The organism is Novosphingobium sp. BL-S-32 (assembly GCF_056857055.1).
In genome coordinates, this window is record NZ_CM166476.1 from 2,543,712 (window position 1) to 2,988,766 (window position 445,055).

The 445,055-nt window shown below is 64.7% G+C and carries 449 protein-coding genes, 7 tRNA genes, 4 pseudogenes and 2 riboswitches (2 of these 462 cut by a window edge); of the genes and pseudogenes, 232 read left to right on the forward strand and 228 right to left on the reverse strand.

All coding sequences use genetic code 11. The annotated features are described in order from the left end of the window. Positions 1 to 893, reverse strand: the 5' portion of a protein-coding gene (locus tag AC1VVK_RS11895; RefSeq protein WP_482903146.1) for a GMC family oxidoreductase. 694 nt of this gene lie to the left of the window's left edge; only the first 893 of its 1,587 coding nucleotides appear in the window; it begins with the start codon at positions 891 to 893; the stop codon falls past the left edge of the window. A 496-nt stretch (positions 894 to 1,389) separates the two neighbouring features. Here AC1VVK_RS11895 and AC1VVK_RS11900 point away from each other — a divergent pair, with 496 nt between their 5' ends. Beyond that, positions 1,390 to 2,670 (forward strand): dipeptidase, encoded by a 1,281-nt coding sequence (locus AC1VVK_RS11900; protein ID WP_482903147.1) that lies wholly within the window; start codon positions 1,390 to 1,392, stop codon positions 2,668 to 2,670. A gap of 491 nt (positions 2,671 to 3,161) precedes the next feature. Here the strand turns inward: AC1VVK_RS11900 and AC1VVK_RS11905 are convergent, their stop codons facing one another. From AC1VVK_RS11905 to AC1VVK_RS11935, 7 genes are all read right to left on the reverse strand, one after another. After that, positions 3,162 to 3,365 (reverse strand): hypothetical protein, encoded by a 204-nt coding sequence (locus AC1VVK_RS11905; RefSeq protein WP_132388431.1) that lies wholly within the window; start codon positions 3,363 to 3,365, stop codon positions 3,162 to 3,164. Positions 3,366 to 3,518: 153 nt separating this feature from the next. Further along, a complete protein-coding gene (locus AC1VVK_RS11910) occupies positions 3,519 to 3,965 on the reverse strand; it encodes a DUF1810 domain-containing protein (RefSeq protein WP_482903148.1) in 447 nt (148 codons plus the stop codon). Next, the gene (locus tag AC1VVK_RS11915) at positions 3,958 to 4,236 is read right to left on the reverse strand and encodes a hypothetical protein (RefSeq protein ID WP_482903149.1); all 279 of its coding nucleotides are present in this window, start codon (positions 4,234 to 4,236) and stop codon (positions 3,958 to 3,960) included. The genes AC1VVK_RS11910 and AC1VVK_RS11915 overlap by 8 nt, the downstream gene beginning before the upstream one ends. A 149-nt stretch (positions 4,237 to 4,385) precedes the next feature. Further along, a complete protein-coding gene (gene dapD / locus AC1VVK_RS11920) occupies positions 4,386 to 5,222 on the reverse strand; it encodes a 2,3,4,5-tetrahydropyridine-2,6-dicarboxylate N-succinyltransferase (RefSeq protein WP_132388437.1) in 837 nt (278 codons plus the stop codon). A gap of 108 nt (positions 5,223 to 5,330) precedes the next feature. After that, positions 5,331 to 5,984 carry a guanylate kinase gene (gene gmk, locus AC1VVK_RS11925; protein ID WP_482903150.1) on the reverse strand — a complete coding sequence of 218 codons (654 nt, stop codon included), beginning with the start codon at positions 5,982 to 5,984 and terminating at the stop codon, positions 5,331 to 5,333. 166 nt (positions 5,985 to 6,150) lie between these two features. Next, the gene (locus tag AC1VVK_RS11930; protein ID WP_482903151.1) at positions 6,151 to 6,642 is read right to left on the reverse strand and encodes a hypothetical protein; all 492 of its coding nucleotides are present in this window, start codon (positions 6,640 to 6,642) and stop codon (positions 6,151 to 6,153) included. A 34-nt stretch (positions 6,643 to 6,676) separates the two neighbouring features. Then, positions 6,677 to 7,180, reverse strand: a complete 504-nt coding sequence (locus AC1VVK_RS11935; protein WP_132388443.1) for an SspB family protein — start codon at positions 7,178 to 7,180, stop codon at positions 6,677 to 6,679. A 194-nt stretch (positions 7,181 to 7,374) separates the two neighbouring features. Between AC1VVK_RS11935 and hisB the strand changes: the two genes are divergently transcribed. The 18 genes from hisB (at position 7,375) to AC1VVK_RS12025 (ending at position 18,290) form a co-directional block, all read left to right on the forward strand. Then, positions 7,375 to 7,977: an imidazoleglycerol-phosphate dehydratase HisB gene (gene hisB / locus AC1VVK_RS11940; protein WP_132388445.1), complete on the forward strand. Its 603-nt coding sequence runs from the start codon at positions 7,375 to 7,377 to the stop codon at positions 7,975 to 7,977. Continuing rightward, positions 7,977 to 8,270, forward strand: coding sequence for a YciI family protein (locus tag AC1VVK_RS11945; RefSeq protein ID WP_132388447.1), 294 nt, complete (start codon positions 7,977 to 7,979; stop codon positions 8,268 to 8,270). The genes hisB and AC1VVK_RS11945 overlap by 1 nt, the downstream gene beginning before the upstream one ends. Beyond that, entirely contained in the window at positions 8,267 to 8,905 is a 639-nt protein-coding gene (hisH, locus tag AC1VVK_RS11950) for an imidazole glycerol phosphate synthase subunit HisH (protein WP_132388449.1), read from the forward strand. The genes AC1VVK_RS11945 and hisH overlap by 4 nt, the downstream gene beginning before the upstream one ends. 148 nt (positions 8,906 to 9,053) lie before the next feature. Continuing rightward, positions 9,054 to 9,785: a 1-(5-phosphoribosyl)-5-[(5-phosphoribosylamino)methylideneamino]imidazole-4-carboxamide isomerase gene (gene hisA, locus AC1VVK_RS11955; protein ID WP_132388451.1), complete on the forward strand. Its 732-nt coding sequence runs from the start codon at positions 9,054 to 9,056 to the stop codon at positions 9,783 to 9,785. Positions 9,786 to 9,793: 8 nt separating this feature from the next. Continuing rightward, positions 9,794 to 9,991: a hypothetical protein gene (locus AC1VVK_RS11960; RefSeq protein ID WP_482903152.1), complete on the forward strand. Its 198-nt coding sequence runs from the start codon at positions 9,794 to 9,796 to the stop codon at positions 9,989 to 9,991. Beyond that, positions 9,988 to 10,233 (forward strand): hypothetical protein, encoded by a 246-nt coding sequence (locus AC1VVK_RS11965; protein WP_132388453.1) that lies wholly within the window; start codon positions 9,988 to 9,990, stop codon positions 10,231 to 10,233. Before AC1VVK_RS11960 ends, AC1VVK_RS11965 begins: the two co-directional genes overlap by 4 nt. Positions 10,234 to 10,237: 4 nt before the next feature. Beyond that, complete coding sequence (gene hisF / locus AC1VVK_RS11970; RefSeq protein WP_132388455.1) at positions 10,238 to 10,999, forward strand: imidazole glycerol phosphate synthase subunit HisF; 762 nt, start codon at positions 10,238 to 10,240, stop codon at positions 10,997 to 10,999. A 118-nt stretch (positions 11,000 to 11,117) separates the two neighbouring features. Then, complete coding sequence (locus AC1VVK_RS11975) at positions 11,118 to 11,294, forward strand: PEP-CTERM sorting domain-containing protein (protein ID WP_243652594.1); 177 nt, start codon at positions 11,118 to 11,120, stop codon at positions 11,292 to 11,294. 71 nt (positions 11,295 to 11,365) lie between these two features. Further along, positions 11,366 to 11,692, forward strand: coding sequence for a phosphoribosyl-ATP diphosphatase (locus tag AC1VVK_RS11980; RefSeq protein ID WP_132388457.1), 327 nt, complete (start codon positions 11,366 to 11,368; stop codon positions 11,690 to 11,692). Between the two features lie 16 nt (positions 11,693 to 11,708). Then, positions 11,709 to 12,086 (forward strand): histidine triad nucleotide-binding protein, encoded by a 378-nt coding sequence (locus AC1VVK_RS11985; protein WP_132388459.1) that lies wholly within the window; start codon positions 11,709 to 11,711, stop codon positions 12,084 to 12,086. Positions 12,087 to 12,196: 110 nt separating this feature from the next. Continuing rightward, positions 12,197 to 12,697: a YbgC/FadM family acyl-CoA thioesterase gene (locus tag AC1VVK_RS11990; RefSeq protein ID WP_132388461.1), complete on the forward strand. Its 501-nt coding sequence runs from the start codon at positions 12,197 to 12,199 to the stop codon at positions 12,695 to 12,697. Further along, entirely contained in the window at positions 12,694 to 13,404 is a 711-nt protein-coding gene (gene tolQ, locus AC1VVK_RS11995) for a protein TolQ (protein WP_482903153.1), read from the forward strand. Before AC1VVK_RS11990 ends, tolQ begins: the two co-directional genes overlap by 4 nt. Further along, a complete protein-coding gene (gene tolR, locus AC1VVK_RS12000) occupies positions 13,404 to 13,865 on the forward strand; it encodes a protein TolR (protein ID WP_482903154.1) in 462 nt (153 codons plus the stop codon). The genes tolQ and tolR overlap by 1 nt, the downstream gene beginning before the upstream one ends. A 15-nt stretch (positions 13,866 to 13,880) precedes the next feature. After that, the gene (locus tag AC1VVK_RS12005) at positions 13,881 to 14,876 is read left to right on the forward strand and encodes a hypothetical protein (RefSeq protein WP_482903155.1); all 996 of its coding nucleotides are present in this window, start codon (positions 13,881 to 13,883) and stop codon (positions 14,874 to 14,876) included. After that, positions 14,873 to 16,306, forward strand: a complete 1,434-nt coding sequence (gene tolB / locus AC1VVK_RS12010) for a Tol-Pal system beta propeller repeat protein TolB (protein ID WP_482903156.1) — start codon at positions 14,873 to 14,875, stop codon at positions 16,304 to 16,306. Before AC1VVK_RS12005 ends, tolB begins: the two co-directional genes overlap by 4 nt. A 206-nt stretch (positions 16,307 to 16,512) precedes the next feature. Beyond that, a complete protein-coding gene (gene pal, locus AC1VVK_RS12015; protein WP_132388635.1) occupies positions 16,513 to 17,001 on the forward strand; it encodes a peptidoglycan-associated lipoprotein Pal in 489 nt (162 codons plus the stop codon). 158 nt (positions 17,002 to 17,159) lie between these two features. Continuing rightward, a complete protein-coding gene (locus AC1VVK_RS12020; RefSeq protein ID WP_132388471.1) occupies positions 17,160 to 17,696 on the forward strand; it encodes a J domain-containing protein in 537 nt (178 codons plus the stop codon). 72 nt (positions 17,697 to 17,768) lie between these two features. Further along, positions 17,769 to 18,290, forward strand: a complete 522-nt coding sequence (locus AC1VVK_RS12025) for a GNAT family N-acetyltransferase (RefSeq protein WP_482903157.1) — start codon at positions 17,769 to 17,771, stop codon at positions 18,288 to 18,290. 87 nt (positions 18,291 to 18,377) lie between these two features. Here AC1VVK_RS12025 and infC read toward each other — a convergent pair whose 3' ends face one another. Both infC and pdeM read right to left on the reverse strand, forming a co-directional pair. Continuing rightward, positions 18,378 to 18,899, reverse strand: a complete 522-nt coding sequence (gene infC / locus AC1VVK_RS12030; RefSeq protein ID WP_132388475.1) for a translation initiation factor IF-3 — start codon at positions 18,897 to 18,899, stop codon at positions 18,378 to 18,380. Positions 18,900 to 19,129: 230 nt separating this feature from the next. Continuing rightward, positions 19,130 to 19,822 carry a ligase-associated DNA damage response endonuclease PdeM gene (pdeM, locus tag AC1VVK_RS12035; RefSeq protein ID WP_482903158.1) on the reverse strand — a complete coding sequence of 231 codons (693 nt, stop codon included), beginning with the start codon at positions 19,820 to 19,822 and terminating at the stop codon, positions 19,130 to 19,132. Positions 19,823 to 19,881: 59 nt separating this feature from the next. Here pdeM and hemF point away from each other — a divergent pair, with 59 nt between their 5' ends. Beyond that, positions 19,882 to 20,745 carry an oxygen-dependent coproporphyrinogen oxidase gene (hemF, locus tag AC1VVK_RS12040; RefSeq protein WP_482903159.1) on the forward strand — a complete coding sequence of 288 codons (864 nt, stop codon included), beginning with the start codon at positions 19,882 to 19,884 and terminating at the stop codon, positions 20,743 to 20,745. Positions 20,746 to 20,819: 74 nt separating this feature from the next. On the opposite strand, the gene AC1VVK_RS12045 is transcribed toward hemF, so the two are convergent. Continuing rightward, entirely contained in the window at positions 20,820 to 21,830 is a 1,011-nt protein-coding gene (locus tag AC1VVK_RS12045) for an IS30 family transposase (RefSeq protein WP_482903160.1), read from the reverse strand. A gap of 283 nt (positions 21,831 to 22,113) precedes the next feature. On the opposite strand from AC1VVK_RS12045, the gene AC1VVK_RS12050 reads away from it, so the two are divergent. Further along, a complete protein-coding gene (locus AC1VVK_RS12050) occupies positions 22,114 to 22,497 on the forward strand; it encodes a hypothetical protein (RefSeq protein ID WP_482903161.1) in 384 nt (127 codons plus the stop codon). 15 nt (positions 22,498 to 22,512) lie between these two features. Here AC1VVK_RS12050 and AC1VVK_RS12055 read toward each other — a convergent pair whose 3' ends face one another. Further along, on the reverse strand, positions 22,513 to 23,022 hold the full coding sequence (locus AC1VVK_RS12055) for a PilZ domain-containing protein (RefSeq protein WP_482903162.1): 510 nt from the start codon (positions 23,020 to 23,022) through the stop codon (positions 22,513 to 22,515). 261 nt (positions 23,023 to 23,283) lie between these two features. On the opposite strand from AC1VVK_RS12055, the gene AC1VVK_RS12060 reads away from it, so the two are divergent. Continuing rightward, on the forward strand, positions 23,284 to 25,377 hold the full coding sequence (locus AC1VVK_RS12060) for a RelA/SpoT family protein (RefSeq protein WP_482903163.1): 2,094 nt from the start codon (positions 23,284 to 23,286) through the stop codon (positions 25,375 to 25,377). A 17-nt stretch (positions 25,378 to 25,394) separates the two neighbouring features. Here the strand turns inward: AC1VVK_RS12060 and AC1VVK_RS12065 are convergent, their stop codons facing one another. After that, the gene (locus tag AC1VVK_RS12065) at positions 25,395 to 25,724 is read right to left on the reverse strand and encodes a DUF1905 domain-containing protein (RefSeq protein ID WP_482903164.1); all 330 of its coding nucleotides are present in this window, start codon (positions 25,722 to 25,724) and stop codon (positions 25,395 to 25,397) included. Beyond that, positions 25,721 to 26,650, reverse strand: a complete 930-nt coding sequence (locus tag AC1VVK_RS12070; RefSeq protein WP_482903165.1) for a peptidylprolyl isomerase — start codon at positions 26,648 to 26,650, stop codon at positions 25,721 to 25,723. Before AC1VVK_RS12070 ends, AC1VVK_RS12065 begins: the two co-directional genes overlap by 4 nt. 75 nt (positions 26,651 to 26,725) lie before the next feature. Here AC1VVK_RS12070 and AC1VVK_RS12075 point away from each other — a divergent pair. The 3 genes from AC1VVK_RS12075 (at position 26,726) to AC1VVK_RS12085 (ending at position 29,087) form a co-directional block, all read left to right on the forward strand. After that, a tRNA-Ser gene (locus AC1VVK_RS12075) sits at positions 26,726 to 26,816 on the forward strand. A gap of 158 nt (positions 26,817 to 26,974) precedes the next feature. Continuing rightward, positions 26,975 to 28,246 carry a tyrosine-type recombinase/integrase gene (locus AC1VVK_RS12080; protein WP_482903166.1) on the forward strand — a complete coding sequence of 424 codons (1,272 nt, stop codon included), beginning with the start codon at positions 26,975 to 26,977 and terminating at the stop codon, positions 28,244 to 28,246. Positions 28,247 to 28,262: 16 nt separating this feature from the next. After that, positions 28,263 to 29,087: a LexA family transcriptional regulator gene (locus AC1VVK_RS12085; protein ID WP_482903167.1), complete on the forward strand. Its 825-nt coding sequence runs from the start codon at positions 28,263 to 28,265 to the stop codon at positions 29,085 to 29,087. Positions 29,088 to 29,896: 809 nt separating this feature from the next. Here the strand turns inward: AC1VVK_RS12085 and AC1VVK_RS12090 are convergent. Beyond that, positions 29,897 to 31,108, reverse strand: a complete 1,212-nt coding sequence (locus AC1VVK_RS12090) for a tyrosine-type recombinase/integrase (protein ID WP_482903168.1) — start codon at positions 31,106 to 31,108, stop codon at positions 29,897 to 29,899. A 317-nt stretch (positions 31,109 to 31,425) separates the two neighbouring features. Between AC1VVK_RS12090 and AC1VVK_RS12095 the strand changes: the two genes are divergently transcribed. Continuing rightward, complete coding sequence (locus AC1VVK_RS12095; protein WP_482903169.1) at positions 31,426 to 32,076, forward strand: hypothetical protein; 651 nt, start codon at positions 31,426 to 31,428, stop codon at positions 32,074 to 32,076. 197 nt (positions 32,077 to 32,273) lie between these two features. Here AC1VVK_RS12095 and AC1VVK_RS12100 read toward each other — a convergent pair whose 3' ends face one another. The 40 genes from AC1VVK_RS12100 to AC1VVK_RS12295 form a co-directional block, all read right to left on the reverse strand. Next, positions 32,274 to 32,672: a hypothetical protein gene (locus AC1VVK_RS12100; protein WP_482903170.1), complete on the reverse strand. Its 399-nt coding sequence runs from the start codon at positions 32,670 to 32,672 to the stop codon at positions 32,274 to 32,276. After that, the gene (locus AC1VVK_RS12105; RefSeq protein WP_482903171.1) at positions 32,669 to 33,289 is read right to left on the reverse strand and encodes a glycoside hydrolase family 108 protein; all 621 of its coding nucleotides are present in this window, start codon (positions 33,287 to 33,289) and stop codon (positions 32,669 to 32,671) included. Before AC1VVK_RS12105 ends, AC1VVK_RS12100 begins: the two co-directional genes overlap by 4 nt. After that, positions 33,282 to 33,566 carry a DUF7940 domain-containing protein gene (locus AC1VVK_RS12110; RefSeq protein WP_482903172.1) on the reverse strand — a complete coding sequence of 95 codons (285 nt, stop codon included), beginning with the start codon at positions 33,564 to 33,566 and terminating at the stop codon, positions 33,282 to 33,284. The genes AC1VVK_RS12105 and AC1VVK_RS12110 overlap by 8 nt, the downstream gene beginning before the upstream one ends. Then, a complete protein-coding gene (locus tag AC1VVK_RS12115) occupies positions 33,563 to 33,763 on the reverse strand; it encodes a hypothetical protein (RefSeq protein WP_482903173.1) in 201 nt (66 codons plus the stop codon). The genes AC1VVK_RS12110 and AC1VVK_RS12115 overlap by 4 nt, the downstream gene beginning before the upstream one ends. A gap of 107 nt (positions 33,764 to 33,870) precedes the next feature. Then, positions 33,871 to 35,613 (reverse strand): hypothetical protein, encoded by a 1,743-nt coding sequence (locus AC1VVK_RS12120; protein WP_482903174.1) that lies wholly within the window; start codon positions 35,611 to 35,613, stop codon positions 33,871 to 33,873. Positions 35,614 to 35,662: 49 nt separating this feature from the next. Next, positions 35,663 to 36,115, reverse strand: coding sequence for a hypothetical protein (locus tag AC1VVK_RS12125; protein WP_482903175.1), 453 nt, complete (start codon positions 36,113 to 36,115; stop codon positions 35,663 to 35,665). A gap of 3 nt (positions 36,116 to 36,118) precedes the next feature. Further along, on the reverse strand, positions 36,119 to 36,667 hold the full coding sequence (locus AC1VVK_RS12130; RefSeq protein WP_482903176.1) for a gp53-like domain-containing protein: 549 nt from the start codon (positions 36,665 to 36,667) through the stop codon (positions 36,119 to 36,121). Positions 36,668 to 36,679: 12 nt separating this feature from the next. After that, a complete protein-coding gene (locus AC1VVK_RS12135; RefSeq protein ID WP_482903177.1) occupies positions 36,680 to 37,216 on the reverse strand; it encodes a YmfQ family protein in 537 nt (178 codons plus the stop codon). Next, on the reverse strand, positions 37,216 to 38,352 hold the full coding sequence (locus AC1VVK_RS12140; protein WP_482903178.1) for a baseplate J/gp47 family protein: 1,137 nt from the start codon (positions 38,350 to 38,352) through the stop codon (positions 37,216 to 37,218). Before AC1VVK_RS12140 ends, AC1VVK_RS12135 begins: the two co-directional genes overlap by 1 nt. After that, positions 38,352 to 38,861: a phage GP46 family protein gene (locus tag AC1VVK_RS12145; RefSeq protein WP_482903179.1), complete on the reverse strand. Its 510-nt coding sequence runs from the start codon at positions 38,859 to 38,861 to the stop codon at positions 38,352 to 38,354. The genes AC1VVK_RS12140 and AC1VVK_RS12145 overlap by 1 nt, the downstream gene beginning before the upstream one ends. Continuing rightward, positions 38,858 to 39,463: a phage baseplate assembly protein V gene (locus AC1VVK_RS12150; protein WP_482903180.1), complete on the reverse strand. Its 606-nt coding sequence runs from the start codon at positions 39,461 to 39,463 to the stop codon at positions 38,858 to 38,860. Before AC1VVK_RS12150 ends, AC1VVK_RS12145 begins: the two co-directional genes overlap by 4 nt. Further along, positions 39,460 to 40,554 carry a phage baseplate assembly protein gene (locus AC1VVK_RS12155; RefSeq protein WP_482903181.1) on the reverse strand — a complete coding sequence of 365 codons (1,095 nt, stop codon included), beginning with the start codon at positions 40,552 to 40,554 and terminating at the stop codon, positions 39,460 to 39,462. Before AC1VVK_RS12155 ends, AC1VVK_RS12150 begins: the two co-directional genes overlap by 4 nt. Continuing rightward, positions 40,551 to 41,849, reverse strand: coding sequence for a DNA circularization protein (locus AC1VVK_RS12160; protein ID WP_482903182.1), 1,299 nt, complete (start codon positions 41,847 to 41,849; stop codon positions 40,551 to 40,553). The genes AC1VVK_RS12155 and AC1VVK_RS12160 overlap by 4 nt, the downstream gene beginning before the upstream one ends. Before the next feature lie 28 nt (positions 41,850 to 41,877). Further along, complete coding sequence (locus AC1VVK_RS12165) at positions 41,878 to 43,527, reverse strand: lytic transglycosylase domain-containing protein (RefSeq protein WP_482903183.1); 1,650 nt, start codon at positions 43,525 to 43,527, stop codon at positions 41,878 to 41,880. Between the two features lie 114 nt (positions 43,528 to 43,641). Continuing rightward, complete coding sequence (locus AC1VVK_RS12170; protein WP_482903184.1) at positions 43,642 to 43,947, reverse strand: phage tail assembly protein; 306 nt, start codon at positions 43,945 to 43,947, stop codon at positions 43,642 to 43,644. A gap of 1 nt (position 43,948) precedes the next feature. Further along, the gene (locus AC1VVK_RS12175; RefSeq protein WP_482903185.1) at positions 43,949 to 44,320 is read right to left on the reverse strand and encodes a phage tail tube protein; all 372 of its coding nucleotides are present in this window, start codon (positions 44,318 to 44,320) and stop codon (positions 43,949 to 43,951) included. 10 nt (positions 44,321 to 44,330) lie between these two features. After that, positions 44,331 to 45,812 (reverse strand): phage tail sheath subtilisin-like domain-containing protein, encoded by a 1,482-nt coding sequence (locus AC1VVK_RS12180; protein ID WP_482903186.1) that lies wholly within the window; start codon positions 45,810 to 45,812, stop codon positions 44,331 to 44,333. Between the two features lie 5 nt (positions 45,813 to 45,817). Next, positions 45,818 to 46,003, reverse strand: coding sequence for a hypothetical protein (locus tag AC1VVK_RS12185; protein WP_482903187.1), 186 nt, complete (start codon positions 46,001 to 46,003; stop codon positions 45,818 to 45,820). Between the two features lie 12 nt (positions 46,004 to 46,015). Further along, the gene (locus AC1VVK_RS12190; RefSeq protein WP_482903188.1) at positions 46,016 to 46,558 is read right to left on the reverse strand and encodes a hypothetical protein; all 543 of its coding nucleotides are present in this window, start codon (positions 46,556 to 46,558) and stop codon (positions 46,016 to 46,018) included. Next, positions 46,555 to 46,881, reverse strand: a complete 327-nt coding sequence (locus AC1VVK_RS12195; RefSeq protein WP_482903189.1) for a head-tail joining protein — start codon at positions 46,879 to 46,881, stop codon at positions 46,555 to 46,557. Before AC1VVK_RS12195 ends, AC1VVK_RS12190 begins: the two co-directional genes overlap by 4 nt. A gap of 3 nt (positions 46,882 to 46,884) precedes the next feature. After that, positions 46,885 to 47,145: a hypothetical protein gene (locus tag AC1VVK_RS12200; RefSeq protein ID WP_482903190.1), complete on the reverse strand. Its 261-nt coding sequence runs from the start codon at positions 47,143 to 47,145 to the stop codon at positions 46,885 to 46,887. Between the two features lie 41 nt (positions 47,146 to 47,186). Continuing rightward, positions 47,187 to 48,239, reverse strand: a complete 1,053-nt coding sequence (locus AC1VVK_RS12205; RefSeq protein WP_482903191.1) for a major capsid protein — start codon at positions 48,237 to 48,239, stop codon at positions 47,187 to 47,189. Between the two features lie 68 nt (positions 48,240 to 48,307). After that, positions 48,308 to 48,724: a head decoration protein gene (locus AC1VVK_RS12210; RefSeq protein WP_482903192.1), complete on the reverse strand. Its 417-nt coding sequence runs from the start codon at positions 48,722 to 48,724 to the stop codon at positions 48,308 to 48,310. Between the two features lie 24 nt (positions 48,725 to 48,748). Continuing rightward, a complete protein-coding gene (locus AC1VVK_RS12215; RefSeq protein ID WP_482903193.1) occupies positions 48,749 to 49,360 on the reverse strand; it encodes a hypothetical protein in 612 nt (203 codons plus the stop codon). A 26-nt stretch (positions 49,361 to 49,386) separates the two neighbouring features. Then, positions 49,387 to 50,277 carry a S49 family peptidase gene (locus AC1VVK_RS12220; protein ID WP_482903194.1) on the reverse strand — a complete coding sequence of 297 codons (891 nt, stop codon included), beginning with the start codon at positions 50,275 to 50,277 and terminating at the stop codon, positions 49,387 to 49,389. Continuing rightward, positions 50,274 to 51,914 (reverse strand): phage portal protein, encoded by a 1,641-nt coding sequence (locus tag AC1VVK_RS12225; protein WP_482903195.1) that lies wholly within the window; start codon positions 51,912 to 51,914, stop codon positions 50,274 to 50,276. Before AC1VVK_RS12225 ends, AC1VVK_RS12220 begins: the two co-directional genes overlap by 4 nt. An 11-nt stretch (positions 51,915 to 51,925) precedes the next feature. Then, on the reverse strand, positions 51,926 to 52,168 hold the full coding sequence (gpW, locus tag AC1VVK_RS12230) for a gpW family head-tail joining protein (protein WP_482903196.1): 243 nt from the start codon (positions 52,166 to 52,168) through the stop codon (positions 51,926 to 51,928). 1 nt (position 52,169) lies between these two features. Then, on the reverse strand, positions 52,170 to 54,308 hold the full coding sequence (locus AC1VVK_RS12235; protein WP_482903197.1) for a phage terminase large subunit family protein: 2,139 nt from the start codon (positions 54,306 to 54,308) through the stop codon (positions 52,170 to 52,172). Beyond that, on the reverse strand, positions 54,241 to 54,888 hold the full coding sequence (locus tag AC1VVK_RS12240; protein ID WP_482903198.1) for a hypothetical protein: 648 nt from the start codon (positions 54,886 to 54,888) through the stop codon (positions 54,241 to 54,243). Before AC1VVK_RS12240 ends, AC1VVK_RS12235 begins: the two co-directional genes overlap by 68 nt. Positions 54,889 to 55,135: 247 nt before the next feature. Further along, a complete protein-coding gene (locus AC1VVK_RS12245; RefSeq protein ID WP_482903199.1) occupies positions 55,136 to 55,798 on the reverse strand; it encodes a hypothetical protein in 663 nt (220 codons plus the stop codon). A gap of 10 nt (positions 55,799 to 55,808) precedes the next feature. Continuing rightward, on the reverse strand, positions 55,809 to 56,453 hold the full coding sequence (locus AC1VVK_RS12250) for a DUF3164 family protein (protein WP_482903200.1): 645 nt from the start codon (positions 56,451 to 56,453) through the stop codon (positions 55,809 to 55,811). 34 nt (positions 56,454 to 56,487) lie between these two features. After that, positions 56,488 to 56,790, reverse strand: a complete 303-nt coding sequence (locus tag AC1VVK_RS12255) for a hypothetical protein (RefSeq protein WP_482903201.1) — start codon at positions 56,788 to 56,790, stop codon at positions 56,488 to 56,490. A 2-nt stretch (positions 56,791 to 56,792) separates the two neighbouring features. Then, positions 56,793 to 56,978, reverse strand: a complete 186-nt coding sequence (locus tag AC1VVK_RS12260) for a hypothetical protein (protein ID WP_482903202.1) — start codon at positions 56,976 to 56,978, stop codon at positions 56,793 to 56,795. Then, positions 56,975 to 57,172, reverse strand: a complete 198-nt coding sequence (locus AC1VVK_RS12265; protein WP_482903203.1) for a hypothetical protein — start codon at positions 57,170 to 57,172, stop codon at positions 56,975 to 56,977. Before AC1VVK_RS12265 ends, AC1VVK_RS12260 begins: the two co-directional genes overlap by 4 nt. Then, positions 57,157 to 57,456 carry a hypothetical protein gene (locus tag AC1VVK_RS12270; protein WP_482903204.1) on the reverse strand — a complete coding sequence of 100 codons (300 nt, stop codon included), beginning with the start codon at positions 57,454 to 57,456 and terminating at the stop codon, positions 57,157 to 57,159. The genes AC1VVK_RS12265 and AC1VVK_RS12270 overlap by 16 nt, the downstream gene beginning before the upstream one ends. A 157-nt stretch (positions 57,457 to 57,613) precedes the next feature. Beyond that, on the reverse strand, positions 57,614 to 58,249 hold the full coding sequence (locus tag AC1VVK_RS12275; RefSeq protein ID WP_482903205.1) for a hypothetical protein: 636 nt from the start codon (positions 58,247 to 58,249) through the stop codon (positions 57,614 to 57,616). Positions 58,250 to 58,266: 17 nt separating this feature from the next. Then, the gene (locus AC1VVK_RS12280) at positions 58,267 to 58,641 is read right to left on the reverse strand and encodes a LexA family protein (protein ID WP_482903206.1); all 375 of its coding nucleotides are present in this window, start codon (positions 58,639 to 58,641) and stop codon (positions 58,267 to 58,269) included. 85 nt (positions 58,642 to 58,726) lie between these two features. Beyond that, a complete protein-coding gene (locus tag AC1VVK_RS12285) occupies positions 58,727 to 59,146 on the reverse strand; it encodes a hypothetical protein (protein ID WP_482903207.1) in 420 nt (139 codons plus the stop codon). Positions 59,147 to 59,559: 413 nt separating this feature from the next. Beyond that, positions 59,560 to 59,931: an aspartyl protease family protein gene (locus AC1VVK_RS12290; RefSeq protein WP_482903208.1), complete on the reverse strand. Its 372-nt coding sequence runs from the start codon at positions 59,929 to 59,931 to the stop codon at positions 59,560 to 59,562. A gap of 366 nt (positions 59,932 to 60,297) precedes the next feature. Then, a complete protein-coding gene (locus AC1VVK_RS12295) occupies positions 60,298 to 60,576 on the reverse strand; it encodes a hypothetical protein (RefSeq protein WP_482903209.1) in 279 nt (92 codons plus the stop codon). 159 nt (positions 60,577 to 60,735) lie between these two features. Here AC1VVK_RS12295 and AC1VVK_RS12300 point away from each other — a divergent pair, with 159 nt between their 5' ends. Continuing rightward, positions 60,736 to 61,929 carry an acyltransferase family protein gene (locus tag AC1VVK_RS12300; RefSeq protein ID WP_482903210.1) on the forward strand — a complete coding sequence of 398 codons (1,194 nt, stop codon included), beginning with the start codon at positions 60,736 to 60,738 and terminating at the stop codon, positions 61,927 to 61,929. A gap of 76 nt (positions 61,930 to 62,005) precedes the next feature. After that, on the forward strand, positions 62,006 to 62,338 hold the full coding sequence (locus AC1VVK_RS12305) for a hypothetical protein (protein ID WP_482903211.1): 333 nt from the start codon (positions 62,006 to 62,008) through the stop codon (positions 62,336 to 62,338). Positions 62,339 to 62,388: 50 nt separating this feature from the next. Here AC1VVK_RS12305 and AC1VVK_RS12310 read toward each other — a convergent pair whose 3' ends face one another. Both AC1VVK_RS12310 and AC1VVK_RS12315 read right to left on the reverse strand, forming a co-directional pair. Then, positions 62,389 to 63,096 carry a methyltransferase domain-containing protein gene (locus tag AC1VVK_RS12310; protein WP_482903212.1) on the reverse strand — a complete coding sequence of 236 codons (708 nt, stop codon included), beginning with the start codon at positions 63,094 to 63,096 and terminating at the stop codon, positions 62,389 to 62,391. 87 nt (positions 63,097 to 63,183) lie between these two features. Further along, positions 63,184 to 64,167, reverse strand: a complete 984-nt coding sequence (locus tag AC1VVK_RS12315) for a right-handed parallel beta-helix repeat-containing protein (RefSeq protein WP_482903213.1) — start codon at positions 64,165 to 64,167, stop codon at positions 63,184 to 63,186. A 195-nt stretch (positions 64,168 to 64,362) separates the two neighbouring features. On the opposite strand from AC1VVK_RS12315, the gene AC1VVK_RS12320 reads away from it, so the two are divergent. Further along, positions 64,363 to 65,637 (forward strand): O-antigen ligase family protein, encoded by a 1,275-nt coding sequence (locus AC1VVK_RS12320; protein WP_482903214.1) that lies wholly within the window; start codon positions 64,363 to 64,365, stop codon positions 65,635 to 65,637. 436 nt (positions 65,638 to 66,073) lie between these two features. Here AC1VVK_RS12320 and AC1VVK_RS12325 read toward each other — a convergent pair whose 3' ends face one another. Beyond that, complete coding sequence (locus tag AC1VVK_RS12325; RefSeq protein WP_482903215.1) at positions 66,074 to 66,430, reverse strand: helix-turn-helix domain-containing protein; 357 nt, start codon at positions 66,428 to 66,430, stop codon at positions 66,074 to 66,076. An 85-nt stretch (positions 66,431 to 66,515) separates the two neighbouring features. On the opposite strand from AC1VVK_RS12325, the gene AC1VVK_RS12330 reads away from it, so the two are divergent. The 13 genes from AC1VVK_RS12330 (at position 66,516) to AC1VVK_RS12390 (ending at position 74,117) form a co-directional block, all read left to right on the forward strand. Beyond that, positions 66,516 to 66,833 carry a YdaS family helix-turn-helix protein gene (locus tag AC1VVK_RS12330; protein ID WP_482903216.1) on the forward strand — a complete coding sequence of 106 codons (318 nt, stop codon included), beginning with the start codon at positions 66,516 to 66,518 and terminating at the stop codon, positions 66,831 to 66,833. Between the two features lie 166 nt (positions 66,834 to 66,999). Next, a complete protein-coding gene (locus AC1VVK_RS12335) occupies positions 67,000 to 67,485 on the forward strand; it encodes a hypothetical protein (protein ID WP_482903217.1) in 486 nt (161 codons plus the stop codon). Between the two features lie 97 nt (positions 67,486 to 67,582). Then, positions 67,583 to 67,840 carry a hypothetical protein gene (locus AC1VVK_RS12340; RefSeq protein ID WP_482903218.1) on the forward strand — a complete coding sequence of 86 codons (258 nt, stop codon included), beginning with the start codon at positions 67,583 to 67,585 and terminating at the stop codon, positions 67,838 to 67,840. A gap of 2 nt (positions 67,841 to 67,842) precedes the next feature. Next, positions 67,843 to 68,271: a hypothetical protein gene (locus tag AC1VVK_RS12345; protein WP_482903219.1), complete on the forward strand. Its 429-nt coding sequence runs from the start codon at positions 67,843 to 67,845 to the stop codon at positions 68,269 to 68,271. Continuing rightward, on the forward strand, positions 68,268 to 68,567 hold the full coding sequence (locus AC1VVK_RS12350; protein WP_482903220.1) for a hypothetical protein: 300 nt from the start codon (positions 68,268 to 68,270) through the stop codon (positions 68,565 to 68,567). The genes AC1VVK_RS12345 and AC1VVK_RS12350 overlap by 4 nt, the downstream gene beginning before the upstream one ends. Next, positions 68,564 to 68,851 (forward strand): hypothetical protein, encoded by a 288-nt coding sequence (locus AC1VVK_RS12355; RefSeq protein ID WP_482903221.1) that lies wholly within the window; start codon positions 68,564 to 68,566, stop codon positions 68,849 to 68,851. The genes AC1VVK_RS12350 and AC1VVK_RS12355 overlap by 4 nt, the downstream gene beginning before the upstream one ends. After that, positions 68,844 to 69,080 carry a DUF2312 domain-containing protein gene (locus tag AC1VVK_RS12360; RefSeq protein WP_482903222.1) on the forward strand — a complete coding sequence of 79 codons (237 nt, stop codon included), beginning with the start codon at positions 68,844 to 68,846 and terminating at the stop codon, positions 69,078 to 69,080. The genes AC1VVK_RS12355 and AC1VVK_RS12360 overlap by 8 nt, the downstream gene beginning before the upstream one ends. Beyond that, complete coding sequence (locus tag AC1VVK_RS12365; protein ID WP_482903223.1) at positions 69,080 to 69,238, forward strand: hypothetical protein; 159 nt, start codon at positions 69,080 to 69,082, stop codon at positions 69,236 to 69,238. Before AC1VVK_RS12360 ends, AC1VVK_RS12365 begins: the two co-directional genes overlap by 1 nt. Positions 69,239 to 69,392: 154 nt before the next feature. After that, positions 69,393 to 71,291: a ParB/RepB/Spo0J family partition protein gene (locus AC1VVK_RS12370; RefSeq protein WP_482903224.1), complete on the forward strand. Its 1,899-nt coding sequence runs from the start codon at positions 69,393 to 69,395 to the stop codon at positions 71,289 to 71,291. After that, entirely contained in the window at positions 71,288 to 71,836 is a 549-nt protein-coding gene (locus AC1VVK_RS12375) for a hypothetical protein (protein ID WP_482903225.1), read from the forward strand. Before AC1VVK_RS12370 ends, AC1VVK_RS12375 begins: the two co-directional genes overlap by 4 nt. After that, entirely contained in the window at positions 71,833 to 72,057 is a 225-nt protein-coding gene (locus tag AC1VVK_RS12380) for a helix-turn-helix transcriptional regulator (protein WP_482903226.1), read from the forward strand. The genes AC1VVK_RS12375 and AC1VVK_RS12380 overlap by 4 nt, the downstream gene beginning before the upstream one ends. 243 nt (positions 72,058 to 72,300) lie before the next feature. Beyond that, positions 72,301 to 73,506, forward strand: coding sequence for a tyrosine-type recombinase/integrase (locus tag AC1VVK_RS12385; RefSeq protein ID WP_482903227.1), 1,206 nt, complete (start codon positions 72,301 to 72,303; stop codon positions 73,504 to 73,506). Between the two features lie 68 nt (positions 73,507 to 73,574). Beyond that, entirely contained in the window at positions 73,575 to 74,117 is a 543-nt protein-coding gene (locus AC1VVK_RS12390) for a DUF2939 domain-containing protein (RefSeq protein WP_482903228.1), read from the forward strand. Between the two features lie 134 nt (positions 74,118 to 74,251). On the opposite strand, the gene AC1VVK_RS12395 is transcribed toward AC1VVK_RS12390, so the two are convergent. After that, positions 74,252 to 74,647, reverse strand: a complete 396-nt coding sequence (locus tag AC1VVK_RS12395; protein ID WP_482903229.1) for a hypothetical protein — start codon at positions 74,645 to 74,647, stop codon at positions 74,252 to 74,254. A gap of 1,203 nt (positions 74,648 to 75,850) precedes the next feature. Here AC1VVK_RS12395 and AC1VVK_RS12400 point away from each other — a divergent pair. The 8 genes from AC1VVK_RS12400 (at position 75,851) to AC1VVK_RS12435 (ending at position 82,987) form a co-directional block, all read left to right on the forward strand. Beyond that, on the forward strand, positions 75,851 to 77,653 hold the full coding sequence (locus AC1VVK_RS12400) for a ParB/RepB/Spo0J family partition protein (protein WP_482903230.1): 1,803 nt from the start codon (positions 75,851 to 75,853) through the stop codon (positions 77,651 to 77,653). Between the two features lie 58 nt (positions 77,654 to 77,711). After that, a complete protein-coding gene (locus AC1VVK_RS12405) occupies positions 77,712 to 77,999 on the forward strand; it encodes an RNA polymerase sigma factor (protein WP_482903231.1) in 288 nt (95 codons plus the stop codon). A gap of 59 nt (positions 78,000 to 78,058) precedes the next feature. Beyond that, the gene (locus AC1VVK_RS12410) at positions 78,059 to 78,280 is read left to right on the forward strand and encodes an RNA polymerase sigma factor (RefSeq protein WP_482903232.1); all 222 of its coding nucleotides are present in this window, start codon (positions 78,059 to 78,061) and stop codon (positions 78,278 to 78,280) included. Positions 78,281 to 78,338: 58 nt separating this feature from the next. Continuing rightward, positions 78,339 to 79,247, forward strand: coding sequence for a HEPN domain-containing protein (locus tag AC1VVK_RS12415; protein ID WP_482903233.1), 909 nt, complete (start codon positions 78,339 to 78,341; stop codon positions 79,245 to 79,247). A gap of 545 nt (positions 79,248 to 79,792) precedes the next feature. Next, positions 79,793 to 81,805: a relaxase/mobilization nuclease RlxS gene (gene rlxS / locus AC1VVK_RS12420; RefSeq protein ID WP_482903234.1), complete on the forward strand. Its 2,013-nt coding sequence runs from the start codon at positions 79,793 to 79,795 to the stop codon at positions 81,803 to 81,805. 84 nt (positions 81,806 to 81,889) lie between these two features. Continuing rightward, a complete protein-coding gene (locus AC1VVK_RS12425) occupies positions 81,890 to 82,309 on the forward strand; it encodes a CopG family transcriptional regulator (RefSeq protein WP_482903235.1) in 420 nt (139 codons plus the stop codon). Continuing rightward, entirely contained in the window at positions 82,306 to 82,542 is a 237-nt protein-coding gene (locus tag AC1VVK_RS12430; RefSeq protein WP_482903236.1) for a helix-turn-helix domain-containing protein, read from the forward strand. The genes AC1VVK_RS12425 and AC1VVK_RS12430 overlap by 4 nt, the downstream gene beginning before the upstream one ends. A 46-nt stretch (positions 82,543 to 82,588) precedes the next feature. After that, on the forward strand, positions 82,589 to 82,987 hold the full coding sequence (locus AC1VVK_RS12435; RefSeq protein ID WP_482903237.1) for a hypothetical protein: 399 nt from the start codon (positions 82,589 to 82,591) through the stop codon (positions 82,985 to 82,987). A gap of 170 nt (positions 82,988 to 83,157) precedes the next feature. On the opposite strand, the gene AC1VVK_RS12440 is transcribed toward AC1VVK_RS12435, so the two are convergent. From AC1VVK_RS12440 to rfbA, 11 genes are all read right to left on the reverse strand, one after another. Beyond that, complete coding sequence (locus tag AC1VVK_RS12440; protein WP_482903238.1) at positions 83,158 to 83,820, reverse strand: methyltransferase domain-containing protein; 663 nt, start codon at positions 83,818 to 83,820, stop codon at positions 83,158 to 83,160. 139 nt (positions 83,821 to 83,959) lie between these two features. Then, positions 83,960 to 85,213: a hypothetical protein gene (locus AC1VVK_RS12445; protein WP_482903239.1), complete on the reverse strand. Its 1,254-nt coding sequence runs from the start codon at positions 85,211 to 85,213 to the stop codon at positions 83,960 to 83,962. Between the two features lie 109 nt (positions 85,214 to 85,322). Further along, a complete protein-coding gene (locus tag AC1VVK_RS12450) occupies positions 85,323 to 86,654 on the reverse strand; it encodes a BNR repeat-containing protein (protein ID WP_482903240.1) in 1,332 nt (443 codons plus the stop codon). 691 nt (positions 86,655 to 87,345) lie between these two features. Then, positions 87,346 to 88,488: a hypothetical protein gene (locus AC1VVK_RS12455; RefSeq protein WP_482903241.1), complete on the reverse strand. Its 1,143-nt coding sequence runs from the start codon at positions 88,486 to 88,488 to the stop codon at positions 87,346 to 87,348. After that, positions 88,481 to 89,830: an MATE family efflux transporter gene (locus tag AC1VVK_RS12460; protein WP_482903242.1), complete on the reverse strand. Its 1,350-nt coding sequence runs from the start codon at positions 89,828 to 89,830 to the stop codon at positions 88,481 to 88,483. Before AC1VVK_RS12460 ends, AC1VVK_RS12455 begins: the two co-directional genes overlap by 8 nt. Continuing rightward, entirely contained in the window at positions 89,827 to 90,819 is a 993-nt protein-coding gene (locus AC1VVK_RS12465; RefSeq protein WP_482903243.1) for a glycosyltransferase, read from the reverse strand. The genes AC1VVK_RS12460 and AC1VVK_RS12465 overlap by 4 nt, the downstream gene beginning before the upstream one ends. A gap of 71 nt (positions 90,820 to 90,890) precedes the next feature. Next, entirely contained in the window at positions 90,891 to 92,033 is a 1,143-nt protein-coding gene (locus tag AC1VVK_RS12470) for a DUF1972 domain-containing protein (RefSeq protein ID WP_482903244.1), read from the reverse strand. A gap of 81 nt (positions 92,034 to 92,114) precedes the next feature. After that, entirely contained in the window at positions 92,115 to 93,185 is a 1,071-nt protein-coding gene (gene rfbB, locus AC1VVK_RS12475; RefSeq protein ID WP_482903245.1) for a dTDP-glucose 4,6-dehydratase, read from the reverse strand. Continuing rightward, a complete protein-coding gene (rfbD, locus tag AC1VVK_RS12480; protein ID WP_482903246.1) occupies positions 93,178 to 94,035 on the reverse strand; it encodes a dTDP-4-dehydrorhamnose reductase in 858 nt (285 codons plus the stop codon). The genes rfbB and rfbD overlap by 8 nt, the downstream gene beginning before the upstream one ends. After that, entirely contained in the window at positions 94,032 to 94,577 is a 546-nt protein-coding gene (gene rfbC, locus AC1VVK_RS12485) for a dTDP-4-dehydrorhamnose 3,5-epimerase (protein ID WP_482903247.1), read from the reverse strand. Before rfbC ends, rfbD begins: the two co-directional genes overlap by 4 nt. Next, positions 94,574 to 95,476, reverse strand: a complete 903-nt coding sequence (gene rfbA / locus AC1VVK_RS12490; RefSeq protein WP_482903248.1) for a glucose-1-phosphate thymidylyltransferase RfbA — start codon at positions 95,474 to 95,476, stop codon at positions 94,574 to 94,576. Before rfbA ends, rfbC begins: the two co-directional genes overlap by 4 nt. Positions 95,477 to 96,884: 1,408 nt before the next feature. Between rfbA and AC1VVK_RS12495 the strand changes: the two genes are divergently transcribed. After that, on the forward strand, positions 96,885 to 97,682 hold the full coding sequence (locus AC1VVK_RS12495; RefSeq protein WP_482905157.1) for a transporter: 798 nt from the start codon (positions 96,885 to 96,887) through the stop codon (positions 97,680 to 97,682). A gap of 54 nt (positions 97,683 to 97,736) precedes the next feature. Here the strand turns inward: AC1VVK_RS12495 and AC1VVK_RS12500 are convergent, their stop codons facing one another. Further along, positions 97,737 to 98,648, reverse strand: coding sequence for a dihydrodipicolinate synthase family protein (locus AC1VVK_RS12500; RefSeq protein ID WP_132388662.1), 912 nt, complete (start codon positions 98,646 to 98,648; stop codon positions 97,737 to 97,739). 106 nt (positions 98,649 to 98,754) lie between these two features. Between AC1VVK_RS12500 and AC1VVK_RS12505 the strand changes: the two genes are divergently transcribed. Then, on the forward strand, positions 98,755 to 99,957 hold the full coding sequence (locus tag AC1VVK_RS12505; RefSeq protein ID WP_482903249.1) for a M24 family metallopeptidase: 1,203 nt from the start codon (positions 98,755 to 98,757) through the stop codon (positions 99,955 to 99,957). A gap of 308 nt (positions 99,958 to 100,265) precedes the next feature. On the opposite strand, the gene AC1VVK_RS12510 is transcribed toward AC1VVK_RS12505, so the two are convergent. From AC1VVK_RS12510 to AC1VVK_RS12535, 6 genes are all read right to left on the reverse strand, one after another. Then, complete coding sequence (locus tag AC1VVK_RS12510; RefSeq protein ID WP_482903250.1) at positions 100,266 to 102,059, reverse strand: DUF885 domain-containing protein; 1,794 nt, start codon at positions 102,057 to 102,059, stop codon at positions 100,266 to 100,268. A 268-nt stretch (positions 102,060 to 102,327) separates the two neighbouring features. Continuing rightward, the gene (locus AC1VVK_RS12515; protein ID WP_482903251.1) at positions 102,328 to 103,374 is read right to left on the reverse strand and encodes an SIS domain-containing protein; all 1,047 of its coding nucleotides are present in this window, start codon (positions 103,372 to 103,374) and stop codon (positions 102,328 to 102,330) included. 7 nt (positions 103,375 to 103,381) lie between these two features. Further along, the gene (locus AC1VVK_RS12520; RefSeq protein WP_482903252.1) at positions 103,382 to 104,119 is read right to left on the reverse strand and encodes a GntR family transcriptional regulator; all 738 of its coding nucleotides are present in this window, start codon (positions 104,117 to 104,119) and stop codon (positions 103,382 to 103,384) included. A 211-nt stretch (positions 104,120 to 104,330) separates the two neighbouring features. Then, positions 104,331 to 106,067, reverse strand: coding sequence for a sulfotransferase family protein (locus tag AC1VVK_RS12525; RefSeq protein WP_482903253.1), 1,737 nt, complete (start codon positions 106,065 to 106,067; stop codon positions 104,331 to 104,333). 33 nt (positions 106,068 to 106,100) lie between these two features. Next, positions 106,101 to 107,411 carry a cobyrinic acid a,c-diamide synthase CobB gene (locus AC1VVK_RS12530; protein WP_482903254.1) on the reverse strand — a complete coding sequence of 437 codons (1,311 nt, stop codon included), beginning with the start codon at positions 107,409 to 107,411 and terminating at the stop codon, positions 106,101 to 106,103. Continuing rightward, entirely contained in the window at positions 107,408 to 107,995 is a 588-nt protein-coding gene (locus tag AC1VVK_RS12535; RefSeq protein WP_482903255.1) for a hypothetical protein, read from the reverse strand. Before AC1VVK_RS12535 ends, AC1VVK_RS12530 begins: the two co-directional genes overlap by 4 nt. A gap of 196 nt (positions 107,996 to 108,191) precedes the next feature. Beyond that, positions 108,192 to 108,400: riboswitch (cobalamin riboswitch) on the reverse strand. Positions 108,401 to 108,459: 59 nt separating this feature from the next. Next, a riboswitch (cobalamin riboswitch) is annotated at positions 108,460 to 108,666 on the forward strand. Positions 108,667 to 108,784: 118 nt separating this feature from the next. Between AC1VVK_RS12535 and AC1VVK_RS12540 the strand changes: the two genes are divergently transcribed. The 9 genes from AC1VVK_RS12540 to cobU are packed head-to-tail and all read left to right on the forward strand — an operon-like array spanning position 108,785 to position 117,316. Beyond that, a complete protein-coding gene (locus AC1VVK_RS12540; protein ID WP_482903256.1) occupies positions 108,785 to 110,716 on the forward strand; it encodes a TonB-dependent receptor plug domain-containing protein in 1,932 nt (643 codons plus the stop codon). Then, positions 110,716 to 111,123, forward strand: a complete 408-nt coding sequence (locus AC1VVK_RS12545; protein ID WP_132388676.1) for a DUF1636 domain-containing protein — start codon at positions 110,716 to 110,718, stop codon at positions 111,121 to 111,123. Before AC1VVK_RS12540 ends, AC1VVK_RS12545 begins: the two co-directional genes overlap by 1 nt. After that, on the forward strand, positions 111,120 to 112,166 hold the full coding sequence (cobT, locus tag AC1VVK_RS12550) for a nicotinate-nucleotide--dimethylbenzimidazole phosphoribosyltransferase (protein ID WP_482903257.1): 1,047 nt from the start codon (positions 111,120 to 111,122) through the stop codon (positions 112,164 to 112,166). The genes AC1VVK_RS12545 and cobT overlap by 4 nt, the downstream gene beginning before the upstream one ends. Next, positions 112,163 to 112,747, forward strand: a complete 585-nt coding sequence (locus AC1VVK_RS12555; RefSeq protein WP_132388680.1) for a histidine phosphatase family protein — start codon at positions 112,163 to 112,165, stop codon at positions 112,745 to 112,747. Before cobT ends, AC1VVK_RS12555 begins: the two co-directional genes overlap by 4 nt. Beyond that, complete coding sequence (gene cobS, locus AC1VVK_RS12560) at positions 112,747 to 113,460, forward strand: adenosylcobinamide-GDP ribazoletransferase (RefSeq protein ID WP_482905158.1); 714 nt, start codon at positions 112,747 to 112,749, stop codon at positions 113,458 to 113,460. Before AC1VVK_RS12555 ends, cobS begins: the two co-directional genes overlap by 1 nt. After that, a complete protein-coding gene (locus AC1VVK_RS12565) occupies positions 113,457 to 114,437 on the forward strand; it encodes a threonine-phosphate decarboxylase (protein WP_482903258.1) in 981 nt (326 codons plus the stop codon). The genes cobS and AC1VVK_RS12565 overlap by 4 nt, the downstream gene beginning before the upstream one ends. Beyond that, on the forward strand, positions 114,430 to 115,368 hold the full coding sequence (cbiB, locus tag AC1VVK_RS12570; RefSeq protein ID WP_482903259.1) for an adenosylcobinamide-phosphate synthase CbiB: 939 nt from the start codon (positions 114,430 to 114,432) through the stop codon (positions 115,366 to 115,368). Before AC1VVK_RS12565 ends, cbiB begins: the two co-directional genes overlap by 8 nt. Then, complete coding sequence (locus AC1VVK_RS12575) at positions 115,356 to 116,810, forward strand: cobyric acid synthase (protein WP_482903260.1); 1,455 nt, start codon at positions 115,356 to 115,358, stop codon at positions 116,808 to 116,810. Before cbiB ends, AC1VVK_RS12575 begins: the two co-directional genes overlap by 13 nt. Further along, positions 116,807 to 117,316 carry a bifunctional adenosylcobinamide kinase/adenosylcobinamide-phosphate guanylyltransferase gene (gene cobU, locus AC1VVK_RS12580; RefSeq protein WP_482903261.1) on the forward strand — a complete coding sequence of 170 codons (510 nt, stop codon included), beginning with the start codon at positions 116,807 to 116,809 and terminating at the stop codon, positions 117,314 to 117,316. Before AC1VVK_RS12575 ends, cobU begins: the two co-directional genes overlap by 4 nt. Before the next feature lie 87 nt (positions 117,317 to 117,403). On the opposite strand, the gene AC1VVK_RS12585 is transcribed toward cobU, so the two are convergent. The 6 genes from AC1VVK_RS12585 to AC1VVK_RS12610 all read right to left on the reverse strand — a co-directional run bounded on the left by AC1VVK_RS12585 (position 117,404) and on the right by AC1VVK_RS12610 (position 124,007). Next, positions 117,404 to 119,206 carry a methyl-accepting chemotaxis protein gene (locus AC1VVK_RS12585; protein ID WP_482905159.1) on the reverse strand — a complete coding sequence of 601 codons (1,803 nt, stop codon included), beginning with the start codon at positions 119,204 to 119,206 and terminating at the stop codon, positions 117,404 to 117,406. A 495-nt stretch (positions 119,207 to 119,701) separates the two neighbouring features. Further along, entirely contained in the window at positions 119,702 to 120,541 is an 840-nt protein-coding gene (locus AC1VVK_RS12590; protein WP_482903262.1) for a flagellin, read from the reverse strand. A 531-nt stretch (positions 120,542 to 121,072) separates the two neighbouring features. Next, complete coding sequence (flgH, locus tag AC1VVK_RS12595) at positions 121,073 to 121,840, reverse strand: flagellar basal body L-ring protein FlgH (RefSeq protein ID WP_482903263.1); 768 nt, start codon at positions 121,838 to 121,840, stop codon at positions 121,073 to 121,075. Between the two features lie 140 nt (positions 121,841 to 121,980). Further along, the gene (gene flgA / locus AC1VVK_RS12600) at positions 121,981 to 122,427 is read right to left on the reverse strand and encodes a flagellar basal body P-ring formation chaperone FlgA (protein WP_482903264.1); all 447 of its coding nucleotides are present in this window, start codon (positions 122,425 to 122,427) and stop codon (positions 121,981 to 121,983) included. A gap of 4 nt (positions 122,428 to 122,431) precedes the next feature. After that, on the reverse strand, positions 122,432 to 123,220 hold the full coding sequence (gene flgG, locus AC1VVK_RS12605; protein ID WP_132388692.1) for a flagellar basal-body rod protein FlgG: 789 nt from the start codon (positions 123,218 to 123,220) through the stop codon (positions 122,432 to 122,434). 43 nt (positions 123,221 to 123,263) lie between these two features. Beyond that, entirely contained in the window at positions 123,264 to 124,007 is a 744-nt protein-coding gene (locus AC1VVK_RS12610) for a flagellar hook-basal body complex protein (protein WP_132388693.1), read from the reverse strand. Between the two features lie 151 nt (positions 124,008 to 124,158). On the opposite strand from AC1VVK_RS12610, the gene AC1VVK_RS12615 reads away from it, so the two are divergent. Genes AC1VVK_RS12615 through AC1VVK_RS12630 form a run of 4 tightly spaced genes read left to right on the forward strand, consistent with a single transcriptional unit; the run spans position 124,159 to position 127,020 of the window. After that, on the forward strand, positions 124,159 to 124,686 hold the full coding sequence (locus AC1VVK_RS12615; protein ID WP_482903265.1) for a flagellar basal body-associated FliL family protein: 528 nt from the start codon (positions 124,159 to 124,161) through the stop codon (positions 124,684 to 124,686). Next, the gene (gene fliM / locus AC1VVK_RS12620; RefSeq protein ID WP_482903266.1) at positions 124,683 to 125,702 is read left to right on the forward strand and encodes a flagellar motor switch protein FliM; all 1,020 of its coding nucleotides are present in this window, start codon (positions 124,683 to 124,685) and stop codon (positions 125,700 to 125,702) included. Before AC1VVK_RS12615 ends, fliM begins: the two co-directional genes overlap by 4 nt. Beyond that, positions 125,699 to 126,313, forward strand: a complete 615-nt coding sequence (locus tag AC1VVK_RS12625; protein ID WP_482903267.1) for a DUF6468 domain-containing protein — start codon at positions 125,699 to 125,701, stop codon at positions 126,311 to 126,313. Before fliM ends, AC1VVK_RS12625 begins: the two co-directional genes overlap by 4 nt. After that, positions 126,310 to 127,020, forward strand: coding sequence for a MotE family protein (locus tag AC1VVK_RS12630; protein WP_482903268.1), 711 nt, complete (start codon positions 126,310 to 126,312; stop codon positions 127,018 to 127,020). The genes AC1VVK_RS12625 and AC1VVK_RS12630 overlap by 4 nt, the downstream gene beginning before the upstream one ends. 92 nt (positions 127,021 to 127,112) lie before the next feature. Here the strand turns inward: AC1VVK_RS12630 and AC1VVK_RS12635 are convergent, their stop codons facing one another. Further along, positions 127,113 to 127,526, reverse strand: coding sequence for a hypothetical protein (locus AC1VVK_RS12635; protein ID WP_482903269.1), 414 nt, complete (start codon positions 127,524 to 127,526; stop codon positions 127,113 to 127,115). Positions 127,527 to 127,660: 134 nt separating this feature from the next. Between AC1VVK_RS12635 and AC1VVK_RS12640 the strand changes: the two genes are divergently transcribed. Next, positions 127,661 to 127,948 carry a hypothetical protein gene (locus AC1VVK_RS12640; protein ID WP_482903270.1) on the forward strand — a complete coding sequence of 96 codons (288 nt, stop codon included), beginning with the start codon at positions 127,661 to 127,663 and terminating at the stop codon, positions 127,946 to 127,948. An 11-nt stretch (positions 127,949 to 127,959) separates the two neighbouring features. After that, a complete protein-coding gene (locus AC1VVK_RS12645; RefSeq protein ID WP_482903271.1) occupies positions 127,960 to 129,822 on the forward strand; it encodes a hypothetical protein in 1,863 nt (620 codons plus the stop codon). A gap of 96 nt (positions 129,823 to 129,918) precedes the next feature. Here the strand turns inward: AC1VVK_RS12645 and AC1VVK_RS12650 are convergent, their stop codons facing one another. The 3 genes from AC1VVK_RS12650 to flgE form a co-directional block, all read right to left on the reverse strand. Beyond that, positions 129,919 to 130,827, reverse strand: coding sequence for a flagellin (locus AC1VVK_RS12650; protein ID WP_482903272.1), 909 nt, complete (start codon positions 130,825 to 130,827; stop codon positions 129,919 to 129,921). An 11-nt stretch (positions 130,828 to 130,838) separates the two neighbouring features. Further along, positions 130,839 to 132,938 carry a flagellar hook-associated protein FlgK gene (gene flgK / locus AC1VVK_RS12655; RefSeq protein WP_482903273.1) on the reverse strand — a complete coding sequence of 700 codons (2,100 nt, stop codon included), beginning with the start codon at positions 132,936 to 132,938 and terminating at the stop codon, positions 130,839 to 130,841. 94 nt (positions 132,939 to 133,032) lie between these two features. Further along, on the reverse strand, positions 133,033 to 134,346 hold the full coding sequence (flgE, locus tag AC1VVK_RS12660) for a flagellar hook protein FlgE (protein ID WP_482903274.1): 1,314 nt from the start codon (positions 134,344 to 134,346) through the stop codon (positions 133,033 to 133,035). Positions 134,347 to 134,520: 174 nt separating this feature from the next. Here flgE and AC1VVK_RS12665 point away from each other — a divergent pair, with 174 nt between their 5' ends. The 6 genes from AC1VVK_RS12665 to AC1VVK_RS12690 all read left to right on the forward strand — a co-directional run bounded on the left by AC1VVK_RS12665 (position 134,521) and on the right by AC1VVK_RS12690 (position 140,539). Continuing rightward, a complete protein-coding gene (locus AC1VVK_RS12665) occupies positions 134,521 to 134,949 on the forward strand; it encodes a flagellar biosynthesis repressor FlbT (protein WP_132388707.1) in 429 nt (142 codons plus the stop codon). A 13-nt stretch (positions 134,950 to 134,962) separates the two neighbouring features. Continuing rightward, entirely contained in the window at positions 134,963 to 136,300 is a 1,338-nt protein-coding gene (fliI, locus tag AC1VVK_RS12670) for a flagellar protein export ATPase FliI (RefSeq protein ID WP_482903275.1), read from the forward strand. Continuing rightward, complete coding sequence (locus tag AC1VVK_RS12675; protein ID WP_132388711.1) at positions 136,284 to 136,733, forward strand: hypothetical protein; 450 nt, start codon at positions 136,284 to 136,286, stop codon at positions 136,731 to 136,733. The genes fliI and AC1VVK_RS12675 overlap by 17 nt, the downstream gene beginning before the upstream one ends. After that, entirely contained in the window at positions 136,730 to 137,770 is a 1,041-nt protein-coding gene (locus AC1VVK_RS12680) for a peptidoglycan-binding protein (RefSeq protein WP_482903276.1), read from the forward strand. Before AC1VVK_RS12675 ends, AC1VVK_RS12680 begins: the two co-directional genes overlap by 4 nt. Positions 137,771 to 137,948: 178 nt before the next feature. Next, entirely contained in the window at positions 137,949 to 138,845 is an 897-nt protein-coding gene (locus AC1VVK_RS12685) for a sigma-70 family RNA polymerase sigma factor (RefSeq protein ID WP_132388712.1), read from the forward strand. Positions 138,846 to 139,078: 233 nt separating this feature from the next. Further along, positions 139,079 to 140,539, forward strand: coding sequence for an alginate export family protein (locus AC1VVK_RS12690; protein WP_482903277.1), 1,461 nt, complete (start codon positions 139,079 to 139,081; stop codon positions 140,537 to 140,539). Positions 140,540 to 140,575: 36 nt separating this feature from the next. On the opposite strand, the gene AC1VVK_RS12695 is transcribed toward AC1VVK_RS12690, so the two are convergent. The 3 genes from AC1VVK_RS12695 to flaF form a co-directional block, all read right to left on the reverse strand. Then, positions 140,576 to 141,196, reverse strand: coding sequence for a response regulator transcription factor (locus AC1VVK_RS12695; RefSeq protein ID WP_482903278.1), 621 nt, complete (start codon positions 141,194 to 141,196; stop codon positions 140,576 to 140,578). Next, entirely contained in the window at positions 141,193 to 143,904 is a 2,712-nt protein-coding gene (locus AC1VVK_RS12700; RefSeq protein WP_482903279.1) for a PAS domain S-box protein, read from the reverse strand. Before AC1VVK_RS12700 ends, AC1VVK_RS12695 begins: the two co-directional genes overlap by 4 nt. 374 nt (positions 143,905 to 144,278) lie before the next feature. After that, positions 144,279 to 144,659: a flagellar biosynthesis regulator FlaF gene (gene flaF, locus AC1VVK_RS12705; RefSeq protein WP_482903280.1), complete on the reverse strand. Its 381-nt coding sequence runs from the start codon at positions 144,657 to 144,659 to the stop codon at positions 144,279 to 144,281. Positions 144,660 to 144,849: 190 nt separating this feature from the next. Between flaF and motA the strand changes: the two genes are divergently transcribed. The 13 genes from motA to AC1VVK_RS12770 all read left to right on the forward strand — a co-directional run bounded on the left by motA (position 144,850) and on the right by AC1VVK_RS12770 (position 154,439). Continuing rightward, positions 144,850 to 145,734 (forward strand): flagellar motor stator protein MotA, encoded by an 885-nt coding sequence (gene motA / locus AC1VVK_RS12710; protein WP_482903281.1) that lies wholly within the window; start codon positions 144,850 to 144,852, stop codon positions 145,732 to 145,734. Beyond that, positions 145,718 to 146,026, forward strand: a complete 309-nt coding sequence (locus AC1VVK_RS12715) for an STAS domain-containing protein (protein ID WP_482903282.1) — start codon at positions 145,718 to 145,720, stop codon at positions 146,024 to 146,026. The genes motA and AC1VVK_RS12715 overlap by 17 nt, the downstream gene beginning before the upstream one ends. Beyond that, complete coding sequence (locus AC1VVK_RS12720) at positions 146,023 to 146,388, forward strand: response regulator (protein WP_132388726.1); 366 nt, start codon at positions 146,023 to 146,025, stop codon at positions 146,386 to 146,388. The genes AC1VVK_RS12715 and AC1VVK_RS12720 overlap by 4 nt, the downstream gene beginning before the upstream one ends. Then, positions 146,385 to 148,637 carry a chemotaxis protein CheA gene (locus AC1VVK_RS12725; protein ID WP_482903283.1) on the forward strand — a complete coding sequence of 751 codons (2,253 nt, stop codon included), beginning with the start codon at positions 146,385 to 146,387 and terminating at the stop codon, positions 148,635 to 148,637. Before AC1VVK_RS12720 ends, AC1VVK_RS12725 begins: the two co-directional genes overlap by 4 nt. After that, the gene (locus AC1VVK_RS12730; protein ID WP_132388730.1) at positions 148,634 to 149,125 is read left to right on the forward strand and encodes a chemotaxis protein CheW; all 492 of its coding nucleotides are present in this window, start codon (positions 148,634 to 148,636) and stop codon (positions 149,123 to 149,125) included. The genes AC1VVK_RS12725 and AC1VVK_RS12730 overlap by 4 nt, the downstream gene beginning before the upstream one ends. Beyond that, the gene (locus AC1VVK_RS12735) at positions 149,122 to 150,000 is read left to right on the forward strand and encodes a CheR family methyltransferase (RefSeq protein ID WP_482903284.1); all 879 of its coding nucleotides are present in this window, start codon (positions 149,122 to 149,124) and stop codon (positions 149,998 to 150,000) included. The genes AC1VVK_RS12730 and AC1VVK_RS12735 overlap by 4 nt, the downstream gene beginning before the upstream one ends. Continuing rightward, positions 149,997 to 151,049 (forward strand): protein-glutamate methylesterase/protein-glutamine glutaminase, encoded by a 1,053-nt coding sequence (locus AC1VVK_RS12740; protein ID WP_132388732.1) that lies wholly within the window; start codon positions 149,997 to 149,999, stop codon positions 151,047 to 151,049. The genes AC1VVK_RS12735 and AC1VVK_RS12740 overlap by 4 nt, the downstream gene beginning before the upstream one ends. 14 nt (positions 151,050 to 151,063) lie before the next feature. Continuing rightward, complete coding sequence (locus AC1VVK_RS12745) at positions 151,064 to 151,453, forward strand: response regulator (RefSeq protein WP_207904713.1); 390 nt, start codon at positions 151,064 to 151,066, stop codon at positions 151,451 to 151,453. 5 nt (positions 151,454 to 151,458) lie between these two features. Then, the gene (locus AC1VVK_RS12750) at positions 151,459 to 151,989 is read left to right on the forward strand and encodes a chemotaxis protein CheD (RefSeq protein ID WP_482903285.1); all 531 of its coding nucleotides are present in this window, start codon (positions 151,459 to 151,461) and stop codon (positions 151,987 to 151,989) included. Then, the gene (locus AC1VVK_RS12755; protein ID WP_243652610.1) at positions 151,989 to 152,342 is read left to right on the forward strand and encodes a hypothetical protein; all 354 of its coding nucleotides are present in this window, start codon (positions 151,989 to 151,991) and stop codon (positions 152,340 to 152,342) included. Before AC1VVK_RS12750 ends, AC1VVK_RS12755 begins: the two co-directional genes overlap by 1 nt. Before the next feature lie 63 nt (positions 152,343 to 152,405). Beyond that, positions 152,406 to 153,218, forward strand: a complete 813-nt coding sequence (locus tag AC1VVK_RS12760) for a flagellar motor protein MotB (RefSeq protein WP_132389536.1) — start codon at positions 152,406 to 152,408, stop codon at positions 153,216 to 153,218. Positions 153,219 to 153,259: 41 nt separating this feature from the next. Next, a complete protein-coding gene (locus AC1VVK_RS12765; protein WP_347812988.1) occupies positions 153,260 to 153,697 on the forward strand; it encodes a hypothetical protein in 438 nt (145 codons plus the stop codon). 19 nt (positions 153,698 to 153,716) lie between these two features. Beyond that, complete coding sequence (locus AC1VVK_RS12770) at positions 153,717 to 154,439, forward strand: PilZ domain-containing protein (protein ID WP_482903286.1); 723 nt, start codon at positions 153,717 to 153,719, stop codon at positions 154,437 to 154,439. A 21-nt stretch (positions 154,440 to 154,460) separates the two neighbouring features. Here AC1VVK_RS12770 and fliP read toward each other — a convergent pair whose 3' ends face one another. The 3 genes from fliP to AC1VVK_RS12785 are packed head-to-tail and all read right to left on the reverse strand — an operon-like array spanning position 154,461 to position 155,788. Further along, entirely contained in the window at positions 154,461 to 155,243 is a 783-nt protein-coding gene (gene fliP / locus AC1VVK_RS12775) for a flagellar type III secretion system pore protein FliP (protein WP_482903287.1), read from the reverse strand. After that, a complete protein-coding gene (locus AC1VVK_RS12780; protein ID WP_132388740.1) occupies positions 155,240 to 155,551 on the reverse strand; it encodes a FliO/MopB family protein in 312 nt (103 codons plus the stop codon). Before AC1VVK_RS12780 ends, fliP begins: the two co-directional genes overlap by 4 nt. A 3-nt stretch (positions 155,552 to 155,554) precedes the next feature. Next, positions 155,555 to 155,788 (reverse strand): FliM/FliN family flagellar motor switch protein, encoded by a 234-nt coding sequence (locus AC1VVK_RS12785; protein WP_132388742.1) that lies wholly within the window; start codon positions 155,786 to 155,788, stop codon positions 155,555 to 155,557. Positions 155,789 to 155,915: 127 nt separating this feature from the next. Here AC1VVK_RS12785 and flgC point away from each other — a divergent pair, with 127 nt between their 5' ends. From flgC to AC1VVK_RS12825, 8 genes are read left to right on the forward strand one after another with little or no spacing between them, the layout of a single operon-like run. Continuing rightward, complete coding sequence (gene flgC, locus AC1VVK_RS12790; RefSeq protein ID WP_482903288.1) at positions 155,916 to 156,323, forward strand: flagellar basal body rod protein FlgC; 408 nt, start codon at positions 155,916 to 155,918, stop codon at positions 156,321 to 156,323. Positions 156,324 to 156,334: 11 nt separating this feature from the next. After that, positions 156,335 to 156,670, forward strand: a complete 336-nt coding sequence (gene fliE, locus AC1VVK_RS12795; RefSeq protein WP_482903289.1) for a flagellar hook-basal body complex protein FliE — start codon at positions 156,335 to 156,337, stop codon at positions 156,668 to 156,670. 21 nt (positions 156,671 to 156,691) lie between these two features. Next, positions 156,692 to 156,955: a flagellar biosynthetic protein FliQ gene (locus AC1VVK_RS12800; protein WP_132388748.1), complete on the forward strand. Its 264-nt coding sequence runs from the start codon at positions 156,692 to 156,694 to the stop codon at positions 156,953 to 156,955. 4 nt (positions 156,956 to 156,959) lie between these two features. Then, entirely contained in the window at positions 156,960 to 157,742 is a 783-nt protein-coding gene (gene fliR / locus AC1VVK_RS12805; protein WP_132388750.1) for a flagellar biosynthetic protein FliR, read from the forward strand. 4 nt (positions 157,743 to 157,746) lie between these two features. Beyond that, complete coding sequence (gene flhB, locus AC1VVK_RS12810; protein ID WP_482903290.1) at positions 157,747 to 158,841, forward strand: flagellar biosynthesis protein FlhB; 1,095 nt, start codon at positions 157,747 to 157,749, stop codon at positions 158,839 to 158,841. Positions 158,842 to 158,900: 59 nt separating this feature from the next. Continuing rightward, complete coding sequence (locus tag AC1VVK_RS12815) at positions 158,901 to 160,037, forward strand: flagellar basal body P-ring protein FlgI (RefSeq protein WP_482905160.1); 1,137 nt, start codon at positions 158,901 to 158,903, stop codon at positions 160,035 to 160,037. A 17-nt stretch (positions 160,038 to 160,054) separates the two neighbouring features. Then, complete coding sequence (locus AC1VVK_RS12820; RefSeq protein ID WP_482903291.1) at positions 160,055 to 160,369, forward strand: rod-binding protein; 315 nt, start codon at positions 160,055 to 160,057, stop codon at positions 160,367 to 160,369. Next, entirely contained in the window at positions 160,359 to 160,781 is a 423-nt protein-coding gene (locus AC1VVK_RS12825) for a flagellar biosynthesis protein FlgN (protein ID WP_132388758.1), read from the forward strand. Before AC1VVK_RS12820 ends, AC1VVK_RS12825 begins: the two co-directional genes overlap by 11 nt. Positions 160,782 to 161,030: 249 nt before the next feature. Here AC1VVK_RS12825 and AC1VVK_RS12830 read toward each other — a convergent pair whose 3' ends face one another. The 4 genes from AC1VVK_RS12830 to AC1VVK_RS12845 form a co-directional block, all read right to left on the reverse strand. Next, positions 161,031 to 162,281, reverse strand: a complete 1,251-nt coding sequence (locus AC1VVK_RS12830; protein WP_482903292.1) for a putative bifunctional diguanylate cyclase/phosphodiesterase — start codon at positions 162,279 to 162,281, stop codon at positions 161,031 to 161,033. 211 nt (positions 162,282 to 162,492) lie between these two features. Continuing rightward, positions 162,493 to 163,620 carry a helix-turn-helix domain-containing protein gene (locus AC1VVK_RS12835; RefSeq protein WP_482903293.1) on the reverse strand — a complete coding sequence of 376 codons (1,128 nt, stop codon included), beginning with the start codon at positions 163,618 to 163,620 and terminating at the stop codon, positions 162,493 to 162,495. Positions 163,621 to 164,303: 683 nt separating this feature from the next. Continuing rightward, on the reverse strand, positions 164,304 to 164,729 hold the full coding sequence (locus AC1VVK_RS12840) for a flagellar basal body protein (RefSeq protein ID WP_482903294.1): 426 nt from the start codon (positions 164,727 to 164,729) through the stop codon (positions 164,304 to 164,306). A gap of 28 nt (positions 164,730 to 164,757) precedes the next feature. Then, positions 164,758 to 167,514, reverse strand: coding sequence for an SBBP repeat-containing protein (locus AC1VVK_RS12845; RefSeq protein WP_482903295.1), 2,757 nt, complete (start codon positions 167,512 to 167,514; stop codon positions 164,758 to 164,760). Positions 167,515 to 167,622: 108 nt separating this feature from the next. On the opposite strand from AC1VVK_RS12845, the gene AC1VVK_RS12850 reads away from it, so the two are divergent. The 8 genes from AC1VVK_RS12850 to AC1VVK_RS12885 all read left to right on the forward strand — a co-directional run bounded on the left by AC1VVK_RS12850 (position 167,623) and on the right by AC1VVK_RS12885 (position 176,644). Continuing rightward, positions 167,623 to 168,651, forward strand: coding sequence for a flagellar motor switch protein FliG (locus tag AC1VVK_RS12850; RefSeq protein ID WP_482905161.1), 1,029 nt, complete (start codon positions 167,623 to 167,625; stop codon positions 168,649 to 168,651). Positions 168,652 to 168,707: 56 nt separating this feature from the next. Beyond that, on the forward strand, positions 168,708 to 169,517 hold the full coding sequence (locus AC1VVK_RS12855; RefSeq protein WP_482903296.1) for a FliH/SctL family protein: 810 nt from the start codon (positions 168,708 to 168,710) through the stop codon (positions 169,515 to 169,517). A 94-nt stretch (positions 169,518 to 169,611) separates the two neighbouring features. Then, positions 169,612 to 171,222, forward strand: coding sequence for a flagellar basal-body MS-ring/collar protein FliF (gene fliF, locus AC1VVK_RS12860; RefSeq protein WP_482903297.1), 1,611 nt, complete (start codon positions 169,612 to 169,614; stop codon positions 171,220 to 171,222). An 11-nt stretch (positions 171,223 to 171,233) separates the two neighbouring features. Then, positions 171,234 to 171,596 carry a flagellar motor switch protein FliN gene (fliN, locus tag AC1VVK_RS12865; RefSeq protein ID WP_132388772.1) on the forward strand — a complete coding sequence of 121 codons (363 nt, stop codon included), beginning with the start codon at positions 171,234 to 171,236 and terminating at the stop codon, positions 171,594 to 171,596. Beyond that, entirely contained in the window at positions 171,593 to 172,111 is a 519-nt protein-coding gene (locus AC1VVK_RS12870) for a helix-turn-helix domain-containing protein (protein ID WP_482903298.1), read from the forward strand. Before fliN ends, AC1VVK_RS12870 begins: the two co-directional genes overlap by 4 nt. Before the next feature lie 101 nt (positions 172,112 to 172,212). After that, on the forward strand, positions 172,213 to 174,309 hold the full coding sequence (flhA, locus tag AC1VVK_RS12875) for a flagellar biosynthesis protein FlhA (RefSeq protein WP_482903299.1): 2,097 nt from the start codon (positions 172,213 to 172,215) through the stop codon (positions 174,307 to 174,309). 82 nt (positions 174,310 to 174,391) lie between these two features. After that, positions 174,392 to 175,951: a flagellar hook-length control protein FliK gene (locus AC1VVK_RS12880; protein ID WP_482903300.1), complete on the forward strand. Its 1,560-nt coding sequence runs from the start codon at positions 174,392 to 174,394 to the stop codon at positions 175,949 to 175,951. 12 nt (positions 175,952 to 175,963) lie between these two features. Next, the gene (locus AC1VVK_RS12885) at positions 175,964 to 176,644 is read left to right on the forward strand and encodes a flagellar hook assembly protein FlgD (protein ID WP_132388780.1); all 681 of its coding nucleotides are present in this window, start codon (positions 175,964 to 175,966) and stop codon (positions 176,642 to 176,644) included. Between the two features lie 195 nt (positions 176,645 to 176,839). Here AC1VVK_RS12885 and AC1VVK_RS12890 read toward each other — a convergent pair whose 3' ends face one another. Both AC1VVK_RS12890 and AC1VVK_RS12895 read right to left on the reverse strand, forming a co-directional pair. Further along, positions 176,840 to 177,169 (reverse strand): hypothetical protein, encoded by a 330-nt coding sequence (locus tag AC1VVK_RS12890; RefSeq protein WP_482903301.1) that lies wholly within the window; start codon positions 177,167 to 177,169, stop codon positions 176,840 to 176,842. A gap of 431 nt (positions 177,170 to 177,600) precedes the next feature. Next, positions 177,601 to 179,994 (reverse strand): HAD family hydrolase, encoded by a 2,394-nt coding sequence (locus AC1VVK_RS12895; protein ID WP_482903302.1) that lies wholly within the window; start codon positions 179,992 to 179,994, stop codon positions 177,601 to 177,603. A 288-nt stretch (positions 179,995 to 180,282) separates the two neighbouring features. Between AC1VVK_RS12895 and AC1VVK_RS12900 the strand changes: the two genes are divergently transcribed. Then, entirely contained in the window at positions 180,283 to 182,082 is a 1,800-nt protein-coding gene (locus AC1VVK_RS12900; protein WP_482903303.1) for a hypothetical protein, read from the forward strand. 21 nt (positions 182,083 to 182,103) lie between these two features. After that, a complete protein-coding gene (locus AC1VVK_RS12905) occupies positions 182,104 to 183,117 on the forward strand; it encodes a KpsF/GutQ family sugar-phosphate isomerase (protein WP_482903304.1) in 1,014 nt (337 codons plus the stop codon). Between the two features lie 4 nt (positions 183,118 to 183,121). Here AC1VVK_RS12905 and AC1VVK_RS12910 read toward each other — a convergent pair whose 3' ends face one another. Both AC1VVK_RS12910 and AC1VVK_RS12915 read right to left on the reverse strand, forming a co-directional pair. Continuing rightward, on the reverse strand, positions 183,122 to 183,664 hold the full coding sequence (locus tag AC1VVK_RS12910) for an AAA family ATPase (protein WP_482903305.1): 543 nt from the start codon (positions 183,662 to 183,664) through the stop codon (positions 183,122 to 183,124). Between the two features lie 135 nt (positions 183,665 to 183,799). Next, positions 183,800 to 183,873 (reverse strand) — tRNA-Cys (locus AC1VVK_RS12915). A 190-nt stretch (positions 183,874 to 184,063) separates the two neighbouring features. Here AC1VVK_RS12915 and mobA point away from each other — a divergent pair. Continuing rightward, on the forward strand, positions 184,064 to 184,588 hold the full coding sequence (gene mobA, locus AC1VVK_RS12920) for a molybdenum cofactor guanylyltransferase (protein ID WP_132388788.1): 525 nt from the start codon (positions 184,064 to 184,066) through the stop codon (positions 184,586 to 184,588). 21 nt (positions 184,589 to 184,609) lie between these two features. Here the strand turns inward: mobA and AC1VVK_RS12925 are convergent, their stop codons facing one another. Continuing rightward, positions 184,610 to 185,332 carry a winged helix-turn-helix domain-containing protein gene (locus AC1VVK_RS12925; protein WP_482903306.1) on the reverse strand — a complete coding sequence of 241 codons (723 nt, stop codon included), beginning with the start codon at positions 185,330 to 185,332 and terminating at the stop codon, positions 184,610 to 184,612. A 165-nt stretch (positions 185,333 to 185,497) separates the two neighbouring features. Continuing rightward, positions 185,498 to 186,697 (reverse strand): LL-diaminopimelate aminotransferase, encoded by a 1,200-nt coding sequence (locus AC1VVK_RS12930; RefSeq protein WP_132388792.1) that lies wholly within the window; start codon positions 186,695 to 186,697, stop codon positions 185,498 to 185,500. A 216-nt stretch (positions 186,698 to 186,913) separates the two neighbouring features. On the opposite strand from AC1VVK_RS12930, the gene AC1VVK_RS12935 reads away from it, so the two are divergent. The 3 genes from AC1VVK_RS12935 to clpS all read left to right on the forward strand — a co-directional run bounded on the left by AC1VVK_RS12935 (position 186,914) and on the right by clpS (position 191,200). Further along, positions 186,914 to 188,809 carry a PHA/PHB synthase family protein gene (locus AC1VVK_RS12935; protein ID WP_482903307.1) on the forward strand — a complete coding sequence of 632 codons (1,896 nt, stop codon included), beginning with the start codon at positions 186,914 to 186,916 and terminating at the stop codon, positions 188,807 to 188,809. Positions 188,810 to 189,377: 568 nt separating this feature from the next. Next, entirely contained in the window at positions 189,378 to 190,574 is a 1,197-nt protein-coding gene (locus AC1VVK_RS12940; RefSeq protein ID WP_482903308.1) for a phasin family protein, read from the forward strand. A 269-nt stretch (positions 190,575 to 190,843) separates the two neighbouring features. Then, positions 190,844 to 191,200: an ATP-dependent Clp protease adapter ClpS gene (gene clpS / locus AC1VVK_RS12945; RefSeq protein WP_482903309.1), complete on the forward strand. Its 357-nt coding sequence runs from the start codon at positions 190,844 to 190,846 to the stop codon at positions 191,198 to 191,200. A 55-nt stretch (positions 191,201 to 191,255) separates the two neighbouring features. Here the strand turns inward: clpS and AC1VVK_RS12950 are convergent, their stop codons facing one another. Continuing rightward, entirely contained in the window at positions 191,256 to 191,804 is a 549-nt protein-coding gene (locus tag AC1VVK_RS12950) for a hypothetical protein (RefSeq protein WP_482903310.1), read from the reverse strand. Positions 191,805 to 192,153: 349 nt separating this feature from the next. Here AC1VVK_RS12950 and lptF point away from each other — a divergent pair, with 349 nt between their 5' ends. Then, positions 192,154 to 193,386: an LPS export ABC transporter permease LptF gene (gene lptF, locus AC1VVK_RS12955; protein WP_132388800.1), complete on the forward strand. Its 1,233-nt coding sequence runs from the start codon at positions 192,154 to 192,156 to the stop codon at positions 193,384 to 193,386. 6 nt (positions 193,387 to 193,392) lie between these two features. Beyond that, the gene (gene lptG, locus AC1VVK_RS12960) at positions 193,393 to 194,490 is read left to right on the forward strand and encodes an LPS export ABC transporter permease LptG (protein WP_132388802.1); all 1,098 of its coding nucleotides are present in this window, start codon (positions 193,393 to 193,395) and stop codon (positions 194,488 to 194,490) included. A 271-nt stretch (positions 194,491 to 194,761) separates the two neighbouring features. Here the strand turns inward: lptG and AC1VVK_RS12965 are convergent, their stop codons facing one another. Next, complete coding sequence (locus AC1VVK_RS12965; RefSeq protein WP_482903311.1) at positions 194,762 to 195,853, reverse strand: fatty acid desaturase family protein; 1,092 nt, start codon at positions 195,851 to 195,853, stop codon at positions 194,762 to 194,764. A gap of 159 nt (positions 195,854 to 196,012) precedes the next feature. Here AC1VVK_RS12965 and AC1VVK_RS12970 point away from each other — a divergent pair, with 159 nt between their 5' ends. Both AC1VVK_RS12970 and AC1VVK_RS12975 read left to right on the forward strand, forming a co-directional pair. Beyond that, the gene (locus AC1VVK_RS12970) at positions 196,013 to 197,179 is read left to right on the forward strand and encodes a GNAT family protein (RefSeq protein WP_482903312.1); all 1,167 of its coding nucleotides are present in this window, start codon (positions 196,013 to 196,015) and stop codon (positions 197,177 to 197,179) included. 288 nt (positions 197,180 to 197,467) lie between these two features. Then, on the forward strand, positions 197,468 to 198,418 hold the full coding sequence (locus tag AC1VVK_RS12975) for an HpcH/HpaI aldolase/citrate lyase family protein (RefSeq protein ID WP_482903313.1): 951 nt from the start codon (positions 197,468 to 197,470) through the stop codon (positions 198,416 to 198,418). Here AC1VVK_RS12975 and AC1VVK_RS12980 read toward each other — a convergent pair. Both AC1VVK_RS12980 and lipB read right to left on the reverse strand, forming a co-directional pair. Further along, on the reverse strand, positions 198,399 to 198,722 hold the full coding sequence (locus AC1VVK_RS12980) for a hypothetical protein (RefSeq protein ID WP_482903314.1): 324 nt from the start codon (positions 198,720 to 198,722) through the stop codon (positions 198,399 to 198,401). The genes AC1VVK_RS12975 and AC1VVK_RS12980 overlap by 20 nt on opposite strands. Beyond that, complete coding sequence (lipB, locus tag AC1VVK_RS12985; RefSeq protein ID WP_482903315.1) at positions 198,719 to 199,402, reverse strand: lipoyl(octanoyl) transferase LipB; 684 nt, start codon at positions 199,400 to 199,402, stop codon at positions 198,719 to 198,721. Before lipB ends, AC1VVK_RS12980 begins: the two co-directional genes overlap by 4 nt. An 81-nt stretch (positions 199,403 to 199,483) precedes the next feature. Between lipB and AC1VVK_RS12990 the strand changes: the two genes are divergently transcribed. Next, positions 199,484 to 200,293, forward strand: a complete 810-nt coding sequence (locus AC1VVK_RS12990) for a hypothetical protein (RefSeq protein ID WP_482903316.1) — start codon at positions 199,484 to 199,486, stop codon at positions 200,291 to 200,293. 91 nt (positions 200,294 to 200,384) lie between these two features. On the opposite strand, the gene AC1VVK_RS12995 is transcribed toward AC1VVK_RS12990, so the two are convergent. The 6 genes from AC1VVK_RS12995 to AC1VVK_RS13020 all read right to left on the reverse strand — a co-directional run bounded on the left by AC1VVK_RS12995 (position 200,385) and on the right by AC1VVK_RS13020 (position 205,559). Then, positions 200,385 to 201,017, reverse strand: a complete 633-nt coding sequence (locus AC1VVK_RS12995) for a class I SAM-dependent methyltransferase (RefSeq protein WP_132388816.1) — start codon at positions 201,015 to 201,017, stop codon at positions 200,385 to 200,387. 102 nt (positions 201,018 to 201,119) lie between these two features. Next, entirely contained in the window at positions 201,120 to 201,464 is a 345-nt protein-coding gene (gene arsC / locus AC1VVK_RS13000; RefSeq protein WP_482903317.1) for an arsenate reductase (glutaredoxin), read from the reverse strand. A 13-nt stretch (positions 201,465 to 201,477) separates the two neighbouring features. Then, positions 201,478 to 202,044 carry a (2Fe-2S)-binding protein gene (locus AC1VVK_RS13005; RefSeq protein ID WP_482903318.1) on the reverse strand — a complete coding sequence of 189 codons (567 nt, stop codon included), beginning with the start codon at positions 202,042 to 202,044 and terminating at the stop codon, positions 201,478 to 201,480. 61 nt (positions 202,045 to 202,105) lie between these two features. Further along, positions 202,106 to 202,840 (reverse strand): metallophosphoesterase family protein, encoded by a 735-nt coding sequence (locus AC1VVK_RS13010; protein WP_482903319.1) that lies wholly within the window; start codon positions 202,838 to 202,840, stop codon positions 202,106 to 202,108. After that, entirely contained in the window at positions 202,840 to 204,855 is a 2,016-nt protein-coding gene (locus tag AC1VVK_RS13015; protein ID WP_482903320.1) for a TonB-dependent receptor plug domain-containing protein, read from the reverse strand. Before AC1VVK_RS13015 ends, AC1VVK_RS13010 begins: the two co-directional genes overlap by 1 nt. An 8-nt stretch (positions 204,856 to 204,863) precedes the next feature. Next, positions 204,864 to 205,559, reverse strand: a complete 696-nt coding sequence (locus AC1VVK_RS13020) for a fumarylacetoacetate hydrolase family protein (RefSeq protein WP_482903321.1) — start codon at positions 205,557 to 205,559, stop codon at positions 204,864 to 204,866. A gap of 153 nt (positions 205,560 to 205,712) precedes the next feature. On the opposite strand from AC1VVK_RS13020, the gene AC1VVK_RS13025 reads away from it, so the two are divergent. Then, positions 205,713 to 206,222, forward strand: a complete 510-nt coding sequence (locus AC1VVK_RS13025; protein ID WP_207904727.1) for a YqgE/AlgH family protein — start codon at positions 205,713 to 205,715, stop codon at positions 206,220 to 206,222. Here AC1VVK_RS13025 and AC1VVK_RS13030 read toward each other — a convergent pair. The 5 genes from AC1VVK_RS13030 to AC1VVK_RS13050 form a co-directional block, all read right to left on the reverse strand. Then, on the reverse strand, positions 206,219 to 206,794 hold the full coding sequence (locus AC1VVK_RS13030) for a nucleotidyltransferase family protein (protein ID WP_482903322.1): 576 nt from the start codon (positions 206,792 to 206,794) through the stop codon (positions 206,219 to 206,221). The genes AC1VVK_RS13025 and AC1VVK_RS13030 overlap by 4 nt on opposite strands. Continuing rightward, positions 206,791 to 207,795 carry an XdhC family protein gene (locus AC1VVK_RS13035; protein ID WP_482903323.1) on the reverse strand — a complete coding sequence of 335 codons (1,005 nt, stop codon included), beginning with the start codon at positions 207,793 to 207,795 and terminating at the stop codon, positions 206,791 to 206,793. The genes AC1VVK_RS13030 and AC1VVK_RS13035 overlap by 4 nt, the downstream gene beginning before the upstream one ends. Position 207,796: 1 nt before the next feature. Beyond that, positions 207,797 to 208,405, reverse strand: a complete 609-nt coding sequence (locus tag AC1VVK_RS13040) for a TetR/AcrR family transcriptional regulator (protein WP_482903324.1) — start codon at positions 208,403 to 208,405, stop codon at positions 207,797 to 207,799. A gap of 77 nt (positions 208,406 to 208,482) precedes the next feature. Continuing rightward, positions 208,483 to 209,136 carry a murein L,D-transpeptidase catalytic domain-containing protein gene (locus tag AC1VVK_RS13045; protein ID WP_482903325.1) on the reverse strand — a complete coding sequence of 218 codons (654 nt, stop codon included), beginning with the start codon at positions 209,134 to 209,136 and terminating at the stop codon, positions 208,483 to 208,485. Between the two features lie 207 nt (positions 209,137 to 209,343). Beyond that, positions 209,344 to 210,588, reverse strand: coding sequence for a polyhydroxyalkanoate depolymerase (locus AC1VVK_RS13050; protein ID WP_482903326.1), 1,245 nt, complete (start codon positions 210,586 to 210,588; stop codon positions 209,344 to 209,346). A gap of 264 nt (positions 210,589 to 210,852) precedes the next feature. On the opposite strand from AC1VVK_RS13050, the gene AC1VVK_RS13055 reads away from it, so the two are divergent. The 8 genes from AC1VVK_RS13055 to ribA all read left to right on the forward strand — a co-directional run bounded on the left by AC1VVK_RS13055 (position 210,853) and on the right by ribA (position 220,674). After that, a complete protein-coding gene (locus tag AC1VVK_RS13055; protein WP_482905162.1) occupies positions 210,853 to 212,664 on the forward strand; it encodes an ABC transporter transmembrane domain-containing protein in 1,812 nt (603 codons plus the stop codon). Between the two features lie 154 nt (positions 212,665 to 212,818). Next, positions 212,819 to 214,987 (forward strand): M13 family metallopeptidase, encoded by a 2,169-nt coding sequence (locus AC1VVK_RS13060; RefSeq protein ID WP_482903327.1) that lies wholly within the window; start codon positions 212,819 to 212,821, stop codon positions 214,985 to 214,987. Between the two features lie 593 nt (positions 214,988 to 215,580). Further along, a complete protein-coding gene (locus AC1VVK_RS13065) occupies positions 215,581 to 216,393 on the forward strand; it encodes an undecaprenyl-diphosphate phosphatase (RefSeq protein ID WP_482903328.1) in 813 nt (270 codons plus the stop codon). 18 nt (positions 216,394 to 216,411) lie between these two features. Then, positions 216,412 to 217,206: a polyphosphate kinase 2 gene (gene ppk2, locus AC1VVK_RS13070; RefSeq protein ID WP_482903329.1), complete on the forward strand. Its 795-nt coding sequence runs from the start codon at positions 216,412 to 216,414 to the stop codon at positions 217,204 to 217,206. Between the two features lie 185 nt (positions 217,207 to 217,391). Further along, positions 217,392 to 217,559: a 50S ribosomal protein L33 gene (rpmG, locus tag AC1VVK_RS13075; RefSeq protein ID WP_039391223.1), complete on the forward strand. Its 168-nt coding sequence runs from the start codon at positions 217,392 to 217,394 to the stop codon at positions 217,557 to 217,559. Positions 217,560 to 217,633: 74 nt separating this feature from the next. Continuing rightward, positions 217,634 to 218,290, forward strand: coding sequence for a LolA family protein (locus AC1VVK_RS13080; RefSeq protein WP_132388844.1), 657 nt, complete (start codon positions 217,634 to 217,636; stop codon positions 218,288 to 218,290). 537 nt (positions 218,291 to 218,827) lie between these two features. Continuing rightward, positions 218,828 to 219,616, forward strand: coding sequence for an exodeoxyribonuclease III (gene xth, locus AC1VVK_RS13085; RefSeq protein ID WP_132388846.1), 789 nt, complete (start codon positions 218,828 to 218,830; stop codon positions 219,614 to 219,616). A gap of 23 nt (positions 219,617 to 219,639) precedes the next feature. Next, positions 219,640 to 220,674, forward strand: coding sequence for a GTP cyclohydrolase II (gene ribA / locus AC1VVK_RS13090; protein WP_482903330.1), 1,035 nt, complete (start codon positions 219,640 to 219,642; stop codon positions 220,672 to 220,674). Between the two features lie 245 nt (positions 220,675 to 220,919). Here the strand turns inward: ribA and map are convergent, their stop codons facing one another. From map to AC1VVK_RS13140, 10 genes are all read right to left on the reverse strand, one after another. Next, positions 220,920 to 221,708: a type I methionyl aminopeptidase gene (map, locus tag AC1VVK_RS13095; RefSeq protein ID WP_482903331.1), complete on the reverse strand. Its 789-nt coding sequence runs from the start codon at positions 221,706 to 221,708 to the stop codon at positions 220,920 to 220,922. Beyond that, positions 221,705 to 221,917 carry a ParD-like family protein gene (locus AC1VVK_RS13100; protein ID WP_482903332.1) on the reverse strand — a complete coding sequence of 71 codons (213 nt, stop codon included), beginning with the start codon at positions 221,915 to 221,917 and terminating at the stop codon, positions 221,705 to 221,707. Before AC1VVK_RS13100 ends, map begins: the two co-directional genes overlap by 4 nt. Before the next feature lie 146 nt (positions 221,918 to 222,063). Beyond that, positions 222,064 to 222,348 carry a nuclear transport factor 2 family protein gene (locus AC1VVK_RS13105; protein ID WP_132388854.1) on the reverse strand — a complete coding sequence of 95 codons (285 nt, stop codon included), beginning with the start codon at positions 222,346 to 222,348 and terminating at the stop codon, positions 222,064 to 222,066. 63 nt (positions 222,349 to 222,411) lie between these two features. Beyond that, positions 222,412 to 222,771, reverse strand: a complete 360-nt coding sequence (locus AC1VVK_RS13110; RefSeq protein WP_482903333.1) for a hypothetical protein — start codon at positions 222,769 to 222,771, stop codon at positions 222,412 to 222,414. Positions 222,772 to 222,855: 84 nt separating this feature from the next. Beyond that, complete coding sequence (locus AC1VVK_RS13115) at positions 222,856 to 223,878, reverse strand: zinc-dependent alcohol dehydrogenase (RefSeq protein ID WP_132388858.1); 1,023 nt, start codon at positions 223,876 to 223,878, stop codon at positions 222,856 to 222,858. A 438-nt stretch (positions 223,879 to 224,316) separates the two neighbouring features. Then, on the reverse strand, positions 224,317 to 225,270 hold the full coding sequence (locus AC1VVK_RS13120; protein ID WP_482903334.1) for a right-handed parallel beta-helix repeat-containing protein: 954 nt from the start codon (positions 225,268 to 225,270) through the stop codon (positions 224,317 to 224,319). A gap of 74 nt (positions 225,271 to 225,344) precedes the next feature. Then, positions 225,345 to 225,923 (reverse strand): hypothetical protein, encoded by a 579-nt coding sequence (locus AC1VVK_RS13125; RefSeq protein ID WP_482903335.1) that lies wholly within the window; start codon positions 225,921 to 225,923, stop codon positions 225,345 to 225,347. Positions 225,924 to 226,020: 97 nt separating this feature from the next. After that, positions 226,021 to 226,290 (reverse strand): hypothetical protein, encoded by a 270-nt coding sequence (locus AC1VVK_RS13130; protein WP_482903336.1) that lies wholly within the window; start codon positions 226,288 to 226,290, stop codon positions 226,021 to 226,023. After that, entirely contained in the window at positions 226,287 to 226,496 is a 210-nt protein-coding gene (locus AC1VVK_RS13135) for a type II toxin-antitoxin system antitoxin (RefSeq protein WP_482903337.1), read from the reverse strand. The genes AC1VVK_RS13130 and AC1VVK_RS13135 overlap by 4 nt, the downstream gene beginning before the upstream one ends. 19 nt (positions 226,497 to 226,515) lie before the next feature. Further along, complete coding sequence (locus AC1VVK_RS13140; protein WP_482903338.1) at positions 226,516 to 227,427, reverse strand: SPFH domain-containing protein; 912 nt, start codon at positions 227,425 to 227,427, stop codon at positions 226,516 to 226,518. Between the two features lie 319 nt (positions 227,428 to 227,746). Here AC1VVK_RS13140 and AC1VVK_RS13145 point away from each other — a divergent pair, with 319 nt between their 5' ends. The 3 genes from AC1VVK_RS13145 to AC1VVK_RS13155 all read left to right on the forward strand — a co-directional run bounded on the left by AC1VVK_RS13145 (position 227,747) and on the right by AC1VVK_RS13155 (position 229,581). Then, complete coding sequence (locus tag AC1VVK_RS13145; RefSeq protein ID WP_482903339.1) at positions 227,747 to 227,932, forward strand: DUF465 domain-containing protein; 186 nt, start codon at positions 227,747 to 227,749, stop codon at positions 227,930 to 227,932. Positions 227,933 to 228,005: 73 nt separating this feature from the next. Continuing rightward, positions 228,006 to 228,989, forward strand: a complete 984-nt coding sequence (locus tag AC1VVK_RS13150; RefSeq protein WP_482903340.1) for a TerC family protein — start codon at positions 228,006 to 228,008, stop codon at positions 228,987 to 228,989. Positions 228,990 to 229,032: 43 nt separating this feature from the next. Further along, positions 229,033 to 229,581 carry a pseudouridine synthase gene (locus AC1VVK_RS13155; RefSeq protein ID WP_482903341.1) on the forward strand — a complete coding sequence of 183 codons (549 nt, stop codon included), beginning with the start codon at positions 229,033 to 229,035 and terminating at the stop codon, positions 229,579 to 229,581. A gap of 220 nt (positions 229,582 to 229,801) precedes the next feature. On the opposite strand, the gene AC1VVK_RS13160 is transcribed toward AC1VVK_RS13155, so the two are convergent. After that, the gene (locus tag AC1VVK_RS13160; protein ID WP_482903342.1) at positions 229,802 to 230,728 is read right to left on the reverse strand and encodes a zinc-ribbon domain-containing protein; all 927 of its coding nucleotides are present in this window, start codon (positions 230,726 to 230,728) and stop codon (positions 229,802 to 229,804) included. A 174-nt stretch (positions 230,729 to 230,902) separates the two neighbouring features. Between AC1VVK_RS13160 and ftsE the strand changes: the two genes are divergently transcribed. Genes ftsE through AC1VVK_RS13180 form a run of 4 tightly spaced genes read left to right on the forward strand, consistent with a single transcriptional unit; the run spans position 230,903 to position 233,874 of the window. Then, complete coding sequence (ftsE, locus tag AC1VVK_RS13165; protein WP_132388876.1) at positions 230,903 to 231,616, forward strand: cell division ATP-binding protein FtsE; 714 nt, start codon at positions 230,903 to 230,905, stop codon at positions 231,614 to 231,616. Then, positions 231,616 to 232,590: a cell division protein FtsX gene (locus AC1VVK_RS13170; RefSeq protein ID WP_482905163.1), complete on the forward strand. Its 975-nt coding sequence runs from the start codon at positions 231,616 to 231,618 to the stop codon at positions 232,588 to 232,590. The genes ftsE and AC1VVK_RS13170 overlap by 1 nt, the downstream gene beginning before the upstream one ends. Before the next feature lie 28 nt (positions 232,591 to 232,618). Next, positions 232,619 to 233,170, forward strand: a complete 552-nt coding sequence (locus AC1VVK_RS13175; protein ID WP_482903343.1) for a YdcF family protein — start codon at positions 232,619 to 232,621, stop codon at positions 233,168 to 233,170. Continuing rightward, a complete protein-coding gene (locus AC1VVK_RS13180) occupies positions 233,167 to 233,874 on the forward strand; it encodes a lysophospholipid acyltransferase family protein (RefSeq protein ID WP_482903344.1) in 708 nt (235 codons plus the stop codon). Before AC1VVK_RS13175 ends, AC1VVK_RS13180 begins: the two co-directional genes overlap by 4 nt. A 24-nt stretch (positions 233,875 to 233,898) precedes the next feature. Here the strand turns inward: AC1VVK_RS13180 and AC1VVK_RS13185 are convergent, their stop codons facing one another. Next, the gene (locus AC1VVK_RS13185; protein ID WP_132388882.1) at positions 233,899 to 234,825 is read right to left on the reverse strand and encodes a prephenate/arogenate dehydrogenase family protein; all 927 of its coding nucleotides are present in this window, start codon (positions 234,823 to 234,825) and stop codon (positions 233,899 to 233,901) included. Then, positions 234,822 to 235,937: a histidinol-phosphate transaminase gene (gene hisC, locus AC1VVK_RS13190; RefSeq protein ID WP_482903345.1), complete on the reverse strand. Its 1,116-nt coding sequence runs from the start codon at positions 235,935 to 235,937 to the stop codon at positions 234,822 to 234,824. Before hisC ends, AC1VVK_RS13185 begins: the two co-directional genes overlap by 4 nt. A gap of 429 nt (positions 235,938 to 236,366) precedes the next feature. Here hisC and metX point away from each other — a divergent pair, with 429 nt between their 5' ends. From metX to metW, 3 genes are read left to right on the forward strand one after another with little or no spacing between them, the layout of a single operon-like run. Continuing rightward, positions 236,367 to 237,494 (forward strand): homoserine O-acetyltransferase MetX, encoded by a 1,128-nt coding sequence (gene metX / locus AC1VVK_RS13195; RefSeq protein ID WP_132388886.1) that lies wholly within the window; start codon positions 236,367 to 236,369, stop codon positions 237,492 to 237,494. Position 237,495: 1 nt separating this feature from the next. Then, positions 237,496 to 237,936 carry a GNAT family N-acetyltransferase gene (locus AC1VVK_RS13200; protein ID WP_482903346.1) on the forward strand — a complete coding sequence of 147 codons (441 nt, stop codon included), beginning with the start codon at positions 237,496 to 237,498 and terminating at the stop codon, positions 237,934 to 237,936. A 2-nt stretch (positions 237,937 to 237,938) separates the two neighbouring features. Then, the gene (metW, locus tag AC1VVK_RS13205) at positions 237,939 to 238,523 is read left to right on the forward strand and encodes a methionine biosynthesis protein MetW (RefSeq protein WP_482903347.1); all 585 of its coding nucleotides are present in this window, start codon (positions 237,939 to 237,941) and stop codon (positions 238,521 to 238,523) included. 78 nt (positions 238,524 to 238,601) lie between these two features. Here metW and AC1VVK_RS13210 read toward each other — a convergent pair whose 3' ends face one another. Beyond that, entirely contained in the window at positions 238,602 to 238,991 is a 390-nt protein-coding gene (locus AC1VVK_RS13210) for a VOC family protein (RefSeq protein WP_482903348.1), read from the reverse strand. Positions 238,992 to 239,049: 58 nt separating this feature from the next. Further along, positions 239,050 to 239,433: a VOC family protein gene (locus tag AC1VVK_RS13215; RefSeq protein WP_132388894.1), complete on the reverse strand. Its 384-nt coding sequence runs from the start codon at positions 239,431 to 239,433 to the stop codon at positions 239,050 to 239,052. 281 nt (positions 239,434 to 239,714) lie between these two features. Between AC1VVK_RS13215 and AC1VVK_RS13220 the strand changes: the two genes are divergently transcribed. Then, positions 239,715 to 240,386: a glutathione S-transferase family protein gene (locus AC1VVK_RS13220; RefSeq protein ID WP_132389556.1), complete on the forward strand. Its 672-nt coding sequence runs from the start codon at positions 239,715 to 239,717 to the stop codon at positions 240,384 to 240,386. A gap of 95 nt (positions 240,387 to 240,481) precedes the next feature. Here AC1VVK_RS13220 and AC1VVK_RS13225 read toward each other — a convergent pair whose 3' ends face one another. Next, positions 240,482 to 241,438, reverse strand: a complete 957-nt coding sequence (locus tag AC1VVK_RS13225; RefSeq protein WP_482903349.1) for a complex I NDUFA9 subunit family protein — start codon at positions 241,436 to 241,438, stop codon at positions 240,482 to 240,484. Positions 241,439 to 241,697: 259 nt separating this feature from the next. Between AC1VVK_RS13225 and AC1VVK_RS13230 the strand changes: the two genes are divergently transcribed. Together AC1VVK_RS13230 and AC1VVK_RS13235 are read left to right on the forward strand one after the other, a co-directional pair. After that, a tRNA-Leu gene (locus AC1VVK_RS13230) sits at positions 241,698 to 241,784 on the forward strand. Between the two features lie 449 nt (positions 241,785 to 242,233). After that, entirely contained in the window at positions 242,234 to 243,826 is a 1,593-nt protein-coding gene (locus AC1VVK_RS13235) for a hypothetical protein (RefSeq protein WP_482903350.1), read from the forward strand. A 21-nt stretch (positions 243,827 to 243,847) separates the two neighbouring features. Here the strand turns inward: AC1VVK_RS13235 and AC1VVK_RS13240 are convergent, their stop codons facing one another. Then, positions 243,848 to 244,813 (reverse strand): autotransporter outer membrane beta-barrel domain-containing protein, encoded by a 966-nt coding sequence (locus AC1VVK_RS13240; protein WP_482903351.1) that lies wholly within the window; start codon positions 244,811 to 244,813, stop codon positions 243,848 to 243,850. After that, complete coding sequence (locus AC1VVK_RS13245) at positions 244,813 to 246,942, reverse strand: ATP-binding protein (protein ID WP_482903352.1); 2,130 nt, start codon at positions 246,940 to 246,942, stop codon at positions 244,813 to 244,815. The genes AC1VVK_RS13240 and AC1VVK_RS13245 overlap by 1 nt, the downstream gene beginning before the upstream one ends. 781 nt (positions 246,943 to 247,723) lie before the next feature. Between AC1VVK_RS13245 and AC1VVK_RS13250 the strand changes: the two genes are divergently transcribed. From AC1VVK_RS13250 to AC1VVK_RS13260, 3 genes are all read left to right on the forward strand, one after another. After that, a complete protein-coding gene (locus AC1VVK_RS13250) occupies positions 247,724 to 248,503 on the forward strand; it encodes a response regulator (RefSeq protein WP_132388906.1) in 780 nt (259 codons plus the stop codon). Between the two features lie 209 nt (positions 248,504 to 248,712). Beyond that, complete coding sequence (locus tag AC1VVK_RS13255) at positions 248,713 to 249,663, forward strand: dioxygenase family protein (RefSeq protein WP_482903353.1); 951 nt, start codon at positions 248,713 to 248,715, stop codon at positions 249,661 to 249,663. Between the two features lie 53 nt (positions 249,664 to 249,716). Next, positions 249,717 to 252,905 carry an autotransporter domain-containing protein gene (locus AC1VVK_RS13260; protein WP_482903354.1) on the forward strand — a complete coding sequence of 1,063 codons (3,189 nt, stop codon included), beginning with the start codon at positions 249,717 to 249,719 and terminating at the stop codon, positions 252,903 to 252,905. 62 nt (positions 252,906 to 252,967) lie between these two features. Here the strand turns inward: AC1VVK_RS13260 and galE are convergent, their stop codons facing one another. Next, complete coding sequence (gene galE / locus AC1VVK_RS13265; protein ID WP_482903355.1) at positions 252,968 to 253,972, reverse strand: UDP-glucose 4-epimerase GalE; 1,005 nt, start codon at positions 253,970 to 253,972, stop codon at positions 252,968 to 252,970. Positions 253,973 to 254,268: 296 nt separating this feature from the next. Between galE and AC1VVK_RS13270 the strand changes: the two genes are divergently transcribed. Further along, positions 254,269 to 255,207: an NAD-dependent epimerase/dehydratase family protein gene (locus AC1VVK_RS13270; protein ID WP_482905164.1), complete on the forward strand. Its 939-nt coding sequence runs from the start codon at positions 254,269 to 254,271 to the stop codon at positions 255,205 to 255,207. Positions 255,208 to 255,221: 14 nt separating this feature from the next. On the opposite strand, the gene AC1VVK_RS13275 is transcribed toward AC1VVK_RS13270, so the two are convergent. Together AC1VVK_RS13275 and AC1VVK_RS13280 are read right to left on the reverse strand one after the other, a co-directional pair. Then, positions 255,222 to 255,935: a polysaccharide biosynthesis/export family protein gene (locus tag AC1VVK_RS13275; protein WP_165912202.1), complete on the reverse strand. Its 714-nt coding sequence runs from the start codon at positions 255,933 to 255,935 to the stop codon at positions 255,222 to 255,224. 99 nt (positions 255,936 to 256,034) lie between these two features. Continuing rightward, positions 256,035 to 256,967 (reverse strand): M48 family metalloprotease, encoded by a 933-nt coding sequence (locus AC1VVK_RS13280; protein WP_482903356.1) that lies wholly within the window; start codon positions 256,965 to 256,967, stop codon positions 256,035 to 256,037. Positions 256,968 to 257,025: 58 nt separating this feature from the next. Between AC1VVK_RS13280 and AC1VVK_RS13285 the strand changes: the two genes are divergently transcribed. The 4 genes from AC1VVK_RS13285 to AC1VVK_RS13300 all read left to right on the forward strand — a co-directional run bounded on the left by AC1VVK_RS13285 (position 257,026) and on the right by AC1VVK_RS13300 (position 262,258). Further along, positions 257,026 to 257,289 (forward strand): hypothetical protein, encoded by a 264-nt coding sequence (locus AC1VVK_RS13285; RefSeq protein ID WP_482903357.1) that lies wholly within the window; start codon positions 257,026 to 257,028, stop codon positions 257,287 to 257,289. A gap of 216 nt (positions 257,290 to 257,505) precedes the next feature. Continuing rightward, entirely contained in the window at positions 257,506 to 258,753 is a 1,248-nt protein-coding gene (locus tag AC1VVK_RS13290; RefSeq protein WP_482903358.1) for an O-antigen ligase family protein, read from the forward strand. 144 nt (positions 258,754 to 258,897) lie between these two features. Next, positions 258,898 to 261,093, forward strand: a complete 2,196-nt coding sequence (locus AC1VVK_RS13295; protein ID WP_482903359.1) for a GumC family protein — start codon at positions 258,898 to 258,900, stop codon at positions 261,091 to 261,093. A 7-nt stretch (positions 261,094 to 261,100) separates the two neighbouring features. Next, positions 261,101 to 262,258 (forward strand): hypothetical protein, encoded by a 1,158-nt coding sequence (locus AC1VVK_RS13300; protein ID WP_482903360.1) that lies wholly within the window; start codon positions 261,101 to 261,103, stop codon positions 262,256 to 262,258. 25 nt (positions 262,259 to 262,283) lie between these two features. On the opposite strand, the gene AC1VVK_RS13305 is transcribed toward AC1VVK_RS13300, so the two are convergent. The 4 genes from AC1VVK_RS13305 to otsB form a co-directional block, all read right to left on the reverse strand. Further along, complete coding sequence (locus tag AC1VVK_RS13305; RefSeq protein WP_482903361.1) at positions 262,284 to 262,541, reverse strand: hypothetical protein; 258 nt, start codon at positions 262,539 to 262,541, stop codon at positions 262,284 to 262,286. A 196-nt stretch (positions 262,542 to 262,737) separates the two neighbouring features. Continuing rightward, a complete protein-coding gene (gene otsA / locus AC1VVK_RS13310) occupies positions 262,738 to 264,183 on the reverse strand; it encodes an alpha,alpha-trehalose-phosphate synthase (UDP-forming) (RefSeq protein WP_482903362.1) in 1,446 nt (481 codons plus the stop codon). Between the two features lie 50 nt (positions 264,184 to 264,233). Beyond that, positions 264,234 to 266,048, reverse strand: coding sequence for a glycoside hydrolase family 15 protein (locus AC1VVK_RS13315; RefSeq protein WP_482903363.1), 1,815 nt, complete (start codon positions 266,046 to 266,048; stop codon positions 264,234 to 264,236). Continuing rightward, positions 266,045 to 266,869 carry a trehalose-phosphatase gene (gene otsB, locus AC1VVK_RS13320; protein ID WP_482903364.1) on the reverse strand — a complete coding sequence of 275 codons (825 nt, stop codon included), beginning with the start codon at positions 266,867 to 266,869 and terminating at the stop codon, positions 266,045 to 266,047. Before otsB ends, AC1VVK_RS13315 begins: the two co-directional genes overlap by 4 nt. A gap of 260 nt (positions 266,870 to 267,129) precedes the next feature. Between otsB and AC1VVK_RS13325 the strand changes: the two genes are divergently transcribed. From AC1VVK_RS13325 to AC1VVK_RS13335, 3 genes are all read left to right on the forward strand, one after another. After that, a complete protein-coding gene (locus AC1VVK_RS13325; RefSeq protein WP_482903365.1) occupies positions 267,130 to 268,176 on the forward strand; it encodes a mannose-1-phosphate guanylyltransferase in 1,047 nt (348 codons plus the stop codon). A gap of 126 nt (positions 268,177 to 268,302) precedes the next feature. Then, complete coding sequence (locus AC1VVK_RS13330) at positions 268,303 to 269,049, forward strand: HAD-IIB family hydrolase (protein WP_482903366.1); 747 nt, start codon at positions 268,303 to 268,305, stop codon at positions 269,047 to 269,049. Between the two features lie 261 nt (positions 269,050 to 269,310). Then, positions 269,311 to 270,477, forward strand: a complete 1,167-nt coding sequence (locus AC1VVK_RS13335; protein ID WP_482903367.1) for a nucleotide sugar dehydrogenase — start codon at positions 269,311 to 269,313, stop codon at positions 270,475 to 270,477. Between the two features lie 87 nt (positions 270,478 to 270,564). Here AC1VVK_RS13335 and AC1VVK_RS13340 read toward each other — a convergent pair whose 3' ends face one another. Together AC1VVK_RS13340 and AC1VVK_RS13345 are read right to left on the reverse strand one after the other, a co-directional pair. Further along, on the reverse strand, positions 270,565 to 270,807 hold the full coding sequence (locus AC1VVK_RS13340; RefSeq protein WP_482903368.1) for a hypothetical protein: 243 nt from the start codon (positions 270,805 to 270,807) through the stop codon (positions 270,565 to 270,567). A gap of 200 nt (positions 270,808 to 271,007) precedes the next feature. Continuing rightward, a complete protein-coding gene (locus AC1VVK_RS13345; RefSeq protein ID WP_482903369.1) occupies positions 271,008 to 271,568 on the reverse strand; it encodes a murein L,D-transpeptidase catalytic domain family protein in 561 nt (186 codons plus the stop codon). 280 nt (positions 271,569 to 271,848) lie between these two features. On the opposite strand from AC1VVK_RS13345, the gene AC1VVK_RS13350 reads away from it, so the two are divergent. From AC1VVK_RS13350 to AC1VVK_RS13370, 5 genes are all read left to right on the forward strand, one after another. Beyond that, positions 271,849 to 272,310, forward strand: coding sequence for an XRE family transcriptional regulator (locus tag AC1VVK_RS13350; RefSeq protein ID WP_482903370.1), 462 nt, complete (start codon positions 271,849 to 271,851; stop codon positions 272,308 to 272,310). An 82-nt stretch (positions 272,311 to 272,392) separates the two neighbouring features. Then, entirely contained in the window at positions 272,393 to 272,950 is a 558-nt protein-coding gene (locus AC1VVK_RS13355; protein ID WP_482903371.1) for a hypothetical protein, read from the forward strand. Positions 272,951 to 273,034: 84 nt separating this feature from the next. Then, positions 273,035 to 273,496: a Dps family protein gene (locus tag AC1VVK_RS13360; protein WP_132388949.1), complete on the forward strand. Its 462-nt coding sequence runs from the start codon at positions 273,035 to 273,037 to the stop codon at positions 273,494 to 273,496. Positions 273,497 to 273,551: 55 nt separating this feature from the next. Beyond that, a complete protein-coding gene (locus AC1VVK_RS13365) occupies positions 273,552 to 274,172 on the forward strand; it encodes a 6-phosphogluconolactonase (protein ID WP_482903372.1) in 621 nt (206 codons plus the stop codon). A gap of 56 nt (positions 274,173 to 274,228) precedes the next feature. Beyond that, the gene (locus AC1VVK_RS13370) at positions 274,229 to 274,642 is read left to right on the forward strand and encodes an NUDIX domain-containing protein (protein WP_482905165.1); all 414 of its coding nucleotides are present in this window, start codon (positions 274,229 to 274,231) and stop codon (positions 274,640 to 274,642) included. A 16-nt stretch (positions 274,643 to 274,658) separates the two neighbouring features. Here the strand turns inward: AC1VVK_RS13370 and AC1VVK_RS13375 are convergent, their stop codons facing one another. From AC1VVK_RS13375 to hflK, 5 genes and pseudogenes are all read right to left on the reverse strand, one after another. After that, positions 274,659 to 274,949, reverse strand: coding sequence for a DinB/UmuC family translesion DNA polymerase (locus tag AC1VVK_RS13375; protein WP_482903373.1), 291 nt, complete (start codon positions 274,947 to 274,949; stop codon positions 274,659 to 274,661). A gap of 5 nt (positions 274,950 to 274,954) precedes the next feature. Next, a pseudogene (locus AC1VVK_RS13380) lies at positions 274,955 to 275,263 on the reverse strand (Y-family DNA polymerase); the annotation flags it as partial. Positions 275,264 to 275,547: 284 nt separating this feature from the next. Then, positions 275,548 to 277,101, reverse strand: coding sequence for a Do family serine endopeptidase (locus tag AC1VVK_RS13385; RefSeq protein ID WP_482905166.1), 1,554 nt, complete (start codon positions 277,099 to 277,101; stop codon positions 275,548 to 275,550). 164 nt (positions 277,102 to 277,265) lie between these two features. Further along, positions 277,266 to 278,105 (reverse strand): protease modulator HflC, encoded by an 840-nt coding sequence (gene hflC / locus AC1VVK_RS13390; RefSeq protein WP_132388959.1) that lies wholly within the window; start codon positions 278,103 to 278,105, stop codon positions 277,266 to 277,268. After that, positions 278,105 to 279,382, reverse strand: a complete 1,278-nt coding sequence (gene hflK, locus AC1VVK_RS13395; RefSeq protein WP_482905167.1) for a protease modulator HflK — start codon at positions 279,380 to 279,382, stop codon at positions 278,105 to 278,107. The genes hflC and hflK overlap by 1 nt, the downstream gene beginning before the upstream one ends. A gap of 210 nt (positions 279,383 to 279,592) precedes the next feature. Between hflK and AC1VVK_RS13400 the strand changes: the two genes are divergently transcribed. The 4 genes from AC1VVK_RS13400 (at position 279,593) to AC1VVK_RS13415 (ending at position 285,001) form a co-directional block, all read left to right on the forward strand. Beyond that, a complete protein-coding gene (locus AC1VVK_RS13400) occupies positions 279,593 to 280,576 on the forward strand; it encodes a P-loop NTPase (RefSeq protein ID WP_482903374.1) in 984 nt (327 codons plus the stop codon). After that, a complete protein-coding gene (locus tag AC1VVK_RS13405) occupies positions 280,576 to 282,846 on the forward strand; it encodes a molybdopterin cofactor-binding domain-containing protein (RefSeq protein ID WP_482903375.1) in 2,271 nt (756 codons plus the stop codon). Before AC1VVK_RS13400 ends, AC1VVK_RS13405 begins: the two co-directional genes overlap by 1 nt. Beyond that, positions 282,846 to 283,850 (forward strand): ferrochelatase, encoded by a 1,005-nt coding sequence (gene hemH, locus AC1VVK_RS13410; protein WP_482903376.1) that lies wholly within the window; start codon positions 282,846 to 282,848, stop codon positions 283,848 to 283,850. The genes AC1VVK_RS13405 and hemH overlap by 1 nt, the downstream gene beginning before the upstream one ends. A gap of 203 nt (positions 283,851 to 284,053) precedes the next feature. Continuing rightward, entirely contained in the window at positions 284,054 to 285,001 is a 948-nt protein-coding gene (locus AC1VVK_RS13415) for a MarR family transcriptional regulator (protein WP_482903377.1), read from the forward strand. A gap of 235 nt (positions 285,002 to 285,236) precedes the next feature. Here AC1VVK_RS13415 and AC1VVK_RS13420 read toward each other — a convergent pair whose 3' ends face one another. The 4 genes from AC1VVK_RS13420 to AC1VVK_RS13435 all read right to left on the reverse strand — a co-directional run bounded on the left by AC1VVK_RS13420 (position 285,237) and on the right by AC1VVK_RS13435 (position 288,256). Then, on the reverse strand, positions 285,237 to 286,388 hold the full coding sequence (locus AC1VVK_RS13420) for a glycosyltransferase family 4 protein (protein WP_482905168.1): 1,152 nt from the start codon (positions 286,386 to 286,388) through the stop codon (positions 285,237 to 285,239). 153 nt (positions 286,389 to 286,541) lie between these two features. Further along, positions 286,542 to 287,042 carry a hypothetical protein gene (locus AC1VVK_RS13425; protein WP_482903378.1) on the reverse strand — a complete coding sequence of 167 codons (501 nt, stop codon included), beginning with the start codon at positions 287,040 to 287,042 and terminating at the stop codon, positions 286,542 to 286,544. A gap of 236 nt (positions 287,043 to 287,278) precedes the next feature. Further along, on the reverse strand, positions 287,279 to 287,659 hold the full coding sequence (locus AC1VVK_RS13430; protein ID WP_132388971.1) for a hypothetical protein: 381 nt from the start codon (positions 287,657 to 287,659) through the stop codon (positions 287,279 to 287,281). Positions 287,660 to 287,818: 159 nt separating this feature from the next. Then, entirely contained in the window at positions 287,819 to 288,256 is a 438-nt protein-coding gene (locus AC1VVK_RS13435) for a hypothetical protein (protein WP_482903379.1), read from the reverse strand. An 83-nt stretch (positions 288,257 to 288,339) separates the two neighbouring features. Between AC1VVK_RS13435 and AC1VVK_RS13440 the strand changes: the two genes are divergently transcribed. From AC1VVK_RS13440 to AC1VVK_RS13470, 7 genes are all read left to right on the forward strand, one after another. Continuing rightward, the gene (locus AC1VVK_RS13440) at positions 288,340 to 289,662 is read left to right on the forward strand and encodes a replication-associated recombination protein A (RefSeq protein ID WP_482903380.1); all 1,323 of its coding nucleotides are present in this window, start codon (positions 288,340 to 288,342) and stop codon (positions 289,660 to 289,662) included. A gap of 7 nt (positions 289,663 to 289,669) precedes the next feature. Beyond that, positions 289,670 to 290,041 carry an MmcQ/YjbR family DNA-binding protein gene (locus AC1VVK_RS13445; protein WP_482903381.1) on the forward strand — a complete coding sequence of 124 codons (372 nt, stop codon included), beginning with the start codon at positions 289,670 to 289,672 and terminating at the stop codon, positions 290,039 to 290,041. Positions 290,042 to 290,061: 20 nt separating this feature from the next. Then, positions 290,062 to 290,925, forward strand: a complete 864-nt coding sequence (locus AC1VVK_RS13450) for a hypothetical protein (protein ID WP_482905169.1) — start codon at positions 290,062 to 290,064, stop codon at positions 290,923 to 290,925. A 71-nt stretch (positions 290,926 to 290,996) separates the two neighbouring features. Beyond that, complete coding sequence (locus AC1VVK_RS13455; RefSeq protein ID WP_482903382.1) at positions 290,997 to 292,721, forward strand: DUF885 domain-containing protein; 1,725 nt, start codon at positions 290,997 to 290,999, stop codon at positions 292,719 to 292,721. A gap of 94 nt (positions 292,722 to 292,815) precedes the next feature. Beyond that, positions 292,816 to 292,891: transfer RNA gene (locus tag AC1VVK_RS13460), tRNA-Thr, on the forward strand. Positions 292,892 to 292,991: 100 nt separating this feature from the next. Then, on the forward strand, positions 292,992 to 293,759 hold the full coding sequence (locus AC1VVK_RS13465) for a methyltransferase domain-containing protein (protein WP_482903383.1): 768 nt from the start codon (positions 292,992 to 292,994) through the stop codon (positions 293,757 to 293,759). Positions 293,760 to 294,109: 350 nt separating this feature from the next. Further along, positions 294,110 to 294,520: a PilZ domain-containing protein gene (locus tag AC1VVK_RS13470; RefSeq protein WP_243652626.1), complete on the forward strand. Its 411-nt coding sequence runs from the start codon at positions 294,110 to 294,112 to the stop codon at positions 294,518 to 294,520. Between the two features lie 75 nt (positions 294,521 to 294,595). Here the strand turns inward: AC1VVK_RS13470 and typA are convergent, their stop codons facing one another. After that, the gene (gene typA, locus AC1VVK_RS13475; protein ID WP_132388979.1) at positions 294,596 to 296,428 is read right to left on the reverse strand and encodes a translational GTPase TypA; all 1,833 of its coding nucleotides are present in this window, start codon (positions 296,426 to 296,428) and stop codon (positions 294,596 to 294,598) included. A 359-nt stretch (positions 296,429 to 296,787) separates the two neighbouring features. Between typA and AC1VVK_RS13480 the strand changes: the two genes are divergently transcribed. Then, positions 296,788 to 297,438, forward strand: coding sequence for an RDD family protein (locus AC1VVK_RS13480; RefSeq protein ID WP_482903384.1), 651 nt, complete (start codon positions 296,788 to 296,790; stop codon positions 297,436 to 297,438). Here the strand turns inward: AC1VVK_RS13480 and AC1VVK_RS13485 are convergent. Then, a complete protein-coding gene (locus tag AC1VVK_RS13485) occupies positions 297,435 to 299,975 on the reverse strand; it encodes an ABC transporter permease (protein ID WP_482903385.1) in 2,541 nt (846 codons plus the stop codon). The two genes, AC1VVK_RS13480 and AC1VVK_RS13485, sit on opposite strands and share 4 nt — an antisense overlap. Further along, the gene (locus AC1VVK_RS13490) at positions 299,968 to 300,678 is read right to left on the reverse strand and encodes an ABC transporter ATP-binding protein (RefSeq protein WP_482905170.1); all 711 of its coding nucleotides are present in this window, start codon (positions 300,676 to 300,678) and stop codon (positions 299,968 to 299,970) included. The genes AC1VVK_RS13485 and AC1VVK_RS13490 overlap by 8 nt, the downstream gene beginning before the upstream one ends. 37 nt (positions 300,679 to 300,715) lie before the next feature. Here AC1VVK_RS13490 and AC1VVK_RS13495 point away from each other — a divergent pair, with 37 nt between their 5' ends. Continuing rightward, positions 300,716 to 301,432: an arylesterase gene (locus AC1VVK_RS13495; RefSeq protein WP_482903386.1), complete on the forward strand. Its 717-nt coding sequence runs from the start codon at positions 300,716 to 300,718 to the stop codon at positions 301,430 to 301,432. 151 nt (positions 301,433 to 301,583) lie between these two features. Here the strand turns inward: AC1VVK_RS13495 and recF are convergent, their stop codons facing one another. Then, the gene (gene recF, locus AC1VVK_RS13500; protein ID WP_482903387.1) at positions 301,584 to 302,681 is read right to left on the reverse strand and encodes a DNA replication/repair protein RecF; all 1,098 of its coding nucleotides are present in this window, start codon (positions 302,679 to 302,681) and stop codon (positions 301,584 to 301,586) included. Between the two features lie 54 nt (positions 302,682 to 302,735). Further along, positions 302,736 to 303,554: a queuosine precursor transporter gene (locus tag AC1VVK_RS13505; protein WP_207904717.1), complete on the reverse strand. Its 819-nt coding sequence runs from the start codon at positions 303,552 to 303,554 to the stop codon at positions 302,736 to 302,738. Between the two features lie 102 nt (positions 303,555 to 303,656). On the opposite strand from AC1VVK_RS13505, the gene AC1VVK_RS13510 reads away from it, so the two are divergent. Then, positions 303,657 to 303,733: transfer RNA gene (locus AC1VVK_RS13510), tRNA-Arg, on the forward strand. A gap of 66 nt (positions 303,734 to 303,799) precedes the next feature. On the opposite strand, the gene AC1VVK_RS13515 is transcribed toward AC1VVK_RS13510, so the two are convergent. After that, on the reverse strand, positions 303,800 to 304,228 hold the full coding sequence (locus tag AC1VVK_RS13515; RefSeq protein WP_482903388.1) for a hypothetical protein: 429 nt from the start codon (positions 304,226 to 304,228) through the stop codon (positions 303,800 to 303,802). 79 nt (positions 304,229 to 304,307) lie between these two features. Here AC1VVK_RS13515 and AC1VVK_RS13520 point away from each other — a divergent pair, with 79 nt between their 5' ends. After that, complete coding sequence (locus AC1VVK_RS13520; RefSeq protein WP_482903389.1) at positions 304,308 to 305,354, forward strand: acyltransferase family protein; 1,047 nt, start codon at positions 304,308 to 304,310, stop codon at positions 305,352 to 305,354. 42 nt (positions 305,355 to 305,396) lie between these two features. On the opposite strand, the gene adh is transcribed toward AC1VVK_RS13520, so the two are convergent. Together adh and AC1VVK_RS13530 are read right to left on the reverse strand one after the other, a co-directional pair. Continuing rightward, on the reverse strand, positions 305,397 to 306,923 hold the full coding sequence (gene adh, locus AC1VVK_RS13525) for an aldehyde dehydrogenase (RefSeq protein ID WP_482903390.1): 1,527 nt from the start codon (positions 306,921 to 306,923) through the stop codon (positions 305,397 to 305,399). Between the two features lie 177 nt (positions 306,924 to 307,100). Beyond that, positions 307,101 to 308,069, reverse strand: coding sequence for a GAF domain-containing protein (locus AC1VVK_RS13530; protein WP_482903391.1), 969 nt, complete (start codon positions 308,067 to 308,069; stop codon positions 307,101 to 307,103). Positions 308,070 to 308,947: 878 nt separating this feature from the next. Between AC1VVK_RS13530 and AC1VVK_RS13535 the strand changes: the two genes are divergently transcribed. From AC1VVK_RS13535 to AC1VVK_RS13570, 8 genes are all read left to right on the forward strand, one after another. Further along, positions 308,948 to 311,575, forward strand: a complete 2,628-nt coding sequence (locus tag AC1VVK_RS13535) for a TonB-dependent receptor plug domain-containing protein (protein ID WP_482903392.1) — start codon at positions 308,948 to 308,950, stop codon at positions 311,573 to 311,575. Between the two features lie 84 nt (positions 311,576 to 311,659). Beyond that, complete coding sequence (locus tag AC1VVK_RS13540; RefSeq protein ID WP_132389574.1) at positions 311,660 to 312,487, forward strand: sulfite exporter TauE/SafE family protein; 828 nt, start codon at positions 311,660 to 311,662, stop codon at positions 312,485 to 312,487. Positions 312,488 to 312,515: 28 nt separating this feature from the next. Next, a complete protein-coding gene (locus AC1VVK_RS13545; RefSeq protein WP_482903393.1) occupies positions 312,516 to 313,700 on the forward strand; it encodes a pyridoxal phosphate-dependent aminotransferase in 1,185 nt (394 codons plus the stop codon). Between the two features lie 259 nt (positions 313,701 to 313,959). Then, a complete protein-coding gene (locus tag AC1VVK_RS13550; RefSeq protein WP_132388999.1) occupies positions 313,960 to 314,691 on the forward strand; it encodes a FadR/GntR family transcriptional regulator in 732 nt (243 codons plus the stop codon). A gap of 191 nt (positions 314,692 to 314,882) precedes the next feature. Beyond that, entirely contained in the window at positions 314,883 to 317,363 is a 2,481-nt protein-coding gene (gene galA, locus AC1VVK_RS13555) for a beta-galactosidase GalA (RefSeq protein ID WP_482903394.1), read from the forward strand. A gap of 14 nt (positions 317,364 to 317,377) precedes the next feature. After that, a complete protein-coding gene (locus AC1VVK_RS13560) occupies positions 317,378 to 318,490 on the forward strand; it encodes a glycoside hydrolase family 53 protein (RefSeq protein WP_482903395.1) in 1,113 nt (370 codons plus the stop codon). Positions 318,491 to 319,423: 933 nt separating this feature from the next. After that, complete coding sequence (locus AC1VVK_RS13565) at positions 319,424 to 320,416, forward strand: phosphatase PAP2 family protein (RefSeq protein ID WP_482903396.1); 993 nt, start codon at positions 319,424 to 319,426, stop codon at positions 320,414 to 320,416. A gap of 102 nt (positions 320,417 to 320,518) precedes the next feature. Beyond that, positions 320,519 to 320,794 (forward strand): LysR family transcriptional regulator, encoded by a 276-nt coding sequence (locus AC1VVK_RS13570; protein ID WP_132389009.1) that lies wholly within the window; start codon positions 320,519 to 320,521, stop codon positions 320,792 to 320,794. A gap of 185 nt (positions 320,795 to 320,979) precedes the next feature. Here the strand turns inward: AC1VVK_RS13570 and AC1VVK_RS13575 are convergent, their stop codons facing one another. The 4 genes from AC1VVK_RS13575 to AC1VVK_RS13590 form a co-directional block, all read right to left on the reverse strand. Then, on the reverse strand, positions 320,980 to 323,655 hold the full coding sequence (locus AC1VVK_RS13575) for a TonB-dependent receptor (protein ID WP_482903397.1): 2,676 nt from the start codon (positions 323,653 to 323,655) through the stop codon (positions 320,980 to 320,982). A 457-nt stretch (positions 323,656 to 324,112) separates the two neighbouring features. After that, positions 324,113 to 325,573, reverse strand: a complete 1,461-nt coding sequence (locus AC1VVK_RS13580; protein ID WP_482903398.1) for an efflux transporter outer membrane subunit — start codon at positions 325,571 to 325,573, stop codon at positions 324,113 to 324,115. Beyond that, positions 325,566 to 328,757 carry a multidrug efflux RND transporter permease subunit gene (locus AC1VVK_RS13585; RefSeq protein WP_482903399.1) on the reverse strand — a complete coding sequence of 1,064 codons (3,192 nt, stop codon included), beginning with the start codon at positions 328,755 to 328,757 and terminating at the stop codon, positions 325,566 to 325,568. The genes AC1VVK_RS13580 and AC1VVK_RS13585 overlap by 8 nt, the downstream gene beginning before the upstream one ends. A gap of 3 nt (positions 328,758 to 328,760) precedes the next feature. After that, entirely contained in the window at positions 328,761 to 329,813 is a 1,053-nt protein-coding gene (locus tag AC1VVK_RS13590) for an efflux RND transporter periplasmic adaptor subunit (protein WP_482903400.1), read from the reverse strand. Positions 329,814 to 330,077: 264 nt separating this feature from the next. Here AC1VVK_RS13590 and AC1VVK_RS13595 point away from each other — a divergent pair, with 264 nt between their 5' ends. The 5 genes from AC1VVK_RS13595 (at position 330,078) to AC1VVK_RS13615 (ending at position 335,354) form a co-directional block, all read left to right on the forward strand. Next, complete coding sequence (locus AC1VVK_RS13595) at positions 330,078 to 330,656, forward strand: TetR/AcrR family transcriptional regulator (RefSeq protein ID WP_132389019.1); 579 nt, start codon at positions 330,078 to 330,080, stop codon at positions 330,654 to 330,656. Between the two features lie 257 nt (positions 330,657 to 330,913). Continuing rightward, a complete protein-coding gene (locus AC1VVK_RS13600; RefSeq protein ID WP_482903401.1) occupies positions 330,914 to 331,903 on the forward strand; it encodes a bile acid:sodium symporter family protein in 990 nt (329 codons plus the stop codon). Between the two features lie 255 nt (positions 331,904 to 332,158). Further along, positions 332,159 to 333,472 (forward strand): glucose/galactose MFS transporter, encoded by a 1,314-nt coding sequence (gene gluP / locus AC1VVK_RS13605; protein WP_482903402.1) that lies wholly within the window; start codon positions 332,159 to 332,161, stop codon positions 333,470 to 333,472. A gap of 123 nt (positions 333,473 to 333,595) precedes the next feature. Then, positions 333,596 to 333,916, forward strand: coding sequence for a PilZ domain-containing protein (locus AC1VVK_RS13610; RefSeq protein WP_482903403.1), 321 nt, complete (start codon positions 333,596 to 333,598; stop codon positions 333,914 to 333,916). A 169-nt stretch (positions 333,917 to 334,085) separates the two neighbouring features. Then, positions 334,086 to 335,354, forward strand: coding sequence for an MFS transporter (locus AC1VVK_RS13615; protein ID WP_482903404.1), 1,269 nt, complete (start codon positions 334,086 to 334,088; stop codon positions 335,352 to 335,354). A 10-nt stretch (positions 335,355 to 335,364) separates the two neighbouring features. On the opposite strand, the gene AC1VVK_RS13620 is transcribed toward AC1VVK_RS13615, so the two are convergent. From AC1VVK_RS13620 to AC1VVK_RS13655, 8 genes are all read right to left on the reverse strand, one after another. Beyond that, positions 335,365 to 336,156, reverse strand: a complete 792-nt coding sequence (locus tag AC1VVK_RS13620; protein WP_482903405.1) for an NUDIX hydrolase — start codon at positions 336,154 to 336,156, stop codon at positions 335,365 to 335,367. 398 nt (positions 336,157 to 336,554) lie between these two features. Next, entirely contained in the window at positions 336,555 to 336,884 is a 330-nt protein-coding gene (grxD, locus tag AC1VVK_RS13625) for a Grx4 family monothiol glutaredoxin (RefSeq protein WP_132389031.1), read from the reverse strand. Positions 336,885 to 336,913: 29 nt separating this feature from the next. Beyond that, positions 336,914 to 337,147, reverse strand: a complete 234-nt coding sequence (locus AC1VVK_RS13630) for a BolA/IbaG family iron-sulfur metabolism protein (protein WP_132389033.1) — start codon at positions 337,145 to 337,147, stop codon at positions 336,914 to 336,916. 12 nt (positions 337,148 to 337,159) lie between these two features. Further along, positions 337,160 to 337,477, reverse strand: coding sequence for a DUF1476 domain-containing protein (locus AC1VVK_RS13635; RefSeq protein ID WP_482903406.1), 318 nt, complete (start codon positions 337,475 to 337,477; stop codon positions 337,160 to 337,162). A 328-nt stretch (positions 337,478 to 337,805) separates the two neighbouring features. Next, positions 337,806 to 338,405 carry a 3-isopropylmalate dehydratase small subunit gene (gene leuD, locus AC1VVK_RS13640; RefSeq protein WP_132389037.1) on the reverse strand — a complete coding sequence of 200 codons (600 nt, stop codon included), beginning with the start codon at positions 338,403 to 338,405 and terminating at the stop codon, positions 337,806 to 337,808. Further along, the gene (locus tag AC1VVK_RS13645) at positions 338,405 to 338,566 is read right to left on the reverse strand and encodes a hypothetical protein (protein WP_165912208.1); all 162 of its coding nucleotides are present in this window, start codon (positions 338,564 to 338,566) and stop codon (positions 338,405 to 338,407) included. The genes leuD and AC1VVK_RS13645 overlap by 1 nt, the downstream gene beginning before the upstream one ends. An 8-nt stretch (positions 338,567 to 338,574) precedes the next feature. Next, entirely contained in the window at positions 338,575 to 340,008 is a 1,434-nt protein-coding gene (gene leuC / locus AC1VVK_RS13650) for a 3-isopropylmalate dehydratase large subunit (RefSeq protein WP_482903407.1), read from the reverse strand. Positions 340,009 to 340,108: 100 nt separating this feature from the next. After that, positions 340,109 to 340,483: a hypothetical protein gene (locus tag AC1VVK_RS13655; RefSeq protein ID WP_482903408.1), complete on the reverse strand. Its 375-nt coding sequence runs from the start codon at positions 340,481 to 340,483 to the stop codon at positions 340,109 to 340,111. A gap of 413 nt (positions 340,484 to 340,896) precedes the next feature. Here AC1VVK_RS13655 and AC1VVK_RS13660 point away from each other — a divergent pair, with 413 nt between their 5' ends. After that, a complete protein-coding gene (locus AC1VVK_RS13660; RefSeq protein ID WP_482903409.1) occupies positions 340,897 to 341,409 on the forward strand; it encodes a sterol desaturase family protein in 513 nt (170 codons plus the stop codon). A gap of 2 nt (positions 341,410 to 341,411) precedes the next feature. Here AC1VVK_RS13660 and AC1VVK_RS13665 read toward each other — a convergent pair whose 3' ends face one another. Together AC1VVK_RS13665 and AC1VVK_RS13670 are read right to left on the reverse strand one after the other, a co-directional pair. Beyond that, complete coding sequence (locus tag AC1VVK_RS13665) at positions 341,412 to 341,771, reverse strand: YbaN family protein (protein WP_482903410.1); 360 nt, start codon at positions 341,769 to 341,771, stop codon at positions 341,412 to 341,414. After that, positions 341,768 to 342,181 carry a SufE family protein gene (locus AC1VVK_RS13670; RefSeq protein ID WP_482903411.1) on the reverse strand — a complete coding sequence of 138 codons (414 nt, stop codon included), beginning with the start codon at positions 342,179 to 342,181 and terminating at the stop codon, positions 341,768 to 341,770. Before AC1VVK_RS13670 ends, AC1VVK_RS13665 begins: the two co-directional genes overlap by 4 nt. Before the next feature lie 78 nt (positions 342,182 to 342,259). On the opposite strand from AC1VVK_RS13670, the gene AC1VVK_RS13675 reads away from it, so the two are divergent. Further along, the gene (locus AC1VVK_RS13675) at positions 342,260 to 344,314 is read left to right on the forward strand and encodes an NAD(+) synthase (RefSeq protein ID WP_482903412.1); all 2,055 of its coding nucleotides are present in this window, start codon (positions 342,260 to 342,262) and stop codon (positions 344,312 to 344,314) included. 279 nt (positions 344,315 to 344,593) lie between these two features. Beyond that, positions 344,594 to 345,418: a CatB-related O-acetyltransferase gene (locus tag AC1VVK_RS13680; protein ID WP_482903413.1), complete on the forward strand. Its 825-nt coding sequence runs from the start codon at positions 344,594 to 344,596 to the stop codon at positions 345,416 to 345,418. 5 nt (positions 345,419 to 345,423) lie between these two features. On the opposite strand, the gene AC1VVK_RS13685 is transcribed toward AC1VVK_RS13680, so the two are convergent. From AC1VVK_RS13685 to AC1VVK_RS13715, 7 genes are all read right to left on the reverse strand, one after another. Next, a complete protein-coding gene (locus AC1VVK_RS13685; RefSeq protein WP_132389059.1) occupies positions 345,424 to 345,669 on the reverse strand; it encodes a hypothetical protein in 246 nt (81 codons plus the stop codon). Continuing rightward, positions 345,666 to 346,004, reverse strand: coding sequence for a hypothetical protein (locus AC1VVK_RS13690; RefSeq protein WP_132389061.1), 339 nt, complete (start codon positions 346,002 to 346,004; stop codon positions 345,666 to 345,668). Before AC1VVK_RS13690 ends, AC1VVK_RS13685 begins: the two co-directional genes overlap by 4 nt. 19 nt (positions 346,005 to 346,023) lie before the next feature. Beyond that, entirely contained in the window at positions 346,024 to 346,302 is a 279-nt protein-coding gene (locus tag AC1VVK_RS13695) for a hypothetical protein (RefSeq protein WP_482903414.1), read from the reverse strand. After that, positions 346,299 to 346,598 carry a hypothetical protein gene (locus tag AC1VVK_RS13700; RefSeq protein ID WP_132389065.1) on the reverse strand — a complete coding sequence of 100 codons (300 nt, stop codon included), beginning with the start codon at positions 346,596 to 346,598 and terminating at the stop codon, positions 346,299 to 346,301. Before AC1VVK_RS13700 ends, AC1VVK_RS13695 begins: the two co-directional genes overlap by 4 nt. 47 nt (positions 346,599 to 346,645) lie before the next feature. Further along, complete coding sequence (locus tag AC1VVK_RS13705) at positions 346,646 to 347,059, reverse strand: PspC domain-containing protein (RefSeq protein ID WP_132389067.1); 414 nt, start codon at positions 347,057 to 347,059, stop codon at positions 346,646 to 346,648. A 104-nt stretch (positions 347,060 to 347,163) separates the two neighbouring features. After that, the gene (gene pspA / locus AC1VVK_RS13710; RefSeq protein WP_132389069.1) at positions 347,164 to 348,039 is read right to left on the reverse strand and encodes a phage shock protein PspA; all 876 of its coding nucleotides are present in this window, start codon (positions 348,037 to 348,039) and stop codon (positions 347,164 to 347,166) included. Continuing rightward, positions 348,036 to 348,224 (reverse strand): hypothetical protein, encoded by a 189-nt coding sequence (locus AC1VVK_RS13715; protein ID WP_132389071.1) that lies wholly within the window; start codon positions 348,222 to 348,224, stop codon positions 348,036 to 348,038. Before AC1VVK_RS13715 ends, pspA begins: the two co-directional genes overlap by 4 nt. A gap of 172 nt (positions 348,225 to 348,396) precedes the next feature. Here AC1VVK_RS13715 and pspF point away from each other — a divergent pair, with 172 nt between their 5' ends. From pspF to AC1VVK_RS13765, 10 genes are all read left to right on the forward strand, one after another. Continuing rightward, positions 348,397 to 349,461 (forward strand): phage shock protein operon transcriptional activator, encoded by a 1,065-nt coding sequence (gene pspF, locus AC1VVK_RS13720; protein ID WP_482903415.1) that lies wholly within the window; start codon positions 348,397 to 348,399, stop codon positions 349,459 to 349,461. Between the two features lie 207 nt (positions 349,462 to 349,668). Next, positions 349,669 to 350,193 carry a LuxR C-terminal-related transcriptional regulator gene (locus AC1VVK_RS13725; RefSeq protein ID WP_482903416.1) on the forward strand — a complete coding sequence of 175 codons (525 nt, stop codon included), beginning with the start codon at positions 349,669 to 349,671 and terminating at the stop codon, positions 350,191 to 350,193. 80 nt (positions 350,194 to 350,273) lie between these two features. After that, complete coding sequence (locus tag AC1VVK_RS13730) at positions 350,274 to 350,603, forward strand: hypothetical protein (protein WP_165912210.1); 330 nt, start codon at positions 350,274 to 350,276, stop codon at positions 350,601 to 350,603. Positions 350,604 to 350,621: 18 nt separating this feature from the next. Further along, positions 350,622 to 351,125 carry a hypothetical protein gene (locus tag AC1VVK_RS13735; RefSeq protein WP_165912211.1) on the forward strand — a complete coding sequence of 168 codons (504 nt, stop codon included), beginning with the start codon at positions 350,622 to 350,624 and terminating at the stop codon, positions 351,123 to 351,125. Continuing rightward, on the forward strand, positions 351,122 to 351,484 hold the full coding sequence (locus tag AC1VVK_RS13740) for a JAB domain-containing protein (protein WP_243652630.1): 363 nt from the start codon (positions 351,122 to 351,124) through the stop codon (positions 351,482 to 351,484). The genes AC1VVK_RS13735 and AC1VVK_RS13740 overlap by 4 nt, the downstream gene beginning before the upstream one ends. A 412-nt stretch (positions 351,485 to 351,896) precedes the next feature. After that, the gene (gene rimP / locus AC1VVK_RS13745; RefSeq protein WP_132389077.1) at positions 351,897 to 352,457 is read left to right on the forward strand and encodes a ribosome maturation protein RimP; all 561 of its coding nucleotides are present in this window, start codon (positions 351,897 to 351,899) and stop codon (positions 352,455 to 352,457) included. A 4-nt stretch (positions 352,458 to 352,461) separates the two neighbouring features. Then, positions 352,462 to 354,081 carry a transcription termination factor NusA gene (nusA, locus tag AC1VVK_RS13750; protein ID WP_132389079.1) on the forward strand — a complete coding sequence of 540 codons (1,620 nt, stop codon included), beginning with the start codon at positions 352,462 to 352,464 and terminating at the stop codon, positions 354,079 to 354,081. Continuing rightward, entirely contained in the window at positions 354,062 to 354,802 is a 741-nt protein-coding gene (locus AC1VVK_RS13755) for a DUF448 domain-containing protein (RefSeq protein WP_482903417.1), read from the forward strand. The genes nusA and AC1VVK_RS13755 overlap by 20 nt, the downstream gene beginning before the upstream one ends. A gap of 23 nt (positions 354,803 to 354,825) precedes the next feature. After that, positions 354,826 to 357,648 (forward strand): translation initiation factor IF-2, encoded by a 2,823-nt coding sequence (infB, locus tag AC1VVK_RS13760; protein WP_482903418.1) that lies wholly within the window; start codon positions 354,826 to 354,828, stop codon positions 357,646 to 357,648. A gap of 167 nt (positions 357,649 to 357,815) precedes the next feature. Then, complete coding sequence (locus AC1VVK_RS13765) at positions 357,816 to 358,349, forward strand: DUF1697 domain-containing protein (protein ID WP_132389085.1); 534 nt, start codon at positions 357,816 to 357,818, stop codon at positions 358,347 to 358,349. 85 nt (positions 358,350 to 358,434) lie between these two features. On the opposite strand, the gene AC1VVK_RS13770 is transcribed toward AC1VVK_RS13765, so the two are convergent. Further along, positions 358,435 to 358,773 carry an RcnB family protein gene (locus tag AC1VVK_RS13770; protein ID WP_132389087.1) on the reverse strand — a complete coding sequence of 113 codons (339 nt, stop codon included), beginning with the start codon at positions 358,771 to 358,773 and terminating at the stop codon, positions 358,435 to 358,437. A 110-nt stretch (positions 358,774 to 358,883) separates the two neighbouring features. On the opposite strand from AC1VVK_RS13770, the gene rbfA reads away from it, so the two are divergent. Then, the gene (gene rbfA, locus AC1VVK_RS13775; protein ID WP_132389089.1) at positions 358,884 to 359,306 is read left to right on the forward strand and encodes a 30S ribosome-binding factor RbfA; all 423 of its coding nucleotides are present in this window, start codon (positions 358,884 to 358,886) and stop codon (positions 359,304 to 359,306) included. A gap of 50 nt (positions 359,307 to 359,356) precedes the next feature. Here rbfA and AC1VVK_RS13780 read toward each other — a convergent pair whose 3' ends face one another. Further along, positions 359,357 to 361,138 (reverse strand): DUF1963 domain-containing protein, encoded by a 1,782-nt coding sequence (locus tag AC1VVK_RS13780; RefSeq protein ID WP_482903419.1) that lies wholly within the window; start codon positions 361,136 to 361,138, stop codon positions 359,357 to 359,359. 155 nt (positions 361,139 to 361,293) lie between these two features. Here AC1VVK_RS13780 and AC1VVK_RS13785 point away from each other — a divergent pair, with 155 nt between their 5' ends. The 7 genes from AC1VVK_RS13785 to pnp all read left to right on the forward strand — a co-directional run bounded on the left by AC1VVK_RS13785 (position 361,294) and on the right by pnp (position 369,042). Beyond that, a complete protein-coding gene (locus AC1VVK_RS13785) occupies positions 361,294 to 361,887 on the forward strand; it encodes a thymidine kinase (protein WP_482903420.1) in 594 nt (197 codons plus the stop codon). Between the two features lie 378 nt (positions 361,888 to 362,265). Beyond that, entirely contained in the window at positions 362,266 to 363,186 is a 921-nt protein-coding gene (locus AC1VVK_RS13790; RefSeq protein WP_482903421.1) for a hypothetical protein, read from the forward strand. A gap of 157 nt (positions 363,187 to 363,343) precedes the next feature. After that, positions 363,344 to 364,429: a tyrosine-protein phosphatase gene (locus tag AC1VVK_RS13795; RefSeq protein ID WP_482903422.1), complete on the forward strand. Its 1,086-nt coding sequence runs from the start codon at positions 363,344 to 363,346 to the stop codon at positions 364,427 to 364,429. Between the two features lie 48 nt (positions 364,430 to 364,477). Next, the gene (locus AC1VVK_RS13800; RefSeq protein ID WP_482903423.1) at positions 364,478 to 365,164 is read left to right on the forward strand and encodes a site-2 protease family protein; all 687 of its coding nucleotides are present in this window, start codon (positions 364,478 to 364,480) and stop codon (positions 365,162 to 365,164) included. Between the two features lie 58 nt (positions 365,165 to 365,222). Continuing rightward, entirely contained in the window at positions 365,223 to 366,290 is a 1,068-nt protein-coding gene (gene truB, locus AC1VVK_RS13805) for a tRNA pseudouridine(55) synthase TruB (protein ID WP_482903424.1), read from the forward strand. 6 nt (positions 366,291 to 366,296) lie between these two features. Beyond that, positions 366,297 to 366,566, forward strand: coding sequence for a 30S ribosomal protein S15 (rpsO, locus tag AC1VVK_RS13810; protein ID WP_132265086.1), 270 nt, complete (start codon positions 366,297 to 366,299; stop codon positions 366,564 to 366,566). 169 nt (positions 366,567 to 366,735) lie between these two features. After that, a complete protein-coding gene (gene pnp / locus AC1VVK_RS13815; protein WP_132389103.1) occupies positions 366,736 to 369,042 on the forward strand; it encodes a polyribonucleotide nucleotidyltransferase in 2,307 nt (768 codons plus the stop codon). A gap of 187 nt (positions 369,043 to 369,229) precedes the next feature. Here the strand turns inward: pnp and AC1VVK_RS13820 are convergent. The 4 genes and pseudogenes from AC1VVK_RS13820 to AC1VVK_RS13835 form a co-directional block, all read right to left on the reverse strand. After that, positions 369,230 to 370,222, reverse strand: a pseudogene (locus tag AC1VVK_RS13820) (IS30 family transposase); the annotation flags it as partial. 226 nt (positions 370,223 to 370,448) lie between these two features. Beyond that, entirely contained in the window at positions 370,449 to 371,663 is a 1,215-nt protein-coding gene (locus tag AC1VVK_RS13825; protein WP_482903425.1) for a sensor domain-containing diguanylate cyclase, read from the reverse strand. A gap of 369 nt (positions 371,664 to 372,032) precedes the next feature. Then, on the reverse strand, positions 372,033 to 372,725 hold the full coding sequence (locus AC1VVK_RS13830; RefSeq protein WP_482903426.1) for a peptidylprolyl isomerase: 693 nt from the start codon (positions 372,723 to 372,725) through the stop codon (positions 372,033 to 372,035). 22 nt (positions 372,726 to 372,747) lie between these two features. Beyond that, positions 372,748 to 373,455, reverse strand: a complete 708-nt coding sequence (locus AC1VVK_RS13835) for a GcrA family cell cycle regulator (protein WP_482903427.1) — start codon at positions 373,453 to 373,455, stop codon at positions 372,748 to 372,750. 98 nt (positions 373,456 to 373,553) lie between these two features. On the opposite strand from AC1VVK_RS13835, the gene AC1VVK_RS13840 reads away from it, so the two are divergent. Then, the gene (locus AC1VVK_RS13840; protein ID WP_482903428.1) at positions 373,554 to 374,432 is read left to right on the forward strand and encodes an ABC transporter permease; all 879 of its coding nucleotides are present in this window, start codon (positions 373,554 to 373,556) and stop codon (positions 374,430 to 374,432) included. Positions 374,433 to 374,515: 83 nt separating this feature from the next. Here the strand turns inward: AC1VVK_RS13840 and hspQ are convergent, their stop codons facing one another. Continuing rightward, on the reverse strand, positions 374,516 to 374,896 hold the full coding sequence (gene hspQ, locus AC1VVK_RS13845; protein WP_132389112.1) for a heat shock protein HspQ: 381 nt from the start codon (positions 374,894 to 374,896) through the stop codon (positions 374,516 to 374,518). 155 nt (positions 374,897 to 375,051) lie between these two features. On the opposite strand from hspQ, the gene AC1VVK_RS13850 reads away from it, so the two are divergent. Both AC1VVK_RS13850 and AC1VVK_RS13855 read left to right on the forward strand, forming a co-directional pair. Further along, a tRNA-Ser gene (locus AC1VVK_RS13850) sits at positions 375,052 to 375,141 on the forward strand. A 266-nt stretch (positions 375,142 to 375,407) separates the two neighbouring features. Beyond that, a complete protein-coding gene (locus AC1VVK_RS13855) occupies positions 375,408 to 376,103 on the forward strand; it encodes a glutathione S-transferase (RefSeq protein WP_482903429.1) in 696 nt (231 codons plus the stop codon). 51 nt (positions 376,104 to 376,154) lie between these two features. On the opposite strand, the gene AC1VVK_RS13860 is transcribed toward AC1VVK_RS13855, so the two are convergent. After that, complete coding sequence (locus AC1VVK_RS13860) at positions 376,155 to 376,775, reverse strand: SOS response-associated peptidase family protein (RefSeq protein WP_482903430.1); 621 nt, start codon at positions 376,773 to 376,775, stop codon at positions 376,155 to 376,157. A 225-nt stretch (positions 376,776 to 377,000) separates the two neighbouring features. Between AC1VVK_RS13860 and AC1VVK_RS13865 the strand changes: the two genes are divergently transcribed. The 3 genes from AC1VVK_RS13865 to AC1VVK_RS13875 are packed head-to-tail and all read left to right on the forward strand — an operon-like array spanning position 377,001 to position 380,135. After that, positions 377,001 to 377,438, forward strand: a complete 438-nt coding sequence (locus AC1VVK_RS13865; protein WP_482903431.1) for a hypothetical protein — start codon at positions 377,001 to 377,003, stop codon at positions 377,436 to 377,438. A 10-nt stretch (positions 377,439 to 377,448) separates the two neighbouring features. Next, positions 377,449 to 378,735, forward strand: a complete 1,287-nt coding sequence (locus AC1VVK_RS13870) for a hypothetical protein (RefSeq protein ID WP_482903432.1) — start codon at positions 377,449 to 377,451, stop codon at positions 378,733 to 378,735. Beyond that, positions 378,732 to 380,135, forward strand: a complete 1,404-nt coding sequence (locus AC1VVK_RS13875) for a Dyp-type peroxidase (RefSeq protein ID WP_482903433.1) — start codon at positions 378,732 to 378,734, stop codon at positions 380,133 to 380,135. The genes AC1VVK_RS13870 and AC1VVK_RS13875 overlap by 4 nt, the downstream gene beginning before the upstream one ends. 74 nt (positions 380,136 to 380,209) lie before the next feature. On the opposite strand, the gene AC1VVK_RS13880 is transcribed toward AC1VVK_RS13875, so the two are convergent. The 5 genes from AC1VVK_RS13880 to AC1VVK_RS13900 all read right to left on the reverse strand — a co-directional run bounded on the left by AC1VVK_RS13880 (position 380,210) and on the right by AC1VVK_RS13900 (position 386,411). Continuing rightward, positions 380,210 to 380,419, reverse strand: coding sequence for a hypothetical protein (locus AC1VVK_RS13880; RefSeq protein ID WP_132389118.1), 210 nt, complete (start codon positions 380,417 to 380,419; stop codon positions 380,210 to 380,212). A gap of 80 nt (positions 380,420 to 380,499) precedes the next feature. Then, positions 380,500 to 380,706, reverse strand: coding sequence for a cold-shock protein (locus AC1VVK_RS13885; protein WP_132389120.1), 207 nt, complete (start codon positions 380,704 to 380,706; stop codon positions 380,500 to 380,502). 208 nt (positions 380,707 to 380,914) lie between these two features. Then, on the reverse strand, positions 380,915 to 382,090 hold the full coding sequence (locus AC1VVK_RS13890) for a catalase family protein (RefSeq protein WP_482903434.1): 1,176 nt from the start codon (positions 382,088 to 382,090) through the stop codon (positions 380,915 to 380,917). A 2-nt stretch (positions 382,091 to 382,092) separates the two neighbouring features. Beyond that, the gene (locus AC1VVK_RS13895) at positions 382,093 to 383,910 is read right to left on the reverse strand and encodes a GMC family oxidoreductase (RefSeq protein ID WP_482903435.1); all 1,818 of its coding nucleotides are present in this window, start codon (positions 383,908 to 383,910) and stop codon (positions 382,093 to 382,095) included. Between the two features lie 8 nt (positions 383,911 to 383,918). After that, on the reverse strand, positions 383,919 to 386,411 hold the full coding sequence (locus AC1VVK_RS13900; RefSeq protein ID WP_482903436.1) for a hypothetical protein: 2,493 nt from the start codon (positions 386,409 to 386,411) through the stop codon (positions 383,919 to 383,921). A 559-nt stretch (positions 386,412 to 386,970) separates the two neighbouring features. On the opposite strand from AC1VVK_RS13900, the gene AC1VVK_RS13905 reads away from it, so the two are divergent. Then, positions 386,971 to 387,177, forward strand: coding sequence for a cold-shock protein (locus AC1VVK_RS13905; protein WP_132389122.1), 207 nt, complete (start codon positions 386,971 to 386,973; stop codon positions 387,175 to 387,177). A 75-nt stretch (positions 387,178 to 387,252) separates the two neighbouring features. Beyond that, positions 387,253 to 387,489, forward strand: coding sequence for a hypothetical protein (locus AC1VVK_RS13910; protein WP_243652631.1), 237 nt, complete (start codon positions 387,253 to 387,255; stop codon positions 387,487 to 387,489). Between the two features lie 114 nt (positions 387,490 to 387,603). On the opposite strand, the gene AC1VVK_RS13915 is transcribed toward AC1VVK_RS13910, so the two are convergent. The 4 genes from AC1VVK_RS13915 to AC1VVK_RS13930 all read right to left on the reverse strand — a co-directional run bounded on the left by AC1VVK_RS13915 (position 387,604) and on the right by AC1VVK_RS13930 (position 389,101). Then, entirely contained in the window at positions 387,604 to 387,756 is a 153-nt protein-coding gene (locus AC1VVK_RS13915) for a hypothetical protein (RefSeq protein ID WP_165912212.1), read from the reverse strand. Positions 387,757 to 387,789: 33 nt separating this feature from the next. Then, the gene (gene infA, locus AC1VVK_RS13920) at positions 387,790 to 388,056 is read right to left on the reverse strand and encodes a translation initiation factor IF-1 (RefSeq protein ID WP_132389124.1); all 267 of its coding nucleotides are present in this window, start codon (positions 388,054 to 388,056) and stop codon (positions 387,790 to 387,792) included. Positions 388,057 to 388,347: 291 nt separating this feature from the next. After that, the gene (locus AC1VVK_RS13925) at positions 388,348 to 388,479 is read right to left on the reverse strand and encodes a hypothetical protein (RefSeq protein WP_482903437.1); all 132 of its coding nucleotides are present in this window, start codon (positions 388,477 to 388,479) and stop codon (positions 388,348 to 388,350) included. Between the two features lie 97 nt (positions 388,480 to 388,576). Next, positions 388,577 to 389,101 (reverse strand): hypothetical protein, encoded by a 525-nt coding sequence (locus AC1VVK_RS13930; protein WP_482903438.1) that lies wholly within the window; start codon positions 389,099 to 389,101, stop codon positions 388,577 to 388,579. 321 nt (positions 389,102 to 389,422) lie between these two features. Between AC1VVK_RS13930 and AC1VVK_RS13935 the strand changes: the two genes are divergently transcribed. Then, a complete protein-coding gene (locus AC1VVK_RS13935) occupies positions 389,423 to 390,853 on the forward strand; it encodes a protoglobin domain-containing protein (RefSeq protein ID WP_482903439.1) in 1,431 nt (476 codons plus the stop codon). A 199-nt stretch (positions 390,854 to 391,052) separates the two neighbouring features. Here the strand turns inward: AC1VVK_RS13935 and AC1VVK_RS13940 are convergent, their stop codons facing one another. Further along, entirely contained in the window at positions 391,053 to 391,526 is a 474-nt protein-coding gene (locus tag AC1VVK_RS13940) for an Lrp/AsnC family transcriptional regulator (RefSeq protein WP_482903440.1), read from the reverse strand. A gap of 98 nt (positions 391,527 to 391,624) precedes the next feature. On the opposite strand from AC1VVK_RS13940, the gene putA reads away from it, so the two are divergent. Both putA and AC1VVK_RS13950 read left to right on the forward strand, forming a co-directional pair. Continuing rightward, positions 391,625 to 395,230 (forward strand): trifunctional transcriptional regulator/proline dehydrogenase/L-glutamate gamma-semialdehyde dehydrogenase, encoded by a 3,606-nt coding sequence (putA, locus tag AC1VVK_RS13945; protein ID WP_482903441.1) that lies wholly within the window; start codon positions 391,625 to 391,627, stop codon positions 395,228 to 395,230. 366 nt (positions 395,231 to 395,596) lie between these two features. Then, entirely contained in the window at positions 395,597 to 396,145 is a 549-nt protein-coding gene (locus AC1VVK_RS13950; protein ID WP_132389132.1) for a dihydrofolate reductase family protein, read from the forward strand. Positions 396,146 to 396,242: 97 nt separating this feature from the next. Here the strand turns inward: AC1VVK_RS13950 and AC1VVK_RS13955 are convergent, their stop codons facing one another. Next, positions 396,243 to 397,445 (reverse strand): MFS transporter, encoded by a 1,203-nt coding sequence (locus tag AC1VVK_RS13955; RefSeq protein WP_482903442.1) that lies wholly within the window; start codon positions 397,443 to 397,445, stop codon positions 396,243 to 396,245. A 324-nt stretch (positions 397,446 to 397,769) separates the two neighbouring features. Between AC1VVK_RS13955 and AC1VVK_RS13960 the strand changes: the two genes are divergently transcribed. From AC1VVK_RS13960 to AC1VVK_RS13970, 3 genes are read left to right on the forward strand one after another with little or no spacing between them, the layout of a single operon-like run. After that, the gene (locus AC1VVK_RS13960) at positions 397,770 to 398,768 is read left to right on the forward strand and encodes a GNAT family N-acetyltransferase (RefSeq protein ID WP_482903443.1); all 999 of its coding nucleotides are present in this window, start codon (positions 397,770 to 397,772) and stop codon (positions 398,766 to 398,768) included. Next, complete coding sequence (locus AC1VVK_RS13965) at positions 398,765 to 399,601, forward strand: proline dehydrogenase (protein WP_482903444.1); 837 nt, start codon at positions 398,765 to 398,767, stop codon at positions 399,599 to 399,601. The genes AC1VVK_RS13960 and AC1VVK_RS13965 overlap by 4 nt, the downstream gene beginning before the upstream one ends. Beyond that, the gene (locus AC1VVK_RS13970) at positions 399,598 to 399,966 is read left to right on the forward strand and encodes a hypothetical protein (RefSeq protein WP_482903445.1); all 369 of its coding nucleotides are present in this window, start codon (positions 399,598 to 399,600) and stop codon (positions 399,964 to 399,966) included. Before AC1VVK_RS13965 ends, AC1VVK_RS13970 begins: the two co-directional genes overlap by 4 nt. An 87-nt stretch (positions 399,967 to 400,053) precedes the next feature. Here the strand turns inward: AC1VVK_RS13970 and AC1VVK_RS13975 are convergent, their stop codons facing one another. From AC1VVK_RS13975 to cobA, 5 genes are all read right to left on the reverse strand, one after another. Beyond that, on the reverse strand, positions 400,054 to 400,857 hold the full coding sequence (locus tag AC1VVK_RS13975; protein WP_132389142.1) for a phosphoadenylyl-sulfate reductase: 804 nt from the start codon (positions 400,855 to 400,857) through the stop codon (positions 400,054 to 400,056). Positions 400,858 to 400,903: 46 nt separating this feature from the next. Next, positions 400,904 to 401,335 carry a DUF934 domain-containing protein gene (locus AC1VVK_RS13980; protein WP_482903446.1) on the reverse strand — a complete coding sequence of 144 codons (432 nt, stop codon included), beginning with the start codon at positions 401,333 to 401,335 and terminating at the stop codon, positions 400,904 to 400,906. A gap of 86 nt (positions 401,336 to 401,421) precedes the next feature. After that, positions 401,422 to 403,056, reverse strand: a complete 1,635-nt coding sequence (locus AC1VVK_RS13985) for a nitrite/sulfite reductase (protein WP_482903447.1) — start codon at positions 403,054 to 403,056, stop codon at positions 401,422 to 401,424. Further along, positions 403,056 to 403,352, reverse strand: a complete 297-nt coding sequence (locus tag AC1VVK_RS13990; protein WP_132389148.1) for a DUF2849 domain-containing protein — start codon at positions 403,350 to 403,352, stop codon at positions 403,056 to 403,058. The genes AC1VVK_RS13985 and AC1VVK_RS13990 overlap by 1 nt, the downstream gene beginning before the upstream one ends. After that, a complete protein-coding gene (gene cobA, locus AC1VVK_RS13995) occupies positions 403,349 to 404,122 on the reverse strand; it encodes a uroporphyrinogen-III C-methyltransferase (RefSeq protein WP_482903448.1) in 774 nt (257 codons plus the stop codon). The genes AC1VVK_RS13990 and cobA overlap by 4 nt, the downstream gene beginning before the upstream one ends. Before the next feature lie 549 nt (positions 404,123 to 404,671). Between cobA and AC1VVK_RS14000 the strand changes: the two genes are divergently transcribed. Both AC1VVK_RS14000 and AC1VVK_RS14005 read left to right on the forward strand, forming a co-directional pair. Next, positions 404,672 to 405,391, forward strand: a complete 720-nt coding sequence (locus AC1VVK_RS14000) for a helix-turn-helix domain-containing protein (protein WP_132389152.1) — start codon at positions 404,672 to 404,674, stop codon at positions 405,389 to 405,391. 286 nt (positions 405,392 to 405,677) lie between these two features. Continuing rightward, positions 405,678 to 406,577 carry a GGDEF domain-containing protein gene (locus tag AC1VVK_RS14005; RefSeq protein ID WP_132389154.1) on the forward strand — a complete coding sequence of 300 codons (900 nt, stop codon included), beginning with the start codon at positions 405,678 to 405,680 and terminating at the stop codon, positions 406,575 to 406,577. A 165-nt stretch (positions 406,578 to 406,742) separates the two neighbouring features. Here AC1VVK_RS14005 and metC read toward each other — a convergent pair whose 3' ends face one another. Together metC and AC1VVK_RS14015 are read right to left on the reverse strand one after the other, a co-directional pair. Further along, entirely contained in the window at positions 406,743 to 407,975 is a 1,233-nt protein-coding gene (metC, locus tag AC1VVK_RS14010; RefSeq protein WP_482905171.1) for a cystathionine beta-lyase, read from the reverse strand. Positions 407,976 to 408,036: 61 nt separating this feature from the next. Next, positions 408,037 to 409,329 (reverse strand): hypothetical protein, encoded by a 1,293-nt coding sequence (locus AC1VVK_RS14015; RefSeq protein ID WP_482903449.1) that lies wholly within the window; start codon positions 409,327 to 409,329, stop codon positions 408,037 to 408,039. A 189-nt stretch (positions 409,330 to 409,518) separates the two neighbouring features. Between AC1VVK_RS14015 and queF the strand changes: the two genes are divergently transcribed. Next, complete coding sequence (queF, locus tag AC1VVK_RS14020) at positions 409,519 to 409,980, forward strand: preQ(1) synthase (protein ID WP_207904722.1); 462 nt, start codon at positions 409,519 to 409,521, stop codon at positions 409,978 to 409,980. 312 nt (positions 409,981 to 410,292) lie between these two features. On the opposite strand, the gene AC1VVK_RS14025 is transcribed toward queF, so the two are convergent. After that, on the reverse strand, positions 410,293 to 410,559 hold the full coding sequence (locus AC1VVK_RS14025) for a hypothetical protein (RefSeq protein ID WP_482903450.1): 267 nt from the start codon (positions 410,557 to 410,559) through the stop codon (positions 410,293 to 410,295). Between the two features lie 118 nt (positions 410,560 to 410,677). On the opposite strand from AC1VVK_RS14025, the gene AC1VVK_RS14030 reads away from it, so the two are divergent. Further along, positions 410,678 to 412,243, forward strand: a complete 1,566-nt coding sequence (locus AC1VVK_RS14030) for a bifunctional GNAT family N-acetyltransferase/carbon-nitrogen hydrolase family protein (RefSeq protein WP_132389162.1) — start codon at positions 410,678 to 410,680, stop codon at positions 412,241 to 412,243. A gap of 460 nt (positions 412,244 to 412,703) precedes the next feature. Here the strand turns inward: AC1VVK_RS14030 and AC1VVK_RS14035 are convergent, their stop codons facing one another. Together AC1VVK_RS14035 and AC1VVK_RS14040 are read right to left on the reverse strand one after the other, a co-directional pair. Continuing rightward, complete coding sequence (locus tag AC1VVK_RS14035) at positions 412,704 to 413,987, reverse strand: cyclic di-GMP phosphodiesterase (protein ID WP_482903451.1); 1,284 nt, start codon at positions 413,985 to 413,987, stop codon at positions 412,704 to 412,706. A 151-nt stretch (positions 413,988 to 414,138) separates the two neighbouring features. Beyond that, positions 414,139 to 415,791 carry an alpha-amylase family glycosyl hydrolase gene (locus AC1VVK_RS14040; protein WP_482903452.1) on the reverse strand — a complete coding sequence of 551 codons (1,653 nt, stop codon included), beginning with the start codon at positions 415,789 to 415,791 and terminating at the stop codon, positions 414,139 to 414,141. Between the two features lie 322 nt (positions 415,792 to 416,113). Here AC1VVK_RS14040 and AC1VVK_RS14045 point away from each other — a divergent pair, with 322 nt between their 5' ends. Genes AC1VVK_RS14045 through glgX form a run of 5 tightly spaced genes read left to right on the forward strand, consistent with a single transcriptional unit; the run spans position 416,114 to position 425,284 of the window. Continuing rightward, positions 416,114 to 418,495 carry a glycogen/starch/alpha-glucan phosphorylase gene (locus tag AC1VVK_RS14045; RefSeq protein WP_482905172.1) on the forward strand — a complete coding sequence of 794 codons (2,382 nt, stop codon included), beginning with the start codon at positions 416,114 to 416,116 and terminating at the stop codon, positions 418,493 to 418,495. Between the two features lie 14 nt (positions 418,496 to 418,509). Next, positions 418,510 to 420,684, forward strand: coding sequence for a 1,4-alpha-glucan branching protein GlgB (gene glgB / locus AC1VVK_RS14050; protein ID WP_482905173.1), 2,175 nt, complete (start codon positions 418,510 to 418,512; stop codon positions 420,682 to 420,684). Between the two features lie 49 nt (positions 420,685 to 420,733). Continuing rightward, positions 420,734 to 421,993, forward strand: coding sequence for a glucose-1-phosphate adenylyltransferase (glgC, locus tag AC1VVK_RS14055; RefSeq protein WP_132389170.1), 1,260 nt, complete (start codon positions 420,734 to 420,736; stop codon positions 421,991 to 421,993). Positions 421,994 to 422,015: 22 nt separating this feature from the next. Further along, positions 422,016 to 423,473, forward strand: coding sequence for a glycogen synthase GlgA (gene glgA, locus AC1VVK_RS14060; RefSeq protein ID WP_482903453.1), 1,458 nt, complete (start codon positions 422,016 to 422,018; stop codon positions 423,471 to 423,473). Then, positions 423,470 to 425,284 carry a glycogen debranching protein GlgX gene (glgX, locus tag AC1VVK_RS14065; protein ID WP_482903454.1) on the forward strand — a complete coding sequence of 605 codons (1,815 nt, stop codon included), beginning with the start codon at positions 423,470 to 423,472 and terminating at the stop codon, positions 425,282 to 425,284. Before glgA ends, glgX begins: the two co-directional genes overlap by 4 nt. 8 nt (positions 425,285 to 425,292) lie before the next feature. Here glgX and AC1VVK_RS14070 read toward each other — a convergent pair. Both AC1VVK_RS14070 and AC1VVK_RS14075 read right to left on the reverse strand, forming a co-directional pair. Then, a pseudogene (locus tag AC1VVK_RS14070) lies at positions 425,293 to 425,745 on the reverse strand (sugar transferase); the annotation flags it as partial. After that, positions 425,742 to 425,873: a hypothetical protein gene (locus tag AC1VVK_RS14075; protein ID WP_482903455.1), complete on the reverse strand. Its 132-nt coding sequence runs from the start codon at positions 425,871 to 425,873 to the stop codon at positions 425,742 to 425,744. The pseudogene AC1VVK_RS14070 and the gene AC1VVK_RS14075, both read right to left, overlap by 4 nt. Here AC1VVK_RS14075 and AC1VVK_RS14080 point away from each other — a divergent pair. Further along, positions 425,872 to 426,696 (forward strand): glycosyltransferase, encoded by an 825-nt coding sequence (locus AC1VVK_RS14080; RefSeq protein ID WP_482903456.1) that lies wholly within the window; start codon positions 425,872 to 425,874, stop codon positions 426,694 to 426,696. The two genes, AC1VVK_RS14075 and AC1VVK_RS14080, sit on opposite strands and share 2 nt — an antisense overlap. On the opposite strand, the gene AC1VVK_RS14085 is transcribed toward AC1VVK_RS14080, so the two are convergent. From AC1VVK_RS14085 to AC1VVK_RS14095, 3 genes are all read right to left on the reverse strand, one after another. Further along, positions 426,609 to 427,466 carry a TorF family putative porin gene (locus AC1VVK_RS14085; protein WP_482903457.1) on the reverse strand — a complete coding sequence of 286 codons (858 nt, stop codon included), beginning with the start codon at positions 427,464 to 427,466 and terminating at the stop codon, positions 426,609 to 426,611. The two genes, AC1VVK_RS14080 and AC1VVK_RS14085, sit on opposite strands and share 88 nt — an antisense overlap. 269 nt (positions 427,467 to 427,735) lie before the next feature. Then, positions 427,736 to 429,265 (reverse strand): SulP family inorganic anion transporter, encoded by a 1,530-nt coding sequence (locus tag AC1VVK_RS14090; protein ID WP_482903458.1) that lies wholly within the window; start codon positions 429,263 to 429,265, stop codon positions 427,736 to 427,738. After that, a complete protein-coding gene (locus AC1VVK_RS14095; RefSeq protein WP_132389228.1) occupies positions 429,262 to 429,951 on the reverse strand; it encodes a carbonic anhydrase in 690 nt (229 codons plus the stop codon). Before AC1VVK_RS14095 ends, AC1VVK_RS14090 begins: the two co-directional genes overlap by 4 nt. Before the next feature lie 257 nt (positions 429,952 to 430,208). On the opposite strand from AC1VVK_RS14095, the gene AC1VVK_RS14100 reads away from it, so the two are divergent. Then, positions 430,209 to 430,622 (forward strand): hypothetical protein, encoded by a 414-nt coding sequence (locus AC1VVK_RS14100; RefSeq protein WP_482903459.1) that lies wholly within the window; start codon positions 430,209 to 430,211, stop codon positions 430,620 to 430,622. Between the two features lie 8 nt (positions 430,623 to 430,630). Here the strand turns inward: AC1VVK_RS14100 and AC1VVK_RS14105 are convergent, their stop codons facing one another. The 5 genes from AC1VVK_RS14105 to AC1VVK_RS14125 form a co-directional block, all read right to left on the reverse strand. Continuing rightward, positions 430,631 to 431,956: an ATP-binding protein gene (locus AC1VVK_RS14105; protein ID WP_482903460.1), complete on the reverse strand. Its 1,326-nt coding sequence runs from the start codon at positions 431,954 to 431,956 to the stop codon at positions 430,631 to 430,633. After that, on the reverse strand, positions 431,956 to 432,693 hold the full coding sequence (locus tag AC1VVK_RS14110) for a response regulator transcription factor (RefSeq protein WP_482905174.1): 738 nt from the start codon (positions 432,691 to 432,693) through the stop codon (positions 431,956 to 431,958). Before AC1VVK_RS14110 ends, AC1VVK_RS14105 begins: the two co-directional genes overlap by 1 nt. A 124-nt stretch (positions 432,694 to 432,817) precedes the next feature. Beyond that, on the reverse strand, positions 432,818 to 433,477 hold the full coding sequence (locus tag AC1VVK_RS14115; protein WP_482903461.1) for a hypothetical protein: 660 nt from the start codon (positions 433,475 to 433,477) through the stop codon (positions 432,818 to 432,820). Beyond that, the gene (locus tag AC1VVK_RS14120) at positions 433,474 to 433,779 is read right to left on the reverse strand and encodes a hypothetical protein (protein ID WP_482903462.1); all 306 of its coding nucleotides are present in this window, start codon (positions 433,777 to 433,779) and stop codon (positions 433,474 to 433,476) included. The genes AC1VVK_RS14115 and AC1VVK_RS14120 overlap by 4 nt, the downstream gene beginning before the upstream one ends. 289 nt (positions 433,780 to 434,068) lie before the next feature. Beyond that, positions 434,069 to 434,160 (reverse strand) — tRNA-Ser (locus tag AC1VVK_RS14125). Between the two features lie 346 nt (positions 434,161 to 434,506). On the opposite strand from AC1VVK_RS14125, the gene AC1VVK_RS14130 reads away from it, so the two are divergent. From AC1VVK_RS14130 to AC1VVK_RS14140, 3 genes are all read left to right on the forward strand, one after another. Further along, positions 434,507 to 435,259, forward strand: a complete 753-nt coding sequence (locus tag AC1VVK_RS14130; protein ID WP_482903463.1) for a DUF1134 domain-containing protein — start codon at positions 434,507 to 434,509, stop codon at positions 435,257 to 435,259. A 351-nt stretch (positions 435,260 to 435,610) separates the two neighbouring features. Continuing rightward, the gene (locus tag AC1VVK_RS14135) at positions 435,611 to 436,789 is read left to right on the forward strand and encodes an amino acid aminotransferase (RefSeq protein ID WP_482903464.1); all 1,179 of its coding nucleotides are present in this window, start codon (positions 435,611 to 435,613) and stop codon (positions 436,787 to 436,789) included. 1 nt (position 436,790) lies between these two features. Continuing rightward, positions 436,791 to 437,327 carry a GNAT family N-acetyltransferase gene (locus AC1VVK_RS14140; RefSeq protein WP_482903465.1) on the forward strand — a complete coding sequence of 179 codons (537 nt, stop codon included), beginning with the start codon at positions 436,791 to 436,793 and terminating at the stop codon, positions 437,325 to 437,327. Between the two features lie 266 nt (positions 437,328 to 437,593). Here the strand turns inward: AC1VVK_RS14140 and AC1VVK_RS14145 are convergent, their stop codons facing one another. The 6 genes from AC1VVK_RS14145 to AC1VVK_RS14170 all read right to left on the reverse strand — a co-directional run bounded on the left by AC1VVK_RS14145 (position 437,594) and on the right by AC1VVK_RS14170 (position 441,696). Then, positions 437,594 to 438,211, reverse strand: a complete 618-nt coding sequence (locus tag AC1VVK_RS14145; RefSeq protein WP_482903466.1) for a riboflavin synthase — start codon at positions 438,209 to 438,211, stop codon at positions 437,594 to 437,596. 3 nt (positions 438,212 to 438,214) lie between these two features. Further along, positions 438,215 to 439,186 (reverse strand): bifunctional diaminohydroxyphosphoribosylaminopyrimidine deaminase/5-amino-6-(5-phosphoribosylamino)uracil reductase RibD, encoded by a 972-nt coding sequence (gene ribD / locus AC1VVK_RS14150; RefSeq protein ID WP_482903467.1) that lies wholly within the window; start codon positions 439,184 to 439,186, stop codon positions 438,215 to 438,217. Continuing rightward, complete coding sequence (locus AC1VVK_RS14155; protein ID WP_482903468.1) at positions 439,183 to 439,725, reverse strand: hypothetical protein; 543 nt, start codon at positions 439,723 to 439,725, stop codon at positions 439,183 to 439,185. The genes ribD and AC1VVK_RS14155 overlap by 4 nt, the downstream gene beginning before the upstream one ends. A gap of 97 nt (positions 439,726 to 439,822) precedes the next feature. Continuing rightward, a complete protein-coding gene (locus AC1VVK_RS14160; RefSeq protein WP_482903469.1) occupies positions 439,823 to 440,548 on the reverse strand; it encodes a M48 family metallopeptidase in 726 nt (241 codons plus the stop codon). Between the two features lie 3 nt (positions 440,549 to 440,551). Next, entirely contained in the window at positions 440,552 to 441,049 is a 498-nt protein-coding gene (locus AC1VVK_RS14165) for a YcgN family cysteine cluster protein (protein ID WP_482903470.1), read from the reverse strand. Positions 441,050 to 441,090: 41 nt separating this feature from the next. After that, positions 441,091 to 441,696: an SCO family protein gene (locus AC1VVK_RS14170; protein ID WP_482903471.1), complete on the reverse strand. Its 606-nt coding sequence runs from the start codon at positions 441,694 to 441,696 to the stop codon at positions 441,091 to 441,093. Positions 441,697 to 441,838: 142 nt separating this feature from the next. Between AC1VVK_RS14170 and AC1VVK_RS14175 the strand changes: the two genes are divergently transcribed. From AC1VVK_RS14175 to feoB, 4 genes and pseudogenes are all read left to right on the forward strand, one after another. Next, on the forward strand, positions 441,839 to 442,480 hold the full coding sequence (locus AC1VVK_RS14175) for an ankyrin repeat domain-containing protein (RefSeq protein WP_243652639.1): 642 nt from the start codon (positions 441,839 to 441,841) through the stop codon (positions 442,478 to 442,480). A 33-nt stretch (positions 442,481 to 442,513) separates the two neighbouring features. After that, positions 442,514 to 443,194 carry a COQ9 family protein gene (locus tag AC1VVK_RS14180; RefSeq protein WP_482903472.1) on the forward strand — a complete coding sequence of 227 codons (681 nt, stop codon included), beginning with the start codon at positions 442,514 to 442,516 and terminating at the stop codon, positions 443,192 to 443,194. A 241-nt stretch (positions 443,195 to 443,435) separates the two neighbouring features. After that, positions 443,436 to 443,663 (forward strand): annotated as a pseudogene (locus AC1VVK_RS14185) (FeoA family protein); the annotation flags it as partial. 128 nt (positions 443,664 to 443,791) lie between these two features. After that, positions 443,792 to 445,055, forward strand: partial view of a ferrous iron transporter B gene (gene feoB / locus AC1VVK_RS14190; RefSeq protein WP_482903473.1) — the 5' portion only. Its footprint extends 581 nt past the window's final position; only the first 1,264 of its 1,845 coding nucleotides appear in the window; the start codon lies at positions 443,792 to 443,794; its stop codon lies beyond the right edge, outside the window.

Below are 445,055 nucleotides of genomic sequence, written 5' to 3' on the forward strand. Positions count from 1 at the left end.
CAGCGCAGTTGCAGATGGTCCTGCAAATTGGCGCCGACCTCGGGCCGGTCGATCCGCGCCACCACGCCCAGCCCGGCGAGATGCGCGGCATCGCCGATGCCGCTGCGTTCGAGGATCGCGGGCGAGCCGATGGCCCCTGCCGCCAGCACCACTTCGCCCAGCGCCCGCGCCTCGCGCGGCTGGCCGTCCACCGAATAGGCGATGCCCACCGCGCGGGTTCCCTCGAACAGCACCCGGTCGACCAGCGCGCCGGTCTCCAACTTGAGATTGGCGCGGGTGCGCACGGGCTTGAGGAAAGCGTCGGCCGCGCTCCAGCGCCAGCCCCGGCGCTGGGTGACCTGGAAGAACCCGGCGCCGTCATTGTCTCCGGTGTTGAAATCGTGGCTCGCCGGAATGCCCTGTTCCTCGCAGGCGGTGCGGAAGGCTTCGAGAATGTCCCAGCGCAGGCGCTGTTTTTCCACCCGGATCTCGCCGCCGGAGCCGTGGAAAGCGCTCGTCCCGTCGAAATGGTCTTCGGCGCGGGTGAAGTAGGGCAGCACGTCGTCCCAGCCCCAGCCGGGATTGCCCGCCTGCCGCCACAGGTCGTAATCCGCCGCTTGCCCGCGCATGTAGATCATGCCGTTGATCGAGGAGCAGCCGCCCAGCACCCGCCCGCGCGGATACTTCAGCGTGCGCCCGCCCAAACCCTGCTCGGCCTCGGTCGCATAGCACCAGTCGGTGCGCGGATTGCCGATGCAGTAGAGATAGCCCACCGGCACGCGGATCCAGACGTAATCGTCCTTCCCGCCCGCCTCCAGCAGGAGCACGCGGTTTTGCGGATCCGCGCTCAGCCGGTTGGCGAGCACGCAGCCGGCGCTGCCGCCGCCCACCACGATATAGTCGAACTCTCCCATTTCTCGGGGCTAGGCCGCATGAGATGGGCGATCAAGCCGGGGGTAGGGGGAGCCGGGGTCTAAACCCGCCCGGGCGATGCGGAGGGCCGGAAAGGGCTTCGCACGGAAGCCTCCTCTTGCAGGTCCGCAAATTATGGTTCCCGGATTACAGGAATTTAATCCGTGAGGGATCTTGCGGGGAATCCGTGGTGATTTAACCAATGGCGCGGGGAATAAACCTAAGCGTTAAGCGAATAGGGGATGGCGATGAGTCGCCATTTTAACGGGAGCCGTCGGTGCTTGGTCTGCTGGTCGTCGGGGGGCGAACCGTGTGGACAGGGTGATCGGGCATGAGTGGGTCGCCTCACGTGCTCCGCCTTCACCGGCGGCTCTTCCTTACCTTTCCTCACTGATCCCAAGCTGCTGATTTTAACCATTGCTGCACTTGCACAATGGCGCGTCATGGCGTTTTCTGCGTGTCGGTTCGCACAACGATACACGGGGGCAACGGCAAGCGATGGGCAAGGAATTCCGGCGGGCGGGCAAGGCGCTCACCCTGATGGCGATAGCGACGATGGCACCGATCGCGGCACAGGCCGCGCCGTCTCCCGAACAAGTGGCCGAAGCCGCGCTGCGCGCCGCGCCGGTCTGGGACGGCCATAACGACGTGCCGGAACAGTTGCGCGCGCGGCGCAAGAACATTCTGGCCGGGTTCGACTTCCGCGATACCACGAATAGCGCCGATCCTGCCAAGGACTGGCAGGCCATGCACACGGACCTCACGCGGCTGCGCAAGGGCCATGTGGGCGCGCAATTCTGGTCGGTCTACGTCTCGGCCTCGCTCGACGATCCGCACGCGGTGCAGGCGACGCTCGAACAGATCGACGTCGCCAAGCGCCTGATCGCGACCTACCCGCAGGACATGCAGCTGGCCACCAGCGCCGCCGATGTCGAAAAGGCGATGAAGGCAGGCAAGATCGCCTCGCTGCTCGGCATGGAGGGCGGGCACTCGATCGGCGGTTCGCTGGGCGTACTGCGGCAGATGTACGCGCTGGGCGCGCGCTACATGACGCTCACCCATTTCAAGAACACCGCCTGGGCCGACAGCGCCACCGACAAGCCGGAGCATGACGGCCTCACCGATTTCGGCCGCGATGTGGTGCGCGAGATGCAGCGGATCGGCATTCTCGTCGATCTCAGCCACACCAGCGAGGCGACCATGCGCGCCACTTTGGCCGTGGCGAAAGCGCCGGTGATATTCAGCCACTCGAACGCGCGCGCGATCAACCACCATTCGCGCAATGTCTCGGACCCGGTGCTGAAGGCGCTGGCGGCCAATGGCGGCATCGTCATGGTCAATATCTTCCCGACTTACGTGGTCGAGGAAACCCGCCAGTGGCTCGCCGCGCGCGCCGGGGAAAAGGCGCGTCAGGACGCGCTCAACATCGGCGATCCGGCGGCGGCGGAAGCGGCGCTGAAGGATTGGGAGACCGCGCATCCGATGCCGCGCGGCACGATCAAGGACGTCGCCGACAATATCGATCACATCATCGCCGTGGCCGGGATCGACCATGTCGGCCTTGGCGGCGATTTCGACGGGGTGGAGACCACGGTTGTCGGCATGGAGGATGTTTCGACCTATCCCGCGCTCTTCGCCGAACTGGCGCGGCGGGGCCATTCGCAGGCCGATCTGGAGAAGATTTCGAGCGGCAACATGCTGCGGGTGATGAAGGCCGCCGAAGCTTACGCTGCAGCGCATCGCGGCGATCCGCCGATTGAATCGCCAACGACATTCTGAGGGCGCGAGGGCAAGCGTAAGGCTAACCGAGACTGCCCCCTCAAGACCGGCCCCGAGCCAGCCGTCTCCAAGCTAACGTCGCCTCTCCAAACCCCGCCATCCCCGCAGAGGCGGGGATCCCGCTTCTTCTGTGCAGGGCGCGAGGTCGCTAAGAAGCGGGGCCCCCGCCTGCGCGGGGGCGACGGAGTGGAGGCGACCGCCGCAGCGTACGCCGCAACCCATCGCAGCGATCCGCCAACTGAATCGCCGACAACGTTCTAACAGGCCCGGTTTTTCCGAACGGGAAAACGGCGGCTTATAACCCGTCGCCCCCGCGAAGGCGGGGGCCCCGCTTCCTTTTCAGCACGCAGAGACGCAGAGAAGGCGATGTCGCACGCCCCCTCTGCGTCTCTGCGTGAATCCCAAAAAGCTGGGGCCCCGCCTTCGCGGGGGGCGACGGCGGTGTATGTCGATGGCTCACCATCGATCTAAAACCTTGAGAACGAAACAGGCTAACTGCCCAGCGCATGTTCCTCGGCGGTCACCGGGTCGCCCTGCCGGGGCTGATCCCAGATCGCGCGGCTGATCCAGATCGCGGACATCGCCAGAACGGCCAGGATCAGTCCGAATATCAGCATCCACCGCACCACATGCGGCGTGCTGCCCGAACGGGCTTCGTCGTCGTCGAGGTGAACTTCTTCGCCCAAGCGTTGCATCAAGGCTCTCCCGCAGGCTGGCAGCCTTCAAGGGCTGCCGAAGTGTACAAGTCTATGTACATGGGGCGCGTGTGCCGGGGCCAAGTGGCCACAGTGCATCATGGGCCGACCGATAAACGCGCGTGCATGCTCCCGGGTTCCCGGACGCGTTCTTCAGGCGGCGGGCGGCCGGTCGATCAGGTGCAGCGTGCGCTCGTCGCGGCGGCCCGCGCAGAAGGCATCGAGGGCGCGGGCGAAGCGCTCGTTTCCGGGCGTCTTCCCCGGCCCGGCCGCCGCTTCGAACAGGGTCATCGAACTGCGGAACTTCATCGCGTCGATCTCACCGAGGATGGCGACGGCGCTGCGCTCGCCCGCCCAGCCGAGCATGGTGTCGGTGCATTCGTCCAGCCGCGCGCCCAGCACCGGATGCGCGAGGTAGGCACGGGCTTCGGCAAAGTCCCCAATCGCGTAGCGGCGGGCGGTCTCGCTCCGGCCCAGCCCGGCAATCTGGGGGAACACGAACCACATCCAGTGGCTGCACTTGGCGCCGTTTTCCAGCTCGGCAACGATGTCCGGATAAATGGCCGCCTGCGCCGCGATGAAGCGATCGAGGTCAGTCATTTAGACCGGCGCTCGGAAGCAAGGTCTTCGAAGGTTTCGATTTGTGCGCGGCCGGTTGGTCCAGGCCGTCTTCCTGTTCGACGGCGCGCTCGTTGGACTCGTCCAGCACCCGCATCGCGTGGATCACGCCGATTACCGCAAGCACGACGACGGACAGCGTGAAGCTGAGAAGCAGCACCGTGCGCACCGCCGCCGGCATGGGTTCGACGCGCGGGAGCTGCTGTTTTCGACGCATGTCCTCATGGCGAGCCTCTTTACCGCCTGTGTCCATGGATGCGAATCCCGTTCGTGGGCATCCCTGACCGGAGGCCACATTGCGTGTTCAACGCATTGAGAGACGGGGCGTTCCGTGGGTTTCGGACATAAAAAAGGGCCGGATGCTTCGGCATCCGGCCCTTTCGAAATTCGCGCTGAGGCGGATCAGTCGCGCAGCAGCTCGTTGATGCCGGTCTTCGAGCGGGTCTGCGCGTCGACGGTCTTGACGATCACGGCGCAGTAGAGCGACGGGCCGGGCGTGCCGTCCGGCAGCGGCTTGCCGGGCAGCGAGCCGGGGACGACCACCGAGTAGGGCGGAACCTTGCCGATGTGGACTTCGCCGGTCGCGCGGTCGACGATCTTGGTCGAGGCGCCGAGGAACACGCCCATCGAGATCACCGCGCCTTCGCCGACGACGACGCCTTCGGCCACTTCCGAACGGGCACCGATGAAGCAGTTGTCCTCGATGATGACGGGGCCAGCCTGCAGCGGCTCGAGCACGCCGCCGATGCCGACGCCGCCCGAGATGTGCACGTTCTTGCCGATCTGCGCGCAGGAACCGACGGTGGCCCAGGTGTCGACCATGGTGCCTTCGCCCACATAGGCGCCGATGTTCACGAAGCTCGGCATCAGCACGACGCCCTTCGAGATGAAGGTGCCGCGACGGGCAACCGCGCCCGGAACCACGCGAAAACCGGCCTTGCGGAAGTCTTCGTCGGCCCAGCCGTCGAACTTCACCGGCACCTTGTCGAAGGCAGGCGCGCCGCCGGCGCCGTGGGCGACGGGGGCGTTGTCGTTCAGGCGGAACGAGAGCAGCACGGCCTTCTTCAGCCACTGGTTGACCTTCCAGCCACCGTTGCCGTCCGGCTCGGCGACGCGGGCGGCGCCCGATTCGATCAGGCCGAGCGCTTCGTCGACCAGCTTGCGGACATCCGCGCTGGCGGGAGTGACGGTGTCGCGCGCATCCCAGGCGGCTTCGATCGCGGTTTCGAGTTCGGACATGTTCGCGTCTCCAGAATTCTGTTCGTCCGCGCGCCTAGAAGCTGCGGCCGGGCAGGACAAGTAAGAAGGGTGGGGGAGTGATAAGCATCCCCTCCGCCGCTCTTTAGGTCAGGGCTTCATCAGCTCGCGGACGAAGCCGATCAGGCCGGTCTGGCGCGCGCGGCGCATGCGTTCGGCGGCGAGGATCTTCTTCACCTTCTCGAAGCAGGCCTCGATATCGTCGTTGACGACGACATAGTCGTAACCGTCCCAGTGGCTGATTTCCGAGCGGGCGCGCTCCATGCGGGCGGCGATCACGTCGGCACTGTCGGTGCCGCGGCCGGTCAGGCGGCGGCGCAGTTCATCGATGCTGGGCGGCAGCAGGAACACGCGCACAACGTCGCGTTCGAGCTTCTGGTAAAGCTGCTGCGTGCCCTGCCAGTCGATGTCGAACAGGTAGTCCTGCCCGTCCTTGAGCCCGGCTTTCACGTGCGCCTTGGGGGTGCCGTAGGAATGACCGAACACGGTGGCCCATTCGAGGAACTCGCCCTCGTCCGCCATGTGGTCGAACTCGTCCTGCGAGACGAAAAAGTAGTCCTTGCCATGGACTTCGCCGGGCCGGGGCGGGCGCGTGGTGCAGGAAACCGAGTTGCAGATGTGCGAATCGTGCTCAAGCAACATGCGCGAAATCGTCGTCTTCCCCGCGCCGGAGGGCGAGGACATGATGAGCATAAGGCCGCGCCGGGCCAGCGTATCGGCGGGATTTTCGGGAGAATTGACCATGCACCCCGATGCCGATGCATGACTTGCAAATCAAGAGAGTCTTTGTCGGGTGCGCCTTCGACATCCGTCGAAGGCTTGCGGCACCGGCCCGCTCCCCCACCCGACCTCCCAGAGTCTACCCCTTAGGGAGATTGGGTGGGGGAGCGGGCCGGTGCCGCGGCGAATCTCAGCCTTCCTTGCCGTCCTCGGCCATGTCGGCCAGCGTCCGTTCGCCCCTTGCCCGGGCCTTGCGGGCGCGCGAGCGGTCGTAGAGCGTCTTGGCGGCAAGCCCGCCCACCACCACGATAGCGCCGGGCACCGAAGTCAGTGCGACTCTGGCAAGCAGGCCCTGAACCAGCGACTCGCCCAGCGAGCGGCCCTTGAGGATCGATGCGGCCTTCTTCGGCGCATAGTCCTGCCGCAGCAGCGCATGCTCGACCGCGCGGCGGGCAATGGCAGCGCCGCCGCGCAAGGCGATATCGGCAATGACGAGATTGGTGGCGGGATTGGGGCTGGGGCCATGAAGGTCATCCGCCTTGCCCCTGATCCGGCGCTTTTTTCTGGGCTTTCCGCCCTCGGGAGTGGTCCCGGTAGCAGCATCGGCGGGAGCAGCTACGGCCCCGTTGGCCCGCCGCTCCGTTTCGTCCTCGATCGCACGCTGCAATTTACCCGAGGCCATCGTTCCGCCTTCCCGGGCTGCCGTGCCCGCTGCGTTACTTCTTTTTCCCGAAGTCGACCGAAACGACGTTCGAACCGTCTTCACTGGGAGTAATGCGCGCGGCGACGTCCCGTTCCGCGTCGTTACCGGGTTCCACGGTGGGTTCATCGTCGAACTCGTCGTCCGAGATCGCCTGGAACTGGAGCCCGAAGTCCACCGCCGGATCGACGAAAGCGGTGATCGCCGAGAACGGCACCACCAGATTCGACGGCCGCTGGTTGAAGCTAAGGCTGACCGAAAAGCCCTGCTCACCCACCGAAAGGTCCCAGAACTTGTTCTGAAGCACGATCGTCATCTCGTCCGGGAATCGGGCGCGCAACTCTGTGGGAATCGAGACTCCCGGCGCTCCGGTCTTGAACGTGATGTAGAAGTGATGGCCCCCCGGAAGGTTGCCGCCAGAGGCTTCGACCTGGCCTAGCACGCGGCCGACGACGGCGCGCAGGGCCTCCTGGACGATCTCGTCGTAGGGGATCAGGCTGTCTTGAGGCGTATCGTTCATCGCGCCCTAGGTGCTTATGCTTCACCGGTCGGTCAAGCATGTTCGACTATAAAATAGCATAACCCGTCGGGTTTTCCCTAGGTCGTTTTGAGGGAAGGGCCGTGCAGGGGATGATTTGCGGGAACGAAGATTGCTTGCGCGGGCGGCCATGCGCACAATTGATTCCGTGCGACAGAGGTCTATAGGCCCTTCGCATGCGCACCGCCTCGATCAATCGCAAGACCCACGAGACCCAGATTGCGGTCTCGGTCAATCTCGACGGCACCGGGACTTATGACGTCTCGACCGGGATCGGATTCCTCGATCACATGATCGAGCAGTTCTCGCGCCATTCGTTGATCGACATCACCTGCCATATCCAGGGCGACCTCCACGTGGACCAGCACCACACGACCGAGGACAGCGCCATCGCCATCGGCCAGGCCATCAGCCAGGCGCTGGGCGACAAGGCCGGAATCGGCCGTTACGGCGATGTCCACTCGCCCATGGACGAGGCGCTTTCGCGCGTCTCGCTCGACATTTCGGGCCGTCCCTATCTGGTCTGGAAGGCCGAATTCACCCAGCCCAAGCTGGGCGAGTTCGACACCGAGCTGGTCGAACACTGGTTCCATTCGATTTCGCAGGCCGTGGGCATCACGCTCCATATCGAGCAGCTTTACGGCACCAACAACCACCACATCTGCGAAGGCATCTTCAAGGGCTTTGCCCGTGCGATGCGTTCGGCGGTGGAACTGGACCCGCGCAAGGGCGGGGCAATCCCCTCGACCAAGGGCATTCTCGGCGGAGACACTCTCTAATGGCACTCTTCATCTTCTCGCTGCGCTACATTGCGCCCGTCGAACAGGTCGATGCGCTGCTGGACGAGCACGTGGACTGGCTGCGCGCCAACCACGCCGCCGGTCGCTTCGTCGGCTGGGGCCGCAAGGTTCCGCGTGAAGGCGGCATCATCCTGGCCAAGGGCGACAGCCGCGAGGCGATGGTCGCACTGGCTGCCACCGATCCCTTCGTGGCCGGCGTCGTCGCCGAAGTCGAAGTGATCGAATGGGCGCCGGGCTTCCTGGACGACAGCGTGGCCGGTCTGGCCGGATGACGGGAGGCAGGCAGACTCTGGCGCTGATCGATTACGGCGCGGGTAACCTGCATTCGGTGGCCAACGCGCTGCACGCGGCCGGGGCCGAGAACGTGGCGATCACGGCGAATCCCGATGTCGTGCGCGCGGCGGACCGCATCGTGCTGCCGGGCGTGGGCTCGTTCCGTGCCTGCGCCGAAGGGCTCTGGGGCATTCCCGGCATGGTCGAGGCGATGAACGAGCGCGTTCACGTGGGCGGCGCACCGTTCCTCGGCATCTGCGTGGGCATGCAGTTGCTCGCCACGCGCGGGCTGGAGCATGGCGTGACCAAGGGGCTCGACTGGATCGGCGGGCAAGTCCAGCTGATCGAGCGCACCGATCCCGCGATCAAGATCCCGCACATGGGCTGGAACGATGTGTCGCTGGGCCGCAAGGACCCGGCGCAGGGCCTGATCGATCCGGGCGAGGCCTATTTCCTGCACTCCTACCACTTCCAGCCCGACGACGGCGCGCATGTGGCGGCGATGACCGATCATGGTGGCGGGCTCGTCGCGGCGGTGGCGAAGGACAATGTCGTGGGCGTGCAGTTCCACCCGGAAAAGAGCCAGGCTTACGGGCTTTCGCTGCTGGCGCGGTTTCTGGAATGGAAGCCGTGAGCGCGCCTTGCCTCAGGGGGCTTCGACAAGCTCAGCCTGAGCGGGACTCAAGCGGTGCTTTGCCGGGAAATCCGGAATACTCCCAAAATCCGCTCAGGCTGAGCTTGTCGAAGCCCATCCGCTGCCCTCAGACCCTCAGGATCGCAAGATGATCGTATTCCCCGCCATCGACCTCAAGCAAGGTCAGGTCGTGCGCCTTGCCGAAGGCGATATGGACCGCGCCACCGTCTACGGAGACAACCCGGCCGCGCAGGCCATGATGTTTGCCGAGGCGGGCTCGCAGTACCTCCACGTGGTCGATCTCGACGGTTCCTTCGCGGGCCGGGCCGAGAACCGCGAGGCGGTGGAAGCTATCCTTGAGGCGTTCCCCGGCCACGTCCAGCTCGGCGGTGGCATCCGTACCCGCGAAGCGGTCGCGGGCTGGTTCGACCTTGGCGTCAGCCGCATCGTCATGGGCACCGCCGCGCTGAAGGACCCGCAGTTCGTCAAGGACATGGCGAAGGAATATCCCGGCGGCATCGTCGTCGCCGTGGACGCGCGCGACGGCATGGTCGCGACCGAGGGCTGGGCGGAAGTCTCCGACGTGTCCATCGTCGACATGGCCCGCCGGTTCGAGGACGCGGGCGTCGCCAGCCTGCTGTTCACCGACATCGGCCGCGACGGCCTGCTCAAGGGCTGCAATATCGAGGCGACCGTCGATCTCGCCCGCCAGACCGACCTGCCGGTGATCGCCAGCGGCGGCGTGAAGGGCCTCGACGATATCCGCATGCTGGCGCTCCATGCCCGCGACGGGATCGAAGGCGTCATCACCGGCCGCGCGCTCTACGACGGGCGTCTGGACCTTGCCGCCGCCATCCAGATGGCCGAGCGCGAGGGGTGAGCCTGCGGTTGATCGGTGCCATAGGTCTCTGCGTTGGCCTGCTAAGCGCGAAGGCTCAGCTGTCCGGGTTTCGCGAAGGGCGGATCAGCCGCTTCGATGTGCGCCGCGACAGCGCGCCGCTGCTCTTCTGGGCCTTTACTACGGTCAATGCCGCGCTCGTCGCGCTGATCGTGGTCTTCGGCGCCGCCATGGTATTCCGGCCATGAACGACGCGCGCGTGGCGGGAATCATGGCGCTGGCCGTGCTTCTCTATTCGGTATGGCTGACGGTGCAGGACTGGCGGGAGGGCAAGGCCCGCCTGCTGATCTTCAGCCGTCGCCGCAATCCGGTCTCGATCGAGCGGGCCACCGATCCGCGCCGCTTCCAGCACTATTGCGCGTTCAATGCGGCGGTCTATCTGGTGGGGATCGCCGGCAGTCTCTATCTCATCATCAAGCCCCAAGGGTGATTTCATGACCGTTCGTATCCGCGTCATCCCCTGCCTCGACGTTGCCAATGGGCGCGTGGTGAAGGGCGTGAACTTCGTCGACCTGATCGATGCCGGCGATCCGGTCGAGCAGGCGCGCGCCTATGATAGGGCGGGCGCGGACGAGCTGTGCTTCCTCGACATTTCCGCCAGCCACGAAGGGCGCGGCACCTTGCTCGACGTGGTGCAGCGCACGGCCGAGGTCTGCTTCATGCCGCTCACCGTCGGCGGCGGCGTGCGTGCGGTGGAGGATGCCCGCGCGCTGCTGCTGGCCGGCGCGGACAAGGTGGCGGTGAATTCCGCCGCCGTCTCGCGCCCCGAAGTGGTGGCCGACATTGCCGAGCGGTTCGGCTCGCAGTGCATCGTCGCCTCGGTGGATGCCCGCAAGGTGGCGCCGGGCAAGTGGGAGATATTCACCCACGGCGGCCGCAAGGCGACCGGGATCGATGCGCTCGAACACGCGGTGAAGCTGGCCGATTACGGCGCGGGCGAACTGCTCGTCACCTCGATGGACGGGGACGGTACGCAGAACGGTTACGACCTCGAACTGACGCGCCTGATCGCGGAGAGCGTCTCGGTGCCGGTGATCGCCAGCGGCGGGGTCGGCAATCTCGACCACCTTGTGGCGGGCGTGACCGAGGGCAAGGCGAGCGCGGTGCTGGCCGCCTCGATCTTCCACTTCGGCAAGCACTCGATTTCGGAAGCGCACGCCGCCCTGCGGGCGGCAGGGCTTCCGGCGCGGGGTTAGATCGTAACCATTCGCTAAATAGCTGGCCCGTAACGGGACGGTGCCCCATGACAGCTTGCCGGACGGGCCGCGGGCCCGCAATCGTTAGCAGCCTGTTGGAATTGCCGGAGTCCCCCCGTTGCCGCGCTTGACCTGCCATTTCTGTCTGATCGCGGCGGCCGTGCTTGCGCCCAGCCCCGCGTTCGCTGCCGACGTTGCCGTCCTGCCCGAACCGAGCGGCCTTGTGCTGCTGGGCATCGGCGTCGCCGGGGTCTGGCTCGGCCGCCGTTTTTCGCGCGGCAAGGACAAGGATTAAGAGGTCCGGGGCCGCGACTGAGGGCCCGCCACGCTTGACCCGGCGCGCGCGCTTGCGCATGGCTGCGCGCCATGAGCAGCTCTGACACTCTGGCCCGCCTCGAAGCGACCATCGCCGCGCGCCGCGATGCCGATCCCGCGTCCAGCTACGTGGCGAAGCTCCACGCCAAGGGTCTGGGCAAGATTGCGCAGAAACTCGGCGAGGAAGCGACCGAGACGGTGATCGCCGCGTTGACCGAGGACGCGCAGGCGCTCACCGGAGAGGCGGCGGACCTGATTTTTCACCTCATGGTGCTGCTAGGTGCCCGCAATGTACCGTTAGGTGCCGTTCTCGCCGAGCTTGACCGGCGCGAGGGAATCTCGGGAATTGCCGAGAAGGCCGCCCGCCCCAACGACTGAACCAGCGGAGACAGTGATGCCGATCGATCCCCGTCAGCCCTACGACGATGCCAATATCTTCGCGAAGATCCTGCGCGGCGAACTGCCGTGCAGCAAGGTCTATGAGGACGAATTCGCGCTTGCTTTCAATGATATCCGCCCGCAGGCGCCGGTCCACGTACTGGTGATCCCCAAGGGACGCTACGTTTCGTGGGACGATTTCACCGCCAAGGCCGACGATGCCGAGATCGCCGGTTTCATGCGCTCAGTGGGCAATGTCACCCGGCAGCTCGAACTCGACGGGCCGGGCTACCGCCTGCTGGTCAACATGGGCACCAACGGACATCAGGAAGTGCCGCATCTGCACGTCCACATTTTCGGCGGCCGCCAGTTCTTCCAGATGATCGCGGATTGAGGATTTTTGGGGGATAACCGGGGAATTCACCCCGGTCCCAGGCCGTCAGAACGGCAATCTCCCCCCTTGGGGTTCCCAGCGCGGGCCCCTGCCGTTACACAACCGCCCGGATGAGCGACGATCCCCAATCTCCAGATCCCCGGCCCCAGAGCGGCAGCTTCGACGGCCCGGTGCATCGCTACGCCCTGCGCGTGTTCTACGAGGACACCGACGCCGGCGGGGTGGTCTATCACGCCAACTACATCCGCTGGTTCGAGCGCGCCCGCTCGGACCTGCTCGACCTGCTCGACATCGACCAGCGCGCCGCTCTGGAATCGGGCGAGGGGCTCTACACGGTAGCGGAAGTCAACATTCGCTACCTTTCGCCCGCCCGCCTTGGCGACGGCGTGGTGATCGATACCCACGCCCTGCAAGTCGGCCGGGTCAGCTGCACGCTGCGCCAGGTCGCGCGGCGCGGAAAAACCCGGCTTGCCGAAGCCACGGTAAAGGTCGGGTTCATCAGCCCTGAAGGACGACCGCGCAGGCAACCCGAGGCCTGGCAACAGGCCTTCGCCCAGATCCTCCAAAGCTCCTCGCAGGACTTTAAGACTGGCCCGGAAGGACTAGAATGACGTTCGAAATGCTCGCCTCCGCCATCTCCATCGGCAGCGATTCCAATCACCTGAACCCGGTCAAGCTGTTCCTCGACGCCGACATCGTCGTGCAGGCGATCATGGTCGGCCTGCTGCTCGCGAGCCTCTGGGTCTGGACGATCATCATCGGCTTCACCCTGCGCATGGGCAGCGTTTCGCGCGCGGCCGAAGACTATGAGGAAGGCTTCTGGGAGGCCCAGAACTTCGAGGCCTACCAGAAGGACCGCCGCCGCGGCGACGTGCCGATGGGCAAGGTTGCGGGTGCGGGTCTGGCCGAATGGCGCCGCAATGCCGCGATGAAGAAGCTCGATTCCGAAGGCGCGCGCGAACGCATCGCGCTGGCCATGAGCTCCTCCGTCGGCGAAGAGGCTGACAATCTGGCGGCACGCCTGAACTTCCTGGCGACGGTGGGTTCGGTGGCTCCGTTCGTGGGCCTGTTCGGCACCGTCTGGGGCATCATGAACAGCTTCTTCCAGATCGGCCAGCAGCAGAATTCCTCGCTCGCAGTGGTCGCGCCCGGCATTTCGGAGGCGCTGTTCGCCACTGCCATCGGCCTGTTCGCGGCGATCCCGGCGGTGATTGCCTACAACCGCTTCTCGCACCGCGTGAACCTGTTCGAATCGCGCATGCAGCGCTTTGCGGACAAGCTGCACTCTGCGCTCACCCGTGAGCTGGAGCAGCGCTGATGGCGATGGGAATGTCCGGCGGAGGAGGCAGGCGAGGGAGCCGTCGCAGCGGCGGCGGCCGCACGCCGATGGCCGAAATCAACGTGACGCCGCTGGTCGACGTCATGCTGGTGCTGCTGATCATCTTCATGGTCACCGCGCCGCTGATGAAGGCGGCCGTGCCGATCGACCTGCCAGACAGCCGAGCCAATGCGACCAGTGACGACAACGACCAGATCACCATCTCGATCAAGCGCGACGGCACGGTCTATTACGAGACGGACGCGCTGGCGGCGGGCGAACTGGCTGAGCGGCTTGCTGCCGTACCCGCCGATGTGGACGGCAAGAAGCCGCAGGTGACCCTGCGCGCCGACAAGTCGCTCGACTATGGCCGGGTGATGGAAGTCATGGGCGAGCTCAACCATGCCGGGTTCACCCAGATCGCGCTGGTGACGGGTGTCAGCGGCGGTTCAGGCAACTGAGCTAGGCTGATCAGGATGGCAACTCAGGGACTACGCAAGGAAGAGGGGCTGGGCCTCGCGGTAGCGCTTGCGCTGCATGCGGCGGTTCTGGCCGCGCTTCTGCTGCACCCGGCCAAGCCGCCCGTCGTCGAGCCGCCGAAGCGGATCGAAGTGACGTTGAGCGACAATGTCGGCCCGACCTCGACTTCTCCCAACCCCAACGAGCAGGCCGCTCCGGATGTGGCGCCGCAACTGGGCGAAGCCGCGCCGGCTCCTGCCCCTGCCCCGGCGCCCGAACCGGAGCCACAGCCAGAGCCGCAACCGGCACCGCCACCCAAGCCGACGCCGCAGCCCAAGCCGGTTCCGCCGGCTCCGGTGCCCAAGTCGACTCCCAAGCCTGTGCCCAAGCCCATCCCGAAGCCTGTGCCTAAGCCGGTCCAGAAGCCCGAGCCGAAGCCCGCTCCGGTTCCGCCTGTGAAGGCGCCGCCCAAGCCTGCGCCGAAGCCGGTTGCCAAGCCCGCCCCGCAAACGCCGCCGCGCAAGAGCCCGATCGACCAGATCCTCAAGGGTATGGACCATTCGGCCAATACTGCCGGCAAGGCCGCTACGCCGCCGAAGCAGGCGGGCGGTACGCGCGTCGGTTCGGACTTCCTTTCGGGCGTTTCGGGCGCGACGAGCACTCAGGGCAAGGGTGCGCCCGCCGCCGCTCTCGGTCCGCAAGTCCGCTCGGCCCTGTCGGGGGCGATTACCCGCCAGCTCAAGCCGCACTGGAATCCGCCAGACGGCGCCGATGCCGACCAGCTGGTGACGATCCTCTCGTTCAACCTGAATCCGGACGGCAGCCTTGCCGGCAGGCCGACGGTCGTGCGCCAGATGGGCATCACCGACGCCAACCGCGCGCAGGCGCAGCGCCATGCCGAACAGGCGATCCGGGCGGTGCAGCTCGCTTCGCCTTTCAATCTCCCCTCGGAATATTACGATGCGTGGAAACGCGTTTCGTCCTTCCGCTTCGACCTGAGGCTTTCGCAATGACTTCTCGTCCTCTTACGCTCGTCCTGTCGTTCGCTCTGGCTTCGGCCGCGCCGGTCTATGGGGTCTATGCACAATCGCAGCCGGCGCCCGCGCAGCCGGTTCCGGCCCAGTCGGCGCCTGCGCAGGGCGCTCAGGCCGATCAAGGTCTTGATGCCGATGATGGCGGCCTGACCGGCTCGGTCTCGGCCGATGGTGCCTGGCAGGATCTGGGCATCGCGATCACCAATTTCGCCACCGACAACGACGTGCCCACGCAGACCAATGCCGGTTCCACCGGCGCGCTGGGCCGTGCGCTGTCGCAAGTGGTCGCCTCGGACCTTCGCAACAACGGCCTGTTCAAGCCTTCGGGCCCGGATGGCCTGCCGCAGCCGGCCTATCCGCAGGTCCAATCGCCCGACTATCCCGTCTGGTCCGCCCGCAACGCCAACATGCTGGTGCAGGGCTATGTGCGCGCGGGTGCGGACGGTAATCTGACGATCGGCTGCTACCTCTACGACGTCCAGCTGAAGCAGCAGCTGATCAAGGGTGGCTGGCAGGTGGGTGCCTCGGACTGGCGCCGCGCCGCGCACAAGTGCGCCGACATGGTCTATTCGCGCCTCTCGGGCGAAAGCCCGTTCTTCGATTCCAAGATCGCCTACATCGCCGAGACCGGTCCCAAGGACCATCGCATGAAGCGTCTGGCGATCATGGATTCGGACGGTGCCAATCACCGCTACCTGACCAGCGGGCAGGCCACCGCGCTCACCCCGCGCTATTCGCCGGACTATTCGAAGATCCTCTACTTGTCCTATCTCAACGGGCAGCCGAGCATCTATGTCTACGACCTTGCCAGCGATACGCAGAAGCTGATCGCGCGCACTGGCAACCCCACGATGGCGCCGCGCTGGTCGCCTGACGGCAAGTGGATCCTCTATTCGATGGCGAGCGGCGGCAATACCGACATCTACCGCATCTCGTCGAACGGCGGCACGGCGACCCGGCTGACCAATACGCCCGGCATCTCGATCGGCGGCTCCTACTCGCCCGACGGCAGCAAGATCGTGTTCGAGAGCGACCGTTCGGGCTCGCAGCAGATCTACGTGATGAACGCCGACGGTTCGGAGCAGCACCGCATCAGCTTCTTCGGCGGCCGTTCGGCGACGCCCGAGTGGAGCCCGCGCGGAGACCAGATCTCGTTCACGCATATCGCCGGCAACTTGCGCGTCGCGGTGATGAACCCAAATGGCGGCGGCATGCGCTACCTGACCAATTCGTGGCAGGACGAAGCGCCGACCTGGTCGCCCAACGGCCGCATCGTCCAGTTCTTCCGGACCGAGAAGGGCTCCGGCCGAAGCTCGATCTGGCAGGTCGACCTTACCGGCAAGAACGAGCGCAAGCTGCCGACCCCGGTGGGCGCCTCGGATCCGGCTTGGGGCCCGGTACGCCCCTGATCCGCATTTTCGCTGCGACCTGAGCCTGTTGCCGGCCATCCGGTCGGCATTCGTTCAGGTTGACAGTGTTTAAAATTACACGGAACTTCAACAGACGCAGGCCATTTTATCGGCTGCGCACCACAGGAGATTGCCTAATGCCTGCCCTCATGTCCGCCATGCCTATGCGACGTGGCAAGACCGGATACGTGAAGACCGGATCGACGATGCTCCTCATTGCCGGCGCGCTGGCCCTTTCGGCCTGCGGCACCAAGGCGCCCAAGCAGCTTCCGCCCGAGCCGGGCCCGGCCACCACCACGCAGGGCCCCGATCAGTCGGCCGGTCCCGTTGCCGGCAGCCAGGCGGACTTCGTGGCGAAGATGATGGGTTCGGACACCATCCACTTCGCGCTCGACCGCTATGACATCGACGCGGAAGATCAGGCCGCCCTGTCCAAGCAGGCGCAGTGGCTGATGCAGTACCCCAACAAGCGCGCCACGATCGAAGGCCATGCCGACGAACGCGGCACCCGCGAATACAACCTCGCGCTGGGTGAGCGCCGCGCCAATGCGGCCAAGAACTACCTCGTCAGCCTGGGTGTGAACGCCGCGCGTCTCAACACCGTGAGCTACGGCAAGGAACGCCCGATCGCACTCGGCTCGGACGAGGCGTCGTGGGCGCAGAACCGCCGCGCGGTGACTGTCACGATCGACTGATCGCGGCCAACCCGATATTTTCGCAGGGACCCGGTTCGCAGGCGCGAGCCGGGTTCTTGTCTTTTGGACCGGTATTTTCGGCGCAATTTCTGACACTTTTGTGGTGCAGCCGAGATGGAGCTTGCAATGGTTTCGAGTCGGCAGGTATCGGCGGTCGAATGAGTCGGGCTGGCAGATCCATGGATTGGGGTTTTCCGCGCTGGCGCAGCTATGGCAGCTCGCGCGAGGCGGCACAGGTGCGCCTGTGCGACCGGCACGGCTGCACCGAATCGGGGGATTGCCCCGCTCCCAAGAGCCCGAATAGCCCGGACCGCTGGTATTTCTGCCAGAAGCACGCGGCCGAATATAACGCCGGTTGGGACTATTTCGCCGGTCTCGACGCCGAGGAAGCCGCTCGCCGGGAGGCGGAAGAGCGCTCTGAGGCAGAGGGTTACAAGGAATCGGCGCACTATGGCTGGACCGGCTCGGGCGACGGTTCGCGCAGCCGCGACGAGCTGCGCGCGCTGGAAGCGCTGGGCCTCGATCCCGATGCCGACTTCGACGCCGTGCGCAAGGCGTGGCGGATGAAGGCCAAGGAAGTCCATCCGGACGTGAAGCCCGGCGATGCCGATGCCGCCAAGGCCTTCCAGACCTACCAGCTTGCCTACGAAGTCCTGCGCGCGGCCGAGGAACGCCGCGAGTGGAAGGGCCGCTGAGCGCGCGACTCCTGCCTGTTCCGGGAACGCCGTTCAGACATTTGCGCCATTAGACCTGCCTAGAGGACGTCCATGGAAATTCGCGTCGCCGTCGCATCAGACTTGCCTGCGCTCCATCCCGTCATCGAACGCGCCTATCGCGGCGATAGCGCGCGGGCGGGCTGGACGTTCGAATCCGACCTGCTCGATGGCGAGCGGACCGATCTTGAGGAACTCACGGCGGTTCTGGAAAGTCCCGCCGACCGCCTGCTCGTCGCCCTCTCCGACGAAGGCGCGCCGATCGGGTGCGTTCAGGTTACCGATCGCGGCGAGGGGCTCTCCTATCTCGGTCTGCTCTGCATCGATCCCGTGCTGCAAGCCGGTGGCCTGGGCCGCATGCTGATTGCCGCGGCGGAAGGTTTGGCAAGGGATGTCTTCGGTGCCCGCGCCATGGAAATGACGGTGATCGACAAGCGGTTCGAACTGATCGCCTATTACGAGCGGCGCGGCTATGTGCTGACGGGCGAAAAGCGCGCTTTCCCGATCGTGCTCGATCCGCCGCTGGGGATGGTCGTCCTGGAAAAGCCGCTGCTGCCGGCAAACGTCTCCGGATAAGGCCGCCTCCGACAACTTTGCCCGATACGACAAAGGGCGCGCCTTGCGGCGCGCCCTTTGCGTTTGCCTTGCGATAGGCCGCCGCGATTACTTCGGCGAAAGCACCATCAGCATCTGGCGGCCTTCCATACGCGGATAGGCTTCGACCTTGGCGATCTCGTTCACGTCATCCTGCACGCGCTTGAGCAGGTTCATGCCCAGTTGCTGGTGCGAAAGCTCGCGGCCGCGGAAACGCAGCGTCACCTTCACCTTGTCACCGTCAAGGATGAACCGGTGGATGTTGCGCATCTTCACGTCATAATCGTGATCGTCGATGTTCGGACGCATTTTGATCTCTTTGATCTCCTGCGTCTTCTGGGTCTTGCGCGCGGCATTGGCCTTTTTCTGGGCCTCGTACCGGAACTTGCCCACATCGAGGAACTTGCAAACCGGCGGATCCGCGTTGGGCGATACTTCGACCAGGTCAAGGCCGACTTCGGCCGCCTGCTCGATCGCCTGGCGCGTATACATGACGCCGATATTCTCGCCGTTCTCGTCGATCACACGGACCTTGTCCGACTGGATCATGTTATTGAAGCGCGGTCCACTCTTGACCGGTGGCGTCATCATGCGCCGGGGTGGGGGTGCTATAAGCGTTCTCCTGAATCGTTTCTGTCGCGATGCGAGTGCGGGCGTCATTAATGCGAATCGGCCCGACACGCAAAGACGGATTTCAAGGAAATCTACAGGACGCCCCGGCCGCAGAAAACGGCCTAGTCGGATATAGGTAGTCGGACCCGATTTGAAAGAGTGGCGGGAGGCGTTTTCAGCGTTTTTTCCGCACCCGTGCCGGGTCCGATCTATGCGGCCGCGCGCCAGAGGGGATAGCGCAGGAGCTTGTCCTTCGCGGCCACCAGCGCGTCGATCTCGATGGCGGGCTGAAGGGCCGAGAGGATCGCCGGATCGGCCGCGTCCATTCCGCCCGTGAGCGCACCGAATGCGGGCAGGATCAGCCGGTTTCCGCCATGCACAACGCAAGGACGGGCAATCCGGCGGCCGCGCGCATGGACCACGAGGCGCGGGTGAAAATGGCCTGACAGTTCGGGCTCGCGCGTGCCCGGCTTCGCCTCATGGCGCAGCGCGATGCCTTCGACTGCGATCTCTTCAACCCGGGTGCCGCCGATGGACGGGTCCAGCACCGGGTCGTGATTGCCGGTGATCCAGACCCAGTCGAGCGCGCGCGTCAGCGCCGAGAGCATTCCCGCCGAATGGGCATCGAGGCGCTCGGTCCCGGCGCTGTCATGGAAATTGTCTCCCAGCGCAAAGACCCGCCGCGCCCCGGTCTGCCGCACGGCCAGTGCAAGCCGCTCCAGTGTCTCGCGGCTGTCGTAAGGGGGCAGCATCTGCCCGGTCTTCGCGAAATAGCTGGCCTTTTCGAGATGGAGATCCGCTACTAGCAGCGCCTGCTCGCGCGGCCAGTAGAGCGCCACGCCGCGCCCTGCCGGGGCAGGCACCAGACAGATCTCCTGCGCGCAGAACGAAAAGGGAACCATGGCTTTCCCTTGCCGCAGGGCGCCCGATTTGGCAAGCGCCCGGCGGAAGGGGAGATTGAATGACCGACTGGACCGCCCGTACCGACCGCGCCCGCCAATGGTTCGAAACCCTGCGCGACATGATTTGCGCCGAGTTCGAAGCGATCGAGCGCGAGGCCGGCTCTGCGGCATGCTTCGAATATAAGCCGTGGAAGCGCGCGGCGGTCGAGGGCGGCGAAGAGGGCGAGACCGGAGGCGGTACGCGCGGGTTGATGAAGGGCCAGATCTTCGAAAAGGTGGGCGTCAACGTCTCTACCGTGGTCGGATCGCTGTCGAAGGACTTCGCTGGCACGATCAATGGTGCCTCGGCCGAGCAGAACGCCTTTTCGGCCACCGGCATCAGTCTGGTCGCGCACATGGCCAATCCGCATGTGCCCGCCGTGCACATGAACACGCGGTTCCTGACCACGACCAAGGCGTGGTTTGGCGGCGGCGCCGATCTCAACCCGCCGATCCCCTATGACGAAGACACCGCCGAGTTTCACGCCGAGCTGAAGGCCGCCTGCGACGCGCACGGGGCGGACCACGATCGCTACAAGACCTGGGCGGACGACTACTTCTACATCCCCCACCGCAAGGTCCATCGCGGCGTCGGCGGGATCTTCTACGACCACCTCGAATGCGCCGATGAGGACGCATGGGAAGCGAACTTCGCCTTCACCCGCGCCGTGGGCGAGGCGTTCCTTGCCGTCTTCCCGCGCCTTGTGCGCCGGCGCATGGGGATGGCGTTCACGGCCGAGGACAAGGCGCGCCAGCTCGAATGGCGCGGGCGCTATGCCGAATTCAATCTCGTCTACGACCGGGGCACGTTGTTCGGCCTCAAGACCGGCGGCAATATCGACGCCATCCTGATGAGCCTGCCGCCCGAGGCGACCTGGAGCTGAGCGGGCAGCGGGGCGTATCGACTCGGCGGGCGGCGCAGCAATTGTTCTCAGCCTGAACGCTGGCCTAGCACTCGTCATCCCCGCGTAGGCGAGGATGTGGATTCACATTCGAAGTGCAACGGTTGAAGAGAGCATGCCTCGGCGGGTGTTTTGAAGTCGAGGCATTTTCGCGGTGTATTGTTGTAGCGTTGGATGATGTCCTCAAAGTGGGCAGGCGAGAGATCCTCGATGTTGGTCTTGCGCGGCAGGTCGCGTCTGAGGCGGCCGATGGCGTTTTCGACGCCGCCCTTTTGCCATGGGGCGTGGGGGTCGCAGAAGAACGTATCGATGCCGAGACGGTGCAACCTGTGGTGCTGTGCAAACTCGGTGCCGTTGTCGAGGGTCAGGGTTTGGCGCAAGGCGGCGGGCCAGGGCCGCAGCATGGCGGCGAGCAGGTCGGCGGTGCGCCGGGCCTTTCGGTCGGGCGGATGGCAGATCAGGGTGTAGCGCGAGGAGCGTTCATGGGCGACGAGGATGGCCTGGCCGTATCGGGCGAAGAGCATGAAGTCGGCCTCCCAGTGGCCGGGCCGGGACCGATCCGCGGCCTCGTCCGGGCGCATGGCGATGGGTTGGCGCTTGGCGATGAAGCGGACCGAGGATCCGCCGGGCTTGCGGCGCCATCCGCGGCGGGCCTTGGCGCGGGGCAGATAATGGCGCCATGATCGATCGTTCGTCCGCCTGATCTGGGCATGGATGAAGCGATAGATGCTCTCGTGACTGATGATACGCACGCCGGCCTCGCGGGCCATGCGGCCGGCGATCTGCTCGGGTGACCAGCCGGCCGCGAGGCGGCCCAGCACGCCCTCGCGCAAGGCCTGATCGCGTTCGAGGCGCATGCCCGACCAACGCCGGGCGCGCGCCTGCTCTTGCGCATAGCCGGGCCGATAGCCCACCGTGCTGCCGCTGTTGCGCTTCAGCTCCCGAGAGATCGTCGATGCCGAGCGATCCACAGTTGCCGCGATCTGGCGCAGCGATTGCCCGTCTTCATGAAGACGGGCAATCGTACACCGCTCTTCCAGATCAAGCTGTTCGTAAGCTCTTCCCATGACAACACCATAACCTGGTGTTGCACTTCGTTTGTGAACTTGGCGGATCCCGCTTAAGGCGAGGTTTCAAGAAAGCGGCCCCTCGCCTGCGCGGGGGCGACGAACAGGTGAAACTGGCGGCTCGCCATTGCTATCGAGGTCATCCGTTCATGCATTCACCGCCTAGGGTTTTCCCTGTGGGCATGTGCGGATTCGCCCCAATGGGGCCGGTGCGATTTTGCCTCCACGCTATCCTCTCGATGGCCCCCGCGAAGATGCGGGGCGTCGATGGCAGGAGACGGCGATGTCCAACCCATCGTGGAAATTCTTTGCAAGCGCCAATGTGCTGGTGCTCGGGTTTGCGGTGGTGAGCAAGGCGTGGAGCCAGGATCCCGCTCCCGCTCCCGCACCCGCTGCGCCTCCGGCAATGTCGGCCGATGCCGATGCCCGCGATCAGGCCGTTGCGGTCTGCATGGCCGAGGCCAAGGCGCGCGGGGACAAGTTGGGCGCGGCCGACGTCAGCATGAAAAAGGTCGAGGATACCGACAAGAAGAGTGACGGCCGCGCCTCGGTGCGCGCGGAAGTCGATGTCGCGATCCGTCAGAAGGACGGCTCGATCAAGATGAAGAAGAAGACGTTCAAGTGCGACACGCGCCACGGCGTGGTGACGGCCTTCTCGTATAGCTGACCCAGGCGGGGCCTTTCAGCAGGCGCGCATCGGCTGGGCCGGCATGCTGGGCGGAGCCACTAGCGGTTCGTCACCTTCACCGTTGAACATGCGCGACAGCGGGGCATTGCGGCGCTGCGTGGTGACGACCGGCGCCTCGACATCGAGTTTCTCGAAGAGCTGGATGCCGCAGGCCCGTCCGTCGCTCCAGCGTACCTGACCGCGAAATTCCTGTTCGGTGGGCAGGCGCACGTAGACCATGTCGCCCGCATACGGCGCGGTTCCGCGCAGGACGAGGCACATGCCGCGCTCCGAGACATTGCGGACGAGTGTCAGCTCCTCCATCGGTTCCCCGCTCTTGCCCGTACCGTGATCGGCGATCAGGCTGGCACGGATCAAGGTGCGCAGTCGCGGTGCGCGCGGGTAGCGACGGCCGCTATCGTCGTGTTCGTCATCGGCTTCCGGCAGGAATGACGCGGTAAGCAGCTCGTCGTCGCTCATGCCCAGGATTGCGGCGTAGATTGCCATGTCCAGGCTGTTCCCCATCTCGGCCTCCATGCAGGAGGGGCGGCCCCGGACATCCCAGTGGCAGACGTCCATGAAGGCGGCTTGGCTTCTGTCCTGGTGGAGCATGGGGGAGGGCGAATTCACGTCAATTTAAGCAAACGCTGCGCAGTTTCCTCATGCAAACGATTGGTGTCTTGTGCGATCCGGAGGTATGTTCGCGCGGTCTGCGCGCTTGCAAATGTTGCATTCGCAGCATCTGCCCCTTGCCGCGCCGCGAAAAATCCTGACATGCTGTAGCAAATGCTGCGCCAATATGAACTCGTCGAACGCGTCAAGGAATACGCACCCCAGGCCGATGAGGCCTTGCTCAACCGTGCCTACGTTTACACCGTACAGAAGCATGGCAGCCAGAAGCGTGCTTCGGGCGATCCCTACTTCAGCCATCCGGTCGAAGTCGCGGGCCTGATGACCGAGCTGAAACTCGACCCCCAGACCATCATCACCGCTTTGCTCCACGATACCGTGGAGGACACGCTGGCGACGATCGAGGAGATCGAGAAGCTGTTCGGCCCCGATGTCGCGCGGCTGGTGGACGGCGTCACCAAGCTCTCCAAGATCGAGGTGATGACCGAGAACGAGCGCGCGGCGGAAAACCTGCGCAAGTTCCTGCTCGCCATGAGCGAGGACTTGCGCGTCCTGCTGGTGAAGCTGGCCGACCGGCTGCACAACATGCGCACCCTCCATTACATCAAGAAGGAGGACAAGCGCCGCCGCATCGCCCGCGAGACCATGGATATCTACGCCCCGCTCGCCGAGCGCGTGGGCATGTATGAATATATGCGCGAGATGCAGCTGCTCGCTTTCGAGCAGCTTGAGCCGGAAGGCTATGCCACGATCACCGGCCGCCTCGCGCAGATCCGCAATCAGGAAGGCGGCCATGTCGATGCCATCGCGCTGTCGGTGAAGCAGGCGCTGACCGAGGCCGGGCTCAACGTGGAAGTCTCCGGTCGCGAGAAGCATCCCTATTCGATCTGGCACAAGATGGCCGAGCGCCACGTCACCTTCGAGCAGATCACCGATATCATGGCCTTCCGCGTGCTCACCGATTCGGTCGAGGAATGCTACAAGGCGCTAGGCGTGCTGCACACGACCTGGCAATCGATCCCGGGGCGCTTCAAGGACTATATCTCCACGCCCAAGTCGAACGGCTACCAGTCGCTCCACACGTCGCTGATCTACGAGAATTCGATGCGTGTCGAAGTGCAGATCCGCACCCGGGAGATGCACCGCACGAACGAGTTCGGCCTCGCCGCACACTGGGCCTACAAGCAGGGCGGCTCCCGCCCCGACGGGCAAGTGGGCTGGCTGCGCGACCTTATCGAGATTGTCGATGCCAGCCACGATGCCGAGGAACTGCTCGAACACACGAAGATGGCGATCTATCAAGACCGCATCTTCGCCTTCACGCCCAAGGGCGCGCTGTTCCAGCTTCCTAAAGGCTCGACCGCAGTAGACTTCGCCTATGCGGTGCACACCAATCTCGGCAATGCCGCGGTCGGCGTGAAGATCAACGGGCGGCACATGCCGCTGCGCACGCGCCTGTCCAACGGCGACGTGGTGGAGATCATCAAGAGCCCCGGTTCGGAACCGCAGCTCTCGTGGCTGGGCTTCGTCGTCACCGGCAAGGCGCGGGCCTCGATCCGCCGTGCGGTGCGGGCCAAGGAACGCGCCGAGGTCGCCGAGATCGGTGCCAAGCTGCTGGACGAGATCGCCGGACGCCTGCCTGCCCGCATCGGCAAGAAGGCGATCGACGGTGCGATCCAGCGCCTCGGTATGCGTGACGAGGAAGACCTGCTGTTCGCGGTCGGCTCGGCGCGGCTGACCGACCGGCAGGTCATGGAAGCGCTGATGCCCGGCAGCACGGCGGAACTGCCGGACGAGCCCGAATGGACCCGTGTCGAACGCGCGATCTCGATCCGGGGGCTCACGCCGGGCGTGGGCTTCGAGCTGGCATCCTGCTGCCACCCGGTTCCCGGCGACCGCATCGTCGGCCTGCGTCGCCCCGATCACAAGGTCGAAGTTCACACCATCGACTGTCTGACGCTCGCTAACGGCGTCGATGCGGACTGGCTGGACCTGTCATGGGGCGAACGCACCACCGGCGCGGTCGGCCACTTGCAGTTGGTCCTCTACAACCGGCCGGGCACGCTGGCCGAAGTGACGCAGATCCTCGCTTCCAACAGAGCCAACGTCACCAACTTGCAGATGATCCAGCGCGACGAGCCGTTCGGCACTTATATCGTCGATCTGGAGGTGAACGACCTCGCGCACCTCACCCGCATCGTCGGCGCCCTGCGCGCGAGCGAGGCCGTGGCGAACGCCGAACGCATCTGAAGACGTGGAGGTCTCGCTCAGAATTCGAGCGAGACCTCCACGTCGTCGCCTTCGGCAAGGCTCTCGGCGCGCCGTACGCTGGCCTTGACGGGCAGCAGCCAGCCCCCTTCCGCCTTGCTGGGGAAGACCGAGGTGGCAAACACGGTCTGGCCGATCTGCACCTTGACCTTGAGCGAGCCGAACCCACGCGACTGGCCCTCAAGCTTGCGCATCAGCGCCGTGCCCGAAAGCGCCTCGCCAGCGGCCCCGTCGATAGTGAGAAAGTGCCAGGTGCCGTTCGCACCCCCGGCCCAGCGCCAGAGCCGGCCGGTATGCGTGACATGCTCGGTATGAAGCGCGCCGGTCACGGTTTCACGACACGGATCGGCACGGGCAGGTTGCAGATGTCCACACCGCCGGCCGGCTGAATGTAGAAATCGTCCTTTCGGTTGGCCCGCTTGCCGGCATAGGCGGCGAAGCTCGGGCTCTCGGTCGAAAGATATTCGTAGGCGGGCAGGCCGGGCACTTCGTCGCCCATGCGGACCGAGAGCAGTTTCACGCGCTGCGCCGGGTCTGCATAGAAGCCCATCGGTCCAGTCCCGCGCGGCAGGGCGGAGAGATTCTCGATACCCTCGATCACGCGGCCAACCACGGCAACATTGCGGTCAAGCTGGCGCGGGGCATGGCCGATCACGGCATAAAGCTCGGCACCCGTACCGGCGTCAGGCGTGAGATTGCGGCCGACGCCTACCGCGCCGTAGCAATGGACAGGCCAGATCGCCTGCGAAGACCCGGCGAACGGCCATCCATCTCGAAATGAAGTCACCGAGGCATAGCTGTCCTTCAGCTTGGCCCCGGCGGAATAGGCCGCCACGACCGACTTATCCGCAACGGCGTAGTCGCTGTCTTTCATGACCTTCAGACCCACCGGCAGTGCTTTCGCTTTGCCCGCAACTTCGCCATCGGGATCGCCCCACTGCGCGACATAGTTGTCCTGCACGCGCACGACGGCGATCCCGTCGTACCAGCGCGCGGCCACAAGCTTGCGGATATTGTCCACCCAACCTTGCGAGAAAGGTGCGGAAATCAGCTGGATCACCACCCGGCGCGGCTTTCCGGCGGCATCGGGCGCAAGGTCCATGACGAGGAGGTCCTTCGGCGCGATCCGGCGCCAGTCGGAGGCCGGGGAACTGGCGACGATATCGCTGGGCGTGAGCAGTTTCGGCGCCTCCGAAGCGATCGGCGGGGCGGAAAAAGCGGCGGAAAGCATGGCGGTCAAAAGGAATTTGCGCATGAGTGGGTCTTGGCATGCCAGGAACGCTTGCGAAAGCCCGCATCCCACGCTAGGGCGCGCGTCTCCAGTGCATGCGGAGCGGTGGCCGAGTGGTCGAAGGCGCTCGCCTGGAAAGTGAGTATACGCCAAAAGCGTATCGAGGGTTCGAATCCCTCCCGCTCCGCCAGCACCTGTTCCAGACAGGTCCAAAGACTTCCATAGCCCCTTTACAAGTGGCTGATTTCCGCCAAATAGCGGGGGAAGTTGTTCCAAAGAGTTCCAAGGAAAGCCAGCCCAATGCGGGGGCATTCTTGGGGCACCGGAACCTGCAAGTGGGGGCATCGGGTGCTTACGGATCAGCAGTGCAAATCGGCGAAGGCGGACGAGAAAGCCGTCAAGCTGACCGATGCGCAAGGGCTATCCCTGTACGTCACACCGGCCGGATACAAGAGCTGGCGCTTGAAGTATCGATTCGGCGGCAAGGAACGCCGGATCGTCTTCGGGGCGTATCCGGAGATTTCGCTGAAGCAGGCGCGGGAGCTGAAGGACGATGCGCGCCGGGATCTGCGCGAGGGGCGCGATCCGGGCGAGGAGTACAAGCGGCGGGCCGCGCGGCGGACGTCGGGCGTGGACGAATCGACCACCTTCAAGGCCGTGGCGCTGCGCTGGCACGAGCTGCAGAAGCCGCAATGGAAGCCGGTGCACGCCGGCGACGTCCTGCGCAGCCTGGAGCGGGAAGCGTTTCCAGTGATCGGCAACATCCCGATCGGCGAGATCCGCGCGCCTCAGATCCGCGAGATGCTTCAGGAGGTACAAGCCAACGGCGCGATCGAGACGGCACATCGCATCCGGCAGCGGATCTCGGCGATATTCCGTTTCGCGATCGCGCACGACCTGGCCGAGACCGATCCAGCCGCGGCGATAAGCGATGCACTTCAGGCTGTGGTGAAAGGCAAGCAGCCGGCACTGCTGAAGCTGAAGGACTGTCGAGCCTTTATTCGGGCCTACGAAAACGAGCCGGGCTATCCGCAGACGAAGCTGGCCTCGCGGCTGCTGGCGCTGACGGCGGCTCGACCTGGCACGGTGCAAGCAGCCGAACTGGACGAGTTCGAGGATCTGGACGGCGAGGCGCCGATCTGGCGCATCCCGGCGCTGAAGATGAAGCTCTCGCGAGCGAAATCCGAGCGCGAGGAGTTCGAGTTCATCATTCCGCTTTCGCGGCAGGCCGTGGAGACTGTGAAGTCGGCGGCGGAGTTTGCGGCGAGCCGGAAGTTTCTCTTCCCGTCAGCCAGGCACTCGCATCGGCCGATGACCGAGAACGCGTTGAACACCGCCTATCGGCGCGTGCCGCTGTTCGCCGGCCGGCATGTTCCGCACGGGTGGCGATCCAGCTTTTCGACGATCATGAACGAGCGGGCGATCGACCTCGATCGACCCGGCGATCGCGCGATCATCGACCTGATGCTTGCCCACCAGCCCGAGGGCGTGGAGGCGTCGTACAATCGCGCGGCCTATATGACACGTCGACGCGAACTGGCGCAGGAGTGGGCGGATTTGCTCATGGATGGACTGGATCCAGCAGCGAACCTGATCGACATCAGGCGTCGCGGGATCTGACCAATGGTGGCCGCGCATGACGGCCGCCACTCCCCCGCATGACGCGTCGCCATTTGGCCTGATTGCCGCTCGGGTCACGAAGACAGCGCTCGGCCGAAAGACCAGGGCGCTGCTTGACCGCGGTGACAGCCCGCGCAGTGGCGCAAAGGTGTGGCGCAATTCTTACACCGAAGGCACGATCGAGGACCGGGTCTGGAAGCCCATTCACGACGGAACACCGCGAGGCGGACGCCGATGGGTTCGCGCGCTGCTCAAGGCGGCCAAGGACTTTGAGAATCAGACCCGTCGAAAGCGCCGAGAGAACGAACCCGGCGTGCGCAATGGCGCGCTTGGTGAAGTCGGTATCGCGGTGCTCGAGTACCTTTATGATCTAGTCGATTACGCGACCGGGCGTCTCGAACCATCAATCCAGAGGATCGCGGACGATATCGGCCGCTCCTATTCGGCAGTGCATGACGCGCTTTGCAGATTGCGAAAAGAGGGGTTCCTACACTGGATGCGTCGATCGCGGCCGATCGACGAGCCTGTGCCCGGCGGGCAGCAGGTCGAGCAGATCCCTAACGCGTATGCGTTGCTCATTCCGGTCGAGATGAAGAGCTGGCTCGCGTCGCTGCTCAAGAAGGCGCCGACGCCCGGGTGCGAGGTGGACCGCAGAAAGCGCCAGAAAGAGGCCTACGAGGCCATGCTCAGCGGCCTGACGGCCGAGGAACGTCACACCGCTACCTGGAACGGCGATAGCCTTCTGGGCGAAACCCTGAGGCGTCTCGCGGCTTCGGTCGACCTACGTGATTTCCAGAGGGGCGAATCCGCCACCACCGGAGAGACCGGGGGATCATTCTGATCCAATGACGAATTAGGGCGCTTCGGCGCCCTAATACTCCGGCTTCGCCCCGGTTTGTTCCGACCCCCGAGGCCGCGAGGCCCATCATCCCCGCAAATGAAGCGCCGGACGCACCGGCGCGCGAGGGCGGCTGCGCCGCCCAGGGGTGTCCAGGGGGCCGGGAGCAAAGGCCGTGCCATTCTTCGGCCTTGCCCCGGCATCTTCTGGCGCTCTGTCAATCGGGCGCGAAATTGCTGATGATCAGTTCGTTGACCTTCTTGCCCTGGCCGGTCCGTGGACGTGGCGATCGTCTAGGTCGTCTCGATGTCGCGGATTCCGAATGCCGAGAAGATCTCGCGCACCTCGGGCGAATCGTTGATCGAGAGAAGGAACTTGCCGCGCGCGCCGGCCAGGATCGCCGCGAGGCGTTCGAAGTCGGCTCGATCGAATGCGCCGGCGCCGCTGCCGGGTGGACTAGCGTTTTGATTATTGAGGCAGACTCTTCCACCGGAGCGCGCTCTTGGGTTTGTTCCTATTTCGTTCTATGTTCCGCAGGTGATCGAACCACCCAAACCCGACGATTCGCGCCTCGCGCAGTACGCGACAGAGCGCGACATGCATTATCGCTGGCGCACGTTCCCCGACCAGGGAAGTTGGTGCAGCAACGTGGAACTAGGATTTCCCGACGGACAGACCTGCTGCTGGGTTGGACGTGGCGATACTGACCAGGAAGCCTTGGATCAGGGAATGGGATACGCGATCGGATACTTCGAAGCCGTGAGGAGTTCGTCCCTCGGCATTGGGGAATACCGCCGGATAAGCGAGGGCGGCTAGTCCGCGGTCGGATCGGACAACAGGTCTCCCCACCGATCGAACAGCGCTCGCCGGCGGCCGAGCAGCTCGGCGCGGTTGTAGGCGGCCTCCACCTTGTCCTTCGGGCTATGAGCAAGGGCTCGATCGATATCGCTGGCGGCGTCCGGTCCCAGCGTCTCGTTCAGGATCGTGGAGAAACTCGAACGCCAGCCATGGGGCACATGGCGACCCGCAAAGCCGGCACGATCATAGAGCGCGCCGATCGCGCTCTCACCGATAGGCCGGCTCCGATCCCGGCCCGGGAAGACCAGATCGTCGCTCCCGGGAGTTTGGGCATCGTACCCGAACTCGCGCTTGGCCTCGCGCAGCAGGGCAACGGCCTGGCGCGAAAGCGGCACGGCATGGGCGAAACGCGAGTCATCCTTCTTTGATCGCTTCAGCTTCATGCGCGCTGGCGGCACGCGCCACAGCGGCTCTATGCCATCCAGGTCCTCGACTTCGCCCCAGCGCATGCCGCGCACCGCCTCAAGGCGGACCGCGGTCAGAGCGAGGAGCCGGGAGGCGAGGCGGGTCGCGGGGCGACCGGGCTGGCGATCGGCGGCGCCGAGCAGCTCGCGGCACTCGGCCGCAGATGCCAATGCCGCTTGCGGGCGCACCGGCCTGGCCGCACTCATGGCACGGCCGACGTGGTGGGCCGGATCCTTATCGGTCAGGCCGCGCGCGATACCGTATCCGAAGATCGCCGACAGGCGCTGGCGCTGGCGGCGCGCCGTCTCGATCCTGCCGCGATCTTCGACCACGCGAAGAACTTCGAGCAGTTCCGGTGGTTCGATCGATGCGATGGGGCGCGCGCCGATCGCGGGGAAGACGTCGCGCTGAAGGCTTGCCAGGACGTCGGCCGCGTGCGCCGGCGACCAACTGTTCTCGTTATGTCGATACCAGGACCGCGCCACTTGTTCGAAGGTGTCGAGCTTCTCTTCCGCCGCCGACGGATCCACGCCCTGGCGGATCTTCGCCTTGGCCTCATCACGGCGCTGGCGGGCATGGGCGAGCGAGATCTCAGGGAAGCGCCCGATCACAAGCAGCTTTTCCTTGCCCTGCCGGCGATACTTCAGGCGCCAAGACTTGGTGCCGGTGGGTGTCACGAATAGGAACAGGCCGCCGGCGTCGGCCATCTTGTAGGCGCGCGACTGAGCGGCCGCGGCTTTCACCGCACCGATGGTAAGCATTCAAAATTCCTCGTATGGGCGTCGGGTAAGGGGGGGAAATGTCCAGACTGCCGATCGACAGATATACGTTCCCATGGGGTGACGCGGCGGACTGCCCGTGTTTGAGCGGGGTGAAGTTCTCGCGATGCTGCAAGCGCGATAGGAAGCAGCTGCCGTACGTTAAGGTGCCTACCCTTTTGCCGCCTGGCAAAGCGACCGGGTACTCACATGCTCGCTGTTACCTCTCATGCACCCATGATTGTTCCGATAGCATCAGCCGAGAGCATTATATCTCAAACGCTATTTTGCAGCGGTTCGACCAACTTCAGATTTCGGGAATGCCTTGGCAGAAGCCGGGTGAGATCCAGGGTTTGCCGGCGAGCGCCTTAACCGCAAACATCCTTTGCGCGCGCCACAACAGCGCGCTGAGCCCTCTTGATGACATGGCAGCGAAAGCGTTCGATGCCCTGGTCGCCGCAGCCGAGTATGCTGTCACCAGTAAGCACCCCGGTCGTGCGACGCATCATTTATTGAGCGGCGAAGCCTTTGAGATCTGGATGATGAAGGTCGCAGCAGGGGTCTACTTTGGAGGTCTTGCAAAAGCCGAGGGTAAAAAGGTCCGCGACCATTTCTCCTTCCCGCTTGCAGAATTTGTAGGTGTTCTGCGTGGCCAAATGCTTCTCGGTCGGGCGGGGTTGTATCTCACCCAGGATGTAGGCGTAGTCCAGCACAGGCAACTGGGTGTGGCGCCGCTGCTGAATGTCGCGAAAAATCAGCTCGCGGGCATCAGCATTATGCTGAGCGGCATAAAGTTCGAATGCGTATTTCAAAACCCGGATCTGCCGCACGCTCACCAGCTAGCGCTCAGTGCTCGGCACCGGCCGTCGATTATCGACTTCAGTGGTCCCGCACGTGACGCTCGAATTGTGTTCACGTGGCGAACCAACGTGAACGACGTGAAGCGGTTCGGTCTGGTGGTTGAGCGCTAGTACGGCGGATGATCCCTCCGCCTTGAACGCGAATGCAAAGCACGGTTTTTCGCCAGATTTTCACTAGTGCTTCGCCTGCGGTACCCCCCGCAGTACCCCCGGTTCACGGTGCGCCTGATTCCACCTGTCGGTGGTGCCGACCGGCGCAGTCGCCGTACCGGGCAATCATCCGCGCTTCCCAGACCGCGCGGGCCGGATCAATGAACGGCTGCGGCCTGGCCTCCACCGGCGGGCATGGCTGTGTCAGGTTCGCCTGCGGCGCGGGCGTTGGCGGAACTGATCGCGTCGTCGAGCACGCTGCCAGCAGCAGGATCAAGGGCGCAGTCCGCAGGAACAGGTCGGTCCTTGTAGATGGTGCTGATCGTGCTTTCGCGCACTGTGGACTGAGCCTGCGCATCAGCGCGTTCCTCCTCATAGATCTTAGCCGTGTCGGCCTGTTTGTCGCCCTGGGTCTTCAGGTCCTTGGTGACCTGCTGAAGCGCAGACAGGTCGGCGCTGTCCCGCCGCCAGTCCTGCACTTTCCAGGCAGCACCGAACCCGAGGGCAGCTGTGGCCAGCGCGCCTGCCGCGCACCAGGTGATTGGGATCGGATTCACAGGCAGCTCCCGCGGTCGACGTTGCCGATGCGGTGTGCGAGCCAGCCCTTGAGGAACGCACGTTGCGGCGGGCTGCGTTCCGCGATCCATTCGTACCGGCGCAACTGCTGATCATCGAGATCGTCGAGCATGTGTCGGCACCACGTCACCTTGCCGGTGCTGGCCTGACAGATCTCGTACGCGTTGATCGTCCTGCCGCCGACTTTGCCATCCACCACGAGCTTCGCCGCCGGGCAGTTTTTGTTGATCGCGGCTTGCAGGAACTTGGACGAAATGCCCGGTCCCATGTTGATGCCGGTGTCGATGAGCTCGGCCGCGACGCCAGGGTCCGTAGTCAGCAGTGGGTAGAAGCCCGGCCTGGATACGTAAATCTCGGTGTAGATCTTGTCCGCGCACACAGTCAGTGTCGCGTTGCAGTTCTTCGGGAAGAACCGCATGTCGCCGAGATAGCCGTTCTGGCGTGCCACCGTTTCGGTCACGCCCAGATTGGTCGGGCCGCCCCGATCGGCCTTGTTGTTCACGTAGCCGCCCTCGGCGGCGTACGTCGCAGAGAGGATCAGCACGAGGGCGCTGGCAGCGGTACCGCCGCGCTTCACCAGCGTCTTGCGGTCAGCCATTGGTCTGTTCCAGCTTCGCCTGGATCTTCTCGGTGGTCTTGGTCTGGCGCACAAAGCGTCCGACGAAACCCGCGAAAAGTAGGAAATAGGCCACGTACCGAGCGTACGGCAGCGCGTCACGCAGCTCGCTGGGCATCGAGTTCCACGTCTCGGTCAGCGTACCGGCCAGCGTGAGCAGGCTAAGTCCGGCACCACTACACTGCACAGACAAATATCGCCAAGCGTCGCGCCACTCGTCGATCAGGCGGTTACGGATGGCGTTCAGGAGTCGATTCATGCGTCGTCATCCTTTTCGGTTCGGAGCAGCTTCTTGACGGTCTCGGTCTCGTAAATACGGATCGCCACCCAGACGGCGGTCAGAAGCGTCGAGATGGTCGGCAGCACGCTGATCAGGCTCCCCAGCAAAGCGGTGATGGAAAGTGCATCGAGCATTTGCTTGATGCCCTCGGGTAGGTTGTCGAAGACGTGCTTCATTTGCAGTTCCGGATTTGGTTTGATTGGAAGCTGGCCGCTGGGCATGCGTCAGGCGGTGACCGAGGTCATTGGCAATGCTTTCGGCCCGGGGTAGTCCCGCACGACGCTTAGGACCTGAGGCGGAGATTGCCCCGGTACCCAGCGAAGAAGTGGAAGGTGCCGCTGGTGGCGCCTACCGCGGAAGCTTGGAGAGTCTTGGTTGCAGATATTGCCCAAGTGAACGACGGTTCGTCGGCCGCTGCGCCGGTCGTGGCGCCCAACGCTTCGACCGTGCCGATCTTGTTGCCATCGGGGCCACAGTGGACCAAAAATCTGTAGCTTGTGGATTTGGTACCAGCAGCATTGCTGTCTGCACTTTTGGCGACAAAATAGATCTCGCCGTCGATACTGTTTTGGAGGCCAAAAATGTCCTCAAGACGGAAGATCGTTATGCTGGGACCGGCGACTGCAACCGCGCGATACGCGGCGCCTTGGCCCATGTACCGAAGCGGGTTGAGATCGTAACCCAGCGTGCCCTGCACGTTTGCAGTTTGGCTCGCTGACGTTCCGCCAATGTTGATGTAGACGCCGGGATTTATGCCAACGAACGCCCGATTGGCTCCGGTAGGCGTCGAGACCGAATAGTGAGGGATCGTGTTGAGCGCGATCGTGCCGAAATAGGTCTGGTTCGTACCGGATCCCACGCGCTCATCAATTGAGCCGAAATTGCCCTCAATGTTACCGGACCAACCAACGTCGGCATTGATGATCTCGATTTTATGGCTCGTCGGTTTTTCAATCGAGTTGCCGGTTACGTTGACGTTCAGGAACTTGGCGGTGTTCTTGAACGCAATGCCTGAACAAGGTTTTTGCTGGCCGCAAAACGCGATGTTTAGATTGGCAATGGTTACAGATCCTGCTTCCTCAAGGTAGATAGCTTCCTCTCCGCATTCGAAAAGGTTGCCAGGACCTGAAAGATTCAACCATTCGCAATTCTTTATTCGATAAGCACTCCGAGTAACGGTACCGCGCGGCATCAAAACTTTGGGTTGGCTGACTGTCAGCCCGTCCATCTGATCGGCATAGAAATGCTCGTATTTTACACCGCTCGCGATGACGTCGTGTTCTGTCCAGTCAGAATAGACGAGCTCCGTAACACCTGAATCACGTTCTAGCTGGATATCACGCGTGCAACCGATGAAACGGCTGCTCACTATGCCGATCTGGCTGATCGAGTGCATAGCTGCAGACGCAGATGCCGTACCATGGATAGCGACGTTGCAGCCCAGAAACATGGCGCTGATATCAAGGTTTCGAGCCGATTTCAGTTCGATCCGCGCGAGCGTGCCAGCCAGCGTACCTTCGAACTTCTTGTCCCACTGGATCTGCGGTCCGGGAACGCCGACTTGAATCTGGACATCCTGAAGCCGGCCAGGGCCACTGAAGCCCACTGGAGCTCCGAGCATCAGCACGCTTCCAGCACCGTTGAAGACGCCATTCGGAATGAAGACATCTTTCCCTGCAGTTATCGCATCGTCAAAGCACTTCTGAATTGCGGCGATTTCCGAACGACCATCTCCGAACGCATAGTCCGCAAGGGACAGCACATCGCCATTCTTATCAGCCTGCGTCCGATTCCTCGCATTGAAGCCAGGCGCCTTGGCATTGACGAGTGCAGCACCTTTGCCCGTAGCGGGAGATGCAAGATCCGACGTTTTGACGCGGTCTGACAGATCCTCGTTTATCGGCTCAAGTAGGGGATCAAAAATCTGATGGGCGGTCGCTGAACGTTGAGCCCCATTTTGCCAAACAGGCAGAAGCTCGGAACCGTCAATCGGTCCCGTGGCGGGGTAGTTTGGTAGAGTCGGCATGAAAAGCTCTCACAAGCAGGAGCAGTAGGTGGCTGCGATCGGTCGGCGATCAAGCAACGGAGTTTGTGCCAATCCAGATCTGGTCATCGGCGACGTCAAACGACGCGAGCTTGTCGTCAGCGGCATTGTGTATTTGCAGCTCGATCGCGTTGCTCGCGTTCCGGATCGCGTCGATGGCGTCGAAGCGCGCTTGAGAAGCGTCGCCGGGCGCACGTAGATCGTTCAGCTGTCGCCACGCTGGACTGATCAGGAGGATCCGCCTTGAGGCCTCGCGCTTGACCGCCAACACGAGTTGAGCGCGCATCGCCGCAGGATCCGACTCCGGCACGAAGACTTCCGGGGCCCCAGTGGTGGGGCAGGGGCAAATCGTGCCGCCCGTTGCCTGCCCTTCGAGAAGTGCCGAGTAGTCGTCGTCGGAGATCTCGATGCAGTCATCGGGATGGGCGGGATGGACCTGAGCCACGTAGAAGCCTTGGGCCGAGGGTGAGTAAAGCATGCCCATGGTTCAGGTCCCGACCGCGATGAAGGATGTTGCGACAGTGCCATCTGCCGCGGAGTACACCTGAAAGTTGGTGGCGGTGATTGTCGAGTTATCGGTAGCCGGCCAGTTGTCCTGGGCGTTCTCGCCGGTGCCGGCGCCGCTAACAACCGCAGCGAAACAGGCTGTCGTGAATGCCAACGGGAAGGTGATCGTCGTGCTGGCGTTGCCGGCAGCGGTGAAGCGGCCCCAGTTGAGCTTCAGCCCATTGGTCAGCGCGATGAAGCCGTTCTGGCTAAAGCTGGACGCGACGACACTGAGGATAGCCGTGTCGCGGGCCTGAAATAGCACCTGCATGGCCGTAAGGAGCTGGCCGAAGTTCGTCTTGCCGGGCGCGATCGCGGCGGCCGCGAGCACCGACATGATCTCCTCCTGCACCATATTGGCCCAGTCGGCTGTCAGGATGGTCGGGATCTTGCCGGTCGCGGGATCACCGCGGCCGAAGAAGCCCGGCGTGCCGACGGCAAGCGGCGCCGGCAGCGCCGAGACGGCACTGGGAGTATCGATACGAAACACTGGTGAGCCTCGCTACTGGATGAGGACGTAGGTGTGCGCAGGCTTGAGCGCGTTGAATTCGCAGATGAGCACGTCGTTGCTCAGGCCGCTGGTGTTGGCGTGGACGGTGACCACCCAGACAAAGAGCCAATCCTCGCCATAAAGCGGGGTCTCGACAGTGCTGAAATCCACCCTGAACGGCGAGATCACCGAAATGGAGATCTCGAAGCCGAGCGCTGCGGCGAACTCGATGAAGAACGCCTCGTTCTGGCCGCCGCTGCCAATGAAGCGTGCCAGGACCTGCGTGGCACGCTGCTCGATGGTAGCGTCGGGCCCGGCGCAGGGATCCGGGAGACCGAGCGAGCTCTCCCATTCGGAAACCAGATCCAGATTGCTCCCGGGAAGCGAGGTCGCCAGCACGCTGGTGGCCGCCGCATCAAGCCGCGCCCATTCCTGGGCAAGTGCGAGGATCAGTTTCTGTTGGCCGCTATCCGGGGGCGCTTGCCACACGCGGCCGCGCGGAAGCAGGGCGCGGATTGCGCCGGCGTAGTCTTCGGCTGAACGGGCCATCAGATATACGTGATTTCGCCGGCGACCGGGAGTGTTCCGGGGTTTGAAGCGATGTTGCCCGTGGGCCCCGGGATCACGGTGCCGGCAGACGCGGAAACCGAGGTGATGACGAAGCCGCTGGCGCCGGACACGCTGGCGATCTTGGTCTCGATGGCGTCTAGCGGCGTCAGGCTGCCGGGCACGGCCGATGCCAGGAGCGCGGCGGCGAAGGCATCGGCGATCGCGAGCCTCGTGGCATCCGACGGCACTCCCAACCCGGAGATCGTCAGGCCGATCGTGTTTGGGGTGGGAGCCACGCCGAAGACCATGGCGGTCACGGGCTTCTGCGGGAAAATGGCATTCGCGATCACAAGCTGGTCGCCCGTGGCATGGACAGCGCGGGGGTCTGCCGTCGCAACACCATTCGTTCCTTGCGGAAAGCCGCCGTGGTCGACCCGGGCTTCATCCATCATGAAGAGCACGCCGACAGTGCCGGCGCCGAACAGGTTGGGCTCACACCAGGCGCGTGTTACTCCCGGGATGTCGAGTGCCCAGTTCACATAGTCCAGCGACGATCCGCCCGAGGCGGGCTGCGAGTATGCCTCGATCATCCGCGAGCGCAGATCGTCGTCGCGTTCGACATCCGCGCCGCCGGCGATCGCCACGCTCACCGTGCCCAACGAGTTGATGCCCGAAATGGCAGAGGCGAGCGAGACCGTCGTTCCGGCGACCGTATTGCCTCCTGTGCCGGCGACGGATGCGGTTACGGAGGCGACCGTCACGCTGTCCACCAGCACGGCATCGGCGTCGACGGTAAAGCTCAAACCGTCAGACCGGGTCAGTACAGTGCCGGCAGGAATCGTGCCGCTCGTCCCGTTGAACGCCACCTTGCCGGTCGCGGCCACAGCGCGCTTTCGGGTGACGCGCTTCAGGGCGGCCCAGCCTTCAAGGAATTCGTCTTCGGAGGTGAACGGCACCGACTGTTTGGTGATCCAGTCGAGATATCCGAAGCAGCCATCGACCAGACTGGCCTCGACATCACCGAGGATCGTCAGATTGTTGTAGCGCAGGAGCGCATTTACGCCCGGCAGCCCGGCGGCGATGTCCGCAGCGACCTGCTGGCGGAGCTCGGTGAGTGTGGGACGGGAAAAGGGCATCAGATCAATTCCCAGAGATTAGCGAAACGCAGCGCCAGGCTGTTGCCGTCGGGGCGGTGGATCACGACGCGCGCAGCCAACATGCTGGGCCGGGAGAATTCAGCGTCGATGTCGATCGAGGCGGCAACGCCGTCATCGGTGAGCCAGGTCAAGGCCGATCGGATATCGTCCTTCACCTGCTGAAGAACGGTGATGGTCTGCTTCGAGCGCTGTCGGAGCCAGAGTTTCGACCCGATCTGGCCGCCCCACCACCCACGGCGGTCGCCGGATTGATCGGGCAGCTTGTCGTCTTCGTCCGCAGTTGCATCGCTGAACAGGCTGATGAGCACGGCCGTGGCCAGGTCGTGCGATGACGGAAGCGTCGGCGTGACAACTGCGTTGATGAGGCCGCCCGCCTCGTCGACGATCGGATCTCCGTTTTCGTCGGTCCAGAGCATCGGGTACTCGGGATTGAACACCCAATCCCCACTGCCCGTTGCGGCGTCCCAGCTCGTGAGAATGTCCGTCATGCGGTGTGGTCCGTCTTGCCGGATGTCGCAGTGCCGGCGCTGACGCCTGTGTGGCCGTGCTGATTATAGGCGTCGCGCAGCGCGCCAAGTTCGATTGCTTGCCCGTTCGAGAGCGCGGTAACTGTACCGTCAGCAGCGATGGTACCGGTTGCGTCGATGTTGCCACCGACGTGCAGGTGGCCGGTGAGGTAGACGTCCGGCACATCGATGGTGGCTTTGCTGGCGTTTTTGACCGTGATTTCCAGTCCAGCGCCGTCGATCTCGATACCCTCGGCCGTGAATTTCACATGAGCTCCGCGGACGTCATAGACGATCGTGTCGCCCGGCTTCAGGTCGCGCGGGCGTGACGGCCGGTGGCTCGTTCCCATGACGAGTGAGCAGGAGCGATCGCCGCCGCGCCGAAGCATCACGACTTCGCTGTCGATCGGGGGGACGGATCCGAAGCCGAATTCGGTCACGCGACGGACCTTGTCCAGCACGCGATCGGCGAAGCCAGATCCGGATGCGCCCTCGGTCACCTGCAGTAGCTGCAGCTCGCCGCTGTCGTCGATCGTGGTGGTGCGGCCGATCCCGATCAGATTGGCGAGAAACTGAGGGATCATTGGGCAGCTCCGTCCACATCTGCCAAGTTGACCGGGACAAGCGTGATCGGTTCTGGTGTGAATGCCTCCTTGGGCATGCAGACCAGTTCGGCCGTCGTTCCGCGTTCGTCATCGAACCGATAGGTCACTTCCGAAATAACCAGCATCGCACCGGCCGCTGTCCCCGATAGGGTGACGGGGACCAAAGTATTCGGCGTCCACAGCGTCCCATCGCTATCGCGCCAGCTATCGACAGTTGCCCTCACGATAAAGGCGCGTCCGGCGCGGCGCTGAGCCTCCCATTTGGCACGCTGGATCGTGAACTGTTCCGGATCCGTCGCGACATTCTCCACGATCAAGTAGGTAAGGCGGTGACGGGGCACATTGGGATCGTGTTCGGTATGATAGAAGTCGGTGCCGTTCAGCTCCATCATGGCGTCCATGGACGCGGAACAGCAGACGTAGTCTGAGAAACGCTGATCCATCGATCGCTCTACGCTCCAGCTCTCCACATTTTGTCCGTAAACAACGCCACTTGCCGCTTCGATCGTTCCCACTGCGGCCAGTGCGATCTTTCCCTCGTAATCCTCGTACGCAAGCAGACCGGCATTGCGAGCAAGGCGCTGGATGATTTCAGCGGCGGTTTCGCCGTAATTGAGTGCCCATTTCGAAACGTCTGGGCCTGGGGACGCATTGTCGAGCATTGCGACAGTGATCCCATAGTAGGCAGCAAGCTTTGTCGCGATCGTCAGCGCGTTGCCCCCGATCAACTGATGCGAAGGCCATTCGGCGCCGCAGTCGACGAGGTCTTGAGTGCGACCACGGCCTTGGATCGTGATCGTGTGACTATCGGCGTCGCCTCCATCGATGACGCGATCGACATAGCCAGAGACGACTGTGTCGCCGCCCATCATCACCACGCATTCATCGCCGGCGTTGCAGGGCAGGCGGAGCGATGGCGGTAAGCTGGCTCGGACCTCGAACGAGTTCGGGAAGGCTTCAGCGCGGAGCGTGACCTCGACCTGCTCCCATCCTGTGAAGCTCAAGCCAGCCACATGAAGCGTGAGCTCATTCTTGTCGCGGCCGCTGACGACGATTTCGGTACCGGTCATGATGCGAGAGCCTGAAAACTGGCAGGCATGAAAAGCGGGTGAGGCGGGTTCGCCTGGGTGACCAGTTGGCTCGCCCGGGTTGCATCCGCGTAGAGGGACTGGGCGAGTACGAGCGACGGCAACGCGGCCGAAAGCTTGAATGTCCGCATCTGAGCAAGCGTACCGCCGCGGTTGCGCAAGTCCCTTACGACCGCGCCGCGACACTGGCGAAGCGCCGCGGCGCAGGCATCAGCTCTCGCATCGGCGGCAGTCACCATGAGGGCATCGAGAATTGCACCGATCTCGGCGATCCGAGATGCGGCGTCGTCTGCGCTCTGCGGTTGGTATGTTGCCGCGACCGTCGTTAACGCCGCCGCGGCCGACCGCAGGACGATCTGGGCGACCGCGTCTGACATCGCGTCGCCGAGACCAGGCGCCGTGAGGCGCATCAGCCCGAGCAGCAGACGGATCGCATCGGCCGGGTCCGCGCAAGCCGCGACCAGGGCGGCCACCATGGCATCGGCCGCGTCAATGATCGCACCGCCATTCGAGAGGTCGGTGGTCTCGACTGCAGTGACGAAGGCCACGGCCGCATCGATCGTCGCCTGCCGGTTCGCGGAGGCAATCGGAACAATGTCGGCAACGGTGGCGGCCGCCGAATACGGTGACGCGTTGGAACCCGAAAGGCCCGCGTTGGCGCCAGCGCTATAGCGCCCGTAGTTACCGCTGAGCTTGGCGGAAATGCGGAACATGGCCGTGGCGTCTTCGACGGTGCTCTCTACCGCGTTCGCCCAGCTATTCGCTGCACTGACCAGATCGGAGATGAGGCCTCCTTTCGTCACGGCGCTGGCGATCGCTGCGATGCCCTCGACTTTCGCGGCGATCTGCATCGCCTTTGCAGCGACGGAATTCAGCGTTGAGAGCGCGCTACTGGTCGGGAACGTCTGTGCGCCCGATTCAACAAATTCCAGCTCGACTTCGGAATAGCTGTTTGCACCCAGCCCCTCGCTGATCGAGGCACGTTCGACGACGACGCTGAGGATCCCCATCGTCGGGTGCGTGAGGGTACCGGCGCCCTTCTTCTCGATCGCGCTGACCAGCGTCGCCCGCTGGAGTTCGATTGGGAGGCCGCCGAGGAGGACATCGCCGTCGACGACGAAGCCCCGCAGGCGAAAGCGCCGCGGCGCCCGGCCCAGATCCTCGGCCCAGGGCTTGTCGCGGCCCGGATACTGATGGAGCGCAATCCTGCGGCCGCCGAGCGCGTCAGACTCGGTGACCGCGAACGGAACGCCGCGGAAGGATGCCGGTAGTAGCATGGGAAAGTCTCGATGACGCCGATGGCGGTCAGTAGCGGTAGGCGCCGATATTCATCGCGTGGCTGACGGCCGGTGCGTTCCCGTTGCCCTGGGTGGTCTTCACGTTGGTCACCTTGCCATGCTGGTTGACCTGAATGTCGACCTTTACGGGGACCTGCCCGCGCTCGCCGTAGTGACCATTCATGACTCGCTGCACATAACCGCGGGTTTCCGCGAACGGGATATTGGCCGCAAATTGCTGCTCGGAGATGTGGCCTTTGCGGGGATCGCCGATGCTCTTAAGCCATTGATCGACGCGCCCTTCGCCGGCATTGTACGCGGCGGACGCCAAGGTCTCGTTTCCGTCGTATCGCCTGAGCAGCCCGCCAAGGTGTTGCCGGCCGAGCATACGATTGTAGGATTCGTCCGTGCGGTAGCGGTGTTCGTCGAAGGGGATGCCCAGGCGGGCGGCCGTGGCGCGGGCTGTATCGGGCATCACCTGCATGACGCCGGCGGCGCCCTTGGGACTCACCTGATTCTGCCTGGATCGCTCTCCTAACTTCTCGATGCGGTCGGCAATCCCTCCAACCGTTGGTGAGCCGTTTCCACCGCCGAACATGTCGGCCGTGCCAGAGACCAAGTTGTCGACTGCACGGCCGAACTTGTCGACCGCCGGACTGAAATTGCCATGGATGGCCTCATCGAACGCTTGAGACGCATCGACTACCGCGTCCTCCGCCCGGCCGCTGAGTTGTTCGGCGGCCTTCCGCCCGGCATAATCGAGCACGCGATCCTTTGTCTGGCTGATCTGGACGCCTTTGCGGGCTGCCTTCTTGGCCATAGCGCCCACTGTGTCATCGATGACGACGGCCGTATTATCGGCATCCTTCATGTCGGCGCTCAGCGCCTTGCCGCCCTGGCTGAATGCAGGAAGGGCCGATTCAGGAATGCCCAGCAGACGCGCGACCGTGCGGCGCCCACTGGAGTTCTGTCGCTGAATAGCATTCGCGATCGTGGGCAGCATGGCTGCCGTGTCCACGGTACCATCCGAATTGAGCTTCATGCCGACGCCAAGGCGGCGGAGGACCTCCAGCGCCTGAGTATTGCGGCCGTATCGCGCATCGTTCAGCGTTTGGGACAGGCTTCCCATGGTGCCGACGGCCGCGCCCTTGTCGACGCCGGCACGCTCGGCCGCCGCCGAAAATTCAGTGAGGGCCTTGGTCGAGACGCCGATGGTTTCAGCCGTTCGTGCCAGTTGCGCCGCACCTTGTGCCCAGCTGTCGGTAAATTTGAACGCGGCATAGGCTGCGGCACCGAGCACGGCGATCGTAGCTCCAACCGCCAGTGTCACACCGCCGGCGGCCATTTCCAGGGCACCGCCGGCCAGCGAGGCGCCGCTAAGACCCTCACCCATTGCTGATGCCGCTTCGGATACCGCTCCGAAACGGCCCGCCAATCCCGATGTAAGGGAACGGCCGCCAAGCGCCCGGGCGGCCGCCTGTTCGATGCGACCAAGAGATCCGATGATCGACTTGGTGCTGCGGGCCGTTGCGCGATCGTTGTCGTTGAAGGCCCGGCGATTCAGATTGCCGACGCGCTTCTGCGACTGCGCGGCACGCTTTTCGACTGCCTTGAAGCCCGCCTCGGTGCGATCGTTCGCAACGATGCCGATGCCGACCTTCGCGACTTCGTCACTCATCAGCCCATTCCAGCCATGTGTTGAGCACGGACCAGGGCCGCGTTGCGACCTCGTCGGGGAGTTTCCCGAACAGGCGGCCGACGACGATCAGTCGCCGGCGCCAGTCCGGGGGCCTCAGTCCAAAAAACGGGCGATGTACCGCGATGCGGTGAGCAGATCCCGCGCCCCGAGCTTGGCAATTGCCTGCTGCGGGACACCGGCAACCACGGAGACGGCAATGATGTCGGCTTCAACGCCGCGCTTCCCGTCCCATTCGGTCCATTGCGCAGCAGTCGGTTCCTGCAGCGTGATCTCGTTGTAGGTCACCGAACCATGGACGAGCGGCTTGCGCAAGGCGACGACCAATTGGTCCGGGATTTCGCCATCCGCGGCGATCAGCTGCTCCGAGGTATCGGTGCCCGGGGTGGCTTCAGTGCTCATGTTACATGACCTCCTTCACGTCTCGGGATTCGAAGACGACGTTGAACGTGGCGTTCTCGCTGCTCACCTCGATGGGATCGCCCGAGCGCCAGGCGTTGCGGGCGATCACGTTCTTGCCGTTCGCGAGCTCGAGCTGGACGGTGACGTCCACCGCGTCGTTGAGGTCGGTGATGCTCAGGGCGCCGCTGTCGCGCCCCTGCCAGCTGATCATCCCGGCAGTTGGGGTTTCGGCGTAGCCATGCACGCCGTCCTGACCGACGAGGGTCTCGCGCTTGTTGGTGGAGACGCGGTAGTTACCTTCGCCAGCGATCGCGTACGACTTGCCGTCGATCGTGATGTAGGCGAAGCCGGCGATGAGGTTGTTATTGGCCATCGTGGGCTCCTCAGGTCAGGCGGAACTGAGCCAGCAACGCGAAGACGCGCAGCTGCTCGATCAGGGTGCCCGGCCAGAGCACGTTCACGCGGTTGGGGGTGTTGGCGTCCTTCTCGACGATCAGGTTCGCCGCGAATTCGTCGGATTTCTGGACGTAACCGCCTTCCTCCAATTCGCGGTAAGCCGCGATCTGGTCGGCGCGAATGGCGGCCGGTGTGACCACCTTACTACCGGCGACGACCCGCGTCCCGTCAGCGGCGAGCTTCATGCGACCAAACTTCGACTGAACCCGCGCTCGCATAAACCGCAGCACGTAAGCCAGCGTGAAGATCGTCTCGAGCTGGAGGTAGGAGTTGTCGCCGTTCCCCTGTGCGTTCGTCACGTAGGTGGTGATGATGTTCTCGATCACCACGTTGCCGGCGGCGTCGACATCCCAGGTCGAAATGCCACCGTAGAGCAGGGTGAAATTGCGGACAGTAAGCGGGAAGCGCGAAGCGATCGGCGGCGCGAGGATGCCGGCGACGGTGAGATATTGGAGGGGCAGCGCCGGATCGTCGCGCAGGCTGACTGCGGCCTGGCCGACTACGGCAGCGGCCCAGACCCAATACGGCGAGGGTGAATCGTTGAAGCCGATGACCGACAGGTGCTGGTCGTTCCGGCCGGTACCGAACGTCGCCAGGGTGCCCGCCGTCCCGCGCATTGCGGTGAACGCCGCGCCAAAGAGCTGCTGCATCGGCGACCAGCGACCGGTGCTGTCATTGAGCAGGCCCTTGATCGAATTGAGCGACGTTACGTCGTTCAGGCCCAAGACGATGAAATCGAAGGTCTTATCACCGAGCGCGGTCAGCGCGGAGGTGAGCGACGGGTTCGTTGCGCCGCCCGTCATCGCGGTGATCGCGACAGCAACGCCTGCAGGCAGCGTTTCGCCCCCGGCGCTGCCAAGGTAGGACAGCCTGACGTCGATCTCGTTGCCGACCAGACCCTTGTTGCGGGCGGTGAGGGTGACCACGCCGGCCGCCGATGTGGCAGTGACCGGCACGCCCGCCGCGTTGACGCTCGCAGCGATGTTCGCGGCGATCGCGGCAATGGTGTCGCCCACGCCAACGGTGACCGGGATCTTCGTGCCCGCAAGGTACAGCGGGATCGTTCCGCTGCCTGTCGCCGTGCCGGTGATCGTGAGCGTCCCGGTCGCGGCAGTGGCGGCCGCATCATCCGAGATCGGCAGGAGCCAGACCTCGCCGGACTTGTCGTTGTCGCGCCAGGCCTGGATCATTCCGGAGAGGACCGAGCCGGCACCGGCGCCGGCGATACCATCCGTCACCGAGCTCAGCTGGACCGGTACGCCGGGCGTGAAAGTGCCAGCGGTCGTCATCTGACCAATGAGCAGGGCACGCTCGGCGATCGGCGTCGTGTTCGCGAACCGGGGATCCAGCTCGGCGTAGAAGAGCGGAACGCGGAGGTTCGACGGGATGTTCGTGAAGTTGATGCTCATGGGGCTTACTCCTCCGCGCCCGTGCCGTCGTCGGCGCCAGCGACGACATCGGCGCCGATCGCGACGTCGCCGTCATCGATGAGGCGGGTCCAATGCGGATCGTGGGGGCTGACGACGATTCCTCGGTCATCGACGACGCGGTTGGTCACCGGGTCGACGATGCGTCGTCCCGGCACGCTGACTACGCGCATGGCGGTCTCCTGTTACTCGGTGAGCCCCGCGGTCAGGGTGACGGGCGGGTAGTTGGTGGCGGTGAGATCGATCTCGTCGAGATCGTCGGAAACGACGGGCGCGAAGTTGTCCGGCCCCTCGTAAAATTCGAGATCCAGATCCAGCATCACGGTGGCGACATGCACGGCGCCCTCGGAATTGAAGCCGAACTGGGCGCGGATGCTGGCGATCTGCTGGATCTGTTGGGTCAGCGGATAGGAATTGACCACGGCGACATCGACCTGCCGCTTCAGCGCCCAGGCGGCCGCCTCGGCAACGCTGGCGCCGGCGTCGTCCTCCGAAGCGGGTGCCTGGACTTCAAGGAACGAGCGGATCGTTGCGGTGGTGGTGAACTGTGGTGCCCCGCTCCGCGAAATTGATGCACGGTTCTCGCTGAGCAGCCGCATTTTGATCTGGGGGATCGTGGCCGGCTGAGATGGCCAGTCGCCCGGCCGGTAGACCCGATCCTCAGCATCGGTGCCCGCGGCGGCGACGGCGGCATAGACGAGATCGAGGAGGTCCAGCGAGGTCGTCATGCGGTCGCCATCAGCTTCAGGTGGATGTGGCCGTGACCGTCCGGGATCGGGTCGCGCACCACGTAGACCTTGCCGGTCTTCACGATCTGCACCCGGTCGCTCTGCTTGGGCTCGATGGGGAGGGCACTCGCGCGAATGCCAAGAACCGGACGGCGCTGAGTTGAAGTCTGGCCGTCTTGGTCCAGCTGAAGCTCGGTTGCTTCTTCGTCGAACACCGCATCGGGGATCGTCACAGGTTCGCCCCCGCGCGGTGTGTAGATGACCTCGTCCCCGAACAGGCCCATCGTCGGGCCCAGGACGAGATCATCCCAGTCGATCGACACGGATCAGACCTCGTCCTTGCGGACACCGTCTTCCTGATTCACGGCCGGACCCGAGGCCGAAACCGTAACGGTGCCGTCGTCCTCGGTGAAGAAGCCGCGGCTGCGGAGGTATTCGCCCTCCGTCGCATCGAGGGTGACGGTTTTGCCCGGGCCGAAATCAGTGCCATCGATATGGACGGTGCGGCGCGGCGCCACGGTGAACTCGGCCGTTTCGGCTCCGGTCTCGTCTTCCGAGTTCGCGGAAGTGCTCTTGGCGGTTGCCATGTACGTTTTCCTTCAGGTGAAAGGGAGGTTGCGGACCGCGCTCAGAGCACGGTTGCGCTGAGGCAGGCGTTGACGCGGCTCGGAACGACGATCGGTGCCGATTGCATCATGAGCATCTGCTGTGCCGGATCTTCCTGGATCCAGGTCTTCGGCGCGTAGGCCATGGCGCCATAGGCGAAGCGCGGATCGATGATCATGCCGAAGGCGCGGGTGCCCATGAGGGCCTCGCCGCCCGACATGATGACGGTGCCGTCGGCGAGCATGGGCTGCTCGACGCCGTTCGCGTCGATGTACCAGTCGTTGTAGACCCACAGGTCATACTGGCCCCACCGGCCCTTGTAGACCGCGCCTGCCTTGACCTGGGAGCCCGGGTTGATCTCGTTGCCCTGGCTTGCGAGCGCGGGATAGTAGATTGCGCCCTGCACACCTTCAGCCTGGAGGAACTTCGACCAGGGAGTGGTGGTGAAGACCAGGTCGGTGACGACAGCGCCCGATGACTTCAGAATTGCTGCTGCCCAGGCATCGATCTGGCCGACGATGTTCGTGTCGCGGCCAGCGGCGTTCAAGGTCTGGCCCCAGCGGGCGGCGCCGGTGAGGGCGACGGTCAGCGAGGCGGCCCGGCCGAAGTCGATGACCGTGGTAGGGAAGCCTTCGCCCGAGATAGTGATGGTGCCGCTGGTGAGCGCGCTCGCTGCCATCCATTCGAGGCGGCGATTCACCATATCGACCTGATCGCTCATCTCGAAATTGAGATTTGCCATCATGCGTTCTTCGCCGGTGAGTTCTCCGCCGATGCGCTCACCGATCTGGCGGCGGACAGGCTTGCGCAGATCCGGCGCGCGCTTGTCCTTGATGTAGGCGGGCTTGAACTTATTGGTCTGGTAGCGGCGCTGTTCGACCAGCTTGCCTTCGACAAGAGGCGAGCAGAACGGCGACATACGGCGCAGGCCGACATCGACGTCGATTGCGACTTCCTCCTGGTCGAATTCAACGAGATTCGGGAAGAAGCGGTCGAGCAGGAAGTTCTGCGCCACCTTGAGGTTGGGAACGACCTGGACGATTTCCGCGGTCGTGTACGAGAGAGAATCGGCCATTCGGCCCTCCTGGAAAAGAAAAGGGCGCCGGAGGGCGCCCTAGGATGTTGCTGGGATGAGGGACCCGATCAGGTCGGGTCGGCGGCCGAGACCGAGGTCTTCAGGTAGACGTTCTGCTTCTCCAGCGCGGCCGTCGCTGCGGCGAGCGTGATGCCCGCGCCGAGAGTGACCGCGTTGCCGTTGAACTCGCCCATCTGATAGATGCCGCCCAGAACGGCCGCACTGGTGGCGTCGACATCGTCGGCCAAGATCGTGACGGGCGTCTGCGAGCCATCGGCCGAGGCCGAGAGCGCCATTTTGTAGGTGCTGTCAGCCGTGATCTGGCCGAGGATGGTCCCGCGCTTCAGCACGCCGGCGCCCGCCGCGATCGTCACGGTCTTGGTGACGACCTTCAGGTCGCCGGCGATCAGCTGGTCGGGGACAAAGACGTCCTGCGACATGCCGGGCTGGAACGGGTTGTTCCCGTAGTTCGTGGGGGTGACCATGGTGTTTCTCCTGAGCGGTCAGCCTTAGCGGCCGGCCTTCTTCACGGCCGCGGCTACGCGCTCGCCGAAGTTGGACTTGGACGGCGACGAAGACGAGCCGTCGGCACCGGGGCGAGCTTCGCGCCGCGCGTTCATGCGCGAATCGAGACCGGAGCCGCGCTGCGCCTTGGCGGCACCGACCGTGCCGAGAATTCGGCCCGCTTCGGCGCTGCTGTTGCGGGTGCCGAAGGCGAGGGTGGCAGCCAGATCGGGACGCGGGCCGGCGCCCTGATGGCCGAAGATGCGGGCACAGCGTGCATTTTCGCGCACCCGGCCGAGAGCAATGCCCTGACGGAACGCCTTGCGCTCGCCCTCGTCCATGTCTTCCTCGGCGTCGGTATCATCGTCGTCGCCGTCGTCGGCCTCAGGATCCTGATCCTCGTCATCGTCTTCGGCCCGCTTGGCCTTGCGAGCTCGGCGGGCCTTCTTGGCCTCGTCTTCGGGCTGCTCGTCCTCTTCCGAGGCTTCGCGTTCCTCTTCGGGCTCTTCGCCCTCGGGCACTTCAGGTTCGTCATCCTCAGCGCGCTTGGCGCCGCGGAAGCCGGAAAGCAGGTGGGCGAACGGGGACGTTCCCGTCGCCAGGGTTTTCTTCGACATCGGGTGTCTCCGGTAAGTACTGGTGGTCAGGCGGCTTCGGCCAGCAGGGCCGCAAAGGCCTGCTCGGGCGCCATCACCGCATCGGCCAGGCCGTGGGTGACGCCGAGCGCGCCCATGAAAGTCCCGGCCTTCAGGGCCTTGACCTTATCCGTGGTGAGGTCGCGGGCACGCGCGACAGAATCGGCGAAGATCTCGCCCATGGCGGAGATCTCCGACTGGAAGCTGGCGAGGGCCTCGGCGCTGAGCGGGATCTCAGCATGGCCGTCGGCCTTTCGCTCGGCCCACTCCGGCGTGATGAAGGTAACCTTCAGGCCGGCCTTGGAAAGAGCCTCAGACCAGTCGACATGCATGCAGATAACGCCGATCGAGCCGGTGCCGCCGGTCCGCGGCACGATGACCTTGTCGCCGGTGGAGGCAAGCCAGTAGGCGGCCGAATAGGCGCTTTCCGACAGGATCGACCAGACAGGCTTGTTTCCGCGCATGTCGAGCATGGTTTCGAAGAGGTCTGCGCAGCCGGCAACTTCGCCGCCACCTGAATCGTAGACGCAGGCGATCGCGGAGACCTCGGGATCATCGTGTGCCGTGAGGTACGCCTGGCGGATACCGTCATACCCGGTCATGCCCGAATAGGGCCGAAGCGAGCCGAGCTTGTGGACGAGCGTGCCGGTGACCGGCAGGACCGCGACGCCGTTCAGGACATCATACCCCGGATCCGCGCGCGTCTCGCGGCGGCCGGTGAAGCAGTCGTCATCGTCGTCGAACCACGCCTGAGGTTGGACAGCGGCGCCGTCCAAGTGGGCCATGCTGGTGATGCCCAGGCGTTCGGCCAGACCGGCCATGACGACCTCCGCCTTGCGCGGGTGGATCGCAAGCGGCGTGTTGAAGAGCCGGGTGGCAAGATTTGCGAAGCGGGTCATTGCGGTGACGGATCCTCGATCGTCTTGTTGGCGGGGACCTCGTTGAGGCCCATGCCCGCCCAGCTGGGCGGCTCCAGCCCCGCCTCGCGGAACCGGCGGATGGTGTTCTTGCGCGCCATGATCATGTCATCGCCGTCGACGCCCTGTTCTGCACAGATCTCGTCGTAGTCCATGACCGCGGCATCCATCCCCAGGATCGCGCCCTTCACCTCGTTCACGGGATCGATCCAGCCTCGTCCGGGCCCGATCCACTTGGCGCGTGAATACGCTTCCGGATGCTCGAGGAATTCCGGCGCACCGGCGGGCAGGGGGAGATCGTCGATTTCGTGGGCTTCTTCGACGAAAGCGCCGTAGATGGGCTGGCAGAAACCGGAGGCGAAATCGTCGCGCCGGCGGGTCATGGTCTTCCAGAACTCCAGCATGGCGCCGCGCGCCGAACTGTAGTTCACGTCGCTCCAGTCGTTGCTCACTTGCTGGGCGGACATGCCGGCTGCCGAGGCGACATTACGGAGAACCGCCTTTTCGAAAGTGGCGAAGTTGGTGGAAGGTCGCTTGGCGTCGAGCGTCTTGATGCCCTCGCCCGGGAAGAGCTTGGGCAAGATTGATCCCGTTCCGGGAACGCGGATGTTCGCCTCTTGGTGGTAGTCGAGCCGAGCGTCCTGATAGGCACCCAGCTTTTCGCCGCCATCCAGGGCTTCCTGCGCGAACTCCTGATCGAAGGGGCTCTCGAGCCACGCGCCCAGGATCGCATTGAGGATCGCCGAATCCAGTTCGGCGATATCGTAGCGATAGAGCATCTTGAGCCGGGTCATGACGGGGCCGAGGATTCCCACGCCGCCGCGGTGCTGGTTCGACCGTTCGGTGTCGAAATCATGCACGATGACCGGGCGCCCCCAATCGGTCTCGCGCTCGATGCGATCCCAACGGAGGCTGTCGCCGGCCGAGAACCAATCGCCCTGATGTGCTCGTCGAATGTAGTAGGCGACGGTCACGCCGTCGTTGTCGACCTCGCAGCCACCTCGCATGATCTGGTCATCGAACTTGTAGTTCGGGTTGGACAGCCGATCGGGGTCGATCATCTGGACCGAGGTCGCGTACCGGGCCCGGCCGAGGCCGCAGCGCTCGGGACGCCACTGAAGCATGGACAGCGCATCGCCGTCGATCAGCTTGTGCCGAAAGCCAAGCCGGAAGAGCTGCGACGCTGACTGGCGGCGCTGGACGTCGCACCACCGGCCGCGGCTGTTGGACCAGGTGCGATAGCTGGCATCGAGCGCCTTCGAGTACTCGTAGGCCCACGTCTCATCGAAACCCTTGATCCCGGTCAGGATCGCGAGTGCACGGTAATCCGGCTTGGCGATCGGGCGGAAGTTTGCGCCGACAGCATTGTCCAGGATGCGGGTGACAGCGCCTGATGCCCATCCGTCGTTCCGCACGAGGTCGCGCATGCGCGCGACGATGGTGTCCCGCCACGGATTAAGCTCGCCATCAGGCGACCAAAGGTAGGGCTGCCATTCGCGCGTGTGCGAGCCAAGAAGATCGGCCGCGTCGTATGGTACATTGCGACCACCACCGGCGAGGCCCATGGCCGGTCGTCGGGCAGGGGACATGGGATTGCCCTGCGCGTCGAGGATCCTCACAGGAGTATCCATCAGTAGATGAACCTGAAGGCGCGACGGCGTTGGCGCATGCCGAGAGCCGATTGCAGCTGCGTGATAAGGGCCGTGCATTCGGCCACGGTGGTAACGCGCCGGGTCACAGCCTTGGCACCGTCGCCCTGCGAATAGGAGACGGACGCGAACGCCTTGCCGCTCTGAAGCTCGATCAGTGCCTGCTGGGCGGCAGTCAGAGCTGCTTGCAGCTGCTCGCGCGGCATGCCCGCAAATACGCTCATTCTATCCTCCTCGGGCAAGCATGGCGCCCAGTGTTCGCTTCTTCGGCCGCTCCGTGGGGGAGGCGGTTACGGTTGGGCCTGTGACTTCGGTGGTCGGCGTGACGGTCGGCGCATCTGGCGACGGCAGGATGGTCTGCCCTTCGACACGGGCGCCCACGCGCTCGGCCTCGCGGTTCAGCTTGAAATTACGGTGCATGAGGCCGTGCAGCGCGGCGTAGGCGTAGACACGGCAGTCGAGCGCTTCGTTGGCGCGGCCGCCCGGCAGTTCCCAAATCCGGAATTTCTGGCCGCCGACGACCTTGATGACGATCTGCTCAGCCGTCAGCTGCGCGAAGTAGATCGCGTCGCGATCGACGTTGAAGTGCATGTAGCCCGGGCCGGGTTGGTCCTTGCCGAGATAGTTGCGGATCGTGTCCTTCGCCGCGTTCACACCGACGATGATCGGCCGGTACGTTTTCTTGCTCCGGGACGATGGCCGTTTGGTTGGCCAGACCGGGTTGCGTTGTCCTGTGCGGGCGCTCTCGCCCTTTACGCCCCAGATGAAGCGGCCGAGGCGAGCCTTTGCGAATTCATAGACGGCATTGGTGTGGTGACCGCCGGTATCGATGCACGCTGCATGGATCGCGAACGGGCGCCCGTCGGCACGGTGGAACTTCTTCTGCAGGTACTCATCCAGGCGGGCCTGGAGACGTGGGTCATCGAACTCGCCGTCGAAGATCTCATAGTCGATCGACCAGCTTTCCTCGTCGCGACCCCATCCCACGACTTCGAGCTCGACGCGGTAGTCCTGGACGTCGATGCCGCAGGTGATAACGGCGACGCCATCAGGAACCTGCGCGGCCCAGATCTCGCGCCTTGCGGTGAGGGTATCCGGATTCATGGCCTTGCCGACGTTCTGCCGGTAGGTCCGCGCAAGCTGCGTGTTGTAGAAGGTCTGCTTTCCGTCCTCGTCGGTCGCCGCAAGCCACTTTGCGGCCTGGCGTGGCGGGGCATCGTTTGCCCAGGGGCTGAACAGCTTGCCCGCCTGAAAGCCGGCATGTTCGTTCGAAACTGCCCAGTCGCCGCATTCACGGCAACGGGCACGGTACACCGCGTGCCGTGGGCTTTCCCACCAATCCCAGACTAGGCCCAGTGGATCCGGATGCCCTTCGGCTACGGCGGCTGCATAGGCCTCTTGCGGAACCTGCCACTGGTCGCAGCACTGGAACGGCCGGGTCTGATGCCAGCGGATCGTCGTCAACGCGCGGAGGCGCTGCCCTTCGGTCCAGCCAACTCCGCACTTGTCACAGTAGACCCGTGCCGTCTCCGGCCGGTGTGTATTGTCGTCGGCGCCCTTATCCCAGTGGACGTGGGTGAAGAAGTCGGGAAACTGGCGGTGCCCGCATTCCGGGCATTCGACCGAGGCGCGGCGCTGATCCGATGCGAGGTAGCGAACCTCGATCTTGCTCTCACCGGTGACGGTTGGCGAGCAGACCGCGACGTTCAGCGAGTTTGAATCAAAGGTGGCCTGACGTTCCTCAACGATCGCGAGGGGATCGCCCTCCTTCAGCGGCAGATACTTATCGACCTCGTCGCAGAGCACGATGCGCACTGGTCGGCGGGCCAGATTGTCTGGACTGCCGGCGCCGACGATACCCAGGAAGCCGCCCGGAAATGCCTTGTAGTCGATGGTGTCGCCGGCATCGCGCGTCTTGGTTTGCCCGATCAGCCTTCGCAAGGCGGGCGTCGCCTTGATGAAGGGCGCCACGCGCTCCTTCGAAAATTGCTCGGCCGCAGCGTCCTTTGGCTGCACGATCAGCATCGGGCACGGATCGAGATGCGCATGGAAGCCGACGATGTTCTCGATCAGCGTCGTCTTGAGCAGCTGCGTGGCGACCATCGCCGAGATCTTGCGAACCCCGGGCTCGGTCGCCGCCAACATCGGGCCCCGTGCGATCTCCACGCGGCCGGTGCGATATTTGCCCGAAGTGCTGCCGGCCTCGCGGGCGAGAACGCGAAAGCGGTCGGCCCACTCCGGCAGACTTATTCGGGGCGGCGGCGTCCAACCGCGGCGCGCCGCCCGGCGAAGCCGTTCAGCCTTCTCCGTCTCCGGTGAAGTCGAGCAGCGGCTCGCCGAGCTCGTCGAGCTGCTGATGGACATACGGCTTCAGCGCTTCCGTGAGCTTGGCGCTATCGATGTCGAGATCCGCAGCCAGGAGCGGGGCGAAGCGGCCGGGCCATGCCATCCAGGCATCGCGCGCCGAGCGCCGGTCTTCGAAGATGACGGACTCTGCCACCTCGATCTCGATAAGCTTGCTGGCCTCCTTCTGGGCCACGAGTAGATGCTTCAGCGCGAGGGCGTTCTCCTTGATCGCGCTGGCCTGGACCTTGGTGCGGAACTGGCCGGCGAGCAGCTGCTCGATGAAGCCGCCGGCGATGTCCTCGTCGATCTCTCCGCCGTCCGCGGCCGCGCGCAGGTCGTCGACCACCGCGTCAACCGCAACCGCAACCTCGGACGCAACCGGTTTGCGGTTGCGGGGGGCGGTTGCGGGTGTCGGTTGCGCCGTCTGCGCCGCGTCCTTGAACCGGCCAAGCCCTGCCTTGCGCATCCACTCATCGGAGGCTGCAATGTCGATGCTGTCCCCGGAAAAGACCAGAACTCCGCGGGATTTCCACTTTGCCGCAGCTTGGCGGCTCGCGCCGTGCATGGCAGCGTAAGCGGTCAGCGATACCGTCGTCATCGTGCCTCGCGGGGATCAGGTTGCCCCCGCAACCAACTTTTTGCACCCGCAGCTGGGCACACAACACGCTCGCGCAATACCCACGTTGCTGGAGCCCCGGGAGGGACCCAAATCGCATTGGGACGGGCCCGATGGGCTGCGGCGGCCGGGCGTCAGCTGGCGAACTTCAGGGCCCAGGCCAATGCGAGGAGATCGAGGACGTCGATCAGCCACGTGGGGATGCGATGGGTCAAGTCGGTATCCTTCATCACCCGCGGCCCCGGGAGGTTGCCAGGGCCTGTCGTAGAGCATCTCGGAATTCGTCCCGAGCGTTCCGCGCAATGTATGCACGTGCGCGCTCGAAGAAGGGGAGGTGCTTCGGCGCCGCGGTGGTAGCGGTGAAGCGTATGAGCAGCTGCAGCCCAGACTGGGCAGGCCGGCTGCCGTTCCGTTTCCCCCGGCCGGCGCTGGCGCTTGGTCGTTGCCACACGCCAGCGATCTTCTGCCCGCCCTTGGTCGTCACGGTGCCGACGAAGACGTTCGGCTTTCCCTTCAGGGTCTTGAGCTTGTTGCGCGGCAGGTTGCCGTATTGGTTTGTGCCAGAGGCCTTGGGAACCAGCATAGAGCGCTTCGTTCCAAGGGAGCGTTCCCCCCCGAAGACATACGGAGCGAGGTACTGGGCTGCGATCTGCTTGGCGCTGACGTAGGCGATCGGCACCGCCTTGGTCGCCGGCCGGACCGCGAAGGCCTTCTGGGTGAAGGGCGTCGGGTTGTCGAACGTGTCAATGACGGCACGAGTCTCTTCGGCCGCCACACCTTTGGCCAGGCGTGTCAGCGCGAGGGCTTCGGCGAAGGGCATCTGTTGGGCGCCGAACGCGCGCGCGGCGCGCTGAAGTGCCGACAGCTCGAAATCAGCCCGTACGACGACCATTGGGCCGGACTTAGCCGGCTGCCACGTCGATCGCGATTGCGGCCCACGCCGCCTTCGGATTGGGACGCCGATACATGCGCACGTAGCGCTTGGACCCTACTACGCGAATGCTGTCCCGGATCGCGCGCATAGCCTCTTGCCAGCGGGCATCTTCGATTTCGAGACGCAGTAGGCCGAAGAGGTCATTGCGGTTGATCCGGCCGTGGTTGTCGACGTCGAAGGCACGGTTGATGATCGCCCGGATCTCATCGCAGCTTCCCGCGGACCATTCGCGCAGGCATTCATCGACCAATCCCTTGGCGACCTGCAGCTCCGGTCCGAACACGACGTTCTCGCTCACCTGCACGCAGATTTTCAGAAGACCGTCGAAGCTGGTGAGGGTGAGGTTGCCTTTCGATCCCCCCCGACGCGAGCTGTATTCCTGCTCGAGCAGGAGAACGAATTCATCGACCTCATCAAAGGTCTTCTGCCGGAAGTCAGATACCAAGGCGGAGAGCGGCAGCGCGCCGCCGATGATCCGACGGACAATCTCGTCCTGCAGTTTGTCCGTGGCCTTGACGGCGCCTTCCGGGATCAGAGATCCATCGCCTGTGACAAAGTAGATATGGCCGTCGATTGATCGGCGGCCGTCGGAAAGCTGGCCCTGGTCGCTCACTTGCTGTCACCTTGAGAGTTTCGAACTGCGGGCATCAGGAATTCTCCAGCGTAAGGAGGCAGACCGTCACAAGCGTGTGCGGCGCCGGCGCCAGGTGGCGATCAACGTGGACGATGCCGGCCTCGGCAACGATTATTTCGGCAACGTCGAACTCGTGGTCTGGGAATGCCGCGATGAAGGTCTCAGCGGCAGCCATGTTGGAACCGCCGGAAAACTGGAAGGAAATCGTGTGCCGATGCCCTTTGAAGCTGCCGCAACCCCATGCTCGTTCGCAGTGGAATGTGACTTGTCCCGCCGGACCAGCGAGATCGGCGACGTGGGTCAGAAGCGAAGACAAGATTACCGAACGGCTTGCTGCTCGTCAGGGACGACATCGAGGTGAGGGACGAGCGGTTGCCGGCGCGCGCACTCGGCGCGCGCTGCGGTCAGTTCTGCGACCACTTCCCGCAGCCATGAGCGCGAAATGGTGACCGCGTAACGATCATCGCCTTTGGAGAGCAGCGCTGCCCGTTGAAGGTCGATCATGCTGGCGAATCTCGGTTGCTACGAAACGCGGCAGTGATGCCGCGCGCCACAGTGGCGCCGCGCTCTTCAAGCGCGTCATAATGGGCGGCGCTGCGCACGCCCAGCTGGACCTCTGCGAGGATCTCGTCGAGCTCGCTGCGTTGTTCATCAAGCCGAGCTGCGAGGCTCGGCCGAGCGGTCACACGCCGACGCATGACCGAAGTCGCTTCACGCGGATCGGCTTGCGATAAGCCGGATCATCGCTGCGGGAGGGTTTGGGAAGGCGATAACTGCGGCGGACGAACGGCAACGGCGGCAGCTGGCGCGCGACGGCGCGCTCCGCCTCTTCCATTGCCTGCGTAGGCGTCAGACCCAACCGCAACTGCGCCAGATAGGCGGCCTGCAGTGCCTGCGCGACGCGTAGGTTCGGCACCGGCATGAAGCCGACGTCGGCGCGCTGCCTCGCACGCTTGTCGAGGATATGGCCCTTTTTCGTCATGGTGCTTCCCTGTCGACGCAAAAAGCCCGCCGACCGGGTGGGGTCGACGGGCTTTCTTGGGTTCAGACTGCCGCCCATCGAGGATGGACGCAGCTATCGCGGGGTCGGATTTGCCGCTTAACGTGACGAAACGGGAGGGTCTATTTTGCGCAGGGGGTCAGAAAATGCCGGCCTGAGCCGCCGCGAGCGTCGCCGCGTCGACGGTCTTGCAGGCGTCGATCGAGAATTTCTCCCAAAGGTCGAGCGCCTCGATCAAGATTTTTTTGGCGCGAGAGTTGCGCATGCTGAATCGCTTCGCAGCTACCGAGATTCCGACATCGTCGATTACGATCGCGAACACCAACGCCTGATGTTCTATGCTGCGTCGCCAGTTTGAATAGGCGACTTCAGCCCTCACGCTCCCAAGCTTTTCGAAGAACGATGCATCAGCTCGCCCGCTCTGATCGACACGAGTTTCGAAGCTGACAGTGCTGACGGTTACATCGCCAGTGATCCGTGCATGTGTCGCGGCGATCGACACTGCAGCCGAAAGCTGAAACGCATCGATATCGCCAGTGTCAAACAGGCGCGCTACTGCTCCTTGCCGCGTCGCCGCCGCTTTCGCATGAGTTTCCGGCGTACCGTTGGCTTTGTGGCCCCAGTCCTTTTGCGCTCGGGCATTGAAGCGCTGAAGCAAGTCTTCATCGCGCGCTAGGCGTGGATGCCGCTCGGCCCAACGGCGATAGGCAGGAGTTTGCGGGACCTTCGGTTCTTTGGCCCGCTCCCGTATGCGCCGCGTCGTTGCTTTTCCCATCGCCCCTGAATCTCCACCTAAGGATCGGGGTGGTAATCCAGCATGGGAGGCGCGAGCAGAGATGAATGCGCGCAGGGGGGCAGGGCGAGACCAAGAGTCTCCTCGATCTGCCATCCGAGCTCGCGCAACTGGCGGATCGCGTCCTCGACCTGCGTGGGTAGAGAAAGGCCGCGCGGGCCAGGCTTGCGAAGGATCTGGCCCGATTTGACCAGGGCCTTCACCAGTTGCCGCGCTCGCGTGGCGCTAATGTCGAGACCGTTCGCGATCTCGCCGTAAGAAGGGCTTTCACCCCACTGATCGATGTAGTTTCGAACGAAAGCCAGCACCAGCAGGCGCCGGCTCGTCATTTCAGGCCTCAGCCGAAGCGAGGCATCAGTCGCCACCTCGCGCATCGGCGTCGTGATTCCCTATGTTGCCCATGATCTGCCCCAACCCCGCAGGGCAGAACATAGCAAGAATTCAGCGAATTTACAGGGGCTACTGGCGTGCCAACTCAGCGTCAGCAATGGCGGCGCGAACGAGCTGCGCAGCTTCAGCCAGTTCGCCATCGATGTTGACGTCGGTTCTGGCGTGGGACGTGCCGATCTCGGCGATCGGTGCCAGCGCGTAAATTGCGCCATGCAAGAGTCGATGAAGGCTGTCCGACGCGGCTAACTCTTCAAGCGGTATGATCAGAGCGCGGCGCGTCGTTTGCGCCAAGTAGCGACTGTCCCATGCACTGTGTTCCCGGCGCGCGTGTTCGATCCGGCGAAGGATCAAGCGCAGGTCGACGATCATCGAGACGGTTGATGCCGGAGCGGGCGCAACGGGACCAGGGATGAACGGCGCTACAAAGCGGTGCAGCCACGATTGGGCATTGGCGGAAACGGCGTGAATGGTAGAGGCAGCGATAGCCATGCTCGATCTCCTATCGATCGGTTGTGGTTAGGGCGGCGGAGAGGTGCAAACTCTCTTGCCGCCCGAACTTTATGCGCGCATAAAGTGGAGATGGCAACAGTTAATACGCGTAAAAAGTCCACCATGGGTCGACCGAGGGTCGATAGCGAAGAGGTGAGCGTGCGAATTAAGCGCGAACAGCTCGAAGCCCTCGATGCTTGGCGCGCGGAACAAGATGAAATACTTGGCCGACCGGAGGCAATCCGCCGGCTGATCGAGCGTAGCCTAAAATTAGACGGAACGTAGTGCGATGAGATCACCCGACGTAGCTAGTCAAGCTAGTGATCAGCTTCAGTCGGATGGTCCCCAGGGATTGGCGGAAATCTTCGTCCTCAAGTATGTATCGGTGGGACTCATCCATTGCGCTTATAGCACTAGTCGTCCCAATGTTGGTGGAAGGTTCCACCGGCGTTGAACCGCCAATTCGAAAAGCGCAGCACTTCCCAGCCTATGATCATCTCAAAGCCGGTCAGTTCCTGAGACAAGACCAGTACAGAGGTGACTTCTTTGAGTGGCTCATCGCTGAAAACTACATGGGCGCTGTACGTCGGGACGTTGTGAACTGTGCCCCCCACCACGGTGTTCTCGATGTCTTCGGCGCGGCGCACCAGGCCCAACTCGCTAACAATATCGGGCCGTAACACTACGTGCGATGCACCCGTGTCGATCAACGCTTTCACGGTCTTTTGAGGAACGGTTCCGGAAGGATGATGGATACCGTTTAGCGCAAAATAGCGAACGGTCACGTCAATGATCGGGAGGCCTTCCCCCCGACTATAATCTAGAGTCGGCATAGTCCGCCTTGTGGAATTGTTGCAGCTAGGCGGCTAGCAAATGAACGAGATCAGCGCTAGTCGCGGCGGATACACCCTCCGCCTCGGTCGTCCCGACAAGGCGCATTTTTCCGCCATTTCGGGACGTGGCGAAAAAGTCCGGTACCCCCGCCCTGTACCCCATAATTTCGCTGCCAAGGAAGGGATGGGCGGCCGCCGCACTCAACAACGGCCGCCCTCCAGCCGTTCCTGTTCAGAGGCTCGGCCGGGCCGACATCGGTACACACCGAGACTCAGCCCGGCAATGCGGAAATGCCGGCCCTACGAGCTAGGATGGCCTTAGCCGTTGCCAGCGGTTGACCCGCCTGCCGCCTCATCGATCATGACCTGCCACGCATCGTGGATGTCGCTTGTGTCCACGCCGAGGCCGCGATCATGGCCGAGTAGCTTCTGACCCGCCAAGCACATGCCCGGGGTCGGAATGCGGAGCGCGCGGATCACTGCAAGCACGTCATCCCTGATGCTCGCTTGAAGCTCGGGATCGAGCTTGTCGAAGTCCTCCACGCCGCTCTGTGATTTAGCCAGGGCATGCGCAGCTCGCGTAACCAGGGGCATCATCCTCTCCTTTAGAATTGAAGAGGCCAGCGTATCATCGAGTGGGACCTGGTGCATACTCGCCGATCGGATCGAGACGGTTAGCTCCGCCAGCGCGACGCGACGTAAAACCATCGTGCTTCGACGGTTTACCGCAGCGAGAATTTCCGCATAGGGTGGCAAATGGTTGATGCTATTAAATTTGGGCCGCTGAGCGCCGTTGCGATATTCGCCTCGCTGGCGCTCTGCGTGGGATTTGCTCACGCGCTCGTCAACGGTGAGGGTGGCGAAATCGATCGGTCGCGGCTGCAGGCCATTGATGGCCTGCGTGCATTCTTGGCGCTTGGAGTGATTTTCAACCACTTCCCCGCCGCTTGGGCGATGGGCAACACAGGCAAGTGGGCTCAGGGCGTAGATCCAAGCTTCCTGAGCATCGGATCCAGTGCCGTGACGCTGTTCTTCATGATCACCGGTTTTTTGTTCTATGGGAAAATCCGACGTAACCAAGGCGTAGTCGATTGGAGAGCCCTGTACGTCGGACGCGTGCTTCGCCTCACGCCCATGTATCTAATCGCGATCAGCCTAATGCTCCTGACCGTCCTATACCTTACGAATTGGACCATGGTGACGGGGCCCTTTAAGACGCTTATTTCGATATTCGCTTGGCTGACCTTCACCATACCCGGCAACCCTGCGATTAACGGGTACGATAACACTCGCTTCGTGCTGGCCGGTGTGATCTGGACACTCCGATACGAATGGCTGTTCTACGCCGCGTTGCCGCTTTGCGCGTTCCTCGTTCGCCGCGCGACGAATCGTCATTCCGCTACGATCGCGGTGCTGTTTGCGCTGGCCGTCGGTGCGGCCTTGCTGCCGGACGTTGCCATCTACTGGTTCAAGCCTAGGTTGCTGGCGCCGTTCTTCTTCGGGATGCTGGCATACGAGATGACGCAGCGCGAAAGCGTATCATTCGCCATGCGTTCGCGTGGGATCGGCGTCATCATCGCGGCGGCCTTGCTGGGAAGCTGCATGTTGGGCGCCGAGTACAATGCCGCAAAATTCGTCCTTCTCTTCATCGCCTTCGCGCCTATCGCCTGCGGCAACACGGTGTTTGGCGTGCTTGGTTGGCGCGCTACCCGAGCAATTGGCGACGCGAGCTACAGCATTTACCTTCTGCACGGTCTCGTACTGAGCCTGATCTTCCAACTGATGGGTATCGGTTCCCGATGGGGAGGCGGCCCTATGATCTGGGTTTGGCTGCCCGCGGCCTGTCTTGTCACCACGGCGATCGCCATGCTTGCATATCGGTTCGTAGAGCTGCCTTTCATGAAATTGGCTCGCCGGCCATTAACGAGGTCGCTTGAGGTTGCCCCATAAGCGGACGCGTGCGCCTAGGAGCAGTTATTTCCCGAGGCTGCGCGCATCGGTCGACGATATTAGAGTGAGATTTTGCATGAAGGTCGGGCCCGCAATTTCCATTGGCGCGTTCTTGCTGCTGGCGGGCTGCGACGGAGAAGGCGGCGACGATCTGCGGATCACCCAGCAAAGCACGACAACCAGAAGCTTCGACCAAGTTTCGACTTGCATGGTGTCGCTTGCGAAGAACGATCTCCATGTTGCCCGAATTGATCGCAGTCCAGCGCAGCTCGTTATCGCCGTGAGCGACAGGACGGAAATCTACGAGGCTAAGATCATAGACGACCATGTCCTCGTGACGGTGATAGCAAACAAGAAATTTGGCAGCCCACCGACGCAGCTTAAGCGCCCTTGGTCGGATTGCCTTTAGATCGGCGGGCGCAGGAGGTCTTCCGTACTCCTGCGCCAAATTTCGCTAAATCAGACCTTACGGCCGATAAACACCTTTTCTCCACGCATGAGGCCGAATTTCACCGTGTCGTCGCCACTTGCGCCGAACTCTTCGATTTTGAACCCCGGCGCCGACAGCCGAGCGCGGTAGTCCCGTCCGAAGAAGCGCACATGGTCGTTTTGGCCAAAGTGCAACTCTCGATCATATCCCGATCGGATGGCATCATTTTCGTACGTCTCATCCCAACCTTCGACGATCGGAACCATTGCGATCAAGGTCCCGCCCGGACGAAGGATGCGGTAGAGTTCGGAGATCGCCTTACCATCATCGACGTGCTCCAAGACGTGGTTCGCGATCACCACGTCAATGGATCCTGAGGGGACATCGATATCCTCAAGATTCAGAACCATGTCCGCCATGCCGGGCATGATGTCTGCTGAAGTGTATTCGGACGTGATACCCTTGACGAGCTTTCTGATCGAAGGTTCTGGCGCGAAATGCAGAACCTTATCCTCCGGATTGATCAGCTTCAGTTCGTCGATTGCGATTTTGAGCAGCCTATGGCGCTCCAGAGAAGCGCAATTCCCACACTTTGCGTCAAACCTAGGGGGAGAGCCATATGCCGGAAATCGGCCGTGGTAGCCGCAAAGGGGGCATTCTCTCGGCTGTATGCCCGAGAGCTTTGGTATCATGCTGATGCCATAAACCACCGACCGAACTTGATTGCGTAATCCCATTTGTATCCAATTCCCAAACACGTGGTCTATATGTGTCGACCCAAACGCGACGCGACCGGTCGCCCGACTTCCATGGTCTCGCAGCGCTCAATCGATGATATTGTCGGAAATGTGATTTCCCGCGCCGTTCTGGAAAATGGCCACTGCCTTATCTCCGACATTTCGACCAGCGTTGCTCGAAGTTATTCTATTCCCGGTTACGGTCACGCCCGTCGTCCTTCCGCTGAACGCCCTCGGAACCCCGCCACACCAAGCCGTCGAACGAAACGCGTTGCCTAACTGAATGCCTGGGCCTGGAGAATTTGAAATCGTATTCCCCCGAACGATCGCGTTCATTGTCCCATAGATCGCGATCCCGGGACTGAAGGTTCCTTGCCGCGCTCCTGAAAACACGACGGTATTTTTCTCGATGAGCAAGTCCGTGATTCCGGCTCCGCCGCTCGTGAGTGTCGCGATGATGAGCCCGGTTTGGGTGCCTTGGCTCAAGTTGGGTGAGCCTTGCATCTTGTTCCGCAGAATCGATACGTGACTGGCCGTGTCGCACATCTCTGGCTCCACGCCGATCACCTCACGGAAGGCGCGGTTGAAGGTATTGTCGGAAATTGACACCAGTTCGACCTTGCCAACCTGAACGCCAAAGTTTCCGCAATCATCAATCTGGCAACCAGAAACGGTCACGTTCCTGCTCAGAAGGCGGGGTGCGTTTCCTGTCGCATTCATGATGCTTGATATCGCCAGAACGCCGGCAATCCCCTTCGTCTCGCCGTAGACCTTCAGGCGATCAACGACGAGGTCATCCACTCCGTTCAGCAAGATGCCATGCTGAATGCCGGGGCCACTTCTGTCGATCGCAAAATTTGCCAACCGGATGCCGGGATTGCCCTTCCTCCAGTCGTTTCGGATCAGGCAGTTTGCAGCTTTGCCAGAAAAGTCCGCAGTCAAGACGGACGAGCTACCTTCACCTTCCAGTGAGCCGCCATCCCCCAGCGTCACCGGCGCGTCGATCGAAATACGGCAATTCGCAGGAATGAAGGCTGGCAACTTTTGGCGGCTAGAAGCGTCTAGGGCCATCTGAAGCTCCTGCCTGCCCGGACGTGAAGCGGCGTCCTTCAGGAAGCTCGTAACGGGGATGCGCGCAGGCGTAGCCCGGGCCACCGCAGGAACGGACAAAGCCGCTTGGCAAAGGACTATCAAGCTGTCACGGCGATTTAGCATTGAGGCGATGGGTATAGTCTGCCGCGACGAGGAGCAAGAGTGTTAGAATATATGGCGGCGCGGCCCCGCAACGGCCTGGCGCAAAGCGCACCGCAGGCGGGTTCAGTATTTCAAGCCCATTGGATTCTTGCGGCTATCATCCTCTTCCAGCCGTTCGCGTCGGGAGCGAGAGGTTTCTCGGAGCCTATTGGGCAGGGCCTGATGCTGCTTGCAGATTTGATGCTCGTTGCGCTGATGCTTGCCTATTCGCATCGACTTAAAAGCAACGCTCTGCGATTCGCTCTTGGTGCAATGGTAGTTTCCATTGTAATTACGTTGCTTATACCGAATTATCCGATGGCCGGCCTGATTGCTGGGGTGAGAAAAAGCTTCCTAATATTGGTGGCTATGGTGGTTGGAACTTACGTTGATCCGAAGAATAGAATTATAATTCACAGATCAATTGTAATATCGTGTGTTGTTGTCGCGATATACGGAATTAAGCAGCATTTTGTGTTTGGAGCTTTTGATCAAAATATTCTAAGCAGCGTTAGTTCAGACAAATACACAAACTTGTTTCATGGAAATCAGCGCGCCTTCTCCCTGCTTTCTTCGGGTTTTCATGCGGGAATTATCTGCCTGATATTGGCTGCCTACTGTATATATACGAAAGTCTTGCCAAAAAAATTAGCGGTGACCCTGCTCCCAATTGCACTATTGGCGCTATTTTTCACCTACACGCGAACCTGTATAATCATTTTTGCTATGCTTGCGCTGTTGCGCATTCTACGGGCAATGCGGATTCCGGTGGTATTCGTTCTGCCGACGGCCATCGCAATCTACACGGCATTCATGTTTGCTGCGCCATCGGTTGTGCCAAATCCATTCGACGCAGCACTGTCTGACACTAGATTTACCGGGCGATCGGTGTCCTACACGCGCGCGCTGCGTTCGTGGGAGCAAAGTCCCTTGCAAATTGTCACAGGTTTCGGAGTGGGTAGTGCTGGCAGTGCGCAATCTGCGATTTATGCGCAGACTGGAAACGATCAAATCGAGCCACATAATATCTTCTTGAAATATGTGTTTGAAATGGGCTTCATTTTTGGAACCGGGTTCCTTCTTTTGATGTCCTTCGCGATATATAGAGCACGTGAGAACGCAAAAATTACTGGAGAGTCGTCGTTTATAGACGCCCTTGTTATTGCAGTTTTCATATCCGGACTGTCTATCACTGTCGTTGAGGCATGGCCTGCCAACGTCTACTTCTTCATAGTGTTCGGGATGTACCTCAGGACGGTAAAATTGAGGCCCAGGACTGCGCCACGGACGCCCGATTTCCGCCGATAGATCAATTGGATCGGCAGCGCCGGTCCCGGGAATAATCGTGCCACACCGTTAGGGCGCGGTGCTTGTCGTCGCGCGCGTTGTTCATGGGGGTTTGCTTCAGCGGCTCGCCGGTCCTCCTGCCCATCTATGGCCGTCTAGCTACCGGTCGATCCCCGGCCGACAATTTTCGCTGCCACTCGAGCGTCCGCGCGGTGCGCTCTTGCTTCTTCCTCTCGGGCTTTTTGTTGTCCTCGGGCGCTAGCGATGGGCCCAGTGGCTCACATAGTGGAGATCGGTGGGGGCATAGGAGTAAGGATATTCTGGGGGCCGGTGCTCGAAACGTCAGGCTAGGCACTGGTGCGCATTGTCGCCCAAAGCAGCATACTACCTATGGCTCCGTAAAGCGCACTGCAGCCTCTCAACATTTTGTGCCCACCCCCCATTTGCGTCATGCCCCTTACTCGTGGATTCTGGGTGAGCGGGCGCTTGTTGCGATAGTTCGCACCAGCTGAAGTGCAGCCTTTCGGTCGGCGGGCTCGAGGGATCGTAGCAGTTCGACCCATTCGCGTTCGTCGGACGAGAGCGAAACGTCCTCATCAATGACGGCGGACAATGGATCGTCGGTCTCGCCAGACAAGTAGGCCGGCGTAGTTTGTAGCTCATGCGCGATGCGGACCAAGTGGGGAGAGGACCGCCTTCCTCGCCTGATGAGACTATTGATCGTGGTCTGAGGGATCGCCGCGCGCCGGGCCAACTCGGCCTGCGACATTTCGAGCGTTTGCAAACGCTCCGCTATGCGGTCCCCCAGTGTCATCACAGACAGTCTAACGCTGTTGCGTTAGAATAACACTCGGGCTGTGCGGTTGACACGTCTACCGCATGTACGGTAGTCAACCGCAATGGCGTTAGAACACGAATCCGACTCAGCCTTAGCGCTGGCCGTCCGTAAGGTCGGTTCGCAGTCGAAATTCGGCCGTCTGCTGGGCAAACGACAATCGGTGATCTTCGGATGGCTGAAGTACAACCGGCCACTTCCGGGCGAGCACGTCCAGACAGTGGCGAATGCCACTGGCATCCCAGATTATGTTCTGCGCCCCGACATTTTCCATGCGCCGATCCCCATGTCCGAGCCCCCCTCGGGCGGATCGCCGTCAGCAGTAACGTCCCCCGCTGCTGCTGACGGCATCCACAATCCGCTTCGCGGTCTTCAAAGGTGATCACGGTCATGGGGCATCCAAATATCGCGGTAAGTCCGTCGCTTATGCTGAAAACGTCCGCGGAGGTTCCAGCCAACGCATCCGTTGAAGGCGCGGCCCGTATCAAATCCCGAGGCTGGTCAGCCGAAGGGGCCGCCGACCTCCTTGGCGGCCCCGGAGCAGCGGCGTGACAAAGTACCGTGCCCCGCTGACGATCGACGCCGCACTTGCGCGCATCGCTGGGCAGGTCCCGGGCGGATGGTCTGCCCTGGGCAACGTCGTGGGCGGCAACAAGAAGAGCGAGAGCCTGGTCCGCGCTTGGGGAGATCCCGATCGGCGCGAGAAGATCCCGTTGGCGGATGCCGTGTCGCTGGATCTGGCTTACCGCGATGCCGGTGGCGACGGCGCGCCGCTGTTCGAAACCTACGGCTATCAGCTCGATGAAGCGGGCATGTTCCGTTACGCCAACGAGATCGCGTTAGGCAAACTCACCGTCGACGCGATCCGTGAGGGCGGAGAAGCCTTCGCCGCTCTCGTCCTCTCTGGGCAGCCGGGCGCGGATGCGCGCCAGCAGCGCGACGCCATGCGCGAAATCACAGAGGCCATTGCGGCGCTGCAAAGCGCCAAGACCCTGCTCGAGATGATGTTGAAGGCGACCGGGCCGCCCGGCTGATCGGCGCGATCCCCAAGCAACCAGCACAGTAGCCCGCGCTCGCTCGGCAACCGCCGTTCGAAGCGCTTTCCTGCGTCCTCGTCACACGGTGAAGCACATGAAGCATTACGAGTTTTGCAGCGTGGCAGCACCCACGCTGATCTATGCCGGGCCGAGCACGAAAGAGCACTTCGACCGGATCGCGCTGCCCGAGAAGATTCATGATTGGCGGGCTTCCGAGGCCAAGACGCTCATCGAGAACGACGGTCAGCAATGGCAGATCCGGATGCATTCGAAGATGCTCGGCGAATGCACTTCTGATGCTGTGACGGTCATTTTCCAGTGGGCCGAGTACCGAGTGGCTGAGGTGGCCTGACCATGCCTATGTCACCCGGAACATACCTCAGGAAGCGGCGCGAGGCGGCCGGTCTCGACATGGTCGAGGTCGCGGCCGCGCTGATTGTCATCGGCGATCGCGTCCGGACGATCACGTCGGCCGATCTGCTGAAGCTCGAGGAACGGCTGTTTGCGGCAGAGGCGGACGAGCCGTGCCTTCCTGTCGAGCAAGCCCGCCTGCTCCGCCAGGTGTTGGTGTTCGACCTCAACGTCTACGAGCTGCTGCTCCTGCACCACAATGCCGCCCCGGTGAGCGATCTGCCTGAGCCGCAGATCTGCCGCAGTTGCGGTTGCACCTGGCACGACGCGTGCCCGGGTTCGTGCGCTTGGGCGCCGGGCGATCCCACGCTCTGCACCGGATGCCTCACCGATGAGGGCGCCTCTTCTCACCGTCAGAAGGAGTTCGCATGAAGATTTTCACTGAAGAAACGCGTCGTGATTTGCGCGACATGCTGACAAAAAATCGGGTCGCGCCCGACCGCGCGACGCAAATCGCTGACCTCGCTTGTCACGCCGCCGAGGAGTCTGTGGACACGCTCGTGCGTCTGACCAGCGGCGCCTCGGACTTCGGCATCAAGATGATGTCGTTCGAAATCGCGCTGCAGCTAGCCAGCGGTCGGATGCATCAGGAGTTCATCGACACCCACAAGCTTGGCGTTGGCCTTGGCGCGCCGCAGATGGGTGCTTCAGTGAGGCACGGCGCGTGACCGGGCGGGGGCATAGCCAGCTGCATCCGCTCGCCGGCCGCTCGGTCGTCATCGCGAGCGGTGAGCTCGAAGGGCACAATTACCTGATCGAGGACTGGTGGGACCGCATCGCGGGCCAATCCTGGATGGACTGCAATGGCAACGCAGCGTGCTTGGAATACGCCATGCGATCTGGGTTCGATCGCGATCCAATCGATGACGAAGTGGTCTACGGGAAGATCGGCGGGCACGGCAAACTGATGCATGTCCGCCACTTGCCGGCAGTGGAGGCAGTCGATGGCTGAAACCACCGATGACCGCCTCCGGCTGCTGATCGAGCGCATCGAGCGCCTCGAGGAAGAAAAGAAGGGCATCGGCGACGATATCCGCGACGTCTACAACGAGGCCAAGGCCGTCGGGTACGACGTGAAGATCATGCGCCAGATCCTGCGCATCCGGAAGATGAAGCCGGATGACCGCCGCGAAATGGACATGATCCTCGATACCTACAAAGCAGCGCTGGGCCTCGACTGATGTCCAGCGGCCGCGCCTCCGCATTGCGTCGCCTGTTCGGTCGCTGGGCGCGCGGCCGCAAGGGCGGCCTCCAGCCGATGGATGCCCAGGACCGCCAGTTCTGGGATCTGCTGCATCGCCAGCGCCAGGCGCTGGCCCGCACCCGGGAGCGGCCGTGATGGCGCGCTCCCGCCCGTGCAATTGCTCGGAATGCAAAGAGCTCGATCGCGCGCATCCGCGCGAGGGCAAGCAGCTCGCATTTCCGATCAAGCTCAACTCACGCCGCAAGGCTGCCCGGCGAGTGAAGGCTGCCTCTCAACGGAGTGCACTGTCATGACGATGGCCATGGTGACCGTCGACCAGCTGGTCGTTTCGCCGCTGAACGTCCGCACCAATATCGAAGACGCTGAGGAAACCTCGGCTCTCGAAAAGTCGATCGAGGCGAACGGCCTGTTGCTGCCCCTGATCGCCCATCCGCTGGCTGATGATGAGCAGGCACCTTACGGCGTGCTTGCCGGCGGTCGCCGCCTGCGCGCGCTGAAGCGCCTGGTCGCGGCGGGCCGCTTGCCGGCGGGCTACCCCGTGCCAATCGTTCTGCGCAATCTCACGTCGGCGGAGATCACGGAGCTGTCGCTCGCCGAAAATCTCCTGCGCCGCGATCTGCGCGCGTATGAAATCCACGCCGCGATAGCGCGCGCCCACGATGAAGGCGCGGACGTGGCCGAGATCGCGTCCAACCTTGGACAGCAGCCGATTTGGGTCTCGCGTCAACTGCGGCTTGGCCGCCTGGCGCCGGAGATCTTCGAAGCCTATGCGGCCGGCAGCGTCTCGGGGGACGAAGCGATCGCCTACGCTGCGACCGAAGACGCCGATCTACAGCGCGCGGCATGGAAGCGGTTTAGCGCCCTCCAGCCCCTTGAGCGGACGCCCGCGCGGATCCGCGCATTCCTGAAGATAGGCGATGCCGAAAATGAGCGGCTGCTCCGATTCGTCGATCCAAACGCCTACCACGAGGCTGGAGGTCGCATCGAGTTGGACCTTTTCGCCGAGGGGCCGGAGCGCGGCCGCATCCTGGACGAAGGCATCCTGCGGGATCTCGCCGAAAGCAAGCTCGCGGCAATGCGTCAGGACTTGCGCGATCGCACCGGCCGGGACCTTCGTTTTGTTGCCCAGCCGCCTCAGGCACAGGGCTTTACCGATCAGGCGCTCGAGCTTTTTCCCGACACTGGGAAAAAGGGCGGCGAAATGGAGCTTCCGGACGGCGAGATCGTCGTCACGCTTGCGGTCGGCCCGACAGGGCAGGCGGAATCACGCTTCTGGTGGGCCAGCCGCAAGGCGAAGCGCGAAGGTGAGCGCGGCAGGCCCCGCAAGGCATCCAGGGCGAAAGTCACAACAACGGGGATGCAGGTCCGGGCCGGCGAAGCCTTCGACGCGAATTCGGGCGACCGCTATGCGCAGGTGGCCCGCGCAGCCGTGAAGGACGAACATGGCCTGACGGCCGACGGCCTGCATGCGATGCGGTCGATCCGGCGCGAGATCCTCCGCGCGATCGTCGTCGATAACGCTGACGAAGACGGCAGCGCCGGGCGCGATTACATCATCTGGGCACAGCTGCGCGTCGAGCTGCTGAAGACGGCGCGTGAAGCACACGTTGGTGCGCGCGGTCTGTCATCGGAATGGCGCGGGACGGAAGAAGCGGAGCCAATCGATTTTGTGGCGCCGCTGCTCGAGGAAACGTGGGCGCATGCGGCATGGACGCGAGCCGTTCAGCGCCTTTTGGCCGAGCCGTTCATGACGACTGAGGATCCCGGCGAGGCGTTCCTGGCGTTCTACCGCGCAGACGAAGGCGCGAAGCGGCGGGCAGGGGCGGTCTTGGCCGGGCTGGCGATGATGCGGTCGGCGAATACGCCCGGCTGGCGGGTCACGGCACATGATGAGCTGGCGGGCGCCTGCCTCGGTGCGGACTGGGAGGTCCGGACGTACTGGGATCCGACGCCGCGATTCGTTTCCCTGTTTCCGCGCATCAAGCGGTTGGAGTTCGCGCAGCCGCATGTCGGCGCTGAAGCCTTCCGCCAGTGGAACACCCTGACCGACACGGTGCTTACCAGCGCCAGCTCGGCCGTGCTCACGGAAGATAAGGGCTGGGTCCATTCGTTGCTGTCCTTCGGTGTCGCAAACGGCCCCGCAAATGGGGCAACCAGACAGAGCGAAAACAGGGAGGTGGTGGAGTGAAATCCCAGCCCTTCACCGTCATCGAGCCGCAGATCGAGCAGCTTGTCGACGGCCACCTCTCTAGACTGTACCGCCCGATCGGCGGACGCCTGGCCAACCTTCGGCCGGGCGATCTGCTTTGGGTGCGCGAGCCTTTCTACCTTCCGCTCGAGCATGACCGGATATCTCCGTCGCAAGCGCGTCTGAAGCGCGCGAGGCCGACGTTCATGACTGATGTCGACGGCATTGCACCGGGCCTTGGCCGCCGCCGCAACGCGCGCGAACTCCTCAGGGAATGGCACCGGCAGCATTTGCGCGTGATCTGGGTCGGCCGCGCGCCCCTTCAGTCGATCACGATCGACGAGATCCGCGGGCAGGGCTTCACACACAGCGCTGCGTTTGCGCGCTCCTGGAACAACAACCTCTCGCTCTCGAGGAAGGCATGCGCCTGGTCCGAGAATCCGGACGTCCTGGTCTTCGACTTCGTGCGCGTCGCGTCGGCCTTGCCGGTGGGAGTCACCTCCACACCCCTCCATTCAGTTGCAGCCTCAGAGGCCAGAATATGAATCACGCACTCCAGGACCGGTCCACGCCGAAGGTGGGGCTCGGCCAGCTCCTTCGCCGCAAGGATGTCGAGCGGGAGACCGGTCTGTGTCGGTCGGCGATCTACCAATACATGGCGGAGGGCCGATTCCCGAAACCGCTGAAGATCGGCCCGCGCGCCGTGGCTTGGCCTGCATCTGACATCGAAAATTGGAAGGCCGCGAGGCTGGAAGGGCGCTCCTAAGACGGGGCATCCAAGGGGGCATTCGGGGGGCAATCCGGGTGCTGATATCAAGCATTTCCGATGGTGAATGACATGAAGTTCGAATTCCTCCCGCTCCGCCACCGGCTGATCCAGCCAAATCCAAAGCGAATCAAAAAAGCTCCACGTTCCTAGAGCGTTACGAGCGATTCGCGTCCCCACGCGTCCTTCTCTGTCCATCGGTGACCGATTGGTAACTTGATAAGAAGTGTGGGAAAAAAGGCTATGGGAAAACTCTCTGCGGCAGCTGTGAAATCCATTACCCGCCCCGGCCGATGGGGCGACGGCGACGGTCTCTTTCTGGTCGTGCAACCAAGCGGGACCAAGAGCTGGCTGTGCCGGGTCCAAAAGAACGGCACGCGCCGCGATTTCGGCCTCGGCAGCGCGACAAAGGTCCCCCTGGCGCTGGCGCGCGAGCGAGCCGCCGAAATTCGCACCTGGGTGGAGATGGGGCTCGATCCGATTCTCGAGAGACAAAAAGCGGAAGGCGTTCCGACCTTTCGACTAATGGCTGGGCAGGTGATAGCGGCGCTTCGCAAGACCTGGCGAAACGAAAAGCACGAAGCCCAGTGGATGAGGACGCTCGAGGTCTATGCCTTTCCGCGCCTCGGGAACGTGAAAGTCAGCGAAATCACCGGGCCCATGATTCGCGAAGTGCTGATGGCAATCTGGCTCTCGAAGCCGGAAACGGCCCGGCGCGTCCGGCAGCGTATCGGGACCGTGCTGGATTGGGCCTATGCCTCAGGGTACCGGGACAGCGAAGCGCCGATGCGGGCGATCTCCAAGGGCCTGCCCCGGCAGCCCAAAAAGGACAATCACTTCGAGGCCATGGATTATGACAGGGTGCCTGCGTTCCTAGTCAAACTCAGCGCGCGCGAATCGTACGGTAGATTCGCATTGCACTTTGCCATCCTGACGGCGGCCCGGTCCGGCGAGGTGCGAGGCGCCACCTGGGACGAGATCGATCTGGAGGCGAAGCTCTGGACGATCCCCAAACAGCGCATGAAGGCGCAGCGCGAGCACGTGGTGCCGCTCACCGCACCCGCAATCCGGATTCTCGAGCGCTGTGCCGAACTGCGCCACCCGCGCTGCCCGCTTCTGTTTCCGGGCCTTCGGCGCAATGCGCCGCTTTCCGATATGACCCTAACCCAGCTTCTCAGGGACATGAAGCAGTCATCCACGGTCCACGGATTTCGCTCGTCCTTCCGGGACTGGGTCAGCGAGGAGACCCAGCATCCCGGAGATGTCGCCGAAGCCGCGCTGGCGCATCTCGTGAAGGACAAGACCGAAGCCGCCTACCGGCGCGGCAATCTGCTCCAGAAGCGGCGGATCATGATGGACGATTGGGCCGCGTTCTGTTGTCAGAACGAGAGTGGCAGCTTGGATGCCTCCGCTTCCGCCGACGAAAGTGAACTGGATCACGAAGAGTGAAAAAATCCCTGTAGACAGCGGGATAGCGCTTCACTTAGCCGTTTCCGAAGTATTGAACGGGGGCTCAGTTGAAGAAAGCTGTTTTGGCGGTTGTGGCCGCGATCGTCGTCGCGGCCGGTGGCTGGTACTGGCTGTCGCCCGGTCTGGCGATGAAGGGGCTGCGCGACGCGGCGCTGGCGGGCGACAAGGACGAATTGCGCGAGCGTGTCGATTTTCCCGCCATTCGCGAATCCTTGAAGAGCCAGATGCGCGCGATGGTGACCGCCGAACTGGCGAAGGAGAAGGACAATCCCTTTGCCGCGATGGGCATGGCTTTTGCGGGCGCTATCATCGACCCCATGATCGATGGTGCCGTTTCGCCCGAAGGCATCAAGGTCATGGTCGAAAGCGGGAAGATGAAGGCTCCGGGGCAGCCGGTAGCCGATCAGACCAAGGGCGAAGAGGCCCAGTGGCAGATCGAGCGGCGAGGGCTGGACCGCTTCACGGCGCATCCGAAGGCACGGGACGGCGAAAAGGCACCGACGCTCATCTTCAAGCGCGATGGCCTGGGATGGGAGCTGGTGGATATCGAAGTGCCTGCGCCGGCAGACAAAACGCAGGCGGGCAATTGATGCGCGGCGCCTCGGCGTAGCGTTTACCTGCTTACAGGGATTGGGCGGAGGAGCGGGGGCGTTTCGGTGTTCCCGGCCTCGCCTCGTCTAATCCAGGTGCCTGAACCTTCGAACCGATCTCTTTGGAGGACCGCTTACGCGGCGTGCTTGGCTGCTGCCGCGTATCTCGAAGCCGGTTTGCTCTCTTGTCGCGCGGATTGGCTCGTGCAGGATAGCACGCGAAAAGTGAACTCGCCGGTCTCGCGGGTCTCGAGGCCGAGACAGGCCTGTTTTCCGTCGGTCAACTGCGTGAGCAGCCTGTTTATGACGGAAGGCGGAAGGATCATGTCGACTTCCACGCGGTCCTCATAGACCCGGCCGATACCCAGAGTGTCCGGACTTCTGAATACGGTGCCCGGCTCGTTCAAATATAAGCGAACTTCCGCCCCTGTTCGGACCCATGGGTTCGAAGAGGTATCGTCTGCGACCTGACCGAGAAGCTCGCCGTCGGCAAGCCGCTCGACCTTGATCTTCAAATCCGCTCCGTTCACTTTTATTCCCCTCGATTCGTCGCCATAATACACCCGCTCATCGCAATATTAAATGTGTCATTATTTGCGATAAGGGTCTATTCAGGCTCGGTTTCCTGAGAGGCGCTTCGTTTTTTGCGCGGAAAATTTGCAGCAAAATGCTCGGGAGCAGAGATCGGCATGGCTGATTCGTTCGCGACCTGGGCCCAGCGGAAATGTTGCAGGACTCGCCTCTAGCGAAGCGGCTTGGGCTGCGGAAAGAAGCTTGCGGAGTAGCCGTCGGAGTTCCTGGGCCCCGCTGTGTCAGTGAGGGGGCGCCTCGTCCCTGCGCCACACGCCCTTGCGCAGACGCTTGATGCTCGTGCCGCAGTTTGCGCACGAGCTCAGATAGTGGCCCGAGATGTCCCATTTCGCATCATGGCGAATGGGTTCGTGACGGTTCAAAAGGCATCGCACTGCCTGCGGGAACATCTGCATGCGACTATCCTTTCGAGACACGCTCAAATAGCTCTGACGCGGATTCTTGCAAAGCAATCCGCATCGATCCGTAAGCTGAACAAATTTAACATTAACACAAGGTTACAATTTGCTGCAGCGCAAAATTCCTGACGGAAATCCAGCCAATCGAGCCGTCCGAAGATCATCCTTAATTGGTATTTTGATGACAAATTTTTGGCGAGATTTCGGTTCCACAGTCTGGCGGATGAGTCCAACGGGTGGTCCCGTTCTTGAATTTCGGCGAGGGGTAGGTTTCGCTGTTTAGAGAGGCGGGTGGATGGGGCCCCCTGCCACTGCCGGCCTCTTTGCCGTGTTCGGATCCGGGCGGCTGTGTGAGCAATTCCAAGGCAAGTGATGAGGCAAAGTCGGGCTGCCCCGCGCGGGCGCGCGGCCGGGCTCTATCTCGCTTGCGCTCGACCGAGCCGCCTCACGGCGTCTCGTCCCTTCGGGTGACGATCCCTTGCAGGGGGCGGGGCCTGCGGTCCCGCAAGCAGACATCGCGCGTGTGCGCGATGGCGCCTGATTGGCCTTCCGGCCTGGCGGGGTGGGCGTCGCTCATCCTCTAGGCCCGCCGCGGCGCGGTGCAAGGCGAGCAGGCTCGCCTCCTCCATTCCATTCCGGCCCTGCGGGTGCACCGCGCCTCGATCGGCGTGCCTGCCGGATCGCTCCTGCCGCCCACCCCGCCGTCCGGCGGCCAATGCGCGGTTAGAAAAGGAGTGAAGGACAATGGAACTGAAGCACATCGAGCTTGGCCGTCTGTCGGTCTCCGAGCTCAACATGCGGGGCACCCGCAAGGCCTGCGATATCGCCAATATCCTGCCCTCGGTCAGAGCACGGGGCGTGCTGGTGCCGCTCATCGTTCGCGAACTGGCGGGCGATGCTGCCGGTTTAAGCGGCGAAGGTGAGGGCGGTGATCACTCTCCCGCCTATGAAATCCTTGCAGGCAAGCGGCGCTATCATGCGGCTCTGACCTTGGCCGAGGAAGGCGGCGGCATCGAGGACCTGCCCTGCGCGGTGCTGGAACCCGGCGACGATGCAGCCGCGCTCGAAGCTTCCCTGATCGAGAACATTGCCCGGCTTGATCCCGACGAGATGACCCGGTGCGAAACGTTCGTGCGTCTCATGCGGGAAGGGCGGTCGGTCGAGGACGTGGCCTATACCTTCGGGCTGACCGCCTTGCAGGTGAAGCGCACGCTGGCGCTGGGCAACCTGATCCCGCGTCTGCGCAATCTCTACCGCTCGGAGAAGATCGATCCGGTTTCCCTCCGGCATCTCACCATGGCGTCGAGGTCCCGGCAGCGCGAATGGCTGGCCCTCTTCGATACCCCCGGCGCCTATACGCCCACCGGTTTTGCGCTCAAGGCATGGCTGTTCGGAGGGGCATCGATCCCGACCTCGTCGGCCCTGTTCGATGTCGAGGCCTACGCAGGCGAGATCGTCGCGGACCTGTTCGGCGCCGAGCGCTACTTCGCCTCCACCGAGGCTTTCTGGGCAGCGCAGATGGAAGCGGTCGAGGCCAGGGCGGCGGATCTGCGCGAACATGGCTGGCCCGAGATCGTGGTGATGCCGCGCGGCGAGACTTTCCATTCATGGGAGTACGAGCACGTCGCCAAATCGAAAGGCGGCAGGGTCTATATCGCTATCGGCCATCGCGGCGATGTGACGATCCACGAAGGCTATCTCACCGCCAGAGAAGCGCGGCGGCTGGAACGCGGCGAAGCAATCGAGCACCCGGTTCGCCCCGAGGTATCGAGTACGGTCAATGCCTACATCGACCTGCATCGCCATGCGGCAGTGCGGGCAAGGCTGGCGGGCGATCCCGGCCTGTCGCTCCGGGTCATGGCCGCGCATGCGATTGCCGGTTCGCCGCTCTGGCACGTGCGGATCGAGGACCAGCGTGCGCCGAACGATGCGGTGGCGGAGAGCGTCGAGGGCTGCGTTTCCGAAACGGCATTCGATGCCGGGCGGCGGCAGGTTCTTGCGCTGCTGGGATTGAACGGGGAGACGCCCACTGTCACCGGCAGCGATCCGGATGGCGGCGATATTTGCTGTCTGCTCCTGCGTCTGATTGCGCTCAGTGACGAACAGGTGATGGCCGTGCTGGCTGTCGTCATGGGCGAAACGCTGGCGGTCGGAACCAGCCTTGTCGACCTGCTCGGGCGGCATATGGGCGTCGACATGGCGGCTGTGTGGCAGGCGGACGATGCCTTGCTCGATAGTATCCGCGACCGCGAGGTCATGGGGCTGCTTCTGACCGAAGTGGCGGGTGAAACGGTCGCCGCCGAGAACGCGAAAGCTGCCACCAAGATCCAGCGCACATTCATCCGGGATTGCCTTGCGGGCGAGCACGGACGGGCGAAAGTCGAGGGTTGGGTGCCGCGCTGGATGGCGTTTCCGGCCGCGACTTACACCGCGCGCGGGGGTGTCGGCAGTGCCGAGCGGTCGCAGCGGATTGCGATGCTGCTGGCAGCGGAAGCCACGAGCAAGTGCGACGCCGATCAACCCCACAACCTGCCGCACGCGGCCTGACCCGGAAGCCCGGCTGCGCGCAGCGGGGCCGGGATTTCCCTCCAAGGGAGATATGAAAATGGAACAGAAATCCGATCAAGCCGCCAATTCACAAGGGCTGGCACGCATCGAAGCTGCACTGGCCGAACTGCCGGAATTGCAGAGGCGAATCTTCCTCGCCCGATGTGTCTATCACATGGAGATGCACGAAATCGCCCGTCAGACGGGGCTCTCCGAGCGCGAGGTCCGCAGGCTCATGGGGTGCGCCGTCAAATGCATCGTCCGAAGCATTATCGGATGTGCAGGCCTCGATAGGGAAGGCCGCGACGAAGCCGCGCAGCTTCGGGACTCTGCGAACGGAGCATGAGGGAAATAGCCCGGCGACGTGAGAGCGCTGCCGGGCTTCCCGCCATCGGGAGATCGCAAATGGACAAGGAACCGAGCCCGGAGCTTTTGGCCCGGCTGGAAGCCGCCATGGCTGCATTGTCAAAAATCGATAGGGAGATTTTCCTCGCCGCGCGTCTGGACGGCATGAGCTATGTGGAAATCGCGTGGCGGACCTGCCGTTCGGTGAAGGACATCGAGAAGCGGATGAGCAGGGCAATCGGAATCATCACGCGCATACTGGAAGAAGGCGGCGGCCCATGAGCCTGCCGTCTTTTCCTTGCGCCTGCCGCCCCTTATGCCCCACAGTCGAGCCAAGCCCATGAAGACCGATCTCGACCATCTCCCCGACCGCAAGCGCCACGATCTTGAGCGCGTGGTGCAGATCATCTTTTCGGAATTCGAGGATGCGCGCGCGCTTTCCACGCAGAAATGGAAGCGGGAGGGGCGGATCGCCCAGATCATCCTTTATGGCTCCTATGCGCGTGGGAACTGGATCGAGGATCATCTCGGCGGATACTATTCGGACTACGATATCCTCGTCATCGTCAATGACGAGCGGCTGGCCGATCCCGAATATTGGCACCGCGCGCAGGATCATCTGATGCGCGAATATGGCATCGCCAAGCGCATCTCCGCGCCGGTCGGCATGGTCGTCCACAGCATGGCCGATGTGAACGGTCAGCTGTCGCGTAGCCGTCCCTTTTTCATGGATGTCGTGCGGGAGGGCGTGGTCCTCTACTCGCTCGAAGAGCAGCACTTCGAAATGCCCAAGCCGTTGGATACGGCGGTGGCTTTCTTGGAGGCCGAGCAGAACTACAAGCAGTGGTTCGAGAGTGCCACCCGTTTCGTTGATTTGGCGGGCGATGCCCTCAAGCGGGATTACAAGAACCACGCGGCGTTTTTGCTGCACCAAGCGACCGAGCACTGTTACCACACAGTGTTGTTGACGCTGACGCTCTACAGCCCGAAGTCACACAACATCGAATTCCTGCGCAACAAGAGCGAGGATCTCGTCCGCGATCTGATCCCGGTCTGGCCGCGCGATGGCAAGTTCGTGCGGCGCTGTTTCGAACTGCTGCAGCAGGCTTACGTCAAGGCAAGATACTCGCCCTACTACACGATCCGGGACGTGGAACTGGAGTGGATCATCGAGCGCGTGGAACTGCTTCACGCGTTGACCAAGGAAGTCTGCGAAGCTCACCTCAAGAAGAACGGCAGCCGCACCTAGGTAAGTTCGTTCCCGCAAAATCGAGCGCCAAATCCAGGGCGTCGCCGTAACCGGCGACGCCCTTTTCTGTCGGGTTCTCATTACGGGAAGGCGGCGTGATCCGATCAATTTGCCGCTCAAAATCGCTCCCAATGCCGAACCGCTTGCGGATGGATTTGTGACCATGTCGGCACCTGCAGGCGAGACCAAATCGGGGAGCACCGACCCGAAATCACCCATCACGACCTGTCTTGAAAGACCGGCGAAAATCTCCGCTGACCTTAGACAGCAGCATCGAGCAGGGTGCTTGATGTTGCCGCGCGCGTGCCGAGCGAGGACGTCTTGGCGCTGCTGGGGAACATGGTGGGGGAGAGGGTGTGGAAGGCAGGGGAGGGTAAGAAGGGGGAGGGCAAGTTAAAAGGCGTAGTCTCGCGCTGCGATCCAACTCATTGTCTGCACATCGTTTTTTACGAGATTTCGGCGGGTTCCTGGCCTCGCCATGCCTCCACCGCCAGATTTTTGGCCCCAGAAATGGCGGATTCCTGCGCCCTTGGGACTCGCTGACAGTGGAGGCCCTTGAAGCAACGCGCGCGCAATCCCTCATCGAGGGCTTTGCAAGCGAGGTACGCGCGATGGATGACAATTTCCTGGTGTGGCTTGGCCACATTGGCAAGGAGCGTTCCTTCCGAAATGCTCTGCGGCGGGCGGTCAATCAGGCCGGGGGAGGCCGACGCACTTCTGGAAGCGGAAAGGCCCGCTTTGTTGGAAGCCGGATCGGCCGCGGCGCTGCTCCAGGACGGATGCTGGCAAATCGTGACGACTTTGGTGCGTCCGGTGCGCACCGGGTCATCGTCAAGGTTCGCTATGTGAAGCTCGCTGGAAAGGGCGCGAAGGCTGCCATTGCCCATCTGCGTTATCTGCAGCGCGACGGCACCACCCGCGAGGGGGAGCGCGGCACGCTCTACGGCCGCGAAATCGATGCCGAGGATGGCAAGGCATTCCTCGAACGCGGAACTGGCGATCGCCACCAGTTTCGCTTCATCGTCTCGCCGGAGGACGGCCAGCATTACGAGGATCTGAAGCCACTGACGCGCCGTCTGATGCAGGATGTCGAAACCGACCTCGATACCCGCCTCGAATGGGTGGCGGTCGACCACTACAACACCGGCCATCCGCACACGCATATCGTCGTGCGCGGCGTCGATGATCGGGGCAAGGACCTCGTCATCGCCCGCGATTACATCAGCAGAGGCATCGCCGCCCGCGCTTCCGATATCGTCAGTCTCGATCTTGGACCGCGCACCGAGCTGGAAATTCAGCAAGCGCGGCGCTCCGAGATTTCAGCCGAGCGCTTCACCCGGCTCGACCGCACTCTGTTGACCTCGCTCGATGAGCAGGGGCTGGCACCGGCCTGGCATCGCGACTCGTTCGAACAAAGCGTGCGTGCTGCGCGGCTTGGCACGCTCGCGCGGATGGGGCTCGCTGTCGAGGAAGAGAAGGGGCGCTACCGCCTCGACCCCGATCTCGAGAGTACGCTGCGGATAATGGGCAAGCGCGGCGACATCATCGCCACCATGCATGATCGCCTGAAAGCGCGACCCGAATTGGCGCCGCATGACTATACGATCTTCGAGCCTGGCAACGACCACGTGATTGTCGGCCGAGTGGAAGCGCGAGGCCTGTCCGACGAGCACCAGGATCGCCACTACATGATCGTCGAGGCGACCGATGGTCGAACCCATTACGTCGATCTCGGACACGAACTGGCCGACGGTGCCATGCAGGGTCGGCTTGTCAGGGTCGAGCAGGCGCGGTTCGGCACCCGCATTGCTGACCGCAACGTCGCCGAGATCGCGGCCGCCAATGGCGGGATCTACAGCATCAGCAAGCACCTTGCCCATGACCGCACCGCCAGGCGGGAATTTGCCGAAACCCACGTGCGCCGCCTTGAAGCCATTCGGCGGGCTCAGGGCGGGGTGGAGCGCCAACTCGACGGGACCTGGAAGATCCCGGAAGATCATCTGAGGCGCGTCGAACAGTACGAACAGCGCCTGGCACAAAACCGCCCGGTCAAGGTGGGGGTTCTGGCCGAGCGTCCACTGGAGCAGTTGGTTCAGCACGACGGTCCGACCTGGCTGGATCGGCAGTGCATCGCCCAGGATCCCGAGCAGCTTCAGGGGCGATTGGGCGGCGAAGTTCGTGGCGCTCTCCAGCAGCGCCGGCAATGGCTCATCGAACAGGGCCTAGCGGAGCAGGAAGGCAGCACAGTTCGTTTCAGGGCAAATCTGCTCGCCAACCTGCAGCAGCGTGAGCTTCGCCGTGTCGCTGGCCAACTCTCCGAAGAACTGGGGCTCCCGTTTGCTGAAAATCGGCATGCCCATGTCGAGGGAACCTATCGCCGGGCCATTGAGGTCGGCGGCGAGAAGTACGCCCTGATCGAGAAGTCACGGGAGTTCACGCTGGTGCCTTGGCGGCCCGAATTGGAAAGGCACCTCAACCAGGAGGTGTCCGGCCTTGTGCGGGGAGCGGGGATCACGTGGCGGCGCGGGATCGATCGCGGCGGCCCGGAAATCTCGTGATCGTCACGAGATGCACCGGAAACTATCCTCGGTGCATCCGTCGGTGTCTATGACCGGAATTTGCCGGCTGGCATTCTGGCGCGCATGCAGACGCGCAAGACCCGCCATCAGCTTTACCTGCCCGACCATTTGTCGGCGCGGCTTGATGCATTGGCGGCGGAGCCCAACAATTCCAAGACGGCGATCATGACTGAGGCGCTCGGCGCTTGGTTCGAGCGCCGCGAAGATGTCGAGGCCGAGCGGCAGTTCGGGAAGAAGCTGGAGCGGCAGGCGAGGGCGGCCGAACGAATGGAACGGAGGCTCGATTACCTTACCGAGGTGGTCGGGCTCTTCGTGCGGCATCAACTGACACTGACCGCGCATCATCCTGCATTCGATGCGGCGACCCGAAAACTTGGCCTGGCACGTTACGACGCATTCGTCCGGCTGGTCGGGGAGCAGGCGACGAAAGGGCAAGGCGGAAGGGGGAGTGGGAATTCGACGTCAGGCGAAGGAGAGAAATGATGGACGACGAGTGGACGCGGGCTGTGAGCAACAAACACGACAATCAATCGCTGACCGAGCCCTTGGCGGTCCGTATTCCCGAGGCATGCCGTCTCACGGGGATTAGCCGTTCCAAGCTCTACGAGCTTATTGCCGACGGCCAAATCGAGATCGCCAAAATCGGATCCATGACCCTGGTGCCTCTGGACAGCTTGCGGGGGCTGATCAGGCGAACACGCAGGTTTACCGATTAGTCCGCGCGCCGATGCTGCCGGAGCAGCTAATCAATTCCGTGAGAGAATGGAGGTAATACTTAATTTCCTGGCTAGAATCGATCTGCAGGGTTCAGACTATTTTCCGCATGGACATCAAGTTTGGCATCTTTTCATGGAGGAAAGCTTGGAGGTTAGGCCATCATCCGTCGCTGCACACACAGTCACTTCGGCACTTGAGCGTGCCGCCCGGGCCTTGTGTTATGTTCATGGAATACACCCGAACGAGCGCATGGGCGGCAATCCAAGTTGGATGCATTACCTGCCCGAGGCCCAAGCCGTTTTAGAGGCTGTGCGCGACCCGTCGAGCCGGATGAGCGATGCGGGTAAGGATGAGCTAAATTTGAAGTGCGGGCGCCAGATCGACCAGCAGGACCTTGAAAGTGCTTGGCGCGCTATGATTGATGCCGCCCTGGCGGAGAGGTGAAGAAATAGGAAGTGATGCTATTTGGAGCTCGGATCGGCGATCTGCGTTTGCGCATGTTTGAATACGCGCTGGTCAAGATAGAGCGGCGTTCGTTGGGCAGTCTTCAGATTCAATGGTGTAGGAGCACCGTCTAAGGGTTGGCCTCCCACACCATTCTGAAATTTCCCGGCTCAGCCCTTGCGGCCGATGAACACCTTTTCTCCGCGCATAAGCCCAAATTTCACGGTGTCGTCACCGTTTGCGCCGTACTCTTCTATTTTGAACCCCGGTGCCGACAGACGGGTGCGATAATCCCGGCCGAAGAAGCGCACATGGTCGTTTTGGCCGAAGTGCAACTCGCGATCATATCCTGATCGGACGGCATCATTTTCGTACGTCTCATCCCAACCCTCAACGATTGGCACCATGGCGATCAACGTCCCGCCCGGACGAAGAATGCGATGGAGCTCAGAGATCGCTTTTGAGTCGTCGACATGCTCCAAGACGTGATTGGCGATAACCACGTCGATTGACGCCGAGGGGACGTCAATATCCTCAAGATTCAGAACGATGTCGGCAACGCCCGGCATGATATCGGCAGATATGTAATCGGCGGCGATCCCTTTAACGAGCTTCTTGATCGAAGGTTCTGGTGCGAAGTGCAGAACCTTGTCTTCCGGATTGATCAGCTTCAGTTCGTCAATCGCGATTTTAAGAAGTCTATGGCGCTCCAGAGAAGCGCAATTGCCGCACTTGGCGTCGAACCTGGGAGGAGAGCCGTACGCAGGAAAGCGTCCGTGGTAACCACAAAGCGGGCAATCTCTCGGCTGAATACCTGAGAGCTTCGGAATCATACTTATGCCGTAGGCAACCGACCGAACTTGGTTGCGTATTCCCATATCTATCTAGCCCCCGAATGACGTTGGCCCGACGATGTCTACGTTCTGATCCGAAGTCAATTCGAAGGGCTAATTGTCATCTTTCCTTTGAGCTCTATGGGCTTGCAGTGGCCAACAAAACAGTCCTGGTGACGGCCATCTGCTGATCTCTATCGTAAGCGTGTTCGGCGAATCTTGCTCTCGCAGTTCCAATCGAGCTGAGAATAGGAGCCAGGAACAGAAATTGGTAAACCGGCTCAAAGAACACGATGTTCAATGCAAATCCGAAAATACTTGCGATAAACAAGGCTGTGCATTGGGTTGCCCATTTGGAATATTTACCACTCTGTATCAAGGCCCAGAACGAATTTGAGATCAGCAAGATCGCAAGGGCCAAGGCTGCAAAACCAGCTTGGTAGGCGACATTTAGGAAAAAATTGTCAACAATAACCGGCTCGACGCCCCTAATGTCTACACCTTGAACTGCACCCGTTCCCAAGCCGAGATCTTGCCAACGATTTGAGAGCAGATCCTTCCAGGTGTTGGCACGCGTCGCCATCGTTGACGTTTTTCCGTACAAGCTCTGATCGCGTGTCGTGGAGAAGTTCGTCATCACCGAAACCACAGGTACCGCTACTACGAAAGCCGCAGCGAGGAGGCCGGTTGTCGTGATTTTCCAACGCCTGACTTGGCCTTGCCCTCCAAAGAACAGCCGCATTCCGAGAAGGGCAGCACACATAATGATGCCGTTGCGATTGAAAGTGAAGGCGAGCACGGCAACTGCTACCGCCGCGAGTGCCATCCAGAGATTGCTACGTTTCGGCCGGAAAATTGCTTGAGAAACGATCCAAGTGCAAAAAAGCGCAAGCGCGAAGGCGGAATAAAAAACGCCGGGCGCGCGGACAGAGAAAGTACCCGCGGCAGTTTGCAACGGGTACGCAATAAGTCCAGCCTTATACAGCCGAAGTAAGGCATTGGCAGCTGCCCATTTGTCAAATGCAATGTAGGCGATTTGCATCAAGGCAATGCCCAAAACACAGAAGACAATAGACAAAACATGTCTGCTTTTTGCAAAGTAAGCATTCAAATTATAGGCAGTTGCAGAGGTTAATGCCGCCATAGGCATCAGGAATTGGACAAGAGTAATGCCGAAAAAATCGCGTACCGTAATTAGTTCGCGCGGAACTAAATGCATCGTCACGCTTGCAAACAAAATCGTAATTAGGCCGATCCACCCAAGCGCGAGATAATTTCGAGCATGACTTTCGAAGATGCGGTAAATGTTAGTTACGATCAGGATGCCTAGAACTGCGGCAGTCACAGCCGAAAATGGGATCGGAAAATTTGTCTGGTATTCAATTACGCGCAACGCGTCCTTGAAAATCGCAAGATACAGCGCAACCGTAAAGAGAAGCGGTGGGAGCGCTCTTTCGGCACTACGTGGCCTTCGCGCCAAAAGGGTACTCGGAATTCTCCGATCAATCATTCGTATAAACCTCGAGGGGCGAAGTCGGAAATGGAGGGGCAATTGGCTTGTCTCGGTTCCATGTCCGAGATTCCCATCTCAACATCGCCTTGCCCGCAGAGTCGCGTTCTTTCACAATCTTTGTCTGCATTTGCGGCAAGTTAGAACGAACCTTCGTCATTTCTGGGGCTAGGGTAATTGCCGGCAATTGCCCAATCTGTTGCAGAGAAGCATCGCTGACAATCCAGCGCCCCAGCCCCTTTGGCGAGCGATACGACTGTGTCAATCGCCCATTTTCCCAAACTACAGGTTCCACGCCGATTGCGAATGCAAATGATCCCTTGCCGCCAAAGTCCCACTTGAAATCCCAGTTGCTGACGGGACGAGTAACCCATTTTCCGGCCTCGAACCTCGCATTGAAAATCTGAGAATGGTTGCTGTCGTCATATCGATGGTAGCTTACTACCGCCCGCTTTTCAGCGTCGAAGCCGATAGCCAGCAAGCCATTCAGGATACCGCCGCCAGGCTGGACATGATCAATCACATCCGCGGTTTTGAGTGTGATTGGAAGTCGCAGGGGAACGCCATCTGCTGTCTTCCAAACCTTCAAATCGTCCGAATATGCATAGCTAGGGTCGAGGTTCGCAGCTGCATCAAGAGCAGCTCGCCAGACCCATGCCAGATGATAGCGTCCGTCGGGTCCTTTCGTGATGTCGGTCGGGTAAGCGCTGCGTACTCCCTCACCGCTAATAAGGCCGTTCGGCGTCAGGTCCGACCAAGTGCCTGTGTTTGGATCATAACTCTTCAGTCGCAGATCACCTGACGCACTTTTGCCGTTCCGGTATGAGAGAATCAATTTGCCGCCAGGCCCGTCAAAGAAAGTCGGATAGGTCATCGAGCTTTCGGCCAACCCGGTTAGCGACGGCACGCGTTCGAACGTCGTGAGATCAAACGGCTTCTTGGTCCGGAAATAGGTCAACGGTGAGTCGTGCATGTTCGCAAAAACGTGGACTCTTCCGACGGAATCGACTGTCATTGCGATACCATTGTGACTGTCCCACCCCAAGGTTGAGGGGAGAGTCGCTGAAACCAACTGGTTGCTCTTCAAATCGCGTCGCGCCACAACGAGCCGACGTGACGCATCGTAAAAGGCGGCGAACTGGTATTGCTGCCTCGTTACGACGGCGAATTGAACCGGAAACCCGCCCCACGCCTGACCGATAATCGCTCCCTTATCGTCGCCGATTTTAGCAACGGTCTTTGCAATGCAAATTGAGGTTGGTGGGCAGGAGTTATCTGGTGCAGCGCTAAGTGCGGTTGCACTCGCAACGAGTGTGATCAGCATGCCGTGTGATTTCATGGTTCATCCAAATTCGATGCCCGAGGCGAACACATCTACGATGGAAAACATAGCAGACGTGCCCACCGCGAAAGATCCAATCGTATGCAGTCCATCCAATACGGCGGCGATTCGATCATCATCTATCGTCGCCACCTTCATGGCCAGCGTGCGAACAGTCTATTACAGGGTACTTCTAGCACGTTGAAACGCCAGTGTTCCGTCTCGCGCTGATACGACCGTTTACAGAATTCAGCAATCCACTCATCCCTGCTCGGCACCTCAAATCGGCGGGCCGAAGAAACCGCTGGTCCCGACTTGTCGAAAGAGAAACGCATCCTGTCATCAGGTCTGCAGGATCCTTCGCGATCAACTCCTGGGCCCGGATGAACGTGGATGTAGGCCCAACCCTGTCGCGGGTGTGCAAGAAGAGTTTTGGCAAATTCCATGGTCTGCAGTGGGGCCATCAAGAGCAGCGGTTTCGCGATCTCTAGCAATTAGTGCTCAGCCGCAGCGGCGGTCGATGGCGGCAATGAGCCCATGGTGCCACTTCACGGCCATCACACCGTCGAACAGCCGCTTGAAGGCTTCCCAAATCGACCCTGCCCGCGTTCATATTCCCAGCGTGGATTACACCTGCGATACCGCATCAAGGTAAATCTGGAATTTTCTCAGAGATGTAAATTTACTTTTACTTTTAATTAGAAATATTTTCCAATCTATAAATAAGATTTTCGATGTGTTCATCCCAATAGAGGTTTTTGCTGGATGAAACAGCCAGATAAAAGTCTTCGGATTTGTAGGAGTTGAGCAAATAATTAATCTTATATATTAAATCTGAATCGGATATTTCATTGTAATTAACTACCCAATTAGAAAACTCGTCGTCCAGGTCGCCAAATTTTTTCGAAATTAATGACGGTCTATTTTCAGACAAATATTGTGTCAGTTTTATGGGGGATTCATCGTGAGATTTCTCGACAATATACGGTATAAGGCCAATCTTAAATGACCGTATAATGCTTTTTTGTTCGGAGGCGTGGTACTCTCCGCCCACGGTGACACCAGGTATCGCGCTCAGTTCTTTAAATACGTCTTTATGGTAAGCTTTGCCACGAATAATTGTCTTGTATCCCAGTGATGACAGGCGTCGAATCAAAGGTATATCGAATTTATCTGTAATAAATCCCGTGAATCCGAAATCATATTTCGGATCTTCCAGGTCAGCGGTCTCACGTGTGAAGGAATTGCGGTTATCTCGAACAAGGCGATTGGGCAGAACCAGCCCCTCTGGAAACGATTTTAGCGCGGGTTTGCTTACGCCAGTGATTATGTCGCCATATTTTCTGACGAAATCATATTTTTTTTCGACTTCAGCTTTTTGTAAATCGGTAAAAACGTTATGAATTGCAAAATTGTCGATCAAATCGTACCAGTAAACGACTGAACGATCCTCTACCAAGGATGCACTTGGTATGAAAAAGGGATGAAAATCCAAGAGCACCTTTGTATGCCCATTGGGTTTTCGCCAATTCTCCAAAAATTTGGTGTGGACGCCCATCGATGTGCGCGTCCAAAGTCGACGTTGAGTGAAAGCGGTCACAAAATTACACGTCATTTGCGAGTAAATCTGCGTTTTGGCTCCTATCTCGGTGTGCTCTCGTTGAGTGCCTCGTCCTAGGAGGCCTTCCCCGGGAAGCTTGGGGCGCTCAAGCCAGTGAATGGAGGATACCCGTGGGTCTGAATCAAGAACGCGAAGGATCATCAGGTCGCGGACTGTAAAGCCATAGCGTCGGGCGAACTGCATAGTTCGATATGGCAGGATGGCTACGTCAATCACGCTGATTACCTTTAAGGGGGACCGCGGCGGCCTTGCCGCGGCTGCTTGCTGCGATAGAAAAAATTGCTGACACGGCGTCAACCCGGATGTTGGTGTGCACGTAGCAGGCTGCGGCCACCGCCACGCCTATGAGCGCGTTTGTCGCCGCAAGCGTGAGAGCCGCACCGACGCCGCCATAAGTGGAAATAGCAAAGATGGCTACGAGCGTTCCCAGCGCATATCCAGACGACAATATTATGGATAGAGTTCCGGTACGACCACTTATCACCATGATCGAAGATGGCATCAAGAATAGAGAGTTAATTGCTTCCGAAACAACCACAATTCGAAGAATATAAATCCCATCAGTCAGATTCTTTCCAAAGAGATTCATAAAAAAGCCCGGAAAGAAGAAGATCGAGGCCAGTACGGCAATCGATACCAGGAAAGATCCGGCTGCCATCGTGGCAGCTTCTCGTTCAACCATTAGCCTGTCGCCAGAATTCCATGCTTTCGCGAGAGAGGGCTCTCGAACATGCAAGAATGAAACGGGCACAAATTTTGCTAAGCGGATGTACCGCACTGCGATACCAAATGCCGCCGCAGACATTGATGACGAAGCATAACCAATGGCAATAAGCAATATATCAGGATACATGGACGACAAATTCGTACATAGCGCCATTTTTATCTGAGGAAGGCTTACGATCTTGCTCTTCGTATTGAGTGGCTTTCTCTCGCAGGTAAGTGTTTCGATCTTCTTATTTATTAATAAATAGACAAATATATTCGACAAAATTTGGCCCAAAACGATCGCAGTGAGTGCCAATGTTAGGGAGTAGCCGGTTACGATACCAAGAATGCCGAAAATTCCGATCGAAACCAACATCGGAACAATCGTGAAGCCCAGATCTGCAGAAAGGGCGAGGTTCAAACCTCTTGCGGCACCTGTTAAGTTCACCAAAAGGCAAAAAGTTAGTGACCCCATCAAGATGAGGGCAATTTCTAAAAAATTAAATGTGAGTGATTTATTGAAAAATATTACTGATAAGAAAATAAAAAATAAAATTGCGGAATTTTGGAGGCTCGCCCACTGAGCTCGGCGGACGATTTGTTTGGCTTCATTTCTGCTCCCTGCGCCGGGTAGTGTCAGGGAAAGGGTGCGATCTCTCCCTAGGCTACCCGTTTGACCGATAACCCGCATTTGGCTTTGACCGACCATAGCCAGTCCACCGATGGCCGGACCCAGCAGCCTAAACGCCACCCATTGCCATGCGAAGGATGCCGTGGCTCCCGTGATTTTGAGGCCTACCGACATCAGTACGCGCGCGTTGCGGGAGGATAGCAATTCGGTAGGTTTCACCGGTCGGAACCTATGTTGTATCGAGCAGGCGGCGCTTCGCCCATTCGCTCATTGAGCCCATCGCTCAGGGCTCGCCAAATCAAACGAAGTCGGCCGAACAAAGCAGGATTGAGGCGCTGTTCGACCAGCGCTATGGACAAGCCTAATGCAAGATAAATCGCCATGTTAACCGTATATATCGTTTTATTTTTCCGGACATATCGATTCTCAAAGGCAATTCTATTTCTTATTGAATAATAAACTCTAAAATTCGGTGCACTTGAATCGAACATCGCTGGTGCTATGCTCTTCTTTTGATTCCAAGAATTGTCTATGGATCGTAAGGGTTGGGCGGAAATGAGAAGAATTCTTGCGCACACGCTTAAAAGTTTTCTAGAATAATCATAATCATCGCAATAAACGAAGAATGTCTTATCGGGGAGAGGGGCTTTCCTCGCAATTGCGATCGGGATTGCTAGTCCTGCATACGGCGCGTGATCAACCGTTATCGGCGCGCTCGCTGCGTGCGGCCCTCTATTCGATTTGGGTCTCGTGATGTGAAAGTCATGAAAGGAATTTGGTCGCGTGTCTCCCCTGCGGGCACCAGAAAGAATTTTCCTTTGCTCGGGTCGATCATCGCGCGGCAACAGGAAGATCGTATCCTTACCATGGACGAAAATGGAATTTTGAAGATCGCTCAGCGTACCAGTGTCGAGTACCAAGTCGTCGTCGATTAGGATGATGTAATCAATGGCGTCTAATGATCGGGCAGCGCTTATTCCATCGTGATATCCCCCGGCTGAGCCGGTGTTATGAGATCGACGAATTATGGTTAGCTTTTTTGATATTTTCGATTCCGGCGAAAATTCCACCGGTGGCGTACTGGCATTATCGACAATGATGATCGCCTTCACTTCTGGCAATTCGGCGGCAGCCGAAATAGATCTCGTCAACAAGTCGTGACGCGCGCCGTAAGTTACCGCAACGATCGCAATCGAAGGTATGTTCATAGTTATACTCAAACCTTCTTTCGCAGAAGGCGAAGGCTATCGACAAAAAATGCCAAAACGATAATCATTACTTATCCTTCCGACAGTGCCGAATGATAAGCCGAAGATTTCGGGGATGTTACCTGTTCGATCATTTCTTGGTAGGCGTTGAGAATCATTGGCCAAGTAAATTCGTCGTTCCAGCGTTCTTGTGCTGCCAAACGCATTCGCGCTCGCAAGAGAGGTGATGTGATGAGCGCCTCGATTTGAGCGCAACATTCGTCCTCGTTTTTAAAATAGAGACCGGCATCGCCTGCTACCCACCGATTGAAACGGTTATCATGCGCAATTACGGCACTGTTCGCGCCAAGGGCTTCAACGAGGGATGGGTTGGTCCCGCCAACTTGATGCCCATGTACATAGGCGATACCGTATAGGCGCATTGCGCGAAGAGTCGGATTATCATAAATAGCGCCCGGAAATATTACCTCTTCACTTGCTGCGTCGAGTACTGCGCGTTGGTAAGAATGTTCTGCATTGTATTTTCCGAGGACCACCAGCTTCATACCTCGCGGTTTGCGGGAGAAAGCGCGGACAATTTCGAGTAGCGAGTTCTCTGGCTCGGGCCGTGCGATGACCGTGAGGAATCGATCGCGTTCAATCCCAAAGGGCGAGAGACGTGCCTCGTCGGCGCTTTCAATGTGATCACTGCCGTAAGGAATCATTATGAGTTTGCCGGGGCGAGTATGCTTCGCATGGTGGCGTGCTATTTCGGGATGGTCGGCAATTAGGATGTTTCCAGAGGCGGCCGCCAGGCGTTCATTAATCCACAGGTATATCTTTTGGAAAATGCTGTATTTTGCCCTTTTCCATTCGATCCCGTCCATATTAATGATGTTAAACTTACCTGTTATTCGCAGGAAGGCAGATAAAAACCCAGTGTTGTAACCTAGGGTGAGAATAACAGCGTTCTTTCGGGCGGCATCGATCGTGGACTTTAGATCGAATTCTATGGTTCCAAGAGCGCCCTCGGTCTTGACAGGAATATGAATACGCCGACAGCCTTCCCAGCTATCTTCATAGCGCTTTCCGGTTTCGCTGCCTTGGCAGTACACGGTGACTCGCCAGCCATTTTGGGCCATCCAGGGCGCAAGTCGTTCGGCGAAACTTTCAAAACCGCCGTGCGCTGCGGGAACACCGCGAATGCCGAGAATGATTAGGTGCTTTTCGGGCAATGTCGAAACCAATCTAAATTTTCAGGTAGTGCGGTCGCTGGCCGCCGGGTCACTATTCGAGTGAACAGCCAAGATCCAGGGTCAGCGTGCGACGGCTGCGCGTTCGAGAAGCGGGAGCCACCAATCTTCTCGGGTTAGGAACCAGTTTAGCGTTTCTGCGAAACCTTGTGCGAAATCACGGGTCGGTGCGTAGCCAAGTTCGACGCGAGCCTTGGTTTCATCGATCGCATAACGACGATCATGACCCTTGCGGTCGACCACAAAGGTCTTCAACTCGGCACTGTTGCGACCCTGCGCTGCGGGGGCATGCGGGAAGCGGTCAGTGAGAGTGGGGTCGTTTGCGAAAGCGTTGTCGACTGCTCGACATATTTCCTCGATCACTGCAAGGTTGGGAAGCTCTTGGCCGCCGCCGATGTTGTAGGTTTCGCCGATCCTTCCTTTCCGCAGGCAGGCTTCGATGCCGCGGCAGTGATCTTCTACGTGCAGCCAGTCGCGCACGTTCATGCCGTCGCCGTAGATTGGAAGCGGCCTGCCGTTCAACGCGTTCAGCGTGAAAAGAGGAATGAGTTTTTCAGGAAACTGGAACGGTCCGTAATTATTCGAGCAGTTACTCGTTGTCGTTTCGAGACCGTAGGTATGGTGGTAAGCGCGTACGAGATGGTCGCTTGCTGCCTTCGAAGCCGAATACGGCGAGTTGGGTGCGTACGGCGTGGTTTCGTTGAAAGCGGCATCGTTCAGCCCGAGAGAGCCGTAAACTTCATCGGTCGATACGTGGTGGAACCGATGCGGCCTGCCGGAACCTGCATCTAACCAAGCTGTTTTCGCAGCTTTAAGTAGGCTATGGGTCCCGATGACATTGGTGGTAACGAAGGCGTCCGGACCGGTGATCGAGCGGTCGACGTGACTTTCGGCTGCAAAGTGCACGATGGTGTCAATCTCGTGCTCGGCAATGGTCTTGGAAACCAGATCAGTATCGCAGATGTCGCCCTCAACGAGTGGGACATCGTCAAGCCCGTCAAGATTGTGCTTGTTGCCCGCATAAGTAAGCAAGTCGAGCACAACGACGGTATCTTCGGGTGAAACCTTGTTCCAGTAATGAACAAAATTGGCGCCAATGAAGCCTGCGCCGCCTGTGACAATAATGTTAGCCATTGATCTTGATCTCAGTAATCATCGTGCGAAGGTTCGCTCTCCAATGCGGCGCGGGGGCGCCGAGGATCGCGAATGTCGAAGTCTTATCCAGCACGGAATAGTGTGGTCGGTGGGCCGCGGTGGGATAGTCGGCTGTGTTGATCGGAATTACCGGTACGGCCTTATCTAGTAGCCCCGCTGCGAGCCCCTCCTCTTGGATGGCGACCGCGAAGTCGTACCATGAGCACGCACCCGAATCGGTATAATGGAACAGACCCTTCGTTCCGTTTCTGGCCAATGACCAAAGCGCGACCGCTAGCCCGGGGGCATACGTAGGGGAACCGATCTGGTCAGCCACTACCCCTACTTGCGGCCGCTCCGCCATCAAGCGCAGCATGGTGCGGACGAAATTTCCTCCCGTAGGCGCATACACCCAAGCCGTGCGGACGATCAGTGCGTCAGATCCTGCTGCTCTCTCGCCGGCCAGTTTCGTGCGCCCATAAACGCCGAGCGGCGCCGTGGTAGCGTCGGGCGCATAGGGGATGCCGGACAACCCGTCGAACACGAAGTCCGTGGAGACATGAACGAAATGCGCTTTTGATGCACGTGCGGCCGCAGCAAGGTAGCCAACGGCCGTGGCGTTTACTGCCCTGGCAATTTCCTCTTCGCTTTCTGCCTTGTCGACCGCGGTGTAAGCGGCGGCATTGAAGATGATCTCGGGCTGGATCTCAGCAACCGCACTCGTGACTGCAGACAGGTCGGTAATGTCGAGCGTATCGATGTCATGGCCGAAGATATCGACGCCCGCTGGAGCGGACGCGGAGAGACTTTTGCCGAGTTGGCCGTTGGCTCCGACGATCAAAACCTTCATGCTATCGGTCCCACTTGGCTCAACGGCTTGCCAACCATATCTTTGGCGGAGAGCTGGGGTTCGAGCCCTTCGAGGGGCCATTGGATAGCGACTTCGGGATCATTCCACGCCAACGAGTGTTCGCTCGCGGGATCGTAAAAGGCCGTGCACTTATATAAAAAGTCCGTTTCGTCTTCCAAGCTGACGAATCCGTGCGCGAAGCCGGGCGGCACCCAAAACATGCGCTTGTTCTGGGCGGAAAGCTCGACTCCTACCCATTCACCATAAGTTGCCGAGCCTGCGCGCAAATCTACGGCAACATCCCAGGCGCGGCCTGCCGTAACCCGTACCAATTTCCCCTGAGGGTTGGGCTGCTGATAGTGCAGGCCCCGCAACACTCCGCGTGCCGATCGGCTGTGATTGTCTTGGACAAAATCCAAATCGAGCCCCAAATCGGCGAAAATCTTGCGATTCCAGCTCTCCAGGAAAAAGCCCCGATCATCTCCGAACACGCGCGGCTCCAGCACGAGGAGATCTTCGATCTTCGTGTGAACGACCTTCACGCGCTCATTTCCACTTCAAGAATGGCTTCGCGGCTCTGTAGCAAATTCAAGAGATACGTGCCGTAGCCGCTCTTCACGAGAGGCGCGGCAATTTCCTCAAGGCGTGCGTCATCGATAAAGCCCTGTCGCCAAGCGATTTCCTCGGGGCAGGCAATCTTCAGGCCCTGACGTTCCTCAATAATGCGAACATAATTGCCGGCGTCGAGGAGTGAGGCATGCGTCCCCGTGTCCAGCCAAGCATGGCCACGGCCCATAATCTCGACCGACAAATCCCCGCGTTCCAGATAGACGCGGTTGAGATCCGTAATCTCCAGTTCACCGCGCGGACTCGGCTTGAGTTCACGGGCGATGTCGACTGCGTGGCCATCGTAAAAGTAAAGACCGGTTACGGCGTAGTTTGATTTCGGGTGTTCCGGCTTCTCTTCAATTGTGGCGGCGCGACCCTGATGGTCAAACGATACGACACCGTAGGCCTTGGGGTCGTTGACAAAATACCCGAAAACTGAGGCGCCAGTTTCACGTTCATCAGCTCGCCGGAGTAAATCCGGGAGGCCGTGACCATAAAAGATATTATCGCCCAGAACGAGTGCAGACGGATTGTGCCCAACGAATTCCGCGCCGATGTGGTAAGCTTGAGCCAGTCCAGCGGGTTCTGGCTGGACGGCGTACTGCAGGTCTATGCCAAAGCTTGACCCATCGCCAAGGAGAGCCCTGAATGCGGCCTGATCGTGTGGCGTGGTTATAATGAGAATTTCTCTAATGCCGGCCAGCATAAGAACCGACATCGGGTAGTATATCATCGGCTTGTCATAGATGGGCATCAGTTGCTTTGAGACGCCTCGGGTGAGCGGGTAAAGGCGGGTGCCAGATCCGCCGGCAAGAATTATGCCTTTTCTCAACGTGATGCCCCTTGGTCCTAGATTAAAATGAATTTTGTACTCAAGGCGATTTTAGAAGCCGGTATTTCACATGTTTGACGATGTGGCTTCTGTGCGGGACAAAAATTGAACATTCGTGTCCGCATCTCTCGAAATCGCTAAGCTAAGTACTTTGGGCCGACAAATTTCGGCTCGGGCCGTGGATGTTCGATGTCGGCGATTGGAAATCTACGCGCGGTGGGTATGCCGACACGCCCTGCCGTGATTTCGGCGGTGCCCACCTCATCGCGATTTTTCAGCGGAACGGCATTGGACAGTCCGACACAGCCTAGACTGAAAATTGCAATTCTCATTCCACTGTCATCCAAATTATTTATGGTTATCGCGAAAATTCATCGACCCAAAAATTTCTGGCACTTCCATGCGCGTCACAAACGTTAACGCGTACCTGATCCGCGCGGAGCCTATCTGGCATGAGATCAAACCACGTCAACGAGTTTATGCTGCGCTTGCACACCCCAAGAGATATACGGGGTTCTTAGCATCGCTTACAAGGTGGCCGGAGAGCGTCTCGTCTGATCGTACGCACGTGCTAAGGCTCAGACTTTGCTTGATCTATCATTAACTACACCGCGCACAGCCGCGCGGGCGCGCGCTATTTAGTTTCGCTCAGCCCGGCAAGGACTGCATTCCTGTCTCATCCCTTTGGGTGCCGATCCCTTGCAGGGGGGGGGGGGGGGGGGGGGGGGGGGGGGGCCTGCGGTCCCGCAAGCAGACATTGAGCGTCCGCGCGATGGCGCCTGATTGGCCTTCCGGCCTGGGGGTGGGGGCGTCGCTCATCCTTTAGGCCCGCCGCGGCACCGCGCAAGGCGAGCAGGTTTGCCTCCTCCATTCCACTCCGGCCCTGCGGGTGCACCGCGCCTCGATCGGCGTGCCTGCCGGATCTTGACGACATATTGAGGCAAGCGAGGTGCGTTCAATCTCGTTGCTCCGAGCGTTCCCGTTTTAAAATGGGTAACTGGATGCAGATGGATTTGTATGGATGGAATAGGAATCAAAAAATTTGAATGTAGTCTGGACAAGGACATTTTTGACCATAGAATGGATTTAGAAATATCACTGAATGGATGCATTTTGGTTGCGTGGTTTTAAGTGTGGTGTCTGTAAATTGTTTGATATATAAGATTTTGTATTAAAAAATGTATTTGACAATTCTTATAATCCCTCCCGCGTTGCGCCAGAGGGCTATTTCAAGGATTCATGAAATCAGGCGTCCGCGTTAGCGGGCATGTGAGGGGTTCTCGCCATTGCACTATCTGTCGCTGGACGGCATCTGTGGCGACGCAGTGTTGCCGCCGAGACAAAGCGCTGGGGAACTGGCTAGAATGCGGCGATATATGCGCTTGTAATCCTTCGAGAGACTCCCGTGATGCATTTTCGCGCAGCCGCTTTCCTATGTCTTGCCCTTGTTCCGTCGGCCGCGCTTGCTGACGGGCGTCCTTATTGCCCCGATCGGCCGGGTATCGGTACGCCGCCTTGTACTATCTCTCCTGGGCAGGCCTCGGTTGAGCTCGGAATTGGGGACTGGACGCTCGACAGGAGTTCGGCCGAACGGGAGGACGACTTTGGCGTGGGCGACCTGCTTGTCCGTTACGGCATTGCCGAGCATGCCGAGGTGCAGGTCGGTTGGACCATGCTTGGTTTTTCCCGCACGCGCGATCGGGCGACCGGGGAGGTCCAACATCGCAGCGGTACGGGGGATGTCACTCTGGCGTTGCGGCGTAATCTCGTCAGTCCTGATGGCTCGGGCCTGTCGGTTGCACTCATGCCTTACGTATCGCTGCCGACAGGGGGGCAGCCGTCCGGAGCGGGGGACTGGGGCGCCGGGGTGCTGATGCCATTGTCCTATGAACTCTCGGACAAGTGGAGCCTCACATCGACGACCGAGTTCGATGCGGCGGTGGACCAGGACCGCGATGGCCGACACTTTGCGTTCAGTCAGGTGATCGGGGCGTCCCTGCAACTCGGCACAGCCGTGACGGCCACGGCCGAATACCAGATCACGGCGGATCACGATCCGCAGGGGCACAGTGTCGCACACCTTTCAGGCTTGTCACTCGGCTGGCAGCCGACGGACGACCTTCAGCTCGATGCGGGCGGGAATGTCGGGCTGGACCGCGATGCCCCGGATCTGGAACTGTACTTCGGTGTGTCGCGAAGGTTTTGAAGTGAGGCGTGCGCGACGCCGTTGGTATCGCGCACGCTCAAGTCTTTTGACGGATCAGGCGTCAGGGCAAGGGCGGGTGGCCTTGCAGGTTTCGACCCACTGGATCACGTCCTCGCGGCGCTTGCCGGAGAGGGGAAGGCGCGGCATGCGGACGCGTTCGGTGCCGCGACCCATGATCGTTTCGGCCAGCTTGATCGATTGCACGAGATCATGCTCGGCATCGAGGTGTAGCAACGGCATGAACCAGCGGTAGATCGCGCGGGCCTCCTCTATATTGCCTTCGTTGAAGGCGGCGATCAGGCGCACCGATTCACGCGGGAAGGCGCTGGTGAGGCCCGAGACCCAGCCACTCGCGCCCAGCATCATGCCTTCCAGCGCCACGTCGTCGAGGCCGGCCATGACCGAGTAACGGTCACCGAAGCGGTTGATGAGGTCGGTGAAGCGGCGGGTGTCGGGCGCGCTTTCCTTGACTGCGACGATGTTCGGCACGTCGGCCAGCGCTTCCAGTGCTTCGGCGCTGACGTTCACGCGGTAGGCCGGCGGGTTGTTGTAGAGCATGATCGGCAGCGAGGTTGCCTCGGCCACGGTGCGGAAATGGGCGACCAGTTCCTCGGTGGTGGGCACGTAGACCATCGCCGGCAGCAGCATCAGCGCGTCCACGCCGATCTTTTCGGCATCCTTGGCGTAGGCGACGGCGCGTTCGGTGGTGAATTCGGAAACGCCCGCCACCAGCGGCACGCGCGCGCCCACGGCTTCCACTGCGCCGGTCAGGATCTTGCGCTTTTCATCGCCTTCCAGCGAGTTGTTCTCGCCGCAGGTGCCGAGCAGGATCAGGCCGTCGACTCCGTCGTCCACGAGCGCGGTCTGGACAGCCTGCGTGGCATCGTGATCGACCGAGTAGTCCGGAGCAAATTGCGTGGTCGCGGCGGGATAGACCCCGGTCCAGAGCGTCTTGGTCGAAGGCATCTTGCGGTGTTCCTGAAAATTGACGGAACAATTCGTATACGATATATAATCTGTGTCAGCAACGGCTTTGTGCTAGCGCGGCGGTTCAACATTACAGGAGTTCTAGGTGGCACAGGCAATCGGCGGATCGAATGCGGTCGAGCAGCTGGCGGAAATTCGCCCTTGGGCCGATCCCGCGCCGGCGATCGCGCTGGATGAGCGCATGGCCCGCATTGAAAAGGCCCGCCGCCTGACGCGCGATATCGGTGCCGAGGCGCTGCTTGTGACGGCCGGAGCCAGCCTCAACTATTTTGCAGGCCTTGCCTGGAGTGAATCCGAGCGTCTGGTGGCGATGCTGCTGCCGGTCGATGGCGCGCCGATCCTGATCGCGCCGCGCTTCGAACTGGGCACGCTGGAAGCGGGTCTGCTGATCGAGGCGGACTTCCGCCTTTGGGAAGAAGATGAGAGCCCGACCGCGCTTTTGGCCGCCGCGCTGCGTGAGAAGGGCGTATCGCGCCTCGCGATCGATCCGGCGATGAGCTACCTCTTCGTCGACCGTATCGCCAAGGATGCACCGTCGGCCACGCTCGTGTCCGGTGCGCCCGTGATCGATGGGTGCCGCATGTTCAAGTCCGCTGCCGAACTGGCGCTGATGCAGCAGGCCAAGTCGATGACGCTGGAAGTGCATCGCCGCGCCGCCAGCATACTGCGTCCCGGCATCCGCGCCAGCGAGGTCGCCCGCTTCATCGACGAGGCTCATCGCGCCATTGGTGCCCCCGGCGGCAATGCTTTCGTGATTGTCCAGTTCGGCCTTGCCAGTGCCTATCCGCATGGACTGCCGGGGGACCGCGAACTGCATGAGGGCGAGATCGTGCTGATCGATACGGGCTGCCGCGTGGCCGGTTATCACTCGGACATCACCCGCACATATGTCTACGGCGAGGCGAACGACGAGCAGCGTGCGATCTGGGAACTGGAACGCACCGCGCAGCAGGCGGCCTTCGACGCGGTCGAGCCCGGCAAGCCTTGCGAACTGGTCGACTACGCGGCGCGTGCGGTGCTGGAGAAGGCGGGGCTGGGGCCGGACTACAAGCTGCCCGGCCTGCCGCATCGCACCGGGCATGGCATCGGGCTTTCGATCCATGAGCCGGCCTATCTGGTGCGTGGCGACAAGACGCCGCTGGCGCCGGGCATGTGCTTCTCAAACGAGCCGATGATCGTCATTCCCGATCGTTTCGGTGTGCGTCTGGAAGACCACTTCTACGTGACGGAGAACGGCGCAAAGTGGTTCACCGAGCCGCAGCCGTCGATCGATCAGCCGTTCGGTTGAACGGGCCGGAATAAATCGAAAGCAGTTTCCTTGGCCCAAACCTCGTCGTCCCCGCATAGACGGGGACCCGCTTTTCTTGGCTGCGTGGCGAGAAAGATAGCGGGGCCCCGCCTACGCGGGGGCGACGGAGTGCTTTGGGCTGACGGAGCGTTTTGACTGTGGAGGCTTGGGTTTCGGTAATCGCGGCTGGACCGGACCCTCACCCTCAACCCCTAAATAAACGGAGGGGGCGGTTTCCCGCCCCCTCCTTGCGACCCGTCGGGCTCTTCTGATCCGGGGGGCAATCGCTGTCGCCCCTCTCGTGATCGTCAGGACTCCTCGTCGGGATAGGGACCCTTGCCGCCTTCGGCGATGAACTGGTCGATCCGCGCGGACAGTACCGGCAGCGGCACCGAGCCGAGCGCCAGTACCGTGTCGTGGAAGGCGCGGATGTTGAACTTGGGGCCGAGCGCGGCCTCGGCCTTGTGGCGGCCGTCCATGATCGCCATTTCGCCGAGGTAATAGGACAGCGCCTGCCCCGGCCACGCGATGTAGCGGTCCACCTCGGTCTCGATCTCGTGATTGGAGAGCGCGGTGTTGTCGTAGAGGTACTGCTGCGCCCGCTCGCGGGTCCAGCCATAGTGGTGGACGCCGGTATCGACCACGAGCCGCGCCGCGCGCCAGGCCTGGTAGCTCAGCATGCCGAACTTCTCGTAAGGCGTCTGATAGATGCCCATCTCGGTGCCGAGGCGTTCGCAATAGAGCGCCCAGCCTTCGCCGAAGGCCGAGATGTACGTTCCCCGGCGGAAGTCAGGCTGATCCTTGTTCTCGGCGGCGACCGGCATCTGGAAGGCGTGACCCGGCGCCGATTCGTGCAGCGTCAGCGCCGGCAGCGAATAGAGCGGGCGGCTCGGCAGGTCGTAAGTGTTGACGAGGTAGACGCCCGGGCCGCCGCGACCGGCGGTGTAGAAGGGCGCGATATCCGCCGGCACGGGGATGATGCCGAAGCGCTGGCGCGGCAGGTGGCCGATGAAGCGGCCGACCTTGCGGTCCACTTCCTTGGCGGTCCAGGCGGCGCGGTCCAGCAGGTCCTGCGGGGTCTTGGCGTAGAATTGCGGATCGGTGCGCAGGAATTCGAGGAAGGCGGGCAAGTCGCCGTCGAACTTGGCCTCCTTCATGGTCTCCAGCATTTCCGCGCGGATCTTGGCCATTTCCGACAGGCCGAGCTGATGGATTTGCTCGGGGCTCATGTCGGTCGTCGCGTATTCCTTGATGACCGAGCGGTAGTAGGCCTTGCCGTCGGGCAGGGCCTCGGCGGCGAGCGTCTTGCGGGCGCCGGGAATGTACTTGCCGCGTACGTAGGCCAGCAGTTCCTTGTGCGCGGGGATCACCGATTCCCGGATCGCCTTCAGCCCTGCCTCGCGCAGTTCGGCCTGCGTCGCGGCGGGAATGGTCGCGGGCATGGCCCTGAACGGCTCGAAGTAGGCCGTGTCCTCGGCCGCCTTGTCGGCCACCGAGGCAATCGAATCGTCGCGGCCGTACAAGGTGACATGCGGCGAGGTGAAGCCGCGCGCCAGACCGGCCTGCATGTTGGCGATCTGGTCGTGGAAATAGCGCGGGAATTCGTTCATCAGCGCGATGTAGCGCCGGTATTCGTCTTCGCTGGAGAACGTGCGGCGGCCAACGCTGGCAAGATCGCTCCAGAAGCTGGAGTCCGAATTGAGCGGCTTTTCCCACTCGCGGAACTGCTGCTGGGCGATCAGCGCATCGATCTGCACGAGGTAGACTTGCTGGTCGATACGCACGGTGGGCGAAAGCTGGTCGGCGGGGATCGCGGCAACCTGCTTGCGCACGTCCTGCCAGTAGGCGAGCCGCGCGGCCTGGGTCTTGGGGGTGACGTCCGGCAGATGCGCGCGCAAATGGCCCGGGCCGTCATCGTCCTCACCCAGTTGCTCGCTGCGCCAGGCCCATTCCTTGTCGGTGATCGCCTTGAAGCGCGCGTCGGCCGTTGCGCCGGCGTCAGGCGACGGGGCCGCTGCCGGAGTCGCCGCCTGAGCGAGACAAGGAAGCGCCGCGCCTGCCAGCAGAATGGCGGTTGCGAGGCGGAAAACGGACGTGGACAAGCGAGACCCCCGGGATTTCGTCTATCTTATGAAAATATACGATATCTAGTTCGGCGCCCCTGTAGCAGAGCATTTGCCCCTGCGGGAGAACAAAAAATGTATCAAAATACATAGTGGAGGCGCGGTTCGAAGACGGGGGCGGCAAGGTTGATTTTGTTGACCATACAACCCGTTGAGCGGCCGCATCTTCTTGGCGGACGGTGGTTAAGACGCTCGATAACCGCCTCATTCCGGGCGCGGACTTTTTCCTCGGCCTCTACGGGCCCTGTCAAAGAGTACGGGTCACTTTCGCGAGATGCGGCGGGCTGTCGGGATCGCGGCCGCGCGCGACCGAAAGGGCGTTGGCAAGGCGGTAGAAACTCTGCGCTGCCAGCACCGGTTGGAGCATCGGATGCGCGGTTAGCGTGGGCAGGGTGATGCCGGGAAATTTGCCGATGCTCGGGCCGATGCCCGCGCCGATCACGGTGGCACCGCGCTCGGCGAACATCGGGGCGAGGGCGGCGACGCTTTCGTTCGATTCGTCGTCCTGACCCAGCAGGATCACCGGGAAGCCGTTCTCGACGATGGCCATCGGTCCATGGCGCACTTCGGCGGCGCTGAAGGCCTCGGCATGGAAGCCGCAGGTTTCCTTGATCTTGAGGGCCATCTCCTGCGCCACGCCGAACGCGGGACCGCGCGCGACGACGAAGAGATTGCGCGCCTCGCGCAGCGGTTCGAGCGCGGGCGTCCAGTCAAGCTGCCACGCCTGCGCGAGCAGGCTCGGCAATGCGCTCAGCGCGGCAGTGAGGTCCGCGTCCTCGCTCCACGCCGCGATCAGGTCGAGAATGCCAGCAATGCTGGTGATGTAGGACTTCGTCGCCGCAACCGAACGCTCCGGCCCCGCGCAGAGCGGCAGCAGCACTTCGGCATCGGTCGCCAGCGGCGAGGCTTCGTCGTTGACCAGTGAGATCAGACGCGCGCCGCCCGCGCGGGCATGTTCGGCGGCGGCGATCAGGTCCGGGCTACGGCCGGATTGCGAGATCGCGATCATCAGCGTCTCGGCATAGTCGGGTGGCGAATCGTAGACCGAGCTGACCGAAGGCGCGACCGAAGTGGTCAGCAGCCTTAGCTGCGTCTCCACCAGATAGCGGGCGAGCGTGGCGGCATTGTCAGAGCTGCCGCGCGCCAGTGTCGCCACTGCGCGGGGTGGGGCCGCGCGCAAACTTTCGGCCAGCGCGGCAAGGGCAGGCGCGTTGCGTGCGCGCTGGCGAGCCACGGCCTCGGCAGCTTCGGCGGCCTCGGCGAACATCAGGGTGGTTTCAGGATTGTCGATCATGGTCCTGCTATCCGGCGCGTGGCACGTTGAGTTCGGCGACGAAGTCATAGGCATCGCCGCGATACCACGACCGGGTCAGCTCCACCGGGCGCCCTTCGGCATTATATCCGCGGCGTTCGATGGCGAGGCCCGGCGAATTCTTCGGGATCTTGAGCAGGGCGGCCTGCTCGTCGGTGAACAGCACCGCACGGAAGCGCTGGAGCACGCGGACGGGCCGATCATCGCCCAGCGCATCGTAGAGCGAATCCTCTACGGCATCGGGCGAAGGCAGCGAGGAGGCCGGAACCGTGGCCGATTCCAGCGCCATCGAAACGCCGTCCGCATAACGGATCCGGGTGAAGCGGTAGACCGTGCTGCCCGGGCTCAGCCCCAGCGCCATCGCCTCTTCGGGCGAGACCTCCGCTTCGGTGCGCGAGATCCATCTGCTGTGCGGCGCGCGGCCTCGCGACAGCATGTCCTCGGTGAACGAGGAGATCGCCGCGAAGTTCTTCTCGACGCGCGGGGCAACGAAGGTGCCGGCCCCCTGACGGCGCGTGAGCATGCGCGCTTCGACAAGGCCGTCGAGCGCCTTGCGTACCGTCACGCGGGAAAGGTTGTAGGCGGCGGCAAGGTCGCGCTCGGGCGGCAGGGCCTCGTCCGGCAGGAGGACCTGATGCTCGATCGCCTGGCGCAAAAGGCGCTCGAATTGCCGGTAGAGCGGGGCGGTATCCCCCTCCGGAAGCCTGCCGACGCGATCGACGAACATTGCCTTTGTCTCCATTCAGTGGCCCGTTTTCTACGGCAAAGGACAATGCCACTTCAATACCAAAAATCATGGATTTTGCGGATAGGCAAATTTTGGTATTAAGTTTGTACTACTAATGCGCAAGCAGGATGAGCGCTCCCCGAGGGCGGGAACGGGCAACGATGGCCTTTGGGCATGGCGGCGCGCAGGGTTCCACGCGGCGCGGAAGGGCTCAGTTGATTGTCGGCCCGCTCTCGCGTGCGTCGGCATCGGGGGCTGCATAACCGCCGCGTTCGATGGCCTCGGCCAGCACCGGCAGCACATCGTTGAGTTCCCGCGCGTAGCCCGTCCAGCGCCCAATCGACCGGGTGCTGAGCGGCTCGCGAATGCGCGCGTGGCTGGGCGTCGGACTGTGATGGGCGAAGGTGTGGAATTCAAGCTGCGCCGGTTCCATGTCGAGCCCCAGCCACGCCATCAGCTCTGCGGTCTGGGCGTGCTGATCGGCCACGAAATGCTCGTAATGCAGTTCGTGCGCGGGGACCGGCAAGCTTTCCAGCCAGTGTCTGGTCAGTTCCTCCATCCGCGCATAGTGCTGTGCGAGGTCCTCGATCCGGTAACCGCAGGAAAAGCCGTGCGTGAAGTCATGGCCCATCGCCGAGACCATCACGTCGCGCGGATCGCGGGCCACCACCACGACCGGTGATTGCGGGAACGCCAGTTGCAGCAGCGGCAGGTAAAGCTCGTTCAGCGCCATCCGGTCGGTGAAGAGCGTGGCGCCATCGCGCAGCAGGCCATGGCGTTCGGCAAGCGCGAAGTAATGGTCGCGCAGTTGTACGCCCAGCGTGTCGCGCTGTTCCTCGGTTACGGCCTCGGCGTGGCGAGGGAACGCGCCCGCAGTCCACAAGGCCGCCTTGTCCGCCAGCTCGCGGCCGAAGGGCAATTCGCCGCCCGCCCGGACTTCGGAATGGCTCGCTGCCACTTGCTCGATCAGCGCGGTGCCGGAGCGCGGAAAACCGAGGATGAACACCGGCTGCGGCACCCCCTTGCGGCGCGAGGCGGGCAGGAAATCGGCGAAGCGCTCGGGCGTGAAGAAGTCCCGCCATTGCGCGACGAGTTCGCCCACCGCGCGGGCCGGATAGCTGCGGCTGGCGGCATGGGCGAGCGCGGCCTTGCCCGCGACGAAATCATCCCATGCCTCGGCCTTACACCCGGCCCGGTCGCGCAGGCGGCCGCGCAGCAGCAGGGCGGGGCCGGAAGGCTCGGGTTCGGCTTCCAGCATGGCGAGGCCTTTCGGCCAGTCCACCGTGTGCGAAAGCAGCGTCACGCGCTGGAGCGTCAGGTCGGTGCCCTGTCGCTGGGCCAGTGTTTCCGCGCCGCCGAGCAGGGCGGCGGCGCGGTCGAAACGGCCGGCCTGTTCCTCCAACTCCGCCAGCCAGAGCAGCGGCGGCAGCGCTTCGGGCATGGCCTGCACGGCTTCTTCCAGTAGAGGGGCAGCTTCGTCGAGCCGCCCCTGACGCTGAAGATTGCGGCCGAGATCGGCGAGCAACTGGGGCTGCCGTCCGGCGATGCGGATGGCCTCGGAAAGGTGGTGCGTGCCTTCGACCAGTTCGTCGCGCTCGCTCAGCATATGGCCGAGGCGCGTGTGGGCATCGGGGTTGTCGGGCTGGGCGGCAATCGTTTCGCGCAGGACCGTCTCGGCGTCATGCAGGCGGCCGGTGCCATGCAGTTCCTCGGCCAGTGCGTCGCGCGGCCAGGCGCTCTCGGGGGCGAGGGCAATAGCCTCGCGCAACAGGGCTTCGTGGCGGTCGTCCGCGCCGCGCGCCTTGGCGGCAAGGGCCAGCACCTCGATCGCGTCGAGTGCCAGCGCGGGCTGCGCGCGGGCCGTTTCGGCCAGCGCCTCGGCGCGGTCGAGATCGCCCGAGGACAGGGCCTGTCGGGCATCGGCAATGGTCTGCATATCGGCGGACATGCCGGCAGCTTAGGGCGCTTGCGCGGCGCGGTGTCAACCGGGCTTTGCGGCTGACTTCAGGGCGGTCCCGGTGAACAGTGCGGCCACCAGCTCCGGTCCCGAGGGAAAGTAGAGGTGCATGTAGCTGGCCGTCAGCGACCCACGGCGGAACACGCGCTCGCCGGGGCGCCCATCGGGTGTGTCGGCATGGGCTATGGGGGAAAGCGCGGTTTCCAGCGTCGAATAGTGGAACGTATGGCCGCGCACAGGATGGCCGTCGATCTTGGCCTCCTGCATTCCCAGAGCAGCCAGTCGAGGCTGCATTGTCGCTTGGGCCGCTAGCAGGCCGAGCAGGGCGGTGCGGGTGCCCTTGCCGTCATCCAGCGTCTCGCACGTGTAGAGCATGCCGCCACACTCCGCGAGGATCGGGCGACCGGCGGCGTGATGCGCGCGGATCGAGGCCAGCATCGGCGCATTGGCGGCAAGGCGATCCAGATGCAGTTCGGGATAGCCGCCCGGCAGCCAGAGCGCATCGCATGCGGGCAGGGCCGCGTCGGTCAGCGGCGAGAAGAACACGGCCTGCGCGCCTGCCTCTTCGAGGAAGGCGACGTTGGCCGGGTAGATGAAGGCGAAAGCCTCGTCGCGGGCAATGGCGATGCGCTTGCCGGCGAGCGATGGCGGCGGGGTCATGCCCTCCGGCGCGGCGAAGGTCACGGGCTCCGGAAGCCAGAGCGCGCTGTCCGGCAGCAGATCCGCCGCCCGGTCCAACCGGGCGGAAAGGTCGGCTACTTCGCCCGCCTGCACCAGCCCTAGGTGCCGTTCGGGCAGGCCGATTGCGGCGTCTCGGCCCAGTGCGCCCAGCCAGCGGATGTCACTGGGTACGCTTTGCTCCAACAGGTCCGAATGCCTGGCGCTACCCACACGGTTAGCGAGCACGGCGGCGAGGTTCACGCCCGCGCGATAGGTCGCCAGGCCATGAACGAGCGCGCCGAAAGTCTGCGCCATGGACGATCCGTCTACCACCGCGAGCACCGGCAGGCCGAAGCGCCGCGCGAGGTCGGCGGCGGAGGGATCGCCGTCGTGCAGGCCCATCACCCCTTCGACGAGGATCAGGTCCGCCTCGCACGCCGCTTCGTAGAGCAGCGCGCGGCATTCGGCCTCGCCGACCATGCAGAGGTCAAGCTGGTGCACCGGGGCGCCGCTCGCCGCTTCGAGGATCATGGGATCGAGGAAGTCGGGCCCGCACTTGAACACGCGCACGCGCCGTCCTTCGCGGGCATGGCGGCGGGCGAGCGCGGCGGTGACGAGCGTCTTGCCCTGCCCCGAGGCGGGCGCGGCGACCAGCAGGGCAGGGCAGGCGGTCACTTGCGGCGTTCCGCGTGCAGCGCCGGGCGCAGGGTCACGGTCAGCGCCCAGAGCGTGGCGGCAATGCCGGACCACAGCACCGTGGAGAGCAGGGTGGTCGGGAAATAGCGCCCGATGCGCGGCAGGAATCCGGCAAGCGTCGGATCGGGGAAGCGGCCGCCAAGGAAGTAGAACCCGCCGCTCGACAGCAAGTGCGAGACGAAAGTGGCGGCGATCAGCAGCACGGCCATGGCAGGCAGGGCGGCAAGGCGGTCACCGAGCTTCGCCGCCGCCACGCGCCCGGCAAGCCACATCACGCCATAGGCCGGGACCAGCATCGCGTAGGCCGGGGTAAAGCAGAATCCGGAACCGCCCAGCACCGAGATCACCACGACATCGATCGCATAGCCGAGCGCGAACAGCGCGGCGAAACCGATGACACGGCGGACGAAGAAGCCGAGCACGAAGAAGCTCGCAAGGTCGGTGTCTGGCAAGTGGACGACCTGACTCAGCGAATGGGTGCGCGTCACCAGCATGACGGCGGCGAGCGCGGCAAACACGAAGAGGCTGACGCGGGCGGATGGCGGATTGGCGGAACGGTTCATGTTCTGGGATCTCCCAAGGCGGTTGGGGAAAGGCGTGCAGGAAAGGCCCCGGGCGATATCGCCCCGGCGAGAGGATCAGCGGATCGGTGTCACTCTGGCAGGCTCCTTTCGACACGACTTCGACTGTCGTCTCGCCAGGGCTGCTTCCCGCTACGGGAACCATGCCCTCGTCCGCCCGGTGCATCCCGCCCGCGCAGAGGAACGACGGCAAGGGGCCGGTTTCCTGACTTCCCGGATCGTCGCGCCTTCCGCCGCCTTCTCGGAACCGTCCGGTCCCAATGGCGCATGGCGGGGCGCATCCCCGGTTACAGTTGCGGGAGCAGTGCCGGCATGTCCCGCGAGTTTCCCCGCAGGTCCGGACTTCCCGATTAAGCCCTCTCGGGCACCCTTTGCAGGGGCGGACCTATGGCACTTCGCGGGCGCGCGCAAGCTTCGGGCACTTGCCAGCGGGGCGCCCGCACGATAGTTGCCGCGCCGCGACAGGTTCCTCGTAAGAGGATCAAAAGGGAACACGGGTTCAAGACCCGGGCTGCCCCTGCAACTGTGAGCGGCGAGCCGTGCGGCCATTTCGCCATTGGAGCCGAAGCCATTGACTTGGCAGGATTCTGAGAAGGCGGCCGAGACGGCATTGACCCGCAAGCCAGGAGACCTGCCTGACGCAGTCGTTCTTCGTCCGGACAGGGTGTGCCGGGTGAACGAGGGGGCTTTTTCCTCGCGCAACGACAGCCATTGCCTTGCCGGTGCTCGCGCTTCGGCGGGGGTCTTCGATGCTTGTTTGAAGGAAAACCCATGACGTTCCGGATTTTCGCCACCACGGTTTCGCTCGCGGCCCTCGCGGCGGCCTGCCCGACGATGGCTTTCGCCGACGAAGCAGATAGTGGCGACAGCATCGTCGTTACCGCGCTGCGCACCCCGCTGGCGGCCGATCGCGTCGCCCAGACGGTGACCGTCCTCGACGACGCGCACATCGTTTCCGCGCAGCCGATCGCCCTCACCGACATGCTGCTGCGCACGCCGGGCATCAGCCTTTCGCGCAACGGCGGCTACGGCACGACCACCAGCCTACGCATTCGCGGCGCCGATGCCGGTCAGAGCGTGATGGTGATCGACGGCATGCGCCTCGCCGATCCGTCTTCGACGGCGGGCGGCTATGCCTTCTCCAACCTCTTCACCGACGATATCGATCACATCGAGATCCTGCGCGGTCCGCAGTCGATCCTCTGGGGTAGCGATGCCATCGGCGGCGTCATCAATGTCACCACCCGTGCCCCGACCAAGCCGCTGGAAGGCAGCTTCGCGGTGGAAGCGGGCACGCACGATACCGTCTCGGCGCGTGCCGGCGTGGGCGGCACGTCGGATTCGATCGATTGGCGCGTCTCCGCCTCGCGCTTCACCACCGACGGCATCTCGGCCAGCGATCAGGGCACCGAGCCCGATGGCTATCGCCGGTCTGCGGCCAACGGGTCGTTCACATATCGCGTCGCGCCGGGCGTTTCGATCGATCTCAAGGGCTATTGGTCGGATTCGCATAACGACTTCGACGGCTTTGGAGGGGACTCGCTCGCCTATGGCGTGAACAAGGAGTGGGCGGGCTACGCCGGGCTCAACTTCGCGCTGTTCGATGGCAAGCTGGTCAACCGCGTGGCCGTGACCCAGACCGAGACCGACCGCCAGAACTTCGATCCCGCGCAGACCATTCGGCAGCTCACGTTCGATGCGCATGGCCGCGTGCGTCGCTACGAGTATCAGGGCACCTACAGCTTCTCGGACGCGGTGCAGGCCGTCTTCGGCGCCGAGCGCGAGGAGCAGCGGATGACCACCGCCTCGCCCACGGACAGCACGGATCCTTACGTGTTGACGCCCAGCAAGGCGGATACCAACAGCGTCTACGGCGAACTGCGCGTCAGCCCTGTGACCGGGCTCACCGTGAGCGGCGGCGCGCGTTACGACCATCAGTCGCGCTTCGGTGGCAACACGGTGTTCAGCGCCGGTGCGGCCTATACGCCGAACGCGGGCAAGACCGTGATCCGCGCCAGCTACGATCAGGGCTACAAGGCTCCGTCGCTCTACCAGCTGTTCAGCGACTACGGCGCGGCCAACCTCCAGCCTGAAAAGGCCAAGGGCTGGCAGGTGGGCGCCGAGCAGGGGCTTGGCGACCTGTTCCACGTCTCGGCCACCTGGTTCCAGCGCGATACCGACAACCTGATCGACTTCGCCTATTGCCCGACCAGCGGCACCCTGCCGGACATCTGCTACATCCCGGGCACCACCACCGAGCGCTTCGGCTACTACGCCAATGTTCGCAAGGCCCATGCGCAGGGCCTCGAACTGGCGGCGTCCGCCAAGTGGAAGGTGCTCTTCGCCGAAGGCAATTACAGCCTGATCGAGGCGGAGGACCGCACGCCGGACAGCAGCACCTATGGCCGCCAACTTCAGCGCGTGCCGCGCCATCTCGCCAATATCGAGGGCGGCGTGGACCTGCCGCAGGGCATCCGCGCCAGCATCGCCGCGCGTTATTCGGGCGGGAGCTACAACGCCGCCACCGGCACGGCGAAGCTTGACGATTACTGGTTGCTCGACTTGCGCGCCCAGTGGACAGTCGCGCCCGGGCTCATGCTTCAGGGCCGCATCGAAAACCTGACCGACAAGGACTACGAGACGGCGGCCGGCTACAATTCGCTCGGCCGTACGGTTTACCTGGGCCTGAGGAGCCAGTTCTGATGTTGAACGCAGTCGAGCCGGGACCGTCGGTGGTGGTTTGCAGCACCTGCCGGTTCTCGGCCGCTGCACGCGAGGACGAAGGCGGGCAGCGCGGCGGCGCGCTGCTGGCCGAGGCCATGCGCACGGTGCAGGCCGCCGAACCGGGCCTGCAAGGCGTGGCGGTCCAGGAGATGCCCTGCCTGTTCGCCTGCCAGCGCCACTGCGCCGTCCATCTGCGCGCGCCGGGCAAGGTGGGCTATGTGCTGGGCGACTTCACGCCCGACGAAGAGGCCGCGCGTGCGATCCTCGAATATGCCGTGCGCCACGCGGCCAGTGAGGAAGGGCAGGTCCCTTATCGCGAATGGCCGCAGGGCGTGAAAGGCCACTTCATCACCCGCACTCCCCCCGAAGGGTATATCTGCACATGACCATGTTCGCCGACAGCGCGGCTTTCGCCGCCGCGCTTGCCGATCTTCCCGCGCCCGATGCCGGGGCCGCCGATGCGGCGGCGCGGCGGCAGGCGGAGCTGACCAAGCCCGCCGGTTCGCTGGGCCGGCTGGAGGAGATCGCGGTCTTCATGGCCGGCTGGCAGGGCCAGGAAATCCCCCGCGCCGAGCGGATCCACGCCGTGATCTTCGCGGGCAACCACGGCGTCGCCGCGCGCGGGGTGAGCGCCTATCCGCCCGAAGTCACTCACCAGATGGTCGCCAATTTCCGTGCGGGCGGGGCAGCGATCAATGCGCTGACGCGCGCCTGTGGGGCGGAACTGGGCGTGGTGCCGCTCGATCTCGACCGGCCGACCGGCGACATCACGCGTGAGCCGGCCATGAGCGCGGCCGAATGCCTTCAGGCGATCAACATTGGCGCCGCCGTGGTCCGTCCCGAAACCGACCTGCTGTTCGTGGGCGAGATGGGCATCGGCAACACCACCCCCGCCGCCGCGCTTTCGGCACAAGTCTTCGGCGGCGAGGCGCGCGACTGGACCGGCCGTGGCACCGGGCTCGACGATGCGGGCGTGGCGCGCAAGGCCGAGGCGGTCGCGGCAGCACTGGCGCTCCACGGCGCCGATTGCACCGACGCTTTCGAGACGCTGCGCCGCCTTGGCGGTCGCGAGATCGCCGCGATGGCGGGCGCCGTGCTGGCCGCACGGCATCACCGCGTTCCGGTCCTGCTCGACGGGTTCATCTGCTGCGCCTCGCTGGCGCCGCTCTTCGCGGACAATGGCGGCGTGCTGGACCACTGTCTGGCCGCGCATTGCTCGGCCGAGGCGGGGCACGTGCGGCTGCTGGAGAAGCTGGGCCTCGATCCGCTGCTCCACCTTGGCATGCGCCTTGGCGAAGGCTCCGGCGCGGCGGTGGCGGCGCAAGTGGTGCTCTCGGCCCTGGCGGCCCATGAAGGCATGGCGACGTTTGCCGAAGCCGCCGTTGCCGGGGCGCAGGCCGGAGTTGGCGCCGGAACGGAGACCGCGTGAACGGCATTGTCCTTCACCTGATGCGCCACGGCGAGCCGCGCGAACCGGGCCTCCTGCTCGGCCATCGCGACGATCCGCCGCTTCCCTCGGGTACTGCGCGCTGCGTGCTGCGGGCGGACGGGTTGGACTTCGCCCAGGTGCTGAGTTCGGACCTCTCGCGCTCGCAAGTCCCCGCGCGGCAGATCGCTGGGCAGCGGAAACTGCCGCATCGCTCCGACCGGCGCTGGCGCGAACTCGATTTCGGCGAGTGGGACGGCATGGCCCCGCATGAGCTGGACCCCGCCGTGCAGACGCGGTTCTGGGACGATCCGGAAGGCTCCGCCCCGCCCGGTGGCGAGCGCTGGTCGCAACTGCGCAACCGCATTGCCGAGGCCCTGCGCGGCATTGACCGCGCCACGCTGGTCGTCACCCACGCCGGTGCCATGCGCGCGGTGCTCTCGGTGCTGTTTGGCTTCGACCACCGGCAAGTCTGGGCTTTCGAACTGGGCTATAGCGCGCTGCTCAGCCTGCGGCTCTGGCCGGAAACGGGTGGACGGCTCCCGGCCGCGCAGATCGTCTCGCTGGACCGGGGTAGCGCGTGATCCGGCAAGTCGTCCTCGCGCTTCAGTTCCTGACGCGCCTGCCGCTGCCGGCCGTGCGCGCGGATGATGACGACTTTGCGAAATCGATGCGCTGGTTTCCGCTGGCGGGTCTGATGGTGGGGGCATTGGTCGCCGGATGCTGGTGGCTCGGCGCGAAGGCCGGGCCGGACTGGCTGGCGGCGCTGGCCGCGCTTGTCGCCTGGGTAGCGGTGACGGGCGCGCTCCATCTCGACGGGCTTGGCGACATCGCCGATGCCACGGGCGCCGCGCACAAGGACCGGGCGCGGCTTTCGGCGGTTCTGGCCGACCCCCATGTCGGCAGCTTTGCGGTCGTCACTATCGTGCTGCAACTGCTGGCCAAGCTGGTGCTACTTCATGCGCTGATGCCGGGGCAGGTCTGGGCGCTGCTGCTGGTGCCCGCGCTGGCGCGGATCGGGCCGCTGTTCTGGACCATGGCCCTGCCGCCGCTGCATGAAGGGCTCGGAAGCCGCTTTCGCAGCGCGATCCGCTGGCCGCATCTTGCCTGCTGGTGCGTGCCCGCAGTGCTTGCCGGAGTCCTGATCGCGCCGCCGCTGCTCGTTTTGTTCCTTGCCGTGCCTCTCTGGGGCTACTGGCTGAGGAGCCGGATCGGCGGCATTTCGGGCGACGGGCACGGCGCGGGCATCGAGCTTGTCGAAACCGCGCTGCTCGCCGCGCTGGTGGTGCTGCGGTGATCGCGCGGTTCCTGCACCATGGCGGCCGCGTGGCGGAGGCGGCGCGGCTGTTCGGCGGCGCGCAGGAGGACTGGCTCGACCTTTCCACCGGCCTCAATCCCGCGCCCTGGCCGATCCCATACGCATTGGCGCCGGACTGGAGCGCCTTGCCCGACCCGGATGGGCTCGCTCGGCTGGAGACCGTCGCCGCTCGCCACTTTGGCGTCGATCCGGCGCTGTGCTGTGCGGTCCCCGGCAGCGAGACGGCGCTGCGCCTGCTCGGGCATGTGCTAGGCCTGCCGGGCCGCGCGGTGGTGCCGTGCTATCGCAGCCATGTCGAGGCTTTCGCGGAATCCCGTCCGGTGCGCTTTGGCGAGGACCCTGCCACGCCCGAAGTGGTCGTCATGGCCAATCCGAACAATCCGGACGGCGCCCTGCACGCGCGCGGCGATGTGCTGGACTGGGCTGACCGGATCGAACGGCAGGGCGGCTGGCTGATCGTCGACGAAGCCTTCGCCGATTGCCGCCCGGAAACGAGCGTGGCCGATGCGGTGGACGGGGGCCGGCTCATCGTCCTGCGCTCGTTCGGCAAGTTCTTCGGACTCGCCGGGCTGCGCCTCGGCTTCGTGCTGGCGCCGCCGAAGATCCTGTCCACGCTGCGCGCGCTGATGGGAAGCTGGCCGCTCCACACAGCGGCGCTGACCATCGGGACGGCAGCTTACGGCGATGCGGACTGGATCGCCAGGACCCGGCAGGAGCTTCCCCCCCGCGCCGCCAAGCTGGATGCGGTGCTGCGGCGTCACGACCTCGAACCGCGCGGCGATTGCCCGCTGTTCCGCCTTGTCACCGGCTGCGCGGCTGGGGAGGTTTTCGAGCGCCTTGCCCGCGCGCGGATACTGGTGCGCCCCTTCGAGCAATTCCCCGATTGGCTGCGCTTCGGCGTACCGGCCGATGCCGCCGCGCTGGCACGTCTCGGCGCGGCGCTGGGCCATGGCTGAGCCGGTCGCCGTCGCGGCGCTGGTGCTTGAGGCGCTGCTGGGCTGGCCGTCGCGACTGCATGCGCTGACCGGCCATCCGGTGGGCTTTTTCGCGAAGGCGATCGGCGCCTGCGAGCGCATGCTGAACCGTGCGGCATGGCCCGCGTCGCTGCGCCGCATGGCGGGGCTTGGCGCGATGCTCGCGCTGATCGGCGGCGTTGTCGGCGCGGCGCTGCTGGTCGAATTCGCCGTCCGCGCCGTAGCCGGGAACTTCGCATGGATTGTGCTCGCTTTGTTGGCGTGGCCCGCGCTGGCCGCGCGCAGCCTCGACGATCACGTGCGCCCAGTGCTGGCCGCGCTGGAGGCTGGAGATCTCGCCGCCGCGCGGCGCTCCGTGGGCATGATCGTCGGCCGCGAGACCGCGCAACTTGACGAGGCGGGCGTCGTCCGCGCCGCCATCGAAAGCCTTGCCGAAAGCTTCTGCGACGGCGTCGCCGCCCCGCTGTTCTGGCTGCTGGTCGGCGGACTTCCGGGCGTCTGGGCCTACAAGGCGATCAACACGGCGGACAGCCTGATCGGCCATCCGGAGGAACCGCTCCGCGCCTATGGCTGGGCGGCGGCGCGGATCGATGATCTCGCGAACCTGATCCCGGCGCGGCTGGCGGGCGTGCTGCTCTGCCTTGCCGGAGCGGGCGGCTGGCGCGTTTTGGCGCGCGACCATGGCCGCCATGCCTCGCCCAATGCAGGCTGGCCGGAGGCGGCGATGGCGGGCGCGCTGGGCGTGCGGCTGGCCGGGCCGGTCACCTATGACGGCGTGCTTGCGGCCAAGCCGTGGATCGGGGAGGAGGGCGCCGAAGCGCAGGCGGCGGATTTGCGGCGGGCACTGGCGATCTACCGCTGGGCCTGCGTGCTGCTGGGACTTATCGCGTTAGGAGTAGCATGGCTGGCTTGATGTTGCAGGGAACCGGCTCCGACGTGGGCAAGTCGGTCATGGTCGCGGGGCTGTGCCGTGCGCTGGCCAACCGGGGTCTGCGCGTGCTTCCGTTCAAGCCGCAGAACATGTCCAACAATGCCGCCGTGACCCCGGAAGGCGGCGAGATCGGCCGTGCTCAGGCGCTTCAGGCGCTCGCCGCGCGTGCTGCCCTCCATGTCGACATGAACCCCGTGCTGCTGAAGCCGCAGGCCGACCGGACTTCGCAACTGGTGGTCCACGGCGAAGTGCGCGGCACGCTGGGAAGCGCCAATTTCCGCGAGGCGCGGCGCAGGCTGCTGCCCGAAGTCATGGCCAGCTACCGCCGGCTGGAGGCGCGCTGCGATCTCGTCGTGGTCGAAGGCGCGGGCTCTCCGGCCGAGATCAACTTGCGCGCCGGGGACATCGCCAACATGGGCTTTGCGCGCGAGGCGGACGTTCCCGTGGTGCTGATCGGGGATATCGACCGGGGCGGGGTGATCGCCTCGCTGGTGGGTACCCGCGCGGTGATCGAGCCCGAGGATGCCGCGCAGATCCGGGGTTTTCTCATCAACAAGTTCCGCGGCGATCCGGCGCTTTTCGCCGATGGCTACGCCGCCATCGAGCAGCGTTCGGGCTGGCGCGGCTATGGCGTGCTGCCGTGGCAGAGCGCGGTCGGCCGCCTGCCGAGCGAGGACGCCGTGGTGCTCGAACGCGGGCTGGGCGGCGGTTCCGGAAAGCTGCTCGTCGCCTGCCCGATCCTGCCGCGCATCGCCAATTTCGACGATCTCGACCCGCTGCGGCAGGAGTCAGCCGTCGAAGTCGCGATGATCCCGCCGGGCACGCCGATCCCGGCGCAGGCCGCGCTGATCGTGTTGCCGGGCTCCAAGGCTACAATGGCGGATCTGGCCTTCATGCGGGCCGAGGGCTGGGATATCGATGTGCTGGCGCATCATCGGCGCGGGGGCATGATCCTGGGCATCTGTGGCGGTTTCCAGATGCTGGGCAGGACCATTGCCGACCCGCTGGGGATCGAGGGCGAGCCCGGCGAAATGGCGGGGCTCGGCCTGCTCGATGTCACGACGGTGCTGGGCAATCGCAAGGCTTTGCGCGAGGTTTCGGGCACCGCACTTGGCGTGAACCTGACCGGTTACGAGATGCATATGGGCGTCACAGAACGTGACATGGCGGCGCCGTTCGCCATGCTGGACGGGGACCGGCCGGACGGTGCCGTCGATGCTGGTGGGCGCGTGATCGGAACCTATTGCCACGGCCTGCTCGCCTCGACCGATCTGCGTGCCGAACTGCTCGCCCGCCTCGGCGCGATGAGCGACCGGCGCGACCACCATGCCGACGTCGATGCCGCGCTGAACGAACTCGCCGCCGCCATGGAGGCGCATCTCGACATCGATTGCCTTCTTGCCCTTACGGAGTATCGCCCATGACCCTGAGCACTCTCGTCCTCGGCGGCGCGCGGTCGGGCAAGAGCCGCCATGCGCAATCCCTGATCGAGGGCTTTCCCGGCAAGCTTGCCTATATCGCGACCGGCGAGGGGCTCGACCTTGAGATGGAAGCGCGTATCGCCCGCCACCGCGAAGAGCGGGGCCCGCACTGGAGCACGATCGAGGCACCGCTCGATCTCGTCGGCGCCATCGCGCGCGCGGCCGATGAGGCCGATGCCGTGCTGGTCGATTGCCTCACGCTCTGGCTGTCCAACCTGATGCTGGCCGAGATCGCGCTCGCGCCCCGGTTCGATGCGCTCTGCGCCGCCGTAGCCGCCTGTCCTTGCCCGATTGCGCTGGTGGCCAATGAGATCGGGCTGGGCCTCGTGCCGGAAACCCCGCTGGGCCGCGCTTTTCGCGATGAGGCGGGGCGGCTCAACCAGCGGATCGCCGCGATTGCCGATTCCGTGGTCTTCGTCGCGGCCGGTCTGCCGCTGCGGCTGAAGTAGCCGCGCACAAAAAAGGCCGCCTGCGAAGAGGCGGCCTTTTCAGGATGCGGCGGCAGCCCAAAGGGCAGCCCGCCGAAGATCAATGCGTCAGAAATCCACCCAGTCGTCCTGCCCGGTCGCCAGTGCGATGGCGGGCTTGCGGACAGCGCTGACTTGCGGCGCGACCTGGCTGGTGGTGATGGCGGCCGGGACAGGGCGCGCGGCCGGGCGGGCCGGGGCGGCGCCGCGCGGCTCGTTGCCGATGCGGAACATCGCGGCGCGGTCCGACAACGCGGTGACCTCGCTGTTGAGGTTGCGCGCGGCGGCCGAGGTTTCCTCCACCATAGCGGCGTTCTGCTGCGTCGCCTGATCCATCGTGCCGATGGCGGCGCTGATCTGGGTGATCGTCGAGGACTGCGCCTGGTTGTCGGTGGCGATGTCGCTCAGCAGCGTATGCACCTCGGTCACGTCGCCCGAGATGTTCTGGAGCGCCCCATCGACGCGCTGCACGGCTTCCACCGCAGTGCCGATGTCGGTCTGCGTGGCGGTGAGCTGCTCGCGGGCGCGCTTGGCTTCTTCTTCCGAGCGCATGGCGAGCGCTGAAACGAGATCGGCGACGACTGCGAAGCCGCGACCTGCATCACCGGCACGGCCCGCCTCGACGGCGGCGTTCATGGCAAGCACGCGGGTCTGGAAGGCGATCTTGTCGAGACCTTCGATAACCGAGTCGATGCCCTTGGCGCTTTCGCTCACGCGGCCCATGGCCTGCACGGCCTCATCGGCGATCGAGCGGCCGGATTCGACCACGCCCATCGCCCCGTCGGCGCGCTGCACGGTGCGGCCGGCGGCGGCGGCAGTGGCGCGCAGGCGGTCGTCCATCTGGGTGATCGCGGCCGACGTCTCTTCAAGGCTCGCGGCATTGCTTTCGGTGCGGCGGGCAAGGTCTTCGGAAGCCTGGGCGATCTCGCCCGAGCCGGTGCGGATGGCGACGGCGCTTTCGGCCACGGCGCCGATCAGGTCGCGCAGCGCGGCAAGGGCGGCGTTGAAGTTCGTCTTCAGCTCCGCATAAGTGGCGGGGAACTCGGCCGAGATGGTCTGCGTCAGATCGCCTTCGCGGATCGCCTGAAGGCTGGAGCGCAGCGTGGTGGTGACGATTTCCTGTTCGGCGACGATGCGCGCGTCGATCTCGGCGCGGGCTTCGGCGGCGGCGCGGAACTGCTCGACGGCTTCGGCGATCTCGCCGATCTCGTCGCGGCGGTCGCGGAAGGGCACGTCGACCTTGCCGCCTTCGGCCAGCGTGGTGGTCACTTCGGCAATGCGGCCCATCGGCACCGCGACCGAGCGGTTGATTGCCAGCCAGACGAGGATGATGGCAATGATGCCGGTGGTGGCCAGGCTGATGGCAAGGAAGATCGCGGTATCGGCGGTCGCTTCGCCTTCGGCGGCCTTCTGGGCAGTGCGCTTGCGCATCATGTCGATGAGCTTCTGGGCCTGTGCGATGGTGTCGTGCGAGGCCTGCTTGCCTTCGCTCTTGATCATCGCCATCGCGCCCGGGAAATCGCCCTTGGTGCGCAGATCGAAGATGCGATCGTTGACCTGGGTAAGCTCGCCGGCCACGCGCCGCATTTCGGCGATATCGGGCTTGAGCGAGTCATCGGCAATGTTGTCGAACGCGTCGATGGACTTGAGCAGTTCGTCATTGCCGCTCTTCACGCGGTCACGCAGCTTGGCGGCATCGTCGGCATCGGCGGCGTTGTAGTAGCTGTAAACGATGATCCGCAGTTCCTTGACGTTGCTGATCACGTCGGCAAGCGCGGACATGCCGCCGACGCCGCGCTGAACATGCGTCTGCGCGATGGTATTCAGCGTGCGCGTCGAAAGAAATCCGTTGAGTCCCACAGCGCCGAGCATGACGCCGAGAACGATAAAGGCGGCCAGAAGCTTTTTGGGCAACCGCCAATTATTTAGAGAATCAAGCATCTTAGGTCCAATTCCAGCTTGAAGGGGTCGGCCCCGCCATCGGCGCGCCATGAATATTATAGGATGACGGCGCGGTTCGGGCGGCTTGGGGAAACGATCCGGTCAAGAATTCATCGGCTTCGCATCGAATTCGGGCAGGCTGCGAGACTGTTTGAAAATCCGGCCATGACCGGACCTGCGGCGGCGATCCGCTCCCCATCCCACCGTCCGAGCGTAGGTCCGCCGGGCGGTCGGATGGGGGGCGGCCGGCGCCGCGCCAGGCATGCGCTTTTGCGCATTATTCAAAGTGACCCCGATCAAGGGGAATTCGCGTCTGTTCCGGCGACTGCGGACCGAATTAAAAAAAGAGGCCAGGATGGCGAACCACCCTGGCCTCCATGACGTGTCGGCCTTCTGCTTGGGGGCTGAAAGGCCGCCGGTCGACTCTTAACGGAAGAGCGACAGGATCGTCTGCGGCGCCTGGTTGGCGATCGACAGAGCCTGAACGCCCAGCTGCTGCTGGACCTGCAGGGCCTGAAGCTTCGCCGATTCCTTGGCGAGGTCGGCGTCGACAAGGTTGCCGATGCCGGTCTCGATGGTGTCGCTGAGCTTGCTGGTGAAGTCCAGCTGGCCGTCGATCTGACGCGAAGCGGCACCGAGGGTGCTGAGCTTGTCGTTCAGAGCCGTCGACAGGGCATCGAGGTTGGTGACCGCGGTAGCTGCCGACGAAGCGGAGGCAAGGTCGGTGCTGCCGCTGAGCGAGCCCAGGGTGACAGACGACGTGCCCTTCAGCGTGGTAAGGTCAACGCTGCCGACCTTCAGCAGGTTGCTGGTGTCGAGGGTCTGCAGCGAGCTGACCGAACCGCCGCTGCTGTCGAGCAGGTTGACGCCGTTGAAGTCCGACGACTTGATGATCGAGTCGATCTGCGACTTCAGGCCGTCGTAGTCCTTCTGGAGCGCGCTGAGCGTGCCCGAGTCGGTTGCCGAGGCAGCTTCGTAGGCCTTGGACTTCATGTCGTTCATGAGGTCCGAGATCTGCTCTGCGCCCGAAACCGCGACGTCGACAACGCTCTTGGCGTTGTTGAGCGACGAGGTTACCGAGGCCAGACCACCCTGGTCGCCACGCAGGGTCTGCGCGACGGTGTACTTTGCCGAGTCATCCTTGGTCGAGGACACGTTCAGGCCGGTGTTGATGCGGCTCTGGGTCGTGGACAGCGACTGGTTGGTGGCATTCAGGGACTGAAGGGCGGCCATTGCGCCGGCATTGGTCTTGACGGAAAACGACATCGTTTTCATTCCTTCTAGAATATTAAGGCCGAATTCTGCGGCCTGAACCGGAGTACGCCGGTCCCCGTGCAGACCTGCTTCTTCAGGCCCGCAAGACTCTTCTAGGAACGTGCTTGGGGAGACCGGACGCGATCCGCGCTATTTATTTGAGAGGGCGGCAAAATTTGCCTAGCTGAAGCAGATGGAAAGGCGCTTTCGGGCCTTTTTCAACGCGGGAGGGGCCTCAAAACAAAGAGGGGCGCCGCACGTGGCAGCACCCCCTCCTTTATTTTTCAAATCCTGTCAGAAGCAGCAGGCGGATTTCCGGACCGGACGGCGGATGCTGCCTATGTAGAGGCCGTCGCACCCCTATCTAAAAACCGCTGTCCCCAACCCAACCCCGTCATCCCCGCGAAGGCGGTGATCCCGCTTGTTCTTCGAGCGCAAGGAAGAACGAAGCGGGGCCCCAGCCTTCGCGGGGGCGACGATGTATTTGGTCTGAGGTGCAGAATGGGGGGCTTAGCTCCGAATTCGATGCGCCCCTGAAACCCATCAGAATGGGAACAGCGCGTCGTAGATCTGCTGGCCCCAACGAGCCTGTTGTGCATCGGTCAACTGGCCGCGGCCGCCGTAGCTGATGCGGGCATCGGCGATCTGCGAGTGCTTGATCGAGTTGTCACGCGCGATGTCCTCGGGCCGGATCACGCCGGTAACGACGAGTTCGCGCAGCTCGTAGTTCACGCGCACTTCCTGCCGGCCACGGATCTGGAGATTGCCGTTGGGCAGCACCCCCACCACCGATGCGGCGATGGTCATGTTGATCTGCTCGCTGCGCGCGGTCTTGCCCACGCCCACCGCGCTCGATGCCGAGTTGGTGTCGACCAGCTTCGAGGGGTCGGAGCCGGTTATCTTCTGGATATTGTTCTCCAGCCCCAGCAGGTGGGCGATACCGGCGGTTTCCGTACCGTCGCGGGTGCGCGTGGTCGTGTTGTCGACTTGCGCATTGTCCGCGATGTTGATGCGGATGGTGACGATGTCGCCCACGCGCGAGGCGCGCTGGTCGTGGAAGAACGCGCCCGCGCCGGTGCGGAACAGCGATGCGCCGCGCTCGCCCTGGGTCAGCGAGGGATCATCCACGGCGCCGCGCTCGGCGATGCCCTGGTTGCCGATGGAAGGTTCGACGCGCGGGGCCACCGGGACCTCCGCGGCGCTCAGCTTGGGTGCCTTGCCCACGTTCTTGAGCCGGCCCACGGCGCCGCAGCCGGTCAACAGCGTGGCGGCCATCAAGACGGGCACGAGACGGGTGTAAGTCGGTTTCATGATGAGAATGTCCTTGGCTTGGCATGTCTTCGACATCCGTCGAAGGCCTGCGGCACCGGCCCACTCTCCCGCCCGACCACCCACGAGTGTATCCTGATGAGTGGTCGGGTGGGGGAGTGGGCCGGTGCCGCTCACAGCGATCAACGCATCGGGATACTGACTTGCCCGGGCCCGTCGGCGACGGCGTCGAGCGTGCGGTTGGTGGCAAGGTTGAGCACACGTACGGGCTCGCCCTTGCCGGCATCGGCCAGCGCGCGGCCGGCCGAGGAAATGTGCATGGTGGCGGTGGAGACCGAGATCGTCACCGCCTCGCCCCGGTGGATGAGGCGCGGGGCGGCAACGTCCCCGGCCCGCACCGGCGCGCCCTGGTTCAGGCGGCGCGTCGCTTCCTGCCCGGCGGCCTGCGCCGGAGACAGTGCGCCGCGCGCCGAGCCAGGGGCGAGCGGGGACTGGGTGAAGTCCCCGGCGGCCAGCGTCTCGCCGCGCTCGACCGTGCGGACGAGCACCGGGGCCTTGACCATTTCCGGTACGGCCGGAGCGGCGACCGGAGCCGCTGCCGCCAGCATGAACAGGATCGCCGCCGCCATGACCTTAGCCGCCGGTCTGCGTGGAGGTCTGGAGCATCTCGTCGGAGGTCTTCACCACGCGGCTGTTCATCTCATAAGCGCGCTGCGCGGTGATGAGCGAGGTGATTTCCGAAACCGGGTTGACGTTCGATGCCTCGACGAAGCCCTGGTTGATCGAGCCGAACGAGGGATCGGCCGGGTTGCCGACGGTCGGCTGGCCCGAAGCGCCGGTTTCCAGATAGAGGTTCGAGCCGATCGCTTCGAGGCCCGCTTCGTTGACAAACGTGGCGAGCTGGAGCTGGCCAACCGTCTGCAGGTTGGTCTGGCCGTCCATCTTGACCTGCACTTCGCCGGTCTTCGAGACAGTGACGCTGACGGCGCCCTGCGGAATGGTGATATCGGGCTGGACGCGGTAGCCGTCGGTGGTGACGAGTTCGCCCTGGTCCGAAAGCTGGAACGAGCCGGCGCGGGTATAGGCCAGCTCGCCCGAGGGCTGCATGACCTGGAAATAGCCCTGACCGTCGACCGCGAGGTCATAGGTATTGCCGGTGTTGGTCAGCGCGCCCTGTTCGGTGATGCGGTAGATGCCGCCGGTCTTCACACCCGCGCCGAGCTGGATGCCCGAGGGGACTTGCGTGCCGTCCGCGCTGGTGGCCGCGCCGGGGCGCGAGACTTGCTGGTAGAGCAGGTCCTGGAACTCCGCGCGCTGGCGCTTGTACGCGGTGGTGTTCATGTTGGCGATGTTGTTCGAAATGACGTCGACGTTGGTCTGCTGTGCAAGCATGCCGGTCGAGGCAATGGAGAGCGAACGCATGATGGCTCCTTCGTGAGAATGGGTGGTCGGCGGTTATTCTGGGTCAGCTGACCTTGCTCAGCCGGTCGATCGCGCGCTTGCGCATGTCGGCAAGGTCGGCCGTCATCCGCTGGCTGGTCTGGTATGACCGCAGGATCTCCACCATGTGGGTGGTCTCGGTGATCGGCTCGACATTGGAGGCTTCGACGCCGCCGCTCTTGAGCTTGGTCTGCGTGGCCGCCAGCATATTGCCGCCGGTGCCGGTGAACAGGCCGTCGCCGCGCGGGTCGACCATGTTTTCATCGGCGAACGTGGTCACGGCAAGGCGGCCGAGCGGGCCGTTCTTGCCCATCACGGTGCCGTCCTCGGCGATTGACATGCCGCTCATCTGGTCGGCCGGCACATTGATCGGGCGGCCGTTCTCGTCCAGCAGGCGCTGTCCGCCCGACGTGGCCAGATCGCCGTTCTGAAGCACCTTGATGAACCCGGCGCGGGTATAGACCACGCCGCCGTCCGGGCTCTCCACATTGAGGTAGCCGTCACCGTCGATCATCACGTCGAGCGGATTGCCGGTGGCCTGGAAGGAGCCCTGCGAGGTGTCATGCACGGTACCGAAGTCGAGCACGAAGGACGTCTTGCGCGCATCGTCCACCGGCGCTTCCTGCGCGGTCTCAACATATTCGTGGAACAGCGCCCGTTCGCGCTTGAAGCCCACCGTGCTGGTGTTCGCCATGTTGTTGGCAACGATGTCCAACTGGCGGCGCAAGGCCTGTTCGTGGCTCAGCAAAACGAAGGAGGAAACGTCCATTTCCGGTACCTCGGGAAAAAGTTCGCGGATTTCTGCACAAGGCAAAATTTGCCGCATTGTCATCCTATAATAGAGGCGAAAACGCGAATGCGGTCGGAATGAAGGATTTCACTTTTCCGGTCCGCCTTCGCGAGAGCCAAGGGGGTTCACAGTGTCCAGTGAAGAGATCATCGACGTCGCGCCCGTCGATGCGGACAAGACCACGTCATCGTCGCGCAAGCGGCTGATCGTGATCGGCGCGGCCGTGGCCGTGCTGCTTGTCGGCGGGGTGGGCGGCTATTTCGCCTATCGCCAGTTCGCCGGTGGCAGCAGCAGTGCCGGCAGCAGCGAAAGCGCTTCGTCGGAGAGCGGTTCGGAGGCCTCGAAGGCCGGCGTCTCCTCCTATGTCGAAGTGCCGCCGCTGGTGGTCAACTTGCGCGGCAGCGATGCCTCTGCGCGCTTCCTCAAGCTGCGCTTCATCATTGTCGCCGCGGACGAGGGCAAGGCCGCCAAGGTCAAGGAAAAGCTGCCGGTGGTGCTCGACGCGCTCCAGCCCTTCCTGCGCGAATTGCGCCCGGACGACCTTGACGGGTCGGCGGCGGTGTTCCGCATCAAGGAAGAGATGATGCGCCGGACCACGCAGGCGCTTGGGCCCGGCATGGTCAGCGACGTACTCATTCAGGACCTGATCCAGCAATGATCGACGATTTCGACGACTTCCTGCTGCCCGATCCGCCGAAGATGGAGGCGTCGGGCGACGATACCTTCGACCAGGCGGGCATCGATGCGCTGTTCGGCTTCGACGGCGATGCGCCCGCACAGCCCAAGAGCGGCCTCAAGGCGGTCATCGAATCCAATGTGATCAGCCACGAGCGTCTGCCGATGCTCGAGGTGGTCTGCGAACGCATGGTGCGCACGTTTGCCACCAGCATGCGCAACCTCACGTCGGACGCCATCGACGTCAGCCTTGAGGAGATCACCTCCACCCGCTTCGGCGAGTTCATGAACCGCGTGGCGCTGCCCGCCATGTTCGGCGTGTTCCAGGTGACCGAGTGGGAGAACTACGGCGTCGTCACGGTGGAATCGAGCCTGATCTACGCGGTGGTCGATGCCCTGCTGGGCGGACGCAAGGGCAGCCGCCCGATGCGCGTGGAGGGCCGCGCCTTCACCACGATCGAGACCATGCTGGTTTCCAAGATGGTGCAACTGGCGCTCGACGACCTGTCGCAGGCGTTCGAGGCGATCGAGCAGGTGAACATGCGGGTAGAGCGCATGGAATCGAGTCCGCGCTTCGCCGCCATTGCCGGGCCGAGCAACATCGCCGCGGTCGCGACTTTCCGCGTCGACATGGAAGGGCGCGGCGGCAAGTTCAGCGTGCTGCTGCCTTATGCCACGATCGAGCCGGTGCGTAACAAGCTGCTGCAACGCTTCATGGGCGAAAAGCTCGGGCGTGACCGCATGTGGGCCGCGCACATGGCCAGCGAACTCACCCACACCGAAGTCACCGTGGACGTGGTGCTGGGCGAGAAACAGATGAAGCTGCGAGAGGTGATGAACCTCAAGGTCGGCCAGACCATCGCTTTCAGTCAGAGCCCGAATGATGCGCTTCAGGTCCAGTGCGGCGGTGTGCCGCTGGGGATCGCGCATATCGGGCAACGTTCGAGAAACATCGCCGTGCGCATGGCGAACGACATCTCAAGGGGGTATCCGAAGTGAACACTGCCACCATGATCAACCTTTCGCTGGTTCCGCTGTGCATGGCCGTGCTGGTGCAGGGCTGGCGGATCGACCGCCGGATGAAGGCCTTCCGCAATGCCACGCTGACCGATGGCATCATGAGCCTGGAACATGCCACCGCGCAGGCGCGCGGCGTGCTGGGCGAACTGAAGCGCGTGCTGGCGACCGACGGCATCGCGCAGGCCAACACGATTGCGGAAGCCGAAGCCATGCGCGATGAGCTTTCGATGATGGTCGGGATCGGCAATGCCGTGGCCGAGCGCATTGTCGCCGCCGCCGCGCAGCCGGAACAGAAGGCCGCTGCCCGCACCGGCCGCAAGCGCGCCGTCAAGGCCGAGGCCGCGACCGATGCGGCGACCGGCGAGAAGGTCGCCGAAAAGGCCGCCGAAAAGGCTCCCGCCCGCAAGGCTGCGGCTCCCCGCAAGAGCCGTGCCCGCAAGGCGCCCGCCCGCACGACCGCGCCGATCCAGAAGGCAGATCCGCTCGTCGAGGCCGCCATTGCCGCTGCCATCGCCGAGGCCGGTGAGCTTTCGGCCGAAATCGTCATGCACCCGGCACGCGCCGCGAACGCCCAGCGCGCCGCGGCATGACCACGGCAACCGCCAATCTGCCCGTTCCGGTTACCGGAATGAGCCGGCTGATGAACGCGCTGCGCGGGATGACCCGGCCTTCGCGCCTGTTGTTCGGTGTCGCCGGGGTGGCGGTCGTGGCCAATGCCATGGCGCTTGGCGCCGCGCCCGAGCCCAATGCGGCAGCGGGGGGCGCGTCTTCGGGCCGCCTTGGCGCTTCGCTTCAGGACGCGCTTGGCAAGCGGGACCGCGATGCGGCGGCCGAACGTCGCAAGCTCGAAATGCGCGAGCAGGCCGTCCGCGCCGGTGAGACGCGGTTGGCCGGTCAGCTTCAGGGCCAGCAGCCCGGGCAGCCGGCGCAGCCGGGCACGCCGACGCCCGGCCGTCCCGGACAGGACCAGCCCGAGGTGCCTTACGACACGCTCGCCCAGATCTACCAGCGCATGAAGCCGCAGCGCGCCGCGCCGATCTTCGAGAAGCTCGATCTGGAAGTGCAGACGCAGGTTGCGCGCCGCATGCGCGATCAGGTGACCGCGCAGATCCTGTCCTACATGACGCCGGCTGCGGCGGTCGAACTCTCGATGTCGCTGGCAGGGCGCAAGGTGGTGCATGTGCGGACTCCGCCGCCGGTGGCGCAGACGCCGCCGCAGACGCGGCTCAAGCCGCAGGCGAAGCTTGCGGGGCCGGTGGGCCAAGGCACTCCGCCTCAGGCTGCCGCCGCCCACTGATTTGGGGGTAAAGCGCTCCCCTTAGGGGGAGATGTGACGAAGGGGCACACGCTGCGCGTGGGGCCCCTTTGTTGTATTTGCGGTAGCGCGGATCAGCTGCGGAAGGCGGTGGCGCGCACGATGAGGACGCGGGCCACGCTCGGATCGACGCGCTTGAGTGCGGGCGTGAGCGTCTGCGACAGCCGCTCGACATCCAGCGCGGCGAACGGCGAGGCGCGGAGCCGGGCGAATTCGATGGAGGCGGCCAGCGATGCGGCGCGCAGTTCCGGCATCCGCCGCGTCAGTTCGGTGGCCGTGGAGGCGGATTGAGCCTCAACCACCACGCGTACGTGCATCACGCCGTCGATCCGTCCGGCGTCGACGATCGGGGTATCGATCTGTTCGAGCGTGATGAGATTGGCGGGATCGACTTGCTTCGCGGCCTGTGTGGACGCGGGCGCGAGTCCGGCAGCCGCAGCAAGGGCCACGGCGAGGGCCGCGGTGGCATTGAGGGCGCTTAAGGACATGCGGAACTCCAGTTGCATGTATGCGTCTGATAGGCAGGACGAATACGGATAGCGCATGGCCCACGAGGGAGCCTGCTCCTCTATAATAGAGTGGATTCGGTAACATGCGGTAAACGTCGCAGGGGGCGCCAAGAATGAACACCAATACCAGCCCGGCCAAAGTCCGGGTCTTGTCCTCGGGCATTCCGGCTGCGGAGCCTGCGCGTCGGCGCGGCGATCCCGGCAATACTGGCGGATCTGACAAGGGCGAGCAGGGCGCTTCGGTCCCGTCTGTCGTTGCCAATGCCAAAGCGGGTCAGGATGACAATGCGAGCCCAAGCTTGTTGTGGGTTGCCGGTGCCATCGTTCTTTTCGTGATCGGCAGCACGCTGGGCGGGCTGTTCGTGACCACGTCGCTGCTGTTCCCCGGCATATTCCAGTGATCCGTTCCGCCATGACGCGTTCGCGTTCGACGAAGGCATTGCTGCTCGCGGCCAGCGCCGCGCTCTTGCCCGGTGCCACGGCGGTTTCGGTTGTTCCCGCTGCATCGCCTACCGCATCGCCCACCGCGTTACCGGCTGCCCTCGCGGCTCCTGAGGCCGGTCCTCCGGCGCTTCCCCCCGCCTCGCGCCTGCCCGGCTTTGCGGCGGACCTTGCCCAGCAACCGGTGATCCTGGGCCCTTCGGCCTGGGGCGCGATGACGCAGGCGGCGGCGTGGGACCGGATCTCCCGCGTGCCGCAACCGCAACTTCAGCAGGCGCGCTGGGACTATGCGCGCAGCCTTGTCGGCGCCGAGCGCGGCGCGGAGGCTTTCGGTGTGCTCGAAGTCATGGTGCAGGACGATCCCGACCTTGCGATGGTCGACAGCTACCGCCTTGCGCGCGGGGCGGCCTTGACGCTGCTTGATCGCAATGCTGACGCGGTTGCCGCGCTGTCCTCGTCCGGCCTTGCGATCAATCCCGAGGCTTGTGCCTGGCGCCTGCGCGCGCTGGCCGCGAGCCATCTGGCCGAACAAGCGCTGGGGCAAGTGGCCTGCGCCCGCCCGGCCCTTCGCGCGGCGCGGCCCAAGTCGTTCGTGCTGGCTGCCGCATTATCGGCGGTCGAGGGCGGGCAGCCGGACAAGGCGATGGAATGGCTCCAGCCGATGCCGGACAGCGATCCCGCCGCCAACCTGCTGCGCGGGCGCGCCCAGCTGCAGCAAGGGCATGGCGACGAGGCGCGGCTGCGCTTCGCCCGCGTCGCCCACTCGGGCACGATGGAGCAGCGCACCGATGCGCAGCTCAGCGAGATCGAGGCGCGCGTGGCTGCGCATACGATCGGCATGAACGACGCACTGCGCCAGCTTGAAGCGCTGCGCTACGGCTGGCGCGGCGATGCGATCGAGCAGCGCGCGCTGCGGCTGACCTACCGGCTTCAGGACGCGCGCGGCGACATTGCCGGCGCGCTGGAAAGCGGCGCCGCCCTGATGCGCGGTTTCGGGCTGGAGGGGCAGGATGCGGCGATTCTGCCCGCACTGCGCGCCAAGCTCACCGCCGCGCTCGATCCTGCTCGCAACCTGCCGCTCGATCAGGCCGCGGGGCTTTACTGGGACTATCGCGACCTGGCGCCCGGCGGTGCCGAGGGCGACCTGCTGTCGAGCCGTCTGGCCGAGCGCTTGCAGGCTGCCGGGCTTTACGAGCGTGCGGCAGACCTGCTCGATTACCAGCTTTTCGTGCGCGCGGGTGATCTTGCGCGCGGGCCGCTCTCGGCCCGGGTGGCGAGCCTCTACATCCTTGCCGGCCGTCCCGACAAGGCGCTGGAGGCGCTGCGCAAGTCCGAGGATCCGAGCTTCCCCGACGCCATGATCGGTGAGCGCGACCGGGTGGAGGCCGTGGCGCTCAGCCAGATCGGCCGCATCGACGAGGCGCTGGCGGTGCTCGACACGGTGCCCGGCAGCACGCCGCTACAGGCGGAGATCCTGTGGAAGCACCGCGACTGGCAGCGCTATGCAGATAAGTCCGCGTCCAGCCTGCCGCCGCCGCGTGCGCTCGATCAGGTCGGGCAGGCGGTGGTGCTGCGCCATGCGATCTCGCTGGCCATGCTTGGCCACGAGGATGCGCTGACGGCGCTGCATGCGCGCTATGCCGGGGCGTTCAATGGGCTGACGACCGCGCCGGTGTTCGAGATGCTTACCGCCCATCCGATGGGCGCCGATGCCGGTGCGCTCGGCCGGGCGATGGCGGCTCTGCCCTCGGCCAGCCCGGCTGGCGACCTTGCCGACCTGATCGACCGCGCGCCCGATGTGGCCCCGGTTCCGACCAAGCAGGCCAAGCACTGAGAGCAGCGGGCAGATAGCCAAACAAAAAGGGCAGGAGGTTCGACCTCCTGCCCTTCTTTTTTGCGCCGGTTGCCGGGCCCTCCGCGAGCCGGAAGCTCAGGTGAGGTAGTTCGTGAGCGACATGCTCGAAAGCTGCGAGAACACCGAGTAGCTCGCTTCCAGGATGGTCTGGCGCTGCGTGATGTCGATCGCGACTTGGCCAAGGTCCGCGTCCTCGACGCCGCCGATCACTTCGGTGAGCAGGTTGGAGCGGTCGTCGGCGCGCGTCGACAGCGTGTCCACCTGGTTCTGGCGCTGGCCGTTGACGGCGTTGACATTGCGCACTTGCGCAAGCCCGGTGTCCAGCTGGCTGAGCGCGGTCTGGATCGCGGTCTTCTGGTCGTCGGTCAGCTTGTCGCCGAAGGGGCCGGCCTCGGCCAGCGTGCGGAACGCCGGGATCAGGCCCGAGCCGGCGTCGCTGGCGGTGATGCCGTACTGCACGTCCACGCCGTCGCCCATGCGGGCCGACTGGTGCACATCGTCATTGGCGAAGGCGTCGGCGGCATCCAGACCCTTGGTGTCGTCCAGCGTCTTGGGCAGGAACGGCGAGGTCGAGGTCTGCGAACCGGCGAACAGCGGCACGCCGCCCGACGTGGCATTGAGCGATGCGCGGACATCGCCAAAGGCGCTTTCGACGGTCGACTGGAGGCTGGGCGAATCGCCGGTGCCCAGCGCCGTCATCAGCTGGGTGCGCAAGTCGGAGAGCGAGGAGTCGATCTGGTTGAGATTGGCATCGTAAAGCGACAGCGTGGTCGAAACGGTGCTGGCGACCGCCTTGTAGCTCTGCTGCTGGGCCAGCATCGAGTGCGCCGACAGCGTGCGCACGGCGTCGAGGCCGAGGCTGGCATAGTCGGGCGCCTTGGAGCCCGTGGCAAGCTGCATCTGGCTGACGGACAGGCTTTCCTGCGAACGCGCGATCGCGCTCGCAAGCGTGTTCTGCATGGGAATGGTGGCAACGCGGGTCATCTGCTGCTTCCTTATCTGATCATGCCGAGCAGGGCGTCGTACATGTCCGAGGCGGTGGTCATCACACGGGCGGCGGCGCTGTAGCTGTTCTGGAGCACCACCATCTGGGCCAGCTCTTCGTCGATGTTGACGCCGGCATAGCTGTCGCGGCGGCTGACCGCGTCATTGAGACGGGCCGAGGCATCGTCGTTGGCGTCGGAGGCCTGCGAGGCCATCGATCCGATGCCGCCGAGCAGGGCGTTGGCGAAGTTGTCGATCGTCTTGCTGCCGTTCTTGCCGAAATCGGCATTGGAGGACAGCGCGTCGATGAAGGCGGTGGAATTGCGGAAGTCGCCCGCGCCCACGGCCTTTTCGCCCACGGCGGCAGTGAGCTGGAGCTGGGCGAGCGGCACCTTGGAGGTATCCGCCAGCATCGCCGGATCGACTTCTGCGTTCGCCAGCCCGCTGGCATTGCCGGTAAGGCCCGAAAGTGCCGAGAACGAAAGGCCGGTGCCGTTGCGGTTGGTCGAATCCGATGGGATCGAGATCGACGATCCGGCGCTGGAGGCATTGGGGGTGAACGCCACCCGGCCGCTGTCGTCCAGCGCGAAGCTGCCGTACTTGGCCAACGGACTGGCGTTCAGGTTGTTGATCGTATCGCCCCAAGTGTCACCTGCGGCACTGGTCAGCGTGTACTGGGACAGCACTTTGCCGTTGGAATCGCGCAGCACGATCTGAGAGGTCTGGCCGGCGGTGAAGCCGGTCGGATCGCTGGACGTGAAGCCCGACGGGGCCAGCGCACTGCTGTCCGAGCGGATGATGTTGTTCAGCCCGAAGAACTGCGAGAAGCCCACCCCCGCGCGGTCGCTGGGGGTATCGGGATCCTGCGCGATGGCGATGCCGTTGCTGCTCGACGCCGCACTGATCGACAGCACGCCCTTGGCGTCGATGCTGGCGGTGGCATCGGGCGAGAGGCCCGCGTTGATCGCCGCCACCGCGTCATCCACCGTGGCGCCGGCGCCCAGGGCGTCGAAGTCGATGGTGGTCTTGTTGACCAGCGTGCCGTCCTTGCCCACCACCGCGAACGTCGCCTTGCCGGTAAAGCCGAGGCGGTCGCTGCCGACAAGGCCGTTGGCCTGTCCGGTCATGGTGTTGGGCGGGGGCAGGGTGGTGCCCTCGTTGGAAACCTTGTTGAGCTGCTGTGACAGGCCGCTGAAAAGCTGGCCGAGCTGTTCGTTGAACTGCGGCAGCACGCGGTCGCGCATGTCCAGCAGCCCGCCGAGCTTGCCGCCCACCGAGGTGGAATCAATCTTCTCGCCGGTGGCGGCGCCCATCGTGCCGTCATCGGCGGCGAAGCGGATATCGATCGAGGGGTACGTCGCCTGCGCGGCACCCGCGCCCGAATTGTAGGACAGCTGGCGCAGGCGCGTGTCGAGCAAGGTCTGGCCCGAGGCGGTGTCGATGAAGACGCGCCCGTCGCTCTGTTCGCGCACGTTCACGCTCATCAGCCCGCTCAGTTCCTGAAGCGCGGACATGCGCTCGTCGGCGGGGCCGGACGTGCTCTGGCCAAGGCCCTGGAGGCGGGCGACCTGGTCGTTGAGGTCGTTGATCTTTTGCAGCAACACGTTGGAGCGGGCGACCGTGTCGCTGACTTCGCTCTCGACGTCGGACTGGAGGCTCGAGACGTCCTTGGTCAGGCCGTTCAGCGTGTCCAGCGTGTTCGAAATATTGCTCGTGAACAGCGCGATCGACTGCGAGGTGCCCTGAAGTCCGCTGATCTGGGAGACCGCGCTGGAAATGGACGACAACTGCGCCGTGAGGCTGGACGTGGAATCGGTGGCCCCCAGCAGCGACTGGAGCCGGTCGAGATAGGAATTGGCCGCATCGCTCCGGCCGGCCGCGCCTGCACGCTGATAGACCGCGTTCTCAAGGAACTTGTCTGCCACGCGCGATGGCTCGCCGACGACGACGCCGCTGACCTGGCCTCCCGATACGGACGTCGCCAGCGACACCTTCTGCCGGGCGTAGCCGGGGGTGTTGACGTTGGCGATGTTGTTGGAGACCGTTTGCATCCCCGCCTGCGACGCCGAAAGGCCGGACATGGCGGAACTGAGAATCTGGTTGAGGGACACGTTTCGGTTTCCTGCAAGTCTCGTGAAGGGATGGGGATGGGATTTTGGAGTACCGGCTGGAAATGCGCCTTGGCGCATTTCCAGCCAGACTAAATCACCTCTTCAGGTTGCTGACTTCCTGAAGCATGTCGTCGACGGTCGTGATGATCTTCGACGAGGCGCTGTAGGCGCGCTGGTAGATGATCATGTTCGAGAACTCGGACGCGAGATCGACGTTCGAGGCTTCGAGCGTACCGGCCGACAGATCGCCGCCGCCCAGCGAGCCGGGCTCGTTGATCGAGGCATTGCCCGAATCCTGCGACGCCGCGTAGGCATTGCCGCTGATGCGCGTCAGGCCGTCCGGGTTGGCGAACGTCGCCAGCGGAAGCTGGTAGATCGCGCGCGAGGTGCCGTCGTCGAACACCGCGCTGACAACGCCGTCCTTCGAAATGTTGACCGACGAAACGGTGCCGAGCATGCCGCCGTTGGCGCTGGAGTTGAGCAGGGCCGAAGCGCTGCCGAACTGGGTCAGGCCGTCGAGACCGTCATCGCTGCCGAGCTTGAGGCTGATCGGTTCCGAACCGGCGCCGTTGGCCCAGCCGATGTCGAGGTCGGAGAACAGCGCGGGGCTCGAACCGGCAACGTCGAGGCTGCCGTCGGCATTGAAGCTGATCGTGCCGCTGGCAAGCAGGCCGGTGGTGGTGGCAGTGCCGCCAACGCTGGCCACATCGGCGGGATCGCCCGAGATTTCGGCGGCCCACTGGTTCGTGCCGGTCTTGGTGTAGTTGAACGTCAGCGAGTGCGACGTGCCCTGCGCGTCATAGACGACGACCGAGCGCGAGAACTGCGGCGTCACCGCGCCCGAGGTCATGTCGCCGGCGGTGTAGCCGGTGACGGGATCCGCGGTGGAATCGAGGTTGGCGCGCATCGAGACCGTGGTGGTCGGCGTGGCGGCGCCGGTCAGCGCATTCGGCTTGATCGGCTGAAGCGACGACATGCTGCCGTTGTTGACGTAGTTGCCGTCGGCATCGAGCGGCCAGCCGGTCAGGTAATACCCGGCGGTGTTGACCAGATAGCCCTGGGGGTCGGTCGTGAACGAACCGGCGCGGGTATAGGCGATCGTGCCGCTGGCGTCGGGGCTGGAACGCACGACGAAGAAGCCGGCGCCGTCGATGCCGATATCGGTCAGGCTGGTCGAGGCCTGCAGCAGGCCCTGCTTCGAGATCAGTGCCTTGGGCGTGGCGGTAACACCGCCGGCCGAGTAGCTGCTCTTGACCTTGCCGTCGGTGACGAGCGTCTGGAACTGTGCCGAGACGCCCTTGTAGCCCACGGTGTTGACGTTGGTGATGTTGTCCGCAACGGTCGCCATCGCGCTGGCTTGAGCGCCGAGGCCCGACACGCCCGCGTAAAGAGCTGAATAGAGGCTCATGTCATTCTCCTTGCGTCCGGGCCGGAAAATGGCGGTACCGGCATACGGACAGAGCATTGTAGGATGAACTGCACGCTCAACCGTGCGGATGTGCATGAAAAAAGCCTCGGGACCGTCACCGGGATGACTCACATCATCCTATAATCTGTGAAACGTGTTTCGGGGGCTGCACACATGACTCTTCGCATTTCGCTCAAGAAGGGCGAGCCGGTGATCGTCAACGGCGCGGTGCTGCGCGCCCAGTCGCGGACCGACCTCGTCGTCGAGAATTCCGCGACGATCCTGCGTGGCCGCGATGTGATGCAGCCCGAGGAAGCGGTGACTCCGGCCCGCGCTCTCTATTTCGCCTGCATGATGGCCTATATCGATCAGGCCGATCTGCCGCGCCATCAGCAATCGGTGCTGGAGCGGCTGGAAGCGCTGATGGACGCGCTGGAATCGCATGAGGCCAAGGCCGTCTGCATCCGCTTCGCCCAGAAAGTCGCGGTGGGGCAGTTCTACGCCGCGCTTGTCGACTGCCGCTGGCTGATCGCTTACGAATCCGACGCCATCGCTCGCTTCGCACCGGCCGAAGTCGCCGACGAAGCCGCTCCGGCCGCCTGAACGGGGCGCCGTCATGGCCAGTCTTGCTGCTGCCGCTGCCGGCTTGCGCCTGCTCACGCCCGACCAGCGTCATGGCCGGGTTGTGGCGGTGCGCGGGGCGCTGATCGAGGTCGAGGGCCTTGCCGGAGCCGCGCAGATCGGCTCACGCGTGACGTTGCAGGCACCGGGCGGCGGCGTCGAGGCGGAAGTGACCGGGCTCGATCGCGGCATTGCCCATTGCCTGCCGTTCATTGATCCGCAGGGCATCGCCTCGGGCGCAAAGGCCAATCTTTCCGCCAGCCAGTTCGCGCTGCGCCCCTCGGGCGAGTGGCTCGGGCGCATGATCGACGGGCTCGGCCGCCCGGTGGACGACAAGGGCCCGCTGGCGCAAGGCGCGATCCTGCGCAAGATCAAGGCCTCGCCGCCGCCGGCCTCATCCCGCGCGCGGGTGGGGACTTGCGTGTCGACCGGGGTGCGTGCGCTCGATATCTTCGCGCCGCTCTGCAAGGGGCAGCGGCTTGGCCTGTTCGCGGGATCGGGCGTCGGCAAGTCCGTCCTGCTCTCGATGCTGGCACGCTGGACCGAGTGCGACGTGGCGGTGATCGGCCTGATCGGCGAACGCGGCCGCGAAGTGCAGGAATTCGTGCAGGACGATCTGGGCGAGGAAGGCCTCGCACGCAGTGTCGTCGTCGTCGCCACCTCGGACGAACCCGCGCTGATGCGCCGTCAGGCGGCGTGGACCACGCTCAGCGTGGCCGAGCATTTCCGCGATCAGGGGCTCAATGTGCTGTGCCTGATGGACTCGGTCACCCGCTTCGCCATGGCGCAGCGCGAGATCGGCCTGGCCAGCGGCGAGCCGCCCGCCACCAAGGGGTACACCCCTACCGTCTTCGCCGAACTGCCGCGCCTGCTGGAGCGCGCCGGGCCGGGGCTGCCGGGGCAGGGGGCGATCACCGGCCTGTTCACCGTGCTGGTCGACGGCGACGATCACAACGAGCCGGTGGCCGACGCCGTGCGCGGCATTCTCGACGGGCACGTGGTCATTACCCGCCAGATCGCCGAGCGCGGCCGCTATCCGGCGATCGACGTGTTGAAGTCGGTCTCGCGCACCCTGCCGCACGCGCTGGGAGAGAACGAGAACCACTTGCGCCTTGCCGCGCGACGCGAGCTTTCGACCTATCGCGACATGGAAGAGATGGTCCGCCTGGGCGCCTATCGCGCCGGATCGAGTGAGGTGGTGGACCGCGCGGTCGCGCTGGCGCCGCGGATCGAGGACCTGCTCAAGCAGGGCAAGAACGAACGCGGCCATGCCGAAGAGAGCTTCGCGGCGCTCGCGGCGATCATGGAGGGCTCCGATGAAAACACCGTATGATGCCGCGCTGCGCGTGCAGCAGCGTGAGATCGATGAGATGAGCGTCGCCATCAGCCGCGAAGCGGGCGTGCTGGCCGCCGTCGAGCAGGCGCAGGCCGAGGCCAGCGCCGCCGTGCGCCGCGAGGCCGATCTGGCGGGCACCGACATGAGCGAAGGCCTCGGCATTCCCTCGCACGGCTATTTCGCCCGCAAGCGGGACGAGCGGCGCCAGCTCACCAGCCTTCAGGCCGAACTCAGCACCCGGCTGGAAACCCTGCGTTCGGAAGCGGTCGAGGCTTTCGGCACCTTCCGCACCATCGAAAGCGCTGCCGACGCCTTCCGGCAGGAAGCCGAGCGCGTTCAGGCCAGCGCCGAGCAGGCCGGTATCGACGATCTTGCCGCAGTCGCCTTCCTCAAGGCCCAGCGCGCCATGCGCGACGGACAGCGGACATGAGCGATCCGGTTGCCGGACCTTCTCCGCATGCGGCCGGGCAGGCGGCGGCGCAAGTGCGCGCGCTCGATCCGGCCAGCAAGGCGCGGCTGATCTACGCACAGGCCCGCAGCGAAATGTCCGACCGGCTCTGGCGCGCCGCGCTGGGCGATGGTGGTTCGCAGGGCAGCGATGCCGATGGCGACAAGACGCGTCCGACCGACCGGCACGGCATGCCGATGAGTCTTGAGGCGCTGATCGGCCTGCTGGAGGGGGACGGTAAGACCGCACCGCAAGGGCCTTTCGCGGGCACCGTGCCAATGCCGCAGCAGGGCGACGATCTGGGCGAGGGCGGCGGCAATGGCAGGCGCCGGAACGGCTCGGGCGAGGGTGGTGACGACGACGGCAGCACGCTGTCGCTCGGCCACGGCCCCAATGCACGCTATGCGCCCACGCTCAGCGCGGCGGCGTCGCGCACCGGGCTGCCGGCGCCGGTGCTCGCCACCATCGTCCATGCCGAGGCGGCCAAGGACGGTGACGGCCGCTGGCTGCCCTATTCCCGCAATCCGCGTTCGAGCGCGGCGGGCCTCGGCCAGTTTCTCTCGGGCACCTGGGAGGGCGAGGCCGAGCGCGAAGGCACCTGGCTGCACGCCACCGCCCGCGCCAATGGCTGGCTGGACGATCGCGGCCATGTGCGCGGTGATGCCCGTGCGGAGTTGCTGTCGCTGCGCTACGATCCGCAAGCGGCGATCGAGACCACTGCCGACTATGCGCGCGCCAATCTCGACGGTTTGCGCCGCGCCGGGGTGCGCATCGGCGAGGGCGTCGAGGACATTGCCAAGGCTGCCTATATCGGCCATCACCTCGGCCGCGGCGACGCGGTGCGCTTCCTGACCGGCAGTCTCGATCCCGACCGTGCGCGCCGTTTGCTGGACGCCCAGATCGGCGCGGCGCAGGCCAGCCGCCGCATTGCCGCCGCCGGAAGCGCCGTCGCGGCGCACCGTTCGTGGCTGCTCGATTATGTCGGACGCACTATAAAACCAGCAAATTTCGCGGCCTGACGGGCATTTTGAGCGACTGGCCGAGGGCCTCGGGGCTAGTGCTTAATTTTGAGAAAATATAGGATAAAAGATTTCTTGTTATAGGATTGATGACGCGTTAAGACATTGAGCACCGATTGACTGGTTGACGGACGGTTGCCGCAGGGGTGCAGCACCGTCCCGTGCTTGGGGGCTCAACGTGTCTAAGATCACTATTGCACTGGAATCCGCAGTGGCCAGCGTGAAGGCCAATACAGCGCCTGAAGGGGAGGCACCGTCCGCACGGCAACGCGCCGGAGTGGATCGTGCTTTCGCGCATATCCTGCGCTTGATTGCACCGCGCATCCGCCACTTCATCCGCCAGTACGGCCTCACCGCCCATTGGGACGATGCCGAGCAGGCCTGCGCCATCGCCGTTCACCGTGCGATCCAGGCCTACGATCCGGAAAAGGCGCAGTTCACGACGTTCGTGAACTGGCAGATCCGGGGCGAGCTTCAGAGCCTGCGCTTTCGCCTGATGACCGACCAGCGCCCTTCGGCGAAGAAGGTGGAGGCGGTGACCGTCTCGCTCGACGCGATCGGCAGCGGCGAGGACGGCGAGGAAATCTCGATCGTTGCCTCCATCGAGGACGAGGAAGCACTGGGCCGCACCGAGGCGGCCGCGTCGGACTATCTGGCGCGCGAGGCCATGCTCTCTCTTACCGACAGTTATATCGAGCATTTGCGCAAGCTGGGCGTCGATCGTCTGCGCCGTCAGGCCCGTCCGAAGAAGGCCCGCAAGGGCACGGAGGAGGCCGAGGCCGCGGAGGGTTCCGGTGAGCGTCAGGCCCGCCGCGTCTGGCGCGCCGAGAATGCGCCGATCGATCCCGCCGATCTCGCCGAGCTGGAAGAGCGCCTGCTCCACAACCGCATGGTGGTGGAGAACCGGTTGTTCGACCTCGTTCCCGGCGACATCTTCGAGGACGAATCCGGTCTGCTGCGCGAGCGCGCGCGCCAGATCGCCAAGCGCGCCGCGCGCACGATGTGCGAACTGGCCGGGCTCGATCCCCGCTTCGCGATGATGGCGGAATACGGGCGCCTGCTCTGCGCGCACTGATCTGCCGGTCGGGGCGACGGGCCCGCCCGATCGCAGGCATCTGCACAAACGATTGGGGAGGAGGTGCCTTGCGTGCCTCCTCCCCAATCGTTTGTGCAGATGCCGCTTCGCCCCGCCGAATTTTAACGAAGGCCCGCGCACTTGGCGCCCAATCGGTGCTAGATTGTGGTTAGCCCGGCGTAACCCTGCAAACAGCAGGGCGCCGGAAGCCAGTGAGGGAGCTTTCCAAGACCATGAACCGTCTATCGGGCCGTCAGGCCCTCGCCCACGGGACAACCCAGGCGACCGTTCCTGTTGTGGCTGCGCGTGCCGCACGCCGTATCGCGCAAGGAACAGGGACTTTGATCGGCGCGGCGGCGCTGCTGGCCGGATTGTCCGGCACCGCGCATGCCGATGACGGCCTGCTGAAGCAGGCGGTCGGCGGGCCCGACGGCCTTACCATCACCGGCGGCGTGCGTGCGCGTGTCGAGGGGATCGACGGGCAGTTCCGGCCGGACAAGGCTCAGGACGACGTGATGTTCTCGCTGAAGACCACGCTGCTGGTCGACTACGACGGTGGTCCCTTCCGCATCGGCGGCGAATTGTGGGATGCGCGCGCCTATGGCCAGCACCACGATTCCTCGGCCGGCACCACCGAAGTCAATGCGATGGAGCTGGTGCAGGCCTATGTCGGGCTCGATTTCAAGACTGGCGACAAAAGCGAGGCCAGGCTGATTGCCGGACGCTTCACCATGAACATCGGTTCTCGCCGCCTTGTCGCCCGGCAGCAGTTCCGCAACTCCACCAATGCCTATACCGGCGTGAACTTCGTGTGGAAGGACAGCAAGGGCGACCAGCTGATCGCGCTCTGGTCGATGCCGCAGCAGCGCCTGCCCGACGATGCCGACGGCATTCGCGACAACAAGGTGGTGTGGGACCGGGAGAGCACCGACCTGCAACTCTGGGGCGCGCATCTCACCAAGGCCGGGATCTTCGGCGGCGTCATGGAAGTCTACGGTTTCGGCCTGGACGAGCGGGACAGCCCCGATGTGTTGACCAAGAACCGCCACCTCTTCACCCCCGGCATGCGCCTCTATCGCAAGCCCAAGGCGGGGCAGGTCGACTGGGATCTGGAAGGCGCCTACCAGATGGGCTCGACCCGTCTGACCACGGCTGCCAGCGACATGAAGGACGTGAGCGTCTCGGCCTACATGATCCATGCCGAGGCCGGGCAGACCTTCAAGAGCAGCTGGCAGCCGCGCCTCTCGCTCGATTTCGATATTGCCAGCGGCGATCAGGCCGGGTCGAAGAGCTATAACCGTTTCGACACGCTCTACGGCGCGCGCCGCTTCGACTTCGGGCCGACGGGGCTCTATGGCCCGGTCGGGCGCTCCAACCTGCTGTCGGGCGGCGTGCGCGCGGAAGCCAAGCCGGACAAGAAGTCGGACGTGATGTTCATGTACCGCGCGCTGTGGCTTGCCTCGCGCACGGACAGCTTCGCCTCGACCAGCGTCAAGGATGGCAAGGGTGACAGCGGCCGGTTCGCGGGTAACCAGTTCGAACTGCGCTATCGCCGTACGCTGGTGCCCAACGTGCTGCATTTCGATACCGGCGTGGCCTATCTCGACAAGGGCCGGTTCCTGACCGAAGCGCCCAATGCGCCGCAGACGGGCGATACGAAGTACGGCTACTTCGACATGTATTTCGATTTTTGAGGACGGTGTGAGGTCCGGTCCGTTGCGGGCCGGACCTCAATCCATCGGGACCAGTCCGGCCGAAAAGGCAATGCGCAGCGCTTCGGACAGGCTGCGCACGCCGAGCTTTTCCATCAGCTTGGCGCGATAGATCTCCACCGTGCGCGGGCTGATGTCGAGATCGTGCGCGATCACCTTGTTCGACTGCCCATCGATCAATCCCATCAGCACGTCGTGCTCACGCGGCGAAAGTTGTTCGAGCATGGCAATCGCCTGCTCCTTGCGCTGCGCGGCGGCGCGCGAGGCGGCCTGATGCGAAAAGGCGGATTCCAGCGCAGCGATCAGCTTGAGGTGGTCGCAGGGCTTCTCGATAAAGTCGGCAGCGCCGAACTTCATCGCCTGCACCGCGACTGAAACGTCGCCTTCTCCGGTGAGCACGATCGGCACGAAACGCGCGGGCGCATCGCCGATGGCCGAGAGAACCTGGAGGCCGGGCGTGCCGGGCATGTGCAGGTCCAGCAGCAGGCATCCCGGTTCGAGCGAGGGCGCTGCCTCCAGAAACGCGTCGCCCGATTCAAAGCACATGATGCGGCTGTCGACGATCAGCGAGAGCAGGTACTCCAGCGAAGTCCGCACTGCATAGTCGTCGTCGACGATATAGATCCGGCGCACGGTCATCCGGCCTTCAACTCCTGCTCGCAATACGTCGGCAGCGTAAATTCGATGGCCGCGCCGCCGCCTTCGATGTTGCGGAGCGACAGGCTGCCGCCATGCGTCTCGACGATACGGCGGCAGATCGAGAGGCCTAGGCCCATGCCATTGGCCTTGGTCGAGCTGAATGCCTCGAACGGGCGGTTGATGACCTGTTCGGGGAAACCGGGCCCGTTGTCGATGACGCGGATCATGATCTGGCCCTCGCCCGGTGTGAGCGTGGTAATGGTCACGGCGGGGGTGGAGACGTCGTGCGCCTCAAGCGCGTCGAACGCATTGTTGATGAGGTTCACCAAGACCTGCTGGACATGGATGCGGTCCGCCAGGATCAGCGGCGAGGTGCCGCAAGGCCGGTATTCGAGCAGCACCCCGGGCGCCCGGCTGCGCGAGCGGGCAAGCTGGAGCGTATCGGCAATCACATCGTCGAGCGGCTCGGCGCGGATGTCGAGTTCGCCCTTGGAGACGAAGGCGCGCATGCGGCGGATGATGTCGCCCGCGCGGAGCACTTCCTGGCTGGCGAGGCGCAGCAGGCGGCGGAGCTGGTCCGGGCGCCAGTCGCGCTGCAATTGCAGTTCGATGGCGCCAAGGAAGTTCGAGGTGGCGGTGAGCGGCTGGTTCAACTCGTGCGCCAGTTCCGCGCCCATCTCGCCCATGGCGCTGACGCGCGAGGCGTGGAGGAACTGTTCGCGCAGTTCGTGAATGCGTGCCTCGGTATCGAGTTGCTCGCGCAAGTTGCGCACGAAGGCGATCGAGATCTGCTCGTTACCGACATTGGCGGCGCCCACGGCGAGTTCTACGGGAACCTGATTGCCCGAGCGATCCAGCCCGGCGGTAATGCGCGTGCGCGTCGGGCGGCCCTGCCAGCGCTCGGCCGCACTGGGCTGGGCGGGCGCGCGAGTGGGTGGCTGCTGCATTTTGTCCGCACCGGCGCCCGGTCCGGAAGGCGGTTCGACTTCGGCGATCGGCTGGAAGTACTGCGGCAGCACAACGCGTACGTCCTCGCCCAGAACTTCGTGCGCGGCGTAGCCGAACAGCGCCTCGGCCGTGGCGGAGAAGCTGCGGACATGGCCGTGCTCGTCGATGGTAATCATCGCCTCGGGCACGGTTTCAAGGATCGAGCGCAGTTCGGATTCGCGCGATTCCAGCATTTCGGCGCGCTGCTCGCGCTCGGTCGAATCCATCACGATGCCGATCACGCCGATGCCGCCGGAGCCGGAGTCGCGGTGGACCAGCACGGTGCCCTCGATGACATGCGGCTGGTCGGGGCGGCGCGACTGGAGGCGGAAGGCGTAGCGGCCGGGCTGCCACGTGTCGGGCGGCGCAACTTCGCGCGTGAACGCATCGCCCAGATGCGCGCGCCACTGCTCCATCCCGCCCGTGAAAGCACCTGGAACAAGCCCGAACAGCGTTTCCGCCTGGCCGTGGAAGCAGAACCGGTCCGTATCGCTGGACCATTCGAAAATGCCGAGGCCGTGGAGGTCGACGGCCAGTGACAGGCGGGCCTCGCTCGCCAGCATGGCCTGTTCGGCCTGCTGGCGAGCGGTGACGTCGGTCATCGAGAGCACCATCATCGGCGGCAGGTCGCTGCGCGGCTGCACGATCTGGCGAGTCTCGAACACGCGCAGGCGGGTGCCGTCGCTGCGCAGTTCGGTCAGCTCAGTCTCCTGCAGCGCGGCGGGGTGCGTGCGCAGGTAGTCGCGCCCGGTGACTTTCACCGCGCCGGTCAGTTCGTGCTTGTTGAGCCCGATGGCCTGTTCGGCGGTCCAGCCGTAAAGCCGCGTGCAACCGTCCGACCAGCGCAGCACGCGCCCTTCGAGGTCGGTGATGGCGATAGGGGCGGAATCGAGCGCGGCATCGATGGCCCAGCGCGCGCTGCTCTCGCGGCCGATGCGCAGCCACGCCCAGGCGATCACCGCGCAGGAGGCCGTCACTTGCAGCGCCGCCAGGAAGATCACCACCGCCTCGGGCGCGAGCGCGGTATGCTTGTGGGCCCAGAAGTGGGTGAGCGCCGAGGCGACCGGCAGGATGACCGACAGCGCCAGCGTCCATTGCAGCGTGGAGGCGCCGAACCCGCAAGCCGGTTTGCGCGGCCAGGCATATTCGCGGCGCATCAGCACGATGGCGATGGCCAGCAGGCAGACCGAAAGCATCGTCGGCACCGACATCAGCGCATGGCGGGTCGCTTCGTCCGGCCGGCTGACGCCGGTGGGCAGGAGGCTGCCGGAAATCGCCGCGATTGCGATGGAGACGCAGGCGAATGTCACGGTCGCGCGGCGCATTATCTGGCGCGGCGAGGCGACCGAGAACGTGGCAAGGCTGAGCAGCAGCAGGGCGATGGCGGGCAGTACGCCCGGCCGGCCCGGCGACGGACGAAGCTGCGCGGCGACGGCATCGGGAAACAGCAGCGTGTCTATCCCGAGCGCGCGTCCGCAGGCCTCTTCGACCAGCGCGATCACGCCGACGAGCATGGGAAGCAGCAGAATGACAAGGGCAGCACTACGCCTGCCGCGCGCGGTTGCCCACACGGCCATGCCGATCGCCATGCAGGATACCGCGGTAAGCGGCTGCATGAGATAGCCGGTGGCGGGCTGTCCCGTCAGGCTGAGGTTCCCCGAGAACCAGCCCATCAGAACGACCATGCCGATGATTTGCGCCACCGCGACAAGGGCAGGCACAGCCGGTGCCAACGTGGCAGGAGGCGACCCGCTCCAGCGCGGCGGAGGAGGATTCAGTTCCTGCATCCGGGTCCGCTGTTTCCGCCTAGAATCTCAGGCTCCAAGGCGAGGGCCGCATTATCGCGTCGCGCGGGTTTGTAAATAGACGGGGAAGGGGCCGGGCGCGACATGCGGCCCGGTTTGCGGATAACCGGTTGATATTCGGTTTCCCGAAACCGGTATTTTCCGGATATTTCCTGAAGAGTTTTTCAAAAATGCGATGAAGCGCATTTTGGGGCACACGCGGATGCCGCGAAATCCCGGCCAGAATTCGCTGGCCAGAATTCGGGGGCCAGAATTCTTGTGGGGCCCGCGCGGGCCGAATCCGGATGGGCTTAGACCGGCGGTAGGCCCTGGCCGACCACGCCGTTCTCGTTGGAAAGACCGTTGAGAATGGCGCGGTTGACGTCGATCAGGTCGTCGATTTCATCGCGTCCGGCCATCACGTCCGAGGTGTATCTGCTCACCCACAGGCCAATGGAAATGATCGTTGCCCGCAGATCGTCCGGAAGGCGATTTCCCGGTATCGCACAGATATTTGCGAACGTGCCCCAGACCATGCGGTTGCGGTGCAAGGCGGGCATGAGCTTGGCGCCCCTGAGCCCGGCGTCGCGCGCCGCGATCATCTCGGAAGTGATCTGGGTCATCAGCCGGTACTCGGTGCTGCGCGGCGAGGCGGCGACTTCCTGCACGCGGCGATAGGCATTGATTGACATGGTGGCTCCAGCGAATGTCGTCCGCGCCGATGCGCGCCCATCAATATAGGACGAAATCGCGGCGGACGGTCGTGCGGCGTGGTCTGTCGCCCCTCGTCCTTCAAAAACCCGCGTGCCGCATCCGGGGAGTGTGAACTTCTTCCTATAATCACGGCAAGGCTTCGGCCATTCATCATTCGCGGACCCATTCATGCTCAACGCCATCGGCCTTGTCGTCATTCTGCTGTGCGTCTTCGGCAGCTTCCTGATGTCGGGCGGTAACATCATGGTCATCTTCCATGCCCTGCCGCACGAAATGATGGCGATCGCGGGTGCCGCGATCGGCGCCTTCATCCTTGGAAACTCGCTCGAAACGGTCAAGAAGGCCTGGAAGGGCGTGCTGCGCGTATTCAAGGGCTCGCACTGGAGCGAGGGCGACTTCCGCGACCTGCTGACGCTGCTGTTCACGCTGCTCGCCACGTTCCGCAAGGAAGGCGCCAATGCGATCGAGCGCCATCTGGATGAGCCGGCCGAGAGCAGCATCTTCCAGCGCTATCCGCGCCTGCTGATCGATGCCGGGCTGATCGAGTTCACCTGCGACTACTTGCGCATGATGACCGTCAACTTCGAGGACCCGCACCAGCTGGCCGAAGCGATGGAGCACGATATCGAGCGCCATCATCATGAGGAAATGCTGCCGCAGCACTCGCTCCAGATGATGGCCGACGGCCTGCCCGCGCTCGGCATCGTCGCCGCCGTTCTCGGCGTCATCAAGACGATGAGCTCGATCGACCAGCCCACCGAGATTCTGGGCGCGATGATCGGCGGCGCGCTGGTCGGTACGTTCCTGGGCGTGTTGCTCGCCTACTGCCTGGTCGGCCCGATCGCGCAGAAGCTCCAGCAGGTCATCGATTCCGACTTCAAGCCCTACATGATCGTCAAGACCGCGATCATCGGCCACGCGCAGGGGCAGCCCACCGAAGTCGCCATCGAACTCGCCCGCCGCATGACCCCCTCGCCTTACGCGCCCTCGTTCACCCAGCTTGAAGCGGCGCTCGACGAAGTGAAGGACCAGCTCAATGCCAAGCCTGCCTGAAGGCACGAGCGGCGAAGGGCCGCTCGCACTGCCTACTCACGCTTCGACCGTGACGGCCGAGGAACTGCGCGACCGTCTGGTTGCCACCATCGGCGCCATCGAGATCGATGCCGCGAACGTGGAATCCGTGGGGCAGGCCGTGCTCCAGCTACTTCTCGCCGCCCGGAACGAGGCGGATGCGACGGGTCGCCCGTTCGCCATCGTCAATCCCAGCCAGCCCTTTGTCGACCGCGTCCGCGCTTGCGGACTGGCGGCGCCGCTGGGGCTCGTTGAAGAGGAATTTCCCGCGTGAGCAAACTCATCCTGACTGTCGACGATTCCGCCACGATCCGCATGCTGCTGAAGGCATCGCTGAGCGCGCAGGGCTTCCGCATCGAGAGCGCCAATGACGGCGAGCACGGGCTGGAGCGCATGCACGAGGTGAAGCCGGACCTGCTGATCACCGACATCAACATGCCCAAGATGGACGGTTTCGAACTGATCGAGGCCGTGCGCAAGACCAACGAGTTCAAGGGCACGCCGATCCTGGTGCTCTCGACCGAGTTCTCGGACGAGAAGAAGACCCGCGCCCGTGAGGCCGGGGCCACCGGCTGGATCACCAAGCCGTTCGACGCCGACCGTCTGGGAGCGGCGATCCGCCGCGTCTGCCCGTGAGCGACGAACTCGACGAAATCCAGGCGATCTTCTTCGAGGAGTGCGTCGAGGGTCTAGCGGTGGCCGAGGAAGGCCTTTCCGCCATGGCCGCCGGCGATACCTCGGCGGGCGTGATCGCCGGCGTGTTCCGCGCCGTCCACTCGATCAAGGGTGGCTCGGGCGCGTTCGGGCACACCGCGCTGCTCGGCTTCTCGCATCGTTTCGAGAACGTGCTGGACGAAGTGCGCGCCGGCCGCATCGCGCCGACGCCCGAAGTGACGCAGTGCCTGCTGGGCGCATTCGATATCCTGTCGGACCACGTTTCCGCCGCGCAGACCGGTGGCGATACGCCGGACGACGGGCTGATGCTGGAGCAGCTGGACGCCATTCTCGCGGGCGGCGGTGCGCCGGCCGCCCAGCCGGAACCGGAGCCTGTCGCGCCCGAGCCCGTTGCGGCAGCGGAGGACGAGTTCGGCTTCGTCCCGGTCGCGGCGCCGATCATCGATCTGGATGCCGATTTCGATCCCTTCGGTTTCGAGCCGGTGGCCGTTGCTCTCGACGATTTCGATGCGCCCGAGGCTGCCGAACCGGCGGGCTGGACGGTCCGCTTCGGTCCCTCGCGCGCGGCCATGGCCAATGGCGGCGAACCGCTGCTGGTGATCCGCGAGCTGGAATCGATGGGCGGCGAAGTGACCGCCGTCGACAGCGAGGCCCTGCCGCCGCTTGCCGAACTCGATCCCGAGGACAGCTACTTCGTCTGGACGCTGACGGTTCCCGCCAGCGTGGACGAGCGCGACATTCGCGACTGCTTTGACTTCGTTGCACCGGACTCGCTGATCGAAGTTGTGCGCGCGGAAGACACCGTTGTCGGTGGCGCCGAGCCGGGCGTCGCGGCGTTCGAGGAATTGCCGTTCGAGCCGATCCCGTTCGAACCGGTATCGTTCGAGGCGGAGCCGGTTCTCGCCGAACCTGTCCCGACCCCCGCGCCGGTCGCCGTTGCCGCGCCGGTCGAGGCGCCCCGGCCTGCGGTCGCCGCCCCGAAGGCGGAGGCGCCCAAGCCGGAAGCCAAGTCCGGTGGCGTCGAGGTGGCGCAGTCGATCCGCGTCGATCTCGGCAAGCTGGACCAACTGCTCAATCTCGTCGGCGAACTGGTGATCCGCAGCTCGATCCTTTCGGACCGTCTGCCGCCCGCCGATCAGGAGCGCGTCGAGCTGCCCGAGCTTTCGCGCCTGATCCGCCAGATCCAGGACAACGTCATGTCGCTGCGCGCGCAGCCGATTAAGCAGGCGTTCTCCCGCGTGCCGCGCATGCTGCGCGACCTGATGGCAGAGACCGGCAAGCGCGTTCAGCTCGAAACCACCGGCGAGATGACCGAAGTCGACAAGGGCGTGATCGAGAAGATCGGCGATCCGCTCACCCACATGATCCGCAATGCCGTGGACCATGGCATCGAGGGCCCCGAGGAGCGCGAGGCCGCCGGCAAGCCGGCCGAGGGCACGATCCATCTCTCTGCCGAGCAGAAGGGCGGCCGCATCATCGTGCGGGTGCGTGACGACGGGCGCGGCATCAACCGCGAGCGCGTACGCGCCAAGGCGATCGAGCGCGGCATCATCACCGCCGACGCCCAGCTTTCCGACGAGGAAATCGATGGCCTGATCTGCGCGCCGGGCTTCTCCACCGCCGAGACGATCTCGAACATCTCGGGTCGCGGCGTTGGCATGGACGTGGTGCGCTCGAACGTCGAGTCGCTGGGCGGCCGACTGGAAATCAATTCGGTGCCGGGCGAGGGCACGACCTTCTCGATGGCGCTGCCGCTGACGCTCGCCATTCTCGACGGCATGATCGTGCGGCTTGGCGAACAGCGCTTCGTGCTGCCGCTGGCCAATGTGATCGAGACCGTGCAGCCCGAGCCGGGCCAGGTCCAGGCGACGTCGCCGACGTCCGAAGTGATCGAGCTGCGCGGCCAGTACTTGCCGGTGCGGCGCGTGGGCGAGATGTTCGGCCTGCGCTCGCAGCGGGCGCCCGAGGACTCGCTCGTCATCATCGTCGAAAGCGACACGGCGGGCCATGTCGGGCTGATGGTCGACACGATCGACAACCGCCGCGAGGTGGTCATCAAGAGCCTGGAGGACAACCTCCACCCGATCCGCGGCCTCGGCGGCGCGACCATCCTGGGTGACGGCGCCATCGCGCTGATCCTCGATGTCGACGCGCTTGTCGTGCCCGGCGGCGGCTTTTCCAAATATGTACTGAAAGGACTGGCGGCATGAGCACCGAAGCGATTGCAAACGACGAACGCAAGATCGTCACGTTCACGCTGGGCAACCAGCTGTTCGGGATCGAGATGGCCTCGCTGATCGAGATCCGCGAATGGGAAGAACCGACCCCGCTGCCCAGCGTGCCGTCCTATGTGCTGGGCGTCGCCAACCTGCGCGGTTCGGTGATCCCGATCGTCGGCCTGTCCGAACGTCTGGGTTGGGAGCCCAGCGTGCTGCACTCGCGCTCGTGCGTGCTGGTCGTCACCATCGGCGGCCGCAATGCCGGCTTCCTGGTGGACGAAGTGCAGGACATCGTCTCGATCAAGGGCAGCGAGATTCAGCCCGCGCCCGATACAGAGGTCAATGACCAGAGCGCTATCGCCGGTCTCGTCAAGATCGAGCGCCGCACCTCGGACGCGTCGAACCCGGAAGCGATGTGCCTGCTGCTCGACCTCGAAGCGCTGAGCCTGACGCGTCATATCCCGGAACTGGCTGCGTGAGCACCGGCACTGCTTCTGCGGGCACGCTCGCGGCGAACGCGGAGCTGCGCCCCGCGCAGTTCCACGAGATCGCCGCGATCATGCAGCGCGAGGCACGCATCCATCTTGTCGAAGCCAAGACGACGCTGGTGCATTCGCGCCTTAGCCGCCGTCTGCGCGAGCACGGGCTGACCAGCTTCGCCGACTATGTTTCGCTGGTGCAGCGCGATGCGACCGAGCGTCATGCCATGGTCGTGGCGCTGACCACCAACCACACGCACTTCTTCCGCGAAGTCCATCACTTCGATCACTTGCGCTCGGCCGTGGTGCCGCAGTTGCAGGAACGCGCGCGGCGCGGCGAGAAAGTGCGGATCTGGTCGGCAGGCTGTTCGAGCGGCGAGGAAGTCTATTCGATCGCCATGTGCCTGGCGGGCGATACGCCTGCGGGTGCGGCCTGGCTGGAGCAGGGCGATGTGCGTCTGCTCGCCACCGACATCTCGCCCCCGGTGGTCGAGGCGGTGACGCTGGCGACCTATCCCGACGCGGCGGTGGAGCCGATCCCGGCCGCCTATCGCCAGCGTTGGCTGCGCCCGGCGGGCGCCGGCTACAACACCGTTGCCGAGCCGCTGCGCAAGCTGGTGGCGGCCCGCGTGCTCAATCTCTTCGACACCTGGCCGATGCGCCAGAAGTACGACGTGATCTTCTGCCGCAACGTGATGATCTACTTCGACGATACCGCCAAGGCCGAGCTGGAGGCGCGTCTCGTCGACATGCTGGTGCCGGGCGGCATGCTCTACATCGGTCATTCCGAACGCCTGATCGGCCCTGCCGCCACCCGCATGAAGCCGGTTGCGCAGACCGCCTATGCCCGCATCGACGGCGCGGGGGCGGCATGACCGAAACAACCGACAAAGTCCGCGTCGTCGTCGTCGATGACAGCGCGGCGATGCGCGCGCTGCTGACCAAGCTGCTCAACCACGATCCGATGATCGAGGTGGTGGGGCAGGCCCCCGAACCGCACGCCGCGCGCGAGATGATCAAGGCGCTCAACCCCGATGTCGTCACGCTCGATGTCGAGATGCCGGGGATGGACGGGCTTTCGTTCCTTGAACGGATCATGCGCCTGCGGCCGATGCCGGTGGTCATGTGCTCGACGCTGACCGCGCGCGGTACCGAAGCGACGATCGAGGCGCTGCGCCTCGGCGCGGTGGACTGCATCGCCAAGCCTTCGGGCAACCCGCTGGAAATCGCCCAGGATGGCGCGCTGCTGCGCAAGATGGTCAAGACCGCCGCGCGCTCTTCGGTGCGTGCGGCCGTGGCCCGCCCGGTTCCGGGGCGCGTGGTCCCGGCCAATCCGGCGCCTGCGGCCGGTCCCATGCGCGACGTGGTAATCGCCATCGGCGCCTCCACCGGCGGCGTCGAGGCCCTGTTCACGATCATCGGCGCCCTGCCGGTCGATTGCCCGCCGGTGCTGGTGGTCCAGCACATGCCCGCGATCTTCACCGGTGGCTTCGCCGCGCGGCTCGACCGCGAGGCGCGGGTGACCGTGGTGGAGGCCAAGGACGGCATGCCGTTGAAGCGCGGGACAGTCTACCTCGCGCCCGGCGGCAGCCATCACATGGAATTGGTCGGCGGGACCAGCGGCCACGTGCGACTGGTCGCGTCGGACCCCGTCGGCGGCCATCGGCCCTCGGTGGACGTGCTGTTCAATTCGGTTGCCCGGCTCGGCTCGCGGGCGGTGGGGGTCATCCTCACCGGCATGGGCGCGGACGGGGCCGAGGGGCTTTCGGCGATGCGTGCCGGAGGTGCCCGCACGCTCGGCCAGAGCCGCGAGACCTGCGTGGTCTACGGGATGCCGCGTGCCGCTTTCGAGCGGGGCGCGGTTGAGAAGGAAGTGAATTTGTCGGCAATGCCCGAGGCTATCCTCGCGGCGTGCCGAAGGTAAATGGAGCGCGTCACATGCCGGCAGCGGCTGCAATCAAGGTAATGGTGGTCGACGACCAGACAAGCATGCGCGCGATGATCCGCCGCGCATTGCAGGATCTGGGTTTCAAGGACATTCGTGACAAGGCCGGGGCGGGCGAGGCGCTGGCGGCAATCAAATCGGACCGCGTGCATCTCGTCATCTCGGACTACAACATGCCGGACATGGACGGCCTCGAATTCCTCGAGGCGGTGCGTAACGATCCGGTGATCGGCAAGACCGTGTTCATCATGCTCACCGGCTCGGCCGACAAGGAGGTCGTCCAGAAGGCCGCCGCGCTGGGCGTCAACAACTACGTGGTCAAGCCTTTCGCGCCCGCTGCGCTGAAGGAGAAGATCGAGCGCGTCTTCGGTGAGCTCGTCTGATCTCCATGCGCCGCGTCTCCATCGTCCAGGGCGAATTCCATGTCGCGAGCCAGGAAGGCGTGGTCATTTCCACGCTGCTCGGCTCGTGCATCGCCGCATGCCTTCAGGACCCGGTGGCGCGGGTGGGGGGCATGAACCATTTCTTGCTGGGTGAGCCGGGTGCGGATAGCCCGGTCACCGGCGTCGAAATGCAGCGATACGGCGTTCATGCGATGGAACTGCTGATCAACGCCCTGATGCAGCGCGGCGCCCAGCGCTCGCGGCTGCGGGGGCATCTTTACGGCGGTGCGAACATCGTGGCCGGGCTTGGCGGCATCGGCACGAAGAACGGCGAATTCGCCCGCAACTTCATGCGCACCGAAGGGATCGCGGTCGACCGCTGCGACCTGGGCGGCACGCAGGCCCGCAAGGTGGAATTCATGCCGTTCGAGGGGCGGGTCCGCGCGATGCTGGTCAAGGACCAGCCGCTGCCCGTCGCTCTGCGGCCCGCGCCCCTCGCCGCGCCGCAGCGCACGGGCGAACTCGAACTTTTCTGATGACGGCGTCGCTCGATCGGCCGGCGAGCGACTACAGGGGGACCGAAGAAGTGACGATCATGATGGAAGGCGATGGCGCGCCGCTGTGCCAGGCGCCGTTTGGCCACGCACTCGCGCACGAGATGCGCGTGGCGCGCGAACTGCTGGAGGAACTGGCCGGAGTGCTGGTGTCCGACGAGCGCTTCGTGGCCGACTACCTCGACCAGCTCCAGGCCTTCGACCTCATCGCCCAGCACGTGGACGAGAGCGCGGCACTGCTCGAACGCGTGGCGGCCGGGCAGCCGCTGCCCGATGCGCTGGGCCAGGTCCGGCTCAATGTCATGCAGGCGCGCCTCCGCGCCGCGCTCGACTGAAGGAATACCTGAGTGGCGCAGGGCAACGGCGATACGACGATCGTCATCCGCAAGGTCAAGAAGATGGCCCGACCGGCTCATCACGGCGGGGCGTGGAAGGTGGCCTATGCCGACTTCGTGACCGCGATGATGGCCTTCTTCATGCTACTCTGGCTGCTGGCGAACCCGGATAAGGCGCAGCTCAAGGGGCTGGCCGAATACTTCTCACCGGCCGCCGAACGCAACGCCCAGCCTTCGACGCTGACCAGCACGCCGGGCCCGCAGCCGGGCCTTGGCGGGCATACCCGCCGCGCCCAGGCCGAGGACCAGAAGGCGCTGGGCCAGCCCTCCGCCGAATCCGGCGTGAAGGGCGCCTCGCGCGGGGGCACGGCCGATGTGCCGGAAGCCGCGCTGCGGGTGATGGCGCAGGAAATGCAGCTCTCGCTCGAACAGCCGGTCGATGCTTCCGAAGGCAAGCAAAACGTCGATGTCGAGCAAGAGCGCGATGGCCTGCGGATCCACCTTGTCGACACGGCCCAGCGTTCGATGTTCAAGGGCGCCACGGCCCAGCTCAATGACTATGCGCGCGACATGCTCGTGCGGATCGCCCGCAAGCTGGCCGGAACCGGCGCGCAGATCGCGATCGAAGGCCACACCGATTCCACCGGCGGGCAGAGCGAGGCCAACTGGTCGCTGTCCGCCCAGCGTGCGCTTGCCGCGCGCGCGGCCATGGTAGGCGCGGGCCTGCCGGCCGACCGTTTCGCCGAAGTCGTCGCCAAGGCGGGGACCGAGCCGGTCTATCCCGACCATCCCGAGCGGCCCGAGAACCGGCGCATCACGATCGTCGTGATGGCCGCATCCTCGGCATTGCCGCAGGATGCCAGTTTCCGGTTCTGAAGGATCTACCGGGGCACGATGATGCAAGTTTGGAGCAGCAGGTGATCAGGAAGATCATGATCGCAGTGGCCGCGCTGGTCGGTGGCACCGCCATCGGCGGGGGCGCGGCTTATGGCGTTGTACAATGGGCGCCGCAATGGCTGCCGGGGATGCACAAGCAGCCCGCAGCCAGCGAATTCGTGCCGACGGGCACTATCCTGGCGCCGATCACGTTCGCCGACGGGCGCCTTTCGGGCTACGTCTCGTTCGAGTGTCAGCTCGAAGTGCCCAAGGGCAAGGGCGAGGAAGTGACGAAGCAGCTGCCGGTGCTGCTCAACGCGGTCAACATGCGCAGCTATCGCCAGCCGCTGGCGAGCGGGCCTGACGGGATGATCCCCAATCTCGACGTATTCCGCCGCGTGGTGATGGATGCCGCGCGCGAAGTCTACGGACCCGAACTCGTGCGCCGGGCGGTCATCACCCAGGCAGCACCGATCTGACACCTTCAAGGACACGTACATGCCGTTGCCGCCTTCATCCCGCCTCGGTGCCGCCGACGAGCTTTCGGGCTCGCTCGGTGCTGCCCCCGACCATGCGGTCGAGGTTGCACCCGATTCCGGACCGGAAGCCATGAACCCGCGCGATCTCGTCGCCCGCGCGCCGCGCGTCACCACGATCCTGCTGATCGGCAAGCTGGCGGCGGGCGACCGCGAAACCCTGTGCCGCGTGCGCAACATCTCGGAAACCGGGATGATGGCCGAAGTCCACGGCAGCTTCGCGGTCAACGAAGCGGTCGAAGTCACGCTCAAGGCCGGGGACACTCTGGCCGGCACCGTGCGCTGGAACCGCGCGGGCCGGATCGGCGTGGCGTTCGACGAAAAGGTCGATGTGCCCGAACTGCTGGCCCATGCGGCGATGCGCAGCGGCGCCGAGGGCATCGCGCGCGGGCCCCGCTTTACCGCCGATTGCCCGGTAGCGCTGCTGGTGGTGGGCTATCGCCATCCGGCGCGTCTGGTCGATATCTCGCAGGGCGGCGCCCGCGTGACCGTGGCCAGCGCCATGCCGCGCGACCAGTTGCTCGGCATCGCCATCCCCGGCCTTGGCGAGCACGAGGCGGCGGTGCGCTGGGTGGGGGAGGAGGCCTGCGGGCTGGTCTTCCTCGAACCGCTCGCGTTTGCGGAGCTGGGCCCCTGGCTGCTCGACATGCGCGCCCGGTTCGGGAAGCAGGAAGACGGATCGTAACGGGGAAATCGGGGCCGGAGTTTATCCCGGCCCACCGAAGCTTTTGACCAGCGACCCCGCCACCAGTGCCCAGCCGTCCACCAGCACGAAGAAGATGATCTTCATCGGCAAGGACACTGTCGCGGGCGGCAGCATCATCATGCCCATCGCCATCAGCACGGCGGCCACGGCAAGGTCGATCACGAGGAACGGCAGCAGCAGCAGGAAGCCGATCTCGAAAGCGCGGCGCAGTTCGGAGATCATGAAGGCGGGCATCAGCGTCGACATCGGCAGCGCCTCGCGCGAGGCGGGGACTTTGCCGGAGAGCGAGACGAACAGCTTCACGTCCTCGTCGCGCACTTGCTTCAGCATGAAGGTGTGGAACGGCTTCTGCGCCCGGTCCAGCGCCTGCGTCTCGTTGATGCGGCCCTGGTTGTACGGGACCATGGCATCCTTGTACGCCGCGTCGAACGTCGGGGCCATGACGAAGAAGCTGAGGAACAGCGCCAGACTGATGATCACCGGGTTCGGCGGTACGCCCTGCGCGCCAAGGCCCGAGCGCAGCAGCGAGAGCGCGACGACGATGCGGGTAAACGAAGTGACCGTCATCAGGATGCCGGGCGCAAGGCTCAGCACCGTCATCAGCAGGACAAGCTGGATCACCCGGCTCGACACCGCGCCGCCGCCGGCACCTCCGCCACCAAGCCCGCCTAATGCGTCGGGCGCGGCTGCCGCAGCGGCGGCCTTGGCCATGGCGAGTTCGGGCACGACGAATACGAGAGCGGCACAGCCCAGCGCCGCGACAAGTGCGATACGCCGGTTCATTCGCCCGCGTCCCTGTTCCGGGTGATGCCGCTGCATGGAGCCGAATCCAGCATGATCACGCCTTCCGGGGCGATCAGCAGGCTGATTTCCTTGTAGTCGCGCCGGATCAGCACGACCTGACGGCGCGGATCGAGCGAGAGGCGCTCGACCAGTTCCAGACGGCGCGTGGTGTCCTTGTCGCCCAGGTTGGCGAGCCATTTCTGCGGCAGCCGCAAGTCGTAGCGGCGCACCACCCAGAGCGCGCCGACCAGCAGCCCCAGCACCACGGCCAGCGCGCCCAGCGTGCGCAGCAGGGCAAGAAACTCCACCGATCAACCCTCGCGCTCGACGACCTTGGTGATTTCGAGCGACATGTGCTCGCCGTTCACCAGGATCTTGCCTTCGGCCACCAGCTCTTCGTTCACGTAGACGCGGGTGGGGTCGCTGTGGCCGCAGTCGAGCGGGATCACCGCGCCGCGGCTCATCTTGAGAACCTGCCGGATGGGAATGCTGGTGGAACCCAGCACGATCGACAGGTCGATGGGAATACCTTCGAGGACGGACATTGCAGTGCGTCTCCTTTCGCCCTCGTTATAGGAAAGAAAAATATAGGAGTGATCCGAACTAGGCAAAAAATGCCTATAAGGAAGCTGTCTGCACCGCAGGCTGACTGCGGACAGGGGAGCTAACACGATGGAATTGCAAGACTCGATCGACGTATCGGCGTCCGGCCTGCGTGCCCAGTCGCTGCGCATGCGCGTGATCGCGGAAAACCTCGCGAACTCGGACTCGGTCGCGACCACTGCGGGCGGTGATCCCTATCGCCGCCGCGTCGCCACTTTCGCCTCCGAAGTCGACCGTGCGACCGGGGCCACCAAAGTCTCGATCAAGTCGATCGAGGGCGACAAGAGCCAGTTCACCCGCGTCTACCAGCCGGGCAGCCCCGCTGCCGACGCCAGCGGTTATGTTGAGCAGCCGAACGTCAATCCGCTGATCGAGGCGGCCGACATGAAGGCCGCCCAGCGCTCTTACGAAGCCAATCTCAACGCTATCGAATCCGCGCGCGGCATGACCATGCGCACGATCGACCTGCTCAAGTAAGGAACCAGACCATGGCAATCGGAGCCCTCGACGCGGCCGCCGCCTATGGCCGCGCGATCAAGAACACTGCGCCTACGTTCGGCACGTCGGACGACAGCTCCACCTCGGTCGACGGTGCTGCCAGTGGCGGCGGCACCTTCGGTTCGATGGTGGAATCGATGGTCGGCGATACTGCCAACTCGCTGCGCAACGCCGAGACGCAGAGTGCCAAGCAAGTGGCGGGCAAGGGTGACCTGATCGACGTCGTCACCGCCATCGGCGCCGCCGAAACCGCTCTCGACACCGTGGTTTCGGTGCGTGATCGTGTGGTCAACGCCTATTCCGAAATCATGCGGATGCAGATCTAGCCGGAAGGGCAGGGGCGCGTCATGGACTCGGCTTCCACCATCGAGATTGCGCGCACCGCGATGGTGCTGGTGCTGACGGTCGCCGGCCCCATGCTGATCGCGGGGCTGATCGTCGGCGTTCTGGTCGGCCTGCTTCAGGCGTTGACGCAAGTGCAGGAAATGACCCTGACTTTCGTGCCCAAGCTGGTGGTGGTGGGCACGGTGCTGCTGCTTTCCCTGCCGATGATCGGCCATGCGCTTTCGGCTTTCATGGAGCGTATAGCCGACCTCATCGTCGCGGGTTGAGGCGATGGACGCCGCCCTCCTTGCCGCGCTGCCGGTTGATGCGACCACCTTCCTGATCCTGTTCACGCGGGTAGGTGCGGTGGTCATGCTGCTTCCGGCCTTTTCCGAGGAATCGGTGCCCGCGCAGATCCGGCTGGTGATGGCGCTGGGCCTTTCCGTCGGGCTTTACGGGCTGCTTGCCCCGCGCATTGGCCCGGTATTGCAGGGCCCGCAGGGCGGCATGGCCAACCTGCCGATCATCGTGATCGCGGAGATGCTGGTGGGGCTGGCGTTCGGCTCTATCGTCAAGATCATGTTCACTGCCGCAGCTATTGCCGGTTCCATGGCGACGCAGCAGGTCGGGCTTTCCTCCGCGCTGGTCAACGATCCCTCGATGGGCGGGCAGTCACCGCTGCTGTCGCGCCTGTTCGGGCTGGCGGCGGTGCTCGTCTGCATGGCGTTCGGCGTGCACCACTTGTGGATCGAGGCGATCGTCCGGTCCTATTCTACTTTCCCGGTCGGCGGGATGCCGCCTGCGGCGGACTTCGCGCAACTGGCGATCCACGTGACCGGGCAGGCGATGGCGCTGGGTGTCAGCCTGGCCGCGCCGCTGATCCTCTACGGCGCGCTGTTCAACCTCGGCCTTGGCCTTGCTGCCCGCGTGGCGCCGCAGATCCAGGTCTTCTTCATCACCCAGCCGCTCAACCTGATGCTGGGTATTTCGCTGGTCGGCGTGACGCTGGGCTCCATGCTCACCGCCTTCGCCTCGGCCATGACCGCGTTCATGCAGGACGGATGGAAGTTCTGACGCCATGGCCGAGAGCGAAAAGGACCAGCGGACACAGGAGGCGACACCCAAGCGCCTTGAGGATGCCCGCCAGCGCGGCGAAGTGGCGATGGCCACCGAAGTCCGCCACGCGGCGATGTTGATTGGCGCGCTGATCGTCACCGGCGGCGTGGGTGCCAGCGCCTTTGCCTCGCTGGGCCCGCTGATGGTGCGCCTTTGGGGCAATGCCGACGAATATCGGCTCGATTCCAACGGAGCGCAGAGCCTTATGACCGGGCTCGCCATTCACTTCATCTGGTCGCTCCTGCCGGTCTTCGCGGTGCTGCTGGCCTGTATCGCGGTGATGGCCATGGTGCAGGGCCGCTTCACCATCGCCTGGGCCCGGCTCGCGCCGAAATGGTCCAAGTTCAATCCCGTCTCCGGCCTCTCGCGCATGTTCGGCAAGCGCGCGCTGATCGAATTCGCCAAGACGCTTGCCAAGTTCCTGGGCATTGCCTTCGTCGTGTTCAAGGTGCTGAGCCCGCGCATTGTCGGGCTCGACCAGCTGGTCGGCTATGCGCCCGGCGCGGTAGCCAGGGCGGCGGCCGAATTGATGTTCGACGCGGTGCGCGCGGCGGCGATCTCGGTCTCGCTGCTGGCGCTGGCCGACTATGTCTACCAGAAGCGCGCCTTCCTCAAGCGCATGCGCATGACTCTTCAGGAAGTGAAGGACGAGCACAAGCAGAGCGAGGGCGATCCCAAGATCAAGGGCAAGATCCGCCAGATCCAGATGCGGCGATCGCGCCAGCGCATGATGGCGGCAGTGCCGACCGCCAGCGTGATCGTCACCAATCCCACCCACTATGCTGTCGCGCTCAAGTACGACCACGGACAGATGGCCGCGCCGCTGGTCATTGCCAAGGGCGTCGATGCCATCGCGCTCAGGATCCGTGAGATCGCCACCGAGGCCAATGTCCCGATCGTGGAGAGCCCGCCGCTTGCGCGTGCGCTTTTCGCCTCGGTCGAGATCGACCGGCCGATCCCCATTGAGCACTACGCCGCCGTGGCGGAGATCATCGGCTACGTCATGCGCCTCGCCCGTCGCGGCGCCGGACGCCCTGCCGGGAGCAGCGTGCGGTGAAGGGAAAAAGCCCGATGACCCGCTCCGGCGCGCTCAACCACCTTCCTATAAGGACACTGATGCAGATGCCCCTGAAATCGCGGAAGCGCGCGTCGCTCGCTGTCTTGGCTCCAGCCCTTGCCGCCGTGCTGGCGCTGGCCGCGCCGGGCACCGCCTTTGCGGACTCGCAGCCGCGCATCAAGGACATCGTCGATGTCGAGAACGTGCGGCCGAACCAGTTGGTCGGCTATGGTCTCGTCGTCGGCCTCCAGGGCACCGGCGACCGTATCCGCAACGTGCCGTTCACCGAAGAGACGTTGCAGGCCATGCTCGAACGCATGGGCGTCAACATTCGCGGCGACCAGATGCTGACCCAGAACGTCGCGGCCGTGACCGTGACCGCGACGATGCCGCCGTTTGCCCGATCGGGCTCGACGATCGACGTGCAGGTCTCGGCGCTGGGCGATTCCACCAGCCTTCAGGGCGGCATCCTGCTGGTCTCCTCGCTGCGCGCGCTGGACGGCGAGATCTACGCGGTGGCGCAAGGCCCCGTCGCGGTCTCCGGCTTCAAGGCGCAAGGCGCGGCGGCCAAGCTTAGCCGCGGCGTGATGACCACCGCGCGGATTGCCGGCGGCGCCATCGTCGAGCGTGAGGTGCCTTACGATTTGCGCTCTGCGCAGAGCCTCAAGCTGGCGCTCAAGAACCCCGATTTCACCACCGCGCGGCGGATCGCCGAACGGATCAACAACGAAGTTTCGGGCGCTGCCACCGTGCTCGATCCCGCGACGGTTGAGATCACGCCGCACGGCGGCTCGGTGATCGAGCTGGTCACCCGGATCGAGAACCTGACCGTGCCGGTCGACCAGCCCGCGCGCATCGTCATCAACGAGGCGGCGGGAACCGTGGTCATGGGCGCGGACGTGCGCGTGAGCCCGGTCGCGATCGCGCAGGGCGGGCTTACCATCAGCGTGACCGAAACCCCTGTAGTCTCGCAGCCCGGGCCGCTGTCCAGCGGGCAGACGACCACCGTGCCGCGCACCCGGATCGAGGCGAACGACGGCAACGGCGCCTCGCTGGCGATGCTGACCGGGGGCACCTCGCTCCAGAATCTGGTCTCGGGGCTCAATGCGCTGGGCGTCAGCCCGCGTGACCTCATCACCATCCTTCAGGCCTTGCAGAGCGCGGGTGCGCTTCAGGCCGAGATCACCGTGCAATAAGAAAAGGAGGCAGCAAGATGACCGACACCACCATCACGTCGCTTCCGGCGCCGCAGGTTTCTCCTTCGCCGGACAAGTCTCCGGCCAGCGTGGCCCGCCAGTTCGAAGGCGTGTTCGCCGGGCAGGTCGCCAAGATGATGCTCGAAAGCGTCGATCAGGGCGATGAATTCTCGGGCGGCCACGGCGAGGAAATGTTCCGCGGGGTCCTGGCCGAGCAGGTCGGTAACCAGATCGCCAAGGGCAAGGGGCTGGGCATCGCCTCGGCCGTCCAGGCCCAGATCATCCGCATGCAGGGCGGCAACCCTCAGGGAGTGACCGGCAATGCCGAATGAAATGATCGAGATCATGACCTCGCTCTCGCTGGTCATGCGTGAGGAAACCGAGCGTCTGGAACGCCGCGAGCGCGTGCTCGACCTTGCCTCGCTGGCAGCGGCGAAAGCGCGCCTGGTCGCCTCGCTGGAGGAAATGCTGGCCCGCCGCAACCGCCGTGAGCCGGAGTGGACCGAGCAGATGGACGAGGAAACGCGCGAGCGCCTGTCGGACTGCCTGAGCGAACTGCGCGCGGCCTCGATCGCCAATGCGGCGCTGCTGGAGCGGCAGATCGAACTGTCGATGGAAATGATGACGGCCATCGCCGAGGAAGCCAAGCGGCTGAGCGGCAACCGTTCCTATACCTACGGCGCCAGCGGCGACATGGCCCGCGTGGAGGCGGCGACGCCGATCTCGTTCAACGGCGAATACTAAGGCGGAATACCAGAGCGGAATACTGGGCGACGGACCCATTCCCCCGAATACGGAGCGGGTTACGAACACAAACTCCGTCGCCCCCGCGAAGGCGGGGATCCCGCTTCTGTTGTGCGGGGCTGGACGTCGCCAAGAAGCGGGGCCCCCGCCTTCGCGGGGGCGACGGGGTCTGAGGCTGCTAGCTCACGGTCAGTATCTAGCCCGTGGGTAGCACCTCCGAGGCATCAGCAATCGCCGGCGAAAGTGCAGTCAGACCTCGCCGTCCGGGCCGCCCACCTTTTCCAGCTTATCGGCCTTTTCCAGCATACCAAGGGTCGCCGAAGCCGGTGCCGCGCGGCCGAACAGGAAGCCCTGCCCGAAGGCGCAGCCGCGTTCGACGAGGAAGTGGGCTTGCTCCTCGGTCTCGATGCCTTCTGCCGTCACCGGCATGCCAAGGCTGCGGCCAAGGTCGAGCACCGTGTTGACCAGCTTGCGCCCGGGGTCGCTGTCGAGCGCCTGGATCAGCGTGCGGTCGATCTTGATGGTGTCCAGCGGCAAGTGGCACAGCCGCGCAAGGCTGGCATAGCCCGTGCCGAAATCGTCCAGCGCGATGCGCGCACCGGCCCCCCGCAGCGTGTCGATCGTCGCGCGCGCATCGGCGAGATTGTCCACCATCGCGTTCTCGGTGATTTCCACCGTCAGCCGCTCGGGCGGCAGGCCGCAGGCGAAGACGATCTGGAGCAGCCTTGCGGCAACGCCCGGATCGCAGACTTGCTGCGGCGACATGTTGACGGAAAGGCCCACCTCGTCCGGCCATTCGCGCGCGTCGCGGCAGGCCTGACGCAGCAGGCCGAATAGCATCTCGTCGATCAGCCGGAGGTCTTCGCCCACTTGCAGGAACAAGTCGGGGCCCAGCAGGCCGCGATGCGGATGCTCCCAGCGGGCCAGCACCTCGAAGCGCGCGATCTTGCGCGAGGGCAGGGCGACGATGGGCTGGTAATGCGGAACCAGTTCGCCGCGCAGCAGGGCCGAGCGCAGGGCCTCTTCCAGCGCCGCACGGTCGGTCAGGGTGGCAAGCATTTCAGGCGTGAAGCGACGCACGGCGGCTCCGCCCGAAGCCTTGGCGCGCGACATCGCGATCGAGGCGCCGCGCAGCAGTCGCTCGGGCGTGGTAGTGCCCGAGGGATCGCTGGCGATGCCGATCGAGGCGGTCAGGTGGATCATGTGCCGCCCCAGCACGATGGGCGAGGCCAGTACGTCCAGCAGGTCTGCAGCCACGGCCTCGGAGAGGTCGGCGCCGTCGTTCAGGGGCAGGACGCAGGCGAACTCGTCCCCGCCGACATGGACGACCCGGCCCGAGACTTTGGCCGCGATCCGTCCGCAGCGTCCGGCGGCGATGGCGATGACTTCGTCCCCGGCGGCGTGGCCGCACAGGTCATTGACCAGCTTGAACCTGTCAAGATCGAGGATCAGCAGGGAAAGCGGCTGCGGAGCGCCGTCTTCTCCGCGCAAGAACGCCACGGCCCGTTCGACACTCCGCAGCGGCGGTTCGTGCCCGTCAAACGGGGACTCGCCGGCGCTCCCGAATTCCGGGCTATCGCTTCCCGGTCTCCGTTCGTGCCCTGCGGTCGTATCTCGCTGGCTGGCGCTGCGCATCGTCTGTCAACTTGTCTCCTTAATCCATTATATGGGATTGGAGTGCGCAACGGCTGGGTTGTCCTACAATTAGCGCCTATTCGAACATAGCCGACAGCACCGTGGCGATGCGGGCTGGGTCGAATGCGTCAAGCGCCACTTCGAAATCGGGATTGAGGCTGAAGCCCAGGGTGTGGCCCTGCCGGTCGAACGTGATGGCGATCACTCGCAGGCCGGTATCCTGCTCGATCACGGCGAGACCGCCGGCCGAGGGGAAGCGATCGGGATCGACCACCAGCACGGCGCGGCCGGGCAGCCCGGCGCCCAGCGTCGAGCGGCCGATGCGCAGACCATAGGCGTTCGGCCCGGCGCTGCGCGGCACTTCCACGAATGTACCAGTCGGCGTGCGGGCGAGCAAGCCATCGGGCAGCGGCGATCCGAAGACGGGGACCAGCCGGACCGACGCGTCCTCCCCAACCGACTGCGCGGGCGCCGGGCTCTCGGGAGCTTTCGGCGCGAACGCCGGGGGAGTGGCGGCATCGAGCACGGGAACCGGGCGTTCGAGCACGGATGTCTCCAGCGAAGAACCGATGGGTGCGTTGAGCACCCTTGCAGCGGCGGCGCCGGCCTGCCGCATCGCAGGGGCCTCGGCAGAAGCGGCCGGAGAACCACCCAGTTCGGCGCGCAGCGCGGCGGTGCGGGTGCGGGTCTTGGTAATGCGGATCTGCGGATTGGCCACCAGCGACAGGAACGCGTCGAGTTCGCCGCGCGCGCAGGCTGCGACGACGGCGGCCGCGAGCGCGGCATCGTCGGCCACGCCGAACAGGCGGCGCAGCGAGCCGCGGACTTCGTCGTTCCAGCGGTCGTAGGGCTTGTGGGCGTTTTCGATGCGCGAGAGGATCACCGGCGCAATCCCGTACTGTTCTTCGAGTACGGCGATGGTCAGCGTATCGTCGGCAACGCGGCGGGCGCGGACGGCCGCCGCCACCAGAACCGCGAGGTGGTCAGCCTCGGGATCGGTGCGGTCGTTACCCATGATCGGCTCTGCCCAGTCCTCGATATCGAAAGCGGGATCGTCGATATCGACAAGCAGATCCAGCGGATCGACCTGGAGTGCGGCTGCGATGGCGCGCATTTCCGGGGCACGAGCGAAAACCTCGCCACGTTCGATCTTGGAAAGTCGAATATAGGTAATGTCCGGAAGGCGTTCGGCCAGTTCCAGCAATGAGCCTATATTTTGTTGCTTGCGAAATTTCCTTATCCCGTTTGGAAATACCAGACTGCGGCAGGCATCGATCTCAAGGGTTGCGGGTACGGATGCAGTAGCCGTCCTTGCCCGCCTGCCAGATCGAACTGATTTTTCGGTCATTGAAGCTCGAATTTCATTGCAATGCCCAAGATGTTTCATGATCCTTAAACAGGGTCAATATCGCTCTTGGGATGATGGTTCAAAACGGGTCAAGTTAGGGCGCGTTCGCGGATGACCCCATGGTCTTCTAGTATGATGACTTTAGGGTGAATGGTCATTGTATCGCACCGATTGCAGGTTTTTAACGGTTACCTGGACCCTGTAACGTCCATTTCGGGACAGGACACCGATTGGGAGCGCTACCGGCAAATCTTTGAAATAAAGTGCATAATACTGTGAGAGCTTGCCGAAATGCGCGCGCGCGTAACGGGCGTCGGGCACGCCGGAGGGGGACCAAGGCCTGACAGGCTCGGAATTCTGGAAATTGCGCATCTTATTGAATGAACGCCGAAATCACTCTTTTGTTCCTGTAATTTCGACGTGAATTGCATCTTTGTAACAAAACAGGGCGCACTCCCGAAGGAGCGCGCCCAGAGTAATCCCGTCCGATTCTATATGGGGATGGGCGGACGGTCAGTTCCGTTCAGCCGCGCGCGAATTTAGCCGCGTCCAAGGGCCAATTTGAGCAGGCCGATTTGCTTTTTGTAGATGTTGGTCATGGCCGTGTAGTCCGCCTGGACCTGGCCAAGCGTCAGCAATTGGTCTTCCAGCGTGACATTGTTGCCGTCCGGCTTGGTCTCGCTGGTCTCGCTGTCGACCACGATGCGCCCGCCGCCTTGCGGGGGCCGCGCCCCCAGCGCCGACATCGAGGCGGACAATTCTATATGCGGGCGCGAGACATGCGGCGCCCCGGTGGCTTCTCCATATTGCGCGACCAGCGACGAGAAGTCGGGCGCGGTTACGGTGCGGGCCTTGTATCCGGGGGTCTCGCTGTTGGCGATGTTCTCGGAGATGACGCGCTGGTGCTCGGCCATCGCCTTCATCGAGGCGGCCATGCCATCCAGCAGAGGGGGAAGCGAAGACATCGAATATTCCTCGAAAAGAGCTGGAGAATCAGGAACTGGTGAGGCGCGTCAGGGCGGCCTGATAGTTGGCGAGCTGTTTCTGCTGATAGGCCGATCCGCTGCCGGTGGAGAGCGTGCCGTTGACCAGCGACGCCTTGCCCGAGTCCCAGTAAAGCGAGCGATAGGCGGTCTGGATCATCGAAAGCGCCGACTTGACCTTGGTCAGCGCGACGGAAGCGGCCTTGGAGTCGGTCAGGCTCAGCGCGCTGGTGAGCGCGAGGCTGTATGCGCCGCCCGGCGTCACTTTGGCATCTGTCGCGGTCTTGACCTTGGGCGTGCTCAGCTTGACCGGCGAAAGCCCGAGCTTGGCCAGCGCGTCCTTGCCGTCGCCCCCGGCGCCCAGCACCAGCGTGTGCCCGGCGGCGACGGTGATCTTCAGCGTCGTCTGGCCATCGACCAGCGAGGTCGTGACCGTGGCGTTGGTGCCGGTGATCTTCTTGATCTTGGCGGCCAGCGTGGTCATCGTCTCGTTTTCGTCGATCGTGATTTTGCGGGCGTCGCCGCCGTCGACCATGACCGAGAACTCGTCGCCCGCGCGCAGGCTGGTCTCCGAGACCAGCGTTGCCGAAGTCGTCGGGTTCAGCGTTCCGCTGTGCAGGCCGAGCGCGCCGAGGGCGTTGTCGCCGCCCGCCAGCGTGGTGATGCGCACCGGCTCCACGGTCGAGGCGACGAGGCCCCATTGCGAGACCGTCTGCACCGCGCCGGTGTCTCCATCGACGCGGGCGATGAAGCCGTCCACCGTGCCGGCCTTGGTCCCGCTCAGCGTACCGACCGTGCGGCCGCCGACATAGAGCGTGCCGTTGAGCCAGGTGACGCTATCGGCCTGATCGTCGTCCGAGGTGCCGATATAGGTCGTGCTGGCGGAAGTCAGACCGGAATCGATGCGGGTGACGAAAGCATCGCGCGATCCGCTGATCGTATTGACCTGATCGCCACCTACCGGGGTGCTGGCGGCACCTACCACCGCGATCTCGCCGGTATCGGACACCGAAATCGCGCGCGCCTCGACATTGCCGAGCGTGACCGAGTTGAGGTCGTTCGACAGCGAGCTTGCATCGATCTGGCGCAGCTTGGCAACGCCGTCCTCGTTGGTCAGCGCCAGCAGGTTGCCCGAGCCGTCGATGGCGAGCGAGTTGACCATGTCGTTGCCGCCGCTGTCGATCGTGCGGCGCTCGACGAACTTGCCGGTGGAATCGAGCTTGACGATGACGGCATCGCCGCCGCCGGTCGATGCGCGGCCGGCGATGTAGATGCTGCCGTCATTGCCGACCGTCACCGCATTGGCGCTTTCGGTGCCGGTTTGGCGGATCGCGGTGGTCGAAAGTTCGTTGCCGGTATTGCTGAAGCGCGCCACCAGCAGGTCGGTCTGGCTTGGATCGCTGTTGTTGAAATCGCCGCTGACCGAGCCGGCCACGACGATGTCGCCGTTGGGCGCGATCGTGACGGCCGAGCCCGAGGCCGAGCCGGCAGCGCCCAGATTGCGTTGCCACACCACCTGACCTTCGGAATCGATCTTGGTGAGGAACATGTCGTTCGAACCGTCGGTGACCTGGCTGCCAAGGTCGCCATTGGTAGTGCCGACGACGTAGCTGAAGCCATCGGCGTCGGTCACCATCCCGCGCGCCGAGGTGGCGGCATCAACCGTGTAGTCGGGGGTGGCGGTGCTGCCGGACGAACTGCTGGACGTGGTGGTCGTCGTGCTGGCGGCCGCGGCGGTCTGGGCCTGCGCGGTGGCGGCGGCGTCGACGGCGTTGATCGAGCCGAGGCGCTCCCAGCTCAGCGAGCCGTCGATGTCTCCGAAGCGGTAGACGCTGGCGTCGGTGGTCGAATCCTTGCGGGTCTCGCCGCTGGCGACCATGATCGAATCGCCGGCGCCGACTTGTTCGAGCGAGACCTTCTCAATGCCCGACGGGTTGAAGACGAGGCCCCACTTTTCGGAGTCGCTGTCGTACTTGACGGTGAAGTTGGACTGCCACTCGCTGACGGGCTTGCCGTCCGCGTCGAGCACCGGATCGCCATTGGCGTCGAGCTGCGGCTGGGCGCCGATCGCGGCATTGAGCGCGGCGGCCACCGAATCGAGCGTCGGCGGCTGGGTGGACTGCGACAGGTCGACATTGACCGTCTGGGTGGTCGCACCCTTGGTCATGGTGACCTGGAAGATCTCGTTGCCGGTCAGGCCGGCGATCGCATCGCCTTCCTTGGTGGAAATGGGATTGCCGGCGACCGCGCCGGTGACATCGGGCTTGTCCACCGCGATCGTCTTGGCCTGGCTGGCCGAAGTGCCGAAGTTGAGCGTCAGCAGATCGGTATCGGCCGAGCCGATATAGCTCTGAAGGTCGCTGAGGCCCTTGGCGAAAGTCTTTTCGAGCGAGGCGCGTTGAGCGGCCGAGGTGCTGGTGCTGGCGGCGCTTTCGGCCAGCGTTTGCAACCGGTCCAGCGCCTTGTAGATCGTGAAGGTGGCCTTGACGTCGGGCAGGTTGTCCAGCGTGCTGTCACGGTCGTAGGTCTTTTCGTCCACGATCGACAGCAACTTCTGGATCGCGGTGACTTGCGCGCTGGTGGAGGTGGAGGCGCTGGGATCGTCCAACTTCCACGGTGGGGTCGTCGCCGCCATCGTGAAGGCCGCCTTGGCCTTGGTCACCGCCGGGGTATCCGTCGAACTGGTTGACGAGAGGGCGCTCGAATAGGCGCTGGTTCCGCCCAGGATCGAAAGACCGATCAGCGCATTGTTGGTGTTTATCGTCAAAACTGCCTCCCGGGCTTCGCACCCGCCCACTATCATCCTATAAGATAGACGGTTGCATTCGCCGACAGGTCGGTATTGCGGACTTTTTTGGGGATGAAAGACGTGACGATGATGGCCGCCATCGGCGAACCACCCGAGCTGAAGAAGTATTCGGGAATTCAACGCGCTGCCGCGTTGATGCTGTCGCTTGGGCACGAGCAGGGCGGTCCGATCTGGGAACAGCTGACGACCGAGGAAATAAAGGAGCTTTCGGCAACTATCGCCCAGCTCGGCCGCGTGCCTTCGGTGGTGGTCGAGCACCTGCTGGTGCAGTTCTCCGGCGAAGTTTCCAGCATGGCCTCGCTCCACGGCTCGTTCGAGAGCACGGAGCGGCTGCTGGAGGGAATTCTCCCGGTCGACAAGGTCAAGGAGATCATGGAGGATATCCGCGGTCCGTCCGGCCGCACGATGTGGGACAAGCTGTCCAACGTCAGCGAAGCCGTGCTCGCGGGGTACCTCAAGAACGAATATCCGCAGACCGTGGCGGTGATCCTGCACAAGCTGCGCCCCGATCACGCCGCGCGCGTGCTGGCCGAACTGCCGCGCGATTTCGCCACCGATGTGGTCATGCGCATGCTGCGGATGGACACGGTGCAGAAGGACGTGCTGGTCCAGGTGGAGCAGACGCTGAAGAGCGAGTTCATGACCAATCTCTCGCGCGCGCAGCGCCGCGATCCCCACGAGATGATGGCAGAGCTGTTCAACGCGCTCGACCGTTCGACCGAAGAGGCCATGTTGGGCGAGCTGGACGAAAAGGCACCGGAATCGGCCGAACGCATCCGCGCGCTGATGTTCACGTTCGAGGATCTGGCCAACCTGTTGCCCGGCGCGATCCAGACGATCGTGCGCAATTGCAACAAGCGCGAGCTGGCGCTGGCGCTCAAGGGCGCGCCGGACGACATGAAGAAGGTGTTCTTCAACGCCATGACCGAACGTGCCGCCAAGCTGATGCGCGACGACATGGCCGCGATGGGCCCCGTGCGCGCGCGCGAATGCGAAGAAGCGCAGACCGCGCTGGTGCGTCTGGCCAAGTCGCTTGGAGATCGCGGCGAAATCATGCTTGTCGATCCCAAGAGCGATGATGCGATGATTTACTGAGACTTAGCAGTTCGTTAACGATAAGTGAGGGCGGATTCGCGCCAATGGAGATGGCCATGAGCATTCAGCCCTTCGGCTTCGACAGGGTCTTCCGCTTTTCCTCGGCGGAGGCTGAGGAAAAGGAAGGCGGCGAAGCGCTGCACGAGGAACTGGCGGCAATGGAGGCGCGCATCGAACGGATGCGTGAAGATCACGCCGCCGAACTCGCCCGCGCGCGCGCCGACGGTTTCGAGGCCGGGCTGGCGCAGGCGCGCCACGAACGCGATGCCGCGCTGCTTGCCGCGACCGATGCGCTCCATGCCGGGCTTGACGACGTGGCCCGCCGTTTCGACGAAGTGACCGATCTGGTCGCGCGCGAGGCGGCCTCGGTCGCGTTGCTCGCTGCCGAGATGCTGGCCGGCCACGCCGTTTCGCTGGAACCCGCGCGCGCCATTGACGAGGCACTGTCCCGCGCGCTCGAACAAGTCGCGCGCAGCACCCAGATCACCGTCCGCGTCCATCCCTCGATGCGCGAACTGGTCGAACATGTCGTGGCCGCGCGTCAGGCGGCAGAGCGCCGGACGCTTCAGGTGCTGGTGGTCGAAGATCCGGCAGTCTCGCCCGCCGATGCCCGCATTGGCTGGGTCGAGGGCGGTCTTGGCGTCGATGCCGGTGCGCGCCGCGCGGCGGTGCTGGCCGAACTGGCCGGTCTGCTTGGCCCGGGGCGCGATGCGCCGGTGCTGGCTGCGGTGGAAACCCGGACCGAAGTAGCAGAAGTGTCGGAAATGGCGGAAGATGTCGGTTCCGAAGCTGCCGAACACGCCTTTGAAGCCGCCCGGCCGGACACCGATCATGGGCAGATTTCGGGGCTCGACGCCGCCGCGTAAACTTTTCCGGCGACCGGCAAGAGTTGCCTAGTCTCTTATCCTATAATGAGCGTGAGCGAAGCCAGGGGGGCCTCGCCGGGATTAAGAGGCGATCTTGAACGCGTTGCGCAACTTTATCGAGCAGATAGGCCTGCGCCGGGCCCTGCTGATGGGGGGCGTGGCCCTCGCAATGCTCGGGGGGCTCGCCTGGATGGCGCTGCGCACGCCCGCGAGCGAGATGGGCTACCTCTACTCCGATCTCGATCCCGCCGCTGCCCAGTCGATCACCGAAAAGCTGAAGGCGCAGAACGTGCCCTTCCAGCTTTCGGCCGATGGCAGCGCGGTCATGGCCCCGGTGGACAAGCTGGCCGAGCTGCGCATGTCGCTGGCCGGTGAACAGCTTGGCGGCAAGATCGGTTACGAAGTGCTCGATTCCGAGGAGCCTTTCGGGGTTTCCTCCTCGCGCGCGAAGCTCAACGAAACCCGCGCGATCGAAGGCGAACTTGCCCGCTCGATCGAGACGGTGGAGAAAGTGAGCAAGGCCCGCGTCCACATCGTCATGCCCGAGCGCGCGATGTTCGAGACCGAACCGCGCAAGGCCAGCGCCGCCGTGACCGTGAAGACGATGGGTCGCCTGCCGAACGAGACGGTGCAGGCTATCCGTTATCTCGTGTCGTCATCGGTGCCCGATCTCACGCCCGATGCGGTGTCGATCGTCGATCAGACCGGTGCGCTGCTGGCGCGCGCGGGCGATGCCGGGGCCGGTGGCTCGGGCGATCTCGAAGAGCGGCAGTCGGCCATCGAGGGGCGCCTGCGCGACGAGATCGAGGCGATGCTTGCGCCGATCGTCGGCCAGGGCAAGGTGCGCGCCGAAGTCGCCGCCGTGCTGGAACGCGATCAGGTCCGCGAGGAATCGGAATCCTACGATCCCGACAAGCAGGTCGTCGCGCATCAGGTCACGGTCGAATCGAACGACCAGAACGACGAGAACGGCGCCGGCGCACAGGGCGCCTCCGTGAGTACGCAGCTTCCCGACAACCAGGCCAATATTTCCGGCAGTGGCGGAAGCAACCGCCGCGCCGCCCGCAACGAGACCTCGGAAGACACTACTTACCAGAACAGCCGCACCCAGAAGGTGGCGGTGCGCAATCCCGGCCAGCTCAGCCGCCTGACCGTGGCCGTGATGGTGGACGGTGGGCCGCAGGGCCTGCCCGCCCCGCAGATCCAGCGCCTTCAGCGGCTGGTCGAGAACGCGGTGGGCTTCGATGCCGCGCGCGGGGACAGCGTGGTCGTGGAGAACATGGCGTTCAACGCGCCGCAGGATGTCGACGGCGCGTCCGCCGGGCTGCCGTTCGGCCTGACCTGGGACCGGCTGTTCGATGTGTTCAAGATCGTGCTTGTCGGCGGTATCGTCCTGATCGGCCTGCGCATGCTGAAGCCCAAGCTGATGCCGCCGCCGCCACTGCTCGAAGGCGTGGTTGAACCGCGCCTGGCCGATGGCGAGATGCTGTCGCTCGGCGAACGCGCGGCCGATGGCGATCCCGATGCGCTGCGCCGCCTTGAGGAGCTGCGCGGCGAGAACGGCGAGCCGCTGCTCGATCAGGAAATCGCGCTGGCTCAGGTCGATGGCCGCATCAAGCTCTCCGCCTTGCGCCGTATCGGTGATGCCATCTCCTCCAGTCCCGCCGAATCCGCTTCGGTGATCCGCCAATGGATGAACAGTTGAAAGGCCCCCGCATGAGCGACGACCTCGAACCCCGCCAGCTCGCCCCGGCGTTCCTGAACGACGACGATGCGCCTGCCGGCGATTTCACCGAAGCCCGCCCCTGGACCCCGCGTCCCGAGACGCCGCCGACGCCCGACGATCTTCAGGCCGTGTTCGACGTGCCGGTGAAAGTGCAGGCCGTGCTCGGACGCTCGCGGATGGACATCGGCGATCTCCTGCGGCTCAAGCCCGGCATGGTGGTCGAACTCGACCGCCGCGTGGGTGAGCCGGTGGACATCTTCGTCAACAACCGCCTGATCGCGCGCGGCGAAGTGGTGCTGATCGACAGCACGCTGGGCGTGACGCTCACCGAAATCGTGAGGCAGGACGGATGATACCGTCCGGCAAATCCGACGCGGTTGTCGATCCCGGCCCCGAACCCGGAACCGAGCCCCGAACCGAGCTGCATTCTGAAACTGCGCCCGCCGATGCCACCCGGCTCATGCTGGTCGGAGAGCTGGGCACGGCGATGGGGCTGGCGGTGGAGATGGTGCGCGGCTCGGCCGCGAGCATCGCGGTCGGTACCGCCGGCGGCGCGATCCGCGAGACCTGGCGCTGCGGCGGCGATGTCGCGGTGATCGAATTCGCGGTGGACCTGCCCGACGTGATGGCGCGCCTGCGCGGCGAAAGGCCGGGCAAGCTGGTGTTCCGCCGCGCGGTCAGCGGGCTGGTGGGCCACAGCATCGATCATGTCGAGCGCGAGCTGATCCTCCAGACGCTGGAACGCTGCGCGGGCAACCGCACCAGCGCGGCGTCGATGCTCGGCATCTCGGTGCGCACCATGCGCAACAAGCTGCGCACCTTCCTGGCCGACGGGCAAGTGCTGCCGCCGGGGCTGGTCCGCCACTAGCGGCCGCCCGCGGTGCCACTTCGGTTCCGACTCTCCTGTCCTGATGCTGCCGGGCGCCGTCCGGTCCGCTTCCAACCGCCGTCCATATATCGGGTAACGCGATGAAAGCCCTTGTCCTTCCCAGGCTAGACCAGTTGATGGCGCGATTGGGCCCCAGTCGCGATCTTGCGCTGGCGCTCGGCGTCACGGCGATCATCGCCATGCTCATCCTGCCGATGCCCGGCTGGATGCTCGACATGGGCCTTGCGCTCTCGATCACCGCCTCGGTGCTGATCCTGATGACGGCGCTGTTCATCGAGAAGCCGCTCCAGCTTTCCAGCTTCCCGACGATCCTGCTGATCGTGACGATGCTGCGGCTTGGCCTCAACCTTGCCTCCACCCGCCTGATCCTCGGCCACGGGCATGAGGGGCACCATGCGGCGGGCGGCGTGATCGCAGCCTTCGGCGAGTTCCTGATGGGCGGCGAGACCGTCATCGGCCTCACCATCTTCGCGATCCTCGTGGTCATCAACTTCGTGGTCATCACCAAGGGCGCGGGCCGCATCGCCGAAGTGGCGGCGCGCTTCAGCCTCGATGCCATGCCCGGTAAGCAGATGGCGATCGACGCCGATCTCAACGCCGGCACCATCACCGAGGCGCAAGCCCGCGAACGCCGCGCCGAGATCGAGGCCGAAAGCGGCTTCTACGGCGCCATGGACGGTGCCTCCAAGTTCGTGAAGGGCGATGCCGTCGCCGGCCTGCTGATCACCGCGATCAACATCGTCGTCGGCCTCATCATCGGCGTGGCCATCCACGGCGTGCCGTTCAGCGAAGCCTTCAAGACGTACACGATCCTCACCGTCGGCGACGGCCTTGTCAGCCAGATCCCGGCGCTGATCGTCTCGACGGCGGCGGGCCTGCTGGTTTCGAAGGGCGGCGTCACCGGCAAGACCGGCGCGGCGCTGGGCGAGCAGCTTGGCCGCTATCCCAAGGCCTTCGGCATCGTGGCCGCGCTGATGGGCACGCTGTCACTGATGCCCGGCCTGCCGTTCATCCCCTTCGCCACGCTGGCCGGGCTCTGCGGCTGGGCTGCCTGGACGATGACCAAGAAGGCCGAAGCTGAAGTCGTGCGCGAGCGGATGGAAGCCGCGCAAAACAAGCAGCGCGAGGCGGCGCAGGCGGAAGAACCGATCGCCCGCACGCTCGCCATCGACGCGCTGCGCATCGAACTCGGCTACGGACTGCTGCCGCTGATCAACGACGCCAGTGCCGAGCCGCGCCTGGACGATCAGGTCAAGGCGCTGCGCCGCCAGATGGCGATCGACTTTGGCTTCGTGCTGCCCGCCGTCCGCATTCTCGACAATATGGCGCTCCAGCCCAACGAATATATCGTCTTCGTCAAGGAGACCGAGATCGCGCGCGGCGAACTGCGCATCGGCAAGCTGCTCGTCATCAATGCAGCGGGCGGCGAGACGGGCCTGCGCGGCGAGCCGACCAAGGAGCCGGTGTTCCAGCTTCCGGCTTTATGGATCGACCGCGAGATGCGCGAGGAAGCGGGCTTCCGCGGCCTCACCGTGGTCGACTGCGGCACCATCGTGACCACCCACCTGACCGAGATCGTCAAGGACAACATCGCCGACCTGCTCTCCTATACCGAGACGCAGAAGCTGCTGAGCGAAGTCCACAAGGAAACCGAGAAGCTGATCGCGGACCTGATCCCGGCGAAGATCTCGATCTCGGGCGTGCAGCGGATCCTGCAGAACCTGCTTTCGGAAAGCGTCTCTATCCGCGACGTGCCGACGATCCTCGAAGGCATCGCGGAATCGACCGCGATGACCAACAATCTGACGCAAGTGACCGAGCATGTGCGCGCGCGTCTTGCCCGCCAGATCTCGGCCCAACAGACGTTCGACGGGACGATCCCGATCGTCACGCTGGGCGGCGAATGGGACGAGGCCTTCGGCGAGGCCATCGTCGGGCAGGGCGATGACCGCCATCTGGCCATGGCGCCCTCCAGCCTGCAAGCCTTCATCGCCGCCGTGCGCGAGACGTACGACCGCTTCGCCGCGCAGGGCGAGATCCCGTGCCTGCTCACCAGCCCCCCACTGCGGCCTTTCGTCCGCTCGATCATCGAGCGCGTGCGCCCGGCGACAGTGGTGCTCTCGCAGAACGAGATCCATCCGCGCGCGCGTCTGCGCAGCCTTGGCACGATCGGGTGAGGGGAGGGCCTTTCGACCGGAAAGGCGCAAACCGCTCTATTATAGGAAGTAGCCGGTCGACGCCGGCGCAGGGTAGCGACACATGACAGTTTCCATCAATCCCGCGTTTCCGATGGCCGCACCCGCTGCCAGCGCTGCCAGCGCGCCCCGTCCGGCCGACAACTCGGCGGGCGGCGATGATGGCAAGGCCTCTTCGTTCGGAACGATGGTCGACCACGCGACCGACGATAACGACAGCCGCCCGGCGCCTGGTCGCCCGGTAAAAAGCGACCGGCCTGCCAAGGCGGCTCAGTCCAAATCTGATTCCCCTGCAAAGTCCGGTTCCACGTCGTCCAAGGATGCGGCGTCCGGGAAGGACGATGCGACAACGCAAGCCGCCCCGGCGGAGACGGCAACCGCCGATGTCGCTGCCGATACGCTGGCGGCCGCCGAGGAAACCGTGCCCGCTATCGAGACCGTACCTGCCGAAGATGCGGGCGCGGCGCTGACGCCGGACCCCGCCGCGACATTGGGCCAGAACGGAGCGGAGGCTGCGACGCCGCTCACGGCCAAGCCGATGAACATGGCCTCGCACAAGGCCGCCGCCGGGAAGCAGGCGGCATTGGCATTGGCCGAAGCCGCTGAGCCTGCCGCCGCCGCCGATGCGGCACCTGCCGAAACCACCGGCACCGGTGATGCCAAGGCAGGCGAAACCGCAGAGCCGGGCAAGACCGATGACCGCGCCCGTTCCGCCGATGCGGACGATCAGGCCGTGCCGCTGCCGATCCTGCCGCAGGCCGGTGTACAACTGGCCGCCACGACGCCCACCTCTGCCACCACGGCGCAGGCGGCTCTGGCCGGCGCACCGCAAGCCGTAGCCGGGCGCACGGCCGACGCTTCGGAGGGCAAGGACGCCAAGGGCAAAGTCGAGGGCGGTCCCGCTGTCACGCTCGCCTCGGCAGCATCCGCGCGCGGACCCGCAAAGCAGGCGGCGTTTGGTGCCACGACCGAGGCAACCGGTACGAGCACCAGCACGGGGCACGCTGCGGGAGACGCCACCGCGACCACGCATGACGCCGGTCTGGCCGCTGCCGATCCGGCTCCGGCGAACGGCTCGACATTGTCGGCACCGGTGCTGTCGCAGACATTCGCCGCCGCCGTCAGCCGTCCGGCCGCACTGCCTTATCCTGCCGCCGCGCAGAATGCCGCGCAGTCCGCGACGGTGACCGTGCGCGAGGGACAGTTCGGCACCGACATGGGCGTGCAAATCGCCCGCGCGCTCGACAAGGGCGGCAACGATCTGCTGATCAAGCTGGACCCGCGCGACATGGGCCGCATCGATGTGCGCCTCTCGTTCGACCATCAGGGCGTCCTGCGCGCGGTCATGTCGGCGGACAGCACCACGGCCACCGACATGCTCCGCCGTGAAAGCACCGATCTCAATCGCGCGCTGGCCGATGCCGGCATCCGTGCCGACAGCCAGTCGCTGCGTTTCGATACGCGCGCCGGTGGGCAGGGCACCGGTCAGGGCAATGGCCAGAGCGGCGGTCAAGGCGGTCAGCGCTGGCAGGGCCAGCAGGCCCAAACGGATGGATTCAGCGGGGGCGACGACCCGGCCTACCGGTCGCTCAGGAGCAGCGGCCACGTCGATCTCATGGCATAGGACACCAGCAGCATGACCACGATCTCCAACACTTCGTCCTCAAGCGGCTCGTCCTCGACGACCGATCCGACTGCGGCCTCCACCACGAGCCTGCTGTCGGACTACAACCTGTTCCTCAAGCTGCTGACCACGCAGATGACCAACCAGGATCCGCTCAACCCGACCGACACCTCAGAATATACGCAGCAGCTGGTGCAGTATTCGCAGGTGGAACAGTCGATCCAGCAGAACTCGAAGCTGAGCGACATCCTCACCCAGCTCAGCTCGCAGGACATGGCGCAGGCTTCCAGCTTCATCGGCAAGGAAGCGCGCTTCGATTCCCCGGTGGCGGGTCTGGGCGACGATCCGGCGCACTGGACGTATTACGTCGATGGCACGCCCACGGCGGTCACCGCGACGATCTCCGATTCTAACGGCAAGGTCGTCCAGACGGTCACGCTCGATCCCACCGCACAGGGCACTTACGAGTGGGACGGTACCCAGGCCGACGGCACCAAGGCGGCGAACGGCGCCTATACACTGGCGGTCACCGCAACCGATGCGGCGGGCGACACGCTCGATACGACGATCAACTCGGTGGCGAAGGTCTCCGACGTGGTGACGGATGGTTCGACGATCATGCTGGGCGTCAACGGCATCCGCATGTCGGTCGACGGGCTAGTGGCAATCGCCGCGTCCGGCACCAACATCTGATGTCCGCCGGCGGCGACGGGGCTGGCGGGCCCCGTCGCCGCATTGGCGTTCAAGATGGGTGGGGCTGTTCGACAGCATATAGGCAGCGCCGTCGCGGTGCACATCTGCCAGCCCGGTTTGCGACCCTCGGGCTTCGTATCTATCAAGGCCGGCGTTGCCCAACGCCGGCCTTGATCGTGTCTGTAGCGCCGGACGTCAGCGCGATGCGGTCATCGCCACAAGGTCTGCGTCATCGTCGGCTCCCTCATTGCCGAGCGCCACGTCAAGGCGTGTGCAGCCGGGCACATGCTCGGGCAGTGCCAACACCATGAGGCAATCGGCGATCGACGGATCATCGGCAGGGCCGATCATCTCGGCGACGTCATCCTCGCAAATTCCGGGTTGAGCCAGACAGCGCAAGGCGGCTGCCTGCCAGAGCTTGCCAGGAGAATCGACTCTCAGTTTGAGAGAGAACCAGTATTCGATCTGCGACATTGCATAACAGTCGATGTTTTCCACGCGCCCCGAAGGTAAATTTTTCGTCATTATACTCTCAAGAATACATCCCGCTGTGCTTGATGTGTCCGCGCCCCTCGGACCCTGGGAGTGTTTGATCATCACGAATGACCAATGGCTTTCGTATACTACGCAACCAACTAAGGGATTTCCCTTATGGGTTTTATGAGGGGGGTGGCGGCGTTTAAAATGTATATTTTCTGGATGGTTATCCACGCATATGGGGGTTTTTCCCTATATCGTTATCGACCCGAAAATTACGCCCCGCAGACCGTTTCGGAGCGTCGCCCCTAACGACCGGGCGTGACCGATATATGACCGCTGGGCGGGAGAGCCCGGCATGGCTTCTTGTCCGGAAGGTATACACGACAAGACGCCCGCCGCGTGTGCGACGGGCGTCTTGTCATTCGCCTTGGGAAGGCCGTCCGGCGCCTGCCCGAAAGGGCGGCGCCGGATCTCGATCAGGCCGCTTGGCGGTTCGCGCGGGCCTGCGCTTCCGACCGGGTGACGATAGGGCGGAAGACAAGGTTTAGCAGCATCTGCTCGTCGCTGGCGACGGCAGGCACGACCATGAAGCCCTGCGGCCCGTCGATCCGGTAGAGGCCCGGCGAGAGTTCCTCCATGCCGTCGGTTGCCACGGTCGCGGGGGTAACGTCCTCGTCGGTCAGGGCCTTGACCGGCTGCACGCTGATTTCCTCGAACTGCACGTATTCGAACAGGCGGCCAAGGAACACGCCGATCGAGTACTGTCCCATGCCGATGGGAATTATGGCGCGGAAATAGCCGTCGGCGGTGCGGTGGGCGCCCACCGTCTGGGCCGCGGAATCGCCGCCGCCATAGACCTGGATGGGCAGTTCCAGCGCCTCGATATCGATATCGCCCTTCGCGAAATCGAGATTGAAGCGGCGGATGCCGAAGATCGACAGGTTCAGCGGCAGGCCGAACTGCTGAAGCTCGCCCGGCAGGTACATGCGCTCGGCATGGCGTGTGTAGAAGAAGCCGCGCCGGCGGATGCTCTGCTGCGCGCCTTCAAGGTCGGACATCTGGATCAGGTCGTCGACGCCGAAGTTGGCGTCGTGGCTGAACGTCTTCAGCAGTTCGACTTCCTGATCGATCGGCATCGTCACCAGCCGGCCGATCACGCCCATGGCAGCCATGCGGCGGCTTTGGGCATTGTCCGAGCGGGGCGGTTTGACGAAGGCCGAGCCGATGCCGCGCAGGAACACGAGGCAGGCCTCCTGCGCCAGTTCGCGGCATTCGCTCTGCGCCTGATCGACGTTCACGGCATCGCGGATCGCGGTGCCGTCGACCTGGTAGTCGACGGCGGAGCCGATCGACATCGTGCAGAACTGCTCGACCACGGCGATGGAACTGAACAGGGTCGACAGCACGTTGTAATCGTAGTGGCGCGTGTCGAAGTAGCCCTTCTTGTCGAGACCGGAGGGCGTGTTTTCGCGCAGCAGGAGATAGCGGCCCACGACCTCCAGCCCCATGCCTTTGCGCAGGCGCGGTTCGGCGGCATTCTGGACCGATCCGTTATAGCCAAGGTCGATCATCATGACCGCGTCGTCCTGCTCGACGCCGAGATTGCGCAAATGCTGGAACATGCGCTCGCCCAATGCGGCAGAGCGCTTCAGGATCCTGGCGATATTGACGGGCTGGAGCACGCGCGCGCCGAAGCCTTCAAGGGGCTTGCCTTGCAGTAGCTTCTCGATCTCGCGATCGTCGAAGAGCAGTTGGCGCAGACAGATCTTTGCCTTGGCGAGCGTCTTTTCGACATTGGGCGACAGCCACGGGGCCATGAATTCGCGGATCGCCGCCTCGTCGACGAAGCTGGCGGCGACGGCGATCACGCGGCTGATCGCCGGTTCGGCCACGCGGTCTGCCCAGTCGGGATAGAGCGCGCTGAAGGCGCGGGCGGGCAAGTGTCCGTCGCGCTGGAGGAACAGCAGCTTCACGCGTCGGCCGGTGGCGCGCTCCATCGCCTCGGCCTCGTCGCGGACCCACGAAGCGAAGCCGTGCATCAGCGGGCCGAGCACGTCATGGCCGAACGCGGTGGTCGGATCGCCATCGGTGCGCATCGCGATCTGCGCGCGGTGCGGCTGGTAGACCGGGACGGTTACGCGCGTGGCCGGATCGATCATGCTGGCGGCGGCGGCTTCCATGCGCAGGCGCTGCTGGGCCTGCGTATCGAACTGCGTCAGATGCATGCTCGGAATGCCGAGCAGGCGCGGCGCTTCGAGGTCGGCGATCAGGTTGTCGCCGATGTGGAGCATCTGCTGCGGCCGGATGCCGAGCGCCTTGAGCACGGGTTTGAACAGGCCGCCCGCCTTGCCGACGCCATATTCGCACGAGCAGAAGATGCGGTCGATCATGGCGGCAAGATCGGCACCGCCGACTTCGGCGATGAGATTGCGCAGGCGCGGTTCGGACAGATAGGTGTCGGACACGATCACGACCTTGAGGCCGCGCCGCTTGGCATCGAGGATCAGGTCGCGCGTCGGCCCGAAGGCGAAGCAGTGCCGCGCCTCGGCATCCAGTTCGGTCTGCACCATCGCCGCGCGCTCTTCGGCGCTGTGGCGCGGCAGCAGTTCGGCGTGGATCTCGTCGAGCGTGACTTCGAACCGGCCCTGCGTATGCGGCGCGTTCATGCGCGCGCGCGATTCGGCCTGCTGACGCGGCACCAGCGCGCCGCCGGTGAACGGCAGATCGGCGAACAGATCGTACGGAGCCTGCGTGTTGCGCCAGATCAACGTGTCGAAACAGTCGAGCGAGAGATGGGTGATCGGCAGGTCCGCCGGCAGCGCGTCCAGAAAATTGGGCAGGGCCGCGGCGCGGATGGAGTTTGTGGACATGGCATCCCTCGGGAAATGGACGGAAGGCGGATCGGGCCGGTGCGCGGCCATGCCTAAATATAGAGGGAAAGGAAGGCATCCGGGGCGCGGGAAGGGATAGGGGAAGGGATAGGGGAAGGAATTGCCGGGTCCCCTTGTCGAAACGGGCAGGAGTTATCCTATAAATACCATGATCGCGAGGCGATCCCGGATGCGATCCGAGGCCGTCCCGCCGCCCCCCACGCCGCCCCACCCAGCGCTTTAGCAAAGTGGCGGAGCAGCCCACGTCATTGGAGTGAGAAAGCCGCCATGAGCATCCACAACGCCGCTGCAATCGTTGCGCGGCTCGGACCCTGCCGCATCGCGCTCGATCTTTCGGCCCATGGTCGGCTGGCGCAGGAACTGGCGCTGCTGGGCTGCGAACTCCACACCGCGCCGGATGAGCGCACCGTGGTCGGCTTCGTCGAGTGGCCGCGCATCGGTGCGGTGGGAACTTTGGCCGAAGCCGTCGCGCCCTATCGCGGCGTGGATACGCTGGTCCTCCAGTCAGCGGGCAAGAGCCGCGACGAAGTGGAGCGCACGCTCTTCGCCGAGGGCTGGAGCCGCCATCCCGGCGGCATGAACCACGCCGAATATGCCGCGTGGAACGGCCATGCGCTGCCGCCGCTGAGCTATTATTGCCGCACGCCGGCCGTTTCGGGAGAGAGCCTGCTCGGCCGTGGCGGTGTGGAGGGGGATGCGGTGATCGCCCGTTACGCGCAGGCGGCCAATCACGTCCGGCTGGGTGACGCAGTACTGGTCGACGGTGCTTATGCGGCCGACGGCGCGCGTATCCTGGAGGCGCTGTCGCAGGCCGCGACGGTCCGGCAGGTCGCGGATGCATGTGGTGGATGCAAGGGCGAAGAGAAGGGCGCCGCCCGCGTCGATCCCACGCTGCACACTGTCGCGGACCGGTCGCTCGACATGGTGGTGGCGATGCAGCCCGCGATGCCGCGCGGCTGGGAAGCGCGGCTCGACGACTATATGCGCGTGCTCAAGGCCGACGGCCGGCTGGTCCTGGTGATCCGAAGCGCGCAGCAGCCCGGCGAAGCGCTGCCGGCGGATTGGCCTGCCCTGAACGCGGCGCTCTCCAGCCGTTTTCTGGTCGAGAGCCGCTACGAATTGACCCCGCTCACGCAGGATCCGCTGGGCGCGCGGATGATTGCGCCGGTGCCGCTGGATCAGGCATCGAACGGCCCATGGTTCTTCGTGGTCGTCTCTGCCAATCCGCTGGCGGGTGCCGACCATGCCGCTGCGTTCCGCCATCCCGCCTTCGAGGGCGTGGAGATGAAAACGGCGACGCTCGCGGACTTCGGCAATGCCTATGACAATCCCTGGCTCTATCGCTCGATGGTGCAGATGGGCGAGCGGCTCGGTAACGAGGAAACGCTGACCCGGCTGGCCGAATATGTGATCGCCAATGCACGTCCCGGCTCGGCGGATCAGGGCGCGGCGCTGACCGTCTATGGCTACCGCGTGCTGGAAACGCGCGCGGGCAGCGCGGTGGCGGCGCTGATCGAGGCCATTCGGAGCTATGTGGCGGCCGCCGGAGGCGATGCACCGCCGCATGTCGGCCGCTGGGCGATCTCGCTCTCGTTTCTTGCCGGGCGGCTCTGTGAACTTGTCGGAGACCGGGATGAGGCGCTGAACTGGTACCGGACCGCGGCCGAGGCGGACTGGCAGGCGTTCTCCCCGATTCTCGCCACCAAGGCAGTGGGCGCCGCTTTCTACGAGGCGCGGATCCATATCGCCAACGGCCACCGCGACGAGGCACGGCGCGCGCTCCAGCAGGGGGTCGACACCGCGCTGCGCGCTGCCGCCAGCCCTCACCGAGAGCACATGGGCGATCCTGCGCGGCCGCTTCATTTCTACTTCACCGAACTGGCCGAGGTGATCGACATGGGATCGCAATGCGCCAATGCTCTAAGCAAATTCCATCTGCTCGATAGCGATCCGGGGCTGTTCTGGCGTCAGGTCGATGTGCGCCGCTTCGGTCTGGCGACCTGGAATGGCGATGTGGAGCGGGAAAACCGGCAGCTTCGCTCGGCGCTCTTGCAGAAGGGCGCGTGACGGGGCAGGGCGGAGAAACATATGCTGAACAATACTATCGCCCACTTCCGGGTCATGAACGAGCCGGGTTCCGTCGGCGATGTCGAAACCCTCTGGTTCCGTAACGTGCTGGCGGCCGAACGCGATGCGCTCGGTCGCTATCTGACGGCCGATCATAGCGCCATTCCTGCCATAGTCGCGCTGATCGCGGCGCAGGAGCGGCCGATCGTGTGCCTTGGCATCGGCAAGTCCGGTCTGGTGGCGGCGAAAGTGGCGGCGACGTTCTCCAGCCTGGGTACTTCCGCCTTTTTCCTCAATGCGGCCGAGGCGGCCCATGGTGATCTGGGCGCGGTGCAGACCGAGAATGTCGTGTTGCTGTTCTCCAACAGCGGCTCGACCGAGGAGATCATGCGCATCCTGCCGATCCTCAAGGCACGCGGATGCCGGTTGATCGGCATTATCGGCCGCGCGGAATCGCCGCTGGCGCACGTGGTCGAGCATCTGATCCCGATGGATGTGCAGGGCGAGGCCGACCATATCGGCATGGCGCCCACGTCCAGCACCACGTTGCAGATGGCGATCGGCGACGCGCTCGCCGTCGCGGTCAGCCGCGCGCGCGGCTTCACGCGGGAGGATTTCCTGCGCCATCACCCGGCCGGCCTGCTCGGCCGCCACATGATCCCGATCCGCCACGTGATGCGCAAGGGCGCGGACCTGCCCACCGTCAGCCCGGACGCAAGCGTGGCGGACATGATAACGGTGATCTCCGCCGGGTGCATGGGGGCGGTCTGCGTGGTCGATCCGGCGGGCAAGCTGCTCGGCATCGTCGTCGACGGCGATGTACGCCGCGTGATCGAATCGCGCCGCGACATCTACGCCACGCGCACTGGCGAGATCATGCAGACCGAACCGGTGGTGGCCGAAGCGGGCGCGGTGATCGCCGATGTGCTGCTGCTGCTTCAGGAAGCGGGGCGGCCGCTGTCGGTGGTGCCCGTCGTGGACCACGAAGGGCGGCTCGCCGGCATGATCCAGAGCTACGACCTGCTGCGCCCCTGACGGGTCATTCGGCCGGGCTGTTGTCCAGCAGGCCCAGCAGTAAATCGGCCCGCTGTTCGACCGGGGCCTTGGGCAGGATGACGACTTTGTATCCGAGGCGGGGGTAGGCCTCCAGTAGCCGGTTGTACTCGGCTAATGCGGCGTCGATGCCGTGCCGACGCTCGCCATCCTGCCGGTAGATTTCCGGCCAGGGGGGCGTGAGGAAGACCTGCCGGTGATAACGATGCTCGCCGCCGAGCCGATCGACCAGCGGCGTGCCCCGAGTGTGTTCGAGGGCAACGGCGGCGTCGATCAGCCCGCGATCGAAGAAAACCCGGCCCGGATAATGCGCCGCGTCCCGGCGATCCTGCAATGCGAGGGCAATCGCGCGTTCGGCGAAGGCAGCCGGGTCCACCCATGGCAGCATCGATCCATCGCCTTCGCGCGCCTCGGCGACGATGCGGCGGCCCGGTTCTTCGACAATCGCATGCCCGCGCCGCGCCAGTTCGGAGAGCAGCGTTGACTTGCCGCCTCCGGAGCAGCCGGAAATCACGATGAATCTGTTCATGGGAGATACCTCCGGGCCGGAAGCGGCGGAACCGGTATCGAGGGGCTATGGTGGGAATGGTGTCCACAGTATCGCGTAAAATGCTTGAAAACAGGCTTTTACGCGATGCTCTCAGTCCATGCCGAGAGAAAGAGATGGAGGCCCGAGCCGGAATCGAACCGGCGTGCAAGGATTTGCAGTCCTCTGCGTCACCACTCCGCCATCGGGCCATCCGTGTGGAGAGAGGCGCCCCTAACAACGGATTCGGTCGGACGCAACCGGGATTCACACCTCCGGCGAATTTCATCGACAGGTTCGCGTGGGCGTGGGAACCTAGCCAGCGCTGGGTGCTTTCGCGACAGGGGTGTCTCCCGCTGGGATTTCCTGTCTTCATACCCCGTCTTACCAAGGAGCCTGGCCATGATTCTCGGAGCGGTTCTAGCCGGAGGGCAGTCGTCCCGGTTCGGCAGCGACAAGGCGCTGGCCATGCTGGACGGGCACAGTCTGCTCGCGCTGGCCGTCGATACGCTTTCGGGCTGGTGCGAATATGTCGTGGTGACAGGGCGGGAGACGGCTCCGGCGCCGACGCTGCCCGACTGGCCTGCCGCGGGCATGGGGCCGCTGGGCGGGCTGGCCGCCGCGATGCGCCATGCGCAGGATGAGGGCTATACGGAAGTGCTGACGTGCGGGGTGGATTCGGGGCCCTTGCCCGACGATCTGCCGGAACGGCTTGGCCGCGCTCCGGCCTACCTGGCCGCGCAGCCGGTGATCGGCATCTGGCCGGTTTCAGCCACGGCGACGCTGGAGGCCCTGCTGCACAGCGACGAGCCGCATGCGATGCGGCGTTTTGCCGAACGTATCGGCGCGCGGGCCATCGAACTGCCGATGGCGATCGCCAATATCAACACTCCGGAGGATCTTGCCGCGCTGAAGCGGTCAAATTGAAGGGCCTCGAATGAGCGCCCTTCAATGGGAGAGCGTTTCGGCGCTAGCGTGGAGAGGACGGTCGATGGCCGGAACGTCGACCGAAGGCGTCAGCAGGCGGTAGCCGCCATTGGCCGATGTCTCGATCACGCCCGCAAGCCCGACGAAAGCCAGCTTGCGCCGCAGGCGTGACATGTGGACGGCCACGCTGTTGGTCTCCGGAACGAAGCCCATGCGCCAGACGTCGTAGATCAATGTCTCTTTGCTAACGGTGTCATTGAGCGAATCAGCAAGGCGCCAGATCAGGGCGAACTCACGCGGGTTGAGGTTCAGCGGTTCGCCGTCTCCGAATGCCTCCCGCGCGAGCAGGTCGAGCGTGAGGCGGCCGATGCGGCGCCGACGCGGCAGGCACTGCGCGAATTGAGAGAGGCGGCTGGCGCGGGCGTCCAACTCGTTCAGTTCGATCGCCTCCGACAGCACATCGCCGAAGCCGACATGAAGCAGCGAGGCGCGTTCGCAGGCCTCGCTTACGCCCGTTACCAGCACCGTGCGCCGCTGGTCCTGTGGCAATGCGTTGAGCAAGGTCAGCCATTGCCCGGAATCGAGATGGAGTGCGTCGATCATGCCGATGCAATCGGCCGACGGCAGTTGTTCCGGCTCAAGGATCCAGCCGCACCGGCGCAGATCCAGCTCAGCCGGTATTGTTTGCTGTGCCAGCCAACGAAAACGTGGCGCATGGCAGTCGCTCTTGCCCAGATAGGTCATTCCCCCCCCTATTCCGCAAGGTCGATGGTGGTTCCGAAGCCCGCACCCTGAGCGGATGAAGGCCTCGGAACAATACCTATAATTTTACAGTACGAGTATATTGTAGGCTGAAATTCCCCAGTTTTACGTGCTTCAGCCTTTAGGTCGTTATAATTTTGTCCGGCATCACCCCGCCGGTGTGTTGACGCCCATCGACGCAAGGTATCGTTTGATGTTGCGCGCCGCCTGACGCAGCCGCTGCTCGTTTTCAACCATGGCGATGCGCACGAAACCTTCGCCGTCCTCGCCATAGCCGACGCCCGGTGCGACCGCGACTTCGGCATGGGTGAGCAATTGTTTCGAGAATTCGAGGCTGCCCATGTCCTTCAGTGCCGGCGGCAGCGGGGCCCAGGCGAACATCGAGGCCTTGGGGCTGGGAATGTCCCAACCGGCGCGGCCGAACGCTTCGACCATCACGTCGCGGCGCTTCTGGTAGAGGTTGCGGTTCTTCTCGACGATGTCCTGCGGGCCGTTCAGTGCGGCGCAGGCAGCGGCCTGAATCGGCGTGAAGGCGCCGTAGTCGAGATAGGACTTCACGCGCTTCAGCGCGGCGATCAGCTTCGGGTTGCCCACCGCGAAGCCGACGCGCCAGCCGGCCATCGAGAAGGTCTTCGACATCGAGGTGAATTCCACCGCCACGTCCTTGGCGCCCGGCACTTCGAGGATCGAGCGCGTCGGGTTGCCGTCGAAATAGAGTTCCGAATAGGCAAGGTCGGACAGGATCCAGACCTTGTTCTCCTTCGCCCAGGCGACGAGGCGCTCGTAGAATGCGAGATCCACCGTCTCGGCCGTGGGGTTCGAGGGGTAGTTGACGATCAGGATCGACGGGCGCGGCACCGTGAAGGCCATCGCGCGGTTCAGCGATTCCCAATAGCGCTCGTCCGGCGTGGTAGGAACCGAGCGGATCGTCGCGCCGGCGATGATGAAGCCGAACGTGTGGATCGGGTAGCTGGGGTTCGGCGCCAGCACCACGTCGCCCGGCGCGGTGATCGCGGTGGCGAGGCTGGCGAGGCCTTCCTTAGACCCCATCGTCATCACCACTTCGGTCTCGGGATCGAGATCGACGTTGAAGCGGCGGCCGTAGTAGTTCGCCTGGGCCTTGCGGATGCCGGGGATGCCCGATGATGCCGAATAGCCGTGCGCGTCTTCCTTGCGGGCCACTTCGCACAGCTTGTCGATCACGTGGGCGGGCGGCGGCAGGTCCGGGTTGCCCATGCCGAGGTCGATGATGTCCTTACCCGCCTGGCGGGCCGCATGACGCATCGCGTTGACTTCGGCGATAACGTAGGGCGGCAGTCGCTTGATGCGGTAGAACTCGTCTTCCATGACCTCTGAGAATCCATGATGCTTGCGGCGGAAAGTGCCGCGCCGGTCCCTGTAGGGGAATAAAGGCGCAGCGCAAATGGGGCTTGCGCAATCGTGTGTTGGGAAATCGCGGTAACGCGCAAGTTTTGTCTGGTTGGCGAGCGGCGGCCCAATCGATAGGAATGACGGGCGAGGGATTCGCTCTGGATCCCGCCCCGCACTGGAGTTCGACCGCACATGGCGACCGACGCCAACGATCTTGCCCCCGATCTGGCCGCCAACCTCATGGCCAATCTCCTGCGCGACCATGCCAGCCAGGTTACCGGCCTGTTCGGCGGGCTCGTGCCCAAGGAAGGCACGCCCGAAGCCGAAAATGCAGTGCACTGGGCGGAGATCGCCAGCCGCATGCATTCGATCTGGACGGACTTTCAGGTCGAACAGCTCGGCAAGGCGAAGGATGGCAAGGCGCACTGGTCCGATCCGGCCAAGTGGGTTGCCACGGCGGAATCGGTGGTGCGTCAGTTGCCGCTGTCCGATCCGGCGATCCAGCAGCGTCTCTGGAACGATGCGGCGGAACTTATCAATGCGGTGCTGGGCCAATACGGCCTTGGCCCGAAGGCCGAAGCACAGGAGGCGCGCGGCGCCGACGGTCCGGACCTGCCGCGATCGGACCGCCGCTTTGCCGATCCGGAATGGCGCCGCCAGCCGTTCTTCGCGGTGATTCACCAGCTCTACCTGATGCTGACCGAGCAGTTCGTCGGCATGGCCGAAAAGGCCGAAGGTCTGGAGCCCGCGCGCAAGATGCAGCTGGTGTTCGCGGCCCAGACGATTGCGGATGCGCTGAGTCCGGCGAACTTCCCGCTGACCAATCCGGTCGCGCTGGAGGCCGCCCGCAATTCGCAGGGCGAGAGCCTGATCCGCGGTTTCGAGAACATGCTCGACGACATGCGCAAGGGCCAGCTTACCCATACGCGCCCCGGTGCCTTCGTGCTCGGCGAGAATATTGCGGTGACGCCGGGCAAGGTCGTGTTCGAGACCCCGCTCTACCAGCTCATCCAATACACGCCGACCACCGACAAGGTGCTCAAGACGCCGCTGCTGATCTTCCCGCCGTGGATCAACCGGTTCTACATCCTCGACCTCAACGCCAAGAAAAGCTTCGTGCGCTGGGCGGTGGAGCAGGGCGTGACGGTGTTCATGGTCTCGTGGAAGTCGGCCGATGCGTCGATGGCTGATCTGGTGTGGGACGATTATATCGCCGCGCAGATCGAGGCGATCGACCATGTGCGCGCGCGGCTGGGCGTGCCCGCTGCCCACACCATCGGCTACTGCGTGGCCGGCACCACGCTGGCGGCGACGCTGGCCGTGCTGGCGCGCAAGGGCGAGGCTGACAAAGTCGCCAGCGCCACGTTCTTCACCGCCCAAGTCGATTTCGAGGATGCGGGCGATCTGCGCAACTTCATCGACGACCAGCAGATCGAGACGATCGGCAAGCTCTCGCCCGAAGGCTATCTCGACGGGCGCTATCTTGCCGCCACGTTCAACATCCTGCGCGGCAACGACCTGATCTGGAGCACGGTCGAGAAGAACTACCTGATGGGCGAGCAGTATCCCGCCTTCGACTTGCTCCACTGGAATGCTGACGTGACCAATCTGCCGGCAGGCTGGCATCGCAGCTATCTGCGCGATCTCTATCGGGACAACCGGATGGTTGTGGCGGATTCGCTGCAGGCCTGCGGCGTGCCGATCGACCTCCACCGCATCGCGACGCCCACGTACATTCAGGCGGGCCGCGAGGATCACATTGCGCCGCCGGAGAGCGTCTGGAAGCTGACGCACTACCTTTCCGGTCCTTCGACGTTCGTGCTGGCCGGTTCCGGCCACATCGCCGGCGTCGTCAATCCGCCCTCGGCCAACAAGTACCAGTACTGGACCAACGATGCCGGAGCGGACACGCTTGAGGCCTTCGTCGATGGTGCCGAGGTGCATCCGGGAAGCTGGTGGCCGCACTGGGCCGAGTGGCTGCGCGCGCTCGACCCGGCGGAAGTGCCCGCACGCGGAAAGCGCCGGCCGGGAGGGCGCGGCGATCAGGCGATAGAGGACGCACCAGGCCGCTACGTCACGATGCGCTGAGAGGCTGCCCGGAAAATGCCCGTCCGGGCATTTCGGCGCGGCACCGGCCGGATTTCCAGACAGGCACCGAACGCTTTCCAACGTTTCGCCTTGCATCTCAAACGGTATGCCGACTTGGTTTGCCGTGTATCGGCTCCTGATCGGGCCGTATCGGCCGGTCCATTGGGGTTCTGGAGCGGCGCGGCAGGTGCCGATGAAGCATCGGCGCGCTTGCTCCATTTCGGGTGCAATCGCGTTTTGCATGAGCGTTTCAGTGGCTTAGAACCGACGCCAACGGACTGCGACCGGCCAGGTTTGGGGCCGCAGGCAGGCGCGCGAACTCACCTCAAATCGGGAATTCATTGCACTGCAGCATTGATGCTGCAGTGCAACATAAGGCGATTGACACCGCCTTCGCGAAAGCATATTGTGCAACGCAACAAACGAATTAACGAATCGCAGGGACTTCCAAGTTTGCAGTCACGCCGGGCTGGCAGGGCATGCGGATCGATATAACGGTCACGTGGCGCCCATGGCTCGGACATCGTCTATCAGTACGATTTCTCGCCAGGAACGCAGGAACAGTCAGATGGCCGGCAACGAAGACAAGGACGACGCGTTGGCTGAAAAGGCCTATGCGGCTGCGGCTGAAAAGGCCCCGACCGCTCTAAAGGCCGAGGCCGATAAGGGTGCGGTTGCGAAAGACCTCTCGGCCAAGAATGTAACGAAGATCGGCAGTGGCAAGGCCGCGCCTGCGAAGGCCGCTTCCGAAGTCAAGCCGGTGGCAGCCCCGGTGCCCGAAGCGAAAGCGGCATCTGCGCCTGTGACTACGCCGCTGGCGCCCGCTGAAGCCAAAACGGCTCCGGTGGAGAGCGCCAAGCCGGCACCGGTTTCGCCTGCGGTTCCCGAACCCGTCGTGGCAGCGCCGGTCAAGGCTGTACCGACTCCGGTGGCTCCCGTCGCGGCCAAGGCTGCTCCGGTGAAGTCACCTGCCGTCACGGCGCCGGCGAAGCCGAAAGTCGCGGCCAAGCCCAAGAGCGCCGTAAAGGCAAAGGCCGCGCCGAAGACACCGGCCAAGGCTGTGTCGGCGAAACCTGCATCTGCCAAGCCCGCAGCCGTTGCCGCGAAAAAGGCGGCTCCGCAGCTGGCAGCCAGCAAGGTCAAGATCATTACCAAACCGGCAGTCGCTGCGCGCGCGCCTGTCGTTCCCAAACCGGCCCCGGTGGCCGGCAAGCCGGACGGCCTCAAAGCCACGCCCGGCAGCGCGACCAAGACAGGCCCCGGAACAACAGGGGCCGCCAAGACTAGCTTCGCAGGACTGATCTCCAACTTCATGCTCGAGGATACCACGATGGACATGAGCGCTAATATCAATGCTTTCCAGGATGCCGTTACCGAGGCCCAGGGCAAGGCCAAGGCTGCTTTCGAAAAGAGCTCCAGCCTGATGGGCGAGCTGGGTGACTTCACCAAGGGCAACCTCGAGGCCGTGGTGGAATCGGGCAAGATCCTCGCCGAGGGCCTTCAGGGCATCAGCTCGGAACTGGTTGCCGAAGGCCGCACCTCGTTCGCGACCTTCTCGGGTGACATCAAGGAACTCGCCGCCGTCAAGTCGCCGACCGACTTCTTCAAGCTTCAGGGCGACATCCTGCGCAAGAACTTCGACACCGCTGTCGCTTACGGCTCGAAGAACAGCGAAACGATGCTCAAGCTGGTGAGCGATGCGATCGCCCCGATCTCGGGCCGCGTCAGCGTGGCCATGGAAAAGGCCCGCCACGTATCGGTCTGATCTTCGGCCGGCCTGATTTCGGGTTCACCCTGAATCAGGCGGGCTGGACCGTCCCCGGGCAGTCCTGTCGACGTCGATCCGGCGACCGGATGGAGCGATCCATCCGGTCGTAGTTCGCCCAAAGGCGACAATGTTCGACGCAGACCTTGTTTCCCGGGGGGGCGATACGATATTCTGTTCCCATGAATTCCCCCACGTCCGATTCCTGCCCGAGCCTTCCTGCGTCCCTGTGCGCCGTTTTGGCGCATGCTGACGTCCCAGGCACGCTTGTGGCCACTGCCGGCCTCACGGTCGGCGGCCCCGATTCGGAAGGGGGCGATACCGATGGCAGCGAGCAGGTCGGAATTGCCACCAAGACCCGCGCCAAGCCCAAGAAGCCCAGCCAGTTCAAGGTGCTGATGCTCAATGACGACTACACCCCGATGGAATTCGTGGTGATGGTCCTCAAGCGCTTCTTCCATATGGATCTTGAGCAGGCGACGCGCGTCATGCTCCATGTCCACCAGAAGGGTGTGGGGGTCTGCGGTATCTTCCCTTACGAGATCGCCGAAACCAAGGTGAACCAGGTCATGGACTTCGCCCGGCAGAATCAGCACCCGCTTCAGTGCACCCTCGAAAAGGCCTGATTGGGCTTTTTTGAGAGGTGACGCGGCTGCGGCACCTCCCCTGAGATCATTTGGATCAGGTGTCGGTTTCGGACACCGACTCGGGCGCATCGATATCGCCTGTTGAGGCATCGACCGCACAGGCATCCACGGGGCAATCCTCGATGCAGATCCCGGCGAAATGGCTGGCCAGCGCGCGGAACAGTGCCGCGATGATGGCGGCACAGCGCGACCGTCCCGTGCTCTGCGAGTCTGTCGCTCCTTCGACTCTCACCATTCGGGCAAGTTCCACCGTCGGGGCCAGTGTCTCGACGGAAAGCTGCGCGTCATGAGGTGTCAGCAGCCTCGCCGCCGCCTCCTCCTCACCCTTGCGCACGTGGGCGGCGGCCTCGTTGGCAAGAAGGTTCCAGCGATCCTCGTCAAGCGTCCTGCCGGCCCGTCCGAAGATCACCAGCGCTTCGAGCACGACGATCCCGGCTTGGGATTTCTCGGCCATTTCGGCGCGGAGGGCAAAGCGTTCAAGGTCTCGCACGAAATCGGAGCCGCTCGATCCCAGGACCTCGCGCTCGGCAAGGAAGAGCGCTTCGGTATTGAAAAATTCTGTCTGAGGCAGTTCTGGCGGCATCGGGGGGAGAGCCTGTTTTCAGGAAATTGCGGTGGGCCGCCCGCCGTTTGCAGGAGGCCAATTCGCCGCCGCTCTTCGGGGCTTGGGGCGCACGCGCAATCGTGAAACGGCACCGCTTAACAGTTAAATCATTGTATAACAGATAGTTAATCGATGACGGGCGGCTTTGGGGTCGCTACCGCTCTGCCGGCTTCATTCTGCCGCAGATCCGCGGCCTTCCGCCGCTTTGCGACCCCGCAGAGGCGTGTTGTGCACGCAGCGGTGGACAATTCGCTTTGCCCACCTGCGGCAAGCGTTTAAGGGCCTCAAGTGCACGGTTTTGTGACGACATTCCGGTGAACCTACCAGCGTGAAATTCCTCAACGCCATCGACCGATATATCTTCCGCTTGGTGTTGATGCCCATGATCGGCATCTTCCTTCTCGCGGCGTCTCTGCTTGTCATGGACAAGATGCTGAGATTGTTCGACTTTGTCGCGACGGAGGGCGGCCCGATCGGAGTCGTCTTCAAGATGCTGATCAACCTGCTTCCCGAATATGCAAGCCTGGCGATTCCGCTCGGGCTGATGCTCGGCATCCTGCTGGCGTTCCGCAAGCTGGCGACATCCAGCGAACTGGACGTCATGCGCGCTGTCGGGCTGAGCTATACGCGTCTGCTGCGGGTGCCCTACATCCTTGCGATCCTGCTGGCCGGGGCGAACTTCGCGATTGTCGGCTATCTCCAGCCGCTCGCGCGCTACGCCTATGAAGAGCTGAACTACGAGCTGAAGTCGGGCGCGCTAGGTGCCTCGATCAAGGTGGGTGAGTTCACCTCGCTCAAGGATCGTATCGCCCTTCGTATCGACGAGAGCCAGGATGACGGCCGCCGCCTGATCGGCATCTTTGCGCGCGTTGCCGACAGGAACGGGCAAGTCATGTCGATCTCCGCGCGCGAGGGCCAGTTCCTCGCGCTGAAGGGCCAGCCGGACACTATCATCCTGCGGCTCAACAATGGCCAGATCATTCAGGACATGCCGGGCAGGGACCCCCGCGTGCTGAGCTTTACGCGGCATGACCTGCCAATCGAGCTTCCGCAGGTGGAGCGGTTCCGTCAGCGCGGCGGGCAGGACCGCGAGTACCTGCTGCCCGAACTGATGCGACTCGGCTGGAACAAGAGCCTTCCGCGCGAGGAACGGATTTCCAGTCAGGCCAATTTCAATTTCCGCATGGTGGAAGTCATCATGATGCTGCTGCTGCCCTTGCTGGCAGTGGCTCTGGCGATCCCGCCCAAGCGCTCGACTTCGGCGCTCGGCCTGTTCGTTTCGATCGTGATGGTGGTCGCCTATCACAAGGTGAACCAGTATGCGGCCGATGTGGCCTCGCTGGGCCGGATCAATCCGATCCTTGGCCTTTGGGGGCCGTTCGCGCTGTTCGGTGCGCTGATCGTGTGGATGTACTGGCGCGTTGCCTATGTTCCCGGCGGACAGGCGATCGGCTGGCTTGAAAAGGGCTCCGACGTCGTCATCAAATGGTTCAAGTCGCTGCTCAAACGGCGGCGGCATGGGCCGATCCTGCCTGAACCCGCCCCCGAAAGCGGGGCCTGATCCCGGATGCAGATGGAATTCTTCCCTTCGCGCTCGCTGACCTGGTATCTCGCGCGCCTGTTCGTCACCCGCATCTTCGCGGTCTTGCTGATGCTGGTGCTGGTACTCCAGGTGCTCGACCTGCTGGGTGAGAGCGGCGATATCCTTGCCTATCACGGCAACGGACAGGCGCAGCTTCTCTACTACGTCACCTTGCGCGTTCCGCAGCTGATCGCGCGGTTCCTGCCCTATTCGGTGCTACTGGCGACGATCATCACGCTGGCCACGCTGAACCAGAACAGCGAAGTCATCTCGATGAAGGCGGCGGGCCTTTCCGCGCATCAGGTGCTGGCGCCGCTGTTCCTGTCCGCGCTGGTGATCTCGGCCGGCAGCCTTGCCTTCAACGAGCGCGTCGTCACGCGCGCGACGGCGATGCTCAATGCCTGGCAGGCCGTGAAGTACGGGCCGATCCCCAAGAGTTCCAACGCCAAGGCCAACCTCTACATGTCCGACGGGCGCGATCTGCTGATCGCGGGGAACATCGACGGCGATGGCAACGCGATGGTGCTGCACGATGTGACTTTCTACCATCGTGACGACACCGCCATCATCACCGAAAAGCTTCGCGCCGATCGCGCGACGTTCGCCAATCCGGGCTGGCGTTTCGAAAATCCGGTCCGCTTTGACGTGGCCACGATCACGACGTCGCGGTCTGCCGCGGTGACCGTGGCGCCGGGGATCACGCCCGCCAAGATCATGCTCGCAAACGTGGACGCGGATTCGCAAAACATCTTCCAGCTGACGCGCTCCATCGAGGCGCTGAAGGCGGCCGGTCGCCGCACCAGCGAGCTTGAGGCGGCGTGGTGGCACAAGCTGTCGGGGCCGTTCTCCTCGGTGCTGATGCCGCTGCTGGGCGCGGTGACCGCGTTCGGTCTTGCCCGCTCGGGCCAGCTGCTGATTCGCGCTGTGATCGGCATGGCGCTGGGCTTTGCCTACTTCGTGCTCGACAATGCGGCGTTGGCGATGGGTAACTTCGGTGGGTATCCGCCGCTGATCGCGGCGTGGGCGCCGTTCGTGCTGTTTGCGCTGATCGGCGAGACGGTGCTGATACGGACGGAAGAGTAGAAGGTTAAAGCAGGGGAGCATGCCCCCCTGCACCCCCATTACCGTCTACGTTGCGCGTGCCTTATGCGATGTGTGCGCATTGCGGCCGCGGGCCATAGATGTCTCCCGGCTCGAAGTGGGTGCAGAACGGATAGGGCAGGGCGCAACGCGGACATTCCGCGGGTCTGGTGGATCTCCTGAGCTTGTCGAAGGGCCCCAGAATCTCCTCTTCCTTCCTCAAACAAAAAAGGCCCCGCATCCGCGAGGCCTTTTCGTATCTGGCAGTGGGCGATCAGCGCGCCTGCATCGTGCTCTTCGCGAGGCGTTCCAGCAGCGGCATCAGGCCGGGGTAGTTCGCCTTCGAATAGGTCGATCCCGAACCGAACTGCGCGGCAAGGCGGCGGTGCGCCTCGGCCAGCGAGTGGTAGGGCATCGAGGGCAGCAGGTGGTGCAACGCGTGGTAGCGCAGGCCCACCGGCGCCCACAGCTCCGAGAACTTCGCGGGCGGGGGCACGTTGACCGAATCGAGGTACTGCGCGGTTACGGTCATGGCATCGCCGTCGTTCTCCCACAGGTGCGCGACCAGCGTGCGGACCTGGTTGAGGAAGGCGGTCACCGATACCACGCAGAGCGCGATGATCAGCGGCCGCCAGCCATAGGCGTAGCTGCCGGCCAGCACGGCGATTGCCCAGACCGAACAGCCCAGTTCCTGCCAGAACACCATGCGCGCGAACGGGCCCTCGGCCGGGCGGCGGCCGAACTGCGGGTTGATCGCGAGGGCAGAGGCCCGTTCCCAGACCAGCTTGCGTACTGGCGGAACGATCGCGCCCAGCGGCACCAGCACGGCCGAGCGGATCAGCAGCGCCACGGGCAGCAGGATTGCGGTGAGGGCGAAGACCGGCAGGCTCCACGGCTTCATCAGCGCCAGCGGCAGGTATTCAGGGTCTTCCACAGTGCCATAGCGGGTGCGGGTGTGATGGATCGTGTGCACGCCCTCATACATCAGCGAGGGGATCAGCATCGGAATGCCCACCAGCAGATTCCACGCGAAGCGGAAGCCGGGCAGCGCATCGCGGTGGATATGCGTCAGCTCATGAATGAACAGCAGCGCGCGGTAGAGCGCGAGCGCCGAGAGCACGCCGCAGGCCAGCGCGACCCAGGGATTGCTCGCCAGAATCGTGGCGGCCAGCGCGGCGTAGCCTACCAGGGCAGAGCCCAGCATGTCGGGCCAGTAGATCCCCGGGCGCGCGGTGGCGATATCGCGGGTCAATTCCACGGCGGCGCGCAGCATCTCCTTATCGTCGGGGATCTGCGAAGAGCGCACGTGTCCGGCCGCTTCGCGCGGGGCGCTGGGGGACAGGTCGATGGCTTCCTGGGCGGTCATACGATCAAAATTCCAAAGTCATCGGGCAAAAAGCCGGCCCGGTACGGGTTTTGCGAGCGGCGGGCACCGGATTTCACCTTGCATCTGCTTGACAAGGTGCAGGCACCGGCCGCAGGTCGCGATCCTGAAAGTCCCATAACGCGGAACAAAGGCAGGATCGTGGCCAAAGCCGAACTAGTCATCACACCCGTTTCCAGCAAGGCCGACAGGAACGCCTTTGTCGATTACGCTTATCGGCACAATGCGTCAGATCAAAACTGGGTGCCCAACCTGCGCTCGGAGGAAGTCTCCAAGTTCACCCCCGGCAAGAACCCGTTCTGGGATCACGCGCGCGGCCAGCTGTTCCTGGCAAAGCGCGGGAATGAGGTTGTCGGGCGCATATCGGCGCATATCGATGAACTGGCGGTGAAACAGCCGCTGGAGCAGGGCATGGGCCCGGGCACCGGCAACTGGGGCGCGATCGAGGCCGAGGACGAAGACGTCGTCAAGGCCCTGATTGCCACCGCCGAGGACTGGCTGCGGGCGGAAGGCATGACCCGCGTACTGGCGCCGATGAACCTCTCGGTCTGGGAAGAGCCCGGCCTTCAGGTGCGCGGGTTCGACCATGCGCCGATGGTGATGATGGCGCACCACGATTCGGCTTACCAGCCGTGGATCGAAGGCAGCGGCTATACGCCCGCCAAGACGCTCTATACCTACGATCTGGATGTGACCCAGCAGTTCCCGCCGTTGGTCCAGCGCATCGTCTCGTCGGGCGAGAAGAACGCCAAGATCCGCATTCGCGAAGTCGATCCCAAGCGTTTCAACGAGGAAGCGGCGCTGATTTGCGACATCCTCAACGATGCCTGGTCGGACAACTGGGGCTTCGTTCCCTTCACCGAGAAGGAAATCGAGTACACCGGCAAGGCGCTGAAGCCGCTGGTTCACCCCGAGCTGATCCGCATCGCCGAGTATGAGGGCGAGCCGGTGGCCTTCATGATGACCTGGCCGGATCTCAATCAGGCGCAGAAGCGGTTCAACGGTCCCAAGGGCAAGCCGGGCCTGTTCGGCCTGATCAAGCTGCTGCTGTGGCTGCGCAAGCCCAATCCGGCCGACATGCGCGTGCCGCTGATGGGCGTGCGCAAGAAGCTGCAATCCTCGCGTCTGGCCAGCCAGCTGGCTTTCATGATGATCGAGTACATCCGCCGTTCGGCCACGGCCAAGTTCGGTGCGAAGCGCGGTGAGATCGGCTGGATCCTTGAAGACAACCAGGGAATGGTCGCGATTGCCGATGCCATCAACAGCAAGGTGAACCGCGAATACGTGATCTACGAAAAGGCGCTTTGAGGACGGCTTTCCGTCTTTCTCCTGATTTTAGTTCATGGCGCCCCCGCGAAAGCGGGGGCTTTTTTGTGTTCGCGCGGAGTTGTTGCGCTTCGGGCGGCCTTGCTGTGCCGTCCCAGCGCGGTGGCAGCCGCGTTGATCCGAGGGGCCGTACCGGCCCGTTTCTCCGTGCCTCCGCGCCTCCGCGTGAACTAAATTTCACTCCAGCACCCTCGCGAGCCCGCTTCGCAAAGAGCATTTCTTAATTGCTCGCCTCCTAGGCTTTCGTACAGGAAGAATGAGGGGCGCGCGATGAAGTATCGATCCTGGCTGATCGTACCCGGCAACAACGAAAAGCGGCTCGGCATGACGCAAGGCGTCGGGGCCGACGTGGTGGTGGTCGATCTCGGCGATACCGTCCCGCGCGAGGCGCGGGAGACCGGGCGCCGCCATGCTGCCCAGTGGCTGGCCGCGAGCCGCCCGTCCGGCAGCGGCCACCGGCCGACGGCACGCTGGGTGCGGATCAACAGCTTCGAATCGGGCCTATGGCGCGAGGACCTTGCCGCGATCATGGGCTCGGGCCCCGAAGGGGTGATCCTGCCGCGTGCGAGCGGGCCCGATGCCGTGCGCGAACTCGCCAGTGAGATCTACGGCCATGAGGAACGCAATAGCCTTGCGCCCGGATCGACGCGGATCATGCCCGTCGCAGGCGAAACGCCGATGGCGGCGCTGCATATCTCCGACTATCTGGAATCGACGCACCAGCGCCTCGACGGCCTTGCCTGGAGTGCGGGCGGGCTCGGCGCCGCCCTGGGCGTGCGGCAGCGGCGTGACGGGCAGGGCGGCTGGAGCGACGCCTGCCGTTTCGTGCGGGCGCAAGTCCTGCTCACGGCCCATGCCTCGGCCATCCGGGCTATCGAGGCGCCATTCGAGCATTTCGAGGATGAGGTGGGGCTGGAGCGAGCGGCCCTGCGCGCCCGAGCGGATGGTTTCACGGGAATGTTTGCGGTTCACCCGGCGCAAGTCGCCGTGATCAACCGCGCATTCGCGCCACCGGCCGAGGAGTTCGATGAAGCGCGCGAGATCGTCGCTGCCTTTGCCGCCAGCCCGCATCTGGGTTCGTTGGCGGTCTGCGGCCGCATGGTGGACCGCGCGGATCTTGCGCTGGCCCAGCTTACCCTGACGCAGGCGGACAGGCCTGCCGGCATCGCTGCCGGTTCAGGCGAGGACTTGCGGCGCGGGGCTATTCTCCGGCCGGCTTGACCTGCGCGGCTTCGACATCGGCGGCGGCAGCGGCCGCCGCATCGGCATCGCTGTCGGCGGGCGCTTCTCTGGCGTCGGCAGGTGCCGCCCGCCGTGCCGAGGGCGCGCTTTCTTCGGGCGCCATATGCGGGTTCTGCGAGCGCACGGTGTCGTAGGGGGGCATGTCGTCGGTCACCGAGCGGGCCAGCAGCGCGGCGCCGCTTGCGGCCTTGTTGCTCGCCTCTTCCTGCTTGTGGCAGCCCGTCAGAGCCAGCGCGGCCAGCGCGGGGAGCACGATGGCGGCAGGGCGATACGGCAGGCTCATGCAGGCTTCTCCGGAGGGCAGGGGCGGTCTAGCGCGGCCAGGAAGGAATCGGCGTGGGCCAGCAGCGCCGCGTCCCAGCGCGCGAAATCGACGTCGTGGCCAAGCCGCGCCAGACTGGTAACGCCGAATTCCTCGATCCCGCAAGGGACGATGCCGGTGAAGTGCGCCAGATCCGGGCGGATGTTCACCGCGAAGCCGTGCATCGTCACCCACTTGCGGATGCGCACGCCGATGGCGCCGATCTTGGCCTCGCGCCCGTCGATATCCTTGGTCCAGATGCCGATGCGGCCTTCGCTGCGGAAGCTTTCGACGCCGAAGTCGCGCAGCGTGTCGATTACCCAGCCTTCAAGGCCATGGACGAAACCGCGCGCGTCGCGGGCGCGCTTGCGCAAGTCGAGCAGAACGTAGGCGATGCGTTGGCCCGGACCGTGGTAGGTATAGCGACCGCCGCGTCCGGCTTCGACCACTTCGAAGCGCGGATCGAGCAGTTCGGCCACGGCCGCGCTGGTGCCGGCGGTGTAGACGGGAGGATGTTCGAGCAGCCAGATCAGCTCGCGCGCTTCGCCGGCGGCAATCGCGGCGTTGCGGGCGGTCATTTCTTCAAGGGCGGCGCGGTATGGCACTTGTTCGGTGCTGACGCGCAGTTCGATATCACCGGCCAAAGTCGTAGGGAAAGTCATGCTGCGTTGCGTGGCGTCATTCCCTGCGGTTATCAAGCCACTTTGAGATGACCGCCTCATCATGGCGGTGCAGGAGCAGCAATGACGTTCGACAGCAACCGGGCCTGGAACGAGGCAAGCCGCGCGGTTTCCGCCAACAAGGAAGTGGTCCTTGCCATCGCGGGGGTCTTCTTCCTGCTGCCGCAACTGGCCTTCACGACCTTCTTCCCGGCGCCCGAAATGGCCAGTGGAATGACCGAGCAGCAGGTGATCGACGCGGCGAAGACCTATTACACGTCGATTCTTCCGGTGATGATTCCCGTGTTCCTCTGTCAGGCGCTGGGCACGCTCTCGCTGCTCTGCCTGCTCGATACCGACCGCCGTCCGACCGTGGGCGAGGCGATCGGCAGTGGGCTGAAGGGGCTGCTGCCCTATCTTGCCGCGCAGATCCTGATGGGCATCGGGCTTACGGCGGTCCTGCTCGCGCCGGCCATGCTGCTGGCGGTGGGCGGCACGGCGGGTGCGGTGATCGGGCTGGCGCTGGGGTTCGTCCTCGTCATTCCCGTTGCCGTGCGGCTGTCGCTGACGTCGCCGGTGATCGCGGTCGACGGGGTGTTCAACCCGTTGCATGCACTCACGCGGTCGTGGCAGCTGACGCGCGGCAATACGGCGCGGATTTTCGGGTTCTACGCCTTGCTATCGCTGGCGATGATGGCCTTGCTCATTCTGGGCAATGTCGCGACGCTGCCAATTGCGCTGTTGGCGCCCAAGGCGATTGCCGAGCTGGCGGGCGCGGTGATCGGATCGATCCTGGCGACTGTCATGGTGCTCTATTTCGTGGCGGTGATCGGGCAGATCCACCGCCAGCTTTCCGGCGGTTCGGCAGAGACGCTCACCAGCCCGTTCGAATAAGCGGCCGCACTCATCACAGCCCACAAACAAAAAGGCCGGCGCGTGGAGCGCCGGCCTTTTTGTTTTGTTTGTCTTGCCGAAGCGGGACGTCTCAGTCCTCGTCCTTCCAACCCCACCACATGAAGCAGGGCGGGACATTGATCGGCTCGATGGCGTCATCGATGCGCTTGAAGTGGCGCGCCATGAAGCTCTTGGCCTTGGGCGTGAACTGGTAGACCAGGAATGCGCCGCCCTTGCGGATCACGCGGTAAGTGGCGGCGGCAATCGCCGGGCCGACACCGTCAGGCAGGGTCGAGAACGGAAGCCCCGACAACACGTAGTCCGCCTTTTCATGCCCGTGCGCACGCACGATGTCCTCGACGTCGGCGGCCGATCCCAGCACCGCGATGAAGCGGCTGTCGGTGATCGTGCGGCGCAGATAGTCGATGAACAGCGGGTTCGTGTCGATCACGATGAGCTGCGCGTCGCGGCCGAGTCGGTCCAGCACCGGGCGGCAGAATGTGCCGACGCCGGGGCCGTACTCGACGAACAGCTTGGTGTTCGCCCAGTCGACGGGAGCCAACATGCGATTGATGGTGAAGCGCGATGAGGGGACGATCGAACCGACCATCACCGGGTTGCGCAGGAACCCTTCAATGAACACACCCCAAGGTCCGAGGCTGTGCTTGATCTTTCGCTTGATTCGCTCGGGGAGCGCCTCTCGGGCAAGCTCGGTACTGGTCATGCTGGCGAAGACTCTCGCGTTGTTGTCGTCCTGCGAAGGGCGAAGGCGTGGCAGATCGGGGTGCACATTGCAAGCAAGCCGCTAGGCAATGTTGCAGAGCAATTACAAAATCTCGTGGACCTTTTCCATAGGGCGGCACAGGCGCACGCCCTTCTCGGTCTCAACCAGCGGGCGTTCGATCAGGATCGGCTCGGCGGCCATGGCCGCGAGCACCGTCGCATCGTCCGCCTCGGGCAGGCCGCGTTCGGCGGCGTCGGTACCCTTCACGCGCAGCCCCTGCTGCGGCGTGATGCCCGCGTCCTTGTAGAGCTGCGCAAGCTTTTCGGCGCTCGGCGGGGTCTTGAGGTATTCGATCACGGTGACCTCGACGCCGGGCGCTTCCTCCAGCACGGCAAGCGTCTTGCGCGATGTGCCGCACTTGGGGTTGTGCCAGATGGTGGCCTTCATGGGCTTTTCCTCGTTACTCAGATGAAGTGGTGAGAGCGCCGCCAGGTTCCCGGCCAAGCGCCGGAACCGCGCGCGCCGCGTCCTGCGGGGCGATGCCGGAGGCGGGCGCAGCGCTGATCGTTTCCTCGCGCCGCATCACGCGCCCGGCACGCTGGACGGCCGAGAGCAGGCGCGGATGGACGCCGCAGCGGCAGAGATTCGGAATGGCGGTGCCGATCTCGGCCTCCGACGGATTCGCATTGCGGCCGAGCAGCGCGGCGGCGGCCATGACGATGCCCGGCGTGCAGAAGCCGCACTGGACGGCCTGCTCGGCTACCATGGCCTGCTGCACCGGGTGCGACCGGTCTTGCGAGAGCCCTTCGATGGTGGTGACGAATCGCCCCTCGCACTCACCCAGCGTGACAAGGCAGGATCGCAGTGCGGCACCGTCGACGATGACGGTGCAGGCCCCGCAATCGCCAGTGCCGCAGCCGTACTTGGTGCCGGTCAGGTTGGCGCCTTCGCGCAGGGCCCAGAGCAGCGGCGTCTGCGGATCCATGTCGATCTCGACCGGATGCTCGTTAAGGGTCAGGCGCGCCATCGGCTTTCCTTAACTATGGCAGAGGCGGGATTCCAGCCCCGGAACAATGGGCTGTCCACGGTCATGCGCGTCCGGTCAGGAGCGCACGGGCCCAGTCGTCGCGCCCCGCAGCGGAGGCATCGGCGGCGGCTGCGTGCCAGTCGTAGGCGACGGCGATGAGTTCGACAGTCCAGCCCTCTGCCGTGCGCTCGATCACGGCGTAGCGCGCGTGCGGTGTGCCGGTCTCCATCACATGCGGGAAAGGGTGATCGTCGGCATAGGCTGGCAGGCCTACCGAGCCGGGATTGACCACCTGCCGCCCGTCCGCCAGCCGTACATCGCGCGGCAGATGGGTATGGCCGCAAAGGATCATCGGTGCCGCTATGGCAGGCAAGCGCGCGGTGATTTCCACCTCGCGCGCTGGGCGGCAGCCTTCGGGATCGACCGTTTCCAATAGGTACTCAAGGTCCGAGCCCGGCGAGCCGTGGCAGGCGTAGAGATCGGGCTCCAGCCACAGCGTTTCGGGCAGACTGGCCAGCCACTCAAGGTGGCGCCGTTCCAGCCGGTCGATGGTTGCGGCATCCGAAAGTCCCATCCGCTCGGGCGAGAGTTCGAGCAATTGCCGCTCATGGTTGCCGCGAATGGTTTCGAGGCCTAGCGCCATCAACCGGTCCGCCGTCCCCGCTGGATCGAGCGGGCCGCTGAGGATGTCGCCCAGATTGACGATCCGCCCGATCCCGCGCCGTTCCGCATCCGCCAGCACCGCGTCGAGCGCGCGCAAGTTGCCGTGGATGTCGGAGAGGACGGCAACTTTCATCAGAGCATGACTTTCACACCGGCCCAGACCGTGCGGGGCACGCCAAGGTCCATCGAGCCGGCCTGATTGCGGGTCACCACGGTCTCGTCGGTCAGGTTCTCGCCGCGCAGCACCAGCGAGACGGGGCCGGCGATGGGCACTTGCGCATAGGCGTCGAGCGTCGTCGCGGCAGGCAGTACGTATTGCTCCAGATCGTCTTCGTACTGTGCGCCGGTGTGGCTGACGGTGGCGGCGAAGCGCCAGCCTTCATGCGGCAACCAGGCGAGCGTGGCGCTGGCGGCCAGCTTGGGCACTTGTGCCGGGCGCATCCCGTCGAGCGCCTTACCTGTCGCCTCCACCTTGGAATCGGTCCACGCCAGCGATCCGTCCAGCCGCACCGTGCCCAGAGCGAGTGCGGCGCTGGCCTCGATGCCCTTGGCGCGGATCGCATCGACGTTCTGCCGCTGCTGGACATTGGTGGCCACGGTGACGTTGGCGATGGCGTCCTTCAGCTTGTTGTCGAAGGCGGTCAGCGAGAGTGTGAGCGCCGGGATCGGCGTGACATCGATCCCCGCCTCGTAGCCGCGCAGGCGTTCGGGCTTGAGGTCCGGATTGGCATTGGTCGTCACCGGGAACACGACATAGGGCCGGTAGAGTTCGTTCAGCGTCGGCAGGCGCATGCCGGTATAGGCAGCGGCGCGCAGGCTCACGGCCTTGGCCACCTTCCACACCAGGCCGCCGCGCGCGTTGCCTTCCCAGCCCGAGCGATTGGCGAAAGTATCGTCCTGCGTCACCCCGCCGCCGGGCGAGGCCTGACGGTAGAAGCCGTTGCGGATCGTCCAGCGGTCCACCCGCGCTCCGGCGGTGAGCACTAGATCGCCCAGCGTCCAGTCGTCTTGCAGATAGATGCCAAGGTCGGACTGGTCACCGCCCGCATGGCGCACGGCGGTCGGCAGGCCGGTCACGGTCGAATAGGGCAGCTCCAGCAAGTGACCCGACGCGAGCTTCACGTCGGTACCGATCCGCAGCACGTGATCCTCCCCAATGGGCGGGCGCAGTTCCGCCTTGCCGCCGACTGCGGTGGTGGGCGTGCTGTGCTGGTCGAGCGTTTTTTTGAAGTTCGTCGAACTGATGACGATGTTCGAGAAGTCCTGCGCCTGCACATAGCCGAGCACGTCGAACTGCCAGTCGCCTCGGCCGACGAACCGCAGCGAGGCCTGCTGTCCGTTCGAGGTCGAATCAGCGCCTTTGAAGCGCAGCGTGCGCGAATCGTCGTAGGCGAGCACGGCCGCCTGAACCTCGACATCCGCAGTGAGCGGGGCGACGGCGCGCAGCGAGCCCGACAGGCTCTCGAAAGCGGCGCGGGCAGAGGCGGGGACGCGCTGGTCCTTCGGCGTCGTCCAGAAGCCGTCGCCGCGATCCCACTGCACGCTGACGACCACGAAACCCTCGCCCAGCTTCGGCGCGGTGGTGAGCGAGGCCTGCGTTTCGCCCCGGTCGTCGACAAGGGCGCTGCCCTGAAGCGTGCCGATCTCGGTCGGCCCCGCGCTCAGCAGTTCGATGGTGCCCGCCACCGCACCCGATCCGAATGCCCCCGAACCGCCGCCGCGTGTCACCCGTACCGAGCCGATCCGCTCGGGCGCGATCGCGCTGTAGGGGATGTAGCCGAAGAAGGGGTTGGCCACCGGCACGCCGTCCAGCAGCACCAGCGTGCGGCTCGCGGCATTGCCGCCGAGCGCGCGCAGATTGGCGCCCTGTGCGGACGGATTGGCGGAACGGCTGTCCGAACGGCGGAACTGCGAGAAGCCCGCGACTGAGGACAGCACGTCCTCGATCCGGCCGGAGGCGCTGGCGGTCACGGCGTCGCGGTCGATCGTCTGCACGTCGTAGGCAGGCGTCGCCGGGCCGGAATCGAGCCCGTGCCCGGTGACGATGATCGGGCTGGTCGGCTGATCACCGGCGTCTTCCGCCAGCGCCGGCTGCGCAGCAAGCAACGACGCGCCCGAAAGCAGCGAATGGCGCAGGACGCCGCGCATGGATGGCCTCACTCGGCTGGCGCGATATCGAGAACGAGCGGTTCCAGCCCCTCAACGTGGCCTTCGAGTCGGTCTCCGGTCGCGATCGGGCCAACGCCTGCCGGCGTGCCGGTGTAGATCAGGTCGCCCGGCGCAAGGTGATAAAGGCGCGAAAGGTCGGCGATCAGTTCGGGGATCGACCAGATCATCTCGTCCAGCGGCGCGTCCTGCTTCACCGCGCCGTTCTTCGCGAGCGAAATGCGCTGTGCCGCCGGTGCGCCGAAGGCGGCTGCGGGGGTGATCGCGGCGATCACGGCGGCATTCTCGAAGTCCTTGCCGGTATCCCACGGATAGCCCTTGGCCTTGGCCGCGTTCTGGAGGTCGCGCCGCGTGAGGTCGATCCCGCAAGCATAGCCGTAGACGAGATCCATCGCCGCCTCGGGCGCGACCCTGAAGCCGGAGCCGCCGATGGCGACGACCAGTTCCATCTCGTAGTGGCAATCCTGCGTGCCGGGCGGATAGGGAATCCGGGCGGGAGCGTGGCAGAGCGCGGCGGGGGCCTTCGTGAACCAGATCGGCGCCTCGCGGTCGACGGCGTTGCCCAATTCGCGGGCATGCGCGGCGTAATTGCGGCCTACGCAGAAGATCCGTCGTACCGGATAGCGGGCTTCTTCGCCGCGTACGGCAACGGCGGGGCCTTCGGGCAATTGAAAAAGCAGGCTCACGACCATGTCACTCCTCGATTTCGGCATGGCATAGAGTTGTTCGATCTGTACGAAAAGCGCCAAGCGCCTTGCCGTCCCCGCCCAAGCGCTTACATTCGCCGGGTGACCGAGAAACAATACCTTGCCGGACGGCTGCTGCTCGCCATGCCGGGCATGTTCGACCAGCGCTTCGAACGCTCGGTCAGCGTGATGTGCGTGCATGACGAAAACGGCGCGCTGGGCATCGGCATCGGCCGTCTGCGCGACGGCGTTCGCTTCCACGATATTCTCGAAGAGCTGGACATCGATCCCGGCAAGGCCCCGAATTGCGAGGTTCATGAGGGCGGCCCGGTCGAGCCCGGACGCGGCTTCATCCTGCATTCGACCGACTGGGGCGGGGCGGACACGCTCGAAGTGCAGCCGCTCTGCGCGCTTTCGGCCTCGATGGACGTACTGCGCGCGATTGCCGCCGGGCGCGGGCCGAAGCAGTGGCTGATGGCGCTGGGCTATGCCGGTTGGGGACCGGGCCAGCTTGAAGGCGAAATGCGCCACCACGGCTGGTACGCCGCCGATCCGCATCCCGAGATACTCTTCGACACCCCGGTCGATGCCCGCTGGAGCGCCAGCTGGCGGGCGGAGGGCATCGATCCCTCGCTGCTCGCCAGCGAGACGGGCCGGGCCTAGCTTTTCTGCAATCGGGCGAGATCTTCCGGGCGGTCGATGTCCAGCAGGATCGCCGGATCGCTCACTTCATCGAACACCACGTCTTCGCGCGCGCGCAGCAGTCGCCCGGCGCCTTCGTCGCCGGTCAATGCCGTGATCTCCGGAAATAGCCGCGCGGAGAGCAGGGCGGGGTGGCCGGGCCGTCCTTCGTGGCGAGGCAGGGCGGCGGGGGCGTCACCGATCAGCGCGGCCAGCCTTGCAGCCTCTCCATGCGGGACTTGCGGCATATCGCCGAGGAAGATGAATACGCCTCGGGTTCCGGCAGCGGCCCGGATCCCCGCCTTGAGCGATTGCGACAGTTCCGTGCTCTCGATGCGGACCGCTTCGACAGCTGGTTCGCCCGGCCAGTCGCCGATTTCGAGCCCCGACCGGGCGACCACGATCACGCGCGAGACGGGCGCGGCGCGGGCGGCGCGGATGGCGTGGAACAGCAGCGGCTCACCGTCGAGCGGGGCGGCCAGCTTGTCGCTGCCGAAACGGCTGGCGCGCCCGGCCGCCAGGACGATTGCGATATAAGCGGCGATTTCGCTCACGCCCGTTCGCTGCCGGGGTTCATCGCCTGCATAATCTGGGCAAGGATGCCCGTCGCCACTTCGAAGGGCGACTTGCCGAGCCCGATGACGCCGGGCGAAAGGTGCAGCCTCGCCAGTTCTTCTTCGGTTGCGCCAAGGGCTTTCAGCGCGGCGATCCGTCCGGCAGTCCGTGATTTCGCGCCGATCATGCCAACCCAGCCGGCGCTGCCGCGTAGAGCGTTAAGGCAGCCGCCAAGATCGTGGTGGTCCTCATGCGTGGCGCCAAGGTAGGCGGTCCAACGGTCAACGCCGAGTTCGCCCAGCGCGTCGGTCGGGCTCATGCGCATGTAGCGGGCAAGCGGGAAGGGCGGCGGCGAGCGGGGGCCGTCGGGGCGCACCAGCACCGTCTCGAACCCGGCCAGCGCGCCGAGCCGGGCAGCCGCAAGTGAACCGGGGTCGCCGCCCGAAACGATCAGGCGGCGCGGGGGATCATGGCGGCGGGACAGTGCGAAGGGCTCGGCGCTCCATTCGAGCAGGGGGCCATCGTCCAGCGTGACGCGGCGCTGCGTACCGTCGCTGTGCCAGCGGCAGGGACGGCGCTCGGCGGCATGGCGGAGCAGGTCGGCCGCAGCGGGGCAATCGGGCGCGACACGTTCGAGCAGCAGGTAAAGCGCGCCGCCGCAGCGCAGGCGGATGTCGATCCACGGGCTGCCCATCCCGTAGTGCAGCTGCCGGGGGCGGCCATCGGCCAGCACCTCGGCGGCGTGATGGGCCACGTCGCCCTCGATGCAGTCGCCCGAGAAGTAGCCGCTCGCGTCGATCGTGCCGTCGGGGGTTGGGGTGAACAGCATCTGGGCGCCGGGCCCGCGCGGGGCGCTGCCTTCGACCCGATAGAGCGTGGCGAGAACGCAGGGCAGTCCGGCGGCGCGGGCGGCGGCAAGCGGCGCGCGGATATCATCGATCCAGCCGAACAGCGGCCAGTCCGCATTCGCGATTTCGCCGAGGGTTTCGGCCGCGACCATCTCAGCCGACCACGGCGCGCGCCTCGGCCCGGCCGTTGTCCCCCAGCAGCGGTGCGATCACCAGCCGGTGCAGGATCGGCGCGATTGCCTCTGGTGTCATGTCCGGGCCGTGGCCAAGCCACCAGGCAAGGATGTCGAATGTCGCACCGGTGCCATGCACGACGCCAAGATCGGCGGGCAGCCATTGCACGGGATCGTCGACCTGACCGACCAGCCCGCGCGCCTGCCGGATGAACTCCACGCGCACGATGGCGGCGGCGCCGCCCGCGAGCAGGGCCGACCACAGCGGCCGGTGGGCATCGACATAGCGGCACAGCGCCAGCGTGGATTCGAAGCTGTCGGCATCGCGCAGCACGGGCAATGTCATTTCCAGAAGACCGGCGATCTCTTCCGAGGCGACATCGCCCAGCAGCGCTTCCTTGGTGGGATAGTGCCGGAAGAAAGTGGCATAGCCGATCCCGGCATGCGCGGCGATTTCACGTATGGTGATCTGATCGAAAGGCCGCTCTTCCAGCAGCGCCAGCATGGTTGCGTTCAGCGCCTTGCGCGAACGCACCTGCCGCGCGTCAGTGGGCGCGTCTTTCCTGAACCCCGCTAGATGTCCATCCATGAGAGATCCGTAACACCCCTGTGCGGCCCTGTCTAACTTGGGGTCTAACGCGGGGCCGGTACTTGCCGCGCGGGCCGTCAACCTTCGCCGATGCGATCGGAGAACAGCAGGCGCCCGCCGGAAAGATGGATAAGCGCCTCGTTGAAGTCCTCGGTGCTCATCGCGAAGCAGCCTTCGCTGCGGCCGATCTTGCCCCACTTGGAAATCAGCGAGGCATCGACGTACCACGCCGGATGCATGACGATGGCCCGCTCCAGCGCGGCGGAGTTATCGGTGTCTAGCCCCTTGAGGCGGATCGAGGTGCCGTACTTGCCCTGATACCACTCGCACGTGAGGAAGGCCCCGCGCGAGGTGGCCTCGGAGCCGGGCAGGTTGGAGAAGCTCTGGAGCCAGCCGCTGTGCATCGGATCCGAACCGCGTCCATGCGCGAGCAGGAACGAGCGGACCGAGCCGTTCTCCAGATTGGCGAAATGCAGGCGAGGCTTCCACGAAGGCTGCGCGAAATCGGCGATGCCCACCAGATCGGTCCGCCAGAGACTGGGCTGGACGCGCTGCACCTGCCTTGCGGCGACTTCGAGAATTCGGCGCTCGTAAGGCGTCTGGATAAGCGGCGTTACGCCGTATCCGGCAGTTGCGTTAACTGAAGTGTTTTCTGCTGCCAGCACGCGCGCGGGGAGCGTGAGACTTACCCCCGCTGCCAATCCGCCCATGAGGACAGCACGCCGACCCAACGTGTGTTCCATCGGCGTAGACTAACCGATTTAGGTTAATGGCGCCATAAGAGTCGTCTGGGTGGTTCCCGGATACCGAACGGGTCGTCGCGCCCAGAAAACGTCTCACCGATAAGGCGAGTCGTGGGCTTTAACAGGTTGAAAAATTTGCATCCTGTGTCCCCGGGCTTCCCGCGCCGATCGGCGCAGGAGGCCCGGAGCGATGCGTCAGGCGACGACCTTCAGAGGCTTTTTCTGGTGCTGGCGGATCCAGTCTTCCACCACCGGGGCAATGCGGGTGCGCCACTTGCTGCCGTTGAAGATGCCGTAGTGGCCCACGCTTTCGGCCAGGAGGTACTGCTTGCGGTCCTCCGGCAGGCTGGTGGCAAGGTGCAACGCGGCCTTGGTCTGGCCGATGCCCGAGATATCGTCGCGCTCGCCCTCAACCGCGAGCAGCGCGGTATCGCGGATCGCGCCGATGTCGATCCGCTCGCCGCGATGGAAGAATTCGCCATTGGGCAGCGAGTGCTTCTGGAACACGTGCTCCACCGTTTGCAGGTAATATTCGGCGGTCATGTCGCAGACGGCGCGGTACTCGTCGTAGAACGCCTTGGTGGAGGCCGCGCTTTCGCCGTCGCCGTCCACCAGATGCTTGAACATGCCGTAGTGGCTCATCATGTGGCTGCCGAGGTTCATCGCCATGAACCCGGCAAGCTGGAGGAAGCCCGGATAGACCTTGCGGCCCGCGCCCGGGTAAGTCAGCGGCACGGTGGCGATGACATTGTTTTCGAACCACGAAAGCGGCTGGTCCATGGCAACGTCGTTGACGCTGGTGGGCGCCTCGCGGGTGTCGATCGGGCCGCCCATCATCGTCAGCGTGGCCGGGCGGCAGGGATGGCCCTGCTTGCCCATGATCGCCGCTGCCGCCAGCGCCGGGACCGAGGGCTGGCACACCGCCAGCATGTGCGTGCCGGGGCCGATGTGCTCAAGGAAGGCGATCAGGTAGTCGATATAGTCGTCAAGATCGAAGCGCCCGGCGCTCGTCGGCACCAGCTTCGCGTCGGCCCAGTCGGTGATGTAGACCTCGCAGCCTTCCAGCATGCGCGCGACGGTCCCGCGCAGCAGTGTCGCGAAGTGGCCACTCATCGGGGCCACGATCAGCAGCTTGGGCGCGTTCTTCGGCAGGCCGGGGTGATCGAAGCGCAGCAGGTTGCCATAAGCGCGGTGGAGCACGATCGACTCGGTGACGGGGAATGTCTTGCCGCCTACGGTCACGTCCTCGATGTCGAACTCGGGCTTGCCGCGCGACATTGTCGCATGGGCAAAAACGTCGAGTGCGGAGGCCATGACGGTCCCGAATCCGAAGTAACCGAAAGGCGTGGAGGGATTCGAAAGCAGTTCCGCGCCCACCGATGCCCAGGCGGCGGCGCCGCTCAGCATGGTGCGTTGCAGTTCGTAGGCATTGTAAAGCAAGGCTGTTCTCCTGACCGCGACGCCACTGTCAGCCTCTTTCGGGCCACTCTACCGTGGGTGTTGCGGTGTATCTGGGCTCGAAACGCCTCTTGTGCAATGCGGCAATGTCGATTCATTTCGGCGCTATTGCCGATCTCGGGTTCCGTCAGATCGCTTATCCTTCATCCGACGGGGGCCTTTTCCCGAGCGCGGCAAAGGGATAAGGCGCTGGCCATGCAGGCCGATCCGGAACAGGGCAAGGCGCACCCCAGCGGCGCCGAAACGATGGAAAACGAGGCGCCTCGGCGCAAAAGCCTGACTGCGCTCGGCATGGTCTGGCGGGAATTGTTTCATTATCCCGGGCGGATGGCCATTGCCGGCGCTGCCCTGATCACCACGGCCACCGCGACTCTCGCGATTCCCTACGGTTTCCGCCAGATCGTCGATCAGGGATTCGCGAAAGGCGCCGATCCTTCGGCAATCCGCTGGTGGTTCGCGATGCTGATGGGCACCGTGACCGTGCTGTCTATCGCGACAGCGATACGTTTCTATTCGGTCTCCTGGCTGGGCGAACGCGTGGTCGCCGACATCCGTCTGCGGGTGCAGCGCCACCTCGTCACCCTGTCGCCAAGTTTCTTCGAGGAGAACAGTCCGAAGGAGATCGCCTCGCGCATGACCGCCGATACCTCGATCATCGAGACGGTGGTGGGCACAACTGTCTCGGTGGCGCTGCGCAATGCGATCATGGCGGTGGGCGGGGTGATCTACCTGTTCATGCTGGCGCCGCACCTGACATTCGGTCTTGTCATCGCCATTCCCGTGGTGATCGTGCCGATCGCCGCGTTCGGCCGCCGCCTGCGCGCCGTTGCGCGGTCGAGTCAGGACCGCGTGGCCGATATCGGCGCGATGACCAGCGAGGTCTTCGGCGCGCTGCGCGTGGTTCAGGCCTTCAATCAGGAAGGCCACGAGATGAATCGCTTCACCGCCACGGTGGAGCGGACCTTCGAGACCGGCAAGCGCCGCATCATCCTGCGCGCGGCGATGACCGCCGTCATCATGTTCCTGATCTTCGGATCGATCACGGTGATACTGTGGCGCGGCGCGATCTCGGTTGCCGAAGGGGCGATCAGCGGCGGCACTATCGCCGCTTTCGTCGTCACGGCGGGCATTGTCGCGGGCGCTTTCGGCTCGCTGACCGAGGTCTACGGCGACCTTGTGCGCGGGGCCGGTGCGGCCAGCCGCCTTGCCGAACTCTTGGGGGAACGTCCCTCGATCGCACCGCCGGCACGGCCGCAGGCCTTGCCCGAGCCTGCGCGCGGCAAGATCGCGTTCGAGCGCGTGACCTTCCGCTATCCGGCACGGCCGGACATGCCCGCGCTGCATGACTTCAGCCTGACGGTGGAGCCAGGCGAGACGGTCGCCATTGTCGGCCCTTCGGGTGCCGGCAAATCGACGCTGTTCCAGCTGGCCGAGCGTTTCTACGATCCGCAGAGCGGTGCCATCAAGATCGACGGCGTGCCGCTGACGTCCGCCGATCCCTCGGAAGTGCGCCGCCGCATCGCGCTGGTGCCGCAGGAGGGCGTGCTTTTCGCTGCCTCCGCGCGGGAGAACCTGCGCTACGGCAATGCCGCCGCCGATGACGAGGCGATCTGGGAAGCGGCCCGCGCGGCCAATGCCGAGCAGTTCCTGCGGGCATTGCCGCAGGGACTCGATACGTTCCTGGGCGAGGACGGCGCGCGGCTATCCGGCGGGCAGCGCCAGCGGCTGGCGATCGCCCGCGCGCTGCTGCGCGAGGCGCCGATCCTGCTGCTCGACGAGGCGACCAGCGCGCTCGATGCCGAGAGCGAGCGGCTGGTGCAGGACGCGCTCGACCGGCTGATGCGCAGCCGTACCACGCTGGTCATCGCCCACCGCCTTGCCACCGTGCGTCAGGCCGACCGTATCATCGTGATGGACGGCGGCCGCATCGTCGAGGAAGGCACGCACGAGAGCCTGACCCGCGCCAGCGGCCTCTATGCGCGGCTGGCCGCATTGCAATTCGACATGCACGCCGCCCCGCTGTCATCCGGTTCCCCGGCTTTCACGACGGAAGGCTGACTTTCGACGAACGTCTTATCGGGGCCGACAAACAGCATCAGAGGGCTGGCATTACCAAATCTGGCAATTATGTTGCGCCGATTGGCGGGTCTTTCTGGCCCGCACCCGTCCTCATGCATGATCCATGCGTGTCATACCTCGGAAAGGCTTGTTCATGCCTCGCACCCTCCTGAGGGCGCTCGCTACCACGGCGCTCGTCCCCGCACTCGTTCTCGTCGCGGCTCCCGCTTTCGCGCAGGACGCGCCTGCCGTCACGGCGGTCAGCGCGACTGCCGGTCCGATGGAAGTGGACCCGGCCAAGGTCTCGTGGGGCGCTTCGGGCATCCAGACCCAGTGGCAGGACAAGAGCGTGAAGCCGGGTGACGACTTCGACCGCTTCGTCAATGGCAAGTGGGCCGATGCCGTGGTGCTTCCGTCGGATCGCACCAACTGGGGCTCGTTCGCCGCGCTGGCGAATCTGTCCGAATTGCGCCTCCATGGCATCATGGACGAGCTGGTCGCCTCGCATCCGGCCCCCGGCAGCGACGCCGCGCGCGTGGCGGCTGCCTATCAGGCGTTCATGGACGTCGATGCGATCAACAAGGCGGGCCTCGCTCCGGCGCAGCCTTACTTGCAGCGTATTTTCGCCGCGCAGACGCCTGCAGACCTGATAAAGCTGTTCGCGGCGCCGGGCTTTGCCTCGCCGCTGGACGCCAGCATCGGCCCCGATGCCAAGCAGAGCGACGTCAACGCGCTGCAAGTGAGCCTGGGCGGGCTGGGCCTGCCGGATCGCGATTACTACCTGAAGAACGACCCGCGTTCGCAGGAAATCCGCGCCAAGTATCTCGATTACCTGACCTTCCTGCTCGGCAAGGCCGGTTACACGGATCCCGCCGCTTCGGCCAAGGCCGTGCTCTCGCTTGAGACGCGCCTTGCGCAGGCCGACTGGGACCGCGCTGCCAGCCGCGACCCGGACCTCACTTACAACAAGCTCTCGCTGGCCGAGTTCGAGGGGCTCGCCTCGCCCGGCCTGCTGCGCTCGTTCATCGAGACCATGGGCGCCGGCAAGGCGACTTACGTGCTGGTGGACGAGATGCCGCCGACGGCCGAGGAACTGAAGACCGCGCGCATCGATCCCGCCCAGGCTGCCGCGCTGTTCGGCGGCGGCGTGCCCGAAGCCGCGAAGCTGATCGAGACCGTGCCCGTCGCCACCTGGCAGGCCTGGCTTGCCGCGCAGTTCCTGCGCAGCCACGCCTCCGTGCTGCCCAGCGACATCGATAATGCCAACTTCGCTTTCTACGGCAAAGTCATGAGCGGCCAGCCCGAACAGCGCGCGCGCTGGAAGCGGGGCATTACGGCGGTCGAGGGCATGTCCGGCGAACTGCTCGGCAAGATCTATGCCGCTAAGTACTATCCGCCCGAAGCCAAGGCCGCGATGGAATCGCTGGTCGGCAACTTGCGCAAGGCGATGGCGTCCAACCTTGAGCAGCTTGCCTGGATGGGCCCGGAAACCCGCAAGGAAGCCGTTGCCAAGCTTGACGCCTTCACCCCGAAGATCGGCACCCCCGCCAAGTTCAAGGAATATGAAGGGCTGACGTTCTCGGCCACCGATCCTCTGGGCAACCTGATGGCGGCCCAGACCTGGGCGAACGGCGACCAGATGCGCCGCCTTGGCCAGCCGGTCGACCGTTCCGAGTGGTTCATGCTGCCCGAGACGATCAACGCCTACTACAACCCCTCGTTCAATGAGATCGTCTTCCCCGCCGCGATCCTCCAGCCGCCGTTCTTCAACGTCTCGGCAGACGCGGCGGTCAATTACGGCGCCATCGGCGCGGTGATCGGCCACGAAATGGGCCACGGCTTCGACGATCAGGGTGCCAAGTCGGACGGCTCGGGCAACCTGCGCGACTGGTGGACGCCTTCGGACAAGGCCAACTTCCAGAAGCTCCAGGACCGCCTTGCCGCCCAGTACAGCAGCTTCTGCCCTTATGACGACGGCAAGACCTGCGTGAACGGCAAGCTCACCATGGGCGAGAACATCGGCGACCTTGGCGGCCTCAGCCTGGCCTACCGCGCCTACAAGCTCTCGCTCGGCGGCAAGGAAGCCCCGGTGATCGACGGCCTGACCGGCGACCAGCGCTTCTTCATGGCCTGGGCGCAAGTCTGGCGCAGCAAGTACCGCGAGGAAGCGGTGCGCCAGCAGCTCAAGACCGACTATCACTCGCCCGCGCACTACCGCATCAACGGCCTCGTTCGTAACTTCGACGAATGGTACAAGGCCTTCGACGTGAAGCCGGGTGACAAGCTCTATCAGGCGCCTGCGGATCGCGTGCGCATCTGGTAATTCGGTTTACATGACACTGCGCGGCCCGATCCGGATTTGTCCGGGTCGGGCCGTGTTGTTTTTGAGCGGAGCGCGCGCACTTCCCCCACGCATCCCGCCCCCCACACACACCGCTCATCCTGAGCCTGTCGAAGGATGGGAGGCCTCGCGCCACGCCTCAGGGGGCTTCGACAAGCTCAGCCTGAGCGGGATGGGCGGGATGGGATGGGCGGAGCGGTGGTGTGCTGGAGAATGATGTTTCCTCCCACACCCCGTCATCCTGAACTTGTCTCAGGATCCATCGAGCAGCCAATGCCGAGGCGTGGCCGGTCGCGCCGCCCTCTCGGCCATAATCTCCAGCACCGCGCTATCGGCCCGATAGACGCTGAAACAAGTTCAGGGTGACGGGCGGACGGGGACCTTTTCGGATCACCGTCATCCCGGTGAGGGGAAATGACCCCAACGCCGGGCCATCCACAACACCGCTCCCACGCGCCTCAACCAGCCCCAATCCACCCAATTTGCGCCCAAGCGCATTTTCCGAACGATTATAAACCGTCACGTCGCACGGACCCGCTTGACTTGGCCTGCCCGTACGGCATGACCTCTCGCCGATGGACCTGACCCTTACCGCTATCCTCCTCGGCATTGTCGAGGGCCTCACCGAGTTTCTGCCGGTCTCCTCGACCGGGCATCTCATTCTCGCCACTGAACTGTTCGGCTTCGACGCCGCGCAGTGGGCGACGTTCAACATCGTCATCCAGCTGGGCGCGATCCTGGCCGTGATCGTGCAGTTCTGGCGCACGTTCTGGGCGGTGGGCGCGGGCCTGCTCAAGCTGGACCCGGTGTCGATCCGCTTCGTGCGCAACGTGCTGCTGGCCTTCCTGCCCTCTGCCGTGCTGGGCCTGCTGCTCAAGCACTATATCGAGGGGCTGCTGGGCCAGCCGATGGTCGTCGCTTGGGCGCTGATCGTGGGCGGCATCGCCATCCTCGGCATCGAGCGCGTTGCCAAGCCCGGCGCGCCCAGCGGCGTGGCGCAGCTTCCGGCCATGACCTGCCTGGGCGTCGGCCTTGCGCAGTGTCTGGCCATGGTCCCAGGTGTCAGCCGCTCCGGCGCGACGATCATGGGCGCGCTGGCGATGGGCGTAGAGCGCCGTACCGCCGCCGAATTCAGCTTCTTCCTGGCCGTGCCGACAATGCTGGGCGCGACCACGCTGGAACTGCTCGGCGCGCGTCACGAACTGATGGCGGGCACCGGCCCGGTCGGCTGGACTCAGATCGGCATCGGCTTCGCAGTTGCCTTCGTGGTGGCGCTGGTGGTCATCAAGGCCTTTATGACATTTGTAAGCCGCTCGGGCTTTGCGCCTTTTGCATGGTATCGTATTGTAGTGGGCGCGCTCGCGGTGTTCCTTCTCTCGCGGGTCTGAACAAAGGGCTGACCGAATATGGCCGAGGACAAGAACAAGAAACTCGGTCGCAAGGATTACGAAAACCTGCTTGAGCCCATGCTTGAGGAACTGGTCGGCATGGCCCGCTGGGCCTCGACCACCGGTGTGCGCCTCGTCGTCCTGTTCGAGGGGCGCGACACCGCAGGGAAGGGCGGGGCGATCAAGGCGGTCTCCGGACAGCTGAACCCCCGCCAGTGCCGCACCGTCGCCCTGGGCGCCCCCAGCGAGCGGGAGCGCGGCCAGTGGTATTTCCAGCGCTATATCGAACATCTCCCCGCGCGCGGGGAGATCGTGCTGTTCGATCGCAGTTGGTACAACCGCGCGGGCGTGGAGAAGGTCATGGGCTTCGCCACCTCCAGCGAGGTGAAGCGATTCCTCCAGCAAGTGCCGGTGTTCGAGCGCATGCTGGTGGACGACGGCATCCTGCTGTTCAAGTACTGGCTCTCCTGCGATCAGGACAAGCAGGAGGAGCGGCTGCACGAACGCCTGATCGATCCGCTCAAGCGCTGGAAGCTCTCGCCGATCGACGTTGCCGCGCGTGAGCGGTACGAGGATTACACCAAGGCGCGCGAAACCATGCTGGACGCCACGCACAAGAAGCATGCGCCGTGGACGGTGGTGGACTTCAACGACCAGCGCCGTGGCCGTCTGACACTGGTGCGCGACCTGCTCGACCGTCTTCCCGATACCAAGGTCGATCCGATGACGATCCAGATGGACAAGCTGGGGCACGAGCCTTTCACCGAGAAGTTCGGCGTGCTCAAGCCCATCAAGCCGTTCGACATCGACTGACGGCGGAGGGATCGCGGTTCGGAAAGCCCGTAAAGCGGCATCCGAATCACTCCGGCCCCTTGACTCTGGGGCGTATCTACCGCAAGGGGCCCAGCCTTGAGGGACGGCCTGGTTGCTGTCCCTGTGCTTTTCAACGACACGCCGGCCTGCCAGGGCGGCTGAAACGAGAGATACAGGAAACCGCCATGGCGAAGCCCGCAACCGTCAAGATCCGTCTTGTCTCGACCGCCGACACCGGCTTCTTCTACGTCACGAAGAAGAACCCGCGCAACACGACCGAGAAGATGAACTTCCGCAAGTACGATCCCGTCGTGCGCAAGCACGTCGAGTTCAAGGAAGCCAAGATCAAGTAAGCAACGGGTTCCGGTCCGAATCGGAACCTAATGCTTCAGGTGCGGTTCAAGGCTGTGAACCCAATGGGAGCCTTATGACCCGGACCTTCAAGATCTTTCGCTCTTGCGTTGGCGCGGCCGCTTTGGCCGCGCTTTCCGTTCCTGCCTTCCTTCCGGCAAGCACTGCGCTGGCGGCATCGCCCGCCGAGCAGGAGCAGCTTGACCAGGCCGTGGCTGCGCTCCGCGCGATCACGACGGTCAAGGCCGACTTCGTGCAGACCGACCGTAACGGCCAGTCGGTCCGCGGCCAGCTCACGCTCAAGCGCCCCGGCCGGATCCGCTTCCAGTACGAAAAGAGCGCCCGCCTGCTCATCGTCGGAGACGGCAAGGCGCTGACCATGGTCGACTATGCAGTCAATCAGGTTCAGCGCTGGCCGATCGGCAACAGCCCATTGGGCGCGCTGCTTGACCCGAATCGCGATGTCGCAAAGTTCGGCACGGTCCGCCCGACCGGCAATCCCAATGTCATCTCGGTGGAAGTGCGCGATCGCGGGCACCCCGAATACGGCATCATCACCCTGATCTTCACGCGCAATTCGGCCGCGCCCGGCGGGCTGGAGCTGAGCTACTGGGTGGCGCTCGATTCGCAGAATCAGCGCACGACGATCGCGCTTTCCAACCACCGCTACGGCGTGCCCGTGACCGACAACGATTTCCGCTGGACCGACCCCCGCCCCGCCTCGCGGCGCTGAGGAACTCGTCGATAGGGGGAAACGCTTGGTCGTGATTTGCCCCCTCAGAGCGACAAAGTGCGACAGAATCCTTCAGTTCGTTCACTTGGCAGCAAGCCAAGAGTACCTACATAGGAATGGTCAGAACGGTTCGAGGCGGGTTTCCCCCCTGTTGCCCACGCCTCCTGAGTGAACCGCTCTGATATTAGCGTGACGAACGCTTACAGGAACCCTCGGTCCACTGCCCCCGGACCGAGGGTTTTTGTTTTTTCGGGTCGCCTTTTCCGCCTAGCCGGGCTGCGAACGCTACCGCTCTGCGCTTCCGGTGCTCACGGCCATTCAGGCCGCTCCGCTCCGGTTCTCGATCGGCAGCATTCTCGCTCCGGCTGGACTAAAAATTCGACCCGAAAACCGTTAGCGCCGCGTAAAGCGTTCGAAATCTAAAACCGCCGTCGCCCCCGCGAAGGCGGGGGCCCCGCTTCCTTTTTTCTTCCTCGACCGCCCATGCGTCATGCGCACCTCTGGCAATTCGCGGGTGGCATCCCTAAAGCCAAGCCCATGAAAATTGCCACCTGGAACATCAACTCGGTCCGCCTGCGTCTCGATCAGGTAGAGCGTTTCCTCACCGAGCAGGCCCCCGACGTCCTCTGCCTTCAGGAGATCAAGGTCGCCGAGCATCTCTTCCCGCATGAGATGTTCGAGCGCCTGGGTTACACCCACCGCGCGATCCATGGGCAGAAGGGCTATCACGGCGTCGCCACCGTCTCGAAGGTGCCCTTCACCGAATTCAGCCGCCACGACTGGCAGGACAATGGCGAGGCTCGCCATGTCGGCGTCGAACTGCAAGGCGCAGGGCAGGGCCTGATCCTCGAAAACGTCTACATCCCCGCCGGCGGCGACATTGCCGATCGCACGGTCAATCCCAAGTTCGGCCAGAAGCTGGACTTCCTGGAGCGCATGACGCGCTGGGCGGACAAGATTGATCGGCCCACGCTGATAGTCGGCGACTTCAACATCGCCCCGCTGGCATCGGACGTCTACGACCATAAGGCGCTGCTCAAGGTCGTCAGCCACACGCCCATCGAGGTCGAGACGCTCACCCGCTTTCAGGATGCGCACGGCTGGGTCGACCTCGGCCGCCAGTTCATCCCCGCGCCGGAGCGCAATTACTCTTGGTGGTCCTACCGCAGCTACTGGCGCCAGAAGGACCAGGGCCGCCGCCTTGACCACATGTGGGCCTCCCCCGACCTTGCCAAGCAGGCGCGCGCGCACAGCTTCGTCGAGGAAACGCGCCGCTGGGAGCAGCCGAGCGACCACGTGCCGCTGATTACCGAGTTCGAACTCTGAGCGAGCAGGGCTCTTCCCGCCGCGTGGCGCTGGCGCTCGATGCGCTGCGCCATGGCTGGCCGATCCGGGTGGGCGAGCATTCCGTGCTGCTGCCTGCCGAAACCGGCTTCGCGCCCGGCGTGACCGCGCCGCGCATGCTGATCTCGGCGGCGCGGGCGGTGACGCTGAAGCTGGCCAACCAGCGGGAGGCGGCCGTGCCGGAGGCGCCGGTGCTGATCCGCGCGGCAGAGCCTTTCGATCTGGCCGCAGCACGCGCCATTGCCGATCCTGCGCTCGATCTGGTCCATCCGATGAAAGGCCCGTTCGCGGCCGAACATATCGACGATGGCGAGGCGGCCTGCACGGCGATGGAACTGGCACGGCTCGCCGGGATCCTGCCTGCCTTCCTCATCGCCCCGGAGCCGGTAGGCGAGGCGCAGCCAGTCACGCCTGCCGATCTCGCTGCGTGGAAGGAGACGGGCAACCTCGTCATCGCCTCCCGCGCGCGACTGCCCGTCGCGGCGGCGGAGGATGCCGAGATCGTCGCCTTCCGCGCGCTGGACGACCTTCGCGAGCATATCGCACTGGTGATCGGCACGCAGGACGGCGACCGCGCACCGCTGGTGCGGCTCCATTCCGAATGCCTGACCGGCGACATCCTCGGCAGCCTGAAGTGCGACTGCGGCCCGCAACTGGACGCAGCGCTGCGTGCAATGGCGGAGGAGGCCGCGAACGGCGGTTGGGGCGTATTGCTCTATCTGCGGCAGGAAGGGCGCGGCATCGGCCTCGTCAACAAACTGCGCGCCTATCAGTTGCAGGATCAGGGCTTCGACACGGTCGATGCCAACAACCGCCTAGGCTTGCCGACCGAGGCGCGCGACTTCCCGGTGGCGGCGCGGATGCTGGACGTGCTGGGCGTTCACGCGATCCGGCTGATGACCAACAACCCGGCCAAAGTCGCCGCGCTGGAAGGCGTGGGCGTGACAGTGGCCGAGCGTGTGCCGCACAAGCTGCCGCCCAATCCGCACAACGCTCGCTATCTGGATACCAAGCGGGACCGTACGGGGCACATTCTCTAGCGATAACGGTTATTTGCGGGCTGGGGGCTTAGCGATAGAGCCATCGCCATCCGGATGGGTGGTCACAACCCGCCGTTACAAACGAAAACCCCGTCGCCCCCGCGCAGGCGGGGGCCCCGCTTCTTGGAGGCCTCAGCGTCGGGCGCAAAGAAAAGCGGGATCCCCGCCTGCGCGGGGATGACGGATTGGAGGGAATTGGTTTCCGGGTAGCTGTCAGAATGGCGTTGTAGCGCCACATTCGCCGCTCAGGCGACTGCCTTCAACTTGCCCACCATGTCCCGTTCCTCGGGACGCAGCGTCAGCACAGAAACGCCCGATGCCGTAACCGCCACGGTGTGTTCGAACTGTGCGGAAAGCGAACCGTCCTGCGTCACCACGGTCCAGCCGTCAGCCTCGGTTCTCACGCTCCGCCGACCGCGATTGAGCATCGGCTCGATGGTGAAAACCATCCCTTCGCGCAAGGTGAGCCCAGTCCCCGGCTTTCCGAAGTGCAGGATCTGCGGATCCTCATGCATCTCCCGGCCAATGCCGTGCCCGCAATATTCGCGCACTACCGAGTAGCCATGGCGCTTGGCATGGCGCTCGATGGCCCAGCCAATATCCCCCAGCCGCGCGCCCGGGCGAACGGTGCGGATGCCCGCCCACATGGCGTCGTACGTGGTCTGAACCAGCTTCCGGGCGGCCGGATGCACGTCGCCAACAAGGTAGGTCTTGCTGGAGTCCGCAATGTAGTCGTTCTTTTCGAGCGTGATGTCGAAATTGACGATGTCACCGTCCCGCAGCACGTCCGATTGCGAGGGAACGCCGTGGCAGACCACGTGATTCACCGAGGAATTGAGCACGAAGCCGTAGCCGTACTGGCCCTTGCTCGCGGGGCGCGCCTTCAGGTCGTCGACAATGAAGCGCTCGACCATTTCGTCGATCTGAAGGGTGGACTTGCCGATCAGCGAGGTCCGGTCCAGCAGCCCGAAAACCGATGCCAGAAGCTGGCCGGCTTCCGCCATGAGCGCCAGTTCCCAAGGGGCCTTGGTCATGCGTCGATCAAGCCCGGCGGCGGGGCGGCAACTCCGGCCGCGTTGAGTTCACGCTCCATGATTTCCGAGAAACTCAGCGTCGGATTGGTCTCGCACAGCATGCCGACCTTGATCCAATAAGCAGCCTGCGCGTTGATCGAGCGGCACGATACCTTGCTTGTCCGGCGCAGTTGATCGTGCAGATCGTCATCTATGTTTACGATGCCCACGGGGCCTCCATATGCGATTCGTATATGGACCGTATATGGTCCGTATGGCGAATTGCCAAGGGTGGCTTTTGAGGCATTCGGATCGAAACAAAAAGCCGGGGCGCGGGCGGGTGTGGGGTAGGGAACCCGCGCCCCGACAGCCGTCGTCAGGGGACCATGAAGATGATCGTGCCGACAACGGCGGCTGCCGCACCCACGAAGAACGCCACTTTGCCGATGTCTCTCGGTTTGAAGCGGTCGTGGTGTTCGGTGCGGTAGGTTCGGAATTGCTCGGCGATCGCGGGATCTCCGGCCAGCAGGCCAAGGTCGAGCGCGGTGGCCTTGCGGGTGAACAGGTGGTTGAGTTCGGCCAATTCGGCCTCGTCGAGGGCGGGATAGCCCTTCAGCAGCGCCGCGATGCGATCGCGGGCGTCGGTTTCTGTAGCGGACATGAAATTGGATCCTGAATCAGCATTCGGTATGGGCGCGCGGAAGCGCGCCCGATGGAAAGCGGATCAGGCGAAGGGCGGTGCAGTGCTGTCGGGCAGGCGGGCCGGGTGCGAGCGCGGCGGCGGTCCGCGCGCTTCGAAGTGCCGGCGCGAGGTGCTGGCGGGCTCTGCGGCAGCGAGGTGCAGCCGCTCGGTTTCGACAACCACCGGCGGAGGCGGGGGCGGTGTCGGGACCTGCTGCGTCGCGGATGTATCTCCGCGCCGCTGCGAGGCGAGCGCGAGTTCCATGGTTGCGGCGCTGAACGCCGAACCGTGGATGCGTTCGAGGGGCGCGCGAATCGGCTCGCCCGCCTGAAGGCCGATCGCGGCCAGCAGGAGCACCGCCCAAAGGCGGAAGCGCAGGAGAGAGGAAATCGCGGTTCCCATAGGCCCGAGCTAGTGCTTCGGCGGGCGCGGCGCAAGTCGGTCGGGTGAAGCGGCGGGTGCTCGCGCGCGCCCGCCGCCCCGTTTTCAGAGCGTCAACGCTACCCGGCCGTCGATCTTGCCGTGGCGCAGCGCGTCGAGCACATCGTTCACGTCCTCCAGCGGCCGCGCGGCGACTCTTGCTTTCACTTTGCCTTGCGAGGCGAAAGCGATGGCCTCGTCCAGATCGCGGCGCGTGCCGACAATCGAGCCGCGAATGGTAATGCGCTTCAGGACGACGTCGAAGATTGGGGTCGGAAAGTCACCCGGTGGCAGGCCGATCAGGCTGACAGTGCCGCGTCGGCGGGCGCAGGCGATGGCTTGCGAGAAGGCCGGGGGCGATACGGCCGTCACCAGTACGCCATGCGCGCCGCCGCCGGTCTCACGCGTGACTTTCGCGATCAGTTCGGGATCGGTGGCATCGAAGGCGAGATCGGCGCCGAGGTCCCGCGCCAACTTCAGCTTCGATTCGCCGATGTCGATGCCGATCACGTGGAGACCCATGGCCTTGGCATATTGCACCGCCACGTGGCCGAGCCCGCCGACGCCGGAGCAGACCACCCACTCGCCGGGCCGCGCCTCGGTTTCCTTGAGGCCCTTGTAGACGGTGACACCCGCGCAGAGGATCGGCGCCATCGAGACGAAATCGACATCGGCGGGCAAGCGGCCGACGAAGGGCGCGGCGGCGATCACATATTCGGCATAGCCGCCGTTCACGGAGTAGCCGGTGTTGGCCTGCTTCTCGCAGAGCGTTTCCCAGCCGGTCTCGCAATATTCGCAGGCGCGGCAGGCGTGGTGCAGCCACGGCACGCCCACCGCGTCACCTTCCTTGAGATCGGTGACGCCTTCGCCCAGCGCGACGACATGGCCCACGCCCTCGTGCCCTGGGATCAGCGGCAGCGCTGCCTTGACCGGCCAGTCACCGTCGATGGCGTGAAGGTCGGTGTGGCACACGCCGCTCGCCACGACCTTGACGAGCACTTCGCCGGGGCCGGGGGTGGGGATGGGCACTTCCTCGATCGTGAGCGGGGCCTTGTATGCCCGCGCGATCGCTGCGCGCATGGTCTGCATCGGATCTGTTCCTTGCTTTCGCGCCGCGAGGGGGGATTCGCGGGCTTCGGAAAACGCCGGGCAGCTTCGTCTTGGAAAGGCTGCGAAAATCAGGCCCGGGCAGTCTGCGACCCATTCGCCGACATTCTTAGGTCAAGGGGCAGGCAAGGCAACAGAAATGGGCGAGGCGCCGCATGGCGGGCGGTCCGGAGTGTTTCAACCTTGCGACAGATGACCCGGGGGGACGCCGATAAATTCGGGTTCCGTTGTTGGGAAGACCTATTTTCCGCCCCTGAAATCCAGCCGTCATCCCCGCGAAGGCGGGGATCCCGCTTCTTTAGCGTGGGACGAGAGGTCTCAAGCAAGCGGGGCCCGCGCCTTCGCGGGGGCGACGAAGCGATGAAGCCGGCGTCTACGGCTCGGGCACTGCCATGTACGCGCCTTGGCTGGACGAGGGCGTCAGCGCTTCTCGAACGGCACGAGGCCGGGGCCGAGATTGTTGGCACCCAGCTTGATCGCGTCGCCCGACCAATTGGCGACGAACGCGCTCTTGCGGTCCAGTGCGGGGACGAAGCGCGCATTGTTGCCGTCCACCACCAGCCCTTGCGAGGTATGGTTGCGATGCTCGGCTGCGACGGCGATGAAGGCGGAATAATTCTCCTTGTCGCGCCCTTGCACGAACCAGTTGCCGGCGATGCGCCCGGTGGCGCCGTCGGGAAGGTCGATCATGTAATTGGTGCCGCGCCCGGCCGAATCGTCGAAGCTGCTGCCGGTCACATCGATCCGCGCCGCGCGGCTTTTGAGGTAATGCCCACCTGTGCCCGCTTCGAAGCGGCTGCGCGTGACGGTCAGGGCGCCGTAGTTGCCGACATAGATCGAATGCGCGCAGCCCGAGCCCTCGCACGTGCCGAGGCGGCTGAACGTGGACTTGTCGATGGCGACGGTGCCTTGCGGGTCCTCGCCGGTGAGCAGGCCTTGCTCGCTGTCACGGAACCATGCCTGCGAGATGGTAAGGTTGCCGTGTTCGAGCCGGATGCCCGCGCCGTTCTTGTCACCCACGCGAATGTTGGCGAAGACCATGCCGTCGACATGCGCGCCGCGCCCGCGCAGCACCAGCGCCGCCTTGTCCTCGCAGGCGACGCCGTCGAGGATCGACTGGCCGGGGACGGAGGCCTGATAGGTGATCTCGCCCTTCGACTGCACCGCACAGTCGGCGAAGCGCAGCGAGGCGAAACGGATGGTACCCCGCCCATCGCCGATGGCATCCACGGCGTCCTGCAAGCGGACGTAGCTGCGCCCGGTTTCGGCCACCGTGTAGGGTGCGGTCGTAGGCGCATTCTGGGCCTGCGACGCCGAAGCGGGCAGGGCGACGAGCGGCAGGATCGCAAGCGCGATTCGGGCGAGACGGTTCATGGAAGCGAGTCTAGCGACTTGCGCGAAGGTTGGCGCAAGTCACTTTGGCAGCGTCTCTTTGCGGGACAAGCTCGTTACCGACTGCGCTCATAGTTCCACTTGCGGAGGGCCTGAATTCCGGCAGTGGCGAGCAGGCCTCCGGGGATGATTAGCCAAAAGACGCCCCTGCCGTGCAGAGCGCCCCTCCCCAAATATTTCACCGTAATACCCACGGCGACGAGAACCGACGAGCCCAGCCGCCCATAAGTCATTTTGGCGAACGCGATACGACGAACGTCTTCGGGGGACGGCGCTGCGCCGGCCGTTGGCCGGAATTCGAGTTCGCGGGTCGGTGCATTCCAGGCTCGCCGCTGGAGCACTGCAAAAACCCCGATGATGAGCGTGAAACCGACCCATATGGCGACTGTGGGGATTGGGCTTTCTGCAACCGGAATCAGCAGTGCCAGCAATCCTATAAGCAGGACCGTGGCGACGGCGACGCTCCAAGTCGCATATCGCGCGTGGCGATTGTAATCGTCGACGAAGCGGTCCCGCTCGGCCCGCGTTACGCGGATGGGGGCTGCCTTGATCGTGCTCCGGTACAGAAACGAAGTTCCATCGGCTTCGAAGCGATCTGCGAACATTTGACGGGTGCGGTTGGAACGTGATGTCATGGATGTTGGCCAAGAAGAACGTGGGCATTGGTGCGATCGGTAGTCATCGACCGGAAGAATTGACGGGCGTTTAAACGGCTCGCCGAGTTTCCGATTTTTAATCCTGCTCGCCCCAGCGCCATTTCCAGCCGCCGCGCGTGCGGCGGGCGGCGATGATGAGGAACAGGCCGGTTGCCAGAAGGAACAAGGTGAAGGCTCCGGCGCGTCCGCCGATGGTGCCGGTCTTGTCGAGCAGGGCGATGCCGCCGAGCACGCCGAAGTAGCAGACCATCAGCAGCCAGCCCTGCCACGCGATCGGCCAACTGGCGCCATAGCCGAAGCGCTTGGGGGCGAACCACGCGCCGTCCTCTGGAGCCTTGTCCATCATGCTTCATCCTCCTGCTTCGGCGGGCGTCCGCGCTTTGCGGGCTCGCTGGCCGCCAGCTTGACGCCGCGCCGGGCCAGCGCCTCGCGCAGCAGCACTTCAACTTGCGCATTCACCGAGCGGAAATCGGCCGCCGCGCTGCGTTCGAGCGCGGCGTAGAGCGCCGGATCGATCCGCAGCGGAAATGCCTTCTTTCCGGGGCTAGCCATGCTTTTCGGCCGCGCGCGCTTACTGGTACAGCGTGCCGGTATTGACCACCGGCTGGGTGTCCCGCTCGCCGCAGAGCACGACCATCAGGTTCGAGACCATCGCCGCCCGCCGCTCGTCGTCGAGTTCGACAACGTTCTTCTCGGACAGCTGGGTCAGCGCCATCTCCACCATCGAGACCGCGCCCTCCACCAGCTTGCGGCGGGCGCCGATCACCGCCTCCGCCTGCTGGCGGCGCAGCATGGCGCCGGCGATCTCGGGGGCATAGGCAAGGTGGGTTAGGCCGCATTCGTCCACCGTGATGCCGGCGACGCGCAGGCGCTCGATCAGTTCCGTGCGCAGTTCGCCGTTCACCTGCTCATGGCTGCCGCGCAGCGTGGTCTCGCTGTGTTCGACATCGTCGTAGGGGTAGCGTGAGCCGATCGAACGCACGGCCGCCTCGATCTGCACTTCCACGAAGGCCCGGTAGTCGTCGACATCGTAGAGCGCCTGTGCGGTATCGGCCACGCGCCAGACCACGTTGGTGGCGATCTCGATCGGATTGCCGCGCAAGTCGTTCACTTTCAGCTTTTCGGAGACGACGTTGTTCGCGCGCACGGAGATCTTGCGCTTGGCCATCCATGGCCATGTCCAGCGCAGCCCGGCGGTGCGGTCGGTGCCGCGATAGGAGCCGAACAGCGTGACCGCCACCGCCTGGTTGGGCTGGATCATGTAGAAGCCGGAGGCGATCAGCACCGCGCAGACGACTGCCGGCAGGATGAAGGCAAGGAAGGCCAGCACGGTACCGGGCGAGGGCTCGCCGCTGGCAAGCGTAATGACGCTGAACACCACGGCCGCGACCACTGCCAGGAACACCAGCAGCATGAAGTAGCCGCTCATGCTGCCGGCCGGACGTTCCCGGCTCGAATTGATCGGAAGGTGCGACTCGGACATCGGCTGGACTCTCCGGTTAATATGATATCACTTTAATATCGGATTCATGAGAAGGGTCAAACGAATCCCGATCCGGGGTTGAAATCGGAGCGATTCGGTCATAATGGAGCCCCTGCGGGCCGGGCCCCTCTGGCGCGGCGCCTCTTGCGGATGTCTTTCGGGACAGGCCGCCAGCATAGGCGCCACGTGATGTCGGACCGCATCGGGTTGATCCCCGGTGCAGGTTTTCGAGTGCCCCAAGGCCCCTGACAGCTCGGTAAACCGGAGCCACCGTCGGATCACCCGATCGAACCCATACTTGTTCGATAGGGATATCAAGATGACCGACCGTATGTTCCTCCTGCTTGAGCGTTACCAGAAGCTCGACGCCCAGCTGCGCCGTGCTCGGGGCTCTGTGCGTCGCAATCTGTTGGAGATCGTGACGCTGGAGCGAAGGAAATTGAGAATAAGGGCCAGGTTGGCCCGGCTGTTCGTCCCCCCGGCAGCCGCCGCGCCCAGCCTGTAACCCTCGCGCCGGCGCGATGCTCCCCCCATTGTACGCGCCGGCGCCTCCTTCCTTTCCTCAGGGACTGTGACCCATGGAATTCCTGTTTGCTGACTGGCTGGGCACCCCGGCCTGGTTCTGGCTGGCCTTTGCCGGCCTCGTTTTCGTTCTCACCGCCTTCGACCTCGGCTTCCTGCACAAGGAGGAGCGGGAGATGGGCATCGTCGAATCGCTCAGGCTTTCGGTGTTCTACATTGCCGTGGCCGTGGCGTTCGGCGGTTGGGTCTGGTGGGCCAAGGGCTCGGCGGACGGCCTGGCGTGGTACACCGGCTACTTCCTTGAGAAGGCGCTCTCGATTGACAACGTCTTCGTCATTTCGATGATCTTCGGCTTCTTCGCGATTGCGCCGAAGTACCAGTACCGCGCGCTGCTCTGGGGCATTATCGCGGTGATCGTGCTGCGCGGCGTGATGATCGCGGGCGGCGTGGCGCTGGTGTCGCAGGCGCACTGGGTGATGTACCTGTTCGCGGCGTTTCTGGTGTTTACCGGCGTGAAGATGCTATTTTCCGGCGATCACGAGCCGGATGTCGCGAACAATCCCGTTATCCGCTGGATCTCCCGCCACATGCGCGTGACCAGGGAGCATCACGGCGAGCACTTCTTCGTGCGCGAGATGGGTGTGGGCGGCCGGATCGTCTGGGCCGCGACGCCGCTGTTTCTGGCGCTGGTGGTCATCAACCTCGCCGACCTCATTTTCGCAGTGGACTCGGTGCCGGCGATCTTTTCGATCACGACCGACACTTTCATTGTCTACACCTCGAACATCATGGCGATCCTGGGCCTGCGCGCGCTCTATTTCGCGCTGGCGGCGATGGTGCACCGCTTCCACTACCTGAAATATGCGCTGGCCATGGTGCTGGTGTTCATCGGCGGCAAGATTCTGGTTGCCGAGCTGCTGCTGGGCGGCGCGAAGTTCCCGCCGCTGCTGAGCCTTGGCGTCACCGTGGGCCTGATCGGGGGCGGTATCGGCTGGTCGCTGTGGAAGACGCGGGGGCAGGCGCCGCACGCCGGGCATTGATGCGGCGCTTGTACGGAAGAGGCGCGCTGCTAGGGGTGATCCCATGACGCGCCTCATCCTATTCAACAAGCCCTTCGACGTCCTGCCGCAGTTCACCGACGTGCGTTCGCCGACGCCGCGCGCGACGCTGTCGGACTATATCCAGGTACCCGGAGTCTATCCCGCCGGGCGGCTGGACCGCGACAGCGAGGGGCTGATGTTGCTGACCGACGATGGGCGGCTGCAATCGCGCATCTCCGATCCGCGCTTCAAGGTGGCCAAGCGCTACCTGATTCAGGTCGAGGGCGAGCCTGACGAGGCGGCGCTCGATGCCTTGCGCAAGGGCGTGGTGTTGAACGACGGCCCGACCCTGCCGGCCGAGGCACGGCGCATCGATCCGCCCGAACTCTGGCCGCGCAACCCGCCGGTGCGGTTCCGCAAGACCGTGGCGGATTGCTGGATCGAACTCGCCATCCGCGAAGGGCGCAATCGGCAGGTTCGCCGGATGACGGCGGCGGTGGGCCATCCGACCCTGCGGCTGGTGCGCTGGTCAATCGGCGAATGGTCGCTCGACGGCATCGCGCAGGGTGAGTGGCGCGAGATATCGGTTTGAGCGCTGCGGCGGGTTTAACTCCGGCGTGAATTGAGCGCTGGCAGGCACCCACACACCCCGTCGCCCCCGCGAAGGCGGGGGCCCCGCTTGTTCTTTCTCGCGAGGTCCGAAAAAGGAAGCGGGGTCCCCGCCTTCGCGGGGACGACGGAGTGTTATTTGGTATCGGTGTTTTGGGATATCAGATGAGAGCTGTGGAGAGTGGCCCAAGAGGCTAACTCCCTTACTCTGGCTTCCAGCCGATCTCGGCCGCAGCGGCGGACTTGGGAATGTCGGTCAGCGCTTCGTTCACGGTGATCGCCTCGCCCGGCTTCAGGCGCCGCTTCGAGGGAACGACTTCCTTTTCATAGACGATGCGGTCGCGCTGGTCGCGCAGCACCACGAGCAGCGAAGGCACATAGCGCGTCTCGCTGCCGATATTGCTGATCGTGCCGCTGACCGAGAAGAACTCGCTGCCGTCGGGCAGGGGCTTGCGATCCTGCCGCTTGCGCGGGAAGTCGAGCTGGAGGTCGGGCTGCGCCTGCGAGAACGTCTGGCGCGGGATCGGCAGCCAGTCGGGCAAGCCGCCGAATGCGACCGCGCCGGTCAGCGCCAGCGTTGCCCCGGCAAAGACCACCGAGGCGATCGTCGCCAGCTTGGCCCAGTTGCGGCGCGGGCGGAACGGCGGCGCGAAATCGAAGCTCGACGGGCCCTCGTCCGCGTAGTGCGGCATGGTGGTGTCGTCGTAATAGCCGCCCTGACCCTTGCTGCCCGGTGTCGTACCCGGAGGTGCGGGAGGCGCCACGGGCAGCGGGTCGTGGTCGACCGCGCCGGTGGCGGCAGGCTGCGGTGCCGGAACGCGAACAGCGGGTGCGCGTGGAGGGACTATCGGCGGCGTCGTGAAGCCGGGCGCCGGTGCGGGCTCGGAAGCGGCGCGGGGGGCGGGTGCAGGAGCTGCAACCGGCTCCGCCACGGCTTCGGGCTGCTGCGGTTCGGCGGCAGGCTCGGCAGCGGTTGCTGCGGGCGCCGCAGCAACCGCTGCAATATCCGTAGAGCCTTCCTGGAACCAGCTATGGCGGCACTTGGCGCAACGCACGGTGCGGCCGTCCACGCCGATTGCGCTGTCGGGGACGGCGTAACGCGTAGAGCAGGCAGGGCACGCGATAATCATGATCGTAAAGCTATAAGCACGACTGGCTTGTGCGCGACAAGCGCCAGACCTGTGGGCACAAGCCGGAGCGCCCTTTTTTCCACATTGAATGCTCGCTATAGCCGATTTCGTCGCCCGTTCGGATCCGACCTTTCACAGATCAGGCCGAAAGATCGGGCCAAAGACCAGACGAGCATGACCGCGGACGGGGAAATCATCCACTTCGACAATGTCGGCCTGCGCTACAGCACCGATCGCGAGGTGCTGAGCGACCTGACATTCACGCTGTTCGCCGGGCGCTTCTATTTCCTCACCGGTGCCAGCGGCGCGGGCAAGACCTCGCTCTTGCGGCTGCTTTTCCTTGCGCAGCGGCCCTCGCGCGGGGCGATCCGCATGTTCGGCACCGATGCCATCACCCTGCCGCGCAGCCGCCTGCCGATGCTGCGGCGGCGGATCGGCGTGGTATTCCAGGACTTCCGCCTGATCCCGCACTTGTCGGCCTTCGACAATGTGGCGCTGCCCTTGCGCGTCGCCGGGCATCAGGAACGCGACATCTTTGGCCCGGTGCGCGACATTCTCGACTGGGTGGGGCTGGCAGACCGGCTGGACGCGCGCCCGGCCACGCTTTCGGGCGGCGAGCAGCAGCGCGTCGCCATCGCCCGTGCGGTGATCGCGCGGCCCGCCATGCTGGTGGCGGACGAGCCGACCGGCAACGTCGATCCCGAGATGGCACAGAAGTTGATGCGCCTGTTCGAGATGCTCAACCGGCAAGGCACCACGGTCGTCGTCGCCACGCACGATCTCGATCTGCTGCGCAAGGTGTCCGACAGCCTGATCATGCGGCTGGACCGGGGACGGCTGTCCGATCCCACCGGCGCGCTGCGCTATCCGCCGCGAAAGCCCGCGTGATGTTCGGCATTGCCACCGTAACGGGTGAAACCACGCCGCGCCTCGGCTGGCGGCGGCTGGGCGTGCGCGGCGCCGAACTGGTGCCGCAGGCGCGCATGTCGGGGCCGATGCCGTGGGTCATCGCGATCATGGTGGCGCTGACCGCGATTGCGCTCGCCGCCGGGCTCGCGCTCGGCAATGCGATTACCTCGGCGCGCGCCGAGATCGAGGGCGGCGTCACCGTGCAGGTGCTCGAACCGCGCGAGGATGTGCGCGCGCATGAGGCCCGTGCGGCGGTTGAGGCCCTGACGCGGCAGCCGCACATCGCCGGGCTGCGACAGGTTCCGCAGGCCGAACTGGACGCGCTGATCGAGCCGTGGCTCGGCAGCGAGATCGGTGAGGCAGTCGGCGGCGGCGCACCGGGCGGCGGAAACGCCGGGGCCTCGATCCCCGTGCCCGCACTGATCGACGTGCGCCTTGACGGTCCGGCCACGTCCGCGCGGCTGAAGGCGATCGAGCAAGTGCTGAAGCCGGTGGCGCCGTCGGCCCGCGTCGATGCGCAGTCGGGCTGGCTGAAGCCGGTGTTCGACGCGATGATTTCGCTTCAGGTGCTGGCCATCGCGCTGGTTGCGCTGTTGGCTTTCGCGCTGGCGGCGGCGGTCCTGCTGGCCTCCCGTTCGGCGCTGGGTGCCAACCGCGAGGTGATCGAGATCGTCCACTTGCTGGGCGGCACCGACACGCAGGTTGCCCGCGTATTCCAGCGCTCGATCGGGTTCGACGCGGCGGGCGGCGGCACGGTGGGGCTGGCGCTGGCGATGGTGGTGATCCTTTCCATCGGGCGGCGCTTCGGCGGACTCGGTGCGGGTCTGGTCGACAGTGGGGCGCTGGTCTGGAGCGATTGGCTGCTGCTGGCGCTGGTGCCGCTGCTTTCCACCCTGCTCGCCATGCTCACGGCACGTTTCACAGTGCTGCATGCACTGCGCAAGATGCTATAGTGCGCACAAGTCGTTAAAGTCCTTCACCATGTTCCGTCGCACTGCCGCCTTCCTGCTGCTGATCTGGCTCTTTGCCTTCATCTGGTTCGCCGTTGCGCTTCCGGGGCCGCTGGACATGTCCGTGCGGACCGACGCGGTGATCGTGCTGACCGGCAGCCGGGGGCGGATCGAACGGTCGCTGGCGGTGCTGGAGCAGGGACGCGCGCCGCATATGCTGATATCGGGCGTCGACCGCGAGGTGCGCCCCGGCGAACTGGCGGCGGAATATCGCATTCCCGACGCGCTGATGAAGTGCTGCATCACGCTGGGTTACGAGGCTTACGACACGCGCTCCAACGCGGTGGAGGCGGCGGACTGGGTGAAGCGGCACAAGCTTCGCTCGATCCGGCTGGTCACGGCCGACTGGCACATGCGCCGTGCGGCGTACGAACTGGCCCGCGAACTGCCGAAAACGGTCGTGATCGAGCGCGATGCGGTGTCTTCCCATCCCAGCTTCAGCACGCTGTTTCTCGAATTTCACAAGTACATCGGGCGCATGGCGCTCGATTTCTGGAACCGCCCACCTTGGAAGAAGTCTTGAACCCCAGAACGCGCACCACACCACTGGACGTGATCCGCAGCCTCGCGTTCTATGTGGCGTTCTATCTGGGCACGCCGGTGTTCGTGGCGCTGGTCTGGCTGACCTCGCTGGTCGGCAACGCGCCGATGCGCCGCGTGGTGCGCGGCTGGTCGCGGTATCACCGCCTGTGCTGCCGCTGGCTGCTGGGCATCAAGCTGCGGATCGAGGGTGAGATGCCTGACGAGGGCGTGCTGGTCGCGCTCAAGCACGAGAGCTTCTACGAGGCGATCGACCTGCCGATGCTTCTGAACAACCCGGCTCCATTCCCCAAGGCCGAACTGATGGACATTCCCGGCTGGGGCTGGGCGGCGAACCGCTATGGCGCGGTCACCGTGGCGCGTGGGGACGGGGCCAAGGCGCTGCGCGCGATGGTTTCCTCGGCCCGCGGATTCGCGGCGGTGGGGCGCCCGCTGGCGATCTTCCCGGAAGGAACCCGCGTGCCGCATGGCCGCGTAGTGCCGCTACAGGCGGGCTTTGCGGGGCTCTACAAATTGCTGAACCTGCCGGTGGTGCCCGTGGCGGTCGATTCAGGGCGCTTCTATCACCGGCGCTGGAAGAAGCCCGGAACCATCGTCGTCCGTGTGGGCGCGCGTATCGAGCCGGGCCTGCCCCGTGATGAGGTCGAGGCGCAGGTTCAGGCCGCGATCAATGCCCTCAACGTATAAAATCCGCGCGGGAGCGCGGACCCGTCAGGCCTTCTTCTCGCCGTTCTCGTGATCGCGGCGGCCGAAGTCGGGGCGGGAATCGTCCTGACCTTCGTCGATGATCGAGCGGCGGATCGTGCGGGTGCGCTTGAACTGCTCGAACAGCGCATCGCCATCCCCCACGCGGATCGCGCGCTGCAAGGCGGTGAGGTCCTCCGTGAAGCGCTGGAGCATCGTCAGCACCGCTTCCTTGTTCGACAGGAACACATCGCGCCACATCGTCGGGTCCGAGGCCGCGATGCGGGTGAAGTCACGGAAGCCGCCGGCCGAATACTTGATGACTTCGCTCTGCGTCACGTCCTCAAGGTCGGAAGCGGTGCCGACGATGGTATAGGCGATCAGGTGCGGCAAGTGGCTGGTGACGGCGAGCACGAGGTCATGATGCTCGGGCGTCATGATCTCGACATTGGCGCCCAATGCTTCCCAGAACGAGACCAGCTCGCTCAGCTTCACCATGTCGGTGGTGGCGGGCGGGGTGACGATGCACCAGCGGTTGCGGAACAGATGCGCGAAGCCCGCGTCGGGGCCCGAGTTCTCGGTGCCCGCCACCGGGTGCGCGGGGATCACCATGTGATCCGGCAGCGCGGCGCCAAGGTCGCGGGCGATGGCCTGCTTGCTGGAGCCGACATCGCTGACGATCGCATGGGCGGGCAGCGCCTCGCGCACTTGCTCGGCGGCCATGCCCATGGCGCCGGGCGGCACGCAGAAGATCACCAGATCGGCATTGCGCACGGCCTCTGCCGGGCTTTCGCAGACTTCGTCGACCAGCTGGCGCTCGGCCGCGCGGGCGCGGTGGGCGGGGCTGAGGTCGTAGCCGGTGGTGCGGGCATCCGGCAGGTACTCGCGCACGGCAAGCCCGATCGAACCACCCTGAAGGCCGAGGCCGATGATCGCGATATTGGCAAGGCTCATTGCGCGGCTTCCGCCATTTCGCGCAGACCCTCGGCGATCACGTCCATGTCCTCGGGTTTGCCGATGGTGATGCGCAGTGCCTGCGGCAGGCCCTGTCCCGGCAACCAGCGGACGACATAGCCACGCTCGGCCAGTCCGTCGAAAGCGGCTTCGGCGGTCAGCGCGCCCTCGAACAGCACGAGCACGAAATTGGCCTCGCTCGGCAGCGGACGCAGGCCGTGGTTGCCGAGTGCTTCCAGCTTGGCCACGAAGCGGGCGCGCTCGTCGCGGTTATGGACGCGGCTGGCCTCCACGAAAGCGTCGTCGGCCAGCGCCGCAAGCGCCATGGCCTGCCCGGTCGAGGAGACGTTGAACGGCCCGCGAATGCGGTTGAGCGTGGCGATCAGCCCCGGTGCGCCGGTGGCCCAGCCAATGCGTTCGCCGGCAAGACCGAAGATCTTGGAGAAAGTGCGCGTCACCAGCACGTTGCCGTGCGCTTCGGCGAGGGCCAGGGCGCCGTCGTCGTCCTCGGCCGCGACATATTCACCATAGGCCTGATCGATCACCAGCAGCACATCGGCTGGCAGGCCGGCGTGCAGCCGCGCGATCTCTCCGCCCGGCAGGTAGGAGCCGGTGGGGTTGTTGGGATTGGCGACGAAGACCACGCGCGTCCGCTCGGTCACCAACGCCAGCAGCGCATCGACGTCCGTGCCGAAATCGAGGTCCGGAGCCACCACCGGCGTCGCGCCGCAGCGGCGCGCGGCGATGTCGTAGACCGAGAAGCCGTAGCGCACGTAGATCACGTCGTCCCCCGGCCCGGCATAGCCTTGCGCGGCCAGGTTGAGCAATTCGTCCGAGCCAGTGCCCATCACCACGCGCGCGGCGTCGAGCCCGTGTCTGGCGGCGATGGCGGCGCGCAGCGCGGTGCTGTCGGGATCCGGATAGAGCGCCGGGGCCTGCGCGCGCGCCTCAAGCGCGGCGGCGCTGGTGCCGAGCGGGTTCTCGTTGGCCGAAAGCTTGATCAGCGGACGGCCGTCCTTGCCCTTCGACTTGCCGGGCACATAGGCATGAATCGCTTCGATCCACGGCTTGGGTTGCGGGGCGGGCGTGCTGAGGGTCGAGCTATCGGTCATGACGCGCCGGCCTTTAACCCAGCAGAGCGGCGAAGGACAGGGGGCGATTTAGGGGCGAGAGGCTGATCGGTCCTATGGCTATGCACCTCCGTCGCCCCCGCGGAGGCGGGGGCCCGCTTATTCTTTCTCATGAGGTTATAAAAAGAAGCGGGATCCCCGCCTTCGCGGGAATGACGGGTTTTCGGGAGGACTGGCATCTGGTTATGTCCAACCGCTCATTTCCTCCTGTACCCGCACTGCCTGTCCACACCCACCCCGCTCATCCTGAGCTTGTCGAAGGATGTGGATTAGCGCCCGAGCGGGATTGAGGGGAGGGTCGGGGCAGGAAATCCCGCTGCCTCGTAATGAAAGTGCGCGCCCGCGCACTATTCAAACGAATGCCGACAATTGACAGGAAACCGAGGGTCCCCCACTTGGCATAGTATCATCATGTCCACTGCGCAGATCACCGACTCCAGCCAGGTCCTGGACCTCACCCAGCCGCTCCCGCTCGACGGCGGGCAGAGCCTGCCGAATGCCCGCATCGCCTACGAGACGCACGGCACGCTGAACGCGGCGAAGGACAATGCGATCCTGATCTGCCACGCGCTCACCGGCGACCATCACGTGGTCTCCAACCATCCGAAGACCGGCAAGCCCGGCTGGTGGCTGCGCATGGTCGGCCCCGGCAAGCCGATCGATACCGACCGCTTTTTCGTGATCTGCGCCAACGTGATCGGATCGTGCATGGGCTCGACCGGGCCCGCCAGCCTTGCGGGCGACGGCAAGCCCTGGGGCATGCGCTTCCCGGTCATCACCATTCGCGACATGGTGCGCGGCCACGTCGCCCTGCTCGACGCGCTGGGGATCGAGAGCCTCTACGCCGTCGTCGGCGGATCGATGGGGGGCATGCAGGCGCTCAGCCTTGCCTCCAATTTCCCGGACCGCACCCGCGCCGCATTGGTGATCGCCTCGACCGCGCGCCACTCGGCGCAGAACATCGCGTTCCACGAAGTGGGCCGCCAGTCGATCATGGCCGACCCGGCCTGGCGCGACGGGGACTATTACGAGGCCAAGGAAAACGGCGGCAAAGGCCCCGAAAAGGGTCTCTCGGTCGCCCGTATGGCCGCGCATATCACCTATCTGTCCGAAGCGGGCCTGACCGAGAAGTTCGGCCGCCGCCTCCAGAACCGCGAGGAAAAGACCTTCGGGTTCGACGCCGATTTCCAGATCGAAAGCTACCTGCGCTATCAGGGACTGGCCTTCACCGACCGCTTCGATGCGAACTCGTACCTCTACATCACCCGCGCCATGGACTACTTCGACCTTGCCGAGGAACATGGCGGCCTGCTCGCCAATGCCTTCGCGAAATCGAAGGCGCGCTACTGCCTCGTCAGCTTCGATACCGACTGGCTCTATCCCACGGCGGATTCGCGCAATGTGGTCCATGCCCTCAATGCCGCCGGACTGCCGGTGAGCTTCGTCGAGCTTTCGGCTCCGTTCGGGCATGACTCGTTCCTGCTGGACGTGCCCGCGCTTGACCGCGTGGTCGAAGGATTTCTGGGAGAAGGTCGCTAGGATGCCCGAAATCGAATTGTCCGACGATCCTTCGCGGCTGGACGTAGCGCGCATCCACGGCTGGCTGGCGTCAAGCTACTGGACGCCCGGTGTTGAGCGCGCGCAGGTGGAACGGCAGATCGCCGGCTCGCACTGCCTCGGCGCCTATCTGCCGGACGGCACGCAAGTCGGCTTCGCACGCGTGATCTCGGACCGGGCGAGCTTCGCATGGCTGGCCGACGTCTGGGTGGATGAGCCGGCGCGCGGGCAGGGGCTGGGGCGCCGCATGGTCGGCTGGTACCTCGATCACCCCGACTATGCCGACATTCGCCGTTTCATGCTCGCCACGCGCGATGCCCACGGCGTCTATGCGAAGCTGGGTTTCGATGAGTTGGTCCGGCCGGACCGGCTGATGGAAAAGCTCTCCGGCGCCTTCGCTGCCGTTCTTGCAACGGATTCCTGACCATGCTGCGCCCCGACCTTGCGGTGATCGCCGCCAATGTGGCGCCCGGCTCGCGCGTGCTCGATGTGGGCTGCGGCGACGGCACGCTGATGCAGGCGCTGCGTAACGACAAGCGCTGCGATGCGCGCGGGATGGAACTCGATCCCGCCGACGTGGGCCTCTGCGTCGGCAAGGGCCTCTCGGTGATCCAGGGCGATGCCGACAAGGATCTGGCGTTCTATCCGGATCAGTCGGTGGACTACGCGATCCTCTCGCAGACGCTGCAAACGACGATGCGGCCCGATATCGTGATGGAGGAACTGCTGCGCATCGGCCGCCGCGCCTTCGTCAGCTTCCCCAACTTCGGGCACTGGCGCGTGCGGGTCTCGCTGCTGTGGGGCGGGCGCATGCCGGTAACGCGACTGCTGCCGATCCCGTGGTACCAGACGCCGAACATCCACCACCTCACGGTCGAGGATTTCCGGGAGTTCGTAAAGGCGCGCGGCATTACCGTCGAAGGCGCGTGGTTCCTCTCCGGCGACAAGCAGTGCAGCGACGCGGCTGCGAACTTCCGCGCCGAGCATGCGGTGTTCCTGCTCTCACGCTGAGAGGGGGCGAGTGCCCTTTGTGAAAGCGTTGCCGGGGCCGCATGCAGATGCAGACCCGGCAAACTCCCGCTTCCGTGTTCAGCCGCCCATGTTGAGCCCGGCGTAGATGCCCAGCTTGTTGCCGTCGGGATCGCGCATATAGGCGCCGAACGCGCCGCGCGCCTGCGGCTTGGCTTCGGGCTGGCCCTCGCAGGTGCCGCCATGGGCCATGCCCGCTGCGTGCCAGGCGCGCACCGTTTCCTCGTCCGGAGCCTCGAAGATGATCGTGCCGCCATTGGCATGGGTGGCGGAATTGCCGTCCCGCGCAGGGCCTAGCAGGAACTTCAGGCCATCGAGGTCCCACATGACGATCGGCCAATCGGGCGTCGACTGGCACGGGGTGACGCCCAGCGTCGCGAACGTGGCGTCGTAGAAACTGCGGGCCTTTTCAAGGTCGTTGGTGCCGAGGCGCAGGCTCTTCAGGATCATTGTCTCTCTCCCGTGAAAACCGGCCCGCCTCGTTGTGCGGGCCGGTGAAAGTCCCCGATCAGGCCACGCGGAACATCGCGCATAGCTTGTTGTTGTCGGGATCGCGCAAGTAGGCGAGGTGCAGCGTACCGAACGGGAATTCGCGCGGACCGGGCGCATTCTCGCAGCTCGTGCCGCCGGCCGCACAGCCTGCGGCGTGCCAGGCGTCGACCGCCTCGGCGCTGTCCATGGAGAAGCCGATGGTGCCGCCATTGGCGAAAGTGGCGGTGTTGCCGTCGATCGGGTTGACCACCATGAAGTTCGCGCCGTTGTGGCTGTAGGCAAGGCGGCCGGCGGCCGGATCGGCCATCAACGGCGTGGCGCCCATGGTGCCGAAAACGGCGTCATAGAAAGTCTTGGCGGCGTTGAGGTCGTTGCTGCCGACGCAGATATGGCTGAACATAGCAGGGCTCCTTGAAGCGGTCCGGTGGTCCGGTATTTCGGGTGGCCGATGGTTTCGCGATGTCGTGCGCCGGGGTCAATCGGTACGCGGCATCAGGCCCGAAATATCGCGGCCGTGCTCGTGCCTCCCCCAAGTCGGCGGTGGCGGGCGGATCGCCGCGTTGATGCTTGCCGCTGTCCTTCGATGGAGCGGGCAGTTATCCACGCGTTTCGGCCTGCGGGCGGCCACTCGGCGGGGCTTCGGGTGGACGCTCGCGGGCGGGTTTGGCATTCAAAATCGCCATGTGGCACATCTTCCAGTTCCCGCTCTGTCCGTTCAGCCGCAAGGTCAGGTTGCTGATGGCCGAGAAGGGCATCGCCTACGAACTCCAGACCGCGCGTCCGTGGGAGGGTGAGGACCGGCTCTTCGCGATGAACCCAGCCGGGCGCACGCCCGTGGTCAAGGAGACCGAGCGCAACATCGTCCTGTCGGACAGCCGGGCGATCTGCGAATACTTCGAGGAAACGGTCGATCGTAACCCGCAGATCAGCGGCACTGCACAGCAGCGTGCAGAGATTCGCCGCCTGATCGCGATGTTCGACGAGAATTTCTTCAACGATGTTTCGGGGCCGCTGCTCCACGAACGCATGAAGAAGCGCCTCGTCCTGCGCCAGTCGCCCGACGCCAAGATCCTGCGCGAATCGATGAAGCTCGCGCACGATTATCTCGACTACATCGATTACCTGATCGACAATCGCCCGTGGCTGGCGGGCTCGACGATGACGCTGGCCGACCTTGCCGCCGCCGCGCAGATTTCGGTAGCGGACTATCTGGGCGGCCTCGACTGGTCGAGCCATGAACAGGCGCGCGGCTGGTATCTGGTGATGAAGTCGCGCCCCTCGTTCCGCCCGCTGCTCAGCGAACGCATGGAAGTGATCCAGCCGCCCAGCCACTACGCTGAAGTCGACGCCTGATTTCGCCGACCTGACTTTGGTCGTCTGATCGCGATATGAAAAGGGCCGCCCGATGGGGCGGCCCTTTTGCGTTTGCAGGCGCGTGCCGTGATGGCTCAGACCGGGGCCACGATCTTGGTCCCGAAACGGCCGTGGTTGCGGAAGCGCGTCATCCAGCGGTCCAGGAACAGTTCCAGCGGACGCGCCGTCACGCCGAACTCGGCAAGGCCGGGCAGCGTGCCACTGGCGACGTTGCCGGCCTTGAGCAGCTTGAACTGGTCGGTGCTGATTGGCGTGCCGGGCAGGGCGGCAATGAAGCCGGCAAGGCCATCCGGCAGCGGAACGATCATACGATGGCGGCTTTCGGCAGCCATGATGCGCTTGTTGAGATCGAGCATGGTGAGGACTTCGGGACCGGCCAGCTCGTAAGTCCTGCCGCCGTGAACCTCCGGCGCGCCAAGGGCGATGGCGATCGATTCGGCCACGTCGTCAACGAAGACCGGCTGCAACTTCGCCTCGGGCACGAAGACCGGCAGCAACGGCGCGCGTGAGATCATGTCGGCGAACATCATCACGAAGTTGTCGTCGGGCCCGAACATGATTGCGGGGCGGACGATTGTGGCTGTCGGGAATTCGGCCAGCACGGCCTGCTCGCCGGTCGCCTTGGTGTGGGCATAGGCGACATCGGAGGCGGTATCGGCACCGATCGCCGAAACATGGACGAAAGCCTGCGCTCCGGCAGCCTTGGCCGCCGCCGCGATGCGGCCGGCGCCATGGCCTTGCACCGCATCGAGATTGCCCGCGAAGGCACCCACGAGGTTTACCACCGCATCCGAACCGGTCAGCACCCGGGCGAGGGAATCGAGCTTGGTCACGTCAACGCGGCCGAACTGCATCTGGCCCAGGTTGCCCAGCGGCTTGATCGACCAGGCCTTGTCCGGATTGCGGCTGGCGATGCGCACGCGCGCACCGCGCGCCAGCAGCTCCTGCGCCACATGCCTGCCGAGAAACCCGCTGCCGCCCAGCAGCGTGACGATCTTGCCGAAAAGGGAATCGGTGGTGTCTTGGCTCATGGTCTCGTCCTTCGCAGGGCGCCGGGCAGGGGAGGGAGGCAAATCCTGCCGCGCGCCGAATTAGCGCGTAAAGCTGGGCTTGGCACAAGGTTCCTGCAGGTTCAACCGGGACGTGGCGCGACCGGGATCGGCGGGACGCGGGCAATAAAAGCGATTGTGTGAAAAATGTTTTTGGAAGAGCGTTGACAACCTCTCGGCCGCCCCTTAGAGGCGCCCTCCTACCCGGCGAGGACGGCAACAACGGCCCCCTCGCTTCCGTGCCCAGATGGCGGAATTGGTAGACGCACCAGCTTCAGGTGCTGGCGCTCGCAAGGGCGTGGAGGTTCGAGTCCTCTTCTGGGCACCAAGCACTCATCCGGGGACGTCCGCAGACGTCCCCGGAGAGGCTGGAAAACCCACTTTTCCCGCTATAATCACCCGCTCAAATTCAGGCGAATCCGGCTCCAATCGGGAACAAGCTTGGTATCCCCTTGGATATCGAAATCCGCCTTGCCGCAAGGACGGTTCGTGTCCGATGGCGGCAGGCATTCTCTGCTCTCCTGACTTAGTGACTTCAGGATGGCGCCTCAATTATCGCTACTTCAACACGCATCCCACGCTTGCCTTCGTGTCTCGCTTGGGCTTCTCGCTCTGCCGTGTTCGGCGCGTTTACGTTTCTGACAAGTGTCATGGTTAATGACACTTGTCAGAGCCGACCGGGCGCCGGGGGCGCGGGGTCATATGGGGTGGCATTATGAAGCGTGATAAAGGGCAGATCGTGCGAAGCTGCGCGGTTTGCGTGTGAGCCGTCTGTCCATGCCTCTTCTGAAATCCCGGGCCGTCGGTAATTGGGTCCTGTTGGCGCTCTGGCTGGGTGCGGTCGGGTTGCTTGCGGCGCAGCACGTGTTCTGGCGCGACGAAGTGCGGGCGCTGACGATCGCCACGACCGGCGATACGGTCTCCGAGATGTTCCTTGCCCTGCGCGGCGATGGCCATCCGATGCTCTGGTATCTTCTGCTGCGTTCTGGGCATGCCTTGATCGGCAAAGCAGCGCTGCCGGTGATCTCGTGGCTGATTGGCCTGGCGGCGGTGGTGTTGCTGATCTGGCGCGCGCCCTTGTCGTGGGGCATGCGGCTGCTCATCGTTTTCGGGCACTTCGCGCTCTGGGAATATGTCGTGATGGCGCGCAACTATGGCATCAGCATGTTGCTGATGTTCGTGTTTGCGGCGGCCTATCCGCGCTGGCGATTGCGGGGGATCTGGCTGGTGCTTCCGCTGGTGCTGCTTGCCAACACTAACGTCCATTCCATGCTGCTGTCCTGGCTGCTGCTGGGCGTTTGGCTGCTGGAGCGCTGGCCGAGAGGCGGAGGCCGTGCGGAAGTGCGGGACTGGACGCTGCGTCTCGTGCTGCCGGTGGGGGCGATTCTGGCGCTGGCTTCGCTGGCCTGCTTCCTCACCGTCTGGCCGCCGTTCAACGATGCCGCGCAGGGCGCCGGCGGTCACAACCTGCTCCGCGCTATCGCTGCGGTGGGGCTTCCCGGCATTGGCTTCATGCTGGATGCCGACGCGGGTCTGTGGATCCAGCTGCCGTTTTCGGCGGCGTTGCTTGCCAGCCTGTTCGTACTCTGGGGGAGGCCGCTTCACTTCCTGGCCGCGCTGGCGGGGCTTTGCGGGATGTCGCTGTTCTTCGCGGTCATCTATCCGGGTGGCGAGCGGCATCAGGCGCTCTGGCTGGTTCTGCTGTTGACGCTGTGGTGGATGCGGCTTGATGCCGACAGGCGTGACGGTGTGGATGAGCCCGCCAAGGGGCGTGACGCCGTGTTGCGGAAGGTCGGGCACTATGGCCTTGTCGCCTTGTTGTTGCGCCAGATCGTGCTGACCTTTGCGGAAGTCGCGGCGTCATTTCACGCCCCGTACAGTCGCGCCGCCGACCTCGGCGCGCTGATCGCACAGCGGCCGGAGCTTTCGCGGGCGATCATCATGACCGACCCCGACTATCTGATCGAGGCATTGCCCTATTATGCGCCGCACAACCCGGTCTGGCAGATCCGCCGTGCAAGGTTCGGGGCGGTCAATCACTTCACGAAGAACGCGCAGCTCGACATCACGCTCGATCAGGTGACGCAGACTGCCGAGGCGCTCCATCGCCGTTATCACCGGCCGGTGCTGATCCTGCTCCAGCACGCGCCCGATGCGTGCTGCACGGCCACGATTGCCAGCGGCTATAACTGGACGACCCACCACACGCCCGAAATGGCGCGGCGCTTTCTGGAGCGCACGCGGATGCTGGCGCGCTATGATGGTGCGGTTACCGACGAATCCTACACCGTCTACCTGCTAAACATCGATAGCAATCCGCCCGCGCTTCCAATGGGCCAGCAAGCTCGCGGCGAAGTGAAACTGCCGTAAGAAGGCGCGCGCGTTGTCTTTTCAGAACGAGCGTCGCAGCGATATGCCGGCCGAAGTCGTATTGCCGGCCAGTGCCTCGAAGCTGCGCGTCGCGTAGAGGTCGAGGCTCATGCTGTCGGACAGGCGCATGTTGGCCGTCGCGCCGATTTCCCACCAGCCGTCGTCGATATGCCGCGCGGGCATGACGCCGGTCCGCCTCGCTTCCAGAACGTCCGCATAATCGCGCACGAGCACTTCGGAAACGGCATTGCTGGTCCAGGCGCGGGCGACGGAGAGCCCGACATATTGCTTGCCCTCGCTGCCGAACGCGTGGTCGATCCGCAGGGTGGCGGCCGAACTCCAGGTCGGCTCCTCGGTCTCCAGGTCGACCAGCCCGGTCTCGTCCGGAGCCGGATGGAGCAAGCGGCCGTGGGCGTAGGACATCGTCACCGTGGGCGTCGCGAAGATCCGGTCGCCCAGCGGGAAAACCCGCCCGAAATCGCCGCCGACCGAATAGTAGGGGCTGCCCGTGGCACCGGTGCTGTCGCGTTTGCCGGCGTCGGTACTGATGCGGCCGTAGTCCTGCCAGCCGTAGCTGGCCCAGCCATCCACCACCCAGTTGTCGAAATTGCCGCCCGCGCCGATCGTGCCGACAAGATAGTCGGACGGCAGCGCGGTATTCGCCTGTAGCAGAGTGCCGTGATAGCGCATCAGCGCGGCCCGCAGATAGCCGCGCCCGACCTGCCGGCTCAGCGCCATCGATTGCCATGAACCGTCGGAGCCATGGTCGCGGTCGCTGACGCCAGCCGCGAGCGCGAAGCTCCAGGGCTTGTCGGGGGCGGGAGTATCGGCCTGCGTCTCAGCGGAGACGGTGGTCGATGTGGGCTGTGCAGCCACTGCCGTCACGACCGGCGCGGTGCCGCCCGCTGTGTCCTGAGCCTGCGCGGGTATCGCCGCGAGCGCCAGTGAGGCCGCCAGCAGCGGCCCCGCCATGCGGTTTTGGCGCATCAGGCGACGGCCTTGAGGCTCTGGTCGAACGCGGCGGGAACCGCAAGGCGGACAGTGAAGCCGTCGCGCTCCTGCGTGAAGCTGACGTCGCCGCCATGTGCGCGGGCGATCGAGCGGCAGACGGCAAGGCCAAGGCCCGATCCCTTCTGCCCGGACTTGCGCGCCGAATCGGTGCGGTAGAACGGCTCGAAAGCGCGGTCGTACTCTTCCTCGGGAATGCCCGGGCCGGTGTCGACGATCTCGGCCACCGCCTCGCCCTCGTTGAGGCTGACGCGCACGCGGGCGCGTTCGCCGTACTTCACCGCGTTTTCCAGCAGGTTGTCGAGCAGGCGGCGGATGCCCATCGGATCGACGTCCACCGGGATGTGGATGTTGCGCTCGATCGTCACGTCGCCGCCCACCAGACGGGCATCGGCCACGCTGCTGGCGATAAGTTCGGCAAAATCGGTGCGTTCGCGCGGGCCGGGCGTGGAGGCGTCGCGGATGAAGCCGATGACCTGGCTGATCATCGCTTCCATTTCGGTCACTTCCTTCAGCAGGCCCTCGCGCTGCTCGTCGGGCACATCCTCGATGCGGAAGCGCAGGCGGGTGAGCGGGGTGCGCAAGTCATGGCTGATCGCGCCGACCATGGCGGTGCGATCGTCGACAAAGGCGCGCAGGCGGTTGCGCATCTGGTTGAAGGCATTGGCGGCACGGCCGATCTCGGCGGGGCCACGCAGCGGCAGAATGGTGGCCGAGGGATCGCGCCCAAGCTGTTCGGCGGCGCGCGCGAAGTCCCGCAGCGGCAGCACGATGCGGCGCGCGAAGAGCCACGCGAACGGGCTGATGATCGCCAGGCTCAGCGCGAACCACAGCATGACCCGCTTCTGCCAGGCATTGGGGAAAGGCTCGGCGCGCGGGGCGACGGCGATCCATTGCCCGTCCGGCTGACGCAGCGCGGCCACGAAGTCACCCTCGATGAAGGGAGGCGAGGTTAGCGCGAAGATATTGCCGGTCGCATGCCGGAAGGGGATCGGCTGCGGTGTGCCGGGCACTGCGGGCAAGGGCTGCGCGGCGGCTGGGACCGGCAGCGGGGCCACCGAAACGACGGTATGCTGCGCGGGGAGTTCGATCGCTTCCGGCGTGGCAGTGGCGCTGGACTGCGCGGGGGCCTGCGCGGGCGCGCGCGTCACTTCGGGAGAGGGCACCGCGCTGGGAACGGGCGCTGGCTGCGGCAGAGTCACGCGCGGAAGGTCGTTCATCGCGGGAAGCGCCGGGATCAGCCCGCCGGGGCGCCCGAAGTCGCCCGCATTGAAGCCGCCGTTGCCACCGGGCCGAAAGCCTTCCTGCCCGCCGCCGATGCCGGGCTGGCCGTTGCCTTGCTCGCCGATACCCTGCTGTCCGGCGCCGGGCGCCGAAGTCCCGCCGCCCGGCTTGGTGGTACCGGAGTTGCCGCCACCGGGGCTGGGATTACCTGCTTCGGTGCCGGAGCCACCCGGCGTATGTCCACCGGGACGGCCGCCCGGGATATGGCCGCCGGGCATCCGGCTGCCGGGCATCTGCCCACCGGGCCGACCGCCCGGCATCTGGCCGCCGGGGTGTCCACCGGGCATCTGTCCGCCCGGGAAATGGCCGCCCGGCATGCCGCTCGGCCCCGGCATGCCGCCGGGGGGCGGCCCGCCGGGGATCGACTGGGCATCGGCCTTGCCGATCAGCATGGTCGAGAGCGCGGAAGGCGCCGCGGGATTGTCGCGCAGCGCCAGCGGCGAGCGCGACGAGCTTGGCACCGCAACGCCGCCGACCGGAAGCTGCGTGTAGAACGCCAGCACCACGTCCTTGCTTTCCCGGCCCAGCCGTCCGGCCAGCGCCTCGCGCGAGGATTCGGAGACCAGCCAGCCCTGGCCGCTGACATCGGGCGGCCCGATCATGGTCTTGCGTTCTAGGCGCTCGGCAATCTCCTTGTCCGCCCCGGCGTTCTTGAGCGCGAAGGCAACTTCGTCGATATTCCAGCGCGCTGTGGGGCTTGGCGGGAGAATGACGGTAAGCGCCAGCGTCACCAACTGCGCGCCGATAAGCGCGCAGACGAGGATGGCGATCATCTGGATCGCCAGCGGCAGGCCGATTCGATTGGTGAGGCGGGGCAGCATCATGGCCGCGCCCTTGCCACGATTTCGCGGCGAATTCGAGACGCACGCATTTCGGCGAGGCTACGTTCGGGCCGAGTTTCGGGCAAGCTGTAGCGGAAAATTTGCGGAGCAGGCTCGAAAGGGAGGGACACGTCCCTTTCGAACCCGCTCCGCGTCCCCACCGCGCGGCACAAAGCCGATCGGTGGAGACGGTCACCCCGGATCCTGTCCAGCAACCTTGTCCCCTGATCCGGGGCTGGAAGGAAATTCCTGATATCGGGCCGAAAGTTCTTGTCCGCCGACCGCGATTCGTCTCGCGGAGCCGGGTAGCAGCCACATATGACACTACTCGGACCGTCCGCCGTGCGCTCCTTATATACCAGCCAAGCTGAACTGACACCAACCGTGTCGTCCGGGCGTGATTCGGGCGGAAATGATCCGGGACCATCGGCGGGCAGGGCGGGTGCGACTACGTGACCTGCGACGCCGATGGTCCCGGCACCGTCCGGTGCCTTGGCGGTGGCATGACGGACGGTGTTGCCGGCCTCTCGGGCGACAGGAATATGGCCGGCGGACCTGGCGGGGGATGCCATGTAGTCCAAGCCTCCTGTCGCCCGAGGCAGAACCTGGCGAACTCGACTATTCATGAAGAGCTAGGTCGGGGCTGGAGTTTGCTTCGCGATTTCAGCGAGGTTGCAATCCTGTTGCAATCTGGCGGCGACCGGCGCGCGACTGAAATATGTATTGAAATGTGGGTGGAACACGGGGTTTCTATCGTGCTGCAATGATCCTAGAACATCCTGCGATGGACCTGCAAACTCGCATCCTCATCGTCGACGATGACGAGGGCATTCGCTCACTCATCGGCGAATTTCTCGGCAAGCACGGTTACGCCACCGAAACCGCGGCCGATCCCGACGCCATGCGCACGCTGCTGGCGCAGCGGCATTTCGACCTGATCGTGCTGGACGTGATGATGCCGCGTGAGGACGGGCTTACGGCGCTGCGCCAGCTTGGCCCCGATGCGCCGCCGGTTATCATGCTTTCGGCGGTCGGCAGCGATGTCGACCGGATCGTCGGCCTTGAAATGGGCGCCGACGACTATCTGGCCAAGCCCTGCAATCCGCGCGAATTGCTGGCCCGCATCCGCACGGTTCTGAGGCGGCGTGCCTATGGTGCGCCTGCCGCCGGTATCGTTGAGGCGATAACGCTGCCCGGCGTGGCGGCAAATGACGAGCGGCCGCCGCTCGACGGGGATGTGCAGTCCAGCGAAGTGCTGCGCTTCGCCGGCTGGCGCATGGATCTGGGCCTGCGCCTGCTGTTCGATCCGCAGAATCGGCTCATCTCTCTGTCCGACGGTGAATTTCGTTTGTTGCGTGCGTTCGCCCAGCATCCGCGCCGGGTGCTGACACGCGACCAGCTTCTGGACTGGTCGCGCGGTGAAGACAGCGAGCTCTATGATCGCGCCATCGACGTGCAGCTTTCGCGCTTGCGCCGAAAACTTTCGGACGGCGAGGGCGGCGGTGACATTATTCGCACCGTGCGCAACGAAGGTTATCTCTTCGTGCCGTCCGTGGTCGCCTGAGAATCGGCCCAGGAAATGGCCGGGAAATGCGCCCGAGGCGTGTTTCCCGGCGATCCCTGAGACACTTCGCGACAATCTGTAACACCCCGATACAACCCTGAAATCAGACTGAAATCTCGCGGCAAACGCGAGCTTCCAGTCCTGCTCCCCTGCAAGCGCCTGTCTGGCCGACCAACGGTCACCACAGCGCCTGCACGAGGGAGGTTGGGTTGGAACATCAGGGGCCGGAGCAGGACGAGCATGATCGCGGCCTGAGCCACGACATCGATGTCATTTCCGAAAAGTTCATGGCCCGGCGCCGTGCGCTTGCCTTCCTTGCCAGTGCCGGAACCGCCGTGACGGTGGCCGCATGTGGCGGCGGCGACGATTCCGCGTCGAACCTGTCCAGCACGGGCTCGGCCGCTTCCACCACCTCGACGTCGAGCGGATCGAGTTCCACCACGTCATCCTCGACCTCCAGCACCGGTTCCACCTCCGGGGGGACGTCCGGCACAAGCTGCATCGCCGATCCCACCGAGACCAACGGACCCTATCCCGCCGACGGCACCAACACCGCGAGCGGATCGACATCGAACGTGCTGACCGTCAGCGGGATCGTCCGCTCGGACATCCGCTCAAGCTTTATCGGTTCCACCACCACCGCGACCGGGGTGCCGCTGGAGATCACGCTGCAACTGGTGGACGTGAATAACGGCTGCGCGGCGATCGCGGGCGCGGCCATCTATGTCTGGCACTGCGATGCCTATGGCCGCTACTCGCTCTATTCGAGCGGGGTGACGACCGAGAGCTATCTGCGCGGCGTTCAGGTGACCGATGCTGAGGGCAAAGTCACTTTCACGACGATCTATCCTGCCTGTTACTCGGGCCGCTGGCCGCACATCCATTTCGAGATCTTCACCGGCGGCCTCACCGCCGCCAGCACCGGCCGCACCGCCAGCCTGATCTCGCAGCTGGCCATGCCGGCGGCGATCAACACCGCCGTCTTCACCGGCGACTCCCGCTACACCGCCAGCATCGCGAACTACAACGCGATCACGCTCTCGTCCGACGGTGTGTTCGGAGACAACACTTCCGCGCAGCTCGCGCAGATGACCCCCAGCCTCACCGGCACGGTTTCCTCCGGTTACACCGGCTCTGCCCTGATCGGCATCGCCGTCTGACCCGGGGGCGCCCGCTCCTGTTTTTTCCTCCCGTAAAAGAGTGCGATAACCATATGAATTCCTTGCAATCGTCCACCAGCCTGGGCGCGCTGGTCCTGGCTCTGGCCGCGACCCCGGTGCTTGCCGCCACCACCGTTTCCACCGCCACCACCACGCCGCTGGTCACGTCCAGCGCGGGCGACGTAACGGTGGCTTCGGGCGGCACCATCACGGTGGCGAGCGGGAATGCCGTGACGGCCGACAGCGCCAACACGGTGGATGTCGAAGGCGCGCTGGCGGTTGGCGGCGCGGATAACGCGACGGGCGTGGCCGTGAATGCCGGCACCAACGCAACCGTCACTGTGGGTTCCACCGGGACGATCGCGGTTACCGAGAACTTCGTGCCTTCCGATGAAGACGCCAACGGCGTGGCCGACGGCATTGCCGACGGCGCCATCGCATCGGCCAGCAATCGTTACGGCATTCACGTCCTGTCCGGCGGTGCAACCAGCGGTTCGATTTCGAACGCGGGCACGATCACGGTCGAGGGTCTCAATTCGGGCGGCATCGTCGTCGATTCGGCCTACACCGGCAACATCGTCAACAGCGGCACGATCAAGGTGACCGGCGACAATTCGGTCGGCGTCTCGACTCAGGCGGTCAACGGCAACGTGACGGTGGACGGCACTGTATCGGTCGTCGGCGCGGGCGCGCAGGGACTGGTCGTCAAGGGCGATGTCAGCGGCACGGTCACCGTACAGGGTACCGTTTCGCAGGCCACGTCCTTCACCGATGACAACAGCGCCACGCTCGCGCTGTCTCGCACGGCGCTGCAAACCGGCAAGGCTGCCGTGGAAATCGACGGCAACGTTGCGGGCGGCATCTATATCGCGGCCCCGCCGGTGGACGAAGACAGCTCCAATCCCGACGAAGACGGCGACGGCGTGGCCGATGCCAGCGAGGGTACGGGCGTGATCACCTCCTACGGCACCTCGCCTGCCTTGCAGGTCGGCGGCGCCACCGACATCACCGTGGGCGGCGTATCCAGCAACTCGGGCACCTACTCGCTGGCCATCGACGGTTCGGCGACCGGAAACTCCTACTATTCCAAGATGAATGCCTATGGCGTGGTGATCGGCGGGCAGGGCGGCAACGTCAACCTGACCAACGGCATCGGCGTGACCGGTACCGTCAACGCGACGACGTACGACACGGCGGCCTATGGCCTGACGATCAACGCCGGCAGCACGGCGGCCAGCCTCTACAACTCGGGCACGATTTCGGCGGTGATCTCTTCGCCGGGCGCGGGCACGGCGGTTGCGCTTCAGGACCTTTCGGGCACGCTGACGACGATCAACAACACCGGCTTCATCAAGGCGACGGGTTCGAGCACGGACACGCTTACCGCGATCGACCTGTCCGCCAACACCACCGGCGTGACGATCAACCAGTACATGAATTCGGACGACATCAAGGCCAGCGCGACCTACCTCACGACGAACAAGGTCACCACCGACCCCACCGTCTACACCAGCATCCAGGGCAACATCCTGTTCGGTTCCGGCAATGACACGCTCAGTGCCTCCGCGGGCACGATCACCGGCGCCACCCAGTTCGGGGCCGGTGACGATACGCTCGCGCTGTCGGGCACGAGCGTCTACACCGGCAACGTCTATTTCGGCACCGGCTTGGGAACCGCCTCGCTCGCCGATTCCGCGACGTTCACCGGCACGATGGACTTCGCGGGTGAGAGCGGCGCGCTGACGCTGTCGGGTTCGTCGGTCTATACCGGCAGCTTCACGAACGCGGGCAACCTTGGCGTCACGGTGAACAGCGGCGCGACGCTGACCGCGAGGAAGGCCGAGACGATCAACTTCGGCTCGCTCACGGTGAATTCGGGCGGCGTGCTCGGCGTCTATATCGATACGGCGGCGGGCAAGAGTTCGCTGTTCAACGTGGCCAATGCCACGCTGGCGGACGGCGCCAAGATCACTGCGACGGTCACCGCGCTCGGCGAAGCGGAAGGCACTTATACCGTGCTGACCGCGGGCAGCCTCAATGTGCAGGGAACGCTGGATTCGACCGAAACCAACCTGCCGTTCATCTATAACGGTGCCGTCAGCAACGATGCCAACAACATCTACCTGACGATCGCCCGCAAGACGACCGACGAACTGGGCCTGACCCGCAGCCAGGCCTCCGCCTGGGACGCGATCTACGCCACCGCGCAGAACGACACCCAGCTTACCGAGAGCCTGCTTGAGGTCGGTGATTCGACCACGCTCAAGTCGCAGGTTTCGGCGCTGTTGCCTGACCACGCCGGCGGCGTCTTCGATGCCGTGACCAGCGCCGACCGCCTCGTCACCCAGCACCTCTCCGACGAAAGCTCGATGTTCACCATCTCGGATGTCGGCGGCTGGTTCGAGCCGGTCTACTGGCGCACGAGCAAGGATGCGGGCAGCACCGCCGGTTACAAGACCAGCGGCTGGGGCCTGTCGGCGGGCTTCGAAAAGCACACCGATCTCGGTTACTTCGGCGTGTCCTATGCCTGGTTGCAGGGCACGGTGAAGGACAATGGTGGAACCGGAGACCTGAGCACCGGCCAGCATGACCTCGGCGCCTTCTGGCGCACGGCCAAGGGGCCGATCATGGCCTGGGCCCGCATTGGCGGCTCGCGCATTTCGGTCGATTCCAAGCGCACGTTCACCGGTACGGTGGACGATGTGGACTTCACCGATACCGCCAACGGCAAGTGGAACGGCTGGCTGATCTCGGGCATCGCCGGAGCCTCGTACAAGTACCAGGCCTCGACCCGCTTCAGCCTGAAGCCCAAGATCGAACTGGAGCAGTACTGGCTGAAGGAGAACGGCTACAGCGAAACCAGCACCAGCGAGGCCATGGCGCTGACCGTCGACAGCCGCACCAGCAAGGAGACGACCGTCACGCCGACCGTCACCGCCGCCTATTCGCTGGGCAAGATCTCGCCCGACTGGCGCCCGCTGACATTCCAGCTGGAAGCCGGCCGCCGCGAGGTGCTTGCGGGCCAGCTTGGCAGCACCACCGCCTACTTCAACGGCGGCGACACCTACGACGCCGGTTCCAGCTTCACGATCACGCCGGAAAGCCTAAAGGGCGCATGGATCGGCGAAGTCTCGATGCTGGCGGGTGGTTACGACTTCACCTGGAAGATCTCGGCCCGGGCGGAGCAGACCACCTGGTCCACCGACTTGTCGGCGCGCGCTTCGCTTAGCGTCGCGTTCTGACGGAAACCTATACGGCTGCGGGCGTGGTCGGACTTCGGTCCGGCCGCGCCCTTTTTTTGGTTCTATTCCGGGCGAAGCTCGCCCAGCTTGCGCTCCCAGGCGAGCGCGTGTTCGACGATGGTGGGCAAGTCCGCGTACTTCGGCACCCACGGCAGCGTCGCCTTGATCCGGCTGTTGTCCGAGATCAGCGAATCCGGGTCGCCCGCGCGGCGACCTTCGAGGCGGCGCTCGATCGTGCGGTTGGTGACGCGGTCCACGGCGTCCAGCACATCCAGCACCGAGAAGCCCTGACCATAGCCGCAATTCATCGTCAGCGAGCGGGCAGGCTCCGCGATCAGCGCTTCCAGCGCGAGGACGTGCGCGGCGGCCAGGTCGGAGACGTGGATGTAATCCCGCACGCCCGTCCCGTCAGGCGTGTCGAAGTCGGTCCCGAACACGCCGACATGGCTGCGCTTGCCCAGCGCCGCCTCGACCGCGACCTTGATGAGATGCGTCGCCCCCGCCGTCGACTGGCCAGTGCGCGCCTGCGGATCGGCACCGGCCACGTTGAAATAGCGCAGCGCGCAGAAGTTGAGCGGATGGGCTTTCGCCACGTCGCCCAGCATGATCTCGGTCATCAGCTTGGACATGCCGTAGGGATTGATCGGCAGCTTCGGGCTGTCCTCGGTCACCGGCGAGACTTCGGGGATGCCGTAAGTCGCCGCGGTCGAACTGAAGATGAAGTGCGAGACGCCCGCCTTCACCGCCGCATCGATCAGCGCGCGGCTCTTGGCCGTGTTGTTGTGGTAGTACTTGAGCGGATTCTCCACCGATTCCGGCACGATGATCGAGCCTGCGAAGTGCATGACCGCCTTCGTGCCCTGCTCGGCGAAAATGCGTGCGAGCAGGGCGGCATCCTCGATGTCGCCCTGGTAGAGCGGCACGCCGTCGGGAATGGCGAAGCGGAAGCCGGTGGTCAGGTTGTCGATCACGGCGACCGGCCAACCCGCATCCTTGAGCGCGAGGACCGCGTGGCTGCCGATGTAGCCGGCGCCGCCGGTAACGAGGACGGGGACTTTGCTTGTCATGGATCTCCGCTCATTCACGCCGGGCTTCGCGGCCGGCCTTTGCATGATTTGCTGTTTCGATATGGTGCGTGTTGCACTGCGTCAAACGCTTCCGCTGCCATTGAAATGCAACGATTCGCGCCGACCTGGCGCAAGTGAGTGCTGTTCAAGCGACAGGCCTTGCTCCACCATGCCATTTCGTGAAGGGACCGTCCGGCCCCGATGGCACCAGACCGGAGATTTCCAGCTTGTCCCAATACCCGACGATCGTCACCGGTGCGGCCGGCTTCATCGGCGCGGCGGTTGCCGAAGCGCTGATGGCGCGCGGCACGCCGGTAATCGGTATCGACAGCATGAACGATTACTACCCGGTCTCGCTCAAGGAGGCCCGGCGGGACCGGTTGACGGCGCGGCATGGCAACCTTTTCACGTTCCATCGGCTGGACTTCTCGGACATGGCGGCGCTGACGGCCGCGCTCGAACCGCATCGCTTCGACACGATCGTCCACCTCGGCGCGCAGGCGGGCGTGCGCTATTCGCTGGAGAACCCGCAGGCCTACGTCGCCGCGAACCTTGCCGGGCACGTCAACATGCTGGAGATCGCCCGGGCCCGGCAGGTCGCGCATATGGTCTATGCCAGCTCCAGCTCGGTCTACGGCGGCAATGCAAAGCTGCCCTTCGCGGTCGAGGATCGTGTCGATCATCCCGTCTCGCTCTATGCCGCCACCAAGAAGGCGGACGAACTGATGAGCGAGACTTATGCGCACCTGTTCCGCATTCCGCTGACCGGCCTCCGCTTCTTCACCGTCTACGGGCCGTGGGGAAGGCCGGACATGGCGCTCTGGAAATTCACCGAGCGCATGCTCTCGGGGCGCCCGATCGAGGTCTACAACAACGGCGAGATGTACCGGGACTTCACCTATATCGACGATATCGTCGGCGGCGTGCTCGCCTGTCTCGATCAGCCTCCGGCGGATGACGGACAAGCCAAGGCCGGCGGCAGCGTCAAGCCGCACGCGCTCTACAATATCGGCAACAACCGCAGCGAGCATCTGATGCGGATGATCGAAGTGCTGGAAGGTGCCTGCGGGGTGAAGGCCGAACTGCGGCTGCTGCCGATGCAGCCGGGCGATGTGCCCGCGACATATGCCGATATCACCGCGCTGACGCGGGATACCGGCTATGCGCCCAGCACGCCCATCGAAGTGGGCGTGCCGCGTTTCGTGGAATGGTATCGGGCCTATTTGCCGGATTGAGCGAGTGACCCGGATCAGTTCCGGGTGGCCACGACTGCAAAGATATTGAAGATCGGCGCCATCTTCAGGAAGTCCTGCCAGGCTCCGCTGATCCGCGAATAGCCGACCATGACGACATCGCCGTCCATGACGATCGGATCGGGGCTGATGCCCGTGCGAATGTCCTTCACGTTGAAGCGTGCGGCCATGCGCTGCCCATTGATCGTGCGGAAGATCACGATCTGATCCAGCTTCGCCGTAACGAGCGGGCTTTGCGCGCGCGCCAATGCGCCCAGCAGCGTGGTGTTCGTGGTCAGCTCGTAGACGCCGGGCATCTTCACTTCGCCCTCGACCGAGACGTAGCGCGGAGCTGCCTCGTCCACGGAGACGGCGACTTGCGGATTGCGCAGGTATTTGCGCCCCAGCACTGCGGTGACCTGCTTGGTCAACTCGTCCGCGCTCAGGCCGGCGGCGCTGATCTGTCCGGCCATGGGAAGCTGGATGAAGCCGGCATCGTCCACCCGGGCCTTTTCGACGGAAAGGTCCGGCTCGCCGTAGACGCGCACCTGCAGAACGTCGCGCGGCACGATCGTATAGACACTGGGAGCGGGGACAGTGGCGGGAATGACCTGATAGGCAGCCTCGCCGACAGGAAGCGCGGGATTATGTGTAGCCGTGGCGGTACAGCCGGTCAGAGAGACCGCGACCATTAGGGGGGTAAGAACAAGGGCCTTGTTTGAACTGTGCACCTTCGAGGGTCTCCATGGCCTTAAACGCATTTGGTCACCGGGTAATCGGGCGGGGGGGCGCACGCAAGGTCTGGGATTTCGTTTCCAAGCAGTGCCTGCTCACTTGACCTCATTTGGCGGGCATGGCCCGGTCATGGCCTTCTCCCGCATCAGAGCAACCCTGTCCTCAGGTTTGCGGTGGGTAGGCGCGCGAAACATGCGAAAGGGGTCCTGCCTGCCACGGCGGAGCCAGAACTCGACGCCCGCCTGAGGGTCGTATCCAGCACATCTTGCAAGGCCCGCCCCCAGAAGATCGGCGCGATCTTCCATATTGCGCCTTTCTCCCAAAGAGTGGGCGTCACCGTCCTTGTTGACGATATGGCCCAGTTCATGGCCGGCAATTAGCGCGAGTTCATCGTCGTTGCGGGCAAAGTCGATCAGTTTTCGAGAGAGGGCGACGTTTTTGCCGTCGCTGAAGGCATCGAAACCTTTGTCCGTCTTGATGACGAAGCGCGCGGAGCAGGTTCGCACGGGCGCAATCTCCACTTCGAATGACCTGGAATCCCGCCGCAACAATAGGTGAATCATCCTGCCGGGTGGTGTCAGGGCAAGGCGTGTCTCAAGTTCGTCCGCGAAGATGGAGCGATCCGGCGATGCGGCAAGGAGATCGCTGGTCAATTGCCCGTCGATCGCAAGGATATCGTCCCCAACCCGCGCACCGGCGCGCGATGCGGGGCTGTTCATGGCCAGTGCTGCAATTTGCGGAGCGTCCGTCATGGAAAGCAACGCGCGCACCGCGTCACGGTCCGCGGGCGAATAGGCTTCGATATGGTCCAGGACGATTCCGGTGCCTGCTGCGGAGGTGCTGCATAAAGGGGCAGCCGCCAGGTTCAGTCTGAATCCAACGTCCGCAAGTCGGTCCATTTCGGACCGAATCGCGACCGGCCAGGGAGCTTCCGCCGCATTTGCATGACCCTTTGCGATGAATAGCCCGCAAGAGGCGGCGAGAAGCGCAAGGCTACGGAAAAACACAGATATACGATTGCGCTGCATTGTGCAGGGCGGTACATCCAGAAAGGACACTTCGTCTATAGTTGTTCAAGGAGGACACATGAAGCTGAAGAATGTGCTCGTGGCCGTGGCTGCTGCCAGCGCGATCGTAGCTCCGATGGCCGCTCAGGCAGGGACCGCAGCTTCGGCCGCGCTTCCGAAGGCTGCCAGCCTGTCGAGCGTTGGCCAGCGTAGCTCGGTTGCCGTCAAGGGCCGCCAGAAGGCTGAAGCCGGCGTTTATGCGCTTGCCGCTCTTGGTGGTGCTGCTGCTATCGGCGGTATCGTGGCTGCCACCAGCGGCAATTCGAAGTCGAAGGGCGTCTGATTCGCCTGACTTCGTAAGAGTCCTGCCCTTGAGAAATCCAGGGGCAGGATTTTTTATGTCCTGAATAATAATTTAAAAGGTGACGCTCTGTCCGGGTCGCGAACAAAGCGTAAAAGGCCGCCATCGGTCGGTTTTATCCCGCAGGGCCGGGCCGGGTACGCGGTCCTGCTGCTTCTCGTCGCACTCATTTTCGGGGGTGGGGGATCCGCTGCGGGTTTGGCCAATCTGGTTGTGCAATTGGCTGGCCTTGCCGTGCTTGCCCTCAACCGGCAGGCTATCTTTGCCTTTTTTGCGCAAGCTCCGAGAATGCCTGTCATTCTTGTCGCAGCTACGCTGCTGTTGCCTTTGCTGCAACTCCTGCCTTTGCCGCCTGCGATTTGGCAGTCCCTCCCGGGGCGCGACCTGGCGGTGCAATCCTATGACCTGATCGGGGTGCAAGGCGCGTGGCGCCCGTTCACGCTGAGCGTCAACCGAACGGCGATGGCCTTTTTCGCTCTTTTGCCTCCTTTGGCGATTCTGGTCCTGTCGTGGGATCTTCCGGAACGGCAGAAGCGCCTGATGCTTCAGGCGGTGGTTGTCGCCGGCATTATCGTCATGCTGCTTGGCGCCCAACAGCTTGCGACGAACAATCGGTTGCTGGTTTTCTATGACGAAGTCGCGGGATCCAGGAACTTGCAGGGCACCTTTGCCAATCGCAATACCGCCGGTCTCATGCTGGGTATCGCCCTTGTTGCACTTGTCGGCGCGGTTCCGTGGCATCGGGCTGGACCCGTATGGAAGCTTGGTTCAGTAGCCGTCGCGATCCTTCTTGTGATTGGTGTCGTGTTGACGGGGTCTCGCTCAAGCATGACGCTTCTGACAGTTCCGGCTTTGGTCGCAATATGGAATTGGTGGATCAGGAGGGGGGCTGCCCATAGCCGAAAGGTGGTCGTGGGAGCGGTGCTCGCCGTGGCGCTGGTGATTGGGGGTGGGAGTTTCTTGTTGAGCGGAAATCAGCGTGTCCACCAGAGTTTGACGCGTTTCGATTCCGTAGAGGATGAGGAGCGCCCGAAAATCTGGGCAGACACGGTTGTCGCCATCAAGCGCTATTGGCCGCTTGGGGCGGGAATTGGATCGTTTGACGAAGTCTTCCAGGTCGATGAAGCGCTTGAAAACGTCAGCCTCGGCCGCGCCGGACGTGCGCATAACGATTTTCTGGAGGTCACACTGGAATCCGGGATTATCGGAATTCTGCTGATCGGCGGCTGGATGGTTGCCGTGGCAACGCTCGGTTTTTCGGCGCGGCATGGAGGTGTGCCTCTTGCCGCTGTTGGCGTGTTGGTACAGCTGGCGCTTCAATCGCTCACTGACTACCCCTTGCGGAGTCAGACCTTGCTGTGCATTGCCGCCTTAATGTTCGCGTTGCTTCTGGGCACGCGAGAGGGAAGGCCTGCGCATGAGGGAGGCCTGCCCGATCGCATTTGAAGATTGACGCGGCAGTCAGCTGATCAGGCGAAGTTTTATTGTCCAAGCCGTGCAACCGGTGGTTGTCGGAAGCAGCCCTTACGGGGCGAGTGATGGGTCTCGTTCGGTCATGAACCGAAACAGAATATATGGCGGGAAGAAATCTTGAGTGACGCATATCTCGATAGGGACGATCTGGAGGGTTATCCCGCCGTTGAGGAAACGGGCCCGGATCTGACTGCCATACTGAAGATGGTAATGGGCGCCATGCGGCGCAATTGGGCTCTCATTGCAGGGGTGATCGCCACTGTTCTGGTGCTCGGCATTATTGTAACCTTGCTTGTCGCTCCCAAGTATAGTGCTCAGGTACGTGTCCTGATTGAAGATCAGGCAGATCAGATCATCGAAGGCACGGACCTGCAAAAGGTCAACAACGTCCAGGATACGGATCGCTTCCTTCAGACCCAGGTCGGCATTATCCAGAGCCGTTCGCTGGCGCAGAGCGTCGTCGAAAGCGGCCGTCTCAATCGCGACCCTGCGTTCTTCGAGGCGATGGGCGTGGAATTCCCCACCGAACAGGACCTCGCCGAAGTCGGCGGCAAGAAAACTCTCGACCAGCTTCGCAAGGAGGCCGCCATTGAGGCCCTCCTCGATAATCTGACTGTCGATCTTCCGCCGGACAGCCGCATCGTCTCGATCAGTGTCAGCAGCCGGAACGCCGCCTATTCTGCGAAGCTGGCCCAGCTATATGGCCAGCGCTTCATCGACCGCAATCTTGACCAGAAGTACAACAGCTCGTCCTACGCGCGTCGCTTCCTTTCCGATCAGCTCGACGAAGCACGGGAAAAGGTGACGCAGTCGGAGCGCGATCTGAACCAGTACGCGCGCGCGGCAGGGCTCATCCGTATCACCAGCCAAGGTGAGAACGGCAATGAGGAATCGGTACTTTCGGTTACCAACAGCACGCTCGTTCAGCTGAACGACGCTGCCTCCAAAGCGACCGCGGCGCGGATCGAGGCTGAGGACCGTTGGCATACGCTTGCGAATGCGGCGCCGCTTTCGATTCCCGAAGTCAACGCAAACCCCGCGATTTCGACGCTCGTCAGCGAAAAGGCCAAAGTCCAAGCCGATCTTGCCGAAGAGCAATCGCGCCACCGCGACGATTTCGTGACAGTCAAGTCGAAGAAGGCCGAGATTGCCGAATACGATCAGCGCATCAGCGTGATCGCGGATTCGCTCAAGAAGTCGGCCTGGCTCGAATATCAGGCAGCGCTCCAGCAGGAAAATTCCCTTCAGGCCCATGTCGGCAGCTTGCGCGGCGATGCGCTCAAGGAGCAGGATCGCGGTGTCCAGTATGCGGTGCTCAAGCGCGTGGCCGATACCAACCGGACGCTCTATGATACCCTGCTGTCGCGTTACAATCAGCTCAATGCGGCTGCCGGGGCATCGTCCAACAACCTGACGATCGTGGATCAGGCAGAGGTTCCCACCAAACCCTATTCGCCGCGATTGCTCATCAATGTGCTCATTTCGCTGGTGCTTGGCATCATCGTCGCGGCCGGCGCAGTGTTCCTGCGCGAAATCTTCGACGATACGATCCGCTCGCCCGACGATGTCGAGCGCAAGCTGGGCATGCCGCTTCTCGGGCTTATCCCGCTCGAGAAGGATGGCGATGTCGAGGCGCATTTCGGAGACCGTCGCTCGAAGGTCAGCGAAGCCTATCGCTCGCTTGTCACCAATCTGCGCTATTCGACCGCCACTGGTTTGCCGCACGTTCTGATGGTCACCAGTTCGCGGGAATCGGAAGGTAAATCGACGACCGCCCGTGCTGTCGCCAGCGATATCGCGCAGCTTGGCAAGCGCGTGCTGCTGGTTGATGCCGACTTGCGCCGTCCCACGCTTCACCGTGTGATGAGCGATCAGAAGGCCACCGGCCTTGCCGATGTGCTGACAGGCCAGAAGAGCTTTGACGACGCCGTTTACAGCTCCAACGTGCCGACGCTCAGCTACATGTCGGCGCTGCCGATGCCGCCCGATCCGGCGCTCATTCTGGCTGGTGAAGGTCTCTATGGCTTCATCGAAGAAGCGCGCAAGCGGTTCGATACTGTCGTTCTTGACTGCCCGCCGTTGCTTGGCTTGTCGGATGCCGCGCTGCTTGCCAACCATGCCGATGGCGTGCTGTTCGTGATCGACGCACTCGAATTCCATCGCGGTGCGGTCAAATCGGCGCTTCGCCGCCTTGCCCTGATCAAGGCGAACATTCTGGGCGTTGTGCTCAACCGCTTCGATCCGAAGGTCGGCGGTGACGATTACAGCTACTATACGTACAACTACTATAGCTACGGCGAAAAGCAGGACTGACCTGACCATGATGGCGGCGATCGGAAAGACTGCCTGGTTCGCAGGGTTTGCGATCGCCGCGGTCCTGGTCACGGGGCTCCAGCTCGACCGGGAGGCGCGGCAAGACAGCGCCGTGGCGTCCCGGGTTCCGGAGCCGTTCCGGTACTTCGCGCTGCAACCGCTGATTGACGATGCCTACGATCGCCATGACAGTGCGGCCGGTGTGGCACTGTCGCGCGAACTGATACGCCGCAGTCCCGTGCCTTCGGACGGACTCGCCCTGCTGGCCTACGGGCAGTTGCAAAAGGGCGACGAGAACGGCGCTGTCCAATCGTTGCTGCTGGCCGGTCAGCGCGGATGGCGCAATCGGTTCACGCAGGACATGCTGATCGTCATGGCGCTTCAGTCACGGGAATGGAGCGTAGCGGCCCAGCGGAGCCTCGCCCTCTGGCGCGTCGGCATCACCGATGATCGCCTGAAGGACATGACCGCGCAGCTTCTGTCCGAACCGGACGGCGCCAAGGCTTTCGCAAATCAGCTTGGCCAGGAAAAGAATTGGGCCACTGCCTTCATATCCTGGGCCGGAGAAACGTTGGCGGACGGTCCGCTGACCCAGACCGTTGGCGCGATGGCCCGTCACGGTGCGCGGGTCGATTGCGCGGCGCTCTCGGCAACGTTGCCCGGCCTTGTCCGCGAAGGACGAGTGGGCGCGGCGGTGATCCTGTGGCAGGACCTCTGCGCGGCGGGGCGGATGACGAAGGCGAACGACTTTGCCTTCAGAAGCGATGCCGAAGGCAGCCTTCCCGGCCCGTTTGATTGGCAATATCCCGAAGTGGACGGCATGGAGCGGGAGTTCGTCTCGCAAGGCACCGGTATCGCAATCCGCTACACCAACCGGAATGCGGCACGTGGTCCGATCGCCACGCGCAACGCGGCTTTTCCGGCAGGTGGTTATGCGGTCACGATCGACGCCGATGCCAAGGGTGAGGCGGGTTTCCGGCCGCTCGTGCTCAGGGTTACCTGCTTCGCTCCGACTGGCGAGGGGGGCACCCTTGCCGATCTGGATCTGCATTCGGCGGCGAACGAATTCACCGTTCCCGCGCAGGACTGCACCTCGCAGCAACTGACGCTCATGACCGGTCGCGGCGAAGGTTCAATCCGCTCGGTTACCGTCCGGCCGCTCTGACCAAGCCCGCTCTGACCGGGATCGGTCAGGAGCGGGAGAAATGGTGCAGGATCTGGGCGTCGAGCGGCTGCACGAAGTGGACGGCCAGATTGGTGTCATCCCGGCGCGTCGCCCTGGCTGCGAGCGGGCCTATCGCACCGATCCACAGGCTCAGGTCGCCTTCCATGTCGACAACCGGCAAATCGGTTTCAACCGCGCAGCTGCGGCTGGCTAGTTCCGATATGCGCACGATCGTCGTCTCGCCGGAGCGAACGCATTCGCCGTAAAGAACTTGGCCCATCATCTCACCATGTCGCCCGCTTCTTCGGGCTTTCCAGTGTACTATAGAACGTCCGGGCATCTTGCCGATGGCCCGATTCCCGTCGTCCACACCCTCTCGATATCCAACTTAGTGGTCAGATTGGTTGCAGGCGAGGGATGTTTTGGCGGTACCACGAATTTTCCCGGTGGACCCGTGCCGGGCCTGCGACGGTCGGTTCCTACGCCGTCTGGTCCTGTGGTTCGCTGGAATCTTCGGGAGAAGCATCGTCCAGCAGGGGCGGGGCCTCATCGCCGAATAGGGCGCTCACGAAATCCTGCCGCCAGCGGCGCACATCGTGATCGCGCACGGAAGCGAGCAATTTCCGGTGCCGTTCGCGGCGTTCATCGAGCGGCATTTCGAGCGCGCGCTTGATAGCCTCGCTGACATGCTCGATCGAGTGCGGGTTGACCAGCAGCGCATCCTTCAACTGATGCGCCGCCCCGGCGAATTGCGAAAGGATCAGCACACCGGGATTCTCGGGATCCTGCGCGGCGATATATTCCTTGGCGACAAGGTTCATGCCGTCGCGCAGCGGCGTCACGAGACCGATGTCGGCGGCGCGGTAGAACCCGGCAAGTTGCTCGCGCGGATAGCCACGGTTGACGTAGCGGATCGGCACGAAGGCGACGTCCGCATAGGCGCCGTTGAGGTGGCCGGTCTTGCGCTCCAGATCCTCGCGGATCATCTGGTAGCTGGCGACATCCCCGCGTGACGGCGGCGCGATCTGGAGCAGCACCGCGCTGCCCGCCTGTTCGGGATTATCGGCCAGGAAGCGGCCGAAGGCTTCCATCCGCTCGCCCAGGCCCTTCGAGTAATCGAGCCGGTCGACGCCGATCAGGATCTTGCGCCCGCGCACGCTCTGCTTGAGACGGTCGTGCGCGTCGCGCGCCTCGGGACCGGCGGCGCCCTCGACGAATTCGTCGAAATCGATGCCGATCGGGAAGGCGCGGGCGACCACGCGGCGGCCCTGATAGTCGATCGAATTGTCGGGATTGACCTTCAGGCCCATCTCTTTCTGGACATAGTGCAGGAAGCTTTCGAGCCACTCGGAGGTCTGGAAGCCGATCACGTCGAATTCCAGCATCGAGGCCACCAGCCGCTCGTGCAGCGGCAGCGAGACCAGCAGCCGCGTCGGCGGCCAGGGCGTGTGGAGGAACAGGCCCATCCGGTTCTTCACACCCTTCTGCCGCAGCATCGAGCCCAGCGGCAGCAGATGGTAGTCATGGACCCAGACAAGGTCCTCGCCCTCGATCAGCGGCAGCACGGCATCGGCGAAGCGCTCGTTCACACGCTCGTAGCCTTCGCCGAAATTGCGGTCGTACTCGGTCAGGTCGATCCGGTAGTGGAACAGCGGCCAGAGCGTGCGGTTGGCATAGCCGTTGTAGTATTCGTCGATGTCCTGCGGTTCGAGGTCGATCGTGGCCGTGGTGATCCCGTCGTTGCGCTGCATGTCGAGGTGGCCGGTGAATTCGTCGGTCTCCTGGCCGGACCAGCCGAACCAGATGCCGCCATGTTCCAGCAGCGCGGCATTGAGCGCCACCGCAAGTCCCCCTTGTGCCCCAGCGGCACCCGCCGCCTTGGGCACCGAGACCCGGTTCGAAATGACGATCAATCTACTACTCATTGCATTATCCCCAGTAGCGCGCCTCCTGACGCGCTCTTGTGGAACGGGCGTTAGCGCCAGTCCCGCCACGACCGGGACAGTTGCCCGGCGCAGTTGATGATACCGACCAGCGAATAGGTCTGCGGAAAGTTCCCCCACAGCTCGCCGGTCTCGAAATCCATGTCTTCGGACAGCAGGCCGGACCGGGTCCGATGGGCCAGCATCGCCTCGAACAGGCGTCGTGCCTCCTCGTCCTGCCCGGACCGGTGGAGCGCCTCGATCAGCCAGAAGGTGCAGATATTGAAGGCGGTTTCGGGCAGGCCGAAATCGTCCTCGCTATCGTAGCGCAGCATGTGCTCGCCGCGCCGCAGGGCCTTCTGCACGGCGGCCAGCGTTGCCTTGAACCGGGGATCGTCGGCCGCGACGAAGCGCAGTTCGACCATCTGCAACAGGCTGGCGTCGAGCTGGTCCCCGCCGAAGGTGGCGGCATAGTGGCCGCCGGCGCCGCCATCGTCGAAATCGGGCCCTTCGATCGTGTGCCAGCTCTGCTCGTCGATGTTCCGGCGCACGGTTTCTGCGCGCTCCCGCCACAAGTCCGCACGCTCGTGCAGGCCCAGATGCTCGGCGGCATTGGCAAGGCGGTCGCAGGCGGCCCAGCTCATCACGGTAGAATAGGTATGGACCGCGGTGCGTGTGCGCAGTTCCCACAGGCCCGCGTCGGGCTGGTCGTGGGTCTTCCAGGCCAGTTCGCCGACTTGTTCGAGGCTGGCGAAATCGTCTGCCGAGGCCATCCGCAACAGGCGCTGGTCGGAGAAAGCCTGGATCGCCGGCAGGACGATCTGGCCGTAACAGTCGTTCTGCACCTGATAGTAGGCGGCATTGCCCACGCGCACCGGGCCCATGCCGCGATAGCCGGGTAGGTCCGGCGCTTCCCACTCGATGATCTCGCGCGCGCCGCTGACCGCATAGAGCGGCTGGATCGCGCCGCCTTCGGCATCGTCGATGATATTGCGCAAGTAGCCGAGGTACTTTTCCAGCACGTCCAGCGCGCCCAGATCGTTCAGCGCCTGTACGGTGTAATAGGCATCGCGGATCCAGCAGTAGCGATAGTCCCAGTTGCGCTGGCTGCCGGGCGCTTCGGGAATCGAGGTGGTCAGCGCGGCGACGATCGCGCCGGTATCCTCATGCTGGCAGAGCTTGAGGGTGATCGCCGCGCGGATCACCGCGTCCTGCCAGTCGAGCGGGGTGGCGAGCCCGCGCACCCACAGCCGCCAGTAGTCGCTGGTATGGCGCAGCATCGATTCCAGCCGGTGCTCGACATCGCCGTCGAAGGGCTCGTCGGGGCCGAGGAAGAAATGCAGCGGGGTTTCGAGGCGGAAATAGCGCTCGTCCTGCACGTAGCCGATCGGGGCATCGGTGGTGAGACGCATGGTATTGCGCTCGACAAGGTAGCGGATGTGGTTGGAACCGCGCGTCGTGGCGGCCATTTGCGCTCCGTAGCCGCTCATCGGCGTCAGCAAGCAGCGGATGCGCGGCGATCCGCTGACCGGGCGGACGATGCGCGCATAGGCGACCGGCCGGTACATCCGCCCCATGCGTTCGTGGCGGGGGCAGAAATCGATCACGTCGACCGCGCCGCCGGTCGCATCCTCAAGCCGGGTGACGAGGATCGGGGTGTTACGCAAGTAGCCCTGGTGGACGGTGGCCTGGTTCTCCAGCTCGAAGCGCCAGGTGCCGGCGTCCTGCCCGGTTTCGCCGCGCAGGAGGGCACAGAACGTGGGATCGCCGTCCACGCGCGGCACGCAGCCCCAGACCAGCGCGCCCGATGTATCGATAAGGCCGGAGACCTGACAATTGCCGATGGGCCAGAGTTCAAGCGCGCTCATGCCGGGACATTCTCCTGCCTTGTGGCCCCAAGGGCCTCTTCGAGCCAGCGATGGACGGCGCCGACGGTGTCGAGGCGCCATGTCGCCGCCGTTGCGCGCATCGGACCCACCAGCACACCGTGGCCGCCAAGGCGGATAACGGCGGCGAATGCGTCTTCGTCGGTCACATCGTCGCCCACGAACAATGCCTGCGAGCCTGCGAAAGGCGGCGTTCCCATGAACCGGGCGACCGCGCTGCCCTTGTCCGATCCCGGCATGGCGAGTTCGATGACTTGCTTGCCGTGCTTGAGGGCAAGGCCAAGCTCGTCGCCCAGCGCGCCCGCGCAGGCGAGCAGCGGTTCGAGCGCCTCGGGATGGCGGCGATAGTGGACGGCGATGCTGTGGGGCTTGGGTTCGACCAGCAGGCCGCCGTTGTCCTGTGCGAAGGCGGTGAGCCGGTCGACCACCAGCGGCGGGAGCGGGGCGGCGAGCGCCAGGGGCTCGTGCTGCCCGGCGGGGCGGAATTCGCCGCCGTGCGATCCGGCAACGGCCACCTCAAGCGGGCCCACCAGCGCTTCTATCGACGCGATCGAGCGTCCCGTCACCAGCGCGAGCCGTCCATCGAGGGCGTCGGCAATCCGTGCGATCAGGCTGGGCAGGGTGGTCGCCACCACCACGTCGTCCGGATGGTCGGCGATCTCTACCAGCGTGCCGTCGAAATCGAGAAAGAGCGAGGGCGGCGGTGCGCCGATGCGCGCGAAACGCAAGGGCGGCGGCGGCGGGAGATCGCGCCGGATCTCGCCATGGTCCGCCGGAGGAACGCGTTCGCTCGGGCTGGTCATTGGCGGCAGTCTCTCACTTCGCAGCGGCAATGGCCACCCCTTGAAAAGCCGTGGCGCAACGAAGGCGGTTTGAGAAAATGGGCGCAGAATTCGGCGCGGATAAAGGCATGGTGGGGGCAACGCACCGGCACCGAATAGGTTCCGCTTACAGCTGCGTGCGACAGGCCGCGCCGCCGGGAGCAAATCGCGGTTGCAACACGTTACTCACCCGGTATCACCAGTGGCCCGTGACGCGGCCTTCATCGAGTACATCACGCCCCATGCCCCAGATAGTTCCGGTCATTCTCTGCGGCGGCAACGGTACGCGGCTGTGGCCGCGCAGCCGTGCCGACCGTCCCAAGCCGTTCCTGCCGCTGGTGGGCGAGACCACGCTGTTCGAGGCAAGCCTCGCGCGCTGTCCGGCGGCGCAGGGCTTTGCCGCGCCGGTGGTGGTGACGGGCGCCAAGCACCTCGAACATGTCGAGGCGCAGCTGGCCGGCGCGCCGGGGGCGACCGTGATCGTCGAGCCTGCCGCGCGTAACACTGCGGCCGCCATCGCGCTGGCCGCCTGCCGCCTGCCCGAGGACGCGGTGATGCTGGTCTGCCCGAGCGACCACCATATCGGCCGTCCCGAGGTCTTCGCCGATGTCGCCTGCGCGGCGGCGGCGCTGGCTACCGAAGGCTGGCTGGTCTCCTTCGGCATCGAGGCGACCCGGCCCGAGACCGGCTTCGGCTACCTGAAGCGCGGCGAGCCCATCGAAGGCACGTCCGGTTTCCGCACCGCCCAGTTCGTCGAGAAGCCCGACCTCGCCCGTGCGCAGGCCTTCCTTGAGGACGGCAACTACGCCTGGAACGGCGGCATCTTCGCCTTCCGCGTGGGCGACTTCATGGCCGAACTCGCCGCACACCGGCCCGAGATCGCCGCCAAGGTCCGCGAAGCGGTCGAGAAGGGCGCGGCGGACGGCCACCGCTTCCATCCCGATGCCGCCACTTTCGCGGACGTCGAGAGCGATTCGGTCGACTATGCGGTAATGGAGAACACCAGTCGCGCCGCCATGGTGCCTGCCGACATGGACTGGTCGGACATCGGCAACTGGCAGGCGCTGCACGACGCGCTCGACCGTGACGGCAGCGGCAATTCGGTGCGCGGTGCGGGCGATGCCGAACTGGTCGACTGTACCAATGTGCTGGTCGACAGCGACGGGCCGCGTGTCTCGGTGATCGGGCTGTCGAACGTGGTCGTCGTGATTGACGGGAACGAGGTGCTCGTCACCACCGTTGAAGGCGTGCAGAAAGTCGGCAAGCTTTCCGGCGCCGTGAATCAGTAAGACGCCAATTGTCCCCCGATTGCCACGGATTCGGCGCAAAGGGGATTTTCAAGTCATGCGTCCGGTGGCAGGTGCGCGCACCAGATGGCTCCGCCAAGTGCTCCGAATTACAGGGACAGACCGGAAATGAAGAAACTCGTTGCCTTCGATCTCGACGGTACGCTGGCCAAGAGCAAGCAGCCGCTCACCGACGAGATGGCCGAGGCGATGGCCCGGCTGCTTCAGGTCACCGATGTCGCCGTGATCTCCGGCGGCGACTGGCCGCAGTTCGACAAGCAGGTGGCAAGCCGTCTCCCGGCCCATGCCGACCGCAAGCGCCTGTGGCTGATGCCGACTAGCGGGGCCAAGCTCTACGTTCACGGCGACGGTGCCTGGAACCCGGTCTATGCCGAGCTTTTCACCGATCAGCAGAAGCGCGAGATCCTCGACGCTTTCGACGCAGCGCTGGCCGCCACCGGCTTCACGCCCGAGGAAACCTGGGGCGAGCGGATCGAGGATCGCGGCAGCCAAATCACGTTCTCGGCGCTGGGACAGCAGGCGCCGCTCGAAGCCAAGGAAGTCTGGGACCCGAATTTCGCCAAGCGCAAGGTGATCCAGGCCGACCTCATGGCACGCCTGCCCGGCGTTTCGGTCAATCTCGGCGGGGCGACCTCGGTCGATGTGACGCAGCCTGGCGTCGACAAGGCCTGGGGCCTTCAGCGTCTGTCCGAGCGCGGCAGTTTCACCCATGCGGAGATGCTGTTCATCGGCGATGCCATCTTCCCGGGCGGTAACGACTACCCGGCCAAGACCATGGGTCTGGATACCATCTGTGTGCGCGATCCGGCCGATACGCTCAACGTCATCGACGCCATCGTCGCCTGCCAGAAGTAAGCGCGCGCGCATTTTCCACCGGATGGGGGAGGGTTCCTTCGTCCGGTATGGCGCCAGCGGCGGACGTCTTGTAGTGCCGGACATGCCGGTTTTTCGCTTCGACTGCTGAAAATCTTCGGTTTATCCCGGAATGTGCAGTTGCAGCACTATCTCGTTGACGTGGCCGGCCGGGCCCTCAATAGAACACATGATCCCGGGCTGCGGGCGGCCTTGGCGCGCGCTTTCCCGTGATTGAATACACTGATAACGTGAGTGACCTACATGAAGATCGCGGTTTTTGGCCTTGGTTATGTTGGTCTCTCCAACGCCGTGTTGCTGGCGCAGCATAATGAGGTCTTTGCCGTCGATATTTCGGCGGAACGGGTGGCGATGCTCGCTGCCAGAAAATCCCCGATCGCGGATCCGGAGCTTGAGACGTTCCTTGCGGAAAGGTCGCTCAACCTCACGGCCACGCTGGATCAGGCGGAGGCTCTGAAGGGCGCGGACTACGTCATTGTCGCCACACCCACCAATTACGATGCGGACACGAACAAGTTCGACACATCGTCGGTCGAAGTGGTGATCCAGAGCGCGGCAAAGCTGAACCCTACTGCGACCATCGTGGTCAAATCCACCATCCCGGTCGGCTTCGTCGATGATGTGCGTGAGCGCTATCGGACCGATCAGGTGATTTTCAGCCCCGAGTTTCTCCGCGAAGGGCGTGCCCTGCACGACAACCTTTACCCGTCCCGCATCATCGTGGGCGAACGCTCTGAACGTGCGCGCATTTTCGCCGATCTGCTCCTTGGCGGGGCGGAGAAGAAGGACGTTGAAGTCCTCTTCACGGACACCCGCGAGGCCGAGGCGATCAAGCTGTTCGCCAACACCTACCTCGCCATGCGGGTGGCGTTTTTCAACGAGCTGGACAGCTACGCCATCGCGGGCGGCATGGACACGCGCCAGATCATCCAGGGCGTCGGCCTCGATCCGCGTATCGGCATGCACTACAACAATCCCAGCTTCGGCTACGGCGGGTACTGCCTTCCGAAGGATACCAAGCAGCTGCTGGCGAATTATTCGGAGGTTCCGCAGAACCTCATTCGCGCGATCGTGGATGCCAATCGCACCCGGAAGGACTTCCTGGCTGACCAGATCATCGCTCGGAAGCCGAAGAAGGTCGGCGTTTTCCGGTTGGTTATGAAGGCGGGATCGGACAATTTCCGCCAGTCTTCGATCCAGGGCATCATGAAGCGCATCAAGGCCAAGGGCATTGAGGTCGTGATCTACGAACCGGCGATGACTGAGGAAGAATTCTACAATTCCAAAGTCGTGCGGGATCTCGATGCGTTCAAGCGCGATGTCGACGTCATTATCGCCAATCGCATGACCGGCGAAATCGAAGACGTGATGGACAAGGTTTTCTCTCGCGACTTGTTTGGCGCGGACTGATCTGCGGTGTGTGGGTACGCTTGTCGGAGTGGGGATTGCCTGCTGCGCGCCCGACAGGCGCCTCGTTCTCGGCGTTTTGAGGTCGGCCTACAGTGATTGCGCCAAGGCGAAGACAGCCAGCGCGCCCCAGAACACCAGCGGCACGAACAGGCAGATCAACGCGCCCAGTCGCCGGCCGCGCCGTTGGCCAAGGTTGTGGGCGGTTGCGAACACATCGTCGTTGTCGGCCTGGATATCCGGCCGCCGCCATGTCGGCCGCCCATCGCGTGGCATGGCGAGGCTAGGCACATTGCCGCGCGGGGTCGATCTAGCCCATCTGTGATCGTTCATCACGTATCTCCGCGATAGCGATGCAACCGGTCGACTCGGTTTACGTCCCGGGGCGACAGCATCTTATCTCAACTAATATAGTAGAGAAAAGGAATATGAGACGTGCCGAGGCCGTGGGGCGTCCGGTCGACGGTTATCGCGCGGCATTTTCCGCCCGAGAGTGAGCCGGTAAAATCTTCGGGGACTTCAGTCCGGGCCGTTCACGCCATCTTGGCAGCGTAGATCAGCCGGCCGGTGCCGAGGTGGTTGAAGGCCTGGTTGAGCAGGCTGTCCCCCACCGCAAGGCAGCCCTGGCTGCGGCCGAGCTTGCCGTGCGCGCCGATCATCGTCGGCTCGGCATACCAGGCCCCATGGATGACGATGGCGCGTTCCAGCGCGTTGTCATTGGTCTGGTCGAGCCCGATCAGCCGCTGCGAGCGGCCATGGTGGCCGAAATAATAATCGCCGGTCAGGAACGCACCCTCGCTGGTGGCGTTAGAACCGGGACTGTTCGAGAAACGCTGGAGCCAGCCGGTGTGCCCCGGGTCCGAGCCGCTGCCGTGCGCGACGTGCAGCGACGCGGCCGTCCCGTTGGCAAGGTCGATAAGATGAAGCCGCGGATCCGATGAGGATACCGCGAAGTCGACAATACCGATGCGGTCGCGCTGAGCGCGACCGGAATGCCGGTCGAGCGCGGACAGGGCGGCGGCGTAGAGCCCGGGCGCCATCGCGGGATGGAGTTCGGGAATCGTGCGGGGCGCGGCGGGGACGGTTGGCGCCACCCCGCCTATTGTCGCCGGACCCATCGGCAAAGAGCCGGGAGGGGGCGAACCGGGCACAGGAAAGCCGCCTGAACCGAGGGTTGAGGCGGATATTGCGCTGACCGCAGTCGAGGAACTCGCCGCAAATGCCGTCGCGGCGACGATGAAGTTACGTCGGCTGAATCTCATATCGTCGTCCCAATAGGCCAGATTCATCGACAACGTCTTGGAGAGATTCACATAAATCGGCACAACGTGCTGTATTCGCGTCCTTGCCCCGAAAACTCCAGGAAACCCTCGCATGACTGCTAGCCGATCCGGTCCGCCCACCAGCGACGAGTATCGCAAGGCCGTTTCGGCGATTATCCGGAGCATTCAGAAAGGGCAGGGGCTGAACGACCGGCAATTGGCCGATCAACTCGGATGTTCGCCCGGCACGATCCGCAATGCGAAGTCGGAAGCGACCAGCCTCGATCCCATCCTCCTGCTGGCGATAGAGCGGGGTTTCGGTCCCGGTGCCATCGACCGGTGCCTTGCGCTGGCGCAAGTGCGGGCGGTGGCTTTGCCGGAGCGGGTGATCGGCGTCGACCCGATCCTCGCGCTGGTGGAGGCGTTGCACCGACTGGTCGAGGCGCAGGCGGTGGACAGCGACGGGGGCAAGCGAATCACGCGCGCGGAACTGGGCAAGATCCTGCCTGAACTGCGGCAGGGCCGGGCCTCGCTCGACGCGCTGATCGCGCGGGCCGACGACGGCAAGAGTTGATGCCCGGTCATGGGGCGGGACATTCTCGCCCGCTTCCCGTAAGTGACCGTGAGATTGCAGGAATTTTACGGACGCCGAGTCGATGCCCGCGTTTTATCTGACATGGATCGCGGTGCTGCTTGCCGGATTTGGTGCGCGCGATCAGGTGACCGTGGCGGGGCTCGCCCGGCGGCAGGGCGCGCGGCCCGGCGTCCTTATGGTCGCATTGGCCTGCGCGGTGCTGACGGCGGCCATCGCGGCATGGGCGGCGAGCGTGTTGCTCCTACAGCTTCCGCCTCCGGCGCGCGCGATCTTCGCGGGGATGGCTTTGGCTTTGGCGGGCGCCGAACTCATGTTGCTCGTCCCCCGGCGTGACCCGAAGGAGCCCACGAACTCGCTGGGCGCGCTGGCGCTGGTGGTCTTCGCACAGCAACTGACCGATGCAGCACGGTTCCTCGTCTTCGGCCTCGGCGTCGGCCTTGCCGCGCCTTATGCGGCGGGCGCGGGCGGGGCGCTCGGCGGCGCGGTTCTGGCCGGGCTCGCCTGGGCCTGCCCGCAGGCGCTGGACTTCAAGGGACTGCGCACGGTCAGGCGAGCGCTCGGCGGCGTGCTGCTCTTGGCGGCAATCGTGCTGTTTCTGCGGGAATTCTCACTGCTCTGATCGGAAATCGCGTTCGAAGCGGGCTTCTCTTCATACGTTCACCACTCTACATTCCACCACGACGGACCAACGAGGAAACCAGGCATGACTTCCAAGGACGACAATTCGAAGGCCGCGCTGATCGACAGCCTGAACGGGCTGCTGGCCGATACTTTTGCGCTCTACGTGAAGACCAAGAACTTCCACTGGCACGTCAAGGGCCCCCAGTTCCATGACCTGCACTTGCTGTTCGATACGCAGGCGACCGAGATCTTCGGCCTGACCGACCTGATTGCCGAACGCGTGCGCAAGCTGGGCGGCAAGACGCTGACCTCTATCGGCGCGATCGGTGCCAAGACCTCGATCGCCAATCAGGACGACACCTCGCTGGACGCGATGGCGATGGTCAAGGAACTGTTCGAGGACAATTCCGCCTATGTCGCGACGCTCAAGGCGACCAAGGAACTGGCCGGTGAGGCCGGTGACAATGCCACCGACGGCATCATCGACGACTGGACCGATCAGGCCGAACAGCGCGCCTGGTTCCTGCGCGAGATCATTGCCTGATTATCGTTTTCAATGATTGCTTTTTGACAGGCATGGGGGGTGCTAGGCTCCTCCCATGCCGAAGCTTGAAATCATCGAAAACGCCGACAATGCGGTGATCGCCCAATGGTTTGCCGAGCGCCTGAAAGCCGCGCTCGCCACCAGTCCTGATGACATCGCGATCACCGTTCCCGGCGGTTCCACACCATTCCCGATCTTCGACCTGCTCGCGAAGGAGGATATTCCCTGGCACCGCATCGCGGTGTGGCCGGGCGATGATCGCATCGTCGACGAGGATCATCCTGCCAGCAATGTCGGCAAAATTCGCGCTCGTCTGGAGCCAGTGGGCGCGCGGATCGTACCGCTGGCAGAGGATGCGCAGCCGCCGCACTTCGCTATCGCCTGGCTCGGCATGGGCGGGGATGGTCACATCGCCTCGCTGTTCCCCAATACAAATCCGCAGATCGATGATCCTTACGCGGTGCGCCGGCTTACCCCCGATCCGCTCCCGCCCGAGGCGCCGTTTGATCGCGTCAGCCTCACCATCCCCGCGCTGACGGACAGCGACGAGATCGTTTTCGTGATTCGCGGCGACGACAAGCGCGCGATTTTCGAGGACGCGGTGAAGGGCGGCCACGACCTGCCTGTCGCCCGGCTGCTGCGCGCGGCGCGACACAAGGTCACCTGCTTCTGCTGAACTTCCTGCCCGCCGGCCTCCATCGGGCCCTCTATCGGGTGGCGCACCGGGCGCGGATGGTCGTGTGGTCGATCCGTCGCCCCCGGCTTGAAGGCGTGCGGGTGCTTGCGTTCGACCCGCAGGGCCGGATCCTGCTGCTGCGCCATTCCTACGGTTCGGGAAAATGGATGCCGCCGGGCGGGGGGATGAACCGGGCGGAAGATCCGCTGGCGGCCGGCATGCGCGAATTCGTCGAGGAAACGAGCTGCGAGTTGCTCGGCGGCAAAGTCCTGCTGACCATCGACGAGGACCTGCAAGGGGCCAGCAACCGCGTTCATATGGTGGCGGGGCATGTCGAAGGTACGCCGCGCGCCGATGGGCGTGAGATCGTGGAAGTCGCCTTCTTCGCGCTGGATGCGCTGCCAGAGGCGATGCCGGCCGGGCTTGCCCGCAAGATCGGCGAATGGGCGCTTCAGATGAGGGACGCCTGAGCAGGCGGATTTCGGATCACAGCAGCGAAAGTTGGCCGCCGCGTGTTTCGCGGACCTCTTCCTCGCCCCGTTCGAGAGCGGAGAGGGTCAGGCCCATCAGCCGGATCGGCTGGGGCAGGGGCATCAGGTCTTCCAGCAGGGCGTGGCCGATTGCGCCGAATTCGGCCTTGTCGGCAACGAAATGGTGCAATGACCGGGCGCGAGTGAGCGTGGTGAAATCGGCGTAGCGCAGCTTCAGCGTCACGGTGCGGCCGCGCGTGTCGGCGCGCTCGATGCGGGTCCAGACGATCTCGATGATATCGTCCATGGTCGTATCGCGCGGATCTGCTCGCTGACTTGCCGGTAGACGTCGAAGCGGGCCTTCCGGAAGATCAGATCCGGGCAGAGCCGCATGGCCCGGGCCGAGGGCATGGCCGAGCGCACGCCGAACTTGCGCGCCTCGTAACTGGCGGCGGCGACCACGCCGCGCTGCGAGGAGCCGCCCACCGCCACGGGCTTGCCGCGCAATGAAGGATCGTCGCGCTGTTCGACGCTGGCGAAAAAGGCATCCATGTCGACGTGGATCACCTTGCGCAGGCCGTCGGCTTCCTCCTCTTCGCGTGCATGTTCGGCCGATGGCATGGACCTGTTATAGCGGCGTGGTGGGCGGGCTCCATATGAGTCTGGCCCGATGAAATCTAATGCATCAAATTCCGTCATCCCCGCGAAGGCGAGGATCCGCTTGTTCTTTTTTTAGGACGCAGAGACGCAGAGAGAACGGCGGATTGCTGCACGGTCTTTCTGCGTGAACTCAAGAAAAGCGGGGCCCCCGCCTTCGCGGGGGCGACGGGGAGAGAGGTGCGCCTGATACGAAAACGCCCGCCGGTCTCCCGGCGGGCGTTTTTGTTTTGTCGGAAGAGCGGTGCTTAGCGCAGGCGCACCGGCACGAATGCCGGGGACTGGCCGCGCGGCTGGACGCGCAGCAGGATCGCGCTGCGGCCGTCTGCCTTGGCGGCCTTGATCACGTTCTCCAGATCCGCCTTCGTGTTGACCGGCTGATTGTTCGCCGAGAGAATGATGAAGCCGCGGGCAAAGCCCTTCTGGCCGGCATCCGAGCTGGGATCGACCGAGACGATGACAAGGCCCTTGGTCCCTTCCGCAGCGCCAAGCTGGCGGGCGATCGGCGCGGTGAGCGGGGTCACCGAAAGGCCGGTTGCCTTCTCGATCACGCCCTGCGCCTGCTGCGCGGGCGGATTGTTGAAGGCGTCGCTGTCCTGATCGCCGCTGTTGTCGTCGAAGTTCTGGCTCTGGGCCAGATCATCCTCGCTCGGGCGCTGGTCGATCGTGGCGGTCACCGTCATGTGGCGGCCGTTGCGGATCAGTTCGATGGGAACCTTGGTGCCCGGCGGTGTATTGGCGACGATGAACGACAGGCTCTGGTCGCGCGTCACTTCCTTGCCGCCAACCTTCACCACCACGTCGCCGGCCTGGATGCCCGCCTTGGCGGCGGCACCATCGGCGACGACGCTCTGGATGAACTCGCCCTTGTTGTGCTCAAGGCCCAGCGAATCGGCGAGGTCTTCGTTGAGCTGCTGGATCTGCACGCCCAGGTAGCCGCGCTGGATCTTTTCACCCTTGATGAGCTGGTTGACGATCGGCGCGGCGATCTCCGAGGGGATCGCGAAGCCGATGCCGACACTGCCGCCGGTGGGCGAGAAGATGGCGTTGTTGATGCCGATGACCTGCCCGTTCATGTCGAACATCGGGCCGCCCGAATTGCCGCGGTTGATCGAGGCGTCGGTCTGGAGATAGCGGTCGTAAGCGCCGCCGGCGCCGGTGTTGCGGTACACGGCCGAGACGATGCCCGCCGTAACCGTGCCGCCCAGGCCGAACGGGTTGCCGATCGCGACCACCCAGTCACCCACGCGCGCCTTGGAGCTGTCTCCGAACTTCACGAAGGGCAGCGCCTTGGGGGCAGTGATCTTGAGCACCGCAAGGTCGGATGCGGCATCCTTGCCGATCAGCTTGGCGGGAAGCTCGGTACCGTCGGGCATGATGACCGTGATCGATTCGACCTCGCCCTTGCCCTCTGCGGTGATCACGTGGTTGTTGGTGACGATGTAGCCATCGGCCGAAATGATGAAGCCCGAACCGAGCGACTGCGCCTCACGCGTTTGCGGGGCACCGCTGCCGCCGCCACCGCCGCCGCCGAACAGGCCTTCGAACGGCGTGCCCGCGAAGGGGTTGTTGCCGCCGCCCTGCACCTGCACGCGCTGACGCGTCGAGATGTTCACGACGGCGGGCGCGAGTTGTTCGGTCAGGTCGGCGAAGCTGGCCGGAGCGCCGGATCGCGGGGCGACGCGGGCGATCTGGCTGGCTTCGTTCTGCGCAACCTGGGCCCCGGCAGGATAGCCTGTGACGAGGGTGAGCGTGGCGCCTCCGAGCAGGAGCGCGGTGGTCAATCCATAAGCGTATCGCACGGGCTTCACGTCCTTTGATTCCTCCATCCTGGCGGGGGTGCCGGATCAACGTCCTGTCGACACCGGTCCCGATTGACGCTTGGTGAGCTTAACCGGGTTTGAATGGTGTCTAATGCGTGAGGCCGTTGGGCGAAAGCCCCGACCGGTTGATGGCTCGGGAAGCCTTATGGTTCCCGGAAATGCTGAAGATACGCGTTATCCGGCGAAAGCAGAATGGTCTTTCCGGCCTCGCCCTTGGCGAACGAGATCGAATAGCTCTGCATCGCGCGGTAGAAGTCGTAGAACTTGGGATCCTTGCCGAACGCGTCGGCATAGATCCGCGCGGCCTGCGCCTCGGCATCGGCGCGGATGATCTGCGCGTCCTTCTGGCCCTGCGCGGTGATCGTCTTGGCCTCTTCCTGACGGGCCGCCTGCATGCGGGCGAAGGCGCTTTCGAGCGCGCCCTCGGGAAGGTCGGCGCGCTTGATCTGCACGTCCACGACTTGCGCGCCATATTCGCGCGCCTCGCGGTCCAGCCCGTCGCGGATATGGGCCATGGCCTCACCGCGCTCGGCAGTGAGCAGCGATTCGAACGTCCGCTTGCCCAGCTCCTGGCGGACCACCGAGGAGAGGATCGGCTGAAGCTGTTCGGTCACACCCTCGGTCGTGCCGGCGGTTTGCACCATCTTCACCGGATCGATGATGCGGAAGCGCGCGAAGGCATCCACGTTCAGGCGCAACTGGTCGGTGGAGAGGACCTGCTCCTGCTGCATGTCCACCGAAAGCAGGCGCTTGTCGATGCGCACCGCGCGCTCGAAGACCGGGATGCGCCAGTGGATGCCGGCATCGGTGGCGCCGAACGGCGCGCCGGGAACATAGGCGTTGAACACGCGGTCCGGGCTGCCGGAGCGCACGATCACGACCTGCTCGGTCTCGGGCACCACGATCACGCTCAGCATCGCGCCGATCACGACCGCGCCAAGGGCGATCCAGGCCGGCTTGTAGTCTTGCCAGATGCTGTTCATCACTGGCCTCCCTGCGTGGCGGAAGCGGTCGGCCCGGCCGTGACGGTGATGTCACCGGCGGCCGGATCGGCACGGCGCTTCATCTCGGGAAGCGACAGGAAGCTGTTCATGTTCTTGGGTTCGGCGACAATGGTGTCGTTGTCGGAGATCACGCGTTCCATCGTTTCGTAGTACATGCGGCGCCGCGTCACTTCGGGCGCGAGCTTGTATTCCTCGTAAACCTTGTCGAACTGCGCGGCATCGCCCTGGGCGCGGGCGATCACCTGCTGGGCGCTGGCGCGCGCGTTTGAACGGTCGCGGTCGGCCTCCTGCTGGGCGACATTGACCTGATCGAACGCCGCGCGGGTCTTCGACGGCGGATCGGCCTTCTTGATCTCAACGCCCTGAATGGCGACGCCGGCACGGTAATAGTCGAGAATGCGCTGCGTGCGGTCCCGCACGTCCTGTTCGACCCGCGCGCGCCCGGCACCCGAAAGCGCGTCGTTGAGCGAGATCTGCCCGATCGAGGCGCGCATCGCGGCTTCCGCCACTTCGCGCACGGTATCCTTCGGATCGGTCAGGCGGAAGGAATAGTCCTTCAGATCCTTGATGTTCCAACGCACCTGATAGCTGAGGTCGACAAGGTTCTTGTCCGCCGTCAGCATCAGCTTCTCACCCTCGCCGTCCGGAATCTGGTCGACCGAGAAGCTGCGCACGTCGGTCTTTTCGACTTGCTCGATGGGCCAGGGCAAGGTCAGCGAGAAGCCGTGATCGATCACGCGCGAGAACTGGCCGACACGGGTGACGACGCCTTGCTCGGTGGGGCCGAGCACGTGCACGCTGGAAATGCCCAGCAGCACCACGACCGCGGCGCCGATGCCGAGCGGCAGCCACGATTTGCCATCGGACCGGCGCGGCAGGTTCGGTAAGCCGCCAAGGCCGCCGCCATTTCCACCGCCGGAGGTGCGGCGCGGATCGCGGGGGCGGAAGATGTCTTCGATGCTGGCGGAGCGGCGCGGCGGAGTGCCGCCGCTGGGCAGCCAGGGATTGCGCGGGCCACGCGGCTCGCTGGGCGCGCCCTTGCCTTCGGGAGCAGAAGTGCCGGGCGTGGCAGGGCCGGGCGGCGTAGCGCCGGGCTCCTGCCGACCTTCACCGCTTTCGGGTTCGCCGTCTCCGCCCGAAGGCGCGCCGCCCTCGTTGCCGCTTTGCGGACCGGCCAAAGGACCCGTACGCGGCGGGCCGTCGCCGTCATCCCCGCCGTCACCGCCGGAGCCCCAGGGGCTCTTGCGGCCGGTCATGGCGAGCGTATTGCCGGAAAGGGGTCCGGACCGGATGTCCGGATCAGTGCCGAGGCCGGCGCTGGAGGTGGCGTCACCGATTGTTCTCATGGCACCATCTATAGGAACCCTTTTTCGTCAAAAACAGTGCCTCTCTTGCCCTTTTTCCTCGACTGCGCCACCTGAGCGGCATTCGCGCCGCCTCTTCTCCCGATTTCCCGACAGGATGCCATGACCAGCCCCGATGCCGCCAGCCCCGACGCTGACCGCCTGAAATCCCTGCTGACGCCCGATCTGGCGGCGCGGATAAGGTCCCTGCGGGTGACCGACGGACGGGTCGTCGCGGTGATCGACGGCACCGGGCTTTCGGTGCAGGAACATGCTGCCATAGAGCCCACCGTGCGCGCCGCGCTCGAAGGGGCAGAGGGCGTGAGCGAGGTTCACGTCGCCGTCATGGCCGACAAGCCGCGCCAGCACATCCTTGCGGTGGGTTCGGGCAAGGGCGGGGTCGGCAAGTCCACATTGGCCGCCAACCTTGCCGTGGCGCTGGCCCGGCTTGGTCGCAAGGTCGGGCTGGTCGATGCCGATATCTCCGGGCCCTCGCAAGGACGCCTGATGGGCACCGGCGACCAGCGCCCGGTCGCGCACGAAAGCCGGCTGGTGCCGGTGGCAAGCGCCTGGGGCGTGCCGGTGCTGTCGATGGCGCAGCTGTCCGAGCCTGGTCAGGCGATTGCCTGGCGCGGATCGATGGTGGCGGGCGCGCTCACCCAGTTCCTCGAAGCGCATTGGGACAATGCCGAGATCATCGTCGTCGACCTGCCGCCCGGCACCGGCGACGTTCAACTGACGATGCTGCAAAAGTTCAAGCCCGCCGGGGCGGTGATCGTCTCCACCCCGCAGGACCTTGCCCTGATCGATGCCACCCGCGCCGTCTCGCTGTTCGAGAAGAGCGGTGTGCCACTGGTCGGCGTGGTGGAGAACATGGCGGGCTATGCCTGCCCCCACTGCGGCGAAGTGAGCGATCCCTTCGGCGCAGGCGGCGCCGAGGCGGCAGCGAAGACCATGGGCCTCGATTTCCTCGGCCGCATCCCGCTCGACATCGCGATCCGGCGTGAGGGCGATGCGGGCACGCCAACGGCTGCCGGCAGCGGACCGCAAGCGGAGTCCTTCATCGCCCTCGCCCGCAAGGTGGGTGACTGGCTGGACCGCCTCTGATGCAGGTCTCCCGGCGCGGCGTTCTGATCGGTGCGCTGGCGGGCGGCGGCCTCGCGGTCGGTTATCTGCTGCGCCCGCGCCGGTTTCCGCTGCCGCTGGAGCCGGAGCAGGACGAATATGCTTTCGGAGCGTGGATCAAGATCGCCGCCGATGGCGTGGTCAGCGTGGCGGTGCCGCAAGTGGAGATGGGGCAGGGCGTGACAACGCTGCTGCCGCAAGTCGTCGCCTGGGAACTCGGGGCGGATTGGCGGCAGATCGCGGTGGAATCCGCGCCGGTCAGTGCGATTTATGCCAATGCGGTGCTTGCCGCGAAGTGGGCGCCGCTGTGGATGCCGCTTGCGCCTTCGGCCGCCGAAGCGCCCGACAGCTTTCTCGCCCGCCGCTGGGCCGAGGACAATCGCTTCAACGTGACTGCCGACGGCACCTCGCTCGCGGCTTACGAGGCGCCGATACGGGCTGCCGCCGCCTCAGCCCGTGCACTGTTGGCGCAGGCCGCCGCGAAGCGCTGGGGTGTCACCGCAGAAGAATGCGAAGTCAGCGGCGGGCTGGTCCATCACGCGGGCAAGGTGCTGTCGTTCGGCGCGCTCGCGGAAGATGCGGCGACATTCTCGCCGCCCGACCCGCCGCCGCTGCGGCCCGATTTTCCCGCCGAGAAGCCGGGCGAGTTCCCGCCCGGTGCGCCCTTGCGCTATCCCCGACTGGACTTGCCGTCGAAAGTCGACGGTTCATGGGTCTTCGCGGGCGACGTGCGCCTGCCGGACATGTTGCGCGCCTCGATCCGCCATGCGCCGCTGGTCGGCGGGCAGGGGGCAATGGCCGAAGTCTCGGGGCTCAACGAACAGGCCGCGAAGACGGTGCGCGGCTTTCGGCGGTTCGTTCAGGGCCCCGGCTGGGTCGCCGCGCTGGCCGACGACTGGTGGAGCGCGGAGACGGCCCTCGTCCGCGCCCAGCCGCGTTACCGGGTGATCGGCGCGCTGGACAGCGATGCGATCGACAACGCGCTGGATAGTGCCATGCGCACCGGCGCGGGCGAGCGCATCCACCTTACCGGAGAAAGTGCTGCCGTGGACGGGTTGCTGCCGGTCCAGATCCGCTACGAGGTCGCCCCGGCCACCCATGCGGTGATCGAGACGGCCTGTGCCACCGCCCGGTTCGAGAACGGCACGCTGGACCTCTGGATCGGTACGCAGGCGCCCGAGGCCGCCCGCGCGGCGGCGGCCGAAGCGATCGGCCTCGGCGTGGGCAAAGTCGTGCACTATCCGATGGCACTGGGCGGCAGTTTCGACTTGCGGCTGGAATGCGCCCACGCCGCCCAAGTCGCGCTGTTGGCCAAGGAAGCGGGACGGCCAGTGCAGCTCACCTGGCCACGCGGCGAGGAGTTCCGCGCGGCATTCCCGCGCATGCCGGCGGTTGCCGTGATGGCGGCGCGCCCCGATGCGGAGGGCAACATTGCCGGTTGGCGTGCCCGCATCGCCGCGCCGCCGGGCATGCGCGCGTTCGGCCGCCGCTTCTTTCATGGCGACACGCCGGGCGAGGCGATTGCCGCCGTCGCCGGGAAGGCCGATCCGATGGCGCTGGCGGGCGCCGTGCCCGCTTATGCGATCCCCGCGATCGCGGTCGACCATCTGCCCGCCGCGATCGACCTGCCGACCGCGCGGATGCGCGGCAATGCGCACGGCTACACGGCCTTCTTCAACGAGAGCTTTATCGACGAACTGGCCCACCGCGCCGGTCGCGAACCCTTGTCCTACCGCATGGCCATGCTCGGGCGCGATGCCCGCCTTGCCGAATGCCTTCAGCGCGTGGCTGCGCTGTCCGAATGGGGCGGTGGCGGGGACAATAGCGGACAGGGCATCGCCTGCCATGTGATCGGAGACGGCCGCATCGCCGTCGTCGCCAGTGCACGGCGGGACGAGAACGGCGTGCGCGTGGACCGGCTGAGCGCGGTTGCCGACGTGGGCCGCGTGGTCAATTTCGACATCGCCCGCCAGCAGATCGAAGGCGGACTGGTGTTCGGGCTGGGGCTGACGCTCGGCTGCGCACCGCGCTACGTCGGCGGGCGGCCCGACAGCGACCGGCTGGGCGAGATGGCGCTGCCGGTGCTCGCCGATTGCCCGCGCATCGAGGTCGAATTCATCGAGAGCAAGGCCGATCCCGCCGATCCGGGCGAACTGGGCGTGGCGGCGGTGGCGCCCGCGGTCGCCAATGCGCTCTATTCGGCCACCGGGCTCCGGTTTCGCCGCCTTCCCCTGTTTGCCGAGGAGCTGTGATGGCTGCTGAACACCCCAAAGCCAGTTCCGGCCGGATCGGCGTGCTGTTGGTCAATCTCGGCACGCCCGACGCGCCCACGGCGCCCGCCGTGCGCCGATATCTGGCCGAATTCCTCTCCGACCCGCGCGTGGTGGAGATCCCGGCCGCGCTGTGGAAGCCGATCCTCCACGGCGTGATCCTGCGCACGCGTCCCGCCAAGTCCGCCCATGCCTATGCGCAAGTCTGGACCGAGGGGGGCTCTCCGCTCGCAGTCATCACTGCCGCGCAGGCCAAGGCGCTACAGGAACGGCTGGGCGCACGCGCCCATGTCGACTGGGCGATGCGTTACGGCAATCCGGCGATCCCCGCGCGGCTCTCGGCCATGAAGGCGGCCGGGTGCGAGCGCATTCTGGTGGTGCCGCTCTATCCGCAATATTCGGGGGCGACCACGGCGTCGGTCACCGACCGCGTGGGAGAGGCGATGGCAGCGCTGCGCTGGCAGCCGACGCTGCGCAGCCTGCCGCCTTACTACGACGATCCCGCGCATATCGGCGCGCTGGAGGCCGATCTCGCGGGTCAGTTGGAGACCCTCGATTTCGTGCCCGAAGTGCTGCTGCTGTCCTTCCACGGCATGCCGCAGCGCACGCGAGACCTTGGCGATCCCTATCACGACCAGTGCCGCGAAACCGCGCGCCTGCTGTCGGCCCGCCTGACCGAGCGCTTCCCGGCGCTGCGGATCGAAACCAGCTTCCAATCGCGTTTCGGCCGCGCCAAATGGCTCGAACCCTCGACCGAAACGGTGCTCGCGGCCGAGGCAAAGGCAGGCACGCGGCGTATCGCCGTGGCCGCCCCCGGCTTTTCGGCCGACTGTGTGGAGACGCTGGAGGAACTGGCGATCCGCGGGCGTGAAGTCTTCACGGAAGCGGGCGGAGAGCAGCTTGCCGTGCTCGCCTGCCTGAACGATTCGATTCCCGGCATGGACATGCTGGAGGCGCTGGTCAGGCGCGAACTCTCGGGTTGGTGAGGCCAAGGCCGCGCATGCCATGACAAGGATTTAACGGCTGGTTTCCTTGACTTGCAGACCTTCTGTTCTAGTCATGTTCCTCTCCATTGAAGCGCTGAGGGGAGCGTATGGACGACAGGCATTATAGCCCGGGTAATCCGGCCGATTTCACCTATGGCAGTACCGCTGACGGATCGCAGCGACGATCGCGCAGGCCGGGGCCCATGCCCAGGCTCACGATTTTCGCCGACCGCGACCATGTGCGCGCCGCGATGCGTGAGGATGGGGCTGCGGCCGGGCTCTATGTTACCGACAGCGGGCTGAGCGAACTCGCGGACGACTCGTTCGCCGACGGCGGGCTTATGCTGGGCGATGTAGTGCTCGTGGATTGTCCGCGGGCCGATGCCCGGACCATCGCCGCGCTGGCCCGTCTGGACATCCGCGTGGCGGACGCCGGGGTGCGGCTGATCGTCTCGACCAGCGTCGACGCGCTCGATGACGTCTTTGCCTGCATGGACTGTTCGAATCCGATCCTGCTGGTCGATCCCAGTCGCGGCGAGCGCGTCGTCGCGCTGGGCCATGCGCTGGCCACGCTGTCGCAAGGCCGTGTGCGCGAGCTTTCCGAGGACGATCGGTTGATGATCCTGCGGCTGACCGAGCAGGTCGGCGAAATCGCGGGTCGGATCGAGCGGCTGGCGCCTACCGGCCCAGCCGGGGTAGAATGGGGGCGCTCCAGCCGTGTTTCCGAGCCGACGGTGGCGCCTTTCGTGGCGCCTCCGGTTCAGGTGGACACCATGCAGGAGGTTCTCGAAAGGCCTGCGCGGCTGCCGGAAGCACGGCTTGTGCGCAAGATCCTGCGCCAGCGGCAGTTGCGGGGGCGGTTCATCGAGGGTGACCTGTTCGCCGATCCGGCGTGGGACATGCTGCTGGACCTCGCCGCCGCGCGGGTTGAGCGCAAGCAGGTTTCGGTGACCTCGCTCTGCATTGCCGCGGCCGTTCCGCCGACGACGGCGCTACGGTGGATCGGCCAGATGGTTGAAAACGGCCTGTTCCGCCGCGTCTGCGATGACAGCGACCGGCGGCGAGCGTTCATCGAATTGACCGACAAGGCGGTGGATGCATTGGGCCGCTACTTCGGCGAAATCGGGCTGACGGCCCCGGCGCCGGTTTGAGGCAGGGCCAGTAGTTGCATTTCCTCCCCTGCAAGGGGAGGTGGCAGCGCCCATCCTGTTATTGGGGCGCTGACGGAGGGGTGTAACCGCCGGCGGTGATGCGTACCGAGGGGGATACCCCTCCACCACCCTGCGGGTGGTCCCCCTCCCCCTAAGGGGGAGGAGCAGGTAGCGAATTCGCTTGCAACACTGGTGTCGTCAGGATGGGTAGCGGGATCGCAATCCTCCCAAAAACTCAGCCGCGGGTGCGCTGGCGGATCAGCCTCAGATACGTATCTGCGACTTCCTGATTGATGCGGTCCCAGCTGAATTCCAGCGCGCGGTTTTCGCCGGCAAGGCCGTGGGCTTCGCGCATTGCCGGGTCCTCGATGTAACCCTTGATCGCCTCGGCGAACTGATGGATCGCGCCCGGCGGGACAAGGCGGCCCGAGGCGCGGTCGTCGACGAGGCTCTGGCTGCCGGTGGCGGCAGCGGCGATCACCGGCAATCCGCAGGCCATGGCCTCCAGCGTGACGTTGCCGAACGTCTCGGTGACCGAAGGGTTGAACAGCATGTCCATGCTGGCCACCGCGCGGGCAAGGTCTTCGCCCTGCTGGAAGCCCACGAAGACAGCCTGCGGCAGGCGCGCTTCGAACCATTCGCGGGCCGGGCCTTCGCCCACCACCAGAACCCGGTGGGCAACGCCGCGCCGGGTAAGGTCGTCCAGAGTGTCCGAAAAGACGTCGAGGCCCTTTTCCATGACAAGGCGGCCGAGGAAGCCGATCGTCACTTCGTTGTCGCCGATGCCCTTGGCGCGGCGCCACGCAAGATCGCGGCGGGCGGGGTTGAAGATCTCGCGGTCAACGCCGCGCGACCAGATCGACACGTCGTAGTTCATGCGCTGTTCGCGCAGCAGCTGCGCCATCGATTCGGACGGCGCCACCAGTGCGTCGCAGCGGCGGTAGAAGCGGCGCAGGATCGCTTCGATGAGCGGCTCGCCCCAGGCCATGTTGTAATAGCGCAAATAGGTTTCGAAGCGCGTGTGCACCGATGCCAGCACCGGCAGATGGCGATCGCGCGCCCACTTCAGCGCCTGATGTCCTACCGGATCGGGCGAGGAAAGGTGCACGACATGCGGCGCGAACGCCTCCAGATCGCGGCGCGCCTTGCCGGAGATCGCCAGCGGAATGCGGTACTCGGAACGGGTCGGGATCGGCAGCGAGCGGATCCCGACAAGGTCGCCGGTGGGCTCGAAAGCGGGATTGGCGACGACCGGGGCGTAGACGCGCACTTGCGCGCCCTGCTTCAGCAGGTAGCCGACCAGTCGGTTGAGCGCCTGATTGGCGCCATCACGCACATAATTGTAGTTGCCCGAGAACAGGGCGATACGAAGCTCGGCGATATCCATGATGGGGTGCCCCATAGCCTCCCCCACCCGGCTTGGCGAGTGCGGATCATGGAATGCCCCATGCAGCGTTCGGCACGTGGCGGCATCACCCTTTCAGCGATGCCGCCACGTGCGCGCATTCATTCTGGAACTACCGTCGCGACCCGAAGGCGATCAGCGGTGCCAGTAGCCGCGACGGTCGTCGTGGCCGCGATGGTCGTCATGCCCGCGATTGTCGTGGCGGTCCCGGCCCCAGGCATTGCCCCGGTGGTTGTCATAACGCTGGTAGTATCCGCGCCGGTCGTCATAGCGTCCGTAGCGGGCATCGTTGCGCCAGCTGGGGCCATGGGCGCCGCGCCAGTAGGGGGCATAGTACCGGTCGTAATAACGATCCTGATAGTAGCGGCCCGGCGCGCCTTCATAGTAGTAGTAATAGCCCGGCCGATCGCGCACGGTTACGTAGCGACGCGCGCCGTAGTAGCGCCGGTCGTAATAGTAACGGTCGCCATGGTCGGCGATGGCCGCGCCGATGGCGAGGCCGAGGATCCCGGCGCCCACCGCGATGGCGGCGTCGTTGCCGCGACCGTAGTCCTGGGCCATGGCCGGGGCCGATGCGGTCAGGGCAGAGGCCGCGAGGGCCGCACCGAGTCCGAGATTTCTGAGATTCACATTCATTTCACTGAACTCCCTATCCGGCCAACCAGTTAACGGCGGTTCCGGTGGGCTTGGGTCTGTTTTGCCCGGGTGCCACTGAACCGATCGTGAACTTCACATTTCGCTTATGTTTCAGATTCGCCCCGGCCGAAAAAAAAGACGCCCGGCCAGGAGGGAGGGCCGGGCGTCTCGTGGCTGCCGGGTGAGGGGTATTACCCGGCCGCTCGGTGGTCAGTGGTGCCGTCTATGTTTACGGCTCAGTACCCGCGGCGGAAATCACCGCGATCGTGGTCGTATCCGCGACGGGCATCGGGACGGTCGTTCCGCTGGTAGCGGGCATATTCGTCCCGGCTGTGGCGGCGACCGTCATGGTCGTAGTACCAACCGTCGCGATATTCCCAGCTGCTCCAGCTCGGCCCATAGGCTGTGCCGTAGGCATAGCCCGGATAGTCGCGGTAATGGTCATTGCCCGAGGCGACGATGGCGCCCAGTGCAAGGCCGATCACGCCGGCGCCGATGGCGACTGCGGCCGTGTTGTCGCCACCGCGACGATAGTCCTGGGCCATGGCCGGGGTTGCTGCGGCGAGTGCCGTTGCCGCCAGCGCGCCGGTAAGGCCGATCTTGCGCATAATGGTCATGGTTTTTGCTCCTTTCGTGGCGGAAGCATCCGGTTATTCGGAAGGTTTCCGCCATCTCTTGAAGCCTGTTCTACAAGGACCTGGCTGAACGGGATGGGAGCGGGTTCGGCAGATTCGGTTCAGGTTTGTACGAGATTGTATGAACACTTTTACCCGAAGCTAGGTGAGAACCCGGCGGCCTCGCATCTGCACGGCGTACCAGAGCAGTGCCAGTCCCACGATCCAGATCACCACGCGCAAGGCGATTCCGGAGGGCGACCGTATCGCCGCCGGGGCATCCGAAACGAACAGATGGACCTGATTGACTGCCAGTCCGACCAGCGAAAGCGCGAAGAAGGCCACGGCCCAGCGCGACCGCATCAGCAGCAGCAACGACCCCGCCGGCGCGCATCCGACGCCCATCGCCCAGCCGGCCATCGCCCATGTCGGGGTGGCGTCCAGCCAGTCCATCATGTCCGGCGGGACGGCGGCGAGCCAGTTCATGTCGCGCGTGACCGTCTTCCAGTAGTCCAGACAGGCCATGGCGCTCCATAGGGTGGCGGCCACGCCGATCACCCAGAGGTGCCACGGGGCGCGCGCTTGCGTGGATCCGATCATCGTTGCTCTCCCCTGTGACGGCAACCTGCTACGCGTCCCGCAGGGCCGATGCAATTGCCGGTCGCAATTGCTAGATAGTCCCCATGGCCGACCTTTTTGCCGACGATCTTCCGCCTTCGCGTGCCCCTGATGCTCCGGGTGAGGATGCCCCTCTTGCCGACCGGCTGCGGCCGCGCACGCTGGACGATGTGGTGGGGCAGGAGCACCTGACCGGCCCCGAAGGCGCGATCGGCCGCATGGTGGCGGCGGGGCGGCTTTCCTCGATGATCCTCTGGGGGCCGCCGGGCACCGGCAAGACCAGTATCGCGCGCCTGCTGGCGGCGGCGGTGGGCATGCGCTTCGCGGCGGTCTCCGCCGTGTTCTCGGGCGTTGCCGATCTCAAGAAAGCCTTCGCGGAGGCGGGTGTCGCGGCGCGGGCCGGGCGGCGCACGCTGCTGTTCGTGGACGAGATCCACCGGTTCAACCGGGCACAGCAGGACGGTTTCCTGCCCTTCGTGGAGCGCGGCACAGTCACCCTTGTGGGGGCGACCACCGAGAATCCCAGCTTCGCGCTCAACGCCGCATTGCTCAGCCGCGCGCAAGTGCTGATCCTGCACCGCCTTGGCCCCGAGGCGCTGGAGGCGCTGCTGGACAAGGCCGAGGCACTGGAAGGTCCGCTGCCGCTGGACGGCGATGCGCGCGCCGCACTGGTGGCTTCGGCCGATGGCGACGGGCGGTTCCTGCTCAATCAGGCCGAGACGCTCTATTCGGCCAACATTCCGGAGGCGCTCGATCCGGCGGGGCTGGGCGCCTTCCTGCAACGCCGCGTGGCGGTCTACGACAAGGATCGGGACGGCCATTACAACCTGATCTCGGCTCTGCACAAATCGCTGCGCGGGTCCGACCCGCAGGCCGCGCTTTACTACATGGCGCGGATGCTGACGGCGGGGGAGGAGCCGCTCTACGTGCTGCGCCGGCTCGTGCGGTTCGCCAGCGAGGATGTCGGGCTGGCCGATCCGCAGGCGCTGGTCCAGTGCCTTGCCGCCAAGGATGCCTACGAGTTCCTCGGCTCGCCCGAAGGGGAACTGGCGATCGTGCAGGCCTGCCTCTACCTGGCCACCGCGCCCAAATCGAACGCGGCCTATACGGCGTTCAAGTCCTCGTTCCGCAGTGCGCGGGAGACCGGCTCGCTGGCCCCGCCCGCCAATATCCTGAACGCGCCGACCAAGCTGATGAAGGATATCGGCTACGGCAAGGACTATGCCTACGACCACGATGCACCGGACGGCTTTTCGGGCGACAATTACTGGCCCGAGGGCATGGAGCCGCAGACGTACTACCAGCCCGTCGAACGCGGGTTCGAGCGTGAGGTGCTGAAGCGCATGGAATGGTGGGACCGCAAACGCGCCGAGCGCCGGGGCGAGTGAGGCGGCGGTGACCGGCTTTGCTGACTGGGATGGGGTCGTCGCCCATGCGCTTTCGCTGGAGGGCACCGTGCTGAGCGCCAGCTACGGCAAGCCTGCGGTCAAAGTGGCGGCGAACGGGCGTTCGTTCCTCGCGGTCGGGCATGAGCCGGAAAGTTCGTTTGTCTTGCAGGTGGACCTCGACACGGTCGAGTTGCTCATGGCCACCGAGCCCGAGACCTATTGGCAGACCCCGCATTATCAGGGCTGGCCCACCGTGCTGGTGCGCTTCGGGCCTGCCGATCCGGAGCGTGTTGCGGCGATGATCGCGCTGGCCCGCGATCAGGCGGCGGCGCGCAAGCCGGCGCGGCCCAAAGGCGGGCGCCAAAGGGCAGGGGGGTGAGGCCGCGCTTCCGGCATTTCATGGCGATCGACTGGTCCGGCGCGCTGGGCCCGCGCCAGAAGGGTATTGCCGTGGCCCTCTGCGGTCTGGACGGCGCGCCGGCGCTGCTGCGTCCGGCGGGTCAGGCGCATTGGTCGCGCGGGGACGTGCTGGCCTTGCTGCGCGATGGACTGCCGGAGGACACGCTGGTCGGGCTCGACCTTGGCGTGTCGCTGCCCTTTGCCGATGCAGGGGCTTTCTTTCCCGGCTGGGCCCAGAGCCCCGCCGATGCCCATGCGCTCTGGGCCATGATCGATGCGATCTGCGCGGCGGATGAGCATCTTTCCGCCACCAGCTTCGTCGATCATCCCGATCTCAGCGCCTATTTCCGACGCCATGGCGGGCGCGAGGGGGAGCGGTTCCACTTGCCCGGTGCGCGCCACCGTCGGGGCCGCATGCGCGTGACCGAGGAAGCGCAGGCGCGTTCGGGGTGCAAGCCGTACTCGAACTTCAACCTCGTCGGCGCGGCGCAAGTCGGCAAGTCCAGCCTCACCGGGATGCGGCTGCTCCACCGGCTGGGCGGAGCGGTGCCGGTCTGGCCGGTCGATCCGCTGCCGGAAAGCGGATCGGTAGTGACCGAGATCTACACGACGCTCGCCGCCGTGGCCGCAGGACGCTCGGCCGGACGCGCCAAGATGACCGATTACGCCGCGCTCAACGCCGCGCTGGCCGTGTTGGGATCGCCGCCCGTGGCAGGGGAAGGGCCCATCGACGATCACAGCGCCGATGCCTTGCTCACTGCCGCGTGGCTGCGCACCGCCGCGCCGCGCGCAGACTTGTGGAAACCCGCCGGAATGACCCCGGAACTCGCCCGTACCGAGGGCTGGACCTTCGGCGCGCTCTGACGCACAACCTTGCCCATCACGGCGCGCCCGGCCGGGCGCAGCCTTAAAATGGACAGGGATCGCTCGAAGACATGAAGCACACGCTGCTGGCAGGTTTGGCCTGCCTCGCTCTCGCCGTTGGCGCGGGGGCCGCATCCGCCAATCCGACTCCGGTTACCGCCGCCATGGGCACGCCCGCCACGCCGTGGAAGGCCTATGTCGGCAAGACGCTCGACGCATGGATGGCGCAGGACCCGGCATTCGCGATTTACCAGGGCGCACACCAGTTCGACGGCAAGCTGCCTGACTGGAGCGCGGCCGGGCTCAAGGCCCGTGCCGACTTCCTGCGCGGCGTGATCGCCGATGCCGGCAAGTTCACCGACCTGTCCGCCGCCGACCGGTTCGAGCGTGACTATCTGGTGCAGGTCGCCAAGGGCCAGCTGTTCTGGCTGGTCGATGCCGACAAGCCGCACAACAATCCCGGCTTCTACATCGAGAACGGCCTCGACCCGAACGTCTATGTCAGCCGCGACTATGCCGACAAGCCGACGCGGATGAAGGCGATGATCGCCTTCTTCAATGCCGTTCCCAAGGCCGCCACGCAGATTCGCGGCAACCTGAAGACCGCGATGCCCGCCAGCTTCATCAAGCTGGGCGTCGCCGGGTTCAAGGGCTTTGCCGAATACTACCGGGGCGACGCCCGCGCCGCCTTCGCCGATGTGAAGGATGCAAAGCTTCAGGCCGAATTCAAGGCGAGTTCGGAGGCCGCCGCCCAGTCCATGCAGGGCTTGGCCGACTGGCTGGCCAAGGCGACGCCGACGCAGGACTTCGCGATGGGCGCGGACCGCTTCTCGCGCATGCTGGCGGCAACCGAGGCCGTCGACGCCCCGCTCGACCAGCTCGAAGCCGTGGGCCGCGCCGACCTCAAGCGCAATCAGGACCTGTTGAAGACGGCCTGCGCCGAATATGCGCCGGGCAAGGACATCGCCGGCTGCTTCGACAAGATGCGCGCGGATAAGCCCGACGGCGGCCCCGTTACCGAGGCGCGCAAGGAAATCCCCGATCTCACCGCCTTCGTGCGCCAGCATGACATCGTGACGATCCCCGGCACCGAGCAGGCGAAGGTGGAGGAAAGCCCGCCCTACAACCGCCAGAACTCGGCCTATATCGATCCGGCCGGTCCGCTCGATAAGGGCATCGCCTCGGTCTACTACATCTCGCCGCCCGATCCTGCGTGGTCGCAGCAGATGCAGCAGGACTACATTCCGGGGAAGAACGACCTGCTGTTCACCTCGGTCCATGAGGTGATGCCGGGCCACTTCCTGCAGTTCCTCCACTCGAACCGCTCGCCTTCGTGGGTGGGGCGCCTGTTCGTCGGCTATGCCTTTGCCGAGGGCTGGGCGCATTATGCCGAGGAAATGATGTGGGATGCGGGCCTTGGGAACGGCGATGCCGGCGTCCATGTCGGCCAGCTTTCCAACGCGCTGCTGCGCAATTGTCGCTACCTCTCGGCCATCGGCCTGCACGCGCGCGGGATGACGCAGGAGCAATCCAAGCGCATGTTCATGACCGAGTGCTATCAGGACGAAGGCACTGCCGAACAGCAGGCTGCACGCGGCACCTACGATCCGGCCTATCTCAACTATACGCTGGGCAAGCTGATGATCCGCAAGCTGCGCGATGACTGGACCGCCACGCGCGGCGGCCGTGCGGCATGGAAGCCGTTCCATGACGAATTCCTCAGCTACGGCGGCCCGCCGATTCCGCTGGTTCGTCAGGCGATGATGAACGAAGACGCCCCGCACGCGGTATTCTGAACCGGGCCTGCAAGAAAACCACTGGACCGGCGCCCCTGCCTCGCGGTAAGGGCGCCGGACTTGTTTCGCGGGGCACCCCAGTCGAGGCACAAGGGCCGGCTTAGCTCAGTTGGTAGAGCACCTGATTTGTAATCAGGGGGCCACGGGTTCGAATCCTGTAGCCGGCACCACAGCCTTCCAGACGTTTAGCGCAATTCCTGTGCGGTTTTCTCACAATTGATGCGATGCGGCATTGTTCGCACTCTGCGGTGGTTTCGCAGGAGTAGACGCGTGGGAATTTTCAGCCGGCTCGGGATCGATCCCGCGCGAGATTTCGCGATCACCAGTGCACCGGGCGCGCGTGCCTATCCGGCGGAAGTGGTTTCGACCGAAGTGGTCGTCGCCGAAGTGCCTTCCACGCCGATGGACGGGATGAACATGAACCGGTTCCGCCGCAAGCGGTTCGGCCGGTTCACCGATCACGTGCGGCAATGCTTCCCGGCGGGCCGCAAGGTGAGCGTGATCGATATCGGCGGCGTGGTCGATTACTGGCAGGCCACGCGAGACCTGTGGGGCGGGCTCAATCTCGATATCACGGTCGTCAATCTCGACGCGCCGGAGGAAGACCACGGCGCCATTCGCGTGCGGCCGGGGAACGCCTGTGACCTTGCACAGTTCGGCGACAACGCGTTCGACATGGTCCATTCTAACAGCGTGATCGAGCATGTCGGCGTCTGGAACAACATGATGCGCATGGCACAGGAAATTCGCCGCGTGGCGCCGCACTATTTCGTGCAGACGCCCAATTTCGGCTTCCCGGTCGAGCCGCATTTCCGTTCGCTGTTCTTCCACTGGTATCCGGAGATCACGCGCGCCAAAATGATGATGCGCCGCCCTCGGGGATTTGGTGATCGCAAGGTGACGCTGGATGACGCGATGCAGCAGATTCAGGCCAATTGCCTCCTCAATGCCGATCAGATGCGTGCGTTGTTCCCGAATGCCGGGATCGAGTTCGAACGGGTTTATGGGTTGAAGAAGTCGATCATGGCCATCGCCTGATCTGAGAGCCCAATTCTCTTGCGCAAAACGAGAGGTCCCAAAGGCAGCGGGGCCCCCGCATTTGCGGGGCCGACGGCGATGGGAGCTGAGGACCGCTCCCCTCTCCGACTGTAGTAGCGGGCGCGCGTTCGCGGATGCTCGCAAAGGGCAGCCAAGGCTCAATTTTCCCAGCCGCGCGCGACCACACTCACAACCCGGCCCCTATAATGAACTGCCGATCGACCGGGGACGAAACCGCGCGGTCCCTGACGCATTTCCCCCCGGACGGGCGCGGCGCCAGCGGTCGGCAGGGGAAATCCACCAGGCCCCTGTAAACGCGTGGTGGGCTGGCCTGATGGCAAGGAAGCGAGATGAGCAACGGTCCTTCCGGTTCGGAACGTCCATCGATGGCAGCGCAAGGCGCCGATCACGGCCGGCGCGGGCGCAGCCGCCTGCGGGTCAGGCTGACGGCCCGGGTGATAACGCGCACGCAGACCAAGCCCGCCGTGCTGGCCGATCTTTCGCTCACCGGGGCCCGGATCGCTACCGAGGCCGAACTAAAGCCCGGTGCCGAAGTGGTACTGGAATGGGGCCGCTTCGAAGCCTTTGGCGAAGTGGTCTGGTGCCGGGGCCAATATTGCGGGATCGCCTTCTTCGACATGATCCCGACCGCGACCCTGATCGCCACCCGCGACCTTGACGACAAGGCACATCTGCCTGCCGACCGCGATCTGGTGCGCGAAGTGGCGCAGAGCTGGGTGCGGGGCAAGACGCGGCTGTAAGGCGCCGCCGACGCGGCATTTCAGAACCTCACATATGAAAAACCCCGCCGCATTGCTGCGGCGGGGTTTTCAAGATCAGGCAGATTCCTTCTTGCGGCTCTGCTTCTTGCGCTCGTTCGGGTCGAGGTACGCCTTGCGCAAACGGATCGACTGCGGGGTCACTTCAACCATCTCGTCGTCGTCGATGTAGGCGATCGCCTGTTCCAGCGTCATGATCTTGGGCGGGGTGAGGCGGATGGCGTCGTCCTTGCCGGTTGAACGGAAGTTCGTCAGCTGCTTCGACTTCATCGGGTTCACTTCGAGATCGTCGGGCTTGGCGTTTTCGCCGATGATCATGCCCTCGTAGATCTTTTCCTGCGGCTTCACGAACAGGATGCCGCGATCTTCGAGGCTGTTCAGCGCGTAGCCGACCGCTTCACCGGTGCCGTTCGAAATCAGCACGCCGTTCTGGCGGCCTTCGATCGGGCCCTTGTGGCTGTCGTACTTCTCGAACAGGCGGTTCATGATGCCGGTACCGCGCGTGTCCGAAAGGAACTCGCCGTGGTAACCGATCAGGCCGCGCGACGGGGCCGAGAAGGTGATGCGGGTCTTGCCGGCGCCCGAAGGACGCATGTCGGTAAGCTCGGCCTTGCGGCGCTGCATCTTCTCGACGACCGTGCCCGAGTATTCGTCGTCCACGTCGATCACGACGGTTTCGTACGGTTCGGTTCGGCCACCCTTCTCATCGGTGCCGAACAGCACGCGCGGACGGCTGATGCCCAGTTCGAAGCCTTCGCGGCGCATCGTTTCGATCACGACGCCCAGCTGAAGTTCACCACGACCGGCGACTTCGAAGCTGTCCTTCTCGGCCGATTCGGTAACGCGGATGGCAACGTTGGTTTCCGCTTCGCGCATCAGGCGGTCACGGATCATGCGGCTGGTGACCTTGTCGCCCTCACGGCCCGCGAGCGGCGAGTCGTTGACGGCAAAGCGCATCGCCAGGGTCGGCGGATCGATCGGCTGGGCCTGGATCGGCTCGGTGACCTGCGGGTCGGCGATGGTGTTCGACACGGTGGCCTTTTCGAGGCCGGCCAGCGCGATGATGTCACCGGCGCGGGCTTCTTCCACGGGAACGCGCTCGAGGCCACGGAACGACAGCACCTTGGTGGCGCGGCCCACTTCGATCACCTTGCCGTCCATGTCGATGGCGCGGATCGGATCGTTGACCTTCAGCGTGCCCGACTGGACGCGGCCGGTGAGGACGCGGCCCATGAAGTTGTCACGGTCGAGCAGGGTGGCGAGGAACGAGAACGGCGCGTCGACGTCGAGGTCGGGCGCGGGCACGTGCTCGACGATCTTTTCGAACAGCGGGGTCAGCGTGCCTTCGCGCAGATCGGGATCGTAGCTGGCGTAGCCGTTACGGCCCGAAGCGTAGAGCACGGGGAAGTCCAGCTGCTCGTCATTGGCGTCGAGGCTGACGAACAGGTCGAACACTTCGTCCAGCACTTCGGCGTGACGGCCGTCGGGACGGTCGATCTTGTTGACGACGACGATCGGCTTCAGGCCAAGGCCGAGCGCCTTGCCGGTGACGAACTTCGTCTGCGGCATCGCGCCTTCCGAGCTGTCGACCAGCAGCACAACGCCATCGACCATCGAGAGGATGCGTTCCACTTCGGCGCCGAAGTCGGCGTGGCCGGGCGTGTCGACGATGTTGATGCGGTAGCCGTTCCACTCGATCGAAGTCGGCTTCGCAAGGATGGTGATCCCGCGTTCCTTTTCGAGGTCGTTGGAGTCCATCGCGCGTTCTTCAACGCGCTGGTTGTCACGGAACGTGCCGGACTGGCGGAAAAGCTGGTCGACGAGCGTGGTCTTACCGTGGTCGACGTGCGCAATAATCGCAATATTGCGCAGGGGAAGCGGGGCTGACATGCAGTGCCTATCGGTTCGAGGAGTTGCCAGCGGCGCATGCTGCACCGCAAAATTTGGGCGCCCTTACCTGAAACCATGCTTTTCGGCAAGCACCACGCGCATGGTACGAATTGTGACATTCCCGTCACAGATGACGAAATGTCGTCTTTTGCGACTTTCGAGTCATTGTAACTGCTACGCAATCCGCTTAGCCTCCAAGGCATAGATTTTGGCGGATCGGGAAGCGAAAAAATCCCGGGCGCCGGTCGAGAGGAAGACTGGGGTTCCCCGAAACGGGAATTTCTTCAGACTTTGTGGAATCAGGAGGAACCAGCCGCGTTTTCGGACGCGGCGGCGCGTTACCGGCTCAAAGTCGGAGCGTGAAAGCGGTCCCGACGCGGCTGGGAGGAGACGCGAAGGATCGCAGACTGGTAAGGGGCGCGCAGCAATGCGCGCCCCATTTTCCTGTTTTTTGCGTGTTTTCGCAGAACTTGCGGTCCCCACACCGGGCGCTATTGTGCCCTGACTTTTTCAAGGGGGAATGCAACGTGGTACCGTACGGGGGCTTCTGGTGGCGGGTTCTGGCCTATTTCATTGATGCCGTGATCCTTTACATCGCGATGATGATCGTCGGGATGGTTTTCGGCATCGGCATGATGTCATCGATGGCGAACCTTCAAGCGGATCCGTCCGCGATGATCGGATTGATCATTATCAACTCCATCGTGTCGCTGATCCTGAACTGGCTTTACTTCGCGGTGCTCGAAAGCTCGCCTTTGCAAGGTACTATCGGCAAGCTTGCCATCGGTCTGGTGGTTACCGACCTGAATGGCAACCGGATCAGCTTCCTGCGCGCGACCGGACGCTATTTCGCGAAGATCCTGTCGAGCCTGATCCTGCTTATCGGCTACGCCATGGTCGGGTTTACGGAGCGCAAGCAGGGCCTGCACGATATTATCGCCAGCACGCTCGTCTACAAAACGCGAGACCCGCGTGAAGCCCGGCACATCGACGAGGGCGTCTTCGCCTAAAGCTCCCTCAGCGCACGCGCCGGTTTCGCCCGCAGCAGCGGCAGCGAACCGGCCAGCGCGAAGGCGATCACGAGGACGAGGCCGGCGCCCAGCACGGCCAGAACGCGCTGCCAGTCGGGCAGCCAGTCGAATTCGAACAGCTTCACGGTCACGGCCCATGCCATCGTGCTGCCCAGCACCAGCGCGACAAGCGCCAGCACCAGCGACAAGACGCCATACTCGACAAGTTGGAGCAGCAGGAGTTGGCCCCGGCTGGCGCCCAGTACGCGCAGGATCACATTGTCATAGGTCCGGCTCGCCCGCGCGGCGGCAATGGCGCCCAGCAGCACGGCAAGCCCCGCCAGCACCGCGACCGAGGCGGCGGCCAGAATCGCCATGCTCATCTGGTCGAGCAGGTTGCGCGCCTGGCTCAGCACGGTGCCGGTCTCGATCACCGAGCTTGACGGGAAAGCGCGGGCAAGGCGCGGCAGCAGCGCGGTCGTCGGCGTGCCCGGGGGCGCCTGAATCGTAGCGGCCAGTTTGTGCGGGGCGTCGGCCAGCGTGTTGGGCGAGAACACCAGCACGAAGTTCAGGCCCATCGTATCCCAGTCGATCCGCCGCAGTGCCGCCACCCGTGCGGTGCGCTCGACGCCAAGCAGGCTGACGGTGATATAGTCGCCCACCTTGATGCCCACCGCCTGCGCCAGCTTCTCGTCCAGCGAGACGAGCGGCTCTCCGTGCCAGAGGGGCGGCCACCATGCGCCGGAGGTGATCGTGCTGCCCTCGGGTATATTGGCCGAATAAGTCAGGCCGCGCTCGCCTTGCAGCGCCCAGGCATCGTCGGGCAGGTTCTTGAGATCCGCGACGCGGGTCATGTGGTCCTTGGGCCCGAAGGCAAGGATGCGCCCGCGCAAGTTGGGGACGACGTGCACGGTGGCGCCGGGGATCTGGCGCGTGACAAGGTCGTTGAAGGACCGGGCGCCGTCCTGCGGGATATCGAGCACGAAGTAGTCGGGTGCGCGGTCGGGCACGGTCTTGCGGATATTGGCGTCGAGGCTGGTCTGGACCCCGGCGATCAGCACGAAGGCGGAGAGCCCGAAGCCCAGCGCCGTCACCAGCGCGCCGGTCTGCGCGCCGGGGCGGTGGAGGTTGGCGAGCCCGGCACGCAGCACCGGATCGCGGGGTCGCGGCAGGCGGGCGGCAAGGCGGCGGATGCCGGTGCCGAGCAGTGCCAGCAGGCCCAGCATGACCGCTGCACCGCCCAGGAACCCTGCCGTCACGAGCGGCTGCGCGGCATTGACCATGGCGAGCCCGGCCATGGCGGCAAGGCCGAGGCCGACCGGCAAGGCCCAAGCACGTCGTCGCGCTGCCAGCGGACTCACCCGCGCGCGCATCAGCGCCATGGCCGGAAAACCGCGCGCCCGGGCAAGGGGAGGGGCGGCGAAGACGAGCGCGACCAGCAGGCCATAGGCTGCCGCTGTGAAGAGCGCCGCGGGCGAGAGCGTGAACCCGGTCTGGACCGGCAGCAGCGTGCCGAGCGCGCGGGCCAGCAGCGGCGTCACCAAGACGCCCGCGCAGAGCCCGGCAAGGCTCCCCGCCAGCGCCGCCGATCCCACTTGCAACACATAGACCCGGGCGATGTCGCCGCTCGTGGCCCCGAGCACCTTGAGCGTGGCAATGCTGGTCCGCCGTGCCTCTAGGTAGGACGATACGCCGCCGCCGATGCCGATTCCGGCGATCACCAGCGCGGCAAGGCCGACGAGCGAGAGGAACTGGCCCATGCGGCTGACGAAGCGCTGGGTGGAGGGCGAGGCGGCGTTGCGGGTGCGGGTGTCGAAGGCGCTGTCGCCGAATTTCTTCTTGAGCGCGTCGATCACGGCGTCCGGATCGCGCTCGCTTTGCATGAACTTCACGCGCACGGCGCTGCGGAACATGGCGCCGGGTGCGGTCAGCCCCGCGCGTTCGGGCAAGTCGAGCCCTGAGATCGCGGTGTCGCCGAAGGAGAAACCTTCGGACAGCGTTTCGGGATCGGACGCGATGATCCCGCCCACGCGCTGCGGCATGTCGCCCACGGTTACGGTGTCGCCGGTCGTCACGCCCAGCCGCGCGGCAGTGCCTTCGGCCAGCCAGATCGTGCCGGTGGGCGGTGCGCCGACGGTGCGGCCGTCCTTCAGTGCAAGCCTTCCGAAGAGCGGCCAGCGCGCGTCCACGGCCTTGAGCGCCACCGGCGCGGTGAGATCGCCCTTGCGCACGATGGCTTGCAGGCGAAGTCCCTGCGAGACGGTGCCGTAGCTTGCCAGCGCCTTCAGTTCGGCGTCGGCGGGCTTGCGCTGCCACGCCCTCAGTTCGACATCGCCGCCCAGCACTTGCCGTCCGCGCGCGACCAGTTCGTGCTCGATCGACCCGGTCAGGCTGCCGATCGCGGCCAGCGCGCCGACCCCGAGGAACAGGCAGACGAGCAGCAGCCGCAGCCCCCGGAACCGCGCCGAGAGGTCGCGCCGGGCCAGCGTCCAGGCGGTGCGCCAGGCCAAAGTGGGAGGCGGCGCGCGCTCAGCCAAGCGTGTCGCTCGCGATGCGGCCGTCGGCCAGCGAGACCACGCGCTCGCAGTGCGTGGCGAGGCTTTCGTCGTGGGTGATGATGAGCAGCGTCGCGCCCGCTTCCTCGCGGCGGGCGAAGAGCAGGTCGATGATGGTGGCGCCGGTTGCGGCGTCGAGATTGCCGGTTGGCTCGTCGGCGAAGACCAGCGCGGGGCGCGGCGCGAGGGCGCGGGCAATCGCCACGCGCTGTTGTTCGCCGCCCGAAAGCTGCGCCGGATAGTGGGAAAGACGGTGGCCGAGCCCGACCGCGACCAGTTCCGCCTCAGCCCGTTCGCGCGCGCCGCCGATCCCGGCGAGTTCGAGCGGCGTCATCACGTTTTCCAGCGCCGTCATCGTCGGCAGCAGGTGGAAAGCCTGAAGCACAACGCCGATCCGGCCGCGCCGCGCGCGGGCCAGCGCGTCCTCGTCCATTGCCGAAAAGTCCTGCCCGGCCACGTGCAGCGCGCCCGATGACGCGCGTTCCAGCCCCGAGAGCACGGCCATCAGCGAACTCTTGCCCGAGCCCGAGGGGCCGAGCAGGGCCAGCGTCTGGCCCTGCGGCACTGCAAGGTCGACGCCTTTCAGGATCTCAACCGCGCTTTCGCCGCTGCCGAGAGTGAGGCGCAGGTCCTGCGCATGAATCGAAAGGGCGGGGGGCTGGGAAGGATCGCTCACGTGCCCCATATGGGTGCGCAACCCGTCGTTTCACAAGGACAAAGCCTTGCGCGCCAAAGCGATTGCCGTTCTCGCCCCCGTGCTGTTCATTCCGCTGGTGCTTGCGGGGTGCCAGAAAGGCGCGCCGCCCGCGCCCGAGCAGAGCACCGGCGCGCTCGATGCGCCGCCGGCGATCCCGGTCATGGGCCCCGAGCGGCGGATCCTGGCCTTCGGCGATTCGCTGCTGGCGGGCTATGGTCTTGAAGACGGCGAGAGCTATCCGGCGCGGCTGCAGAATGCCTTGCGTGCACGCGGGATCAATGCGCGGATCACTAATGCCGGGGTTTCGGGGGACACCACGGCGGCGGGCCTCGAACGGCTGGATTTCACGCTCAAGAGCCAGAGCGAAAAGCCCGAACTCGTTATTATCAGCCTGGGCGGCAATGACATGCTGCGCAGCCTCCCGCCCGAGCAGACGCGCCAGAACCTTGAGGCGATCCTGAAGCGGTTCAAGCAGGATAATATCCGCGTCGTCCTGCTCGGGATGATGGCGGCGCCCAATCTCGGCAAGGATTTTGCCGCTCAGTTCAACCCGATCTATCCGCAGCTTGCGCAGGAATATGGCGCGGTGCTGGTCCCGTTCTTCCTTCAGCCGGTGATCGACAAGCCAGACCTGCTTCAACCGGATCATGTCCATCCGACGGCCATTGGCGTCGAGGAAATCGTTACCGCGACGGTTGACGATGTGGCCGATGCACTGCCGAAAGTGCCGGGCTCTCATTGAAACTGACCCTCGTCGTCCCCGCGAAGGCGGGGACCCTGCTTGTTCTTGGCGAGCAGGAAGAAAAGGAAGCGGGTCCCCCGCCTTCGCGGGGGCGACGGGGTGTTTTGGTGATGGTGCGATTTGAAGAATTTGGCGGAGGTTTGCGGCGCGCTTAATGCTGCCCCAGTCGCCGCACGGAGCCCGCAGTGACTTCCCAGACCGCCGCTTCTCCGACAATCGCTTCGAACGGAGCCAGTTCGGTGCCGGTCAGCCAGACTTGCGCGGAACCGGCGCGCAGGCGGTCGAACAGGGCTTCGCGGCGCACGGGATCGAGATGCGCGGCCACTTCATCGAGCAGCAGCAGGCGCGGGCGCTGTTCGGTGCCCTGTTCAAGCAGTTGCGAGTGGGCGAGCGTGATCGCGATCAGCATGGCCTTCTGCTCGCCGGTCGAGCAATCGGCGGCGGGCTGGCCCTTGCCCGCCATGGTGACGAGAAGCTCGTCGCGGTGCGGCCCGGTGAGCGTGCGCTGCGCCGCGCGCTCGCGGGCACGGCCGTCGCGCAAGGCGCGGGCGAGCGCCTCGGCAGCGATCGGTCCGCCCGGCTGATAGGCGAGCGAAGGACGCGCGAACGGCGACTCCGGCAGTCTGGCCAGCGTCCGTTCCAGCCGCTCGACCAGTTCGGCGCGCGCACTGGCAACCATCGCGCCGGCCTCGGCCAATTGCGTCTCGATAGCGTCGAGCCAGCGCGGATCGGGCGTCCGCTCGTCCGAAAGCAGACGGTTGCGTTCGCGCAGGGCATTTTCCAGGCGCGTGGCGTGGCTGGCATGGTCCGGGCGAACGGCGAGCACCAGCCGGTCGAGAAAACGCCGCCGCGCCCCTGCGCCTTCCACGAAAAGGCGGTCCATCGCCGGGGTCAGCCAACCGATCGAGAGCCATTCGGCAAGGCGCACCGCAGGCGCTTCTGCTCCGTTGACCTGCACCAGCCGCCGTCCCGGCCGCTCTGCCGTGACGCCGGTGCCAAGGCGGACGGGTTCGGCGCCCGGCACCATGAGCGCGGCGCTAACCGCGAAGCCGCCGTCGAATTCCTGCCCCGGCATGTCGGCAAGGCTCGCGCGCCTCAGGCCTCGCCCCGGCGAGAGCAGCGAGATCGCCTCCAGCACATTGGTCTTGCCCGCGCCGTTTTCCCCGACGAGCAGGTTGAACTGCGCCGTGCCTTCCACCGCGGTCTCACGGTGGTTGCGGAAACGGGACAGGAGGATGCGGTCGAGCATGATCGCTGGCGGACCTACCGGGGTGGGCGGGTCATGCCAAGCTTCGGGCGCAGGTTAATCGGGGAGGGCTGCCGCTTTGCGGGCCTTGGCGAAGGGCGAGAAGTTCACGTTGTTGTCGAACACGTCCACGCCCTCGCGGCGCTTGAGCCAGCCGACGACGACATAAGTCACGGGGGTAAGCAGCACTTCCCAGCCGGTCTTGATCACCCACTGGGTCAGCGCCAGCAGCGCGATCGAGTGCGGCGTGAAGCCGGCCACGCCCAGGAAGGCGAGGGGATAGAACAGCGCGCTGTCTACGCCTTCGCCGAAGATCGTCGATCCGATAGTGCGGGTCCACAAGTGCTTGCCCTGCGTCATCACCTTCATCCGCGCGAGCACGAAGGAATTGACGAACTCGCCCGCCCAGAACGCGCAGACCGAAGCAAAGACGATGCGCGGCGTCTGTCCGAAGATCGAATAATAGGCGGCCTGATTCGGTGCAGTCACCTGCTTGCCGTCGATCACATATGTTGCCGAGGCGAGCGCCCATTCGGGGTTGGCGGGGATTTCGACGACCACCACGCTCATCAGCACCATGAACAGCAGCGCGAAGAAGCCCGCCCAGATGCAGCGGCGCGCGTTGGCATAGCCGTAGACCTCGGTCAGCACGTCGCCGATGATGTAGGACACCGGGAAGAACAGCACGCCCGCGCCGAACGTGACCGAGCCGACCAGCGGAAAATCGACTTGCGCCTGCTTGGCCGCGCCGATCAGGTTGGAGAGCAACAGGATCACCACGAAGGCGACCATCACGAAATCGAAATAGCGGAAATGGCGCCGGGCGCCGGTCATGCCGTCGATACGGGAAAGGGGTGCGTTGCTCATCGGCTGCATGCGTAACCTGCCGGGATCGTTCGGCAAAGCACAAGTTGTGTGGAGTTCGATCCGATGTGCAGTTTGCGTGCGCGACGAACCACGCTATGGGGAGCGCGGCGCGCGCCCGTAGCTCAGCTGGATAGAGCACGAGCCTTCTAAGCTTGGGGTCGCAGGTTCGAACCCTGCCGGGCGCGCCACTTTTGCCTTTGGCCGCAGAGTCCGTTGGGCGCCGGCGGGGACATCTGCCGGCTTGGCCACCTTCATCAATCCCGACGGATGAACTCGTCAAGGTCGCTGGCCTGCACGACCGGATCGCGCAGGCGCGGATCGCGGCATACGGCAAGGAAGTCCTCATGCTCGGGGTGCCCCGGTACGAAGACCGCCTTACGCGCGTATTCTTCGGCGCTGAACGTTCCCCAGTTCGTCATGCGCGAGAAGGATATGTGATTCGCACCGACGCGATACGCGAGGTCGACCACATCCCCCATTTCCCGGAAATTCTCGGTCTGAACGGTAAAGGGCAGGGTGAAATCGTCGATCAGGCCGGCCGCCAGCAATTCGCCTGCGAACTTCAGGTTCTCTTCCATCACTGACCAGCGCGCGCCGCGGCGCAGCAGTTCGTGCGTGGGGCCGGTTGGAACGGCTGAAAAGGGCCGCGAAAAACCTGCTGGCGGGGAGGTATTGGGAGGCATGCTTATTTTTTAGGTCCGCGATCCCTGTTCACGGTCCGGTAAATTGAACACCCCACCGGCACACTGTCATGATGACCGGATGGCGACAAAGCGGGTTAACTACACCATCGTTCAGGGACTGCGGGGATTTGCCTCGATTGCAGTGCTCTTGTTCCACGCCATTCAGGGCGGGCATGTGCCAAGCATATTGGCCGCATTACCGTTTTCGCTGATCAACGATTTCTTCGCCGTCTCCGTGTTCTTCACGTTGAGCGGCTTCGTTACCGCGCATGGCCTTGCCGGTGTGAACATGACGCCGGCCATGGTCGGCAGGTTCATGCTGGGCCGGTCCATTCGTCTGGACCCCGCCTATTGGGCCTCGATGCTGGTGGCCATCGCCTTCGTCTTGCTGGCGGCAATCGTTCACGGCCGGATTTTCCAACTGCCGACGATCGGCGAACTGCTTGCCCACGTATTCTACCTGCAAGAGATGCTCGGCATTCCGGAGATCAACATCGTCTACTGGACGCTGACGTACGAGTTCCAGTTCTATCTGATCTTCGCGCTCTCGCTGACGATCCGGTCCAGGTGGATGGAGGGCGGGACATGGGCGCTGGCGATGCTTTCGGCGCTCGGTCTGGTCGGCACGCATTGGCACGGCTTCTTCGTCGAGCACTGGGCGGTGTTCTATGTGGGCGTCATTGCCCGGCGCGCGCTGGATTCGCAGATTGCGCGGGTGGGCCTTGCGCTGCTGGTCGTGGCGCTGCTGTGCGGTTCCGGGTTCGAGCGCATGCCGGCGCTGGTTGCTTTGCTGCTGTTCGTCTCGGCGTGGACGGGTTGGGCCGAGACCGGCCTCAACTGGCGCTGGCTGCAGTTTCTGGGCGCGATTTCCTACAGCCTCTATCTCGTTCATGTGCCGCTGATGCAGGCGGTGGATTCGATAGTTCACCGGCTGTTCGGGCACGGGATGGCGGCCGATCTTATCTGCCTCGTGCTCATTCTGGCCGCGAGCATCACCGCCGCCGTGCTGCTCTATCACGCGATCGAGCGTCCCTCGCACCGTCTGGCGCGCGCCATTCGGTCGCGGCCCGCTCCGGAGCCGCTGATCCTGCCGACAAGGCCGCTGCCCGACGCGCCCCCGGCCTGAGTTGCCCGGCGCGGAGCATGGCCGCACCGGGCAACTGGTCCTTCAGAAGAAGCCGAGCTTCTTGGGGCTGTAGCTGACCAGCAGGTTCTTGGTCTGCTGATAGTGCTCCAGCATCATCTTGTGATTTTCACGCCCGATGCCGGACTGCTTGTAGCCGCCGAAGGCCGCGTGGGCGGGATAGGCGTGATAGCAGTTGGTCCAGACGCGCCCGGCCTGAATGGCGCGGCCGAAGCGGTAGCAGGTGTTGATGTCGCGGCTCCACACGCCCGCGCCAAGGCCGAACATCGTGTCATTGGCGATCTCCAGCGCCTCCTCGGCATCGCGGAACGTGGTGGTGGAAACCACCGGGCCGAAGATCTCCTCCTGAAAGATCCGCATCTTGTTGTGGCCCTTGAACACGGTCGGCTGGATATAGAAGCCGCCGGACAGGTCCCCGCCCAGATGGGCCGCATCGCCGCCGATCAGCACCGTCGCGCCTTCCTCGCGGCCGATGTCGAGGTAGCGCAGGATCTTCTCCTGCTGCTCCTGCGAGGCCTGCGCGCCGATCATCGTTTCCATCTCCAGCGGGCTGCCCTGCCGGATCGCGGCGACGCGCTTCAGCGCCTTTTCCATGAACTTGTCGTAGATCGATTCCTGGATCAGCGCGCGGCTCGGGCACGTACAGACTTCGCCCTGATTGAGCGCGAACATCACGAAGCCCTCGATCGCCTTGTCGAGGAAGTCGTCATCCTCGGCGCAGACATCGGCGAAGAAGATGTTGGGGCTCTTGCCGCCCAGTTCCAGCGAGACGGGGATCAGGTTCGCGCTGGCGTACTGCATGATGAGGCGCCCGGTGGAGGTTTCGCCGGTGAAGGCGATCTTGGCGATGCGCGTGGAACTGGCGAGCGGCTTGCCCGCCTCGATCCCGAAGCCGTTGACGATGTTGAGCACGCCCGGCGGCAGCAGGTCCGCGATCAGTTCGGCCAGCACGAGGATCGAGACCGGGGTCTGCTCGGCAGGCTTGAGCACCACGCAATTGCCCGCCGCCAGAGCAGGGGCCAGCTTCCACGCAGCCATCAGGATCGGGAAGTTCCACGGGATGATCTGGCCGACCACGCCCAGCGGCTCGTGGAAGTGATAGGCCATGGTGTCGTCGTCGATCTCGCCGATGGAGCCTTCCTGCGCGCGGATGCAGCCCGCGAAGTAGCGGAAGTGATCGATGGCGAGCGGAATGTCGGCGGCGGTAGTCTCGCGGATCGGCTTGCCGTTGTCCCATGTCTCGGCAGTGGCCAGTTTGGCGAGGTTCTGCTCCATGCGGTCGGCAATGCGCAACAGGATCAGCGAGCGTTCGGCAGGCGGCGTGCGGCCCCAGCCGTCCTTGGCGGCATGGGCGGCGTCGAGCGCCAGCTCGATATCGTCGACATCCGAACGGGCGACCCGGCAGACCGGCTTGCCGGTGATCGGGCTGACATTGTCGAAATAGCGGCCGGCTACGGGCGGCACCCATGCACCGCCGATGAAGTTGTCGTAGCTCGCCGCGAAGGGCGCGGCGAATACCGGGGGCCTCTCGGTAACCTGAATATCTGCCATGACTGGATCCTCTCGTTACGGGTCGGCGCGGGTGTCCGGCCTTGGGTATTAACCTGCCGCTGGTCGTGCCGGCGCGACAGGGGGAGGGCGAAAGCCGTGCCTCCCGGAGTATCGCCGGTGAGACACGGAGATCCGTCCGCTTTTGCCCCCGTTACTGATCCCCGTTATTGGCCCCGCCTATTGATTGGGCGAGATCCCCACCCGCTCCATGCGCCGGTACATCGTGGCGCGGCCGATCCGCAGTTCGCGCGCGGCGCGAGTGACATTGCCGCCCGACCGCGCGAGGGCCTGACGCAGTACTGCGCGCTCGCTGTCGTCGAAGCCGCTGGATGCATCGCCCATGACATCGGCCAGCGGCCTCGGCCGTTCGAAAGGCCGGTTGCCAAGGCCGAGCGTCAGCCGCGCGGCGCGCGTGGCGCCGATCACGAGATCGTCACGGTCGACCGCCAGCAGTGCCAGACCGCGCCCACCATTGCCCTTCCTGTCTGGGCTGTAGACGATCCGCGCCTCGGCATAGCGCATGCAGAAGAAGTCCCGCTCGATCTGGCGGGCAGCATCCTGCACCAGCGCGGCGACCAGTGCCGCTGTCGCCTCGCCATGTTCGGCGCGGGCGCTCGATACGTCGAGCGCGGCGACAAGATGGCCCTCGGGATCGAAGACAGGCGCGTCCATGCAGCTTACGCCGATGTTGCGGCTGGCGAAGTGCTCATGGCGCAGGATCGTCACCGGGCGCTGCTCGACCAGACAGGTGCCGATCCCGTTGGTGCCTTCGGCGGCTTCGCCCCAGAGCCCGCCGGGGACAAGGCCGATGGCATCGAACAGCGGCGAATCGCCCGCGCCCGTGCGCGCTTCGAGCACCACGCCGTCGATATCGGACAGCACCACGCAGCAGCCGGTTCGCCCCACGTTGCCGAACAGCTGGTCCAGCACCGGCGTTGCGGCGGCGAGCAGTTCTCCATTGCTGTCGCGCAGGCCCGCCAGCATGTTGCCGCCGATCCGCTCACGCGTGCGCGAAGCGGCGGGGTCAAGCCCATGGTACAGGGCGGACCGGCACCACGACGCGGCCAGCGACGATGTCGCCGCGGCATTGCCCCGCTTCACGGTATCCATGACCCGGTCGCTGTGATTGAGCCTGTCGCTGGCCATTGTTTTCGTCCTCTCCGCCGGCCTTTTGACCGGAACGAATCCGGCTGCATTGCTCTGCCGCCCGGTTCATCTCGATAGCTGAACCTGAGGTCGGCACGGGCGCTATGCAATTGTGCGCGAGTCCGGCACCGGCTCCGAATGTTTCATTCATGGGACGATCTTGCCAGCTTAAAACGCAGTTTTGGCGGATTTGCGTCACCTCTGTCGGAACTGTGCGCGAGAGGCAAAATTGACGCCTCGCGCACATAATCTTGAGGGCGCGAGATGCCGTTGACATGCAGCCAATTTCACATACGGTCGTGAAACAGAAATGAAATAAAATTTCTCGGGGTCGATGTCAGATAGGAACGCGTTGGACCAACTTATGAGGGGGCTGGTCAATGTTCGTCATGAATTCGCGTACCTGTGCTGATTTTAAGAACGAATCGCAGAAATCGTTTCTTGGGGCTTTCTGATTATCCGAATTTAATTCTGGGAACGTGGTCACGCTAAGCGTGTCCGTGGGGCGGGGCGCGTTTGCCCGGCCGCAGCGATTGTCGGCGTCAGCCGGGATCGGGACTCATGCCATGACGTGATCGCCGTATCGCCGCCCACTCGAACTGCTTCGAGGGGCCGCCATCGGGTCGCACCGTTTCCAAAAACGCGCTGAACTCGCGGCACGTTTGCCCGGGCACAGTCAGTTCCGGTCCCCGGGGGGTGGGCCGGGGGCATTCGCGCGCACGTCATTTCCGGACGGCCTCAGGCCGTTGACCGGCCTCTGGCCCATTCGTCGGGCCCGAGGGGGAAGGCGTGCGTCTGGCAGGTGCAGGGGCGGCGATGACCGCGGGAAAACAGGGAGAGGCCGCAACCGTGGAGCAAAACCAGGCAAGGGGGCCTAGATGACAGATTGGGTATCCGTATCGGCAACGGCGCTGGCGGCAGCGCTTCTATTCGGGGCAACACCGGCCCTGGCCGAAGAACCGGCCGAGCCCGCACCGGAGGCTTCCACTGCGGACGCTTCGGGCGGCGCGATCATCGTCACCGGCACGCGCACCATCGGCATGAAGGCGACCGAGAGCCCGGCGCCGATCCAGATCATGACCAGCGAAGCGCTCGCCCGTACCGGCCAGCCGGACCTGATCCAGAGCCTTTCGCAGAATCTGCCGTCGATCCAGGCGCAAGCCTTTGGCAGCGATCTTCAGGCGCACAACCTGCAAATGAAGCTGCGCGGGCTGAGCCCCAACCACACGCTGATCCTCATCAATGGCAAGCGTCGCCACGGCACTGCCAACGTCTCGGTCGCGGGCGGCCCCTTCGGCGGCAGCGCCGCGCCGGACATGAGCTTCATTCCGAACGATGCCATCGCCCATATCGAGGTCCTGCAAGACGGCGCCGCTGCCCAATACGGCACCGATGCCATCGCCGGCGTCATCAACATTATCCTCAAGGACAACGACCACGGCGGCGTGCTGAACGGCACTCTTGGCCAATACATGGACCAGGGCGGCGATACCTACAGCGTTTCGGGTAACGTCGGTTTCGCGCCGATCGAGAATTCATACGTCAGCCTGACCGTCCAGAAAAAGAAGAAAGGCTTCAGCTTCCGGGGCGACATCGATCCGCGCGTCTACGGCGACAACGCGGTGGCGCAGGGCAACCTGACCAAGTTCCCCGATCTGGTGGACCAGAAGTACTACCCTTACGTCAATCGCATCGCCGGCGATCCGCAGATCGAACAGACCACGGCGATGTACAACGCCGGCTGGACCTCGGGCGATTTCGAACTCTACAGCTTCGGCAGCTACGGCCACAAATATGCCCGCGCCTATGAGAACTATCGCACGCCGGGCATCGTCGTATCGGCGGCCGGGGTTCCGCTGTTCCCGACCGGCTTCGCCCCGTTCGAGGCCATTCGCGAGACCGATTACTCGGTGGCAGGGGGCCTGAAGGGCAAGTTTGGCGATCTCGATTTCGATCTATCCTCCACATACGGCGACGATTTCGTGGGCGTCTATGTCGAGAATTCGGCCAACGCTTCGCTCTACAAGAACACCGGCTTCACGCCGACCCAGTTCCACAACGGCGATTTCAAGGCATCGCAGTGGAGCAACACGCTCGACCTGACTTATCCGCTCGACATCGGGCTGTCCGAACCGATGAACATTGCCGGCGGCCTTGAGTGGCGACGTGAGACTTACGGTATCGTCGCGGGCGATCCGGCGTCCTATTACGGCAGCGGCGCCCAGTCGTTCTTCGGCTACAGCCCGAACGACGCGGGCAATTACAACCGCACCAACTTCTCGCAATACCTCGATATTTCGCTCAAACCGGTGCCGGGATGGCTGGTCGACGGCGCGGTCCGCCACGAGCACTACAGCGACTTCGGCTCGACCACCGTGTTCAAGCTGACCTCGCGTTACGACATCTCCGACGCCTTCGCGGTGCGCGGCACCGTATCGACCGGCTTCCGCGCGCCGACTTTGGCGGAAGGCTTCTATTCGGGCATCAACGTCGGCCCAAGCTCGGTTTCGGGCGTGTTGCCTGCCAACTCTGCCGCAGCAGCCTCGCTCGGGTTCGGCGGCCTCAAGCCTGAGAAATCGACCAACTTCAGTGCCGGTGTGGTCTTCACCCCGAACTCGCGGGTCAGCATCACGCTCGATGCCTATTGGATCGAGATCCGCGACCGCATCATGATCTCCAGCTCGTTCTACGGCTTCAACGGCCAGTACTGCCCGGCGGGCTATGCCGGTTCCAATGCCGCCAGCTGCGTGCCCTACACCACCGACAACTACAACCTCTACAACCAGCAGGCGGTGTTCGACGCGGTGGCTTCGGCGCTGGGCGGCGAAATTCCGAGCTACGTGCTGACCGACGTCAACGGCTATCGCAACACCAGCGGCACGGTTTCGGTGCAGTCCTTCGTCAACGGCGCGGACATGCGCACGCGCGGCGTGGACTTCATGGCCAGCTACGACATGCCGACCGGCATCGGCGAGATCAACTGGACCTTCTCCGCCAATTACAACGACAACAAGGTCAAGAAGATCGCCGACCTGCCCGACGCGCTTTACACCAGCACGGTCGATCCCTCGAAATCGGCGCTCATCAGCAAGTATAACGTCGTCACGCTGGAGCACAGCACGCCCAAGGTCCGCGCCACGCTGGGGGCCTTCTGGGAATCGAGCCGGTTCTCGGTGAACTTGCGCGAAAGCTACTATTCGAAGGTCTTCGCCCTCGAAACCGCGCCGGGCGGTAGCCCGATCGCCGGGCAGGACCTTGAGGTTCCGGTCAAGTCCGCCTTCATCACCGACCTCGAACTGGGCTTCAAGGCGACCGAGAACATCAAGCTTTCGATCGGCGCGAACAACCTGTTCAACAAGTATCCGACCAAGCGTTCCTACGAAAATATTCGCGCCGCACAGTTGGCGTCGGGTTCGAGTACGTACGCGTCCAATATCTACCCCACCATTTCACCTTACGGAATCAATGGCGGTTATTACTACGGCCGGGTTTCGGTGAAGTTCTGATGAATAGTGTTTGCATAGGCACTGCTCCCGGTTCGTCCGGGGGCAGAGTCCACAACCAGGATCATTCAGGGAGTTGCGATAGTGATGGTATCTGACTTGAGTTGGCTGGTCCCGGCGCTCGGTCTGCTGGCAGCCGGTCTCGTCGCCGGCTTCGCAGGGGGCGTCTTCGGGATCGGCGGCGGCTTCATCGTTGTCCCCGCGCTTCTGCTGATGCTGCCGCTGCTGGGCGGCGATCACGCACAGTACGCACACGTTGCCATCGGCACTTCGGCGGCGACGATCATCGTTACCTCGATCCGCTCGGTCATGAGCCATTCCAAGCGCGGGTCGGTCGATTTCGAGATCCTCAAGTCATGGGCGCCCTGGGTGGTGCTGGGAGACGGCGTGGGCGTGGTGTTGGCAAGCCATGTGGACGGCAAAGTGCTGACCATGGTCTTCGCCTCGGGCGTGCTGCTCATGAGCCTCAACTTCCTGGTCCCGCGCGTGGGGGACAAGGTCATCACCGACCAGATGCCCTCGGGCATCCTGCGCGTCGGCATCGCGGGCGGGCTGGGCACCTTTTCCTCGCTGCTGGGTATCGGCGGCGGCACCATCGCGATCATGGTGATGACGCTGTGCGGCCGCTCGATCCACCGCGCGGTCGGCACGGCATCGGGCGTGGGCACGCTGATCGCCATTCCTAGCGCCATCGGCTTCGCGATCATCGGCATGCACGAGAAGGGCCTGCCATGGGGCTCGCTCGGCTTCGTGAACATGCCCGCGACGCTGGCCATCGCCTCGATGTCGCTCCTGACCGCGCCGCTGGGCGTGGCGGCCGCCCATTGGCTGGAGCCGCGCATGCTGAAGCGCGTGTTCGGCATCTACCTGATCGTGATCTCGATGGTCATGTTCCACAACGCACTGAAAATCTGACGTAAATTGGCTGGAAGGAGTTCGAAGGATGCAGCTTGAGAAAGACATGCTGGCCGAACGGATCGGCGGCGAAGAGGTCACGCAGGACCTTCTGGAGCGCGGCTATTCGCGCCGCAACATAGGCAAGATCGCCGCATTGCTGGGCGGCGGCCTCGCCGTGGCGCAGGCCATGCCCGCCTCCGCGCAGCAGGCCGGCAAGGCCGTGGCCGGCGCGGTCCGGATCGGCGCCAACGAGTGCTGGACCGGCCCGCTGCCGGCCGGCGCGCAGGCGGCCATGGCCATCGTCATGCAGGGCAACCGCTACGAACCCAATGACGAGCACGCCAAGCTCTTTGCCACCGTCGCGCAAGTGGAAGGCATTCCGCAGGATCACGTGGTCGCGTGGCCGGGATCGAGCGACCCGCTCAGCCGCACCGCGATCACGTTCGCCTCGCCCTCGCGCGGGATCGTCACGGCGGACCCGACCTATGAAGCGATCTGGCGCACCGGCGCATGGATCGGCGCCAAGGTGACCAAAGTGCCGCTCACGTCGGACTATCGCCATGACGTGAAGGCCATGCTGGCGGCCGATCCCAACGCCGGGCTCTACTACATCTGCTCGCCCAACAACCCGACCGGCACGCTGACGCCCATCGCCGACATCACCTGGCTGGCCGAGAACAAGCCCAAGGACGCGATCCTGCTGGTGGACGAGGCCTATATCCACTTCGCAGGCACCGAAAACGCCGCGAAACTGGCCGCCTCGCGCGACGATGTGCTGGTGATGCGCACGTTCTCCAAGCTGTTCGGCATGGCGGGCATGCGCCTTGGCCTGACGCTCGGCGCGAAATCCCTGCACGAGAAGATGATGCGCTACGATGGCGGTCAGGTCACGTCGATGCTGCCGATGACGGCGGTCGCCTGCGGAACCGCCTCGCTGCCGCTGGCCGACCAGATCAAGGCCCGCCGCGACCAGATGATCGCCGCGCGCGAGGAGACCATCGCCCATATCGAGCGGCGCGGCCTCAAGGTTCTGCCCGGCAGCCACGCGAACATGTTCATGGTCGACTGGAACGGCAAGACGCCCAAGGAGATGATGGCCGCCTTCCTTGCGCAAGGCGTGCAGATCGGCCGTGGCTGGAGCGCTTATCCCAGCATGTCGCGCGTCACCGTGGGTTCGGCGGAGGACATGCAGAAGTTCCGCCTCGCGCTCGACAAGATTCTGATGGCCTGATCGCGGATAGAGTCCGCCACGCCGGCCCGTGGGGGCTCGGGCCGGCGCGGTGGCAATGTCCCGACAGGAGAGGGCCTGGCGCGAACAGTCTCGCGCCGGGCCTTCGCTATTCCGGGGTTCAAATGGCCGCCGCATCAAATACTTGTGGCGACGCAAATGATCCGATTTCCTTGGCGCATCCAAGGGTGTTTCCGCTTGCCCATCCCTGGTCTTTGCCTATTTATATGATTAAATAGACTGAGAGGTGCCGGGACTACGCATGCCCATCGATCCGCATGAAAATCGCGAGGCGCTCGGGCGCAATCTGACTTACGGGCTGCTGGACCGGCTGGGGTCGCAGATAGTGGGCCATGCCTACGAGGGGCGCTCCTTTCCCACCGAGGCGGAACTCTCGCAGCAGCACGGCGTAAGCCGCTCGGTCACGCGAGAGGCGGTCAAGATGCTCACGGCCAAGGGCCTTGTCACCGCACGGCCGCGTCAGGGGACGATGATCCAGCCGGTCAGCCAATGGAACCTGTTCGACACCGATGTGCTGCGCTGGATGCTCGATCGCAGCTTTTCCATCGATTTGCTCAAGCAGTTCAGCCAGCTTCGCGTGGCGATCGAGCCCGCCGCCGCCGCGCTGGCCGCACAGGCCGCCGACGACGATGGCCGGGCGCTGATCGAGGCGGGCTTCGCGCGGATGCAGGCGGCCGAGGCGGGGCGTGATGACGTGTTGGAAGCCGACGTGGCGTTTCATGTCGCCATCCTCAAGGCCTCGGGCAATCCGTTCTTCGGCCAGTTCCGCGATGTCGTCTCTACCGCGCTCAAGACCTCGATCCGCTATACCAACCGGATCGTCGGCCGCAGTGGTGACCTTGATGCGCACGAGGGCGTGATGGAGGCGATCCTCGCCCGCGATCCGCAGCGCGCGCGCGAGCGGATGGAGCGTATCATCGTCGAGGCTCTTGTCGCTATCGACCACAACGAAAGCGCCGCCAATCGGGTCTGATCGAGGCCGGTATCGCGCCGGATTGACCCATTGAGCGTATATATCATATAAATCCGAAAAAATGGCAGAGCGGCGATGAGTCCGGCCCGTGCGCGACGGGGTGGACTCCCCATTCGCGCCGGAAACAGCTACGAGAGCCCCTGCAAGCAATGACCGAAGTCCCCGGAATTCCCCCCGTTGAAGTCGCTGGAATGCGTACCGACCGTCGCCATGCCATGGTGTTGGGCGTAGCGGGCGTGGCCGCTGCCAGCCTGCCGCAGACCGCTCTGGCTCTTCCCGAGAATACGCCCGCCGCCGTGCCGAGCCCGCGCCGCACATGGCTGCTCGATCGCGGCTGGCGCTTCCATCCCGGCCATGCGGCGGACATGAGCAAGGACTTCGACTGGGGTATCAACCAGCGGACTTACGCCAAGCCCGGCCTCGTCACCTCACCGGCCGCCGTGGCCGACTTCGACGAGAGCGGCTGGGCGGAAGTCTCGGTTCCGCACGACTGGGCGGTGGACCTGCCCTATGCGCCTCCCGCGACGCCCGCGCCCGAGGACAAGGCCGATGCCGTTGCCGCGCACGGGTTCAAGGCGATTGGCCGTGCTTTCCCGCAGAACAGCGTCGGTTGGTACCGCCTGCGCCTGCCGGTCGGCGCCGCCGATAAGGGCCGCGCGATCTGGCTCGAATTCGACGGCGTGTTCCGCGCCAGCAAGGTCTTCGTCAACGGCTTCGAGGCCGGGGGCAGCGAGAGCGGCTATGCGCCGTTCCGCGTCAATATCGCCGATTTCCTTGACTATGACGGGGCCCCCAACCAACTTGCCCTGCGCGTGGACGCCTCGCTGGGGGAGGGCTGGTTCTACGAAGGCGCGGGGATCTACCGCAATGTCCGCCTCGTCAGCGCCGATGCGGCCCACGTGCCGCAGTGGGGCACGTGCGTGCGCACCGCCATCGATGCGGACGGCGCCGGGGTGTCGCTGCTGACCACGCTGGCCAATGCCGGGGAGGGCAAGTCCGCCGTCACGCTGCGCCAGAGCATCCGCGACGGCGCCGGACGGGAAGTGGCACGGGCGGACGATCGGCAGGTCGCGCTTGAACCGCTAGCCAGCACCGAGATCGGGCAGGACCTGCACATCCGCGCACCGCAGCTTTGGTCGCCCGCTTCGCCCAACCTCTACACGCTGGTCACCGAAGTGCTGCGCGATGGCGCGCCGGTGGACCGCTATGAAACCACCTTCGGCGTGCGCACCGTCACTTTCGACGCGGTGAAGGGCTTCACCATCAACGGCCGCAACGTGAAGCTGATGGGCGTCTGCAACCATCAGGACCATGCGGGCGTCGGCACCGCGATCCCCGATGCGCTGCACGAATGGCGGGTGGACCGCTCGATCGAGATGGGCGTCAACGCCTGGCGCAGCGCCCACAACCCGCCCGCGCAGGCGCTGCTCGACTTGTGTGACCGCAAGGGCATGATGATGCTGGCCGAAACGCGGCTCAACACCACCAATCCCGAAGCGATGGACGAGCTGGAGCGAATGATCCTCTCCTCGCGCAACCACCCTTCGGTGATCCTGTGGTCGGTGGGCAACGAGGAAGGCCATCAGGGCACCGAGCGCGGCCGTCGCATTTCGGCGGAGCTGGTCGCGCGCTGTAAGGTGCTCGACCCCACGCGGCTCACCACGCAGGCGATGGACCAAGGCTGGGACAGCGGCGCGGCCGATGCGGTGGATGTGGTCGGCTTCAACTACCGCACTGACAAGATCCCCGCGTGGCACACGCGCCACCCGAACAAGCCGGTGATCGGCACCGAGACCGGCAGTACCGTGTCCACTCGCGGCGCTTACGAGAACGATGCCGCGCGCCATATCGTGAAGGCCTACGACACCGAACACCCTTGGTGGGCTTCCACCGCCGAGGAGTGGTGGACCATCGTTGCCAATGCCCCCTATATCGCCGGCGGCTTCATCTGGACCGGGTTCGACTATCGCGGTGAGCCCACGCCCTATCCGGCGTTCCCCAGCGTTTCCAGCTACTTCGGTGCGATGGACTTGTGCGGTTTCGCCAAGGACAACTACTTCTACTACCGCGCGTGGTGGCGTCCGGACCAGCCGCTGGTCCACTTGCTGCCGCACTGGAACTGGGCGGGGCGCGAGGGGCAGGCGATCCCGGTCTGGGCGCACGGCAACTGCGAAGAGATCGAGCTTCTCCTCAACGGCAAGAGCCTCGGCCGCAAGCCGATGCCGCGTAACGGCCATCTCGAATGGCAGGTGCCTTACGCCCCCGGCAAGCTGGAGGCGCGCGGCTACAACGGCGGCCGTCTGGCGGCCAGCGACACGCGGATGACTGCCGGAGCCCCCGCAAAGCTGCGCCTCACCGCTGACCGCAAGCGTTACACCGCTGCCATTGCGGATGCGGCCATGCTGCGCATCGAAGTGCTCGACCGGGCGGGCAACCCCGTCCCCACCGCCGACGATGCTCTCAGCTTCGCGGTTTCCGGACCGGGCCGGATCATTGGCCTCGGCAACGGCAATCCGACGTCGACGGAGCCTGACAAGGGCACCACGCGCAAGGCCTTCAACGGCCTCGCGCAAGCGATCGTGCAAGGCACGGGGCAAAGTGGCGCCGTACGCGTCACTGTCTCCGGCGCCGGGCTGGCGCCCGCATCGATCGATCTCAGCTTCCACTCCTGAAGGACACCGGTTCCATGAAGTCCCTTCGCCCCGTGCTGGCATTTGCCGCGCTGTTGACCGCCGCACAGGCCCATGCCGCCGAAACCGGCCGCACGCTCTACCTTGGCGCCGACCTTTCCTTCGCCAACGAGATGGCGGACTGCGGGGCGGTGTTCCGCCAGAACGGCAAGCCGGTCGATCCTTTCGTGCTGCTCAAGCAGAAGGGTGGCAACATCATGCGCGTGCGTATCTGGAACAATCCGGATTGGACGCACTATTCGAACTACGAAGACGTGCTGAAGACCATTCGCCGCGCCCATGCGGCGGGCCTGCAGGTCCTGCTGGACTTCCATTACTCGGACGACTGGGCCGATGGCGATAAGCAGATCGCCCCCAAGGCCTGGGCCGGGCTGAACACGGACGATCAGGTCCGCGCGGTCCATGATTATACGCGCGATGTCCTCGCGAAGTTGAACGCTGCGGGTGAACTGCCCGAACTGGTGCAGGTCGGCAACGAGACCAACCCCGAAGTCATGGGCGGCACCAAGGACAAGCCGATCGACTGGAAGCGCAACGCGCGCCTCATCAATGCCGGTGTCGCCGCCGTGCGCGAGGCATCGAAGGCGGCGGGCAAGCCGATCAAGGTGATGCTCCACATCGCCCAGCCCGAAAACGTCCTGCCGTGGTTCGACGATGCCACGGCGGCGGGTGTGCTCGATTACGACATCATCGGCATCAGCTACTATTCGAAGTGGTCGAAATATAACTTCGCCGGTCTGAGCAAGGTGATCACCGCCGCGCACCAGCGCTACGGCGCCGATGTCATGGTGGTGGAGACGGCCTATCCCTTTACCGAGGAGAGCGCCGATGCCTCGCCCAACCTGCTGGGCACGGACTCGCTGGTTCCGGGCTATCCGGCGACCCCGCAGGGCCAGCTCAAATATCTGGAAGACCTGACGCAGACGGTGGTCGACGCGGGCGGCAACGGCGTCGTCTACTGGGCGCCCGACTGGGTTTCGACCCAATGCAAGACGCGCTGGGGCACTGGCTCCAACTGGGAAAACGCCGCGTGGTTCGATCTCAAGCGGCACGAAGTGCTGCCGGTGATGGACTTCCTTTCTAAGACTTACACGAAGTCCGCGAAGTAGGGCGCCAAAGCCTCGGCGCCAATGCGTTGGATATTGGTGACGAGCGAGCGGCCTGACAACACCGTCGCCCCCGCGAAGGCGGGGGCCCCGCTTCCTTTTCTCCCCGCCGCCAGAACAAGCGGGATCCCCGCCTTCGCGGGGATGACGGGGATGGGAGAGGGTTCGGCAGGGCTCCTAAGCAGGGCAGTCCTGAGTGGGCGGCATCAAAGTGTGCTCAGCGAAGCGTCTTGAAGCATGTGTTCGGCGATGACGACAATCGGCGGCGACGAGACGCAATCTGCCACATCGAAGGTGAGGGTGAAGGGGGTGATTCCCGTCGCCAACAGCCTATTCGCGACGTCGCGGTAGCGAGCGGACACGCGCATGGCGATCGTGCAGTGAGGCACCCAGGCCTCGGGGCGATAGGCTGGTTTGCATCTCGCCGGATCGATTACTCCGTGGAGCCGGGCATGCAATTCGCGCAGCGCGTCAACGCATGGCCGCGCAGCGCCGATGGCGTCAGTTCTGGATCTCTCGGCAGTTGAAGTGCAGGCGGACAGAACATGTCAAAAATTTCATGAACTTTGGCTTCGGCCGGGCTGCTCTTGCCCGGAAAGGCGCGGATTCCGGTATGTTCGGCGCGCGCACTTGCCGATGCGCCGGTCGGTAAAATCCGGAAACGTCAGGGTTGTGAAAGGGATGTCGGAGGGCATCGCCCCGATGCGCCGGACGAACTGCAACACGGTCTTGCCGAAGCGCCCGGTTTCCCCCAACATACATTTCAGCTGCCGGTTTCGAGCGCCTTCGAGTATCCGGTTCATCCATCCTTAAGCGTGACTCGGGCTGGTCGCCACCCACGTCGCCGTCTGCCCTCATACCTGCCCTGGACATACCGTAATGACTTTGATGCAGCCGTCCTGGCCCGTGCCCTCCACCGCAGGCGTGGATCCAGCAATGGCCGATGAGCTTGTTACGCCCGCACTGACGGCCGTGAGAGAGACCGGGCCGTCCATCGCGCGGCATTTCCTGACCGCGCTGCTGCTCAGCCTGTTCGCGCTCTCTGCCTTGATGCATGCCGCCGGGCTGCACATCGACCCCTGGCGTGCGGGTAATCTGCCGTACTATGCCGCCGGGGCGGTACTGCTGTCGCTGCGCTTCGGATTGCCGCGCACGGCGTGGCAGCAGGCGGTGCCGGTCGCGCGCTTCTGCGAATATGCCGGGCTGTTCACGCTGATTTCGCTGATGGGTGCCACCGCGAGCTATCCGGTGGCGGCGCTGACGCACGGCTATGCGGATGTCGCCTTGCAGCGCGTGGATGAGGCTCTGGGGTTCAACTGGCTGGGTTGGTATCGCACGGTGGCCGCCCATCCCGTGCTCCAACTGCTGGGGACGGCGGCCTATCGCAGCATCTATGTCACGCCCGCGCTGTTGCTATGGGCCAAGGCACGGGCCGGGCAGCATGCAGAGGCCTACCGGTTCATTGCCGGGTTCTGGCTGGCGGCGGTCATTACCCTGGCCGTGTTCAGCCTGATGCCGGCGGTCGGGCCGTTCTCCCACCTGTGGCATGGCGCGATCCCCTACATGCCTGAGAGCGAGCTTTGGCAGTCCGGCCTGATCCCCGCGCTGCGGGCGCACAGTGTGCATATCGTCGATCTGGCGAAGCTGCGCGGCATCGTGTCGGCGCCCAGCTTCCACACGGCGGCGGCGGTGCTCTACATCGTTGCGGCGTGGCGCATGCCGTCGATGCGCTGGCCGATCGTGGCGCTTAATGTCGCGATGCTGCTGTCCACGCCGGTAGAGGGCACGCATTATCTGATCGACATGCTGCTGGGCGCGGTTGTGGCCGTGGTTTCGCTGGCTCTGATCGGTTTCTACGAGCGCATGCAATTCGCTATGGCGCGGCGTGACAGGGCAGGGGCTCCGGCCTCCGCGTCTGCCGCGGGGTGAAGGCCAACGTCGCCGGGTGGCTCTTCGGGGCACCCGGCGCGCGTTCTGCGATCCGCATATTCCGTTTTCCTACAGGTAGGCCGCTGCGATAATTTCGCGGGCATGATCCCGACAGACAGCGCCGCTCCCAAGTCCCGCCGCTCCAATGCCGACTATCGGTGGACCCGGGCGAAGATCCTCACCTTTCTGCATGCGCTGGCGCGCACGACCTCGGTCGCTGCGGCGGCCCGGCACGTCGGCATGAGCCGCCAGTCCGCCTATCGTCTGCGCGCGCGATTGGGGAAGGAGTTCGCCGATGTGTGGGACGAGGGCCTGCGCCTCGGCGCGGCCCGCAAGGTGACAGTTTCGATGCAAGGTGACAGGCGCGGCGCAAGGTGACGGTTTTGGGCCAGGACCGTGTCAACAGTGTCAACTGTGTCACCTTGTGCGGGCTGACGCGGGCCGGGAAAAGGTCACGAAAAAAGGGGCGCCGGGAGGAGTGGCGCCCCTTTTCGAGGTTGGGCCCGCTTGGGCAGGCCGGGTATCGGGCCCCGATGGAGGCGGGGCCCAAACCGTGATCGGTGTCAGTACTTGAAGGTGACGTCCGCGAGGTAGCTGCGGCCGTACTTCTCGTAACGGGCGATCTGGTCGGGATCGTTGTTCCAGTAGAACCGCGCTGCCTGGTTGGTCAGGTTGTTGGCCTGGAGACGGACCGAGATGCTCTTGTTGATCGCATAGGAGATGCTCGCGCCCAGCGTCGTCTCGGATTCGAGGCGGGTCAGCTGCGAGGAATCCCAGCCGTAGATCACGGTGTACGGGCTGTGATGCTTGAGCGCCACGCGGGCATCGATGCCGTGCGCCGAGTACCAGAGATCGATCTCGCTGGTGAACTTGGTCAGGCCGACGCCGGGGAACGGATTGCTGGCGGGGGCGAGTTCCTTGATGTTCGAATCGACGTAGCTGGCGTTGGCGTAGATGCCGAAGTTGTTGAGCCCGATGAAGTAGAACGGGGTCTGGATCGTGCCTTCGACGCCAGCGATGTGGCCGCCCTTTCCGTTGGCCGGCGCGGTGATCTGGTAGCTGTTGCCGCCGATGATCTGCTGCGTCTGGGTGTAGCCGATGTTGCTCGACACATCCTTGTAGTAGCCCGCCAGCGCGAAGAGCGAATCCTTGTGGAAGTACCACTCAAGCGAGAGGTCCGCCTGGTTCGCCATGAACGGCTTGAGCTGCGGGTTGCCGCCCGATCCGGTGTTGGTCGGCGGGAAGTAGCTGAGCGCGAGATTGGCGCGCAACTCGTCGAGCGGCGGACGCGACATCACGCGGGCAATGCCGGCGCGCAGCTTGAGCGTGTCGGTCAGGTCGAAGTTGAGGTTGAGGCTCGGCAGCGCGCGGAAGTAGGTGTTGTTCTCGCGGATCGGCGCCGTCGTGGTGACGTTCTCCTGGAGAGCATCGTCCCACGAGGTGACGGACGAGATCGCGTCCGAATGGGTCGAGACGTTGACGAAGCGCACGCCGAGGTTGCCGGTGAAGAACGAACCCTTGAAGTCCGTCATCACGTAGCCTTCGAAGTTGTCTTCCTTCACGCGCCAGTACTGGGACTGGTCCTCGACCGGATCGGCGAGTGTGAGGTAAGCGGCCGCCAGATCCTTGTAGTTGCCCCAGATGAGGTTGGGCACATTGAAGGTGCCTACCGAGAACTCGGTGAGCTGCGTGGGATCGATCGAGAGATCGCCGCCGGTGTTGGTCGAAACCGCCGCGGTCGAGGCGTGATAGCTCTTTACGCGGTTCGAATAGCGCAGGCCCACGCCGAAGCCGGTGAAGAAGCCGCTGTCGAGATGGCGATAGGCGTCGAACTGCGCGGCGCCGAGGTCGTCCTGAAGGCGCTGCGGGCCGTCGAACTGGCCGGCGAAGTAGCTCGGCACCGTCTGGTTGGTGACGTCGCCCGGGTTGTTGCTGACGGAGACCGTCGGTACCACGTTGCGGCCCGTCGAGAACGTCGTCGTGTCGGGGTAGGACTCGGTGTAAATCGCGCCCCAGGTGTTGTCACGGCGTGCACGCGAATAGGACGCGTCGAACTTCGCGGTCCAGTCGCCATCGTCGTACTTGGCGTTGAAGCCGGTGACGAAGAGATTCTTGTCCTCGGTGTACTTGGCGATCGCGTTGGTGACCGACGAGAAGTTGTTCAGCGTCGCGCCGGTGATCGTGTTGCCGGACAGCGTGTAGTTGCCGTCCTGATAGATATCGTCCGGGCCGCCGATGGTGCCGCCCCAGTCGCCCCAGCCGTTCGAACGGCCGTACCACTGTTGCGCCTGGTTCTCGTCGATCTTCACCTTGGAATAGAGGACATCGAGGTTGATGTCCCACTCGGTGGTCGGCTTCCACTGCAACGCGCCGGTGGTCGACCAGCGGGTTTCCTTCAGGCCGTTGACCTCGGTCTGCGCGCCCCAGGGAGCGTTGATCGGCTCGCCATTGAGGGTCGGCGGGCTGCCGGTGTCGACCGTGTTGTAGCCCCAGCCCTGGAACGAGTTGAAGCCGTTCTTCTGGCGCTGGAAGGTACCGCCGACGACCACGGCGAGGTTGTCGGTCAGGCGGCCGACATACTGCGCGCTGCCGCGCGAGCCCCAGCCCGAATAGTTAGGAATGTCCTTGCCGCCGTCGTTGTAGAGTGCGCCCGCGCGCACGGTGAGCGCGGGGCCCGAGTAATCGAGCGGGCGCACGGTGCGGATGTCGATCGTGGCGGCGACGCCGCCGGCGATCAGGTCAGCCTGCTGCGACTTGTAGACGGTCACGCCCGAGACGATTTCGGACGGATAGATTTCCCAGCGGACGTTGCGATCGGGCTCGGACGAGGCAACCTCGCGGCCGTTGATGAGGCCGAGCACGAGGCGCGGACCAAGGCCGCGCACGGCTGCCTGGCTGGCATTGCCGCGATCGCGCGTGGCAGTCACGCCCGGCAGGCGGGCCAGCGAATCCGCGATGGTAACGTCGGGCAGGACGCCGATGTCCTTCGCGCTGATCGTTTCGGTGACGACGGTGGCGTTGCGCTTGGCGTTGATGGCGTCGCGCAGCGAAGCGCGCAGGCCGGTGACGACGATGGCGTCGCTGTTCGAGTCCTGGCCCGAATTCTGGTCAGCTGCCGCGTCGGCCGCCCCGGAATTGGTCGACTGCGCAAGGGCAGGCGCGATGAAAGTGGTTTGGGCAAAAAGCGCGATGGCGAGCGCGCTGGACGCACGCAAGGCGTTGCGAAGATGCAGGTACACGTATCCCTCCCGATAGACTGCTGTCTTATTTATAAGATAATTATATTTGTCGGACATGAAAGTCAACGGGGCGGGGCATTGTGGCTTTTTGGTGTAGCGTTAAATCGCTATTTTACAGATATTTATGATGGATAGCGTGGCCTGAGGGGCGGTTGGGATACCGCTATCACTCCGAGAATGGCGATTCGCGATTTAACACCGTTTCGCGCAGGCGTGAGCGCCCCTCGACAGACAGGCGCTCCTTGGTCGGGCAAGTCGGATTAACGCCGGATACCCTGCCGGTCAGGAGGCATTCGGAACGCATGACGAGACGAAATGAATAGGGCGCAGGGATGGATGATCCCTGCGCCCCTATGGTATTCGCGCGGTCCGAACCAGCATAGGGCGGGGCCACGCGGGATCTGTCAGGTCGAACGAAGCCCTGCGAAACAGGGTGATCCGGACCTCAGCTACAGAGCTATTGCTCCGGCTGCTCGCCCGCTGGCTTTTGCGCAATTTCCTCCTGCCCGCCGCCCAGCGCGGCGTAGAGGCTGACGGCGTTCTGCAATTCGGTGGCGCGCAGCTGGATCAGTGTCTGGTTGGCCGAGAACAGGCTGCGCTCGGCATCCAGCACTTCGAGGTAGATCGAGATGCCGTTGTCGTAACGCAGGCGAGCTGCATGGGCGAGGCGTTGCTGGGCCTCTACCGTACGCTGCTGGATCTCGATCTGCTCGGCATAGTGCTGGCGAGCCACGAGCCCGTCGGAGACTTCGCGGAAGGCAGTCTGCACCGTCTTCTGGTAGGCGGCGGTAAGCTCTTTCGCCTGCGCTTTGCTGAGCTTGAGTTCCGCCTCGCGCTTGCCCCAGTTGAAGATCGGCAGATCCACCGATCCGCCATAGCTCCAGCTCTGGTTCGCGCCGGTGAACAAGCTCGACAGTCCGGTGGACGCGAAGCCGAAGGCGGCGGTCAGCGAGATCTTCGGGAAGAACGCCGCTCGCGCCGCGCCGATATTGGCGTCCGCCGCGCGCAGGTTGTGTTCGGCCTGCAATACGTCCGGCCGGTTGATCAGCAAGTCCGAGGGCAGGCCCGGCGCGATCGGCAGGAGCTGGTCGGACAGGCCAAGGCCGGTGGGCAGCGTCGCTTCGACCGGGCCGCCAACCAGCACGTCGAGCAGGTTGCGCGCCTGCTCTGTCGTACGCTGGAGATCGGCCAGTTCGCTTTCGGCCTGCGTCTGGAGCAGGACCGCCTGATCGTAGTCGACCGTGGAGGTAACGCCCGCGTCGAGCCGCAGCTCGGCAATGCGCACGCCTTCACGCCGCACGTCGATACTGCGGCGGGCAAGCTCGATGCGATCCTCTCCGCTGCGGATGTCGAAGTACGTGGCGGCGACTTGCGAGATCAGCGAGATGCGGAAGGCGCGCGCGCCCTGGACCGAGGCCAGCCACGACTGGCGCTGCGCATCGGTGAGGTTGCGCACCCGGCCCCAGAGATCCAGCTCGAACGAGGTCACGCCGACCTTGGCGTTGAATTCCGAGTAGTCGATCCCGTTCGGCAGGTCGGCGCCCGTCGTCTGCCCGGTCGCGCCCAGAACCGATGTCGGTGTGCGCTGGCGGGTACCCGTGCCGTTGACACCGACCGCGGGAAGGCGGTCGGCGGCCTGGATGCGGTACTGCGCGCGCGCCTGGTCGATGCGGGCGTAGGACTGCGCGAGATCGCGGTTGCGATCGAGGGCAGTGGCAATTAGCGTCTGGAGACGCGGATCGCGGAAGAACTCGCGCCAGCCGAGCTCGGTGGCGAGAGGCGTGAGTTCTTCGCGCGAAGGGGCATTCGGGAAACTGCTCGAAACCGGCGCGACCGGCTGATGGTACTGCGGCGCGAAATTGCACCCGGACAGCACAGTGGAGATCGCGGCGGAAAGGAGGAGGGCCTGCTTACGCATGTTCGCCTCCTTCCCGCTTGTTCTGTTCAAGCCAGATGGCGTCTTCCCCTTCGGGGTCGCGTCGTTTGCTAAGGTGCTTGCGTGCGAAGTTGTAGAATACCGGCGTGAAGAACACGCCCAGCAGGGTTGCCGCGATCATGCCGCCCATGACGCCGGTACCCACCGCCTGACGGCTGGCCGCACCCGCGCCGCTCGAGATCACCAGTGGCACCATGCCGAGGATGAAGGCAAGGCTGGTCATCAGGATCGGCCGCAGGCGCTGGCGCGCCGCTTCCACGGTGGCATCGTCTGGCGATCTGCCCGCGTCCTCGTCCTCGATCGCGAATTCGACGATCAGGATCGCGTTCTTCGCGGCAAGGCCGATGATCGTGATGAGGCCGATGTTGAAGTAGACGTCGGCCGACAATCCTCTCAGCAGCGTGAAGACCACGGCGCCGAGGATGCCGAACGGGACGACCATCAGCACCGAGATCGGGATGCCCCACGAATTGTAGAGCGCCGCCAGCAGCAGGAACACGACGATGACGGAGAGGCCCAGCAGCGCGCCGACTTGTCCGCCGGCCTGCTTTTCCTCGAACGCGGTACCGGTCCACTCGAAGCTGAAATTGCCCGAGAGATGCCGGTTCGCGATCTCTTCCATGATCTCCAGCGCCTTGCCCGAGGACTGGCCGGGGGCGGCCGTGCCCGAGATCGTCAGCGACGGATAGCCGTTGTAGCGCTCCACCTGGATCGGCCCGGATTCCCACTGCGCGCGGGCGAAGGCGCTGAACGGCACCATTTGCCCGTTACTGCCGCGCACCTGCAGGGCCATGATGTCGTCCGGCGTCATGCGGGCATTGGCATCAGCCTGCAGATAGACGCGCAGGGTATTGCCGTCGCGGGTGAAGTCGTTGGCGTAGTAGGAGCCGAAGCTGATCGCCAGCGTCTGGTTCACGTCGTTGATCGACAGGCCCATGGCGCGTGCCTTGACCCGGTCGATATCGACATAGAGCTGGGGCGCGTCGCCCTGTCCGTCAGGACGGACCTGTGCGAGCACGGGGTTCTGCGCGGCTTCGGCGATGATCGCATCGCGCGCGGCGACAAGCCCGGCGCGGTCGGTGCCCGAGCGGTCCTCGATCTTCATCGAGAAGCCGGTGGCATTGCCGAGCGCCTGGATCGCCGGCGGGTTGAGCGCAAAGACCGTGGCGCCGGTGAGGCCGGACACGAACTTCTGCGTCTTGCCGATCAGCGAAGTGACCTTGTCGTCCGAGTGCTTGCGGTCTTCCCAGGGCTGGAGATCGACGAAGGACAGCGCCGCGCTCTGGCTCTGGCCGTAGAAGTTGAAGCCGATCAGCGAGACCACGCCGCGCACTTGCGGCTGCTTCTTGAGGAACGCCTCGGTCTGCTCCACCACCGCCTGTGTGCGTTGCATGGTGGCGCCGACGGGGGCGTCGAAGTTGATTATGAAGTAGCCTTGGTCCTCGTCCGGCAGGAAGCCGCCGGGCAGGCGCGTGAACAGCAGCCCGGTCATCACCGCCATGACCGCGAAGACTGCCAGCCAGCGCACGGGCGCGCGCATCATGCCGCCGACGCGGTGGGTGTAGTTGTCGGTGGCACGGCCGAACCGGTCGTTGAACCAGCGGAAGAAGCGCGGCAGCGCGCCGCGCCAGCCCGCGAGAGGCTCGGCGTTGTGGGGCGCATCCGTGTGGTGCTTGAGCAGGGTGGCGCAGAGCGCGGGGGTGAACGTGAGCGCCAGCAGCGCCGAAAAGAAGATCGAGACGGCCAGCGTGACCGAGAACTGGCGGTAGATGCCGCCGGTCGATCCGGGGAAGAAGGCCATCGGGATGAACACCGCGATCAGCACCAGCGTGATGCCGATGATCGCGCCGCGAATCTGGCCCATCGCCTTGATCGTGGCGAGGCGAGGCGGAAGATTCTCCTCGGTCATGATACGTTCGACATTCTCGACCACGACGATGGCGTCATCGACGAGGATGCCGATCGCCACCACCATGGCGAATAGCGAGAGCGTGTTGATGGAGAACCCGAACAGCAGCAGGCCCAGACAGGCACCGAGCAACGCGATCGGTACCACCACGGCGGGGATGATCGTCGCCCGCCAGGATTGCAGGAACAGGTACATCACGAGGAAGACCAACACCATGGCTTCGACCAGGGTGTGGATCACCGAATCGATGGAGGCATTGATGAACGGCGTCGAATCGAAAGCGACGTGCCATTCCATGCCCGGCGGGAAGTTCTCCTGAAGCTGCGCCATGCGCGCGCGGACCGCAGTGGCGGTGGCCACGGCATTGGCGCCCGAGGCAAGCTGCACGCCCATGCCGGCGATTTCCTTGCCGTTGAGGCGTGCCTTGAATGTGTAGTTTTCGGCGCCCAGTTCGACGCGGGCGACGTCGCCCAGACGCACGGTCGAACCGTCCTGGTTCGACTTGACGATGATTTCCTGGAACTGGGTGGGCGTGGAAAAGCGGCCGCGCGTCACGATCTTGGCAGTGAACTCAGTCTCCTGCGAAATCGGCTGCTCGCCGATGCCGCCGCCGGCCACCTGGCTGTTCTGTTCCTGCACCGCGCTCAGCACTTCGCCGGGAGTCAGCGAAAAGGACGTGAGCTTGACCGGATCGAGCCAGATTCGCATTGCATATTGCGAACCGAACAACTGGACATCGCCGACGCCCGGCACGCGCCGGATCTCATTGACGATGTTGTTGTTCGTGTAGTTGCCGATCTCCAGCGGGCTGAGTGAATTGTCGCCCGACGAGACACCCAGCACCATCAGGAAGCCGGCGGTATTGTCCGTCACCTGAATGCCCAGCGCGCGCACTTCGGCGGGCAGGCGGGATTCCGCGCGATTGAGGCGATCCTGCACCTCCACGCGGGCGGCATTGAGATCGGTGCCTGACTTGAACGTCAGCGTGATCTGCCCGGTGCCGTTCGAGCGGCTGGCCGAACTCATGTAGAGGAAGCCGTCGATGCCGTTCATCTCGCGCTCGATCACCGAAGTGACGTTCTTGTCGAGCGTTTCGGAATCGGCGCCGGTGTACGTGTAGGCAAGGTTGAGCGCCGGCGGGGCGACGGAGGGATACTGTTCGATCGGCAGGTTGAGCAGCGCGATCAGGCCGCCCAGCGCGATGAATGCAGCGATGACCCAGCCGAAGACCGGCCGGTATACGAAGAAGCGGTTCATGCCTCAGTGCCCCTGCTGGGGCTGCTGCGCGGCGGGCTTCTGCGCTTGTGCCGCGTCCACTGCCTTCTGCCCCGGGTGCAGCTTGGCCCAGCCGTCGACGATGATGCGCTCGCCCGGCCGGAGGCCCGACGTGACGATCCACTGCTTGCCGAGCAGGGTGCCGAGCCGGATAGTGCGCGCGGTCACGGTGCCGTCCTTGCCCATGACGGAGACTTGCGCCTCATCGCCCCTGAACTGGATGGCGCGGGCAGGCACGAGAATGCCGCCCTCCAGCGTGCCGAGCCTGAGGCGGCCGCGCACGAACTGGCCGGGGAACAGCAGGCCCTGCGAATTGTTGACGAACGTGGCGCGTACGGTCTGGCTACCCGTTTCGGGCGCAACCACCGGGCTGGTGAAGTTGAGGTGGCCGACCGGACCGTATTTTTGCCCGTTTTCCAGCACCAGCTTGACCTCGATGGTCTCGAGCGCGGGCAGGTTCAACTCCCCGTTGCGGACTTTGGCAAGCAGGTCGAGGATCGAGGCGTTCGAGGCGGAGAACACCGCATAGACCGGGCTCGTCTGGTCCACGCGCGTCATCAGTGTGCCCGAAGCGCCACTGACGAGCGCGCCTTCGGTCACTTCGGCGGCGGAAACGCGGCCCGAAATCGGCGCATCGACCGTAGTGTAGCCCAATTGCAGCTTGGCCCGGTCCAGCGCGGCGCGGGCCTCGGCGACTTGCGCGGAAGCCTGGCGGAGATCGGACTGCGCCTGATCGTATTCCTGCGCGGAAACGGCGCGTTCGTCGATCAGCGGGCCATAGCGCAGCACGATCGAGCGGGCGTTCTGCTCCGCCGCTATCGAGCGCTGGAGCGAGGCGGAGGCCGATTTGACCTGTGCCTGATAATCGCGCGGATCGATCTGAAACAGCGGCGTGCCGGCGGCGACGAAGGCGCCTTCGTCATAGAGGCGGCGCAGCACGATACCGTCGGTCCGCGCGCGCACTTCGGCGGAACGCACGGCTTCGATGCGGCCCGGCAGTTCGACGATATTGGGGACGGGCTGAGCCCGGATCACCATCGATTCCACTGCAACCGGGGGCGCTTCGCCCTGCTTTTGTTCGCCACCGCACGCAGTGAGGACGAAGGCACTCAGGAGCGCAACGTGGCGCAGCCTGCTGATTTTGGAAGACAAATTTTCACCATGAGCTGGTTTCGGGGGGCTCTGAGCGGCGTCCATATCGCAGTTGCGGTAAGCGGACAAGGGGTGTCCGCTTGCGTTGCCAAATTGTGTCGGCATGGTATGGGACCACCAGGGTGAGAATGGGCGTGGGGACGGAGAATCATGCGCGCCGACGCGAGAAAACATCGACAGGATCTGATCGAGGCGGCCGCGCTCGTTTTTGCCGCGAAGGGCCCTACCGCGCCTTTGCAGGACGTTCTGGCGGTGGCCGGGCTGGGCCGGGGCACGCTCTACCGCCACTTTGCCGACCGCGAGGCGCTGATCATGGCGGTTATCGAATTCGAGGTGTTCCGCACTTTGGCCGAAGTGGAGACCCGCAAGGGTGATCCCGCGCTTTTCGAGGATTTCCTCGAAAGTCAGAGCCGGGCTTTCGCCGTCCACATGCCGGTCTTCATGAACTTCGACGAGGGGCGATTGGCGGCTTTCGTCGAATCGGTTGGCCCGACGTTCGATCGCATCATTGCCATGGTGCTGGAAACGGCCAAGGCTCTGGATCAGGTCCATTCGGACCTCGGCGTCGAGGATCTCAAGCTGGCTATCGAGATGCTCAGCATGGCGCGCGGTTCGAAAAGCGTGGTGCCGGAAGACGTCTCCTATGCGCGCGGTGCCGCGCTGCTGTTCGGAGGCATCCGGCCGCGCCCGACCGGCGAGGCGGCGAAGACCACCCCCAGCATTCAGTAAGGCGGCGTGCAACAGTCGCATGCCGGTCCGGGACTGGGGCACTAACCGGGCTCGTCTCCGGCTCCGGGAAATCGGATGGCGGACAGTTTGTCCAGTCGAGCCTTGGGCTGCATATTGTTCTCCCGGTCGCACGTCCGTGAGGAGGCCGCCATCGGGGGGATGGGCGGTGCCGTGCAGGATACATGGCAAGGCTCGGCATGCAAAGGCCGGAAAGCAGGGGCTTTTGCAGCGCGCCGCGAAGTCCTAGAGGGGCGGGTATGAACCGCCTTCTCGCCCGCCTGAACATCGATCCCTATCTCTTGCTGCTGATCTCGACCGTGGGTCTTGCCTCGGTGCTTCCGGCGCGCGGGATGTGGGCGGGGATCGCGGGCGGCGCGGCGGACGCAGGCATCGCGCTGCTGTTCTTCCTTCACGGCGCCAAGCTCTCGCGCCAGGCGATCCTCGACGGGGCGCGGGCGTGGAAGCTGCACCTGACCGTGGCGAGCCTGACCTTCGGGATCTTCCCGCTGATCGGGTTGGGCGTCAGCGCGATACCGGGGCTGGAGCCCTCGCTGGCGATGGGCGTGCTCTACCTGACGCTGCTGCCCTCGACGGTGCAGTCATCGATTGCCTTCACCGCGATTGCCGGGGGCAATGTGGCAGCGGCAGTGTGCAGTGCCTCATTCTCCAACCTTGCGGGGATTTTCGTGACCCCGGTGCTGACGGCAGTGTTCATCACCGGCAAGACACAGGGTTTCTCGACCGATCCGATCATTGCCATCGCCGTCCAGCTGCTGCTGCCGTTCGTGGCCGGGCATCTGCTGCGGCCGTGGATCGGCGGCTTCGTGCAGAAGCACAAGAAGCTGGTGGGCTATACCGATCGCGGTTCGATCCTGCTGGTGGTCTACACGGCGTTCGGGGCGGCGGTGCTCGAAGGGCTGTGGCAGAAGGTGACTTTGGCCGAACTCGGGCTGATCGCGGCGCTGTCGCTGGGGATTCTGGCGGTTGTGATGGTGGTGGGCAATGTGCTCGGGCGGGTGCTGGGCTTCAACCACGCGGACCGGATCGTGATCCTGTTCTGCGGTTCGAAGAAGAGTCTGGCGACCGGCGTGCCGCTGGCAGGGGTACTGTTTCCGCCTGCTCAGGTGGGGGCGATCATCCTGCCGCTGATGTTCTTCCATCAGATCCAGTTGATGGTCTGTGCGGTGCTGGCGCGCCGGATGGCGGCGCAGGCCGAGGCTGCAGGGGAGCCGGTGGCGGCTGAGTAGATTAGCTTCCTCCACTCCCGTCCATTCCACTCCGCTCATCCTGAGCCTGTCGAAGGATGGAGGCCTTGCGCCACGCCCGCGGGGGCTTCGACAAGCTCAGCCTGAGCGGGATGGGATAGGGGTGAGGTGAGGTCAGGTGAGTAGCCCGCCAGCGCACCGCAAAAGAACGCCCCGGCAACAAAGACTTGCCCGCCGACCGCTATATGCGCAGACAGGAGTCCAGAAACGAATCCCTCCAATTCGAGGCAGGCGTCCATGGCCCTGAAGGATTTCGCTCCGACCAGCACTGACCCTGACGCCGATCCGGGAGCCGAAGTCGCCAGTTCCGGCCATATCAATGCTCCGGGACTTCAGGTTTTTGTCTTCGCGCTGTTCTTCATATTCGGCGGCGTAACCGCGCTTAACGGCGTGCTGATGCCGAAGCTCAAGGCGATCTTCGTGCTCGACTATACCGAGGCGATGCTCGTCAATACCGCCTTCTTTGCAGCGTATGCCGTGTTGAGCGTGCCCGGTGCCGGACTGGTCAAACGCATCGGCTACATGCGCGGCGCAGCGCTGGGGCTGCTGGCGATGCTGGCCGGGTGCCTGCTTTTCGTACCTGCCGCCACCGGAGCGACTTTCGCGCTCTTCCTCCTCGCGCTGTTCGTGCTGGCGAGCGGAGTCACCCTGATTCAGGTCGTCGCCAATCCGCTGATCTCGCTCCTGGGGCCATCGCGCACGGCATCGTCGCGGTTGAATTTCGCACAAGGATTCAATGCTCTCGGCGCCACGGTCTTCCCGCATTTCGGCGCCGTGCTGATGCTGGGCGGGCTGGCCTCCGTGAACGAGACCGCGCTTTCGGGCGCGGAACTGGAGGCCTATCGCTCGGCCGCGACGCAGGCCATCGCCCACGGCTACCTGATGGTGGCCGCCGCCCTTGCGGTCATCACGGCGGCCGTATGGTTCAACCGCAACCGCATCCCGGGTGAGAAGCGTGAGGGTGGGCCGATCTTCCGGAGCTTCAACCTCCTGCTGCGCCCGCGTTTCGCTTTCGGCGCAGTCTGCATCTTCCTCTACGTCGGCGTCGAGAACGCCATTGCTTCGCTGGGGGTGAGCTGGATGGGGCAGTCGCAGGTGCTTTCGCTCGATCCGCAGACGGCCGGCACGCTGCTACCCTGGTACTGGGGCGGGGCGCTGATCGGGCGCTTCGTGGGCTCATGGGCGCTGCGCTACGTCAGTGCCGGCAAGGCGCTGGCGACCGTCGCGATCGGCGCCGTGGTGCTGCTCGCGATCGCGGTGGGTTCCACCGGCACCGTCGCGGGCGTGGCGTTCCTTGCCACAGGCCTGACGAACGCGATCATGTTCCCTACGATCTTCAGCCTTGCCTGCGAAGGGTTGGGAGAGCGCACGCCGGAGGGCTCCGGCGTGATCTGCACGATGGTGGTGGGCGGCGCCGTGATCCCGCCGCTGACCGGGCTCCTTGCTGACAGCAGCGGTAGCCTCTCGCTCGCTTTGGTGTTGCCGGCGCTGTGCTATGCGGTAATCGCGCTGTTTGGCTGGAGTGCCCGCCGCCCCCTTGAGGTCCAGTAACAGCCTCTAAAGTTTCTTTAAATATCAATTTATTGATGTGGTTTTCTGAAGAAACTCTTGCCGATATTCGGTCTTGTCCGGCGATTAACACTTGTTAAACCGTGGACGTGCTAGATTTCCGACATGTCTTCCTCGGATCTCCCTCGGCAGGCGTATCGTCGGGCCATTTCGCTGACAGCACAGTGTCGGACGCAGAACGGGCTGCGCGATCAGGGTGAGATTTCCGACATTTCCGCTCAGGGGTGCTGCGTGCGCGTACGCGGGCTGCTGTTTCGCGTGGGTACCCGCGTGGTGATCCGCCCGCAGGGGCTTGAAGGCCTGACCGGCATAGTGCGTTGGGTAGACCGTGATTTTGCCGGAATCGAGTTCGACCGCGCCATCTATCAGCCGGTCGTCGATCATCTGTTGCGCCAGCACGGACTTGCCACGGTCGAGTGGCTTTAGGACGTAGACTCCGTCCGGGCGACATCACCTTCCCAGTACACGGCGCTTCGCTGCGGCGGTATTTGCCGCACCGCTGGTGAACACGCTCGCCACGCGGCGGTGAGCGCCTAGGCTCCCCTCTTCCAAAGGCAAGCAGCCCGGCAACAAGCCGGCGAGTCGGGAGAGAGTAATGGCACTGGATGCCGACAACGCCGGGGGCATGCTCACGGACGCATCCCCCAACCATCCGCTGGCAAAGCGCATGGGTGTGATTGCGGGACTATCGCATAACTTCGTGATCGGCACGATCATGGGCGCCTTCAGCATCATGCTCGCGCCCGCCGAGCAGCGCCTCGGCATCAGCGCGGAGGCGGCAGCTGCCGGTATTCCGCTGGTGCTGGTCGGCTCCTCCATTCTGGCGCCTTTCGTCGGGGTGTTGATCGCCAAGGTTTCGCTTCGGCTGATCATGCTGATCGGTGCGCTGCTGGCAGCCTGCGGCTTCGCGCTGCTGGGGCTGACGCATAGTTATGTGCTCTATCTCGTTGCTTACGGGTTGTTGCTGGGCCCGGCGATGAGCCTTGCCGGCTCGATCGCCCCGGCAACGCTGGTGACGCGCTGGTTCGGCCGCAACCGGGGCTTGGCGCTTGGCCTTGTGCACTTGCCGGTGGTGATCGCGATCACCCCTTGGCTGGCGGAGCGCGGGCTGCGGGTCTTCGACGCGCAAACGATCTACTTTGCGATCGCCGCTGCTATCGCTCTGGTGCTGGTTCCTGCCAGTCTCTTCGCGATCGACCATCCTCCGGGCGGCGAGACGGTCGCCCCGGTGGCGGCCGGCAAGCGGACATCGGACGGCTCGCTCAGCGTTGGCCAGTTGCTCGGCCGCCCGCGTTTCTGGGCGATGTGCCTCGCGGCCATCGCCAGCATGGCCAGTTCGGTCATGCTTGGCTCGCTGCTGGTGCCGATGGGCCAGTCCTGGGGCTTCACCCGTGCCGAATCGGCGCTGCTTCAGTCGCTGATGTCGCTTGTGGGGATTGCCGGTTCGATCCTGTTCGGCTGGATCGCGGACCGGCTCGGTGGCGGCCGTTCGCTGGCGCTGATCGGCTTCGACTGTGCGCTGCTGTGGGGTCTGCTGCTGCTGCACCCGCCCTTCGCGGTTACGGCCATCGTGATCGGCCTGATCGGCCTGCACGGGGCAGGGGCGATCCCGACGCTTGGGCGCGGCCTTTCGGATGCCTTCGGGCAGGCGAGCTACAGCCGTGGTTTCGGGCTCAACACGCTGATCGGCTTGCCGTTCATCGCATTCTCGGTGATCGGCTCGGCCAAGGTCTTCACGGCGAGCGGCAGCTACGACGGCGCGATCATGGCGATGGCTGGCTTCTTCGCGGTGGCCATGTTGCTGGGTCTTTATGCCGCCGGGGGGCGCATCGCCCGCCCGGCAGTGGAAGTCGCGCCGGCCTGACGGCGCGCGCTCAACCGCGTTGTGCGGTCGCTCTCGGCTGCCCGTCCACCGGGTAGCCGCGGTCGGCCGGGATCGTCAGCCACTCGGCCCCGTCACGGATCTCGATCCGGGGATGAATGCGGCGGACCGGGTGGCTCGCGATGTCGCTGAGCGCTTCGGCATGGCAGGCGAAGCCGGCCAGGCGTTCGAGATTGCGGCGGGTCGGGAAGATCACCGAGATCTCGCCCCGGTCGGCCATGGCGAGCGCTTCGGCTGCGCTGGCCCAGAACAGGCGGGTGTTCTCGGTGGCGTCCACCTGCACATCGACCGCGCCGGTGCCAAGGTCGATCACGAAGAAGCGGGTGTCGAAAGCGCCTTCCCATGGCGGGCACCAATGCGCGAAGAAGGCGAGCCGCTCGGGCGCGAGCTGCCATCCGAAATGATCGAGCACGGGCGCCAGTCTCCCGTCTTCAAGCAGCATGCGCCGTGCCTCGGCCGCTTCTGCGGCGGTGACGGGTGCATGCGTGGCCACCATCAACCCTGTTTCTTCCAAGGTCTCGCGAATGGCGGCGATGCGTCCTGCGGCGATCTCGATGGGTTCGTCGGGCAGAATGGCGCGGGCCAGTTCGCGGTCAGCTTCGTCGACCCGGCCGCCGGGGAACACCGCCGCACCGCCGGCGAAGCGCATTTCCTTGGCGCGCTGGACCATCAGGAGTTCGGGCGGTCCTTCAGCCGAAGTTCGAAAAATGACGAGCGTGGAGGCGGGTATCACTTTCGGGCCGTCTGGCGGCATCGGTTGATCGCTGGGCGGTGATGTATCCATGGCCCCAGCCTCGCGCGCGCGCGCGGGGCTGGCAAGCCGAATTGTCCGCCGGGGTCGGCAGGGCGGCAATTCGTCGCCACGGCGGCAACCATATCCGGCAACCATTGTCGGTGATCTTTACAACAGGCGTTCCCGAAGGGGCGGGCGCAAAAGTGAAAATGGCTGAATTTGGCCGATTTATGGACTTGGCACGCCTTGTGCTTATATACTTTCGTACCCCCGAGTAGTCTCGACTGAGACGGGGCCGAATGTCTCCCGGCCCCGTCTCCCCGAGCCTTTCCCCCGAAATCGCTGAAACCGGGCCTCTGGCAGGACGTCGTCCTGCTGCGCGCATACAAAAACGCCCGGAAGTTTCCTCCCGGGCGTTCGTGAATGCGATGCTGGCTTGTGGCGGGGGATCAGCCCTGCGTGGCAAGCCCGGCGTCGATGAAGAGCTGATGCAGTTCGCCAGCTTCATACATCTCCATCATGATGTCGCTGCCGCCGACGAATTCGCCCTTCACGTAAAGCTGGGGGATCGTCGGCCAATCCGAGAAGGCCTTGATGCCCTGGCGGATTTCCATGTCCTGCAACACGTCGACGCTCTCATACGTGGCGCCGAGGTGATCGAGGATCGCGATCGCGCGGCTGGAGAAGCCGCACTGCGGGAACAGCGGGGTGCCCTTCATGAAAAGGACGATGTCGTTATTGTTTACAATCTCGCCGATGCGGGCGTTGACGTCGGACATTGTTCGAAACCTTCAGAAACGTACCGACGTCAGTTGGGAACGGCGGTGGTAAGTTGCAAGGCATGGAGCACGCCGCCCATGCGGCCGCCCAGTGCTTCGTAGACCATCTTGTGCTGGGCTACACGCGGTTTGCCGACGAAAGCGGCGCTGGTTACGCGCGCGGCGTAGTGATCGCCGTCGCCGGCGAGATCGGTGATTTCGACCTGAGCGTCGGGCAGGGCCTCACGGATGAGCGCCTCGATCTCGGTTGCGGACATGGCCATGGCGGGGTTCCTTCAGCCGAGGAAAGCGCGGCGGGCTTCGACCTGCTTGGCCTCAAGCGCGGTGCGCACTTCGGCTTCGCTGGTGTCCACGCCAGCGGCGGTAAGGTCGCCGATGAGCTTGCGGATCACGTCTTCGTCACCGGCTTCCTCGAAATCGGCCTGGACTACGGCCTTGGCGTAAGCCTCGGTCTCCGCGTGGGAAAGCGCCATGCGCTCGGCCGCCCATTCGCCCAGAAGGCGGTTGCGGCGGGCCTGAATGCGGAACTGGATGTCGGCATCATGCACGAACTTGGCCTCCTCTGCCCGCTCGCGATCCTGGAAACTCGTCATCAGGCACCCTTTGGTAATACACTGCCACGGTAGGATTAGCACGTGCCGATAGGGCGGGGACGGATTGCGTTCAATCCTGTTTCGCAGAATGAGTCGCAAAAGCGACACGACGCTGATTGGCGCGAGATCTCTGCGGCACCAGCCCGCTCCCCCACCCGACCTCCCCTACGGGGTAGAATCTGGGAGGTCGGCCCCCTCAGCGAAAAGGTCCCCCGGACCTTTTTCGTGTCCTTCGGGACGGGAGCGGGCTGGTGCCGCAAGCCATTCGCGGATGCGAATGGCGCACCCCAAAAAGACTCGGGCCGGTGCCGCGAAAGGTGTCTTTATCTTACGCTGTCGCCGGCGTGCGGGCGAGGAACGGAAGATCCGCCTTGGCCTTCGCCTCGTAACCCGAAATCTGCTTGCCCTGCGCCATCGTCAGGCCGACTTCGTCCAGCCCCAAGAGCAGGCAGTGCTTGCGGAAGGCGTCGATTTCGAACGTCCAGCGGTCCTGGAACGGCGTCGTTACCGACTGCGTCTCCAGATCGATGTCGATCGGCTGCTCCGGCGCGACTTCCATCAAGCGGTCGATCGCGTCCTGCGGCAGTGCCACGGTCAGGATGCCGTTCTTGAACGCATTGCCCGAGAAGATGTCCGAGAAGCTGGGCGCGATCACGCAGGTCACGCCCATGTCGAGCAGGGCCCAGGCGGCATGCTCGCGGCTCGATCCGCAACCGAAGTTGTCACCCGCGATCAGGATCGGGGCGCCCGCATAGTCGGGATCGGTGAAGACGTTGCCCGGCTCTTTCTTGACCGCCTCGAACGCGCCTCGGCCAAGGCCTTCGCGGGTGATTGTCTTGAGCCAGTGGGCGGGGATGATGACGTCGGTATCGACGTTCTTGCGCCCGAACGGGATGGCCCGTCCGGCGACATGGGAGATCGGCTGCATCAATCGGTCTCTGGTGCCTTCTCGGGGTGAAGCGGCTTTTCGGCGCGCGCCTTCCGGCGCTTCACGAAGAGCAGGGCGGCGGCGATGGCGGCCGAACCGATAGCGGCGCCGGCGGCAATCGCGGCCTTGCCGGCGAGGTCGTTCTTGGTTTCGTCGGACATATCGTGCTTTATCCCATCAGTTCGCGCACATCGGTGAGCTTGCCGGTCACGGCCGCGGCGGCGGCCATGGCGGGGCTCATCAGGTGGGTACGGCTGCCGGGGCCCTGGCGGCCAGTGAAGTTGCGGTTGCTGGTCGAGGCGCAGCGTTCGCCCGCCGGAACCTTGTCCGGGTTCATGGCGAGGCAGGCCGAGCAGCCCGGTTCGCGCCATTCCAGGCCCGCGTCGATGATGATCTTGTCGAGCCCTTCGGCTTCGGCCTGCGCCTTCACGAGGCCCGATCCGGGGACGACGATCGCCCACTTCACGTTATCGGCCTTGTGGCGGCCCTTGAGCACTTCGGCAGCGGCGCGGATATCCTCGATGCGGCTGTTGGTGCAGGAGCCGATGAAGACGTTCTGCACTTCCACGTCGGTCAGCCGGGTGCCCGGCGTCAGGCCCATGTAGTCGAGGCTGACCTTCACCGCGTCGCGCTTGGACGCGTCGGCGAAGTCTTCCGGCGCGGGGACGATGCCGCCGATGGCAGACGTATCCTCGGGGCTGGTGCCCCAGGTCACGGTGGGCTGGATTTCCTCGGCACGGATGAAGACGGACTTGTCGAACGTCGCGCCTTCGTCCGTCGCCAGGCTCTTCCACCAGGTGACGGCCTTGTCCCAGTCCTCGCCAACGGGCGTGTAGGGGCGGCCTTTCAGATATTCGAACGTGATGTCGTCCGGCGCGATCAGGCCGGCGCGGGCACCGCCCTCGATCGACATGTTGCAGACCGTCAGGCGGCCTTCGACGGACATTCCCTCGAAGACGTTGCCGCGATACTCGATCACGTAGCCGGTGCCGCCGGCCGTGCCGATCACGCCGATCACGTGCAGGATCACGTCCTTGGGCGTGACGCCGGCGCCCAGCGTACCCTCGACGCGGACTTCGAAGCTCTTCGAGCGCTTGAGGAGCAGCGTCTGCGTGGCGAGCACGTGCTCCACCTCGCTGGTGCCGATACCGAAGGCGAGGGCGCCGATGCCGCCGTGGCAGGCGGTGTGGCTGTCACCACAGACGATCGTCGCGCCGGGCAGCGAGAAGCCCTGCTCGGGGCCGACGACATGGACGATGCCCTGTTCGGCATCGGTCGAATCGATATAGCGAATGCCGAATTCAGGCGCGTTCTTCTTGAGCGTGGCCAGCTGCTGCGCGCTCTCGGGATCCGCGATGGGCAGCACGTGGCCTTCCGCGTCCTTGCGGGCCGTGGTCGGCAGGTTGTGGTCGGGCACCGCGAGCGTAAGGTCGGGGCGGCGCACCGGGCGTCCGGCCACGCGAAGGCTTTCGAAGGCCTGCGGGCTGGTCACTTCGTGAACGAGGTGACGGTCAATGTAGACGAGGCTGGTGCCGTCATCGCGCGTGTCGACGACGTGGGCGTCCCAGATCTTCTGGTAAAGGGTGCGCGGCGTGTTGGTCATGATGAAAGGGCGATTAGGCGTGCCCGCCCGGCAATTCAAGGGGGACGGGCACGCCTTTTCGCGCAACTTTATTCGTTATGGGGTCAATCGAGGTTGGCGCTTAGCCGCGATGGCCGTTGCGATCGCCGCGTTCCGCACGCAGGGCGAAGTGAACCTTGTCGATGCGGGTCTGGAGCGTCTGCATCTCGCGGGCGTTCAGGCCGCCACGGGCGTAAGAGGCATGGAGGCGCTGGATATCCGCTGCGTCGCGGCGCAAGCCGTCGGCTTCGCGCGGGCTGATCGTACGGTGGGCGGCAGCACGGTCGATCTGGCCGCGCAGGCCGGCGATATCGGCGCGGATCGAGGCTTCGCGGTTGGGGGTGATGCGGGCAGCCTCGTGACGGGGTGCAGCGGCTTCAGCAATGCCCGGGGCAATGGCCGAGATGCCCAGAGCGGCGACCAGGGCGGGGGCGATGAAGCGGGCGGTCTTGCGCATGAAGCGTTCCTTTTTTTGGTTTTCTCTTCCGGGACTTGCTCCCGTCCATTCAGACTTAAGAGAGTGAACCTGAACGTCAGACGACTGAAACGTCACAGTCCTGTCGGCTTTTGTAACCAATTGTCGCTGAGAGCCCATTTCTGGGAAGGATGTTCGAGTCGGCGTTCGAAACCGGCGGCGGTTGCATGAAGCGCGCACAATAAGGTTGCATGATTTGCAACACCGGGTTCGCCCTATTCATTTGTGCTGCGACGCAACATGACGCAAAAGGATCGGGCCTTTCAGGCATCCTCTCCCAAAACTTTTTCAGGCCGGTCCTTGTGACCGGCCTTTTTTTGGCCGCGAATCGTTGCGGAATACGTGCTTGCGCGACGGCGCTGACAAGCGGCCTCACGGCGGCTAGACTGGCGGCCATGTCCACGTTGCTTGCTGCCCTTATCGTGCTTGCCACCGTCGCTGCGATGGAGAGTGTGGCTTGGGCCAGCCACAAGTACATCATGCACGGCTTCGCGTGGGGCTGGCACCGCGATCATCATGAGCCACACGACAATCGCCTCGAACGGAACGACCGCTTCGCCCTGTTCGGCGCAGCGCTCAGCATTGCCCTTTTCGCGGTGGGTTCGCCGATGCTGATGGGGCCGAGCGCGTGGGAGCCGGGGACCTGGATGGGCCTCGGCGTGCTGATCTACGGCATTATATATACGCTGGTGCACGATGGCCTTGTCCACCAGCGGTACTTCGTCTGGGTGCCGAAGCGGGGCTATGCGAAGCGGCTGGTGCAGGCGCACCGGTTGCACCATGCGACTTTGGGCCGCGAGGGCGGCGTGAGCTTTGGCTTCCTGATCGCGCGTGACCCTGCGGCGCTCCGGCGCGAACTGCGCGAACAGCGCAAGAACGGCATTGCGGTGCTGCGCGACGCCGTCTGACGTTACTCCGCCCGCGTCCAGATCCACGGGCCGATCACGGCCAGCACTCCCGCCGGGATCAGCACCCAGGGCCAGCCTACCGTAAACCAGGTGAACGGGATCGAGGCGCTCATCGCCAGAATCGCGGAGACCTTGCCCTTGCGGCTGATCGCCCGCCGATCGCGCCATTCGCGCAAGTTGTGGCCGTAATGCGGGTGGTTGTAGAGCCGCTCCGCCCATTCCGGGTGGCTTTTGCCGAAGCACCATGCCGCCAGCAGGTAGAACACCACCGTCGGCATCACCGGCAGGAAGATGCCGATCGTGCCAAGCGCCACGAAGAACAGCCCCGCCGCCATCCATGCGTGGCGGCTGACGTGCTTCATGCAGTGCTCGCGTAGCGCGCGGCGGTCTCGCGGATCAGCGCGATCATGTTCGGCACGCCCTGCGTGCGGTTGGACGAGAGCTGGTTCTTCAGGTCGAACGGCTCCAGCGCGGCGGCGATGTCGGTTTCGGCCACTTCGGCGGCGGGCCGATCCTGCACGGCAGAGATCACCAGTGAGACGATGCCCTTGGTGATCGCCGCATTGCTGTCCGCCAGAAAGTGCAGCGTGCCGTCCTCGCGCGCCATCGGATAGACCCAGACGCTGGCCGAGCAGCCGCGCACCTTGGTCGCGTCCGTCTTCAGCGCGTCGGGCATGGGATCGAGTTCGGAACCGAGGCCGATCAACAGGCGATAGCGTTCATCGCCTTCGGAAAACTCGTATTCTTCGCGGATGTCGTCGAGGCTGCGCATGACCTGCCATTTAAGCGCGACGCGGGGGAGGGCAAGGGGAAGTTGCCTCTCGCGTCCGATCCTGTCAGGGATTTGCCCATGAGTGCACATCCCTTTTTCTCCATGCACGAACACGGCTTCGTGCGCGTCGCCACTTCCACGCCCAAGGTCCGCACTGCCGATGTCGCCTTCAATCGCGACGCCGTGCTGGTAGAGGCGCAGCGCGCGCATGAGGCGCATGTGGACCTGCTGGTTTTCCCCGAACTGTGCCTCTCTTCCTACGCGATCGACGATCTGCACTTGCAGGCGGCGATGATCGAGGCGGTGGAAGCGGCCGTGGCGGAAATCGTCCACGCCAGCGCCGATCTTTCGCCCGTGCTGCTGGTGGGCGCGGCGCTGCCGCACAAGGGGCGGCTCTATAACTGCGCGCTCGCCATCGCGCATGGGCGGCTGCTGGGCGTGGTGCCCAAGTCCTACCTGCCGAACTACCGCGAGTTCTACGAAAAGCGCTGGTTCGCCAGTGGCAAGACGCTGAAGGGCCAGACCATCCGCGTGAACGGGCAGGACGTGCCCTTCGGCGTCGACCTGGTCTTCGCCTCCGAAGTGCTGCCGAACTTCCGCTTCTTCATCGAGATCTGCGAGGATATCTGGGCCGCCACCCCGCCCAGCTCGCACGGCGCGCTCGCCGGGGCGACGATCCTGTGCAACCTTTCCGCCTCCAACATCGTCATCGGCAAGTCGGACGAACGGCACTTGCTCTGCCGCTCGCAGTCGGCCCGCGCCACGGCGGCCTACGTCTACTCCGCCGCCGGGCATGGCGAGAGCACGACCGACCTTGCCTGGGACGGGCAGGGCATCGTCTACGAACTGGGCGACCTGCTGGCGGAGAGCGAGCGCTTCTCGCTGGAGGCGGAACTCTGCATCGCCGACGTCGATGTGGACCGCATCGTCAACGACCGGATGCGTGTGCCCACCTTCAACGACGCGGCCGAAGTGGCGGGCAATCCCGACGAGACCTTCCGCACCGTGCGCTTCCGCCATGCCCCGGCGGGCGGCGACATCGGTTTGATCCGCCGGGTCTCGCGCTTCCCCTTTGTGCCCTCGCGCGCCGACAAGCTGGATGCCGACTGCTACGAGGCGTTCAACATCCAGGTCGACGGCCTGATGCGCCGCATCGAGGCGACCGGGGCCAAGTCGATGGTGATCGGCATCTCGGGCGGGCTCGATTCGACCCATGCGCTGATCGTCGCCGCCCGCGCTTGCGACCGGCTTGGCCTGCCGCGCACCTTCATTCGCGGCTATACGATGCCCGGCTTCGCCACCAGCGATGGCACCAAGTCCAACGCCTGGAAGTTGATGAACGCCGTCGGCATTACCGCCGAAGAGATCGACATCCGCCCCACGGCGACGACGATGCTCCAGAACATCGGCCACGCCTTCTCGAACGGAGAGCCGGTCTATGACGTGACGTTCGAGAACGTGCAGGCGGGCCTGCGCACCGATTACCTGTTCCGCCTTGCCAACCAGCACGACGGCTTCGTGATCGGCACCGGCGACTTGTCCGAACTCGCGCTCGGCTGGTGCACATACGGCGTCGGCGATCAGATGAGCCACTACACGGTCAACGCCGGCGTACCCAAGACGCTGATCCAGTACCTGATCCGCTGGTGCGCGACGACCGACCAGTTCGGCGCCGAGACCGAGGAGGTGCTGCTCGCCATTCTCGGCACCGAGATCTCGCCCGAACTCGTGCCCGCCGGCGCGGACGGCGCGATCCAGAGCACCGAGGCGAAGATCGGGCCTTACGAGCTGAACGACTTCTTCCTCCATCACGTGATGCGCTTCGGGCAGAAGCCGTCGAAAGTCGCCTTCCTTGCGCTCCATGCCTGGCGCGATGCCGCGTTGGGCGCATGGCCGGCGGGCTTCCCGGAGGACCGCAAGAACGAGTACGACCTCGCTACGATCCGTTCCTGGCTGGAGAAGTTCGTACGGCGCTTCTTCGCCTTCAGCCAGTTCAAGCGCTCGGCCGTGCCAAATGGCCCGAAGGTCTCCTCCGGCGGCGCCCTCAGCCCGCGCGGCGACTGGCGCGCGCCCTCTGATGCCAGCGCAGCGGTTTGGCTGGCCGAACTGGAAGCGAGGGTGCCCATCCGCTGAAGCGGCGGTTGACACAGTTGACACGGTCCAGGCGAAAAACCTGTCACCTTGCGGGTCCAAGGCGACACTTCACGACCGGAAAGTGTCACCTTATGCCATGACCTGTCACCTTGTGTCTGCGCAAGGTGACAGCGGGCTGAGGAGTGAAGGAAGGCTGGCGGCGATATCATGTCGCCGAGGGTATGGACGGACCCTCATGTAGGAAAATGGAAAAGCGCTCCGGGACGCGGATCGGGGCGGGCGGCCTATAATGATACCGCAACAACTTGAGGCTCCCCGATGATTTCCGCGCTTTCCGATGACCAGATCGCCATGCTGGACGCCGTGGATATCGCGGTTCGGGACAACACGAAATTCGTATTCTCGCATCATGACACGACCGAGACGATCATCGAAAGCCCCGCCCGGCTGGAGCTAGGCACCTACAAGTTCGGTTTCATGGGCGCGTTCAGCTATATCGGCATCGACGGTTCGCACACGTTCATGACGCATATCGATTCGATCGGCCGTTTCTGCTCCATCGCGGCCAACGTCCTGTGCGGCGCGTCGGAGCATCCTACCGATTTCGTTTCGGCCAGTCCGATATTCGTAGGCTTCCCGATGAAGGGGCGGGATGTCGACGAATTCAAGGCGCGCAACCAAGAGGGCATCGCCCTAGCGGGGCGCAAGCTGGCCTCGGCTCTGGGCGACCGTGCCGACAAAGTCCGCATCGGCAATGACGTCTGGATCGGGGAGGGGGCCTTCATCCGGCGCGGTGTTACCATCGGAGATGGTGCCGTGATCGCCGCGCGCGCCGTCGTGACCCGAGATGTGCCGCCTTATGCCATCGTCGGCGGTTCCCCTGCGCGCATCATCCGCTACCGGTTCGAGCCCGAGGTGGTCGGCGAACTGCTGCGCCTGCAATGGTGGAATTACGGCCTGACCGCCCTGGAAGGTGCCGATTTCACGGATATCGCCAATGTCATCAGCACGGCGGACCGTCGCATCGCTTCCGGAGAGGCGCGCATCCATTCCGCTCCGCTGGCGGTAATCGGTACGGATGCTAGCCTGACGTTGTGTCGTTACGATGCCGATGCGCAGCACCTTGTTCCCATCGCGGCCTGATTTCCTCAGTCCCTGAGGGACTCGATCTGCCGGGCGAGGTCGCTGCCGCGCTTGTCGTCGGTGGCGATGCGTTCGAGGACGGCGATGCGCTTGCGCAAGTTCTCGACTTCCTTTTCCAGCTCGTGCTCGCGCGCGCTGTGGTCGTCCGAGCCGAAGTGGAAGCCCAGCTTCTCGCCGCGCAGCTTCTGGGCGCGCAGCCAGGTCACGCAGGCAATCGCGAAGAGAACGACGACGGCATTCCAGAAGCTCATTGTTGCGTCACCTCATGTCGCGCATCGCGCAGGCTTTCGATCTGGCGAGCTACATCATAACCCTGGTCGGTGACAATCCGCTCGACGCTGGCCAGACGGTCCTTGATCGAGCCGATCTCGGCACGAAGCTGGGCGTTTTCCTGCGTCAGCAATTGCACGCGGGCCTGCGCCTGCCCGTCGTCCTTCGGATAGATCGCCCGGCCCCAAGAATTCTCCAACGGATAGCCGTGGCGCATGCGCAGCCAGTTGTTGAAGATCCAGCCGCCGATCACCACCGCAGTGACGACCACGACCACGGGCGAGAGCAATTCGAGAACGTGAGTATCGAAAGCCATGTGCGATGTGTCCTCAAGCTCAGTTGGTGCGGGGCTCGCCGTCGCGCAGCGTCTCGATCTGGCGCGCGGTATCCCAGGCACCATCGGTGACGATGGTTTCCAGCGAGCGCAGGCGGTTCTCGATCTCGGCATTGTGGGTGGCGTACTGGGCGGCCTTTTCGGCGGCCTGTCCGGCGGTCAGCTCCAGCTTGCGTTCGAGATAGGTAAGGCGGCGTTTGTAGACCCCGGCAAGGATGGCGGCGATGGCGATCATTCCGCCCACCACGGCCGCAAGGCCCATGACATCTCCGAAGCTCACTGGCGGGTTTCCTTTTCAGGCGCGGTTTCCTCGGCCACGCGCCCCTCGCTCTGGCGAACGTCGCGCAGGGCCTCGATCTGGAGCGCGGTGTCGTAGCCGCCGTCGGTGATGATGCGTTCGAGCACGCGGACCCGCTCTTCCAGCTCGCGCGAGCCCGAGGCGTATTGCGCGGCCTTTTCGGCGGTGGCCTTGAGCTGAAGCTCGGCCATCTTGTGCTGGTGCCGCGTCCAGATCGCGATGCCGCCGATGATGAACGGTGCCAGCGGGATCATGAGGGCGAGGTTTGCGGTATCCATGTGGTCGTGTCCCATTTTCACGACGTCGTTTCCCGACGTCGTGAGGTTCAGCGCAGGCTGTCGATTTCGGCGGCAAGGCGCGCGTTGGTACCGGCGTAGTGCTCTTCCATTTCGGCGACGCGGCGGTCGATGTCCGAAATGTCCGAGCGCAGGCGGCTGGAACGGCCCCCGCCCAAGCTAAGCCCCCGGTCAAGCCCGCGGCTCTGGCGCACGCGGCGGCGTTCCATGCGGCGCAGCAGGCGTTCTTCTTCCTCGTCCGAATAGAGGTACATCGGCTTCTTGTCGGCCAGCAGGGCGAGCGCGATGTAGATCGGGATCGTCAGGTAGAAGCCGAAGAGCGTGAGCAGCACGGCGCCGAGACGCACCCAGAACGTGTCTACCCCGGTATATTCGGCAATTCCCGAGCATACCCCCGCCACTTTGGCGTTCGACTTGTCGATATAGAAATGTCCGCGTGACACTGTGTTTTCCCTTCCCTGAAAGACACTGGTGGAGGCTGGGCCTCCGCTCCCGGTCGGGTGGGCGGTGCCTGCTCGCCGGGATGCCGGGCAGGCGCCGGTTTGGGTCAGGCTTCCTCGTCGGCCGCCTTTTCGGGGGCTTTCGCCGGAGTGCCCATCGCGCGCTTCATCTCGGCCAGTTCGGCCTCGATCGTGTCGCCATCGGCGAGTGCGGCGATTTCCTCGGCGAGTGAGGGCTGGCGCTTGTCGGCCAGGCTCATCGCCTCGGCGCGGCCTTCCGCATAGTCGACGCGGCGTTCGAGCTGCTCGAAGCGCACCAGCGCCTCGTCCACGCGTTCGCTCGACAGCAAGGTCCGCAGTTTGACGCGATTCTCGGCGCTCTGCAAGCGCGCGGCAATCGACGACTGGCGGCTGCGGGCTTCGCGCAGGCGGCTCTGGAGCTTCTCGATATCTTCCTCGTAAGCGCGAAGAGCGTCATCGAGCACGAAGACCTCGGCATTGAGCTGCTCGGCCATGTCGCCGGCCTTCTTCTTTTCCAGAAGCGCGGCGCGGGCCAGATCCTCGCGATTCTTGCTGAGCGCGAGCTGAGCCTTCTCGCCCCAGTCGGCCTGAAGCTTGTCCAGCTTGGCGACGTGGCGGCGCAGTTCCTTCTGGTCCGCAATGGTGCGCGCGCTGCTGGTGCGCACTTCGACCAGCGTCTCTTCCATCTCGAGGATGATCAGGCGGATCATCTTGGCCGGGTCTTCGGCCTTGTCGAGCATGTCGTTGAAGTTGGCGGCGATGATGTCGCGGGTGCGGGAGAAGATACCCATCGTGGCAATTCCTTTGGTATGGGCCGAACCATAGCTGCTGAACCGGGGGGCGCGCGCCGTATCCTCGAAACCCAGCGAGGCCGGGTTGAAGGGGCGCGCCCGCCCGGAAGAGCCGTTGGCGCCGTTGGCCGAAGTCTGGAGAATTTCGATCTCCGCGTCGAGCCTGCTCATTGCAGGTGGGCCGAAGTGCAGATCGGGGCCGCGGCGTAAGCCTTGGTCGCGAACTGGTCGCTCATCACGATCAGGTTGAGCGTGCCCATCGCCAGGATGCTGGCGATGATGGCCCAGTCGAGCTTGCTGCGGACCGGAGCGCGGGGAGCGGCGCGGCTGGCGGCAGGGGCTTCGTGGAACGGCATGGCTTCGGTCCTTCGATTGGATCGGTGAAATTCCCCAAGGGGGTTGCGGGCCTTATCGCAAAGGGCGTGCCAAATTGCGTGAGTGGCGGAATCCCTCGATTCCAGCGTGTTGCGCCGACGGGGTTCGAAATATGAATTGCCAATGAATGGTGAAATTCGCTAAAAGTTGGGAATGGAGCGCGAAGTCCAGTTCATCGGCCAATCCACTGCCTTTCTCGACGCGGTCGAGCGGGCCAGTCGCGCCGCCGCGGTGCGTCGTCCGGTGCTGGTGATCGGCGAGCGGGGGACCGGCAAGGAACTGATCGCCCAGCGGCTTCATCACCTTTCTCCGCGCTGGGGGGAGCCGCTGATCACGCTCAATTGCGCGGCGCTGCCTGAGACATTGATCGAGGCCGAACTGTTCGGGCACGAGGCGGGGGCCTTCACCGGCGCGGTGCGGGCGCGGGCAGGGCGTTTCGAGGAGGCGGATCGCGGGACGCTGTTCCTCGACGAACTGGGTACGTTGTCGATGGCGGCGCAGGAGCGGCTGCTGCGCGCGATCGAATATGGCGAGGTTTCCCGAATCGGTGCCTCGCGCCCGGCGCAGGTTGATGTGCGGATCGTCGGCGCCACCAATGCCGATCTGCCGCGAATGGTGGACGAGGGCACTTTCCGCGCCGACTTGCTCGACCGGCTGAGTTTCGAGGTCATCAACCTGCCGCCGCTGCGCGCGCGCGAAGGCGATGTCCACGAACTGGCCGACTATTACGGGCGGCGCATGGCGTCGGAACTGGAGTGGGAGGGCTGGCCGGGCTTCTCGCCCGAAGCGATGGCCACGCTGGAGGCCTATGACTGGCCGGGCAATGTGCGCGAACTGCGCAATGTCGTTGAGCGGGCGGTCTATCGCTGGGGCTTCGGCGGCGAGGCGATCGGGCGAATCGTCTTCGATCCCTTCGACTATCCCTGGCGGCGAATCGAAGCGCGCGCCGTGACTGTCTCCACGACGGCGACCCCGGCCGAACGTCCGGCGGCGCCGACTGCTCCGCCGCGTGAGGATCTCAAGGATGCCCTTGGCGGCGGCAGCCTGCGCGCGGCGGTCGATGGCTTCGAGCGCCGGCTGCTGGTGGAAGCGCTGGAAGCGCATCGCTGGAATCAACGCCGTGCCGCCGCCGCGCTCGGTCTCAGCTATGATCAGCTTCGTCACGCGATGAAGCGGCACCGGCTCTCGGCCGAGCCTTCGATTCGCGAGCGGGTGTGATGCGAATCGGGCGTACAATCGATTGCTCGATCAACCTTTTCGGGGTGGCGGAAAGTATCGCCCCGAAAATGCGGGCCCGCAAATGCCGTGATTGTCGACAGAATCACGTGCCTGGCTTCAATTCTGTAGGAAATTTTGCTTAAGGGGCTGCTCGCTAAGCGGCGCGCTCTGTTATAGTCCGTGCGAGGTGTTGTTTTGAGGGCCGGCGTGTACGACGTGACCGACATTGCGCAGGCCAGGGCCATGCTCGACAGCCTGACTGGCAAGCAGGTCGAGGTTCTCGACCGTCTGGTGCTGCACCGCACGACCAAGGAAATCGCGCGCGAGCTGACGATCGCTCCCAATACCGTGGACCAGCGCATCACCGCCGTCCGCGACAAGTGGGGCACGATCAACCGCAAGGACACCGCCCGCCTTTACGGACGGCTGGTGGAGCTATGTGGCAAACCCCCATATGAGTTTTCCCGTGTCGACGACGTGGACGAGCAAGCGGATGAGATGGATCAGGACCTGCCGGTCGATCCGGTCTTCGTTCTTTCAGATGCCCGCCCTCTGACGCGGCATCCGGACTGGACGGGGGTGCAGCCATCGGGGTTGGCGGGCCTGGAGGCTTTTGATGCAAGGTTCGGCCGTGCCGGGCGCCTTGCCGCTGTGATCGTCCTGGCCTTGATGATGGCGCTGACACTTGCTGCAGCACTGTCCATCGCAGCCGCGCTGGGACGCCTGATCTAGCGGCGCGCCGGTCTGGCGGATCTTCCCGCAAAGCCTTCGGTCTTTACTCGGCGCATGAGCGCCATCGAGGAATCGAAGCGATGACACCGGAAATTGCCAGCCTGCGCATTACCCGCAGCATCCGTTCGGTAGAAGACGACATGGACGAGTTGCTCGCCAAGGCAGGTGAACTGCTGGCCGAGATCGCCCGCGCCCGCGTTGCCACCGAGGAAGCCGCCCGTCTGGTTCACCAGCCGATGGCCCGCGTTGCCAGCATGCAGAAGAGCCTGATGGACGCGCGTCTCGAACTCGTGAAGGCACACCGTGACCTGACCAAGGTTGCAGAGACCATGGACATTCCGATCCGTTGCCCCGATCAGGCACGTGTCGCGGATGAGCCCGCGACGATGGAGGCGGCAATCGCCGCTTGAGCCCGGAGGAGGGGCAGCGTGATCAATACCGAACAGGTGGTGTTTTTCCTGCTCCTTATCGGCTCGGTCGGGCTGGCGTTGTGGAAGGGTGGTGCCCCCGAGAGATGGGGTGCCGTCGTGATCCTCGCCATGGTCGGCATCGAAGCCCTGGCGGAGGTCGTCCTCCCCAGCGGGTTCCGGCGAGTCGATCCGTTCTCCCTGCTGACCGATCTGGTGGGCACTGTCGGCTTCGGCTGGCTTGCCATCCAGGCACTGAGGATCTGGCCGCTATGGGCTACTTCCCTGCAACTGCTGAGCCTGAGCGCGCACTTCGCGCGGTGGGCGGACCTGGGCATTCCGCCCCTGGTCTATGCGGTGATGCGTGGGACGCCGACGGCCTTCGCGTTGCTGGCGTTGATCTTCGGGACGATACTGCACCTGCGGCGCCTGCGTCGCGATGGCAGCGATCGCTCCTGGCAGGACTGGTCCCCGGATACTGCCGGGTCAGACCCCTATCGCGCCAGTTACTCGAAACACTGGTGATCCAGCTCGGCTGCCTTGGCCGGGAGATACTGGTGGAATTGCCATACGACCGCGAGGGGCGGCTGGTCGGCGAGGCCTTGTGCATCGCCGGAGGTGTCGACTCGATCAGCGGCAGTTATCGGATGCTTGTCCATCGCGCGCTGGAGCGTGACGCGGCGGGTATCGTGCTTGCGCATAACCACCCCTCGGGCAGTCATCGGCCAAGCCGTGCCGATGTTGCCGCGACGCGCCAGTTGGCGGCGGTGTGCCGGGCTGTGGATCTGGAATTGTTCGACCATCTGGTGATTGGCGGGCGCTGCGTTGCAAGCATGCGCCAGGCTGGACTGATCGTGGGGACGGCGCAGGCGCAATCGGCCTGATCCACTCCCGATCTGTCCGTCCCAGCGGCCCACCCGATGACCGACGACAAGGTTCGGCGACAATCCCTCCGTCGCCGGACGCAGGCCGGGCGGGCCCCACCCCCCACCCACAACATCCGCCCGGCCTGCTCTTTTTTCCGAAATTCCGGGCCCCGGAGCGGGTCGATGCCGCATTCAAAATGCGCCTCGGAGTATTTTCAAACAGGCTCTGTCGCGAAGATTGCGGGGCTGTATAGAGAGCGTGTCGGCGGCGTTTTCCGGCCTTGCCTTTTTGCGGCAATGGGATTATCTGCGCCTCATCCCGACATTGGTGAAACAAGGTTCGGGCTGGCGCCGGAAGGGGCCGGCGCGAAACCGCGTTGTACCGAATGTCCAGTTTGCAGACTCAACGAATCGATCCGGAGAACACGGCTTGGCCGACATCGCGCGCATTACTGAAGTCATCGAACCGGAAGTTACCGCTCTCGGCTTCGATCTCGTGCGCGTGCGGATCTTCGGCAAAAGCGAAGTGGGTGACGATGAAATCGCGCTCCAGATCATGGCTGAGAATCCGGAAACCGGCCAGCTTGTGATCGAGGACTGCGTGAAGCTGTCTCACCGCATTTCCGACCGCATGGACGCGCTTGAGGAAGCCGGTGAAGTGCTGATCGAGGAGGCTTACCGCCTCGAAGTCAGCTCGCCCGGTATCGACCGTCCGCTTACCCGCCCGAAGGACTTTGCCAACTGGGCAGGGCAGGAAGCCAAGATCACTCTCACCGTTGCCATCGAAGGTAACCGCAAGACGCTGCAAGGCGATCTGGTCGGGATCGAAGGCGATGTGGTGACGCTCGACGAGCGCAAGTCTGGCCGGGTGACTTTCCCGCTCGGCGATATTCATTCCGCAAGGCTGGTCCTCACGGACAAGCTGATCGCCGCAACCCGCCCGCTGGATGTCAGCGGGGCCGACGAGATCGTCGAGGAACAGGAAGACTAAGCCAATGGCCAGTGCGATTTCCGCCAACCGCGCCGAGCTGCTTGCAATCGCGAATTCCGTCGCTTCGGAGAAGATGATCGACAAGTCGATCGTCATCGAGGCGATGGAGGAAGCTATCCAGAAGTCGGCCCGTAACCGTTACGGCGCCGAGAACGACATTCGCGCCAAGCTCGATCCGCGGACCGGCGACCTGCGCCTGTGGCGCGTCGTCGAGGTGGTCGAGCACGTCGAGGACTACTTCAAGCAGGTTGACCTCAAGCAGGCCGAAAAGCTCCAGAAGGGGGCGCAGCTCGGCGACTTCATCGTCGATCCGCTGCCGCCGGTGGACCTCGGCCGTATCGACGCGCAGTCGGCCAAGCAGGTGATCTTCCAGAAGGTCCGCGATGCCGAGCGTGACCGTCAGTACGAAGAATTCAAGGACCGCGTGGGTGAGATCATCACCGGCGTGATCAAGTCGGTCGAATTCGGCCACGTGATCGTGAACCTCGGCCGCGCCGAGGGCGTGATCCGCCGCGATCAGCAGATCCCGCGCGAAGCCGCCCGCGTCGGCGAGCGCGTCCGCGCGCTGGTGATGCGCGTCGAGCGTCAGAACCGCGGTCCGCAGATCTTCCTCAGCCGTGCGCACCCGGACTTCATGAAGAAGCTCTTCGCGCAGGAAGTGCCCGAGATCTACGACAACATCATCGAGATCAAGGCCGCAGCCCGCGACCCGGGCTCGCGCGCCAAGATCGGCGTGATCAGCCATGATCACTCGATCGACCCGGTCGGCGCCTGCGTCGGCATGAAGGGCAGCCGCGTGCAGGCCGTCGTGCAGGAACTGCAGGGCGAGAAGATCGACATCATCCCCTGGAGCGAAGACACCGCGACCTTCGTGGTCAACGCGCTTCAGCCCGCGACCGTCAGCCGCGTCGTCATCGACGAGGAAGAAAGCCGCATTGAAGTCGTCGTGCCCGATGACCAGCTTTCGCTGGCAATCGGCCGCCGCGGTCAGAACGTGCGTCTGGCTTCGCAGCTGACCGGCTCGCAGATCGACATCATGACCGAGGCGGAAGCTTCGGAGAAGCGCCAGAAGGAATTCACCGAGCGCTCGAAGATGTTCGAGGAAGAACTGGACGTCGACGAAACCCTCTCGCAGCTGCTGGTGGCCGAAGGCTTCAGCGAGCTGGAAGAAGTGGCCTATATCGAGGTTGCCGAACTGGCCGGAATCGAAGGCTTCGACGAAGAACTCGCCGAGGAACTTCAGAGCCGCGCGCAGGAAGCGCTTGAGCGCCGCGAGGAAGCGAGCCGCGAGGAACGTCGCGGTCTGGGCGTCGAAGACGCGCTGGCCGAACTGCCGTACCTCACCGAGGCGATGCTGGTGGTTCTCGGCAAGGCCGGGATCAAGACGCTCGACGATCTGGCGGACCTCGCCACCGACGAGCTGATCGCCAAGAAGCGCACCGAACAGCGTCGCCGCGACGGTTCCGTGAACAAGCGCGCCCGCGACGAAGACAAGGGCGGCGTGCTCGGCGAGTACGGCCTGAACGAAGAACAGGGCAACGAGATCATCATGGCTGCCCGTGCCCACTGGTTCGAAGACGAACCGGCTACCGAGGAGGCCGCCGATGCGGAATCCTCGCAATGAGCGCGTAAGCTCCGACATCGACGGTTCCGGCCCGGAGAGGACTTGCATCCTCTCCGGCCAGGCCGGTGCGCGTGAAGCGTTCGTCCGTCTGGCGATTTCGCCTGACGGACTGGTGCTTCCCGACGTCCACGCGCGTGCCCCCGGGCGCGGCGCGTGGCTTGGCGTTTCGCGCGAGACCCTTGAAATTGCCCTCGCGAAGGGCAAACTTAAGGGAGCGATGGCGCGCGCTTATAAAGGCGCCCAACTCACCATCCCCGAAGACCTGGCAGACAGGATCGAACAGGCGCTGATCCGCGCACTGACCGATCGGCTGGGACTCGAACTGAAATCGGGCAAGTTGCTCATGGGCTCGGACCGTATCGCGCAGAACGCGCGTGAGGGCCGGGTGGAGTGGCTCGCCCATGCCGCCGATGCGAGCGAAGATGGCTCGCGAAAGCTCGACCAGGCCTGGAGAGTCGGGAGCGAGGCGGAAGGAAGCGGTCTCAAGGGCACACGCTTGCCACTGGACCGGGAGACGCTGTCTGTGGCATTGGGCCGCGACAACGTCGTTCACCTGGCGCTCAACGATCGCGGCTCGGCCAACCGAGTCGCGGCGCAGTTGCAGCGCCTCCTGCATTTCCAGGGGCAACCCCGTGCCGGCGAAACCGCCGATGAGCACGGGGGCGATATGGCTAGTGGCACGGATACGGCACAGGCTGCTGCATCCGCGACGACGAATTGAGACCGAAGGGCAAGACGAGAGATATGAGCGAGACCGACAACAAACCGACCCTGGGCCGCAAGCCGCTTGGGCTTAAGCGCTCGGTGGAAGCGGGTGAGGTCAAGCAGACCTTCAGCCACGGCCGCACCAACAAGGTGGTGGTCGAGGTGAAGCGTAAGAAGCTGATCGGCAAGCCCGGGTCCGAAGGCGCAGTAGAGGCCGCTCCGGCGCCTGCGCCGCAGGCTGCCGCCCCCGTGCAGCAGCGCCCCGCGCCGACGCCGCCGCCGGCTCCGCGTCCGACGATCATTCCGGGCGAGACCCCGCAGGAGCGCGTTGCCCGCCTCCAGCGCGAGGCTGAGGCCGATCGCTTTGCCGCGCTCGAAGAAGCCAATCGCCGCGAGCAGGAAGAGAAGCTGCGCGCGCTTGAGGATGAAAAGCGCCGCGCGGAAGATAACCGTCGCGCCGAAGAGGAAGCCGCCCGCGCCGCCCAGAGCGAGGCTGCCGCACCGGTCGAGACCGAACAGGCCCCCGAGCCTGCTGCCCCGGAAGCCGTTGCTGCCGAATCGGCTGCGCCTGAAGCAGTCGCCGCTCCGGCTGCCGAAGCCGCTGCTCCGGTTGAAACGCCTGCCGAGGCTTCCGTTGAAGCGCCTGTCGAAGCCAAGGCTGCTTCGCAGCCTGCCGCACCTGTTGCTGCAACGCCCGCTCCGGCTCCCGCGCCGCGTCGTTTCACCCCGGTGAAGCGCCCCGAGCCGGTGCGTCGTCCCGAGCCTGCTCCGGCTGCTGCCGAGCCCGCTGCTGCCGCTCCGGCTGCTGCTCCCGCGCCCGCCGCGCAGGCTACGGCTTCGGCACCTGCCGCAACCGCGAACGCGGGCAGCGCTGCTCCCCGTGGTCCGGCCGCACCCAAGAAGGGCGCTCCGCCGCCGCCGCGCAGCACGCCCGAGCGTGACCGCAAGGGCGGCGACCGCCGCCAGTCGGGCAAGCTGACCGTCAACCGCGCTCTGAACGACGACGAGGGCGCCCGCGCCCGTTCGCTCGCCGCGCTGAAGCGTGCCCGTGAGAAGGAGCGCCGTGCGCACTTCTCGGGCTACAACCAGCAGCGCGAGAAGCAGGTCCGCGACGTGGTCGTCCCCGAGGCGATCACCGTTCAGGAACTGGCGAACCGCATGGCCGAGAAGGGCGCCGACCTCGTCAAGTCGCTCTTCAAGATGGGCATGATGGTCACCGTCAACCAGACGATCGATCAGGACACCGCCGAGCTGCTCGTGACCGAATTCGGCCACAACATCCAGCGCGTGTCGGAAAGCGATGTCGACATCGACAGCTCGACCGACGTCGATGCGACCGAGACGCTGAAGCCGCGTCCGCCGGTCGTCGCGATCATGGGCCACGTCGACCACGGCAAGACCTCGCTGCTCGATGCCCTGCGCGGTACCGACGTGGTGAAGGGTGAAGCCGGTGGCATCACCCAGCACATGGGCGCCTACCAGATCAAGACCAAGGGCGGTGAGCTGATCACCTTCCTCGACACGCCGGGCCACGCCGCCTTCACGCAGATGCGTATGCGCGGCGCCAATGTGACCGACATCGTGATCCTGGTGGTCGCTGCCGACGACGGCATCATGCCGCAGACCATCGAGGCCATCAATCACACCCGCGCGGCGGGCGTGCCGATGATCGTGGCCATCAATAAGATGGACAAGCACGAGGCCAACCCGCAGCGCGTCCGCGAACGTCTGCTTGAGCACGAGATCGTCGTCGAGGCGATGTCGGGTGAAGTGCAGGACGTGGAAGTCTCGGCGAAGTCCGGCGCCGGTCTGGACGAGCTGATCGAGAAGATCCTGCTCCAGGCCGAACTGATGGAGCTGAAGGCCAACCCGGACCGTGAGGCCGAGGCGACCGTGATCGAAGCCAAGCTCGACAAGGGCAAGGGTCCGCTCGCGACCGTGCTGGTCAACCGTGGCACGCTCAAGGTCGGCGACATCCTCGTCGTCGGTACCGAGAGCGGCCGCGTGCGCGCCATGCTCGACGACAAGGGCCGTCAGGTGAAGGCCGCACCGCCTTCGATGCCGGTCGAAGTCCTCGGTATCGGCGGCGTGCCGATGGCCGGTGACAAGCTGACCGTGGTCGAAAGCGAGCAGCGTGCCCGCGAAGTCTCGGCCTACCGTCAGGAACAGGCGACTGCCAAGCGCACCGCGACGGCGCCCGCCAGCATCGACACGATGTTCTCGGCGCTTGCCGCCAAGCAGAACGTCATCGAGTACCCGGTGGTGGTCAAGGCAGACGTGCAGGGTTCGGTCGAAGCGATCAACTCGGCGCTCCACGCCCTGTCGAACGACGAGATCAAGGTCCGCATCCTGCACTCGGGCGTCGGTGCCATCACCGAGACCGACGTGGCTCTGGCTTCGGCTTCGGGGGCGCCGATCGTCGGCTTCAACGTCCGCCCGAACGCCAAGTCGCGCGAGCAGATCGAGAAGACCAAGACGCCGATGATGTACTACGACGTCATCTATGAGCTGACCGCAGAGGTCGCGAAGCAGATGGCCGGCATCTGGGGTCCGGAACGCATCGAAACCGTCGTCGGCCGCGCCGAGGTCAAGCAGGTCTTCCCGGCCGGCAAGCGCGACAAGGCCGCTGGTCTGCTGGTGGTCGAAGGCTTCATCCGCAAGGGTCTCAGCGCCCGTCTTACCCGCAACGACGTCATCGTTTCGGCAACGACGATCTCCTCGCTGCGCCGCTTCAAGGATGACGTGGACGAAGTGCGCGCCGGTCTGGAATGCGGTGTCGTGCTGGCGGATACCAACGACATCAAGCCGGGCGACCACCTCGAAGTCTTCGAGGTCAGCCATCGCGAGCGTACGGTCGGCTAACGCCTGCCGTTCTCACGCGGGCGAAAGCTCAGCGCGAACAGACGGCCATCGTCGGGGGAATAGCCCGGCGGTGGCCGTCCGCCGTTGGGGCTTCCCGGACCCGCAGCAGTTTGTATCTTCCGGCAGCCGGATTAAGTGCCGGAACCTCTGGTTATGATGGTGGACCGATGACCCGTTACTGTGCCTTCTTCGCCTCGATCAACGTCGGCGGAAACCGGCTGACCATGGCCGACTTGCGCTATGCGCTTGAGCGCGAGGATATCGCCAATGTCGAAACCGTCATCGCCAGCGGCAATGTCCTGTTCGACTACGACGACCGCCCGACCGAAGGCCTGGAAGAGCTGTTCGAATACGTGATGCGCGAACGCTTCGACATGCAGACCTTCGCGGCCGTCCGCAATCGCGCCGAAGTGCTGGCGGCAGTGGAGCAAAACCCCTTCGTCGGCGGGAGCGAGGACAAGTTTGTCCATACCTTCCTGCTCGAACGTCAGCCCACCCAGGCGCAGTTCGACAAGCTGGTGGCCGATTACGCCGGGCGCGGGGACGAGACTCTCGCGCTGGGGCCGCGCAGCCTCTACGTCGATTTCGTCCATGGCGTGGCCGAGAGCCGGCTGACCTCGGCCTTCATCGAGCGCAAGCTTGGCTGCCGGGGCACTGCACGCAATGTGCGCTCGCTGGCGCGTATCGTCGCCAAGATGTGAGCCTCCGGCGCATCCGCGTCGGGCATGAAAAAGGGCGGCGCGCCAGATGCGCACCGCCCTTCCTATTTGGTTCCGTGATCGGGGATCAGTGGAACATGTTCATGGTCACAGCGGCAATGACGCCGCTGGTGATGCCCACGAGCAGCATGTCATTGCCCGAACGGACGTAGTGGTAGCCCTTCGGCGGGGCCTTCACGTTGTGGTAGTGGCGATAGTCGACGACCTGGTAGTTGGTCGCGCGATTGCGGTCGAACCGCTCGCCCTTCTGGAAACGGTGCGGCGCGGGGGCCTGCTTGTGGGGCTCGGAGTGGCCCTGCGGACCATGGCCCTGCTGGCCATGATAGTCGGGCGCCGCCATCGCGGGTGCTGCGAGGCCGGGCATCGCAAGCGCGGCGACGAGCAGGGTGGCGGTGAACTTTCGCATTTTGTCAGCTCCTTGAAGCGTGGGGGGACGGTGTCTTAACCACAGGAACGGCGAATGGTGTCAGAAACAATTGTTGCAAATTGTCGCCGGCCGCCCACATGGAGACTTCCATGGCCCGCCAGCAGATCACGCCCGAACAGCACTCCGTCCGCCTTCTCAAGGTGGGTGAGCAAGTGCGTCACATCATTTCCGAGATTCTCTCGCGCCAGCAGGTCCACGACCAGACGCTGAGCGGGCATCTCGTTTCCGTTACCGAAGTGCGGATGACACCCGATCTGCGGCAGGCCACGGTTTTCGTGAAGCCGCTGCTCGGTGTGGACGAGGAAGAGGTGCTCAAGGCGCTGCGCACCAACACCGCCTTCTTCCAGCGCGAAGTCGCCCAGCGGCTGAAGCTGCGGTCGGCGGCCAAGATCCGCTTCCGTCAGGATGAGACGTTCGAGGAAGCGAGCCGCATCGATGCGTTGCTCAGCGACCCGCGCGTGAAGCGCGATCTCGATGCTGCCGGAAGCGATCCGATCGACGAGGAAGAGTGAGGCGCGGGAGGGCCGTGTGGCCCTCCGTCCCCCGATACTTCCGCGCCGGGTCAGCCCGGCGCGAATGTCAGCGTGACGCGGTCCCAGCGCGCGGCGGCGAGATCCTCGGGCGTGATCCAGAACTGGAACAGCCCCGTATCTCCCCAGTTCCACTCGATCATATCGTCGCAGCCGAGCTGAAGCAGCAGCACCTGACCGGGGTGGACCAGCGAGCCCGCTACACCGGCGCCGAACAACTGGTGCTGGTGGCGGATCGCCAGCAGATGGCCGGAATTGATCCGCGCCAGTTCCTCGTCGGGCACTTGCGCAAAGGCGCCGTCATCGCCGGTGACCATGGCGCGCAGCGAGACCGTCGCCAGATCACCCAGCGTCTGGGGCACGCAGAAGCGCACCAATCGCGCACAGTCGTGATGGACCTGCGCGAGCACTTCCTCGATCACATCCATCTCGTCGGGATCGAGCGGGCTCCACGCATCGCGTCCGGCGATGAAGCCATCCATGGCGGCGATCATCCGCGCGAGGCTGGCACGCTCGGCCTGAAGCGCGGGTAGCTCCGCTTCGCTCGCAGCGAGTGCGGCGCGCGCTTCGTCGAGATCGCCGCGCGCGGCTGTCGGCGTTGCTTGCAGGGTGGCCAGGCGGGCCTCGGCGTGGGTCAGGCGCTCCTGCTCCATTGCCATTTCCCGCGCGGCGCCATCCATGGCGGCGTGCAGGCAGTCAGCCAGATACATAACGCCGTGCCACCACAGCCGCTGCACCGGTTCGCGCACTGTATAGGCGCTCTCGCGCGTTGCCACGCGGGCGGTGAGCCAGGCGGTTTCGCCTGCATCGCCCGCAAGCTCTTCCGCGACCGGGTGCTCGTAGTCCTCGTCCGCCAAGTCGCCGCCGACCGGAGCCAGCACACCGGCAGGCCGTTCCGCGACCATCGGCTCCACCGGCCAGAACGGGAAATAGGGCCGGGACAGCCGCGAAACATGCTCGGGGAGCGGATAGCCGCCCTCGTCGAAAGCGGGTGGGAGATCAGCGGGCGGTTCGGTGAAGACGTGATCGCCGCTGGGGACCTCGATCACCGCGCCGGTGCCGAGGAAGAACGCCAGCGCTCCCGAGCAGGGCAACGGGCTTTCGGGGCAGGCGGCGGCCAGTTCGGCAAGGTCTATCTGCGCGGCGAAGGGCAGGGCGCCGTGTTCGTCGCGCGGCCATGACAATGCGCCGAGCCGGGGTAGGCCGCCCAGCCAGCTGGTGCTGTCGAACCATGTCTGCTCGTCGATGTCGCGTTCGCGGGGGCGGCGGGAGAGCACGATGGGGGTGAGCGAAAGCGCCGGAACTGTGCCGGCCCGTCGCGGCACCACCGCCACGGGTTCGGGATCGGGCACCGGGGGAAATTCGGGCTCTGCCGGAATGGCATCGCCGACGACATCCGCGACTTCTTCGTAGCCCTCATCCCGCAGGAGGCCGGGCACGCGGTCCATTTCGGGTTCGACCGGATCGGGTTCAGGCCGCCAGACCAGTTCGGGATCGGGATGCACCAGCTTGCGCCGACGCCCTTGCCGGGACCGCGACGGTTCGACATCCGGCATCGGGACCAGCGCTGTGCGCCCGCGGCCACGCCCTACCACCGCCAACAGCAGGGCCAGCACCATGCCCGTTGCGAGCGGAGCGATCACGGCCGCGTCGCGTCCGGACAGCGCGGAGGCGCGTGCGGCGGTCTGGTCAAGCGTTTCGAGAGCAGGTCGCGCAGCGGGGGGACCCAATGGTGCGAGCGGGAACAGCGCGATATATGCAGCTACGATCGCGGTCAGCGTGAAGACCGCGAAGACGGCGATCCATCTCCTCATCACCACCTCCAGCAAGGGCCAACTCAGCCTCGGCCACCGTCAGCTTCGAGTTGTCGCCATAGTGTCTTAGAGAGCCTTGCTGGCTTCCATTCAAGCGGGGACAAATGCAGTTCATGCCCGTGCGGAGGGCAAGTGGGCATGTTATCCCCAGTTAGATGGCTAAACTCTATTTTTACTATGCCAGCATGAATGCCGGGAAGTCGGCGACCTTGCTTCAGGCGAACTTCAATTACCACGAACGCGGTATGCGCACGATGCTCTGGACGGCCGCGCTGGACGACCGTGGCAGCGGCGAAAGCGGTGACGAGCACGCCATCGAAAGCCGCATCGGCCTCCATGCCGCCGCCCATCGCTTCACGCCTGAGACCGACCTGGCCGCACGGGTCGGCGCCGTCCACGCGGTGGAGCCGCTGGCCTGCGTGCTGATCGACGAGGCGCAGTTCCTCACCCCCGAACAGGTCTGGCAATGCGCGCGCATTGCCGACCGTTCGGGCATCCCGGTGCTCTGCTACGGGCTGCGGACCGATTTTCGCGGAGAGCTGTTTCCGGGCTCCGCCGTGCTGCTGGGGATTGCCGATTCCCTCGTCGAGCTGAAGGCGGTCTGCCATTGCGGCCGCAAGGCGACGATGAACCTGCGGTTCGATGCCTCCGGAGCGGGCGTACGCGAGGGTGCTCAGGCCGAGATTGGCGGCAACGATCGCTACGTTGCGCTGTGTCGCCGCCACTTTGGGGAATCGCTGGGGCTGTAGGCGAACGGCCAATTCAGACAGGAACAAGGCTGCCAACTCCAACCCGTCATCCCCGCGAAGGCGGGGATCCCGCTTTTCTTGGCGAGCGTGGCAAAAGGAAGCGGGGCCCCCGCCTTCGCGGGGGCGACGAGCTTTTGACAGGGGGCGAGCAGGTTAAGGTTGGTGGATATTGAGCGCGTTGGTCGCGCGCTGAAAACGGCTTCAATTCAGCGCCGAAACTGCGGGCGGCCTCGGCGCCGCTGGCTCAAGCCGTCCCGTTAGTCGGGCGACTCCCCGCTGGGGCCTGTCCCCCGGTGGCAATCTGGGCGAAATCGGCAGGCAACGATTGTCTCTTTCTCTCGTTCGGAGTGCGACAACGGGTGCAGGCGACGGGTCTTGATGCAGCATGCAATAGTCCATCTGGGATATCACAAGACGGCCACCACATGGCTGCAGAAGCAGCTGTTTCCCAATGCGACCAGCCACGATTTCCTTCCGCGCCAAGCCGTTCAGGAGGCCTTTCTCAAGCCCGCCGGCATGCACTTCTGCCCCCGGCAGGCCAGCGAGGTACTCTCGCTGCGCGGGCGCAACCGCCCGGTGCTGCTGAGCGAGGAAAACCTTTCCGGCTATATCCATAACGGCGGCCTGCACGGTTTCGTGGCGCCCGAAGTGGCGCGGCGCATCAAGGCAGTCCTGCCCGATGCGCATATCGTGATCTTCATCCGCAACCAGTTCGAGATCTGCCGCGCAAGCTATGCGCAATATGTCTCGGGCGGCGGGACATGGGGCCAACGCCGCTATTTCGAGACCGCGCGCATGGTGCGCGGCGCGCTGACGCGGCCGTGGAAGGCGCCCGTCTTCGAATTCGAGCATTTCGAGTACGACCGCCTTGTCGCCTATTACGACGGCCTGTTCGGGCGCGAGCATGTCCACGTCTATCCCTACGAGTGGCTATGCGACCGCAATGCCCTGATCGAGCGGATGCAGCAGGATCTGGGCCTCTCGATCGAGGACATGCCGCCGGAAGGATCGCGCGCCAATACCTCGCTGGGGACGGCCGGGCTGGCGGTGATGCGCGGGGTGAACCTGTTCACGCGGCAGTCGGTGGTCAACAAGGATCATATCGTCGACCTGCCGGGCGGGCAGATGCTGCGCCACGGTGCCAAGTGGCTGTGTGGGCGCATGCCGGCGATCAACCCGCGCCCCGCCCGCATCGCGCCGCGTCTGCGTGAGCGCATCGCAGGGCATTATCCGGAGAGCAACCGAAGGCTCCTGACCCTGCGCGATCTGCCGCTGGAAGAGCTGGGCTACCCGCTCTAGGCGGGTGTTGGGCTTTGAATACAATCGTTTCAAAATGTGGAAACGGTGACGATTAAGCTATCGCACGCGTCATAAACTCTACACACAACCGTTCCAGAGGAGTTGGGTAATCATGGCGGCAGGCCCGCCATGACGCTCTGAAACGGGGAACATGACCATGACACGTGCAATCCTTCTGGCGACGCTGGCGGCTGCTACCAGCCTGGCGGCCTCTCCGGTGCTGGCCGCAACGATCGACGCTCCGGTCGTGGAGCGCCTTTCGCCCGATACGGTCGCGGTCCGCTGGAATGGCGGCGATCCGGTGGACGTCTTATCTGCGAAGGGCTTCGACACGCCGGACAGCGCCGCCAGCCTGCTCGCATCCAAGGATGCCGGCGGCCGGTTCGAGGCGCATCCCGGCCAGCATGAGCGGCCGATCTACCTGCTTCGCGATACGCGCACGGGCCAGACAGTCCACGTCGCTGAACGCGTTCTGCAACTGGAGCAGGGCACCAACTTCCGCGATCTCGGCGGCTATACGGGTGCCGACGGCAAGCATGTCCGCTGGGGCATGCTCTACCGGTCGGGCGGTCAGGCCATGCTGACCGACGACGACGTGCGCGAGATCAAAGGCCTTGGTATCGTCAATCTCATCGACCTTCGCTCGAATGACGAGCGCGTGCTCGCGCCCACGCGACTGGACGGCATTCGCTATCAGGCGATGGGCTATTCGATGAACGCGATCAATATCGGCCCCGATCAGCTTCAGAAAATGAAGGAAAATCCCGGTGCCGGCCTGATGGCGGCCTATCGCACGATGCCGGAGATGATCACGCCGCAGATCCGCATGGTGTTCCGCACGATGCTCGATCATCAGGGGCCGCTCGTCTGGAATTGCACGGCGGGGCAGGACCGCACCGGCATCGTGAGCGCGCTGGTGCTTTCTGCGTTGGGCGTGCCGCGCGACCAGATCTACGCGGATTACGTCCTGACCACGAAGTCCCGCAATCCTCACTGGGAAATGCCGCCGATCTCGGCCGCGACGGTCAAGGAGCATCCGGCAGCGGCGATGTGGGCGGCCATGCAGAGCGAACCCACCTTTGCGAAACCGTTTCCGCTGACCGGCGCGGACGGCATGCCTTTCATCGCCGCCGCATTCCAGGCGATCGAGGCGAAGTGGGGATCGGTTGACGCCTTCCTCGATCAGGGCATCGGCCTGCACAAGGAAGACATCGCCCAGCTTCGCAAGCTCTATCTGGAGTAAGTCCGAGGGCCCATTGCGATGAGCGCCCCGGCACCCTAGATCGGCGGCATGGACAATACCCTGCTGCAAGCCGCGGCGCTCATCGTTCCCCTTATCCTTGCGATCGTCTTCCACGAGGTTGCCCATGGCTGGACCGCGCTGGCGCTTGGCGATCCCACCGCGCTGGAGCAGCGGCGGCTTTCGCTCAATCCGCTGCGGCATGTCGATCCCATCGGCACCGTCCTGCTTCCGGGCTCGCTTGCGCTGGCAGGGGCGCCGGTGTTCGGCTGGGCCAAGCCGGTGCCGGTCAACCGCTGGCGGCTGCGCGATCCGCGGCGCGGGATGATGGTGGTGGCCGCAGCCGGTCCGGGCAGCAATCTGGTGCTGGCGGCGATCGGCGCGGTGTTGCTGGGACTGCTGGTGCGCGTGGCCGGGTCTTCCGAGAGCGCGGCGCTCCAGTTCATCGCGATGAACTTCAACAACTTCATCATGATCAACGTGTTCCTGGCGCTGTTCAACCTGCTGCCGATCCCGCCGTTCGACGGTTCGCACATCGTCGAAGGCTTACTGCCCGACCGGCTGGCGGCGAGCTACGCACGGCTGCGGCCTTACGGGTTTCCGCTGTTGATCCTGCTCCTGATCGTGGTGCCCTACTTCTTCCCGCAGTGGGCGCTGGTCCGTCACCTCGTCCTGCCGCCGGTGATCTGGATGACCAACCATTACTACGCGCTGGCCCACGCCGTCGCCGGCATTTGACGGCGCGAAAGCCGCACCAAAGTTGACAAACCGACCCGGCGGGACTTGGGGGGAGGGCATGACTTCCACTCCCGCAACCCGCCCCGCCCCCCATGGCTGGATCATCCTCGACAAGCCGCTCGGGCTGGGCTCGACGCAGGCTGTCGCCGCCGTGAAGCGCAACTTGCGCGAGGCGGGGTATGGCAAGAAGGTCAAAGTCGGCCACGGCGGCACGCTCGACCCGTTGGCGACCGGCGTGTTGCCGGTTGCGCTGGGCGAGGCGACCAAGCTGGCCGGGCGTATGCTCGATGCCAGCAAGATCTATGCGTTTACCGTTCGCTTCGGCGAGGAGACCGACACGCTCGATCTCGAAGGCAAAGTGATCGCGACAAGCGACGTGCGTCCGACCCTGGAGCAAGTGGAAGCCGTGTTGCCGCGCTTCACCGGCCCGATCGAGCAGGTGCCACCGATCTACTCGGCGCTGAAGGTCGATGGCGAGCGCGCCTATGATCTCGCGCGGGCCGGACATGAGGTGGAACTGAAGTCGCGGAATGTGACGATCTTCGAATTGCATGTCCTCCCCGGGACGGGGAGGGGGACCGCCGAAGGTGGTGGAGGGGACTCTCGCCCTGAAGCGACGCTGCCGGAGGACGCCAATCCCCTCCACCACCCTTCCTTCGACAAGCTCAGGATGAGCGGAGACGATTTCCCCCGTACCGGGGAAGACTTGTCCGAAGTGACCTTCGAAGCTCATGTCTCCAAGGGCACCTACATCCGCTCGCTCGCACGCGACATCGCGCAAGCCCTTGGAAGCTGCGGAACAGTGACGATGCTACGCCGTATCAAGGCCGGTCCGTTCGACCTGTCCCGGGCGATTTCGCTGGACAAATTGAACGAAATCGGCAAGGGCGCACCGCTTGAACAGATACTCTTGCCACTAGAGGTGGGGCTGGACGACATCCCGGCCATCGACCTCGGTTCGGAGCAGGCAAGAGCGGTCCGACAGGGCCGCGTTCTGACCGAACTGCCCCATGAAGACGGGCTCTACTGGGCGCGAGAGGGAACCATTCCCGTCGCGCTGATGGAGCTTTCGGGCGGAGAAGCCCGCGTCGTCAGGGGATTCAACCTATCAGATGTCGCGGAGTAAAGTACTATGTCGGTTACCGCTGAAAAGAAGCAGGACATCATTTCGGACAACGCACGCGTCGCTGGCGACACGGGCAGCCCGGAAGTTCAGGTCGCGATCCTCACCGAGCGCATCCGCAACCTGACCGAGCACTTCAAGGCTCACCACAAGGACAACCACTCGCGTCGCGGTCTGCTGGCCATGGTCAACAAGCGCCGCTCGCTGCTCGACTACCTTAAGAAGAAGGACGTCGCGCGGTACAACTCGCTGATCCAGAAGCTGGGTCTGCGTAAGTAAGAACTAACGGGAAGCGGCCCCTCAGCGGGCCGCTTCTTGCATCAGGGGTCCGTCCGCAATTCGGCGGCAGACCCGGGGGCCCAAAAACGGCCTCACACCGGACCGGGACGGCATACCCGGCAGTAAACCCCGCCGCGCAATAGGGCCGGTGGGCTGAGGAAAACCTCTTATGTTCGACGTCAAAACCGTAAGCATGGAGTGGGGCGGCAAGACGCTCACTCTGGAAACCGGCCGCGTGGCCCGTCAGGCCGACGGCGCCGTCCTTGCCACCTATGGCGAAACGGTTGTGCTCTGCGCGGTTACCGCCGCCAAGTCGGTGAAGGAAGGCCAGGACTTCTTCCCGCTGACCGTGCACTACCAGGAAAAGTTTTCGTCCGCAGGACGCATCCCGGGTGGCTTCTTCAAGCGTGAACGCGGCGCCACCGAAAAGGAAACGCTGACCAGCCGCCTGATCGACCGTCCGGTCCGTCCGCTGTTCCCCGAAGGTTTCTACAACGAAATCAACGTCATCGCCCAGGTTCTGAGCTTTGACGGCGAGACCGAGGCCGACATCGTTGCGATGATCGCCGCTTCGGCCGCGCTCACCATCTCGGGCGTGCCCTTCATGGGCCCGATCGGCGCCTGCCGCGTCGGCTTCGTCGACGGCGAATACACGCTGAACCCGAAGCAGACCGCCGCGCTGGCCGATGGCCGCCTCGATCTCGTCGTCGCCGCCACTGGCGATGCCGTGATGATGGTGGAATCGGAAGCCAAGGAGCTGACCGAGGAAGAGATGCTCGGCGCCGTCATGTTCGCGCATGACGAATGCCGCAAGGTCGTCAACCTCGTGATCGACCTGGCCGAAAAGGCTGCCAAGGAACCTTGGGAAATCGACCTGTCGGACAACACGGCCGACGTTAAGGCGAAGCTCAAGAAGGCCGTCGGCAAGGACGTTACCGCTGCCTACAAGCTGACCGACAAGTCGGCCCGCTCGAACGCGCTGAACGCCGCTCGTGCCAAGGCCAAGGAAGCTTTCGCCGGCGAAACGCCGCAGCTGCAGATGGTCGCCATCAAGACCATGAAGAAGCTGGAAGCGGAAATCGTTCGTGGCGCCATCCTCAAGGACGGCAAGCGCATCGACGGCCGCAAGCTCGATCAGGTCCGCCCGATCGAATCGATGGTCGGCTTCCTGCCGCGCACGCATGGTTCGGCGCTGTTCACCCGCGGTGAAACGCAGGCGATCTGCACCACCACGCTGGGCACCAAGGACGCCGAACAGATGATCGACGGCCTGGAAGGCCTGTCGTACTCGTCGTTCATGCTGCACTACAACTTCCCGCCCTACTCGGTCGGCGAAGTGGGTCGCTTCGGCGCCCCGGGTCGTCGCGAGATCGGCCACGGCAAGCTGGCATGGCGCGCGCTGCACCCGGTGCTGCCCGCCAAGGAAGACTTCCCCTACACCATCCGCATCCTGTCGGACATCACCGAGTCCAACGGCTCGTCCTCGATGGCGACGATCTGCGGCGGCTGCCTTTCGATGATGGACGCCGGCGTGCCGCTGGCCCGTCCGGTTTCGGGCATCGCCATGGGTCTGATCCTGGAAGGCGACGAGTTCGCGGTCCTCTCGGACATCCTGGGCGACGAGGATCACCTCGGCGACATGGACTTCAAGGTGGCTGGCACCGAACTCGGCATCACCACGATGCAGATGGACATCAAGATCGCCGGCATCACCAAGGAAATTATGGGCAAGGCGCTGGAGCAGGCGAAGGCCGGCCGCGCGCACATCCTGGGTGAGATGAACAAGGCTCTCGGCTCGGCTCGCACCGAACTGTCGGCCCACGCACCGCGTATCGAGACGATCCAGATCGACAAGTCGAAGATCCGTGACGTCATCGGCACCGGCGGCAAGGTGATCCGCGAGATCGTGGCTGAAACCGGCGCCAAGGTCGACATCGACGATGAAGGCGTGATCAAGATCTCGTCTTCCGACATCGCCCAAATCGAAGCCGCCAAGAAGTGGATCCTCGGCATCGTCGAGGAAGCGGAAGTCGGCAAGATCTACAACGGCAAGGTCGTCAACATCGTCGACTTCGGTGCCTTCGTGAACTTCATGGGTGGCAAGGACGGTCTCGTCCACGTCTCCGAAATGAAGAACGAGCGCGTCGAAAAGCCGACCGATGTCGTCAAGGAAGGCCAGGAAGTTAAGGTCAAGGTCCTCGAGATCGATCCGCGCGGCAAGGTTCGCCTGTCGATGCGCGTCGTCGACCAGGAAACCGGCGCCGAGCTGGAAGACACCCGTCCGGCCCGCGAACCGCGCGAACCGCGCGGCGATCGTGGTCCCCGCGACGATCGCGGCGGTGACCGTCGTGGTCCGCGCCGTGACGGCGGCCGTGGCGGCAACGACCGTGGTCCCCGTGGCGATCGCGGTCCCCGCGGTCCTCGCGACGGCGGCGGCGATCCCGACCACATGCCGGCGTTCCTGAAGGAAGACTAATCCTTCAGGGCTCGCATGAGCTGAAATGACGAAGGGGCCGCAGCAATGCGGCCCCTTTTTCTTTGCGCGAAGCGAACGGCGCTCGTGGATTCCCGCCAGCACAGCCAATTCTACCAGTGGGGCCAATTCTACCGATGAGGCCAATTCTATCGCGGCAATCAAAGCCCCGTCGTCCCCGCGAAGGCGGAGATGTGGATTCACATTCGAAGTGCAACGGTTGAAGAGAGCATGCCTCGGCGGGTGTTTTGAAGTCGAGGCATTTTCGCGGTGTATTGTTGTAGCGTTGGATGATGTCCTCAAAGTGGGCAGGCGAGAGATCCTCGATGTTGGTCTTGCGCGGCAGGTCGCGTCTGAGGTGGCCGATGGCGTTTTCGACGCCGCCCTTTTGCCATGGGGCATGGGGGTCGCAGAAGAACGTATTGATGCCGAGACGGTGCAACCTGTGGTGCTGTGCAAACTCGGTGCCGTTGTCGAGGGTCAGGGTTTGGCGCAAGGCGGCGGGCCAGGGCCGCAGCATGGCGGCGAGCAGGTCGGCGGTGCGCCGGGCCTTTCGGTCGGGCGGATGGCAGATCAGGGTGTAGCGCGAGGAGCGTTCATGGGCGACGAGGATGGCCTGGCCGTATCGGGCGAAGAGCATGAAGTCGGCCTCCCAGTGGCCGGGCCGGGACCGATCCGCGGCCTCGTCCGGGCGCATGGCGATGGGTTGGCGCTTGGCGATGAAGCGGACCGAGGATCCGCCGGGCTTGCGGCGCCATCCGCGGCGGGCCTTGGCGCGGGGCAGATAATGGCGCCATGATCGATCGTTCGTCCGCCTGATCTGGGCATGGATGAAGCGATAGATGCTCTCGTGACTGATGATACGCACGCCGGCCTCGCGGGCCATGCGGCCGGCGATCTGCTCGGGTGACCAGCCGGCCGCGAGGCGGCCCAGCACGCCCTCGCGCAAGGCCTGATCGCGTTCGAGGCGCATGCCTGACCAGCGCCGGGCGCGCGCCTGCTCTTGCGCATAGCCGGGCCGATAGCCCACCGTGCTGCCGCTGTTGCGCTTCAGCTCCCGAAAGATCGTCGATGCCGAGCGATCCAGAGCTGCCGCGATCTGGCGCAGCGATTGCCCGTCTTCATGAAGACGGGCAATCGTACACCGCTCTTCCAGATCAAGCTGTTCGTAAGCTCTTCCCATGACAACACCATAACCTGGTGTTGCACTTCGTTTGTGAACTTGGCGGACCCCTTTCTTTTGCGGACGCGGAGAGAAGGCAGCGGGACCCCCGCCTTCGCGGGGGCGACGAGATGGTGTGTTGTTGGCTGTGGGACCTAAACTTCGCGCGGCTTTGGATGCGTAAGTCGGATATTCGTAGCGAGCAGGTAAGAGGAGGCGTTATTCCTGCCCGCGCTGCCGAAATCGGTCAGCTCGTAACGGCGAGGCGCGGTGTCGGAACATCGTCACGCTTGGCGCGGCGCTCGGAGAGGTTGACGCGGTTCTTGCCGCTCTGTTTGGCGGCATAGAGCGCGCTGTCCGCGCAAGGGACCACGTCGGAGGCATTGGTCGCGGTTTCGGGGACGGTGGCGACGCCGAATGAGGCGCTGATTGCGGCGCCGTGCGCTTCGGAGAGGCCTTCGATGCGCTTGCGCAGGATCTCGGCCTTGTCGGCGGCATCCTCCAGCGTGCACTTGGGCATGATCACCACGAGTTCCTCGCCGCCGTAGCGGGCTACCACGTCCGAAGGCCGTAGCGCGCCGACAAGCTGTGCCGCCACGTCGCGCAGCACGGCATCGCCTTTGGCATGGCCGAACTCGTCGTTGACGCGCTTGAAGTTGTCGAGATCGATCATCAGCACCGAAGTGGCGGTGCCGGTCCGCTCGCCAAGGCTGACATAGCGTTCGAGCGCATCTTCCATGTAGCGGCGGTTGTAGAGGCCCGTCAGCGGGTCGCGCAACGATTGGGTGCGCAGCTTTTCGCGCAGCGCGATGTTGGAGAGGGCGAGCGACATCGAATCGGCAAGCGCCCGCGCCACGCGGCGGATGTCGTTGAACCGCTCCAGCGCATCCGGCGCATCGCTGGCGAGCAGCAGCAGCCCGAAGACCTGCCCGCGCGCCATCATCGGCACTTCCACGGTCGCTCCGGTGCCGATCTGGTGCATGCAGCACAGCGTGCCGCCGGCGGGGTCGTTGATATGGGGTTTGCCGCGTTTGAGCGCCCAGCAGTTGCTGGGCACCAGGGCCGCAGCGGGTTCGAACCTGTCCGAAAGGCCCCATGACTTGGCCAGATCCAGCCGGTCGCGCGAATTGTTGAAGACGTAGAGCGCGCCGCCGAAGCCGGGCAGCAACCGCACGGCAGTTGCCATCAGCACCGCGCCGGCATCGTCATGATCCTCGGCCGCCTGAAGCATGTCGGTCATGGCGAAGAGCTCTTCGACCTGATTGCGGGCGTCGCGAGCCTCGTCGATGAGGCGAAGATGATCGTCCAGTTCGGCAACCGCGCGGCGTCCGAACACGACGCCGACAAACAGCGTGAAGAGCGCGCAGGCAGCGGCCACGGTGGCGAGCGAATGGCCGAGCGGCCCGTCGACGAACAGGGCGGCCAGCGCGCAGATGGTGCAGGTCGCCTGAATCGCATGCACCGTAAACCGACGGACAGAAGTGACCGTTTCGTTTGGCGACAGTATACTTTCCTGCTGCACCGCTTTGCACCCAGATTCGATTTAAAAAGAGCCTAGGTAGGAATCTCTAATAAACGGTAACCCTTCAAGTCCGCGATTTGCGATTACAAAAACATAACAGCAGGCATTCGGGAGGAGTTTTGCGAATTCTGTTGTTAACCATTGGGTGCATTGCGAGGGGGCAGGTGTCGCGGCCCGAATGGTCATCCGGGCGGGCGGTGAACGCGCAGCGGCGACAGGCATCCAACGCCTTTTCGGCGCGAGATCTCGAGGGGGCGGGGCAGCCTTGCCAACAAGGCGCGCGCCTCCGCAGAGGGTTTTACAGGGTGCTTATTGAGCCGGTGTCGGCGGGGCCGGGACCCGGCGCGCGCTGACGATCTTCACCGGCGGATCCAGCATCTGCCCACGCATCACGCCTTCGCCCTTGGTGGCCGAGCGCGGTGCGTCCCAGATCTTGTGCACCACGTCCATGCCCGAAACGACATGGCCGAAAGCCGCGAATCCGGCCTTGAACTCGGGATTGTCCGACGAGGGATTGGCGTCGAGCGTGACGACGTCGCCGACCATGATCGTGAAGTCGGCCGTGGCCGTGCCCGGCGCATAGCGCGCCATCGAAATCGTGCCCGAAGTGTGGTGCAGGCCCGTCTGGCTGGTCGGCTCATGCGCGACCGGGGGCAGGACCTTGATGCCCTGCAAGCCGCCCTGAACCAGCCCGGCCGGAGTATCGCCCCAGTCGAGATGCATCGAGCGGTAGAATGTCGTTCCGTCGAACTTTTTGCCATCGACGTACTTGAGGAAGTTCGCGGTGGTGAGCGGCGCATGCGTCTTGTCGAGCGCGAGTACGATCGTGCCCTCGCTCGTGACCATGGCCACGTAGGCATATTCCACCGGCGTCGCGGCCGGAGCCGGGGTGGTCGCAGCAGCGGCGGGCGCCTGCTGCGCCATCGCCGGTGCCGCCATCAGTGCCAGAGCCGCGCCGGCAAGGACGGGCACGGCAAGGCGCCGGTTCCATCGTGCCATCATCGACTCTGGCGCTGACATGGGATCAGCGAACCCGCGGGCCGCCGAAGGGCAGCGGCGGAGGGGGACGGCGCGCGCCGCGCGGCAGCTGTGCCTGATAGGCCCGGCCGCAATGCTCGACGCAGTAGGGGAAGCCGGGGTTCACGGCCGCGCCGCAGAAGTGGAAGTCCGGCTCGCCCGGGTGACCCATCGGCCAGCGGCAAACGCGATCGTTGAGATCGAGCAGGCTGGTCTTGCCCGAAATCTCGGCGCTCGGCTTCGCGGGCACAAGGCGGCGCGGCGGGGCCGGCGGGATCGGCTGCTGCTGATCGCCGGGGCCCTGACGCAGGAATCCGCCGGGGCCGACCGAAACAACACGCGGGCCGCTCGGCTTCACGACGGCATCGTCGGCCGCCGGGGCGGCAGCCTGCGGCGCAACCGGTTCGGCAGCGCGCGGCGCGGGTGCAGCCGGGGCCTGCGGCGCAGCGCGTGCAACCACGGGCTCCGCCTTGGGCTCGGGCGCAGCAGGTTGCGCTTCGGCCACGGGCTTCGCCTTCTTGGGGGCGGGCGCCGGGCGCGCAGGCTTCTCATTGGCCTTGACCGGGGAAGGGCGTGCCTTGAGGCCGAGGCGGTGGGCCTTGCCGATCACCGCGTTGCGGCTGACACCGCCAAGCTCGTCCGCGATCTGGCTGGCAGTGGCACCGCCCTCCCACATCTTGGTCAGCTTCTCGATCCGCTCGTCCGTCCAGCTCATTCCATTTCCATCTCTACAGGGGAGCGATACAGGAGAATCGCCCCGAAATTCCGTCGCACGGCTTGCCTTGGAAAGCCGCAGCCGATACTCGCGGGGGCATGGCCGATCAAACGAATTCGACCGCTCTGCAGACCCCCGAGGGGATTATGCAGCCCCGCCACTTCCCGGCAAAGGGAGAGCCCCTGATACACCAGGTAAACTGGTTGGGGCTCAAGACCCTTTATATGAAGGAGGTGAAGCGCTTCTTCAAGGTCCAGACCCAGACGATCTGGGCACCGGCGATCACGACGATGCTGTTTCTGGTGATCTTCACTGTCGCGCTGGGTCGCGGCGGGCGCGAGGTTCTGGGAGTCAACTTCGCGACGTTCGTGGCGCCGGGCCTCATCGTCATGGGGATGATGCAGAACGCTTTCGCCAATTCCAGCTTCTCGTTCCTGGCGGGCAAGATCCAGGGCACCATCATCGACTATCTGATGCCGCCGCTGAGCGAGGGCGAACTGATGCTGGCGATGATCGGCGCGGCAGTGACCCGCGCGGTTCTCGTCGGGCTGGCGCTGGGCGGTGCCATGCTGCTCTGGCCGGGCGTGGACCTTACTCTCCATCATCCCTGGGCGGTCGTCTGGTTCGGACTGAACGGTTCGGTGTTCCTGGCGCTGTTGGGCCTGCTCTCGTCGATCTGGGCCGAGAAGTTCGACCATAACGCTGCCGTCACCAACTTCGTGATCGCGCCGCTCTCGCTGCTGTCGGGCACGTTCTATGTGATCGACAACCTTGCGCCGGCGTTCCAGACGGTGAGCCGCTTCAACCCGTTCTTCTATGTGATCTCGGGCTTCCGCTTCGGCTTCCTGGGGCAGAGCGACATCGGCAATTCCAACCTTGCCGTGCTGCACAGCGCGATCGGGTTGGGCGTGCTCAATGCCGCCTTCGCGCTGGTGGTCTATTGGGTGCTGCGCTCGGGCTGGAAGCTGAAGGGCTGAGCGGCTCCACACTTTTATACAAACAAGAACGCCGGCGTGCCCCTGTCACGCCGGCGTTCTTGTATGTTTGCTGATCGGATGGATCAGTGCGCGAGGCCGCGCCGCAGCCGGTAGTGCCCGTTGTTGAAAGCGTCGAACAGCTGGGGGACGGAAGGGTGATCCACCGGACCGCCCTCTGCATCATCCATCAGGTTCTGCTGGCTGACATAGGCGACATAGCTTGAATCCTCGTTCTCGGCGAGGAGGTGGTAATAAGGCTGGTCACGCTTGGGGCGAACATCGACCGGGATCGATTCGTACCATTCCTCACTGTTGGCGAAGACCGGGTCGATGTCGAAAACGACGCCGCGGAAGTCGTGATTACGATGACGGACAACATCGCCGATGGCGAAGCGGGCCCTGGTCTGGCGGGGCGCATCGATGACGCGGCCGGCCTGGGGTGAAAAGAACGAAGCCCTGTTCATGGGCCGAATATAGGTTTCCGGGGGAGGGCGGGCAAGCTTGCCTGTGGATTGTTCCCCACAATTCGTAAAAAGAGGGCTTGGCAAGTCCGATAACACCGGCTAGTGGCGCGCTTCCCGACCCGATGGAGACCTTCCATCGCTATCGCATCTCTAGCGGAGAGGTGGCAGAGTGGTCGAATGCGCTGCACTCGAAATGCAGTGTACGGGAAACCGTACCGTGGGTTCGAATCCCACCCTCTCCGCCAAGAGCCCCTCCGTCGGGGCCCCAGTACAGCGCTGGGATTGACGAAACCCACAGAAATTTGATGGTTTTAACGGCGCTTCGATCGGAGCCGGTTGCACGCGATCCTTGCATCGAATCTATGTCCGCGATGGTGCGGCGCGAACGAGGGCCAATGGGGCCGGCGCCTTCTCGCCATTGGTAACCTGGCAGGTCAGTCTGAAGCCTTTTCAGGGAACGACGGCCCGTCCGGCGCTTTGAACTCGCGACCCGCGCTGAGGAGGCCGTGTGATGTCCGACTTCGAACTCTATTATTGGCCGGTCCCGTTCCGCGGGCAGTTCATCCGGGGCATTCTCGCTTTCGCGGGCAAGAGTTGGACTGAGCATGACAGCGGCGAGATCGCCGAACTCATGAGTCGTGCGCCCGCCGATCAGCCGGCGCCGTTCATGGGGCCGCCGCTGCTGATCGATAATACGAGCGGCTATGCCATCGCGGAAATGCCCGCGATTGCCTTCTATCTCGGAGAACGACTGGAACTCTTGCCGTCCACTCCGGAAGGCCGCGCATCTTCGCTGAAAGTCGTCAACGATGCCAACGATGTGCTCGATGAAATCACTCTCGATGGCGGGCGCGAGATGTGGACGGTGCGTAATTGGCACGAATTCGTTCCGCGCCTGACGCGGTGGATGGAAATCTGGGAAGCCACCGGACGAGCGCATGGGCTCGAAGCACGGGCGGGCACATTGCTCGGAACGGAAGCGTTTGGGGTCGCCGACATTGTCACCTCGGTCCTGTGGTCGACGATGGCCGAGCGCTTCGACTCAATTGCGTCCTTGCTGGACGAGGTGGCGCCCCGCGTTGCGGGTTTGGTGCGCAGGACCCGCGAATTGCCGCAATTGTCCCGCCTCGCGCAGGATTCCAGGCATGCTTATGGCGATGCCTATTGCGGCGGGGAAATCGAGAAATCTTTGCGCAAAGTCGTTTAGTGACGAACGAAGCAATGCACACTTGGCGGCGGTCAGGTGCTTTGGCGTACCTCAGGAAAGAGGCGCCGAAGTCGATCCCGTGAGGTCCGTGAGCTTGAACCATGGTTCGTCCGTGCGGTCGACGATCAGCGCGTCGCCGTATACCCGGCAAAGCTCGATGGCGTCGTCAGGGGTGCCATGCGTCCATTGTTCCCAATCTTCCGGAGCAAGGATCACCGGCATGTGATTTTGGCCGCCGTCGTGGGCGTCGGGACCGCCGACCATCACCACGGAAAAGGCATGGCCCCATTCGACGGTGGGGCGCCAGATTCCGGCAACGGCGAAGAGCGATTCCTCCAGCGGCGAATACCACGTGCGGGTCATGGCGCCTTCGGCACCTTCCGGCTCGGCCCAGGCTGTCATGGGGATCAGGCAGCGACGATGGTGGAAGCTGTCCGCCCACATGCCGGTTTCCAACTCGCCGTCACGGACGCTGGTGACCGGGTTGGGCCTTAAGGGCAGCGCCGCGATCATGTTCTTGGGCGCGACCGGAAAGCCCCAGCGCATGGCGTGAACCGTGCCGTCTGCGACAACAAGGCCGAGGTTGCCCGGATGCACCTCTGCCGCAAAGCGCGGCAAATCCCCTGCGGGGGCGTGGAATAGGCCAGTGACCGCGTCGACTGGCTTGGTCATGCGGTAAATGTTGCTCATTTCTGAAAGATGGGAGCGCGCTGGCAGGAGTCAATGTGCGCCCGCATGGTAGTTTGTTCCCCATATGATACATTCGCGTCAGCCCCGGAAAACTCATGCGCGATTCTACGGAGTCCAAGTGTTTATGGCGGGTGACGTAGGGTTTTCCGAAGAAGCTCAAGCTCTGCTTTTCCGTTTCGTACGCACGATCGACTTGGGAGGACGGCGATGGGACAGACGGTTTCGAATTGGCTCAAGATGTCGCAGGACGAACTTGATGCGCTGTTTTCGGCCCATGAGGCGGGGCCGATCCCTAATGGAGAGGCCAAGGGAACCGCGATCATCGTTCCCGGCACAGCGGTTTCCGACGAAATCGCCAAAGTCATCAATATCTTCGCCTGGCAGGGGAAGGACTTCGATGCCGAGCGCGGCTTTCTGCGCAATACGATCCTGCCGTTCGGATTGAAGGCGATCGTCGCGAAAGTCTACAAGGATCCAAGCTGGCTCGATGGCAAGGAATGCATCGTGCTGGACTATTCGGAAACCTCGCTGCTCGCTTCGCATATTCGCGACGAGATCAGGATGATCGAACCGGGAGTCTATCTCGGCAAAGTCTACTGGGACAAGAAGCGCCTGATCGACTTCGCGCTGGAATTCGGCGGCTGAGCGCGGCCCGGTGGTCCGGAAAGGCCTGATCTCTCAAGGACACGTCTTTATTGCCGCGCCGGTCCGCCATGGTGCGCGGGAGGAACTGGAGGCTCTGCTGGCGACGATGACAGCGCTTCCCGGGCAAGCCGATCCCGACAACGCGCTCGTTCCCTTCAGCCGTCTGGAGCAGATCCACGTCGCACGCTTCGTGGTGCTGGACGATCCCTCGCTGCCTGACCGGATCGCATTGGCAGAGAGCCTGCCGGTGAACGAGCCGGAGCGACTGGCTTTTATTGCGGATTTCGACGGTTCGGATGTGGCCTTTATCGAAGCGCTGGTGGCGCTGGCCGGAGCAGGGCTGCGGCGCATCTTTGCCTTCTGCATCGATTTCGAGGAGGACACCGACCTTGCCGCGTGGATGCTGGGCCATCGCCTGCCGACGGCGGCGAACTATATCAACTGGCCCGGCCGGAGCACGCGGCAGATCGCAGAAGAGGCTGAATTGCACCGTGTTCTGCGGAGCGTAAGGCTCGCCCATGGCACCGGCCGCCCCGAGGATCTCTGGCCGATCATGGTGGAGGCGGGGAGGGCGGTGCCGCTGACGCCTTTGCAAGGCGCGACCTTCAGCCAGAAGCTGCGCGATCTTGCTCATTTCCTGCTCCTGCCCGTGATCGGGTTGATCCTGCTGCCGTTCATCGTGTTGGGCCTGCTTCCCTTCATCCTCGTGCTCCGCCATCGCGAGAAGACCGATCCGGTCCTGGCCCCGGTGCCGGACCGCGCGCGTAACCGCATGCTTTCGGCGCTGGAGGATCACGACGTGACCAACCAGTACAGCGCGATCGGCTCGCTCAAGCCCGGCCTGTTTCGGCGCTGGCTGACCATTGCCGTCCTCTGGGTAATCAACTGGGGTGCGCGCCATCTGTACTGCAAGGGACGGTTGGCGCGAGTGAACACGATCCATTTCGCCAGTTGGACGTTCCTCGACGACCGCCGCCGCGTCTATTTCGCCAGCAATTACGACGGCAGCCGCGAGGCCTATAACGACGATTTCATCAACAAGGTGGCCTTCGGGCTAAACCTCTCGTTTTCGAACGGGCTTGGCTATCCGCGCACCGATTGGCTGATTGTCGGCGGGGCGCGGCACGAACAGGACTTCAAACGATATCTGTTTCACCACCAGATCCCGACACAGGTCTGGTACAAGGCGTTTCCCGGCCTTTCGAACTACGACATGGCGCGCAATGCCCGTATCCGGGCGGGATTCGAGGCCGTGCCCAAGGGGGATGCGCTGCGCCGTTGGATCGCCGAGATATGAGCGGCCAACCCGCCTTCGCGCCCGGAGATGTGCAAGCTCTGGTCGATCGCGGGTTCGGCTCGCTCGGAGGATCGCGCTATCTGCTGCTGCGAGTGGAGGATGCGGGGGCGGCGCGGGCTTGGCTGCGCGGCCTTGCGATCACCACGCTGGCCGATGCGCGGGCGCGGCGTCTACCGCGCGTGTGCCAGATCGCTTTCACGGCGGCAGGGCTGCGCGCGCTTGGGCTGCCGGTGGAGGATATAGCCGGCTTCGCGCCCGAATTTCTTGACGGTCTGGCGGGCGATCCCGCGCGGTCACGCCGGTTGGGAGACATCGGGGACAGCGCGCCATCGCAGTGGCGCTGGGGCAGCGGCGAGAGAGAACCGCATGTTCTGCTGATCCTGCTGGCCGAAGCGGATGACATCGCGGGCTTCATGGCCGAGATGCTCGGGGGCATGCCCGCGAATGCCTGTTCGCTCATGCTCACCAACGCGGCGAGCATGCATGTCAAGCGTGAGCCGTTCGGCTTCGTCGACGGCATTTCGCAGCCGGAGATCGACTGGGAGGGAACGCTTGCGCCGGGGGGAGCGAAGGACCGGCTCTATCGACCGCGCATCGCGCGGGGCGAATTCCTGCTCGGCCACGGCAACGAGTATGGGTTCATCGCCGATTATCCGGTCGAGGACGGCATCGGCCTGAGCGGGACTTATCTCGTCTATCGCCAGCTTGTGCAGGATGTCGCCGGTTTCTGGGGCTGGGCCGCGCGGGCGGCGGGCGAGGGCGAAGCCGTGGCGCTGGCGGAGCGGATGGTCGGACGGCGGATCGACGGCGATCCGCTGCCGGCGCTCGGTGCCCTGGACCGAAACGGCTTCACCTTCGGCGGAGATCCGGACGGCATAGCCTGTCCGATCGGCGCGCATATCCGCCGGGCCAATCCGCGCAGCGGCGACGATCCCCGCGGGAGGCGAGGCTTTTTTGGCGATCTGATTTCTTCGCTGGGTCTCAAGGGCAGCGCCATTCACGATGCCGTCGCCTCGGCGCGGTTTCACCGGCTGCTGCGGCGGGGGCGTCCTTACGGTCCGGCGCCGGATCCGCAGGCCGCCATGGCCGGGCGCGTCTCGGAAGAGGAATGCGGGCTGCACTTCATCGCGCTGAACGCCAGTCTCGCCCGTCAGTTCGAGTTCGTGCAGGGAAGCTGGATCGCTAGCCCCTATTTCGCGGGTCTTTCGGGGGAGCAGGATCCGCTGCTCGGCAATCGCTGTCCGGTGAACGGAGGGCTGCCGACCGATGCCTTCGCGCACCACGATGCGGCGGGCAATCCGCGCCTTGCCTCGGGACTGCCGCGGTTCGTGACAGTGGTGGGGGGCGCCTATTTCTTTCTGCCGGGGATCGGCGGCCTCGCGCGGATCCTCAGGGATTAGGCGGCAATTCGAAGCCGACGTCGCAAGCGTGCTGGTACGCGCCTTTCGCATACCGACACACCGCGTCCAAACCCTTACTTCGTTGTGTATTCGCCGGGCTTGGCGTTGAAGTTTGCCACTGCGAAAGCGCGGGCGGCATTGGCTGTCTTGAAGAACTCTTCCTGAAGGGAAGACGTGACGAGCGGATAACCTTGCGAATTGTACCGTGTGGTTCTTACGGTCAGGCGAAAGTTTCCGTCCGCGTCCTTATTGATAAGGAAAGGGCGTGAGCTCGGATCGGACATGTTCAATTCCCGTTCAACGGTAGGCCTCTAAGGCCAGGAAAAGCGGTGCGGATGGCCTGAGCCACCCGCACGAACGCCCTTCAGGCCGGCTGAAGATTGACAGCCGAGGTCTTGCCGCGGTTGTCGGTTTCCAGATCGTAGGAAACGCGCTGATCCTTGGTCAGCGTGCCCATGCCTGCACGCTCCACGGCAGAGATGTGCACGAAGGCATCATTGCCGCCGGTTTCGGGCGCGATGAAGCCATAGCCCTTGTCGGCATTGAAGAATTTTACGGTTCCGGTAGTCATATGGAATATCCTTTGGCCGACGCGGCGCGCATGCGCCGTCGCGGCGCATTCCGGCTTCATGAGGCTCGTAAGGGACAAAGGGGGAAGCCAAAGGCTGCCCGATAGTCCGTCGCACGCGACGTCAGCACGAAGAGCCATAGGCTGCATTTGCGGAAAATGCAATTTTAGACATGCGGGCCGGGGATGTTTCGTGTTGCCGGTACACGCGCTACTCGAAACGCTCGGCCCCGGTCGGCTCCAGATGGACTTCGCCGTTCTTGCCCTGCCGATAGCGCGACATCTCGTAGTAGAGCCGTTTTCGCGCCCGGTTCTGGTTGCCCAGCGGGCGGTGTTCGGGAACGCAGTGCCAAGGATTCCAGGTGAGTTGCCGCGCGAAAGCGAACTGGCCGGGCGCGCGGAATTCCTGCGGTGGAATGGTGATCCGGGCGACCGGAATATAGGGCGTGCGCGCCGGGTCCCACAGCACTCCGGCTTGCTCCACGGGCTGGAGAAACGGGTCCTTCTGCGAGCGCAGTCGCATCTCGAACTGGGCCTCGCCCTCCCGCAGCGAGGCGGCGAGATTGTCACGCAGATAGTCGTCGCCGGGGCGCAGGGGCAGGCGGGGAATATGTGTGGAAACGCGGGTGAGGGGGTGGAAGCTGTATTGCATCGCCTGCCCCTCGCCCAGCAGGTAGGGCGTGCAGGAGAAGTACTCGTTGGCCAGCGGATTGGCGAGTGTGCGGTTCCACAGCGCCTGCATGATGAAGTCGCGAAAATGCGGCTGCTTCAGGTTGAGGAAGTACCAGATCCCCATCTCGCGCCGGCTCCAATACTGAAGATGCGCGTTCGCGCGCGTATCCGGCGTGGGGAAGGTGATGACGGTGACCGAGGTGAAATCCTGCGTGAAGCGCTCGTCGTCCATCAGCTTGGGGCCGGGCACGTCCATCAGCTTCACGCTCATGCTGCCGAAGCCGACATCGTCGATGTCGGGCTCCACGTGGGGGCCGGGATTGGAGAAGCGGATCCACGCGGGAAAGCTGCGCACGCTGGCGAAGACGCCGCGCCGCACATGCTCGGGAAGATCGGGCAGGATGGTAAGCGTGCCGCGCACCAGCCCGTGGGTCTTGGTATTGCCCGCGCGTTCGTAATGCCCCGGCGTGAAGTCGAGATCGAGGTGGTGCTGCATCTCGGCAATGATCGTGTCGAGGCTGAGATCCTCGTCGGGGTCGATGTGCTCCCCGGCAATCGGCGGCACGTCGCGGCTGCGGGTGAGATTGATGGTCCCGTTGACAAGCCGCGTCAGCGGCATGCGCAGCGGCCGGTCGAACAGCGGGCGAAAGAAGGGATCGAAGCGGCGCTCGAAATGAAGGCCCCGTTCCAGCAGGCGATGGAGGAAAAGGAGCAAGGTTACGCCTCCCTGCGCTGGGCAAGGATGTCGGCGGCGAGCTTTTCGGCTGCGAGATAGATTGGCGCGGCAATGAACAGGCCGGGAATGCGCGGGAAAATCGCGGCATCGACGACACGCAGCGCGCGGACGCCGTGCACGCGCCCAGAACTGTCGAGCACCGGGCCGATGGCGGCGGTGCCGCAGGCATGGTGCCCCCAGGCATTGGCGCGCACCCAGTCGCGCAGGGCGTCGTCCGTCACTGAGGCGCCGGGCAGTTCTTCCTCGGCAATGACGCCGCGTGCCACGAGTGGGCGGGCGAGCGCGCGCGCCATCTCCACGCCTTCGACAAGGCCGGCGAGGTCGGCATCGCCGTTTTCCGCGAAATGCGCGAAATCGATCCGTGGTGCGTCGCGCGGATCGGACGAGGCAAGCCGCACGGTGCCCGCGCGATTGCCGGTCTGGCCTTTCAGCACGGTCCAGCTGAAGCCGTCGAGCCCCGGCCAGAGATCGGCGGAATAGCCGGGGTAATAGCCCTTGAAGCGGGCCATCAGCCCCATCAGGAACAAGTCCGGCGCCCCGTCGCGCGCCGTGCTCGAACGGCGCAGGGCGGCCAGTGCCGCGCCGTTCGAGATGTACATGCCGCGCCTTTTCTCCCGCCATTCGCGATAGAGCGGATCGCCCGGCGCGAAAGCGGCGCCTTCTAGCGAACCCCAGGGCCGGGCCATGCGATGGACCAGGCTGATCTCGTAGCGATCCTGCAAGTTGCAGCCGACTTCGGGCAAGTTCACGCGCGTCGCGATCCGGTGGGCGGCAAGCTGCGCGCTCTCGCCGATGCCGGAGAGCATCAGCAGTTGCGGCGTAGCGAAGGCACCCCCGGCCAGGATCACTTCGCGATCGGCAAGGCTCTCGCCCTCGGCCAGCGCCATGCCCGGACGGGGAGAGGCGCGGTAGAGATGCCGCCCGCGCAGCCATTCGACGCCGCGGGCTCGCCCGGTCCCGTCGAACAGCACCCGCGTGGCAAGGCAGTCGGTCATGATGTCGAGCCGGCCCGGATGGCGGCGCCGCACGGCCTCCAGCCGCTCGCGCGCGCCGCTGCGGACATGGCCGCGCGTGGCGAGCGGGGTGTAGCAGACCTGCTCGCGGTCCTGCCGGCGGCTGTCGTTGGGATCGCCCCAGTCGCGCAGGAAGACGCCGATCTTGCCGAGCCAACCGCGTTCGCTGGCAAGGTCCGCCAATGTTGCCAGCAGCAGCGAGCGGATCAGCACCGCATCGCGCAGCGCCCGCGAGGGCACGGCCTTTTCGACCGGCAGCCAGCCATGCCAGCCGTGGCCGGTGGGGTCGATGCCAAGATGGGAAAGCGCGCGCCAGAACGGCCGGTGGCGGCAGTTCTCGACCGACTTGCGATGCGCGCGCATGGCACTGGCGGACCACCCGGTGTCGTGGGTCTGCGCCGCCAGCCGGTCCCAGTCGCTGTCCGGCGGGGGCAGGAAGATCATGGCGTTGTGCGCGGTGCAGCCGCCCAACGAACCGGCGCGGGGGTAGGCGATCAGGCCGTCGCCGTCCGCCTTGGGATCGGCCTTCGCGGCGCTTTCATCCGCGAAGTGCCTGACCCGGTGGTCCCACGCGAAATCGGGATTTTCGGACGCGAAGGGGTGGAAGGCCGGGATCTCATAGTCCGCCTTCGCCCGCCCATCGGCATTTTCCTCCGATGGCGCGCAGGGATCGGGGCCGGCCTCGATCACGAGCACGCGCATGCCTGCTTCCACGAGCCGTGCGGCCACGGTGCCTCCGGCAGCGCCCGATCCCACCACGATATAGTCATGGGCGGGGTCGGACATCGTTCAGCTCAGATCGTCTTGAGGAATTCGATCAGCGCGCGCTTGTCCTCGTCGGAGAGCACCGGTTCGGTACCGAACGCGCGCTCATCTCCGGTGGCGTGCTGCTGCTGGTTGAACAGGGCGGTGCCGAAATAGTGGCCGCGATTGACCATGAAGTCCGGGCATTTGTTCAATGCCAGAAGGGGGCCGCGCAGAGCGGCGAAGTGCGCGCGCAGGGCCGTGTCGTCGGCTCCCTTCGGCACCGTCAGCAGGCTCTGCTTGAGCCGCGCGAGCAGGATCACAAGCTCGCCGTAATGCTTCGCGATGGCGCCGGGATCGCGGCTTTCGGCCAGCGGCTGGAGCGAGGCGAGCAGGTTGACCGGCATGCCTGCGGGGATCGGGCCAAGGTCGATATTGCCGTTGGCATCTTCCAGCGAGCGCAAGGCTTTTTGCGCCTCTTCGTCCAGCGGGCCGGGCGCCTTGGGCAGGAAGGAGGCGGGAACGTAGAGGTAGCTGCGCGCCGTCGTGCGGTCGATCATGCCCCAGGCGCCGGGGACTGTCGCATCGTGTTCGCGTCGCTCGGGCCAGAGCATCTTGCCGATAGCGTCGTCGAACGCAGCCATGCGCCCGGCGACCGAGGGATCGCCGTTGAATTTGCCCACCGTGTTGTTGAGCAGGAACGGCGCGGTCGACCAAATCGAGACCAGCGATGGCACCCGCGTATAGCCGCGGCCGCCGCCCGGCATGTGAAATTGCCGGACTTCGCCGGTGAACGGGTCCTGATAGGAAACCGTGCCCACCGAAGGCAGGATCTTGTAGGATTCCGAGGAGAAATTGTCCCAGATATTGCCGCGCAGGGCATTGGTGGCGAGCGGGCTGCACAAGTTGGTGCGCAGCAGTGTCACCGGGATGCGGGCATCGGTGCTGAAGTAGTTGTTCTGGCGGAAATCGGGCTGGGCGACGATGGCGCGCATCTTGCCCTTGAAGTCCTCGGTCTGGGTCCAGTGCCACCACGCCTTGAAGCGAGTGACATAGTCGGCCCCGATCGCATCGACCAGCGTGGCATTGGCGGGCGCCTCGGGCTGCTTGCTCGAATGGCAGCGCGCGCACGTATTGGCAAAAACCGTGGCGCCGCGCTGGAGCACTTGCGGGCTGGCCTTCAGGTAGCCCGCGCCGCCGGGCGCATTGGCCAGCGGATCGGGGCGCGCGGCCTTGAGGAAGAACAGCGCGGTCAGCGGCGTGCCCTTCTCGGTTGCGCGCCAGTAAGCCGAGTTGCGACGGGCCACCTTGATCTCGATCGGAGAGATGATCTTGCCGCCGACGACCGGGTTGAAATGTCTCAGCCATTCCTCGCTGAACAGGCCGATATTGAGGTAGACCCGGTTCAGCGCCCCCAGCGCGCCCACCGCATCGGCCCCGTCCTTGAGCACATGCGGCGTCCACACAGTGTCGGGCTTCTCGAAAAAGCGGGTCAGCGGGCCGGAATCGAAGATGTCGTTGAACTGGACGTTGTTCTTGCTGCCTCCGGCGAGTTTCTCGCGCCCGATACGCCGCGCGACGTCGAGCCGGTCGCCCAGCAGGTAGACGGCATTCATGGTACGCGGATTGTTGATGTTGTCGGTGGAGACCAGCGACGTATCCATCGCGCCGGGCCGGTAGGTCGAGACCAGCTGGTACATGAAGTTCGATGGGTCCGGGTTCCACATGAACAGCCGGTCCACCCACATGTACTGTGCGCCTACGGTGGAGTTGAGGTTCGCGAAGGTGGGGTTGGCGGGGTCCGCGGGCGGGTGCGTGGGGCTGGGGCCGACATGGCAAAACCCGCAGCTCATGCCCACGCGATAGGGGCGGACGAGGTTCGGATCGTTGTAGTAACGCGGATCGGTGTAATAGCGCTTGGCGTCCCAGTGCGCCTTGGCCTTCTCGTCGAAAGCGGGATTGGGAAAGAGCCGCAGGCCGAGAATGCCGGAGGGCTCCCCGAAATAGGAGCCGACCGGGACAGTGGAGCCGCGCGCGCCGATCTTCACGCCCGGGTACTTCTGCGCATTGGCAAAGGGGTCGGGCGGGCAGGCGGGATCGCGACGGTCGCGCCAGAGGCCGTACTGGTCAGGCGCTGTCGCGGGCGAGAAGCACGGTTCGTTGACGAGGCCGAGCACTTTCCAGCGCGTAGGGCGGGCATTGGGACTGCCGGGCGGCGGCGCGACGATCTTCAGCAAGTCGAAGCCGCCCAGCGTGGGCTTGCTCATGCCGTCCCAGAAGCGGTCGTTGCCGCCGCTCCAGACGAGCCACATGTTGCGTCCCTTCACCTCATCGAGGGTGAGCGGAGCGCCATCGTCCATGGCCTTGAAATAGTCCTCGTCCGCCTGGACGAGAACGTCGTCCCGCACGCCGGCTTGCTGCGCTTCGTCCTTCGGGCCGGCATGACAGGCGGCCAGGGCAGTGAGCGACACCGCGACCGACAAGCGCAGGACGGTTTTCTGGCCAGCGAATTTGTAGCAGGTCACTTTCTTGCAGGTCACCATGCTTCCCCCCGATAGCGCCGCCCATGTCCCATGGTGCGGATTTACCTGTGGTATTTACCGGCGACCCCAAGCACCGAATGGAATGCGGCGCTGAAAGATATCGGAAATCAAGAGGACCCGATTTGAAGCGGAGGTCAAGCGTTTTTGGCTGGGGTTCGGATGATGTTTACAAGCATCAATAGTCGCTTGTTTCTTGTCCTTTGGATATCCGTAGCCGATTCAACTGTTTGGTCGCGGCTCCAAGGGTATGGGGACGCTGCCGTGTGGCCGGGCGTTTGCTGCCGTCGAAACGGCCTGACTTGGCCCGCTATCTGGCGGCTTTGCGCCCAATTCCCGGGGTGAGCGCCGGAACTGCGACTGGTGGTTTCGATCCACATGTGCTATTTCGGAAATGCTGACGTCGAATTTGCGACGGGTCTCGGCAATATTGGCATTTTGAGCGGAGGTTTTCTCGGCTCAATTTCCTCTTGCGACGATTTCCTTTCATTCGATGATTTGACGCCTAAAAGTCGCACGATATTCGTGCGCACAATAATCGTTTCTTGAAAGGAGACGCAAAATGCCAGTCGGAACCGTTAAATTCTTCAACGTCGATAAGGGTTTTGGTTTCATCTCGCCTGAAGACGGCGGCCAGGACAGCTTCGTGCACATTTCGGCCGTTCAGAATTCCGGCATGCAGACGCTCGAGCGTGACCAGCGCGTCTCGTATGAGATCGAAGTTGCCCGCAACGGCAAGGCTTCGGCAGTCAATCTCCGCTCGGTTTGATCGTGACTGCGCAGGGCGGCCCCGCCAGCCCTGCCAGCCGATCGAACGCCGCTGCCGATTGTCAGGAATTTCGACATGAGCATGAGCCGGAGTTATTGCGACGAGATGGCTCGCCTGGCTAACCAGGCGGCTGCTCAGGCAACTTTGACCAACGTGCGGGATCGCGAACTGAGGTCCGCTTCCGCATGGCAAGCCATGTCGGAACGCATCCTCAAGACCGAGCAAGCGCGCGAAATGAAGGAGCGGGAACGCGTCGAGGCCTCCGTCAAGGATGACGGGGCCGAAGGCGATCGTTCCGGGAAATTGCAGTAGCGGATCGGATCCGCGATACCTGTCGCCGCAGGATGGGGGCCTTGCCTTCATCCTGCGGCGGAATGTCTCTCCCTCCGGATGCGTCACCCACACCGTGGCGTGGGCAGCACCGGTTCAGTCCACCATTGCGGCGACAAGAACGCGAAGTTCTTCGGGGGAGAGTGCGGCGCGCGTCGCATCCAGTGCTTGACCGAAAGGCGACGGCAGGCTGCCGCGGGAAGATTTATCGTAGGGACGCTTGAAGGCGTCGGTAATTTTATTGATCATGTAGTCCTAAATTCGCGGCCCTCGGCCGCTTTTTTATCGTCTGAAACCGCTGCGTCGTGCGCCGGGTCCAGCCTGGCCGGGGGTGCGTTCGCGGAATACGATGCGGCCCTTGCTCAGGTCATAAGGTGTCATTTCGACGTGGACGCGGTCACCGACAACCGTGCGGATACGGAACTTGCGCATCTTGCCCGCCGTATAGGCGATGATGCGGTGCCCGTTGTCGAGCAGGACGGCGAAACGTCCATCGGGAAGCACTTCCTCAATGAAGCCTTCCATCGTCAGCAATTCTTCTTTCGCCAATCTAACGGTCCTCGGATATGCGTTTTGCCCTGCCAGTGCACGGATGCAAAGCCAGGAGTGAATGCCAGGAAGCCGAAGAGGAAAGCGAGGTCGCAGCCATTCAGGCGCAAAATCGCGTCATTGAGCGACGCAGCACCCGCCAGATAGGGAATGACGCGGCCAATTTCAAGTCAAAGAAACGGCCATGGCCCCTATCCAGATAGGTGCTCGCGGAACAAAATCAATAATCGCCGAGTCAGTTTTGCCTATCGGTGACTGAGGGACCCTTGGGTGGCTGCATTCCTGAGGACGTCAGTATTTCTTCTTCGTATCAGCCCGGCGGAAGGATCTCCGCTGGACCGCGAAGGCTTGCCAGCCGACGGATGTGGCCAGAATCGTCGTGCCGGTGATTACGGCCTCAAGGGTAAGGAGATCGGCTCCCACGGCATTCTCCTCGTTCGCGGGAACGATGCGTTCCCTGATCGGACCGAGAGAACTCCGCGCCCGATTTTCGGAGGCTAACACCGGGTAGAGGGAGTGCCTAGGCGAATCTCGATTTCCGAGGCGCGGAATGCGCCCGAATCGCGCCCGGGGCGGGGAGAGCGGCAACCAGATTGTCGCCAAGCGTCTGGTAGAATTCGCATATCCCGAGGATTGCCGATTCCGAAAAAAGTCTGGGATCGATGGCCTTCCCGATATCCTTTTGGCCTGAGGCGATGCGGATGTCGGCGCGAAGCTGGCGAGCGGCCTCTTCGCCGGGCTGGCGGCCCAGCGCCGATGCGATCCGCATCAACGCGCGCAGCCGGGTCAGGGCATGAAAGTCCATGCCCAGCAGCGACTGCACCGCCGAAAGTTTGCGAATGGCCGCATCGGCAGGCGGATTTTCGCCATATTCGCGGATACGCTGGCCGCTCGCGAGCAGAATGGCGTCGAGCAGGTTGAACAGGAAGCGGTCCAGTTCCTTCAGCCGATTCCCGTTCATGCGGATGAGCGCGGTCACGCCCTTCGCGGTGGGTGGCGAGAACGGCGCGGCGTGGCTCGCCCAGAAGGCGCAGCCCGACGACAATGTACGATGTGCGGTGGCAACGGCCGCAAGAGGCCCGGTCGGGATAGCGAGATCAGTTGGCGATCGATCGATGACGCCTTGTCCTTTCCGACGTTTGCCCTTCTCCGAAACAGTCAGAACAGAGGAGCGCCTTGCGCGTGAAGGCTTCGCCTAACACAGCGATCCCGGTTCTGCCATGGCCGAATTGCGAGCGGCGGGGGCGCGTGAGCGGCCAAAATTCCTAGGCGGAGAGCCCGGATTGTCTTTCTTTTCTCCTATCATAGCCTCCGTGTGGGGGGCTTTCATCATCGCTCGGCGTAGCCGGCGGCATAGGAGACGAAGTTGACCATCAAGACCATCGAGGAACGGCTCACGTTCCTTGAGTTCAATGCTGCGCAGCGGCGTGTGCTCGCATCTGCCCAGCCGCTCCTGCGCAAGTGTATCGGCCCCGCTCTCGACCGTTTCTACGCCCGTGTCCGCGCGACGCCTGAAATGGTGCGCATGTTCCGGGGTGACAGCCATATCGATTCCGCCAAGTCCGCGCAGGTGGGCCACTGGATGCGCATCGCCACCGGCAAGTTCGATCAGGATTACTACGACGCCGTTTCACGGATCGGCAAAGTCCATGCGACCATCGGGCTGGAGCCGCGCTGGTACATCGGCGGCTATGCGATGATCCTTGAGGAGATCATGGCCGCCGTGGAGCGCACCGCCAGCCCGTGGCGCCGCCTGTTCCGCCCCTGCAGCGATGCCGGCAAGGTCAATCGCGCACTGGTGAAGGCGGCGATGCTGGACATGGACTTGTCCATCTCGATCTATTTCCGCGAGGCAGAGGCAGAGCGCACGCAGGCGATCACGGCGCTGGACCGGGCGATGTCGCGTCTGGCCGATGGCGATCTGGTGCATGACATCGACGATCTGCCGCGGACCTATCTCTCGCTCACCCAGTCCTACAACAAAAGCCTTGCCAACTTGCGCGGTACCATCGGTTCGGTGGTGGAGACCTCCAGCGCCATCCAGGGCGGCGCGGGCGAGATTGCACGCGCTTCGGAAGATCTGGCCCGCCGCACCGAGAGCAATGCCGCCAGTCTGGAACAGGCGGCGGCGACGCTGCAGCAGGTGGAGGACCGCGTGAAGGTCACCGCCGGCGGCGCGCAGGAAACGCTGGAGATCGCGGGCGAAGCACTCAACGCCGTTGGGCAGGGGCGTGGCGTGGCAGTGGATGCCGTGCAGGCCATGCGCACCGTGCTGGAGAGCGCGCGCGGGATCGACGGCGTGATCGAGGGCCTCGACAAGATCGCCTTCCAAACGCGGGTTCTGGCGATGAACGCGGCGGTGGAAGCCGGCCGCGCGGGTGAGGCAGGGCGCGGTTTCGCGGTCGTGGCCGATCTCGTCAGTTCGCTGGCCATGCGGTCCGAGGAAGAGGCACGCCGCGCCCGCGACGGGCTTTCGGCCACCCGCAACGAGATCGAGGAAGCGGCTTCGGCCGTCACCCGCGTCGATCAGGAGTTGGAACGGATCGCTGGCGAGGTGGACCGGGTGCACAAGCTGGTCGCCTCCATGGCGCGCGATAACGATGCGCAGGCTATCGCCATCAGCGAGATCAACGCGACTGTTGGTATGATGGATCGTTCGACCCAGCAGAACGCGGCGATGGTGGAGCAGACTTCGGCGGCGACCCGGTCGCTCTCGTCCGATGCCACTGCGCTGGCCGTGCAGGCGGGGCTGTTTCAGATCGAGGAAGGACGCAAGCCGGGCCTTCGCGCGGCCTGAGGATTCGCTTCAGGCTAGGATTACGGGCCGGCCTCTCGATCATCCGCAGGCCGACCAGTCAAACACTCCGTCGCCCCCGCGAAGGCGGGGGCCCCGCTTCCTTTTCGCCACGCCTGAAGAAAAGCGGGGTTCCCGCCTTCGCGGGAACGACGTGGGTGTTTTTTGGCAGGGTGGGGTGTCGATTGGCCCAAACCCGACCTCACACGTTCCCGGTATCCTTCACCGTCTCCATCGCGACGTAAGTCGATGTGCTGGAAACGTGGGGCAGATTGGACAGCTTCTCCCCCAGCACCTCGCGATAGCGGCGGATGTCGCGGGTGCGGACTTTCAGCAGATAGTCGAAGTGGCTGGCCAGCATGTGGCATTCCTCCACTTCGGGAATGCGCCGCACCGCCGCGTTGAATTCCTTCAGCGCCTGCTCGCGCGTGTCGGACAGTTTCACTTCGGTGAAGGCCACGTGATCCAGCCCCAGCGCAGCCGGATCGACTGCCGCGTGAAAGCCCCGGATCACCCCCGAATCGATCAGCCGCCGCAGCCGCACCTGACAGGGCGTCTTGGACAGGCCGACTACGCGCGCGAGTTCGGTGACGCTGATCCGCCCATCGTTTCTGAGCGTTGCGATGATCTTGCGGTCGTGTTCGTCCAGATCGACTGATTTGATCGGTTTGGCCATGCGAACAGACTAGGTATGGCTTGAACATAAGTCCATATGGCCTGTTTAAGTCGCGTGAAAAGGCGGATTGCCACGTGCGCCCGCGATATTGTGCGCGCATGACCCAGACCCCGCCATTCGCCGCCCCATTTGCTGCCTTCGCCCCCGCCGTCAGCGCGCCGACCGCGCTGCGCAGCGCCATCACCGATGCCTTCCGCCGCGACGAGGCCGAATGCATGGCCCCGCTGCTGGCCGCCGCGACGCTGCCCGACGCCACCCGCGCCGCCGTCCGTGCCACCGCCAGCAATCTCGTCACCACGCTGCGTGCCAACCACAAGGGCACCGGCGTCGAGGGTCTGGTGCAGGAATACTCGCTGTCGAGCGAGGAGGGCGTCGCGCTCATGTGTCTGGCAGAGGCGCTGCTGCGCATTCCCGACGATGCTACCCGCGATGCGCTGATCCGCGACAAGATCGCCGGTGGCGACTGGGGTGCGCACCTTGGCAATGGCAAGTCGCTGTTCGTCAATGCCGCCACCTGGGGCCTTGTCGTCACCGGCAAGCTGGTCGGGAGCGTCGATGACAAGGGCCTCGGCGCCGCGCTGACGCGCCTTGTCGCGCGCGCCGGTGAACCGGTGATCCGTCGCGGCGTCGACATGGCGATGCGCCTGATGGGCGAACAGTTCGTCACCGGCGAAACCATCGACGAAGCGGTGAAGCGCGCGCGCGAACTGGAAGAAAAGGGCTTCCAGTACAGCTACGACATGTTGGGCGAAGCCGCCACCACCGCCGCCGACGCGGACCGTTACAACATCGATTACGTCAATGCCATCCACGCCATCGGCAAGGCCAGCGCCGGGCGCGGCGTCTATGGCGGGCCCGGCATCTCGATCAAGCTTTCCGCCCTCCACCCGCGCTATGTCCGCGCGCAGGCGGACCGGGTGATGGGCGAACTGCTGCCGCGCGTGAAGGCGCTGGCGGTGATCGCCAAGGGCTACGACATCGGCCTCAACATCGATGCCGAGGAAGCGGACCGCCTCGAACTCTCGCTCGACCTGTTAGAGAGCCTGGCGCTCGATCCCGATCTGGCAGGCTGGGACGGCCTTGGCTTCGTGGTGCAGGCCTATGGCAAGCGCTGCCCCTATGTGCTCGACTGGATCATCGATCTGGCCCGCCGCGCCGGCCGCCGCATGATGGTGCGTCTGGTCAAGGGCGCCTACTGGGATGCCGAAATCAAGCGCGCGCAAGTCGATGGGCTGGCCGATTTCCCGGTGTTCACCCGCAAGGTCCATACCGACGTGTCCTACGTCGCCTGCGCGCAGAAGCTGCTGGCCGCGCCGGACGCGGTGTTCCCGCAGTTCGCCACCCACAACGCGCAGACGCTGGCGACGATCTACCAGCTTGCCGGGCCGGACTTCGCCATCGGCAAGTATGAGTTCCAGTGCCTGCACGGCATGGGCGAGCCGCTCTATTCGCAGGTCGTCGGCAAGGACAAGCTGGACCGTCCCTGCCGCATCTACGCGCCGGTCGGCACGCATGAGACGCTGCTGGCCTACCTCGTGCGCCGCCTGCTGGAGAACGGCGCGAACTCCTCGTTCGTGAACCGCATTGCCGATCCGGCGGTGCCGGTGGACGAGATGGTTGCCGATCCGGTCGACATCGTCCGCGCCATGCCGCAGCCCGGCGCGCGCCATAGCGAGATCGCCGCACCTGCCGGCCTCTACGCTGGTCGCCGCAACTCCGCCGGTATCGATCTGGCCGACGAGACGGCGCTGACCGCGCTCACCGCCGCACTTCACGCCTCCGTGACGCGCGAATGGTTCGCCATGCCGGCCAATGCGCAGGGCAAGGTGCGCGACGTGCTGAACCCCGCCGACCACCGCGACGTGGTGGGCAAGGTGATGGAAGTAGCGCCCGAAGCCGCCGCCGTCATGGTCGCGCGCGCCGCGATCAGCCGCTGGGGCGGTACGCCGGTGGCCGACCGTGCCGCCATGCTCGATGCCGCTGCCGACATGATGCAGGCGCGGATCGGCGAGCTGATGGGTCTTGTCATCCGCGAAGCCGGCAAGTCGGCCGCCAATGCCATTGCCGAAGTGCGCGAGGCGATCGACTTCCTGCGCTATTACGCGCAGCAGGCCCGCGCGACGTTCGGTGCGGAGCAAGTCGCCCTCGGCCCCGTCGTCTGCATCAGCCCGTGGAACTTCCCACTGGCGATCTTCGCCGGGCAGGTTGCCGCCGCGCTCGTCGCCGGCAATACCGTGCTGGCCAAGCCCGCCGAAGAGACCCCGCTGATCGCCGCCGAAGCCGTCCGCATCCTGCATGAGGCCGGGGTTCCGGCCGACGCGCTGCAACTGGTTCCGGGCGACGGCAAGGTCGGCGCCGCGCTGGTGGCCGCGCCGCAAGTGGCCGCCGTCATGTTCACGGGCTCCACTGAGGTCGCGCGCCTGATCCAGAAGCAGCTCTCGGGTCGCACCTCGGCGGATGGCCGTGCCATTCCGCTGATTGCCGAGACCGGCGGCCAGAACGCGATGATCGTCGATTCCTCCGCGCTTGCCGAGCAAGTGGTGGCGGACGTCATCGCCTCTGCCTTCGACTCCGCCGGTCAGCGCTGCTCGGCGCTGCGCGTGCTGTGCCTTCAGGAAGACGTGGCCGACCGCACCTTGAAGATGTTGAAGGGCGCGCTGGCTGAACTCTCCGTCGGCAATACCCAGACGCTGGCGACCGACATCGGCCCGGTCATCACCGCAGAGGCGCAGACCAACATCGCCGCGCATATCGAGACGATGAAGGCACGCGGCTGCAAGGTGGAGCAGGTGGCGATCCCCGCCGAGTGTGCAAAGGGCACGTTCGTCGCCCCCACCATCGTCGAGATCGACAGCATCGCCCAGCTTGGCCGAGAGGTCTTCGGCCCCGTACTCCATGTCGTCCGCTTCCGCCGCGACGATCTGCCGGGTCTGATCGATGCTATCAACGGCACCGGCTATGGCCTGACCTTCGGCCTGCACACCCGCCTCGACGCCACGGTGGAGCGCGTCACTTCGGCGGTGAAGGCGGGCAATCTCTACGTCAACCGCAACACCATCGGCGCGGTCGTCGGCGTGCAGCCGTTCGGCGGGCGCGGGCTTTCGGGCACCGGCCCCAAGGCGGGCGGTCCGCTCTACCTCGGCCGTCTGGTCACCAAGGCGCCCGAAGTGCTCGGTCCAGCAGGGCACGGCGCGCCGCTGGTGGAAGCCTTCGCCGCATGGCTTGAGAGCGTGGGCGAGGCGAGCGCCGCTGTCCAGGCGCGCAAGATCGGCGCGGCATCCGCCCTCGGCACCGAGATGGAACTGACCGGCCCGGTGGGCGAGCGCAACCTCTACGCGCTTCACCCGCGCGGCCGCGTGCTGCTGCGCCCGGCCACCCGCGCCGGCCTCTTCGCGCAGATGGCAGCGGTACTGGCCACCGGCAACACCGCTGCCGTGGAGGGCATGGACGTCCCCGGCGGCCTGCCTGCCGAGATCGAGGCGCGGTTCCACCCCGTCGCGGGCGAAGCCTTCGCGGCCTGCCTTGTGGAGGGTGACGCCGCCGCCGTGCGCGCCGCCTGCGAGGCCGTGGCGGCGATGTCCGGCCCGATTGTGCCGGTGCACGTCAGCGCGGGACCCAATGGTGCCTGGTTGCTGGAAGAGGTCTCCACCTCGATCAACACCACGGCGGCGGGCGGCAATGCCAGCCTGATGATGATCGGCTGATCCGCTTTCATCACTGCGACTCGGGCGGGCCGCTCCCTTCGTGGGGGCGGTCCGTTGTCGTTTTCGCTAGGTGACAGGCCGGTTGACACAGTTGACACGGTCCAGAGAAAATCTCGCCGGTGTCACCTTGCAGCAGCCGCCAGAGGGCAAGCCGCTGATCCTGCCCGCAATTCGAGTCGTGCCGCGCCGCATGGCGCAAGAGTCTCAAATCGCACGCTTGTAGGAAAACGAAACACGCCGGAAACAGTCGCCGCAGCCCGGCTGAGGCCCGTCTCGTCCGCTTTCCGGCAACCCGGACGGCCCGCCATTCTTCACATCTTTGCGACCGACCGTCACAGGTGTAGGATATCAGGTGGAGAAACACCCATGGGCAGGATGATCGTAGAGGCTGCCACGAGCATCGACGGATATTGGACCGATGCCGATGGCGTGACCGTTTTCCCGGTCGACGACGCGCGGCGCGCCAAGATGGTTGCGCGGCTGGCGGATACTTGCGGTGCCGTGGTGATGAGCGCCCATGCCTTCGCGGCGGGCGGCGATCCCGATTGGTATGCCGACAATTACGAGCTTCAGGTGCCGATCTTCGTCGTTACCGACCATGCCCCCGTTCCCGCGCCGCGGGAGAATGCGCGGCTGCACTTCCACTTTCACGCCGATTTCGCCTCCACTTTCGCTGCGGCCCAGAACGTGGCGGGCGAGAGGGCGGTGCTGGTGATCGGCGGAGCGCGAACGGTTAGTGCCGCGCTCAGCACCGGCAAGGCGGATGAGATCTGGCTGCGCGTAATGTCCCGTGCGCTGGGCAGGGGCGCGCCGCTGTTCGATGAAGATATGCCCTTCGAGGACTATTTCGTGTCCGAGATGGAGAACACGCCCAGCGCCGTCCACATGCGGCTGGAGCGGCGGGACCAGAATTAGGCCGGCGCGGCCTACCTCGCCCCATCAAAAACTACTTCGTCGCCCCCGCGAAGGCGGATGACGGAGAGTAATGGGCGCAGCTAGCGTATTGAGCGCCTCAGGCGCAGGCCGGAACCGCTTCCAGTTCCACGCCGCGCTTGTGATGCGCCAGCGTCAGCAGGAACACTGCCAGACCGCCCAACGACAGCCCCGCGCCGATCCAGCCAGTGGAGGTCAGCCCCCAACCCGCCGAGATCGCCAGCCCGCCCAGCCACGGGCCCAGCGCATTGGCAAAGTTGAAAGCGCTGTGGTGCGCGGCGGCGGCCAGTGCCTGCGCCTCGCCCGCGACGTCCATCAGGCGCGTTTGCAGGATTGTGCCGAGGCCGCCGGAGAAGCCCACCATCAGGATCACCGGAACCAGCGTCCAGATATTGCCCGCCGCAAAGGGGAACAGCGCCAGCGAGAAGGCGCTGAACAGCAGCGCACCGATCGCCGCGCGGCTCTGCGCGCGGTCGGCCGCCCAGGCCCAGAACAGGTTGCCCACGGTCATGCCCACGCCGAACACCGCCAGTACCAGCGGTACCATGGTTTCGGGCACTTTTGTCACTTCGATCATGGTCGAGGCGATGTAGGTATAGACCGCGAAGAGCCCGCCGAAGCCGATCGCGCCGGTCAGCAGCGTCAGCAGAACTTGCGGACGGCGCAATGCACCCAGCTCGCGCATCGGGCTCGCGCCTTCCGAAGGCCGCTGGTGCGGCGCGAACAGTGCGACGAGAGCCACGGTAATCAGCGCCAGCACCGAAACGACGGCAAAGCCTGCACGCCAGCCCAGAGCCTGCCCCAGCCAGTTGGCGGCGGGAACACCGATCACGGTGGCGACCGTCAGGCCCGACATGACCATGGCCACGGCCTGCGCGCGCCGGTTTTCCGGCACCATGGAGGCGGCCACCAGCGCTGCCACGCCGAAATAGGCGCCGTGCGGCAGGCCGGAGAGGAATCGGAACAGGATCAGCAGCGGATAGCTCGGCGCCATGGCCGAAAGCCCGTTGCCCAGCGCGAACAGCGCCATCAGCCCGATCAGCAGCGTCCGCCGCCCCAGTCGTGCCGCCAGTACCGCGATCACCGGCGCGCCCACGAAGACGCCCAGTGCGTAGGCGCTGATCGCATGGCCCGCTTGCGGCTCAGTCAGATGCAAATCGCGCGCGAAATAGGGCACGAGGCTCATGGCCGCGAATTCGGTCGTGCCGATCGCGAAAGCGCCCATCGCCAGCGCGAGCGTGACGAGTGCGGGGTGGGTATGAGAGGCGTTTCGATTGGTCATGTTGCACTGCAATATTGGGGGCATTTGGGCCTTACTGCAACCCGGCGCAAAGCCAATACGATTCGGAGGTGCGTTTTCTGCATGTTAAAGTTCGGCAGTCGCAACCGAAGTGATCCGGCGCGGACGCGCTTTAACTTCGGATAAGCAGATTCTCGCTATCGCTTTGGCGGGGGGCGACCAACATGTCGCCAAGGGAATCGCTGCGTGCGCCATGAAACACCAGAGGCCGAACGGAGGGCCGGACCGGAAAGGTCCGGACTGAAGGCGCGCCTGCGTGTCCCGCGCGGCTCATCCGGCGACGTTCCGCAGGAAGATTGGCGCCGCTTGGAGGCAAGCGCCCGGCTGCCGTCGCAGATGCTCGCGTTCTACGAAGCGCTTGTCGCCACCATGCTGGCGGGCTGCGTGCGACGCGTGGTGGCGATCCGTGAGAGTGGTCGGCCCATCGCGCTGCTGCCGCTGTGCCGCCGGCCGGGCTGGTTCGGGCGCTGGCATGTGGCGGGTGAGCGACAGGTCTACGAACCGGTCGATGCGCTGTGCCGCGATGATGTGGCCGCCGCCGCGCTGGGGCAGGAGCTGGCGCGGCTCAGGCGTCCGTTGCGGTTGGAGCGGGTGCCGACGGATTCTCCCCTGGTGGCGGCGCTCGGCACGGCGATGAAGGGCAGGGGCCTGCTGGTCGTCCGCCCCGCCACGGGATGCCCGACGATTGCCATAGACCCCGCCGCGCCCGATCCCGAGGCGCGCTTCAACGCGGGCCGCCGCTCCGATTTCCGCCGGGCCCGCCGCCGGGCGGAGGCCGAAGGCGAAGTCACTTTTGAAATGCACGCGCCCAGCCGCGCCACGTTCGACGCCCTGTTCGACGAGGCGGTGGAGATCGAACGGAGCGGCTGGAAGGGCGATGCGGGTACGGCTTTGGGATGCGATCCGGTCAAGGCTGCGTTCTTCCGCGATTTTCTGAGCCGCGCGAGTGGGGAGGGTGCCTGCCGCGTGGCCTTCATGCGGATCGGCAGCAAGGCCGTGGCGATGCAGCTCGCGGTGGAATTCCAGCGCCGTTACTGGCTGTTCAAGATCGGGTTCGACACCGCCTTCTCGCGCGTGTCTCCCGGCAATCTGCTGATGCTTCATGCGCTGGCCGATGCCACCGGGCGAGGGCTGCTGGGCATCGAATTGCTGGGCGAAGTGGAGCCGTGGATCATGGATGTCTGGACGCGCGAGGCGATGGCCTGCGTGCGGCTCCAGACCTATCCGTTCAACCTCCACGGCCTTGCCGCGCTCGTGGTGGAGGCGGCCAACTGGCTGTGGCAGCGGCGACCGGGCCGCGGATGAGCGCAGGCATCGGCACAAAATTGCGTGTGGCCTTCTCGCGCACGGTGGAGGCTGTGGCTCCCGCGCCCGACGCGGCGGCAGCAGCGCGGGCGGCGGTTTCCTTGCACAGACGGGGTATGGCCGCGACGCTCAGCTACTTTCCGGCGTGGGACGGCGTACCGGGCGGGATCGTGACCGCCTGCGGGGCCCTGTCACGCGCCTTGAACGGCGCGGTTCCGGGCACGTGCCTGGCTATCAAGGCGTCCCCACTCCATTTCGACAAGGACCTGCTGCGCGCCGTCGCCACTCCGGCCAGCGCGGCGGGCATGACCGTGGTGTTCGACGCGCTGACCCACGCGCAGGCGGGGCCGACGCTCGATCTGGTCGAGTGGCTGGCCGGCGAATACGGCACAAGCGGCACTGCGCTCCCTGCCCGCTGGCAGCGCAGCGCGGCCGACGCCGAACGCTTGCGCGACGCGCCCGTGCGCATCCGTCTGGTCAAGGGCGAGTGGGCCGATCCGGATAGCGACGCGGGCGACCTTTCGGTGGCATTTCTCGAATTGGTGCGCCTGCTCGCCGGACGATCCGCGCCGGTGGGCGTAGCCACGCACGACCCGACTCTGGCCCGCGCGGCGCTGGAGATCCTGAGAGCCTCGGGTACCCCCTGCGAACTGGAACAGTTGCGCGGCCTTCCCATGAAGCGCAGCAGCCGGGTGGCGGTCGAACTCGGCGCGCCAGTGCGGCTCTACTGGCCCTTCGGCCCGGGCTGGTGGCCCTACGCCGCCGAGAAACTGGTCGAACGGCCTTATCTGCCGAAGTGGTGGGTGCAGGATCGCTTGAAGGGCAAGCGATGAAGGTTCGGTCATATCTTCTCGACCTTGCCGTGCTTTTGGCAGTTTCCGGCTGCGCCACAACGAACGATGAAGATCGCCGGAAGATACAGGCTCTGGATGATGTCTCGCTTTGGCGTTCTTCGATTGCGGATGGGGCCTTCAACGAGGCGCGTTGCCGAGGGATGAGTGCTCGTCAAGCGGAGGCATGGTACAAAATGCGATTTGCTGACCGGGAAAAGCGCATCGATAAAGCAATGAAGGTCCGTTATGGCGGTTTGCCGGACGTGTATATCATCCCGATTAGTCGCAGGTGCCCATCTTATCGGGGGGCGATTGATCGCCATGAAATGAGACTGAGCGTCCTCGAACAACGTCTCGGCCTTTGAAGATCTAAACGTTCGGCGCCGGTCTGGGCGAATGAGTAGGCAAGATGGATGATAGGAAGTCCGCCGACAGCAGACTTCCTACCAAACTCACAGATCCAGCCCGAACTCCGGCGCGTTCTGGTCGGTGTGGTCGGTCGTGGGATGGGCGACGTGGATGCCGCATTCGGTCTTGTCCCACCCGCGCCAGCGGCCCGAGCGGGGGTCTTCGCCTGCCGCCACCTTGCTGGTGCAGGGCATGCAGCCGATCGACGGATAGCCCTGCGCCACCAGCGGATGCGGGGGCAGGTCGTGCTCGGCGATATAGGCGGCGATGCGGTCCGGGTTCCAGTCGATCAGCGGGTTGACCTTCAGGCGCCCCTGCGCGTCGGTCGTGTCGATCTCGAAGCGCGGCAGTGTGGCGCGGGTCGAGTTCTGGAACGCCTTGCGGCCGGTGAAGGAGGCGTCGTAGTTCAGCAGCGCCTTTTCCAGCGGCTTCACCTTGCGGATCTCGCAGCAGCCGTCCGGGTCGTAGGACCAGCGCAGCCCGCTCTCGTCCTTCTTCGCCAGTTCTTCCGCGTCGGGCAGCAGGTTGATCAGGTTGGTCAGGCCCAGCCGATCGACCAGTTGGTCGCGGTAGGCCAGCGTTTCGGGGAAGTGCTTGCCCGTTTCCAGGAACAGCACTGCCACCGAAGGATCGACCGAGGCGACGAGATGCAGCAGAACCGCCGATTCCGCACCGAAGCTGGACACGATCGCGATATCGCCGGCCATGCCTTCCTTGAGAACCGTTTCGAGCATTTCGTTCGTGTCGGTGCCGCGGAACAGGCGGTTCAGGCGCACGGCATCGGCCTCGTCGAAACGAGGGCCGGTGTCGATCAGGTCGCGAATGCGAGTCACTTCGGTACGGGTCATCGGGTGGTCCCTTTTGACGGCGATTTTCCGGTTATTGAGGCGGAAATCAGCCGTGGCGCTTGGCCCAGATCGCCTGGCGGCCATCGACGCCGGTGGCCTGGTAGACGTTCTCCCAACGCTCGAACGCATTCTGCGCGTCCTGCTCGTTGAGGGCCTTGTCGGGCGCGAAGGCGTCGAAGCCGCAGCGCTTGAGGTGCGAGAGCATGTCGATCACGAGATCGCCCACGGCACGCAGTTCGCCCGCATAGCCCGCTTCGCGCAGGATACGGGCCGAGGAGTAACCACGGCCGTCGGTCCAGGCGGGGAAGCTCACTTCCACCAGCGAGAGACGGTTCAGATGCGGCAGCAGGTCGCGCGCGTCGTCGCCGGGCTCGATGCGGACGGCGGTGGCGTTGGACTGCTCGCCGAAGGAATCGACGGTCACCGCCGGATCGTTGACCGCTTCGTCTTCACGAAAGCGGAATTGCACATCAACCATGGAGCCCCCGCTCATCCTGAGCCTGTCGAAGGGTGAACGGATTGCAGCGTGCTTCGACAAGCTCAGCACGAGCGGTGGTGGCGGAATCAACCATAGATCGCTTCCTTGAACGGGGCCATGCCGATACGGCGATAGGTGTCGAGGAAGCGTTCCTCGCCCTGCTTGTTGGCGAGATAGACTTCGGTGGCCTTTTCGATGGCATCGACCACGCCGTCCTCGGTGAAACCGGGGCCGGTGATCTGGCCGAGCGAGGTGTCCGCGCCCTCGCTGCCGCCCAGCAGGAGCTGGTAGTTTTCCAGCCCCTTCTTGTCGACGCCGAGGATGCCGATGTGGCCCGCGTGATGGTGGCCGCAGGCATTGATGCAGCCGGAGATCTTCAGCTTCAGTTCGCCCAGTTCGGCCTGACGCTCGGCGCTGCCGAAGCGTTCGGAGATCTTCTGCGCCACCGGGATCGAGCGGGCATTGGCCAGCGCGCAATAGTCGAGGCCGGGGCAGGCGATGATGTCGCCCACGGTGTCGAGATTGGCGGTCGACAGGCCCGCTGCGTCCAGCGCCTGCCACACGGTGTAGAGGTCGGCCTTCTTCACGTGCGGGAAGACGATGTTCTGGGCGTGGGTCACGCGCAGTTCGTCGAAGCTGTAGTCCTTGGCCAACTGGGCCATCAGGCGGATCTGTTCGCCGGTGGCGTCACCGGGGATGCCGCCCACGGGCTTCAGCGAAACCGTGGCGATCACATAGCCCGCCTGCTTGTGGGCATGCGTGTTGCGCTCCACCCAGAGGCGGAAGTCGGGATCGGTCAGGTCCAGCTCGTCCGAGGCGCCGGCCTCGAAGCCGGGATCGACGAAGTGGGTCTTGATCCGCTCCAGCTCGGCCAGCGGCGGCTCGATCGGCTGGGTCAGCAGGTGCGCGAACTCTTCCTCCACCTGGCGGACGTATTCGTCGCGGCCCAGTTCGTGGACGAGGATCTTGATGCGTGCCTTGTACTTGTTGTCGCGGCGGCCATAACGGTTGTAGACGCGCAGGCAGGCTTCCGAATACGTGATCAGTTGGTCCAGCGGCACGAATTCGCGGATCAGCGGGGCGATCATCGGGGTGCGGCCCATGCCGCCACCGGCGTAGAACTGGGCGCCGATCTCGCCGGCGTCGTTCTTCACCATCTTGATGCCGATGTCGTGCAGACGCATCGCCGCGCGGTCGGTTTCCGACGCGATGACGGCGATCTTGAACTTGCGCGGCAGCACCAGGAATTCCGGGTGGAAGCTGGACCACTGGCGCAGCAGTTCGGCGTAAGGACGCGGATCGACGATTTCTTCCGCAGCGGCGCCCGCATACTGGTCGGACGAGATGTTGCGGATGCAGTTGCCGCTGGTCTGGATGGCATGCATCTCCACCTTGGCGAGTTCGGCCAGGATGTCGGGCGTGTCTTCCAGCTTGATCCAGTTGTACTGGATGTTCTGGCGCGTGGTGAAGTGGCCGTAGCCGCGGTCGTACTTGTCCGCGATATCGCCCAGCAGCGTCATCTGCGCGGAATTCAGCGTGCCATAGGGCACCGCGACGCGCAGCATGTAGGCGTGCAGCTGGAGGTAGAGGCCGTTCTGCAGGCGCAGCGGCTTGAACTGGTCCTCGGTAAGGTCACCGGCGAGGCGGCGGCGGACCTGATCGCGGAATTCCGCGACGCGGGTATCGACCATCTGCTGGTCGTATTCGTCATACTTGTACATCAGATCACCCAGTTCACGGCTTCGGGGTCGGACGGCTTGAGCGTCAGATCGGGGCGAACGGTCGGCCCGAGAGCGCGGATACGCTCCTTGATATGGGCGGGACGCACGCCTTCATCGGTCTTCGCGCCATCGACGATATAGGCGCCGACGACATTGCGGGCCCCTTCCTCACGCGCGACAAGGGCGGCACCATGCTCGCCCACGTCGGCGGAATCGTTGACATCCAGCGACCAGCTTACGCCGGTCCACCAGATGACCGCCCCGGTCTTGAGGTCGTTGCCCGTCAGGATCTTCACTGTTGTACTGCCTCCAGCGCTGTTGCGCTTACGATGGTATCGGGCTGCGCGGTGACAGCGCCGATGACGATGAGCGCGGGGCTGGCCACCCGTTCCCGCTCAACAAGGTCTGCAAGGCCGGCGAGCGACGCGCGCATCACGCGCATGTCGCCCCGCGTGGCCTTTTCGATCACCGCGACGGGAACGTCGGGCGTCAGGCCGTCCGCGATCAGCTTTTCGGTGATCTGGGCGGCGGTCGCAAGGCCCATGAAGATCACCAGGGTCCGGCCCTTGCCGGCAAGGCCGGACCAGTCCTGATCGGTCAGGCCCTTGCACTGGCCGGCCACGAAGCTGACGATCGAGGCATGGTCGCGGTGCGTCAGCGGGATCTGCGCGGCGGCGGCAGCGCCCAACGCGGACGAGATGCCGGGCACCACTTCCACCGGAACCCCGGCGGCGCGGCAGGCTTCGGCTTCCTCGCCCCCGCGGCCGAACACGAAGGGATCGCCGCCCTTCAGGCGCACGACGTCGTTCCCGGCCAGCGCCTCGCGCACGAGGAGGGCGTTGATCTCCTCCTGCTTCATGGTGTGGCGCGAACGGGCCTTGGCCACCGAGATCAGACGGGCGGAAGGGCGCGCCATCGACAGGATCGCCGGATCGACCAGCCCGTCATGCACGATCAGCGCGGCATTCATCACCAGCCGCGCGGCGCGCAGGGTCAGAAGGTCCGGATCGCCGGGGCCGGCGCCGACCAGAAAGACTCGGCCAATGGAAGCGGGATTCGGTTGCATGGTGGCGCACATGGTCCCCCCATGAGGCCGATGCCAGCCAGAATGGCTTTGCAGGGGGCAAGAGCGGCTTTAGGGGCTCTGGAAAATGTTTTCGGTTGCAACGATCCCCGCCGCATTCCGACTCTGATCGGGAATATTTTACGGGTGCACTCTCGGTTTTTCCGAACTGTGCTCTACGATAAAACGTGTTTAATGCACAGGACTCGACGTCCGGAGTGCGGTGAATGCATGTCGAACCGCATCAAGATCTTGATCTGGCTGGAAAATTTCGAGTTATGGTGAATATGCATTAGTAAAAATAGATAAGGAACGTCGCGGATAATTGTCAATTGATCTTCAATTGATCTGGCGCAGATCTGGTGCGGGTGGTCGCAAGATGCTGTCCAGGCTTACCTCCTTCTGTCTACAAGTGAACTGTGGGTTCTAAGACTGCGATCGCAGGTGGATAGGGTGGGTAAGTGGTTAGCCGTGTTCCGGTGATGATTAGCCGGTGCGCTAACGGAATCTTAACCCAGGGAGGAGAGCCTTGCGCCTCCTGGAGATCGCGCAATGCCCATTGAGGCACATTTCGAAGTTAACCCCGCAGCTGTCATGACCGACGGCGACCGCATACGTGCACCCCGCCGCAAGCTGATGCTCGAAACGCAAGGATCGAGTGCCACTGCCAGGGATATGCCCGTATTGGTTCACAATTTTTCCGAGACGGGGCTGCTTCTTGAAAGCGATTCCGTGCTTGCACCCGGCGAGACGATCGAGCTGGATTTGCCCGAGGTGGGGCTCACGCCCGCACGCGTGGTCTGGTCCAGTGGCAAGCTCTACGGCTGCGCGTTCGACCGCGTGCTGCCAAGGGCGGCGCTGAGCGCGGCGCAATTGCGCAGTGCGGTCCAGCCCGGCTTCGAGCTTCCCACGAATGGCTTCCCGGATGTCTCCACTGGTGGGACCGGCGGCAATGCCCCGGCGGCCATCGGCGGGGAAAGTCTTGGGGAGCGTCTGCATCGGCTGCGCAAGGAGCGCGGGCTGACGCAGGGCGAACTCGCCATGCGGCTGGGAGTAAGCAAGCCCACCGTCTGGGCCTGGGAGCAGGGCCGGGCCCGCCCGATCGAGGAGCGGCTCGATGCGATCGCCCGCGAGCTGGGTGTGGGCACGTCCGAACTGCGCCCGGGGCGTACTGTCGCTGGGCTTCCAGAACTCATTGCCCGTTGCCGCGAACAGATCGCTGCCGCGGTGGAGACCACGCCCGACAAGATCAAGATCATGATCGAATTGTGATCTTGTCCTGATTCGGGCCGAACAGAGGCGTGTCTTTTCCGAGAAACGCCTTTGCGACTCAGTTACCCAATGGTAAATATAGGAATAACAATTACTTAAGACAAAGTGTGTTAGATAACAGGGCTAACGTAATTTGCGCTTGAGGCGTTGTTGGGTCGCTCGAAGTCGTTCGATTGGTAGTCGGTTTTACTCATTTCCATGGGTGCGCGTCTGCTAACTGCTCGCTTCGGGAGGCCGTTTGTTCCTTGCGATCGTTTTGCGATCCATCGGCACCGGGGCACTATGCATGGGAATGGAATTCACATTCCAGGAATCTTGGACGCTGTACGGCCTTCTTGCGGAGGCCACGTCGGACGTCATCCTCAAGACCAATAGTGACGGTTTCATCGTCCACGCCTCGCCGGGGATAGAGCGGCTTGGCGTGCGCTTGCAGGCGGACCGGATCGGGCCGCATGTGCTCGATCTCGTGGCCGACAGCGCCCGGGCGGCGGTGGCGCGCGAACTCGATGCGGCACTGGCCGGGCAACAGACGGAGCGCTGGGTCGAATTTCCCGCCGTCTCGAACGATGACCGCGACACCTGGTTCGAATTGCAGGCCCGCGCGCTGCGCGACGATCAGGGCACGGTGTACGGCGCGCTGGCGGTCATGCGCAGTATCGACGAGAAGCGGGTGCTCAAGGACCAGCTTTTCGCGGCGACTTACACCGATCCGCTCACGCGCCTGACCAATCGCGCCGCCTTCATCTCGATGCTCGAACACATGGTCGATGCCGGGATGGACGGCTGTCTGGCGATGTTCTCGATCGATTTCTTCCGCACCATCAACATGAAGTACGGTCAGCACACCGGCGATGATGTGCTGCGCGTCTTCGCCGACCTCCTACGCGAGATGCTGCGGAGCGACGACCTGATCTCGCGCATCGGTTCGGAGCGCTTTGCGGTGCTGTTGCCGCGCACGAGCCCCTCGCAGGCGCAGGCGATCTGCAGCCGCGTGGTGGCGACGCTGGCGGACCTTCGCCAGACCGTGGGCGAAAGCCGCATGGCGATCACCGCCAGCGGCAGTGTCGCACAGATCGCCGAGAGTCTGGACAGCACTATCGAGCGTGCGGAACTGGCGCTGTTCTGCGCCAAGGCCAAGGGGCGCAACCGTCTGGAAATGGAGAAGCCGCGCCGCGTGGCGGCGTAAAGGCGCGGGCGTTCCTGCGGATCGCTTGCTCCCAGTCCGAACGCCAGTCCAAAACGGGAAGTTTCAAGGCACCGGGACCCCCGCCTTCGCGGGGGCGACGAAGTGATGGATCTGGCGGCTCATCATCAAATTCGAATGCATGGCCGCCAAAAACGGCGGTGAGACCTAGGCGGCCTTCATCGCCTCCAGCGCCTGCTCGATATCGGCGATCAGGTCGCCCGCGTCCTCAAGGCCGATCGAGAAGCGTACGCCCTGTGAATTTCTGGGGCGGTCCTCCGGGTTTTCCGCCTCGGGCGGCCAAGGCATGATCGAGCGATAGCCGGCCGGCGCGATGGGGATGCAGAGGCTTTCGAAGCCGCCCCACGAATAGCCGATCCCGAACAGCCGCAACGCGTCGACGAAGCGATTGCGCTGGGCCACGCTCACATCCTTGAACACTACGCTGAAGAGGCCGCAGCCGCCGGTGAAATCGCGCAGCCACAGGTCATGGCCCGATGCGTCGGGAAGCATCGGGCAGAGAACTTGCGCCACTTCGGATCGGTCGGCGAGGAACCGGGCGATCTTCAGCGCCGTCTCGGTTCCCTGCTTCAACCGCACCCCCAGCGTGCGCAGGCCGCGCAACGCCAGCGCTGCGTCGTCGGGAGAGACCACGTTGCCCAGTTGCTGCGCGCGGTTGCGCAGCTTGGCGTAAAGCTCCGGCCCGGCACTGGCAGAGCCCATCATCAGGTCCGAATGGCCGCCGACATGCTTGGTCAGCGCCATCACCGTGATATCGGCACCCTTGCGCAGGCCGTGGAAGCCGAGCGAGCTGGCCCAGGTATTGTCGAGCACCGAAATCGCGCCCTTTTCACGGGCGATGCGGGTCAGCGCGGGCACGTCGCAGACTTCCATCGACAGGCTGCCGGGCACTTCCAGCATGACTGCACGCGTGCGCTCCGTGAAGGCAGCCTCGTAAGCGGCAAGGTCGAGCGGATCGAAGAACCGCGTGGTCACGCCGAAGTCGGTCAGCAGGCCAAGCCCCATCGAGCGGGTGGGGTCATAGGCATTGTCGGTGATAAGCAGTTCGTCGCCGGGGAGCAGCAGGGTGAGCATGACGCCGACAATGGCGGCGACGCCGGAAGGATAGATCACCGTGCCCGCCGCGCCAGGCTCAAGCTGGGTGAGGGCATCGCAGAGCGCCCACTGCGTCGGCGCGCCGCGGCGGCCGTAGAAAAAGCGGCCGTCCTCGTTATGGCGCGGCCCTTCGGCCAGCGCGGCAGTGTTCTCGTAAAGATGCGTGCTCGCCCGCCAGACCGGCGGATTGACGACCGCCCCCGTCCAGTCCTTGCGGCGGCCGCCCGCGACCAGCTTGGTGGCGGGGGACAGGTCGTCGATATTTTCGAAGTCGCTCAAGGGAATCTCCGCAGCTCGGCGGGAAACCCTAGTCCGGGCATCAGCGGGGGTCGAGAGGGCCGATGGCCTATTCCGCCGCTTCCGGAACCCCGGAAGGCGCAGCGCCGCCGATCGAGCGGGCGCCTTCGATCTCGCGGGCGAGGATCGGCGCATGGTCGCGCGGGCCGGTGTCCACGCGCAGCGGCGCAAGGCCCGCGCCCGCACCGGGTTGGCCGAGCGAGAACACCCGGCGCTCGATCGAACCGTCGGGCAGCGTGAGGAACAGGCGCACAAGCGGCACGAAGAGCGCGGCATCGCCCTGCCGCACCGCGCGGATGGAGTTGAGCGGCAGCTGGATCTCGCCCTTCACTTCGCGCGTCTCGCCGGGTTCGAGCGCCCCGAAGCGGTGGCGCAGCGGTACCGAGGCCGGATCAGGCGCAAGCTGTTCGGTCTGCGAGAGCGAGGCATGGGCGGCGATCATGTCGGCCGCGACAGACGCGCCCTCGGCCAGCCCCGAGGCGGGCGCGGTCAGCGTAAGCCGGTACTGCAACGTCGCATAGACCAGCGACTGGCGCAGCAGCACGGGTTCGAGCGTCCATTCGGCACGCGCCAAGGGGGCGGCCTTCGGCAAGGGCGAAACGATGGCGGACGCCAGCGGCTTTGGCGCGGGCGGCACGACGGGCGCCGGACGCGGGGCAGCAGTGATGGGGGCAGGCGTTGGCTTCGGAGCTTCCGCCAGTTCGGGAGCGTCCTCTTCCTCGGCTTCCGGTTCAAGGCCGGCTTCGGCCCATGCGGTGGCCGGCGCGGTGCGGCGGCGCAGCAGGGCGACGATGCCGCCAGCCACCAGCAGCAGCGCGATCGGGATCGCCCACCACCAGTCGGGCCAGTGCTCTGCCGTTGCAGCAGGCGCGGTTTCTGCCGGTGCGGCCACGGATGGCGCAGGCGCGGGGCTCTCGCTGGCGGCGGGTCCCGGGACGAAGGGCGAGGTATTTTCCGGCGTCGCCACAGGTTGCGGGCTTGCGGCGGCCGGGGCCGGCGTTGCCGTTTGTGGTGCCTTCTGCGGTGCCGGTGTCGCGGTGGCGCGCGGTTCCGGACGAGCCGGAGCAGGCGTCTGTGCCTGCTTGGCGGCCGCCGGGGGCGGCGGCGCGGCGACTAGGACGGGCGGGCTCGGCGCCGGGCGTGGCGCTTCGGAAGGCGCGTCGCTTGGGCGCACGACCGGGGCCTGCGCGTCGACCGGGCCCTGCGGGCGCGGTGTATCGGTGGCGTTGGGTCCGGGCGGCAGGCTCCAGGTGGCCTGCGCTGAAGCGGGCACGGCGTAGCCGGCCACGATCAGGGCGCCCGCCAGCGCCGCATTTACCGAAAGAGTACCAGTTCTTGTCATTTTGCCCCGCATCATCCCTCCAGCGCGGAAGCGGGCAGGCGCTGAACCTTGTGTTAATGTATGGTGCCGCCGCGACGAGACGAGAGCCATCATAGCCGAACCGGTGGCCGCGGACAAATCCGCCGAACGAGTTTGTACGGATATAGCGCGCGCCTTGAACGAGTCCGCGCGCGAACCTATCAAGGCGGCATGACCGAAACCCCCATGACCCCGCTGCACCTCGGCCAGGCGAGCCATCTGCCCGCCTCGCCCGAGGAAGCCGTGCTCGACTATGTGCCCAACCCGCGTCAGGGCAGCCTCTATCTGGTGCGTTTCGCCGCGCCCGAGTTCACCTCGCTCTGCCCGGTGACCGGCCAGCCCGATTTCGCGCATCTCGTGATCGACTACGCGCCCGAGGCGACCATCGTCGAATCGAAGAGCCTCAAGCTGTTCCTTGGCGCCTTCCGCAATCATAATGGCTTCCACGAGGACGTGACCGTCGGCATCGGCCAGCGTCTGTTCGACGAGATGAAGCCTCGCTGGCTGCGCATCGGCGGCTATTGGTACCCGCGCGGCGGCATTCCCATCGACGTGTTCTGGCAGTCCGGCGCGGCGCCGGAAGGCCTGTGGGTGCCCGATCAGGGCGTGCCGGGTTATCGCGGCCGGGGCTAACCTCTTGTCCTCCCCGGTACGGGGAGGTGGCAGCGCGCAGCGCTGACGGAGGGGAGTTGCGTCTTTAAGCGTCGTCCCGAGTGGAGAATCCCCTCCACCACCCTTCCTTCGACAAGCTCAGGATGAGCGGGAGCGGTCCCCCTCCCCGTGCCGGAGAGGACAGAGACGCCGCTCTCCATATGAAACGGGCCAAAATGAAACGGGGGCGCCGGGCCGATCCGGCGCCCCCGTATTCCCGAGCTTTCCCTCCAGACGGCTTGCGCCGTGTCCCCGGAAGTCCGCGCCGGGTTGCGTTCTCTAACTTGGCCCTTCCTATCGGGCGGCAAACCGCACATCGTTGAACCGCGTCAGATCGACCGTGCCCTTGCCGAGCGCGGCAAGCTGTCGCGTCGTCAGGCACTGGGCATAGACGGTCGGCGCATCGGCGCGCAGGGCGTCCTGCGTGGCCAGCGCATCGTCCAGCCGCGCCGTACAAGCGGCACGACTCTCGTAAGTCTGGACGGGAATGGGGAGGCGCTCGCAAGCGGACCCGTCGTCGCTGCAGCCGAACAGGGCAAGGGCGATGAGGGCTGCGCTCATGATCTTTCTCCTTTGCCCGGTAGAACGGTCGGCACGCCGGAAATATCCCGCCATACAACGAAAAAGACTCGTTTTCGGGGCTGGAACCGCTGGCCTTCCCGCGCGTAAACCTTGGCTCATGGATCAGATCAAAGCCAAGCTCATCATCCGCCCCGCGACGGTTGCCGATGCGCCCGCCATCGCCCGGCTTTCCACCAAGGTCTACGGCAAGCCGGACGGCTTCACCCGCGCCGAAATTCGCGGGCAGGTCATCAATTTCCCCGAAGGCCAGTTCGTCGCCGAGTACGAAGGCAAAGTGGTCGGCCACTGTGCGACGATGATCGTCACCGCCGATCAGGCATTCCGCCCGCATACCTGGGAAGAGATCAGCAACGGCGGCTACGGCCGCCCGCCTGCCGATGGGGGCGACGTGCTCTATGGCTTCGAGGTCTGCGTCGATCCCGATTACCGGCGCCTGCGCATCGGCCAGCGGCTCTATCGCAAGCGCAAGGAAGTCTGCCAGTATTTCGAGTTGAAAGGCATTGCCTTCGCCGGCCGCATGCCCGGCTATTCGCGCCGCAAGCGCCAGTACCCGAACCCGGCGGACTATCTGGAGGCGGTGAAGAACAAGAAGCTGCGCGATCAGGTCATCAATTTCCAGATGAACGAGGGCTACGAGCCGCGCGGGATCCTGCCGGATTATCTGCCCAACGACCGCGAGAGCGGCGGCAACGCCGTGATCATGTACTGGACCAACCCGCTCGCCCCGCGCGACACCGGCAAGGCGATCCCGGGCTTCAAGGAGCGCGTGCCCTCCAGCGTGCGCGTCGCCACCGTGCAGTTCATGATGCGCAAGATCGAGACCATCGACCAGTTCGAGGAACAGGTCGAATACTGGATCGACGTGGCCGCCGATTACGAGAGCGACTTCGTGGTCTTCCCGGAGCTGTTCACGCTGGAACTGCTCTCGATCGAGGAAACCAAGCTGGAGCCGGCGCAGGCCATCGAAAAGATCGCGACCTATACCGAGCGCTTCGTCGAATTCATGCAGCGCATGGCGGTGAGCTACAACATCAACATCGTCGGCGGATCGCATCCCACCCGCGTGAAGCTGGGCGGCAGCAAGAGCGAGATTCGCAACATCGCCTATACCTTCCTGCGCGACGGGGCGGTGCATGAGACGCAGAAGCTCCATCCCACGCCGTCCGAGCGCAAGTGGTGGAACATCAAGGGCGGCTACGGCGCCAATGTGATCCCCACCGACTGCGGGCCGATCGGGGTGATGGTCTGTTACGACAGCGAGTTCCCGGAACTGGCCCGCCACCTCGTCAACCAGGGCGCGCTGATGCTGTTCGTGCCGTTCTGCACCGACGAGCGGCGCGGGTTCCTGCGCGTGCGCTACTGCTGTCAGGCCCGCGCGGTGGAGAACCAGTGCTATGTCGTCACTTCCGGCGTGGTGGGGAACCTGCCGAACGTGGAGAACATGGACGTGCACTATGCCGAAAGCGCGATCCTGACGCCTTCGGACTTCCCCTTCGCGCGCGACGGCGTGGCGGCGGATACCGCGCCCAATACCGAGACGATCGCGATTGCCGACCTCAGTCTGGACGCGCTGCTGACCGCGCGTCAGGCAGGGGCGGTGCAGAACCTGAAGGACCGGCGGTTCGACCTGTACCGGGTGGAGTGGACGCAGCAGCCCGGGTGAGGAGCGGACTGCTCGCAAGTTCTTTGGATTGAGCCTCACCCGTCGTCCCCGCGAAGGCGGGGCCCCCGCCTTCGCGGGGGCGACGGGGGTGTTTGGCTCAGCTTGTCTAGGGCTGGCTCTCCCTCATCCCGCTCATCCTGAGCTTGTCGAAGGATGCTGGATCAGCGCTACGCCGACGGGGCTTCGACAAGCTCAGCCTGAGCGGGTTGGGGTCAGGTCAGACAGTCAATCAATTGGAAAGTGGTTGTGGCTGTTTTGGCGGCGGATCGCGCAGGATAGCCAGATTTGGGAAGATGCGAAACTTCCTCCTCCTTCACGTCATCCTGAACTTGTTTCAGGATGACGATACGCGGGGAACTGCCATTCCTCGATCGTCATCCCAGCTTCCGCAATTTAGGCGCATCCGGAAAGGAAGGTCTTGGATCAGAATCCCCGCTGGCCACCCACCATTCCGCGCGAACTAAACCATCCGCTGGATCTGCGCCGAGATCCGCTCGCGCAGCGTACTGGCCGGGGGCAGGGCGTAGTTTTCCAGCCGGGCCACACCCATGATCGCATCCTCGCCATAGCAATGGGCCAGGGCGATGGTGTGCCCGCCGACGTGACGCCCGGTCTCGGCCGAATAGAACGCATGGACGGTCGGCAATTCCGGCGCCTCGGGATCCTGATCGACGACCATGGCGATGCGGCCCGAGCGCAAGGTCACGAACGAGCCGATCGGATAGACGCCCACCGCCTCGATGAAGCGGGCGACGATCTCGGCGTCGTAGAGGTTCGGCCGCTCGCTCATGTGGGCCAGCACGTGCGACGGGTCTTCCACCGTGCCGGTCAGGGCGCCGCAGCAGGCGAGGTCGTAGAAATCGCAGATCGCCGCCATGCGCGAGAACAGGTCGAGATCCCGGTCGGTCAGGGCGAGTGGGCAGCCGCTGCCGTCAAGGTGTTCGTGATGACGGCCCACCGCGTGCAGTACTGCATCGGGCATGTCGCCGGCGGCTTCCAGCAGGTCGCGGCCGATCAGGGTGTGGCGCTCCCAGAGCCGGGGATCGAGCCGGGCGATGCCGCCAGCCTCGTCGCCGATCTCCACGTCGAGCCGGGCCACGCCGATATCGAGCAGCAGCCCGGCCATCCCCGCAAGCCGCGATTCGCCCGGGGGCAACCGCATCTGCCGCGCCAGCGAGACCATCAGCGCGCTGGTCGCCAGCATGTGGCGATAGACGGGTTCGCTGTCGGACTTGCAACGCATCAGGCCGGAGAAAGCGAAAGGATTGCGCTCGATCGAGGCGTGAATGTCATCGACCACCGGGGCGACTTCGATCACGCGCGGCGCCTTGCCCAGCCGGGCTGCGAGGAAGACTTTGGAAACCGTCTTGCGGGCTTTGCCGGCCACCAGCCGGGCATTGCCGAATTCGCGGCTGATCGGGATCGGACCGGAGCGCAGCGAGGCGCCGTTGGCGATGATCGCACCCCGGGGCGGCGGGACGGAGGCCATGCGGCGCTGCACCGGTCGCATGTGGAACGGCGCGGTCGGCGCGGGGGCGGGCGGGTCTTCGGCGGGAACGTCGGCGCCGCGCTCGGTGTCGATGATGACGGCGTCGAGTTCGCTGTTGCGGACGGTTTCCAGCCGTTCCACGTCCTCTACCAGGAACTGCGCGCGCCAGAACGGGTGGCGCAGCCAGTTGCCGTGGAAGGACTGGATGTACATCCCCAATTCGACTTGCGACGGCGATATGCGCTTGAGAACCATGCCAAACCCGCGATGTGGTGCCGACCCCCGCGATAACGCGGGCAAGGCTGTCTCGACGTTCGCGGTAGGATCAGTAAGTATACTTATTATAGAAGGATTTTGCCGCCGCGGGCGGGATCGCGCGGCAAATCCGATTTCCTGAGCGCAGGCCTCAGGCGATCCCCAGCCAGAGCGCGCCATAAGCGGGCAGATGGTCGTGATCGGCGCCGTTTACCGAGAGCACGATCATGCCCTCGGCCGGTTCGGGCAGGTCTATCGGTTCCGCCGAGAGGTTGAACAAGCAGCGCACCCGCGCGGTCCCCGCGTCGCGCTCGAAAGTCAGCAGCGAACCGTCGGCCGTGCAGTCGATCAGGCTGCCGTGATGGAGCGCGGGGATCGCCTTTCGCAGCGACAGGACATGGCGCGTGAAGTGCAGCAACGATTCCGAATCGGCTTCCTGCACCGCAGCGGCGCGCGCGAGGTTCTCGCCGGACATCGGCAGCCACGGCGCGCCGGTGGTAAAGCCGCCCGATGCGGCCTCTTCCCATGGGAACGGCGTGCGCACGCCGTCGCGGGAGAGAGTGAGCGGCCAGTTGGCGATGGCTTCCGGGTCCTGCAATTGCTCGAAAGGAATCTCGTCCTGAACCAGCCCCAGTTCCTCGCCCTGATAGACGATCACATTGCCGCGCAGCGCCGTGAGCAGCGCCATCTTTACGCGAGCGAAAGCGGGGCGATCCTCGGGCGTACACCAGCGCGAGACGGCGCGCGGAGCGTCGTGGTTTTCGAAGGCCCAGCTTGGCCAGCCGCCGGTTTCTCCGGGAGCGAGTTCCCAGCGCGCCAGCGTCTCGGCCACGAACCCGGCCGTCAGCGCCGGGGCATAGAGGAAGTCGAAGCCATAGGCGCTGTTGAGCCGGTGATCGCCCGCCGTGTAGGCGCGCCGGTCAGCCTGCGGATGATCGCCGCCGATCTCCGCCACGGTGTGGACGCCGGGGAATTCGTCGCAGACCGCGCGCAGTTTTTCGACCACCGCTACCATGCCGGGGTGCGACTGGCTGTACTTCTTGATCTGGTAATCGAAAGGACGGCTGCGCGTGCGACCGTCTTCGGGGGCGGGCGGATTGTTCCGCAGTTCCGGATCGTGCATCGCGTGGTTCAGCGCGTCGAGCCGGAAGCCGTCCACCCCGCGCTCCAGCCAGAACCGCGCAACGGCCAGCACCGCGTCCTGCACCTGCGGATTGTGCATGTTGAGTTGCGGCTGCTCCTTGAGGAACGTGTGCATGTAATATTGCCGCCGCCGCGCGTCCCAGGTCCATGCCGGGCCGCCGAACACCGATTGCCAGTTGTTGGGCGGGGTGCCGTCCTCGTTTGGATCCTGCCAGACGTACCAGTCGGCTTTCGGGTTGTCGCGGTTCTGGCGGCTTTCCGCGAACCACGGATGCAGGTCCGAAGTGTGTGCATAGACCTGATCGATCAGGACTTTCAGGCCCAGTTCGTGCGCGCGGGCGACCAGCGCGTCGAAGTCCGCCATCGTGCCGAACACCGGGGCGATCCCGCAGTAATCGGCCACGTCATAGCCGAAATCGCGCATCGGGGATGTGAAGAAGGGCGATATCCAGATCGCATCGACGCCCAGCGCCGCCACATAGTCCAGCCGGCGGGTGATCCCGGCCAGATCGCCCACGCCGTCCCCGTTGCTGTCCTGAAAGCTGCGGGGATAGATCTGATAGATCGCCGCGCCCTGCCACCATGGGCGGGCGGACGAGTCAGGCGATGTTTCGGCAGGCTCGCCCAGAGGGGTATCCGCAGGGGTATGGTCCAGGGTCATGCGCACCTTTCGCGAAGGCTGGCGGAGCGTGCCGCTATAGCATCGGCGCGGCGGGCTGGCGAATTTTTTGCGGCAGCGCACAATGGCTCTTGCCGCTCTGCAACGCTGTGCTAGCCATGGGGGGGGGAGGAAGTCGGGAAGGGATAGGGATGCTTGCGCAGCCAGGCATCCTGACGATGACGTAAACTGCTGCCGTCTGGCGATTTTCTGTCCGGCGGTCGGCCCGTTCAGGAGTGTGCCCGTGGCTACCGATCCTGTGTCAGACACTTCCGGTTCCGTTTCCGATGCGGGCCCCCTTGCGTCCGTGCAAACCCCGTCCGAGATGGACAAGCACATCGTCAGCGTGCTGCGCAACCGCGTGGGCAAAGACGAGCGCGCGGCCAAGCAGTACGACTGGTACACCGCGTCGATCCTGGCCCTGCGCGACAAGATTATCGACAAGTGGTTCGAATCCACGCGCCGCACGTACGATACGGGCGGCAAGCGGGTCTATTACCTGTCGATGGAGTTCCTGATCGGTCGCCTGCTGCGCGACGCGCTTTCGAACATGGGCATGACGCGCGAGTTCGAGAAGGCGCTGGCCGCGCACGGGCTGGACCTTGCCGCGCTGGAGGAGCTTGAGCCCGATGCGGCGCTGGGCAACGGCGGACTCGGTCGTCTGGCGGCCTGCTTCATGGAGAGCCTCGCCACGCTGGACATCCCGGCCTACGGCTACGGCATCCGCTACAAGAACGGCATGTTCCGCCAGCGCGTCGACGATGGCTGGCAGGTCGAACTGCCCGAGACATGGCTGGCCCACGGCAACCCGTGGGAGTTCGAGCGGGTGGAAAGCACCTACCGCATCGGCTTCGGCGGCGAAGTGGTGGCAGAGGGCGAGGGCGTGTTCTGGCATCCGGCCGAGCAGGTCGAGGCCACCGCGATCGACACGCCCATCGTCGGCTGGCGCGGCAAGCGCGTGAACACGCTGCGGCTGTGGACGGCCAGCCCGCTCGACCCGATCAAGCTGGATGCCTTCAACGCTGGCGACCACTTCGGGGCGCTGGCGGAGCAGGTGCGGGCGGACAGTCTGGTGCGCGTGCTCTACCCCGCCGATTCCAGCCCTGCGGGTCAGGAACTGCGGCTGCGGCAGGAGTATTTCTTCACCGCCGCCTCGATCCAGGACATCGTGCGCCGCCACGTCCAGTACGAAGGCGATATCCGCACGCTGCCGGAGAAGGTGGCGATCCAGCTGAACGACACGCACCCTTCGGTCGCGGTGGCGGAGCTGATGCGGCTGCTGGTCGATGAAAACGGCCTTGAGTTCAACGAGGCGTGGGACTTGTGCCGCCAGACGGTTTCCTACACCAACCACACCCTGCTGCCCGAGGCGCTGGAATCCTGGCCGCTGCCGCTGTTCGAGCGGATGCTGCCGCGCCACATGCAGATCATCTACGCGATCAACAGCCGCGTGCTGCGCGAAGCACGCAAGGCGGGCTGCGACGATGCGCAGATCGCGGCGATCTCTCTGATCGACGAGGGCGGCGAGCGGCGCGTGCGCATGGCGAACCTCGCCTTCGTGGGATCGCATTCGGTGAACGGCGTGGCCGCGCTGCACACCGAACTAATGAAGGAGACGGTCTTCGCCGATCTCCACCGCCTTTACCCGACGCGGATCAACAACAAGACCAACGGCGTAACTCCCCGCCGCTGGTTGCAGCAGTGCAATCCGGGCCTGACCCGCGTGATTCGCGACGCCATCGGTGACGGCTTCCTGGATGACGCGGAAAAGCTGTCCGACCTCAACGCCCATGCCGACGACAAGCAACTGGGTGAGCGCGTGGCCGAAGTGAAGCGCGCCAACAAGGTGGCGCTGGCCGATTATATCAAGAAGACCATGGGCGTGCGGCTCGATCCCGATGCGCTGTTCGACGTGCAGATCAAGCGCATCCACGAATACAAGCGGCAGCTGCTCAACCTGATCGAGACGGTGGCGCTCTACGACCAGATCCGCAGCCATCCGGAGCGGGACTGGGTGCCGCGCGTGAAGATCTTCGCAGGCAAGGCGGCGCCGAGCTATCACAACGCCAAGCTGGTCATCAAACTGGCGAACGACATCGCGCGGCGCGTCAATGCCGACCCTTCGGTGGGCGGGCTGCTGAAGGTGGTCTTCGTGCCCAACTACAACGTCAGTCTGGGCGAGCGGATCTTCCCGGCGGCGGATCTGTCCGAACAAATTTCGACCGCGGGCATGGAGGCCTCCGGAACCGGCAACATGAAGTTCGCGTTGAACGGTGCACTGACCATCGGCACGCTCGATGGCGCCAATGTCGAGATCAAGGACCATGTGGGGGACGACAATATCGTCATCTTCGGCCTGACTGCCGATCAAGTGGCCCAGAAACGCGCCAGCGGTTACAATCCCCGCGAAGTCATCGACGGATCACGTGAGTTGAGTCAGGCGCTGACCGCCATATCCTCGGGCGTATTCTCTCCCGATGACCCCGATCGTTACAAGGATCTGATCGGCGGCATCTATGACCATGACTGGTTCATGTGCGCGGCCGACTTCGACGGTTATGCCGCCGCGCAGCGTTCGGTTGATGCCTGGTGGGAAGATACTTCACGCTGGCGCGCGGCAACGATACGCAATATTGCGAATGTCGGGTGGTTTTCGTCCGACCGGACAATCGCCGAATATGCGAGAGAGATCTGGAAGGTTCTGTGACGCCAAGGGACAGTCTGAAACCACCGGAAAGTGCGATAGAAGCTCTCCTTCAAGGCGTTCATGTCGACCCGTTTTCGCTTCTGGGCGTGCTGCCCGGACCTGACGGCACCTTCGTCCGCGCGATCCTGCCCGGGGCCGAGGATGTCGAGGCGTTCAGCCTGGGCGGGCGGCGGCTGGGCATGCTGGGCAAAGTGGACGATCGCGGCCTGTTCGAAGGCCGCCTGATCGCCAAGCCGCAGCCGATCCGCTACCGCTGTTCGGACGGGCAGCATCAATGGCTGGTTACAGACCCCTATACCTTCGGGCCGGTGCTGGGGCCGCTCGACGATCTGCTGATCGCGCAGGGCACGCATTTCCGCCTGTTCGACAAGCTGGGCGCGCATATCATCACGCATGAGGGCGCGGGCGGCGTCCACTTCGCGGTCTGGGCGCCGAATGCTCGGCTGGTCAGCGTCGTCGGCGATTTCAACGACTGGGATCCGCGCCGCCATGTCATGCGCGACCGCAAGGACATCGGCGTGTGGGAAATCTTCATCCCCGACATCGCTGACTATCGCGCCTACAAGTACCACATCATCGGCGCGGACGGCGCGGAGCAGCCGCTGAAGGCCGATCCCTTCGCCTTTATGTCGGAAATCCGCCCGGCCACTGCCTCGATGACCGCGCACCCGGCCAAGCTGGACTGGGGGGACGAGGCGCACCGCGCGCATTGGGCCAAAGTCGATCCGCGCAAGGTGCCGGTCTCGATCTACGAGGTTCACGCCGGTTCGTGGCAGCGTGACCGGTTCAACTGGTTCCTCAACTGGGACGATCTGGCCGATCGGCTGATCCCCTATGTGGTGGAGATGGGCTTCACCCATATCGAATTCCTGCCGATCAGCGAGCACCCCTACGATCCGTCATGGGGATACCAGACCACCGGGCTCTATGCGCCCAGCGCGCGCTTCGGCGAACCGGCGGGCTTCGCGCGCTTCGTCGATGGTGCGCACCGGGCGGGGATCGGCGTCATTCTCGACTGGGTGCCGGCGCATTTCCCCACCGACCAGCACGGGCTCGTCCGCTTCGACGGCACGGCGCTTTACGAACATGCCGATCCGCGCATGGGTTTCCAGCCGGACTGGAATACGCTGATCTACAACTTCGGCCGGCGTGAGGTGGTGAGCTTTCTGGTCAACAACGCGCTGTTCTGGGCGGACCGCTATCACGTGGACGGGCTGCGCGTGGATGCCGTCGCCTCGATGCTCTACCGTGACTATTCGCGCAAGGAAGGCGAATGGATCCCCAATGCGCAGGGTGGCCGAGAGAACTGGGAGGCGGTGGACTTCCTGCGCGCCGTCAACCGCGCGCTTTACGGCCAGCATCCCGGCGTCATCACGATTGCCGAGGAATCGACCGCATGGCCGGGGGTGACGCAACCCGCTTACGAAGTGGACGATGGGAAGCGCGCCAGTGCACTGGGCTTCGGCTTCAAGTGGAACATGGGCTTCATGCACGATACGCTGCGCTACATGGGCCGCGATCCGGTGCATCGTCGCTATCACCATAACGACATCACGTTCGGGCTGACCTACGCCTTCAGCGAGAACTACGTGCTGCCGCTCAGCCATGACGAAGTGGTCCACGGCAAGGGATCGCTGCTGGGCAAGATGAGCGGCGACGATTGGCAGCAGTTCGCCAACTTGCGTGCCTATTACGGCATGATGTGGGGCTATCCCGGCAAGAAGCTGCTGTTCATGGGGCAGGAATTCGCCCAGCGCCGCGAATGGAGCGAGGAACGCGCGCTCGATTGGGAACTGCGCGATGCTCCGGCGCACGAAGGCGTGCGCAATCTGGTGAAGGACCTGAACGCGCTCTACCGTACCAAACCCGCGCTCCACGCCGGCGATTGCGATGGCAACGGGTTCGAATGGCTGGTGGTGGACGATGCCGAGAACTCGGTCTTTGCGTGGCTGCGCAAAACGCCCGATGCGAAGCCCGTCGCGGTTATCTCCAACATGACCCCGGCGCTGCTGACCGGCTATCGCCTGCCGCTGCCGCTGGCGGGCACTTGGAACGAAGTACTGAACACCGATGCGCTGACTTACGGCGGCAGCGGCAAGGGCAATCTGGGTGCCGTCAAGGCTGCCGATGGCCACGCCACCGTCACGCTGCCGCCGCTGTCGACCATCATGCTGGAATTCGAAGACTGAGGATGCGGCCCACCGTCGGGCCCGCTGTCTGCAAGGGAGAGTGATTGAGATGCGTACCTCCGGATCGCCGCTTGCACGCGACGCCATGGCCTATGTGCTCGCGGGCGGGAGGGGCAGTCGTCTTGCCGAATTGACCGACAATCGTGCCAAGCCGGCGGTCTATTTCGGGGGCATGAGCCGCATCATCGATTTCGCGCTGTCCAATGCGATCAATTCGGGCATCCGCCGCATCGGCGTGGCCACGCAGTACAAGGCGCATAGCCTGATCCGCCATATGAACCGCGCGTGGAACTTCATGCGGCCGGAACGCAATGAAAGCTTCGACATTCTGCCCGCCAGCCAGCGCATTTCCGAAATGCTGTGGTACGAGGGCACGGCGGACGCGGTGTTCCAGAACATCGATATCATCGCATCGTACAGCCCCAAGTACATGGTGATCCTGGCGGGCGACCACATTTACAAGATGGACTACGAGTTGATGTTGCAACAGCACGTCAACTCCGGCGCGAATGTTACCGTGGGCTGCCTCGTCGTGCCGAAGAAGGAGGCGACTGCGTTCGGCGTGATGCATGTCGACAAGGACGACGTCATCACCTCGTTCCTGGAAAAGCCGAAGGATCCGCCGACGATCCCCGGCGATCCGGACAATTGCCTGGCCTCCATGGGCATCTACGTCTTCGATACGGAGTTCCTGTTCGAACAACTCCGCCGCGATGCCGCCGAACCCGATTCCAAGCGCGATTTCGGGGGGGACATCATCCCCTACATCGTCAAGCACGGGAAGGCGCAGGCCCACCGCTTCACCAATTCCTGCATACGCGCGGCCGAGGAAATCGGCGAATACTGGCGCGATGTCGGCACCGTGGACGCCTATTTCGACGCCAACCTCGACCTCACCGACACCGTGCCCAAGCTCAACATGTACGACCGCGACTGGCCGATCTGGACCGACACCGTCGTCGCCGCGCCTGCCAAGTTCGTGCATGACGAGGAAGGGCGGCGGGGCGAGGCAATCTCCTCGCTGATCAGTCAGGACTGCATCGTCTCCGGATCGCTGGCGCGGCGCTCGCTGCTGTTTACCGGCGTGAAGATGGGCAGTTACTCTTCCGTCAACGAAGCGGTGATCCTGCCTTACTGCAACATCGGTCGTCACGCGCGGCTGAGCCGGGTGATCATCGATTCCGGCGTGCGCATCCCCGAAGGACTGGTGGTGGGAGAAGACCCCGTTCTGGACGGGCAGCGTTTTCGCCGCACCGACAATGGCGTATGCCTGATCACCAAGCGCATGATCGAGCGTTTGGAACTCTGATCGGCCGAAGAAGGATAGATAGTTGAAGGTTCTGTCGGTCGCATCCGAAGCGGTTCCCCTTATCAAGACTGGCGGTCTGGCCGACGTTGCCGGGGCTTTGCCAGCCGCGCTCGCGCCAAACGGGGTGGAAGTGACCACGCTGCTGCCGGGCTATCCCTCGGTGCTGAAGGCGATCGGCCGGGCCAAGGCGGTCCATACCTGGGAATCGCTGCTGGGCGTGCCGGCGCGGCTGCTTTCGGCGAAGATCGACGGTTATCCGCTGCTGGTGCTCGATGCCCCGGCGCTCTTCACCCGTGACGGCGCGCCCTATACCGACGGAGCCGGGCGCGACTGGGGCGACAATTGGCGGCGCTTTTCCGCCTTCGGCCGTGCCGCTGCCGATATCGCGGGCGGGGCGGTGGTCAGCAAGGGTAAGCCTCAGCGCTATGACGTGCTCCATGCGCATGACTGGCAGGCGGCCATGGCCTGCGCCTATCTGCGCTTCGCGCCACTGGGCGGCGAAAGCGGCCGGGTGCCCTCTGTGGTTACGGTGCACAACATGGCGTTTCAGGGCTGGTTCGGCGCCGAGATATTCCCCAGCGTCGGCCTGCCCGCAGCGGCGTGGACGATGGACGGCGTGGAATACCACGGCGGCCTCGGCATGTTGAAAGCGGGGCTGGCCTGCGCGGATGCCGTCACCACCGTCAGCCCTACCTATGCGCGCGAAATCCGCTCCTCGAATTTCGGCATGGGGCTCGAAGGGCTGGTGATCGCGCGTGGCAATGCCGTCAGCGGCATTCTCAACGGCATCGATACCGAACTGTGGAACCCCGCGACGGACCCGGTACTCGCCGCCCGTTACACGGCGCGCACGCTGGACAAGCGCAAGGCCAACAAGCGCGCGCTGGAAGTGGAATTCGGGTTGGACGAGGACGACGGCCCGCTGTTCATCGCCGTCAGCCGTCTCACCTGGCAGAAGGGCATGGACGTGCTGCCCGAAGTGCTGGACCACCTTGCCGGCATCGGCGGCAGGCTGGCACTGCTGGGCGCCGGCGACCGTTCCATCGAGCGCCAGCTCCGCGAAGGCGCTGCCCGCCATCCGGGGCGGATCGGCCTGCGCTTCGGCTATGACGAAGACCTGTCGCACCGCATGCAGGGCGGCGGCGATGCGATCCTGATCCCCTCCCGCTTCGAACCCTGCGGGCTGACGCAGCTCTACGGCCTTGCCTATGGCTGCATCCCCGTGGTGGCGCGCACCGGAGGTCTTGCCGATACCGTGATCGACGCCAACCCGGCAGCGCTGGCGGCAGGCGTCGCCACCGGCGTACAGTTCGACGGGGTGCATTATGACGCCATGGCTGCCGCGCTGACCCGTGTGCTCGAACTCTGGCACGAGCCCGAAAGCTGGAGCATGCTCCAGCGCAATGCGATGAAGGCGGACTTCTCGTGGAGCGCGAGCGGGGCGGCTTACGCAAGGCTCTATCACAAGCTGGCCGGATGAGCGGGGCCGCAGTCGGACAGGGCGGAACCCGCTTCACGGTCCGCTCGCCGCTGGCCGACAGCGTCTGGCTCTGCTGCTTCGATGGGCCGGACGAAACGCGCCATGCAATGACCCGGCAGGGGCCGGACTGGACGATTGAACTGCCGGGCGATTGCACGGGTCTCCACTATGGCTACCGCGCCGCTGGTGAATGGGCGCCCTCGCGCGGGTTGTGGTTCGACCCGGCCAAGCTGCTGGTCGATCCGCGCGCGGTCGAACTGGACCGGCGCTTCGTGCAGGATCCCCGGCTGACGATCTTTGGCGAGGACACCGCCGATATCGTGCCCCGCGCCGTGATGCCCCCGCTGCGGCCGCCAGTCACGCCCGAGCCGGTGCATTTCACGCCCGGCGGCCTTGTCTACGAGGTCAATGTCCGCGCTTTCACGAAGCTGCATCCTGATGTTCCGGAGCCCGTGCGCGGCACCGTCGCCGCGCTCGCGCATCCGGCGGTATTGGCGCATCTGAAGAAGCTGCATGTCGCGGCCGTGGAACTCATGCCGGTGGTTGCCTGGATCGACGAGCGCCACTTGCCGCCGCTCGGGCTCGTCAATGCCTGGGGGTATAATCCGGTGGCGATGATGGCGCTCGATCCCGGCCTTTGCCCGGGCGGCATTGCCGAACTGCGCGATACGGTCGCCGCGCTTCATGCCGAAGGGATCGGCGTATTGCTGGACGTGGTGTTCAACCACACAGGCGAAAGCGATGTGGCGGGCGGCGTGATCTCGCTGCGGGGGCTCGACAATGCGGCCTATGCCCATGCCCCGGATGGCGCGCTCATCAACGACACGGGGTGCGGCAACACGCTCGATTTCGCCCATCCCGAGGTGCGGCGATTGGTGCTCGATGCGATGCGGCACTTCGTCACGGCCTGCGGTGTCGATGGCTTTCGCTTCGATCTGGCGCCGGTCCTCGCGCGCGGGCCGGGCTTCGATCCCGCCGCGCCGATCTTCGCCGAAATCGCCGCCGATCCGGTGCTTTCCACCCGCGTCATGATCGCGGAGCCGTGGGATGTCGGTCCCGGCGGCTATCAACTCGGCAAATTCCCGGCGAACTGCCTCGAATGGAACGACCGTTATCGCGACGATGTCCGTCGCTTCTGGCGCGGCGACGGCGGCATCGGCACGCTGGCGACACGGCTGGCGGGATCGTCGGACATATTCGGGCCAGTGGGGCCGGACGCGGTCTGCCGCTCGGTCAACTTTCTGGCCGCGCACGATGGTTTCACGCTGGCCGATACGGTGTCGTACGAGACCCGCCACAACTGGGCTAATGGCGAGCAGAACCGCGACGGGCACGGAGAGAACTTCAGCTGGAACCACGGCGTGGAGGGCGTGGCAGAGAACGCCGAAATCCTCGCCGCGCGCAAGGCGGACATCATGGCGATGCTTGGCACGCTGTTCGCCTCGACCGGCACGATCATGTTGACGGCGGGCGACGAGTTCGGGCGGAGCCAGCAAGGCAACAACAACGCCTATTGTCAGGACAACGTTATCGGCTGGGTCGATTGGGAACGGCGCGACCGCGAGTTGGAAGACTACGTGGCCGCGCTTGCCGCCGCGCGGGCGGAGAACCTGGAATCGTTCCAGCGCTTTGACGATCTCGGGACATGGCAGACGCGGAGCGGCGAAAGCATGACCGTGGCGGACTGGGAACGGCCCGGCGAAAGCTGGCTGGGCTGGAGTTCGCCCATCGGGCTGGGCGGCGCACACCGCTCATTCATGATCGACCGCGATGCCCGCAGCGTCACGGACCGGCGGACCTGGGCCTCGTAGGAAACCGCGTTGCGCCCGCTCACCTGCCGCAGCCCGGTCAGCCCTGGCTTGACCGAGCAATAGGCATCGAAGCGATGGCCGTAACGCGGAATTTCCGAAGCAATGATCGGGCGCGGGTCGACGATGCTCATATGCCCGGCAAGGACTTTGAACAGTTGCGGCAGTTCGTCGAGGCCGCTCTTGCGCAGAAACCGGCCCACCGGCGTGATGCGTGGATCGCGGCGCAGCTTCTGATCCATGGCCCATTCGCTCCGCGCTTCCTCCGACTCGACGAGCAGCCGTTCGAGTACATCCTGTGCGTTGCTGACCATGCTGCGGAACTTGAAGCAGGGAAAAGGCCGCCCGCCATGTCCGACGCGTTGCTGGACGAACAGCACAGGCCCATTGCCTGAGGAGCGGATAGCGAGCGCGGTCAGCAGGATCAGCGGCAGCAGGGCCAGGATCGCCAGCGAGGAGATCACGATGTCGAAAGCTCGGCCCAGACGCGTGGGGCCGCCCGTTGCGTCGGGGTATCGGCCGATGCCGGCGGCACTTCGACAATGCGGGCCTGTTCAGCGCCTTCCTGTGGCGTGCCGACGGCCATCGTCATGCATGACCTGTTTCATGCGCGGGCGGGGGGCGGCGCGGACTCGGTCGCCTTGGTCGATCGCGATGCCGAAGTGGCGATGCTTGCGCGCGCCGATGCCGTGCTGGCCATTCAGGCGGCCGAGGCGGACTTCCTCTTGCGTGAGGTGCCGGACGTGGAGGCCATCCTTACGCCGATGGCGGCACAGCCGGTCGCGGCGGCGATACCTGGGGAGGAGGGGCGGCTGCTGTTCGTGGGCAGCAATACGGCACCCAATGTCGTCGGGCTGGAATGGTTCTGCCAGCAGGTCTGGCCGCGCGTGAGGGCGACGCGGCCGGGCGTCGTACTCGACGTGGCCGGAACGGTGGCGCGCGGGCTTTCAGCGGGCGAGCGACCGGGCATAAGGTTGCTCGGACTGGTCGACGATCTGGCGCCGCTTTACGCCCGCGCTTCGGTGGTGATCTCGCCGCTGACGTTCGGGTCGGGGCTGAAGATCAAGCTGGTGGAGGCGATGGCTGGGGGCAAGGCCGTGGTCGCCACTCCGATTACCGTGGAGGGGGTGGAGGCGATCTGCTCGGGCGCCGTGCGCGTCGCCGCAGAGGCCGAGGACTTCGCGGATGCCGTCATCGCTCTCGATGCCGACCGCGAGGCGCGCCGCGCGCTGGGGGAGGCGGCGCGGCGTGCGGTCGCAGAGCATTTCGGCGCCGAGCGCTGCCATGCCGATTTCGCGGCATGGCTGGCCCGGTGCGGACCTCCGGCTCAGAACGCCGCAGTGGCAGAGAACAACACGGTCGACCCGGCGATCGAGGAGCCGTTCTTGGTCGAGGAGAAGTTGGGAAGCAGATAGGCGCTTTCCGACTTCGAGATGTTGGTATCGACATAGGCGACACCTAACGTGACCGGGCCGAACACCGCGTCGGCGCCGATCAGCCAGTCCAGATATTCGCCGGTGGGCGCCACGCTCGTCCCGTTGGGGCCAAGGCCGGAGTTGCCGTTCGAATAGCCGAGGTGGGCTTTCACTGTCAGCGGCGTGCCCGGGATGCCGGCGCCGGCGTCCGCCCACATGTAGAAGTTGTCCGACTTGGCGCCGGGGCGGCCGATACCGTCCGCATAGTCCGCTCCGCTGGCGTAGACTTTGCCCAGCGCCTGCTGCTTCGGCGCATAAGCCACGCCGACCAGCACCGTGGCCGGGCCGAGATCGCCCGAGAGCTTCACGTAAGGTTCGGCAAAGTCGGTATCGCTGGCGCCGCCCGGATACATGTACCAGGTGAGGCCGACGTCCAGCTTCACGCCGCTCATGACTTCGGTGGAGTAGCCGCCGATCAGGTCCAGCTCCATGTTGGAGCCGCCGAAAGTGCCCCAGCCGGAGAGGTTCGAACCCCAGGTGCCGACGTAGAACCCGCTGCGGTGGGTGACGGTGGCGCCGGCCTGAACGGCCATTTCCTTGTCGGTCTGCGAGACGCCGCGGAAACGGTAATCGGTGACGAGCGCAGCGCTTCCCGAGACGGTGATCGCGCCGGGTGCTTCCTCCTGCGCCATGGCAGGAGCGGCGCACATGGCGGCGGCCATCAACAGCGAAGCAGGGCCCAGCAGGCCCTTGGCAAGACGGTAATTCATGATCGGAACGCCCTCATGTTTCGATTGATTATTCGCGTTCCTGCCTGCGTCCGGCAGCCGGCCGCCGCATGCGTGGCGGGGCCGTTTCGTGCCGGAACCCTCTGCTTACCGGCCGGCCTTGTCCGATGGCTTGCCGCTGCGTGACAAAGTGTTTCCACGAAACCTGACGAGGGCGTCGGACAAAGAAAAGACCGGGCGGCCCGAATGGGAAAGGCCGCCCGGCAAGGGAAGGCGGTGCGTGAGGAGCCCGCCGTCTATGTGTTGTCCGTTCAGGCCATTTGCGGCAGCGGGCGCAGGATCGCCTCGGGGCCGGTGACCCTATCGGTCTGGCCGCTCTGGCGGCGGCGGCCGAGCCATTCTCGAATGGTCTCCGCCGTCGTGTGGTCCATCACCTTGACTTGATGCAGGTCGAGGTGGACCGGCTTGTGGTCGGGCTGCTTCTCCAGCACCGCGTTCAGGCGGGTAAGGCCCAGGAACGTCGCGCCGCCGCCCAGTTCGAGGCGGGTATGCTCGTCGTTGTCATGCTCCTGCACCTTGAGGCGCAGGTTCTTCGCATGGGGCAGCAGTTCGACCATGGTCAGCGCCAGACCCACCAGCACGCCGGTCAGCAGGTCGGTGGTCACCACCAGCACGAACGTCACCGCCCAGATCACCGCCGGGAACGCGCCATAGGCATGGAACAGGTGCCGCACATGGCTGAGGTTCACCAGCTTCCACCCGGTCACCACCAGCACGCCGCCCAGCGCCGCCATCGGCACTTCGCGCAGCAGCCAGGGCAGCAGAGCGATGAAGGCCAGGATCCAGACGCCGTGCAGGATCGTCGAGAGACGAGTCTTGGCACCGGCCTGCACGTTGGCGGAACTGCGCACGATCACGCCGGTCATCGGCAGGGCGCCGAACACGCCGCAGAGCAGGTTGCCGATGCCCTGCGCGCGCAGTTCCTTGTCGTAATGGGTGCGCACGCCGTCATGCATACGGTCCACTGCGGCGGCGGAAAGCAGCGTTTCGGCACTGGCGATGAAGGCGATGGCCAGCGCGGCGACGATCAGCGCCGGCTGTGCGAGCGGGGCGAACCAGTTCGCGCTGGTCGGCAGCGCGAAAGCAGCGCCGATCGATTCGGGCACGGCAATACGCGCCACGTTGAGCCCCATGGTCCATGCGACCAGCGTGGCCGCCATCACGCCCAGCAGCGCGCCGGGGACGAGGCCGAGGTTCTTCGGGCGCAGCTTCTCCCAGCCGACCATCACCGCCATCGTCAGCACGCCCAGCATCACCGCCATTTCGGTGGAGGCCATGTTGCCGGGATCGAGCCCGAGGATGCGGGCGGGCATCATCGCGATGTTTTGCAGCCCGCTGGACATCGGCTTCTGGTCGAACAGGATGTGGAACTGACCGATCACGATCAGTGCACCGATACCCGCCAGCATGCCGTGGACCACCGCCGGGCTGATCGCGCGGAACAGGCCGCCAAGGCGCAAGGCTCCGGCAATAAGCTGGAACACGCCCGCCAGCAGCAGCACCGGGCCGAGCGCCTCAAGCCCATGCTCGCGCACGAATTCGAAGACGATCACGGCAAGACCCGCCGCCGGGCCGCTCACCTGAAGTGGCGATCCCGCCAGTAGGCCCACGACCAGACCGCCGATAATGCCGGTGACGAGGCCCTTTTCGGGCGGCACGCCGGAGGCGATGGCGATGCCCATGCAAAGCGGCATCGCCACCAGGAACACCACGATCGAGGCCGTGAAATCCCGGGCGAAGTGGGCGAAAGGCCCACTCCGGGTTTCGGTGAGGGTCGTCATTCGGCGGCCTCTGCATATTCGGTGGCGATGCGCGTCCGGGCATGGAGCGCGACCGGCAGCGGTGCATTTTCGCGCAGCGGCTCGAACTGGCCGGTATCGCCGTCGAGGCCGAGGACCTGACCGGCGTGGATGTCCACGAACCAGCCATGTAGCGTCATCTCGCCGCGCGCGATCTTGGCGGCGACGGCGGGGTGCGTGCGCAAGTGGGCGATCTGGGCGATGATGTTCTCAAGGCTGATCGCGCGCACGCGCTCCTTGCCCTCAAGCTCGCCGTGGCAGGTGGTGACGATGTGCTCAGCGGCGGCGCCGTGCTTCAGCCATGCCGCGACATTGGGCATCGTTTCTAGACCGGCCGGATTGCTGAGCGCCTTCATCGCGCCGCAATCCGAATGGCCGCAGACGATGATGTCCCGCACGCCGAGCGCGGCGACGGCATATTCGACCGTCGAGGTGACGCCGCCGTTCAGCGTCGAATAGGGCGGCACGATGTTGCCGGCGTTGCGGCAGACGAACAGGTCGCCGGGTTGGGCCTGCATGATCTGCTCGGGCACGATTCGCGAATCGGCGCACGAGATCATCAGCGCCTTGGGCTCCTGCCCCTCGCTCGTCAGTTTGCCGAACAGCTCGCTGCTGGCGGGGAAAATGGTCTTCTCGAAATGGAAGACGCGTCCGATCAGCTCGTTCACTTTCGTAACCTTTCCAAACAGGTCGCCCCGCGCACGTCAGGGGTGGGGAACGTACGGCGCGGGGCTTGTTGGTAAGGTATGGCCAGTCGTTTTCGGCCGTCGTGCGGGTTTGTCAGGAAATGTTGCTGCGGTGCAGCAGGGTGTGGGTTGGTCGTGTTTGGAGAGCTGGTGGGCGGAGGGTCGTCCGGCGCTTTGGTGTTTCGGGAACGGGCAGCATTGCCGGTTGCCGACATCCCATGCTCCGCCTAGGTTGGGGCATGCCTCTTGTTGACGCTACCGCATTGTTGCTGCTGGCCGGAATGGGGCAAGTCGGCCCTGAAATCTGTCTTGATCCGTCGCGGGCCCAGCAATTCGAAGGTCGAGAGATCGAGATATCGATCGAAATCGTCGCTCTGAGCGTCGATGGGCCCTTCGAGGCGCGGCAAATCGGTTGTGAAAAGCCCGTCACTATTCTTGTCGATGGCAAAAACGCGATCGATGTTGCGGAAACTGACAGCGGTGTGGTGGATTTGGTCGGATATAAGATCGAACATGCCAAGGATCGGGTAATGGCAACGGTCAAGGGGAGGGCAGAAGTATTGCCCCATCCGCCATCGTCCGACCTACCCGATGCTATTACGCTGTTTGTCGACAGCGTTTCTGCGACATGGTCTGAGCCTGATCAGAATTAGGGAGCGGTTCAGGCAGCCTCCAACGGCAGCCGGATCGTAGCCCTCAATCCGCCCTCAGGCCGATTGCGCAAGTCCAGCGTCCCGCCTTCCAGAAGCACCGCCTTGCGCACGATGGGCAGGCCAAGTCCCATTCCGGCCGTATCGCGCGCACGCGCCGTGTCGAGGCGGACGAAAGGTTGCAATGCGTCGGAAATGCGGTGTTCGGGAATGCCGGGGCCGTCATCCTCCACGGTGATCTCGGCCTCTCCGCCATCGCGGCGCACCTGCACGCGAACATTGCCGCCATAATGGAGCGCGTTCTCGATCAGGTTGGAGAGCGCGCGGCGGATCGAAACCGGGCGAGCCATGATCTCAAGGCTGGGCAGGCCTGAATAGGTCGCATCCGCGCCGCGATCGGCGGCGGTGTCGACCAGCGTTTCGGCCATCACTGCAAGGTCGATGCGTTCGGCCGGAATATTGGTGCCGCCGGTATCGACATAGGCCTGAATCGAATCGAGCAGCAGGCGCATCTCTTCGATGTCGTGATCCAGCCCGTCCCGCACTTCGGGATCGACGCCGCCGTCATCGAGCCGCAGGCGCATGCGGGCGAGCGGCGTCTTGAGGTCATGCCCGATGGCCAGCATCGTATGCGTGCGATCCTGCAGCGACTGGTGAATGCGCTCCTGCATCTCGTTCATGGCCCGGATCAGCTCGCGCATTTCCTCAGGGCCATGCTCGGGCACGAGCCGGGGCGGTCCGGCGCCGAGATTGCGGGTCGCGCGCACCAGCGATCGCAGCGGATCGAGCGCGGCGCGCAGCAGCAGCCATGCCAGCGAGACCAGCAGCAGCGCGGGCACCAGCAGGCTCGCCACGCGCCCGGCGGTCAGCGACCATGCCGCGCGGGCGTGGGTGCGGAAGTCGAGCACTGAATCGTCGGCAAGGCGCAGCGAACCGCCAATATTGCCGCGCGCGGGGATCGATTCGAGATGGAGTTCCAGATCGGCATGGGCCAGCTCGGGCTGGATCTGGACCACTTGCGCGCGCAAGTTGGCAAGGCCGATCGAACCGCGCCGCCGCTGCGAGGGCGGCGACCATTCGAGCACGAAGCGCGGTGTGGAGAGCGCGGCAGTCACGCCCGGCCGGTCTGCCAGCGGGGCGCGTTCGATGGCCCGGCTGGCGAGTATGAGATTTTCGGCAATGCGTTCGGCATCGTCGCGGCGCAGCTCGAACGAGCTGGCGCGCTCGAACAGCACGGTATTGGCGATGAAATCGATCAGGATGACGAGCAGCAGGACCGCGATCAGCCGCTCGACCAGGCCGAAGCGCCGGAACAGGCGGAACCGGCGTGTTTCCATCAGATGCGCGTGACCTCGGCCTTGAACATGTAGCCGACGCCGCGCACGGTCACGATCGGCGGTTCGGCGCCTTCGCCCTGAAGTTTGCGGCGCAGACGGCTGACGAGCACGTCCACGCTGCGGTCCGAGCTGTCGCCCAGCCGCGCGCGCGACAGTTCGATCAGCCGTTCGCGCCCCAGCACGCGCTGCGGATAGGCCAGGAACGTGGCGAGCAGGTCGAATTCGGCGCCGGTCAGGTCGATCATCGCCCCGGTGGGCGAGCGCAGCTCGCGCCGTGCCATCGACAGGCTCCAGCCTTCGAAGTGAATCGATTCGGGCATGCGGCCATCGGCCACGCCTTCGCCGGCGGTGGTATCGGCAGCGGCCGTGTTACTGCCGCGCCGCAGCACGGCGCTGACGCGGGCGGCCAGTTCGCGGGTGCTGAACGGCTTGGCGAGATAGTCGTCGGCGCCCAGTTCGAGGCCGAGCACGCGGTCTTCCTCGCTGCCGCGCGCGCTGACGAAGATCACCGGCACGTCGCTTTCGCGGCGCAAGCGGCGGAACAGGTCGAATCCGCTGGTGCCCGGCAGCATGACGTCCAGCACGACAAGGCTGACCGGCCCTTCGCGCAGCGTCACCCACATCTCCGCGCCGGTGGCGGCGGTGAGCACGTTGAAGCCGCTCTGCCGCAAGGCACGGGCGGTGAGGGTGCGGAGGGGGCCGTCGTCCTCGACGAGCAGGATCGTGGGGGTGGACATGGGTGCTTCGTCGAGGTGGCGGTAAATCGGGGCGACACTCTGGTTCATGGTCTCGTCGTCGGCTGAATGTAGGGGGAGGGGCGGCGAATGGCAAACGGCGCGCGTGGATCGGCCGGGATTTCGGTCAGCGGGTGGAGCGCGTGCTTTGCGTTACCGGGCGCAGGGACCCGACCACGGCAGCGAGGCCCGCCACTTCGGCCGGGGCGAGCGCCACTTCGTGCGTGCGTCCGGCGGCGTCGCTGAAGGCAAGGCGCAAGGGGGTGCGGCTGCCGGGGGCATAGCTTTCGGCGATGCGCGTCATCGCCTCGGCCGGCAGATCGAACATGTAATGCACGCGGACCGTACAGGACGTGTGCAGGGCGTCCTGCGCGGGGCAGCGTTCGGGGCGCCGCTCGGCATGGACCAGTGCGGCTTCGACCGGTTCGGTCCCGTCATGGAAGCCAAGGCCGGTGAGCGCGCTGGGCGCGCCAACATGCGTCAGTTCCTGCCAGAGCTGCCAGCGTACCGCGCCGCTCTCGCGGTCGACCAGCGCGCGCAAGTGCACGTCGCCGATCTCCACGCCGCCCGATGAGGACCGGCCATATCCGCGCGGCCATGCCTTGCGGGTGCTGGCAAGGACGTGCGACTCGGCGGGATCGTCCACCACTTCGGTGCGCGCGGCGAAGTCCTGCGGGGTCAGCGTGGCGAGAGCGTGGGGCAGGTCCTCGCGCGCCTGCGCCCCGCCGGAAAGCAGGAGCGCGGGCACTGCCAAAAGCCCGACCATGCCCGCGCCGAGCATGTTCACCGGCCAGCCTCGTTAACGGCGACCTCGTTGATGGCGACCGTCTCGGCCCGATTCTGGGCGAACGCTTTGTGAGCTTCCGTTTCGCGCTGCATGGCGCGGTGGCGGCAGTCGCGGCCCTTGGCGGGGTCCGGATGGCAGGCCGTGCGGGCCGATGCGTTGTTCTGGGCCTTCGGCGCGGCGACGGCGAGGTTGCCCTTGAGATGGGCGACTGTTTCATTGGCCATCGCTGCGCCGGGCAGGGCAAGCGCCGCTGCGGCAAGCGATGTCAAAAGGGTGGTAGAAAGAACGGGGAACTTGGCCACTTTCAGGTCTCCAAAGACTGCGATGACCCTGAAAATGGTGCAGCTTCGTGTCCTGCTTCGTACGTGCCTGTAACGAAGTGTTGCTGCCGCGAAATCATCGGACACGTCGCGGCAATAGACTTGCGCGAGGGCCGATGCGCCGAATGAGCGATGAGGAGGGGGAAGGCAGCAGGCCCATCCGCCGATAGTCCCCTCTCAGGTCGTCTCTTTCGAGGCGACCGTCTGGGTACTATCGTTTGGATTTGGGCTGAAACCTAGGCCTTGTAAGCACAGAAAGCTCTGCGCCCGCTGGCGGAGACGGAGGGATTCGAACCCTCGGTACCCCCTTAAGGGTACGACGGTTTAGCAAACCGCTGGTTTCAGCCACTCACCCACGTCTCCGGATGCGGCCTAGGAGGCGCGCTATAACGAGGGGTTTCGGGTCGGGCAAGGGGGTCGTTTTACAGATTTGCGCATTTGTCGAATTGCTTGGGTAAATGCCTGTGGACTGTTTTTCCCTGCCGATTGTTTGAGGCCGGGTTCTGGCCGATTCGGTCTGTCGCGAATTGGACTCGCACCGTCGACCGTTCATTGCAGGGTCAGGCGTGGTGGATTCTCTAGTGGAATGCCGCAATGCGCCTCTCCCGGCGCATGCGATGCGGGTTCGCACAGTTCAGATTACGCCAGGGGAGCGAGAGAAATGCCAGCCGAGACGTCAAGCGCGGAAACGCCGAACAGGGCGCGCCGCATGCGGGTCGCCGTGAGTGTGGCCATGATGGTGGCGGGCCTTGCCGCGCCGCTCGCCCCTGCCATGGCGCAAGTGACAACGGTCGATCCCGATGCGGCAATCGATTCGGACATCGGCAGGCCGCCGCAGAACGCTGCCCCCGTCCAGCAGGTGCCGGAGCAGCAACCCGTAGAGCCGCAGGACAACGGCATGCCGGTCGATCAGGGCCAGGGGCGCGTTGCGCCGCCTCCCGCCGCCGCACCGATCCCGCCCAGAGGCCCGTCCTCGTCCGATACCTATCATCAGGACGACCTGATCGGCGCGGCCGAGGGCGTGTTCGGCAAGGGCGCCAAGGGGCTGGCCGAACTGATCGAGGGGCTGCTCAAGAAGCAGGGCGAGCCCAACGGCTATATTATCGGCCGCGAGGCGGGCGGGGCATTTGCCGTGGGTCTGCGTTACGGCTCGGGTACGCTCTTCCACAAGGTAGAAGGTGAGCAGCCGGTCTACTGGACCGGCCCGTCGCTGGGCTTCGACGCCGGCGCCAATGCGGGCAATGCCTTCGTGTTGGTCTATAACCTCTATGACAGCGAGGACCTCTACCACCGCTTCGGCGCGGGCGAGGGGCAGGCCTATCTCGTCGGCGGTTTCACCGTCAGCTACCTGCGGCGCGGCAATGTGGTGCTGATCCCGGTTCGTGCGGGTGCCGGTCTGCGTCTTGGCGCGAATATTGGCTACATGAAGTTTTCGCACAAGCAGAACTGGTTGCCGTTCTGAGGACGCCGATTTGAGAATTCTGCGAATTCGATCGAATTCGACGATCACCCGTTAGTTCATTCGTCGCCCCCGCGCAGGCGGGGGCCCCGCTTTTCTTTGCAACCTCTCGTTTGCCGCAAGAAAAGCGGGATCCCCGCCTTCGCGGGGATGACGGGTGAGGTGGGCACATTTTACCATTCGGGTTTCGTGTCGGAGCGTTCCGTGAGGCAGCCGACACCCCCACATCGCGCCAAGAAAGTTGCTTCACCGCATAGGTTTTGTGGCCGTTGCAACACTCTGTGCGCCACTTGCGGTAATTCCCTGTCAATCCCGGTTGCGCGTCGCAGCGGCCCGGAGTAAGGCCCGCCCGCCATGCTTACGAACCTTCAGCAACAGCCCGCCGACGCGCTTCTTGCGCTGATCAAGCTCCACAACGACGATCCGCGCGCGGACAAGATCGACCTTGGTGTCGGCGTCTACCGTACCGGTGAGGGCGACACTCCGGTGTTCCGCTCGATCAAGGCCGCAGAGGCCAAACTCGTCGCCGAGCAGGATTCGAAAGCCTACCTCGGGCCTGAGGGCGACATGGGCTTCGTCGAAGCGCTGATGCCCTACGTCTTCGGCAAGGCCGACCCCAGCATGGGCGGCCGCATCGAAGGCATGCAGACCCCCGGCGGCACCGGCTCGCTGCGCCTCGCGCTCGCCATGGTGAAGCGCGCGGGTTACAAGCGCATCATCGTCGGCGTTCCCAGCTGGCCCAACCACGCCCAGATTTGTGCCGACCTCGGCCTTGAAGTTGTTGAATTCAACCACGCGCTCGCTTCGGGCACCACCGACATGGACGCGCTGCGCGGCGCCATCGCCAATGCCCAGGAAGGCGACGCCATCCTGCTGCACGGCTGCTGCCACAACCCCACCGGCATCGATTACAGCAACGCGGAGTGGGACGAGATTGCCGGCCTGATCGCCGCATCGAAGATCCTGCCCATCCTCGACCTCGCCTATCAGGGCCTGGGCAAGGGCATGGAAGAAGACGCCTATGGCCTGCGCCGCGTGCTCGCCGCCGTGCCGGAAGCGCTGATCTGCTATTCGTGCGACAAGAACTTCGGCCTCTACCGTGACCGCGTCGGCGCGCTCTACGCGATGGTTGCCGATCCGGCCGACCTCGCCAAGGTCATGTCGAACGGCCACAACCTTGCCCGCGCCAACTGGTCGCAGCCGCCAGACCACGGCGGCGCCGCTGTCCGCCTCGTCCTCGAAGACGAGAAGCTGACCGCCGACTGGCTGGCCGAGCTGGACGAAATGCGTGACCGCATGCGCGAAGTGCGCGCCAAGCTGGCCGAGGCCGGCACCGCCGGTTCGGCCGACCTGACGCCGATGGGCGGGCAGAACGGCCTGTTCTCGATCGTGCCGCTGAACAAGGACCAGGTCCTTGCCATGCGTACCAAGCACGGCGTCTATATGGCCGGTTCGGGCCGCATCAACGTGGCGGGCCTGACGATGGGCAACATCGACAAGTTCATCGCCGCCGTTGCGGACGTGACTGCGTAAAATGGATCGCCAGCCGGTCCTCGCAGGGGACCGGCTGGTCCTCCGTCCCCTTCGCGCAGACGATTGGGACGCGCTCTACGCGGTCGCTTCGGACCGCGAGATCTGGGCGCTTCACCCCGCCCACGATCGCTGGCAGGAGCCCGTGTTCCGCCAGTACTTTGCCGACGCTCTGGATGGCGGCGGCGCCCTTGCCATTATCGACAAGTCGAGCGGGGCCGTGATCGGCTCCAGCCGCTTCGGGCCGCCTGAGGGCGATGAGATCGAGATCGGCTGGACGTTTCTGGCCCGGGCTTACTGGGGCAGCGGATTCAATGCCGAGATGAAGCGTTTGATGCTCGGCCACGCCCTCGCGCATTTCGAGCGGGTGGTCTTCATGGTCGGCGCGAACAACGTGATCTCGCGCAAGGCTATGGGGCATATCGGCGGGCGATTGACCGACCGCACCTTTGAGCGGGTGATGTGCGGCGTGATCGTGCCGCATGTGCTGTTCGAGATTACGCGCGAGAGTTTCGCGGCTGGGCCTTTGGCGGCGGGATAGCGGTTCGCACAAAGGCGCGAAGGCGCAAAGAAGTCGCGTAACTGGCCCGGTACCGGTCTGCCCCTACCGGTTACCTCCAACCCGTCACCTCAAAACACCGTCATCCCCGCGTAGGCGGGGATCCCGCTTGTTCTTGCGGGCGTGGCAGAAGGAAGCGGGGCCCCCGCCTTCGCGGGGGCGACGAGGTTAGTGAATTGAGGGCGTCGAGAGCGCGGCGGGGCGGCCTGACGCGACCCCTTTGCGCCTCTGCGCCTTTGCGCGAACCATCAGCCCCGCAGCGACTGCATCCGCTGCAGATACCGCGCCAGCACGTCGATTTCGAGGTTCACCCCGGACCCAGCCTTGAGCGCGCCGATGGTCGTCACTTCGGCGGTATGCGGGATGATGTTGAGCATGAAGTGGCAAGTGCCGTCGCTCTGGTCGGCCACGTCGTTCACGGTCAGCGAGACGCCGTCCACTGTGATCGACCCCTTGGGCGCGAGGTAGGGGGCGAGTTCTGCCGGAGCGGCGATCACGAAGCGCAGCGAATCGCCTTCCGGGGTGATGCTGACCACGGTACCGACCCCGTCGACATGGCCGGTGACGATGTGCCCGCCCAGTTCGTCGCCCAGTTTAAGCGCCTGCTCCAGATTGAGCGGCGTACCCTCGGCCCAGCGGCCGGCGACGGTGCGCGAGACCGATTCGGCCGAAATGTCGACCGCGAACCATGCATCGCCCGCCGCGCCGCCCTTGTCGACGACGGTAAGGCACACGCCCGAGCAGGCGATCGAGGCACCCATGGAGATCCCGGCGGGGTCCCAGGGGCAGGTGATGACGGCGCGCAAGTCGCCCGACTGATGGGCTTCGCGGATTTCGCCGACGGCGGTGACTATTCCGGTAAACATGGCTTATTTCCCGTTGGAATTTTGGGCCTCGTAGACTTCGAGCGTGTCGCTGCCAAGCTGGCGCCGCTCGGTCAGGGACCAGCGGTTGTGGGCATCGGCAAGGCGGGCAAGCCCGTAATCGCCCAGCGCCGGCCGACCGCCGACAAGGATCGGTGCGCGGTAGAGCAGCAGGCGATCGACCAGTCCTGCGGCAAGAAAGGCCGTGGCCGTAACCGCTCCGCCTTCGACGAAGAGATACTGCACGCCTTCCATCGAGGAGATCGCCTCGGGCGAGGGCAGGGCGCGCCAGCCTTCGGGGGCTGCGCCATGGGTCAGCACCCAGCGCTCGGGGCTACGCTCGGCAAGTCCGGGCAGGCGCACGTCGAGGCGCGGGTTGTCGGCGCGAAGGGTGCCGCCGCCGACAAGGATGGCGTCCGCCTTGGCGCGCATCGCGTGGGTGTGCGCGCGGGCTTGCGGGCCGGTGATCCACTGGCTCTCGCCATTCGCCATGGCCATGCAGCCATCGAGCGAGAGGGCGAGTTTCAGAGTCACTTCGGGGCGGCCGATGCGCTTGGAAATCAGGTATCCCGAAAGGCTGCGTTCGCACGCGGACGAGGGCAGGTATTCCGCCGCAACCCCCGCCGCGCGAATCCGGGCCAATCCTTCGCCCGAGGTGCGCGGATCGGGGTCCATGCAGCCGATCACCACGCGCGCCACGCCGGATGCGCAGACGAGATCGGCGCAAGCCGGCCCACGTGCCGACTGGTGCGCGCAGGGCTCCAAAGTGACGTAAAGCGTGGCACCGCGCGCAGCCTCACCGGCTGCGGCCAGCGCCACGGCTTCGGCGTGAGGGCGACCGCCGGGCTGGGTCCAGCCGCGCGCGATCACCTTTCCGTGCTTGACGAGAATCGCGCCGACGCCGGGATTGGGGCGGCTGAGCGGGCGTGCCCGCGCGGCCAGCGCCGCCGCCGCCGAAAGCCAGCGGGCGTCGCTCACTGCTGCTGTTGTGTCTGGGACTGTGCCGAAGTGCCGGGGGTCGTGGCCTTCGGCGCGGCGGCCTGCTCGTCATACTTCGGCAGCGATACGCCATCGGGCAGGCGCGGCGTGCCGATGCGCTTGGCCTCGGCGGCCTTCTGGGCGGCTTCGTCGGCCTCGGCCTCGCGGGCGATCTTGTCCACGTCCATGCCGGAGTAGCGGCCGATCACCTTGTACATCTCGCGCACGTCCTTGTCGCGCTGGGCCATTTCGGCGGCCCAGGCTTCCTTGCGCTTCTGGTTGGCGACGTTCGAGGCGAGGATTTCCGCATCCGTCTGGTGCTCGGGCAGGACCGAGATCCACGTCACCTTCGGCGGCGGGTGCGGGCCTTTGCCCTCCTGCATTGCCATCATGTAGAACACGCCGAACGTACAGGCCGCCGAAACCGCGGCGATGCGCCAGCGGTTTTGGCCAGCTTCCTTCCACACGGCGCGGAAATCCGCGAGCATGCCGGTCGGGCTGACGTCTTTCCAGTATCCGGAGCGCTTGAACAGAGACATGTGGCGCTATGTAGGCGTGATTTGGCGTTTTGGAAATCCGTAGCGCATGCATTTCTGCGGCGCGGCGGCGCATGTGCCCGTGGCGGCGGGCAAAATCCTATCCAAACGGCAGGTAGAGCGTGCGGCCTTTTTCCTTCAACCAGCGATTGGCGGCAGGCACGCTGTCCTCGAAGATCTTCGCCAGAAAGGCATGGAAGGCGGGCGAGTGATCGAAGTGGACGAGGTGCGCCACTTCATGCGCGACCACCGAGCGGCGCACGGAATCGGGCGCCATGATCAGCCGCCAGTTGATCCGGATCGACCCGTCCGGCGCGCAGGAACCCCAGCGCCGCTTCGCGCTGGACAGCGCCAGCGGCGGCACCGGCTGCCCCGCAACGGCGCAATAATGCGCAAGGTCCTGCTCCAGCAGCGTGCGCCCTTCGGTCTCCAGCCAGCGCTTCAGCCGTGCGGGGAGCGAGGATTCGGGCCCGCCCACCAGCAACTGGCCGTCATCGGGCACCGGGCGGCGGGGATAGGCGGCATCGTGGCGCAGGATCAGTGCGTCGCCCCGAAAGGCGATCGTGGTGCCGTCGGCCAGCGGGTGGGCTTCGGGCAGCGCCTCGATCTGGATCGCCAGCCATGACCGCTTGGCGCGCGCGAAGGCGAGAGCATCTTCGGTGCGGGTCCAGCGCGGGACAGAGATGCGGATCTCGCTGCCATCGGGCGCAAGGCGCATGGTCATGCGGCGCGCATTGGAGAGGCGGCGGATCAGGACCGGCACCTGCCGTCCGGCGATCTCTATCACCGGGTCTTCGTCAGGAGCGCGGCGCAGCCAGTCGAGCACGTTTTACCGGTTATCCCAGGGGGCGGGGCCTTCGGGTTCCAGTTCCTCGTAATCCTCGTCGTCCTCGCCATAAGGCCAGACGATATGGTTCTCCAGCGGCCCGGCGACCGTCTCGCTGACGGCCTTGCCGGCCACCGACATGCCTGCTTCGTGCACCGCATTGCGGTCACCGCAGACGAGATAATGCCACTCCGGCAGCGGATCGCCATCGGCGCGCAGGCGATAGGCGCAGCTGGGCGGCAGCCACGAAAGGTTGCCCGCCGAAGCCGGGGTCAGCTTCAGGCAATCGGGCACGAACTTGCGGCGATTGGGATAGTCGCTGCACTGCGCGGTCTTCAGGTTGAGCAGCTTGCAGGCGACATTGGTGTGATAGATCTCGCCGGTATCGGCATCTTCCACCTTGTGCAGGCAGCACTGCCCGCAACCGTCGCAGAGGGCTTCCCACTCCTTGCGGTTCAGGGTGTGGAGCGGACGCTCCCAGAAGGGGGTTTCCCCAGTCATGGTTTGGCCCAGGTCACGGTTTGGCCTTCCTCACGGTGTCTTCAGTCTACCCACTTTCCAAGCTCGGCGGCCACGGCCTCGGGCCCCTTGTCCACCGGCAACATGGCGATCGGCTTGCCGTCCGGGTCCATCAGGAACGCGATGCGGCTGTGGTCCATCAGGTAGCCGCCGGGGGTATTATCCCCCTTCTTGTAGTAGACTGCAAAGGCATCCGCTGCCTGCTTCACTTGCGCGGCGTTGCCGGTGAGGCCCAGCAGGCGCGGCCCGAAGGCGGCGGTCCACTGGCCGACGATCGCGGGCGTATCGCGCGCGGGGTCGATAGTGATGAAGATCGGCTGGACTTTGGCCGCCGCGTCCGCGTTCTGCTTCTCGAACAGAGTGAAGCCGCGCATCATCGCCTGAACGTCCATCGGGCAGGCATCGGGGCAGAACGTGTAGCCGAAATAGACGATGCGCCACTGGCCCTTGAACGAGTCCCAGGTGTGCGCCTTGCCGTCCTTGTCGAACAGCGTGAACGGCCCGCCGATCTCGGCGCCTTCCAGCGGCGGCGCCTCGTGGGACTGGCCGCAGGAAGCCAGCGGCAGGGCGCAGGCAAGCGCGATTGCGGAAACGGCAACAAGCCGGCGAAACGGGAAACGGTAGGTCATGGCGCGAGGCTTCATGCTCTGCTAGAGGCGGCCGTGCAAGGGTGCGATGTCAGGGCGCCGGGGTTAGGCGCCGGAGTCGGACGGGGCCGGCCACCAGGCCCCGCAGACCCTCGTGCGGGTCAAGTCTGGAAGGAATGTCTACGTGTCGAACACCGTGTCCGGGAATGTCTCCAGGCTTTCGCGCCGCATCCTCGCGTCGGGGCTGGCCGCTCTTGCAGCCGGAATGATGATCGCCTCGCCCGCGCACGCCGATTATTCCGAGGGCTACAAGTTCCTCGAATCGGTCAAGAAAAAGGAAGGCGACAAGGTCGAGAAGCAGTTGATGGACAACAGCCAGATCGTGAACGCCAAGGACGTGACGACCGGAGAGACCGCGCTCCACGTCGTTACCCAGCGCCGCGATGCCACCTGGCTGAACTTCCTCATCGGCAAGGGCGCCAACGTCAATCTTGCCGACGATCATGGCCGCACGCCGCTGGAACTGGCCGTCAATCTGGGCTGGCGCGAAGGCGTGGAAATCCTGCTCGATGCCAAGGCTTCCACCGAATCCTCCAACGACGCCGGTGAAACGCCGCTGATCTTCGCCGTGCACCGCAAGGACGTGGACATGGTCAAGGCGCTGCTTCAGGCAGGCGCCAATGCCGACCGTGCCGACAATTCCGGCCGCAGCGCGCGCGATTATGCCAATGTCGAAGGCGGCAAGGGCAGCCAGCTCGCCCAGGTGGTGGAGCAGTACGGTGTCAAGGGCGGCAAGGCCAAGGCGGTCTACGGGCCGGTATTGTAAGAGGACATGGGCGTGGCGGCGAAGGGACAAGTGATGGACGAACCCCGGACGCTTGAGGAATTGCGCCGCCAGCTCGCGCCCGCGATTGCCGCCGCCGCCGCGTTCGACGGTTGGAGCGCCAAGGCGGTGGACGAGGCCGCGCAGCTTGCCGGTGTCGATCCCGAACTGGCCCGCTTCGCGTTTCGCGGCGAATCCTCGCACTTGTCGCAAATGGCGATGATCGAGGCGTGGATCGATCATGTCGATGCCGAGATGCTGCGCACGACCCCGGCCTCCTCGCTGGCGGGCCTGCCGATCCGCGAGCGGATTCGCCGCCTCGTCATGGCCCGGCTCGATGCCGTGGCGGGCCGTGAGGAGGCGCTCAGCCGGGCGCTCGCCGTGATGGCGCTCCCGCGCAATGTCCTGGCCGCCACGCGGCTCGGCTGGCGCAGTGCGGACGCCATGTGGCGGCTCGCGGGCGACACTGCGACCGATTACAACCACTATACCAAGCGCGCGATCCTCGGCACGATCTATGCCGCCACGCTCAAGGTCTTTGCCAGCGACACCAGCGAGGATGCGGTGGGCCCCAAGGCGGAGACACGCGCCTTCCTCGACCGCCGGATCGAGGGGATCATCCGCTTCGAGAAGACCAAGGCGCAGTTCCTCCGCCCGACCGAGGAACGAATCAGTCTGGTGCGACTGATGGGACGCCTGCGCTACCCGGCGCGTTGATGGTTGGGTGCGTTCGTCACATCCGTGACGAACTTGCGGCACCAGCCCGCTCCCCCTCCCGACCTCCCAAATTCTACCCTGTAGGGGAGATCGGGAGGGGGAGCGGGCCGGTGCCGCGGATATGCTTTCGGTGCATTTTCAGCGCCCCTTTGCGCGCGGTCGATTAACTGCGGACACGCGCTGCATTCCGGGCTATTGCGAACAAGTTGCAATTGAATCGCTTATCTGGCAGCGCAGCCTCATGACTCTCGATCAGCTACCCATTGGCCAGGACGCACGCATCGTCGCGGTGGACTGGAACGCTCTCGTTTCCGAGGAAGCGCGCCGCTTGCGTGCGCTCGGACTGGAGGAGGGGGCCAAGGTCGCGCTTGCGCATCGCGGGGTGTTCGGCGGCCGCGATCCGATCGCCATCGCCATCGGCCGCATGACCGTGGCGGTGCGCCGGGCCCACGCCGCGGCGATGACTGTTATTCCGATCGATAAGAGCGCCGCCCGCGCCACTGCGAGCGAGGTGGAAACGCCGCGCGCCGACTCCGGCGACGCTCAAAATGGCGAGCCCAGCAGCCAGAATACCCAGCCCAGCGGGAGGAACGCCGCGTGAGCCGCCAGCGCAAGATCGCCCTCGTCGGCAATCCCAATGCGGGCAAGAGCGCGCTGTTCAACGCGCTGACCGGCGCGCGCCAGAAGATCGCGAACTATCCGGGCGTCACCGTGGAGCGCAAGTCGGGCCGCATGGTGCTGCCGACGGGCGAGCCGGTGGAAATGACCGACCTGCCGGGCGCCTATGGCCTCGATGCCACCAGCCCGGACGAGGAAGTCACCGCCAAGGTCATCGCCGGCCATTTCCCCGGAGAGGCCGCGCCCGACGTGCTCGTGGTGGTGCTCGATGCATCCAACCTTGAACAGCATCTCGTCTTCGCGCAGGAAATTCTCGCGCTGGGCAAGCCGACCGTGGTTGCGCTCAACATGGTGGACCTTGCCGAGCGGGACGGGCTGGTGCTCGATCCTGCGGTGCTGGCGGAAGAGCTGGGCGTGCGTGTGGTCCCCACCGTGGCCGTGCGCCGCCGGGGCCTTGCCGAACTGGGCGAGGCGATTGCCTCTGCCGAAACCCGCCATCCGGGCCCGGGCCTGACCGCGCTGGGCGCCATCGAACGCCGCGTTGCCGCCCATGCCATGGCCGATGCCGCGATCCTTTCCGAATCGAAGCGCCACCGCCTTCACGCGCGGCTGGACCGGGTGCTGCTGCATCCGTGGATTGGTTTCGCGATCATGCTGGTGGTGTTCTTCGTCATGTTCCAGGCGGTCTTCGCCTGGGCGACGCCGTTCGCGGATGCGCTGGACGGCGCGGCGGGATGGCTGCACGACACCGTGAAGGGCGCCATGGCGCCCAGCCTGCTGCGCGATCTGCTGACCGACGGCGTGATCTCCGGCGTCGGCGCGGTGGTGGTGTTCCTGCCGCAGATCATCATTCTCTTCGCCTTCATCCTGGCGCTGGAAGCCTCGGGCTACATGGCCCGCGCGGCCTTCCTGATGGACCGGCTGATGGCCATGGTCGGACTGTCCGGGCGCAGCTTCATTCCGCTGCTCTCCAGCTTCGCCTGCGCCATTCCCGGCATCATGGCGACCCGCTCGATCACCGATCCCAAGGACCGCCTGACCACGATCCTGATCGCGCCGATGATGACCTGCTCGGCGCGCATGCCGGTCTACACGGTGATCATCGGGGCTTTCATCCCGAATGTCGATGTGGGGCTGGGAATCGGATTGCGCGGGCTGGTGCTGTTCGGCCTGTTCATCGCCGGCATTGTCGGCGCGATCGCGGTGGCGCTGATCCTGCGCCGTTCGATCACCAAGGGCGCCG

Bases quoted from the DNA above. Each gene is read 5' to 3' on its own strand.
- AC1VVK_RS11900 (WP_482903147.1), top strand. From the start codon at position 1,390: ATGGGCAAGGAATTCCGGCGGGCGGGCAAGGCGCTCACCCTGATGGCG.
- AC1VVK_RS11905 (WP_132388431.1), bottom strand. From the start codon at position 3,365: ATGCAACGCTTGGGCGAAGAAGTTCACCTCGACGACGACGAAGCCCGT.
- AC1VVK_RS11910 (WP_482903148.1), bottom strand. From the start codon at position 3,965: ATGACTGACCTCGATCGCTTCATCGCGGCGCAGGCGGCCATTTATCCG.
- AC1VVK_RS11915 (WP_482903149.1), bottom strand. From the start codon at position 4,236: ATGGACACAGGCGGTAAAGAGGCTCGCCATGAGGACATGCGTCGAAAA.
- dapD (WP_132388437.1), bottom strand. From the start codon at position 5,222: ATGTCCGAACTCGAAACCGCGATCGAAGCCGCCTGGGATGCGCGCGAC.
- gmk (WP_482903150.1), bottom strand. From the start codon at position 5,984: ATGGTCAATTCTCCCGAAAATCCCGCCGATACGCTGGCCCGGCGCGGC.
- AC1VVK_RS11930 (WP_482903151.1), bottom strand. From the start codon at position 6,642: ATGGCCTCGGGTAAATTGCAGCGTGCGATCGAGGACGAAACGGAGCGG.
- AC1VVK_RS11935 (WP_132388443.1), bottom strand. From the start codon at position 7,180: ATGAACGATACGCCTCAAGACAGCCTGATCCCCTACGACGAGATCGTC.
- hisB (WP_132388445.1), top strand. From the start codon at position 7,375: ATGCGCACCGCCTCGATCAATCGCAAGACCCACGAGACCCAGATTGCG.
- AC1VVK_RS11945 (WP_132388447.1), top strand. From the start codon at position 7,977: ATGGCACTCTTCATCTTCTCGCTGCGCTACATTGCGCCCGTCGAACAG.
- hisH (WP_132388449.1), top strand. From the start codon at position 8,267: ATGACGGGAGGCAGGCAGACTCTGGCGCTGATCGATTACGGCGCGGGT.
- hisA (WP_132388451.1), top strand. From the start codon at position 9,054: ATGATCGTATTCCCCGCCATCGACCTCAAGCAAGGTCAGGTCGTGCGC.
- AC1VVK_RS11965 (WP_132388453.1), top strand. From the start codon at position 9,988: ATGAACGACGCGCGCGTGGCGGGAATCATGGCGCTGGCCGTGCTTCTC.
- hisF (WP_132388455.1), top strand. From the start codon at position 10,238: ATGACCGTTCGTATCCGCGTCATCCCCTGCCTCGACGTTGCCAATGGG.
- AC1VVK_RS11980 (WP_132388457.1), top strand. From the start codon at position 11,366: ATGAGCAGCTCTGACACTCTGGCCCGCCTCGAAGCGACCATCGCCGCG.
- AC1VVK_RS11985 (WP_132388459.1), top strand. From the start codon at position 11,709: ATGCCGATCGATCCCCGTCAGCCCTACGACGATGCCAATATCTTCGCG.
- AC1VVK_RS11990 (WP_132388461.1), top strand. From the start codon at position 12,197: ATGAGCGACGATCCCCAATCTCCAGATCCCCGGCCCCAGAGCGGCAGC.
- tolQ (WP_482903153.1), top strand. From the start codon at position 12,694: ATGACGTTCGAAATGCTCGCCTCCGCCATCTCCATCGGCAGCGATTCC.
- tolR (WP_482903154.1), top strand. From the start codon at position 13,404: ATGGCGATGGGAATGTCCGGCGGAGGAGGCAGGCGAGGGAGCCGTCGC.
- AC1VVK_RS12005 (WP_482903155.1), top strand. From the start codon at position 13,881: ATGGCAACTCAGGGACTACGCAAGGAAGAGGGGCTGGGCCTCGCGGTA.
- tolB (WP_482903156.1), top strand. From the start codon at position 14,873: ATGACTTCTCGTCCTCTTACGCTCGTCCTGTCGTTCGCTCTGGCTTCG.
- pal (WP_132388635.1), top strand. From the start codon at position 16,513: ATGCTCCTCATTGCCGGCGCGCTGGCCCTTTCGGCCTGCGGCACCAAG.
- AC1VVK_RS12020 (WP_132388471.1), top strand. From the start codon at position 17,160: ATGAGTCGGGCTGGCAGATCCATGGATTGGGGTTTTCCGCGCTGGCGC.
- AC1VVK_RS12025 (WP_482903157.1), top strand. From the start codon at position 17,769: ATGGAAATTCGCGTCGCCGTCGCATCAGACTTGCCTGCGCTCCATCCC.
- infC (WP_132388475.1), bottom strand. From the start codon at position 18,899: ATGATGACGCCACCGGTCAAGAGTGGACCGCGCTTCAATAACATGATC.
- pdeM (WP_482903158.1), bottom strand. From the start codon at position 19,822: ATGGTTCCCTTTTCGTTCTGCGCGCAGGAGATCTGTCTGGTGCCTGCC.
- hemF (WP_482903159.1), top strand. From the start codon at position 19,882: ATGACCGACTGGACCGCCCGTACCGACCGCGCCCGCCAATGGTTCGAA.
- AC1VVK_RS12045 (WP_482903160.1), bottom strand. From the start codon at position 21,830: ATGGGAAGAGCTTACGAACAGCTTGATCTGGAAGAGCGGTGTACGATT.
- AC1VVK_RS12050 (WP_482903161.1), top strand. From the start codon at position 22,114: ATGTCCAACCCATCGTGGAAATTCTTTGCAAGCGCCAATGTGCTGGTG.
- AC1VVK_RS12055 (WP_482903162.1), bottom strand. From the start codon at position 23,022: ATGGGGAACAGCCTGGACATGGCAATCTACGCCGCAATCCTGGGCATG.
- AC1VVK_RS12060 (WP_482903163.1), top strand. From the start codon at position 23,284: ATGCTGCGCCAATATGAACTCGTCGAACGCGTCAAGGAATACGCACCC.
- AC1VVK_RS12070 (WP_482903165.1), bottom strand. From the start codon at position 26,650: ATGCGCAAATTCCTTTTGACCGCCATGCTTTCCGCCGCTTTTTCCGCC.
- AC1VVK_RS12085 (WP_482903167.1), top strand. From the start codon at position 28,263: ATGACGGCCGCCACTCCCCCGCATGACGCGTCGCCATTTGGCCTGATT.
- AC1VVK_RS12090 (WP_482903168.1), bottom strand. From the start codon at position 31,108: ATGCTTACCATCGGTGCGGTGAAAGCCGCGGCCGCTCAGTCGCGCGCC.
- AC1VVK_RS12095 (WP_482903169.1), top strand. From the start codon at position 31,426: ATGCCTTGGCAGAAGCCGGGTGAGATCCAGGGTTTGCCGGCGAGCGCC.
- AC1VVK_RS12105 (WP_482903171.1), bottom strand. From the start codon at position 33,289: ATGGCTGACCGCAAGACGCTGGTGAAGCGCGGCGGTACCGCTGCCAGC.
- AC1VVK_RS12110 (WP_482903172.1), bottom strand. From the start codon at position 33,566: ATGAATCGACTCCTGAACGCCATCCGTAACCGCCTGATCGACGAGTGG.
- AC1VVK_RS12115 (WP_482903173.1), bottom strand. From the start codon at position 33,763: ATGAAGCACGTCTTCGACAACCTACCCGAGGGCATCAAGCAAATGCTC.
- AC1VVK_RS12120 (WP_482903174.1), bottom strand. From the start codon at position 35,613: ATGCCGACTCTACCAAACTACCCCGCCACGGGACCGATTGACGGTTCC.
- AC1VVK_RS12125 (WP_482903175.1), bottom strand. From the start codon at position 36,115: ATGGGCATGCTTTACTCACCCTCGGCCCAAGGCTTCTACGTGGCTCAG.
- AC1VVK_RS12135 (WP_482903177.1), bottom strand. From the start codon at position 37,216: ATGGCCCGTTCAGCCGAAGACTACGCCGGCGCAATCCGCGCCCTGCTT.
- AC1VVK_RS12140 (WP_482903178.1), bottom strand. From the start codon at position 38,352: ATGCCCTTTTCCCGTCCCACACTCACCGAGCTCCGCCAGCAGGTCGCT.
- AC1VVK_RS12145 (WP_482903179.1), bottom strand. From the start codon at position 38,861: ATGACGGACATTCTCACGAGCTGGGACGCCGCAACGGGCAGTGGGGAT.
- AC1VVK_RS12150 (WP_482903180.1), bottom strand. From the start codon at position 39,463: ATGATCCCTCAGTTTCTCGCCAATCTGATCGGGATCGGCCGCACCACC.
- AC1VVK_RS12155 (WP_482903181.1), bottom strand. From the start codon at position 40,554: ATGACCGGTACCGAAATCGTCGTCAGCGGCCGCGACAAGAATGAGCTC.
- AC1VVK_RS12160 (WP_482903182.1), bottom strand. From the start codon at position 41,849: ATGCTACTACCGGCATCCTTCCGCGGCGTTCCGTTCGCGGTCACCGAG.
- AC1VVK_RS12165 (WP_482903183.1), bottom strand. From the start codon at position 43,527: ATGAGTGACGAAGTCGCGAAGGTCGGCATCGGCATCGTTGCGAACGAT.
- AC1VVK_RS12170 (WP_482903184.1), bottom strand. From the start codon at position 43,947: ATGAGCACTGAAGCCACCCCGGGCACCGATACCTCGGAGCAGCTGATC.
- AC1VVK_RS12175 (WP_482903185.1), bottom strand. From the start codon at position 44,320: ATGGCCAATAACAACCTCATCGCCGGCTTCGCCTACATCACGATCGAC.
- AC1VVK_RS12180 (WP_482903186.1), bottom strand. From the start codon at position 45,812: ATGAGCATCAACTTCACGAACATCCCGTCGAACCTCCGCGTTCCGCTC.
- AC1VVK_RS12185 (WP_482903187.1), bottom strand. From the start codon at position 46,003: ATGCGCGTAGTCAGCGTGCCGGGACGACGCATCGTCGACCCGGTGACC.
- AC1VVK_RS12190 (WP_482903188.1), bottom strand. From the start codon at position 46,558: ATGACGACCTCGCTGGACCTCCTCGATCTCGTCTATGCCGCCGTCGCC.
- AC1VVK_RS12200 (WP_482903190.1), bottom strand. From the start codon at position 47,145: ATGGCAACCGCCAAGAGCACTTCCGCGAACTCGGAAGACGAGACCGGA.
- AC1VVK_RS12205 (WP_482903191.1), bottom strand. From the start codon at position 48,239: ATGGCCGATTCTCTCTCGTACACGACCGCGGAAATCGTCCAGGTCGTT.
- AC1VVK_RS12210 (WP_482903192.1), bottom strand. From the start codon at position 48,724: ATGGTCACCCCCACGAACTACGGGAACAACCCGTTCCAGCCCGGCATG.
- AC1VVK_RS12215 (WP_482903193.1), bottom strand. From the start codon at position 49,360: ATGTCGAAGAAAACCCTGGCGACGGGAACGTCCCCGTTCGCCCACCTG.
- AC1VVK_RS12220 (WP_482903194.1), bottom strand. From the start codon at position 50,277: ATGACCCGCTTCGCAAATCTTGCCACCCGGCTCTTCAACACGCCGCTT.
- gpW (WP_482903196.1), bottom strand. From the start codon at position 52,168: ATGAGCGTATTTGCGGGCATGCCGCGCGAGCAGCTGCAAGCAGCTCTG.
- AC1VVK_RS12235 (WP_482903197.1), bottom strand. From the start codon at position 54,308: ATGTCCATCAGCAGCTCGACGAGCTCGGCGAGCCGCTGCTCGACTTCA.
- AC1VVK_RS12240 (WP_482903198.1), bottom strand. From the start codon at position 54,888: ATGACGACGGTATCGCTGACCGCTTACGCTGCCATGCACGGCGCGAGC.
- AC1VVK_RS12245 (WP_482903199.1), bottom strand. From the start codon at position 55,798: ATGGTCGTCGTACGGGCTGATTTCGAGCTGTCGGCACTTCAGCGCGCC.
- AC1VVK_RS12260 (WP_482903202.1), bottom strand. From the start codon at position 56,978: ATGATCGACCTTCAACGGGCAGCGCTGCTCTCCAAAGGCGATGATCGT.
- AC1VVK_RS12265 (WP_482903203.1), bottom strand. From the start codon at position 57,172: ATGCGTCGGCGTGTGACCGCTCGGCCGAGCCTCGCAGCTCGGCTTGAT.
- AC1VVK_RS12270 (WP_482903204.1), bottom strand. From the start codon at position 57,456: ATGACGAAAAAGGGCCATATCCTCGACAAGCGTGCGAGGCAGCGCGCC.
- AC1VVK_RS12275 (WP_482903205.1), bottom strand. From the start codon at position 58,249: ATGGGAAAAGCAACGACGCGGCGCATACGGGAGCGGGCCAAAGAACCG.
- AC1VVK_RS12280 (WP_482903206.1), bottom strand. From the start codon at position 58,641: ATGCGCGAGGTGGCGACTGATGCCTCGCTTCGGCTGAGGCCTGAAATG.
- AC1VVK_RS12285 (WP_482903207.1), bottom strand. From the start codon at position 59,146: ATGGCTATCGCTGCCTCTACCATTCACGCCGTTTCCGCCAATGCCCAA.
- AC1VVK_RS12295 (WP_482903209.1), bottom strand. From the start codon at position 60,576: ATGATGCCCCTGGTTACGCGAGCTGCGCATGCCCTGGCTAAATCACAG.
- AC1VVK_RS12300 (WP_482903210.1), top strand. From the start codon at position 60,736: ATGGTTGATGCTATTAAATTTGGGCCGCTGAGCGCCGTTGCGATATTC.
- AC1VVK_RS12305 (WP_482903211.1), top strand. From the start codon at position 62,006: ATGAAGGTCGGGCCCGCAATTTCCATTGGCGCGTTCTTGCTGCTGGCG.
- AC1VVK_RS12310 (WP_482903212.1), bottom strand. From the start codon at position 63,096: ATGGGATTACGCAATCAAGTTCGGTCGGTGGTTTATGGCATCAGCATG.
- AC1VVK_RS12315 (WP_482903213.1), bottom strand. From the start codon at position 64,167: ATGGCCCTAGACGCTTCTAGCCGCCAAAAGTTGCCAGCCTTCATTCCT.
- AC1VVK_RS12320 (WP_482903214.1), top strand. From the start codon at position 64,363: ATGGCGGCGCGGCCCCGCAACGGCCTGGCGCAAAGCGCACCGCAGGCG.
- AC1VVK_RS12325 (WP_482903215.1), bottom strand. From the start codon at position 66,430: ATGACACTGGGGGACCGCATAGCGGAGCGTTTGCAAACGCTCGAAATG.
- AC1VVK_RS12330 (WP_482903216.1), top strand. From the start codon at position 66,516: ATGGCGTTAGAACACGAATCCGACTCAGCCTTAGCGCTGGCCGTCCGT.
- AC1VVK_RS12340 (WP_482903218.1), top strand. From the start codon at position 67,583: ATGAAGCATTACGAGTTTTGCAGCGTGGCAGCACCCACGCTGATCTAT.
- AC1VVK_RS12345 (WP_482903219.1), top strand. From the start codon at position 67,843: ATGCCTATGTCACCCGGAACATACCTCAGGAAGCGGCGCGAGGCGGCC.
- AC1VVK_RS12350 (WP_482903220.1), top strand. From the start codon at position 68,268: ATGAAGATTTTCACTGAAGAAACGCGTCGTGATTTGCGCGACATGCTG.
- AC1VVK_RS12360 (WP_482903222.1), top strand. From the start codon at position 68,844: ATGGCTGAAACCACCGATGACCGCCTCCGGCTGCTGATCGAGCGCATC.
- AC1VVK_RS12365 (WP_482903223.1), top strand. From the start codon at position 69,080: ATGTCCAGCGGCCGCGCCTCCGCATTGCGTCGCCTGTTCGGTCGCTGG.
- AC1VVK_RS12370 (WP_482903224.1), top strand. From the start codon at position 69,393: ATGACGATGGCCATGGTGACCGTCGACCAGCTGGTCGTTTCGCCGCTG.
- AC1VVK_RS12380 (WP_482903226.1), top strand. From the start codon at position 71,833: ATGAATCACGCACTCCAGGACCGGTCCACGCCGAAGGTGGGGCTCGGC.
- AC1VVK_RS12385 (WP_482903227.1), top strand. From the start codon at position 72,301: ATGGGAAAACTCTCTGCGGCAGCTGTGAAATCCATTACCCGCCCCGGC.
- AC1VVK_RS12400 (WP_482903230.1), top strand. From the start codon at position 75,851: ATGGAACTGAAGCACATCGAGCTTGGCCGTCTGTCGGTCTCCGAGCTC.
- AC1VVK_RS12405 (WP_482903231.1), top strand. From the start codon at position 77,712: ATGGAACAGAAATCCGATCAAGCCGCCAATTCACAAGGGCTGGCACGC.
- AC1VVK_RS12410 (WP_482903232.1), top strand. From the start codon at position 78,059: ATGGACAAGGAACCGAGCCCGGAGCTTTTGGCCCGGCTGGAAGCCGCC.
- AC1VVK_RS12415 (WP_482903233.1), top strand. From the start codon at position 78,339: ATGAAGACCGATCTCGACCATCTCCCCGACCGCAAGCGCCACGATCTT.
- AC1VVK_RS12425 (WP_482903235.1), top strand. From the start codon at position 81,890: ATGCAGACGCGCAAGACCCGCCATCAGCTTTACCTGCCCGACCATTTG.
- AC1VVK_RS12430 (WP_482903236.1), top strand. From the start codon at position 82,306: ATGATGGACGACGAGTGGACGCGGGCTGTGAGCAACAAACACGACAAT.
- AC1VVK_RS12435 (WP_482903237.1), top strand. From the start codon at position 82,589: ATGGAGGTAATACTTAATTTCCTGGCTAGAATCGATCTGCAGGGTTCA.
- AC1VVK_RS12440 (WP_482903238.1), bottom strand. From the start codon at position 83,820: ATGATTCCGAAGCTCTCAGGTATTCAGCCGAGAGATTGCCCGCTTTGT.
- AC1VVK_RS12450 (WP_482903240.1), bottom strand. From the start codon at position 86,654: ATGCTGATCACACTCGTTGCGAGTGCAACCGCACTTAGCGCTGCACCA.
- AC1VVK_RS12465 (WP_482903243.1), bottom strand. From the start codon at position 90,819: ATGAACATACCTTCGATTGCGATCGTTGCGGTAACTTACGGCGCGCGT.
- rfbB (WP_482903245.1), bottom strand. From the start codon at position 93,185: ATGGCTAACATTATTGTCACAGGCGGCGCAGGCTTCATTGGCGCCAAT.
- rfbD (WP_482903246.1), bottom strand. From the start codon at position 94,035: ATGAAGGTTTTGATCGTCGGAGCCAACGGCCAACTCGGCAAAAGTCTC.
- AC1VVK_RS12495 (WP_482905157.1), top strand. From the start codon at position 96,885: ATGCATTTTCGCGCAGCCGCTTTCCTATGTCTTGCCCTTGTTCCGTCG.
- AC1VVK_RS12500 (WP_132388662.1), bottom strand. From the start codon at position 98,648: ATGCCTTCGACCAAGACGCTCTGGACCGGGGTCTATCCCGCCGCGACC.
- AC1VVK_RS12515 (WP_482903251.1), bottom strand. From the start codon at position 103,374: ATGATCGACAATCCTGAAACCACCCTGATGTTCGCCGAGGCCGCCGAA.
- AC1VVK_RS12520 (WP_482903252.1), bottom strand. From the start codon at position 104,119: ATGTTCGTCGATCGCGTCGGCAGGCTTCCGGAGGGGGATACCGCCCCG.
- AC1VVK_RS12525 (WP_482903253.1), bottom strand. From the start codon at position 106,067: ATGTCCGCCGATATGCAGACCATTGCCGATGCCCGACAGGCCCTGTCC.
- AC1VVK_RS12535 (WP_482903255.1), bottom strand. From the start codon at position 107,995: ATGAACCGTTCCGCCAATCCGCCATCCGCCCGCGTCAGCCTCTTCGTG.
- AC1VVK_RS12540 (WP_482903256.1), top strand. From the start codon at position 108,785: ATGACGTTCCGGATTTTCGCCACCACGGTTTCGCTCGCGGCCCTCGCG.
- AC1VVK_RS12545 (WP_132388676.1), top strand. From the start codon at position 110,716: ATGTTGAACGCAGTCGAGCCGGGACCGTCGGTGGTGGTTTGCAGCACC.
- cobT (WP_482903257.1), top strand. From the start codon at position 111,120: ATGACCATGTTCGCCGACAGCGCGGCTTTCGCCGCCGCGCTTGCCGAT.
- cbiB (WP_482903259.1), top strand. From the start codon at position 114,430: ATGGCTGAGCCGGTCGCCGTCGCGGCGCTGGTGCTTGAGGCGCTGCTG.
- AC1VVK_RS12575 (WP_482903260.1), top strand. From the start codon at position 115,356: ATGGCTGGCTTGATGTTGCAGGGAACCGGCTCCGACGTGGGCAAGTCG.
- cobU (WP_482903261.1), top strand. From the start codon at position 116,807: ATGACCCTGAGCACTCTCGTCCTCGGCGGCGCGCGGTCGGGCAAGAGC.
- AC1VVK_RS12585 (WP_482905159.1), bottom strand. From the start codon at position 119,206: ATGCTCGGCGCTGTGGGACTCAACGGATTTCTTTCGACGCGCACGCTG.
- AC1VVK_RS12590 (WP_482903262.1), bottom strand. From the start codon at position 120,541: ATGTCGTTTTCCGTCAAGACCAATGCCGGCGCAATGGCCGCCCTTCAG.
- flgH (WP_482903263.1), bottom strand. From the start codon at position 121,840: ATGAAACCGACTTACACCCGTCTCGTGCCCGTCTTGATGGCCGCCACG.
- flgA (WP_482903264.1), bottom strand. From the start codon at position 122,427: ATGGCGGCGGCGATCCTGTTCATGCTGGCGGCAGCGGCTCCGGTCGCC.
- flgG (WP_132388692.1), bottom strand. From the start codon at position 123,220: ATGCGTTCGCTCTCCATTGCCTCGACCGGCATGCTTGCACAGCAGACC.
- AC1VVK_RS12610 (WP_132388693.1), bottom strand. From the start codon at position 124,007: ATGGACGTTTCCTCCTTCGTTTTGCTGAGCCACGAACAGGCCTTGCGC.
- fliM (WP_482903266.1), top strand. From the start codon at position 124,683: ATGATCGACGATTTCGACGACTTCCTGCTGCCCGATCCGCCGAAGATG.
- AC1VVK_RS12630 (WP_482903268.1), top strand. From the start codon at position 126,310: ATGACCACGGCAACCGCCAATCTGCCCGTTCCGGTTACCGGAATGAGC.
- AC1VVK_RS12635 (WP_482903269.1), bottom strand. From the start codon at position 127,526: ATGTCCTTAAGCGCCCTCAATGCCACCGCGGCCCTCGCCGTGGCCCTT.
- AC1VVK_RS12640 (WP_482903270.1), top strand. From the start codon at position 127,661: ATGAACACCAATACCAGCCCGGCCAAAGTCCGGGTCTTGTCCTCGGGC.
- AC1VVK_RS12645 (WP_482903271.1), top strand. From the start codon at position 127,960: ATGACGCGTTCGCGTTCGACGAAGGCATTGCTGCTCGCGGCCAGCGCC.
- AC1VVK_RS12650 (WP_482903272.1), bottom strand. From the start codon at position 130,827: ATGACCCGCGTTGCCACCATTCCCATGCAGAACACGCTTGCGAGCGCG.
- flgE (WP_482903274.1), bottom strand. From the start codon at position 134,346: ATGAGCCTCTATTCAGCTCTTTACGCGGGCGTGTCGGGCCTCGGCGCT.
- AC1VVK_RS12665 (WP_132388707.1), top strand. From the start codon at position 134,521: ATGACTCTTCGCATTTCGCTCAAGAAGGGCGAGCCGGTGATCGTCAAC.
- fliI (WP_482903275.1), top strand. From the start codon at position 134,963: ATGGCCAGTCTTGCTGCTGCCGCTGCCGGCTTGCGCCTGCTCACGCCC.
- AC1VVK_RS12675 (WP_132388711.1), top strand. From the start codon at position 136,284: ATGAAAACACCGTATGATGCCGCGCTGCGCGTGCAGCAGCGTGAGATC.
- AC1VVK_RS12680 (WP_482903276.1), top strand. From the start codon at position 136,730: ATGAGCGATCCGGTTGCCGGACCTTCTCCGCATGCGGCCGGGCAGGCG.
- AC1VVK_RS12690 (WP_482903277.1), top strand. From the start codon at position 139,079: ATGAACCGTCTATCGGGCCGTCAGGCCCTCGCCCACGGGACAACCCAG.
- AC1VVK_RS12695 (WP_482903278.1), bottom strand. From the start codon at position 141,196: ATGACCGTGCGCCGGATCTATATCGTCGACGACGACTATGCAGTGCGG.
- flaF (WP_482903280.1), bottom strand. From the start codon at position 144,659: ATGTCAATCAATGCCTATCGCCGCGTGCAGGAAGTCGCCGCCTCGCCG.
- motA (WP_482903281.1), top strand. From the start codon at position 144,850: ATGCTCAACGCCATCGGCCTTGTCGTCATTCTGCTGTGCGTCTTCGGC.
- AC1VVK_RS12715 (WP_482903282.1), top strand. From the start codon at position 145,718: ATGCCAAGCCTGCCTGAAGGCACGAGCGGCGAAGGGCCGCTCGCACTG.
- AC1VVK_RS12730 (WP_132388730.1), top strand. From the start codon at position 148,634: ATGAGCACCGAAGCGATTGCAAACGACGAACGCAAGATCGTCACGTTC.
- AC1VVK_RS12740 (WP_132388732.1), top strand. From the start codon at position 149,997: ATGACCGAAACAACCGACAAAGTCCGCGTCGTCGTCGTCGATGACAGC.
- AC1VVK_RS12745 (WP_207904713.1), top strand. From the start codon at position 151,064: ATGCCGGCAGCGGCTGCAATCAAGGTAATGGTGGTCGACGACCAGACA.
- AC1VVK_RS12750 (WP_482903285.1), top strand. From the start codon at position 151,459: ATGCGCCGCGTCTCCATCGTCCAGGGCGAATTCCATGTCGCGAGCCAG.
- AC1VVK_RS12755 (WP_243652610.1), top strand. From the start codon at position 151,989: ATGACGGCGTCGCTCGATCGGCCGGCGAGCGACTACAGGGGGACCGAA.
- AC1VVK_RS12760 (WP_132389536.1), top strand. From the start codon at position 152,406: ATGGCCCGACCGGCTCATCACGGCGGGGCGTGGAAGGTGGCCTATGCC.
- AC1VVK_RS12770 (WP_482903286.1), top strand. From the start codon at position 153,717: ATGCCGTTGCCGCCTTCATCCCGCCTCGGTGCCGCCGACGAGCTTTCG.
- fliP (WP_482903287.1), bottom strand. From the start codon at position 155,243: ATGAACCGGCGTATCGCACTTGTCGCGGCGCTGGGCTGTGCCGCTCTC.
- AC1VVK_RS12785 (WP_132388742.1), bottom strand. From the start codon at position 155,788: ATGTCCGTCCTCGAAGGTATTCCCATCGACCTGTCGATCGTGCTGGGT.
- flgC (WP_482903288.1), top strand. From the start codon at position 155,916: ATGGAATTGCAAGACTCGATCGACGTATCGGCGTCCGGCCTGCGTGCC.
- fliE (WP_482903289.1), top strand. From the start codon at position 156,335: ATGGCAATCGGAGCCCTCGACGCGGCCGCCGCCTATGGCCGCGCGATC.
- AC1VVK_RS12800 (WP_132388748.1), top strand. From the start codon at position 156,692: ATGGACTCGGCTTCCACCATCGAGATTGCGCGCACCGCGATGGTGCTG.
- fliR (WP_132388750.1), top strand. From the start codon at position 156,960: ATGGACGCCGCCCTCCTTGCCGCGCTGCCGGTTGATGCGACCACCTTC.
- flhB (WP_482903290.1), top strand. From the start codon at position 157,747: ATGGCCGAGAGCGAAAAGGACCAGCGGACACAGGAGGCGACACCCAAG.
- AC1VVK_RS12815 (WP_482905160.1), top strand. From the start codon at position 158,901: ATGCAGATGCCCCTGAAATCGCGGAAGCGCGCGTCGCTCGCTGTCTTG.
- AC1VVK_RS12820 (WP_482903291.1), top strand. From the start codon at position 160,055: ATGACCGACACCACCATCACGTCGCTTCCGGCGCCGCAGGTTTCTCCT.
- AC1VVK_RS12825 (WP_132388758.1), top strand. From the start codon at position 160,359: ATGCCGAATGAAATGATCGAGATCATGACCTCGCTCTCGCTGGTCATG.
- AC1VVK_RS12840 (WP_482903294.1), bottom strand. From the start codon at position 164,729: ATGTCTTCGCTTCCCCCTCTGCTGGATGGCATGGCCGCCTCGATGAAG.
- AC1VVK_RS12850 (WP_482905161.1), top strand. From the start codon at position 167,623: ATGATGGCCGCCATCGGCGAACCACCCGAGCTGAAGAAGTATTCGGGA.
- AC1VVK_RS12855 (WP_482903296.1), top strand. From the start codon at position 168,708: ATGAGCATTCAGCCCTTCGGCTTCGACAGGGTCTTCCGCTTTTCCTCG.
- fliN (WP_132388772.1), top strand. From the start codon at position 171,234: ATGAGCGACGACCTCGAACCCCGCCAGCTCGCCCCGGCGTTCCTGAAC.
- AC1VVK_RS12870 (WP_482903298.1), top strand. From the start codon at position 171,593: ATGATACCGTCCGGCAAATCCGACGCGGTTGTCGATCCCGGCCCCGAA.
- flhA (WP_482903299.1), top strand. From the start codon at position 172,213: ATGAAAGCCCTTGTCCTTCCCAGGCTAGACCAGTTGATGGCGCGATTG.
- AC1VVK_RS12880 (WP_482903300.1), top strand. From the start codon at position 174,392: ATGACAGTTTCCATCAATCCCGCGTTTCCGATGGCCGCACCCGCTGCC.
- AC1VVK_RS12885 (WP_132388780.1), top strand. From the start codon at position 175,964: ATGACCACGATCTCCAACACTTCGTCCTCAAGCGGCTCGTCCTCGACG.
- AC1VVK_RS12890 (WP_482903301.1), bottom strand. From the start codon at position 177,169: ATGACGAAAAATTTACCTTCGGGGCGCGTGGAAAACATCGACTGTTAT.
- AC1VVK_RS12895 (WP_482903302.1), bottom strand. From the start codon at position 179,994: ATGTCCACAAACTCCATCCGCGCCGCGGCCCTGCCCAATTTTCTGGAC.
- AC1VVK_RS12900 (WP_482903303.1), top strand. From the start codon at position 180,283: ATGAGCATCCACAACGCCGCTGCAATCGTTGCGCGGCTCGGACCCTGC.
- AC1VVK_RS12905 (WP_482903304.1), top strand. From the start codon at position 182,104: ATGCTGAACAATACTATCGCCCACTTCCGGGTCATGAACGAGCCGGGT.
- AC1VVK_RS12910 (WP_482903305.1), bottom strand. From the start codon at position 183,664: ATGAACAGATTCATCGTGATTTCCGGCTGCTCCGGAGGCGGCAAGTCA.
- mobA (WP_132388788.1), top strand. From the start codon at position 184,064: ATGATTCTCGGAGCGGTTCTAGCCGGAGGGCAGTCGTCCCGGTTCGGC.
- AC1VVK_RS12925 (WP_482903306.1), bottom strand. From the start codon at position 185,332: ATGACCTATCTGGGCAAGAGCGACTGCCATGCGCCACGTTTTCGTTGG.
- AC1VVK_RS12930 (WP_132388792.1), bottom strand. From the start codon at position 186,697: ATGGAAGACGAGTTCTACCGCATCAAGCGACTGCCGCCCTACGTTATC.
- AC1VVK_RS12935 (WP_482903307.1), top strand. From the start codon at position 186,914: ATGGCGACCGACGCCAACGATCTTGCCCCCGATCTGGCCGCCAACCTC.
- AC1VVK_RS12940 (WP_482903308.1), top strand. From the start codon at position 189,378: ATGGCCGGCAACGAAGACAAGGACGACGCGTTGGCTGAAAAGGCCTAT.
- AC1VVK_RS12950 (WP_482903310.1), bottom strand. From the start codon at position 191,804: ATGCCGCCAGAACTGCCTCAGACAGAATTTTTCAATACCGAAGCGCTC.
- lptG (WP_132388802.1), top strand. From the start codon at position 193,393: ATGCAGATGGAATTCTTCCCTTCGCGCTCGCTGACCTGGTATCTCGCG.
- AC1VVK_RS12965 (WP_482903311.1), bottom strand. From the start codon at position 195,853: ATGACCGCCCAGGAAGCCATCGACCTGTCCCCCAGCGCCCCGCGCGAA.
- AC1VVK_RS12975 (WP_482903313.1), top strand. From the start codon at position 197,468: ATGAAGTATCGATCCTGGCTGATCGTACCCGGCAACAACGAAAAGCGG.
- AC1VVK_RS12980 (WP_482903314.1), bottom strand. From the start codon at position 198,722: ATGAGCCTGCCGTATCGCCCTGCCGCCATCGTGCTCCCCGCGCTGGCC.
- lipB (WP_482903315.1), bottom strand. From the start codon at position 199,402: ATGACTTTCCCTACGACTTTGGCCGGTGATATCGAACTGCGCGTCAGC.
- AC1VVK_RS12990 (WP_482903316.1), top strand. From the start codon at position 199,484: ATGACGTTCGACAGCAACCGGGCCTGGAACGAGGCAAGCCGCGCGGTT.
- AC1VVK_RS12995 (WP_132388816.1), bottom strand. From the start codon at position 201,017: ATGACCAGTACCGAGCTTGCCCGAGAGGCGCTCCCCGAGCGAATCAAG.
- arsC (WP_482903317.1), bottom strand. From the start codon at position 201,464: ATGAAGGCCACCATCTGGCACAACCCCAAGTGCGGCACATCGCGCAAG.
- AC1VVK_RS13005 (WP_482903318.1), bottom strand. From the start codon at position 202,044: ATGGCGCGCCTGACCCTTAACGAGCATCCGGTCGAGATCGACATGGAT.
- AC1VVK_RS13010 (WP_482903319.1), bottom strand. From the start codon at position 202,840: ATGAAAGTTGCCGTCCTCTCCGACATCCACGGCAACTTGCGCGCGCTC.
- AC1VVK_RS13015 (WP_482903320.1), bottom strand. From the start codon at position 204,855: ATGCGCGGCGTCCTGCGCCATTCGCTGCTTTCGGGCGCGTCGTTGCTT.
- AC1VVK_RS13025 (WP_207904727.1), top strand. From the start codon at position 205,713: ATGTTCGACCAGCGCTTCGAACGCTCGGTCAGCGTGATGTGCGTGCAT.
- AC1VVK_RS13035 (WP_482903323.1), bottom strand. From the start codon at position 207,795: ATGGTCGCGGCCGAAACCCTCGGCGAAATCGCGAATGCGGACTGGCCG.
- AC1VVK_RS13040 (WP_482903324.1), bottom strand. From the start codon at position 208,405: ATGGATGGACATCTAGCGGGGTTCAGGAAAGACGCGCCCACTGACGCG.
- AC1VVK_RS13055 (WP_482905162.1), top strand. From the start codon at position 210,853: ATGGAAAACGAGGCGCCTCGGCGCAAAAGCCTGACTGCGCTCGGCATG.
- AC1VVK_RS13060 (WP_482903327.1), top strand. From the start codon at position 212,819: ATGCCTCGCACCCTCCTGAGGGCGCTCGCTACCACGGCGCTCGTCCCC.
- AC1VVK_RS13065 (WP_482903328.1), top strand. From the start codon at position 215,581: ATGGACCTGACCCTTACCGCTATCCTCCTCGGCATTGTCGAGGGCCTC.
- ppk2 (WP_482903329.1), top strand. From the start codon at position 216,412: ATGGCCGAGGACAAGAACAAGAAACTCGGTCGCAAGGATTACGAAAAC.
- rpmG (WP_039391223.1), top strand. From the start codon at position 217,392: ATGGCGAAGCCCGCAACCGTCAAGATCCGTCTTGTCTCGACCGCCGAC.
- AC1VVK_RS13080 (WP_132388844.1), top strand. From the start codon at position 217,634: ATGACCCGGACCTTCAAGATCTTTCGCTCTTGCGTTGGCGCGGCCGCT.
- xth (WP_132388846.1), top strand. From the start codon at position 218,828: ATGAAAATTGCCACCTGGAACATCAACTCGGTCCGCCTGCGTCTCGAT.
- map (WP_482903331.1), bottom strand. From the start codon at position 221,708: ATGACCAAGGCCCCTTGGGAACTGGCGCTCATGGCGGAAGCCGGCCAG.
- AC1VVK_RS13105 (WP_132388854.1), bottom strand. From the start codon at position 222,348: ATGTCCGCTACAGAAACCGACGCCCGCGATCGCATCGCGGCGCTGCTG.
- AC1VVK_RS13110 (WP_482903333.1), bottom strand. From the start codon at position 222,771: ATGGGAACCGCGATTTCCTCTCTCCTGCGCTTCCGCCTTTGGGCGGTG.
- AC1VVK_RS13115 (WP_132388858.1), bottom strand. From the start codon at position 223,878: ATGCAGACCATGCGCGCAGCGATCGCGCGGGCATACAAGGCCCCGCTC.
- AC1VVK_RS13120 (WP_482903334.1), bottom strand. From the start codon at position 225,270: ATGAACCGTCTCGCCCGAATCGCGCTTGCGATCCTGCCGCTCGTCGCC.
- AC1VVK_RS13125 (WP_482903335.1), bottom strand. From the start codon at position 225,923: ATGACATCACGTTCCAACCGCACCCGTCAAATGTTCGCAGATCGCTTC.
- AC1VVK_RS13130 (WP_482903336.1), bottom strand. From the start codon at position 226,290: ATGATGGACAAGGCTCCAGAGGACGGCGCGTGGTTCGCCCCCAAGCGC.
- AC1VVK_RS13135 (WP_482903337.1), bottom strand. From the start codon at position 226,496: ATGGCTAGCCCCGGAAAGAAGGCATTTCCGCTGCGGATCGATCCGGCG.
- AC1VVK_RS13140 (WP_482903338.1), bottom strand. From the start codon at position 227,427: ATGTCCGAGTCGCACCTTCCGATCAATTCGAGCCGGGAACGTCCGGCC.
- AC1VVK_RS13145 (WP_482903339.1), top strand. From the start codon at position 227,747: ATGACCGACCGTATGTTCCTCCTGCTTGAGCGTTACCAGAAGCTCGAC.
- AC1VVK_RS13150 (WP_482903340.1), top strand. From the start codon at position 228,006: ATGGAATTCCTGTTTGCTGACTGGCTGGGCACCCCGGCCTGGTTCTGG.
- AC1VVK_RS13155 (WP_482903341.1), top strand. From the start codon at position 229,033: ATGACGCGCCTCATCCTATTCAACAAGCCCTTCGACGTCCTGCCGCAG.
- AC1VVK_RS13160 (WP_482903342.1), bottom strand. From the start codon at position 230,728: ATGATTATCGCGTGCCCTGCCTGCTCTACGCGTTACGCCGTCCCCGAC.
- ftsE (WP_132388876.1), top strand. From the start codon at position 230,903: ATGACCGCGGACGGGGAAATCATCCACTTCGACAATGTCGGCCTGCGC.
- AC1VVK_RS13170 (WP_482905163.1), top strand. From the start codon at position 231,616: ATGTTCGGCATTGCCACCGTAACGGGTGAAACCACGCCGCGCCTCGGC.
- AC1VVK_RS13175 (WP_482903343.1), top strand. From the start codon at position 232,619: ATGTTCCGTCGCACTGCCGCCTTCCTGCTGCTGATCTGGCTCTTTGCC.
- AC1VVK_RS13185 (WP_132388882.1), bottom strand. From the start codon at position 234,825: ATGAGCCTTGCCAATATCGCGATCATCGGCCTCGGCCTTCAGGGTGGT.
- hisC (WP_482903345.1), bottom strand. From the start codon at position 235,937: ATGACCGATAGCTCGACCCTCAGCACGCCCGCCCCGCAACCCAAGCCG.
- metX (WP_132388886.1), top strand. From the start codon at position 236,367: ATGTCCACTGCGCAGATCACCGACTCCAGCCAGGTCCTGGACCTCACC.
- AC1VVK_RS13200 (WP_482903346.1), top strand. From the start codon at position 237,496: ATGCCCGAAATCGAATTGTCCGACGATCCTTCGCGGCTGGACGTAGCG.
- metW (WP_482903347.1), top strand. From the start codon at position 237,939: ATGCTGCGCCCCGACCTTGCGGTGATCGCCGCCAATGTGGCGCCCGGC.
- AC1VVK_RS13210 (WP_482903348.1), bottom strand. From the start codon at position 238,991: ATGATCCTGAAGAGCCTGCGCCTCGGCACCAACGACCTTGAAAAGGCC.
- AC1VVK_RS13215 (WP_132388894.1), bottom strand. From the start codon at position 239,433: ATGTTCAGCCATATCTGCGTCGGCAGCAACGACCTCAACGCCGCCAAG.
- AC1VVK_RS13220 (WP_132389556.1), top strand. From the start codon at position 239,715: ATGTGGCACATCTTCCAGTTCCCGCTCTGTCCGTTCAGCCGCAAGGTC.
- AC1VVK_RS13225 (WP_482903349.1), bottom strand. From the start codon at position 241,438: ATGAGCCAAGACACCACCGATTCCCTTTTCGGCAAGATCGTCACGCTG.
- AC1VVK_RS13235 (WP_482903350.1), top strand. From the start codon at position 242,234: ATGCCTCTTCTGAAATCCCGGGCCGTCGGTAATTGGGTCCTGTTGGCG.
- AC1VVK_RS13240 (WP_482903351.1), bottom strand. From the start codon at position 244,813: ATGCGCCAAAACCGCATGGCGGGGCCGCTGCTGGCGGCCTCACTGGCG.
- AC1VVK_RS13245 (WP_482903352.1), bottom strand. From the start codon at position 246,942: ATGATGCTGCCCCGCCTCACCAATCGAATCGGCCTGCCGCTGGCGATC.
- AC1VVK_RS13250 (WP_132388906.1), top strand. From the start codon at position 247,724: ATGGACCTGCAAACTCGCATCCTCATCGTCGACGATGACGAGGGCATT.
- AC1VVK_RS13260 (WP_482903354.1), top strand. From the start codon at position 249,717: ATGAATTCCTTGCAATCGTCCACCAGCCTGGGCGCGCTGGTCCTGGCT.
- galE (WP_482903355.1), bottom strand. From the start codon at position 253,972: ATGACAAGCAAAGTCCCCGTCCTCGTTACCGGCGGCGCCGGCTACATC.
- AC1VVK_RS13270 (WP_482905164.1), top strand. From the start codon at position 254,269: ATGGCGCGCGGCACGCCGGTAATCGGTATCGACAGCATGAACGATTAC.
- AC1VVK_RS13280 (WP_482903356.1), bottom strand. From the start codon at position 256,967: ATGCAGCGCAATCGTATATCTGTGTTTTTCCGTAGCCTTGCGCTTCTC.
- AC1VVK_RS13285 (WP_482903357.1), top strand. From the start codon at position 257,026: ATGAAGCTGAAGAATGTGCTCGTGGCCGTGGCTGCTGCCAGCGCGATC.
- AC1VVK_RS13300 (WP_482903360.1), top strand. From the start codon at position 261,101: ATGATGGCGGCGATCGGAAAGACTGCCTGGTTCGCAGGGTTTGCGATC.
- AC1VVK_RS13305 (WP_482903361.1), bottom strand. From the start codon at position 262,541: ATGATGGGCCAAGTTCTTTACGGCGAATGCGTTCGCTCCGGCGAGACG.
- otsA (WP_482903362.1), bottom strand. From the start codon at position 264,183: ATGAGTAGTAGATTGATCGTCATTTCGAACCGGGTCTCGGTGCCCAAG.
- AC1VVK_RS13315 (WP_482903363.1), bottom strand. From the start codon at position 266,048: ATGAGCGCGCTTGAACTCTGGCCCATCGGCAATTGTCAGGTCTCCGGC.
- otsB (WP_482903364.1), bottom strand. From the start codon at position 266,869: ATGACCAGCCCGAGCGAACGCGTTCCTCCGGCGGACCATGGCGAGATC.
- AC1VVK_RS13325 (WP_482903365.1), top strand. From the start codon at position 267,130: ATGCCCCAGATAGTTCCGGTCATTCTCTGCGGCGGCAACGGTACGCGG.
- AC1VVK_RS13330 (WP_482903366.1), top strand. From the start codon at position 268,303: ATGAAGAAACTCGTTGCCTTCGATCTCGACGGTACGCTGGCCAAGAGC.
- AC1VVK_RS13335 (WP_482903367.1), top strand. From the start codon at position 269,311: ATGAAGATCGCGGTTTTTGGCCTTGGTTATGTTGGTCTCTCCAACGCC.
- AC1VVK_RS13340 (WP_482903368.1), bottom strand. From the start codon at position 270,807: ATGAACGATCACAGATGGGCTAGATCGACCCCGCGCGGCAATGTGCCT.
- AC1VVK_RS13350 (WP_482903370.1), top strand. From the start codon at position 271,849: ATGACTGCTAGCCGATCCGGTCCGCCCACCAGCGACGAGTATCGCAAG.
- AC1VVK_RS13355 (WP_482903371.1), top strand. From the start codon at position 272,393: ATGCCCGCGTTTTATCTGACATGGATCGCGGTGCTGCTTGCCGGATTT.
- AC1VVK_RS13360 (WP_132388949.1), top strand. From the start codon at position 273,035: ATGACTTCCAAGGACGACAATTCGAAGGCCGCGCTGATCGACAGCCTG.
- AC1VVK_RS13365 (WP_482903372.1), top strand. From the start codon at position 273,552: ATGCCGAAGCTTGAAATCATCGAAAACGCCGACAATGCGGTGATCGCC.
- AC1VVK_RS13370 (WP_482905165.1), top strand. From the start codon at position 274,229: ATGGTCGTGTGGTCGATCCGTCGCCCCCGGCTTGAAGGCGTGCGGGTG.
- AC1VVK_RS13375 (WP_482903373.1), bottom strand. From the start codon at position 274,949: ATGGACGATATCATCGAGATCGTCTGGACCCGCATCGAGCGCGCCGAC.
- hflC (WP_132388959.1), bottom strand. From the start codon at position 278,105: ATGAACAGCATCTGGCAAGACTACAAGCCGGCCTGGATCGCCCTTGGC.
- hflK (WP_482905167.1), bottom strand. From the start codon at position 279,382: ATGACCGGCCGCAAGAGCCCCTGGGGCTCCGGCGGTGACGGCGGGGAT.
- AC1VVK_RS13400 (WP_482903374.1), top strand. From the start codon at position 279,593: ATGACCAGCCCCGATGCCGCCAGCCCCGACGCTGACCGCCTGAAATCC.
- AC1VVK_RS13405 (WP_482903375.1), top strand. From the start codon at position 280,576: ATGCAGGTCTCCCGGCGCGGCGTTCTGATCGGTGCGCTGGCGGGCGGC.
- hemH (WP_482903376.1), top strand. From the start codon at position 282,846: ATGGCTGCTGAACACCCCAAAGCCAGTTCCGGCCGGATCGGCGTGCTG.
- AC1VVK_RS13415 (WP_482903377.1), top strand. From the start codon at position 284,054: ATGCCCAGGCTCACGATTTTCGCCGACCGCGACCATGTGCGCGCCGCG.
- AC1VVK_RS13420 (WP_482905168.1), bottom strand. From the start codon at position 286,388: ATGGATATCGCCGAGCTTCGTATCGCCCTGTTCTCGGGCAACTACAAT.
- AC1VVK_RS13425 (WP_482903378.1), bottom strand. From the start codon at position 287,042: ATGAATGTGAATCTCAGAAATCTCGGACTCGGTGCGGCCCTCGCGGCC.
- AC1VVK_RS13430 (WP_132388971.1), bottom strand. From the start codon at position 287,659: ATGACCATTATGCGCAAGATCGGCCTTACCGGCGCGCTGGCGGCAACG.
- AC1VVK_RS13435 (WP_482903379.1), bottom strand. From the start codon at position 288,256: ATGATCGGATCCACGCAAGCGCGCGCCCCGTGGCACCTCTGGGTGATC.
- AC1VVK_RS13440 (WP_482903380.1), top strand. From the start codon at position 288,340: ATGGCCGACCTTTTTGCCGACGATCTTCCGCCTTCGCGTGCCCCTGAT.
- AC1VVK_RS13450 (WP_482905169.1), top strand. From the start codon at position 290,062: ATGGCGATCGACTGGTCCGGCGCGCTGGGCCCGCGCCAGAAGGGTATT.
- AC1VVK_RS13455 (WP_482903382.1), top strand. From the start codon at position 290,997: ATGAAGCACACGCTGCTGGCAGGTTTGGCCTGCCTCGCTCTCGCCGTT.
- AC1VVK_RS13470 (WP_243652626.1), top strand. From the start codon at position 294,110: ATGAGCAACGGTCCTTCCGGTTCGGAACGTCCATCGATGGCAGCGCAA.
- typA (WP_132388979.1), bottom strand. From the start codon at position 296,428: ATGTCAGCCCCGCTTCCCCTGCGCAATATTGCGATTATTGCGCACGTC.
- AC1VVK_RS13490 (WP_482905170.1), bottom strand. From the start codon at position 300,678: ATGGGGCACGTGAGCGATCCTTCCCAGCCCCCCGCCCTTTCGATTCAT.
- recF (WP_482903387.1), bottom strand. From the start codon at position 302,681: ATGCTCGACCGCATCCTCCTGTCCCGTTTCCGCAACCACCGTGAGACC.
- AC1VVK_RS13505 (WP_207904717.1), bottom strand. From the start codon at position 303,554: ATGCAGCCGATGAGCAACGCACCCCTTTCCCGTATCGACGGCATGACC.
- AC1VVK_RS13515 (WP_482903388.1), bottom strand. From the start codon at position 304,228: ATGCCTCCCAATACCTCCCCGCCAGCAGGTTTTTCGCGGCCCTTTTCA.
- AC1VVK_RS13520 (WP_482903389.1), top strand. From the start codon at position 304,308: ATGGCGACAAAGCGGGTTAACTACACCATCGTTCAGGGACTGCGGGGA.
- adh (WP_482903390.1), bottom strand. From the start codon at position 306,923: ATGGCAGATATTCAGGTTACCGAGAGGCCCCCGGTATTCGCCGCGCCC.
- AC1VVK_RS13530 (WP_482903391.1), bottom strand. From the start codon at position 308,069: ATGGCCAGCGACAGGCTCAATCACAGCGACCGGGTCATGGATACCGTG.
- AC1VVK_RS13535 (WP_482903392.1), top strand. From the start codon at position 308,948: ATGACAGATTGGGTATCCGTATCGGCAACGGCGCTGGCGGCAGCGCTT.
- AC1VVK_RS13540 (WP_132389574.1), top strand. From the start codon at position 311,660: ATGGTATCTGACTTGAGTTGGCTGGTCCCGGCGCTCGGTCTGCTGGCA.
- AC1VVK_RS13545 (WP_482903393.1), top strand. From the start codon at position 312,516: ATGCAGCTTGAGAAAGACATGCTGGCCGAACGGATCGGCGGCGAAGAG.
- AC1VVK_RS13550 (WP_132388999.1), top strand. From the start codon at position 313,960: ATGCCCATCGATCCGCATGAAAATCGCGAGGCGCTCGGGCGCAATCTG.
- galA (WP_482903394.1), top strand. From the start codon at position 314,883: ATGCGTACCGACCGTCGCCATGCCATGGTGTTGGGCGTAGCGGGCGTG.
- AC1VVK_RS13560 (WP_482903395.1), top strand. From the start codon at position 317,378: ATGAAGTCCCTTCGCCCCGTGCTGGCATTTGCCGCGCTGTTGACCGCC.
- AC1VVK_RS13565 (WP_482903396.1), top strand. From the start codon at position 319,424: ATGGCCGATGAGCTTGTTACGCCCGCACTGACGGCCGTGAGAGAGACC.
- AC1VVK_RS13570 (WP_132389009.1), top strand. From the start codon at position 320,519: ATGATCCCGACAGACAGCGCCGCTCCCAAGTCCCGCCGCTCCAATGCC.
- AC1VVK_RS13580 (WP_482903398.1), bottom strand. From the start codon at position 325,573: ATGCGTAAGCAGGCCCTCCTCCTTTCCGCCGCGATCTCCACTGTGCTG.
- AC1VVK_RS13585 (WP_482903399.1), bottom strand. From the start codon at position 328,757: ATGAACCGCTTCTTCGTATACCGGCCGGTCTTCGGCTGGGTCATCGCT.
- AC1VVK_RS13590 (WP_482903400.1), bottom strand. From the start codon at position 329,813: ATGGTGATCCGGGCTCAGCCCGTCCCCAATATCGTCGAACTGCCGGGC.
- AC1VVK_RS13595 (WP_132389019.1), top strand. From the start codon at position 330,078: ATGCGCGCCGACGCGAGAAAACATCGACAGGATCTGATCGAGGCGGCC.
- AC1VVK_RS13600 (WP_482903401.1), top strand. From the start codon at position 330,914: ATGAACCGCCTTCTCGCCCGCCTGAACATCGATCCCTATCTCTTGCTG.
- gluP (WP_482903402.1), top strand. From the start codon at position 332,159: ATGGCCCTGAAGGATTTCGCTCCGACCAGCACTGACCCTGACGCCGAT.
- AC1VVK_RS13610 (WP_482903403.1), top strand. From the start codon at position 333,596: ATGTCTTCCTCGGATCTCCCTCGGCAGGCGTATCGTCGGGCCATTTCG.
- AC1VVK_RS13615 (WP_482903404.1), top strand. From the start codon at position 334,086: ATGGCACTGGATGCCGACAACGCCGGGGGCATGCTCACGGACGCATCC.
- AC1VVK_RS13620 (WP_482903405.1), bottom strand. From the start codon at position 336,156: ATGGATACATCACCGCCCAGCGATCAACCGATGCCGCCAGACGGCCCG.
- grxD (WP_132389031.1), bottom strand. From the start codon at position 336,884: ATGTCCGACGTCAACGCCCGCATCGGCGAGATTGTAAACAATAACGAC.
- AC1VVK_RS13630 (WP_132389033.1), bottom strand. From the start codon at position 337,147: ATGGCCATGTCCGCAACCGAGATCGAGGCGCTCATCCGTGAGGCCCTG.
- AC1VVK_RS13635 (WP_482903406.1), bottom strand. From the start codon at position 337,477: ATGACGAGTTTCCAGGATCGCGAGCGGGCAGAGGAGGCCAAGTTCGTG.
- leuD (WP_132389037.1), bottom strand. From the start codon at position 338,405: ATGCAGCCGATCTCCCATGTCGCCGGACGGGCCATCCCGTTCGGGCGC.
- AC1VVK_RS13645 (WP_165912208.1), bottom strand. From the start codon at position 338,566: ATGTCCGACGAAACCAAGAACGACCTCGCCGGCAAGGCCGCGATTGCC.
- leuC (WP_482903407.1), bottom strand. From the start codon at position 340,008: ATGACCAACACGCCGCGCACCCTTTACCAGAAGATCTGGGACGCCCAC.
- AC1VVK_RS13655 (WP_482903408.1), bottom strand. From the start codon at position 340,483: ATGCGCAAGACCGCCCGCTTCATCGCCCCCGCCCTGGTCGCCGCTCTG.
- AC1VVK_RS13660 (WP_482903409.1), top strand. From the start codon at position 340,897: ATGTCCACGTTGCTTGCTGCCCTTATCGTGCTTGCCACCGTCGCTGCG.
- AC1VVK_RS13665 (WP_482903410.1), bottom strand. From the start codon at position 341,771: ATGAAGCACGTCAGCCGCCACGCATGGATGGCGGCGGGGCTGTTCTTC.
- AC1VVK_RS13670 (WP_482903411.1), bottom strand. From the start codon at position 342,181: ATGCGCAGCCTCGACGACATCCGCGAAGAATACGAGTTTTCCGAAGGC.
- AC1VVK_RS13675 (WP_482903412.1), top strand. From the start codon at position 342,260: ATGAGTGCACATCCCTTTTTCTCCATGCACGAACACGGCTTCGTGCGC.
- AC1VVK_RS13680 (WP_482903413.1), top strand. From the start codon at position 344,594: ATGATTTCCGCGCTTTCCGATGACCAGATCGCCATGCTGGACGCCGTG.
- AC1VVK_RS13685 (WP_132389059.1), bottom strand. From the start codon at position 345,669: ATGAGCTTCTGGAATGCCGTCGTCGTTCTCTTCGCGATTGCCTGCGTG.
- AC1VVK_RS13690 (WP_132389061.1), bottom strand. From the start codon at position 346,004: ATGGCTTTCGATACTCACGTTCTCGAATTGCTCTCGCCCGTGGTCGTG.
- AC1VVK_RS13700 (WP_132389065.1), bottom strand. From the start codon at position 346,598: ATGGATACCGCAAACCTCGCCCTCATGATCCCGCTGGCACCGTTCATC.
- pspA (WP_132389069.1), bottom strand. From the start codon at position 348,039: ATGAGCAGGCTCGACGCGGAGATCGAAATTCTCCAGACTTCGGCCAAC.
- AC1VVK_RS13715 (WP_132389071.1), bottom strand. From the start codon at position 348,224: ATGCCGTTCCACGAAGCCCCTGCCGCCAGCCGCGCCGCTCCCCGCGCT.
- pspF (WP_482903415.1), top strand. From the start codon at position 348,397: ATGGAGCGCGAAGTCCAGTTCATCGGCCAATCCACTGCCTTTCTCGAC.
- AC1VVK_RS13730 (WP_165912210.1), top strand. From the start codon at position 350,274: ATGACACCGGAAATTGCCAGCCTGCGCATTACCCGCAGCATCCGTTCG.
- nusA (WP_132389079.1), top strand. From the start codon at position 352,462: ATGGCCAGTGCGATTTCCGCCAACCGCGCCGAGCTGCTTGCAATCGCG.
- AC1VVK_RS13755 (WP_482903417.1), top strand. From the start codon at position 354,062: ATGCGGAATCCTCGCAATGAGCGCGTAAGCTCCGACATCGACGGTTCC.
- infB (WP_482903418.1), top strand. From the start codon at position 354,826: ATGAGCGAGACCGACAACAAACCGACCCTGGGCCGCAAGCCGCTTGGG.
- AC1VVK_RS13765 (WP_132389085.1), top strand. From the start codon at position 357,816: ATGACCCGTTACTGTGCCTTCTTCGCCTCGATCAACGTCGGCGGAAAC.
- AC1VVK_RS13770 (WP_132389087.1), bottom strand. From the start codon at position 358,773: ATGCGAAAGTTCACCGCCACCCTGCTCGTCGCCGCGCTTGCGATGCCC.
- rbfA (WP_132389089.1), top strand. From the start codon at position 358,884: ATGGCCCGCCAGCAGATCACGCCCGAACAGCACTCCGTCCGCCTTCTC.
- AC1VVK_RS13780 (WP_482903419.1), bottom strand. From the start codon at position 361,138: ATGAGGAGATGGATCGCCGTCTTCGCGGTCTTCACGCTGACCGCGATC.
- AC1VVK_RS13785 (WP_482903420.1), top strand. From the start codon at position 361,294: ATGGCTAAACTCTATTTTTACTATGCCAGCATGAATGCCGGGAAGTCG.
- AC1VVK_RS13790 (WP_482903421.1), top strand. From the start codon at position 362,266: ATGCAGCATGCAATAGTCCATCTGGGATATCACAAGACGGCCACCACA.
- AC1VVK_RS13795 (WP_482903422.1), top strand. From the start codon at position 363,344: ATGACACGTGCAATCCTTCTGGCGACGCTGGCGGCTGCTACCAGCCTG.
- AC1VVK_RS13800 (WP_482903423.1), top strand. From the start codon at position 364,478: ATGGACAATACCCTGCTGCAAGCCGCGGCGCTCATCGTTCCCCTTATC.
- truB (WP_482903424.1), top strand. From the start codon at position 365,223: ATGACTTCCACTCCCGCAACCCGCCCCGCCCCCCATGGCTGGATCATC.
- rpsO (WP_132265086.1), top strand. From the start codon at position 366,297: ATGTCGGTTACCGCTGAAAAGAAGCAGGACATCATTTCGGACAACGCA.
- pnp (WP_132389103.1), top strand. From the start codon at position 366,736: ATGTTCGACGTCAAAACCGTAAGCATGGAGTGGGGCGGCAAGACGCTC.
- AC1VVK_RS13830 (WP_482903426.1), bottom strand. From the start codon at position 372,725: ATGATGGCACGATGGAACCGGCGCCTTGCCGTGCCCGTCCTTGCCGGC.
- AC1VVK_RS13835 (WP_482903427.1), bottom strand. From the start codon at position 373,455: ATGAGCTGGACGGACGAGCGGATCGAGAAGCTGACCAAGATGTGGGAG.
- AC1VVK_RS13840 (WP_482903428.1), top strand. From the start codon at position 373,554: ATGGCCGATCAAACGAATTCGACCGCTCTGCAGACCCCCGAGGGGATT.
- hspQ (WP_132389112.1), bottom strand. From the start codon at position 374,896: ATGAACAGGGCTTCGTTCTTTTCACCCCAGGCCGGCCGCGTCATCGAT.
- AC1VVK_RS13855 (WP_482903429.1), top strand. From the start codon at position 375,408: ATGTCCGACTTCGAACTCTATTATTGGCCGGTCCCGTTCCGCGGGCAG.
- AC1VVK_RS13860 (WP_482903430.1), bottom strand. From the start codon at position 376,775: ATGACCAAGCCAGTCGACGCGGTCACTGGCCTATTCCACGCCCCCGCA.
- AC1VVK_RS13865 (WP_482903431.1), top strand. From the start codon at position 377,001: ATGGGACAGACGGTTTCGAATTGGCTCAAGATGTCGCAGGACGAACTT.
- AC1VVK_RS13875 (WP_482903433.1), top strand. From the start codon at position 378,732: ATGAGCGGCCAACCCGCCTTCGCGCCCGGAGATGTGCAAGCTCTGGTC.
- AC1VVK_RS13880 (WP_132389118.1), bottom strand. From the start codon at position 380,419: ATGTCCGATCCGAGCTCACGCCCTTTCCTTATCAATAAGGACGCGGAC.
- AC1VVK_RS13885 (WP_132389120.1), bottom strand. From the start codon at position 380,706: ATGACTACCGGAACCGTAAAATTCTTCAATGCCGACAAGGGCTATGGC.
- AC1VVK_RS13895 (WP_482903435.1), bottom strand. From the start codon at position 383,910: ATGTCCGACCCCGCCCATGACTATATCGTGGTGGGATCGGGCGCTGCC.
- AC1VVK_RS13900 (WP_482903436.1), bottom strand. From the start codon at position 386,411: ATGGTGACCTGCAAGAAAGTGACCTGCTACAAATTCGCTGGCCAGAAA.
- AC1VVK_RS13905 (WP_132389122.1), top strand. From the start codon at position 386,971: ATGCCAGTCGGAACCGTTAAATTCTTCAACGTCGATAAGGGTTTTGGT.
- AC1VVK_RS13910 (WP_243652631.1), top strand. From the start codon at position 387,253: ATGAGCATGAGCCGGAGTTATTGCGACGAGATGGCTCGCCTGGCTAAC.
- AC1VVK_RS13915 (WP_165912212.1), bottom strand. From the start codon at position 387,756: ATGATCAATAAAATTACCGACGCCTTCAAGCGTCCCTACGATAAATCT.
- AC1VVK_RS13940 (WP_482903440.1), bottom strand. From the start codon at position 391,526: ATGGCCAAACCGATCAAATCAGTCGATCTGGACGAACACGACCGCAAG.
- putA (WP_482903441.1), top strand. From the start codon at position 391,625: ATGACCCAGACCCCGCCATTCGCCGCCCCATTTGCTGCCTTCGCCCCC.
- AC1VVK_RS13950 (WP_132389132.1), top strand. From the start codon at position 395,597: ATGGGCAGGATGATCGTAGAGGCTGCCACGAGCATCGACGGATATTGG.
- AC1VVK_RS13955 (WP_482903442.1), bottom strand. From the start codon at position 397,445: ATGACCAATCGAAACGCCTCTCATACCCACCCCGCACTCGTCACGCTC.
- AC1VVK_RS13965 (WP_482903444.1), top strand. From the start codon at position 398,765: ATGAGCGCAGGCATCGGCACAAAATTGCGTGTGGCCTTCTCGCGCACG.
- AC1VVK_RS13970 (WP_482903445.1), top strand. From the start codon at position 399,598: ATGAAGGTTCGGTCATATCTTCTCGACCTTGCCGTGCTTTTGGCAGTT.
- AC1VVK_RS13975 (WP_132389142.1), bottom strand. From the start codon at position 400,857: ATGACCCGTACCGAAGTGACTCGCATTCGCGACCTGATCGACACCGGC.
- AC1VVK_RS13980 (WP_482903446.1), bottom strand. From the start codon at position 401,335: ATGGTTGATGTGCAATTCCGCTTTCGTGAAGACGAAGCGGTCAACGAT.
- AC1VVK_RS13985 (WP_482903447.1), bottom strand. From the start codon at position 403,056: ATGTACAAGTATGACGAATACGACCAGCAGATGGTCGATACCCGCGTC.
- cobA (WP_482903448.1), bottom strand. From the start codon at position 404,122: ATGCAACCGAATCCCGCTTCCATTGGCCGAGTCTTTCTGGTCGGCGCC.
- AC1VVK_RS14000 (WP_132389152.1), top strand. From the start codon at position 404,672: ATGCCCATTGAGGCACATTTCGAAGTTAACCCCGCAGCTGTCATGACC.
- AC1VVK_RS14005 (WP_132389154.1), top strand. From the start codon at position 405,678: ATGGGAATGGAATTCACATTCCAGGAATCTTGGACGCTGTACGGCCTT.
- AC1VVK_RS14015 (WP_482903449.1), bottom strand. From the start codon at position 409,329: ATGACAAGAACTGGTACTCTTTCGGTAAATGCGGCGCTGGCGGGCGCC.
- queF (WP_207904722.1), top strand. From the start codon at position 409,519: ATGACCGAAACCCCCATGACCCCGCTGCACCTCGGCCAGGCGAGCCAT.
- AC1VVK_RS14025 (WP_482903450.1), bottom strand. From the start codon at position 410,559: ATGAGCGCAGCCCTCATCGCCCTTGCCCTGTTCGGCTGCAGCGACGAC.
- AC1VVK_RS14030 (WP_132389162.1), top strand. From the start codon at position 410,678: ATGGATCAGATCAAAGCCAAGCTCATCATCCGCCCCGCGACGGTTGCC.
- AC1VVK_RS14035 (WP_482903451.1), bottom strand. From the start codon at position 413,987: ATGGTTCTCAAGCGCATATCGCCGTCGCAAGTCGAATTGGGGATGTAC.
- AC1VVK_RS14040 (WP_482903452.1), bottom strand. From the start codon at position 415,791: ATGACCCTGGACCATACCCCTGCGGATACCCCTCTGGGCGAGCCTGCC.
- AC1VVK_RS14045 (WP_482905172.1), top strand. From the start codon at position 416,114: ATGGACAAGCACATCGTCAGCGTGCTGCGCAACCGCGTGGGCAAAGAC.
- glgC (WP_132389170.1), top strand. From the start codon at position 420,734: ATGCGTACCTCCGGATCGCCGCTTGCACGCGACGCCATGGCCTATGTG.
- glgX (WP_482903454.1), top strand. From the start codon at position 423,470: ATGAGCGGGGCCGCAGTCGGACAGGGCGGAACCCGCTTCACGGTCCGC.
- AC1VVK_RS14080 (WP_482903456.1), top strand. From the start codon at position 425,872: ATGCATGACCTGTTTCATGCGCGGGCGGGGGGCGGCGCGGACTCGGTC.
- AC1VVK_RS14075 (WP_482903455.1), bottom strand. From the start codon at position 425,873: ATGACGATGGCCGTCGGCACGCCACAGGAAGGCGCTGAACAGGCCCGC.
- AC1VVK_RS14085 (WP_482903457.1), bottom strand. From the start codon at position 427,466: ATGAATTACCGTCTTGCCAAGGGCCTGCTGGGCCCTGCTTCGCTGTTG.
- AC1VVK_RS14090 (WP_482903458.1), bottom strand. From the start codon at position 429,265: ATGACGACCCTCACCGAAACCCGGAGTGGGCCTTTCGCCCACTTCGCC.
- AC1VVK_RS14100 (WP_482903459.1), top strand. From the start codon at position 430,209: ATGCCTCTTGTTGACGCTACCGCATTGTTGCTGCTGGCCGGAATGGGG.
- AC1VVK_RS14105 (WP_482903460.1), bottom strand. From the start codon at position 431,956: ATGGAAACACGCCGGTTCCGCCTGTTCCGGCGCTTCGGCCTGGTCGAG.
- AC1VVK_RS14110 (WP_482905174.1), bottom strand. From the start codon at position 432,693: ATGTCCACCCCCACGATCCTGCTCGTCGAGGACGACGGCCCCCTCCGC.
- AC1VVK_RS14130 (WP_482903463.1), top strand. From the start codon at position 434,507: ATGCGGGTCGCCGTGAGTGTGGCCATGATGGTGGCGGGCCTTGCCGCG.
- AC1VVK_RS14135 (WP_482903464.1), top strand. From the start codon at position 435,611: ATGCTTACGAACCTTCAGCAACAGCCCGCCGACGCGCTTCTTGCGCTG.
- AC1VVK_RS14140 (WP_482903465.1), top strand. From the start codon at position 436,791: ATGGATCGCCAGCCGGTCCTCGCAGGGGACCGGCTGGTCCTCCGTCCC.
- AC1VVK_RS14145 (WP_482903466.1), bottom strand. From the start codon at position 438,211: ATGTTTACCGGAATAGTCACCGCCGTCGGCGAAATCCGCGAAGCCCAT.
- AC1VVK_RS14155 (WP_482903468.1), bottom strand. From the start codon at position 439,725: ATGTCTCTGTTCAAGCGCTCCGGATACTGGAAAGACGTCAGCCCGACC.
- AC1VVK_RS14165 (WP_482903470.1), bottom strand. From the start codon at position 441,049: ATGACTGGGGAAACCCCCTTCTGGGAGCGTCCGCTCCACACCCTGAAC.
- AC1VVK_RS14170 (WP_482903471.1), bottom strand. From the start codon at position 441,696: ATGACCTACCGTTTCCCGTTTCGCCGGCTTGTTGCCGTTTCCGCAATC.
- AC1VVK_RS14180 (WP_482903472.1), top strand. From the start codon at position 442,514: ATGGACGAACCCCGGACGCTTGAGGAATTGCGCCGCCAGCTCGCGCCC.